At 45.3% G+C, this 461,373-nt stretch carries 400 protein-coding genes, 12 tRNA genes, 3 rRNA genes, 2 other RNA genes and 3 pseudogenes (3 of these 420 running past the window's edge); 242 read left to right on the forward strand and 178 right to left on the reverse strand.

What is annotated here, in order from left to right:
• From smc to HYN46_RS03840, 7 genes are all read left to right on the forward strand, one after another.
• On the forward strand, positions 1 to 1,375 hold the final stretch of the coding sequence (gene smc, locus HYN46_RS03810) for a chromosome segregation protein SMC (RefSeq protein ID WP_114898171.1). 2,138 nt of this gene lie to the left of the window's left edge; only the last 1,375 of its 3,513 coding nucleotides appear in the window; its start codon lies off the left edge, out of view; it ends in the stop codon at positions 1,373 to 1,375.
• A 3-nt stretch (positions 1,376 to 1,378) separates the two neighbouring features.
• The gene (locus tag HYN46_RS03815; RefSeq protein WP_114898172.1) at positions 1,379 to 2,464 is read left to right on the forward strand and encodes a cell division protein ZipA C-terminal FtsZ-binding domain-containing protein; all 1,086 of its coding nucleotides are present in this window, start codon (positions 1,379 to 1,381) and stop codon (positions 2,462 to 2,464) included.
• A gap of 107 nt (positions 2,465 to 2,571) precedes the next feature.
• Positions 2,572 to 4,647, forward strand: a complete 2,076-nt coding sequence (gene ligA / locus HYN46_RS03820) for an NAD-dependent DNA ligase LigA (protein ID WP_210009352.1) — start codon at positions 2,572 to 2,574, stop codon at positions 4,645 to 4,647.
• A gap of 73 nt (positions 4,648 to 4,720) precedes the next feature.
• Positions 4,721 to 5,455 carry a type III pantothenate kinase gene (locus HYN46_RS03825; protein ID WP_114898173.1) on the forward strand — a complete coding sequence of 245 codons (735 nt, stop codon included), beginning with the start codon at positions 4,721 to 4,723 and terminating at the stop codon, positions 5,453 to 5,455.
• Positions 5,456 to 5,823: 368 nt separating this feature from the next.
• Positions 5,824 to 7,029 carry an RtcB family protein gene (locus HYN46_RS03830; RefSeq protein ID WP_114898174.1) on the forward strand — a complete coding sequence of 402 codons (1,206 nt, stop codon included), beginning with the start codon at positions 5,824 to 5,826 and terminating at the stop codon, positions 7,027 to 7,029.
• Between the two features lie 12 nt (positions 7,030 to 7,041).
• Positions 7,042 to 7,230, forward strand: coding sequence for a hypothetical protein (locus HYN46_RS03835; protein WP_114898175.1), 189 nt, complete (start codon positions 7,042 to 7,044; stop codon positions 7,228 to 7,230).
• A 165-nt stretch (positions 7,231 to 7,395) separates the two neighbouring features.
• A complete protein-coding gene (locus HYN46_RS03840) occupies positions 7,396 to 8,343 on the forward strand; it encodes a hypothetical protein (RefSeq protein WP_114898176.1) in 948 nt (315 codons plus the stop codon).
• A gap of 58 nt (positions 8,344 to 8,401) precedes the next feature.
• Here HYN46_RS03840 and HYN46_RS03845 read toward each other — a convergent pair whose 3' ends face one another.
• The 4 genes and pseudogenes from HYN46_RS03845 to HYN46_RS03860 form a co-directional block, all read right to left on the reverse strand.
• The gene (locus HYN46_RS03845; RefSeq protein ID WP_114898177.1) at positions 8,402 to 9,292 is read right to left on the reverse strand and encodes a DUF6929 family protein; all 891 of its coding nucleotides are present in this window, start codon (positions 9,290 to 9,292) and stop codon (positions 8,402 to 8,404) included.
• A 94-nt stretch (positions 9,293 to 9,386) separates the two neighbouring features.
• Positions 9,387 to 10,235, reverse strand: a pseudogene (gene rluB, locus HYN46_RS03850) (23S rRNA pseudouridine(2605) synthase RluB); the annotation flags it as partial.
• Between the two features lie 213 nt (positions 10,236 to 10,448).
• Positions 10,449 to 11,024, reverse strand: a complete 576-nt coding sequence (gene scpB / locus HYN46_RS03855) for an SMC-Scp complex subunit ScpB (RefSeq protein WP_114900585.1) — start codon at positions 11,022 to 11,024, stop codon at positions 10,449 to 10,451.
• Between the two features lie 67 nt (positions 11,025 to 11,091).
• Entirely contained in the window at positions 11,092 to 11,910 is an 819-nt protein-coding gene (locus HYN46_RS03860; RefSeq protein ID WP_114900586.1) for a segregation and condensation protein A, read from the reverse strand.
• Between the two features lie 369 nt (positions 11,911 to 12,279).
• Here HYN46_RS03860 and kdpF point away from each other — a divergent pair, with 369 nt between their 5' ends.
• From kdpF to kdpE, 6 genes are all read left to right on the forward strand, one after another.
• On the forward strand, positions 12,280 to 12,369 hold the full coding sequence (gene kdpF, locus HYN46_RS03865; RefSeq protein ID WP_114898179.1) for a K(+)-transporting ATPase subunit F: 90 nt from the start codon (positions 12,280 to 12,282) through the stop codon (positions 12,367 to 12,369).
• Positions 12,369 to 14,093: a potassium-transporting ATPase subunit KdpA gene (kdpA, locus tag HYN46_RS03870; protein ID WP_114898180.1), complete on the forward strand. Its 1,725-nt coding sequence runs from the start codon at positions 12,369 to 12,371 to the stop codon at positions 14,091 to 14,093. Before kdpF ends, kdpA begins: the two co-directional genes overlap by 1 nt.
• A gap of 20 nt (positions 14,094 to 14,113) precedes the next feature.
• A complete protein-coding gene (gene kdpB / locus HYN46_RS03875; protein WP_114898181.1) occupies positions 14,114 to 16,243 on the forward strand; it encodes a potassium-transporting ATPase subunit KdpB in 2,130 nt (709 codons plus the stop codon).
• Between the two features lie 50 nt (positions 16,244 to 16,293).
• Complete coding sequence (kdpC, locus tag HYN46_RS03880) at positions 16,294 to 16,890, forward strand: potassium-transporting ATPase subunit KdpC (protein ID WP_114898182.1); 597 nt, start codon at positions 16,294 to 16,296, stop codon at positions 16,888 to 16,890.
• A gap of 111 nt (positions 16,891 to 17,001) precedes the next feature.
• A complete protein-coding gene (locus HYN46_RS03885) occupies positions 17,002 to 19,731 on the forward strand; it encodes a sensor histidine kinase (protein ID WP_114898183.1) in 2,730 nt (909 codons plus the stop codon).
• A gap of 50 nt (positions 19,732 to 19,781) precedes the next feature.
• Entirely contained in the window at positions 19,782 to 20,465 is a 684-nt protein-coding gene (gene kdpE, locus HYN46_RS03890) for a two-component system response regulator KdpE (RefSeq protein WP_114898184.1), read from the forward strand.
• Positions 20,466 to 20,496: 31 nt separating this feature from the next.
• Here the strand turns inward: kdpE and HYN46_RS03895 are convergent, their stop codons facing one another.
• The 4 genes from HYN46_RS03895 to pip all read right to left on the reverse strand — a co-directional run bounded on the left by HYN46_RS03895 (position 20,497) and on the right by pip (position 23,190).
• On the reverse strand, positions 20,497 to 20,925 hold the full coding sequence (locus HYN46_RS03895; protein ID WP_114898185.1) for a hypothetical protein: 429 nt from the start codon (positions 20,923 to 20,925) through the stop codon (positions 20,497 to 20,499).
• 48 nt (positions 20,926 to 20,973) lie between these two features.
• A complete protein-coding gene (locus HYN46_RS03900; protein ID WP_114898186.1) occupies positions 20,974 to 21,396 on the reverse strand; it encodes a GNAT family acetyltransferase in 423 nt (140 codons plus the stop codon).
• 24 nt (positions 21,397 to 21,420) lie between these two features.
• A complete protein-coding gene (locus HYN46_RS03905; protein WP_114898187.1) occupies positions 21,421 to 22,038 on the reverse strand; it encodes an L-threonylcarbamoyladenylate synthase in 618 nt (205 codons plus the stop codon).
• Positions 22,039 to 22,251: 213 nt separating this feature from the next.
• Positions 22,252 to 23,190: a prolyl aminopeptidase gene (gene pip / locus HYN46_RS03910; protein ID WP_114898188.1), complete on the reverse strand. Its 939-nt coding sequence runs from the start codon at positions 23,188 to 23,190 to the stop codon at positions 22,252 to 22,254.
• Positions 23,191 to 23,546: 356 nt separating this feature from the next.
• On the opposite strand from pip, the gene HYN46_RS03915 reads away from it, so the two are divergent.
• The 6 genes from HYN46_RS03915 to lysM all read left to right on the forward strand — a co-directional run bounded on the left by HYN46_RS03915 (position 23,547) and on the right by lysM (position 27,749).
• Positions 23,547 to 24,098: a YceD family protein gene (locus HYN46_RS03915; RefSeq protein WP_114900587.1), complete on the forward strand. Its 552-nt coding sequence runs from the start codon at positions 23,547 to 23,549 to the stop codon at positions 24,096 to 24,098.
• Between the two features lie 114 nt (positions 24,099 to 24,212).
• Positions 24,213 to 24,398, forward strand: coding sequence for a 50S ribosomal protein L32 (rpmF, locus tag HYN46_RS03920; protein ID WP_114898189.1), 186 nt, complete (start codon positions 24,213 to 24,215; stop codon positions 24,396 to 24,398).
• Between the two features lie 357 nt (positions 24,399 to 24,755).
• Complete coding sequence (fabD, locus tag HYN46_RS03925; RefSeq protein WP_114900588.1) at positions 24,756 to 25,745, forward strand: ACP S-malonyltransferase; 990 nt, start codon at positions 24,756 to 24,758, stop codon at positions 25,743 to 25,745.
• On the forward strand, positions 25,742 to 26,494 hold the full coding sequence (fabG, locus tag HYN46_RS03930; RefSeq protein ID WP_114898190.1) for a 3-oxoacyl-ACP reductase FabG: 753 nt from the start codon (positions 25,742 to 25,744) through the stop codon (positions 26,492 to 26,494). Before fabD ends, fabG begins: the two co-directional genes overlap by 4 nt.
• Positions 26,495 to 26,759: 265 nt before the next feature.
• Positions 26,760 to 26,996 carry an acyl carrier protein gene (gene acpP, locus HYN46_RS03935; RefSeq protein ID WP_114898191.1) on the forward strand — a complete coding sequence of 79 codons (237 nt, stop codon included), beginning with the start codon at positions 26,760 to 26,762 and terminating at the stop codon, positions 26,994 to 26,996.
• Between the two features lie 279 nt (positions 26,997 to 27,275).
• Positions 27,276 to 27,749 carry a peptidoglycan-binding protein LysM gene (gene lysM / locus HYN46_RS03940; RefSeq protein ID WP_114898192.1) on the forward strand — a complete coding sequence of 158 codons (474 nt, stop codon included), beginning with the start codon at positions 27,276 to 27,278 and terminating at the stop codon, positions 27,747 to 27,749.
• 66 nt (positions 27,750 to 27,815) lie between these two features.
• On the opposite strand, the gene queG is transcribed toward lysM, so the two are convergent.
• Both queG and ruvC read right to left on the reverse strand, forming a co-directional pair.
• Entirely contained in the window at positions 27,816 to 28,925 is a 1,110-nt protein-coding gene (gene queG / locus HYN46_RS03945) for a tRNA epoxyqueuosine(34) reductase QueG (protein ID WP_114898193.1), read from the reverse strand.
• Between the two features lie 63 nt (positions 28,926 to 28,988).
• Positions 28,989 to 29,528: a crossover junction endodeoxyribonuclease RuvC gene (gene ruvC / locus HYN46_RS03950; protein WP_114898194.1), complete on the reverse strand. Its 540-nt coding sequence runs from the start codon at positions 29,526 to 29,528 to the stop codon at positions 28,989 to 28,991.
• A gap of 167 nt (positions 29,529 to 29,695) precedes the next feature.
• Between ruvC and HYN46_RS03955 the strand changes: the two genes are divergently transcribed.
• Positions 29,696 to 30,262, forward strand: coding sequence for an FxsA family protein (locus tag HYN46_RS03955; protein WP_162818079.1), 567 nt, complete (start codon positions 29,696 to 29,698; stop codon positions 30,260 to 30,262).
• A gap of 64 nt (positions 30,263 to 30,326) precedes the next feature.
• Here the strand turns inward: HYN46_RS03955 and crp are convergent, their stop codons facing one another.
• Positions 30,327 to 30,998, reverse strand: coding sequence for a cAMP-activated global transcriptional regulator CRP (gene crp, locus HYN46_RS03960; protein ID WP_114898196.1), 672 nt, complete (start codon positions 30,996 to 30,998; stop codon positions 30,327 to 30,329).
• A 341-nt stretch (positions 30,999 to 31,339) separates the two neighbouring features.
• On the opposite strand from crp, the gene HYN46_RS03965 reads away from it, so the two are divergent.
• Positions 31,340 to 31,780 (forward strand): OsmC family protein, encoded by a 441-nt coding sequence (locus HYN46_RS03965; RefSeq protein WP_114898197.1) that lies wholly within the window; start codon positions 31,340 to 31,342, stop codon positions 31,778 to 31,780.
• 16 nt (positions 31,781 to 31,796) lie between these two features.
• Here HYN46_RS03965 and thiD read toward each other — a convergent pair whose 3' ends face one another.
• Entirely contained in the window at positions 31,797 to 32,582 is a 786-nt protein-coding gene (gene thiD / locus HYN46_RS03970; protein ID WP_114900589.1) for a bifunctional hydroxymethylpyrimidine kinase/phosphomethylpyrimidine kinase, read from the reverse strand.
• 280 nt (positions 32,583 to 32,862) lie between these two features.
• On the opposite strand from thiD, the gene HYN46_RS03975 reads away from it, so the two are divergent.
• Positions 32,863 to 34,947 (forward strand): TonB-dependent receptor, encoded by a 2,085-nt coding sequence (locus HYN46_RS03975; protein WP_114898198.1) that lies wholly within the window; start codon positions 32,863 to 32,865, stop codon positions 34,945 to 34,947.
• 91 nt (positions 34,948 to 35,038) lie between these two features.
• Here the strand turns inward: HYN46_RS03975 and HYN46_RS03980 are convergent, their stop codons facing one another.
• Positions 35,039 to 36,313, reverse strand: coding sequence for a cytochrome-c peroxidase (locus tag HYN46_RS03980; RefSeq protein ID WP_114900590.1), 1,275 nt, complete (start codon positions 36,311 to 36,313; stop codon positions 35,039 to 35,041).
• A gap of 319 nt (positions 36,314 to 36,632) precedes the next feature.
• Here HYN46_RS03980 and acpA point away from each other — a divergent pair, with 319 nt between their 5' ends.
• The 12 genes from acpA to HYN46_RS04040 all read left to right on the forward strand — a co-directional run bounded on the left by acpA (position 36,633) and on the right by HYN46_RS04040 (position 51,878).
• The gene (acpA, locus tag HYN46_RS03985; RefSeq protein ID WP_114898199.1) at positions 36,633 to 38,324 is read left to right on the forward strand and encodes an acid phosphatase; all 1,692 of its coding nucleotides are present in this window, start codon (positions 36,633 to 36,635) and stop codon (positions 38,322 to 38,324) included.
• 272 nt (positions 38,325 to 38,596) lie between these two features.
• Positions 38,597 to 41,074: a TonB-dependent receptor gene (locus HYN46_RS03990; protein ID WP_228254881.1), complete on the forward strand. Its 2,478-nt coding sequence runs from the start codon at positions 38,597 to 38,599 to the stop codon at positions 41,072 to 41,074.
• A gap of 184 nt (positions 41,075 to 41,258) precedes the next feature.
• Positions 41,259 to 41,954, forward strand: a complete 696-nt coding sequence (locus HYN46_RS03995; RefSeq protein ID WP_114898200.1) for a Fe2+-dependent dioxygenase — start codon at positions 41,259 to 41,261, stop codon at positions 41,952 to 41,954.
• A 174-nt stretch (positions 41,955 to 42,128) separates the two neighbouring features.
• A complete protein-coding gene (locus HYN46_RS04000) occupies positions 42,129 to 42,713 on the forward strand; it encodes a hypothetical protein (protein WP_114898201.1) in 585 nt (194 codons plus the stop codon).
• On the forward strand, positions 42,706 to 44,454 hold the full coding sequence (locus HYN46_RS04005) for a hypothetical protein (protein WP_114898202.1): 1,749 nt from the start codon (positions 42,706 to 42,708) through the stop codon (positions 44,452 to 44,454). The genes HYN46_RS04000 and HYN46_RS04005 overlap by 8 nt, the downstream gene beginning before the upstream one ends.
• A gap of 159 nt (positions 44,455 to 44,613) precedes the next feature.
• Positions 44,614 to 48,240 (forward strand): tetratricopeptide repeat protein, encoded by a 3,627-nt coding sequence (locus tag HYN46_RS04010; RefSeq protein WP_114898203.1) that lies wholly within the window; start codon positions 44,614 to 44,616, stop codon positions 48,238 to 48,240.
• 76 nt (positions 48,241 to 48,316) lie between these two features.
• Positions 48,317 to 48,712 carry a hypothetical protein gene (locus HYN46_RS04015; RefSeq protein WP_114898204.1) on the forward strand — a complete coding sequence of 132 codons (396 nt, stop codon included), beginning with the start codon at positions 48,317 to 48,319 and terminating at the stop codon, positions 48,710 to 48,712.
• Positions 48,713 to 48,866: 154 nt separating this feature from the next.
• Positions 48,867 to 49,502: a MotA/TolQ/ExbB proton channel family protein gene (locus HYN46_RS04020; RefSeq protein WP_114898205.1), complete on the forward strand. Its 636-nt coding sequence runs from the start codon at positions 48,867 to 48,869 to the stop codon at positions 49,500 to 49,502.
• A 76-nt stretch (positions 49,503 to 49,578) separates the two neighbouring features.
• Positions 49,579 to 50,061: an ExbD/TolR family protein gene (locus HYN46_RS04025; RefSeq protein ID WP_114898206.1), complete on the forward strand. Its 483-nt coding sequence runs from the start codon at positions 49,579 to 49,581 to the stop codon at positions 50,059 to 50,061.
• A complete protein-coding gene (locus tag HYN46_RS04030) occupies positions 50,058 to 50,564 on the forward strand; it encodes an ExbD/TolR family protein (protein WP_114898207.1) in 507 nt (168 codons plus the stop codon). The genes HYN46_RS04025 and HYN46_RS04030 overlap by 4 nt, the downstream gene beginning before the upstream one ends.
• Positions 50,557 to 51,726 carry an AgmX/PglI C-terminal domain-containing protein gene (locus tag HYN46_RS04035; protein ID WP_114898208.1) on the forward strand — a complete coding sequence of 390 codons (1,170 nt, stop codon included), beginning with the start codon at positions 50,557 to 50,559 and terminating at the stop codon, positions 51,724 to 51,726. The genes HYN46_RS04030 and HYN46_RS04035 overlap by 8 nt, the downstream gene beginning before the upstream one ends.
• A gap of 62 nt (positions 51,727 to 51,788) precedes the next feature.
• Positions 51,789 to 51,878: transfer RNA gene (locus HYN46_RS04040), tRNA-Ser, on the forward strand.
• Positions 51,879 to 51,979: 101 nt separating this feature from the next.
• Here HYN46_RS04040 and HYN46_RS04045 read toward each other — a convergent pair.
• A complete protein-coding gene (locus HYN46_RS04045) occupies positions 51,980 to 52,438 on the reverse strand; it encodes a glycine zipper family protein (RefSeq protein ID WP_114898209.1) in 459 nt (152 codons plus the stop codon).
• A gap of 36 nt (positions 52,439 to 52,474) precedes the next feature.
• A complete protein-coding gene (locus HYN46_RS04050) occupies positions 52,475 to 52,933 on the reverse strand; it encodes a hypothetical protein (RefSeq protein ID WP_114898210.1) in 459 nt (152 codons plus the stop codon).
• Between the two features lie 519 nt (positions 52,934 to 53,452).
• Between HYN46_RS04050 and HYN46_RS04060 the strand changes: the two genes are divergently transcribed.
• The 5 genes from HYN46_RS04060 (at position 53,453) to HYN46_RS04080 (ending at position 58,818) form a co-directional block, all read left to right on the forward strand.
• The gene (locus HYN46_RS04060) at positions 53,453 to 53,824 is read left to right on the forward strand and encodes an adenosine deaminase (RefSeq protein ID WP_114898212.1); all 372 of its coding nucleotides are present in this window, start codon (positions 53,453 to 53,455) and stop codon (positions 53,822 to 53,824) included.
• 99 nt (positions 53,825 to 53,923) lie between these two features.
• The gene (locus tag HYN46_RS04065) at positions 53,924 to 55,711 is read left to right on the forward strand and encodes a lipoprotein N-acyltransferase Lnb domain-containing protein (RefSeq protein WP_114898213.1); all 1,788 of its coding nucleotides are present in this window, start codon (positions 53,924 to 53,926) and stop codon (positions 55,709 to 55,711) included.
• Between the two features lie 95 nt (positions 55,712 to 55,806).
• Positions 55,807 to 56,418: a TetR/AcrR family transcriptional regulator gene (locus HYN46_RS04070; RefSeq protein WP_114898214.1), complete on the forward strand. Its 612-nt coding sequence runs from the start codon at positions 55,807 to 55,809 to the stop codon at positions 56,416 to 56,418.
• A gap of 174 nt (positions 56,419 to 56,592) precedes the next feature.
• A complete protein-coding gene (locus HYN46_RS04075; protein WP_114898215.1) occupies positions 56,593 to 57,750 on the forward strand; it encodes an iron-containing alcohol dehydrogenase in 1,158 nt (385 codons plus the stop codon).
• A gap of 33 nt (positions 57,751 to 57,783) precedes the next feature.
• On the forward strand, positions 57,784 to 58,818 hold the full coding sequence (locus HYN46_RS04080) for an NADP-dependent oxidoreductase (RefSeq protein ID WP_114898216.1): 1,035 nt from the start codon (positions 57,784 to 57,786) through the stop codon (positions 58,816 to 58,818).
• A gap of 61 nt (positions 58,819 to 58,879) precedes the next feature.
• Here HYN46_RS04080 and HYN46_RS04085 read toward each other — a convergent pair whose 3' ends face one another.
• The 3 genes from HYN46_RS04085 to HYN46_RS04095 all read right to left on the reverse strand — a co-directional run bounded on the left by HYN46_RS04085 (position 58,880) and on the right by HYN46_RS04095 (position 62,310).
• Positions 58,880 to 59,731, reverse strand: coding sequence for a patatin-like phospholipase family protein (locus HYN46_RS04085; RefSeq protein WP_114898217.1), 852 nt, complete (start codon positions 59,729 to 59,731; stop codon positions 58,880 to 58,882).
• Positions 59,732 to 59,814: 83 nt separating this feature from the next.
• Positions 59,815 to 60,237, reverse strand: a complete 423-nt coding sequence (locus tag HYN46_RS04090; protein ID WP_114898218.1) for a nuclear transport factor 2-like protein — start codon at positions 60,235 to 60,237, stop codon at positions 59,815 to 59,817.
• A gap of 51 nt (positions 60,238 to 60,288) precedes the next feature.
• Complete coding sequence (locus HYN46_RS04095; RefSeq protein WP_114898219.1) at positions 60,289 to 62,310, reverse strand: NADPH-dependent 2,4-dienoyl-CoA reductase; 2,022 nt, start codon at positions 62,308 to 62,310, stop codon at positions 60,289 to 60,291.
• Between the two features lie 171 nt (positions 62,311 to 62,481).
• Between HYN46_RS04095 and HYN46_RS04100 the strand changes: the two genes are divergently transcribed.
• The 3 genes from HYN46_RS04100 (at position 62,482) to HYN46_RS04110 (ending at position 64,973) form a co-directional block, all read left to right on the forward strand.
• Positions 62,482 to 63,030 (forward strand): PadR family transcriptional regulator, encoded by a 549-nt coding sequence (locus HYN46_RS04100; protein ID WP_114898220.1) that lies wholly within the window; start codon positions 62,482 to 62,484, stop codon positions 63,028 to 63,030.
• A gap of 72 nt (positions 63,031 to 63,102) precedes the next feature.
• On the forward strand, positions 63,103 to 64,224 hold the full coding sequence (locus HYN46_RS04105; RefSeq protein ID WP_114898221.1) for a 4-phosphoerythronate dehydrogenase: 1,122 nt from the start codon (positions 63,103 to 63,105) through the stop codon (positions 64,222 to 64,224).
• A complete protein-coding gene (locus HYN46_RS04110; RefSeq protein WP_114898222.1) occupies positions 64,221 to 64,973 on the forward strand; it encodes an amino acid--tRNA ligase-related protein in 753 nt (250 codons plus the stop codon). The genes HYN46_RS04105 and HYN46_RS04110 overlap by 4 nt, the downstream gene beginning before the upstream one ends.
• Positions 64,974 to 64,995: 22 nt before the next feature.
• On the opposite strand, the gene HYN46_RS04115 is transcribed toward HYN46_RS04110, so the two are convergent.
• The gene (locus tag HYN46_RS04115; protein ID WP_114898223.1) at positions 64,996 to 66,732 is read right to left on the reverse strand and encodes a hypothetical protein; all 1,737 of its coding nucleotides are present in this window, start codon (positions 66,730 to 66,732) and stop codon (positions 64,996 to 64,998) included.
• Positions 66,733 to 67,035: 303 nt separating this feature from the next.
• Here HYN46_RS04115 and argC point away from each other — a divergent pair, with 303 nt between their 5' ends.
• From argC to HYN46_RS04165, 10 genes are all read left to right on the forward strand, one after another.
• Complete coding sequence (gene argC, locus HYN46_RS04120) at positions 67,036 to 68,142, forward strand: N-acetyl-gamma-glutamyl-phosphate reductase (RefSeq protein WP_114898224.1); 1,107 nt, start codon at positions 67,036 to 67,038, stop codon at positions 68,140 to 68,142.
• Positions 68,143 to 68,244: 102 nt separating this feature from the next.
• A complete protein-coding gene (locus tag HYN46_RS04125; RefSeq protein WP_114898225.1) occupies positions 68,245 to 69,012 on the forward strand; it encodes a DUF6776 family protein in 768 nt (255 codons plus the stop codon).
• A gap of 206 nt (positions 69,013 to 69,218) precedes the next feature.
• Positions 69,219 to 69,659, forward strand: a complete 441-nt coding sequence (clpS, locus tag HYN46_RS04130) for an ATP-dependent Clp protease adapter ClpS (RefSeq protein ID WP_407640786.1) — start codon at positions 69,219 to 69,221, stop codon at positions 69,657 to 69,659.
• A 166-nt stretch (positions 69,660 to 69,825) separates the two neighbouring features.
• Positions 69,826 to 72,111 carry an ATP-dependent Clp protease ATP-binding subunit ClpA gene (clpA, locus tag HYN46_RS04135; protein ID WP_114898226.1) on the forward strand — a complete coding sequence of 762 codons (2,286 nt, stop codon included), beginning with the start codon at positions 69,826 to 69,828 and terminating at the stop codon, positions 72,109 to 72,111.
• 100 nt (positions 72,112 to 72,211) lie between these two features.
• A complete protein-coding gene (locus HYN46_RS04140) occupies positions 72,212 to 72,577 on the forward strand; it encodes a Spx/MgsR family RNA polymerase-binding regulatory protein (protein WP_114898227.1) in 366 nt (121 codons plus the stop codon).
• A gap of 120 nt (positions 72,578 to 72,697) precedes the next feature.
• Entirely contained in the window at positions 72,698 to 74,005 is a 1,308-nt protein-coding gene (locus HYN46_RS04145) for a serine hydrolase domain-containing protein (RefSeq protein ID WP_114898228.1), read from the forward strand.
• Positions 74,006 to 74,125: 120 nt separating this feature from the next.
• Entirely contained in the window at positions 74,126 to 74,758 is a 633-nt protein-coding gene (locus HYN46_RS04150) for a fused DSP-PTPase phosphatase/NAD kinase-like protein (protein ID WP_114898229.1), read from the forward strand.
• 48 nt (positions 74,759 to 74,806) lie between these two features.
• On the forward strand, positions 74,807 to 75,478 hold the full coding sequence (locus HYN46_RS04155) for a glutathione S-transferase (protein ID WP_114898230.1): 672 nt from the start codon (positions 74,807 to 74,809) through the stop codon (positions 75,476 to 75,478).
• Between the two features lie 192 nt (positions 75,479 to 75,670).
• On the forward strand, positions 75,671 to 76,927 hold the full coding sequence (gene glyA, locus HYN46_RS04160; protein WP_114898231.1) for a serine hydroxymethyltransferase: 1,257 nt from the start codon (positions 75,671 to 75,673) through the stop codon (positions 76,925 to 76,927).
• Positions 76,928 to 77,053: 126 nt separating this feature from the next.
• The gene (locus HYN46_RS04165) at positions 77,054 to 77,899 is read left to right on the forward strand and encodes a putative RNA methyltransferase (RefSeq protein ID WP_114898232.1); all 846 of its coding nucleotides are present in this window, start codon (positions 77,054 to 77,056) and stop codon (positions 77,897 to 77,899) included.
• Here HYN46_RS04165 and HYN46_RS04170 read toward each other — a convergent pair.
• Together HYN46_RS04170 and HYN46_RS04175 are read right to left on the reverse strand one after the other, a co-directional pair.
• Positions 77,885 to 78,490, reverse strand: coding sequence for an HAD family hydrolase (locus tag HYN46_RS04170; RefSeq protein WP_114898233.1), 606 nt, complete (start codon positions 78,488 to 78,490; stop codon positions 77,885 to 77,887). The genes HYN46_RS04165 and HYN46_RS04170 overlap by 15 nt on opposite strands.
• The gene (locus HYN46_RS04175) at positions 78,491 to 79,285 is read right to left on the reverse strand and encodes a peptidoglycan DD-metalloendopeptidase family protein (protein WP_114900593.1); all 795 of its coding nucleotides are present in this window, start codon (positions 79,283 to 79,285) and stop codon (positions 78,491 to 78,493) included.
• A 284-nt stretch (positions 79,286 to 79,569) separates the two neighbouring features.
• Here HYN46_RS04175 and HYN46_RS04180 point away from each other — a divergent pair, with 284 nt between their 5' ends.
• The gene (locus HYN46_RS04180) at positions 79,570 to 80,697 is read left to right on the forward strand and encodes an acyltransferase family protein (protein ID WP_228254882.1); all 1,128 of its coding nucleotides are present in this window, start codon (positions 79,570 to 79,572) and stop codon (positions 80,695 to 80,697) included.
• Positions 80,698 to 80,743: 46 nt separating this feature from the next.
• Here HYN46_RS04180 and HYN46_RS04185 read toward each other — a convergent pair whose 3' ends face one another.
• On the reverse strand, positions 80,744 to 82,384 hold the full coding sequence (locus HYN46_RS04185; protein ID WP_114898234.1) for an acetolactate synthase large subunit: 1,641 nt from the start codon (positions 82,382 to 82,384) through the stop codon (positions 80,744 to 80,746).
• 285 nt (positions 82,385 to 82,669) lie between these two features.
• Here HYN46_RS04185 and HYN46_RS04190 point away from each other — a divergent pair, with 285 nt between their 5' ends.
• The 3 genes from HYN46_RS04190 to HYN46_RS04200 all read left to right on the forward strand — a co-directional run bounded on the left by HYN46_RS04190 (position 82,670) and on the right by HYN46_RS04200 (position 86,432).
• The gene (locus tag HYN46_RS04190) at positions 82,670 to 82,993 is read left to right on the forward strand and encodes a TraR/DksA family transcriptional regulator (protein ID WP_162818080.1); all 324 of its coding nucleotides are present in this window, start codon (positions 82,670 to 82,672) and stop codon (positions 82,991 to 82,993) included.
• A gap of 540 nt (positions 82,994 to 83,533) precedes the next feature.
• On the forward strand, positions 83,534 to 85,363 hold the full coding sequence (locus tag HYN46_RS04195; protein ID WP_114898236.1) for a M4 family metallopeptidase: 1,830 nt from the start codon (positions 83,534 to 83,536) through the stop codon (positions 85,361 to 85,363).
• A 196-nt stretch (positions 85,364 to 85,559) separates the two neighbouring features.
• Positions 85,560 to 86,432 (forward strand): 2OG-Fe(II) oxygenase, encoded by an 873-nt coding sequence (locus tag HYN46_RS04200; RefSeq protein WP_114898237.1) that lies wholly within the window; start codon positions 85,560 to 85,562, stop codon positions 86,430 to 86,432.
• A gap of 34 nt (positions 86,433 to 86,466) precedes the next feature.
• Here HYN46_RS04200 and metH read toward each other — a convergent pair whose 3' ends face one another.
• Positions 86,467 to 90,177, reverse strand: a complete 3,711-nt coding sequence (gene metH, locus HYN46_RS04205) for a methionine synthase (protein WP_114900595.1) — start codon at positions 90,175 to 90,177, stop codon at positions 86,467 to 86,469.
• 381 nt (positions 90,178 to 90,558) lie between these two features.
• Between metH and HYN46_RS04210 the strand changes: the two genes are divergently transcribed.
• A complete protein-coding gene (locus HYN46_RS04210) occupies positions 90,559 to 92,106 on the forward strand; it encodes an inorganic phosphate transporter (RefSeq protein ID WP_407640787.1) in 1,548 nt (515 codons plus the stop codon).
• A gap of 51 nt (positions 92,107 to 92,157) precedes the next feature.
• Here the strand turns inward: HYN46_RS04210 and smpB are convergent, their stop codons facing one another.
• Positions 92,158 to 92,628 (reverse strand): SsrA-binding protein SmpB, encoded by a 471-nt coding sequence (gene smpB / locus HYN46_RS04215; RefSeq protein ID WP_407640769.1) that lies wholly within the window; start codon positions 92,626 to 92,628, stop codon positions 92,158 to 92,160.
• A gap of 221 nt (positions 92,629 to 92,849) precedes the next feature.
• On the opposite strand from smpB, the gene coaD reads away from it, so the two are divergent.
• From coaD to HYN46_RS04240, 5 genes are all read left to right on the forward strand, one after another.
• A complete protein-coding gene (gene coaD / locus HYN46_RS04220) occupies positions 92,850 to 93,341 on the forward strand; it encodes a pantetheine-phosphate adenylyltransferase (protein WP_114898240.1) in 492 nt (163 codons plus the stop codon).
• A 48-nt stretch (positions 93,342 to 93,389) separates the two neighbouring features.
• On the forward strand, positions 93,390 to 93,644 hold the full coding sequence (locus tag HYN46_RS04225) for a YfhL family 4Fe-4S dicluster ferredoxin (RefSeq protein ID WP_114898241.1): 255 nt from the start codon (positions 93,390 to 93,392) through the stop codon (positions 93,642 to 93,644).
• A 107-nt stretch (positions 93,645 to 93,751) separates the two neighbouring features.
• Positions 93,752 to 94,114: RNase P RNA component class A (rnpB, locus tag HYN46_RS04230), an RNA gene on the forward strand.
• Between the two features lie 156 nt (positions 94,115 to 94,270).
• Positions 94,271 to 94,347: transfer RNA gene (locus HYN46_RS04235), tRNA-Met, on the forward strand.
• A gap of 294 nt (positions 94,348 to 94,641) precedes the next feature.
• A complete protein-coding gene (locus HYN46_RS04240) occupies positions 94,642 to 94,896 on the forward strand; it encodes a TonB family protein (RefSeq protein ID WP_114898242.1) in 255 nt (84 codons plus the stop codon).
• Between the two features lie 290 nt (positions 94,897 to 95,186).
• On the opposite strand, the gene HYN46_RS04250 is transcribed toward HYN46_RS04240, so the two are convergent.
• From HYN46_RS04250 to HYN46_RS04275, 6 genes are all read right to left on the reverse strand, one after another.
• Positions 95,187 to 96,242 carry a GSCFA domain-containing protein gene (locus HYN46_RS04250; RefSeq protein WP_114898244.1) on the reverse strand — a complete coding sequence of 352 codons (1,056 nt, stop codon included), beginning with the start codon at positions 96,240 to 96,242 and terminating at the stop codon, positions 95,187 to 95,189.
• Positions 96,226 to 97,380 (reverse strand): WcbI family polysaccharide biosynthesis putative acetyltransferase, encoded by a 1,155-nt coding sequence (locus HYN46_RS04255; protein ID WP_114898245.1) that lies wholly within the window; start codon positions 97,378 to 97,380, stop codon positions 96,226 to 96,228. The genes HYN46_RS04250 and HYN46_RS04255 overlap by 17 nt, the downstream gene beginning before the upstream one ends.
• Positions 97,381 to 97,391: 11 nt before the next feature.
• A complete protein-coding gene (locus HYN46_RS04260) occupies positions 97,392 to 101,597 on the reverse strand; it encodes a glycosyltransferase (RefSeq protein ID WP_114898246.1) in 4,206 nt (1,401 codons plus the stop codon).
• Positions 101,597 to 101,953 carry a DUF4214 domain-containing protein gene (locus HYN46_RS04265; RefSeq protein ID WP_162818081.1) on the reverse strand — a complete coding sequence of 119 codons (357 nt, stop codon included), beginning with the start codon at positions 101,951 to 101,953 and terminating at the stop codon, positions 101,597 to 101,599. Before HYN46_RS04265 ends, HYN46_RS04260 begins: the two co-directional genes overlap by 1 nt.
• A gap of 577 nt (positions 101,954 to 102,530) precedes the next feature.
• Positions 102,531 to 104,102 (reverse strand): flavin-containing monooxygenase, encoded by a 1,572-nt coding sequence (locus HYN46_RS04270; protein ID WP_114898248.1) that lies wholly within the window; start codon positions 104,100 to 104,102, stop codon positions 102,531 to 102,533.
• Positions 104,103 to 104,240: 138 nt separating this feature from the next.
• Complete coding sequence (locus HYN46_RS04275; protein WP_114898249.1) at positions 104,241 to 105,179, reverse strand: BAR domain-containing protein; 939 nt, start codon at positions 105,177 to 105,179, stop codon at positions 104,241 to 104,243.
• 266 nt (positions 105,180 to 105,445) lie between these two features.
• Between HYN46_RS04275 and HYN46_RS04280 the strand changes: the two genes are divergently transcribed.
• The gene (locus HYN46_RS04280; protein WP_114900596.1) at positions 105,446 to 106,063 is read left to right on the forward strand and encodes a TetR/AcrR family transcriptional regulator; all 618 of its coding nucleotides are present in this window, start codon (positions 105,446 to 105,448) and stop codon (positions 106,061 to 106,063) included.
• 10 nt (positions 106,064 to 106,073) lie between these two features.
• On the opposite strand, the gene HYN46_RS04285 is transcribed toward HYN46_RS04280, so the two are convergent.
• Both HYN46_RS04285 and HYN46_RS04290 read right to left on the reverse strand, forming a co-directional pair.
• Complete coding sequence (locus HYN46_RS04285; RefSeq protein WP_114898250.1) at positions 106,074 to 107,150, reverse strand: hypothetical protein; 1,077 nt, start codon at positions 107,148 to 107,150, stop codon at positions 106,074 to 106,076.
• 36 nt (positions 107,151 to 107,186) lie between these two features.
• The gene (locus tag HYN46_RS04290; protein ID WP_114898251.1) at positions 107,187 to 108,815 is read right to left on the reverse strand and encodes an NAD+ synthase; all 1,629 of its coding nucleotides are present in this window, start codon (positions 108,813 to 108,815) and stop codon (positions 107,187 to 107,189) included.
• Positions 108,816 to 109,031: 216 nt separating this feature from the next.
• On the opposite strand from HYN46_RS04290, the gene HYN46_RS04295 reads away from it, so the two are divergent.
• Positions 109,032 to 109,241 carry a hypothetical protein gene (locus HYN46_RS04295; protein ID WP_114898252.1) on the forward strand — a complete coding sequence of 70 codons (210 nt, stop codon included), beginning with the start codon at positions 109,032 to 109,034 and terminating at the stop codon, positions 109,239 to 109,241.
• Between the two features lie 78 nt (positions 109,242 to 109,319).
• Positions 109,320 to 109,784 (forward strand): type IV secretion protein Rhs, encoded by a 465-nt coding sequence (locus HYN46_RS04300; protein WP_407640788.1) that lies wholly within the window; start codon positions 109,320 to 109,322, stop codon positions 109,782 to 109,784.
• Between the two features lie 4 nt (positions 109,785 to 109,788).
• On the opposite strand, the gene HYN46_RS04305 is transcribed toward HYN46_RS04300, so the two are convergent.
• Both HYN46_RS04305 and gltA read right to left on the reverse strand, forming a co-directional pair.
• Positions 109,789 to 110,349: a cysteine hydrolase family protein gene (locus HYN46_RS04305; protein ID WP_228254883.1), complete on the reverse strand. Its 561-nt coding sequence runs from the start codon at positions 110,347 to 110,349 to the stop codon at positions 109,789 to 109,791.
• A gap of 124 nt (positions 110,350 to 110,473) precedes the next feature.
• Positions 110,474 to 111,763: a citrate synthase gene (gene gltA, locus HYN46_RS04310; RefSeq protein ID WP_114898254.1), complete on the reverse strand. Its 1,290-nt coding sequence runs from the start codon at positions 111,761 to 111,763 to the stop codon at positions 110,474 to 110,476.
• Positions 111,764 to 112,383: 620 nt separating this feature from the next.
• On the opposite strand from gltA, the gene sdhC reads away from it, so the two are divergent.
• From sdhC to sucD, 9 genes are all read left to right on the forward strand, one after another.
• Positions 112,384 to 112,785: a succinate dehydrogenase, cytochrome b556 subunit gene (gene sdhC / locus HYN46_RS04315; protein ID WP_210009354.1), complete on the forward strand. Its 402-nt coding sequence runs from the start codon at positions 112,384 to 112,386 to the stop codon at positions 112,783 to 112,785.
• Entirely contained in the window at positions 112,785 to 113,135 is a 351-nt protein-coding gene (gene sdhD / locus HYN46_RS04320) for a succinate dehydrogenase, hydrophobic membrane anchor protein (RefSeq protein ID WP_114898255.1), read from the forward strand. Before sdhC ends, sdhD begins: the two co-directional genes overlap by 1 nt.
• A gap of 66 nt (positions 113,136 to 113,201) precedes the next feature.
• Positions 113,202 to 115,001 carry a succinate dehydrogenase flavoprotein subunit gene (gene sdhA, locus HYN46_RS04325; RefSeq protein WP_210009517.1) on the forward strand — a complete coding sequence of 600 codons (1,800 nt, stop codon included), beginning with the start codon at positions 113,202 to 113,204 and terminating at the stop codon, positions 114,999 to 115,001.
• A 16-nt stretch (positions 115,002 to 115,017) separates the two neighbouring features.
• The gene (locus HYN46_RS04330; RefSeq protein WP_114898257.1) at positions 115,018 to 115,728 is read left to right on the forward strand and encodes a succinate dehydrogenase iron-sulfur subunit; all 711 of its coding nucleotides are present in this window, start codon (positions 115,018 to 115,020) and stop codon (positions 115,726 to 115,728) included.
• 662 nt (positions 115,729 to 116,390) lie between these two features.
• On the forward strand, positions 116,391 to 119,237 hold the full coding sequence (locus tag HYN46_RS04335) for a 2-oxoglutarate dehydrogenase E1 component (RefSeq protein WP_114898258.1): 2,847 nt from the start codon (positions 116,391 to 116,393) through the stop codon (positions 119,235 to 119,237).
• Complete coding sequence (gene odhB / locus HYN46_RS04340) at positions 119,227 to 120,474, forward strand: 2-oxoglutarate dehydrogenase complex dihydrolipoyllysine-residue succinyltransferase (protein ID WP_114898259.1); 1,248 nt, start codon at positions 119,227 to 119,229, stop codon at positions 120,472 to 120,474. The genes HYN46_RS04335 and odhB overlap by 11 nt, the downstream gene beginning before the upstream one ends.
• A gap of 168 nt (positions 120,475 to 120,642) precedes the next feature.
• Positions 120,643 to 122,082 (forward strand): dihydrolipoyl dehydrogenase, encoded by a 1,440-nt coding sequence (gene lpdA, locus HYN46_RS04345; RefSeq protein ID WP_114898260.1) that lies wholly within the window; start codon positions 120,643 to 120,645, stop codon positions 122,080 to 122,082.
• 253 nt (positions 122,083 to 122,335) lie between these two features.
• The gene (sucC, locus tag HYN46_RS04350; protein ID WP_114898261.1) at positions 122,336 to 123,511 is read left to right on the forward strand and encodes an ADP-forming succinate--CoA ligase subunit beta; all 1,176 of its coding nucleotides are present in this window, start codon (positions 122,336 to 122,338) and stop codon (positions 123,509 to 123,511) included.
• Between the two features lie 2 nt (positions 123,512 to 123,513).
• Positions 123,514 to 124,395: a succinate--CoA ligase subunit alpha gene (gene sucD, locus HYN46_RS04355; RefSeq protein ID WP_114898262.1), complete on the forward strand. Its 882-nt coding sequence runs from the start codon at positions 123,514 to 123,516 to the stop codon at positions 124,393 to 124,395.
• Between the two features lie 173 nt (positions 124,396 to 124,568).
• Here the strand turns inward: sucD and HYN46_RS04360 are convergent, their stop codons facing one another.
• Positions 124,569 to 125,051 (reverse strand): hypothetical protein, encoded by a 483-nt coding sequence (locus HYN46_RS04360; protein WP_114898263.1) that lies wholly within the window; start codon positions 125,049 to 125,051, stop codon positions 124,569 to 124,571.
• 470 nt (positions 125,052 to 125,521) lie between these two features.
• On the opposite strand from HYN46_RS04360, the gene HYN46_RS04370 reads away from it, so the two are divergent.
• Positions 125,522 to 125,944, forward strand: coding sequence for an acyl-CoA thioesterase (locus tag HYN46_RS04370; protein WP_114898265.1), 423 nt, complete (start codon positions 125,522 to 125,524; stop codon positions 125,942 to 125,944).
• Between the two features lie 51 nt (positions 125,945 to 125,995).
• Here HYN46_RS04370 and HYN46_RS04375 read toward each other — a convergent pair whose 3' ends face one another.
• A complete protein-coding gene (locus tag HYN46_RS04375) occupies positions 125,996 to 126,190 on the reverse strand; it encodes a bacterioferritin-associated ferredoxin (RefSeq protein WP_114898266.1) in 195 nt (64 codons plus the stop codon).
• Between the two features lie 204 nt (positions 126,191 to 126,394).
• Positions 126,395 to 127,162 carry an aspartyl/asparaginyl beta-hydroxylase domain-containing protein gene (locus HYN46_RS04380; protein ID WP_228254884.1) on the reverse strand — a complete coding sequence of 256 codons (768 nt, stop codon included), beginning with the start codon at positions 127,160 to 127,162 and terminating at the stop codon, positions 126,395 to 126,397.
• A gap of 385 nt (positions 127,163 to 127,547) precedes the next feature.
• Between HYN46_RS04380 and thrS the strand changes: the two genes are divergently transcribed.
• The 4 genes from thrS to HYN46_RS04400 all read left to right on the forward strand — a co-directional run bounded on the left by thrS (position 127,548) and on the right by HYN46_RS04400 (position 131,372).
• Positions 127,548 to 129,491, forward strand: a complete 1,944-nt coding sequence (thrS, locus tag HYN46_RS04385) for a threonine--tRNA ligase (protein WP_114898267.1) — start codon at positions 127,548 to 127,550, stop codon at positions 129,489 to 129,491.
• Positions 129,492 to 129,541: 50 nt separating this feature from the next.
• Complete coding sequence (gene infC, locus HYN46_RS04390) at positions 129,542 to 130,039, forward strand: translation initiation factor IF-3 (protein WP_210009526.1); 498 nt, start codon at positions 129,542 to 129,544, stop codon at positions 130,037 to 130,039.
• Between the two features lie 176 nt (positions 130,040 to 130,215).
• Positions 130,216 to 131,001: a PhzF family phenazine biosynthesis protein gene (locus HYN46_RS04395; protein ID WP_114898269.1), complete on the forward strand. Its 786-nt coding sequence runs from the start codon at positions 130,216 to 130,218 to the stop codon at positions 130,999 to 131,001.
• Positions 130,998 to 131,372 carry a GFA family protein gene (locus HYN46_RS04400; protein ID WP_114898270.1) on the forward strand — a complete coding sequence of 125 codons (375 nt, stop codon included), beginning with the start codon at positions 130,998 to 131,000 and terminating at the stop codon, positions 131,370 to 131,372. Before HYN46_RS04395 ends, HYN46_RS04400 begins: the two co-directional genes overlap by 4 nt.
• Positions 131,373 to 131,391: 19 nt before the next feature.
• Here the strand turns inward: HYN46_RS04400 and HYN46_RS04405 are convergent, their stop codons facing one another.
• From HYN46_RS04405 to HYN46_RS04415, 3 genes are all read right to left on the reverse strand, one after another.
• Complete coding sequence (locus HYN46_RS04405; RefSeq protein WP_114898271.1) at positions 131,392 to 131,847, reverse strand: GFA family protein; 456 nt, start codon at positions 131,845 to 131,847, stop codon at positions 131,392 to 131,394.
• A 75-nt stretch (positions 131,848 to 131,922) separates the two neighbouring features.
• Positions 131,923 to 132,270 carry a DUF4870 family protein gene (locus tag HYN46_RS04410; protein WP_114898272.1) on the reverse strand — a complete coding sequence of 116 codons (348 nt, stop codon included), beginning with the start codon at positions 132,268 to 132,270 and terminating at the stop codon, positions 131,923 to 131,925.
• 205 nt (positions 132,271 to 132,475) lie between these two features.
• Positions 132,476 to 133,249 carry an SDR family oxidoreductase gene (locus tag HYN46_RS04415; protein ID WP_114898273.1) on the reverse strand — a complete coding sequence of 258 codons (774 nt, stop codon included), beginning with the start codon at positions 133,247 to 133,249 and terminating at the stop codon, positions 132,476 to 132,478.
• 121 nt (positions 133,250 to 133,370) lie between these two features.
• Here HYN46_RS04415 and HYN46_RS04420 point away from each other — a divergent pair, with 121 nt between their 5' ends.
• The 4 genes from HYN46_RS04420 to HYN46_RS04435 all read left to right on the forward strand — a co-directional run bounded on the left by HYN46_RS04420 (position 133,371) and on the right by HYN46_RS04435 (position 140,666).
• The gene (locus HYN46_RS04420) at positions 133,371 to 134,270 is read left to right on the forward strand and encodes a LysR family transcriptional regulator (RefSeq protein WP_114900600.1); all 900 of its coding nucleotides are present in this window, start codon (positions 133,371 to 133,373) and stop codon (positions 134,268 to 134,270) included.
• Between the two features lie 127 nt (positions 134,271 to 134,397).
• Positions 134,398 to 135,321, forward strand: a complete 924-nt coding sequence (locus HYN46_RS04425; protein ID WP_114898274.1) for an NAD(P)H-dependent flavin oxidoreductase — start codon at positions 134,398 to 134,400, stop codon at positions 135,319 to 135,321.
• 117 nt (positions 135,322 to 135,438) lie between these two features.
• Complete coding sequence (locus HYN46_RS04430) at positions 135,439 to 138,300, forward strand: DNA translocase FtsK (protein ID WP_114898275.1); 2,862 nt, start codon at positions 135,439 to 135,441, stop codon at positions 138,298 to 138,300.
• A gap of 293 nt (positions 138,301 to 138,593) precedes the next feature.
• The gene (locus HYN46_RS04435) at positions 138,594 to 140,666 is read left to right on the forward strand and encodes a S46 family peptidase (RefSeq protein ID WP_114898276.1); all 2,073 of its coding nucleotides are present in this window, start codon (positions 138,594 to 138,596) and stop codon (positions 140,664 to 140,666) included.
• 60 nt (positions 140,667 to 140,726) lie between these two features.
• On the opposite strand, the gene HYN46_RS04440 is transcribed toward HYN46_RS04435, so the two are convergent.
• From HYN46_RS04440 to HYN46_RS04485, 10 genes are all read right to left on the reverse strand, one after another.
• On the reverse strand, positions 140,727 to 141,116 hold the full coding sequence (locus HYN46_RS04440; RefSeq protein ID WP_114898277.1) for a VOC family protein: 390 nt from the start codon (positions 141,114 to 141,116) through the stop codon (positions 140,727 to 140,729).
• A gap of 89 nt (positions 141,117 to 141,205) precedes the next feature.
• Positions 141,206 to 142,159, reverse strand: coding sequence for an MrcB family domain-containing protein (locus HYN46_RS04445; protein ID WP_114898278.1), 954 nt, complete (start codon positions 142,157 to 142,159; stop codon positions 141,206 to 141,208).
• A gap of 122 nt (positions 142,160 to 142,281) precedes the next feature.
• Positions 142,282 to 144,435 (reverse strand): peptidyl-dipeptidase Dcp, encoded by a 2,154-nt coding sequence (dcp, locus tag HYN46_RS04450; protein WP_114898279.1) that lies wholly within the window; start codon positions 144,433 to 144,435, stop codon positions 142,282 to 142,284.
• 178 nt (positions 144,436 to 144,613) lie between these two features.
• Entirely contained in the window at positions 144,614 to 145,075 is a 462-nt protein-coding gene (locus HYN46_RS04455; RefSeq protein WP_114898280.1) for a YehS family protein, read from the reverse strand.
• Positions 145,076 to 145,163: 88 nt separating this feature from the next.
• A complete protein-coding gene (locus tag HYN46_RS04460) occupies positions 145,164 to 145,451 on the reverse strand; it encodes a PA4642 family protein (protein WP_114898281.1) in 288 nt (95 codons plus the stop codon).
• Positions 145,452 to 145,617: 166 nt separating this feature from the next.
• Positions 145,618 to 145,893 (reverse strand): cell division topological specificity factor MinE, encoded by a 276-nt coding sequence (gene minE / locus HYN46_RS04465; RefSeq protein ID WP_114898282.1) that lies wholly within the window; start codon positions 145,891 to 145,893, stop codon positions 145,618 to 145,620.
• Positions 145,890 to 146,708, reverse strand: a complete 819-nt coding sequence (gene minD / locus HYN46_RS04470; protein ID WP_114898283.1) for a septum site-determining protein MinD — start codon at positions 146,706 to 146,708, stop codon at positions 145,890 to 145,892. The genes minE and minD overlap by 4 nt, the downstream gene beginning before the upstream one ends.
• 277 nt (positions 146,709 to 146,985) lie before the next feature.
• Positions 146,986 to 147,684: a septum site-determining protein MinC gene (gene minC, locus HYN46_RS04475; RefSeq protein ID WP_114898284.1), complete on the reverse strand. Its 699-nt coding sequence runs from the start codon at positions 147,682 to 147,684 to the stop codon at positions 146,986 to 146,988.
• Positions 147,685 to 148,103: 419 nt separating this feature from the next.
• Entirely contained in the window at positions 148,104 to 149,120 is a 1,017-nt protein-coding gene (locus HYN46_RS04480) for a preprotein translocase subunit SecA (RefSeq protein ID WP_114898285.1), read from the reverse strand.
• A 51-nt stretch (positions 149,121 to 149,171) separates the two neighbouring features.
• Positions 149,172 to 150,146: an acyltransferase gene (locus tag HYN46_RS04485; protein ID WP_114900601.1), complete on the reverse strand. Its 975-nt coding sequence runs from the start codon at positions 150,144 to 150,146 to the stop codon at positions 149,172 to 149,174.
• A gap of 384 nt (positions 150,147 to 150,530) precedes the next feature.
• Here HYN46_RS04485 and HYN46_RS04490 point away from each other — a divergent pair, with 384 nt between their 5' ends.
• Together HYN46_RS04490 and HYN46_RS04495 are read left to right on the forward strand one after the other, a co-directional pair.
• Positions 150,531 to 151,205, forward strand: coding sequence for an OmpA family protein (locus HYN46_RS04490; protein WP_114898286.1), 675 nt, complete (start codon positions 150,531 to 150,533; stop codon positions 151,203 to 151,205).
• 353 nt (positions 151,206 to 151,558) lie between these two features.
• Positions 151,559 to 152,338 (forward strand): DUF2846 domain-containing protein, encoded by a 780-nt coding sequence (locus HYN46_RS04495; RefSeq protein WP_162818082.1) that lies wholly within the window; start codon positions 151,559 to 151,561, stop codon positions 152,336 to 152,338.
• A 71-nt stretch (positions 152,339 to 152,409) separates the two neighbouring features.
• On the opposite strand, the gene HYN46_RS04500 is transcribed toward HYN46_RS04495, so the two are convergent.
• The 3 genes from HYN46_RS04500 to HYN46_RS04510 all read right to left on the reverse strand — a co-directional run bounded on the left by HYN46_RS04500 (position 152,410) and on the right by HYN46_RS04510 (position 155,513).
• Positions 152,410 to 153,150, reverse strand: coding sequence for an SIMPL domain-containing protein (locus HYN46_RS04500; protein WP_228254885.1), 741 nt, complete (start codon positions 153,148 to 153,150; stop codon positions 152,410 to 152,412).
• 115 nt (positions 153,151 to 153,265) lie between these two features.
• Positions 153,266 to 154,276 (reverse strand): YbgF trimerization domain-containing protein, encoded by a 1,011-nt coding sequence (locus HYN46_RS04505; protein ID WP_228254886.1) that lies wholly within the window; start codon positions 154,274 to 154,276, stop codon positions 153,266 to 153,268.
• Positions 154,277 to 154,475: 199 nt separating this feature from the next.
• Complete coding sequence (locus HYN46_RS04510; RefSeq protein WP_407640789.1) at positions 154,476 to 155,513, reverse strand: MBL fold metallo-hydrolase; 1,038 nt, start codon at positions 155,511 to 155,513, stop codon at positions 154,476 to 154,478.
• Between the two features lie 332 nt (positions 155,514 to 155,845).
• Between HYN46_RS04510 and ffs the strand changes: the two genes are divergently transcribed.
• The 11 genes from ffs (at position 155,846) to HYN46_RS04565 (ending at position 167,304) form a co-directional block, all read left to right on the forward strand.
• Positions 155,846 to 155,942, forward strand: an RNA gene (gene ffs / locus HYN46_RS04515) — signal recognition particle sRNA small type.
• A gap of 384 nt (positions 155,943 to 156,326) precedes the next feature.
• Positions 156,327 to 157,484: a signal recognition particle-docking protein FtsY gene (gene ftsY, locus HYN46_RS04520; protein ID WP_228254887.1), complete on the forward strand. Its 1,158-nt coding sequence runs from the start codon at positions 156,327 to 156,329 to the stop codon at positions 157,482 to 157,484.
• A gap of 642 nt (positions 157,485 to 158,126) precedes the next feature.
• Positions 158,127 to 159,371 carry a porin gene (locus HYN46_RS04525; RefSeq protein WP_114898288.1) on the forward strand — a complete coding sequence of 415 codons (1,245 nt, stop codon included), beginning with the start codon at positions 158,127 to 158,129 and terminating at the stop codon, positions 159,369 to 159,371.
• Between the two features lie 278 nt (positions 159,372 to 159,649).
• The gene (locus HYN46_RS04530; protein ID WP_114898289.1) at positions 159,650 to 161,299 is read left to right on the forward strand and encodes a CTP synthase; all 1,650 of its coding nucleotides are present in this window, start codon (positions 159,650 to 159,652) and stop codon (positions 161,297 to 161,299) included.
• A gap of 111 nt (positions 161,300 to 161,410) precedes the next feature.
• Positions 161,411 to 162,271, forward strand: a complete 861-nt coding sequence (kdsA, locus tag HYN46_RS04535) for a 3-deoxy-8-phosphooctulonate synthase (RefSeq protein ID WP_114898290.1) — start codon at positions 161,411 to 161,413, stop codon at positions 162,269 to 162,271.
• A gap of 182 nt (positions 162,272 to 162,453) precedes the next feature.
• Positions 162,454 to 163,758 carry a phosphopyruvate hydratase gene (gene eno, locus HYN46_RS04540; protein WP_114898291.1) on the forward strand — a complete coding sequence of 435 codons (1,305 nt, stop codon included), beginning with the start codon at positions 162,454 to 162,456 and terminating at the stop codon, positions 163,756 to 163,758.
• Between the two features lie 3 nt (positions 163,759 to 163,761).
• Complete coding sequence (ftsB, locus tag HYN46_RS04545; protein ID WP_114898292.1) at positions 163,762 to 164,091, forward strand: cell division protein FtsB; 330 nt, start codon at positions 163,762 to 163,764, stop codon at positions 164,089 to 164,091.
• Positions 164,088 to 164,822 (forward strand): 2-C-methyl-D-erythritol 4-phosphate cytidylyltransferase, encoded by a 735-nt coding sequence (ispD, locus tag HYN46_RS04550; protein WP_114898293.1) that lies wholly within the window; start codon positions 164,088 to 164,090, stop codon positions 164,820 to 164,822. Before ftsB ends, ispD begins: the two co-directional genes overlap by 4 nt.
• A gap of 127 nt (positions 164,823 to 164,949) precedes the next feature.
• Positions 164,950 to 166,269, forward strand: a complete 1,320-nt coding sequence (locus HYN46_RS04555) for a YdgA family protein (RefSeq protein WP_114898294.1) — start codon at positions 164,950 to 164,952, stop codon at positions 166,267 to 166,269.
• Between the two features lie 33 nt (positions 166,270 to 166,302).
• Positions 166,303 to 166,803: a 2-C-methyl-D-erythritol 2,4-cyclodiphosphate synthase gene (ispF, locus tag HYN46_RS04560; RefSeq protein WP_114898295.1), complete on the forward strand. Its 501-nt coding sequence runs from the start codon at positions 166,303 to 166,305 to the stop codon at positions 166,801 to 166,803.
• 39 nt (positions 166,804 to 166,842) lie between these two features.
• Positions 166,843 to 167,304 carry a YcxB family protein gene (locus tag HYN46_RS04565; protein ID WP_114898296.1) on the forward strand — a complete coding sequence of 154 codons (462 nt, stop codon included), beginning with the start codon at positions 166,843 to 166,845 and terminating at the stop codon, positions 167,302 to 167,304.
• 38 nt (positions 167,305 to 167,342) lie between these two features.
• On the opposite strand, the gene HYN46_RS04570 is transcribed toward HYN46_RS04565, so the two are convergent.
• Positions 167,343 to 167,879, reverse strand: coding sequence for a DUF2058 domain-containing protein (locus HYN46_RS04570; RefSeq protein WP_114898297.1), 537 nt, complete (start codon positions 167,877 to 167,879; stop codon positions 167,343 to 167,345).
• Between the two features lie 237 nt (positions 167,880 to 168,116).
• Between HYN46_RS04570 and HYN46_RS04575 the strand changes: the two genes are divergently transcribed.
• From HYN46_RS04575 to HYN46_RS04600, 6 genes are all read left to right on the forward strand, one after another.
• Positions 168,117 to 168,371 (forward strand): hypothetical protein, encoded by a 255-nt coding sequence (locus tag HYN46_RS04575; protein ID WP_114898298.1) that lies wholly within the window; start codon positions 168,117 to 168,119, stop codon positions 168,369 to 168,371.
• A gap of 174 nt (positions 168,372 to 168,545) precedes the next feature.
• A tRNA-Gly gene (locus HYN46_RS04580) sits at positions 168,546 to 168,621 on the forward strand.
• Positions 168,622 to 169,065: 444 nt separating this feature from the next.
• Positions 169,066 to 169,359, forward strand: a complete 294-nt coding sequence (locus HYN46_RS04585) for a DUF3649 domain-containing protein (RefSeq protein WP_114898299.1) — start codon at positions 169,066 to 169,068, stop codon at positions 169,357 to 169,359.
• A gap of 15 nt (positions 169,360 to 169,374) precedes the next feature.
• Positions 169,375 to 170,988, forward strand: coding sequence for a PepSY-associated TM helix domain-containing protein (locus HYN46_RS04590; protein ID WP_114898300.1), 1,614 nt, complete (start codon positions 169,375 to 169,377; stop codon positions 170,986 to 170,988).
• Positions 170,985 to 171,314 (forward strand): DUF3325 domain-containing protein, encoded by a 330-nt coding sequence (locus HYN46_RS04595; RefSeq protein WP_114898301.1) that lies wholly within the window; start codon positions 170,985 to 170,987, stop codon positions 171,312 to 171,314. The genes HYN46_RS04590 and HYN46_RS04595 overlap by 4 nt, the downstream gene beginning before the upstream one ends.
• A gap of 150 nt (positions 171,315 to 171,464) precedes the next feature.
• Positions 171,465 to 173,180, forward strand: coding sequence for a glycosyltransferase family protein (locus HYN46_RS04600; protein WP_114898302.1), 1,716 nt, complete (start codon positions 171,465 to 171,467; stop codon positions 173,178 to 173,180).
• On the opposite strand, the gene HYN46_RS04605 is transcribed toward HYN46_RS04600, so the two are convergent.
• Positions 173,177 to 174,157, reverse strand: coding sequence for a lysylphosphatidylglycerol synthase transmembrane domain-containing protein (locus HYN46_RS04605; RefSeq protein WP_114898303.1), 981 nt, complete (start codon positions 174,155 to 174,157; stop codon positions 173,177 to 173,179). The two genes, HYN46_RS04600 and HYN46_RS04605, sit on opposite strands and share 4 nt — an antisense overlap.
• A 766-nt stretch (positions 174,158 to 174,923) precedes the next feature.
• On the opposite strand from HYN46_RS04605, the pseudogene HYN46_RS04610 reads away from it, so the two are divergent.
• Positions 174,924 to 175,349, forward strand: a pseudogene (locus HYN46_RS04610) (helix-turn-helix domain-containing protein); the annotation flags it as partial.
• 17 nt (positions 175,350 to 175,366) lie between these two features.
• Here HYN46_RS04610 and HYN46_RS04615 read toward each other — a convergent pair.
• From HYN46_RS04615 to HYN46_RS04625, 3 genes are all read right to left on the reverse strand, one after another.
• Positions 175,367 to 175,948 carry a regulatory protein RecX gene (locus HYN46_RS04615; RefSeq protein ID WP_114898305.1) on the reverse strand — a complete coding sequence of 194 codons (582 nt, stop codon included), beginning with the start codon at positions 175,946 to 175,948 and terminating at the stop codon, positions 175,367 to 175,369.
• A 116-nt stretch (positions 175,949 to 176,064) separates the two neighbouring features.
• Positions 176,065 to 177,117: a recombinase RecA gene (gene recA / locus HYN46_RS04620; protein ID WP_114898306.1), complete on the reverse strand. Its 1,053-nt coding sequence runs from the start codon at positions 177,115 to 177,117 to the stop codon at positions 176,065 to 176,067.
• 148 nt (positions 177,118 to 177,265) lie between these two features.
• A complete protein-coding gene (locus HYN46_RS04625) occupies positions 177,266 to 178,213 on the reverse strand; it encodes an AraC family transcriptional regulator (RefSeq protein ID WP_114898307.1) in 948 nt (315 codons plus the stop codon).
• A 249-nt stretch (positions 178,214 to 178,462) separates the two neighbouring features.
• Here HYN46_RS04625 and HYN46_RS04630 point away from each other — a divergent pair, with 249 nt between their 5' ends.
• Together HYN46_RS04630 and HYN46_RS04635 are read left to right on the forward strand one after the other, a co-directional pair.
• Positions 178,463 to 179,725: an alkane 1-monooxygenase gene (locus HYN46_RS04630; protein WP_407640770.1), complete on the forward strand. Its 1,263-nt coding sequence runs from the start codon at positions 178,463 to 178,465 to the stop codon at positions 179,723 to 179,725.
• 163 nt (positions 179,726 to 179,888) lie between these two features.
• A complete protein-coding gene (locus HYN46_RS04635; protein WP_114900607.1) occupies positions 179,889 to 180,494 on the forward strand; it encodes a peroxiredoxin in 606 nt (201 codons plus the stop codon).
• 68 nt (positions 180,495 to 180,562) lie between these two features.
• Here HYN46_RS04635 and HYN46_RS04640 read toward each other — a convergent pair whose 3' ends face one another.
• Positions 180,563 to 181,768: an acyl-CoA dehydrogenase family protein gene (locus HYN46_RS04640; RefSeq protein WP_114898308.1), complete on the reverse strand. Its 1,206-nt coding sequence runs from the start codon at positions 181,766 to 181,768 to the stop codon at positions 180,563 to 180,565.
• Positions 181,769 to 181,780: 12 nt separating this feature from the next.
• Positions 181,781 to 183,100 (reverse strand): acyl-CoA dehydrogenase family protein, encoded by a 1,320-nt coding sequence (locus HYN46_RS04645; protein ID WP_210009367.1) that lies wholly within the window; start codon positions 183,098 to 183,100, stop codon positions 181,781 to 181,783.
• 372 nt (positions 183,101 to 183,472) lie between these two features.
• Between HYN46_RS04645 and HYN46_RS04650 the strand changes: the two genes are divergently transcribed.
• Entirely contained in the window at positions 183,473 to 185,002 is a 1,530-nt protein-coding gene (locus HYN46_RS04650; RefSeq protein WP_210009373.1) for a flavin-containing monooxygenase, read from the forward strand.
• A gap of 62 nt (positions 185,003 to 185,064) precedes the next feature.
• On the opposite strand, the gene HYN46_RS04655 is transcribed toward HYN46_RS04650, so the two are convergent.
• From HYN46_RS04655 to HYN46_RS04665, 3 genes are all read right to left on the reverse strand, one after another.
• A complete protein-coding gene (locus tag HYN46_RS04655) occupies positions 185,065 to 185,928 on the reverse strand; it encodes a dioxygenase family protein (protein ID WP_114898309.1) in 864 nt (287 codons plus the stop codon).
• Positions 185,929 to 186,136: 208 nt separating this feature from the next.
• Positions 186,137 to 187,294, reverse strand: coding sequence for a cupin domain-containing protein (locus tag HYN46_RS04660; protein ID WP_114898310.1), 1,158 nt, complete (start codon positions 187,292 to 187,294; stop codon positions 186,137 to 186,139).
• A 200-nt stretch (positions 187,295 to 187,494) separates the two neighbouring features.
• A complete protein-coding gene (locus HYN46_RS04665; RefSeq protein ID WP_114898311.1) occupies positions 187,495 to 187,992 on the reverse strand; it encodes an MCR_0457 family protein in 498 nt (165 codons plus the stop codon).
• Positions 187,993 to 188,195: 203 nt separating this feature from the next.
• Here HYN46_RS04665 and surE point away from each other — a divergent pair, with 203 nt between their 5' ends.
• From surE to HYN46_RS04680, 3 genes are all read left to right on the forward strand, one after another.
• Entirely contained in the window at positions 188,196 to 189,032 is an 837-nt protein-coding gene (gene surE / locus HYN46_RS04670) for a 5'/3'-nucleotidase SurE (protein ID WP_114898312.1), read from the forward strand.
• A 133-nt stretch (positions 189,033 to 189,165) separates the two neighbouring features.
• Positions 189,166 to 189,924: a peptidoglycan DD-metalloendopeptidase family protein gene (locus HYN46_RS04675; protein WP_114900610.1), complete on the forward strand. Its 759-nt coding sequence runs from the start codon at positions 189,166 to 189,168 to the stop codon at positions 189,922 to 189,924.
• 58 nt (positions 189,925 to 189,982) lie between these two features.
• A complete protein-coding gene (locus HYN46_RS04680) occupies positions 189,983 to 190,891 on the forward strand; it encodes a LysR family transcriptional regulator (protein WP_114898313.1) in 909 nt (302 codons plus the stop codon).
• A gap of 57 nt (positions 190,892 to 190,948) precedes the next feature.
• Here HYN46_RS04680 and HYN46_RS04685 read toward each other — a convergent pair whose 3' ends face one another.
• A complete protein-coding gene (locus HYN46_RS04685; RefSeq protein ID WP_114898314.1) occupies positions 190,949 to 192,172 on the reverse strand; it encodes an aspartate aminotransferase family protein in 1,224 nt (407 codons plus the stop codon).
• 204 nt (positions 192,173 to 192,376) lie between these two features.
• Between HYN46_RS04685 and grxD the strand changes: the two genes are divergently transcribed.
• A complete protein-coding gene (gene grxD / locus HYN46_RS04690; protein ID WP_114898315.1) occupies positions 192,377 to 192,736 on the forward strand; it encodes a Grx4 family monothiol glutaredoxin in 360 nt (119 codons plus the stop codon).
• 238 nt (positions 192,737 to 192,974) lie between these two features.
• Positions 192,975 to 194,294 (forward strand): GGDEF domain-containing protein, encoded by a 1,320-nt coding sequence (locus HYN46_RS04695; RefSeq protein ID WP_162818083.1) that lies wholly within the window; start codon positions 192,975 to 192,977, stop codon positions 194,292 to 194,294.
• Positions 194,295 to 194,396: 102 nt separating this feature from the next.
• Here the strand turns inward: HYN46_RS04695 and HYN46_RS04700 are convergent, their stop codons facing one another.
• Both HYN46_RS04700 and HYN46_RS04705 read right to left on the reverse strand, forming a co-directional pair.
• Entirely contained in the window at positions 194,397 to 197,054 is a 2,658-nt protein-coding gene (locus tag HYN46_RS04700) for a Lon protease family protein (protein ID WP_114900611.1), read from the reverse strand.
• A 639-nt stretch (positions 197,055 to 197,693) separates the two neighbouring features.
• Positions 197,694 to 198,362: a hypothetical protein gene (locus HYN46_RS04705; RefSeq protein ID WP_114898317.1), complete on the reverse strand. Its 669-nt coding sequence runs from the start codon at positions 198,360 to 198,362 to the stop codon at positions 197,694 to 197,696.
• Between the two features lie 176 nt (positions 198,363 to 198,538).
• Here HYN46_RS04705 and HYN46_RS04710 point away from each other — a divergent pair, with 176 nt between their 5' ends.
• Positions 198,539 to 199,813 (forward strand): AmpG family muropeptide MFS transporter, encoded by a 1,275-nt coding sequence (locus tag HYN46_RS04710; protein ID WP_210009375.1) that lies wholly within the window; start codon positions 198,539 to 198,541, stop codon positions 199,811 to 199,813.
• Positions 199,814 to 199,831: 18 nt separating this feature from the next.
• Positions 199,832 to 200,215 carry a lactoylglutathione lyase gene (gloA, locus tag HYN46_RS04715; RefSeq protein ID WP_114898318.1) on the forward strand — a complete coding sequence of 128 codons (384 nt, stop codon included), beginning with the start codon at positions 199,832 to 199,834 and terminating at the stop codon, positions 200,213 to 200,215.
• 10 nt (positions 200,216 to 200,225) lie between these two features.
• Here the strand turns inward: gloA and HYN46_RS04720 are convergent, their stop codons facing one another.
• The gene (locus HYN46_RS04720; RefSeq protein WP_114898319.1) at positions 200,226 to 200,567 is read right to left on the reverse strand and encodes a winged helix-turn-helix transcriptional regulator; all 342 of its coding nucleotides are present in this window, start codon (positions 200,565 to 200,567) and stop codon (positions 200,226 to 200,228) included.
• Positions 200,568 to 200,677: 110 nt separating this feature from the next.
• Between HYN46_RS04720 and gstA the strand changes: the two genes are divergently transcribed.
• A complete protein-coding gene (gstA, locus tag HYN46_RS04725) occupies positions 200,678 to 201,283 on the forward strand; it encodes a glutathione transferase GstA (RefSeq protein WP_114898320.1) in 606 nt (201 codons plus the stop codon).
• Between the two features lie 9 nt (positions 201,284 to 201,292).
• On the opposite strand, the gene HYN46_RS04730 is transcribed toward gstA, so the two are convergent.
• Positions 201,293 to 203,248, reverse strand: a complete 1,956-nt coding sequence (locus HYN46_RS04730; protein ID WP_114898321.1) for a DNA primase — start codon at positions 203,246 to 203,248, stop codon at positions 201,293 to 201,295.
• A gap of 69 nt (positions 203,249 to 203,317) precedes the next feature.
• Positions 203,318 to 204,448 carry an outer membrane protein assembly factor BamD gene (locus HYN46_RS04735; protein ID WP_114898322.1) on the reverse strand — a complete coding sequence of 377 codons (1,131 nt, stop codon included), beginning with the start codon at positions 204,446 to 204,448 and terminating at the stop codon, positions 203,318 to 203,320.
• 123 nt (positions 204,449 to 204,571) lie between these two features.
• On the opposite strand from HYN46_RS04735, the gene rluD reads away from it, so the two are divergent.
• From rluD to HYN46_RS04755, 4 genes are all read left to right on the forward strand, one after another.
• Entirely contained in the window at positions 204,572 to 205,708 is a 1,137-nt protein-coding gene (rluD, locus tag HYN46_RS04740) for a 23S rRNA pseudouridine(1911/1915/1917) synthase RluD (protein WP_114900613.1), read from the forward strand.
• An 86-nt stretch (positions 205,709 to 205,794) separates the two neighbouring features.
• Complete coding sequence (gene pgeF / locus HYN46_RS04745) at positions 205,795 to 206,559, forward strand: peptidoglycan editing factor PgeF (RefSeq protein WP_228254890.1); 765 nt, start codon at positions 205,795 to 205,797, stop codon at positions 206,557 to 206,559.
• 138 nt (positions 206,560 to 206,697) lie between these two features.
• Positions 206,698 to 207,261, forward strand: coding sequence for a flavodoxin family protein (locus tag HYN46_RS04750; protein WP_114900614.1), 564 nt, complete (start codon positions 206,698 to 206,700; stop codon positions 207,259 to 207,261).
• 18 nt (positions 207,262 to 207,279) lie between these two features.
• Positions 207,280 to 208,227: a Nudix family hydrolase gene (locus HYN46_RS04755; protein WP_114898324.1), complete on the forward strand. Its 948-nt coding sequence runs from the start codon at positions 207,280 to 207,282 to the stop codon at positions 208,225 to 208,227.
• 5 nt (positions 208,228 to 208,232) lie between these two features.
• On the opposite strand, the gene HYN46_RS04760 is transcribed toward HYN46_RS04755, so the two are convergent.
• Positions 208,233 to 208,847 (reverse strand): hypothetical protein, encoded by a 615-nt coding sequence (locus HYN46_RS04760; protein WP_162818084.1) that lies wholly within the window; start codon positions 208,845 to 208,847, stop codon positions 208,233 to 208,235.
• Entirely contained in the window at positions 208,847 to 211,357 is a 2,511-nt protein-coding gene (gene mrcB / locus HYN46_RS04765; RefSeq protein WP_228254891.1) for a penicillin-binding protein 1B, read from the reverse strand. Before mrcB ends, HYN46_RS04760 begins: the two co-directional genes overlap by 1 nt.
• 828 nt (positions 211,358 to 212,185) lie before the next feature.
• Between mrcB and HYN46_RS04770 the strand changes: the two genes are divergently transcribed.
• From HYN46_RS04770 to rrf, 5 genes are all read left to right on the forward strand, one after another.
• Positions 212,186 to 213,708: ribosomal RNA gene (locus tag HYN46_RS04770) — 16S ribosomal RNA — on the forward strand.
• A gap of 137 nt (positions 213,709 to 213,845) precedes the next feature.
• A tRNA-Ala gene (locus HYN46_RS04775) sits at positions 213,846 to 213,921 on the forward strand.
• 41 nt (positions 213,922 to 213,962) lie between these two features.
• Positions 213,963 to 214,039: transfer RNA gene (locus tag HYN46_RS04780), tRNA-Ile, on the forward strand.
• Positions 214,040 to 214,397: 358 nt separating this feature from the next.
• A 23S ribosomal RNA gene (locus HYN46_RS04785) occupies positions 214,398 to 217,286 on the forward strand.
• 184 nt (positions 217,287 to 217,470) lie between these two features.
• Positions 217,471 to 217,585: ribosomal RNA gene (rrf, locus tag HYN46_RS04790) — 5S ribosomal RNA — on the forward strand.
• The 16S, 23S and 5S rRNA genes sit together here with 2 tRNA genes alongside, the layout of an rRNA operon.
• Positions 217,586 to 217,765: 180 nt before the next feature.
• Here the strand turns inward: rrf and HYN46_RS04795 are convergent.
• The 10 genes and pseudogenes from HYN46_RS04795 to HYN46_RS04840 form a co-directional block, all read right to left on the reverse strand.
• Positions 217,766 to 218,857 (reverse strand): sigma-54 interaction domain-containing protein, encoded by a 1,092-nt coding sequence (locus HYN46_RS04795; RefSeq protein ID WP_114898327.1) that lies wholly within the window; start codon positions 218,855 to 218,857, stop codon positions 217,766 to 217,768.
• A 162-nt stretch (positions 218,858 to 219,019) separates the two neighbouring features.
• Positions 219,020 to 219,784 carry an ABC transporter ATP-binding protein gene (locus tag HYN46_RS04800; protein ID WP_210009377.1) on the reverse strand — a complete coding sequence of 255 codons (765 nt, stop codon included), beginning with the start codon at positions 219,782 to 219,784 and terminating at the stop codon, positions 219,020 to 219,022.
• Between the two features lie 12 nt (positions 219,785 to 219,796).
• The gene (locus HYN46_RS04805; protein ID WP_114898329.1) at positions 219,797 to 221,122 is read right to left on the reverse strand and encodes an ABC transporter substrate-binding protein; all 1,326 of its coding nucleotides are present in this window, start codon (positions 221,120 to 221,122) and stop codon (positions 219,797 to 219,799) included.
• 60 nt (positions 221,123 to 221,182) lie between these two features.
• Positions 221,183 to 222,253, reverse strand: a complete 1,071-nt coding sequence (locus HYN46_RS04810; protein ID WP_210009379.1) for a branched-chain amino acid ABC transporter permease — start codon at positions 222,251 to 222,253, stop codon at positions 221,183 to 221,185.
• Positions 222,254 to 222,256: 3 nt separating this feature from the next.
• A complete protein-coding gene (locus HYN46_RS04815) occupies positions 222,257 to 223,138 on the reverse strand; it encodes a branched-chain amino acid ABC transporter permease (protein WP_114898330.1) in 882 nt (293 codons plus the stop codon).
• Between the two features lie 20 nt (positions 223,139 to 223,158).
• Complete coding sequence (locus tag HYN46_RS04820) at positions 223,159 to 223,965, reverse strand: ABC transporter ATP-binding protein (RefSeq protein WP_114898331.1); 807 nt, start codon at positions 223,963 to 223,965, stop codon at positions 223,159 to 223,161.
• A 4-nt stretch (positions 223,966 to 223,969) separates the two neighbouring features.
• A complete protein-coding gene (locus tag HYN46_RS04825; RefSeq protein WP_162818085.1) occupies positions 223,970 to 225,154 on the reverse strand; it encodes an AMP-binding protein in 1,185 nt (394 codons plus the stop codon).
• Positions 225,155 to 225,204: 50 nt separating this feature from the next.
• Positions 225,205 to 226,317 carry a dimethylsulfone monooxygenase SfnG gene (gene sfnG / locus HYN46_RS04830; RefSeq protein WP_114898333.1) on the reverse strand — a complete coding sequence of 371 codons (1,113 nt, stop codon included), beginning with the start codon at positions 226,315 to 226,317 and terminating at the stop codon, positions 225,205 to 225,207.
• An 86-nt stretch (positions 226,318 to 226,403) separates the two neighbouring features.
• Positions 226,404 to 226,931, reverse strand: a pseudogene (msuE, locus tag HYN46_RS04835) (FMN reductase); the annotation flags it as partial.
• A gap of 85 nt (positions 226,932 to 227,016) precedes the next feature.
• Positions 227,017 to 228,213 (reverse strand): acyl-CoA dehydrogenase family protein, encoded by a 1,197-nt coding sequence (locus HYN46_RS04840; RefSeq protein ID WP_114898335.1) that lies wholly within the window; start codon positions 228,211 to 228,213, stop codon positions 227,017 to 227,019.
• A gap of 282 nt (positions 228,214 to 228,495) precedes the next feature.
• Between HYN46_RS04840 and HYN46_RS04845 the strand changes: the two genes are divergently transcribed.
• On the forward strand, positions 228,496 to 229,596 hold the full coding sequence (locus tag HYN46_RS04845; RefSeq protein ID WP_210009381.1) for a DUF6670 family protein: 1,101 nt from the start codon (positions 228,496 to 228,498) through the stop codon (positions 229,594 to 229,596).
• Between the two features lie 64 nt (positions 229,597 to 229,660).
• Here the strand turns inward: HYN46_RS04845 and HYN46_RS17230 are convergent, their stop codons facing one another.
• Positions 229,661 to 229,816: a hypothetical protein gene (locus HYN46_RS17230; protein WP_162818086.1), complete on the reverse strand. Its 156-nt coding sequence runs from the start codon at positions 229,814 to 229,816 to the stop codon at positions 229,661 to 229,663.
• Between the two features lie 35 nt (positions 229,817 to 229,851).
• On the opposite strand from HYN46_RS17230, the gene HYN46_RS17575 reads away from it, so the two are divergent.
• A complete protein-coding gene (locus tag HYN46_RS17575; protein WP_407640790.1) occupies positions 229,852 to 229,995 on the forward strand; it encodes a DUF6670 family protein in 144 nt (47 codons plus the stop codon).
• Between the two features lie 64 nt (positions 229,996 to 230,059).
• Here the strand turns inward: HYN46_RS17575 and HYN46_RS04850 are convergent, their stop codons facing one another.
• Both HYN46_RS04850 and HYN46_RS04855 read right to left on the reverse strand, forming a co-directional pair.
• The gene (locus tag HYN46_RS04850; protein WP_114898336.1) at positions 230,060 to 230,929 is read right to left on the reverse strand and encodes a transporter; all 870 of its coding nucleotides are present in this window, start codon (positions 230,927 to 230,929) and stop codon (positions 230,060 to 230,062) included.
• Positions 230,930 to 230,982: 53 nt separating this feature from the next.
• Positions 230,983 to 232,161, reverse strand: a complete 1,179-nt coding sequence (locus HYN46_RS04855) for an acyl-CoA dehydrogenase family protein (RefSeq protein WP_114898337.1) — start codon at positions 232,159 to 232,161, stop codon at positions 230,983 to 230,985.
• Positions 232,162 to 232,671: 510 nt separating this feature from the next.
• Between HYN46_RS04855 and HYN46_RS04860 the strand changes: the two genes are divergently transcribed.
• Positions 232,672 to 233,118: a cupin domain-containing protein gene (locus HYN46_RS04860; RefSeq protein WP_114898338.1), complete on the forward strand. Its 447-nt coding sequence runs from the start codon at positions 232,672 to 232,674 to the stop codon at positions 233,116 to 233,118.
• Between the two features lie 178 nt (positions 233,119 to 233,296).
• Positions 233,297 to 233,917, forward strand: coding sequence for a LysE family translocator (locus HYN46_RS04865; RefSeq protein ID WP_114898339.1), 621 nt, complete (start codon positions 233,297 to 233,299; stop codon positions 233,915 to 233,917).
• Between the two features lie 34 nt (positions 233,918 to 233,951).
• Here the strand turns inward: HYN46_RS04865 and HYN46_RS04870 are convergent, their stop codons facing one another.
• Positions 233,952 to 235,289, reverse strand: a complete 1,338-nt coding sequence (locus HYN46_RS04870; RefSeq protein ID WP_114898340.1) for a solute carrier family 23 protein — start codon at positions 235,287 to 235,289, stop codon at positions 233,952 to 233,954.
• A gap of 544 nt (positions 235,290 to 235,833) precedes the next feature.
• Here HYN46_RS04870 and rutR point away from each other — a divergent pair.
• Positions 235,834 to 236,589: an HTH-type transcriptional regulator RutR gene (gene rutR, locus HYN46_RS04875; RefSeq protein WP_228254892.1), complete on the forward strand. Its 756-nt coding sequence runs from the start codon at positions 235,834 to 235,836 to the stop codon at positions 236,587 to 236,589.
• 54 nt (positions 236,590 to 236,643) lie between these two features.
• Here the strand turns inward: rutR and HYN46_RS04880 are convergent, their stop codons facing one another.
• The 7 genes from HYN46_RS04880 to HYN46_RS17405 form a co-directional block, all read right to left on the reverse strand.
• Positions 236,644 to 238,038 (reverse strand): DUF3108 domain-containing protein, encoded by a 1,395-nt coding sequence (locus HYN46_RS04880; RefSeq protein WP_114898341.1) that lies wholly within the window; start codon positions 238,036 to 238,038, stop codon positions 236,644 to 236,646.
• Between the two features lie 114 nt (positions 238,039 to 238,152).
• A complete protein-coding gene (locus tag HYN46_RS04885; protein ID WP_114898342.1) occupies positions 238,153 to 238,707 on the reverse strand; it encodes a DUF2799 domain-containing protein in 555 nt (184 codons plus the stop codon).
• 63 nt (positions 238,708 to 238,770) lie between these two features.
• Positions 238,771 to 239,787, reverse strand: coding sequence for a DNA polymerase III subunit delta (holA, locus tag HYN46_RS04890; protein WP_114898343.1), 1,017 nt, complete (start codon positions 239,785 to 239,787; stop codon positions 238,771 to 238,773).
• Positions 239,788 to 239,847: 60 nt separating this feature from the next.
• A complete protein-coding gene (locus HYN46_RS04895) occupies positions 239,848 to 240,366 on the reverse strand; it encodes an LPS-assembly lipoprotein LptE (RefSeq protein WP_162818087.1) in 519 nt (172 codons plus the stop codon).
• Between the two features lie 118 nt (positions 240,367 to 240,484).
• Positions 240,485 to 243,127, reverse strand: coding sequence for a leucine--tRNA ligase (leuS, locus tag HYN46_RS04900; RefSeq protein WP_114898345.1), 2,643 nt, complete (start codon positions 243,125 to 243,127; stop codon positions 240,485 to 240,487).
• Between the two features lie 169 nt (positions 243,128 to 243,296).
• On the reverse strand, positions 243,297 to 243,770 hold the full coding sequence (locus tag HYN46_RS04905; protein WP_114898346.1) for a DUF4124 domain-containing protein: 474 nt from the start codon (positions 243,768 to 243,770) through the stop codon (positions 243,297 to 243,299).
• A gap of 86 nt (positions 243,771 to 243,856) precedes the next feature.
• Positions 243,857 to 244,348, reverse strand: coding sequence for a hypothetical protein (locus HYN46_RS17405; protein ID WP_210009383.1), 492 nt, complete (start codon positions 244,346 to 244,348; stop codon positions 243,857 to 243,859).
• A gap of 479 nt (positions 244,349 to 244,827) precedes the next feature.
• Between HYN46_RS17405 and HYN46_RS04915 the strand changes: the two genes are divergently transcribed.
• From HYN46_RS04915 to HYN46_RS04960, 10 genes are all read left to right on the forward strand, one after another.
• On the forward strand, positions 244,828 to 246,609 hold the full coding sequence (locus tag HYN46_RS04915; RefSeq protein WP_228254893.1) for an acetolactate synthase 3 large subunit: 1,782 nt from the start codon (positions 244,828 to 244,830) through the stop codon (positions 246,607 to 246,609).
• A complete protein-coding gene (ilvN, locus tag HYN46_RS04920) occupies positions 246,609 to 247,100 on the forward strand; it encodes an acetolactate synthase small subunit (protein ID WP_114898347.1) in 492 nt (163 codons plus the stop codon). Before HYN46_RS04915 ends, ilvN begins: the two co-directional genes overlap by 1 nt.
• A 270-nt stretch (positions 247,101 to 247,370) precedes the next feature.
• A complete protein-coding gene (ilvC, locus tag HYN46_RS04925) occupies positions 247,371 to 248,387 on the forward strand; it encodes a ketol-acid reductoisomerase (RefSeq protein WP_114898348.1) in 1,017 nt (338 codons plus the stop codon).
• Between the two features lie 195 nt (positions 248,388 to 248,582).
• Complete coding sequence (locus HYN46_RS04930; protein WP_114898349.1) at positions 248,583 to 249,602, forward strand: hypothetical protein; 1,020 nt, start codon at positions 248,583 to 248,585, stop codon at positions 249,600 to 249,602.
• Between the two features lie 138 nt (positions 249,603 to 249,740).
• Positions 249,741 to 250,412, forward strand: coding sequence for a head GIN domain-containing protein (locus HYN46_RS04935; protein ID WP_114898350.1), 672 nt, complete (start codon positions 249,741 to 249,743; stop codon positions 250,410 to 250,412).
• 41 nt (positions 250,413 to 250,453) lie between these two features.
• On the forward strand, positions 250,454 to 251,131 hold the full coding sequence (locus tag HYN46_RS04940; protein ID WP_114898351.1) for a head GIN domain-containing protein: 678 nt from the start codon (positions 250,454 to 250,456) through the stop codon (positions 251,129 to 251,131).
• 183 nt (positions 251,132 to 251,314) lie between these two features.
• Positions 251,315 to 252,088: a DUF4282 domain-containing protein gene (locus HYN46_RS04945; protein ID WP_114898352.1), complete on the forward strand. Its 774-nt coding sequence runs from the start codon at positions 251,315 to 251,317 to the stop codon at positions 252,086 to 252,088.
• Positions 252,089 to 252,284: 196 nt separating this feature from the next.
• Entirely contained in the window at positions 252,285 to 253,709 is a 1,425-nt protein-coding gene (locus HYN46_RS04950; protein WP_114898353.1) for a glycosyltransferase family 4 protein, read from the forward strand.
• Entirely contained in the window at positions 253,706 to 254,242 is a 537-nt protein-coding gene (locus HYN46_RS04955) for a phosphatase PAP2 family protein (RefSeq protein ID WP_114898354.1), read from the forward strand. The genes HYN46_RS04950 and HYN46_RS04955 overlap by 4 nt, the downstream gene beginning before the upstream one ends.
• A gap of 142 nt (positions 254,243 to 254,384) precedes the next feature.
• Entirely contained in the window at positions 254,385 to 254,888 is a 504-nt protein-coding gene (locus HYN46_RS04960; RefSeq protein WP_114898355.1) for a hypothetical protein, read from the forward strand.
• Between the two features lie 30 nt (positions 254,889 to 254,918).
• On the opposite strand, the gene HYN46_RS04965 is transcribed toward HYN46_RS04960, so the two are convergent.
• From HYN46_RS04965 to crcB, 3 genes are all read right to left on the reverse strand, one after another.
• A complete protein-coding gene (locus HYN46_RS04965; RefSeq protein ID WP_114898356.1) occupies positions 254,919 to 256,163 on the reverse strand; it encodes a Bcr/CflA family multidrug efflux MFS transporter in 1,245 nt (414 codons plus the stop codon).
• Positions 256,164 to 256,311: 148 nt separating this feature from the next.
• Positions 256,312 to 256,587: a hypothetical protein gene (locus HYN46_RS04970; RefSeq protein ID WP_114898357.1), complete on the reverse strand. Its 276-nt coding sequence runs from the start codon at positions 256,585 to 256,587 to the stop codon at positions 256,312 to 256,314.
• Between the two features lie 191 nt (positions 256,588 to 256,778).
• Positions 256,779 to 257,147, reverse strand: coding sequence for a fluoride efflux transporter CrcB (crcB, locus tag HYN46_RS04975; RefSeq protein WP_114898358.1), 369 nt, complete (start codon positions 257,145 to 257,147; stop codon positions 256,779 to 256,781).
• Between the two features lie 158 nt (positions 257,148 to 257,305).
• On the opposite strand from crcB, the gene gcvH reads away from it, so the two are divergent.
• The 4 genes from gcvH (at position 257,306) to HYN46_RS04995 (ending at position 263,059) form a co-directional block, all read left to right on the forward strand.
• A complete protein-coding gene (gene gcvH / locus HYN46_RS04980; RefSeq protein WP_114898359.1) occupies positions 257,306 to 257,683 on the forward strand; it encodes a glycine cleavage system protein GcvH in 378 nt (125 codons plus the stop codon).
• A 186-nt stretch (positions 257,684 to 257,869) separates the two neighbouring features.
• Positions 257,870 to 259,096, forward strand: coding sequence for a PLP-dependent transferase (locus HYN46_RS04985; RefSeq protein ID WP_114898360.1), 1,227 nt, complete (start codon positions 257,870 to 257,872; stop codon positions 259,094 to 259,096).
• A gap of 27 nt (positions 259,097 to 259,123) precedes the next feature.
• The gene (locus HYN46_RS04990; RefSeq protein ID WP_114898361.1) at positions 259,124 to 260,161 is read left to right on the forward strand and encodes a DUF2804 domain-containing protein; all 1,038 of its coding nucleotides are present in this window, start codon (positions 259,124 to 259,126) and stop codon (positions 260,159 to 260,161) included.
• A 177-nt stretch (positions 260,162 to 260,338) separates the two neighbouring features.
• Positions 260,339 to 263,059, forward strand: coding sequence for a TonB-dependent receptor (locus HYN46_RS04995; protein ID WP_210009385.1), 2,721 nt, complete (start codon positions 260,339 to 260,341; stop codon positions 263,057 to 263,059).
• Positions 263,060 to 263,120: 61 nt separating this feature from the next.
• Here the strand turns inward: HYN46_RS04995 and HYN46_RS05000 are convergent, their stop codons facing one another.
• Complete coding sequence (locus tag HYN46_RS05000) at positions 263,121 to 264,779, reverse strand: electron transfer flavoprotein-ubiquinone oxidoreductase (RefSeq protein WP_114898363.1); 1,659 nt, start codon at positions 264,777 to 264,779, stop codon at positions 263,121 to 263,123.
• A gap of 302 nt (positions 264,780 to 265,081) precedes the next feature.
• Between HYN46_RS05000 and HYN46_RS05005 the strand changes: the two genes are divergently transcribed.
• On the forward strand, positions 265,082 to 265,744 hold the full coding sequence (locus HYN46_RS05005) for a DUF1285 domain-containing protein (RefSeq protein WP_162818088.1): 663 nt from the start codon (positions 265,082 to 265,084) through the stop codon (positions 265,742 to 265,744).
• Positions 265,745 to 265,806: 62 nt separating this feature from the next.
• Complete coding sequence (gene murI / locus HYN46_RS05010) at positions 265,807 to 266,682, forward strand: glutamate racemase (RefSeq protein WP_114898365.1); 876 nt, start codon at positions 265,807 to 265,809, stop codon at positions 266,680 to 266,682.
• 56 nt (positions 266,683 to 266,738) lie between these two features.
• Here murI and HYN46_RS05015 read toward each other — a convergent pair whose 3' ends face one another.
• From HYN46_RS05015 to HYN46_RS05040, 6 genes are all read right to left on the reverse strand, one after another.
• Entirely contained in the window at positions 266,739 to 267,674 is a 936-nt protein-coding gene (locus HYN46_RS05015; RefSeq protein ID WP_114898366.1) for a cation diffusion facilitator family transporter, read from the reverse strand.
• Entirely contained in the window at positions 267,664 to 270,903 is a 3,240-nt protein-coding gene (locus tag HYN46_RS05020) for an efflux RND transporter permease subunit (protein WP_114898367.1), read from the reverse strand. Before HYN46_RS05020 ends, HYN46_RS05015 begins: the two co-directional genes overlap by 11 nt.
• A complete protein-coding gene (locus HYN46_RS05025) occupies positions 270,896 to 272,143 on the reverse strand; it encodes an efflux RND transporter periplasmic adaptor subunit (RefSeq protein ID WP_114898368.1) in 1,248 nt (415 codons plus the stop codon). Before HYN46_RS05025 ends, HYN46_RS05020 begins: the two co-directional genes overlap by 8 nt.
• The gene (locus HYN46_RS05030; protein WP_114898369.1) at positions 272,140 to 273,555 is read right to left on the reverse strand and encodes a TolC family protein; all 1,416 of its coding nucleotides are present in this window, start codon (positions 273,553 to 273,555) and stop codon (positions 272,140 to 272,142) included. Before HYN46_RS05030 ends, HYN46_RS05025 begins: the two co-directional genes overlap by 4 nt.
• A gap of 53 nt (positions 273,556 to 273,608) precedes the next feature.
• A complete protein-coding gene (locus tag HYN46_RS05035; protein WP_114898370.1) occupies positions 273,609 to 274,004 on the reverse strand; it encodes a hypothetical protein in 396 nt (131 codons plus the stop codon).
• 130 nt (positions 274,005 to 274,134) lie between these two features.
• Positions 274,135 to 274,389, reverse strand: a complete 255-nt coding sequence (locus HYN46_RS05040; protein ID WP_162818089.1) for a hypothetical protein — start codon at positions 274,387 to 274,389, stop codon at positions 274,135 to 274,137.
• Between the two features lie 250 nt (positions 274,390 to 274,639).
• Here HYN46_RS05040 and HYN46_RS05045 point away from each other — a divergent pair, with 250 nt between their 5' ends.
• Positions 274,640 to 275,404, forward strand: coding sequence for a COG4705 family protein (locus tag HYN46_RS05045; RefSeq protein ID WP_456061858.1), 765 nt, complete (start codon positions 274,640 to 274,642; stop codon positions 275,402 to 275,404).
• A gap of 25 nt (positions 275,405 to 275,429) precedes the next feature.
• Here HYN46_RS05045 and HYN46_RS17470 read toward each other — a convergent pair whose 3' ends face one another.
• From HYN46_RS17470 to HYN46_RS05070, 5 genes are all read right to left on the reverse strand, one after another.
• Positions 275,430 to 275,846 carry a hypothetical protein gene (locus HYN46_RS17470; RefSeq protein WP_228254895.1) on the reverse strand — a complete coding sequence of 139 codons (417 nt, stop codon included), beginning with the start codon at positions 275,844 to 275,846 and terminating at the stop codon, positions 275,430 to 275,432.
• Positions 275,846 to 277,144 (reverse strand): Y-family DNA polymerase, encoded by a 1,299-nt coding sequence (locus HYN46_RS05055; RefSeq protein WP_114898372.1) that lies wholly within the window; start codon positions 277,142 to 277,144, stop codon positions 275,846 to 275,848. Before HYN46_RS05055 ends, HYN46_RS17470 begins: the two co-directional genes overlap by 1 nt.
• Entirely contained in the window at positions 277,141 to 277,626 is a 486-nt protein-coding gene (locus tag HYN46_RS05060; protein ID WP_114898373.1) for a LexA family protein, read from the reverse strand. Before HYN46_RS05060 ends, HYN46_RS05055 begins: the two co-directional genes overlap by 4 nt.
• A 163-nt stretch (positions 277,627 to 277,789) precedes the next feature.
• Complete coding sequence (locus tag HYN46_RS05065; protein WP_114898374.1) at positions 277,790 to 278,215, reverse strand: organic hydroperoxide resistance protein; 426 nt, start codon at positions 278,213 to 278,215, stop codon at positions 277,790 to 277,792.
• A 155-nt stretch (positions 278,216 to 278,370) separates the two neighbouring features.
• Complete coding sequence (locus HYN46_RS05070; RefSeq protein WP_114898375.1) at positions 278,371 to 278,838, reverse strand: MarR family winged helix-turn-helix transcriptional regulator; 468 nt, start codon at positions 278,836 to 278,838, stop codon at positions 278,371 to 278,373.
• Positions 278,839 to 279,078: 240 nt separating this feature from the next.
• On the opposite strand from HYN46_RS05070, the gene HYN46_RS05075 reads away from it, so the two are divergent.
• The 9 genes from HYN46_RS05075 to HYN46_RS05115 all read left to right on the forward strand — a co-directional run bounded on the left by HYN46_RS05075 (position 279,079) and on the right by HYN46_RS05115 (position 291,164).
• Entirely contained in the window at positions 279,079 to 281,190 is a 2,112-nt protein-coding gene (locus HYN46_RS05075) for an SPFH domain-containing protein (RefSeq protein WP_114898376.1), read from the forward strand.
• A gap of 272 nt (positions 281,191 to 281,462) precedes the next feature.
• Positions 281,463 to 282,467: a taurine ABC transporter substrate-binding protein gene (tauA, locus tag HYN46_RS05080; protein ID WP_228254896.1), complete on the forward strand. Its 1,005-nt coding sequence runs from the start codon at positions 281,463 to 281,465 to the stop codon at positions 282,465 to 282,467.
• Between the two features lie 11 nt (positions 282,468 to 282,478).
• The gene (gene tauB, locus HYN46_RS05085; RefSeq protein ID WP_114898377.1) at positions 282,479 to 283,279 is read left to right on the forward strand and encodes a taurine ABC transporter ATP-binding subunit; all 801 of its coding nucleotides are present in this window, start codon (positions 282,479 to 282,481) and stop codon (positions 283,277 to 283,279) included.
• A 12-nt stretch (positions 283,280 to 283,291) separates the two neighbouring features.
• Positions 283,292 to 284,149: a taurine ABC transporter permease TauC gene (gene tauC, locus HYN46_RS05090; protein WP_114898378.1), complete on the forward strand. Its 858-nt coding sequence runs from the start codon at positions 283,292 to 283,294 to the stop codon at positions 284,147 to 284,149.
• Between the two features lie 69 nt (positions 284,150 to 284,218).
• The gene (gene tauD, locus HYN46_RS05095; protein WP_210009393.1) at positions 284,219 to 285,112 is read left to right on the forward strand and encodes a taurine dioxygenase; all 894 of its coding nucleotides are present in this window, start codon (positions 284,219 to 284,221) and stop codon (positions 285,110 to 285,112) included.
• 262 nt (positions 285,113 to 285,374) lie between these two features.
• Positions 285,375 to 287,615, forward strand: a complete 2,241-nt coding sequence (locus HYN46_RS05100) for a TonB-dependent receptor (RefSeq protein WP_162818090.1) — start codon at positions 285,375 to 285,377, stop codon at positions 287,613 to 287,615.
• 76 nt (positions 287,616 to 287,691) lie between these two features.
• Positions 287,692 to 288,012, forward strand: a complete 321-nt coding sequence (locus HYN46_RS05105; protein WP_114900623.1) for a DMT family transporter — start codon at positions 287,692 to 287,694, stop codon at positions 288,010 to 288,012.
• A 114-nt stretch (positions 288,013 to 288,126) separates the two neighbouring features.
• Entirely contained in the window at positions 288,127 to 289,176 is a 1,050-nt protein-coding gene (locus HYN46_RS05110; RefSeq protein ID WP_114898380.1) for an Lnb N-terminal periplasmic domain-containing protein, read from the forward strand.
• Entirely contained in the window at positions 289,176 to 291,164 is a 1,989-nt protein-coding gene (locus HYN46_RS05115; protein WP_114898381.1) for an esterase/lipase family protein, read from the forward strand. The genes HYN46_RS05110 and HYN46_RS05115 overlap by 1 nt, the downstream gene beginning before the upstream one ends.
• A gap of 4 nt (positions 291,165 to 291,168) precedes the next feature.
• Here HYN46_RS05115 and cfa read toward each other — a convergent pair whose 3' ends face one another.
• Positions 291,169 to 292,329: a cyclopropane fatty acyl phospholipid synthase gene (gene cfa / locus HYN46_RS05120; RefSeq protein WP_114898382.1), complete on the reverse strand. Its 1,161-nt coding sequence runs from the start codon at positions 292,327 to 292,329 to the stop codon at positions 291,169 to 291,171.
• A gap of 315 nt (positions 292,330 to 292,644) precedes the next feature.
• Between cfa and HYN46_RS05125 the strand changes: the two genes are divergently transcribed.
• Both HYN46_RS05125 and HYN46_RS05130 read left to right on the forward strand, forming a co-directional pair.
• A complete protein-coding gene (locus tag HYN46_RS05125) occupies positions 292,645 to 294,159 on the forward strand; it encodes a metallophosphoesterase family protein (RefSeq protein ID WP_114898383.1) in 1,515 nt (504 codons plus the stop codon).
• Positions 294,160 to 294,185: 26 nt separating this feature from the next.
• Entirely contained in the window at positions 294,186 to 295,487 is a 1,302-nt protein-coding gene (locus HYN46_RS05130) for a cytochrome-c peroxidase (RefSeq protein ID WP_114900624.1), read from the forward strand.
• A gap of 4 nt (positions 295,488 to 295,491) precedes the next feature.
• On the opposite strand, the gene HYN46_RS05135 is transcribed toward HYN46_RS05130, so the two are convergent.
• Entirely contained in the window at positions 295,492 to 295,893 is a 402-nt protein-coding gene (locus tag HYN46_RS05135) for a MerR family transcriptional regulator (RefSeq protein WP_114898384.1), read from the reverse strand.
• Positions 295,894 to 295,972: 79 nt separating this feature from the next.
• Here HYN46_RS05135 and HYN46_RS05140 point away from each other — a divergent pair, with 79 nt between their 5' ends.
• Entirely contained in the window at positions 295,973 to 297,208 is a 1,236-nt protein-coding gene (locus HYN46_RS05140; protein ID WP_114898385.1) for an NADH:flavin oxidoreductase/NADH oxidase family protein, read from the forward strand.
• A gap of 213 nt (positions 297,209 to 297,421) precedes the next feature.
• Positions 297,422 to 299,833 carry a TonB-dependent receptor gene (locus tag HYN46_RS05145; RefSeq protein ID WP_114898386.1) on the forward strand — a complete coding sequence of 804 codons (2,412 nt, stop codon included), beginning with the start codon at positions 297,422 to 297,424 and terminating at the stop codon, positions 299,831 to 299,833.
• Between the two features lie 129 nt (positions 299,834 to 299,962).
• On the opposite strand, the gene HYN46_RS05150 is transcribed toward HYN46_RS05145, so the two are convergent.
• Positions 299,963 to 300,865 carry an NAD-dependent epimerase/dehydratase family protein gene (locus tag HYN46_RS05150; RefSeq protein WP_114898387.1) on the reverse strand — a complete coding sequence of 301 codons (903 nt, stop codon included), beginning with the start codon at positions 300,863 to 300,865 and terminating at the stop codon, positions 299,963 to 299,965.
• A gap of 46 nt (positions 300,866 to 300,911) precedes the next feature.
• Entirely contained in the window at positions 300,912 to 301,286 is a 375-nt protein-coding gene (locus HYN46_RS05155) for a PaaI family thioesterase (protein ID WP_114898388.1), read from the reverse strand.
• 319 nt (positions 301,287 to 301,605) lie between these two features.
• Here HYN46_RS05155 and HYN46_RS05160 point away from each other — a divergent pair, with 319 nt between their 5' ends.
• Positions 301,606 to 302,574 (forward strand): bifunctional helix-turn-helix transcriptional regulator/GNAT family N-acetyltransferase, encoded by a 969-nt coding sequence (locus HYN46_RS05160; protein ID WP_114898389.1) that lies wholly within the window; start codon positions 301,606 to 301,608, stop codon positions 302,572 to 302,574.
• A 99-nt stretch (positions 302,575 to 302,673) separates the two neighbouring features.
• On the opposite strand, the gene HYN46_RS05165 is transcribed toward HYN46_RS05160, so the two are convergent.
• The 3 genes from HYN46_RS05165 to HYN46_RS05175 form a co-directional block, all read right to left on the reverse strand.
• Positions 302,674 to 302,750 (reverse strand) — tRNA-Pro (locus tag HYN46_RS05165).
• 105 nt (positions 302,751 to 302,855) lie between these two features.
• A complete protein-coding gene (gene dusA / locus HYN46_RS05170) occupies positions 302,856 to 303,887 on the reverse strand; it encodes a tRNA dihydrouridine(20/20a) synthase DusA (RefSeq protein ID WP_114898390.1) in 1,032 nt (343 codons plus the stop codon).
• Complete coding sequence (locus HYN46_RS05175) at positions 303,887 to 304,849, reverse strand: DMT family transporter (RefSeq protein WP_114898391.1); 963 nt, start codon at positions 304,847 to 304,849, stop codon at positions 303,887 to 303,889. The genes dusA and HYN46_RS05175 overlap by 1 nt, the downstream gene beginning before the upstream one ends.
• A gap of 341 nt (positions 304,850 to 305,190) precedes the next feature.
• Between HYN46_RS05175 and HYN46_RS05180 the strand changes: the two genes are divergently transcribed.
• The 5 genes from HYN46_RS05180 (at position 305,191) to purF (ending at position 312,956) form a co-directional block, all read left to right on the forward strand.
• On the forward strand, positions 305,191 to 308,118 hold the full coding sequence (locus HYN46_RS05180; protein WP_114898392.1) for a DUF2339 domain-containing protein: 2,928 nt from the start codon (positions 305,191 to 305,193) through the stop codon (positions 308,116 to 308,118).
• The gene (locus tag HYN46_RS05185) at positions 308,111 to 309,604 is read left to right on the forward strand and encodes a DUF3999 family protein (protein WP_114898393.1); all 1,494 of its coding nucleotides are present in this window, start codon (positions 308,111 to 308,113) and stop codon (positions 309,602 to 309,604) included. Before HYN46_RS05180 ends, HYN46_RS05185 begins: the two co-directional genes overlap by 8 nt.
• 109 nt (positions 309,605 to 309,713) lie before the next feature.
• The gene (locus tag HYN46_RS05190) at positions 309,714 to 310,724 is read left to right on the forward strand and encodes a quinone-dependent dihydroorotate dehydrogenase (protein ID WP_114898394.1); all 1,011 of its coding nucleotides are present in this window, start codon (positions 309,714 to 309,716) and stop codon (positions 310,722 to 310,724) included.
• Positions 310,724 to 311,305: a CvpA family protein gene (locus tag HYN46_RS05195; RefSeq protein ID WP_114898395.1), complete on the forward strand. Its 582-nt coding sequence runs from the start codon at positions 310,724 to 310,726 to the stop codon at positions 311,303 to 311,305. The genes HYN46_RS05190 and HYN46_RS05195 overlap by 1 nt, the downstream gene beginning before the upstream one ends.
• 112 nt (positions 311,306 to 311,417) lie before the next feature.
• Positions 311,418 to 312,956, forward strand: coding sequence for an amidophosphoribosyltransferase (gene purF / locus HYN46_RS05200; protein ID WP_114898396.1), 1,539 nt, complete (start codon positions 311,418 to 311,420; stop codon positions 312,954 to 312,956).
• 97 nt (positions 312,957 to 313,053) lie between these two features.
• Here the strand turns inward: purF and HYN46_RS05205 are convergent, their stop codons facing one another.
• The 8 genes from HYN46_RS05205 to HYN46_RS05240 all read right to left on the reverse strand — a co-directional run bounded on the left by HYN46_RS05205 (position 313,054) and on the right by HYN46_RS05240 (position 319,792).
• The gene (locus tag HYN46_RS05205; protein ID WP_114898397.1) at positions 313,054 to 313,875 is read right to left on the reverse strand and encodes a ferritin-like domain-containing protein; all 822 of its coding nucleotides are present in this window, start codon (positions 313,873 to 313,875) and stop codon (positions 313,054 to 313,056) included.
• Between the two features lie 132 nt (positions 313,876 to 314,007).
• Complete coding sequence (locus HYN46_RS05210; RefSeq protein WP_114898398.1) at positions 314,008 to 314,394, reverse strand: NUDIX hydrolase; 387 nt, start codon at positions 314,392 to 314,394, stop codon at positions 314,008 to 314,010.
• Positions 314,395 to 314,431: 37 nt separating this feature from the next.
• A complete protein-coding gene (locus HYN46_RS05215) occupies positions 314,432 to 315,094 on the reverse strand; it encodes a DUF2238 domain-containing protein (RefSeq protein ID WP_114898399.1) in 663 nt (220 codons plus the stop codon).
• A 69-nt stretch (positions 315,095 to 315,163) separates the two neighbouring features.
• Positions 315,164 to 315,613: a YiiD C-terminal domain-containing protein gene (locus HYN46_RS05220; protein ID WP_114898400.1), complete on the reverse strand. Its 450-nt coding sequence runs from the start codon at positions 315,611 to 315,613 to the stop codon at positions 315,164 to 315,166.
• Between the two features lie 230 nt (positions 315,614 to 315,843).
• On the reverse strand, positions 315,844 to 317,238 hold the full coding sequence (gene purB, locus HYN46_RS05225; RefSeq protein ID WP_114898401.1) for an adenylosuccinate lyase: 1,395 nt from the start codon (positions 317,236 to 317,238) through the stop codon (positions 315,844 to 315,846).
• Positions 317,239 to 317,331: 93 nt separating this feature from the next.
• A complete protein-coding gene (locus HYN46_RS05230; RefSeq protein WP_114898402.1) occupies positions 317,332 to 318,042 on the reverse strand; it encodes a DUF489 family protein in 711 nt (236 codons plus the stop codon).
• Positions 318,039 to 319,259 carry a tRNA 2-thiouridine(34) synthase MnmA gene (gene mnmA, locus HYN46_RS05235; protein WP_114898403.1) on the reverse strand — a complete coding sequence of 407 codons (1,221 nt, stop codon included), beginning with the start codon at positions 319,257 to 319,259 and terminating at the stop codon, positions 318,039 to 318,041. Before mnmA ends, HYN46_RS05230 begins: the two co-directional genes overlap by 4 nt.
• On the reverse strand, positions 319,256 to 319,792 hold the full coding sequence (locus HYN46_RS05240; protein WP_114898404.1) for an NUDIX hydrolase: 537 nt from the start codon (positions 319,790 to 319,792) through the stop codon (positions 319,256 to 319,258). The genes mnmA and HYN46_RS05240 overlap by 4 nt, the downstream gene beginning before the upstream one ends.
• Positions 319,793 to 320,022: 230 nt before the next feature.
• Here HYN46_RS05240 and moaC point away from each other — a divergent pair, with 230 nt between their 5' ends.
• Genes moaC through HYN46_RS05255 form a run of 3 tightly spaced genes read left to right on the forward strand, consistent with a single transcriptional unit; the run spans position 320,023 to position 321,294 of the window.
• Entirely contained in the window at positions 320,023 to 320,544 is a 522-nt protein-coding gene (moaC, locus tag HYN46_RS05245) for a cyclic pyranopterin monophosphate synthase MoaC (RefSeq protein WP_114898405.1), read from the forward strand.
• Entirely contained in the window at positions 320,522 to 320,815 is a 294-nt protein-coding gene (gene moaD, locus HYN46_RS05250; protein WP_114898406.1) for a molybdopterin converting factor subunit 1, read from the forward strand. Before moaC ends, moaD begins: the two co-directional genes overlap by 23 nt.
• Positions 320,815 to 321,294, forward strand: coding sequence for a molybdenum cofactor biosynthesis protein MoaE (locus HYN46_RS05255; protein ID WP_228254897.1), 480 nt, complete (start codon positions 320,815 to 320,817; stop codon positions 321,292 to 321,294). Before moaD ends, HYN46_RS05255 begins: the two co-directional genes overlap by 1 nt.
• A 14-nt stretch (positions 321,295 to 321,308) precedes the next feature.
• On the opposite strand, the gene HYN46_RS05260 is transcribed toward HYN46_RS05255, so the two are convergent.
• The 12 genes from HYN46_RS05260 to HYN46_RS05315 form a co-directional block, all read right to left on the reverse strand.
• Positions 321,309 to 321,701: an SMI1/KNR4 family protein gene (locus HYN46_RS05260; RefSeq protein WP_228254898.1), complete on the reverse strand. Its 393-nt coding sequence runs from the start codon at positions 321,699 to 321,701 to the stop codon at positions 321,309 to 321,311.
• A 53-nt stretch (positions 321,702 to 321,754) separates the two neighbouring features.
• A complete protein-coding gene (locus tag HYN46_RS05265; RefSeq protein ID WP_114898408.1) occupies positions 321,755 to 322,582 on the reverse strand; it encodes a sulfurtransferase in 828 nt (275 codons plus the stop codon).
• Positions 322,583 to 322,728: 146 nt separating this feature from the next.
• Complete coding sequence (locus HYN46_RS05270) at positions 322,729 to 323,889, reverse strand: D-alanyl-D-alanine carboxypeptidase family protein (RefSeq protein WP_114898409.1); 1,161 nt, start codon at positions 323,887 to 323,889, stop codon at positions 322,729 to 322,731.
• Positions 323,890 to 324,137: 248 nt separating this feature from the next.
• A complete protein-coding gene (panD, locus tag HYN46_RS05275; protein ID WP_114898410.1) occupies positions 324,138 to 324,518 on the reverse strand; it encodes an aspartate 1-decarboxylase in 381 nt (126 codons plus the stop codon).
• 170 nt (positions 324,519 to 324,688) lie between these two features.
• Positions 324,689 to 325,282 carry an aminoacyl-tRNA hydrolase gene (gene pth, locus HYN46_RS05280; protein WP_114898411.1) on the reverse strand — a complete coding sequence of 198 codons (594 nt, stop codon included), beginning with the start codon at positions 325,280 to 325,282 and terminating at the stop codon, positions 324,689 to 324,691.
• Between the two features lie 11 nt (positions 325,283 to 325,293).
• Positions 325,294 to 325,920: a 50S ribosomal protein L25/general stress protein Ctc gene (locus tag HYN46_RS05285; RefSeq protein ID WP_114898412.1), complete on the reverse strand. Its 627-nt coding sequence runs from the start codon at positions 325,918 to 325,920 to the stop codon at positions 325,294 to 325,296.
• 161 nt (positions 325,921 to 326,081) lie between these two features.
• The gene (locus HYN46_RS05290) at positions 326,082 to 327,035 is read right to left on the reverse strand and encodes a ribose-phosphate pyrophosphokinase (protein WP_114898413.1); all 954 of its coding nucleotides are present in this window, start codon (positions 327,033 to 327,035) and stop codon (positions 326,082 to 326,084) included.
• Between the two features lie 63 nt (positions 327,036 to 327,098).
• Positions 327,099 to 327,174, reverse strand: a tRNA-Gln gene (locus HYN46_RS05295).
• A gap of 236 nt (positions 327,175 to 327,410) precedes the next feature.
• Positions 327,411 to 327,486: transfer RNA gene (locus tag HYN46_RS05300), tRNA-Gln, on the reverse strand.
• Between the two features lie 67 nt (positions 327,487 to 327,553).
• On the reverse strand, positions 327,554 to 328,435 hold the full coding sequence (gene ispE / locus HYN46_RS05305; RefSeq protein ID WP_114898414.1) for a 4-(cytidine 5'-diphospho)-2-C-methyl-D-erythritol kinase: 882 nt from the start codon (positions 328,433 to 328,435) through the stop codon (positions 327,554 to 327,556).
• Positions 328,432 to 329,118, reverse strand: coding sequence for a lipoprotein insertase outer membrane protein LolB (gene lolB / locus HYN46_RS05310; RefSeq protein ID WP_114898415.1), 687 nt, complete (start codon positions 329,116 to 329,118; stop codon positions 328,432 to 328,434). The genes ispE and lolB overlap by 4 nt, the downstream gene beginning before the upstream one ends.
• Positions 329,119 to 329,145: 27 nt before the next feature.
• Entirely contained in the window at positions 329,146 to 330,855 is a 1,710-nt protein-coding gene (locus tag HYN46_RS05315; RefSeq protein ID WP_162818091.1) for a tetratricopeptide repeat protein, read from the reverse strand.
• Positions 330,856 to 331,064: 209 nt separating this feature from the next.
• On the opposite strand from HYN46_RS05315, the gene hemA reads away from it, so the two are divergent.
• Positions 331,065 to 332,339, forward strand: a complete 1,275-nt coding sequence (gene hemA, locus HYN46_RS05320; protein ID WP_407640791.1) for a glutamyl-tRNA reductase — start codon at positions 331,065 to 331,067, stop codon at positions 332,337 to 332,339.
• A complete protein-coding gene (locus HYN46_RS05325; protein ID WP_114898418.1) occupies positions 332,320 to 332,964 on the forward strand; it encodes a YceI family protein in 645 nt (214 codons plus the stop codon). Before hemA ends, HYN46_RS05325 begins: the two co-directional genes overlap by 20 nt.
• Positions 332,965 to 333,043: 79 nt before the next feature.
• On the opposite strand, the gene HYN46_RS05330 is transcribed toward HYN46_RS05325, so the two are convergent.
• Positions 333,044 to 333,820: a ferredoxin--NADP reductase gene (locus tag HYN46_RS05330; protein WP_114898419.1), complete on the reverse strand. Its 777-nt coding sequence runs from the start codon at positions 333,818 to 333,820 to the stop codon at positions 333,044 to 333,046.
• Positions 333,821 to 334,128: 308 nt separating this feature from the next.
• Between HYN46_RS05330 and HYN46_RS05335 the strand changes: the two genes are divergently transcribed.
• The 3 genes from HYN46_RS05335 to HYN46_RS05345 all read left to right on the forward strand — a co-directional run bounded on the left by HYN46_RS05335 (position 334,129) and on the right by HYN46_RS05345 (position 337,862).
• Positions 334,129 to 334,902, forward strand: a complete 774-nt coding sequence (locus HYN46_RS05335; protein WP_114898420.1) for an SAM-dependent methyltransferase — start codon at positions 334,129 to 334,131, stop codon at positions 334,900 to 334,902.
• An 81-nt stretch (positions 334,903 to 334,983) separates the two neighbouring features.
• Positions 334,984 to 336,798, forward strand: a complete 1,815-nt coding sequence (locus HYN46_RS05340) for a GspE/PulE family protein (protein ID WP_114898421.1) — start codon at positions 334,984 to 334,986, stop codon at positions 336,796 to 336,798.
• A 50-nt stretch (positions 336,799 to 336,848) separates the two neighbouring features.
• On the forward strand, positions 336,849 to 337,862 hold the full coding sequence (locus tag HYN46_RS05345; protein WP_114898422.1) for a bifunctional nicotinamide-nucleotide adenylyltransferase/Nudix hydroxylase: 1,014 nt from the start codon (positions 336,849 to 336,851) through the stop codon (positions 337,860 to 337,862).
• A gap of 26 nt (positions 337,863 to 337,888) precedes the next feature.
• On the opposite strand, the gene HYN46_RS05350 is transcribed toward HYN46_RS05345, so the two are convergent.
• From HYN46_RS05350 to HYN46_RS05375, 6 genes are all read right to left on the reverse strand, one after another.
• The gene (locus HYN46_RS05350; protein WP_114898423.1) at positions 337,889 to 338,305 is read right to left on the reverse strand and encodes a nuclear transport factor 2 family protein; all 417 of its coding nucleotides are present in this window, start codon (positions 338,303 to 338,305) and stop codon (positions 337,889 to 337,891) included.
• A 5-nt stretch (positions 338,306 to 338,310) separates the two neighbouring features.
• Positions 338,311 to 339,090, reverse strand: a complete 780-nt coding sequence (locus HYN46_RS05355; protein WP_114898424.1) for an SDR family NAD(P)-dependent oxidoreductase — start codon at positions 339,088 to 339,090, stop codon at positions 338,311 to 338,313.
• Between the two features lie 2 nt (positions 339,091 to 339,092).
• Complete coding sequence (locus tag HYN46_RS05360; RefSeq protein ID WP_114898425.1) at positions 339,093 to 339,620, reverse strand: DUF3833 domain-containing protein; 528 nt, start codon at positions 339,618 to 339,620, stop codon at positions 339,093 to 339,095.
• Between the two features lie 62 nt (positions 339,621 to 339,682).
• Entirely contained in the window at positions 339,683 to 340,894 is a 1,212-nt protein-coding gene (locus HYN46_RS05365) for an SAM-dependent methyltransferase (RefSeq protein ID WP_114898426.1), read from the reverse strand.
• Positions 340,881 to 341,672 (reverse strand): DUF1365 domain-containing protein, encoded by a 792-nt coding sequence (locus HYN46_RS05370; protein ID WP_114898427.1) that lies wholly within the window; start codon positions 341,670 to 341,672, stop codon positions 340,881 to 340,883. The genes HYN46_RS05365 and HYN46_RS05370 overlap by 14 nt, the downstream gene beginning before the upstream one ends.
• 3 nt (positions 341,673 to 341,675) lie before the next feature.
• Positions 341,676 to 342,953: an NAD(P)/FAD-dependent oxidoreductase gene (locus tag HYN46_RS05375; protein WP_114900626.1), complete on the reverse strand. Its 1,278-nt coding sequence runs from the start codon at positions 342,951 to 342,953 to the stop codon at positions 341,676 to 341,678.
• 127 nt (positions 342,954 to 343,080) lie between these two features.
• Between HYN46_RS05375 and HYN46_RS05380 the strand changes: the two genes are divergently transcribed.
• Complete coding sequence (locus HYN46_RS05380; RefSeq protein ID WP_114898428.1) at positions 343,081 to 343,689, forward strand: TetR/AcrR family transcriptional regulator; 609 nt, start codon at positions 343,081 to 343,083, stop codon at positions 343,687 to 343,689.
• A 116-nt stretch (positions 343,690 to 343,805) separates the two neighbouring features.
• Here HYN46_RS05380 and HYN46_RS05385 read toward each other — a convergent pair whose 3' ends face one another.
• Together HYN46_RS05385 and HYN46_RS05390 are read right to left on the reverse strand one after the other, a co-directional pair.
• A complete protein-coding gene (locus HYN46_RS05385; protein ID WP_114898429.1) occupies positions 343,806 to 347,012 on the reverse strand; it encodes an efflux RND transporter permease subunit in 3,207 nt (1,068 codons plus the stop codon).
• A 168-nt stretch (positions 347,013 to 347,180) separates the two neighbouring features.
• Positions 347,181 to 348,353, reverse strand: coding sequence for an efflux RND transporter periplasmic adaptor subunit (locus HYN46_RS05390; RefSeq protein WP_114898430.1), 1,173 nt, complete (start codon positions 348,351 to 348,353; stop codon positions 347,181 to 347,183).
• Between the two features lie 716 nt (positions 348,354 to 349,069).
• On the opposite strand from HYN46_RS05390, the gene HYN46_RS05395 reads away from it, so the two are divergent.
• Positions 349,070 to 350,683 (forward strand): flavin monoamine oxidase family protein, encoded by a 1,614-nt coding sequence (locus HYN46_RS05395; RefSeq protein WP_114898431.1) that lies wholly within the window; start codon positions 349,070 to 349,072, stop codon positions 350,681 to 350,683.
• 11 nt (positions 350,684 to 350,694) lie between these two features.
• Entirely contained in the window at positions 350,695 to 351,099 is a 405-nt protein-coding gene (locus HYN46_RS05400; RefSeq protein ID WP_114898432.1) for a c-type cytochrome, read from the forward strand.
• A 105-nt stretch (positions 351,100 to 351,204) separates the two neighbouring features.
• Here HYN46_RS05400 and HYN46_RS05405 read toward each other — a convergent pair whose 3' ends face one another.
• The 3 genes from HYN46_RS05405 to HYN46_RS05415 all read right to left on the reverse strand — a co-directional run bounded on the left by HYN46_RS05405 (position 351,205) and on the right by HYN46_RS05415 (position 355,904).
• Positions 351,205 to 353,817 carry a TonB-dependent receptor plug domain-containing protein gene (locus tag HYN46_RS05405; RefSeq protein ID WP_210009395.1) on the reverse strand — a complete coding sequence of 871 codons (2,613 nt, stop codon included), beginning with the start codon at positions 353,815 to 353,817 and terminating at the stop codon, positions 351,205 to 351,207.
• A 140-nt stretch (positions 353,818 to 353,957) separates the two neighbouring features.
• Positions 353,958 to 354,503 (reverse strand): RidA family protein, encoded by a 546-nt coding sequence (locus tag HYN46_RS05410; RefSeq protein WP_228254900.1) that lies wholly within the window; start codon positions 354,501 to 354,503, stop codon positions 353,958 to 353,960.
• Between the two features lie 387 nt (positions 354,504 to 354,890).
• A complete protein-coding gene (locus HYN46_RS05415) occupies positions 354,891 to 355,904 on the reverse strand; it encodes a sulfate ABC transporter substrate-binding protein (protein WP_114898433.1) in 1,014 nt (337 codons plus the stop codon).
• A 362-nt stretch (positions 355,905 to 356,266) separates the two neighbouring features.
• Between HYN46_RS05415 and HYN46_RS05420 the strand changes: the two genes are divergently transcribed.
• The 10 genes from HYN46_RS05420 to HYN46_RS05470 all read left to right on the forward strand — a co-directional run bounded on the left by HYN46_RS05420 (position 356,267) and on the right by HYN46_RS05470 (position 363,958).
• Complete coding sequence (locus HYN46_RS05420) at positions 356,267 to 357,175, forward strand: dienelactone hydrolase family protein (RefSeq protein WP_114898434.1); 909 nt, start codon at positions 356,267 to 356,269, stop codon at positions 357,173 to 357,175.
• A 469-nt stretch (positions 357,176 to 357,644) separates the two neighbouring features.
• On the forward strand, positions 357,645 to 358,130 hold the full coding sequence (locus HYN46_RS05430; RefSeq protein WP_114898436.1) for a rhodanese-like domain-containing protein: 486 nt from the start codon (positions 357,645 to 357,647) through the stop codon (positions 358,128 to 358,130).
• Between the two features lie 111 nt (positions 358,131 to 358,241).
• Positions 358,242 to 358,739 carry a DUF6644 family protein gene (locus HYN46_RS05435; RefSeq protein ID WP_114900629.1) on the forward strand — a complete coding sequence of 166 codons (498 nt, stop codon included), beginning with the start codon at positions 358,242 to 358,244 and terminating at the stop codon, positions 358,737 to 358,739.
• Between the two features lie 20 nt (positions 358,740 to 358,759).
• A complete protein-coding gene (locus HYN46_RS05440; RefSeq protein ID WP_114898437.1) occupies positions 358,760 to 359,233 on the forward strand; it encodes a hypothetical protein in 474 nt (157 codons plus the stop codon).
• A gap of 7 nt (positions 359,234 to 359,240) precedes the next feature.
• Positions 359,241 to 359,813 (forward strand): hypothetical protein, encoded by a 573-nt coding sequence (locus HYN46_RS05445; protein ID WP_114898438.1) that lies wholly within the window; start codon positions 359,241 to 359,243, stop codon positions 359,811 to 359,813.
• A 92-nt stretch (positions 359,814 to 359,905) separates the two neighbouring features.
• The gene (locus HYN46_RS05450) at positions 359,906 to 360,442 is read left to right on the forward strand and encodes a GlcG/HbpS family heme-binding protein (RefSeq protein WP_114898439.1); all 537 of its coding nucleotides are present in this window, start codon (positions 359,906 to 359,908) and stop codon (positions 360,440 to 360,442) included.
• Positions 360,443 to 360,966: 524 nt separating this feature from the next.
• Complete coding sequence (locus HYN46_RS05455; protein WP_210009397.1) at positions 360,967 to 361,419, forward strand: DUF6152 family protein; 453 nt, start codon at positions 360,967 to 360,969, stop codon at positions 361,417 to 361,419.
• On the forward strand, positions 361,416 to 362,267 hold the full coding sequence (locus HYN46_RS05460; RefSeq protein ID WP_210009399.1) for a hypothetical protein: 852 nt from the start codon (positions 361,416 to 361,418) through the stop codon (positions 362,265 to 362,267). Before HYN46_RS05455 ends, HYN46_RS05460 begins: the two co-directional genes overlap by 4 nt.
• Before the next feature lie 51 nt (positions 362,268 to 362,318).
• Positions 362,319 to 363,329 (forward strand): hypothetical protein, encoded by a 1,011-nt coding sequence (locus HYN46_RS05465; RefSeq protein WP_210009401.1) that lies wholly within the window; start codon positions 362,319 to 362,321, stop codon positions 363,327 to 363,329.
• A gap of 155 nt (positions 363,330 to 363,484) precedes the next feature.
• Positions 363,485 to 363,958 (forward strand): c-type cytochrome, encoded by a 474-nt coding sequence (locus HYN46_RS05470; RefSeq protein ID WP_114898440.1) that lies wholly within the window; start codon positions 363,485 to 363,487, stop codon positions 363,956 to 363,958.
• A gap of 50 nt (positions 363,959 to 364,008) precedes the next feature.
• Here the strand turns inward: HYN46_RS05470 and HYN46_RS05475 are convergent, their stop codons facing one another.
• A complete protein-coding gene (locus HYN46_RS05475) occupies positions 364,009 to 364,689 on the reverse strand; it encodes a cytochrome b/b6 domain-containing protein (RefSeq protein ID WP_162818093.1) in 681 nt (226 codons plus the stop codon).
• Between the two features lie 355 nt (positions 364,690 to 365,044).
• Between HYN46_RS05475 and HYN46_RS05480 the strand changes: the two genes are divergently transcribed.
• The 4 genes from HYN46_RS05480 (at position 365,045) to HYN46_RS05495 (ending at position 374,239) form a co-directional block, all read left to right on the forward strand.
• Positions 365,045 to 367,837, forward strand: a complete 2,793-nt coding sequence (locus tag HYN46_RS05480; RefSeq protein WP_114898442.1) for a TonB-dependent receptor domain-containing protein — start codon at positions 365,045 to 365,047, stop codon at positions 367,835 to 367,837.
• A 370-nt stretch (positions 367,838 to 368,207) separates the two neighbouring features.
• Positions 368,208 to 370,694, forward strand: a complete 2,487-nt coding sequence (locus HYN46_RS05485; protein WP_114898443.1) for a TonB-dependent receptor — start codon at positions 368,208 to 368,210, stop codon at positions 370,692 to 370,694.
• Between the two features lie 85 nt (positions 370,695 to 370,779).
• Complete coding sequence (locus tag HYN46_RS05490) at positions 370,780 to 372,855, forward strand: TonB-dependent receptor (protein WP_114898444.1); 2,076 nt, start codon at positions 370,780 to 370,782, stop codon at positions 372,853 to 372,855.
• 232 nt (positions 372,856 to 373,087) lie between these two features.
• On the forward strand, positions 373,088 to 374,239 hold the full coding sequence (locus HYN46_RS05495; protein WP_114898445.1) for a sigma-54 interaction domain-containing protein: 1,152 nt from the start codon (positions 373,088 to 373,090) through the stop codon (positions 374,237 to 374,239).
• 65 nt (positions 374,240 to 374,304) lie between these two features.
• Here HYN46_RS05495 and ychF read toward each other — a convergent pair whose 3' ends face one another.
• Positions 374,305 to 375,396, reverse strand: a complete 1,092-nt coding sequence (gene ychF, locus HYN46_RS05500) for a redox-regulated ATPase YchF (RefSeq protein ID WP_114898446.1) — start codon at positions 375,394 to 375,396, stop codon at positions 374,305 to 374,307.
• 283 nt (positions 375,397 to 375,679) lie between these two features.
• On the opposite strand from ychF, the gene HYN46_RS05505 reads away from it, so the two are divergent.
• On the forward strand, positions 375,680 to 376,453 hold the full coding sequence (locus HYN46_RS05505; protein WP_114898447.1) for a glutathione S-transferase family protein: 774 nt from the start codon (positions 375,680 to 375,682) through the stop codon (positions 376,451 to 376,453).
• 63 nt (positions 376,454 to 376,516) lie between these two features.
• Here the strand turns inward: HYN46_RS05505 and HYN46_RS05510 are convergent, their stop codons facing one another.
• Both HYN46_RS05510 and HYN46_RS05515 read right to left on the reverse strand, forming a co-directional pair.
• Positions 376,517 to 377,266 carry a YebC/PmpR family DNA-binding transcriptional regulator gene (locus HYN46_RS05510; RefSeq protein ID WP_114898448.1) on the reverse strand — a complete coding sequence of 250 codons (750 nt, stop codon included), beginning with the start codon at positions 377,264 to 377,266 and terminating at the stop codon, positions 376,517 to 376,519.
• Positions 377,267 to 377,473: 207 nt separating this feature from the next.
• Entirely contained in the window at positions 377,474 to 378,004 is a 531-nt protein-coding gene (locus tag HYN46_RS05515) for a DUF6231 family protein (protein WP_114898449.1), read from the reverse strand.
• A 317-nt stretch (positions 378,005 to 378,321) separates the two neighbouring features.
• Here HYN46_RS05515 and HYN46_RS05520 point away from each other — a divergent pair, with 317 nt between their 5' ends.
• Positions 378,322 to 379,173, forward strand: coding sequence for a DUF2797 domain-containing protein (locus HYN46_RS05520; RefSeq protein ID WP_114898450.1), 852 nt, complete (start codon positions 378,322 to 378,324; stop codon positions 379,171 to 379,173).
• 61 nt (positions 379,174 to 379,234) lie between these two features.
• Positions 379,235 to 381,835 carry an aminopeptidase N gene (pepN, locus tag HYN46_RS05525; RefSeq protein WP_114898451.1) on the forward strand — a complete coding sequence of 867 codons (2,601 nt, stop codon included), beginning with the start codon at positions 379,235 to 379,237 and terminating at the stop codon, positions 381,833 to 381,835.
• Between the two features lie 54 nt (positions 381,836 to 381,889).
• Here the strand turns inward: pepN and HYN46_RS05530 are convergent, their stop codons facing one another.
• Positions 381,890 to 383,197, reverse strand: coding sequence for a DUF445 domain-containing protein (locus HYN46_RS05530; protein ID WP_114898452.1), 1,308 nt, complete (start codon positions 383,195 to 383,197; stop codon positions 381,890 to 381,892).
• A 109-nt stretch (positions 383,198 to 383,306) separates the two neighbouring features.
• Positions 383,307 to 384,302: a transaldolase gene (tal, locus tag HYN46_RS05535; RefSeq protein ID WP_114898453.1), complete on the reverse strand. Its 996-nt coding sequence runs from the start codon at positions 384,300 to 384,302 to the stop codon at positions 383,307 to 383,309.
• Positions 384,303 to 384,539: 237 nt separating this feature from the next.
• On the opposite strand from tal, the gene pheA reads away from it, so the two are divergent.
• The 3 genes from pheA (at position 384,540) to HYN46_RS05550 (ending at position 389,212) form a co-directional block, all read left to right on the forward strand.
• Positions 384,540 to 385,682: a prephenate dehydratase gene (gene pheA, locus HYN46_RS05540; protein WP_114898454.1), complete on the forward strand. Its 1,143-nt coding sequence runs from the start codon at positions 384,540 to 384,542 to the stop codon at positions 385,680 to 385,682.
• 60 nt (positions 385,683 to 385,742) lie between these two features.
• Positions 385,743 to 386,870, forward strand: coding sequence for a histidinol-phosphate transaminase (hisC, locus tag HYN46_RS05545; RefSeq protein ID WP_114898455.1), 1,128 nt, complete (start codon positions 385,743 to 385,745; stop codon positions 386,868 to 386,870).
• A 68-nt stretch (positions 386,871 to 386,938) separates the two neighbouring features.
• Positions 386,939 to 389,212: a bifunctional prephenate dehydrogenase/3-phosphoshikimate 1-carboxyvinyltransferase gene (locus HYN46_RS05550; RefSeq protein ID WP_114898456.1), complete on the forward strand. Its 2,274-nt coding sequence runs from the start codon at positions 386,939 to 386,941 to the stop codon at positions 389,210 to 389,212.
• Between the two features lie 106 nt (positions 389,213 to 389,318).
• Here the strand turns inward: HYN46_RS05550 and cyoE are convergent, their stop codons facing one another.
• The 5 genes from cyoE to cyoA are packed head-to-tail and all read right to left on the reverse strand — an operon-like array spanning position 389,319 to position 394,117.
• Complete coding sequence (gene cyoE, locus HYN46_RS05555; RefSeq protein WP_114898457.1) at positions 389,319 to 390,173, reverse strand: heme o synthase; 855 nt, start codon at positions 390,171 to 390,173, stop codon at positions 389,319 to 389,321.
• An 11-nt stretch (positions 390,174 to 390,184) separates the two neighbouring features.
• Positions 390,185 to 390,520, reverse strand: coding sequence for a cytochrome o ubiquinol oxidase subunit IV (cyoD, locus tag HYN46_RS05560; protein ID WP_114898458.1), 336 nt, complete (start codon positions 390,518 to 390,520; stop codon positions 390,185 to 390,187).
• Complete coding sequence (locus HYN46_RS05565) at positions 390,520 to 391,155, reverse strand: cytochrome o ubiquinol oxidase subunit III (protein ID WP_114898459.1); 636 nt, start codon at positions 391,153 to 391,155, stop codon at positions 390,520 to 390,522. Before HYN46_RS05565 ends, cyoD begins: the two co-directional genes overlap by 1 nt.
• Positions 391,148 to 393,151, reverse strand: a complete 2,004-nt coding sequence (gene cyoB, locus HYN46_RS05570; protein WP_114898460.1) for a cytochrome o ubiquinol oxidase subunit I — start codon at positions 393,149 to 393,151, stop codon at positions 391,148 to 391,150. Before cyoB ends, HYN46_RS05565 begins: the two co-directional genes overlap by 8 nt.
• A gap of 18 nt (positions 393,152 to 393,169) precedes the next feature.
• Positions 393,170 to 394,117: a ubiquinol oxidase subunit II gene (gene cyoA, locus HYN46_RS05575; RefSeq protein ID WP_114898461.1), complete on the reverse strand. Its 948-nt coding sequence runs from the start codon at positions 394,115 to 394,117 to the stop codon at positions 393,170 to 393,172.
• 547 nt (positions 394,118 to 394,664) lie between these two features.
• On the opposite strand from cyoA, the gene HYN46_RS05580 reads away from it, so the two are divergent.
• The 12 genes from HYN46_RS05580 to pyrF all read left to right on the forward strand — a co-directional run bounded on the left by HYN46_RS05580 (position 394,665) and on the right by pyrF (position 405,694).
• On the forward strand, positions 394,665 to 396,047 hold the full coding sequence (locus tag HYN46_RS05580) for an MFS transporter (RefSeq protein WP_114898462.1): 1,383 nt from the start codon (positions 394,665 to 394,667) through the stop codon (positions 396,045 to 396,047).
• A gap of 81 nt (positions 396,048 to 396,128) precedes the next feature.
• Positions 396,129 to 396,845: a uracil-DNA glycosylase gene (gene ung / locus HYN46_RS05585; RefSeq protein WP_114898463.1), complete on the forward strand. Its 717-nt coding sequence runs from the start codon at positions 396,129 to 396,131 to the stop codon at positions 396,843 to 396,845.
• A gap of 49 nt (positions 396,846 to 396,894) precedes the next feature.
• Positions 396,895 to 398,019 carry an enoyl-CoA hydratase/isomerase family protein gene (locus tag HYN46_RS05590; RefSeq protein ID WP_114898464.1) on the forward strand — a complete coding sequence of 375 codons (1,125 nt, stop codon included), beginning with the start codon at positions 396,895 to 396,897 and terminating at the stop codon, positions 398,017 to 398,019.
• Positions 398,020 to 398,078: 59 nt separating this feature from the next.
• Positions 398,079 to 398,558, forward strand: coding sequence for a tRNA adenosine(34) deaminase TadA (tadA, locus tag HYN46_RS05595; protein WP_228254928.1), 480 nt, complete (start codon positions 398,079 to 398,081; stop codon positions 398,556 to 398,558).
• A 42-nt stretch (positions 398,559 to 398,600) separates the two neighbouring features.
• Positions 398,601 to 399,098 (forward strand): molybdenum cofactor biosynthesis protein B, encoded by a 498-nt coding sequence (moaB, locus tag HYN46_RS05600; protein ID WP_114898466.1) that lies wholly within the window; start codon positions 398,601 to 398,603, stop codon positions 399,096 to 399,098.
• 133 nt (positions 399,099 to 399,231) lie between these two features.
• Positions 399,232 to 400,569 carry a cation:dicarboxylate symporter family transporter gene (locus HYN46_RS05605; protein ID WP_114898467.1) on the forward strand — a complete coding sequence of 446 codons (1,338 nt, stop codon included), beginning with the start codon at positions 399,232 to 399,234 and terminating at the stop codon, positions 400,567 to 400,569.
• A gap of 24 nt (positions 400,570 to 400,593) precedes the next feature.
• A complete protein-coding gene (locus tag HYN46_RS05610; RefSeq protein WP_114898468.1) occupies positions 400,594 to 401,022 on the forward strand; it encodes an SRPBCC family protein in 429 nt (142 codons plus the stop codon).
• Positions 401,022 to 401,735: a (d)CMP kinase gene (gene cmk, locus HYN46_RS05615; protein WP_114898469.1), complete on the forward strand. Its 714-nt coding sequence runs from the start codon at positions 401,022 to 401,024 to the stop codon at positions 401,733 to 401,735. The genes HYN46_RS05610 and cmk overlap by 1 nt, the downstream gene beginning before the upstream one ends.
• A gap of 263 nt (positions 401,736 to 401,998) precedes the next feature.
• On the forward strand, positions 401,999 to 403,684 hold the full coding sequence (gene rpsA, locus HYN46_RS05620) for a 30S ribosomal protein S1 (RefSeq protein ID WP_114900632.1): 1,686 nt from the start codon (positions 401,999 to 402,001) through the stop codon (positions 403,682 to 403,684).
• 326 nt (positions 403,685 to 404,010) lie between these two features.
• Entirely contained in the window at positions 404,011 to 404,307 is a 297-nt protein-coding gene (locus HYN46_RS05625; protein ID WP_265935989.1) for an integration host factor subunit beta, read from the forward strand.
• 153 nt (positions 404,308 to 404,460) lie between these two features.
• Complete coding sequence (locus tag HYN46_RS05630) at positions 404,461 to 404,838, forward strand: LapA family protein (RefSeq protein ID WP_114898471.1); 378 nt, start codon at positions 404,461 to 404,463, stop codon at positions 404,836 to 404,838.
• 175 nt (positions 404,839 to 405,013) lie between these two features.
• Positions 405,014 to 405,694, forward strand: a complete 681-nt coding sequence (gene pyrF / locus HYN46_RS05635; RefSeq protein ID WP_114898472.1) for an orotidine-5'-phosphate decarboxylase — start codon at positions 405,014 to 405,016, stop codon at positions 405,692 to 405,694.
• A gap of 57 nt (positions 405,695 to 405,751) precedes the next feature.
• Here the strand turns inward: pyrF and HYN46_RS05640 are convergent, their stop codons facing one another.
• Positions 405,752 to 409,405, reverse strand: coding sequence for a DUF748 domain-containing protein (locus tag HYN46_RS05640; protein WP_114898473.1), 3,654 nt, complete (start codon positions 409,403 to 409,405; stop codon positions 405,752 to 405,754).
• 246 nt (positions 409,406 to 409,651) lie between these two features.
• The gene (rpsT, locus tag HYN46_RS05645) at positions 409,652 to 409,918 is read right to left on the reverse strand and encodes a 30S ribosomal protein S20 (protein WP_114898474.1); all 267 of its coding nucleotides are present in this window, start codon (positions 409,916 to 409,918) and stop codon (positions 409,652 to 409,654) included.
• A 203-nt stretch (positions 409,919 to 410,121) separates the two neighbouring features.
• On the opposite strand from rpsT, the gene HYN46_RS05650 reads away from it, so the two are divergent.
• The 4 genes from HYN46_RS05650 to secA all read left to right on the forward strand — a co-directional run bounded on the left by HYN46_RS05650 (position 410,122) and on the right by secA (position 415,470).
• Entirely contained in the window at positions 410,122 to 410,976 is an 855-nt protein-coding gene (locus HYN46_RS05650) for an NAD(P)H-binding protein (RefSeq protein WP_114898475.1), read from the forward strand.
• Between the two features lie 51 nt (positions 410,977 to 411,027).
• Positions 411,028 to 411,540, forward strand: a complete 513-nt coding sequence (gene rraA / locus HYN46_RS05655) for a ribonuclease E activity regulator RraA (protein ID WP_114898476.1) — start codon at positions 411,028 to 411,030, stop codon at positions 411,538 to 411,540.
• Positions 411,541 to 411,586: 46 nt separating this feature from the next.
• Positions 411,587 to 412,375 carry a glutathione S-transferase N-terminal domain-containing protein gene (locus HYN46_RS05660; protein WP_114898477.1) on the forward strand — a complete coding sequence of 263 codons (789 nt, stop codon included), beginning with the start codon at positions 411,587 to 411,589 and terminating at the stop codon, positions 412,373 to 412,375.
• Between the two features lie 341 nt (positions 412,376 to 412,716).
• Positions 412,717 to 415,470, forward strand: coding sequence for a preprotein translocase subunit SecA (gene secA, locus HYN46_RS05665; RefSeq protein WP_114898478.1), 2,754 nt, complete (start codon positions 412,717 to 412,719; stop codon positions 415,468 to 415,470).
• A gap of 77 nt (positions 415,471 to 415,547) precedes the next feature.
• On the opposite strand, the gene folE is transcribed toward secA, so the two are convergent.
• The 8 genes from folE to HYN46_RS05705 form a co-directional block, all read right to left on the reverse strand.
• Complete coding sequence (gene folE, locus HYN46_RS05670; RefSeq protein WP_114898479.1) at positions 415,548 to 416,231, reverse strand: GTP cyclohydrolase I FolE; 684 nt, start codon at positions 416,229 to 416,231, stop codon at positions 415,548 to 415,550.
• A gap of 164 nt (positions 416,232 to 416,395) precedes the next feature.
• Entirely contained in the window at positions 416,396 to 417,091 is a 696-nt protein-coding gene (locus HYN46_RS05675; protein ID WP_114898480.1) for a Smr/MutS family protein, read from the reverse strand.
• A gap of 41 nt (positions 417,092 to 417,132) precedes the next feature.
• Positions 417,133 to 417,933 (reverse strand): indole-3-glycerol phosphate synthase TrpC, encoded by an 801-nt coding sequence (gene trpC, locus HYN46_RS05680; protein ID WP_114898481.1) that lies wholly within the window; start codon positions 417,931 to 417,933, stop codon positions 417,133 to 417,135.
• 56 nt (positions 417,934 to 417,989) lie between these two features.
• Positions 417,990 to 419,054, reverse strand: coding sequence for an anthranilate phosphoribosyltransferase (trpD, locus tag HYN46_RS05685; protein WP_114898482.1), 1,065 nt, complete (start codon positions 419,052 to 419,054; stop codon positions 417,990 to 417,992).
• Positions 419,044 to 419,637 (reverse strand): aminodeoxychorismate/anthranilate synthase component II, encoded by a 594-nt coding sequence (locus tag HYN46_RS05690; RefSeq protein WP_114898483.1) that lies wholly within the window; start codon positions 419,635 to 419,637, stop codon positions 419,044 to 419,046. Before HYN46_RS05690 ends, trpD begins: the two co-directional genes overlap by 11 nt.
• Positions 419,638 to 419,990: 353 nt before the next feature.
• A complete protein-coding gene (locus tag HYN46_RS05695) occupies positions 419,991 to 421,307 on the reverse strand; it encodes an adenylosuccinate synthase (protein WP_114900633.1) in 1,317 nt (438 codons plus the stop codon).
• A gap of 81 nt (positions 421,308 to 421,388) precedes the next feature.
• Positions 421,389 to 422,588 (reverse strand): ATP phosphoribosyltransferase regulatory subunit, encoded by a 1,200-nt coding sequence (locus HYN46_RS05700; RefSeq protein ID WP_114900634.1) that lies wholly within the window; start codon positions 422,586 to 422,588, stop codon positions 421,389 to 421,391.
• Positions 422,589 to 422,838: 250 nt separating this feature from the next.
• The gene (locus tag HYN46_RS05705; protein ID WP_114898484.1) at positions 422,839 to 423,576 is read right to left on the reverse strand and encodes a Bax inhibitor-1/YccA family protein; all 738 of its coding nucleotides are present in this window, start codon (positions 423,574 to 423,576) and stop codon (positions 422,839 to 422,841) included.
• 300 nt (positions 423,577 to 423,876) lie between these two features.
• Here HYN46_RS05705 and HYN46_RS05710 point away from each other — a divergent pair, with 300 nt between their 5' ends.
• The 7 genes from HYN46_RS05710 to HYN46_RS05740 all read left to right on the forward strand — a co-directional run bounded on the left by HYN46_RS05710 (position 423,877) and on the right by HYN46_RS05740 (position 428,001).
• Positions 423,877 to 424,821 carry an NAD(+) kinase gene (locus HYN46_RS05710; protein WP_114898485.1) on the forward strand — a complete coding sequence of 315 codons (945 nt, stop codon included), beginning with the start codon at positions 423,877 to 423,879 and terminating at the stop codon, positions 424,819 to 424,821.
• Positions 424,811 to 425,098, forward strand: a complete 288-nt coding sequence (locus HYN46_RS05715) for a YeaC family protein (protein ID WP_114898486.1) — start codon at positions 424,811 to 424,813, stop codon at positions 425,096 to 425,098. Before HYN46_RS05710 ends, HYN46_RS05715 begins: the two co-directional genes overlap by 11 nt.
• Before the next feature lie 203 nt (positions 425,099 to 425,301).
• A complete protein-coding gene (gene sohB, locus HYN46_RS05720) occupies positions 425,302 to 426,276 on the forward strand; it encodes a protease SohB (protein ID WP_114898487.1) in 975 nt (324 codons plus the stop codon).
• 60 nt (positions 426,277 to 426,336) lie between these two features.
• On the forward strand, positions 426,337 to 427,404 hold the full coding sequence (gene nadA, locus HYN46_RS05725; RefSeq protein ID WP_114898488.1) for a quinolinate synthase NadA: 1,068 nt from the start codon (positions 426,337 to 426,339) through the stop codon (positions 427,402 to 427,404).
• Positions 427,405 to 427,580: 176 nt separating this feature from the next.
• Positions 427,581 to 427,657 (forward strand) — tRNA-Pro (locus HYN46_RS05730).
• A gap of 92 nt (positions 427,658 to 427,749) precedes the next feature.
• Positions 427,750 to 427,826, forward strand: a tRNA-Arg gene (locus HYN46_RS05735).
• Positions 427,827 to 427,925: 99 nt separating this feature from the next.
• A tRNA-His gene (locus tag HYN46_RS05740) sits at positions 427,926 to 428,001 on the forward strand.
• Between the two features lie 117 nt (positions 428,002 to 428,118).
• On the opposite strand, the gene HYN46_RS05745 is transcribed toward HYN46_RS05740, so the two are convergent.
• The gene (locus tag HYN46_RS05745; protein WP_114898489.1) at positions 428,119 to 428,613 is read right to left on the reverse strand and encodes an energy transducer TonB family protein; all 495 of its coding nucleotides are present in this window, start codon (positions 428,611 to 428,613) and stop codon (positions 428,119 to 428,121) included.
• 363 nt (positions 428,614 to 428,976) lie between these two features.
• Here HYN46_RS05745 and HYN46_RS05750 point away from each other — a divergent pair, with 363 nt between their 5' ends.
• The gene (locus HYN46_RS05750) at positions 428,977 to 429,177 is read left to right on the forward strand and encodes a PA3496 family putative envelope integrity protein (protein WP_114898490.1); all 201 of its coding nucleotides are present in this window, start codon (positions 428,977 to 428,979) and stop codon (positions 429,175 to 429,177) included.
• 222 nt (positions 429,178 to 429,399) lie between these two features.
• Positions 429,400 to 429,927, forward strand: coding sequence for a YecA/YgfB family protein (locus tag HYN46_RS05755; RefSeq protein WP_114900635.1), 528 nt, complete (start codon positions 429,400 to 429,402; stop codon positions 429,925 to 429,927).
• Positions 429,928 to 429,973: 46 nt separating this feature from the next.
• Here HYN46_RS05755 and HYN46_RS05760 read toward each other — a convergent pair whose 3' ends face one another.
• Positions 429,974 to 430,510, reverse strand: a complete 537-nt coding sequence (locus tag HYN46_RS05760) for a DUF421 domain-containing protein (RefSeq protein WP_114898491.1) — start codon at positions 430,508 to 430,510, stop codon at positions 429,974 to 429,976.
• Positions 430,511 to 430,670: 160 nt separating this feature from the next.
• On the opposite strand from HYN46_RS05760, the gene HYN46_RS05765 reads away from it, so the two are divergent.
• From HYN46_RS05765 to hfq, 11 genes are all read left to right on the forward strand, one after another.
• The gene (locus tag HYN46_RS05765; protein ID WP_114898492.1) at positions 430,671 to 431,855 is read left to right on the forward strand and encodes a phosphoglycerate kinase; all 1,185 of its coding nucleotides are present in this window, start codon (positions 430,671 to 430,673) and stop codon (positions 431,853 to 431,855) included.
• A gap of 149 nt (positions 431,856 to 432,004) precedes the next feature.
• Positions 432,005 to 432,361 (forward strand): hypothetical protein, encoded by a 357-nt coding sequence (locus tag HYN46_RS05770; protein WP_114898493.1) that lies wholly within the window; start codon positions 432,005 to 432,007, stop codon positions 432,359 to 432,361.
• Positions 432,362 to 432,584: 223 nt separating this feature from the next.
• Positions 432,585 to 433,628, forward strand: coding sequence for a class II fructose-bisphosphate aldolase (gene fba / locus HYN46_RS05775; protein WP_114898494.1), 1,044 nt, complete (start codon positions 432,585 to 432,587; stop codon positions 433,626 to 433,628).
• 463 nt (positions 433,629 to 434,091) lie between these two features.
• On the forward strand, positions 434,092 to 435,501 hold the full coding sequence (glnA, locus tag HYN46_RS05780; protein WP_114898495.1) for a type I glutamate--ammonia ligase: 1,410 nt from the start codon (positions 434,092 to 434,094) through the stop codon (positions 435,499 to 435,501).
• 227 nt (positions 435,502 to 435,728) lie between these two features.
• Positions 435,729 to 436,304: a DUF4124 domain-containing protein gene (locus HYN46_RS05785; protein WP_162818094.1), complete on the forward strand. Its 576-nt coding sequence runs from the start codon at positions 435,729 to 435,731 to the stop codon at positions 436,302 to 436,304.
• A 4-nt stretch (positions 436,305 to 436,308) separates the two neighbouring features.
• Positions 436,309 to 436,884 carry a chorismate--pyruvate lyase family protein gene (locus HYN46_RS05790; protein ID WP_114898497.1) on the forward strand — a complete coding sequence of 192 codons (576 nt, stop codon included), beginning with the start codon at positions 436,309 to 436,311 and terminating at the stop codon, positions 436,882 to 436,884.
• A gap of 52 nt (positions 436,885 to 436,936) precedes the next feature.
• On the forward strand, positions 436,937 to 437,848 hold the full coding sequence (gene ubiA / locus HYN46_RS05795) for a 4-hydroxybenzoate octaprenyltransferase (protein WP_114898498.1): 912 nt from the start codon (positions 436,937 to 436,939) through the stop codon (positions 437,846 to 437,848).
• A gap of 111 nt (positions 437,849 to 437,959) precedes the next feature.
• The gene (gene tsaE / locus HYN46_RS05800; RefSeq protein ID WP_407640771.1) at positions 437,960 to 438,541 is read left to right on the forward strand and encodes a tRNA (adenosine(37)-N6)-threonylcarbamoyltransferase complex ATPase subunit type 1 TsaE; all 582 of its coding nucleotides are present in this window, start codon (positions 437,960 to 437,962) and stop codon (positions 438,539 to 438,541) included.
• Positions 438,534 to 440,546, forward strand: a complete 2,013-nt coding sequence (mutL, locus tag HYN46_RS05805) for a DNA mismatch repair endonuclease MutL (RefSeq protein WP_114898499.1) — start codon at positions 438,534 to 438,536, stop codon at positions 440,544 to 440,546. The genes tsaE and mutL overlap by 8 nt, the downstream gene beginning before the upstream one ends.
• Before the next feature lie 6 nt (positions 440,547 to 440,552).
• On the forward strand, positions 440,553 to 441,551 hold the full coding sequence (gene miaA, locus HYN46_RS05810; RefSeq protein WP_114898500.1) for a tRNA (adenosine(37)-N6)-dimethylallyltransferase MiaA: 999 nt from the start codon (positions 440,553 to 440,555) through the stop codon (positions 441,549 to 441,551).
• Positions 441,552 to 441,643: 92 nt separating this feature from the next.
• A complete protein-coding gene (gene hfq, locus HYN46_RS05815; RefSeq protein ID WP_114898501.1) occupies positions 441,644 to 442,135 on the forward strand; it encodes an RNA chaperone Hfq in 492 nt (163 codons plus the stop codon).
• 339 nt (positions 442,136 to 442,474) lie between these two features.
• Here the strand turns inward: hfq and HYN46_RS05820 are convergent, their stop codons facing one another.
• Together HYN46_RS05820 and HYN46_RS05825 are read right to left on the reverse strand one after the other, a co-directional pair.
• Positions 442,475 to 443,731 carry a peptidylprolyl isomerase gene (locus HYN46_RS05820; protein WP_162818095.1) on the reverse strand — a complete coding sequence of 419 codons (1,257 nt, stop codon included), beginning with the start codon at positions 443,729 to 443,731 and terminating at the stop codon, positions 442,475 to 442,477.
• Positions 443,732 to 443,868: 137 nt separating this feature from the next.
• Positions 443,869 to 446,415, reverse strand: a complete 2,547-nt coding sequence (locus HYN46_RS05825; RefSeq protein WP_162818096.1) for an LPS-assembly protein LptD — start codon at positions 446,413 to 446,415, stop codon at positions 443,869 to 443,871.
• 143 nt (positions 446,416 to 446,558) lie between these two features.
• Between HYN46_RS05825 and HYN46_RS05830 the strand changes: the two genes are divergently transcribed.
• The 3 genes from HYN46_RS05830 (at position 446,559) to HYN46_RS05840 (ending at position 449,414) form a co-directional block, all read left to right on the forward strand.
• Positions 446,559 to 447,623, forward strand: coding sequence for an aminoglycoside phosphotransferase family protein (locus HYN46_RS05830; RefSeq protein WP_114898504.1), 1,065 nt, complete (start codon positions 446,559 to 446,561; stop codon positions 447,621 to 447,623).
• Positions 447,624 to 447,697: 74 nt separating this feature from the next.
• Complete coding sequence (murU, locus tag HYN46_RS05835) at positions 447,698 to 448,372, forward strand: N-acetylmuramate alpha-1-phosphate uridylyltransferase MurU (protein ID WP_114898505.1); 675 nt, start codon at positions 447,698 to 447,700, stop codon at positions 448,370 to 448,372.
• Between the two features lie 31 nt (positions 448,373 to 448,403).
• Positions 448,404 to 449,414, forward strand: a complete 1,011-nt coding sequence (locus HYN46_RS05840) for a tyrosine-type recombinase/integrase (RefSeq protein WP_407640772.1) — start codon at positions 448,404 to 448,406, stop codon at positions 449,412 to 449,414.
• A gap of 30 nt (positions 449,415 to 449,444) precedes the next feature.
• On the opposite strand, the gene HYN46_RS05845 is transcribed toward HYN46_RS05840, so the two are convergent.
• The gene (locus tag HYN46_RS05845) at positions 449,445 to 450,290 is read right to left on the reverse strand and encodes a metal-dependent hydrolase (protein WP_114898506.1); all 846 of its coding nucleotides are present in this window, start codon (positions 450,288 to 450,290) and stop codon (positions 449,445 to 449,447) included.
• A gap of 416 nt (positions 450,291 to 450,706) precedes the next feature.
• Between HYN46_RS05845 and HYN46_RS05850 the strand changes: the two genes are divergently transcribed.
• Both HYN46_RS05850 and HYN46_RS05855 read left to right on the forward strand, forming a co-directional pair.
• A complete protein-coding gene (locus HYN46_RS05850) occupies positions 450,707 to 451,456 on the forward strand; it encodes an electron transfer flavoprotein subunit beta/FixA family protein (protein ID WP_114898507.1) in 750 nt (249 codons plus the stop codon).
• Positions 451,457 to 451,586: 130 nt separating this feature from the next.
• Positions 451,587 to 452,519 carry an electron transfer flavoprotein subunit alpha/FixB family protein gene (locus HYN46_RS05855; protein ID WP_114898508.1) on the forward strand — a complete coding sequence of 311 codons (933 nt, stop codon included), beginning with the start codon at positions 451,587 to 451,589 and terminating at the stop codon, positions 452,517 to 452,519.
• 62 nt (positions 452,520 to 452,581) lie between these two features.
• On the opposite strand, the gene HYN46_RS05860 is transcribed toward HYN46_RS05855, so the two are convergent.
• Positions 452,582 to 453,544 (reverse strand): hypothetical protein, encoded by a 963-nt coding sequence (locus HYN46_RS05860; protein ID WP_114898509.1) that lies wholly within the window; start codon positions 453,542 to 453,544, stop codon positions 452,582 to 452,584.
• A 362-nt stretch (positions 453,545 to 453,906) separates the two neighbouring features.
• On the opposite strand from HYN46_RS05860, the gene HYN46_RS05865 reads away from it, so the two are divergent.
• From HYN46_RS05865 to HYN46_RS05890, 6 genes are all read left to right on the forward strand, one after another.
• Positions 453,907 to 453,983, forward strand: a tRNA-Ile gene (locus HYN46_RS05865).
• A gap of 320 nt (positions 453,984 to 454,303) precedes the next feature.
• Positions 454,304 to 454,765 carry a hypothetical protein gene (locus HYN46_RS05870; RefSeq protein WP_162818097.1) on the forward strand — a complete coding sequence of 154 codons (462 nt, stop codon included), beginning with the start codon at positions 454,304 to 454,306 and terminating at the stop codon, positions 454,763 to 454,765.
• A 46-nt stretch (positions 454,766 to 454,811) separates the two neighbouring features.
• Positions 454,812 to 455,141 (forward strand): calcium-binding protein, encoded by a 330-nt coding sequence (locus tag HYN46_RS05875; RefSeq protein WP_162818098.1) that lies wholly within the window; start codon positions 454,812 to 454,814, stop codon positions 455,139 to 455,141.
• Between the two features lie 236 nt (positions 455,142 to 455,377).
• Positions 455,378 to 456,754 (forward strand): aspartate aminotransferase family protein, encoded by a 1,377-nt coding sequence (locus HYN46_RS05880; protein WP_114898512.1) that lies wholly within the window; start codon positions 455,378 to 455,380, stop codon positions 456,752 to 456,754.
• Between the two features lie 113 nt (positions 456,755 to 456,867).
• Positions 456,868 to 457,947 (forward strand): GNAT family N-acetyltransferase, encoded by a 1,080-nt coding sequence (locus HYN46_RS05885; protein WP_114898513.1) that lies wholly within the window; start codon positions 456,868 to 456,870, stop codon positions 457,945 to 457,947.
• A 31-nt stretch (positions 457,948 to 457,978) separates the two neighbouring features.
• Entirely contained in the window at positions 457,979 to 458,896 is a 918-nt protein-coding gene (locus HYN46_RS05890) for an arginase family protein (protein ID WP_210009403.1), read from the forward strand.
• Between the two features lie 12 nt (positions 458,897 to 458,908).
• Here the strand turns inward: HYN46_RS05890 and HYN46_RS05895 are convergent, their stop codons facing one another.
• Positions 458,909 to 459,313 (reverse strand): DMT family transporter, encoded by a 405-nt coding sequence (locus HYN46_RS05895; protein WP_114898515.1) that lies wholly within the window; start codon positions 459,311 to 459,313, stop codon positions 458,909 to 458,911.
• Positions 459,310 to 459,672: an EamA family transporter gene (locus HYN46_RS05900; RefSeq protein ID WP_114898516.1), complete on the reverse strand. Its 363-nt coding sequence runs from the start codon at positions 459,670 to 459,672 to the stop codon at positions 459,310 to 459,312. The genes HYN46_RS05895 and HYN46_RS05900 overlap by 4 nt, the downstream gene beginning before the upstream one ends.
• The gene (locus HYN46_RS05905; RefSeq protein WP_114898517.1) at positions 459,669 to 460,535 is read right to left on the reverse strand and encodes an alpha/beta hydrolase; all 867 of its coding nucleotides are present in this window, start codon (positions 460,533 to 460,535) and stop codon (positions 459,669 to 459,671) included. The genes HYN46_RS05900 and HYN46_RS05905 overlap by 4 nt, the downstream gene beginning before the upstream one ends.
• A 54-nt stretch (positions 460,536 to 460,589) precedes the next feature.
• Positions 460,590 to 461,373, reverse strand: partial view of an MtnX-like HAD-IB family phosphatase gene (locus tag HYN46_RS05910; protein WP_210009409.1) — the 3' portion only. Its footprint extends 2 nt past the window's final position; 784 of the gene's 786 nt are visible here — the last part of the coding sequence; the start codon is cut by the window's right edge — 1 of its three bases falls inside, at position 461,373; the stop codon is at positions 460,590 to 460,592.
• On the reverse strand, positions 461,368 to 461,373 hold the final stretch of the coding sequence (locus HYN46_RS05915) for an HlyD family secretion protein (RefSeq protein ID WP_162818099.1). 867 nt of this gene lie beyond the right edge of the window; only the last 6 of its 873 coding nucleotides appear in the window; its start codon lies off the right edge, out of view; its stop codon occupies positions 461,368 to 461,370. Before HYN46_RS05915 ends, HYN46_RS05910 begins: the two co-directional genes overlap by 8 nt.

The raw sequence follows: 461,373 nt of genomic DNA on the forward strand, positions 1-461,373 counted from the left end.
GATAGAGCTTGCCCGTGCACGTCTTGACAGTAAGTTGCAGTCACAGCAGGGACAGATCGAACAACAACGTCAGCAGCTATCGCTATTGAGCGCCAGTCAAGAAGAGGACATGGAGCGCTTGAACGATGTGCATATGGAGCAGGCGGCGCTTGAGCTTCGTCTAAATCCGTTAATCGCTCAAGTGGGATCGCGTGAACAAGAAGCCAGTACTGCTCAGCAGAATTTAAGTCAAACGACTTTACAGATTCAACAACTGCGTATGCAGCAGCAGAATGCCGAGCTGGAAACGCAGACCCGGCAAATTCGGATTGAAGCGTTGCAAACAACCAGTGATCGCGCTGTTTTTCAACAAAGCCAATTAGAGGGTGAGCAGCATCAGATTCAAACAGAATTAGCGCAGGTTAGAGCGGAGATCCCAGCGCTGACCCTTGCGCTTGAAGTGGGTGAGCAAGAGGCTTTGGCTGCGGATCAACGCTGGCAGGCCCGCCAAGTCGAACTCAAAGAGGCGCAAGCTGCGGTACAGCAGCTTGAGCATGATCGTCACAGTCAGACTCAGGCAGAAAACACACTGCGTGACGAGCTTGAGAACACACGCCTTGCATGGCAGGTTGAAAAAAGTAATTTGGCGCAACTTGCTGAGCAATTTGCAAGTTTAGAGGCGCCTGTGCCAGATGCGACACAGTTGAATACTCAAACGCACAAGTCCGAACAAACATTACATGCAGATCTGGCACAATTGGATAGTGCAATCCAGCGGCTGGGTGAGTTAAATTTAGCGGCGCCGGCTGAACTTGCGGAGGTCACGGAGCGCTTTGATGAATTGAATCATCAGATGGATGATTTGAATCAGACGCTCGCTCAGCTCGATGATGCGATGCAAACCATCGATCGGGAAACCCGTAGTCTGTTTATGGATACCTTTGATCGGGTTAATCATGAATTACAGCAATTATTCCCTAAAGTGTTCGGCGGTGGTGAAGCACGCTTGATTTTGGAAGATGGCTGGCAGTCTGGGGTACGCTTTATGGCGCAGCCGCCCGGAAAGCGTAATAGCAGCATTGCTTTATTATCCGGTGGCGAAAAAGCACTAACTGCTTTATCCTTGGTTTTTGCGATTTTTAAACTGAATCCCGCACCATTTTGTCTTTTAGATGAAGTGGATGCACCATTAGATGATGCAAACGTTGCAAGATTTTGTCGATTGGTAACAGACCTGTCTAAAAGTGTGCAATTCATTTACATTACCCATAATAAGTTAGCAATGATGATGGCAGGTGAATTAATGGGCGTGACGATGCCAGAAGCAGGTATTTCTAAGTTAGTAGCCGTGAATTTGGACGAAGCCGAGACCCTCGTCGCGTCAACAGGAGCTTGATCCATGGATATTCTGGTTGTAGCAGGCGTCATAGTCGCGGTTATCCTTATTTTAGTGGGTCTTTTCCTGATCTTTCGTCGTGCACCACAGCCGACTGCTGAAAAGGTGGTCGCAAGTGAAGAAACGCCGTCGCCACAAATTGAACTACCTTTAGATGCGGTTGAAACCGATTCCGCACCGACAGAACCTGTCATCTCTGCCAATGATTTCATCACGCAGACGATTCATCAGCATGCTGCGCAGCATGCGAGTCAATTACATGCTGAACATGTAGATAAACCTCAGCAAGTTCAAGGTTTTGATGAAGACCAACCTGCGGTTTTAGCGACTGCACATCATGCATTTAAGGCACCGATTCAGCCTGAGGTTTCCGCTGAGCCTGTTTCTCCAACGATCACGCTAGAGCCCGAGTCCCTTGCCCCGCAGAAAGGCGGTTTGGATGCAATGCTGGATGATCTGGAACAAGCCACCTCTTTATCCCCTCATTCACATCATCTGGATGTGGGGGCACCACTACACCATACTGAATTGGAATTAGAGTCTGCCATACCCTCGATTTCCGCAATTGACACGGCAGAATTAACCGAGTGGCAAGGGGATAGTATCCTGCTTGATGAGCATCTTGCAGATCATAGCCGCAGTGAAGAAGACAGCATTTTGGTTCAAGCTGAACAGATCATCGCCATTCATTTATTGCCAAAGAGCGGGCGCCCGCTGGAAGGCAAGATGGTATTGCGCCTCTTGCGTAAACATGGTTTACGTTTTGGCGAAATGTCGCTCTTTCATCGTTTTGAAGAAGCAACGGGTCAGGGACCAATGATGTTCAGTGTCCTGAAGTACACGCAAGAAGGCCCAGCAGGTTTTGATCTGGATACCATGGAAAATGAAAATTTTGATGGGCTCTCGTTCTTTCTGGCCTTACCCGGTATCCGCCCGCTGCAAGGTTTTGATATGATGATGAGCACTGCACAACGCTTATGTCTAGACTGCTATTCACAATTGTTCGATGAAGAAATGAATCAATTGAGCGAGCAGTTGAAAGGGCATTATCGTCATCAAGTCTTGGATTTTAGACCAACGCGTCTGTGAGATATCGTCATGAGATCGCGATAAGATAAGAAGCACTCGATTGAGTGCTTTTTTTGATCCAATGTATTTAGTCAGTTTTTAGAAAATAGAGTGGTTGAGGAAGTCCCATGGCTGATTTATTCAGTGCATTAGAAGATGCAGAACATCACGATCGTCAGGCTGTAGAAGCTGAAATGCGTAAGCTTATTGATCTGATTCGAATCAATAGCCATGCCTATTATGTGATGGATGCACCCATACTCGATGATGGCGAATACGACGAGCTACTCCGCCGTTTAAAAAGCTTGGAAGAGCAACATCCTGATTGGATACAATCCGATTCACCCACTTCCAAGGTTGGTGGTCAGGCGCTGGGGCAGTTTCAAAGTGTGGTACATCAAGTGCCGATGTTGTCACTCGGCAATGTCTTTAATCATGAAGACTTACTGGCATTTGATCAGCGTGTCAGGGAACGTCTACCCAACCAAGAAATTCGATACGAACTGGAATTAAAACTCGATGGCTTGGCGGTATCCTTGCATTATCTCAACGGACAGTTGGTTCAAGGCGTAACACGGGGTGATGGAGAGACCGGTGAGGACATTAGTCATACCGCCAAAACAATTCGTAATTTGCCCCATGTATTGATTGATCCTACAGGCAAACCCGTTCCCCGTATCCTCGAAGTACGTGGGGAAGTGCTGATACCTAAGAGTGGTTTTCATAAACTCAATCGAGATGCTGAAGCACGTGGATTGAAAACCTATGTCAATCCACGCAATGCGGCAGCGGGCAGTTTACGCCAGCTCGATCCCGCAATTGCTGCGACACGGCCCTTGGCATTCTATGCGTATTCCATTGCACAGAGTGAGCCAGCACATGAATGTCCAACCCAGTCCGAATCGCTGTACTGGCTAAAGTCTCTGGGTTTTACCGTTTCCGAACGCCTCGAGGTGGTCGATTCTATAGCTGAAGTTCAGACCGTTTATGACCAGATCAATGCCGGACGCGAGGAACTTGCGGTTGAAATTGATGGAATGGTGGTTAAGGTCGATTCACTGCGTCAGCAGCAGCAACTGGGTTTTTTAAGCCGTGAACCGCGTTGGGCTACGGCCTATAAATTCCCTGCAAAAGCAGCGCTAACCACTGTTGAACAGATCGATTGGCAAGTAGGGCGTACGGGGACATTGACGCCGGTCGCACGCTTAAAACCGGTATTTGTAGGCGGGGTGACGGTCAGTAATGTGACATTGCATAATATTGGTGAGATTCAGCGCTTGGATGTGCGTGTTGGTGATAGCGTCACGGTCTATCGCACTGGGGATGTAATCCCTAAAGTAGAGCGTGTATGGCCTGAATTTCGTCCTGCATCTGCACAAGTAGTTGAGTTGCCAAGCAACTGCCCTGTATGTGATTCTCCGGTCATCATGCCGGAGGGCGAAGCGTTAGCACGCTGTACGGGTGGACTATTTTGTCCGGCACAACGGATTGAGGCGATACGTCATTTTGTGTCACGTAAAGCCATGGATATTGATGGCTTGGGCGAGCGCTGGGCAGAGGGTTTGCTCAGCAATGGCCTGATTTCAGATGTGTCTGATCTTTATCAATTGCATACGCGTCGTGACGAACTGTTGACCCTTGAGAAGCTCGGTGAGAAGTCTGTTCAGAATTTATTAGATGCGATTGAAGCCAGTAAAAAAACCACCTTTGCACGTTTCATCTATGCGCTGGGGATTCGCGGGGTCGGGGAAAATACTTCCCGTCATTTGGCAGAGCAGTTTCAGACATTGGCAGCTCTTTTTGCGGCTGATCTCGATAGCTTAAAGATGACTGCCGATGTGGGCGAAATTTCCGCTAACTGGATTTTAAGCTTCTTGGGCGAGACTCATAATCGCCAGATTATCGAGCGACTGGTTGCAGCAGGTGTCTATTGGGATGCACCTGTAAAACGTACCCGTCAGCCTTTAACTGGCGAAAGCTGGGTCTTGACTGGGACGCTATCGCGTTTTACCCGTGAGCAGGCGACCATGATTTTGCAGGAGTTGGGTGCCCGTGTCAGTGGCAGTATCTCAGCAAAAACCAAGGCACTGGTCGCAGGAGAGAAGGCAGGTAGTAAACTGGCCAAAGCGCAAGAACTCGGAATTCAAACCCTGACCGAAGATGAATTTGTGACTTTCGTTGCTGGACACGGTGTTGAACTCTGAGCATGATTTTTAATGCTTTGAATTTAGTTTTATTATCAGGCGATTAAATCAGGCTTCTTGGATGTAAATGCATATGACGACTCCGCGTAAACTGTGGCTAGACCTTGGCAATACGCGTTTGAAGTATTGGCTGACTGAGGGTGAAGAGATCATCACCAGTGGTGCTGAGTTGCACTTACAATCGCCTGCTGATTTATTGCTGGGCTTAGTCGATCGATTTAGCAATTTTCAGCCATCATTTGTGGGTGTATCTTCAGTGCTGGATAGTCAGGCCAATCAACGAATCAAAAAATCGCTAAAGCCTCTGAATACCCCAATTGAGTTCGCTCAAGTCCTTGCAACATCACATGGTTTGATTACGGGTTATGATCACATCGAAAAGCTAGGGATTGATCGCTGGCTACAGGTGCTTGCGTTATCGGGACAGCAGAAGAAATTTTGTATCGTGGGTTGTGGCACGGCATTAACACTCGATTTGCTGGATGATGAAACTCACCTCGGTGGATATATTTTGCCCAGTTTTTATTTACAGCGTGAAGCTCTAGCTCAGGGGACACGGCGTGTGCAAGTCCCTGATGGTGCATTTAGTAATCTTGGCGCAGGGCGTAATACGCAAGATGCCGTGCATCATGGCATTCTCTTGGGACTCGTCGGTGCGATTGAAAAATTAGTGCGTTCTGATCCTACCCGTGAACTGGTGTTGACTGGCGGAGATGCGGTACTGATTCGTTATTTTCTGGATATTCCTAATCCGATTACGGTCGAAGATGATTTGTTGTTGAGAGGATTAAGGCGCTATTTCTCTTAAATTATTTTTTAAATGGGCTTGTATTTATTTTTTTTGTGTTTAAAATCTGCCCACATTAGTTCAGACATTGTGTCTGGATCCCTCAAATTCTACAGGAGCACTTGCAATGGTTAAAGACGGTATTTTTGCTTAACGGCAGTCGCTCCTGATTCGGACCGCTGCCCAAAGCATACGGTTCGAATGCACAGATCTTTAAAGAGACCCTAGCATTCGCTAGGGTTTTTCGTTTTTGGATCGCTGATTTTATGCGATTCCAATTTCTAAAAGCCCCACAACCGTATCTACTGACGTGATTTGTAGTCTCTATCCATAAGACCACAGATCAAAACGCGCTTATCCAGCGTATATTTTTTAGTGTTAGAAACATCATGGCTATACAACTGACTTTAAACGCCAATTCTGGTTACGGCGTCCCTGTAAATATTTTTACCCGAGATATTGATGACGCTGCAATCGAGCAACTCAAAAAAGTGGCTCAGTTGCAGTTTATTTATCCCCATGTCGCCGTGATGCCTGATGTGCATCAAGGCATTGGTGCCACGGTGGGCTGTGTGATCCCCACCAAAAACGCCATTATTCCTGCGGCTGTCGGTGTGGATATTGGCTGCGGCATGAATGCGATTAGGCTAGGTCTGAAAGCAGCGCAGTTACCAGATGACTTGCGCAAGATTCGCAGTGACATCGAGCGGACTGTGCCTGTGGGCTTTAATCATCACAGTCAAATTAAAGCCCGTGCGTCAAGCATTGATCCCTTAGCTCGACGCTTAGGCGTGATCACAGATAAACACCCGGGCTTATTGCGCATGCTCCGCAATTTTGACCGCACGTGGCAAAAGCAATTGGGTACGTTAGGCGGCGGTAATCACTTTATTGAGCTCTGTATTGATGAGCAAGATGACGTATGGGTAATGCTGCACTCTGGCAGTCGAGGATTGGGCAACTGTATTGGCACGTACTTTATTGAACGTGCCAAGAAAGAAGCCCAGAGCCGATTTGGTCATGTACCCGATAAGGATTTGTCCTATTTCGCCGAAGGGTCTGCAAACTTTGATGATTACGTTGAGGCGGTGCATTGGGCACAGGATTATGCGATGGAAAACCGTCGGGAAATGATGCGTCTGATACTGGCTAAGCTGCGAGTACATTTACCGCCATTCCAATTGACCAAAGAGGCGATTAACTGCCATCACAACTATGTGCAGCAAGAACGTCACTTTGGGGAAAATGTCTATGTCACGCGCAAAGGGGCGATCAGTGCGCAAGCGGGTGAGTTGGGAATCATCCCCGGTTCAATGGGTGCGAAGTCCTATATTGTGCGCGGCAAAGGCAACGAGATGTCGTTTTGCTCCTGTTCTCATGGAGCAGGTCGGCGTATGAGCCGGAATAAGGCCAAAGATTCATTTACTTTGGACGATCTGGCTCAGCAAACAGCAGGCATTGAATGCCGCAAAGACAAAGGCGTTATGGATGAGATTCCAGCCGCTTATAAAGACATTGATCAAGTCATGGCAAACCAGACCGATTTGGTTGAGGTGATCCATACCTTGCGTCAAGTCATGTGTATCAAAGGTTAAGGAGGCCTAGATATGAAACAGAAGAAAGCAAATGTGTTTAAGGAGCGCAATCATTTGGCACTGCATCCGCTGCTGCATAAGGGCGGTGTCAATCACAACGAAAAAGTTGATGTTGCGCGGCAACGTGAGCGCAGAGCATTGCGCCAATCGTTGAATCATACGGATTGGTTAGGCCAGCACCCTCATGGTGCTGAGTCTTAGTCTATCTATTATTCTGATTTTTAGGAGTTTACCTGATGTTTAACCAGATATTGAGCATGGTTTCTAGATTGTCCAGTGGGCATAACGCAAGTCGTCTTAGTCAAGAAGGCTTGCTGATATTTGATTTTTATCGACAGCGATTTAAAAATAGAGTTTCAACACATTATGAAAACAGACGAACTGAATGAAATTTTGGCATGCCTGCCACATGGGCGTACACTCTTCCATTATCAAAAAGACCAGCATATCCCGTTGGTGCTAAAGACACTGATTCGCCATGGTCAACTGCAGACCATTGCTGACTTAAAGCAGAGTCACTATGCCAAATGGGCTGGGCATCCTTGGGTCAATCAATTTCTGGCTCAGCAACCGAATTCAAAAGCGACGCTTTTACCTCTCATGGATAGCCTCCTTCATACTGAAACACTCGACTTTCCCTTTATTCTGACGGCGGGACGTTGGGGTTCTGAGCGACAATATCACTGGTGTCAGACGACTCGGCGGGGTGAGAATCTTGTTTTGCATTTGAATTTGCCACACTCGGTAAAAATGGCATTTGAGCAAGTCGGCGTTGAGGATGTGGGCCAGTACGGTTTCCATCCCCATGACACGGTTAGACCCACTTTAGCATGGGCACGTTTGGATATCGATTTAGAGCATGGGCAGGTGCTGATTGAAGAAATTCAAAGTGATTTGATTCGTGATATTGCATCAAGTATTCAACGTGCCGCACGATTCCAAGACTATGCTGATCGAAGGGTATGGTTGATGGGCAACCGGATTCATCCCGGCCAATTTTTGGTAGCGATCAAACCTTTTTATGATGCACTCTATCGGCTATGGTCTGAAGCTATGCTCACAGCGACTCTGCATTTTATCTTTGATGAGCTGGGTATTTATGATGTGTATTATCATACTTGGGAAGGCGGCAAGCGCTTAAAGAAATTGCATAAATATGGTGCACCGCCAAGATCACTTTATAGCCAACTTCCAGAACGTTTCGGTTTTGCTACAACGAATATCGGTCCTGTGATGCTTGAGCACGATCCTCAGGTTACGCGCCGTATCAAAGCGGGCGAGGGCGATCTGCGTTGGTATCGGCTGAATGTCTAATTCAAGAGGTTCTCAAGTTTGACATCAATCAAATGTTTGCTTTCGAACTTGAGAACTCTTAATCAATTACCACAAGTACTCTGAGCAATTCCGAGTCACCACCATCACTATCGGTAACCAGTAAAAACTCCTCACCAGAAGGATGCGTGTTAAGCCATGTGATGCCTTCGACTTTGATCGGAGTCGGATGACCTTGATCATCCGTAATCACTTGTGCATCTAGGGTTTTACCATCTGTAGAGAGCAGCACGATCAAACTGCCCAGTACGGCTCCATCATCATAGGTATTGATGGTTTGTTCAACGGAAGCCACTGCCGCAATAATAGATCGATGCTTCAAAAAGCAGGCATCGGAGATTCCACTGGCGGAGCCGTCGATATCAGGAAGGTGTAGGCTCAGCACACTCACCAAAGTACTTCGTAAATCATGAGTATCCGCGAGCAGCTTTAAATCAAAGACCAATACCCCGTGATGACGGTTTATATTCCCGCGCTGAAAAATATAGAGATGTTGGTCATCACTGCAAACCGCTTCAATATTGAGCTCTGCACCTCCCGTTAAGTTCTGGTTAGATTCCAGAAAATCATAATTCGGAGTGTCCAAGAACGGACCGACTTGCTGTGTGAGCGGGTTAAACAATAATGCCGTTTTACGATTGGCTTTAGAACCAGAACCCATGATGAGCAATTGCGCTTGTCCATCCACATTGACGATCGTCATAGATTCAAAGTCAGGTTTTTCGGCTTTGGATAGAGGTGTCAGTGGTGTATGAGTGAGTAGAGGCACTTTCTCAAAATCGATGATCTGATTCAGTGTCTGATGGAGAGACGTTTTCAATAGGTAGCCTGCATCATCACCCACCACATACAGGGTATTTGCATGGGTGGCTACTCCCGAAAGTGCACCAATCCCTTTTAATGCTCGTCGTTCAAGAATGTTGATTTTCATCTTGGAATACTCTCATGGCGGGTAGTGAATGAATGCAGAAGACAAAAAAAGGCTAGGGGAAAGCCTAGCCTATTTTGCCATTCAAGACGGATCATTCTTCGCGTTTTTGTTGACGCAAGTATCCACCACGACGTGCTGGAAGCGGATTCTCTTGTTGACGCTCTGCACGGCGTTTTGCCATGCCGTATAAGCCTGTGCCAACGCGTGGTTTTAGCTTGACGCTTTGCACGAGGTTCTCGATGTCATGCTTATCCAGTTCCATCCAGCGACCTGTGCGTAATTCACGAGGTAGGATCACCGTGCCGTAACGGGTACGCAGCAAGCGGCTGACTTTCAGCTCTTGTGATTCGAATAGACGACGCACTTCGCGATTACGTCCTTCTTTCACCACAACTTGATACCAGCGGTTGATACCTTCACCACCGATCTCACTAAATGACTCAAACTTCGCAGGGCCATCTTCCAGTTCTACACCATCGGTCAGTGTCTTGATGATTTTTGGCGTGACTTCACCCATGACCCGTACGGCATATTCACGTTCGATTTCACTGGATGGGTGCATGAGTTTGTTGGCAAGCTCACCATCATTGGTAAACATGAGTAGGCCGGTACTATTGATATCGAGACGACCGACCATGACCCAGCGATCATTCGGGATCTGTGGCAACTGCTCAAATACAGTGACACGTCCTTCAGGGTCAGTGCGTGAACAAATTTCGCCTTCGGGTTTGTAATAGACTAAAACACGGCGACGCGTTTCCTCTTCGGATTGATGCGCGATTTTACGGCCATCAATCCGAATTTCATCGGTCGGTTCTACACGTTCGCCCACAGTCGCAATCTTTCCATTGATACTGACACGACCCGCAGCGATCACTTCTTCCATAAACCGACGTGATCCCAAGCCAACACGGGCGAGGACTTTTTGCAGCTTTTCACTCATTTTTACAACCCCAATTACTTCATTCTCAATCAAGTCTTTAAACTAAATCAATCTATTATCATCAGTGCTGGTGCGCTGATACGAAAAAACATGTTGTCCTCCGGCGTCTATTTATTACAGGCCGGAGGACCATAGAGCAATTCTATTGCAATATTTTGACCACATTTGAAAAAAGCAGGTGTGCTAGACCAGATATTTTCGTAAAAACGGTCTTCATTCTGCTGTCGAAGATGTTAAACCTTGTGCAATCTTTTCAAGTTCTTGCAGCTCTGGTAAATGCTCCAATGACTCCAAACCAAACGCATCTAAAAAGTGTTTGGTCGTGACGATCAGTGCGGGCTTACCAGCTACTGGGCGGAACCCATCTTCTGCGATCCATTGCCGCTCAAATAGTGTACGCAAAATCTGACTATTCACCGTCACCCCACGCAGTTGTTCGATGTCCGCACGCGTAACAGGTTGACGATAGGCGATCACACTCAGCGTTTCCAGCAAGGCTTGTGAGAGTCGCGTAGGGCGTTCGGGCCAAAGTCGCGCAACCACCACAGCATATTCTGGTCGAACCTGAATCCGGTAACCACTCGCAGTCTTGGCCAATTCAAGTGCGCTATCAACCAGTTTGATTGAAAGCTGATTCAGCCATGATTCGATTTGAGCATTCGTCAGCTTTTGACCATTTTGCTGATCATATTCCCCTTCAAGGGCTTGTCTTAGCATCAACAATGATACTGGTGTCTCACTGGCGAATAGCACCGCTTCCAGTATGCGCAAAACATGTCCAGTGTCCATGTAGGATACCGTTGAACCGTGTGGTTCATGATCAATATTGTCAGACGGGATTGAGGTATTCAGTTCATCATGCGGCACGTGGAAGCCCTCTGACGGTTAAAAGTTTTTCAGAACCATCGTCTACAATTTCAATTTCTTGCTGGCGCAGCAACTCTAAAATCGCCATAAACGTGACGACAACACCCATCCGCCCTTGGCTGCTGACCAGTAAACGGTCAAAGCGCACGCTGTGACCATCAGCAAGCGCATGTCGGACTGCCATAATGCGATCTTCAAGAGGCACTTCTTCAGCAATAATTCGGTGCTCAATCACGGGTGGGCGAGTGAGCAATGCACGCATGGCGAGCCATAAAATTTCAGCATCAAAGCGTGCGATATCCGGCTCTGCATCCGCAGGCAGTACGCTGGATACACCCACCGTTACTGCAAACACATCCCGCCCTTCAATTAATTGATCATTTAATGCCGCGGCGCCACTCTTGATCCGAGCATATTCTTCCAGTCGCGCCAGCAAGTTTTTACGTGGATCATCTTCAACGGTCAGCGTTTTTGGCGCGGGTAGTAAGAGCCGCGACTTCAAATCTGCTAACAGTGCAGCCATGACCAGATAATCACCAGCCAGCTCTATATCCAACTGTTGCATCAGGCGAATATACGCAAGATATTGGGTTGCTATCGGGGCAATATCCAGTTTGACCAAATCCAAGCCATTTTTTCGAACGAGGTACAACAAGAAATCCAGAGGCCCTTCAAAACGCTCAAGCATGATGGCAAATGCTTCAGGCGGGATATAGAGGTCTTCGGGGAGTTCAGAAAACCACTCATCGTTGACACGCGCAAGATTAACCTGATGTTGTTCTGCTTCTGATTCAGCAAGTTGATTCATATTCGGGCTGTCTGTCGTATCGAAGTGGTCATGTCGCATGTATTCATAATTTTATATCAAGCCAATGCTCATAACGATTTTCGTCATGCCGCACGTACTTTGATGAAATGAGTATAGCAAGAATTGAGCCTGTCTAGGCTTGATGTCCAGAAATAGTCGAGCTTTTTTTCATTTGGTCAATTGCAAGAGTGTTTTTTCATCCAAAACATCGATTCGTTAGCAAAAAAAATCATCTTTACACCGTTTTTACACCCCAGGTGATTCTTTCTATACCGTCTTAATAGCCATTTTTCTAAGCTGTCACATTAGATTTAACCGATCAACTTCTATTTTAGTGGCACTGTTTCATTACTCAATCTGGGGACGGTTATGAGCATCAACTATGGTTTGGCAGGCTTAATTGCACTGGGTTTATTGATTTATCTGATCTATGTCTTGATTAAACCGGAGGCATTTTAATGAATATTCAAGCCTTAGGGCAGGTGACCCTGTATCTGGTCGTACTATTTGCCTTAGCACAGCCATTAGGCCGCTATTTAGTCGCGGTATTGGAAAAAGGACTTCCTGCAAAAGCTGCAGGCGTCGAATCCAAAGTCTTTGCTTTATTTGGGATCAAATCAGGCGCTGCGCATGAGATGAACTGGATTGCTTATGCAGTCGCAATCATTCTATTCAATCTCTTTGGTGTGCTTGCTGTGTTTGGTATCCAAATGCTGCAAGGACATTTACCGTTTAATCCACAGCATTTCGGTGCGCCAACATGGGATTCCGCACTCAATACCGCTGTGAGCTTTGTGACTAACACCAACTGGCAAGGTTATGCTGGTGAGAGCACGATGAGTCACTTTACTCAAATGACCGCGCTCACCGTGCAGAACTTTGTCTCGGCGGCGACAGGTCTTGCCGTTGCTTTTGCCTTGATTCGAGGCTTTGTGCGTCGCTCTTCGAAAACCTTGGGCAACGCCTGGGTTGATCTATGGCGCGGCACCATTTACGTCCTTATTCCTCTGTCTATCATCATTGCACTACTATTTGCAGGACAAGGCGTGATTCAGAACTTTTCGCCTGATGTCACGGTTACCACTTTACAAGGTGCAAAACAAACCTTGGCGATGGGTCCTGTTGCATCTCAAGAAGCGATCATGATGGTGGGCACGAATGGTGGTGGCTTCTTTAATGCGAACGCAGCACATCCATTTTCGAATCCGACGCCATTCAGTAATTTCATTCACATGCTTTCGATCTTCTTGATTCCTGCCGCACTGTGCTTTGCACTGGGTCGGATGAGTGGAGATCAACGTCAGGGTGGTGTGATTGTGGGTGCGATGACATTGATGTTTGTTGTCGCTTTTGGTGTTGCTGTTCATGCGGAACTGGCAGGTAATCCATTGCTGACCCATACCGATCAGGTGGCTAGTGTCTTGCAAGCGGGCGGCAATATGGAGGGTAAAGAAACACGCTTTGGTGTTGTGACTTCTTCATTATTTACCGTTATTACCACTGCTGCATCATGTGGTGCGGTGAACAATATGCATGACTCGTTGACTCCAGTTGGTGGACTCGTTGCCATGCTACTCATTCAGTTAGGTGAGGTGGTGTTTGGTGGTGTTGGTTCAGGTCTTTACGGCATGTTGCTCTATGCAATCTTGGCGGTGTTTATCGCAGGTCTTATGATCGGTCGTACTCCTGAATACTTGGGTAAGAAGATCGAAGCCTTTGATATGAAAATGGTTGTCATTGGCATGTTGGTCACCCCGCTGATTGTGCTCGTGGGTACTGCGATTGCGGTCATGACTGAAGCAGGCCGCGCTGGGATTGCCAATCCACAAGCGCATGGTTTTAGCGAAATTCTGTATGCATTCAGTTCTGCGGCCAATAACAACGGCAGTGCTTTTGGTGGTCTCTCAGCAAATACGCCTTTTTATAATCTGATGCTGGCCTTTGCGATGTTCTTTGGTCGCTTTGGGGTGATTTTACCCGTATTGGCTTTGGCTGGCTCTCTTGCAAATAAACAACGTCTAACTGCCACGTCAGGCACATTGCCTACCCATACCTTGTTATTTGTATTTCTGTTGGTTGGCACGGTGATTTTGGTCGGTGCTCTGACATATGTACCAGCGCTTGCGCTTGGACCTATTGTTGAGCAAGTCCAATTGGCACTTCATGCAGTGTCAGGTCAATAAGGTCAATCAGGAGAATAATGATGAATGCTTCAACTCATGATGTGCAACATAGCCATCAGACCCATGCAAAAAAACGTACTTTGTTTGATAAAGAATTACTGACCCCCGCACTGATCAGCACCTTTAAAAAGCTGGATCCACGGATTCAGTGGGCTAATCCTGTCATGTTTGTGGTCTATGTCGGTAGCTTGTTGACCACCGTATTGGCTGTTCAAGCGGCATTTGCTCCGAGCAGTAGTTTTATGCATGGGGAGGATACCTTTGGCTTTATCGCAGCGGTCACTGTTTGGTTATGGTTTACGGTGTTGTTTGCCAATTTTGCCGAAGCCATTGCCGAAGGTCGCAGCAAAGCTCAAGCAGCCAGTTTGCGCAGTGCTCGTCAAGACGTTATGGCGAATAAAATCAGCAGCCCTATACAGACGTCTGTTGCAACTAGAGTCTCAGCAACCACACTGCGTAAAGATGACTTTGTTTATGTGATCGCGGGTGAGGTGATTCCAGCCGATGGTGAGGTTGTTGATGGCATGGCATCGGTTGATGAGTCGGCCATTACGGGGGAGTCCGCGCCAGTCATTCGTGAAGCGGGTGGTGACTTTTCTGCAGTGACTGGCGGAACGCGTGTGCTTTCGGATTGGCTGGTGATTCGCGTGAGCAATAATCCCGGTGAAGGTTTTTTGGATCGCATGATTGCGATGGTGGAAAGCGCCAAACGCCAAAAAACACCAAATGAGATTGCATTGACGATTCTGCTGGTTGCGTTGACCCTGATCTTCTTGATGGCGGTTGTCACCTTGCTTCCGTTCTCAATCTTCGCTGTGCATGTCAGTCAAATGGGTACACCCGTCAGTCTGACTGTATTGGTTGCTTTATTGGTGTGTTTGATTCCAACAACCATCGGTGGTTTGCTCTCGGCGATTGGCGTGGCTGGGATGAGCCGCATGATGCAAGCCAATGTGATCGCTACCTCTGGCCGTGCGGTTGAGGCAGCAGGTGACGTGGATGTTCTTCTGCTGGATAAAACTGGAACGATCACCTTTGGTAATCGTCAAGCTTCAGCCTTTTTTCCGGCACCAGGCATTACTCAAGAACATCTGGCGGATTATGCGCAGCTTGCATCCCTCGCTGATGAAACCCCAGAAGGTCGCAGTATCGTGGTCTTGGCAAAGCAACTGTTTAACATCCGTGAGCGTGATTTGCAGTCCTTGCAGGCGGTTTTTGTGCCATTCACTGCACAAACTCGCATGAGTGGCGTCGATCTGCCAAACCATCAAGCGATCCGTAAAGGGTCAGTCGATGCGATTGCCAAACATATTGAAAGCTTGGGTGGTCAAGCACTGCCTAAAGCCGTACGCCAAATGGCGGATGATATAGCCCGTCGTGGCAGCACACCGTTGGTCGTGGCTGATGGCAACGTGGCATTGGGTGTCGTTGAGCTTAAAGACGTGGTGAAGGGCGGTATTAAAGAGCGCTTTGCTGAATTGCGTCAAATGGGGATCAAAACCGTGATGATCACTGGGGATAATCCATTGACGGCGGCGGCGATTGCGGCAGAAGCCGGCGTGGATGATTTCATGGCCGAAGCGACTCCAGAGCAAAAACTGGCACGTATTCGTCAGTATCAAAGCGAAGGCAAACTGGTTGCGATGACGGGTGATGGCACCAACGACGCACCTGCGTTGGCCCAAGCCGACGTAGCGGTTGCGATGAATACCGGAACGCAAGCGGCAAAGGAAGCCGGCAATATGGTGGATTTGGACTCCAATCCAACTAAATTGATTGAAATCGTGGAAACCGGTAAGCAAATGCTGATGACACGTGGCTCACTCACGACATTCAGTATCGCCAATGATATTGCGAAGTATTTTGCAATTATCCCAGCAGCATTTGCGACGACTTATCCTGCGTTGAATGCACTCAATGTCATGCATTTAGGCAGCCCAGCCAGCGCGATTTTATCAGCGGTGATCTTCAATGCATTGGTGATCATTGCCTTGATTCCTCTGGCATTACGCGGTGTGAAGTATCGCCCTGTAGGCGCTGCAGCATTATTACGCCGTAATCTGGGCGTCTATGGTTTGGGCGGTATTATTATCCCCTTTATCGGGATCAAAGTGATTGATGTTGTGTTGAATTCAGCGGGCTTGATGTAAGTCGTAGATGTTGATCAACACCATTTAATAGATGCTTTAAGGAGTAAGTCATGAGTACGTTGACACAATCGATCCGTCCGGCAGCCAGTTTATTTGTCGTCCTGACCATCCTAACGGGTCTTGCTTACCCACTGGTCGTGACGGGCATTAGCCAAGCGATTTTACCTGCATTGGCCAATGGCAGCTTGATTCAAAAAGATGGTCAGAATATCGGTTCAAACCTGATCGGGCAAAGCTTTACCAATCCTGCTTACTTGTGGGGTAGACCTTCAGCGACTACACCGACGACCTATAATGGTCAGGCATCTGGTGGATCTAACTTAGGTCCATTGAATCCAGATTTGGTTAAAGCTGTCAATGAGCGGATCGCCACTTTGCAAAAAGCCGATCCAACCAATACCGCGCCAGTGCCGATTGATTTGGTCACTGCTTCAGGCAGTGGATTAGATCCACAGATTTCGCCAAATGCCGCAAAATATCAAGCAGCGCGTATTGCACGGTTACGAGGCTTGACCGTGGCTCAAGTACAAGCTGTGATTGACAAAAATACTGAAGGTCGCCAAGCTGGATTATTTGGTGAGCCTCGGGTGAATGTGTTACAAGTGAACCTTGCATTGGATCAATTGGCTGCACTGCCTAAGTCGTAAATGTTGTGTGGTGAGGATACCTACCTCACTGCTGCCACCCCCCCCTTTCAGATTGAAGGGGGATTGGCGTTTTATGAAGTCAGTTGAATCAAAACAAACCAGAGTGCCCCTATGATTGAACGCCCCAATCCCGATGACTTGTTAGTCCGACTGCAACAAGCGGATGAACGTGCCAAACGAGGAAAGTTAAAGATTTTCTTTGGTAGCTCGGCTGGGGTCGGGAAAACCTACGCAATGCTCGCGGCAGCCAGACGGCAGCTTGCAGATGGCGTGGATGTGCTGGTAGGGGTGGTTGAAACCCATGGTCGGCAGGAAACTGCAGCGCAGCTTGAAGGTCTCACCGTACTTCCATTACAGCAGGTTGCTTATCGTGGGCAAACCCTCTTAGAGTTTGATCTAGATGGAGCGCTTGAGCGTCATCCCACTTTAATTCTGATGGACGAGTTGGCGCATAGTAATGTTGCTGGCTCGCGTCACCCCAAGCGCTGGCAGGATGTCGATGAGCTTTTAGATGCCGGGATAGATGTTTATACCACCTTGAATGTACAGCATTTAGATAGTCTGAATGATGTCGTGGGGCAGGTCACAGGCATCAGGGTACGTGAGACACTACCTGATGCGTTTTTTGAAGGCGCTGACGATGTCGTCATGGTGGATTTGCCCCCAGATGAGCTCTTGCAGCGCTTAAGCGAAGGTAAAGTCTATCTGCCGCAACAAGCGGCACGCGCGGCAAAGAACTTCTTTCGTAAAGGCAATCTGATCGCGCTTCGTGAGTTGGCACTGCGTCGCACTGCCGATCGTGTTGACGCACAAATGCGTGATTATCGCAGTACCGAATCCATCAGTCCGATCTGGCAGACCAATGAGCGAGTCTTGGTATGTATTGGTGCCAATGCCAATGCTGAGCGTCTAATTCGCCGCGCCGCACGGCTTGCCAGTGCTTTGCGCAGTGAGTGGCAAGTGTTATATGTCGAAACGCCAGAGCTTCTCAGACTGTCAGAAGCTCAGCGGCATGAGGTGTTAGAGCGGATACGCTTGGCACAAAGTTTAGGCGCGACTGTAGAGACCGTAGCTGGTACGGATCTGGCCAAGCAGATAGTGGATTATGCCAAGCTGCATAACATCTCTCGGGTGATCATTGGACGCTCTTCCGAGCGCCATTGGTTCCGCGGTAGAAACAGCTTGGTCAATGAGTTGGCGACACGTGCGGTAGGGATTGATCTGGTTCTAGTGGGCGATGATCAGGTCGTGCCTGCCAAAGCGGAATTACCCGATTTTCCACTGTTTAATAATATTAACTTTTACTCGAAAGGGTATCTGTGGGCCATCGCAGGTTGTGCGCTGGTCACGCTGGCTTTGACTGGTCTGACTTATTTATTCGACCTTGCCAATGTGGTCATGCTCTATCTGTTGGTTGTGGTCGTGGTTTCAGCGCGTTTTGGTCGCGGTGAGGGGATCTTTGCTTCGATCCTGAGTGTCTTTTGTTTTGATTTCTTCTTTGTGCCGCCGCATTTTTCTTTCACGATTGCCGATACGCAGTATTTGCTCACCTTTGTGATCATGCTGTTTGTTGCTTTAGTCATTGCAAATCTTGCCGCAAATCTCCGTTTTCAGGCGCGTATATCCACCCATCGTGAGCAGCGCGCCAATCGACAGTCTAACTTTAGTCAGTCTTTGTCAGGTGCATTAACCGCAGGGCAGATTGCTCAAATCACAGTAGAGCAAGTGGCGCAAGTTTTTCACTGTCAGGTGGTACTGCTCTTGCCCGATCGTGAGGATAGCTTGCATATCGCGCGTGACCAGCAAGAAAAAGTGATGGTTCTGCCCCCTGAGCTTTCCGCTGGATTGGATATGGGTACTGCACAGTGGGTCTATGATCGTGAGACCGCCGCAGGGTTACAAACCAATACCTTACCTGCCAGCCCACTGCTGTATCGTCCACTGCGCGCACCAATGCGTACACGCGGCGTGTTGGGGTTATTGCCCAGCGATGTCAATGCACTGTTTCAACCCGAACAGCAGCGTATGCTTGATACCTTCGCTGCACAGATTGCTTTGGCACTGGAGCGAGTCCATTTCGTAGAAATTGCCCAAGAGGCATTGATTCGGATCGAAGGGGAACGCATGCGTGGCACGTTGTTATCGGCGTTATCCCATGACCTACGCACCCCCGTCACAGCACTGGCCGGTCTGGCAAATACCCTAAACCGAGCCGACGTGACACCAGAGCAGCATAAGGAACTGGCGCTGGCGATTGAAGATCAAGCCGATGCGATCCATGCCTTAGTGATTAACCTGCTGGATATGGCAAAGCTGCAATCTGGCGGTCTAAATCTCAACCGACAGTGGGTGCCTCTGGAGGAGGTGATTGGCAGTGTGCTGCGTAGTATGAGCAGTCGTTTAGCGAAGCATCAGGTCACGACATCCTTGCCTTTTGATTTGCCCTTGGCACAAGTGGATGAACTGTTGATTGCGCGCATACTCAGTAATTTACTGGAAAACGCAGTGCGCTATACGCCAGCAAATAGTCATATTAATATCTCTGCACGCCTACATATTGCCGCCTCACATCAACAAGAGATGGAGCTGGTTGTCAGTGATGATGGTCCGGGATTGCCCGTTGGCATGGAAGAAAAAATCTTTGAGCGTTTCACCCGAGGGCAAGCCGAATCGGCGACGACGGGGATTGGCTTGGGATTAACCCTCTGCCGTGAAATGATTCAGGCGCATGGTGGAAGCATCCATGCCGAATCCAATGTGCCTCATGGTGCAAAATTTATCGTGCGCTGGACCCAAGACTCGCCGCCAGAGCCGCCTGAAAGCGAACTTGATACACTGTAACGCGAGATATTTAGTTCATAATATCAACTCAATATGGAATGCCAATATTTATGGATGCCCCCAATATTCTTGTGATTGAAGATGAACCTCAAATTCGCCGTTTTGTTCGTACGGCTCTGCAAGCTGAAGGTTGGCAAGTGTTTGAAGCGGAACATGGTCAGCGCGGATTGATTGAAGCGGCGACCCGTGCCCCCGATCTGGCGATTGTCGATTTGGGTTTACCGGATATGAGTGGCATTCACGTGATTCAGGATTTACGGACATGGTCCGCTATGCCGATCATCGTCTTGTCTGCACGTAGTGATGAGAAAGATAAGATTGAGGCGCTGGATGCAGGGGCGGATGATTATCTGACTAAGCCGTTTAGTGTCGGTGAGCTGCTTGCACGAGTCCGCGCGCATTTACGTCGCCGAGAGACGGGTAATGGTGCGACTTCCCAGTTTATCTTTGGCGATGTCGTCGTTGATCTGGCGCGGCGTACGGTTGAGCGTGAGGGGCAACAGGTACATTTGACCTCAACCGAGTATCGTTTACTCTCAGTACTCATTCGTCATGCAGGACGAATACTGACCCATACTCAACTCTTGAAAGAGGTCTGGGGTCCTAATCATAGTGAGCATAGCCACTATGTACGGATCTATATGGCGAATCTACGTCAGAAGCTGGAGAAAGACCCGACACAGCCCGAGTATTTATTGACTGAGATTGGGATGGGGTATCGGTTGATGGTTTGAGATGGGGTGTCTAGTCAGGAGCTTTATACGATTACTCTTTCTCCTCCCAGTGCCCTCCGATTAACAGGTTTAATGTTACGTCAATAGTGGATTCGAATGCTCCTGCTTCTCCCGCAAGATAAGCTTTCTTCCACATTCTATAACCCTCGTCGAAGTCAGGTATTTTTGTTTTTTTGCGGTTTAGCTCAGTGACACTCTTCTCAATCGCACCGTATTTAAAGGGTAGGTGAGGTATGTCCGTAACGATGTTTCCCTTTAATGGATTTTTCAGTCTTATCCCTTCTACTCGGATATGAACAACTTTGCCTAGATCTGGATAGTTCTCGATCTTAAGAATAGTAATTGTGGAGTCTTCTTCATGAACTCTTGTTTTATATGTCCATACTTGGCCTTCTTGTAATTCAACGGCGAAAGAAGATGCGCAAACGAGAAGTAATAGGGAGAAAATAAAAATACGCATGTAAGACGTCCGTTCTACAGAATTAAAGATCACTTGATTTTTTAATATTCATTTATTATCGCTAATCAATCGCTTCCCCAAACAAACCACATCATCTTCCACATAACCCAAACGGTGATAAAACACGATCACATCGCTATTTGACGTGCGGATTTGTAGATTGATCTTCGGGCAGCCCATTTCTTTTAATAACCGCTCTGCTTCAAGCATAAGCTGTCGCCCATAGGCGAGTTTACGATGCTCAAGGCTTACGGCCAGATAGTTTACCCAGCCGCGATGACCATCAAAGCCAATCATGGCTGTCGCCATGAGTTGCCCATCAATCTCACCGACAACAAATAGTTCGGGTTGCACGTTAAGTTTACGTTCAATATCCAGATGAGGATCATTCCACGGACGTGTCAGACCGCAAGCTTGCCATAGTGCAATAACAGCAGACTCATCCTCAGGGTGGAAGGGGCGAATCTTCATGGTATTAATGTTGATTGAATGACCTTAGACAAACTCACTGACATCTCCCAATCCTTCACGCACGACAACGGCTTCATCGCCCGATAGGTCAATCACGGAAGTTTCACCCAGTGTCCCCATGCCGACATCAATAAAGACATCAATCAGCTTTTCAAGCCTATCTGCAATCTCAAAAGGATCATCTAATGGAGTTGTCTCATCAGGTAAGGTCAGGGTTGTCGTGAGCATGGGCTCGCCGAGTGCCTCAAGCAGTGCCTGACAGACCGGATTGGTCGGCACGCGAATCCCGATGGTCTTACGCTTTGGATGCATCAGCCGTTTAGGAACTTCACTGGTTCCGGTCAGGATGAAGGTATATAAACCGGGTGTGTGATTCTTGAGTAAGCGATAAGTGGCATTATCCACTTTGGCATAGGTCGAGATTTCAGAGAGATCACGACAGATCAAGGTGTATTGATGCTGATCGGGGAGCCTACGAATGCGGGTGATACGTTCAACGGCATCTTTATTACCGAGTTGACAGCCTATGGCATAGGTGGAATCAGCGGGATAGACAATGACATCACCCGCACGAATCCGTGCCGCTGCTTGTTGAATCAAGCGGTCTTGCGGATTTTCAGGGTGGACATAAAGATGGAGCATGATCAATTATCCCGCTGCGTACCTCAAAGCGAGGTACATCTGCATAAAAATCAGGTCAGGTGATTCAATTAGAGAAACACGTGTCGACTTGATTCTATCGGATATTAAGCCTTTTATCGGGAATTGTCATATAAATGCTGATGATACGAGGGATTAGAAAAACCATATGTTCTAGTCCCTCAAAAGCAGTACGAGTTTTGATGAAATGAATTGTTAAAAACGATCCGTCGCCTCAACTAAAGCATCTGTGATGCCGACTTCAGAGAGCGAGTGCCCAGCATCCGCAATAATTTTAAGCTCTGCTTCAGGCCAAGCGCGATGGAGATCCCAAGCACTCTCAGCAGGGCAGACGACGTCATAACGTCCCTGTACAATGATCGCCGGGATATGGCGTATTTTGTTGACCTGATTGAGCAGGTAGTTATCCTCAGTGAAGAAGCCTTTATTGATAAAGTAATGACACTCAATGCGGGCGAAGGCTTCAGCAAAGACATCATCACCGTAATGAGCGATCACATCGTCATCAGGAATCAGTTTGGAGGTAGATCCCTCCCATGTGGCCCATGCCTTTGCTGCACTGCTGCGGATATGCGCATTGGTGGAGGTTAGGCGCTGATAGTAAGCTTCTACCATATTGTGACGTTCAGTTGCAGGTATTGGTTTTAGATAGCCTTCCCATGCATCAGGATAGAGTCTGGATGCGCCATCTTGATAAAACCAGTCAATTTCACGCTTACGCAAGAGGAATATTCCGCGCAAGAAGAATGCGGTGCAGGCATGCGGATGGGTAACGCCATAGGCTAATGCGAGAGTTGACCCCCATGAACCGCCAAAAACCGCCCACTTTTCAATATGCAGGTGTTTACGTAGTTTTTCGATATCTTCAACCAAATCCCATGTTGTATTCTCGCGAAGTTCAGCAAAAGGAGTACTTTGCCCGCAGCCGCGTTGATCAAACAGGATCACACGCCATTTTTGCGGGTCAAAGTAACGAAGGTATTGGGGTTGTCCACCACCGCCTGGTCCACCATGGAGAAAGACTACAGGGCGACCTTGTGGGTTGCCCGATTCTTCGTAGTGCAGGGTATGGAGGTCAGATACTTTGAGTTTATCAGTGCGATAAGGGGTGATTTCTGGATACAGGGTACGCATAATTTTTCCACGAGAATGATTTTGACGTCACAGCTCTACATGAATGGCTAAAAGATTAGTCGTGACATGGTGTGAGCCTTGTCTTTCATTGGATTATTTGTGTTTTTTTTACTTTTTAGTATGTGCATTGCGTAATCTGAAATCCCCATTTTCTGTCATATACGTCATGAACCAAAATGTAAGGCAAATATATCTCATTTTTATGCCAATCTGCTTTGACACAGGGCGCGTAACTTTGTACAATTCGCGCCCTATTTGTGTTCGTTATGGGGTTTGACGTGGCAGAGACTCAATTGCCAAGCAGTAGTATTCTTACTGATCTTGCGTCCAATACCGTAAGTACATCGTCAAGTGCGATGTCGCCTCATGTGTTCCCAACACAAATAGAACCGTTCAAATGGGCGGAACTCGGATTTGTGTGGCAAGGGAAGGTTGAGTTATCGCGGTTTGCGCGTGTCGCAGCTGAGGTGGTTCCACCGCATGATCATCAAGCGATCGCCCTTGATTGTAAGTTGTATGTAGATGAGCGCCATATTGCTTGGCTTGATGCCACAATGTCAGCGACACTGCCGCTCACTTGTCAACGTTGTTTGAATCAGTTGGATTTTGTTTTAGATACACACGTTCATCTAGCAATGTTTACTGAAGAAAAATATGCTGAAAAGCTAGGCCGTGATAAAGACGAAATCGATTATGTGATTTTGAGCGAAGCTCAAGTTGCCCATGGTGCAGCCACAATCGATGTCCTTGATCTGCTGGAAGATGAAATATTACTTGCGATGCCTTTGTCTCCAAAACATGAGCATTGTGAATTGAAAGTTGCTGGTGCTGTACAAGCGGACGAGGTGGTTACTGAACCAAAACGTAATCCGTTTGATGTTTTGGCTGGTTTGAAGCTTAAAGACTAGATGTTTTAAAGATCATATTTGTTCTTGTATAGCTGATTGACCTTGCGTTGTAAGAGTATGAACGCAAAGCCATTTTAGATTTTTTATGTACGATTTATTGCAAAGGAGGCTCTCATGGCCGTTCAACAAAACCGAAAAAGCCGCGCACGTCGTGACATGCGCCGTTCACATGATGCGTTGACCACTGCTGCGCTCAGCGTGGATCAAACCACTGGTGAAACACATCTGCGTCACCATGTGACCAAAGATGGTTTCTATCGTGGTCGTCAACTGTTCGCAGTTGCTGCAATCGACGAGTGATTTGATTCTTTTGCGGGAAAGAAACCGTTTTATGCGGTTGATTTCTAATGCAGAATGAATTATTTCGTTTGCGTGAAAGCAAAAGATAGACTTGAAGCTGCTTGTTTATCTCATCGGAATGATCGATATCATGATCTCCTATGAGTAAATAAGCGGCTTTTGTCGTTTTTTGCAAATACGGATCATTTTCTGTTGTGATAAATTGTCGGATCATTTTTTTATTAAATTGTTTCATTAAATTGAAGTAATACCGCGCGATCATACGCTGTACTGTTTTTATGTGGTGTTGAGGCATAGAAGACGTAGAGTGAAATATAAAAAATGATCAGTGTGCCTTTGATGGATATTCAAACTGTTATGACTGCATTCAATAAAACGACTACTGCTCAGCGTCGCACCAGAACCGCATTAGTCTTTCCGGGGCAAGGATCTCAAAAAGCGGGCATGCTGGCGGAATTAGCACAACAATTCCCGCAAATTACCGAAACATTCGCAGAAGCATCGACAGGTCTTGATTTTGATCTTTGGCAAATCGCACAAAGCGGTGAGCGCTTAGATCAGACTGAATATACACAGCCAGTTCTTTTGACAGCCAGTATTGCGCTCTGGCGTTTATGGCTGGATCTCGGTGGTGTTGCTCCTGTTGCCCTCGCTGGGCACTCTTTAGGAGAATACTCCGCACTCGTTGCTGGCGGTGCGCTCAGCCTCATCGACGGCGTACGCTTGGTTCATTTACGTGGTCAGTTGATGCAGCAAGCCGTGCCGCAGGGTACGGGTAGCATGGCTGCAGTACTGGGGTTGACAGATGAGCAAGTCGAAGCATTGTGTGCCAAGGTGAGTACAGATACTGGCGAGATTGTTGACCCAGCAAACTATAATGCACCGGGTCAAGTGGTTATCGCAGGGCAAAGCAGTGCAGTGCAGGGTGTTGTCGCTTTGGCAAAAGAAGCGGGCGGTAAAGTGATTAATTTACCTGTCAGTGTCCCTTCGCACTGCCGTCTCATGCAGCCAGCGGCAGAGTCCTTGGCTGAGGTGTTGACCGCAACAGCAATAAAAATGCCGAATATCCCCGTGATACAAAATGCCAATGCACTGATTGAAGCTGATTTAGATCAGGTGAAAGCGGCCTTGATTAGCCAACTTTACCGTCCTGTGCGCTGGACACAAACCTCTAAGACATTAGAGACGTTAGGGGTGAGTCAACTTGTTGAGTGTGGTCCGGGTAATGTCCTGACCAACCTCGCAAAACGGATGACAACACCTATGGTATCCTACCCGATAGACACGCGTAGTCGTATGGACGATGCGTTGACCCATATCGCCGTTGCAGAAGGGAAGCTTGCATGAATGAAGTCGTAAACTCACAACAACCGCGTCAAGTTGCACTGGTGACCGGTGCTAGTCGCGGTATTGGCGCAGCAATTGCTGCACAATTAGTTGCTCAAGGTTGTTTCGTGGTCGGTACAGCAACCAGCGAAGCGGGTGCTCAGCAGATTGCTGAAGCGCTAGGGGATTCTGGTGCGGGTCGAGTGCTTGATGTCCGTGATGTTGCCGCAATGGATGCTTTATTGAAGTCGATTGAGGCTGATTTTGGTGCGATCAGTGTTTTGGTGAATAACGCAGGCATTACCAAAGATAATTTACTGATGCGTATGTCAGAAGCTGATTGGCAAGACATTTTGCAAGTGCATTTAAATGCGGTGTTCCATCTGTCCAAAGCGGTGCTTCGCAATATGAGCCGCGCTCGTTTTGGTCGTATCATTAACATTACCTCTGTTGTCGCACAGATGGGGAATGCGGGTCAGGTCAATTACGCCGCTGCAAAAGCAGGGGTGGAAGGCTTTAGCCGCGCGCTGGCGCGCGAAATGGGTGGTCGTAACATTACCGTGAACTGTGTAGCCCCGGGTTTTATTGCCACTGATATGACTGATGTATTAGATGAAAAAGTTCGTGCATTGATGTTGTCTCAGATTCCATTGGGTCGCTTGGGTGAGGCTCGTGATGTCGCAGCAGCGGTTGGCTTTCTTGCTAGCGCACAAGCGGGTTATATCACTGGAACCGTACTACCTGTGAATGGCGGTATGTATTTAGGTTAATTATTGATTACACAGGCAATGACTTAATGTTGGCTGTGTCTTTTAAAAATGAATCCTGTGCTGTTTTGGTAACCTGTTTATTGATTATATCTAGATACTTCAAGCAGTAACCCAATGATTGGTCATGTAAATTGCTTTGAGATCCCACTCAAATGTATTAAATTGACTGATTAGGGCAGATTCAGCAATTGTATTTTTTATTCTTTACTTTACACTAGCGTTTATCTAATTTTATTAAGATGCCACAACCTGAAGGAGATTTTCGGTGAGCGATGTCGAACAACGTGTCAAGGCTGCCGTAGCAGAACAACTCGGAATCCGTGTTGAAGAAATCAAGAACGAAGCATCGTTTATGGATGATCTGGGTGCAGATTCTCTTGATTTGGTTGAGTTGGTCATGTCTTTTGAGAATGATTTCAATATCACCATCCCTGATGAAGATTCAAGCGTAATCACCACTGTTCAATCAGCGATTGATTATGTGACTGCAAAATTAGCATAAGCATCGTTTTATAAGCTTTTCTTAGCTTTTAGAATTACATAGTCGGAATTGATTTGGCGACTATGCTAAAAACCGCATCTTTATCCATGCGGTTTTTTTACGCCTGTCCTTTTTCAATCTTACAAAATCCTCTGAGTTAGTCACTTAATCATCTAATAGAAGTGTGATTTATATCTCATAAATTACATATTTACTGCATTATTTTAGCCACTGAGTGCGTAGTCTTGTTTGGTCAGTGTTAGCGCTGACCCAAACTACAAAACAAATGGAGCGAAGAAAATGGGCGTATTTAGTTTTATTAAAGGCGTAGGCGAAAAGATTTTTGGTCACGATGAAGCCCCTGCAAATGCAGCACCTCCTGCGGCATCGGCTCAAGATATTGCTAATGCGTTGTTGAAACGCGTGCTGGACCTTGGTTTAGGCATTGATGGCTTATCTGTGACTTATAATACGGATACCGATACGGCAACTGTAGCGGGCACGGCAAAGACCCAAGCAGATCGTGAAAAAGTTATTCTTGCAATTGGCAATAACTCTAATGTTGCGAAGACGGTTGTTGATAACATCACTGTTGATAGTGGCGAGCCAGAAAGCCAAATTTATGTGGTGAAATCTGGTGACACACTGTCGCATATTTCTAAAGAATTTTATGGTGATGCAAATCAATATAATAAAATTTTTGAAGCCAACAAACCGCTGCTGTCTAGTCCAGATAAGATTTATCCAGGCCAATCCTTACGCATTCCTGCGTAATGTATAAGCAAGTTGTAGATGTAAAAAAGAGTGACTAGTGCACTCTTTTTTATGCTCGTGATTTAGTTAATGCGTCACATCAATGCGTTTGGCTTTTTGTTTTTGTTCTTCAATAGCCCAAAGAATATGTTCATCGACAATGTCACCCAATTGACCTAAACGGGCATGGAGTGCGTTGAGGATGGTTGGGTCAGCAGGTGCATTACCCAGCCCGACAGCCACATTACGCATCAGATTGGCATAGCCTGTGCGCCGGAGTGGGCTTCCTTCGGTGAAGGATAAAAAGTCTTGCTCTGACCACTGCCACAAGTCGAGTAGGCTTAAACGGTCAAGCTGATGACGCGCCTGAAAATCAATTTCTGCAGAGAGTTTAGCAAAACTATTCCATGGACAAATCAACTGACAGTCATCGCAACCAAAGACACGATTGCCGATTCCATGGCGTAAATCAATCGGAATAATGCCTTTAAATTCAATCGTAAGGTAGGCAATGCAACGACGAGCATCTAAGCGATAAGGCGCAACGATGGCTTGAGTGGGGCAAATGTCGATACAGGCAGTGCATGAGCCACAATGGGCTGTTGCGGGGCTATCGAAAGGTAAATTGAGATCTGTTAACAGCTCACCCAGAAAAAAAAATGACCCCGCTTTTTTATTAATCAGGAGCGTATGCTTACCTGTCCAGCCGAGTCCACTGCGTTCAGCCAATGGTTTTTCTAAAATGGGCGCAGAGTCAGCAAATGGACGCCACTGGAAGGGTCCAATTTGTTCTTCTATGCGTAGGGCGAGTTGTTTGAGTCGTCCACGCACGACTTTATGATAGTCGCGTCCTTGTGCGTATCGGGAAACGATGGCTTGATTGGGAGCTTCAGGGACATAACGATGCGGTGGCGGTTCCGCGAGATAATTCATCTGTACGCATAGCACACTGGTCGTGCCTTCAAGTAATAAGCTAGCATCCCCGCGCTTTTCGATATTTTCAGCCAGATAGTGCATATCACCCGCAAAACCATCAGCCAGAAACTGCTTTAGAAAAGGTAACTGATCACTGACATTTGGAGAGGTAACCCCTAGATTAGCAAAACCCAGTGTCTTTGCTTCGTGCTGTATCCATGCTTTTAACGCAATAGGATTATCGCGGAGGTCGGGATTGCGAGGGAGTTTTGCGCGGGTCATGGGAGTGATCTTAAGCGTACTGTGTTGTCCAGCGTTCGAAAAAGGCAAGTCATTGCTGTTTAATCAACCGGGCAAGCGCCAGCGACCGCGACCACGAGACATGCCTGTACTTTGCAGCATCAGCATTTTGTTGTTACTACTCGCGGCATGGGCATGGCAGATGGCTGTCGCGAGTGCATCCGCCGCATCGGCTTGTGGGGTAATGCTTAAGTTGAGTAAGCGCATCACCATCATCTGGACTTGCTCTTTTTCAGCTGCGCCATAGCCGACGACAGAGAGTTTGATTTGACGGGCCGTGTATTCGGCCACGGAAAGATTCTTAACCACCACCGCTGTCATTGCGGCGCCTCGAGCCTGTCCAAGCTTAAGGGCAGAGTCTGGGTTGTTCGACATAAAGACTTGTTCGATTGCCGCTTCGGTTGGCTGGTAAAAATCCACTATACTGCTGATGCCTTCAAAAATGCGTTTTAAGCGTTCCGGCATGGTCGGTGTTTCTGTGCGTATCGTGCCGGCATCAATGAAAGTCAGCTTGCTGCCTTCCTTCTGAATGATGCCGTAACCCGTTAGGCGGGAGCCTGGGTCTATGCCGATAATCAATGACATACAGATTACCTAGTGAAATTTTAGAATTAGCCCATATATTGACATAACCATCAAGGTAAATCATCAAAGTCAGCAGATGATTCTTGGTCCTGCGTGATTATGGTACTGCGTTTAAGACGATATTGACGTAATTAGTTTTAGGTATGACCTTTTTTAGGAAGATGAGAATGAATAAAGTCCTCTTGTGGTTGCTGCTTTTGCCGCCCATTGAGATTTTTTTATGGATTTGGCTCGCGCATTTTGTCAGTGGCTGGTGGATTTTTTTGTGGACGGTTGCCGCATTCTTTATCGGCGTCACGTTGATGCGGACAAGTCTTGCCAGTGTGATGCCGCAGCTACGTGGTCAACAGGGTGGGGCGAATTTTCAGTTAGACCCAAGTACGGATCTTGCAGTCGCGTTATCACGTGCTTTAGCAGGTCTGTTGTTAGCGATCCCTGGTCTATTGTCTGACGTGTTTGCAGTTATTTTACTGCTGCCACCGATTCAGCGCTGGGTACAAAAAACCGTCGTGCAAGTATTGGCACGTCGTCAGCAGGCGATGATGGCACAAATGCAAAGTCAGGGTTTTGGTGGAGGTGTTTTTGGGGAAAGTCCGTTTGGAGACAGTCCTTTTTCATCAGGCGGTTTTGGCCAGCCTTCTCGCGGCACTGTTGTTGAAGGTGAGGCGCGAACCGTAGAACCCGCTACGGAGAAACCCAAACAGATTGGACCTGCATCAGCCAATGATGAGTGATGAGAAGATCTACTTGGACATATTGAACAGAGCCGCTCGTTGATCGAGCGGCATCCATGTTTAATTAAGCTTCAGTTCTGTAGATTAAAATCGTTTTACCATTGGTTTTAATCGTATGCTGGTCTTCCAGCGTTTTGAGTACGCGACCCACCATCTCACGTGAACATCCTACTAATTTACCAATCTCTTGACGGGTAATGTGGATTTGGGTGCCTTCAGTTTTTGGAATGGCGTCAGGTTGGGTTGACAGGTCCAGTAAGCAACGTGCAATACGTCCAGTCACATCCAAGACAGTCAGATCGGTGACTTTACGCGTCGTTTGTTTGAGACGAATCGATAATTGCGAGCAAATGTCGAATAGCAACTCAGGGTAGAGTTTGGTAAATGAGAGGAATTGATCATAACTGACTTCGACGATGTCACAGCGTGAACGCGTGCGAACGAGTGCGGTACGAGTCGGTTGTTTCTCGAAAAGACCCATTTCACCAAAGAAAGAACCTTCATTGAGATAGGCGAGAACAATGTCACGCTTACCGGACTCTTGACTAATGATCGCGACAGACCCTTTTACGATAAAGAACATAGATGATGAGGTATCACCCTTGTTCACAACCGTAGTTCTGGCGGCATACGTTTTGATTGGAATGTGATTGAGCAACGCATGCAATGACGGAGATAAATCCGCTGGTAGAGCCGGAGTATTACGCTTTTTCGTGGTGCTTGGAAAGTTGGTCATTTTGAAAAGTCACTAGATATGGAGAGGACAGGTTAGTGCCTCTGTGATTAATATCAGTTGATTAAAAAAGCGCGAATGGGAATACATACAGGAACCTGCACCAATAAAATGGTGTGGGGAGCTCTTATAAACATCATCCTTGTTCGGCCTTCAAGTATCATCCCTCTGTCTTTTAACGTAAACTGATTTCCTGATTTGACGCAATTTCTGAGCTGTTTTTTGCATCAATGCTGCACAAACAAATCGCTCTTGGCAAAATCATATTTGAGCCATGATTTTGAATCACAGTTTGCTCATGTATGATCAGTGCTTTTGTATTATAGACCATAGAAGGATGCAACATGCAAGCAAGTATTCAGTGGGTTGGAGGCGTTGCATTTGATGCAAAGTCGGAAAGTGGGCACCAGGTCACAATGGACGGTTCACCAGCCTACGGCGGTGAGAATCGAGGTGCCAGACCGATGGAATTAATTCTACTGGGCTTGGGTGGTTGTGCTGCTTTTGACATCGTGACGATCCTCAAAAAAGCACGTCAGGAGGTTACTGATGTCCGCTGTGAGCTTAAAGCGGAACGTGCAGATGAGATTCCAGCAGTATTCACCAAGATCCATTTACACTTTACTGTGGTCGGTCATGGTGTCAAAGACAAGCAAGTTGAAAAAGCTATTCATCTGTCTGCAGATAAATATTGTTCTGCCAGCCGTATGCTCAGCCAAGGCGGTGTTGAAATCACCCACAGTTTTGAGGTGGTTGAAGACGCTACGGCAGCGCAATCAGTTTAAATAAAATGGGCGTTTCTTAAAGAAATCGCATAGGAATGCGCTGACCTTCTGGGTGAGGGATATCTGCTTTAACCAAGGTGCGATGTAGCCATAGCTCAGCACGAGCAATGGCTTCTTGCAATGATTGACCTTTTGCGAGGCGCCCAGCAATGTTGCTGGCCAATGTGCAACCTGAGCCATGAAACTCTCCGTTGATTCTCGGCCAAACGGATTGTGTGATACAGACCGCTTTTCCCTCAGCTTCGCGTAAATATAGCCAGTGACGAATGCGATGTGCTTCGTGCTCATGTGCGCCTTTAACCAAAATTGCATGTGCGCCAAGCTTAAAAAGGACCTGAACGGCATCATCAATGTGTTGTTTCTGACTAAGCGTTCTTAATTCAACTGTATTCGGGGTGATCAGTGTGGCAAGCGGGATGAGCCTCTTGAAGGCAGCAACGAGTGTCGCAGGATCGCCTAAACTCCCCCCGCTATTCGCGACCAAAACTGGATCTAGTACATAAGGAATCTGTGGATTTTCTTCTAAAATTTTTGCCAGAACGGCAATATTCTCTGTGCTCCCGAGCATTCCGGATTTAATGGCGAGAACGGGTAAATCTGCCAACACTTTCCGTGCTTGCGCATCGAGAAGCTCGGAGCTGACCGTTTCAAATCCATAAACTTTTTGACTGTCTTGAATCGTCAAGGCTGTACAGACGATAGCCGCATGACTGCCAGCAGCGCCAATCGCTTCAATATCTGCTTGTAAGCCTGCACCGCCAGAAGGATCTAGACCCGAAAAGCACAGAGTCGTTGGGCGCATAGATTCTTTTACCTGCTGATTCATGAGGATATTCGATATCTTAAAAATGTTGTTAGAGATCAATATACCACTGTGATGGTTTGGTAGGGAATAGAGGGGCAATCTAGGAGATATTGTGCAGACTGTATTGAAGTTCTGTATTTTATGTAATAGTATAACATTTCTTTGGTAATTTGCTGAAAACCATTTTCTGCTTGTTTGATGTTGCTCATTGAAGTTATAGCTTGATCAAGCTGGCCCAGTTCTCCAATCCCCGTTGCAAAGATATAGAGATATTCCCATGCACTATAAAGTCCATCCGTTATCACTAGCCATTATGCTGGCTCTTGTTCCGCTCACTGCGAGCGCTGTAGATACGACAAATACCGATTCCGCTGTCTATGAAGATAGTCATGAAGGCACATTGCAGACCATTGTTGTAACTGCAAATCCATTGAAATCCAAACTCACCACATCACCTTCTACAGTTTTAGCTGGCCGAGAATTAGTGATTAATCGCGCAGGGACCTTAGGTGAGATGCTTAATGGATTGCCCGGTGTTTCAACAACAGGTTATGGCCCATGGGTCGCGCGTCCGATTATTCGCGGCATGGATGGTGACCGTATTCGCTTATTGCAGAATGGGGTGGGCATAGTTGATGCATCATCACTATCGTACGACCACGCGATCCCACAGAACACATTGACGATTAATAAGGTTGAAGTGGTACGTGGCCCCGCCGCGCTGATGTATGGGGGAAATGCGATTGGTGGAGTCGTGAATACTTTTGATAATCGAATTCCTGATCAACCTGTAGATGGCGTGCATGGCTCGGCTGAAACGAGTCTTGCCAGTTCAAACGATGATCGTAAGGGTGCCTTTACTGTAGAAGGTGGGCTGGGTAATTTTGCGCTGCATGCGGATGCATTTGCTGAAAAAAGTGGTGAACTGCGGATTCCAGATTTTGCACGCTCTGCACGTCAGCGTGCGTTAGATGCACCTGATGCAGAGCAACCTGAAAAGCGTTTGCCAAACAGTGATGGCCGAGCTCAAGGCGGATCACTCGGTGGGTCATATTTCTGGAATGATGGCTATGCAGGTCTATCTGTCTCTACTTTTGATTCAAACTATGGATCAGTCGCCGAAGAAGGCGTGCGTTTGAAAATGGACCAAACCAAGGTTGCTTTTGCATCAGAGATCAAAAATATCGACGGCCCAATCAATAATGTGAAAGTGAATCTGGCCTATACCGATTATGAGCATAAAGAAATTGAAGATGGTGCGGTGGGTACAACCTTTAAGAATGAAGGTTATGAAGGTCGTATCGAAGCACATCATGCCAAAATAGGACCTTTAGATGGTGTGTTTGGTCTGCAGTTTTCGGATACCAAGTTCTCAGCACTAGGCGATGAGGCATTGGTGCCAGAGACTGAGACTAAGTCAGCGGGTTTATTTTTTCTTGAAAACTGGGCAGTTAGTGCACCCTTGACGTTAAGTGCTGGCGGGCGAGTTGATTACACATCACTGTCTCCAGCAGGGGGGAGTAATCCACGTTTTATCGGTGCTGAAGATCGTGATTTTACTGCGGGTAGTGGATCGATTGGTGCGGTGTATAAGCTTAATCCATTCTGGTCAGTGACCGCAAATGGTAGCTACACAGAACGTACGCCGACTTTCTATGAGCTATATGCCAACGGTCCCCATGGTGCAACGGGTCAATATCTGGTTGGCAATCAAAATTTGCAGAAAGAAAAAGCGTTTTCTACCGATTTAGGTCTGTTGTTTGAAAACGGTCCGTATCGTGCGCATACCAGTGTGTATTACACCCGATTCCGCAATTATCTGGCAGAGCTCAATACCGGTAAATTCCGCAATGATGACGGCGATTTTGTAGAGCGGAATGATGACGGTGCTTTACCAGAAGCGATTTATAGCGGTGTTTCTGCTCAGTTCTATGGGGCTGAGTTTGAAGGGAAGGCACGCTTATGGCAGACGGATGTGAATGCCCAGCAAGTCAATGTCGATTTGCGGGGGGATTACACCCATGCTGAAAATCGTACCACAGGTCAAGCACTCCCGCGGATTTCGCCGCTACGCTTAAGCGCAGGGATTGATTATCACGTGAGTGACCTCGTGACCCGTGCTGAAGTGACGCATGCATGGGCGCAGAAGAGAGTTCCCGAAAATGATTTACCGACTGATGGCTATACCAGCTTTAATATGATTGCATCCTATCCATTCAAATTTAGTCAGCATGCATGGCTGGCTTATGTGCGTGCAGACAACATTACCAATGCCAACATCCGTTACGCCAGTTCGGTGCTACGTGATATTGCGCCTGAGGCAGGGCGGAGTGTGAAAGCTGGGTTACGCATATCGTTCTAAGCTGAATCGCACGATATCCATATCTCGCCGAATGTAGTCAACCGATTAATCAAAAAAAGAGACTTTGAAGTGAATTCAAAGTCTCTTTTTATTATTTGGTCGCTTTAACGACATAGCCGTCATTGAGCGTCTTTAAAAACACCACCATATCTCGAATCTCTTGATCATTCAGCGCAGGTTTATCTCCTGGTTTACGATTAAAAGGGCGGTCAAAATTGATATTAGCCTGATATTGCTTTGGTAAGTCATCAAACTTATGCACACTGCCGTCTTTGTTCTTCGGATACCATTTTGCAGGATTAGTATCCCGAGTGACATAAAATTCAATGACTTGTTCAAGAGTATTGAATTTTCCGTTGTGAAAGAAAGCTTTGCGTAAGGCTACGTTGCGCAAGCTGGGTGTGCGGAAGGTGCCACAATATTGTGGCTTATCTTTGAGGTCTTGACGCTCAGGGCCACAGGCTCCGAGATCAAAGTACTCAGGATTTTGATTCACCGTCAGTTGGTTGTTACGCGGGACGCCAATCGCAATTAAGCCAAAATCAGAGAATGCGGGGAAGCCACCAGTGTTGCTAATTCGGCTGACATGGCAGGATGCACAGTTACCTTTTTGCGGATCGTTAAACGCTGCAAGTCCGCGCTGCTCTTGTGCACTGAGTTTGATTTGTCCACGCAGAAAAGCATCATATTTGCTGTTATAGGGGTAGAACTCTTGTGGATCTTGCAGGAACATTTCCAGTGCCAGTGTAGTCCATTTAAAGGCTTTGCTATCATCATCTAAAGCATCAGATCCGAAAGTGTCGCGGAATTGTGCGGCATAGGGTGCTTGGCGTAATTTTGTTGCAACTGCTGCTTGGCTAGGGTTAGCCATCTCATTTTTTGCTAAGAGCGGCAAGGCTGATTGGGCGTGCAGAGTAGCGGCGCGTCCATCCCAGTCATGCCCACCAACGGCACCCTGATCAATGCTCTCATCAATATCCTCGTCAAAATGATGCTCGGTAAATGGCGGAACATTTTGTTGGTAGCGTAGCGAAGGTACAGCACGTGCGCCCATCAGTTTTAAATCTGCACCACCCATTTGCGTTGCGAGGCTATTAGGTGAGCCATAGGCAAACTTAGGGTCATGACAACTGGCACAGGACATCGTTCCGGAAGCGGAAAGACTCTTATCAAAGAAGATCTGACGACCTAGAGTCTGCATTTTTTTAAAATCAGGTTTAGCTTTCATCTGCATGGTGTAGACGTCATCTTGATCGACGTTACTTGCCTTGCTTGGCGCCAGATTCTCGGTTTTATTGGCGATCTGTTGTGTCGATGACGGTGTCTCTTTGGAACTTTGTTTATCGCTACAGGATATCAGACTCATGCTGACCAGACACAATATAGCAGTTGATGAGGCATTAAGTGAGATGGGCATAGCGGCATCATATCTAGAGCGGTTTAATCTCACAGATTATTTCAGAATTATTGCAGCAGAATGACAACGCTAAGAGATGCAGGGGAATAGGAACAGTGGTTTTACTTAAGAATAAAAGAGTTAGACCTCTAGGTAAAATTTTGTCGTCAAATTTAATATTTTTGTCACCAAACTGACATGCAAAGGGGAAAGAATAACCCAGTTAATTGATTCGCTCGATAGCCAAGCTGATCCCTCATCTTGCTCGCTAAGTATACGGAATAATTCTATGAATCCAGTTTATCGCTTACTCCCCATTGTTGTTTTAATGTCATCTATTTTCCTTGCCGGATGTGGTAGTGAAGATGATGCCAACGATGCTGTTCCAGCCGAAACACAAGTTACGACAGGTTTGCAATCCAATATTAAAAACGTGGTTGTGATTTATGCGGAAAACCGTGGTTTTGACAATATCTATGGTCTGTTCCCAGGAGCAGATGGTATCCCGGGCGTTAACCCAACGGCTGTGGGTAGCTATATCCCTCAGACTGATCGCGACGATGCAAATACGGTCTTCGGAAAGTTACCCAGAGTATGGGGTGGGGTCACTGCACCAGCACAATCTGTAACTATTGCGGAGGGTAATACGGCTTATCAGGATAACGTACCCTTCCAAATTGATTCACCAAAAGGTTTCCAAAATACTGGTACCGTAGTAGACCAAAGCGTTATCACGCGTGATCTGTATCATCGTTTCTATAACAATCAGATGCAGATCAATGGTGGTAAGAATGATAAGTTTGCAGCCTATGCCGATTCCGGTGGTTTGGTCATGGGTTACTACGATGGCAGTAAAATGGCATTGTGGAATCTGGCAAAACAGTATGTGCTTGCCGATAATTTTTTCCAAGGTGCCTTTGGTGGTTCGTTCTTAAATCATCAATATTTAATCTGTGCGTGTGCCCCTGTTTATCCAGCAACAGGTGCAGCGGTGACATCGGCATCTAACTCAATTTCTGTACTGAATAAAGATAGCAACGGTAATTACTTACCTGTATTGACTCAAAGTGCACAATCTTCTAAATCGGCACTAAATGATAATGGTGCACCAAAATTTGTGAATGATAGTGCGCTGACACCGCTGAATTATGCGGGCGATAATCTCTATCATGGTATCAATACCATGCAACCACCTTACCAACCAAGTGCTGTTGCCACTGCTGCCGGTGCAAATCCTGCAACTGCGGATTTGGGTAATAAAAGTACTTTATACCCACAAACAACCACAACCATTGGCGATTTACTGGATAAAAAGAATGTTTCTTGGGCTTGGTATGCTGGTGCATGGAATGCTGCAATCGCTGATGCACCAAATACAAAGCGTACTGTGATCGGTACTGGCAAAATTCAATTCCAAACACATCACCAACCATTTAACTACTTCTCAGAGTTTGACCCAACGCAGCCAACAACATTGGCATACCGTAATCAACATTTGAAAGACTTTGATGCCAGTTTCTTACAGGATGCTGCAGCAGGAACATTGCCGGCGGTTTCTTTCTACAAGCCACAAGGCAACTTAAATCAACATGCGGGTTATGCTAGTATTGCTGATGGTGATAAGCATATTGCTGATGTGGTTGCACAATTGCAAAAGAGCCCACAATGGAAAAACATGGCAATCGTGATCACTTACGATGAGAATGGCGGCTTCTGGGATCATAAAGCCGTGCCTAAAGGCGATGTCTGGGGTCCAGGTACACGTATTCCAGCAATCGTGATATCCCCATGGTCGAAGAAAGGCTTTGTTGATCATACACAGTATGACACTGCATCGATCCTACGCTTCATTACTCGTCGCTTTGGTCTCGATACTCTGCCAGGTTTGGCACAACGTGATGATGCACTTGTGAAAAATGGTGGCGTGAAGATGGGTGATTTGACAAAGGCATTTGACTTCAATCAAACACCAACGCCTTAATCAGGTGTAGGTCGATTTAAGAAAGCTTCATTCGTTTTTAAGCTGATAAAAAAAACGCGCATTTAATGCGCGTTTTTTTATTTTTGGTGTTATTTAACTTTAGTAAAGAGTATCGGTAGAATATTAATAATAATTGTTCACATATTGCAAATGAGAACTATTCCTGTTATTGTTAGTAACGTCTTGTAGCACTTTGTATCAATTCGTTCTTTTTGACTCAGGTTGATCGTGCTGGTTTTTCTATTTAAGAGTTTTGGTTTGGGGATAAGTTGATGATTTTACGCGCCACTCATAAGCATGATGTGATCTTTACCTATAAAAAAGTATCGACCGTGGCCTCGATGCTCGCGATGACTCTACCGAGCATGGCGATGGCAGCGGAGTCGCAAGAGTCTGTTTTACCAACGATTAAAGTGGAAGCAACTAAAGAAAAACCCGTATATCAAACCAAAAAAGTCCAATCTCCAAAGTATACCGAACCACTTCGCGATACCCCGCAGACCATTACCGTTGTCAATAAAAAAGCCATTGAAGATCAGAGCCTGTTGTCGCTACGTGAAATCCTCAGCACTGTTCCCGGTATTACCTTTGGTGCAGGTGAGGGTGGTGGTGGTTATGGTGACAAAATCAATATTCGCGGGTTCAATGCCAGCAATGACATTACCTTGGATGGCTTAAGAGAGAGTGCATTATTTTCACGCACAGATCCTTTTAATATCGAACAAATTGAAGTAGTGAAGGGGTCAAACTCCGCAGTTTCAGGTTCAGGTGCGGTCGGTGGTTCAGTCAATTTAGTCAGTAAAATGCCTGAAAATAAGAACTTCGTAGATCTGGGTGCAAGCTTAGGTACAGACCATTATTACCGGACGACTGTTGATGCTAATCAGAAGATTGACGACACCACTGCGGTTCGTTTAAATCTGATGGCGCACAAAAATGATGTGCCAGGACGTGATGTCGAAGAGTTAAAGCGTTGGGGTTTTGCACCTTCTATTACCTTTGGTCTAGGAACGCCTACGCGCTTCACGCTGAGCTATCTTTATCAAACTGATAATAATACACCGCAATATGGTGTGCCGTATTATAACGGTCGCCAAGTAGATGGTATTGATCCTGCTAACTATTATGGTTATGCCAATGTCGATAAACAAAAAAGTACAGTAAACGAAATCACAGCGCTATTTGAGCATGAATTCAATGATAGCCTGTCTGTGCGAAATATCACCCGTGCCGCAAAAGTTGAGCAATATACACTTGTCGATCCTCCGCAAGCAGCAGCTGGCGGACTATGTCTAGCGAATGGATTGGCACCATCGGGCTGGAGTCAGACTGCAAGTGCTACAGGCGTGATTACCACAAATATGTCAGGCTACCAGAGCTGTGCCAAAGGGGTGACACCTGGGACGTATGTTCCTTCTGGCCCACGTGGAAACGTCCGTGATACCGTCAATAAACTGCTCACCAATCAGACTGATGTGACTTGGAAGTTTAATACGGCTGAGATTGAACATACCTTGGTGACCGGACTATCGTTGTCTCATGAGTCTTTTGACTTAAGTACGGGGAACTCATTCCGTAATGCGGGCGGTGCGTTACCAAATCCGGTATTACCGAATATCAATGTCTATGCGCCGGACACGGATTACACCGGGCCATTGAACTATATTCAAACATCGACGACTTCCGGTACCTTAGACAATCAGGCGGTTTATGCATTTGATACCCTCAAATTTAATGAACATTGGTTAGCGAACGTCGGTGTGCGTTATGACCATAGCGAAGGAGAGTCGACAGCTCTTACGTATGCGACCCCTGCGACAGGTGGTGCAATTACTGCAATATCGCCTTTGAAAGACAAAGCCAACACATGGTCTTATAAAGCCGGTCTGGTTTATAAGCCAATCGAAACTGCAAGCTTCTATGTATCGTATGGCAACTCTAAAACGCCTTCAGATGCTACGGTCACTGGCACAGCGTGTACCATCACGGCAGCTTCAGCCACGACTGCTGCATCATCAACATGTAATGTCAAACCAGAAACCGCAGTCACCTATGAAATTGGTACCAAATGGGATGTGCTAGACAGCAAGCTGTCACTGACAGCGGCACTGTTTGATACGGAGCGCAGTAATTACAAGGTGGCTGACCCTGCTAACCCAGATAACCCAACAGGAACACAAACACTGGACGGTAGCGCACGCGTTCGTGGTTTGGAGCTGGGCGCAGCGGGATTAATTACCCATAACTGGTCGGTCTTTGCAAACTTGACCGCGCAGCGCAGCAAAGTTTTGCAAGGGGCTTCTGATTTTGTTGCGGCAGGCGGTGTTAACGGCACTCAAGGCGATTTCACCAAAGGTGATCCTCTGCTTAATGTTCCAGAGCTTGCAGCGAGTGTATGGACGACCTATGACGTAACCCGTAAATTGCAGTTAGGCTATGGCGTGACCTATACAGGCCCAATGTACCTGACTCAACATGCGGGGATCTTGGTCGATGGCACAGGTGTTGTGGTAAACGGTAAACTGGTGCCAGCAGCCTATGCGGGTCAGACCACCATTCCGCTTGTACAGTCACAAAGTATTGTCATGCATAACCTTGCTGTAACGTATAAGTTTAATCGTCAGTTGAGCGCGCAGATCAATGTGAAGAATATTTTTGATAAAGAATATTACACAGCGATTCGTAACAATGGCTGGGCGGTTCCGGGTGATGGTCGCTCAGCGGTATTGAACCTGACGTATCATTTCTAATCAGCAGCGCGGCAAAGATACCATTTGCTTAGCGGTCACGATTTAACATGACGATGACATTCAATTAACATCAGTTTTGCTCAAGCAAAGCTGATGTTTTTTTTCGAAATAGATCAATGAAATGTGTTAAAAGTAAATTTATAACGGATCAATGCTTTGCAGATACAGCAAGAGAGAGTTCTTTATGTTGCTACAAATCCCCAATGTATTAAGCCCTGAGCAGGTCCAAGCTTGCCGAACTGCACTGATACAAACCGAATGGGCTGATGGCAAGATTACGGCGGGCTATCAGTCTGGAAAAGCAAAACATAATCTTCAACTCTCAGAGGATAATCCCATCGCACGTGAGTGGTCTGCCCTGATTCTTAAAGCGCTTGAGCAACACCAGTTGTTTATTGCTGCGGCCTTACCGCTCAAGATATTTCCGCCACTTTTTAATTGTTATCAAGGAGGTGGTCATTTTGGTCTTCATGTCGATAATGCTATTCGCGATATCCGCGCGGAGGGTTTTGGTCCTGTAGTAGATCGGGTGCGTACCGATATTTCTGCGACTTTGTTTTTAAGTGAGCCTGAGGAATATGAGGGTGGGGAACTCTTGATCGAAGATACTTATGGGGCAAAGAGTGTCAAATTACCAGCAGGGCATATGATTCTTTATCCTTCAACCAGTTTGCATAAAGTGAATCCTGTCACTCAAGGTGCACGCATTGCATCCTTTTTTTGGATTCAAAGTTTAGTGCGGGATGATGCACAGCGCACTGTTTTATTCGATCTTGATCAGTCGATACAGCATCTTACTTTGGCTACACCTGATCATCCATCCCTCGTCCAATTGACAGGTGTTTATCATAATTTGCTAAGAATGTGGTCGAATGCGTAAAAAATGTGATTTAAGTCACTAAAATGTAAAAAGATATGTGTCACAGGGAGTCTGGTTATACTTTTTTGATTAAAATCAATAGCGCAAAAATAAAATATTCTCTATTTAAGGCTTTGACTTCCCCCCGCTTTTTGTGTCCTAATCCGTTGTAGGAATAATAAAATTGTAGATGACATGATTCAGCCTCTCAAGTCTCGCCTATCTCATTGGTTTTTAAGTATAGTGCGTTCAAGTCTGGCTTTTTCTAGTTTACAACGGCATGGAGCCCTCGTTGTTGCACTTGCTTTACACGCCACGTGTAATCCAGTGTTTGCAGATGACGCTTTACCATCCCCGAGTAATCTTGAAGACGCCAAGTCAGATGTACTGCAGCTTGATCGCGATTTAGCGCATCTCAAGCAGCGTATGCTGCTGCCTGAACGTACCGTACTCTTATTTGGTTTAACGCCACGTAGCCAGCTCAGTGTGCAAAGTGTGCAAATCAGTATTGATGGTAAGGCACTGCCAATTCGTCAGTATGATCAGAGTTCTTTGGCTGCTTTACTCAAAGGCGGTATGGATACCGTGATGGATGCAAACTTGAAAACAGGCATTCATATGATCGATATTGAGGTTGTGCAAACGAATCGCCCTAAGCTAACTCAGCGTATTGAGTTTACAAAGACCATCTCTAAAGATATTTTGGCAGTGCAATTGCTTGAGCACCCTGGAGTGGGTGAGCGTCCGCTTCGCTTGGTTGAATGGAGTCAGCATGATTAAACGCAATACGGCTCTTGCTTCTAGATCTACATTCTTGTCTGTCGATATTCAGCCAAAATCGCTTTTAAAGACTACCCAGCTTCTGACCGCTTTGGTCTTGGCGAGTTTCAGTATTGCGCATGCAACTCCTTTAGAGATTCGTCGTGATGCACGCGAGCCTGGGTTTGCTCAGGTCATGTATGCCTATTATCAAGATAAACCCTATGAAGCTTTGACCACGCTGCTTGCCAATCGTCAATTGGCCTTTAATGCGGCAGGGACAGGCAATGTCCTACTCAGTAATTTATATACCCGTTACGGACTCCCTCGTGAGGCGGAGGCCGCTCTAACTCGGGCAGGTTTTAGCGATGTGACCGCAGGAAATCGCAACGATCCGTGGCTGAGCTATGGCAAATTGGTCTATCAGACGGGTCAGGATTCGTTAGCACTGAATTTTTTACGTGACCCACCAGCATTGTTATCTCCGAAGCAGGAAAGCGAGCGTATGGTCATGGTGACCAATATTCTGGCAAGAACCGAACGGGCTGACGAAGCCGTTGCGGTTTTACAGAGTTTTGAAACACCTATTTATTACTATCGTAAACTGGCACGCTATAACCTTGCGCTATCGCTGCTCACCAGAAAAAAGACAGAATCAGCGCGCCCAGTCAGTGACGAAGATAAGCAACACGAGTTACTGGCGACACGGATCTTAGAAGATCTGATGTTGGATAAGATTCCACCCTTGAAGCCGATCATCAAGGTTGATGAGCGTGGTCGCACGAAAGACATTAGTCTGGGTGACAAAGACGGGGATGGCAAAGGTCTGTTTAGCTGGTTCCGTGGTAAAAGTGACAGTGCTACGCGTCAGAATAGCTTGATTGAGAATCGTGAGATCGGCAATGCATCAACTTTTACCAAAAGTGCCTTAATCGGCGGTGATGTCAAAGATGATTCAATCACGCCACGTGATCTCTCAAATCTGAATGATAAAATTGCATTATCGCTGGCTTATCTACGCTTGATCCGTAATGAGCCTGAGCTTGCAAAATCTGCCTTGCGTGGCGTACAGCTCGATAGCCCTTATAGTAATCAAGCCTTGCTAACCAGTGCCCATATTTATTATCGGTTGAATGATTTTAAGCGCAGTTATAACTTTTCCAATGAATTGACCAAGCGAAATGCAGCCGATCCATTGGTTCAGGAAGGTTGGTTGTTATCTGCAAGTGCGCTGGAAGAACAGCATGATCCAAATGCCTTGGATCGCTATCGTGCGGCGATTCAGATTTATAAAGAGCAAACGGCAGCTATTAGCCAGTTTGATCGTGATCTTGAAAAGCTGGATGTCCTACGCTTATTCCCTGTTGAGGCATTAGATCCCATTTTATTAGGATTACCACAAATCCCTCAGACGCCTCAGGCGGGCCTTTGGGCGCAGTTGCTGGAACGCAGCGAAATATTGGCGATATTGCAACAAGTTCAGCAAACGCAATTACTGGAAAGCAAGTTAGCAGGCTATGACAAGCAGCTATCAGTACTTGAAGCCGTAAATACCAGTAATAAAGATGATCGAACCGATCTTAAAGCAACACGTGTACTGCTTGAAAAAGTGAAAAGTGATTTTCAGAAATCGGAAGCCCAAGATCGTAAGGCGTTGCTTGCTCAGATTCGTGTGTCGTTGAAGCAAAAGCAATTCCAATTGGATCACTACTTGACCGAATCGTTGCTTGGATTGCAGCGGGTTGGTGGCAGCAAACGCTAGGATTGGTAGAGGTTTCTCTCTGCTGATTTTAGCCAGCTGTGAGTGTTACAGGTCAACGTAAAATAACGCTTTATTTGCTTAACTCGATGCTCAAGCTGTGATGCTTGAGATCATCATCTGGTTCGCATAAGCGAAGGTTATAAATCAAGGATAGTTCTTATGCGTCGTGCGGTATCCAAGCTGTTGTTAGCGCTATTAAGTATAGAAGCAGTGTCAATGTCATCCTTTGCGAAGACAGGGACGCTTGCTGACTTGGAAAATATCACGCCCGATACAACGACGCCTAAGATTATCAATACGCCGCAACTTTCTTCTGCTGAAGAGACCCGTATCGATAATCAGCTTTATGACCGCATGATGAAACAAGCGCACGAATCGCGGGACCCTAAAGCGATTAATGCCTATTTAGATCTCGCTCGTAAAATCAAAAGTAAACAGCTTGGCGGGACCGATGAAACCAGCGAACTTAAAAGCCGCGTAGAATTTTATCAAGAACAAATTAAAAACTTACCGGCGAATGAACTGCGTGATGATCTATTTTATGAACTGGCGAGCAGTCAGGATCGTTTAGGTCGCCCAGAAGCTGCAGCTGTAGCATTGTCTGATTTGCTCAAGCGATTCCCAAAATCGAGTTTTGCCCCTGAAGCCCATTTCCGTATTGCTGAAGACGCTTTTAATCGTAAGCAATATCGCGTTGCGACCCAAGAGTATCAAGCGGTATTGGCACTCGGTGATAGTAAATATAAGCAACAAGCCCAGTATTTCTATGCATGGTCCATGTACAAAGATGGTCGTTTTGAAGAGGCGATTGTCCCTTTTCAGGATTTGATCAATGGCTTGCAAGCGAGTAACCGTCAGTCAACGTTGAACAAACGTGATGCATTGCTCTTGCAAGACAGCTATCGTACTTTGTCGTCTATCTTTGTCCAGTTGGGCGGACCGCCTGCGCTGGCAAAATACTATAATGGCAAGCCGCTTAGTGATGAAGAGCTCCTGATGTATCGTCAAGTGGGTGATCGTTATCGTGAGCAGAAGCAACTGCTTGATACCGCAAAAGTATATGAAAGCTTTGTGCAGCGTCATCCGAAAGATGAGCAGGCAGCGATCTTTAGTCGTGATGCGATTGCCGTATATAACGAAGCGGGATTCGCGCAAGATATTATTCGTGCTAAAAATGATTATGTGGCGCGTTATGACGTAGAGCAAAGTTTCTATAAATCTGCTTCACCTGTGCAGCAAGAAACCTTACGTCCGATCCTGAAGTCACAATTGGATGACTTGGCTAAGCACTATGATGCGATGGGTCAGACCCAAAAGTCGACTGCAGATTATTTACATGCGGCTGATCTGTATCAGAAGCAGTTGGTCCTTGCGACAGAACCTGCGGATCAAATTCGGATTCAGGAGCGTCTTGCAGAGGCGCTGTATAACGGCGGACAGTTTGAGCGCGCGATTCCTTATTTTGAAACGCTTGCCTATAAAACCCCAGCAGCTAAACCTAGCGAAATGGGCTATTTTGCACTGTTATCTTATCAAGCCCGCGCGAAAGAGCTCAGCAGTCAATCGGCTCAGGTTCAAAGTGACTGGCTTGATCAGCAGCGGGTGAGTAGTCAGCGTTATGCAAAGACTTTCCCAACCGACAAGAGTTCCGCATCGGTATTGCTGGCCATGGCAGGGCAGTACTTAGATCGTAAACGTTTTGATATTGTTGAAAGTCTGGCAGCGCAAGTATTGAGCTTGCCCAATGTTCCTGCGAGTGATGTCAAAACAGCGAGTATTCTGAAAGCCAATGCAGAATTTGACTTAAGTCATTGGGCTGACGCCGAGGCGAGTTATCGTCAGGTACTGGCTTTATCGAATCTGAATGACGCCGAGCGAACTCGTTACCTCAATCAGCAAGCTGCAAGTTTATATAAACAAGCCGATACACTGCGCGCTGGTCAGTCTAATGATGAGGCGTTAAAGCTCTATCAACAAGCTGCAACAGTCACGCAAGATACGGCGGTGAAAGTGGATAGTAGCTATCAAGCGGCGATGATTTATGGTGAAACGCCGAAAGCACTCCCTTTACTGCAAAGCTTCTACAAACAATATCCGAATAGTCCGCAAGCCGAAGGTGTGCCTGAGCGCATCGTGAAGTTACAAGAGAGTGTGCAAAATTGGTCTGGTGCTGCTGAGACCTATTTAACGATTTATCATCGTGATATTGCAAAGCCAGATGGCGCTAAACAAGATAATGCATTGATTGCATTGTGGTTATCTGCTGAAAGCGAACGTAAAGCCAGTCAGAATAGTGCAAAAGAACTTGCACTGTATCAGCAGTACTTGAAAGAGCCGCGTGCTGTGCTGGCACAAAGTGTTGAGGCCAGTGAGCGTTTATATCAAGCTGCAGTACTTAAGCAAGATGTACCAACTCAGAAACAAGAACTGGCAAGACAACTGCAGTTTTATCAGCAGAAGTTTCAGACCGCACCAGCAGCAGTTCAGCCTAGACTGCGTTATTTAGCTGCGCGCAGTTTGACCGAGCAAGCCACTCCGCTTGTTGAGCAATATCGTGCAGCCGCCTTGACCCAACCTCTAAAAGACAGTGTCGCGCGTAAACAGGCCCTTCTACAGAAGTTAATCGCAAGTCAGCAAGCGATCATTGATCTAAAGGTGGCGGATTTCGTCACGGAGTCACAATTCGTGCTCGGCGATAGTTTTGCGCAGTTCTATGAAGGCGTATTGAAGACTCCAGCACCGACGGGGATGAGTGACCTTGAGACGGAGCAATACCAAATTGCTTTGGAAGAACAAACTCAGCCACTAAAGGATAAGGCGATTGAGTGGCATAAAGCCAACGCGAGTTTAGCGCTTGATTCATGGGACCAGTGGGTTGCAAAAAGCTATAGCGCTCTTGCAAGCTTATCTTCAGGTCGTTACCTACGTCCGATCAAAGCGCCTGCAATCCCAGCAAGCAATCCTGAGCTTGCACGTATTGCAGCAAAAATTGATCAAAGCCCAGACAAAGCGCTTACAAGTTTAGATCAGCTTTTAGCAGCTACACCTGCAAGCAAGGCTATCGCACAGCCTAAAACAGAGAGTCAATCGATCCTAGGTAAGCTCACCAGTAAAGTTACTGGTAAAACGCCTAACAATGATTCAAAAGCCGTTCCTGTTTCTAGTAGTGTAGACACCATGCAGTTGATCCAGAGTTATCGCGGCATTGCCTTGATGCGTTTAGGGCAGTTTAAAGATGCTGCTACGGCATTTACTAAAGCGGATGCCGTTAACGATCAAGTTCAAGGTGTGACCAAACAAGCAGAGCCGTCTTATATGCTGGGTGTGGTGAATGATTTGTACTTAAACGATCAACCGACCGCATTGGCTGCTTACCAGAAGTATTTGGCACTCAATCCTGAAGATAAGTCAGTGCAAAAATGGGTGAATTTGCTGCAAAAGCAACTTAAACTGCCGTTAACGGTCTTTAGTAAGCCTGTCGTTGCTCCTGCGGCAAGTGCGCCAAGCGACGCAGTCGTCGCCGTAGCGCCGGGCACTTCAGTGGAGCCCGCAGCGGCTTCGACGGCAAATGTTCCTGCTACAGCAACAACTCCAGTGGTAAAGAGCGATTCTACAGCCACAAGTTCAACGGCAGTGGTTACGCCACCGTCGTCAGCAGTGGCTGAGCAGAAAACTGCTGAAGCACCAACTCCGGCTCCTGCAAAAGCAGATCCGGCGACAACCTCTCCTGCGGATAATCCAGTGACGAAGAGTCTGCTCGAGCAAGTTTTAAGGCAGCAGCACTAATGTGCATAACGATGATTTTAACGTTGCAATGTCGTTGTGTTTGGTTATGTTGCGACATCGTGTGTTTGGAGGAATGATGAAAAATCATTTAATGACGCTACGTGTATTGATGACTGTCAGCATCATGTTTGCTACAGGCTATGCCTCAGCAGCACCATCGGCCGATGAAAGTTCTGCGGATGCGACAGCTGTGCAAACTCAAGCAGTCAGTACTGTGAAAAGCAAAGCAAAAGTGAAAACTGCGCGTAAAGCCAATGATAGTAATATTGCGGGTCAAACAGATATTGTGGCGAATGTCGATATGCCGATGGTCACTAATATTCTACCTTGGCAAGAAAAAGAGGGGAAAATTCCAAAGGATATCCTTGAGTTTTCTGCCTTGAAAGATTCATTGACCCCCACTGATCGCGATCGCTTGGCGAGTGAAATCCGCTACACGGCAATCCTGAATGAGCCAGTCAATCGTAAATAAGTCAGAAGCTTGTATGCGTGGGCGAGCTTACGTTTGTCACGAGGACAAGCGGCAGGACTTACGCATGAGTAATTCTTAAAATATTGATATGAATATCATTATTTTTTTAGCTATGAAGAAGTATACTTAAATCACGTAAATAGGAGTTTTTAAAATGGAATTTATCAAGTTTATTCAAGTGGGTGGCTTTTTCATGTACCCGATCATGCTGGTGTTCTTTGCTGGCATGGCGATCTTCTTTGAACGTCTCTATGCATTGGGTAAAGCTCGCGCACGTAGCCGTGAGATCTGGTCAAAAGTCCAACCTGATGTACAAGCGGGTCGTTTGGAAACTGCATTCAGTGCCGTGAAAGATGACACCAGTGAAGCGGGTCGTATTCTGGATTATGGTCTAGGTGCAGCGGCAAGTGGTGCAGACATGCCCCATGTAGAAGGCGCGCTTGAAGAAGGTTTACTTGAAGTGATTCCACGTCTAGAAGCCCGTACCAGCTATATTGCGACACTGGCAAACGTTGCGACCTTGCTGGGATTGCTCGGAACCGTTCATGGTTTGATTCTCGCATTCGCGTCAGTTGCCAATGCTGATCCAGCACAAAAAGGTGATTTGTTATCTGCTGCACTTGCAGTGTCGATGAATACCACCGCATTTGGTCTGGGTGCTGCGATTCCACTCGTTCTCGCATTTACTTTCTTGCAAAACTATACCCAGCAAGTCATTGAAAGTTTAGAGATGATTGCGATGAAAGTACAAAACTCTATCCGCCGTACATTTCCAACCCTCACGAACTAATGCTCTTTCTTTCCCATCATTCATTGAGGGAAAAATAGAAGGGTAGGAGCGATGAGGGCGATAAGGAGGAAGTGTTATGTCGATTCGTAGACGTCGTCACCGAGAGACCAACACCGAGTTGGATCTCACTGCATTTATGAATTTGATGGTGATTATGATCCCATCATTGCTCATCAATGCTGTTTTTACACAAGTGAATGTTTTAAATGTTGATCAGCCGGGTGATGGTGCACCGCAAACGGCAGCCGCAGCGATCAAGCCACCGCTGACTCTGGATGTCGGTGTTTATCCTGATAAGTTCGTGATTAATAATCGTGGTCATGGGCAGTTGGCCGAAATTGCTGGGCATGATTATGCGAAGCTCAATGCCGCACTGGTGGATATCAAACGACAATATCCTGCGGTGAGCAGTGCAACATTGCGGATCGATGAGACCGTTAAATATCAAGATATTATTTATGTGATCGATGCGGTTCGCATCGTGCAAAGTGGGCAAACGGGCAATAGCTATGCGCTGTTTCCGAATGTACAGCTTGCAGGTGTGGAGGGAACACCATGAAGATTTCTCAGATTCGACGTCATAAGCGCAAGCAGGCGCTGAAAAGTAATACGGCACGTTTGACGCTGACGTCATTGATCGACATTTTTACGTTGCTCGTGTGTTTCTTGCTGGTGGGCTTTCAGGGTGAAGCACAGATTCCTTCGATCAAAGGGCTGGCACTGCCAATTTCAAGTTCTTATGCACCGCCAGAGTCTTCATTAACCCTAGTGGTTACGCCAACAGAAATTCGCGTCAATGAAAAAGTCATTCAGCGTTTAGATGTGCCCGTTGCTGAAGGTGCAACTATGGATTTCACGCCACTCATTACGACATTGGCACAGCAGGCACTTCGCTTTAAGCCTTCTCAAGTGGTCAATGGCACGCCTGAGCGCACTGTGATTATTTTGGCAGATCAAAATATTCCGTACGCGACATTGCATCAAATCATGATGGTGTGTAGCCAACAGCATTTTGGTCGTATTGCGTTTGCTGTGAATAAGGAGGCAAAGAAAAATGCCTAATACTATTCCGAATGCAGGGTTGAATACCTCGTTACCAAAATTGCAAAACGCGCATGCCTTGGGTTGGTTACCGTGGGATTATGGTCAGTTCCGTAAGTCAGACTTGGCGTTCTCCGTGTTTGCCGTGCTGTTCTGCGTGGCGATACCTTTTGTCAAAGTACCGTTGCCTGAGCGGGTGATCCCTGCACGGACGGTTCTTGCACCGATTGATATCGCACCGCCGGAAGTAAAGCTGGTGGAGAAGAAAGAAACGCCTCCACCTAAGACCAAGGAAGGCGCTCAGCCTGAAGCCGCGAAAGCATTGCCACGTGCTGCAGCACCGAATCATCCGCTGCCTAAGCCACAGCCCCCAAGTCAGGCAGGTTCACCGGACAAGCCGCCTGTACAAACGGTACGCCCAGCGCGCGCGACAGCGGATGCTGCTACAACGCAACGTGCTGCGGCTTCCCCTAATCCAGGTCCGTTACCGACAGATACACCAGCGCCTGTATCCCACGCTACAGGCCCGAGTGCTGCTGAGCTTAAAGAGCAGGCTCAACGCCGTGCACAAAGTCTCGTCGCAGCGGCAGGAATAGGTACCGCTGTAGGGAGTTTAACCAACGGTACCAGCTCTAACCCAAAGGCCGTTGAAGGACGAGGGCTGCAAAAAGGTGGAGTTGATGGTGGTCGTCCTGATCCAAAGTTAGGGATCGGCGGCGGTGGTACAGGCGGCAACGGCGCAGCAAAATCAGGCGTACGCTTTGGTTCCGCAACCGATGGTGATAAAACCGGTCATGGTACAGGCAGCTTGTCTGGACGCGGCACGGATGATGTCAGCGGCGGAAAAATCAAAGGCAATGGTACGGGTAATGCGGGTAGTGGAAGTTCTGATGCTGGTAAAGGTGCACGGGATGACGTGAAACGCATCATGACGCAGAATGCCGGACGTCTGCAAAGTGCTTATATGCGTGCACTTGGTGATGATCCGACTATGGAAGGAAACTTCACCGTTCGCTTAAAAATTGCCCCAGATGGTCATGTAATCAGTGCCAGTGTGGTCTCAAGTGATCTGAATAACAGTAAGCTTGAAGGTCAATTACTCGCCATGATTAAGGGTTTTAGCTTCAGTTCGGGTAGTTTTGACGTATGGGAGCAAAATTATAAGTATAATTTTATTCAATAGGTCGTTAATTCAGCGTTTTGCGGTTGTCTTTTTAAACTGAACTCGTTAATATTTGCGCCTCTGGAAGCGTGGCTGAGCGGTTTAAAGCACCGGTCTTGAAAACCGACGAGGGTGTGAGCCCTCCGTGAGTTCGAATCTCACCGCTTCCGCCAAATTTGTAAGATGTAAATAAAAAAGCCCTTATTTGATAAGGGCTTTTTTATTGGCTATTGTTCGGATCTCTGAACGTAAATACATCTTTTATAGATGGATATTAATATCGATAAATAACGCGCTGTTGCTGGGGTTGAGGAAGCTGATTGCCATTGGAATACATACATTGCTCATAAGCAATGTCATAGCGCCTTTGTAAGCTATACGATGCATCTTGGGCATAAGACCCTCCGAACAGTGAGCCTCCTGCCAAGCCTACAGCAGCACCAGTCCCGACTGCACGGCCATGGCCTCGGCCACCAATTGCACCCACGGCTGCACCAAGTGCAGTACCAATCACAGCCGCACCAACTGCCGAATCATTCGCAGCCTGCGCAGCAGGCCCCACTGAGTTCGCCGCAAAGTTACGGCATTGCTGATCTTCCTGCTGGAACAAATCAAAAGGTTTACCGGGTGCAGGCATCACCGCCACATTTGGGCCACTTGGCATCGTCTGACAGCCGCTGAGTATCGTTGCACAGCTTACTACAGCAGTCGTGATATACAGTTTTATACTCATCATCATTCTCCTCAGATATGCTTTTTTATCTGTTTCTTAGCGTGCATCAGAAGGTTTTACAGGCGTCTTCTGCCATCCCGAAGGGCAACTTGGTACATTGGGGTAATAGCCTTGTGGCGAGCCGCAGTAATACCAAACTTTCTGCATTACAGGCGCTGGGGCTGTCTGCGGTAAAGGTTGAGCGGGTTGGCTTTCTACAATCGTTGTCACAGGCTCACTCACGACATAGGCGGGCTCAAGTTCAGGGTCTGGATACGGATATATCGGCGCAGGATAGAGTAACCATGCACCGCCCACTCCCCACCACCATCCATAATGACCGCCATGCCAGCCTTGTCGCCAATATCCGCCGCGCCAGCCGACAGGGTTGTAATGGAAATGATAAGCGCCAGCCCAATTGCGTCCATAATGAGGGTAGGCCTGTGCTGGCGATATAAGTCCTATACCACCCATGATAGATATCGCCGAGGCTACGATCAGCACTTTAGATTTCATGATTGATATCTCCCTGTGTATGGTTCAATCGTAGAAACACTACGACCTCATCTTGAGGTAATCCAAAACACGATCATTGCTTCATAGAATTCGTTGACTTAAGGGCAGTCTGCGATTCAAATTTGGTCTAATCTTGGGTTTTGTGTATTTTTATATGATCGAACTGGATGGTTTGGTAAGTGGGTGGCAAAGGGTTTTAGAGGTGCTTATCTATTATGTTCATCAAATGTCGGTGAGTTTGAATCTCATTGTTTCTGTCAAATCTGGTGGTATTGAGAAAAAGCTAATCGTTAAATTATTTTTAGTCTCTTTCAACTCTCTATTCCATAGAGAGTTTTTTGGTTGATCTAAAATTTTTATAAAGAATAAATAAAACTAACCATTTGATATTTATTGATAATTAATTATTTTTAATATAACCCAATGATTTTAATTTATTTTTATTTAAATTGTAATTTTACGGTGATAGAATCGTCGCTGTTTTGTATCTGGAACTATGTCTTCAAAAGGGGAAGAATAATGAATGTGTTAAAAAATGGATTGGTATTAGGTGCTATTGTTTCAATCGCTCTGGTTAGCGGTTGTGCCTCAATCATTAATAGCAAAACACAAAAAGTGAATATTACTACGTCTAATGGCTCTAAAATCGTAGCAAATGTCGATGGTAAAACTGTGCAAGCCCCTGGTATTGTTGGGTTAGATCGTTCACGCGTAGAGAAAATTATTACCACTTCAGATGCCAATTGTGCTCCGCAAACAATCGCTCCAAGTTCTGTTGATCCGATCTTCTTCGGCAATATCTTGATTGGTGGTTTACTCGGTTCGACAACGGATTACTCCACTGAAAAGATGTGGAAATATGACAATACGTTGATTATCAGCTGTAAATAAGCCATCTTGACGTTTACTTCAAAAAAGTTAGCGCAAATATGGATAGGGAAGCGAGGCTTTTTAGCTTCCCTTTTCTTCGTACTTAGCTGTGCTTTTTCAATGGCGCATGCACAACGCATTGATACTGCTGATTCCGATCAGATCGTTGATCAGGCTTTAAGCCAAAAACTAGAGCAGCGCCTAGAGTGGCAAGCACTTCTCCATGTCCATGATCAAGAACCTTATATCAAAGATAACCAGTTTCTTTTAAGTTGGCCTAGATTTTCATTGGCTAATGAGCTGACAAAAAATATAAGCGCCCTACTCAGTGCGAATAACACCACTTATATCTGTAAATTTCCTGCACGTGCCATTTGGCTCCAGCAACAGTTGCAACTGCCTCCGATCTCTTTTGCACAGTGCCCTGATTTTCTAGAATATCTGGACAATGCGCCTGCTGACGAGATTAAGTTGGTCTATGTATCGGATAATATCACTCAGCCATCCAGCATGATGGGTCATGTGTTAATCCAATTTTCAGGGATTAATCAGAAGAATCAGCATGTGGATCATGCCATTTCTTTTTTTACTGATGTACAAGGAGTCAATGCACCTAAGCTAATGTTTGAGGCGATGGTGACGGGTAAAAAGGGTTATTTCTCCCTGACGCCATTACAAGAAAAGTTGGAACGCTATCGGCACCGTGAACAGAGAAATATCTGGACCTATGATCTGCGTTTAACGGATGAGCAAAGACAGCGTATTCAATATCATGTCTGGGAGCTCAAAACTGCGCCGTTGACCTATTACTTCAGTCGTTATAACTGTGCAACCTTAACCCATTTTATGCTGGCGACAACGGGCGATGCAGAGGTCAGCAAGCGTTTTAGCCATATGCTGACACCACTTGATATCGTCAAAAGTAGTGATGCCGCGCATTTGATTGTCGGTACAACGTTGCTGCCTGCCGATAAGTTTGCGATTCGTATGTTATCTGACTCTTATAGCCCTTCATGGCAAAGAAAACTTAAGAGCGCGGTAGATCATCAAGCGCTTAAACAACTGATTGAAAGTACGCCATCACCAGAAGAGAAGTTTGTGATCTATCAGGTCGCTAGCCATTATCGTGATTACCGCATTGATCAAGGGAAAGTTGCAGCCGATCAGGCAGAGTTTAATACGCAGTTTGAGCAATCTAAACCACTGGTTCAGGATTTCTCGATTGATCTTTCTCAATATAAAAGTCCGCTGAAAGCGCCTGATGACAGCCAGTTCTCGGTAGGGAGCGGTTATGACAATCATCAATATGATATTCGTTTGGATTACTTACCTGCGGCGCAGAAGCTTGAAGATGATAATAGTCAATCCGCGAGTGAGCATGAGTTGCTGCTTGGCAATATTGGACTGAAGTACTTAACCCAAGAGAAAAAGCTCAAGCTGGATTACTTAAAACTTTACTCAATGACATCCTATATTCCTTACGATGTGTTAACGGGTGGTATTTCCGGAAAATTTTCAATGAGCTATGAGCCTCATGTGGATTATCGTCTTACAGAGCAGCATGCGACAACGATTGAAGGGGGAGCTGGATTGACCCATCAAGTGATGCCTAATTTAAGTATATCGGTACTGGGTTTGGTGGGTATTGATTATTTTCAGCATGGCGTAAGTGCGCATGTCTCGCCCAGTTTGGGGCTTATTGCCAATGAAAAATATGATATGAAGTCGGTTATCCAATACCAACGCATTTATACGACCCAGCAATTCAGCCAACCTTATAATTCCATCAAATGGATTCAGTCTAAGCGTTTTACCCCTGAGTTGAGTCTACAGTTTACGTTTGAGCAGTTTTGGAATAATGACAAGCAAAAAACGGCATACGCCCTCATGCTTAAAAAGATGTTCTAAAGTATTTTTGGTTGTGTCTGTGAATTTCTATATTTTTCGAATGGTTTACATTTTATTACTAGACGACTGGTCTATTTCTAATTAATCTTCATGCCATGAGAGCAACCCATGATTCAACTCGCCATCGCATCCTAGATGCAGGAGAGAGCCTTATTGCAAAGAAAGGCTTTAATGGAATCGGCTTGGCTGAAATCTTAGCGGCTGCAGAGATTCCCAAAGGATCTTTTTATCATTATTTTGGTTCAAAAGAAGCTTATGGGAATGCGCTGCTTGAGCACTATATCGAAGGCTATAAGCTAAAGCTTGATGCACTGCTGAATGCGGATGGACTGAATTCAGCAACAGCACGTGAACGCCTGATGAGCTATTGGTCAGATTGGTTGAATAGCCAAAGCACATGTAGTGGTGCGCGTAAATGCCTTGTGGTTAAGCTAAGTGCGGAAGTGGCCGATCTCTCTGACGACATGAGAAACACCCTTAAGCAGGGTACTGATCGGGTAATTAAACGTCTGACGACCTGTATCGAAGAGGGAATAGTCGATCAGTCGATCCAGATTAACCAACCCGCAGCAGTGGTCGCACAGATGCTCTATCAGCTTTGGCTTGGTGCCAGTCTTCTGAGTAAGCTAAGCGGGGATCGTAGCTCATTTGAGCTGGCCATGCAGGTTACCGAAGCCACCTTGTCTGCATCGCATCCATCATCCTAATTCATCATTAGTCCAGCTTTAGAGTGACTCTGAAGCTGATGAGGTTATATCCCTTCACGTTTTGAACTGTATTTAAGTAAGAAGTTATATGTACGAACTAGACGACCAGTCTAATATTTTTGAAGTTGAGATGTTTCTATTATTTTTCGCATACCGCGAAACTCTGGAGTTGTTATGCAAAACTTTGAATTTTATAACCCTACTCGGATTGTATTCGGTCCGAACAAAATTGCTGAACTCAACCGTCTGGTTCCGCAAAATGCAAAAGTCCTCATTCTGTTTGGCGGTGCTAGCGCAGAGAAGAATGGCACGCTGGCAGAGGTAAGAACGGCACTGTCTCAGCATGAAGTCCAAGAGTTTGGTGGCATTGAACCGAATCCTACTTATGAGACATTGATGAAAGCCGTTGAGCTTATCCGCAGTGAGAAGCTGGATTTTCTCCTTGCTGTAGGCGGTGGATCAGTCATTGATGGGACGAAGTTTATTGCCGCTGCTGTCAATTTTGTAGGCGAGCCGTGGGATATCTTGACTACGCATGGTGCAGTTGTGAAGCACGCCATTCCTTTTGGCACGGTACTGACTTTGCCGGCGACAGGTTCCGAGATGAACGAAGGTGCCGTCATCACGCGTCAAGCCACCCTGACCAAGCTTGCTTTCATGAGTGAGCATGTCTTCCCGCAATTCTCAATTCTTGATCCAACCAAAACCTATACTTTGCCTAAACGTCAGGTTGCCAACGGTGTTGTCGACGCCTATGTGCATATCATGGAGCAATATTTGACCTATCCCGTGGATGGTCGTGTACAAGATCGCTTTGCAGAAAGCTTGCTGCTTACCCTGATTGAGATTGGTCCTAAAGTATTGGCGCAACCCGAAGATTATGACCTGCGTGCAAATCTGATGTGGGTTGCGACATTGGCACTTAATGGTTTAATTGGGGCCGGTGTGCCGCAAGACTGGGCAACACATATGATTGGTCATGAGCTGACGGCAGCTTACGATATCGACCACGCTCGAACACTCGCCATTGTTTTACCTTCCATGCTGTCAATCCGTCGTACTGAAAAACGCGACAAGTTACTCCAGTATGCTGAGCGTGTCTGGCAGATCACCAGCGGCTCTGATGATGAGCGCATCGATCAAGCCATTGCCAAGACTCGGGCATTCTTCGAGTCTTTAGAAGTGCCAACGCGTCTCAGTGCTTATACCTTAGGTCAAGATGCCGTACATCATGTGGTGAAGCAGCTTGAGAGCAATGGTATGGTCAAGCTTGGTGAAAAGAAAAATGTCACTTTAGACGTGAGTCAGCGTGTGCTTGAGGCAAGTTTGTAAGACGCTCTTTTCATTTCATTGAAGGATTTCATCATGACTACTCATGCAGCAGTGACTAATCGTCGCTTCGTGTTAGCTTCTCGCCCTAAAGGAGCCCCAACAGCACAAGATTTTCGTCTGGAAAGCGTGAAAGTATCAGAGCCTGCCGAAGGCGAAGTCTTACTACGCACACTCTATCTGTCTCTTGATCCGTATATGCGTGGTCGGATGAGTGATGCACCTTCCTATGCTCCACCTGTAGAACTGGGTGGGGTGATGGTGGGTGAGACGGTTGCACAGGTGGTTGCATCCCATCATGAGGGCTATGTAGCGGGTGATTTAGTTCTAAGCGATTCTGGTTGGCAAGACTATGCCGTATCGAATGGCACTGGACTAACAAAGTTGGGATCGATGGCGAAGCCCTCCTGGGCGCTGGGTGTTTTAGGCATGCCCGGGTTTACTGCGTATATGGGATTGCTGGATATCGGTCAGCCTAAAGCGGGTGAGACGGTCGTTGTTGCAGCGGCAACAGGTGCTGTGGGCTCTTTAGTGGGTCAAATTGCCAAGATTAAAGGCTGCCATGTCGTTGGTGTCGCCGGTGGTGCAGATAAATGCCGTGCTGCAATTGATGAATTGGGCTTCGATGCCTGTATTGATCGTAACGCAGCAGACTTTGCCGATCAGTTGGCAACTGCTTGCCCTCGAGGTATTGATGTTTATTTCGAGAGTGTCGGTGGCGCAGTCTTTAATGCAGTGTTGCCATTACTCAATTTATCAGCACGTGTTCCTGTTTGTGGCTTGATTGCACAATACAATGCCGAGCATTTACCAGAAGGCGGGGATCGTACTCCGCTGTTAATGGGCGCGATCTTAGTGAAGCGGATCAAAGTGCAAGGGTTCATCATATTTGATTATGCTCCACGTTATCCGGAGTTTTTTAAAGAGATGAGTGAGTGGCTTGCGCAAGGTAAAATCAGCTTTAGAGAGGATTTTGTCGACGGTTTAGAGAATGCACCACAAGCCTTTATCGGCTTACTTGAAGGCAAAAACTTCGGTAAGTTAGTGATCAAGGTGGCTGATGCGCATTAAATATTGATCTTTTCGACATTAAAAAAAGACACGCTAGCGTGTCTTTTTTATCGAAAAATCGTTAAATGGATCGTTCAAAGTCTTTAAGAAACTGCAGACCATCGCGTCTCCCCAATTGGAATGTTTCTTCGATCAAATCGGGGCGGGTGTAGTCCCAGCTTTTGACTGGAATTGGGCTGGATGGCTGGACATAGAGGCGCTTTTGGCCCTGATCGTTTAGGGTAAATTGGGTGGGACGATGCGGGTACATACGGCTCAATAAAACCAAAACAGGCTCTGGGGTCGGATCAAGTCCTGCAATCGGGACGTTATCAACAACACCGCCATCCAGAATCGCTTTGCCCTGCACCTGCATCATTGGGATGATTGGTGGAGTACAGGAGGATTGTAGGATGAGCTCGGCGAGTTCCTCAACCGTCGTACAATCTTGAGCGCGGCTAAATTGCTGCTGAAAACCGATCGAACGTGCGGTCGTCGGGTGCAATGCTTTACGTACATGTTTATCAAAGCTATACGCAGCGATTGCCAGTGCTAAAGAAGGATAAACGCCAAGCCATTGGGGGATATGGGTTACTCCAATACGAATTTCAGGGGCATCTTGCAGCCGATCTAGTCGATCGGCAAATAGATCACGCATGGCTTGTAAATACATTTCATGCTGAGGAAAAACCCGCTGCTCACGAAACAGATTTGCCCAGTAGATGTTCTTTGCATTCGCACCAAAAAGCGTATGGATATAATCCAGGGTCGCACGCGTCTCTTGGGTAAACATCAAGCAAGACATCAGTCCACCTGCTGAAACCGTCGAAATGACACGTGGTTTGAGTTCAAGAGCTGGGGTGATGACATCTAAAAAGCCGACCTGCCACGTACAACGGCCACCACCACCCGCCATCACCATTTGATCAAACATTATGAGCTCTCAATTCTTAAAAGCGAGATTTGATTAAACCTCATCACAATCAAATCTCATAACCCAATTTTGTTTTTGGCGCTTTACTTTGTGGGCATATAAGGTGCCAAACGGGCACCCATCTCAGCAGCCAAGGTCTGTAGTGCGGACATCGGACGGATCATTACCGTGAATTCAGTGATCAGACCCGCATCGTTGAAACGGATCATATCAATGCCATGGATGAACTTGTCGGCGACTTTAGCTTTAAATTCGAGGACGACATTCAGACCATCGGGACTTGCGAATTCTCGATGATATTCAAAATCACTAAAGACCTGAATGACCGTGTTTAAAATCAGCGCCACCACAGGTGCTCCCTGATAAGGTTTAAACACCGCTGGGGATTGAAATATTGCATCATCACTCAAGATGTTCGGTAACTTGGAGAAATCCTGTGCCGTAATCATCTGATGCCAAAGGGCAATAGAGGCCGCAGCCTTTGGATTTAAACTTAAGTCAGTCATCGCCGTATCCTCGCATTTAAATAAATTAGAAATCCCTTTCCGATGTATGGATTACAAGCGTGCTGCTAATTCTGCACCTTGTTTGATGGCGAACTTCGCATCCAACTCCATGGCTTTATCTGCACCACCGATGAGATGGGTTGAACAGCCTACAGTTTCTAGCGCGGATTGCAGTTCACGCAGTGGTTCCTGACCTGCGCAGATGATGATGGAATCGACATCGAGAATCGAGTCTTCGGCACCATCATTAACATGTAAACCTGCATCATCAATCTTGAGATAGCTCATGCCGGAACGCATATCAACGCGGCGGTTTTTAAGTCCGGTACGGTGAATCCAGCCCGTTGTTTTACCTAGTCCATCACCCACCTTACTGGTTTTGCGTTGCAGCAAAAAGACTTCACGTGGGGAGGTTTCCACGTCAGGCTGACGCAGGCCACCACGGTCTTTGTATTCGGTATCAATACCCCACTCGGCATAGAATTTTTTGGGATTCTGGCTGCCACTTTCGCCTTCATGGGTGAGATATTCAGCCACATCAAAGCCAATCCCGCCAGCACCAATGATGGCGACACGTTGCCCCACAGGCTTACGCTCACGCAATACTTCAATATAGCTCAGCACTTTTGGATGATTGATGCCTTCGATATCGAGCGTGCGCGGTTGAATCCCCGTCGCCAGCACGATTTCATCAAAACCTTCGGTTGCTAATTGCTCGGCAGTCACGCGTTGATTGAGCTTGAGTTTGACGCCTGTCAGCTCAATTCTATTTTTAAAGTAACGGATCGTTTCATAGAACTCTTCTTTACCCGGCACTGTCTTGGCGATATTGAATTGACCACCAATTTCATGGCTGGCATCAAACAAGGTCACATCATGACCTCGCTCGGCTGCGACGGTTGAGAAGCTGAGTCCTGCGGGACCTGCGCCGACAACAGCGATGCGCTTTGCCTTTTGAGTCGGGGTATAGACCAACTCAGTTTCATGGCAGGCTTGAGGGTTGACGAGGCAAGAGGTAATTTTTCCACTGAAAATATGGTCCAAGCAAGCCTGATTACAACCGATACAGGTATTGATTTGCTCCGGTTGATTGGCTTCGGCTTTACGGATAAAGAAGGGGTCGGCTAGCAGGGGGCGTGCCATAGATACCATGTCACACATGCCATCCGCCAAGATTTGTTCCGCGACTTCTGGCGAGTTGATGCGATTGGTGGTGATCAAAGGAATAGAAACTTGACCTTTCAACTTCTCGGTGACCCATGCAAATGCTGCACGCGGTACTTTGGTTGCGATCGTTGGAATACGCGCTTCATGCCAGCCAATACCGGTATTGATAATGGTCGCGCCTGCGGCTTCGATGGCTTTGGCCAATTGAATCACTTCATCAAATGATGAGCCGTTGTCGATGAGATCCAACATCGACAGACGATAGATGATGATAAAGTTTTTACCTACACGTGCGCGGGTGCGACGGACGATTTCAAGGGGGAAGCGAATACGGTTTTCATAGCTGCCGCCCCATTCATCGGTACGATGGTTGGTATGAGAGACGATGAATTGATTAATCAGGTAGCCTTCAGAACCCATGATCTCTACACCATCATAGCCAGCCTGCTGAGAAAGAGCTGCGCAATGAACGAAGTCTTCAATGGTTTGCTCGACTTCATCTGCGCTGAGTTCTTTAGGTTTAAAGGGATTGATTGGAGCGCGGATCGGGCTTGGTGCGACCAGAGACGGTTGATAAGAGTAACGACCGGTATGCAGAATCTGCATGGCAATTTTGCCACCCGCTTGATGCACCGCATCGGTGATCACTTTGTGATGTAGGGCTTCTTCTTCAGTCGTCAGCTTGGCACCGCCTTGGAATACACAGCCTGCATCATTAGGCGCAATACCCCCTGTAACGATCAGTCCTACACCACCACGTGCTCGTTCAGCATAAAATGCTGCCATGCGTTCGAAACCATGTTCTGCTTCTTCAAGCCCCAAATGCATTGATCCCATCAATAGACGGTTGGATAAAGTGGTGAAACCTAGATCTAAAGGTTTAAGCAGATGAGGATAAGCGTTCATAATGGCTTCCATAGAAAGTGTGGTGGCTTTGATTGCTTTGTTAGATGATATGATTAAAATCATTTATGCAACTGGTTGCATATAAAGATAATGGATTCACTGCTAATATGCAACTGAGTGCATAATGTCGTTACAAATTAAAAATCCGTAACCAAGAGTGGAGAAGGGTTGATGTCGTTACCCCATGCGTTAATGGTGTCTTTGCTTGAAAAATCCTGCTCTGGCTATGACTTGGCGCAGCGTTTTGGGAAGTCGATTGGTTACTTCTGGCAAGCATCCCATCAGCAGATCTATCGTGAATTGGCCAAAATGGAAGAAAATGGCTGGGTCAAATCAGAAGCTGAAGATGGTAGTAAAACCCGCAAGCGCACCTATCACGTGCTTGAAGAGGGGGTAATAGAGCTTAAACGCTGGGTTGCTGAGTCGATTGATCCTCCGCAGCAGCGAGAAGCGTTCTTTGTGCGTTTGAGAGCGGATGCTGCAATGGGGCCCTTGGGGCTAGAGGGTGAGTTATTGCGCCGTATTCATATTCATGAGCAAAAACTCAAAACCTATCGCCTGATTGAGCAGCGGGATTTCTTGAGTGTCAAAGATCATTTGAAAGGCGGAGCTTCACGCGCACTGAGAATCCAGCATATGCTGCTAAAGGCCGGTATTCTTCATGAGGAGACTGCTTTAGCGTGGTCTAAAGAAACCTATAAAATTCTCACCGAAGAGTAAGCAACAAAACGTATTTACCTGTAAACGTGATTTAAATGCAGAAAAAACAGAGAAAACAGTGAGATCTTTTTAATGCAAATCGTGGTTGATGAAAATTTAAGTTTAACTGATTATTTTTTTTCATCCTTTGGGGAAGTCACTGCTTATGCAGGGCGGGGGATCTACGCTGAAAATTTGAAAGTGGCAGATGCCTTATTGGTTCGTTCCGTGACTAAGGTGACGCCTAAACTCCTGCAAGATGCGACTGCACTGAGTCCGACGCACCAACGCGTGAAGTTCGTGGGTAGCGCAACAATCGGTATGGATCACTTGGATGTCGAAGGGCTTCGGGCGATGGGCGTTATTGTTGCCAATGCCCCGGGGTGCAATGCACAAGCGGTAGCCGAGTATGTGGTGACCGCTATTCTGATGGTGCAGCCTAAGCGGGCTTTATCAGATAGCTTTACCTTAGGCATTGTGGGTTTGGGGAATGTGGGTACACGATTAAACAGATTGGCAAAACGTTTGGGATGGCGAGTCATTGGGGTGGATCCTTTCGTCACGCATGCTGATATAGAACAAGTCACGCTGGCAGAGATGCTGCCGCAAGTGGATGCGGTGAGCATTCATGTGCCATTGACTCAGCATCGTGCAAATGCAACTTATCATTTGATGGATGAACAGGCTTTGGCTTTGATGAAGCCCGATACAATCCTGATCAACACGGCGCGGGGACCCGTCGTCAAAGAGGCCGCGTTACTGGCGGACTTTAATCTTTCACAGTCAAGTGGTGAGCCCATTCGTAGCGTGGTTTTAGATGTTTTTGAACATGAGCCGCGTATCTCAAATACGTTACTGGCGAATCTTGCCATCGCCACACCGCATATTGCGGGTTATACCTTAGAAGGCAAAGCACGTGGCACAGAGATGGTTTATCAGGCTTTTTGCCAGTGGCAAGGCATCAAGCCTCAACTGACACTGGAAGGCATGTTGCCATCCATGCCTAAGCTCTTTGACCAGAAGTACAGCTTACTTGAGCAGTTGCCACAGCTATTGCCGCAGATTTCCAGCATGCATGCGGATGATCTTGCCTTACGGGCTTGTTTAAAGCAAGATAGCAGCGGAGAACAATCCATTGATCCCGTTGATTTTGATCGATTACGACGTGATTATCCGCTACGACGTGAGTGGTCAAGCTATGGGGATCAGGGATGAGCATCGTTTCTTTACCTACAGTTTCTTTAGGCGCCATGCATGCCCGTGCAGTTCTATACGCCAATTTGCGTGATTTTTTTAGGGTAAGGCAAATTGTGGAAGTCGAGACAGCGATGGATGACACTGGTGATGAGCAGACAGCGGTATTCAGCGCAATGCAACACTTACTGGAAGCGGGTAGTGGTGCGATTTATCAGATTGGCAAGGTATTTCGGAATGAGGTCTTGGATCGACGTCATTTAGCAGAGTTTTCAGTGCTGCATTGGTGCCAACCTGAGTGGGATATTACACAGGCATTGACTGATATCACGGCAATGTTTGGTGCTATTTTTTCAGGGGATATTGAGCCTGAACAACGCACTTATCGCCAAGCCTTTATTCCAAGGTTGGGTTTTGATCCTGCTGATTTGTCAGCAGTCGAGCTGCGGCAGCAGGCGAGGCGGTTGGGACTTAATGTTTCGCTTGGAGAGGATCGTCAAGCATGGCTTGATGTCATATTCACGCACTTTATTGAACCGACGCTTGGGCTTGAAATGCCACTGTTTTTACTCTACGAGGCAGCAGTTGATGCTCAGAAACGTGCAGATGTTTATATCGATGGGATTAAAGTGGGTAGTGTAAGCACTGCGAATCGAGCTGTGCAGTCCGGTTCGCAGTATGTCAGTGTTTCATTGGGCTTAGACCGTTTACTCATGATCATGCTTGAAACCCGTCAAATTGCGAAAACCTTGAGTGTGTCTCAGGTTTGACGCAATTTGACGTCAGTATGAATCAAAAATTACAGGTCAAATCAGTTGTATCTAGATTAATAGGTACGGCTTGAGTCGAGCGTCCCTCTATCGCACTGATGACTTTACCGGCTACTGTACGAACTTGGATAAAACGCGGAGCGGTTTGATCTGCTGAGGTAACGTTAAGCAAGTAATTATCACCAGAGAGGCGCGTTAGGCTATCCGACGACTTACGATTAACCACGCTGGTAAAAGAAAGACTGCCTTGACTGAGTTGTACCGTTCCTTCATAGCCGATATTCAGCTGACAGCCGCTACTGTTTTTATAGACACCGTTCAATTGCATGATATCGTTTGAGCGACCTGACCCATCATTGGCGTCAAGTAGATTTTTAAAGTCTGTTCCTGTGGGTAGTCCAAAGGCATAGGTAAAGTTGCCTGCACCAGTGCGAGTGCTACTTACCGTGCTGGTTGCCTTATAGGTAAAGTTGGCATAGTTGAAGTCTTGGATATAGCCCAGTGTGTCCGTATCCAGATGAGTCGTCGATGTAGGGGCGGCATTGACGCTATTAAAAAACTGGATCGCAGCTTGCTTCACTGCAGTGCCGTGGGCCTCGCGCAAAGCGGTATTGTCAGTCAGCAAGTTCGTCACATTATTGCGATTTGGATCGTTATTCACCGGAGCGCTAACGCCGCTATAGAGGATCGGATTTGCGATCAGAGCGGTGCCAATTTTTTCGCCACCATTAATGGTCATGCCATCTAAGTCTCCATCACGCATATCCAGTGCTGCGCGTAATGCAAAGTTTAAATAAGGCGTCGTTTCTGAAGCATTATTCTGTGCGTATAGTGCAATCTGACCGAGTGCAACCAGCTCATTGCTGACTTGGGGATTGACAACATTAAAGGGGTTGGCTGTATTGTTTGCAGTCGAGTAAATGCGTAGCGCAGCAATATCATTGGAGCTATTGATAAACCCTGAAAATTGGGTTCCGTTTGATACACCAAAAGAGGATGATAAATCATTGTTGGCTAATGTCAGATGCTCTGGCGCCAACGTTTTAAAGCTGGGCTGAGGCATACCAAAGGTTTGTTCTGAGAAAAGTACGCCTGAGCGAGTGAGTGCCCTTTGATATACGATCTCGCTAAACGGATCGATACGCGAGGTTATGTCTGATTGGAATAACGAGACAATGCTATGCAGGGATTGATTGAAGGGCGCTAGATTTCCCTGACCATTATTGAGCATCGGATCGAAATAACTGGATGTGCCATCTACTGGACTCAGTGTAATGACGATCAGATTGCCATTTTTGGTATACGCTACAGGAACCGCAATGACCAAATCATTGCCACTGGCTATGGTTGTTGTACCCAGTACCGTTCCCGTTGCTGCATCAGTTGCGCTGGCTTTAACATTAATCAGCTTAACGGGAGAGCGCACAGTAATGTTGTATGACGTGCGTACCGTAGGGTCAACAGGCGTTGTGGGCGGGGTTGTGTCGATACGCGTTGTGGCATCACCACTTCCACCACACCCTGTGAGCGCAAGTCCAGTACCGCATGCCAAACTCACTGCTAAAGCAATGCGTAGGTAAGCGTGGCGATGTGTTGTTTCTGCAGTATTTCTGCTGATTGTGTTCTTTAAGAGAGGCATGGATGGCGGGGTGCCATCTGTAGAGCTTGGAGGTTGCAGATTAGGATGTTGTCCGATCGTGTTCGTCGTACGATTGACAATATTTTTACGAGAATTACGCTGTCTGGGTGTTGAAAGCATCCAAGCTCTCCCTCATTATTCTGCGAACTATATCTTTGAAGAGATCACTTTCTTCAAAAAAATGAATGTCGCGATGTTCTGGTTATAGACTGATTGTCTTTTTAGTTGGAGCATTCTCATTGTCAAATCTTTTTGACAAATGCGACTTATAGGTCAAAATTAACATGAGCTACATTAAAGAACAATCTTCGCGCTACGTCTACTTCATTTGACAGTTTTGTCTGAGGTTTTATCCTGTCATACTCGCATTATTGTAACGACAGCCATCTATAGTCAGATTTTAGCCATTTTAAAGGTAGTGAAATGAGTATTTCTCCAGATCAACATCACCATTCAAAGGATTCACAAAAAATAAATGTGGGGATCGTCGGAGGAACCGGCTATACCGGCGTTGAGCTTGTACGCCTATTGGTACGTCATCCGGCTGTTCATATCGCCGCGCTGACCTCTCGTACCGAAGCGGGTACGCGGGTGGATGCCATGTTTCCTAGCCTGCGTGGTCTGACTGATCTGAAATTTACCAATAATGACGCCAATGAACTGGCGAATTGCCAAGTCGTTTTCTTTGCAACACCGCATGGCGTAGCGATGAAACAAGCCCGTGAGCTTGTTGAAAATGGTACAAAAGTCATTGATCTCGCTGCTGATTTTCGTTTGCAGGATACCGCAGAATTTGAAAAATGGTATGGCATGCCGCATAGCTGCCCTGATTTGTTAGCTGAGTCGGTCTATGGTTTGCCAGAGATTAATCGTGCCAAAATTCAAGCCGCTCGTATTATTGGTAACCCTGGTTGTTATCCGACAACAGTGCAATTAGGCCTCTTGCCTTTACTTGAGCAGCAAGCCCCGTTGATCGATCCAGCCAGTTTGATTATTGATGCAAAATCGGGTGTATCGGGTGCAGGTCGTAAAGCCGAGGTGAGCTTATTATTTTCGGAAGCCTCCGATAGCTTTAAAGCATATGCAGTCAAAGGTCATCGTCATCATCCTGAAATTGCTCAAGGTTTAAAGGCAATGCAGTCAGATACGACACACCATCAAGTGTTCGATAAACTGACATTTGTACCGCATCTCGTGCCGATGATTCGTGGTATGTTTAGCACGATCTATGTTCGTCTGACGGAAGCGGGTCTTGCGACAGATTTACAATCACTGTTTGAAAAACGCTATGCCGATGAGCCATTTGTCGATGTAATGCCTGCAGGAAGTTTGCCTGATACGCGTTCGGTTCGTGGGTCTAATCATCTTAGAATTGCGCTGCATCGTCCGAATAACGGTGATTTACTTGTGATTTTAGTGGTACAAGACAATTTGGTTAAAGGAGCGGCTGGCCAAGCGGTGCAGAATATGAATCTGATGTTTGGTTTACCCGAGACATTAGGTTTAGATGTTGTTCCTCTGATGCCATAGTTTGTGATGTCCACATGGCGATTGGAGCGAGTATTTCAATCGCCATGTGCAGTTGTAACCATCTCGCGATATGATGGAGAACGTATTTAGGTGTTAAAAATAATGAATGAGCAACAATCAACACAACAGCCCATACAAGAATCATTGAAAGCGAAATGGTTGAAGCACGGTGAGCGTGAGCGCTTATTGATTGCAACAGGGATATTGATACTCGTCAGTGGTGTTTCCCTCGGATATTTCGTGGGACATCGCCAAGGCATGAGTGTAGTTGGTGCCAGTGGCAGTGATTTAGACTCGCTGAAAGAACAGGTACAACAGCAGCAATTATCAATTACGACACTCACCGATACCTTGTCTAAAACAGTTCAAGAGCGTGATATCGCACTGACGACATCCAAAGGGTTAACAGATACTCTGGCGAAGAATACTGCAGATCAAGCACTCGCAGATTCGCGCTTAAAGGCGTACCGTGATCGCCTGCTGGGCTTTGGTGGCATTGCGCTTGCTTTACAAAATGTTGAGATTGTCCCGGTTTCACAAAATGTTTTTGAGTACCACATCGATTTGATGCAATTACGGCAGAAAACAAGTGCTGCGCGAGGAACACTTGCTGTTCGACTGTTGCAAGGCGATACAGTTGTGACCGTCCCAGTCAGTACCAATATCAATCTGACCGATTTTCAGCGCATCACTGGACGTTGGACCATGCCATCGGGCTTCACGCCAGAGTTTGTTGAAATCAGTGCGAATGCTGGTGGACAGTCATTGGTACAGCGTTTTGCATGGGAGCGTGGAGCTCCGCTAAAAAATATGCCGTTGACTGCAACCCCAGATGCTCGTACAGCAAAAGTGGTTTCCACCGCGTCTTGATGGGTTAAGACCTTGTGTATTAATGATTAATTGATGTATTTAATCATGTTTTTATTGAGATGGTGTTTGACTGCGGAGCAATGATGAACAGTAATGTGAAAGCCCGACTACTGCCGGTGAATTCTTTTGGATCTCGGTCTAAGAGAGTAGGAGGTCGTGCCGCACACCCTTTAAATCGTGCCGAATCCTTTTTTGTGATTCAGCCGATCCCGTTTTCACCCGTGGAGTGGTTTCAACAGTCTCAAGTCGAATCGTTTGATTGGCATCTTCCTTGCATTTCCCATTCTGTACAGGATGTCGTGGTAATGCAGGCGCCTGAGGATGATCAGGGGAATCCTCAAGAAGAACATCATGAAAGTGATGTTGCGACCGCGACGCCAGATCTGGCAAGACCGCCATTTTATGTTGTGGTCTTGTTTAATGATGACTACACCCCCATGGAGTTTGTAATAGAGGTATTACAACAATACTTTGGTCTTGATCTTGACCGTGCGACCGATGTGATGTTATCTGTACATTATCAAGGTAAAGGTGTTGCAGGGGTTTATCCTCGCGACATCGCGGAGACTAAGGCACAACAAGTCAATCGTCATGCACGAGCACAGGGTCATCCCTTGTTGTGTCAGATTGAACCTCAGGCGATTTGAGATTCAATCAAGGTGCAAATGGTGTTAACGCTGCTGTGTAGCCAAGTGTTGTAGCCCTCGCAGTTGAAAGAAAGGATTTTGCTGTGATGAATAAGGATATATTGGGTCATCACACAACTAATGTTGTATTAACTAAGCTGCAATTTGTGTTGCAAATGAGGTCATTATGCTGAGTCGACATCTCGAAGTTTCTCTGCGTTTAGCTGTGACCATGGCGAGACAGAAACGTCATGAGTTTTTGACGATTGAGCATTTGTTGCTCTCGTTACTGGAAAATGATTCGGCCGTGAATGCCCTGAAGGCATGTGGCGCGGATATTCCAGCACTGCGTCAAGAGCTTAATGAATATATTGATCAAAATACACCAAAACTGTCTGAGGCCAATGAACAGGCACCTCATGCAACGGATAGCTTTGACCGAATTTTGCAACGTGCAATTTTCCACGTACAGTCGTCAGGCGGTGGCAATCGTCCTGTAGAGGGTGCTGATGTTCTGGTTGCGATGTATTCAGAGCGGGATAGTCTCGCGGTTTATTTATTGAAGAAGCAACAAGTCAATCGCTTGGATCTGACTCAATATTTATCTCATGGCACACGTAAAGATGAAGATTCGCCGATGGATGGTTCCTCCGATAACGAGCCTGAAGAAGAGCAAAGCTCCAATTCTTCAAAGAGCCCATTGCAACTCTATACCGTTAATTTGAACGAACAAGCTGCGGACGGACGTACAGATCCATTGATTGGTCGTGAAAAAGAAGTGGAGCGTGCGGCTCAAATTCTCAGCCGTCGTCGTAAAAACAATCCACTCTTGGTGGGCGATCCGGGTGTGGGTAAAACTTCGATTGCTGAAGGTTTGGCATGGTTGATTGTGAATGGTAAAGCCCATCAACCGCTTGAAAAAGCGGTGGTCTACAGTCTAGATATCGGGACTTTGATTGCAGGCACCAAATATCGCGGTGATTTTGAGAAACGCGTGAAGCAGTTGCTTGATGAACTCAAGAAACAACCGAATGCGATTTTGTTTATTGATGAAATCCACATGATCATCGGCGCTGGTTCATCGATGGGCAGTACCATGGATGTGTCCAATCTCATCAAGCCGGCATTGGCCAATGGCTCATTGCGTTGTATCGGATCGACGACCTATCAAGAATATCGTCAGGTCTTTGAAAAAGATCATGCACTGTCGCGTCGCTTCCAGAAAGTTGATGTGAATGAGCCGACTGTTGCCGATACGATTGCAATTTTGAAAGGCTTGCGCTCACGTTTTGAAGAGTTTCATGGCGTGGTCTATACCGATGCCGCATTGAATGCTGCCGCGGAATTAGCAGCGAAGCATATTCAGGAACGTTTCTTGCCGGATAAAGCGATTGATGTGGTGGATGAGGCAGGTGCATACCAACGTCTGCAACCGATCACTCCTGAACCTAAAGTGATTGATGTGCCTGAGATTGAAGCCATCGTTGCCAAGATTGCGCGGATTCCATCGAAAGTGGTTTCGACCGATGATAAGAGCGTCCTGATGAATCTGGAACGTGATCTGAAGCGTGTAGTATTTGGTCAAGACCAAGCGATTACTGCGCTTGCAGCAGCGATCAAACTGTCGCGTGCGGGACTTAAAGCACCTGAAAAACCAGTCGGCTCGTTTATGTTTGCGGGTCCGACTGGGGTTGGTAAAACAGAAGTGACTCGCCAATTGGCGAATGTACTCGGTATCGAGCTGATTCGTTTCGATATGTCGGAATACATGGAGCGTCATACCGTTTCTCGTTTGATCGGTGCGCCTCCTGGATATGTGGGTTTTGATCAAGGCGGTTTATTGACCGATGCGATCAATAAGCATCCACACTGTGTGCTTTTGCTAGATGAAGTTGAAAAAGCGCATCCAGAAGTATTCAACCTACTGTTGCAAGTCATGGATCATGGTACGCTGACGGACAATAACGGCCGCAAAACCGATTTCCGTCATGTGGTCTTGGTCATGACTACCAATATCGGCGCGGAAAGTATCAGCCGTTCAAGTATGGGCTTTACGCAGCAAGATCATAGCCATGATAATCAGGAAATGATGAAGAAAGCGTTCTCTCCTGAATTCCGTAACCGTCTTGATGCTGTGATTCAATTTGCAGCATTGCCCACGAGTGTCGTTGATTCGGTGGTGGATAAATTCTTGGTTGAACTGCAAGCGCAGTTGGACGACAAGAAAGTCCTGCTTGAAGTGGATGAAGATGCCCGTTTATGGCTGGCTGAGCGCGGCTATGATCGTCTCATGGGTGCACGTCCGATGCAGCGTCTGATCCAAGAAGAGCTTAAAAAACCGTTAGCAGAGAAGATCTTGTTTGGTGAATTGGCTGATCATGGTGGCACCGTACGTGTGAGTGTCGGTGAGCGTGATGGTAAGTCTGCACTGGTTCTTGAGGTGGTTAAGCAGAATGAGCCAGAGCCAGCATGATGCTGCTAAACTCAAGCGCTGTGTTGAATCAAAAACCCATCATTTGATGGGTTTTTGTTTAAGGATGACATGTGGGTTTCATAATATTGGGGAAAAATAGATGTACACGATTTACGGTATTAAAAGCTGCAACACGATGAAAAAAGCCTTCACCCTGCTGGATGAGCTCGGTGTACCCTACAATTTCCATGACTATAAAAAATCAGGTATTGATGCCGCAACGCTTGAAACATGGATTGATCAAATCGGTCTGGACACTCTGATTAATCGCAAAGGAACCACGTGGCGCGCATTGTCCGAGACCGATCAAGCGGCTGCAAATACGCGTGCTGGAGCAATTCAATTGATGCAAAATAAGACCAGTGTGATCAAACGTCCTATTCTGGTTGGTGATCGTGCTGGCAAAGCAGTGATGATTTGTGGTCTACAAGAAGATCAATATCGCCAATTGGCTGAAGCGGTTTAAGCCGTTGTCAATTTTGGACATGGTTTATTGATTGCGTTACCCGTTAAATGTGCTGCCATAAGATTTCTATGAGTTTGATTATAAAATGCAGAAATCCCCAAATTTAAGTGCAGGAAAGACATGAAAATATTTTCGACCAATACCATTCGCGTTCCAAAAGATATCAGCAGTGTTACTCGTATTGCATCTGATGAAGTTGCACCAGAACTGGCTGGGATGACCAAAGCACAAGTGGATCATATTTGGCATGCCGTTGAGGGACTTTATCGCACAGGTAATCATCCGATGCTGTCGATCTGTCTACGTCGCCAAGGTCAGATTGTTTTGAATCGTACTTTAGGGCATGCCCGTGGCAATGGACCTGATGATCACAAAGACACCCCGAAAATCATCGCTACACCTGACACGCCCGTATGCCTATTTTCTGCATCAAAAGCCGTTACGGCGATGCTGGTGCATTTACTGAGTGAGCGGGGAGAGATCGACCTGCTTGATCCCGTAAGTCAGTACATTCCTGAATTTGGAGTCAACGGTAAGCGCCGCGCAACGATTTTGCATCTGCTGTCACATCGTGGCGGCGTTCCTTATATTGATGCTGATGTGAGCCCAGAACTGCTCTTTGATAAAGACGCGATCTTAAAATTATTGTATGCGGCAAAACCCGTATCCCCTTCAGGCTATCGTCTTGCTTATCACGCGGTCACTGCAGGGTATATCTTAGGTGAGTTGGTCGAACGGGTTTCCGGGCAAAGTCTGAAAGATTTTTTACAAGATAATGTTGCCAAGCCCATGGGCATGCCATGCTTTAATTATGGTTTAGCCCCAGAGTTTCGTGATCTCGCGGCGATGAATAGTGCGACCGGATTCTATCCAGCACTGGGTACCAATGCCTATCTAAATCATGTGCTGGGCGGAGATCTGAATCTTGCGGTGAATGTCACCAATGATGAGCGTTTTATGGACACGATCTGTCCAGCCGGGAATATCTATACCACGACCGAACAGGCAGGGCGTTTCTTTGAAATGCTGCTGAATGGTGGGACCTATAATGGCGTTAAGATATTTGATCCCAAAACTGTATTCCGCGCGACGCTTGAAAGCTCACGCATGACTTTGGACACCACTTTATTAGCGCCGATGCGTTATAGCACGGGCTTTATGTTGGGCGCGAATCCTGTTGGCTTATTTGGGCCCATGACTGCGAACGCTTTTGGTCACTTGGGCTTTTCCAATATTTTCTGTTGGGCCGATCCTGAGCGGGATACCAGTGTGTCTATCTTAAGTACTGGTAAATCCGTCGTAGGGACTCACTTACCTACACTGGGCTATTTACTCTATCAAATTTCTAAGAATTGCGATCGTCTGCACACCAAGGATCGTCGTTCAATCTTTGGCTATGATTTGGCGAGTGTGCCTGTCGCCTATTGATCTTTGATGTCGATATAAAATGACCTGAGAAATGATGTCTATGATGATTTCTCAGGTTTTTACTATTAATCGATTTATTGACAATGCACAGGTTTTTCTAGTGGTAGACAGGATTTCCTTATGCGGATTCAACTCAAGCAGTATTTCTATCCAATCATTGTGGTCAGCGGTTTATTCAGTTTTGGATGTGGTTTAGCCGGAGCTGCGCTAGATGGCACTAGGCCTCAAGCCTGGGCTATTCCGCTCAAATTAAATGCGGGTCTACCTAATCTGTATCGCATCAATTCAAGCTTGTATCGTTCTGCTCAGCCTACACCTGAGGGTTTTAGTTTTTTAAATCAACACCCTTCATTAAGCCCAACGGATCAACCCATTAAGACGGTCCTTTCTTTGCGCGCGTTCAATGATAATGCGTCAAAATTACCAATAAACTCGACATTAAGATTAGAGCAAATTCGCTTCAAAACGTGGCACCCAGAGCATGAAGATGTGATCAAGTTTCTACGCATTGCGACGACACCCTCTTTACAACCGATCCTAGTACATTGCCAACACGGTTCTGACCGGACAGGGACGATGATTGCAATTTATCGTATAGTGGTTGAGGGTTGGACTAAAGATCAGGCCAAGGCGGAAATGGTCCATGGAGATTATGGTTTCCACCCCGTTTGGCAGAATTTATTACAATTTATTGATGAGTTAGATGTCGCCGCAATCAAAACAGAAGTTGCTCGTGCAGGGGAATGGCATTAATTTCATTTGAAATAATGACTCTTTTATTTAACGCATAGGGATGATCACATGATCACAGTCCACCACCTCAATAACTCGCGCTCATTGCGCATTCTCTGGTTACTCGAAGAACTCGGTTTGCCGTATGAGATCAAGTTTTATCAGCGTGATCCGAAAACAATGCTCGCGCCGAAATCGCTCAAAGCGATTCACCCATTGGGTAAGTCGCCCGTGATCACCGATGACGATGTCACTGTCGCCGAAACCGGCGCAATCATTGAATATCTCATGGATCGTTATGCCGATGGTCGTCTATTGCCGGAGAAAAATACGCCAGATTGGCTGAAATATAAATACTTTCTGCACTATGCCGAAGGTACGCTGATGCCACCCTTGCTTATGAAACTGGTGTTTAATCGAATTGAGACGGCACCGATGCCTTTTTTTATCAAGCCGATTGCCAAGAAGATTTCACAACGAACCAAGAGTTTCTTTATCCAACCCAATATTGATACCAATTTAGATTTTCTAGAGTCTGAATTGAGTAAAACCCTCTGGTTTGCAGGGAGTGAACTCACCGCCGCGGATATTCAAATGAGTTTTCCCCTTGAAGCAGCGAGTGCGCGAGGTGGCGCAAATTCAGGTCGTTACCCTAAGATTCAGGCTTTACTTGATCGTATTCATGCCCGACCCGCTTATCAGCGTGCGCTTGAGCGCGGTGGCGAATTTAAGTTGGGATAAGTGTTCACAAAACCCACCGGCAGTCAGCTTGGTGGGTTTTTCATGTCGAATTGAAAAAACTCGCGCCAAGCAGTCATCATTTTTTGATGTTAATGCATGGCATTGTGTTAAAATCCCCCGCTTGATTTGACCGCCTAGATAATTGCCTAGTTTCTATTTCGCATCTTTCGCTGACTGCTTGAGGGTATTTCCATGTTTGCCAATATTTCTATCCATGCTTTTGATCCAGAACTTGCCGCTGCCATTGATGCAGAAGATCAACGCCAAGAAGACCATATTGAGCTGATTGCATCTGAGAACTATTGTTCCCCAGCGGTCATGGAAGCCCAAGGTTCAAGCCTGACCAATAAATACGCAGAAGGCTACCCAGGCAAGCGCTACTACGGCGGTTGTGAGCATGTCGATGTGATTGAACAATTAGCGATTGATCGTGCAAAAGCGCTGTTTGGTGCTGACTATGCCAACGTGCAGCCACATGCCGGTAGCCAAGCAAACAGTGCGGTATTTTTAGCATTGCTGGAAGGTGGTGATACTGTTTTGGGTATGAGCTTGGCACACGGTGGTCATTTGACGCATGGTGCAAAAGTATCTTTCTCCGGCAAAAACTATAATGCAGTACAGTATGGTCTGAATGTTGAAACAGGCGAAGTCGATTACGACGAAGTTGAGCGTTTGGCACTGGAACATAAGCCAAAAATGATTATTGCGGGTTTCTCGGCCTATAGCCGTGTGATGGACTGGCAGCGTTTCCGTGACATCGCGGACAAAGTTGGTGCATATCTGATGGTCGATATGGCACACGTTGCTGGTTTGGTTGCTGCTGGTGTTTATCCAAGCCCAGTACAAATTGCTGATGTGACAACTACAACAACCCATAAAACATTACGCGGTCCACGTTCTGGTTTGATCTTGGCAAAAGCCAATGAAGCGATTGAAAAGAAATTGCAATCCGCTGTATTCCCAGGTAACCAAGGTGGTCCGCTGATGCATGCAATTGCAGCAAAAGCAATTTGCTTTAAAGAAGCGATGGACCCAAGCTTCAAAACGTATCAACAACAAGTCGTGACCAATGCCCGTGCTATGGCTGCGGTGTTGATCGAGCGTGGCTATGACATCGTGTCTAACGGCACTGATAACCATCTCTTCCTATTGTCATTGATTAAACAAGACGTCACCGGTAAAGATGCTGATGCATGGTTAGGTTTGGCGGGTATCACCGTCAACAAAAATGCTGTACCAAACGACCCGCGCTCACCTTTCGTGACTTCAGGCATTCGTATCGGTACCCCAGCAATCACTACTCGTGGTTTCGGTGAGTCAGAAGCACGTGAGTTGGCAGGTTGGATCGCTGATGTATTGGATAGCAAAGGTGATGCAGATGTCATTGCTCAAGTGAAGGCGAAAGTCTCTGCTGTTTGTGCAAAATTCCCTGTTTACGCGAAAGACTAATCGACTCGATTTTCTAATCGCATCGTAAATGGTCAAGAGCAGCCGCATTTTTAAGTTAAAATGCGGCTGTTTTCATTCTAATCGTGATGGTTAGCACTTCATTTTATTGCCCAAGATGAACCTTATATGCCGCAATTGATTTGTCCGTTATGTCATGAACCACTGCACGCGCCTGCGCACGATTCTGAAGCGGCTTCTTCAGGTCGATCATGGCAATGTGCCAATCACCATAACTTTGATGTGGCAAAGGAAGGTTATCTCAATCTGCACTTAGTTCAACATAAGAAAAGTCGTGATCCGGGGGATAATCCGGATATGGTCAAAGCACGTCGCGCGTTCTTGCAGGCAAACTATTATCAACCACTTCGTGATGCTGTTGCTGACTTACTCAGTCCGCTTCATGCGGAGTCACTGTTAGATATAGGCTGCGGGGAGGGTTATTACACCAGTCATTTTCGCCTGTTTATAGATGATGTGATTGGTTTGGATATTGCGAAAACAGCGATTCAACTGGCGGCCAAGAAGTTTAAAAATATTACTTGGCTGGTCGGCAGTGGTGCCATGTTACCGCTGGCGGATCGCTCCGTGGATATTGCCAGTAGCATGTTTAGCCCCTTGCCGGTTGCAGAGATGGCTCGTGTGCTAAAGCCTGAAGGGTTTGTTCTGGTAGTGACGCCAGCGCCAACGCATTTATGGACGATGCGTCAGGGGTTGTTCGATGAGGTGCTTGCTCATGAACCCGATAAATTTTTGCTCGGATTCGAAGAGCAATTTACCTTATATAGTCGCAGCGAAGTATCTTTTCCACTGCGACTTCCCAATCAAGCCCTCAAAGATTTACTCTTGATGACGCCTTACGTCTGGAAAGCCAAGCCTGAGAAACGTGCAGCATTGGAGTTACGGGGTGAGTTTGAGACAGAAGCGGCTTTTAATCTCATGCTATTCCAGAAAAAAAGCTTAAATAAATGCTGAGAGTGCTTGGCGCACATCATTTGGATTTTGAACCAACACGGTTTGCAACCCCGCACGCTTAGCGCCATTGACGTTTTCTGCGAGATCGTCAAAAAAAAGAATCTCATGTACGGGCACATCAATGGATTGTGCAATGAATTCGAACGCAGCTTGTTCAGGTTTACGCATACCGATTCGTGATGACAGGAAGACGTGATCAAACGTGTTTAGTACGTCTGAGTAGTCCCTATCCAGAAGAGTGATGTGCGTTTCGTTGGTATTCGAAAATGCAAAGCATGGGAGCTTTTGACGAGCTTGCTGCACCACTGCTAACGTTTCACTGATCTGCCCTCTGATAATCGCATTCCAACCTTGTTTAATTTGATCATCACTGCCTGTCAATTGAAGCTGCTTGCGTAAACGCTCAAAATACGTGGGTTCACCAATCTCACCACGTTCGAAATGCTGAAAGACCTCGTCAAATTGAAAGCGGTCTTGCATGTTTTCTAAGCTAAGCGGGGAGAGTGCGCTCCAATGCTGAAACGCACTGACAAAGCTGATGTCGATGACGACACCGCCGAGATCGAAAAGTAGGGCTTTAACCGTGCTCATTTAATTTGGCTTTTCAGATGCTGGAATGACCAAGAGCGGGTCTACGCGTGCATTATTCATGCTAATACTCCAGTGCAAATGTGGGCCCGTCGCACGTCCTGTTTTACCGACCAAGCCGATAGCATCCCCTTGGGCTACGGTTTGTCCAATCTTCACATCGATTCGACTGAGATGACACAGCATGGAGATAATCCCTTGACCGTGGTCGATCATCACGGTTTGACCATTAAAGAAATAGTCCCCGGTTTGCACAACAACACCGCTTGCAGGCGCATGCGCGACAGTGCCGAATGCTGCAGCAATATCTAAGCCCGCATGTGGTGCTCGAGGTTCATTATTGAAGAACCGTTTAAAACCAAATGGACTTGAAAAACGGGCATGTGCAGGGAGTACAAAGCTTGGAAAGCTATTGCCTTGTGGGGTTGTAAAAGATTGATAAATCGTATTTTGCTCGACGGCTTCGCGGTGATAACGTGCCAGTTCATCAGGGTCTGGTGTCACTTTGCTTTGGTCTTTAATTGTTAGACGCTGTTCGGGGTAAGCATAGTCGGCAACGTTAAAATCAAAATTGCCTTGATCGGTCTTTAGCGTATGCGTGCCTGTTGTCGCCGTGATGGGAATACCAACGACGGCATAGTTCTTATTATTATCAGCGACTAAAGCAACAGGTTGATCATCCAGTGTTGCCGATTTGGTCGTTGGGCTCACTTCGATCACTGCGATCCCGCCCGCTCGTCGTGAATCTTGTGGCAAGGCTGCATGAGTCGCCATCGAGAATAGACTGAAGGTCGCCATCAGAAAGGCCGCACGGGGGAAGGCAGAGAATGTATAGCGCACGGCAAGAACTCCGAAAAGGGATAAACGAATATGCTGCAATGATAAGGGAAAATATTTATAAAATTCTTCAAAACATTAAAACAATACAAATTCTCCATCATTCAGCCGATTTCCATTTACGATGGATGATTGCAAGCGCGAGGCGTTTGTAACTGCTGCTTTATATTAAGATTAGATCATATATTCTGAATGTCATATAATGCCTACAGATTAATGACGATTTTTTAAGAAAGCATATTTTAATGACCATGATTAAAGAAAAAATTGAATCAGCTGAAGCAATTAGAGGAGTGGCGTGTCTGTTCGTAATTTTCTCGCACTTATCCCTCAGCTTTTTTCCATCCCTGCATTATTTCTTTAATGAGCCAACCCCCACACAATCCATTGAGCTTTGGATCCATAATTCGCCATTTGCCTTTTGGTATTCGGGGACGGCAGCGGTTTATATTTTCTTTGTGCTGAGTGGCTTTGTGCTGACCTATTCCATCGTGAATAGCAAAGATCCTATCCAAAAAATCAAAGCGATGAGTCTAAAACGCTATCCACGTTTAATGATCCCCGCTTTTGTGTCCTGTATTTTACTCTGGGCTGCCTATACATTTTTTGATCCTGATTCGACTGGTATGACCAGTTGGGCTTCTGAGATAGGTAATGTTACTTATCCTTCTTTACAGCATGCGCTCTATGAAGGGAGTATCGGTTCTTTCCTGTTTGGTAATAGTGAATACAATTGGGTGCTCTGGACCATGAAGATTGAGTTCTTCGGGTCATTCGGATTGTTCTTTTTGCTGTATATGATGGAAAAGAAGAAGGTGTTGTACTGGCTCATTCCCATTGCGACGATCGCCCTGTGTTTTAAAGTGGATTATCTGGGATATGCTGCTTTTTTAATTGGATCACTTTTTTATCTCAATAAGAAAAAAATTCCTAATCTAGTCGCTGCCGCATGCCTTATTTTGGGCTTATATTTTGCGGGTGTGCATAACGACAGCACATCGTATCAGTGGTTTTACAATTTACTCGACGATCATACCTATGAAATTCTGAATTTTTTATCAGGACCTTTTATTGTGATCTCAATTTTGGGTAACCAGAAACTGTCAGAAATGATCACGAATCAGTTAACGATTTATCTGGGCAAACTGTCTTTTTCTGCTTACTTGAGTCATTTACTGATTCTGTATGTCGTGGGGATTCCTTTATTCGGTTATCTGACTTCTTTAGAGATTAGTTATACACTTGCGGCACTCATGAGCTGTATTTCCGTACTATTGGTCACGATTGGTTTTTCAGAAATTTACTTTCGACTCGTCGATAAAACCGCAATTAAAGTCTCTTCAAAAATTGCCAATTTATTTACGAAAGCCTAGATCGAAAAAGTCTGCAAATTTGCAGGCTTTTTTATTCTTTACGGTATCAAATCTGCGCACTCAAGGTCTGAATCTCATTGTTTAAGACACGGTCATTGTCAGAGTAGTCAATCGGCAGATCAATGACATGTACGCCAGGTGTCGCTAGACAGTGTTGAATACAGGGTGTTAGTTGATCTGCAGCTTCAATACGATGTCCAATTGCACCGTAGCTATTAGCATATGCCACGAAGTCTGGATTGCTTAAATCCATGCCAAAGTTAGGAAAGTGCATGTGAGCCTGTTTCCACTGAATCATGCCAAAAGCATTATCGCGAACGATCAGCACAACCAAGTGCAGTCCCAGCCTGACAGCAGTCTCAAGCTCTTGCGAGTTCATCATAAAGCCACCATCACCACAAATCGCCAGAACCTGACGCTCAGGATGCACAATCTTGGCCGCAATGGCAGAAGGCAATCCCGCGCCCATGGTCGCTAAGGCGTTATCCAGTAGCATGGTGTTGGGTAAGTGGGTGCGATAGTAACGCGCGAACCAGATCTTATACATGCCATTATCCAGACATAAAATACTGTCTTTCGCCATACTGCGATAAACATCAGCGACAACGCGTACCGGATACATTGGAAAACGTGGATCATCTGCGCCTAGACTTAAGTGTGCTTCAAGATGTTCTTTCACCATCAGGAAATAGCTAAAGTCCCAATGCGGTTGTGGGGTAATGAGTTCATTGATGCGCCAGATCGTATGAGGTACATCGCCAATGACCTCAATTTGAGGAAAATAAACTGCATCAACTTCAGCACTCGAAAAGTTGATATGAATCACGGTGCGTCCATGGGGGCGCATAAAGAAAGGGGGTTTCTCAATCACATCGTGGCCAACATTGATGATCAGATCGGCATGCTCAATCGCGCGGTGAACAAAGTCACCATCAGACAGCGTTGCATTACCGAGCCATAAAGGGTGAGATTCATCAATCACCCCTTTGCCCATTTGTGTGGTGAAGAAGGGGATACATATCTTATCCACGAACTCACGCAAGACGCGGCACGTGCGCTTGCGATTAGCACCTGCACCGATCATGAGCAGAGGACTCTTAGCCGCTTTGATGGCATCGACCGCCCATTGGATCGACTTGTCATCAGCAATCGGGCGGCGATGGCGACTGGCAGGAATTGGCAGCATATCCGTCTCTTCAATCGCAATATCTTCAGGTAACTCCAAATGCACCGCACCCGGTCGCTCTTCTTCAGCCAGACGGAAGGCTTCGCGTACGTGTGCTGAGATATTGTCGGCAGAGACGATTTGTTTGGTATATTTGGTGAGTGGTCGCATCATGTCGACCACATCGACAATTTGAAAGTGTCCTTGCTTACTGGTCTTAATCGGCTTTTGACCGGTAATCATCAGCATCGGCATACCACCCAGTTGTGCATAAGCCGCACCTGTCACCAGATTCGTTGCTCCGGGGCCCAGTGTGGAGAGACAGACCCCTGTTTTTCCCGTTAAGCGTCCAATCGTTGCTGCCATAAATGCTGCAGATTGTTCATGACGGGTTAAAACCAGTTTGATGGTTGATGAACGCAATGATTCCAGAAAGTCGAGGTTTTCTTCACCGGGAATCCCAAAGACATAATGAATGCCTTCAGCTTCAAGGGCTTTAACAAATAAATCAGATGCTTTCATGAAAATAGATCCTGCGTGGAGCGGTAATCAAGTCGATGAAAAGACTCAAGGCGATGGGGCGGTTGTAAATATTGAAGTGTAATCAAGTCTATGAAAGTGGACTCTATCCTGTCTATGATTATCGATGGCGAATTCTGTATCAGAACGAGATTACAGCAGCTCCTGAATCTGCTTAATTCTTAAAGGAAAAAATCTCTGACAGATCAAAAATGATTTGCTCCATCATCCGAATCATGCTATTCATCCATGACAACAGTCAGAACAAAATCAGAACAAGGAATGATGATGAGTACTACAACGATTCGCGCACATTTGGTTGAATTAAAAAAAGAGTTGGAAGGTCGTCTAGCAAGAATTGCCGCTGAGCGAGAGGAGCGAAATGCGCCTGATAATGATCAATGGAGTGACCAAGCCAGTTTGCATGGGCGTGATGATGAGCAATTTGCTGTGCAGTTGGCTGCATCAAATGAGCTCATTCAAGTCAATGATGCCTTGTCACGTTTAGATACGGGGCATTATGGATTCTGTACAGTTTGTGGGGAACCGATCGAGGCTGAGCGCTTAGAAGTATTGCCGTATGCGGTACGGTGTAAAGTGCATGCGGTTTGATTCACACCCATCTAAATTTTTTTCTAAGGTTTAATTTTCAGCATATTTTTATGCGCAGGATATGCTGTTTTTATCTAATATTTAAATTGTGATATCTCATCAGAATTCAATATTCTGGCCTTCTTGGTTTTAAGCATATATTAACTTCATTAGCTACTCATAATAAGATACATTATAACATTCAACATTTATCTAAAAATAAAATTTTACCAATTGGTATGCTATTTGCATTTCACTTTTGTCTTTATTTCACTAAGAATTCAAGAGATTCAATCGAATTTGTTATTTCTCTATGAAATTTTTAAGGAAATATTTGACAAATATCAAAGCAAATAAATTAAATTAAATTTTTAATTTTATTAATGATTTATTTTGTTTAGGTGCTGAGATAAGGGTCGGTAGAGTTACTGGTATGTACCCCATATTTAGCAATACATCGATCATGTAAGTTTTATCAAAACTTTCCAACCGGTCATTTTTGGTGAACGTCTACCAACAGTTTGCTGATTATGTGCTGGAAAATTATTAAATGGAGTCATTATGAAATTTCGCATTAAAGTGCTTTCGGCTGCAGTTATGATATTGGCAGCTCACCATGCAACAGCAGGCGACACAAAGAACCATGCCGCAATTGACCGGGCCTTGGGATTAATTCAACAAAATAGCGGTGCTTTTAAATTGGCTGCTGGTTCATCAACTGTAAGCACTTCTGCAAGAGCATCGGGTGCAACCGCACCGAGTAGTGCAGCGACTGGTGATCAATTTCAAGCCAAAGATGTAATCGTAGATCGTGACGGGACCGAACATGTGCGTTTTACACGGACTTATAATGGATTACCGGTGATTGGTGGAGATACGGTAGTTCATTCCTATCATGGGCAATTAAAGCAAGCGAGTTTGTCTCAAAACAGTGCAATTAATTTGACACAAAGTGCTGCCGGTAGTGCAGCTGGTGGGGTACCTAACGCTCATATAACGGCTGCCAGCGCAGCATCAATTGCAAATAGTAATTTTGGCGGAACCGTCAAGGAAACTGTTGCACCAAAATTGGTAGTTTTTGCACGAAATACTAAACCGATTCTTGCTTATGAAGTATTGGTAACTGGTCAAGTAGAAGGGTTGACTAAAAATTTGACACCCTCAGCACGTAAGCAACTTAAATCATCATTATTCTATATTTCTGCAGACACTGGTGCAGTCTTAGATCGTGAGGAAAAGATTCAGCCAGTCGCCGCGACAGGAACTGGTAAAACGCTGTATCTGGGTACAGTGACGTTAACAACTGATTTGACGAGTGGCAAATATAGTTTAAAAGATCCATCCCGTGGTAATGGTGAAGTTCGTGATGCGAACAATGCGCCAGAGCCCTATTACACTTCAGATTTCGCGACGATCGCCAGCGGTTCAACAGCATTCACTAATACGACTAATATATTTGGGGATGGTACTGCTACAAATCGTAGTACTGCTGCTGCTGATATTGCTTATGGATTAGCAAAAACGTGGGATTTTTATAAAAATACTCAAGGTCGGAATGGCATTTTTAATGATGGCAAGGGAGTTGTGAGTTATGCACACCTTGATCAAGGATATGACAATGCATTTTGGAGCGATTATTCAAAGAGTATGTATTACGGCGATGGGAGTGGTGGTACGACAGGTTTCAAACCAGTAGTTGCCTTAGATGTTGCTGGGCATGAGATGACACATGGCGTGACTTCAGCAACTTCGGCTTTGGCTTATAATCATAAGGATTCAGGAGGGTTAAATGAAGGTGCATCAGACATCATGGGAACCTCTGTTGAGTTTTATGGTGCGACATCCTCCCATCCCGGTAATTATTTAATAGGTGAAGATGTTGAGGTCGACCCAAAGAATGGGACCAATGCATTGCGATGGATGTTTAAGCCGAGCCTTGATAAGGAGACAACCGTACGAACATTTACTGATGGTACAAAAGGTTCCTTTGGGTCTTTTGACTGTTTGCCAGCTGGTGGATTTGCTACGGGTGAGAAGTTCTGGCGTGCATCCTCAGGAACACTCTATGGTAATTATGATCCACACTATACTTCAGGTGTAGCCAATCACTTTTTCTATCTCCTTTCAGAAGGTGCTGTTGTTCCAACAGGGTTCACAAGCACACTTACACCAAGCAGTTTAGTCTGTAATGGCAATACGGCTTTGACGGCAATAGGCCATGATAAAGCAGCTAAAATCTGGTATAAAGCGTTGACTCAATATTTCACATCAGGCACCACATATGCGCAAGCGCGTGCTGCAACATTGACCGCTGCAACGGATTTATACGGTGCTGCATCGACTGAATATAAAGCGGTAGCGGCAGCGTGGAGTGCTGTGTCCGTGAATTGATAAAATTTGTGGTGAGAATAAAAAGCCAGCTTGATCTAAGCTGGCTTTTTTTATTTCATCATTGATCAGCGAAAGATTGAGCAGTGAGTATTCCTTTTATTCACTTTTACGAAGAGAATAGTGATGCAACAAACGTATCACATGATAAATTGATATGGTTTAGCCGTTATTACCGAACACATAGAAGGTGATCAATATGGGAAGTGCGGATCAAGCTTGGGTCGATCAACTGCCCATTGAGTGGCAGCATTGGTTGATTGAAAATCTAGAGCGGGGCTGTGATCCTGGGGAGATCGGTCGTATCCTGCATGAAAACGGTTTCAAATTTACCGATAACGGATTATCAACTCGAGGCGCCACAGATAAAAAAACTCCAGATTCAAATCAAAAAAAACAAGATTTCAACTTGGATCATCTGGCATCGGGAAACAATTTCATAGACGCTCAAGGTCAGGTGATTCGCTTGCTCGGACACTTTGAAAATCCAGCGATATTTTATTTTGAAGACATGCTCAGTCCTCAGGAGTGCGATGAGTTGATCCATTTATCAGAGCAAGAGGGTAAGCTTGCGCGTTCTACCGTTGTTGATAACAAGGATGGCTCCTTGCAGCTTGATCAGCGCAGAAGCAGCGATTCGACTTTCTTTAACCGCGGTGAAAATCCTTTGGTGAGCAAAATCGAGCAGCGTATTGGGGCACTTGTGAACTGGCCTGTAACCCACGGCGAAGGCTTGCAAGTCTTACGCTATCAGCATGGCGGTGAATATCGCCCACACTTCGACTTCTTTGATCCGAAGTACGAGGGCAGTGCAAAGCATTTGGCTATCGGAGGGCAGCGGGTGGCGAGCTTTATTCTTTACTTGTCCGATATCGCTGCTGGCGGAGGGACCCGTTTTCCGAATATTGGTCTGGAGTTCCGACCTAAAAAAGGCGCAGGCCTTTTATTTGCAAATACCGATCAGCATGGCAAACCACATAGCAATAGTCTGCATGCAGGCATGCCTGTGATTGAAGGGATTAAATATATTGCGACTAAATGGCTGCGTGAGCGTCAGTACGGAAAGTCCTGACACTCAACCCATTGGGTGCGCGCATAATGCGCGTTTAGTTGGCCTCATAATCCAGATTGGGTCCTAACCAGCGTTCGGTCTTGGCAACGGTCCATTCCTTACGGGCGGCATAGGACTCAATCTGATCTTTGCCCAGCTTACCGACATTGAAGTAGTCACTTTCAGGATGTGAATAGTAGAAACCACTCACGGATGATGGCGGCCACATTGCATAGTTTTCAGTGAGTTCCGTACCGATTTGCGCAGTACTATCTAGCCAATTAAAGAGAGTGGCTTTCTCAGAGTGTTCCGGACAAGCCGGGTAGCCCGGTGCGGGGCGGATGCCTTGGTATTTTTCTTTGATCAGGGCATCATTATCCAACTGCTCATCCGGTGCATAGCCCCAATAGTCTTTACGAACCCGCTCATGCAGATGTTCAGCAAACGCTTCAGCTAAACGGTCTGCAAGGGATTGAACAAGGATCGCCGAGAAGTCATCGCCTTTGGCACGATATTCAATTGCCATTTCCTCGGCACCAAAAATCGATACAGTGAAGCCACCGAGATAGTCTTCGACCGCTGTTGCTTTAGGGGCAATATAGTCCGCGAGTGAAAAATTCGGTTGCTTCGATGCTTTATCACTTTGCTGGCGCAAATGGTGGAAGGTATGGGTAACCGTCTGACGTGATTCATCACTATAGACTTCAAGGTCATCTGCGCCACTGCGACTGGCGGGCTGCAGGCGGAATACCGCTTTTGCAGTGACGAGTTTTTTGTCGACCAAGTCCTTGAGCATGGTCTGCGCGTTATCAAACAGATCACGCGCAGCTTCACCGACAACGTCATCTTCTAGGATAGCAGGGAATTTGCCTGCTAAACTCCATGAAATAAAGAACGGCGTCCAGTCAATATAAGGTATCAACTGATCCAGTGGATATTCGTCGATCACCGTCATTCCCAGTTTATTGGGTTTAGGGGGGTGATAGCTTTCCCAGTCTAGCTTTAAGCCGTGTTCAATGGCTTGCGCGTAGGTCAACTTCGGTGCTTTAGGCTGTTTATTGGCAATGCGAATACGGACTTCTTCATATTCCGCACGGCGTTCTGCGACAAAAGCGGGCTTCATTTCTGGAGAGAGCAGGGTAGTCGCTACACCCACTGCACGCGATGCGTCGGCAACATAAACCACAGCATCATTTTGATATTGTTGATCGATTTTAACGGCGGTATGTGCTTTAGAGGTCGTTGCTCCACCAATCAACAGAGGGATTTTAAAGCCCTGACGTTGCATTTCCTTGGCGACAAAGACCATTTCATCGAGGCTCGGTGTAATGAGACCTGATAAGCCGATAATATCGACTTTTTCATCAATCGCTGCTTTTAGAATCTTTTCCGCAGAGACCATGACGCCAAGATCAACGATGTCGTAACCGTTACAGCCAAGTACCACCCCAACGATATTTTTGCCAATGTCATGGACATCACCTTTAACGGTAGCCATCAGGATTTTACCCTTGCTGGAACCGACTACTTTTTCAGCTTCGATATAAGGATTTAACCATGCCACGGCTTGTTTCATGACGCGTGCTGATTTGACCACTTGGGGTAGAAACATTTTGCCCTCGCCAAACAGGTCTCCAACCACGTTCATTCCGGCCATCAGTGCGCCTTCGATGACATCCAATGGACGTTTGGCTTCTAGACGCGCTTCTTCAGTATCTTGATCAATAAATGCGGTAATGCCTTTGACCAAAGCATACTCCAGACGTTTACTGACAGGTTGGTCTCGCCATTCAAGATTTTCGGCAGCACGCACAGCGCCCCCTTCGCCGCGAAATTTTTCCGCGATTTCCAGCAGGCGATCAGTACCATCTTCTCGTCTATTTAAGATGACATCTTCAACACAGTCTTTCAGCTCTTTCGGAATGTCGTCATAAATCGCGAGCTGACCCGCATTGACGATCCCCATCGTCATGCCTTGTTTAATGGCGTAATACAAAAACACAGCATGAATGGCTTCACGTACGGGCTCATTGCCACGGAACGAGAAGGAGACGTTCGAAACTCCGCCAGAGATCATGGCATGGGGGAGATTCTGTTTGATCCAGCCTGTTGCTTCAATAAAATCGACAGCATAGTTGTTATGTTCTTCGATACCCGTTGCAACTGCGAAGACGTTAGGGTCAAAAATGATGTCTTCGGCAGGGAAGCCAACTTCATCTACGAGAACACGGTATGAGCGCTCACAAATTTCACGCTTACGTACAGCGGTGTCGGCTTGACCCACTTCATCAAAAGCCATGACGATAATCGCTGCACCATATTTACGGCAAAGCTTAGCCTTGGTGACAAACTCTTCATGACCTTCTTTAAGGCTGATTGAGTTTACTACAGGCTTCCCTTGTACACATTTGAGACCTGCCTCAATGATTTCCCATTTCGATGAGTCAATCATGATTGGTACGCGGGAAATGTCAGGCTCGGAGGCAATCATATTCAAGAAGGTAACCATCGCACCTTCTGAATCAAGCATCCCTTCATCCATGTTGATATCAATGATCTGCGCGCCGCCCTGAACTTGATCCAGCGCGACTGCCAGTGCTTCGGTGTAATTTTGTTCACGGATTAAACGTGCAAACTTTTTCGAACCGGTAACATTGGTCCGCTCACCGACGTTTACAAACAATGAATCTTTGGTGATGTTGAAAGGTTCCAGTCCAGATAAGCGACACGCAGGTTCGATTTCGGGGATCTGGCGTGGCGCATAATCTTTAACGGCCTGATAGATTGCGGCAATATGATCCGGTGTCGTGCCACAGCAACCTCCCGTAATATTGATCAAGCCACTTTCTGCAAATTCACGGATAAACTCTGCGGTTTGTTCTGGTGTTTCATCGTACTCACCAAAAGCATTAGGTAGACCCGCATTTGGATGCGCAGAGACAAAAATATCAGCCTTATCGCCAATCGTTTTAACATGCGGGCGCATAGCATCGGCACCGAGCGCACAGTTAAAACCGATCGACAGCAAGTCTGCATGTCGCACCGAGTTCCAAAACGCTTCCGCCGTTTGACCAGACAGCGTTCGACCTGATGCATCGGTAATCGTGCCTGAAATCATCAGGGGCAGTTCGTAGCCGATTTGCTCAAAGACGGTTTTGACCGCAAAAATTGCGGCTTTACAGTTCAACGTATCAAAGACGGTCTCGATCAGAATGATGTGTGCACCACCTTCGATCAGTGCAAGAGTGGCTTGTACATAGTTTTCAACGAGTTCATCGAAAGTCACATTACGAAATGCAGGATTATTGACATCTGGGCTGATCGAGCAGGTGCGCGATGTTGGCCCAAGGACACCCGCGACAAAGCGGGGTTTATCAGGATTTTTTGCGGTGAACTCGTCACAGACTTGACGGGCAAGTCGAGCCGCAGTGGTGTTAATCTCACTGACAAGGTGTTCCATATGGTAATCAGCCATAGACACCTGAGTACCATTGAAGGTATTGGTCTCGATAATGTCTGCACCAGCTTCCAAATACTGAGCATGGATGCCTTGAATAATATGAGGCTGCGTTAACACCAGTAGATCGTTGTTGCCCTTCACATCATGTTCAAAGTCAGCGAAACGCTCTCCTCGATAGTCTTCTTCTTCGAGTTTGTGGCGTTGAATCATGGTCCCCATCGCGCCATCGATAATGAGAATTCTTTGTTTCAGTAGCTCTTGAAGCTGTTTTTTTAGATTTTGAGCTGCGATTGCGGGTGTAGACATTTTTACAAAGAACTCCGAAAACCAAGAATAAAGCAACGTCACTGCGACTTTAATAAACCCATCATTCAATCTGCACGATCATCCATTAGATATGGAGTGCGTATACATGGAACACAACAAAAAGCTGCGTATTCTAACAGGTAATTACATCACGTGAATGCTAGGTGTGGCAGGATAGAGCAAGATTAGGTTAGGGCAGTGAGCCCCTTCGTCTACAAATCGCTATGCCATAAAACAAGAATGTCATAATACTGTCATATTCAGGATCGAAAATGCCAACCAATAAATTATATTGCTCAAGGTCTAGCCATGAACACGATTTCATCAGCGGCACCTGTCACAGAAGCAACTCCTCCAGTGGTTGATAAAGCCAATGCCAAAATGCCTTCATGGTTTAAGCCACTGTTTTTTGGTTTAATCGTTTTTGCATTGATCTATATTGGGACTCAATTAGCGACTGATTTATCCCATGTTCCGCAGCTTACGATTTTCTCTTTTGCAATGTTGGGTGCAGCATTAACGATTGCTCTCGGCTTTGAGTTCGTGAATGGTTTTCATGATACGGCTAATGCGGTCGCTACGGTTATTTACACCAATGCATTGCCTGCATCCGTCGCTGTCGTCTGGTCTGGTCTGTTCAACTTTCTTGGCGTGTTAATGGCAAGCGGAGCCGTTGCATACGGGATCCTTGCTTTATTGCCCGTCGAACTGATTTTGAATGTCAGTAGTGGTGCGGGTTTTGCGATGGTTTTTGCGTTGTTACTCGCAGCGATCATTTGGAACTTAGGGACTTGGTACCTCGGTATCCCAGCTTCAAGTTCACATACCATGGTGGGTTCAATCATCGGTGTAGGATTGATGAATCAGTTTTTGCATTCGGCAACGGATGGTGCTAGTGGTGTTGATGTCGAGCAAGTGATCAAAGTGGGTAAGGCATTACTTTTTTCACCACTGATTGGTTTTGGTTTTGCTGCGATTGTTTTCTTGCTTGTAAAATTTGTTTTTAAGCGTCGTTTAGAGTTGTTTCAACCTCCTGTTGGCAATGAGCCACCACCGTTTGTGATTCGTGCGTTGTTAATTTTCACCTGCACAGGTGTAAGCTTTGCCCATGGTTCAAACGATGGGCAAAAGGGAATGGGCTTGATCATGCTCATCCTAATCGGAATTGTGCCGCTGGCTTATTCATTGAATAAAACGATGGATAGTACTCAAGTACAGTCATTTGCGGCTTTGTCTGAGAAGACTGCACGTATTTTGGCACCGTCTCAACCTACTATTACCGATACCCAAGCGCGAGCAACACTGACGCGTTATATCCAAGATCGCCAAGTTAATCCACAAGTCGTTCCCTCGGTTGCAGTTCTATCGAACCATCTTGGCGATGCCGTTGCAAGCTACGGCAGTATGGACAAAGTTCCTGAATCAGCGACAGCTAACTTGCGTAATGACATGTATTTGAGTAGTGCGACGTTGAAGCGTTTGGATAAAGATAAAGCCATGCCAACGCTAAATGCCGCACAAACAGCAACCGTGGTCGATTATCGTAAAAATCTCGATAAAGCCACACAGTACATCCCAACATGGGTCAAGGTTGCTGTTGCACTCGCTCTTGGACTTGGTACGATGGTCGGCTGGAGACGGATTGTAGTGACCGTTGGAGAAAAAATTGGTAAGTCACACATGACTTATGGTCAAGGGATGTCGGCTGAGCTTGTCGCTATGACGACTATTCTGGCTGCCGACGGTGTGGGTGTTCCTGTGAGTACGACACATGTCTTGAATAGTGCGGTTGCAGGAACCATGACGGCCAATAAATCAGGCTTACAATGGAGCACTGTGCGTAGCATCTTGTCCGCATGGGTATTGACGTTGCCTGCTGCGATGGCGCTATCAGGTGGCTTGTACTGGTTGTTCTTACGGTTCGTATAATTTCTTATTGGTTTAATAAAAAAGCCTAGCAATTGCTAGGCTTTTTTATTATCAATGACTCTTTCTAAACACCCGCTGTTTCTCACGATTCCAATCGCGGTCTTTTTCAGTCGCACGTTTGTCATGTAGCGCTTTACCTTTCACCAGCGCAATCTCACACTTTACATACTGGCCTTTCCAGAAGCTGGCGAGCGGTACACAGGTATAACCCTTTTGATTGACCGCAGCCATGAGCTTATCAATCTGACGACGTGACATGAGCAGTTTTCGGGTACGGGTCGCTTCAGGGTCGATATGTGTTGAAGCAGACCACAGCGGGGTAATCTGAGCATTGAATAAAAAGGCTTCATTATCGCGAAAAATCACATAGCTTTCCGAGATCGTCATTTTACCGGCGCGAATCGCTTTGACTTCCCAGCCTTGCAAGACCAAGCCCGCTTCAACTTTATCTTCAATGAAGAAATCATGACGCGCCTTGCGGTTTTGGGCGATTGTACCGCCCGATGTTTTATCTTTACTCATGGTTTTTCTGTAAATCTTCTCTGAATGCTACTCAATATGTCTATATTGGATGTTAAATCATAAATAGTGCGACATTGTGCCGGAAGTTCTGCGATAGCGTTGCATTTTTTGGTAAAAATTTAGCTACAAGATGTGATTAATCGGCTATTTAATCACGTTAGTCATTTACTGTACTCAGTTTCTTGCTAACATGTTCGCATTCTAACGTATTGCAGAGTCTCATGATGACCCGTGTTATTTATCCTGGAACTTTTGACCCAATTACCAATGGACATGCCGATTTAATCGAACGCGCTTCACGCATGTTTGATGAAGTCGTTGTGGCGATTGCTGCGGGTCATCATAAAAGCCCTGTATTCGATCTGAGTGAGCGTGTCGCACTGGTCCATAGTGCGATTGATCACTTGCCTAATGTCAAAGTCATTGGTTTTAGTGGGTTGTTAGTCAACTTATTTCAAGACCAAAGTGCGACAGCCGTGTTGCGCGGATTGCGCGCTGTATCTGACTTTGAGTACGAGTTCCAATTGGCGAATATGAACCGCCAGCTTGATGCACATTTTGAAACCGTTTTTCTGACGCCCTCTGAGCATTTATCTTTTATTTCATCCACATTAGTTCGTGAGATTGCCCGTTTAGGGGGGGATGTAGCGAAGTTTGTGCCTGTTGCGGTGAATGCGGCTTTCGCTGAAAAACGGGCGAATGGTTGGGCGTAAAAGGGCTTATAATGAGCCATGCTATCTTAAGCAGGTCTATTGTTCCTTATGTCGTTAAAAATCACTGTCGAATGCATTAACTGTGACGTATGTGAGCCCGTGTGCCCTAATCAAGCGATTTATATGGGCTCTGAGATCTATGAAATAGATCCTGATCTCTGCACCGAGTGTGTCGGGCATTTTGATGTGCCGCAGTGTCAGCTGTTTTGCCCGGTCGATTGTATTCCCCTAGATCCTGATCATGCTGAGACTCAAGATGAGCTCATGGCGAAATCACTGCGACTCAAAGCGCTGGCATCTTAAGCCTAAGCACGAATTTTCGGTGCTTTAACGTCTATATTCATATTCCGAAAAAAATAAATGCAGTTTAATTCACATCAAGCGACTTGGTTTTGCTACTATGCGCGCGCAAAGTGAGCTGGACGGTCGCCGCTGATGAGATCTTTGGATTAAAGCAGGGGAGGAAAGTCCGGGCTTCGTAGGGCAAAGTGCCAGGTAACGCCTGGGCGGTGTGAGCCGACGGATAGTGCAGCAGAGAGTAGACCGCCGAACGGCCCGTAAGGGTGCGTGGTAAGGGTGAAACGGTGCGGTAAGAGCGCACCACGAGTCTGGTAACAGACCGGTACGGTAAACCCCACTTGAAGCAAGACCAAATAGGAATCCATGGCGTGGCCCGCGTCGGATTCGGGTAGGTTGCTTGAGCGTATTGGTGACGATACGCCTAGAGGAATGATCGTTCACGACAGAACCCGGCTTATAGGCTCACTTTGCACTAAATTTATTAAGTGATGTTTGTTTAAGTTTTAAACGCTTAAAAATAAGCATGCAAAATAACGCATGGCTTGTTGATCTTTTAGGCGTTTTAGCTTGACGAAGCGTCACATGGTCGGCATAATGCCGTCCTTCAAAAGTTCTGATTCATCAGTTCTGGCTATGTAGCTCAGTTGGTTAGAGCACCGCACTCATAATGCGGGGGTCGCAAGTTCAAGTCTCGCCATAGCCACCATTATATGTTTCACGCTAGTTTATACTAGACCGCAAAGCCCTTTACCTACTTGGTTTAGGGCTTTTTTGTTTTTTATCAAAGTAGCCTGCTGGTGCTGATGGGGTATTAATCGAGTTGTGTACCCAGGATCAGAAGTCATCTTAGAATAAACTTACAAAAGATGTATTAGAGATCTATAAACGATAGCAAGATAGGTTTAATCTCAAAAGGAAGGGGAGAGACTGATCATCTGTCTGGGCTGTTCTATACAATGTAAAGCACTTGTTCCAGTTTGAACAAAACAGGTTAGATTTTATGGATCTATTAAATAAATTGTTTGCCGAAACGAATATCGCAGATGGCACGCCTAAACGTGTATCCGCGCGTGTATTACTAAACGAGGCGGGAAAAGTGCAAGATGTACGGATCAAGCAAGGTTCAGGTGATCCTGCAATTGATCGGCAGGCGATTAGTGAATTAAAAAATGCTGGTTACGCGCCATGTCGATTAGGCTCAAAGGCCGTCCGAATTTGGTATGACGTCGTTTGGACTAGCCATAATCAACCATAACCAAAGTTACCCCCAATGCTTGCGGGTAAGCTTGTGGATAACAAAGGATGGAACACGTGGAACGTTTGCTGTGTCAAGCTGTAAGCGTTTTGGTTGAAATCTGATCTGTAATGCGGATAATTTTGGTTACCCTGATCTGAAGACTGTAAGGCATGCAAAGACGCGTAGTCATATGACTGTTTAGGAACGATGTTTTTAATCCGAGGCCAAATCATGGCGGGGTCAATCACCCGCCATGATTTGAATAGGGTTAGTAATCAAAATTGCTTGAAAGTGTAATCGCTTTAAACTTAAAAAGCGGTTTTGGCGATAGATTCTTCATCACAAATAATATCAGAGACGGGGTGCTTGTTGATCGGTTGTACGACATCATAACGTACCGATTTTTGGGTATGACCTTCAGCGTAGTGTCTGAGGAAGCAGCGCATTACATGACTCACACCATTGCTATTCACTTCACGTAAGTCATCTTCATAATATTTACCCAGATTAAAATTACCGGTGATAATTTCATAGGATGGGAAGTACTCAACCCAATCGTATTCACGAGAAGCGGTTTCAGCGGCAACGCGCAAAACAGACTTGCTATACGTTGTGGACACCAAAACATGTTGTTTTTCAAAAGTTGCGATCAGTGGAACCGGGGAGACCGTCAGCAAGACTTTGATTTTAGTGTTGACGGATTTGAGTCTTTGTAAAAAAGCATTCAAGTCTGCCATGACTTCGATGACAGAGAAGTTCTTATACGCATAATCGGTATCATTAAAACTCCCTCCTGAAACACCAGGCGCCAGAGGAAATACATCTCCACTGGTTTTGCTCATCCAGCCTTCAGTAAGACCCAAGGTATACACAAAGACATCTGCATTAAGAAACATGTCTTTCACATGTTTAAGATGTTTGCTGCGCTCCTCAAGTACACCTTTTGCGTCTTTGAAGCCTTGAGGCTCGATATTAGGTCTAAATGGATCGATATAGCGACCATCTTCTCTCAGCCAAGGCAATTCACTTGAGGTTCGTGTTTCAAATGCTTCATCAAAAAGCTGTACCAACTGGCGTACGGTGTAAATGTTGCCATATCGAGCAGAGAACATACCGAAACCACGTTCTTTGCGCTCTTGATCGCTGAGTCCCTCACCTGATTCGGGAACATAATAATTAAAGCCGATCGCTGACAAGCGACGGGCGATATGTTGTGCAAAGCAACTGCCTGCCGTGGCAATTTTTTCATCTTTACGCAGTCTAAATTTGGGCTGAACGATAGGGTCAAAGGTATGATAATCCGTCGTTGAAATAGAGCGGCGCCAAAATTGAAAGTTCTCTAAACCTTTATATGGATTGCTCATATTTACGCTCCGCAATATATTTCATTGCATTTTCATAAGGATGTACATATTGATCATGAATCATTAAGGCATCGGCATTATATTTTTCATATGCGCCGAAACTCCCCTCAAGGAATTCATCTAAATCAAATAGCTTATATGCGCTGATGGGTTTAAAAAGATATGAGCCATCTTTTAGCCCAAGATTTTCTGCAATTTCAGGATAAATCGGATAAATTGGCCCTACTGCCAAATTATCATGAGGTCTGATGGTGGTTTCAAAGTGCTTACCGCGAATTTTTCGAGCAATCAGCGTTGCTATATCATAGATCGCATTCACTTTAGGGTGATTGCCGCTATACATAAAGCTGCCTTGTCTTGCCCACTGGACAAAACTACTTCTGATATCGAGATCAAAGTCATCAAATCTTCTGAAGAGTTGCTCTTTCTCCGCTTGCCAAAAGTTATAAAAACCTACAGCTTGGTAAACTTCGTTATTGTACAAGTTTTTCGTTTGATGGATGGTTAGATTCGATTTATAGGCCGCGAAAGCCAAACATGAATTATATTCATCCATGGGTGTCTTGATATGTCCATCAGGACTTGTGACGTAGCATAAATCCGGATGGAAAGCGCGAAATAAGAAGCTTGGGAACCATGTGATATTCTGATAAGGACTTAGATCAATCACATTGATATGACGGATATCCGCAAGAATAATCAGTTGGTCATACTCTGGAAGCTTGGCTTCCCAATACTCCCGATTTTTAGTGAGTTGCCAAATATCACACGGTTCTACGGTGACGTTCGCACAAAGCAAGCTTAAGGAGTTTGCAATCCCAACAGTTTGGCAATTAGAAATTACAATCCATTTTTCTTCCCGATCACTTTGATTAATCTCTTTTATCGAGTTTACTGGTACTGTCTTCTGAGTTACTACATTTGAAACTTCGGGCATTGTTTTAAATTCAACAGTCTCTAATTGTTGAATTGAAGGTTTAATTGAAATTTTCTCTTTATATTCGCTACTTTGTAGAAAGAAAGCTCTGAGTGTTTCGAGATCTTCATATTGTTGTTGATGAACAATTGCCTCTTCAGATTCAGGTTCTCGTCCCAGTATCAATCGATAGCACCATATCACTTCATCCCTTGTAACCATAAACTTAACCTCTATAGCGAATTAGCAATGGGCTCAACGACGACCATTTTGGGAGCATTGATGAGAGTAAGTTGTGATGGATTTGAAGCTACAGGTGTGATCTCAATCATGGACACATTAATTTCAGTATCATTATTGACCCAGACTCTGACTTCAAGGTCATCGCAGATCTGATCGATAAGAATAGGGAAGGTGATAAAATTTCCTTTTGTATCTGGCGCATTCAAATTGACTTTTTTCAGTACAGTTTTTGCTTTATCAAAAGATACATCTGCCCACGCACCTGATAAGCCACCTTTACCTAAAGTACCACGAATTGAGATATTGTATTGCCCCTCAGGGATTTGAACGTAAGGACCATAAATGAGCCAGCCTGCTGTCCCAGTACTATTGATACTATCACTGCTTCTCTTACCGACCTTAGTTCTGAGTAGACTGCTGTTACCCCGAAAACGATGAACATTGCTCGGTATCCAGTTTTGACTCCATTGATTATTTAAAACAACGTTCAAGAGACCTTGAGTACTTTGTTTCCAAGTCAGCCAAGGCATTACGTCTGATTGTGGGGCCTTACCAATGAGATCAAGCTGCAACCATTCTTGTATTGCTGTTGCAAGGGCACGCGGGGTTTCGCCAGAGAAATAAAATGCATGATCTCCGGCGACTTCAGCGAAAACAGGAATATCTCGGACGATGAGCGGTAATTCATGTTGCGCCGCTTCAATCAGTGGCAAGCCAAATCCTTCCGCAAAAGATGGTGCAATCAAACAAGTAGATGCTGCATAGATTTTTTCAAGATATTCATCACTGATGCCTTCAAGCCAGAAAAAACGATGACCACGTTCTTTGTGTGTCTCTAACGTATAAATAAATTCAGGAGTCACCCAGCCTCGTTTCCCAACAATCACTAGATTAATATCTTCATTTTGATCCCATAGCTGAGCAAATGCGGACAAAGTTTGAGCATGACCTTTACGCGGCTCAATAGTACCTACGATTAGGAAGGTTGGGCGTAAAGAAATCGCATTAAGGGTACGCTGGGCGTTGGCAGGTAGCCCCTTAGAAGGTGTTGAGCCAGCCACATCTGCACCTAAATGGAACCAGCCGATTTTAAACGGTCTCATTCGTTTTTGGCCAAAATTATCCAGCCATTCAACCAACTCATCTGCGACGGCGCGAGAAATACAAATTGCACCGTCGCCGTGGGTAATGGCCTCCAGCCAAGACTTAAATTGATCCGATGTACCTTGAGGGAAGAAGTTCGGTTGTAGAATGGGCAGTAGATCATAGACCAAAGTATATCGGGGAACACCGATCTGCTTGAGGTAATCAAAGAATTTGATTTGTTGGATTGCAACTTGGAAGTGAAGATCAATGATTAAAAAAATATCACCAGCAAAGACTTCCACAGGTGCATCTGTCAGGCTGTCACGGGGGCAGTCGAGGAATTGCAGTGAAAACTGCCGTGCATAGTGATAACCCTGTTGATTTGGACGAGCATATACAGGCTCAATTTTATAACCTATGGGTGGGTTAGTGAGCAACTCTATCAATATGCTGCGAACAACACGCTGTATACCTGTTTTAAGATCCGTTTCGACTAGTGCTGATACATCCAGAAATAATTGCTTTGGTTCGGTTGGTGAGTGGTTTTTACAAATTTCTTGCGCTAATTGAAGCCATACACGGGGATCATTGGATATTCCGCCATGGGTCACAAGTGTTTTGATTAGATTGTTATTGTTGGTGAGGGATTGCTCATAATGATCTTCGATTGCACGCGCGTATTGCTCTGCACATGCACGGGGCGTGTGATTAAGGCGTATATTTTTTCGTGCTAAAGTACTGAGTAAGTTTCGTTGATCGTGATCTTGCCACAGTGTTTCTAGTGCTTTAGTGAGCTGTGTGTTTTCGAAGTCATCATCCAGCATCCAGACGGCATCTTGAGGAAGTTCGGACATAGAGCCATTGGCATTGGCAATACAGGCTAATCCGTAATTCATGCAGTCCAAGACTGCAGCGGAGGTTTCTCCGCGGGATTGAGTTCTTAACTGGACACCTAAGTCTGCCGCAGCTAAATATTGTCGAAATTGTAAAGTGCTGGCCCAACCTGTGATTTTAATACGATCTGCAGCATCGCTATTTGCAATTGTCTCAAGCAGATCTTTGGTGTAGCTTGCATTCGATGGTGCTTCACCGACAAAAATCAAATGACAATTTTTTTGCTTGGATAATTTAGAGTCAAGCCAAGCATCTAATAATCGTTTGTTTTGTTTGGTGGGTCCCAAGAGTCCGAAACTACAGATCACGAAGGCATCTTCAGGAATATCTAATGATTGTCGTGCTTCCGCCCGATCAATGGGTTGTGCAGGTGCTCTGAGCAAAGGGATAACTGACCAATTTTTAACAAAATCTTCGCCTAGCCACTGAGTTCCTAGTTTTTTTGGGCTATTGGAATGGACGATAACCCCTTGGGCGTTTTCTAGAACGCTTTTATTACAAGGGTATTTCCATACGGCATCTTCTTGCGATTTAGAATAGACTTTAACGGCATTATAACCATGGGAATGGTAAAGCTCTTTGGCCCAACCTCGTGGTCTAAATCCTTGTAACTCCATATGGCCAACAATTCCACTGATAAAAAAGTCGTGCAATACGACAATTCCAGGGACTTGTTCGATTAAATCAAACATATATTGATGAAATTCTGAGTTACCAAAATGATAAATAACGCGATCATAAGATTCCGCATTACGCGCAAGCCATTCAGCATTTTTGATTGAACTACTATCCGCTACCCACGAGCTCAAGATCACATCTTGTTCTACGATGACATCGATGTCATAGAAGCGTGATAATTCTGGTAAAAGTTCAGCACTATAATCAGAAATTCCACTACGCAAAGGCGGGAGTGGGGAAACGTAGGCAAGTTTAGGCCGAATGCGTGGGGGAAGTGCAGAACCTTTTTTCTTTAACTCGAGGTTTGTTTCGTGAAGTTTTTCAAGCGCCAAGAGTGTTCTTTTTGCACATTGATCCCAAGAAAAAGATTTAGATTGTTCGAGGGTATGTTTGGCTAGATTGGTTTGATAGACTTGATCAGATAGTACTTTCGAGATTTTATCTGCAATATCTTGATCATCTAAGGGATCAAATAATGCATCGGTACGGCCAATTGTTTCTGCAAGACTTGTAGTATTCGCACCGATTACAGCCGCTCCGCAAGACATGGCTTCTAACACAGACATGTTGAAGCTTTCTACAGCAGATGGCGCGATGAGTGCCTGACATAAATTATAGAGTGTGATGAGATCTTCAGTTGGAATAAATCCTGTTACAACGATATTCTCACTGCACAAACCAAATTGTTTAACGAGTGTTTCTAGACCATGACGTGCTTTTGATTTGGCTTCGCAGACAATGATAAGCTGATTATTCTTACGTACTTCTTCTGGAAGCAGGGCAAATGCGCGAATGGTTGCCTGTACGTTTTTATTGGGTTCAAGTCCACCTACATACAAAATAAAAGGTTTGGTGATGCTGTAGTGCTCAAGAACCGAGGTTTGAAGTGTACGGGGAATTTGAGTTTTTTGAAAACGAGGATCAGTTGCATTGCCAATATTCACAGCTTGTGAAGCGGGTAAGCCTAGATAATCTATGCTTTCATTACGAGCAAGTTCCGATGTGGATAACAGGAGGTGTGCGCGTCTAAGCTGATCGAGCTTGTTTTCATACCATGACTCGATCATCTCGTTATCAAGAATCGACCGTTCAATATTCGATGTTTTACTGGTAAATAGCGTTCGATCGTAGAGACTTACAGCAGTTGGTGTCGTGTGGTTAAACAAACCTATCGTTGTGACAGCTGAGTCATACAGTCCTTCAAAAAGGCTGGTAATGAGAATTACATCAGGTTTTAAATTGGCGATAAACGCTTCACGAATCAGTTCAGCCGCTTTTTTAAACTTTGATTTTTTGGAATCGATAGCATCGCTGATATCGGGTGTATGCCATATTCTGATTTGCTCTTGGGGAAGAAGTGAGTCAAATGCTGCTCGGATAGGTTCAATGGTTTCAGGAAATAGGCCATTGAGTGCCAATATGACTTCATGCTCTCCTTTATTGCGCAAGATTGCTTGCGTCAGCGATAGACAATAGCGCCCAATCGCTTGTTTGGTATCGTTGCTTTGAACACCTTGCAAATCAATAACGATACGCATTATGTAACCTTCCTTGAGCTCATTTCGGCTGCGGCTTTAAACTTATAATAAATATTTTTAACATTGGTCGAAACAAATAGCAGTCGTTCAGTATCTGAGATCATTCCTTGTATGGCAATATCTAGTTCGAGTGCAATAGCACTGTCATGACCACCTTCAGGTGAAAATCTCAGTTGTTTAAGAATACCTAGCTTACTCTCACCATTGCTCAATTGCTGTAAGTTTGACTGCAATCCACTCGGATCAGGTGGTCTACGAAGCAACGCTTCATAAGCATTGTGAACAAACTCATCATCGTTGAATTCTAATAATGAGTTAAGGGTAAGTGTTGTATTCGGGCTTGCTTGAATTGGCATTTTCATTTCCCCTAGCGATAGATCGTGAAGCTTTAAGTTGCGGCACTACGTCAATTCCTTGAAACTAATTTCAAAAAATGTAGCTAAAACTTTAAAATCACCATCTAATTTGATACATTAATTTTTAATCGGTCAGTTAAAATAATCGTTCTTTATTACTATAATTTTCACAACACGCTTTCATCTATAATATTTATCGATCTTGCTTTATTCTAGTAATAGGAACTTTACTTGTTTTATTGATTCTAAAACTAGATATCTATCTATGTATAGTCCTAAAGCTCATCTAGAGTCAAATCTTTTGGGTAGAATAGTAAATAAATATATTAAATTTGTAAAAAATATGGTCCACAGCAAGGGTTTTGAGGCGAATTAGTTTTTTTGCGTGTATTTATGTAATTTTGGTGCTGTTTTTTTGTCAGTGATTAGACATTTCTTGCTTTTTAAACTCAGGAAGAGTTTGAGGTATGTTGATTTTTTGTTTTCTGGTTATCAATCGTTGAAATTTGAAGAGTGTTAAGGAGATATATAGCTTTCAAGCTATGAAAGCTATATATCTCATTGATTTATATTTTCTTTATTTCATGATTAAACTGTAGTCACTGAGATCAATGTTTTTCATTTGATTTTGGTATTGAGTGGCAAAACCAGGGTACATGGTTGAATTAAAACCATCCTCTGTCAAATACCAACTTTTACAACCTGAGTTCCAGTTGGTTTTGGTCAGACGTTTTTGGATTTTTTGATTATATTCAGCTTGGATCTCGGGCTTGACATCCAGTACTTTAATTTCTTGGTCGATGATGGTTTTGATCAAACGAATTGCATGATCAATCTGTGACTCCATATAAACCAAAGCTGAGTTGTGTCCTGGGCCAGAATTGGGTCCAAAGGTGAAGAACAAGTTTGGAAAGCCGGAAACATTAATGCTTTTATAGGCTTGAGCACCACGGGACCATTCTTCAGCTAGATTACGATTATTGATTCCTGTAATCGGAAATGGTGTCCCCGATTTACTGACATCAAAGCCTGTTGCAAATACGATGCAATCGACGACGTGCTCAACCCCCTCCATGGTCTGTACGCCATGTTCAGTGATTTTTACAATTGGCCAAGTGATGAGTTTGCAGTTGGGTTGCTGTAGAGCAGGGTAGTAGTCATTGGAGACCAATACACGCTTACAACCAATTTTGAAGTCTGGGGTGAGCTGACGGCGTAACCAGACATCTTTTACTTGGCGTTTCAGATGGCTTTTGGCCAATTGCTCTGCAACTTTAGTCAAAGGAGAGTTCCAAATGACTGCTAAAGCCATAGATTCATGGGTCCAGTACAGAGCCTTTCGCATAGCTGTTTGTGTGGCAGGCAATTTACGGAAAATGATTTTGTTCCACTCTGGCGTTTTGTAATCTGGTCGTGGCGTCACCCACCCTGGAGTGCGTTGGAATACTTTGACAAATTCTGCAGTTTTTACCAGCTCAGGAATAATTTGAATTGCACTAGCGCCAGTGCCGATGACTGCAACCCGCTTACCCTCAATTTTATAGTCATGATCCCAGTTTGCACTGTGGATTTTTTTACCTTTAAAGTTTTCTAAACCTGCAATTTTTGGAAAGCTAAAATTAGACAAGGGGCCTGCCGCAGAAATAATTGTACGGGCTTGGTAAAACTCTCCATCGGCCAAAGCAACAGTCCATAGGCCAGTCTGTTCATCAAAGCTTAAGCTGGAAACATTGTGGTTAAACTTAATAAGATTGCTGAGTTTGAAATGGTCAACCAGATAATGAATATATCCTAGAATTTCTGAACTATTGGAAAAACCACGTGACCAGTTCGGATTTTGTGCGAATGAGTAAGAGTATAGGTTAGACGGGATATCACAAGCTGCACCAGGGTAGGTGTTATCACGCCAAGTGCCGCCAACTTTATCTGATCGTTCGATGATCAACAGATTTTCTAGACCGGCTTGCTTTAGGCGGATTGCGCTGCCTAATCCAGCAAACCCAGCGCCTATGATTAATGTGTCAACAATAGCCAGTGCTTTATTGACAGAGGGCGGAGTTTTTCTGCTACGTGTTTGACGTGGTTTTGTTGAGGTTTGTTGAGAGATGTTTTCAACGGTGGTAGCACTTAAATGAGCTTGTGAATTCATAATCATACTCAGAAGTAAAAATCTGAAAAGTTCTAGAAATAACTCGCGCTAACTTGCAATTGGGCATGTTGTGCTCAATCGCAAGGGAGGCATTTAATGTGATTTCTATCTAATCGAAACGGATGATGCCATTCAGCATTAATGAACAGCGCTGGGTTCATAGGTGAGTTCTTTAACCCAACTTGGCATGTCAGGCATCTTATTGGCAGGAAGTCGATCCGTTGCTCTGACCATTGCATCTACAGGAATGTGGTAGGTTCGGTTTTTACGATTGACCACCATACGCGCATTCCAGTTGATGATCTGATACCAAGGATTGCGGCGACCTTCAGCCGTACGACCAGCAATTTTTTCAAACTTGCGCATGGCCGCGTAGAGTTTTTCTTCGGGAAGCCCCATCTTGATGACGTTATCACGCATTTTATTGAGGAGCGGCAGGTAAGCGGCGATGCCCAGTAATAAACGTGGATCGATAATTCGTGCTGCCATTTTTGAAAGTTCAATCAATGTTTTGTTATAGCCTTGAGCTTCCATGACCGAAAAACCCACACCCAAGTGGCGTGATTCATCATCATTAATCAAATCGAAAGCTCGGTGACAAATAGGATCTTCAACGGTTTCAAGCAAGAATGTACAGAGTGCTCCATCCAATGCGACTTCAAGCATTGGAATCACAGCACCGAGCACGTAAAATGGCATTTTATCGGCGTAGGTATCTAGCCATTTGATGGTGAGGCGTAAGTTTTTGTTTGGTTCAGGAATTACATCGCCATCCAGCATGCCCCAGCGCTTCATGAGTGCCATTTCAGCATTGGCATGGCGTTGTTCTTCAGCATGAAAGTGACTATACATTTGTTTCAATGTTTCAGTCGGTGCTTTCTTTGACATGGCGGAGAAAGCTCGTGCACCAATATGTTCAATCCACATGAGATCGGCCATAAAGGGTTTGAGTTTTGCGTAAAGCTCTGGATTGCCCGTCACAAGTTCTGCACCCGGCGCGTCCCAATCAATATCGGACAGTGCCCATTGGGTTGCTCTGACTTTAGCCAGCATTTTATCGAGATCAATAGAAGCCATGATTATCTCCGCATTGCAAATATGATGAAGGGGGCAAGAATGGTTAAGCTATTTAGTCAACCTTTGCCACGGCTTAAGGGCAGCTATATGCTATTTCTAGCATTGTCTGAACTGCTGTAATTGTCTTAAAAATTTGTTTTTTCAAGATTTTGACTATGTGCCGATTTACTCATTTAAGATCGGATATATGATCAATGTGGCAATTGATCCAATCCTATACAAACCTCAGAATAATCCGACTCTCTGTTCGGATACAAGTCGGTTCCATTATGGTCAGAAAACCTAAACAGCAACGCGCAAAAGTTACCGTAGATACGATTATCCAAGCGGGATTTATTGCGGTTTCCCAGAGCGGAATACATGGGGCAACAACACGCCAAATTGCTGAAATATCAGGAATTGGTGTCGGGTCGTTGTATGAGTATTTTGAAAATAAGGAAGCAATCTATCAGGCCATGAATCAGCACTTTGTGAATGATATTGTCGACATGCTGCGTAAGCTTACGCCTAACCTTGTTCGGTTAAATTTACACGATGTCGTCGAATTACTGTTGAATAGCTTCAGCGATCTGCTGCGTAGGGATGGTGGAATTTACTTGAAGTATGTGCGCTATTCGCGTTATTCGCCGCTGATTGAAACAGCACTGATGGAGTTTGCAATGCGCTATGCCATGCATAATCCCAAATTTCTACGTCTCGAAAATATGGCAACGATTAATTATATTTGTATTACAGGGGGGATTTTTAGTGTGATCCGGCATCTAAGCACACCAACACCCAATGTAACATTTGATCAGCTACTTGAAGGCTTAAGTCGCATGACAACGAGTTACTTTGATGCTGAATTTGCGCGTTTAGATCACGTTGAAAAACCAAACCTTTAATAGAGTAATTCTAAGTGTGTTTTATAGCGCGTTGTAAAATAGCGAGCGTTGTAGGATTCTCATAAAAGGGTTTGAATTGCCGTGTGAGGATCTCGCGAATATACCCATGTTCATCGAGCACTTGAATGACTGGTGGGGCGAAGCGTGAAATTTCTGCAAGCATATGGTTACGTGTGACACCGACATCTTCTAGAACTTCGGTAAGCGGAACGTCTTCATAAGCATTATAGAAAACATCAATCCCTGTATTGATCAGGCGCTGTATGTATTCGGTCTGGCGAATTTTACGCCATTCGTTGTAGCCAAGCACGAGAAACTCTTCAATGTCCAGCGGATCTAAACCCTTGGTAAATTCTGAAACGGATTCATCTCGCACCACTTGCCAGAGTTGCCAGATTGCATCGTGCCAGACACTTTCATCTAACTGAGCCAAATCAGAACAGCTTTTTTTAATTGTTTTTGCGACCGCTTGACGCAGTGTACGTTCTAGCAGTTCTTCTTGCTGACGGACTCTACTGTTTAGTTTCTGACGGACATTAGATTTGAGTCGTCCTCGGAGTCCTTGCTGATTCTCGATATCGACATTTGATGTGAGTTCTTGCAGCCAATTCGGTGATCGTTGGGTAATTTGTTGTTCGATGAGAATCAGGACATGGTCAGCAACAAACTGATGCAATGTAACGCTATGACCAATTTTATCGAGAATCAAGCGGCGAAATTCACCAAGCTCGACAATTTTATTGAGCCATTGCGAAGCACTATTATTGCTGAGTAACTCTTTGAGTTTTGGTGCGTCTTTTTGAGCCGTACGATGAAGCTGTTGCGCCATGTCTCCGGCAAGAGCAATGACGCCTGCACCAAGATTTAGCTCGAAAGCAAAGACACGGACGACATCTTTAAGCGCTTGACGACTGACTACTTCTCCAAGAGGAATTTCATCCGCTTGTGCCATCAGCATATCGAGCTCAGCAGCAGCGAGATCAACAAGGCGGTCGTCGAGCAGGCGTGAACGCGCCTCCTCGACTTGCGCAGCTAATAATTCATCTGCGAGCGCTTTTACGGTAGCGTTTATTGTATTGTTGTCCATAAAAGTTCTCTCGGCCTCGCTATTCATTAGCGCTCATTATTCGCCAGCGGTCCAACCATTGACCAGTGGATAGCGCCGCTCACGGCTAAATGCACGCCCACTAATCCGTGGGCCGAGTGCAGACTGCTTGCGCTTGTGTTCGTTGCGATCCACGAGATGAATCACATGTTGAACCGTTGCTTGATCAAAACCTTGTCCAACCAATGCATCCAAACTCATATCACGTTCAATATAGCCGTAGAGGATTGCATCTAATACGTCGTAAGGCGGTAACGAGTCTTGATCCGTTTGTTCAGGGCGAAGCTCTGCTGAAGGTGGACGGGTAATCACACGTTCAGGGATGACTGGTGTTTCTTCTAAAGAGTTTCGGAACTTAGCAAGTTCGTAAACTTGAGTTTTATATACATCTTTTAGAACATCAAAGCCACCAGCCATATCGCCATAAAGAGTTGCATAGCCGACCGACATTTCTGACTTATTGCCTGTGGTCAGGACCAATTGACCAAATTTATTGGATAGCGCCATAAGCACCGTTCCACGTGCACGTGCTTGAAGGTTTTCTTCAGTCGCATCAATAGGCGCATCAGCAAACAAAGGTGCCAGAGTCTGTGCAAAGCTGTCGACAATGCCATGAATTTCGGCAACGTGATAGGCGACATTGAGGCGCTGTGCTTGAGCTTCCGCATCTTCCATGCTGATCGCGGCAGTATAACGGTAAGGCATCATGACCGCATTGACCCTATCTGCACCGAGTGCATCGACGGCAATAGCAAGGCATAGTGCCGAGTCAATACCACCGGATAGACCAATAATGACGCCGGGGAAGCGCGAGTGATTCACGTAGTCGCTGACGGCAAGAACGAGGGCTTGATAGATTTCTGCGACTTTTGGCAGTGGCTTTAATGCTTCTTGGGCCACAAATGTGTTTTGCTCAAGATCGAAATTCACCAGCAGTAATTCAGCTTCAAAGCGACCTGCTTCGGCTGCAACCTGACCATCGGCGTTAATGGCCAATGATCCACCATCGAAAACGAGATCGTCTTGTGCACCCACAAGATTGACATAAGCAAGTGGGATTTCATTTTCTGAAGCACGACGAGAAAGTAGTGTCCGACGTAGTTCTTGTTTACCGATTTGGAAAGGGGATGCATTGAGGACTAATACCAGATCAGCGCCATTATCTTTCAATGTTTTAATCGGTTGGCGATGCCAAATGTCTTCACAAATCAGCAGACCAACTTTTCGACCACTGATTTCAAAGATCACACTGTCTGTGCCTGCATCGAAATAACGGGCTTCATCAAAAACACTGTAATTCGGCAGTTTCTGCTTATGATAGACGCCACGCTGAGCACCATGGGCGAAAACCCCTGCGCTGTTGAAACGTTTTTTGTGGGCGGTATCATTAAGTGGGTAACCGACCACAACGACGATGCCTTCGATTGCTGCAATTTGTGCCAATGCTGCATGAATACGTGGGGTCAAACTGGGTCTAAGCAAAAGATCTTCCGGAGGATATCCCGTTAATGCAAGCTCAGGAAATACAATAATTTGTGCGCCTTTTTCCCGTGCTGCATTGGATTGTTCGATAATTTTTTGGGTATTGCCAGCGATGTCGCCGACTAAAAAAGCAGATTGCGCTAAAGCAAGGGTTAAAACACTCATGTTTTATAAAAATTCCAATAAAAGCGTACCCTTTAAATGGGTCGCTGTGACTATAATTTGATGTACCCCCACTATATCGCAGGCGGCAACATTTATACAGAAATTGCAGGTATGATTTTTGGGTAAATATGTGACCTTTGGGTTTAAGTCAGATCATTTTAGTGATGATAGATTAACACTGTATTCAATGTGGATTAAAGGTGAAAGTAGATTAGTATGCTGAAATTGTTGATTATTGCTGGCGTTATCCTCTACCTTGTGCGCGTGATTTGGCGCATGATGTCTCCTGCCTTACCCCCAGAACGTGAGGCCTTGGAGTTGAAGGCGTGTGCGTTTTGCAATACCTTGGTCCGTGTTGACAAGGGGGTGAGTTTACGCGAGCATTTTTTTTGTAGTCGTGATCATGCGAACCGTTTTTTTCAATAATGGAGTGATTTAAAGTTGTTTAATCCATGGAGAGAAAAAGCACGCTCGTTGACGCGTTTCTTTTTGAAGCCCTTTAGCATAAATGTCTCTCAACAATCGACCCTTTTTCTGAATGCATTCAGACCAACATGCCGGACTTTAACCGTAGGTGAGTGCGCTTTAGCACGTTCGGTTTTTGGCGAAAGCTTGGACCTGACGACGATTCGTTTATGTAGTAGTCGATTGATTCTTAAAAACTATGCGATGAGTCCCAATGGTTCGGTCTATTTTCATCCTGATGACTTGGTGGATGATTTTAGTGTGCTGTCGTTAGAGTTGCAGTCATGGTTGATTCATGAGCTTACCCATGTCTGGCAAGTACAGCGAGGTATGAAAGTGGTTAGGCGCGCGCTATTGAATCGGCGATATCGCTATGTTCTAAAAGACGGGAAAACCTTCTTACAGTATGGGATTGAGCAACAAGCGCAAATGGTGCAAGACTGGTTTCTACGAAATGCTAGAAATGAGCCTTGTGCGGATTTAAAAGCGTGTTTGCCTTTTTAAGATATTATTTTTCCATATCTTTTATTAATTTTTCTGTTGTCATAATTTTCGCATATTCGTCATCTAAATTCGCAAGAGACATATCGTGAACTTCTTCTGCAGTACGCGGTCTACCACTGTAGTCGTGCTTTGCAAAAGCAAAGGTCGCATCATTGATCACGATCGTATTAAATCCTAAATTTCCAGCACTGCGTACTGTTGCCTCAACTGAGTTGTTGGTACTCACGCCGACAATGACGAGACTTTTGATATTACGTTGATGCAACCAACGTTCTAAGCCACTCTGAATAAAAGCATCGGGTACGTTCTTTTCGACAACATGCTCATGGGGCAGGGGGGCAAGTTCGGGTTGAAAGTCTGCGGATGGTTGATTGGGATAGAACGATGAGTTTAAGGATCGTGATATATGACGAATATGGATAATCGGCTGCTTTTCTTGTCGCCACAACGTCAACAACGTAGCAATATTCTTTTCAGCAGTCGGATTGTTGCGCTCGCCAGCAGTGGGAAGACTCATGCCGATTTGCATATCAATGATGATGAGTGCAGTTGGAGTGTTTGGCAAGTTCATTATCCTTTCATCAAGTAAGTGAATTGAGTTCAAAATAAAAAAAGACTGCCGAAGCAGTCTTTTTATCACAGCTAGTGTTGTTTACACCAGCCTTGTGATCAAGCCAATATTTATAAAATTAGCGCTTATCGAGTGGCGTGAAGTCGCGTTGCAATGAGCCAGTATACAGTTGACGTGGACGGCCAATTTTGTATGCAGATGAATGCATTTCTAGCCAATGGCTGATCCAGCCGACAGTACGTGCCAGTGCGAAAATCACTGTGAACATGCTGGTTGGGATGCCAATTGCTTTCAGGATAATACCCGAATAGAAGTCGACGTTTGGATAGAGTTTGCGATCAACGAAGTACGGGTCGTTCAGTGCGATTTCTTCTAGTTTCATCGCCAGTTCTAACTGTGGATCGTTGATGCCAAGCGCAGCCAGCACTTCATCACAGGTTTCTTTCATCACTTTTGCGCGTGGGTCAAAGTTTTTGTATACACGATGACCAAAGCCCATCAGTTTCACTTCTTTGGTTTTTACTTTTTCCATGAATTCTGGAACTTTATCGACAGAGCCGATTTCGTCCAACATTTTCAATACTGCTTCGTTTGCGCCGCCATGTGCAGGACCCCACAATGCTGCGATACCTGCTGCGATACATGCATATGGATTTGCGCCAGTAGAACCTGCAAGACGTACAGTTGATGTTGATGCATTTTGTTCATGGTCTGCATGCAGCGTGAAGATACGGTCCATTGCTTTTGCAAGGATAGGGTTCACTTTGTAATCTACATCGGCAGGTACAGCGAACATCATGTAGAGGAAGTTTTCAGCGTAGTTCAAGTCGTTACGTGGGTACATAAACGGTTGACCGACTGAATACTTGTAGCACATTGCTGCGATCGTGGGAATTTTTGCAACGAGGCGGATAGCAGTAATGTTGCGATGATCAACATTGTTGACATCTAAAGCGTCATGGTAGAACGCTGACAGAGCACCTACCACGCCACACATCACCGCCATTGGATGTGCGTCGCGACGGAAGCCATCGAAAAATTTACGGATTTGATCGTGAACCATCGTGTGGTTGGTCACGAGTTTAACGAACTCTTCTTTTTGTTCGCTTGTTGGCAACTCGCCATTCAATAACAGGTAACAAACTTCTAAATAATCTGACTGATCAGCCAGTTGTGCGATTGGGTAGCCACGATGCAGCAGGATTCCTTGATCGCCATCAATGTACGTGATTTTGGATTCACAGGCTGCAGTTGCCATGAAGCCAGGGTCAAATGTGAAATGATCTTTTGCTAAAATGTCTTTGACATCAATCACATCAGGACCAAGCGTGCCGCTATAAATCGGTAGCTCAATTTGTTGTTCGTTGAGCGTGAGTACGGCTTTTTTGCCAGTCGAAGTGCCAGACATTTGGAAACTCTCCAGAAACGATAAACCAGAAAAATGATTGAGAACAAAGTTGCAGATCGCAAACGTATATCAAAATCGAATTAAATCAACACCGAATTAAAGCAAAAGTACATTCAATCAGCGACCTTCACGACGCGCAGATGCGGTAAACACAGAGGTTTTTGAGGAGGACGCATAAAACAGTGCGCTAATATTACTACAAAAACAATAAAAAGCGGCAACTGATCATTCAAACGATGTGTAAGAAATTCTGTTTACAAGATAACGCGCATCTGCGCATGGATAAAATACTTTGGTCATTTAGTCTGGTGATATCGTTTTTTTGAAAAAAAATATAGATCGTTAATTGGTCGAATCATAGGGGTGAGTAGGCTAGATCAATAAAATTGGGCTAGATGCGTCTCTAAAAGAGTGATCAGAGCCTACATTAAGTCATTTGTAATTATTTGTGCTACTCATTATACTTTCGGGGCGTTTTAGACCAGTGTGGGCTTCATTGCTGATAGTGGTACTTTTGAAGCGTGTTTGGTCTTTTTTAAATCTAAATTCCCTTAACCCCAGTGGTTAGCTGCTCGCATGGATTCAGATCCAAGTAGCTTATAGCTAGGTACTACTACAGGATGATCGCCTTGAAAAGCAAAAGACCTGTTAATTTGCCACTAAGCCAAGTCATTAGTGTCAATTTAAAATCGCCAGTGGCGATTGCGTCCATTTTACACCGTATCTCTGGTGTTGTTCTTTTCCTATTAATTCCCGCTTTACTCTATGTGCTGCAACGTTCATTGGCGTCGGCGCAAGAATTCGATGTTGTCCATAACGAAATTTTCGGAAATATTTTTGTCCGTCTCATCGTTTGGGTATTTCTTGCGGGTCTGATTTACCATTTATTTGCAGGCATTAAGCATTTACTTGCTGACGTCGGTGTGGCTGAAGAGCTACAAAGTGGTCGCAATGCATCATGGATCATGCTTGCTTTGTCAGGTATTGGTATCGTCGCAGCTTTCATATGGGTGGTGCTCTAATGAATAGTGCAACAGGATTAACAGGTCTAGGTTCACGCGATTGGGTTGTACAGCGCGTTTCGGCGATTGTGCTTGCGGTATATACCCTCGTTGTGTTCGGTTGGGTTCTTTGTCATTCATTAAACCATACCCTTGATTATGCGAGCTGGTACGGTTTTATGATGACTTTGCCGATGAAAATCTTCAGTTTACTAGCGATTCTTTCTTTAGCTGGTCATGCTTGGATTGGGATGTGGACGATTTTTACCGACTATATCAACAGTTCAGTTGGATTGCGTTTGGTATTACAAACAGCGACCGTCATTTCAATTGTGGTCTTTGTGCTTTGGGGTGTCCAGATTTTCTGGTAATCAAAAAGATATCAACGCTATACAGGTTTAAGGAGAGTATTTGTGGCTGCATTGTCCAAAGATGACATGAGCAATATCAAGACCCTGAACTTCGACGCCGTGATTGTTGGTGGCGGCGGTTCAGGTATGCGTGCTTCATTACAGCTTGCACGCGCAGGTCTTAAAGTTGCGGTTTTAACGAAAGTATTTCCAACCCGTTCGCATACTGTTGCCGCTCAAGGCGGTATTGGTGCGAGTCTGGGGAATATGGATGAAGATAATTGGCACTACCACTTTTACGATACCGTAAAAGGTGGAGACTGGCTCGGTGATGAAGACGCGATTGAGTTCATGACCCGTGAAGCACCAAAAATGGTGTACGAGCTTGAGCACATGGGTATGCCGTTTGACCGTAACGCAGATGGAACAATCTATCAACGTCCATTCGGTGGTCATAGTTCTAACTATGGTGAGAAAGCGGTGCCGCGTGCATGTGCGGCAGCTGACCGTACAGGGCATGCACTCTTGCATACGCTCTATCAAAAGAATCTTGAAATGGGGACGCAATTCTTCGTTGAATGGATTGCACTTGATTTGATTCGTGATGATGATGGCGAAGTGTTGGGTGTAACAGCGATCGATCAAGAAACTGGTACCGTAGGTGTATTCCAAGCCAAAGCAACCTTGTTTGCAACGGGTGGTGCAGGTCGTATCTATGCCGCGTCAACCAATGCATACATCAACACGGGTGATGGCTTGGGTATGGCTGCACGAGCTGGCATTCCATTACAAGATATGGAGTTCTGGCAATTCCACCCAACGGGTGTGGCGGGTGCTGGTGTGCTCTTGACTGAGGGTTGTCGTGGTGAAGGTGCGGTTCTTCGTAACAAAAACGGCGAGCCGTTCATGGAGCGTTATGCACCGACACTAAAAGACTTAGCCCCACGTGATTTCGTATCGCGTTCGATGGACCAAGAGATTAAAGAAGGACGCGGGTGTGGTCCTCGCGGTGATTATGTGTTGCTCGATATGACCCATTTGGGTAAAGAGCGCATCATGAAGCGTCTGCCATCAGTTTTCGAAATCGGTAAGAAGTTTGCCAACGTTGACTGTACCAAAGAGCCAATTCCAGTCGTGCCAACAATCCATTATCAAATGGGTGGTATTCCAACGAACATTCATGGTCAAGTGGTTGTACCTAAAGACGGCGAGCCAAACGTGGTCGTCAAAGGCCTGTATGCGATCGGTGAATGTTCATGTGTGAGTGTGCACGGTGCAAACCGTCTGGGCACCAACTCACTCCTTGACTTGATCGTATTTGGTAAAGCGGCTGGTGATCATATCACTGAGACTGTGCGTAACTCGTCAAGCGATTACAAGCCACTACCTTCACATGTACTGCAACGCAGCATGGGCCGTATTAACAAGTTGCAAGAGTCTACACAAGGTGAAAATGCACAAGACGTCGCGGATGCAATCCGTGCAGTTATGCAGACTCATGCTGGCGTGTTCCGTACTCAAGCACTGATGGATGAGGGTGTGCAGCAGATTATGGCGCTGGAACCACGTGTTAAAAATATCCATTTGGCAGATAAGTCACAAGTCTTCAATACGGCACGTATCGAAGCACTAGAGGTTGAGAACTTGTTTGAGGTGGCTAAAGCAACCATCGTTTCTGCTGCTGCACGTAAAGAGTGTCGCGGTGCGCACACTGTTGTAGATTACGAATATCCTGCGGATCATCCTACTATGGCCAATGGTCGTAACGATGAAGAGTGGCGTAAACACACGCTGTGGTACTCTGTCGACAACCGTTTGGAATACAAGCCTGTACGCACGAAGCCGTTGACTGTTGATCCAGTCCCACCTAAGCCACGTACGTTCTAATCAGGAGAATATCGAGATGAGTCACGGAATCCGTACTTTTGAAATCTATCGCTATGATCCTGATAAGGATAAAGCGCCTTACATGCAGACTTTTCAGATTCAGTTGGAAGAAAGCGACCGTATGTTGCTGGATGCGCTGATCAAACTGAAGAAGCAAGATGAAACTTTGTCGTTCCGCCGTTCATGCCGTGAAGGCATTTGTGGTTCTGATGGCATGAATATCAATGGCAAAAATGGTTTGGCGTGCTTGCAGAACTTAAATGATTTGCCTGCTAAAATCGTATTACGCCCTTTGCCAGGCTTGCCAGTGATTCGTGATCTGGTTGTGGATATGACCCAATTTTATACTCAGTATGAAAAAGTTCGTCCATATCTTATCAATGAACAACCAGCACCGCCAACTGAGCGCCTGCAATCTCCTGAAGACCGTGAAAAGTTGGATGGTTTGTATGAGTGCATTCTGTGTGCATGTTGCTCCACATCATGTCCATCATTCTGGTGGAATCCTGATAAGTTCTTGGGTCCATCTGCATTACTTCAAGCGTATCGTTTTATCGCGGATACACGTGATAAAGATACTGCTAAACGTTTAGCTGATCTGGATGATCCATTCAGCTTATTCCGTTGCCGTGGAATTATGAACTGTGTGTCAGTTTGTCCAAAAGGGTTGAATCCAACCAAAGCAATTGGTCATATCCGTAATATGATCTTAGATCAAGCGGGTTAATCGGCTAGAACACAAAAAGCGCACCCTATTCGGTGCGTTTTTTTGTTTTAATGATTAAAATATAATCAAAATACAGTAATATTTCTTATCTTAATATCAGCTATAGTTCAAAAAAATCCAGTGAAGGTTGTTATGCGTGATAGCATTTTCAACCATGAAATTTAGGCAATGAATCGCTAATTTGATGGGCAAACATGGGGTTAGTTTGTTCAAAGTGTGAACGGTATTTTAGTGTAAGAGTTTATGAGAAGTCATATTCGCCAAACGGGTTGTATGGAAATACCGCCTCTTTTGCCAATCTGACTTGTACAAAAATGTCCATCCTAAACTGGACTGTTGAAAAAGTGGTGGTTTATCCAAATGGTAATTTTTTTGGATGCTGCACGAATGGGGTTTCTCGTCTACAAAAACTAACGTAAAACGTGAGTTTGGATGTGGTGAGAAGTGCGCGTTTGGCTTAGTCTAAGCATAGCATTTGAAATTCTTTTTTCGAATGTTTTGCTGGTAAAAGCACTTTTGCGACTACTGCTTTTTCATGTGTTGGATCGCAGTAGTCGCAGTTCCAGTGGTAAGACATGTTTAGGCGCAGTGTTAGGGAAGAAATTGGTTTTCCTTAGGATTGTAATAGTTAGATTAGTAGTGATTTAAAGACGAGTAAACTCATGCAAGAGGCACAGATGCAGCGAGCGGATACCGAGCTATCCGGAGAGAACGCAGCCTATATCGAAGAACTCTATGAGCGCTATCTGACCGATCCCAGTTCGGTCAGTTCAGATTGGCAAACACTGTTTGACCAGTATCCCAAAGGCGATCAGCCGCATAGTAATGTCATTGAACAATTTGTCCTGTTGGCACGCAACTCAACGCGTTTGCAACCCATGGCTCAAAGTTCTGTCAGTACCGATCACGAAAGACGTCAAGTTGGTGTATTGCAACTCATCGCAGCATACCGTAGCCGTGGTCATCAAAAAGCAAAATTAGATCCGCTGAATTTAATGGTACGTCAGCATGTACCTGATTTGGATCTTGCTGCACACGGGTTATCTCGCTCAGATTTCGATACGACTTTCCAAACGGGCAATCTGCAAATTGGTAAAACCGAAGCCACATTGGGTGAAATGGTCAATGCGATGGAAGCTATTTACTGTAGCTCCGTTGGCGCAGAATACATGCACATTGTAGATACCAAAGAGAAACGCTGGATTCAGCAACGTCTAGAGAGTGCGCGTGGTATTCCGCAATTTTCAGATAAAGTTAAAATTGGCTTGCTGGAGCGTTTAACCGCTGCTGAAGGATTAGAGAAGTTACTCGGCAGTAAGTATGTCGGTGCAAAGCGCTTTGGTCTGGAAGGTGGTGAAAGCTTCATTCCGATGGTCAATGAGATTATTCAACGCGCTGGGTCTGTCGGTACACGTGAAGTCGTGATTGGTATGCCACACCGCGGTCGCTTGAATATGCTGGTTAATATTCTGGGTAAGAATCCAGCAGATTTGTTTGGAGAGTTTGAGGGCAAAACCTTCAATAAAAAAGGTTCTGGTGACGTTAAATATCACCAAGGTTATTCCAGTAATGTCATGACCCCAGGCGGCGAAGTGCATTTGGCATTGGCATTTAACCCTTCTCACCTAGAAATCGTCAGCCCAGTGGTTGAGGGTTCCGTCCGTGCACGACAAGTTCGTCGCAAAGACATCGGTGGCGACGCGGTCATTCCAATCATTGCCCACGGTGATGCTGCATTTGCGGGTCAAGGTGTGGTGATGGAAACCTTCCAGATGTCACAGACTCGTGCATATACCACAGGCGGTTCGATTCATATTGTAGTGAACAACCAAGTAGGCTTTACCACCAGTCGTCAAGATGATGCGCGTTCTACCGAATACTGTACTGATGTTGCGAAAATGGTGCAGTGCCCAATTTTCCATGTCAATGGCGATGATCCAGAAGCAGTACTGTTTATTACCCAACTGGCTGTCGACTACCGCATGCAGTTCCACCGCGATGTGGTGATTGATTTGTTCTGTTATCGCCGTCGTGGTCATAACGAAGCTGATGAACCCTCAGCGACACAGCCTCTGATGTATCAAGTGATCGCAAAACTCCCGACAACTCGCACACTGTATGCTGACAAGCTCGTCTCTGCAGGCGTGATCAGTCGTGCCGATGCAGATCAAATGATTGAAGACTACCGTGATGCACTTGAGAAAGGTGAGCACGTGGCGAATGCCTTGGTTGGTGAACCCAACAAAGCATTATTCATCGACTGGAAACCTTATTTAGGTCATACCTTAGTAGATGACTATAATACCGGTGTTGATATCGATACGCTCAAAGCATTAGGCACGCAAATGAATCTGCTGCCCGATGGTTTTGTATTGCAAAAGCAAGTTCAAAAAGTGATAGATGACCGTTTGAAAATGCAGACTGGTGAGTTGGCATTGAATTGGGGCGCAGCTGAAACGCTTGCATATTCGACATTGCTTAATGAAAACTTCCTTGTCCGTTTAACAGGTCAAGACGTCGGTCGTGGAACATTCTCGCATCGTCATGCTGAATTATACAATCAAGTCAACGGCGAGATGTATGTGCCGCTTGAACACGTTAAACCTGATCAAGCTCGTTTTGCACTCTATGACTCTTTCTTGTCTGAAGAAGCTGTTTTAGCCTTTGAATATGGGTATGCAACCACGATTCCTGATGGTTTGATTATTTGGGAAGCGCAATTTGGCGATTTCTTGAATGGTGCTCAGGTTGTTGTGGATCAATTCATCTCCAGCGGTGAAACCAAGTGGGAGCGCGTTTGCGGTCTGACCTTGCTATTGCCGCATGGCTATGAAGGGCAGGGACCTGAACATTCTTCGGCACGTTTAGAGCGCTTCTTGCAATTGTGTGCTGAAGACAACATGCAAGTCTGTACACCAACCTCTCCTGCGCAAATCTTCCATTTACTACGTCGTCAAGCGGTGCGTCCAATCCGTAAGCCATTGGTTGTGATGTCTCCGAAGAGCTTGCTCCGCCATAAGCTTGCAACATCCAATCTGTCTGAACTGGCTACGGGTAAGTTTGAGACCGTGATTGATGAGATTGATGCAATTGATAAGACTGCGGTTACACGTGTTGTGCTGTGTGGTGGTAAGGTGTATTACGATTTGCTTGAAAAACGTCGTGAGCTGAACTTAACCGATGTTGCAATTATTCGTGTTGAACAGCTTTATCCATTCCCAGCCGCACGTTTAGGACAAACTCTTGCTGCTTACCCCAATAATAAGCAAGTGGTCTGGTGCCAAGAGGAACCACAAAATCAAGGTGCATGGTCTTTCCTCGCACCGTTACTTTACCCAGTTGTATATGAAGTTAAAGCAGGCACACCAGTGCGCTGCGCATCACGTCCTGCATCTGCTGCACCAGCATGTGGTTCAGCATATTTACATGCAAAACAACAAACATCACTGGTTGCAGCCGCACTCGGTATAGACGAAGAATCTGAAGGAGCAACATCTAATGGCCACTGAAATTAAAGCCCCGGTTTTCCCTGAATCAGTTGCAGACGGAACGGTTGCCGCATGGCATAAAAAAGTGGGTGAAGCGGTTAAACGCGATGAAGTTTTGGCGGATATCGAGACTGACAAAGTTGTTTTAGAAGTTGTCGCCCCTGCTGATGGCGTTCTAACCAGCATCGTTAAGAATGAAGGCGATACCGTACTGTCTGGTGAAGTCTTGGCTCAATTTGATGCTGGTGGTGCTGCAGCACCATCCATTCCTGCACATCAGGAGCCTGCACAAGCTGGTGCAATGCCGATCAGTGAACGTGATCCAGCGGTGAATCCTGTTGTACCTGACAGCGCGCCTCAAACACAATCTGCTCAGGATCAAAGTCCTGCAGTGCGTAAAGCGGTGACTGAAAACAATATCAATCCTGCCGATATCGAAGGTTCGGGTCGTGGTGGTCGTGTGACCAAAGAAGATGTCGTTGCGCATGTTGCTGCGCCTAAGGCCGCACCTGCCGCTGCTGCACCGACTGCGACAGCTGTTTCTCTTGCGGTTGGTGAGCGTGTTGAAAAACGTGTACCTATGACTCGTTTACGTCAACGCGTTGCTCAGCGTTTATTGTCTGCAAGTCAAGACACAGCGATGCTAACGACTTTCAACGAAGTCAATATGAAGCCGATTATGGACATGCGTAAAGCATACGGTGATCGTTTTGAAAAACGTCATGGCACCCGTTTAGGTTTCATGTCTTTCTTTGTTAAAGCCGCCACTGAAGCACTAAAACGCTTCCCAGCTGTAAATGCTTCACTTGATGGTAACGACATTGTTTATCATGGTTATTACGATATCGGCGTTGCGGTGTCATCTGACCGTGGTCTGGTTGTGCCAGTCCTACGTGATACAGATCGCATGAACCTTGCGGAAGTAGAAAAGAACATTATCGATTATGGTACCAAGGCACGTGATGGCAAATTGGGTATCGATGATATGACAGGCGGTACATTCACCATTTCTAATGGCGGTGTGTTTGGTTCATTACTATCGACGCCGATTTTGAACCCGCCCCAAACGGCTATTCTCGGTATGCACAAAATCCAACAGCGCCCAATGGCGGTTGATGGCCAAGTGGTGATTCTGCCGATGATGTATTTAGCACTGTCATATGATCATCGTATGATTGATGGTAAAGAAGCGGTGAGCTTCCTCGTGACATTGAAAGATTTAGTCGAAGATCCAGCATTACTATTGCTTGATCTATAAGGTTGCTTTTGGCCTGATGCATTGGCATCAGGCATGGATTTGAAAAGTGTTTTGTGGAACCCCTTGCTGGAAAGGCATACAAAACACTTGAATCCTTTTTTTTGAAAACAAGTCGATCCTTGATTCCAAAAAAGAAAAATGCAACAAAACCTATAGAGGATAGAACAGATGTCAAAGCAATACGATCTCGTAGTCATTGGTGGTGGTCCTGCAGGCTATGAAGCAGCCATTCGTGGTGCTCAGCTTGGTATGAAAGTCGCTTGTATTGAAAAACGTGTCCACAAAGGTAAGCCATCATTGGGTGGTACATGTTTGAATGTGGGCTGCATTCCATCAAAAGCACTTTTAGATTCATCGCATCGTTATGAAAGTACGATTCATGATTTAGGCGCTCATGGGATTACAACCGGCGATGTTGCGATTGATGTCACGACGATGGTTGCGCGCAAAGATAAAGTGGTTGATCAGTTGACCAGTGGTATTGCCGCACTTTTTGTCGGTAATAAAATTGAATGGCTGCAAGGTACAGGTAAATTGCTCGCTGGTAAGAAGGTTCAATTTACACCGCTTGATGGTGGCGAAGTTCAGACACTGGATGCAACCAATGTCATTTTGGCATCGGGTTCAGTACCGGTAAATATTCCTGTTGCGCCCGTCAACGAACAAGAAATTGTTGATTCAACCGGTGCATTGGATTTCACGACTGTACCTGCCACACTGGGCGTGATTGGTGCTGGTGTGATTGGTCTTGAGCTCGGTTCAGTATGGCGTCGTTTGGGTTCTGAAGTCGTCGTATTTGAAGCATTGGATACGTTCTTACCCGCAGCAGATAAAGCAGTTGCCAAAGAAGCACAGAAAATTCTGACCAAGCAAGGGTTGGATATTCGCCTCAATGCGAAAGTCACTGCAACACAAATTGCCGATGGCAAAGTGACTGTGAATTACAACCAAGCGGGTGAAGACAAGGTTCAAGTTTTTGATAAGTTGATTGTGTGCGTAGGTCGTAAGGCGTATGCAGCCGATCTGCTTGCTGAAGACAGTGGCATCAAATTGACCGAACGTGGTCTGATTGATGTCAATGATCAATGCTTAACGTCTGTTGAAGGCGTTTATGCAATTGGTGATTTGGTCCGTGGCCCAATGCTTGCGCATAAAGCCATGGAAGAAGGTGTCATGGCGGTTGAGCGTATCCATGGTCAAGCGGCTCAAGTGAATTATGACACGATCATCAGTGTGATCTATACCAGCCCTGAGATTGCGTGGGTGGGCTTAAGTGAAGAAGCCGCCATTGCCAAAGGTCATGAAGTCAAAACTGGTCAGTTCTCATTTGCCGTGAATGGACGTGCATTGGCATCAGGTGACACTGCTGGATTTGTGAAGTTTGTTGCAGATGCTAAAACTGATCGTTTGCTGGGTATGCACGTGATTGGCGCAAGTGCTGGCGATATCGTTCATCAGGGCATGATTGCACTTGAGTTTGTTTCTAGCATTGAAGATTTGCAGTTGATGACTTTTGCGCATCCTACCTTATCTGAAGTTGTGCATGAAGCCGCATTGTCAGTTGATGGTCGTGCTATTCATGCGATCCAACGCAAACGCAAAGCTTAAGACTGTAGATCATAGGCGACCCTAATCGGTCGCCTCATTATTTTTGATATTTCGTGATGTGTTGTTTTACCGTTTTTAAAGCTATGAAGCCTTAGCGTCGTGTAGACGTAGAGCCAAAAGTAAATTCCTCTGATTCTGAGTGTTTTTCAGATATTCGGGGTAAGTGGATTTTGCTTTTATTGTAATTTTAACCAGCGCTGCTTAAATCGCTTCTTATATAAGCATGCAGCGCACATTAAATGAAGGGTGTCGCATGAATTTGCATGAGTACCAAGGCAAACAAATATTTGCCAAGTATGGATTACCAGTAAGCACTGGTTTAACTGCAAGAACTCCAGAAGAAGCACGTGCAGCAGCCGAGAAGTTGGGTGGACCAGTTTGGGTAGTGAAAGCCCAAGTTCACGCAGGTGGCCGTGGTAAAGCCGGTGGTGTAAAACTGGTTAAGTCTGTCGATGAAGTTGTTGCGTTCGCTAAAGCACAATTAGGCACACGTCTTGTAACCTTCCAAACTGATGCGAAAGGTCAACCTGTTGATATTATCTATATCGAAGAGCCTACTGATATCGCACGTGAATTATACCTCGGTGCTGTTGTGGATCGTGCTACTCGTAAAATCGTATTCATGGCATCAACTGAAGGTGGTGTGAACATCGAAGATGTCGCACATGACACCCCAGAAAAGATTCTGAAAATGGTCATCGATCCGCTGATCGGTGCACAAGCCTACCAAGGTCGCGAACTGGCAAAAGCACTGGGTCTTGATGCCAAACAAACACGTCAATTTGCAGATGTTTTCCAAAAGCTTGCAAAACTGTTTGTAGAAGAAGATTTGGCACTGCTTGAGATCAATCCATTTGTGGTTAAGACTGATGGCAACCTGCATTGCTTAGACGCCAAAATGGTCATTGATGGTAATGCATTGTTCCGTCACCCAGACCTGAAAGCGATGGATGATCCATCACAGGTTGATGAGCGTGAGCGTCGTGCGGCAGAATTTGAACTTAACTATGTTGCACTTGAAGGCAATATCGGTTGTATGGTCAATGGTGCGGGTCTTGCGATGGCAACCATGGATTTGATCAAACTTAAAGGCGGTCAACCTGCTAACTTCCTCGACGTAGGTGGTGGCGCGACGAAAGAGCGTGTCACTGAAGCATTCAAAATCATCCTTTCTGATGACGCTGTTGAAGCTGTTTTGGTTAACATCTTCGGTGGTATCGTGAGCTGCGCCATGATCGCTGAAGGGATCATTGCCGCGGTAAAAGACGTTGGCGTAAAAGTACCTGTTGTCGTTCGCTTAGAAGGGAACAACGCAGAACTCGGCGCAAAAACATTGCGTGACTCAGGCTTAAATATCATCTCTGCAACATCATTGAATGACGCTGGCGACCAAGTCGTTAAAGTTGTAGCAAACGGCGCAGGAGCATAATCATGAGCGTATTGATCAATAAAGACACTAAAGTGATTTGCCAAGGTATCACTGGTTCACAAGGCACATTGCATACCAAGCAAGCACTGGAATACGGCACAAAAATGGTTGGTGGCGTAACACCGGGTAAAGGTGGCACTGAGCATTTAGGTCTACCAGTTTTTGATACGGTTAGAGATGCCGTTGAAGCGACTGGTGCAACTGCTTCAGTGATTTATGTGCCAGCAGCGTTCTGTAAAGACTCTATCCTCGAAGCTGTTGATGCTGGGATTGAGCTGGTTGTTTGTATCACTGAAGGTGTACCAACCATCGACATGCTTTATGTCAAAGAATACATTTTGCGTAAAGGTGGTGTGCGTCTGATCGGACCAAACTGCCCAGGTATCATCACACCAGGCGAATGCAAAATTGGTATCATGCCAGGATTCATTCACTTGCCAGGTAAAGTCGGTATCGTATCTCGTTCAGGTACGCTGACTTATGAAGCCGTTAAACAAACGACTGATCTCGGTTTTGGTCAATCAACCTGTATCGGTATCGGTGGTGATCCGATCCCAGGTATGACTTTTATCGATGCGTTGACTTTGTTCCAAGCTGATCCACAAACTGAAGCAATCATCATGGTTGGTGAAATCGGTGGCTCTGCAGAAGAAGAAGCTGCTGAATTTATCAAAGCGCATGTGACTAAACCAGTTGTGTCTTACATTGCTGGTGTGACCGCTCCTGCAGGTAAGCGCATGGGCCATGCGGGTGCGATCATTTCTGGCGGTAAAGGTACTGCTGATGAGAAGTTCGCTGCACTACAAGCTGCTGGTGTGAAAACTGTTTCTAACCCAGCGTTGCTCGGTCAAGCATTGGGTGAGCTAACAGGTTGGATTAAATAATCTGATTTGTTTTGTTTCAATAAAAAAATGGATGCTTCGGCATCCATTTTTTATGTTCAATTTTCAAAAAGTCATTAACATTAAAAAATGGACGCTTATAGCGTCCATTTTTTAATTCACATCATCGGTGTTTTCAGAAGTCTTATGACTTGTGAAAGTATCGATGTCATGACTTATTGCTGAGGAGCAGAGGTCGTTGCGCCTGCATCAGCACCTGCACCCACACCCACAGAGCCTGCTGGAGTTTGAACACCTACATTTGCAGATCCACTGGTCGATGCGGCGGGTGCTGGGTCAGCACTTGGCGCTGGAGCAGTTGTGGTGATGCTACCTTTAAGGGTATCTGAGGTTGATGTCGGTGGTGTAATGGCTGCCGCAGCAGGGGCAGTAGCACCAGACACAACACCGCTTGACGTCGCTGTTACGCCACCGGTTGCTTCTTCGGCACTCGCTTTTGCTTTTTCAGCAGCGGCTTTACTTGATTTGGTTACTTTATGCTTTGCATGTTTAACCGCTTTGGTTACTTCACCTGTAGCATCAGTCGAAGCATTTGCAGAGGCATCAACACTTGCACCAGCAGCATGTGCAAAAAGTGGCAAACTCAAACTAATAGCAAGAACAGACAGACCCGTCATCGTTTTAAACGTGTTTTTCATGGTAATACTCCAAATGAACCTTTAAATGATGTACTCGAACGGATGAGCACATTTCGTAGGTGGAATTCAGAATAGCGGCTGAGACTCAGAGTTTTGTCTTAAAAGGTCGTGACTTTCGTCAATTTATGAGTGTTTCTATGAAAGGTGTGTCAATAAAGAAGCCGAAACAGGCGTTTGATATTTCTTATGGGAGTTTTCTGTAAAATTACTGATAACTAAGTCACTTTATTTTAGGGAAATTATTTATTGGGTAATAAAATCATAATGTTACAATGTAATCTATTTTTGTGGGTGAGTGATTTTCAGCCTGGGGTACATCGTTTTTTTATTTTTCTACCTCAATTTAAGACTAAAGAACATAATTGGAGTGCTGGCTATTCTACGGTACTGCCTATCAATTTTATATTGAACTATAGACCTGAAGTCATCAAAATGATCAATGAACTTCAGTAGATAAGGATAAAGCGATCATGACGGATATTGCTCAAAATTTGAGTGTTCACACCCAAGATAACCAGCCTTCAGGCCTTTTATCATTACAAACGGTGGCGATGCCTGCTGACACCAACTGGTCCGGGGATGTTTTTGGTGGGTGGTTGGTGTCGCAAATGGACTTAGCGGGTGCGGTTTATGCACGTTTGCACTCAAAGGGACGTGTCGTCACAGTATCTATTGATAAAGTCGTTTTTCATGCGCCTGTAAAGGTAGGCAGTATTTTGGCGTGTTATACCAAGATGCTAAGAATCGGCAATACATCCATGCAAATGCTGATCGAAGTCTGGGAGATTCATGATGACAAGCTAGATGCTCGAAAAATGACTGATGGTATTTTTACGTATGTCGCGATTGATGCTGATGGGGTGAAACGCAAGGTTCCACCACTTTCTGAATAGTCTGCTGATCGTAAATTATGAGTGAATAGCAAGGTAACTGCGGTTTTAAACTTAAGCCGCAGTAGAGATATTGCTAGCGAGTTTTGCCAGTGTTTCATCAATCAATTGACGGGTCTCGGGCACACACATGCCGCAGCATGTACCGACGTCGAGTTCATCACGCACTTCACGAAAACTTTCACAGCCGTTTTCTACGGCTTGTTTAATGGCTTTGTCAGTCACTGCACGGCAGAGGCAAACGTACATAAAGGTTCTCTAAGCTGGTTAAGATCGGAGTATCAGTCCCATGCTTTGGGGAGCAAAAGAGACTTGGGTAAAGTCTCAAATGGGAATACCTCTATTATTGATAATTATTCTCAAATGTCAAGCATTATTGATCGTAGAATAGTTCTTGTTCCGATAAACGGCGGAACGTGCTTATTTCTCTAAGGGGGGGGTCACGGTTGAGCCTTATGCGGCCCATTCTTTTAGACCACGACGTCCCTCTTGAACAAATCGTGAATGTTTCACTCCCCAAAGAAAGAGCCCACCAATGAGCTTTCCAAGTATGCCGACAGGGCGCCGGAACTGGATGAGTAGCACGACGCGTATTTCATCCGTATCGTTGCGGACTTCATGCTGAAAGACATCATCAAACACTAGCGCTTTACCTTCTTGCCATCCTACATGCTGATCAACAACACGCATCTGACATTTTTCCGTCTCATTGGGCACAGTTAGACCGAGGTGACAAGTAATAATAGCTTTGGTAACACCGGTATGCGTAGGTAGGTGGGTATGAGGAGCAAGTATTGAAAAAAAAGCGGAATTGAGGCCCGGAATATCCTTAACGAGTTCGGCGGTGCGTGGGCAAATTTGGCAGTTCCCATCGACACGGTATCCATAACCATATAGAAAGAAAGCGCGCCATTTTCCTGCAGGAGCTATCCGGCGGTGATCTGGCGATATAGTTGCAAGTGGGGGAACCGTATTCAGATCTTGCAGTGCAGTATCTGCTTCTTTCTTGATTTCTTCCCAGTGCGCTTCCAATTGAGTAATCCATGGAAAGTCTCGTGGCTCGTAGAAAGGATAATTGCCAATTTTGGAGGACTTGGCCACGATGCCATTGACCCAAGGTTGTATGCGTTTCCCGAGTCGCATGATTAGAGGTCTTTTGGGGACCAGTGCCGAGCTTGGGGGAGTTGGAGTAATCATTTTTGATGGCTTTTCTAATTGCACGATAAGGCCCCTTAGTCAGTATAAAAAAGATGTAATCATTATTCAGACCTCTAGGCGATATTGCAGCACTGAGGTTCTCTTTATCCAGATATTAAGCGATTTAAAGCTTGAGGGATTGAGAAATTGAAAAATATTCATTAAATGAATTAGAGTAATAAGTTAATGCATATTCATAGCTTAAAGTCTCCGTAACGGATGACTTTTGATATAAAACTTGCTAAAGTCGATGCCTTCCATTTTTCATCCCATGCGTAGGGGAGTCGATGGGAGTTTCTTGATTTCTGCGTGTTTTTAAATGCGGATTTTAAGTACCAAATCTTTCTTAAATTTAATCTCGCGGTGATATGACCTTTAGTACAGGCCATCACTCCCCAAGGATCTCGTTATGTCTAGTTCTTCAAATATCATTATCACTCTACCTAATGGCGATCAAAAACAATTTGATCAGCCTGTATCGGTTATGGATGTCGCTCAAAGCATTGGTGCGGGTTTAGCAAAAGTCACCCTCGCTGGTCGTGTGAATGGCAAGCTGGTCGATGCATCGGACCTCATTCGTGAGAATGCAACACTGCAAATTATCACCCCTAAAGATGAAGAGGGGCTTGAGATTATTCGCCATTCGACCGCACATTTGGTTGGTCATGCCGCGAAGCAGTTATTTCCCGATGTCAAAATGGTGATTGGTCCTGTTATTGAAGAAGGATTCTATTACGACATCTATAGTGAGAAGCCCTTTACATTAGATGATGTCGCATTAATCGAAGCGCGCATGAAAAAGCTTATCGATGAAGACTATGACGTCATCAAAAAAATGACTCCACGTGCCGAAGCTATCGCGGTGTTTGAGTCACGCGGTGAAGAATATAAACTGCGCTTGATTAATGACATGCCCGACGAAACTGAAATGGGCCTGTATTATCATCAAGAATACGTCGATATGTGCCGTGGTCCCCATGTCCCAAACACCCGTTTTCTCAAAGCTTTTAAACTGACAAAATTGTCTGGCGCATACTGGCGCGGCGATGCGAAGAATGAACAGCTGCAACGTGTTTATGGCACTGCATGGGCGGATAAAAAGCAGCTTGCTGCGTATATTACTCGTATCGAAGAAGCTGAAAAGCGCGATCATCGTAAGATTGGTAAGGCACTTGATTTATTCCACATGCAGGAAGAAGCTCCGGGTATGGTGTTCTGGCACCCCAATGGCTGGACCATCTATCAGGTGCTTGAGCAATACATGCGAAAAGTTCAGCAAGATAATGGCTATCTTGAGATTAAAACCCCTCAAGTCGTTGACTTAGTACTCTGGGAAAAATCTGGACATGCTGCAAACTATGCTGAAAACATGTTCACCACGCATTCGGAAAACCGTAATTACGCCGTCAAACCGATGAACTGTCCTTGTCATGTGCAGGTATTCAATCAAGGTTTGAAGTCTTATCGTGACTTACCGCTACGTTTGGCTGAGTTTGGTTCTTGTCATCGTAATGAGCCCTCGGGTTCACTGCATGGCATTATGCGCGTGCGCGGCTTTACTCAAGATGATGCGCATATTTTCTGTACTAAAGAACAGATCGGTGCAGAAGTTGCTGATTTCATTGCATTGACTTTAGCTGTTTACAAAGACTTTGGCTTTGATGACGTGCAAATGAAGTTATCGACTCGTCCTGCTAAACGTGTCGGTGATGATGCGCTCTGGGATTTGGCTGAAAAATCATTGGCTGATGCCTTGGATGCTGCAGGATTGAAGTGGGATCTACAGCCGGGTGAAGGCGCGTTCTATGGCCCGAAAATTGAATTTTCACTGAAAGACTGCTTAGGTCGAGTCTGGCAGTGTGGTACAATTCAATGTGATTTCAATATGCCTATGCGTTTGGATGCGTCGTTTGTCACTGAAGACAACCAGCGTGACCATCCGGTAATGCTTCATCGTGCGATTTTAGGCAGCTTTGAGCGTTTTATTGGTATACTGATCGAACATTACGCAGGTTTGATGCCGCCGTGGTTAAGTCCAGTGCAGGCATGTGTGATGAATATCACTGATAGTCAAGCCGATGCGTGCCGAGAAATCGTTAAAAAACTGAGTCAACAAGGCATTCGTGCTATAAGTGACTTGAGAAATGAAAAAATCGGCTTTAAAATTCGCGAGCGCACTTTAGAGCGTGTTCCTTACCTTCTGGTATTGGGCGATCGTGAAGTGGAAGAGGGTACGGTGAATGTTCGTACTCGTGGTGGTAAGAATTTAGGAACAATGACCATAGAAGCTTTTGTGGCATTAGTTCAATCCGCCGTTGCCGAACGAGGCAGGCATATTTTGGAGCAAGAGTGAACAAACCCGAACCACGTAGCCCGCAGGGTGCAAAAGGCAGTCGCCCTGCAATCAACAGTGAAATCGAAGCCGCACAAGTTCGGTTAGTCGATGAAAATGGCGAACAAAAAGGTATCGTTTCTTTAGCTGAGGCAATTAGTGCAGCAGAGGCGGTCCAGCTTGATTTGGTTGAAATTGTTGCCAATGCTGAGCCTCCTGTTTGTAAAATCATGGACTACAACAAGCATTTGTTTGATATCAAACAAAAGCAAAAGGATGCGCGTAAGAAGCAGCACCAAGTCCAAGTGAAGGAAATCAAGATCCGTCCAGGCACTGAGGAAGGCGACTATCAAGTTAAATTCCGTGCAATCGAGCGTTTCTTGGAAGACGGTGACAAGGTGAAGATTACGTTGCGTTTCCGTGGTCGTGAAATGGCTCACCAAGAAATTGGTCTGAAGCAATTGCAACGGATCGAGGCTGATGTCGCTGAGATCGGAATCGTTGAACAAGCGCCGAAGATGGAAGGCAAACAAATGGGTATGCTGATCGGTCCTAAGAAGAAAAAATAATCTTCTTAGAAACGATGAATTAAAAAAAAGCCTTGCAAGTGATTGCGGGGCTTTTTTATTGTGCTTTCATATCTGCTTTAAATCTGTTAATCGTGGTATTACAGATTGATAACTAGACGGAATGATTTGTGTCCTGTCGTTCATTTACAGTAAGTCATTTATAGGAGGATGGTTTGATGCGCATGCCTATCTACCAAGTTGATGCTTTTACCACACAGCAGTTTAAAGGAAATCCTGCGGCCGTAATGTTGATGAGTCATTTTTGGGATGATGAGATTTTGCAGGCGATTGCAGCCGAAAATAATCTCGCTGAAACGGCATTTTTAGTCGCGGATGGAGCCGATTATCGCTTGCGTTGGTTCACACCGAATGTTGAGGTGCCGCTGTGTGGCCATGCGACACTTGCGAGTGCGGCAGTTGTGATGGAGCGGTTAGAACCAGGTCGTCAAGAGGTGATCTTTCATTCGGCAAGCGGCCCATTGAGAGTGAATAAAACAGCTATGGGCTATGTTTTGAATTTTCCAGCACGTCCATCTGAATGTATTCCGACACCTACAGGACTCGCTGAGGCGCTGGGTGTGGCACCTGTTGAGGTTTATTCAAATGCGTTTAATTACATGGCCGTTTTAGAGAGTGTCGAGATTCTAAAGTCGCTTACTCCAGATATGGCGGCGCTTGCACGTTTGGATCGTAATGGTGTGATCGTGACGACCTTGGGCGATGAGACATTTGATTTTATCAGCCGCTATTTTGCACCTGCCAAAGGAATTCCAGAAGATCCAGTGACGGGAGCCGCGCATTGTATGCTGGTTCCATACTGGGCGAAGCGATTGGCAAAAAATGAATTCCGAGCGTATCAAGCTTCTAAACGGGGTGGGGAGGTGTTATGCCGGTTAGTGGGAGATCGGGTCGAGCTAGAAGGCGCATGCGTGTTTTATCTGGAAGGTGAGGTGAGTCTATGACGACTTATTTGGGCGCTTGTCATTGCGGTTCGGTAAAATTCAGTATTAATTCAATGATCACTGAGCTGACGACATGTGATTGTACGTTGTGCCTGATGCGAAATGCAGTCATGGCACGGGTGCCAGAGCAGAGTTTGAAAGTCATTGAGGGTGAAAAATTCCTGACGCTTTATCAATGGAATACATTTCGAGCAAAGCATTATTTTTGTAGTCAGTGCGGTATTTATGTCTTTCATCGCAAACGTGCAATGCCTGATCATTTTGGCATTAATGTTTTTTGTTTGACGGGTTTTGACATGACATCAGTCGCCGTTCGAGCAACGGATGGAGCCAATATGAGTTTGGTTAATTCATCATTCAAGACCCATTGAACTGGGCAAAAAAATTTGGTTATTCAAATTTTACATCTGAAAACCACGCTTTTTTCCAGCGTTCTATTTTGTCCTCTGTAGATAGCAGTTTAGGGGACACCGAAGTTTCGGGGAGGCAATCTGCACGATCAGAGAGTGCTTTTACATTGATCGTGGCGTAGAGTCCTGCTTCGATCGTGGCGTAGAGTCCTGCTTCTGATTGGAAGCTTACACCTGCGACCACACCGCAAATCTTACAAATTAAAAAATCGGCAATGGCATCACCCTGACGGTAGCGACTTAAAGCGTCTTTATCCTTGGTGGTAATGACGAGTTTGCCTTGAGGGTCGGAGAGATAAGATGCGCCATGAGTCTTACAAAAGTCACAATCGCATGCACGTGGTTTATAGGCGTTGAGCGCTTTGGTGAGTTCCACTGCTAGTTTGATATTGGAGCAATGGCAGCCACCGGCATACACATAAGCGGTCGTGTCCATGACGCGGTTTCTCTGATGAATGTGGCGGCTCAGAATAATATCTGAGCGGGAGGGAGAGCTGATTGTTTTTAAGTATTAATCGGCATACATCGGCTTATTGTCATTCAACCACAATACGCCTTTTACCAGTCTATAGATAAACCAAATACAATTAGCGGCCAAAATCACCCAGCCCACCAAAATGATGAGTGTGATGAATCCGATCACAGTCCAAAGCACACTGAACCAAAATGTTCGAATTTGCCAACGATAGTGACTTGCTAGCCAAGTATTCGCAACATCATCTTTCTTAATATAGTTCACGATAATCGCGACGATGCAGGTAATGCCGACTAGAAAAGATGCGGCGTAAAGTCCATAGATAATCATGGTCAATGATTTGGCATCTTTCATTTTTTCATCGATATCTGGGGTGATGTCCATCAAACCTTACTCCATACAGCTGAAGATATTTGAATCTGTTTTAAACACGCTTCATCGTTTATTTATAGAGCATTTTTTTAGATTAAACAATTTTTTTCAGATCTTTAAAATAATTATTGAAAATCCTCATGGGACGGGTGACATATTCAATTGCGCATAAAAAAAGCCCCATATGGGTATGAGGACTTTTTCGTCATTTAGCTCTTTAGCGTGTGGTATATCCACCATTGGCAAAGATAGTCTGGCCGGTAATCCACCATCCTTCAGACACAAGAAAGCGAACCAGTGGCGCTATATCTTGAATTTCGGTTAAACCACTTTTAGTTCGGCTGCTGAGTGCTGCGGCAGTAGCATGATAAGCCGCTGATTCTTTGGATTCGGCTGGGTAGAAGAAAGGAGTATCCATCGGGCCGGGTCCCACAGCATTGACTGAGATGCCCCGTTCGCCAAACTCTTTAGAGGCAGCTCGGGTGTAGTGTTCAACGGGTGCTTTACTGCCGGGATAGATCGCATAAAACGGTGTGTATGCCGCAAGTAATGAGCTGACGATGGAGACAATACTGCCATTATCAGCCAGTTTTTTGCCCGCTTCTTGAATGAAGAAGAATGCTGCTTTGGAGTTCACCCCAAACATGATGTCGTATTCTGCTTCCGTCACATCAACGATTGGTTTTTTGATCACCATGCCCGTGGTATTGATCGCAATATCGACATGACCAAAGGTTTTAATGGTTTCGTCAAAGAGTTTGGTGACATTCGCTACTTGTGTTAAATCGCCTTGTACTGCAATGGCATCGCTACCTAAAGCTTTCACAGCGGCAACAGTTTCTTCTGCGGCTGCACGCGTAGCATCACTATTGTAATGAACGGCTATGGCTTTGGCACCATGGGCCGCAAGGTCACGAGAAATGAGACCCCCGAGATTTTTGGCACCGCCTGCGACGATGACCACTTTTTCAGTTAATGAATGTTCAGACATGTGAGGGTTTCCTTGATGATTTAAACCGGATGGTTTAAGCAAAGATAATGATTTTATTTGTTCAAATAAATGTCATAATAAAAATAGACTATTTATAAAATTGATCTAATAGGTGGTTGCTGTGGATCAGCTACAAGCAATGCAGGTATTTGTCCGCGTGTGTGAGAGTGGGAGCTTTACCCATGCTTCCGATGTACTCGGTATCTCGCGTGCTGCCGCGTCAAATGCGATTCAGCAGTTAGAAGGTCAATTGCAGACACGTCTCCTGAATCGCACGACACGGCATGTGCAATTAACTGCCGATGGTCAAACTTATTTCGAGCGGTGTATACGGTTGCTTGCAGACTTTGCCGAGACACAGGTTTTATTTCAGCAATCGGATCAGAAACCCCGTGGCAAGCTTCGCGTCGACGTTCCGAGTCGGATCGCGCGCTGTGTGATCGTGCCAGCGCTCCCGGACTTTTTTGAGCGCTATCCTGATATAGAACTGCAATTGGATGTGACGGATCGTCAGATTGATTTATTTCGCGAAGGAGTCGATTGTGTTGTGCGTGGCGGTCAATCACAGGACCACAATTTGATTTCTGTGAATCTTGGGATGCTTGCGCAATCCAATTGCGCAAGCCCAAGCTATATTGATCATTATGGACTGCCTTTGGCAATTGAAGACTTAGAGAAACATTGGATGGTCAGTTATGCTTCACCGTTAACTGGGCAAGTGTATGATTGGGAGTATCAGCGGAATGGCATATTAAAAACCATCAATATGAAGAGTCGTCTAACTGTAAATAACGTTGAGGCTTATATTGCCAGTGCCATCGCAGGTTTAGGTCTCATTCAAATTCCCAGTTACGATGTGGCCGCTGAGATTAAACAAGGCATGCTGATGCCTGTATTGCTGGATTATCCGCCTGACCAGCTACAACTGAATATACTTTATCCCCGCTGGCGACAATTATCTCAGCCTGTACAGGTATTTACAGCATGGATGCGTGAGCAGTTTGCATCGCGTATGGTCTAGGCTATCGTATCGCTTTCTGACCAGTGTTAGCTTTGGACATGTTTTGTTTTCAATAAAACATTGAAACTGACGGCTAATTCACGCAGGATTAGGTTTTATTTTAATTTGCTTTTTTGAGGCTGCTTTAATGTCCGTTCATTCACTTTTTGGCCCATCGTTACGTTTACCGATTATTGCGGCACCGATGTTTTTGGTTTCCGGTTTAGAACTGGTACAGGCCTGTTGTCATGCAGGGATTGTGGGTTCATTTCCAGCGGCAAATGCACGTACTTTGGATGATCTACGTGACTGGTTGACCCAGATGCAGGCTTTTCAAAAGACGCATCCGAATGCAGCGCCGTATGCAGTGAATATCATTCTGCTGGACAAAATGAATGATCGTAAAGAAGAAGAGTTAGCGCTGGCTGAAGAGTTTCAAGTTCCCGTGCTGATTACTTCAGTGGGTGATCCAACGACCACCGTGCAACGTGCTCATGCATGGGGCGGCAAAGTGATTCATGACGTGGTATCGATCCGCCATGCACAAAAAGCAGCGGCGGCTAAAGTCGATGGTTTGATTTTGGTGACGAGTGGAGCAGGGGGGCATACAGGTCCACTTAATCCTTTTGCCTTTATTTCACAAATTCGTGAGTTTTGGGATGGTTTACTGATTGTTGGTGGCTCGGTGTCTAATGGTCAAACTGTACGCGCGCTTGAAGTGGTTGGTGCGGATATGGCGTATATCGGTTCACGATTCATTGCAACCAATGAATCAATGGCGCAGCAAGAGTACAAAGATATTTTGGTATCTAGCGAAGCTGCTGATGTGATTCTCAGCCCGATATTCTCAGGCGTTCCTGCACATTATTTAAAGCCTTCGATTGCACGTGTCGGGCTTGATCCTAATCACTATACCGCAGAAGAAGTAAAAGAGAAGAATATCAAAGCATGGCGTGATGTGTGGAGCGCTGGACATGGGGTTGGTTCCATCCACGACATTATTCCTGCTGCGGAGCTGGTGGATCGTCTAGAAGCAGAATATCGTCAAGCGGCTGCAAAACCGGTGTTTTAAGCGTTTTATTCGCTGTGGAGAGGATGTTTATGCCATGATTTTTGCATAAACATCTTTTATATTTTAGTTTTAATACGATTGATCAATGCGGATGTTGATAGTGAAGGTAAGTGTTTTATGGTGACTACGGCGTTAACGGATGCACGCGCACATCGCGTTTTTTTGACTTTATTCTTGGTCATCATCGGCGTGTATTTATTGGTTGCAACAGTGACTTATACGCCTTTTGATCCAGGCTGGACGCATTTGTCCAGTGATACCCAAAAAGTGACAAATGCGACGGGTGTTGCGGGCGCATGGCTCGCCGATTTACTGTATGGATTCTGGGGACGTGCAGCTTTATTTCTGCCTTTCTTGGTTTTGATTGAAGCACTACAGCTGTGGTATCCGCATAGTTTTGTTCAGCGTCCGTTTCGTTTAGCGGGTGAACTGTTTCTGATGGTCATTGCTTCAGCGTTGTTTACGCTGCATGGTGTCGAGCCCTCTGACTCCTTGCAAAATGCCGCAGGCGGTATTTTGGGTTTTGAAGTCTCCCAACACTTGCTTGCCATGATGCCTTTGGCTTTAGTGACCATCATTTTAGTCGCGTTATTTGTGCTGATCTTTACTTTCTCTTTTGGTGTAGCTTGGGGTAAAACCTTTGATGCTGTTGGAGAAATTCCGCTATTGCTCAATGAGTTATTCTACCGTAATGAACCAGAAGAGACCCCAGCAAAAGCTGCGAAATCCACTAAAGTTCCCGTAGTTGCAGCAGAGACCCCAGTGGAAGCGAAGGGAACTGCGGAGGTCTCTCAATCTTTGGTTGAAGTACCTGTGAGTTCAACTCCTGTCGTGGTGAATCCGCCAGTTTCTACGGCTCAATCAAGCGAACCTCAGACTTTTGCAGAGGTTATGGCTGCTGCTCAAAGTGCGGCAATTGCGGAATCTGCTGCTGCAAGCGTTATAGCACCGCTACAGGCTCCTGACGTTGTCCAAGCCCAACAATCTCACCCCATGGTAGGAACTGTTGAGACATCCGTTGCTGCCGTGGTACCTCCAGTTGTTGCCGAGCGCATTGCGCCAACATTTAATTGGGAAGATGACTTCTTTCACCGTGCATTGGATGTGATTCCTGTAGAAGAAGAGAAGGAAGTCGAGCACGAGAAGGCGATATCTACGCCCACTTACGTTCAACCTGTGGCTTCGCCATCTGTACAGCCTATTCCACAGCCTCAGGATCGACCTGAAATTCCACAGTTGGATCAAGAGATCGCAGAACAGATTACATTTAGTCCAGCCGCGACTGAGCCGATTGTTGCGCCGCGTGAAGACTTTGTAGAACCTTCCGTTGCAGAACCGTCCGTAAGCAATGCTTATGCACCACCCGTGCAAGTACCTGTCACGCCGATGCAAGCGGCGACTGCAAAGCCCGAAAATTGGGATGCACCGTTAACCGATGCTTATGGTCGTCCGATATCCCGTGCGATGCAAACCGTACAGCATCGTGCTGAGCTAAGCCCACTGCCAAGTCTAGATCTGCTAGAACGTCCTGATCTCAGCCGTAAAACGAGTTATACCCCTGAGCAGCTCGAACGATTGTCTCGTCTGCTTGAAATCAAGCTCAAAGAGTTTGCTGTGGTGGCACAAGTGATCGAGGCGCAGCCGGGTCCTGTTGTGACTCGCTTTGAGCTTGAGCTAGCGCCTGGGGTGAAGGCATCGAAAGTGACTAATATTGCCCGAGATTTGGCGCGTTCGCTGTCCATGGCTTCTGTTCGTGTGGTAGAGGTCATTCCCGGCAAGCCTTATATCGGGATTGAAGTCCCGAATGCGACACGTGAGATGGTGCGTTTAATTGAACTGCTTGAGACGCCGACTTATCGTGATCCGAAATCGTTGATCAGTATGGCAATGGGTAAAGACATCGCTGGTCGTCCGGTATTGACCGATCTTGCCAAAGCGCCGCATATGCTGGTTGCGGGTACGACAGGTTCGGGTAAATCGGTCGCGATTAATGCGATGTTGTTATCCATGCTGATGAAATATACCCCTGCCCAGTTACGTCTGATTTTGATTGATCCAAAGCAGCTGGAACTGTCCAACTATAACGATATCCCTCATCTCCTGACTCCGGTGGTCACGGACATGAAGGATGCCGCGAGTTCACTGAATTGGTCGGTGGGTGAAATGGAACGTCGTTATAAGCTGCTTGCGTATATGAAGGTGCGTAATCTTGAGGCGTTCAATCAGAAAGTCACTGAAGCGATAGAGCGCGGTGAAGATCTGCTGGACCCACTGTGGAAGCCAGAAGATAGCGCACTCCAGCAGCGTGCGCCACGTTTGAAAACCATGCCGATGATTGTGGTGGTTGCGGATGAGTTCGCGGATATGATCATGCAGGTCGGTAAAAAGGCCGAAGAGTTGATCCAACGTCTGGCGCAAAAATCACGTGCGGCAGGGATCCATTTGATTCTGGCGACTCAGCGTCCTTCGGTCGATGTGATCACCGGTTTGATCAAGGCGAATATTCCAACCCGTGCTGCACTACGTGTAAACAGTAAGGTGGATTCACGGACGATTTTGGATGAAGGTGGTGCAGAGTATTTGCTGGGTCATGGTGATATGTTGTTCCTTGCACCGGGTAAAAATGAACCTGAGCGTGTTCATGGCGCATTCATTAGTGATGATGAGGTAAATCGAATCTGTGATGCTTGGCGTGAGCGGGGTAGTCCTGATTATGTCGATGATATCTTGAATGCCTTTGATGAAGATGCACCAAGCAAAGGTGGCGGTTATGACTCATCTGAAGGTGATCCTGAGCGTGATCCTGTCTATGACGACGTACTAGCGTTTATTATGGAAACCAAGAAAGTCTCTGCTTCAGCAATCCAGCGTAAGTTCTCACTCGGTTACAATCGCGCTGCGCGGATTGTGGATGCGATGGAAGCCGCAGGTGTGGTGAGTCCGATGCAGTCCAATGGGAAGCGAGAGATTTTGTTATAAGGGTGGATGGAAGTGTCTTTGCACTTTCACATAAAAAAAGACTCATTCAAATTTGAATGAGTCTTTTTTTATGTGTGTTTTACAGCGCGACTGGTGTTTTACTGACGTGCAAATGACGGGATTTATGGGTAATATTTAAAAATACCATTTGGTCTAAATATTGCTTAGTCTAGTGATATTGCAATTTATTTGAAATGTTATATTGTTGCATATAATATTGCGCTGAATTCAATGATGTCATGATCGTAATTGATGTGATTTAGAGACGATACTATTTTTAAAGGAAATTTTAGATGAAGAAAATAGCGATGGCCGTACTCTGCGTCCTCTATGGGCCTGCAAGTGTCAATGCCGCAGAGGGGATGTGGACGCCGAATAATTTGCCGACTGCGGAATTAAAGGAAAAATATCAATTTAATCCTGATCCAAAATGGGTCACCCATGCGCAAAAAGCTGCAGTTCGCTTGGCGGGTGGTTGCTCAGGTTCTTTTGTATCTCCTGCTGGTTTGGTGTTGACCAATCACCACTGCGTCAACAGTTGTGTACAACAGCTCTCTACGGCAGATCATGACTTTATTAAGTCGGGGTTCTACGCCAAGAAGCCTGAAGACGAAATCAAATGTCCTGAAATCGAACTCAATCGCTTGGATACGATTACAGACGTGACTGCTCGTGTTAAGAAAGCAACTGAAGGTAAGAACGGTGAAGACTACAGTAAAGCCGAAAAAGCGGTGAAGTCCGACATCGAAAAAGAATGTGTCGGCAATGAAAAAGAAACCACGCGCTGTGACGTAGTTGATCTTTATCATGGTGGTGTTTACGACGTGTATAAATATCATCGCTATCAAGATGTGCGTCTCGTATTTGCACCAGAGCTTGCGATTGCATTCTTTGGTGGTGACCCGGACAACTTTAACTTCCCGCGTTATGACCTTGATATGGGCATGCTGCGTGCCTACGAGAACAACAAGCCTGCCAAAGTCGTGGATTATTTCCCTTTCTCAAAAAATGGTGCTGAAGCGGGTGAGTTGACCATGACTGTGGGGAATCCCGGCGGTACTGATCGTCAGTTGACTGTTTCTGAACTTGAAACAACGCGCGATGTTGATCTGATCCCACGCCTGTTTCTACTCTCTGAATTGCGTGGTGTGCTGACTCAATTCCGTAGCCAAGGGACTGAACAATCACGTATTGCCCAGCATGATATCTTTGGTATTGAGAATTCATTCAAAGCACTCAAAGGCCGTCTACAAGCCTTGCAAGACCCAGAAGTCTTTAATCTGAAACAGAAGCAAGAGACAGAGCTTCGTGATTATGTCAAAGCATCGCCAGAGCGTCAGGCGAAGTATGGCGCAGCGTGGGATGAAATAGCCAAGGCACAAACCACCTACCGCAATATCGAGACGCCGCTGAAATACATCGAATACGGTCGCGGTTTTAGTTCGGATTATTTCAGTGATGCACGTTTGCTGGTCCGTGGTGCAGAAGAGCGTACCAAGCCCAATCCAGAGCGTCTACGCGAGTTCACCGAATCTAAATTGCCCAGTGTTACCCAGCAATTATTTTCAACAGCGCCGATCTATCCTGAGCTTGAGAAAGTAAAACTGACGTTTGCACTGACTAAGCTCCGTGAAAACTTGGGCGTTGATAATCCAATCGTGAAATCAGTTTTAGGTAAAGAATCACCAGCAGTATTGGCTGAGAAATTGATCAGTGGTACTAAACTGGGTGATCCGGCGGTGCGTAAAGCACTCTGGGAAGGCGGTGCAGATGCCATTGCTAAGTCTGATGATCCATTCATTCAACTGGTTAAGCAGATAGACCCTCAGGCACGTGCGATTCGTAAACAGTATGAAAATCAAGTGGAGTCAGTCATTGATAAGAACTCTGAACTGATTGCAGCGGCTCGTTTTGAGAAGCTGGGTACCAGTGTTTATCCTGATGCCACATTCACCCAGCGCTTCTCGTTTGGTGAGGTGAAAGGCTGGAATGAGAAGGGCACTGAGATCAAGCCGTTTACCGAGATCAAAGGTGCGTTTGCGCGTGCCACTGGGTTTGAACCTTTTGCTTTGCCCGCATCATGGCTTACTGCGAAAGATAAGCTGAATTTAGATCAGCGTTTTGACTTGGTGAGTACCAATGACATTATTGGTGGTAACTCAGGCAGTCCATTGATCAATCGCAAAGCTGAATTAGTCGGTCTTGTGTTTGACGGCAACATCCAATCTTTAGGCGGTAACTATTGGTTTGATGAACGAGTTAATCGTACCGTGTCGGTACATAGTGGTGCGATTTTAGAAGCGCTACAGAAAGTGTATAACGCTGATCGTGTAGTGAAAGAGCTGAAAGACGCGAAAGCGAATTAAGGTGAAGTTAGAACTTTCCCCATGTGCAATGCATGGGGAAAGTGGATATTAGATAAGATGTCATGATTCCCAAACATTAATATCTGATGCGTCATAAAAATCCGGCCGTTGCGGGTTCACGACACAAAAACGATGTCCAGTTGGTGCTTCCATCACTGTCCATCTTTCCATAATTTTCACAATCGTTGCGCCGAGACCTTCCAGACGTTTGACTTCAGCTTTGATATTATCCGTTTCAATATCGAGATGAACACGACTAGGGTGCTCAACCTTTTGAACCAGTACCCTGATATCGTTATCCTTAACCTCTAAATGGACATATTTTTCAGCCCATTCTTCATCGGATTTTATCACTTCGTATCCGAGAGCTTTGCCCCAGAAGCTAGCGGCAGGGTCGATGTCATCAACTTGACTATCGATGACTAGGGCGGCGAGTCGGCTTTTGTGCATGTTTAAACTTCCTTAAGGAAAATAATATTTCGAATATTAATTCTTTCCTCTGCATTATCTTGTTGGAATTAAAAAAGCTTAATAGATTTCTAAGTATTGTTGTCAAGAACATGCTTAGTTTTAAATCCAGATATATTGTTGACTAGAGATGTTCGATGAATCATACGATGGCAATTCGAACATAAGACTGCAAAGTCTTTTCTTGGGTCAAGTTTTAGTAACTGTCCTTTCAAATCTGAAATAGGGGTTAAATGATGTGCTTCAATAAACTCTTTACCTATACCTCCATATTTTTTCTCAAAATCGAAACCACATGCCATGCAAACATAGCCATGTATCTTTTTTGCTCTTGATGCTAGTTTTCGGTTTCTTTCTAAATGTTTATGCTCTCGTAGCTTTCGAAAATCTTCTTCATCAAGTTGTAATCCTTCTTCTTCAGCATCTATACGCTCATAAAGTTGTGTTTCTCGCGACATAAGTAAGTAATAAATATTAATGAAAGCTTGGAGATCGGAAGCTAGCTCTTCATCAGTTGGAATCAACGTGAGTGGGTAGTACTTAGAGCAGATAGAGCCGGCTTCATAGAGTGAACTTAAATTTGATGAATCACTCGAATTAAGATCGATTTCGCCTGTTGTAACACCTGTTGGTAATTTTCCAATCCTTGCTACAAAATCAGCGGCTCTAACACGAAGTGCTAATTTGGCCTTACTTCCATATTGCTTTCGTACAGAAGTAACCCCTTGGTTGAGGGAGAGATATACACCAGTAAAATCTTCTTTTACAAGGTAGACTATATAGTAACCATCTTGCGCTGATTCAGTTATAAAGCGATCATAGACGGCAGCCCATGGGGCTTTAGCCCAATTACCTTGACCTGCACTTCCATTTACAAGATAGCGAGGGTTTTTATCAATTATTTTTTCAATAATGATTGGTATTTCATTGCGAATAAAATCCGCTACAGCATTGCCCGAAAAAGGTTTTTTGATTGCTTCTGGATATTCTTCTAGAAAAAGGGAAATAGCAGTTCTAAGGCTCATTATTTTTAAACTATATGATAATAATCAAATATATATTTTAAATAGTGATATTTCAATGATAAAAACTTTTTGGATTAAAACTTGGTCCGTCATTTTCGAATGACGGACCAAAGTTGTGTTAATTACTCACCCTTTAAGCCACGATCTTTCAACATCGGCTCTACACTGGGCTCTTGTCCACGCCAGTCGTGATACAGCTTGCTGAGATCCTTGGTATTGCCTTGGGACAGGACCATTTCGCGGAAGCGATCACCGTTTTCACGAGTCAGCCCGCCATGCTCTTTAAACCACTCAAAGCCGTCATCTGACAGCATCTGTGTCCAAAGGTAAGCATAGTATCCAGCGGCATAGCCATTGCCCCAGATGTGCATAAAATAGCTTGAGCGGTAGCGTGGTGGTACATAGCTCAAATCAATCTTATCTTTTTTGAGTGCCGCTGCTTCGAAGACATCCGGGTCTTGCTTCTCGGTGGTAGTCAGGCTGTGCCAATCCATGTCGAGGAGTGCTGCCGCAACCAACTCGGTCATGTCATAACCTTTGTTAAAGGTTCCAGCTTTCTTAATTTTATCAACCAAAGCCTGTGGCATGGGTTCGCCAGTTTTGTAGTTCTTGGCATAGTTAGCGAAAATCTTCGGATCACTGGCCCAGTGCTCATTGAACTGGGACGGAAATTCAACAAAGTCACGCGCTGTCGCAGAACCTGATAGGCTGGCATATTTGGTATTGGCAAAGATGCCGTGTAAGCCATGGCCAAACTCATGGAACATGGTGATCACGTCATCATAGGACAGCAGGGCAGGTTGACCATCGGCTGGCTTTGCGAAGTTAGCGACATTATAGATGACCGGTTTGGTGCCCAGTAAGGTGGATTGATTAACGAAGTTACTCATCCACGCGCCGCCGTTTTTATTATCACGTTGATAATAATCGGTATAGAACAGTGCCAGTGAACTGCCGTCTTTATCAAAGACTTCAAAAACACGAACATCGGGGTTGTAGACGGGGATATCTTTACGTTCTTTAAAGGTCAAACCGTATAGTTGATTCGCCGCGTAGAAGACACCGTTTTGCAAGACATTGTTGAGTTCAAGATAGGGCTTGATTTGTGATTCATCAAGATCAAATTTGGCTTTACGAACTTGTTCTGCGTAGAAGTTCCAGTCCCAAGGCTGAACTTTAAAATCACCTTTTTGCTGATCAATAACGGCTTGAATATCCTTGGCTTCCGTTTCTGCACGAGCTGTCGCTGCTGGAACGAGGTTCTGCATGAACTTAATGGCGGTTTCAGGTTTCTTCGCCATTTGGTTTTCGAGAGTCCAAGCGGCAAAGCTTGGGAAGCCTAATAGTTTGGCTTGTTCCGTACGAATTTGTGCAAGGCGACTGATGACCGCACGGGTGTCGTTAGCATCGCCTTTTTCTGCACGGTTCCAAGAGGCTTTAAATAGTGCTTCACGTGTTGCACGATCGGTTAGCTCTTGCAGTAGCGGTTGTTGAGTGGTGTTCTGCAGGGAGAGTACCCAAGCATTATCGAGTTTTTTCGATTTAGCGGCTTCTGCCGCTGCAGTAATTTCTGCGTCGGTTAGGCCTGCCAGTTTGCTCTTATCGGTAATGACTAGTGAACCATCTTTGGTCGCTGCAAGAAGTTTGTTGGTGAACTGAGTACCAAGGGTAGAGTTTTCTTTATTCAGTGCTTTCAGCTTGATTTTGTCGGCATCTGACAAATTTGCGCCGCCAAGGACAAAGTTTTGATAGGTGACTTCAACAAGGCGCAAGGACTCAGGATCTAGATTCAGCGTATCACGTTTGTCGTAGATGGTCTTGATGCGCTTGAACAGCTTTTCATTGAGGGTGATGGCGTCTTGATGCATGGCACGTTTTGGTGCGACATCTTCTTGTACTTTTTGCAGATAATCACTGGTATTGGCACTGGTAATCGCATCAAACACAGCGAGTACGCGGTTGAGCAAGGCGCCTGATTTCTCTAATGGGATAAAGGTATTATCAAATGTCGGTGCTGCTGGATTATTGGCAATCTTGTTCACTTCACCCAATTGCTGCTTCATGCCCTTTTCAATGGCAGGCAGGTAATCAGCTTCTTTGATTTTATTAAAATCAGGGGCTTGAAAGGGCAGTGTGCTGGGTGCGAAAAAAGGATTGGTACTGAGTTTGGCTTTGGTTGCCGCTTGAGTAACTGGAGCTGTTTCTGCTGCAAATACTGTGGAAGTGGTACCAGTCGCGAGTGCAATGGCAATCACGAGTGTACGAAAACGAAACATTCGATAGTCCTCTGTAAGGGTGTATTAGCAGGACGCACCTTGATAAGGTTTGTCCCTAAAATTGCTCGATTTTTGGCGAGAGTTATCTAGCAAGCAATTTTTACACCATGCCGTGAATACGTGTATTTAGGCGTAGAACTATCGTATGTGTTCAGTTGTTGGATTGTATCTTCTGTGCTTAGGTGCGCACTCGCAGGGTGAGTCCTTTGAGGAAGTTGCGTAAGAATTGGTCACCGCAAGCTCGGTAGTTACTGTGTCCTTTGGCACGGAACAAAGCAGACAGTTCGGGCTTAGACACCTGAAAGTCGACAGACTGCAAGATGTCCTGCAAGTCTTCATCCTTCAAATTAAACGCCACGCGGAGTTTTTTCAGCATGAGGTTATTGGAGTTGGGAAGCTTCACCGGGACAGGGGCTTGTTTATCGTTCTTGCCGCGCAGATGGATGACGAGACCATTTAAAAAGTACAGCATCGCTTCGTCAGGAATTTCTAAGAAGCCCTCTTCATCTTCAGCACGCAGGAAATCAACCACATCTGCTTCGAGGACGCTATAGTCAACCAATGCGAAAATTTCGACCATTTTCTGATCAGATAGGTCGAGCATATAACGCACACTGCGTAGAACATCATTATTCAACATAGGGTCACTTCACAGACAGACATCATTCGATTTAAAGCCTTTGGTTATCTTAATTTCAAAATTTAAAAAATATGGGTGAATCTTTGGATTAAGCAAAACGTGCTAATAAATCCAAAAACTCTGCATTCTGACTTGGGTGTGCAGCAATCACTTGAGCCAAGGTACGACCTTGATTGTCGGTTGCATTCACATCACGACCATTTGCTTTAAATTGCACCAGTAGTCGCTCAAAATCAAAAGGGCGCATGTGCTTGTACGCAGTGTAGAGGACGTGAAAATCGGCACTGACCCCTTCAGGTGGCAGGTGATTCAGGTATGCAAAAACACGTTCGTCTGACCAAGCTTCGTTAAATGTAGCGGGCTGTGCAAAAGCCATGATGACTCCAATCTTGTAATCTAATCTTTATAAAAAAGAACACGGTTTAATGTTGGCTTCATTTTACGCGTATTCCAGCATAAAAAAAGCAAAATGACTGCGTATTTAACGAGTCATTTTGCTTTATTGGTGCTGACTTAATGAATAATCAGGCAAGAAGATCAACTTAGGTCGGTTGATCTTCCGGTAAATTGATATTCATTTCCAGCATTTCGATGTTGTCTTCGGTACGCACGCTCATATGAATGTCATGCGCTGTTACGCCGCGCACATAGCGATTTACCACTTCCATAATCTCAGACTTCATTCGGTTAATCGTATCTTGCGATAAGCGGCGTCCCAAACGGTTTTCGGTTGCAATAATGACTTTTAGTCGATCTGCAGCGGTCTTTGCGCTTGTCGGTGCGGGTTCTGATTTAAATAAGTTTGCCCAAAAGCTCATGGCTGCACTCCAAATAGACGAGCCAACCAGCCTTGTTTCTGTGGCTGAATATGGCGATATGGACGGTCTTCACCTAAAAAGCGTGCAACGAGATCATCATAAGCTTGACCCGCTTTAGAGTCGAGGTCACGAATGGTTGGCACACCTTGGTTTGATGCATTGAGTACGGAGTTACATTCTGGAATGACACCGAGAGTCGGTACTTTAAGAATGTCTTTGGAAATATCATCAATGGTCATCATTTCATCACGGCTTGCACGATCTGGATCGAAGCGTGTAATGACCAGATGTTCGCGTACGCGACCAATATTTTGTTCGACTTTCTTGGTTTTGCTATGCAACATTCCAATAATACGGTCAGAGTCACGGACTGAAGAAATTTCAGGGTTGGTAACAATCAGTGCTTCATCGGCATGATACATGGCCAGAATCGCACCACGTTCGATACCAGCAGGAGAGTCACAAACGATGTAGTCAAACTCAGCCGAGAGTTCTTCGATAACACGAGCAACACCTTCATCGGTCAATGCATCTTTATCGCGCGTCTGGCTTGCTGGCAGGATATACAGTGTTTCGATTTCACGATCACGGATCAGCGCTTGTGAGAGGCGGGCTTCGTTATGAATAACATTCACAAGATCGTATACCACACGGCGTTCGCAGCCCATAATCAAATCAAGGTTACGTAGACCCACATCAAAATCGACAACAACAGTTTTGTAGCCGCGTAAGGCTAAACCTGTGGCAAATGATGCGCTTGTCGTCGTTTTTCCGACTCCGCCTTTACCTGAGGTTACGACAACGATTTTTGCCACATTAAACTCCTTAGCCTGGAAATGGTCCAAATAGAGTGACCACCAGTATTTTTGTTAAAAAACAATGATTAAATTTCAAGCAATAGATCAATATTAGGATAGCAGCTAATTAAAATCTGTGTTATGGCGATAATGTTACAGAACATGTAACGATTTTTACCACCATTTTCATCACTTCTCAACCAAAACATGCGTGATCTGGGGCATGTTTGAGTTGAGTGCTTTTTCTAATCAATATAAATTTTCTATAAAATCAAAAGACTAAACTATATTCTAGTTAATGATTGATCTTATTGAACTCTAGTGTACCTTCATTTGATAGGCTGATGTGCACGGCTTGTCCGATCATATCGGCAGGAATATCTTCCGCCACACAAAATGTTCCCGATACTGAAACCAGTTCAGCCTCTAAACGCTGGCAGAAGATGTGTGCATTGAGTGCTCCACCAGCACCAGCCATAAGACGACCACGAGCCGTGCCATAGACATGAATTGATCCGCCGGAAATGAGCTCAGCGCCGCTATTCATATCCGCCATTAAAATCAGATTACCTTCTTCTACAACGATCCGTTGGCCAGTGCGCAAGGTTTCTTTGTGCAATGTATCACCAACGATGGTGACAGGTTCTGTTTTCTTCTTTTTTGCCCCAAATGCAGTGTTCTCGGCAACCGTAGGCGGCTCGGTAGGGGCAACACGCTGCATGTTCGGGTCAGCAGGAAGAACTGGAAATTGTATTGCGCGGGCTTGATCGGCGAGAAAACCTTCGACCACTGCGAGAGGTTGTAAGTTGTGTTCACGCAGTAAGTTGAGCACCGGCTCAAGCGGCAAAGCCAGCGTTGAATCAATAATCACAGGCATACCAGTGAGTTTTTTTGCCAGTGTTGAAATCTCGCGTTCCAGACGAGGGAGGCTGTCCGTCTGTAAGGTAATGCGTGTAAAGCTGACCATTTTGCCATTGAGGCGAATATCGCTCATAAGAGTGTCCTTAAAGGTCAGATAGAGAAAAATGGTTTGGATTGAAATCGAGCGTTCTTTGTCTATGAGGGATATCAAAATAATACCCAAATGTCATATCACGCTTATCTGCGTTTGCTTCCCGCTCAGATCCGATTTAATGACTGCATCGTAGAGGAAAATCATCCAGAGTGCCAGAGACAAGCGCATGAAAATGAGCGCATAAGGATTGGCTCATAAATCAGTTATTCAGCTTTTATCGCGTAAAAACGATGCGCAAGATTCAGATGTGAGTCAACCGAGAAAGAGGCGGGTGAAAAATAACCAATCTTCTCTGTGGTAAGAAAATACAGGCATCTGGACATGCTCACTTCGATTTACCCACAGCACTATCCCCATCAATTGTGGGTAGCTTTTTTTAAAGTGGCCCTAAATGTTGGTCAGAGTTTGGCCTTCCACTGTTGGATAGAAACCTGTTCACGCACCACTTTTAATGTTTCAATCACAATGGAGTCGATCAGGGCTTCGATTTCGGGAGCTGGGAAATCCAGCGTACCAATCTGATGGGCGACCTCGGCATAGAGCGGGTTGGGTTGCTCAGTGAGTGGATAAATCAGCTCAAGCGCAATATTTTCTCCAAGCCGTGCACCGATAGCCTCAATACGCTGGGAGAGTAGTGTACCCACCACAGGCATCAATTTTAGAATCTGTTGTAGCTCGGGTGTATTTTGTATAGAGCGCTCTACGGCCGCCGCGACATATTGGCTAATGTTTGTTTGATGCAGTTTAATGGCATTGGGCAAGCTTGCTTCAAGGGCCTCAATCAATGCTCTACTGATCATTGGGCGATGCTTGGCAATAATTTTTTCGATAAGGACGTAGTGTGTTTGGTTTTCTGTAAACTCGGTGGATACCCCATCAATCACTTGCAAAACAATTCGATCAGAGAGTTCCTCTAGTACCAATTCGTAATAAAACTGTCCTTTTCGAATCCAGCTCCGAGGGAGTACGGGGTAACCCAGCAGATATAGACGATATGCAATGACAAAGGCACGTAGCAAGCGCAGTGGGCGCAGGATGGCAAAACAACCTAAAACTTCGTACCAATGAATAAAAGGGAAGAAGAACCAACGATAGTATCGTCGTTGAATGATGGCGATGCCCCAACGAATCAGCAACTCAATAATCAAGAATATCGTAAAAAAAGCATTAATGTCATGAATTGAGTTTTTCAGACCCTCTTCTGATGCGGGCGACACATGCAAGAAATGCATGACATCATTGACCCATGTGAAGTTTGCACCAAGTACATATTCCACCCCAAGCAAGCATAAATTAATGATGATACCGGCCACCATGGCCATGTCATAGATTAAATTTAGGCGAGTGTGCTTGTATGGGGGAGAAGGTGGACGATGACTTTCCATGTCGCCTATGTTTGGGGCTTTGCTCGTCATCGTCGTTTTTATCCTTTAAGAAATTCCGTTTTCATGTCTACAACGGATTATTTATTTTTGTTTTGCAGGAATACTTAATGATGCCGGAGAGAGTGCATTATCTTCGTTATTGAAGCGTGCCAGCATTTGATTAATAGTCTGCTGCTTATTTTCCCAAAGTCCTGCAACCCAGTCCTGGAACTGCTGACGGAACTGCGGATCTTCTTCATAGTCACCTGCCAATACCCATGCTGGAATTTGAATCTCGCGTAAATCCACACCAATTCGACGTACACGGCCCATCCAGAAGTCGGTATATCCCGGAATGCCATCAGGATACACGATGGTCATATCCAGTAAGCCATCCACTTGCTGACCTAAAATTTGCAGTGCCAGACCGATGCCCCCTGCTTTGGGTTTGAGTAGGTTTGCATACGGAGATTTTTGTGCGGCATGTTTTTTTTCTGTGAAGCGCGTGCCTTCCAGATAGTTGAGCAGGGTAAAGGGGCGATTTAAAAGATTTTCGCAGGCACGCTTGGCTTCGAGTAAATCTTGTTGTTTGAGTGCAGGATTTTTGGCAATGGCTTCTTTACTATGACGTTTCATCATCGGAAACCCCAGAATTTTAAAGGCCAACCCTAAAAATGGAATAAAGATGAGTTCCCATTTTGTAAAGAAGCGGGTGAGTGGCATCCGTGGCAATCCGATATATTGCATGACCGTAGTATCCACCCAGCTTTGGTGATTACAGATCAGTAAGTATTGTTTTTCCAAACTGAGATCTGTGGTGGGCATGGTGAGTTGCCACTCAATATCCGGTAAAGCGCGATCTATGAGCCAACTGTTAAAATGTAGCCATTGATTGGTGAGTGTTACGGCAAGTTCATCTAAACGTTGACCCGCTAATTTTTGCGGAATGAGTGATCTTGCCAGACCTACGGCAAGGACTGGTGGTCCAAAGGTAAAGGTATTGGCAGTAATGGCGGCACCCATGAGTGTGCCTCGTGCACGCTCAATGATCGTTTTAGGTCTAGTGAGTGCGGAAATACGTGCCATGATCAGCTCCAGAGAATACGGTATAAATATAAAAACATGGCAACATCATATTGATTCAGCATACAGAGGGCAATGTGCATAAAAGACGATTTAAGCGCTTAAAGCATTAAGTTCAGCCTTTTTGTCAATCTGTACTGATTTATTAATTGATTTTATAGCGCTTTTCTCATTTCTTTCGTCGGAAAAATTAACCGCTAAGGAAAGTGACTCAAAAATTACTTTACATGGATCTTTTTAAAAACAATTAGTTATAAAATATGAAAAATAGAATTTGTAACAATGTGTCTCTTTGTTAACAAAAAACTCATGGCAGTGATATGGGTGCTATCCTCAGAATGTACCCATCCAATTACTTGAGTGACGAGGAGAAAGTTCATGCGTGCATTGGTTGTAACAACTTTAGTAGCAGGCTTGGCTTTATCAGGCTGTACAACAAATCCATACACTGGCCAAAGCCAAGTGAGTAAAGGGGCGATCGGCGGTGGAGCTGGTGCATTATTAGGCGCTGCAATTGGTGCCGCTACTGGTGGTGGTCATAAAGGCAAAGCAGCTCTGATTGGTGCTGCTGCTGGTGGTCTGCTCGGTGGTGGTGTGGGTGTTTATATGGATGCCCAAGAGAAAAAACTGCGTGAACAAATGCAAGGTACTGGCGTTGCGGTTGAACGTAACCAGCAAACTGGCGCTGTAGATCTGATTATGCCTGGCGCGATTACCTTCGCAACTGCACGTTCAGATATCAACCCATCGTTCTCTGGCACGCTGTCTCAGTTGGCTCAGACCTTGAGTTCTTATAACCAACAAACGATTACTGTTCGTGGTTACACCGACAATGTTGGTAATGCTTCATACAACCAACAATTGTCACAAGAGCGTGCAAACAGTGTTGCGAACTACTTGATTCGTCAAGGTGTTGCAGCAAGCCGTGTGCAAGCAGTTGGTTATGGCATGAACAACCCAGTTGCAGACAACTCAACTGAGGCAGGTCGTAGCCAAAACCGTCGTGTTGAAATCAGTGTGAACCCACCTGCAACCGTTCCAGGCCAAGGCTAAGATCTGTTGATGAGCATCGTGCCTAATGCGTGCGATGCTTTATCTTAGGTAATAAAAAAACCGATCCAATCGGTTTTTTTTATGTCACTATTTTGACAGCAGTGCGGCAAAATGATGTTTGTTTGTATTTATGTCAGTATTTCCGATGATAAAGTTTTGTCAAAACCTTGATGAGTGATACGATTGCTTATTATTATCTAAAGTTGCAACGAGATCGTTGGTTTTAGATAGATTGATTCGAGCACCGATAATCAAAAAACAAGATTAAAACGCTGAGGGAAGCTATGCGTCATTTGTCTATTACGATGTCTGTTACGACGATATCTGGGTTACTCGTGCTATCAGGATGTAGCATGATTCAGTCCGCACGTGATCATTTGCCCTCTTTTGGTAGTGGGACAGTCAGTGATCCGAGTATTGTTGAAAGCCAAAAGCTTCCGCAATTGGACACCACCAAACCAGATTCTCCTTATGATCGATTCAAACCACATGGTTTCTCGCTTGGAAGCTGGGCTGTAGATCGTTTTAAAAAGAATCAGGGGGAGCTTTTTCAACCTGTACCTGTTCTCGATCAAAAGTTTGCCTTGGTTTACCTCTATCGACCTCACAGCAAATGGAATGAACAAGAAATTCTGGCCAGTAGTATTTTCATTAATGGTATGCGGTTGCCGAGCTTAACAGACAACCATTATTACTGGTTAGAAATGAATCCCGGTGTTTATCGGTTGAAAATAAGCCGCCCCTTAGGACCACTTTATTTTCAAAAAGGGACTGTCGTTGATTTCCAAGTGGAAGCAGGTCGTACCTATTATCTACGTTATGATGAAGAAAATTTCCGCGGTCATCCCGATGAGGCACTGGGTTTACTACGTGCAGGTCCTTTGAACCAGATGCCTGAGAAAGACGGTCTGGCCGAGATTCGCGCTACCACGCTCAAAACCCCAGGTTATAGTTTTGTGGATGATCCGGACAAAGCCGTTAAGATTGCATCGCAAGATGTCGCAAAAGGCGATTTTGCTTCATTCAATGGACAAGAAGGGAAGCCTGTGCCCAAAGCACGTGTGGAAGAGAAACAAGATGTGGTGTTGGGTCGCCCATTCTCATTCCGCTGGTGGAATCCGTTTTCTTGGTAATCTGACTATAGATGAGATCAATAAAAAGCCCACCTTCATGGTGGGCTTTTTTTATGGATATCTGTCAGATGTTATTGTAGTTGGATGCTACCATTGGCCTGTACACGGACTTTGCTATTACCGCTTTGAACAGCTTGGGCAGGCACTGCATCGCTGGCTTCGGCTTTAGCCATACGCATCATCATAGGATAGGGGCGAGGCTCATCATTACTGCTGGTGATATTCATTTCAACCAGCTCATATTTACTGGCACCCCATGCATTTTGTAGTAATGAGGCACGCTCACGGAAAATCTTGGTGATGTCTGTGAGGAGTTCATTTTCAACTTTCAAACGTTGTTGCGCGGAGACTGAAAAATTCACGGCTTCAAGTTGCATATTGCTTTGCAGTTGGGCGATTAACTCACTGCCAGCTTTGAAGTCTGAAGTTTTGAGTTGAATCTCCGCACGACCTCGCCAGCCTGTGAGTTTGTTCTTATCACTGTAGATGGGATAAGTGCTTTGGGTGCCGCTACTGACTTTCACGCTTGGGTAAGCTTTGGCAAGATCCATGGCTTTATTCACGATCTGGGCGGTATCTCGTGCCAAAGTCGTTGGATTGGTGTTATTGAGCTCTGTGTAAAGCGTCGCTTGCATTTCGTCATTTTGCACATCGCGGCTGGTTTCAGCTTGCAAGTTGACGATCCGGTGTTCACGAACAGGTTCTGCAAATGTAGGCGTACTGGCAACCATTGCACTAAGTCCTAAGATACTGGCAAGTAGAAAATTTCTTTGCATAGGTGTTGATCGAATAACGCGGGGCGTGGTTGACATAATATGCGGATCCTGTAAGTGTGGACTCAAGTTGTACGAACTTTCGTTGCATAACATTTTTTGGGTTACTCTCCAGCCATCTGATCTGCACTGAAGAGTATGGATTGATTATGCTTTAAGCTGAAGTATCATCATCGTCTTTGGTTTTCACTTTCTTTTTGGTGGCGGGTTTTGCTTTTTGATTGGTTGCTTCTTCCGCTTTCACTTTCTCAGCTTTCTTGGGTGTCGCTTTTTTCTCTTCAGTTGAAGTAGACGCATGTGACTTCAAGTAATCCGTGGCATAGCCAGCTTCTTGTGTGCCCGGATAGTTTTTCAAAATGGTTTTCATCAATGCAATCGCGCTGGCTTGATGTTGATCTACATCGGCTAAGGTCGCTAAACGATAGGTTGCTGCTGCGGCTTTAGCACTTTTGGGATATTGATTACTGACGATTTTAAAGTTGCTTGACGCAGCAGCAAAGTTGGGTGGTGTAATCGCGAGATTAAATTCACCCAGCCAGTAATAAGCATTTGGAACAAAAGGACTATTCGGGTAATCGGTGATAAATTTCTTCATCGGCGCAATGGCTTTCGCTGCACCACCAGCTTTGTATGCATCGTAAGCAGCGATATAAGCGACTTTATCAGCTTCATCGCCTGTCGCTGCGGCTGCAGGAGCCGTGCCGGGTACTGTAGTCGTTGTTGGTGCACCATCAGTCGAAGGCGTAGTGGCAGGGACTGATGCTGGCGCTTGTGCAGCTTGCAGTTTTTTGATGTCATCTTGGCTTTGAGCAATGCGTTGATCAAAATCGGTATAGTGATTTTTGGCTTCTTTTTGCAATTGATCAATGTCATTGTCATGTGTTTCAACTTTACCGCGTAGATCACGGACTTCGTTTTCTAGTTTCTGGATTTGTTGCGTGAGTTGCCACAGTTGTGAGGTCTGAGTGCTGTCAACGCCGCCAACAGCAGATGACGATGTGAGTGGGCGTGATTCAACGGGGATTGCGGCATGAGTCGACAGTGTTGTGGTGGTGATTAGCCCCATCATCAGGCCTAAACTGAGCGACAGACGCGTAAAGCCCGTACCTAACGTGCCTACGGGAATTGTTGTTTTTAAATTCGTTTTCAAGGCGATGTTTCTCATAATAAAAATCCATATAAACAGGCTGATGAGCTTAAGACTAACATTAATGGATGTGTGTTTGCCTGACAAATTAATCGCTTTCAAACCAGCCCCGTATGTCGAGGATCATAGCGTGTGTGAATGCCTTCGGACGTTGATGATTCGTATCGTTTTATACATACATTCACATCAAAGTTGGAGTATGACTTTGATGTGAAAATCAGGCGAGGATGCTATGGCCTTCGCTGGGTGTAGCAAACACGTCTGCAGACAGGCCCGCGTGACTCAGCGCACTTGCAAGATCCAGTAAGGGTTGATTCATGGCTTCATCGGTCAACTGATAGGTTCGATGATGAATTGCAAGAGACTGTGTGGCTTCTAAGTCTAAGTGGGCTTGTACAGCATCGCTAGGATTCATATGCATAACATGCATCACCGGGCGGGGCTCGTAAGCCCCGATGGGGAGTAATGCTAAACGCGGGGCACCTAATCGCGCACGGACTTCTTTAAAGTGATGGGCATATCCCGTATCACCGGCAAAGAATAAATGATCATCTGGGGTCAGTACCGACAAACCTCCCCAAAGTGCCATGTTACTGTCCTTAAGGCCACGCCCTGAAAAATGCTGGGCTGGGGTATACACGATTTTGATGCGATCATCTTTATGAAAAGGTGTGGATTCCCACCAATCCAGTTCAATCACTCGCATATGGGGCGGTAGGTATTGACTATTAACCAGACCGGTATAGATAGGCATGCGATCACGCTTATAAAGCCAGGCCAAGGATGCAAGATCCATATGGTCGTAGTGGTTGTGACTGAGTAATACGGCGTCGATGGGTGGAAGATCTTCAAGTGCGATTCCGGCTGGACGGACGCGACGCGGTCCTGCAAACGGCACTGGACTGGTTCGCATCGCCCAGACAGGATCAGTCAAGAAGTTATAAGGACCAATTTGCACTAAAACCGTTGAATGACCTACGAACCAAGCCTGCCAGTCATCGAGTGCAGCATCTGGTCGGGCTGTGGGTAAGGCATCAAAAGGAATGTTTTCTTCCCAGATTGGCCACTGGGCTTTCTTACGGTTGATTAACCATTCAGCAACCGTCATTCCGCGCTTAGGCAGTGTCCAAGGATGCTTAAAGTGGGTCGGTGTCGTATGACTAGCTTTTGGACGCTCATAGGCAGGCACAAACCATCCCTCACTCAAATCCATTTCCGTGGGTAGGGAGGTGGTCTTGCTGGCGGTTTTCTTTATAAATAAATTCTTGATGTAGAATTGCGGAATAAGAGACTTTGCCATAAATAATAGGAGCTCGTTCGAGGACTCAGGATAAAAAATAAAGGAGGCTATGATTGATTAACTATAGTAGACCATAGCGTATTTCAATATGATGTTAGCGTCTAAATTGCCTAACAATAACGCAGTAATCTACCTAGGCTGGTAGGATTATTGTGATCTATTACACAATAACCCTCTTTAAAGAAAGAGTGCTTTAGGCTCATTTTTGGGCATGGCTTTAAGTGCGCCAGTAATTGGGCTTGCAATAATAACGTTTTTCACTATACTAGCCGGCTCAATGGTAGCCCTGCTGGTTACTTCGCAATGTCACTTTGTAAACCCCGCCAGGACCGGAAGGTAGCAACGGTAGCAATTATGACATGTGCCGAAGCTTTGCTAGTGGGGTTGCCACCAGATTTCTGATTCCCTCGAAAAAAATAACTATATAAAGCTATTAACGCGTCAACGTATCCTCGGCGTAAATGGTCTAAAACAAATCGTTCTTCAGCGTATCAAACCAAATCTTTTTTCGTTCTCTTAGTTCCTTGCAAACAGTGATTCTATCCCCCATTAGAATAGTGCTGATCTTGGGGATACATCAAAGCAAATTTAGACATATTGATATGTTGTGCCGTGATAGTCGTTTGAAGACTATTCATGTCGAGTTTTTAGGGCTGTAAGCATTTTTATATAAGTTCACATGTTAGAATTCATGGCTGTTTCACCCTTGTATTACAAATTAGCGCATCCTCTTCTTCATTATTTTGCTTGAAAGCGAGCCAAAGTAGCATGTCAAACCAATCTTCTAACTCTCCTTCACAGTATTCTGGTCTGAATGCACCACTCATCTTTCCTGAAAAGACGGCTCAACATCTGGTTACTGATGTTGCCGTTGAGTTGCCCAAGCCACCTTTACCTGCTGCACCTATTATTCCTGCTGTTAAGGATGAGGTTCCAGTGGTTGTTAATAGTTCTGTAGTTAGCTCTGTCTCGGAAAGCCATGTAGACGACTCGGAGTCTGGTAGCGGTTTTTTTGGGCGGATGAAGCAAGGTCTGGCAAAGACGCGTCGTGGATTTACCGATGGTGTGGTCAATTTGCTCATTGGTGGTAAAGAGATCGATGATGAGTTGCTTGAGGAAATCGAAACTCAGCTTTTGGTTGCAGACATTGGGATTGAGGCGACTCGTACAATCGTACAAAATTTGACAGAGCGGACCGCGCGTCGTGAACTGATTTACTCCAATGCACTGTATAAGGCACTACAAGAGGAATTGGTTGCATTGCTCGCACCACGCGTCAAAGCCCTTCATATCGATCCGAATAAGCGTCCTTATGTCATCCTAATGGTTGGGGTGAACGGCGTGGGTAAGACGACTACGATTGGTAAGTTAGCAAAGCGCTTGCAGGGAGAGGGCAAAAAGGTCATGTTAGCAGCAGGGGATACCTTTCGTGCCGCTGCAACTGAGCAGTTGCAAGTTTGGGGTGAGCGAAATGATATTGCGGTTGTTGCACAAGGCAATGGCGCGGATAGCGCCTCAGTTATTTTCGATGCTTTTGAGAGTGCCAGAGCCAAAGGTATTGATGTATTGATTGCAGATACAGCAGGCCGCTTACATACCAAAAGCAATTTGATGGAAGAACTGAAAAAAGTTAAACGTGTCATGCAAAAAATTGATGCCACGGCGCCTCATGAAATCATGTTGGTTGTTGATGCTGGTACGGGTCAAAATGCCATCAATCAAGTACAAGAATTCGATTCTGCTGTAGGGCTGACTGGCTTAACCATCACCAAATTAGATGGGACAGCAAAAGGCGGGATGCTGTTTAATATTGCGAGCCGCAGTCATGTCCCGATTCGATTCATTGGTGTAGGTGAGAAGATTGATGACTTGCGTCCTTTTGCTGCGAAAGATTTTGTTTCCGCAATGTTCCAAAACGATGAGTAAGTTTTACGTAAAAAAATATCAATAGATCGTTGGGTCGTGTAGTAAAGCTGAGGATTTCCTCAGCTTTTTTTTTGTCTTGAATTTTCTTGTGGGTGAGTTCTTATGCTGATTTTGTATCTAATGTAACCGTCGTGTAAGTAAAAGTGATATGCAAATCAGCAATTATTATTTTACGGCATGAAATATTACCGTCACAATCCTACAAGTTAAGACGTAAATTCTCACAAAATAAATCACGGAATGGTTGCAAAATTTAAATTAATAATTTCTATTTTTTGAATTTATTGATTTTTTAAGTGATGTATTGGGGGTAGAAGATACTCATTTGAAGTAAAAAAATATGATTTTTTGAGAATTTTGTTTTAAATAATGTTTATTTTACAATTGCTTATGTTAATTTTTCTGTTGCTTGTCATGATTCTGTCATACAGTTGCGTTATATATTTGCAAAGCAAATTGTTTTCTGTATGATGCAGGTGCTGGGCAAATAAATTGTAAGAAAATTTTAAAGATGTAACAGGATTTTTAGGAATGTAACTAGATTGTCACAATTCGGTGCGTATACTTCGCACCAGTTGAAGGTGATTTAACTACTTTTCTCACACAATAACCCTATTTTGATGTCCTTTTTGGAGTTTGGAAATGAAAAAGCTACTTCTTGCTACTTTGGTTGCTGCCGCATCAATCGGCGCTGCACAAGCGGATGGTCCTTCAGTTTACGGTAAAATCAACGTTTCTGTTGATAACACCAAAAGTGATCTGAATCAAAACCGTGTAACCACAGTTGATTCTAACGCTTCACGTTTCGGCATCAAGGGTAACGAAAAACTCACTGATAACCTAAGCGCAGTTTATGGTATCGAGTGGGGTGTCGCGATTGATAACAACAGCAACAACTCAAAACCATCAATCAACAACAACACCGATACTTCTGCAACTGGTACTACCTATGACCTCGCTGCTCGTAACCGCTTCATCGGTTTGCAATATGAAGGTTTGGGTACTTTGAAGTTTGGTCGTTTGGATACCAACGTAAAAACACTTCAGTACGTTAACCCAGCTCAAGGTGTTGACGTTGCGGATGACTTCGTAAATGGTAGCTTTGATAGCACGCAAACACTTGCTGGCGAAAACCGTATCAACAACGTCATCGCTTTGGAATCAGCGAAGTTTGATACAGGCTACGGCGTATTCTCTGCAAACTTCTTGGTTTCCCCAAGTGAAAAAACAGTCGCTAAAAACGCAGTAGGCAATACTGGTTCAACAGCAACTTCTACCTCTATCATTTATGCGAATAAAGATGCTGGTTTATACACTGGTGTTGCATATGACGTTAACGTAGCCAGCGTCTGGAATGCTGCAAATACTTTTGCATTCGCAACCAAAGCGCCGATCACTTCTGTGAACAATCCTTTTGCTTCAGCTTCAAACAACACTGATCTATTCCGTTGGGTAGGTAGCGTTGATTTGGGTAAATTGGCAGGTGCTGATGGCTTAACTCTGAACGGTTTGTATCAACAAGCTAAACTTTCAGACAAAAATGCTGCAGGCTTTGCAGGTTCTTCTCCAAAAGAAAACGGTTACTTGGTTAGTGCAATCTACAAGTTCCCAGCATCAATTTTGGACGGTCTGTCAGCAAAAGCACAATGGGAAAGCGCAACAACCAAATCTTTGGGCAACAATATTTCTGATGTAAAAATCGATCAAGTGACTGTTGATTTGGATTATGCATTCAGTGCAAAAACCAAAGTATACGGTTTCTGGGCTCAACGTACTCTGAAAAACCCAAACAACGTAGGTACTATCGCAGTTCCACTACCTAACGCTGGTCAAGACTCTAACTACAAATACTCAGGCTTTGGCTTGGGTCTGGAACAAAAGTTCTAAGATTGAATCTGTAGTTTAAGTTCAAATAAGAAAACCCGCATGTTGCGGGTTTTTTTTATGCCTGATCAGGTCTACTCATGATGATTTACGCATTCCGTGAAGTTAATTGTCACTAAAACAACATATCTTGGTCGCAAGCCTTTGCTTTATCCCCCCCCGATCGTTAAAATTACCCATTAATTTATGATCAGCATATTTTGTTGATGTCGTGTTGAATGAAGCGTGTGGTCAAGTCGCATGTTGAGTCACAAAGAATAGGTAGGATTAGAGTGAGCTTGATGACGAAGTATATTTTTGTGACTGGTGGCGTTGTATCATCGCTCGGTAAGGGCATCTCTGCCGCATCAGTTGCCGCGCTGTTAGAAGCACGCGGTTTGAAAGTGACCATGACCAAGATGGATCCGTATATTAACGTTGATCCAGGAACGATGAGTCCTTTTCAGCATGGTGAAGTCTTTGTGACTGAAGATGGTGCTGAGACTGACCTTGATTTAGGGTATTACGAGCGCTTCCTTCGCCGCTCGCGGATGACTAAAAAGAATAATTTCACATCGGGTCGAATTTATTCAGAAGTTATTCAGAAAGAGCGCCGTGGTGATTATCTTGGCGCCACTGTGCAGGTTATTCCGCATATCACGGATGAAATTAAGCATCGTATCCATGCCGGTGCTGAGGGCTATGATGTTGCTATCGTTGAAATCGGTGGTACGGCAGGTGATATCGAGTCTCTTCCTTTTATGGAAGCGGTTCGTCAAATGCGTGTCGAGCTAGGCAGTCGTAATTCACTACTGATGCATTTAACACTGGTGCCTTATATCGCCTCTGCAGGTGAGACTAAAACCAAACCCACACAGCATTCTGTTAAAGAGTTACGCTCCATCGGTTTACAACCTGATATCCTCATTTGTCGCTCAGATCATCCCATCGGTGAAGAAAACCGCCGTAAAATTGCGCTGTTTACCAACGTTGAAGAGCGGGCAGTGATCTTGGCTGAAGACTCACCAAGTATTTATCTGATTCCAAAAAATTTCCATGATCAAAAACTCGATGATTTAATTTGTGAGCGTTTTGGTTGGGATAAGCCTCCTGCAGACTTGTCGGATTGGAATACCGTGACGGATGCCTTGTTGAATGTCCAAGGTGAAGTGCGCATTGCCATGGTGGGTAAATATGTTGAACTGCCCGATGCCTACAAATCACTGAATGAAGCGTTGTTGCATGCAGGGATCACCCATCGTATCAAGGTTAATATTGACTATATTGATGCTGAAAGTTTAGAAGCGGGTCAACCGAATGCTGATTTAGCGCGCTTAAAAGAAGTCGATGCGATTTTGGTGCCGGGTGGTTTTGGAGAGCGCGGTACACAAGGTAAGATGAATGCCATTCAGTTTGCTCGTGAAAACAAGATTCCTTATCTGGGAATTTGTTTAGGGATGCAGCTTGCTGTGATTGAATATGCGCGGAATGTTGCAGGTCTGACTGAAGCGACCTCTACTGAGTTTAATCGCAGTACCACTCAGCCCTTGATCGGTTTGATTACTGAGTGGATGGATGAGCGCGGTGATTTGCAAACGCGCCATGATGCCTCAGATTTAGGTGGAACCATGCGCTTGGGTGCTCAAAAAGCACTATTAGAGGCAGGTAGTAAATCATTGGCGATCTATGGCAAAACTGAAATTGTTGAACGTCATCGCCATCGCTATGAAGTGAACAATCGCTATATTCCGCAATTAGAAGCTGCGGGTATGACGGTATCTGGCTATTCTGCAGATCAACATCTGGTTGAGATGGTTGAAGTTGCTGATCATCCTTGGTTTGTGGCGTGTCAGTTCCATCCAGAATTTACCAGCTCACCTCGCGGCGGTCATCCGTTGTTTGCAAGTTTTGTTGAGGCGGCAATTCAGTATTCGGCTATTCGTTTGGCTTAATACGTTACCCGATGCACGGCATTCTATGTGTAAATAGGGTGCCGCGTCTTGTTAAGATTTAAAAAATGATGTCTTGATCAACAGTGTTTCTTTCACCTGCATAGGCGACCGATGAGTATGGAATTAAAAGCACAATCTCTCATTACACTTGATCAAATTCGGATTGGCAATGATCAGCCTTTCGTCTTATTTGGCGGAATGAATGTTTTAGAATCAAAAGATCTGGCTTTTGAAATAGCAGAAACCTATATCGATATTACGACTCGTTTGGGTATTCCTTATGTGTTTAAGGCGAGCTTTGATAAGGCGAATCGTTCCAGCCTACATTCATACCGCGGTCCGGGTTTAGAAAAGGGTTTGGAGTGGCTGGCAGAACTTAAAACCAAATATAATGTGCCGATCCTGACTGATGTGCATGAACCCTATCAAGCGGCACCTGTCGCTGAGATCGCGGACATCATTCAGTTACCAGCGTTTCTGAGCCGTCAAACCGATTTGGTTGATGCGATGGCTAAAACCGATGCAATTATTAATATTAAAAAAGCACAGTTTCTTGCACCGCATGAAATGCGCCATATCATGAATAAGTGTTTAGAAGCCGGAAATGACAAACTCATTTTATGTGAGCGTGGCTCCAGCTTTGGTTATAACAATCTTGTCGTCGATATGCTGGGCTTTGATACGATGAAAGCCATGAATGTGCCAGTATTTTTTGATGTCACTCATGCACTACAAACCCCAGGTGGTCGTGCTGACTCTGCGGGAGGTCGACGTGCACAGATTACAACGCTTGCCCGTGCTGGGATGGCAACGGGTTTAGCAGGATTGTTTTTAGAGGCTCATCCTAACCCTGATGTGGCGAAGTGTGATGGGCCTTGTGCACTGCGGATGTCGCAATTAGAGGCATTTCTGACTCAAATTAAACAGCTTGATGATTTGGTCAAAGGTTTTGCAGTACTGGATACACATTGAGTCCGGGGGAGCTTAGGGTCTCATATTGAGTGCTCAAGGTTCATTGATAAGCGTGGCTAATCTTCTTAGCCCCAGTTTTTAAAATAGTGATCGTGTATATGCACGATTCAAATGATCAGCAAGACATTGATTTCTATTAACCATCAAGGTCTTGCTCAGTTTTGTCCGATTAGGAGCTTTAAATGAGTCAAATTACTGACATTCGCGCCCGTGAAATTCTGGATTCGCGTGGAAACCCGACAATTGAGGCTGATATTACATTGGCATCTGGTGCGACAGGTCGTGGTACCGCGCCAAGCGGTGCATCAACAGGCTCACGTGAAGCGTTAGAATTACGTGATGGTGATAAGTCTCGTTATTTGGGTAAAGGTGTACGTACAGCCGTTCAGAATGTGAATAGTGACATCCGCGATCTATTGCTCGGTTTTGATGTGCGTGATCAAAAAGGCTTGGATGAGAAACTCATTGCTTTAGACAATACTGAAAACAAATCGAAGCTCGGTGCAAATGCGATGCTCGCAGTATCTCTTGCCGCAGCGCGCGCCGCAGCGACACAACTGCATCTGCCGCTTTACCAACACATTGCAAATCTGCGTGGTCAGTCTGTGCTATCGATGCCAGTACCTATGATGAACATCATCAATGGTGGTGCGCATGCAGATAATACCGTCGATATTCAAGAGTTCATGATTGAGCCTATCGGCTTTAGCAGCTTTGCAGAGTCACTGCGTGCTGGTGCTGAAATTTTCCATAGCTTAAAAAGCGTGCTGAAAAAACAGGGTTTAAACACTGCGGTTGGCGATGAGGGTGGCTTTGCACCAAACCTGCGTTCGAATGAAGAAGCAATTACCGTGATTCTGCAGGCGATCGAACAAGCCGGTTATAAAGCGGGTTCAGATATCATGCTGGCATTGGATTGTGCGGCGACTGAATTTTATAAAAATGGCCAATACGTATTGGCTGGTGAAGGCAATAAAGCATTCAGCAATCATCAGTTTGCTGACTACTTGGCAGGTCTTGCACGTCAATACCCAATCATTTCGATTGAAGATGGTTTGGATGAGTCTGATTGGGAAGGCTGGAAGTATCTGACTGATATTTGTGGCGATAAAGTGCAGTTGGTTGGCGATGATTTGTTCGTAACCAACCCTGCAATCCTGCAAAAAGGTATTGATACCGGCGTTGCCAATGCGATTCTGATTAAGTTCAACCAAATTGGTACTCTTACCGAGACTTTGGATGCAATCTATTTGGCAAAAGCCAATGGCTATGCAACTGTGATTTCTCATCGTTCAGGCGAAACCGAAGATTCAACGATTGCTGACTTGGCTGTCGGTACTGCAGCTGGTCAGATCAAGACTGGTTCACTGTGTCGTTCAGACCGTGTTGCAAAATATAACCAATTGTTGCGTATCGAAGAGATGGTAGATGCGCCTTATCGCGGTGCGCTTGAGTTCCGTGGTTTGAATGCAGCATTGAAGGCTTAACCTATGCTCTCGACGCTCACCGGTCGCCTCATCCTTATCGTTGCCATTGTGGTGATTGCTTTTCTACAGTTTAAGCTGTGGATGGGAGAGGGTGGTTATCGTGAGCGTCAGCGTTTGGCGTCACTCATTCAGCAACAAAATCAGCAAAATGATCAATTAGCAGAGCGCAATCGCGTGCTGTCTGCTGAGGTTCATGATCTGAAAGATGGGATGGAAGCTGTCGAAGAACATGCACGATTAGATCTGGGTTTGATTCGTCCGCATGAGACTTTTGTTCAGTTGACTGCACTTCCGCCGCCTGTTATCGCTGCACCTGCTCCGCCAGCATCATGAGCGAGATACTCGCTCGCGACGTTGATGTTCCTGATCGTGCTCCAACGCTTTGGGCGGTCGTTCCTGCTGCTGGAAGTGGGCGTCGTTTCGGTTCTGAAATCCCCAAACAATATCTCATACTCCAAGACCAACCGATTATGCTGCATAGCATCAATCGTTTATTTGCGCTGCCTCTTGCGGGTTGTGTTATTGCGATTGCCGCGGGGGATACTCAAGCTCAAACATTGAATTATCAGTCGCTTGACCGTATCCAATTTGTCGTGGGTGGGGCTGAGCGTATGGACTCGGTCCTAGCGGGTCTGGAATATCTTAAAGACAAGGCCGCTGTGGACGACTGGATTTTAGTTCATGATGTCGCAAGACCTTGTATTGCCCCTACGAGCTTACATCGCTTAGTCAATGAGCTCCATGATCATGATATCGGGGGCATTCTCGCAACGCCAGTTCGTGATACCTTAAAGCGGGTTCATGATCACACTATCCTTGCAACAGCCCCTCGCGATAATCTATGGCAAGCGCAAACACCACAAATGTTTCGTTTTGGCGTGCTTTATAATGCGCTTATTGCTGCAAAAACACAGGGTTTACAAGTCACCGATGAAGCCAGTGCGGTCGAACTTGCTGGATTCTCGGTGAAAATTATCGAAGGGCGCATGGATAATCTAAAAATTACGTATGCCGATGATTTGGCTTTGGCGGACGTTATCTTACAGGCTCAACAACATATATAACTGAGGGCTACTTCGCCTTCATTAGTATTGAATTTTCTTTTCAAAAAAAAGATGAGAGTGTTCAGTTAGTCAAACTGATTGAGCGCCCTTGGTATGGACACATCACAATTATATTTTGGATTTTTGTATGGATTCACAACTGATTAAAGTGGGCGCCGCTGTAGTTGTTGCATTAGGCATCACATGGGGTGGAACGACGTGGTATGGCGGTCAGCAAATTGCTGCTCAGTATCCAAAAGCATTGGCAAAATTAAATGATGGGGCTTTAGGGCCGCTTAAAATTGTGATCAATAAACAACAATTTGGCTTTTTCACGGGTAGAGTAGACTGGGATGTCATTTTTACCCCAAATCCTTGTGAGCCTGATCATACGATCAAATTCAGTGGGTATGATGATATCAAGAATGGCGTATTTCCATCTTTGGGTTGGGGGGAAATTCAATCCCATATCATTTGGCCAGAAGAAGCGCGTCCAATACTAACCAAAATTTTCGGAACCAAAGAGCCCCTTCAGATTAAGACCAATGTGGGATTCTTGGGTGGTTTACAGGTGCAAGTAATGAGCCCAGCCTCGACGTTTGGCAATGAAAAGGGCTCATTTGAATGGAAGGGCTTCACCGGTAAAATCACCCAAGATCGTACCGCAAGCCGCTTGCATGGCAATCTCATCTCTCCTGGAATTAGCTTTACCTCTGCTGACAAAGAAACCGTGATTACACTGGACAAAGTCAGCTATGATTTTGATAGTCAAAAAGGCCAATCTGGTTTGGGTCTAGGCCAAGGTGAGTTAGTGTTCAGTGCGTTGAATGCCGTCAATGCAGGCAAGTCTTTTGGTTTTAAAGATTTTAAGCTCATTTCTGAGACAACGGAGAAAGATGGTTTTTTTGCGATGAGCATGACTTATAAAGTTGCAGAGCTGCTTCAAGAGGGCAAGAGCATTGGTAAAATTGAACTTGCTGTGACTGCGGATCATATTGATGCGCTTGCTTTAAAAGATGTCGTTGCCGTCATGCAAAAGATGCAAACTCAATGTAAGCCTGCACCAGATCGACTTCTCAAAGCTGCGCAGCCGATTTTTGCCAAAGGGATCAGTGCCAAGGTCAATCATTTGGACATAGGCTTCTTTGATGGCAAGGCACATGCGGAAGCAACAGCAAATTTACCTGCACTAACAGTGGAAGAGCAGAAAGATCCTAAATCGGCCGTGCAAAAGTTTAGTGTCGATGGTAAGGCCAATGTGACCCAAGCACTGTTAATAAAACTTGCTGATATTGCTGGAAAAACACAAGGTCAACCGACGAGTCCTGAACAGAGTGCGCAAATGGTTGAGATGATGCTTGCTAAACCCGTCAGTGAGGGTTTGTTGAGCAAGTCTGCGGATGGCTATACGACGACGTTGCAAGTTTGTGAAGGGAAAGTTTCAGTGAATGGCACACCGCTCAATTGATCTAGAGTGATTTAAATTTATAAAAGGTAGGATATGACTCCATTTGATTTACGCATAGGCCAAGGGCTGGATGTTCATGCCTTCGATGATGGCAGTACCCATTATGTCACGTTGGCAGGTGTACAGATTCCGCATACTCATGGGCTGATTGCGCATTCTGATGGAGACGTGATCTTGCATGCGCTCTCTGATGCCTTGCTCGGAGCTCTGGCTCTGGGAGATATTGGACAGCATTTTCCTGATACGGATGTGCAGTTTAAAGGCGCAGATAGTCGCGTGCTATTGCGCCATGTCTATCAGATCATTCAAGACCGTGGTTTTAGTTTGGTGAATGCAGATATCACTGTGGCTTGCGAGCGTCCAAAGCTTGCCCCCCATAATCTGGCCATGCGGCAGAACATTGCGGACGATTTACAGGTATCCGTTGATCGTGTCAGTGTGAAAGCGACAACAACAGAGAAGCTGGGCTTCACAGGACGTCAAGAAGGAATTCTTGCTCAAGCGACAATACTTTTGGCGAAAAAAGCGACTTAGAAGCTGTTTTATAAAAATTATTTGGGAGTGGATATTTGCATGCAATCAATTGATTGGACTGTTGAACCTTATCGCAGCGCTATACGTCGTTTGCATATTCGTTATGTACTATGGCAAACCAAATTTACGCTAATTGCATTGGTCTGTTTGTTTGTCATAGGTGCATACGACACGATCAAGCATGGCGTTTGGCTGGAATTGTGGATGGCTTTGACACTCACTGGACTCATTTTAGTCCGTATCTTTTTGCACTTGAGTCGACTGAGTAAGGCGAATCAGAAGATCGGTGCTGTTCAGTATACAACCGATGACAATGGTTTAACTGTCAGACTGAGCGAGGGGACATTCAGTGTGCCGTGGACTAAGCTCGATACATCCTTTGCGAGTAAAGACGGGATTATTGTGCGTTATTCAGGTCGTTCCGTGCTTACGATCCCTAATGGTGAGATTCGTGCTGAGCTAGAGCGTGTACTCGGAAAAGCGCCTACACCATTAGGATAAGCCTTAATTGGATGCTAATGATTATCTATCTATTGGTATTACCACATAAGATCATCGGGAATCACATACGCCGCATAAGGATCGTCTTCATCGATGCCTTGCTGTGGCACTGTTTTTTCATTACGAATGACAATCACCTCAGGAGCACGCTCGGCTATTTTATCCGCTAAAGCGCGCGGTAAGAGCGGGTAGTGCTCATCGAGTCGAGCGATCGCAATACGACCCTTCACGATCTGATCGTAGACTTCTTGGGTCACGTAAATTTTCTTGATTTTCCCTGCATCGATAAATTGATAAGTGACATCACCTGATGTGTCTTTAATCTGATGCTGACTCAGCATTTGACGAATATTTGCAGCCTGAGTCTTGAGTTCTAATGCGTGTTGACGTTCTCGATTCAGGGCTTGATCTCGTGCGAGTTTTTCGGCTTGGGCTGCAGCCAGTGCTTGCTTAACATCATCCTCATTGTGCCCAGTTTTGATCGCGTGCTGCTGCTGTTGATTGATTTTTTTGGCTTTCTTGGCATCAACGAGTCCTGCTTTGAGGAGTTGTGCTTGGAGTGCATTTTTTGCCATGGTGCGTATGTCGTAATTCATCAAAGAGAAGCTTATAGTTTAAGAAGGCACCGCACTAAAGTAAATCAAAGTCTTGATGAAGTTCTTTTGGGGATGGCGATGAGTGCTATGGTTCTATGTTGTGGTAAGGCATTAAGGCGTCCTGTTTTTGTATTGTATTTGAACGATCGGCTTATAATGATTAATGATCACATTGGATGATGTCCTTATGTTGATCCTTGATTGAAGGAGTGGGTTATGTTTAATTCGTCGCCAGTTAAGCCATCTAAACGACCTGAATATTGGTTTCCAGCTAAACGTTTTGGTTGGGGCTGGGGCGCTCCAATTGTTTGGCAGGGATGGCTAGTTCTTATTGGTTATATTTTTTTGCTTGGGCTTGCGTGTGTTGTCTTTCCTGTGCAAATTATGTTTGTGAAGTGGACTGCAAGTATACTGTCTTTGAGTCTGATCTTAATTGCGATCTGTTTTTTGAAAGGCGAGCCTCTTCACTGAACATGAAGTTAATGATGCATACTAACATTTTGGATGAAAACTACACGCTTAGTATTGCGGGATTGATAAAACGATTGACAGGTTTTGGAATTCATATAGAATGCGCATCGTTAGTTACGATGTTGTTAAGCGTCGTGATCACCAGATTCGATATTGTTTCAATATCACCAGTTTGCGGGAATAGCTCAGTTGGTAGAGCACAACCTTGCCAAGGTTGGGGTCGAGAGTTCGAGTCTCTTTTCCCGCTCCAGTTTGGAATCGACCCCAAAATCGATTCCGTTTTTGTAGATGATTGTAATCAATCATAAAATCCTAGCTTTTTAGCTGGGATTTTTTTATGCCTGAACAAAAGTTACATGACTAGATCAGTACTTGAACTTTGCTTGAAGTGTTTAGTCGACTCCATATTTTTTCAATTTATTCGTTGTTTCTTATCTTTGGATATTTCGATTCTTTTTTTATTTAATTAAAGACTATTGTCACCTTTATAAAGCCTATTTATAAATATAAATAATATTGTATTTGATAATCATTATCGTTAACATGTGTGTCAGTGAGCCAGCCCCTGCTATTTAGTTCATCACTGGTTACTTTCAGAATGAAGCCTCTTTTTTTGCAGACATTCAAGCTTAGGCGTGAGGCAAGGTGATGCTCACAGCAAATTTTATATTACTTCGATTTTAAAGAATTGATCATGGTCATAAGTTCAAGAGCATCGTACCGATGGATGGTGGCGTCACGTTGTGGTGCCGCAATTTTGGGTGGATACGTATTCGCATCTGCAATCACGGTTTTTTTATCTTTAGCTTTGCCGGGTCCACGGGCAGAGGTCGTTTTGTTTGCAAGCTTATTGAGTTTTATTTTTTATCTGCTTGCCGTGATCTGGGCGTTTGCAGCAAAAACGGCTTGGCGAGCGTGGTTATGGTTAATTCTGCCGACATTGGTTTTGGCGACTATTTCTTATCTCATCAAAAGAGCGGTGTTCTAAGCGCTGGAGCCTTGCATGATGCATAACAGTTTTCGTCAGTCCATGGCATGGTTGCATACTTGGGTTGGTTTAGTGCTGGGCTGGCTGATTTTTACGATTTTCATTATGGGAACCGCCTCGTATTTTAAATCTGAAATCAATCAGTGGATGCACCCTGAAGCACAATTTCAAGTTCCTGCACCTGAGACCGCCGCGCTCATTGGACTAAAGACTTTAGATCGCATTGCACCTCATGCCGAAAGTTGGTATTTAACGCTGCCCACCCAGCGTGCGCCCCTGACCTCTGCATTCTGGAAAGAGCCGGGTGAAAATGGTCAATATAAAAGCCAAGAGATGAACCCACTGACAGGTGAGAAAGTCATTGCACGTGATAGCTTAGGCGGTGATTTTTTTTATCAAATGCATTATCAACTGTTTGGCTTACCTTCAACCATTGGCCGTATCATTGTGGGGATAGGTGCGATGTTTATGCTAGTCGCACTGATCAGTGGTGTGATTACCCATAAGAAAATCTTCAAAGAGTTCTTTACCTTTCGTCCAAAGAAAGGGCAACGGTCGTGGCTTGATTTCCATAATTTCACAGCCGTTGTTGCCTTACCTTTTTTTCTCATGATTACCTATACGGGTCTTGCGATCTTTTTCTATCTCTATATCCCATGGGGATTGATGGCACGTTTTGGCAGTGAAACGGGAAAGTTGTACGACGAGCTACAAGATAGTGCAGCAGTTGTGAAGTTTGATAGTAAGCCAATAAACCACCGGATGCAGCCTTTTGAGCTGATGATTCAGCAAACCGCTAAAGAATGGCAGCTTGGAAGTCCCATAGGCAGTGTTGAAGTCAAGTCCCCCAATACGGATCAAGCCGTGATTGCTTTTACACGTATGCCTCAAGAAATATTGAATAACCGTTTGGGGGAAACGTTATCTTTTAATGCCGTAACAGGTACGCCATTGCCAAATCAGAAGAATCAAAGTGTTATGGCTCAAACAGGCGGCGTTATCTATGGCTTACATGAAGCACACTTGGCCAGTTGGCCACTGCGCTGGCTGCTCTTTTTTTCAGGCTTACTCGGCACAGTCATGATCGCGACGGGTTTGATTCTATGGACAGTGAAGCGCCGTGTTCAAAATCTAAAGGGGGGGAGGCCTTCATTCGGACACTATCTTGTAGAGCGGCTGAATATTGCTGCAATTGCGGGTCTACCTATCGCCATGGCTGGATATTTCTGGGCGAATCGTCTTATCTCAGCGCAATTGGCATCGCGTTCAGATCTTGAAATACGCAGCTTCTTTATTTTTTGGTTGCTTAGCTTCGTGCATGCATTAGTTCGACCTTGGCAGAAAGCATGGCGTGAGCAGTTGGCGGTTGCAGCCATATTATTTATGGGCATTCCTTTTATTAATATGATGATGACACCCGGCAGTTCTTTGCTGACAACATTGGGTGAAGGTCATACTGTCTTGGCAGCGTTTGATTTGACTGTGTTTGGAGTGGGGTTATTCTTTGCCTGTGCGACTTATAAAGTGATGCAGCCCAAGCATTCGAAAAAACATAATGCCAAACGGACGATAGCGAAAACGCATCATGATCTTCATGCGCCTCACCATGAAGAGGTGTCTAAACCATGATGTTATGGTCGTTTATATTGGCCTTTGTGGCATGGACGATGCTTTGCGCTGCGATGAGTCGTCCTTATAACGAGCTATTTTCTCAAACTCGAATCAAACCTCATCCACTGGTATTACGAATCATTGGCTGGCTGCTACTTGTTGCCTCATTATCGTGTAGCGTGACAAAGTGGGGCGGTTCAGTCGGGTTTGCTGCATGGTGGATTTTGCTCGCCGTGAGTGCTTTTAGCTTCATTACTATGCGGAGTTACTGGCCTAGCCGTATATTAACTGTGGCTGGGACGATATTGGTTTTGGGTAGTTTCTATTCTTATTTTAGTCTTTGACCCTCATTGGATCATAGCTTTCTTTCTCGTTGATAATCTCCTACAATCAAAAAAATGATTGATCTTTGCTCAGCATGGCTAGTGGCTTTTGCTTATTGTTTTCAATGCGTAACATTTCAACGCAACTTAATTTCTCATGGATAGTGTTCAATGAAAACGGCCTTGTTTGAGCATCGTTATATTCTATTTTTTGCGGTCATCCTATCCTTCTTATTATCTTTACCGATGCTCAGTAATGGTCTGATGATGGATGATTATCAGCAGCGACTAACGCTTCTGACTGGTAGTCATGATAATTTATTCGAGTTTTTTAGTCGCGGGAACCCTGTTACTGAAGCACAAATCCAATCTGGTGTGCTTCCGTGGTGGACCTTTGCAGATTATAAGGTTAGTTTTTTTAGACCTCTAGCTGCTTGGTTGATTCAGTTAGACTATAAACTTTGGCCCAATAATTTTCTGCTGATGCATCTGCATTCAATGCTGTGGTATGCGCTGCTGGTCTGGATTGTCGGTTTAACTTATCGTTCTCTCATGCCTGCATGGGCGGCTGGACTTGCCGTCATTCTGTTTGCCATTGACCCGCCTCATGCCAATGCTGTTGCATGGCTATGTAACCGTAATGCCTTGATTTGTCTGGTTTGTGGTTTGCTGTGCTTATGGTGTCATCGTCGTGACAACCTGTTTTGGCGTGTGCCCGCTGCGTTGTTGTTTTTGGTCGGTTTATCGAGCGGTGAATCGGCGCTAGCAATCAGTGGTTATTTACTGGCATACGAGTTATTTTTGTCTGGGCGCAAGTGGTTTGTCTCGATAGTTCACTTATTGCCTTATGCAGCGATTGGTTTAGCGTGGCTGGGGTATTGGCATGTCGCGGGCTATGGTACCGCGGGTCCCGGCTTCTATCTTGATCCCGGACGCCATCCGACGTTTTTTTTACAAGAAATTTTGTATCGCTTGCCTGCTTATTTAAGTAGTCAATTCTTCCCACCACCCGCTGAAGCTTTTTGGGTTTTTGAGACACTGCCGCAGCGTATGACGATGATGTTGCCGGCATTGGCGTATGCGGTGGTGATTCTGTCGATCCTAACCTGGTTTTTCTGGCCATTGCTGCGTAGTTCGCCTGTCGCTCGTTTTTATGCCTTGGGGATGTTGATTGCAGCGATTCCGATTTGTGGCTCAACTCCTGTCAGCCGCGCTTTACTGTATGTGAGTTTCGGCGCACTGGGTTTACTCGCGCTGTATATTCATCACTATCGTGAGGTGGGTTTAGATGTCCCAGTGAAGCGAACGGTTCGAATATTTATAGGCGTGATGTTGATTCTGCATTTGTATTTAAGTCCACTGTTTTACTTAGCGATGGCGAAATCAACCGACCTGCTGGATCAAAAGATGGACACGCAGGTCGTGGGGTTGCCCAACAGCAGTGGGGCTGATCGACGTATATTGTTGATTTCAAGCCGTAGCTATCCTTTTAATGTGACTTTTCCACTGCTCAAGGATCAGACTCTATCGCTCGGTACGGCACCAACACGTCCTACGCCTACAATTAGTAGAGTTCGTTCATTGATTGCGGGGCCTGAGCATTTTGAGTTGGCACGACCTGAAGCCGATCGTTTAGTTCTACGTGGCAAGAAGCCTTTTTATGGGCTAATCACGCCGCCATATCGTTTTACTGTGGGGCAGACCATAAATCTGGATGATGTCGAGATTACTGTGCAGTCCGTATCTGGTGAGGGTGCACCGATTGAACTGGCTTATCAGTTTAAAAAAGATGCCTTAAAAACGTATGAAATTATGAATTGGAGCGATGAGAAGGAGCGCTTCATCTCGGCAGAGTTGCCTCGTGTGAATGGCGTCCTTCAGTTTTAGTAGGATTCTGCTTCGGCTTGGGAGTTGAGTTGCTCCGATGGAGTATCTTTTTTGACATTGAGTAAGAAGATGCTCCCGATGCCAACTGCGAACCATAAGGTACACAAGCGGATTAATACTGTTGCGGCGATGGCATCAGCGTGAGGCATTCCTTTCCAGACCAATAGTAGGGTCATGGTGGCTTCAGCGCCGCCCAGCCCACCGGGGATAAAAATCAGTGCGCCGACCAGTATAGATAGGGCGTAGACAAAGCAGGCAAAGGACAACGAAACATCCATTCCCATCCATGTCAGTATCCAATAAAAACCAACAGCTTCAGCGCCCCATGCGGTAAGACTTATTAGGGTAGCCGCAACTAATGTCCCAAAGCGATGACAACGTCGAGCTTCGAGCATTACAGCCAGAACATGCCAAATGAATCCTAATATTTTCCCTCGATGCTCGGGGATGCGCTGCATGAACCACTCAATTAACCCCTTACGAGTGAGGGTCACTGTACATAAGATGATGAGTAAGCCACCCACGACGATGACTGGGCTCGCATGGAGGGTCAAGCCAGACAATGCCAGTAAAACGATGGCAGATAGATCTGATAGGCGCTCACTAAATAAAGCAGCAAAACTGGTCGGGTAGGGTACGCCGCGGGCTTTGAGCAAAATACTGCGGAGGGCTTCGCCAACTTTACCCGGGGTTGTAGTAAGAGCAAAGCCTGCTAAATAAATGCTTAAATTGGCGCGCCAAGGCACGGGATGACCGAGTATACGAAGGTAGTGCTGCCAGCGAAGAAACCGTAGCCCATAGTTGAGTAAAGACAGGAGCAACACAATGCTGAGGCCCAGCAGTCCAACCTTGCCTACAGCAGCACTAACGGCTTGCCAACCGCCCCATAAAGAAAAGACCAGATAGCCTACGGCCGCCAACATGACGGACATGATGACCGCCCCATAACGCCAGCCTGAGAGATAAGACTCATTCATAGGTTTAGCCTTTTGAATATCACATCGTGGGATAGTTGATCCAGGCAGGGAGCAACAATCAAAATGAAAAGAGCAATTACAGCGTCGTTTTAAGCTTAACCTGCTTTGCGGCTTTAAGATATTCCTATTCAGCGGATTAAATAATTTTTTAAAATTATAATATTTTGTTTTATAGCAATTACTTATTTTTTAGTTTTTCTTATTTTGTATAGCTCGTCACTGTTTTTCTGCATGTTTTTTAACGGATCTTCGTTATTGTCAGTCGTGCCGTTCGCGATTTTTATTTGGCTCAGGTTTGGAGACATTGAAAATTTCTGAGAGCGGCCCACGCCTATGTTAATAAACAATATCCGCCTATAGATCTGCGTTAAGCCCACTTGTTTTGGAATCCGACACGTGTTATATTTTTTTAAATGCTACATGTGTCGGATTTTAGGTTGGTAGAATTAATATCCCGAAGATCTTTTTGATCTATGACATGGAAGTACATCACTTAAGTATGGAAAGGCATATCGCTTTGTAAAATGGATAAATGCATGGTCAGTCGCCATGCCTCTTTTCAGTTAAGTTTCATTGCGATGACTTGTATGCATTTATGAACTGAAGTGGTGCTAGGTCTGGCTCATGGGGCGAGATTAACGCCTTGAAGCCTTTAATATTAATTGAAGTTGGCAACGGATGCAGAAGGCTGCCTGCTTAACAGAAAGAGTATGTTATGGAGCACGATACGGTTTCAATTCATTTTGCGAATGCGGCATTGCATGGCGCTAAACACCTTAATATGGATATCGACAGTTTAGTAAGCCGTGTCGTCATTAAGACTGATCCAGCACAATTACTGACTCAGTTCAAAAATATCTCTTCCCTAACGTCACGTATTAGCGAGTTGTTAAAAGCCTATGTCGCTACGGAAATGCCGACCTTAAAAGAAGTTGCTGAACAACTACATCTCTCACCAAAAACCTTACATAGACGATTGACTGATGAGGGCAGTAGTTATCAAAAGGTTAAAGATGATTTACGACGTGATATGGCGATTGATTTACTCGGTGTGCAACAACTAACCATTGTTGATATTGCTGAGCAGGTTGGATTCAGTGATACCTGTACTTTTCATCGTGCATTTAAAAAGTGGACGGGCGTTACACCTGGGGTATATCGACAAATATATCATGGGCAATTAGACAGTTGATGTCTCAGGAATCTATTTCAGTCCTCCTCAGATGCACTATTCATCACGGCTTTACTACAGGTCTGCCCATCAAAGCCCCGATATTGCAAAAAACGCAGTTGACGGGCTTTTTCTTTCGGTTCGGTTGGGAGCTCTACGCCAAATTTTTTGATGCGCAGTGCTCGAGCAAGAGCCAGCCAATCTGTTTCGATCATATCCTCAGTCGCAAGCTCTAGATTGACATGACGTTCACGCAGCGTTTGTTTGACGCGTGCAGGGCCGCGCCCTTTGCGGATATTGGCTCGTACGATCATCTGGGCCATGCGTTGGTCGCTTTGATAATTGTAGGTTTTGAATTCTTGGACAAGCTCGGCCACTTCCTCAGGATTGGCTTCTAGCTCTAAGAGTTTGTTTCGAAACTCCTGTTCGGAATATTCGCGTCTTCCGAGCATGGCAAATGCAAGCCCGCGAAGGCGTGCGCCAGTCGGTGGTAATTTTTGCGGAGGTGCCTTTGGGAGCGTTGTCGTCTCGACTGCTTCAAAGTCATCATCTATAGCAGGCACCGTACTCGGTTGCTCTTTATCTATGTGAGTTCGCTTTTTAGGGTAGGGGTAAGGCATGATTTGAAGCCTCCTTGAGCCTATTCTACATGATTGATGGGATGATACTTATTACCCTACCATGCGTAGGTTCGAACAAAAAAGCGACCCGAAGGTCGCTTTAATTCTGCTACGAGTTAAGCATCCAACAGCTCTTCAGGCAGAGGCTCCGCTTCAATTTCAAGGTGCTCTGGCTTCACTTTGGTCAGTAACCGTTTGCGTAGTTCTTTGTCGATTTCCTCAGCCACAGCTGGGTTTTCTTCAAAATAGCGTACTACGTTATTTTTACCTTGACCAATCTTGCCGCCATTATAAGCGTACCATGCACCTGATTTTTGCACGATTTCTTCTTTGGCGGCTAAGTCTACCAGTTCGCCCAAGCGGTTCGTGCCTTGGCCATACATGATTTGGAACAACGCTTCACGGAAGGGGGGCGCGACTTTGTTTTTCACCACTTTGACTTTAGTCTCAGAACCAACGATTTCATCGCCTTCTTTGATCTGACCAATACGGCGGATATCCAAACGGACAGAGGCGTAGAATTTCAGTGCATTACCACCAGTGGTGGTTTCTGGGCTACCAAACATGACACCAATTTTCATCCGGATCTGGTTGATGAAAATCACCATACAGTTTGAACGTTTCGCATTACCAGTAATCTTACGCAGTGCTTGGCTCATTAAACGGGCTTGCAGACCCATGTGTGAGTCCCCCATTTCACCTTCAATTTCAGCTTTAGGTGTTAGTGCAGCGACAGAGTCGATGACGATAATATCGACAGCACCAGAGCGTACGAGCATATCCGCGATTTCGAGTGCTTGTTCGCCATGATCAGGTTGAGAGATTAAGAGGTTATCAACGTCAACACCGAGCTTACGCGCATATTCTGGATCAAGGGCATGTTCTGCGTCGATGAAGGCTGCAGTACCACCTGTTTTTTGGCATTCAGCAATCACTTGCAGAGTTAATGTGGTTTTACCCGAACTTTCTGGACCATAGATCTCAACGATACGACCTTTAGGGAGTCCGCCGATACCGAGCGCGATATCTAAGCCTAATGAACCAGTTGATACGGCCTCAACCGCAGCAATCGCATTACCATCGCCCAAACGCATGATGGTGTTTTTACCAAATTGTTTTTCAATCTGACCTAAGGCGGCATTTAGCGCCTTACTTTTGTTGTCGTCCATTCAAAGCCTCAATCAAGCGTTAGGTATAAATTTGTGTCGCTAATCATACTATAGTGAACGCAAAAAACATGTGTGAATCGCGTTTTGTGACACTTTTTTGCAGAAGATTTTAGTGGGCTTTTTGACGGTTGGAAAAAGTGTAGCGCTTCTAATCTGCAGCTTGTGTTTTGCTCTCTTTACGATACTGGCTTGGTGACATGTCGTATTGACGTTTAAACGCTTGGCTAAATGCCGCCTCAGACGCATAGCCAACCCGTTCGCTAATCCGTGCAATGCTTTCATAGTTCTGGGTGAGGTGCCGTGCAGCAATACGTAGACGATGTGCGGACAGATAGGAGAGAGGGGGCTGCCCGATGACATCGGCAAACCGCTCAGCAAAACTAGAACGCGACATACAGGCAATGCTCGCCAGATCCGCGACTGTCCAAGGGTGGGAGGGCTGATTATGAATCGCCCCAAGCGCGGCCATGAGGGTGGGGTCACGGAGTGCGGTGAGCCAGCTTTCTGTTTCTTCGGGGAGCTGCTCGACATAGTCGCGCACACATTCGATAAAAAACATGTTCGCCAGTCGATTGAGCAAAGTGTCACGACCCGGTCGGGTACGCTCTGTCTCTAGACCCAGAAATTGCAGGCCCAGTTGCAACCATGGCGGTGCTGAGTTGTCCGCTTCGCCATGTAATAGAAAATAATTCGGCAGCGCTGAGAGTAAGGGTTTACTCATCTCGATATCAATCTGACACCGTACGGCTAGGACCACAGCTTGAGTGTGCCCCACACCCACATGAATAAGTAAGTTGTCATTGCCTGAAAAGAGTAGCGATTGAAGTGCTGTGCGTTTCGGTTGATCTGCATTGTGCTTAGGATCAGGGCTACCCAATTGATGCTCAATGCCTGATGGAATGAGCAAGATAGCCCCTGTATCCAGAGTTAGCGTCTTATCATTGAAATAGACACAGGCTTGACCTGCGGTAACAACATAGATGATGACTGCGGATTGCTGCGGGAGATCAACTAACCAATCCCCATGACCACTGACGTATAAATATTCGGCTTGGCTCAGGTGAATATCTTCAAGAATATGACTAAGTGCGTCCATTGATCTTCTATATTACGTTATTCACAATTGATAAAGCATAGCGCTAGGTGGCTAAGGATATCCACAAAATAATGTAGTCGCTCAGTGTTTTAAAAGTTTTCGGGGTTTTGGTGATGTTTTTTGGACGATAACTATGCTTTATCTCAAATATGGGGGATAGCATAAAATTTACGGACGTTGACAACTAGCCTAGTCAGTTCATGTGCAGGATAATTACTGACACTTGATAAAGACAGGTTGAGGCTATCCATGAACGCTCAAACGATGATTGAACTGCTTGACGCAGATAATACAGAAACTCAAAACGCAAACTCCAATCAATGGGTTGATGCAAAGCGTTATCTGTGGGTGTTAAGTCCTGCTGTTCCTGTGATTGGTATCGGCGCATTTTTGATTTATCGTGTAGCACCGAAAAAAATGCGTGGATTAGCTTGGTTTGGTCCAGTCATGATTCATGCAATTATTCCGATGTTTGATCGCATTATTGGCGATGACAAAAACAATCCGCCTGAAGAGGTTGTTGCCAAGTTAGAAAATGACCCTTATTACGCAAATGTAGTTAAGGCATTCATTCCCCTGCAATATATTGCATTGTTCTTGGGTGCTTATTTATATACCCGTAAAGATACACCTGCAATTGATAAACTGGGCATTGCGCTATCTATTGGCGCATTAAATGGGGTTGCTATTAATACAGGCCATGAGCTCAGCCATAAGAGCGACAAATTCCATCAGATGTTGTCTCATTTAGCACTTGCACCAACGGCTTACGGTCACTTCCGTGTCGAGCATCCTTATGGCCATCACAAGCGTGTTGCAACCCCAGAAGATCCAGCAAGCTCAAAAATGGGTGAGACATTCTGGCAGTTCTTCCCACGGTCAGTGATCGGTAGCTTTAAATCTGCGATCGAAATTGAAAAGACGCGTTTGGCACGTCGTGGTAAAAAGTTCTGGTCTTTGGAAAATGAATTGATCCAAGGCTGGGCAATGACCACGGGTCTGTATGGCGCGATGATTGCGGTCTTTGGGCGTAAAGTTATTCCATTCTTAGGTATTCAGGCGGTCTATGGTTTCAGTCTGCTTGAAGTGATCAACTATGTTGAGCACTATGGTTTAATGCGTCAGAAGAAAGCCGATGGTAAGTATGAACGTACCATGCCTGAGCATAGCTGGAACAGCAATAACATTGTGACCAACTTGTTCTTGTATCAATTGCAACGTCACTCTGATCACCATGCGCATCCTACACGTAGTTTCCAAGCGCTGCGTCATTTTGAAAAAGCGCCGCAATTACCATCAGGCTATGCATCCATGCTCTTGCCGGCGTATATCCCATCAATCTGGTTCAAGATGATGGATAAACGTGTGGCTGAGCATTATAAAGGTGATTTAACCAAGGCCAACATTCTGCCTGCTAAGCGTAAAGCATTGATGAAGAAATATGGCATCGTTGAGTCTGCATCCGTTCAGTCTCTTGCAGATAGTTCAAGTAAAGAGCCTGTAGAAGCTTAAACGAGAACGAAGCCAGTTTGAAAGCCTCACTGTTGTGGGGCTTTTTTTTATGTGAGTGATGGTATCGATGCGACATCCAAGTGCTTTAGTGTGAGATAGTAGATCCTATTATTTGAATATCGACTTTCATATATTGATGAAAGTTTAGGAGCGTTTGGACATGATGCTAAACCTTATTTTTAGTCGTAAATTGATTCCGTTAGTGTGTGGGTTTGGTCTGGGTGTATTGGGGCTCGCAGCTCAAGCCGAAACAACGTCATCAGATTTACAACCTAAGACCTTACTCAATAGTAATACAGACACGGCAAAAGGTGAGTGGGTCGGTACTAAAGCCCCCGATTTCCGCCTGCAAGATCAGAATCAACAGTGGCATAGCCTAAAAGATTATCAAGGCAAGTGGTTGGTGCTCTATTTCTATCCTTTGGATGACTCTCCGGGTTGTACTGAGGAAGCGCGCCAGTTCCGTGATCTTTATCCGACTTACGTGAAGCAGAATATTACGGTACTCGGTGTGAGCTTAAATGATGTGAGCTCGCATAAAGCCTTTGCTGATAAGTTGGGTCTGCCATTTCCACTGCTTGCCGATACTCAGCATGATCTGGCGAAGTCATTTAAGGTGTTACGCGGCTTTGGTCCATTGTCTTATTCCAAGCGTGAGACCTTTTTGATTGATCCGCAAGGTGTGATTGTTTATCACTATGCGAGTGTGAATACCGAGTCGCATGCTGGGCAGGTGTTGAAGGATATTGCGAAGTTGTCTAGTAAATAAATTTTGTATACGCGACATCACAAAAAAGCCCCGTCATTCGACGGGGCTTTTTCAATTAATCTACAACATTATTTCAATTCAGAAGATGACTTGCCGAGTACGCGACGTGCAACGATCAATTGCTGGATCTGTTGTGTGCCTTCAAAGATATCCAGAATCTTCGAGTCACGGCTCCATTTTTCCAGTAGCTCGACTTCGCTATAACCGACCGAACCACACAGCTCGACACATTTCAACGTGATCTCATTACAGACGCGACCAGCTTTAGCTTTGGCAATCGACGCTTCTTTTGAGTTCGGCTGTCTGTTGTCCGCCATCCATGCTGCTTTCAGGGTCAGTAAGCGAGAAGCTTCCCAGTCTGCTTCCAAACGATCAAGGGTTGCTTCAATGTAGGATGCATTGATTGGCAGGGTCGCATAGTCTTTAGACAAGTGATCTTTAAGCAGTTCACGAGTTAGATCTAAAGCCGCTTTACTAACACCAACCGCCATCGCAGCGACCAGAGGGCGTGTATTGTCAAAAGTCTGCATGACGCCAGCAAAGCCTTTTTGCACATCGACTTCTGGTGAGCCCAGTAGATTCGCAGCAGGCACACGGCAATCGATAAAATTGATCGCTGCGGTGTCTGAAGACTTAATACCCAGTTTGTGCTCAAGGCGTGCGATTTCCATACCCGGTGTGCCGTGCTCAACAACAAAGGATTTGATCGCAGCACGACCGACATTCTTGTCCAGTGTTGCCCAGACCACAACCGCATCGGCACGTTGACCGCTGGTGACGAAAATCTTCTCGCCGTTCAGGATGTAGTCATCGCCATCTTTGACCGCAGTAGTACGGATCGCAGCAGAGTCTGAGCCGGTACCCGGTTCGGTGATTGCCATCGCTGCCCAGATACCTTGGAAGCGCTTGAGTTGTTCTTCGTTCGCTACAGCACCTATCGCAGCATTGCCAAGGCCTTGACGTGGTAGGGCAAGCATAAAGCCCGCATCGCCCCAGCACAGCTCCATTGCGCCTAGTGCGGTAGACATGTTTGAACCGTTTTTGACGATGCCATCGCTACCGCCTGAAGGATTACCCGTTGCACTGACTGCACCGGCAGCATTTTCGCCGCCTTCATTCATGCCATCGAGTAGGGAGGCCAGCATATCCAGTTCTTTTGGATAGTCATGCTCGCCTTTATCGTATTTACGTGAAATTGGACGAAACACGTTTGCAGCGACTTGATGGGCTTGTTCGACCAGCATCGAAAACTTTTTAGGGACTTCAAGATTCATTTGATTTGCTCCTTACAGGCTGATGGCGTTTTGGGTGATTGCGACGCTGCGCAAATCACGATACCAACGCTCGACGGGATGTTCTTTGGTGAAACCATGACCACCCAACAATTGCACGCCATCGGTCCCAATTTTCATGGCTTTTTCACTGCAGAGAATACGCGCAAGGTGCGCTTCACGGTGGAAGGGTTTGCCCGCTTCTGCAAGAGAGCATGCACTCCATGTCAGCAGACGCATGGCATCTACTTCAATTGCCATATCCGCGATCATGAATGCGACACTTTGACGATGGCTGATTGGCTCACCGAAGGCTTCACGCTCATTGGCATAGACCGCTACATAATCCAGAACTGCTTGCGCTGTACCGACAGCGACTGCACAGGATGCCAATGCACCTAAGTCCAGAAACTCGCGATAGTTGGCTTCAGTCAGCAAGTTGGCTTTTGGCGTACGTACATTTTTCAAATGTAAACGTGCAGTTTTTGCTGCTTTAAGACCCATGGCAGGCTCTTCAGAAAGCGTTAGGCCTGTTAGGCCACTTTCTACGATGAAGAGAGCAGGTTGACCATCGAGCTGTGCAGAGATGATGAATAACTCACTGTCGGCAGCAAGCAATACCAGAGATTTCTCACCGTTTAATACATAGCTGTCACCCTCTGCTCTGGCAGTGGTTTGTAGTTTGTAAGGGTCAAACACGACACTTGGTTCATTACAGGCCAGTGCTGCGATTGCAGGTTTAGTTTCATCAATAAATGCTGGAAGATATTGTCGTTGCTGAGCATCCGTACCATAGCGGGTCAGTACGTTGGCCACACTAACTGGCGCGTAAATGGCAGCAGCGAGAGAGAAATCACCATGACCTAAGTCTTCAAGTGCAAGCATTTGAGTAACCAGACTGTCTTCTGTGGCTGCACCACCTAAGCTTTCTGGTACGGCGTAATACATTAAACCCAATTCACTGGCTTGAGTTTGTACATCAGCAGAAATGCCATGGGCTTCATCCGCAGCATGAGCCGCTGGACGGAGCACTTCTTTAGCAAAACGGGACAAGGAGTCACGTGTCATTTGCTGTTCATCGGTCAGCGTCAGATCAAACAGGTTATTGCGTTTTTGGCTTGGTAAGCGCGTTGCTTTGCCAGAAGATTTTGCCGGCGTAAAGATACGTGCCGCTTGAGTTGCAATTTGAAAACCAGTTTTTGAGCCTTGATAAAGCAGTCCCTCAATGGGCTTGCGTATTTTTAAACGGTCAGCGATATCGCTAGACGCGAATTGGGTCAGCATGTACAGGCCGAGACCTTGTGCCTTGCCCATAAAAGTATCTTGTGTATGCATCAGTGTAATTCCATATGACGGCGGGAGAACGGGTAGATGCTGTCATGAAAGACCAATCTTCCCTATGGTCACGCTAAAATCAATTTCTGTCAGAAAAGTCAATCGCGTTATAAAAAGTCTGTAATCCTTGCTGCGCTTGATTTTGACTGGGTCAGACTTCCAAGTCTGTGGCACTTTAGCTTAAAAAGAATACAAAATATTGAGTGAAATAGTCAGGCGGTTTTCGTGGAATAGACGTCAAATGAGTGCAAATAGTATTCGGTATCATCCTTGCATATCGGGTAGAATACCGCGCGCGAATTTATGCGGCTAAATAACTTTAGTTGTAGTGGGTTCGAGTAGACTTTTGGCGTAATGGTTGGGGAGTAGGTAATGGGTAGTTTAAGTGGGCAAGCCTTGGGCAACGTAAGTGTCGGCATGGATGCCTCTGTGATCATTGTGGGTGCTGGATTTAGCGGCATGGCAATGGCTATTGAATTACAAAAAGCAGGTATCGACTTCCTGATCTTGGAAAAAGGGAATGAGTTCGGCGGGACGTGGCGTGATAACGTCTATCCCGGTGCGGCTTGTGATGTGCCTTCACACATGTATTGTTTTTCTTTTGAGCCGTATCGTTGGTCGCGCTCTTATGCCATGCAGCCTGAGATCCTTGATTATCAGAAGCATGTCGCGAAGAAGTATAACCTCTATCGCGATACACGCTTTAATGCGGGTGTTCAAAGCAGTGAATACCATGAAGCTGGGAGTTATTGGTCTGTCACGACAACGACTGGGCAGGTTTATCGCGCTCGCGTTGTGGTATCCGCACGGGGTGCCATTCATATCCCAACCTACCCAAATCTTCCCGGATTGCATGATTTCAAAGGCATCAAAATGCACTCGGCAGAGTGGGATCATAGCGTTGATTTGAAAGGTAAGCGTATTGCACTTATTGGGACTGGTGCCAGTGCCATTCAGGTCGTGCCTGAGCTTGCAAAAGTTGCAGGTCAGCTTACCGTATTTCAGCGAACCCCTGCGTGGGTATTGCCGAAACTAGACTATGCCTACAAAGAAAAAACGCTAGATAAGTTAGAGCAAAAGCCGCTGTCACGTTGGCTCTATCGCAAGCAAATCTACTGGACATTGGAAGCTTCTGCAGCCGGTTTTGTTATCGATCCTCGGGTGATGAAAGTCGGTCAGTTGATGGCGTATAAGCATTTACGTGTTGTCAAAAACAAGCAGACACGTGCGGCACTGACGCCGAACTATACGATGGGTTGTAAACGTATTCTGATGTCAAATAGCTACTTGCAGGCGTTTAACTTGCCGCAAGTCAAGTTGGTCTGCGCGGTTGATGCGATCACTGAAAACAGTGTGGTGTCTGCAGGCCAAGCGCATGAAGTCGATGTCATTATTTTCTGTACTGGCTTTGATATCACGGGTGATGCTGCACAGTTTGCGATGAAAGGAAAAAATGGTCTCAGCATTAGCGAGCACTGGGCACAAGGCATGCATGCATACTTGGGCATTACCACCCATAACTTCCCGAACGCATACTTCATGGCTGGACCCAACACAGGTCTTGGGCATAACTCCATTATTTTGATGATTGAAGCGCAAGCCCGTTATATCGGTCAAGCACTCACCTACATGAAAAAACAGGGTTATCAAAGTCTTGAAGTCAAAGCAGATGATGAAAATCGCTTCACCGATGATGTTCATGCACAAATGAGCAGATCAGTCTGGAGTTCAGGTTGTGCAAGCTGGTATCTCGATGCGAGTGGTAAGAATACGACGCTCTGGCCAAGTTTTACGTTTAACTACATCTTAAAAACGCGTAAATTCAATCCAGATGTCTATGATGGCCAAGGCGGCACTCCAGAAAGCAAAAATATCGTCAAACGCTTGCTGGCACATATCTAAGATCCGACCCTGATTAGGATCAGATCTCTTATTAGTACTCGGCCTTGAGAATGGGCCGAGTGCTATATCGCAAGACCCACGGTCAGTGTTGAGGCATAGCCTGCAGAGATGCTGCCCGTGACTGTCGCAATTTGATTGCTCACCCCATCACTGAAGACCATATCTGTCGCATAGCTGATCTGAGCGAGATTGGTGACACTTTTGCTATATTCTGCATTGGTATAGGCCTCATTCAATGTGGCAACTGGAAAACCAAACTGAGAGGTTTTGATGGCGTTGACTGCTGAGGTTGCCTGTACCAGATTGGGATAAATCTCGAAATGTATATGCGGCATGCGCCCACTGTAGCAGCCAGGAAAAATTGTCTCAAAAGTCACATAGCCATCTGCATCGGCTACTTGCACACCGCGAAGAAAACTATCGGAAGTCACCCCAGCAGAATACAGCGAATATAAGCCGTCAGATGTGCAATGCCATAAATAAACCACATAGCCAGCCAGCGATGCACAACTTGAATTGTTATTCACAAGTTTGAGCGTGATGGTCAACGGAATGCCTGTGGCGGTATTGGTGGTAGTGAGACTTGGTTTAATATCACTGCGCACGATGCCCGAAAGTACTAACGCATTGACGATACGACCATTGACTGAGTTGGTGCCATCACCGGGGTAGGGCCCCCCTGTTTCCGTTGGAATGACGGAACATGCGGATGATGACGAACTGGTTGTGCTGGTTGTTGTGGTATCGGCTGTGCTAGTCGTAGACGAAGTCAACGTCGTTGATCCATCATCATTGCCACATCCCATCAGAACCATAGGCGCAACGCTGACACCAGCAATAATTCTCAGCGCCTGACGTCGGCTCGCATTCCGTTTGAACAAATTTTCTAAATCGTATTGCAATCCATGCTCATGTTTCATATCCATTTAATTCCACCTCATCTATTGGTGATGGCATTTTTGGAGGAAAACATGGATGAAAGTTGAATCAAATGTAAAGACGATGAATATTTTTAAAGCATTATGGCGTTGATGAATAAATCGATGGGGGGGGCTTGAGCGGGGATCAGCAGTATCGGTTGATGATCAGCATGCCTATCACCATCAACCGATATGAAGCAGATTTTTTTAAGGTTTATTCCATTTCGTTGAGAATAATTCGTCCTTCACCGATCCAGTCAGTGAGGAACTCATAGTCATCAATGGTGACATTGGATTGATCAAGGACTAAGCCATCAGCAAATTTTTGGGCAATACCTTGCTGAGCGTTTGGAACCTCAATCTCTTCACCATTCCACCAGAATTCAAGAGAGGCGCTTTGCTGTAGATAAATCAAACGTCCTGCAGGTTCGCGTTGCAGGGTTGCACCGCTTTGCAATGCTTGTTTTAACTCACTCTTTGCGATGCCAAAACCTTCAGGAAGGTTGTCAGGATCACGTGATTCGCTTAGCAAAGGTAATATTGCTTGTGTGAATGACTCTGAGTCTTGCAGTGTTTCTTTCAAAGACTCAATAAGTTTTAAACGTAATGCTTCGAGTTCGTCACTACTGATTAAACCTGCGCTGTAAGCTTTTGTACGGTAATCTTGAAGAGGGGCTTGGAGCTCAGAGTCACCAATGACATGATCTACAACCCGCTCAAGAAGCTGTGCAGCATTGGGCATGCGGAAACCGAAGGAGTAGGTTAAGCATTCGCCGACTGCGACGCCATAGTGAGCCAATTTTGGTGGAACATAGAGCACATCACCCACTTCAAGCACTTCATCAAAGAATACATCTTGCATTTCAGGCAGCAGACGCAGTGGTTGGTCGGGGACTAGGGCGGTTTGATTATCGCACCATTGACCCAGTTGCCAGCGACGGCTGCCATACCCTTGCACTAAAAACACATCGTATTGATCAAAATGACGTCCCACAGAGCCACCTGCTGGTGCATAGGACACCATGACATCATCACGGCGCCACTGAGGAATAAAATCAAAAGCTTGCCATAGATTTGCAACATCAAGAGACCAATGATCTACAGCTTGTACCAGTAGTGTGTGTAGGGGCGGGAGTTTCTTAAGATCGTTTGCAACAAAAGGAGATTTTTTGACGCGCCATTGTTCAGCATTTTTGGGGTTTTGCATCAACAAGCGCGCTTGAACTTCTTCTTCAAGGGCGAGCTCCTTAATATCTTCGGGCTCCAACAAGCCTGCGATTTGTGGCATCCCATTTTTAATCAGCAATGGTTTTTTTTGCCAATATTCAGTCAGAAAGGTGTCGATGGAGATGTTGCCAAGTATATGTGTCATGTCGTGATGGAGTCTTTATAAAAGTCATGGAAAATCGAATGGACGCATTATATACCAAGGCATCGTGTCGATAGGCATGCTTTTTGGGATTCAATCAAGAGGTTTGAGCAGGGTGGTGAGTTACTTATACGGGTGTTGTCGACCGGAACATTAGTTCAGATCGACATACAAATCAAAGTTTTCACATTCGTTCAATGATTTTATTGAGCAGCAGCTTCGCCGGAAGCAGCTTTGTGCTTAGGTGCAGGGTAGTGCAGAACATCTAAGCAGACATCGCGATTATCTTCAGTTTTTTCAGCAAGCGTACGTGTGCGTGCACTCGCGAGAATTTTCATGTAATCGGGATCGGTATGCATTGAAGCCACGGCTAAAACAGGATCTTGAATGGATGGCAGTAATTCAGTCAGTAAGTTGGTATAGCCTTTATGAAAGTTCTTATTGTTATTGGTGCCGAGGATTTGGGGGCAAATTTCATTGAGTACATCAATGGTCGCAATTTCTTCTTGAGATGCACCCGATCCTCCTTCGACCTCAACTTGTGATTTTGCTGCTGCTTTAGCAGCCGTTGATTTAGTGGTCGCTGTTTTAGCCACATTTGCTTTACTGCTGGTATCCGCAGCAAAGCTACTTGTTGCGATAAAGCATGTAGAGAGTAATGTAGCGACTAGGGTATTGGTTGCGAGATGAATACGATTCATATAAAGACTCTATAATAGACTATGCTTGAATAACGCGTATTATGCCGTGTTGTAGGCTATTGCTTTTAGGTGATTTTACGGCGAGTTTGCATTAATTTTGTAGACGCTGGAATGATGATGGTTACAAAATAAGATAAAACCATAAATTCTGTTGAAAAAGATTGACGTGTTTAATGATATTTATGGTTGATTGAGAGTGTGAATTGAGAATTTTACTAAGTAATGATGATGGGGTACTTGCACCGGGGCTTTTGGCACTTACAGAGGCATTATCCGCAATTGCTGAGGTGGTTGTCGTCGCACCCGAGTCCGAGCGAAGCGGTTCCTCTAGTGCATTGACTTTGGATAGACCCTTGCATCCCGTCCAACTTCCTAATGGTTTCTGGGCGGTGAATGGTTTTCCTGCTGATTGTGTTTATGTGGGGCTAAATGGCTTATTTGATGAACCTTTTGATTTGGTCATTAGTGGCATCAATTCTGGCGCGAATATGGGCGATGATGTTTTATATTCGGGAACGGTCGGTGCTGCATTTGAAGGACGTGGGTTGGCTCTGCCCGCGCTTGCGGTTTCGTTAGTCGGTGTACATGCCAAGCAATATCGAGATGCGGTACATTTTAAAGTAGCAGCAGAGTGGGTTCGAGATTTTGTGCAGCAAGGTGTTCCCGCATTGCCAACGGGGCATATTTTTAATATTAATATTCCTGATGTGGCAGCATTAACTACGGTTGAAGTCACGCGAATGGGTGTCAGAGATGTATCGCAGCCTGTGCATAGTGAGATTGATCCCAGAGGCCGCAAAATGTATTGGGTGGGCAAGTCAGGTGATCCGTTAGGGCAGGATCATGTACTGCACCAGCCTGTAGCTCAAACCTTTACTAATCAATATGGCATTGAATCAGTAGAACACTTTCGTACAGATTTTGCTGCATTGAATGATGGTTTTGTGAGTATTACACCGATTCGGCTGGATTCGACTGGTTATTCAACGCTAGTCAGTTTAAAACAAACATTGGGTCAGAACCGTATTGTTCCAATGTAATTTGCATTGCCATATGTATTAGCAGGTTTATCCTGATGACAATGATTATAGATAGAGGGTTAATAGATTGCCGCATTTCAATATTCAAGTTTCCGCCGCAGAAGCAACGCCACGCCATCCATTGGCATCTTTGATGAGCAAGGTGATCTTGGTTGCCGTGGTCACGTCATTGGTCGGCTGTGCTTCAGCGCCGAGCACGACGAGATCAACGCGTGCGGTACTCCCTGCACCTACTTTCTATACCGTGCAATCCGGAGATACGATTAGTAAGATTGCGATGCGTTATGGACTTGATTATCAAAATGTTGCACGCATGAATCAGATCGGCAGTGATTATGTGATTTATGTTGGGCAGCGTTTGCGTTTAGTGGATTCCGGCAACAGACCACAAGTCGCGCCGATAGCGCCAGATCGCCCATTAACGGCGCAGCCGTTATCAACTGGACCGATCACGAGCCCAGCACCTACAACGTATACTCCTCCACAAGTCGTTTCACAACCGGGCTCTACAGCCGCTTATGGTGCGATTGCATGGCGCTGGCCAACGGATAATCCTGTGACGCAGAGTTTCAATGTGTCACAACAAGTTAAAGGACTGCGCTTTTCAGGTAATGCTGGTGATCCAGTACGAGCTGCTGCTGAAGGAACAGTGATTTATGCCAGTAATGGCTTGCCAGAATATGGCAATTTAGTACTCATCCAACATGCAAATGGTTATATTACAGCGTATGCTCATAATCAACGCTTGTTGGTACAAGAAAAAACCAAAGTGAGTGCAGGGCAACAAGTTGCAGAAATGGGGTCTTCAGGGACAAATCGCGTCATGCTTGAGTTTCAAGTCCGGTTAAATGGAAAACCGATGGATCCAGCACTTGTGCTGCCAAAGCGATAGTTTATTCCCGAATTCTGAGCTTTGCCCTGCGTAATTTATACGTTGGATATTTATAAATATGTTAGATAATTTACGCAGCATGGCGATCTTTGTCAGCGTGGTTGACCGCGGTTCTTTTAGCGGCGCCGCGCGTGAACTGGGAATTACAACCAGTGCAGTAAGCCAGCAAATTAGGCTTTTAGAGCAAGAAATGGGCACTGTACTCTTACATCGCTCAACTCGAAAGTTAAGCCTGACCGAAGCGGGTGGTGTTTTTTACCAAAGTTGTAATGAGATGGTACTTGCAGCCAAGCAAGGTCGAGTCCGTATTAATGAGCTGCGCAATGAGCTTGTAGGAGATTTACGGATCGCCACCTCGCCGGAACTGGGGGTCAATCATGTCTTACCTGCGCTATCCAGCTGGTTGCAGGGTCATCCACAGCTGAATGTGCACTTCGAGGCAGATAATCGCTATATTGATTTGATTGAAGAACGCATTGATATCGCGGTGCGACTCAGCCCAAGCCTTGCAGATTCTAGCCTCATTGCTAGACCTATGGCGCAAACGCGTTTAATCCTCTGTGCTTCCCCAGAATATCTTAGCAGCCATCCGCCGATACAAACGCCAGCTGACTTGGTTCATCATGAGCATATTGGCCTGACTTTGGTCAAAGGGCATCATGACCGACATTTCCGTCATCGTATTACAGGTGAGGAGCAGGTCGTTCGTTTCACATCAAGAGTTAGCACTAACAATGTTTTTTTGATGCGCTCTCTGGTTGAGCAAGGTCATGGACTGACCATGTTGCTTTCTGTTGATATGCCTGAGTCGTATGCAACAGGGGGATTGGTCGAGGTGCTGCCGGAGTGGGAGTTACAGCCCAACTATACGGTTTATGCGATTACGCTACGCCGTGAACAACCCCTTAAAGTGGTGCGATGTATAGAGACCTTGACTCAGTATTTTAGCCAGATGCAGGCGATTTGAGGATGGTCAATAAAAAAAGGCACATTATGTGCCCTTTTTCTATGACTCAAATTACGATTAAGCGGCTAGAAAATCTTTAACCAGAGTCACTACACGCGTAATGATTTTATCTGCGTCTGCTTGGCTTAAGTTTAGCGCTGGTAATAGACGAATCACATTGTCCGCAGTGACGTTCAGAATCAAATGCTGCTCATCTCGTGCTTTGGCTACTAGCTCACCACAAGGGCGGGGCAATTCAATCCCAAGCATCATACCGAAGCCTCTGACAATGACACCTAGCCCTGACAACTCTTCCGTAAAGCGATCTTTTAAATACTGACCAACTTTAGCGGCGTTCTCAGTCGCTTTTTCTTTCTGAATACTTTCAATGACTGCATATACTGTACGGCAGGCGAGTGGCGTGCCTCCAAAGGTTGAGCCATGGTTGCCAGCGCTAAATAAATCAGCAGCTTTATCACGGACCAGACATGCACCCACAGGGAAGCCATTGCCTAAGCCTTTAGCCGTTGTTAATACATCAGGTTTGATTGCAGTATGTTGATACGCAAAATATTGACCTGTACGACCATTACCTGTCTGGATCTCGTCCAGCATTAGTAACCAGTCGTGTTGATCACAGATTGCACGCAACTCTTCAAGATAAACAAAACCTTGAGGTGCTGTATTGACACCCCCTTCGCCTTGAATCGGTTCAACAAGAATTGCGACAATGTCATCATGGTCTTTAGCCAGTGTTTCAATCGCGGCGACATCACCAAAAGGCACACGTAAGAAGCCTTCTACTAATGGATAAAAGCCTTTTTGGACTTTTTCATTTCCGGTTGCGGATAGGGTGGCTAGAGTACGGCCATGGAAGGATTTTTCCATTACGATAATTTTGGGCGTGGTGATGCCTTTTTTATAAGCATTCATACGCGCAAGTTTAATGGCAGCCTCATTGGCTTCAGCACCACTATTGGAGAAGAAACAACGCTCCATGCCGCCAACCTGACAGAGCAAACGGCCAGCATCTTCCTGCCAAGGAATTTCAAATAAATTACTGGTGTGGACGAGAGTTTCTGCTTGTTCAACCAGCGCAGCAGTGACCGCTGGATGTACATGCCCAAGACCACAGACCGCAATCCCAGTTAATGCATCAAGGTACTCAGTGCCATCTGCTGTATAAAGATATGAACCTCGTCCTCGTACAAATGCGATCGGTTGGCGCGCATAAGTAGGCATCAAATGACTTGTTTGAGCAGAAGTCTCAATGAAGGCATGAGGATTTAGAGGTGAGTTCATGATCGTTTCTCAGGTTGCACAAAATATAGGTCAACATGTTAGCAAATTATGATAGAAATGATGTGAATTCCATGCTGATTTTTACAGATGGAATGTTATAAAAAAAGTAAATACATTTTGATGCGTAAAAGCTACGCTTTCATTACGCTTTTTGCTAGATCGGCGTTATAATTATGCAATACTTTTGAATCAGGTCTAACCGTTATGTCAGATGTTCAATCAACCCCAGATAGCGCGAATGCAACAGAAACGCTTATTCGCGAACAAATCGCGAAGCATCCCGTTCTTCTGTACATGAAAGGCACCCCGCAATTTCCACAGTGTGGTTTTTCTGCACGTGCGATTGAAGCGTTAAGCCAAATTGGTCGTCCATTTGCGTATGTCAATATTCTGGAAAACCCTGAAATTCGCGCAACATTGCCACGTATCGCGAATTGGCCTACTTTCCCACAACTATGGGTTAATGGCGAATTGATCGGTGGTTCAGATATCGTTTTGGACATGTTTCAAAAAGGCGAACTGAAACCGTTGATTGAAGAGCACTCACCTGCTCAACAAGCCTAATCAGGCACTGTATGCTGAGATAGAAAAGAGTCCATATAGAGGCTCTTTTTTGTTTGCATTAATCGTTGTTAAATTTGTTAGAAAATGTCGATAAAATGAGAAAAAAGCATTGGTATTTCTCAGTCGCATTATGGTAGTTTGAGCACGTGGCTTTATAAAAATAACTATAAAAAATTAGATGGTAAATCAGGAAGATTTGACCCCTATTACAATTATCAAGGAATCAGGTATACGCGCGATGAATAATGACATTGTTTCTGGTGATATTGATTCTACGGATATTAATTCAATGCCCTTACGTTCAATGGGCGTATTGAATCTTGGCGATCGAGTAGAGGAAAATGATCACTCAGAAGAAGAGATTAGAGCTGTACTCAATTCAAAGTTTTGGTCTCTGCGTTTCCCAAAAGCACTAGAAGCAAAATATCGGACTTATTACCGTCCAAGAGCCCTCAAAAGTTTTCATTTTCGCGCACCGATTATCCTCTTGCTTTATGTCATCTTGATCTCAGGGATTATTAAATTATTACCTGATAATAGCTTTCTCCGATGGATTAATATCTATGGTTGGGTAGCTGTTGTTGTTGCGGGTGCTTGGGTCATGTCGTATTTTTCGATATTTGATCGATGGTTTGAATGGTATGTCACGATTGGTTGTTTGATATGTGTGGGCTTGTCTGTTGCAGTTGCGAACGTCATTGCCCCAGGCGTGAGTACGATTTTGTCGCATGCAGGGATCATGTATGCGATGATTTTAATCTATAGTTTTGTGGGGTTACGTTTTCCATTAGCAGTATTCGCGGGTTGGGCAGGGGGTGTACTTGGTTTTATCTTGACGCATCAATTGCATGCGGAGATGGATTGGCAGTTGCTCCATCGGACTTATACCGGAACAAGTATTTTGGGAATGTGCATGGCTTATGCACTTGATCGCCAAGAGCGTACTAATTTCTTACAAGCCTGTTTATTACAGCAGGCCGTGATCAATGGTGAGCGTTTAGCGAATCAATTGGATGGGCTCTCGCGCCAAGATGCGTTGACTGGACTTGCGAATCGTCGTCATTTGGATGAAATGATGAATCATGAGTGGAATCGTGCACTGCGTCAGCAGCAATCCCTTGTGTTGATGATCATTGATGTGGACTACTTTAAGCATTACAACGATAAGCTGGGTCACGTGGCTGGCGATGAATGTTTGCGCAAAGTGGGTCAATTGATCCATAGCCTAGCCAAACGTAGTGGTGAGCTTGCAGCGCGCTATGGTGGGGAGGAATTTGTATTATTGTTTCCTAGTATGGAAGGGGATGTGGCCGAGCAGCAAGCCCAGCGGCTAATCGAACGGATGACTGCGCTTAGCATCCCTCATCCCGATGGTGAAAACCAACATGTGACTTTTAGTATTGGCGTCTCTGTTGCAGTGCCTACCCCAGAAACCAGTATTGATCAATTGCTAAGACAAGCAGATGCTGCACTGTATAAAGCGAAAGCCAATGGTCGCAATCGCTATGAGTTTTTTAGTGAATCTATGCGGAAAGCGGCCGCTGTCGAAGAGTGCTGATTTTTTAGTTTCATATGAATCATCATTTTAAATGAAGAATAAAAAAAGCCGATACCTTGAAATCAAGGTATCGGCTTTTTTTTGAATTAGAGGAATTTGATTTTAGCCACCAGCCCATTCAATGGTGGGTTCAATGTCATGATCAGCCTCAGGCTGTTTCTTCTTAAGCTTTTCTGGGTTGAGTTTCTCAGGCTTTTTCTTTGCCTTCGATTTATCTTTTTCCACAGTTTTACTGTCGTCAGTATCTTTGGTCTGAGAATCCGTTTTTTTGGATTTTTCCTCTTTTTTATCTTCGGTTTCTGCGTCTTTTTTGGCTTTTCCTTTATTGTCACCGTCTTCAAGGCGTTGCCACAGTTTTAATTGACGCATCACTTCACCAAAGATCGTCTCTTTACCATAACGACCTTTATCATCCATCACGCCTGCAGGACGCTTCATGAGAATGGAGAGCGCCTCTTCAACAGTACGTACGGCATTGATGTGGAACTTACCCGCCGCAACGGCATCAATGACGTCTTGACGGAGCATCAGATGCTGTACGTTCTGAACAGGCAGGATCACGCCCTGTTGGCCGTTCAAACCTTGTAATTGGCAAGCATCAAAGAAGCCTTCAATCTTGGGGTTAATTCCGCCGATGGGTTGCACCACACCGAGCTGGTTCATTGAGCCAGTGATTGCCCAAGATTGATCGATGGGAATCTGGCTGATTGATGAGATCAAGGCACAAAGTTCAGCGAGAGTTGCGCTATCACCATCAATTTCGCCATAGCTTTGTTCAAAAGCCAGAGCTGCAGAGAAGTGGAGGGGCTGTGTGCGTCCGAAGTGTGCACGCAGGAAGCTCGACATGATCAAGATCCCTTTGGCGTGAAGCGCTCCGCCCAGTTCGACACTGCGCTCGATATCGAGGATCTCACCGCCGCCTTGATAGACCGTCGCGGTTAAACGTGCAGGTAAACCAAATTCGCTGTCTGCATAATGCACCACGGTCAATGCATTGATCTGTCCGATTCTAAGTCCTTCAGTCTCGATCAACTGCGTACCACGCGATAGGTCTTCCCAGTACAGCTCACGCAGATGTCCAAGACGATATAGACGTGCTTGCAGCGTGGCATCAATATGCTTGGCAGTGACTTGACGATCACCATGTTCAATGGCTAGCGTGCTGGCCTCGCGCAGTAAATCACCCAAGGTTGCAGCATGGAGTGATAAGGACGATTGATCTTCTGCCTGACGGCTCGAATCCGTGAGCAGTGCAGCTAAAGCTGAGCGATCAAACGGTAATAATTTGTCTTTATTTACATAATCGGCAATCAGGCGAACATAGGCTTCTTCGTTTTCATCAGTACGATTGAGTGTATTAGTAAAGTCTGCACGAATTTTGAATAGGGCATTAAGCTCCGGTTCAAACTCTAGCAATTCATAATAAATATACGGCTCACCCAGCAAAATCACTTTCACCGATAGCGGTAGCGCATCGGGCTCTAATGAAATGCTACCTGTCAGGGTCAGCATGTGCTCAAGCGAAGAGAGTTTCAGTTGACCTGAACGCAGTGCACGTTTTAGTCCTTGCCATGCATAGGGCTGCTCAAGGAGTTGATCGGCCTCAAGCATCAAAAAGCCACCATTTGCACGATGTAGGGCACCGGGACGAATTAATGTGAAGTCAGTGGTAATAGTACCCATTTGGGTGAGCTGTTCGACATGACCCAATAAGTTGTAATGGGTAGGCAAGTCTTCAAAGATAACCGGAGCACCCGAATTTGGTTTATGGGTGACGACGACGTTGACTTGATAGCGGGGTGGGACACGATCAAATACACCCGGTAAGAAGTCATCTTCTTCTTGCTCTAGAATCAACTCGACATGCTCGATGATGTCCGTCGCATAGTCTTTCAGATATTCCGTGATGCCATTAACATGTTCAAAACGCTGTCCCACTTGAGTGACGCGCGGAATGACAATATCGCTGGCCAGCTGTGCATTTAGGCGCGCAACTTGATGACGTGTTTGTTCTTCGATGCGTCCCAGACGAGCACCAAGACGATGAAGTTTTTTGTCCATCTGACGGACGTTTTGATTGATCTTTGCCCGTTCCGCAGGAGCCAGTGCTGCCAGTTCATTTTCATCCAGTTCTTTGCTGAGGCCATTATTTTCAGCTTCTAAGGTTTTCACCGGCACAAAACGGTGCTGCTCATTACGAGAAACGAGTTTCAGTGCTAACGCTTCACCTTCTTGAGTCAATGCTTGCAGGGCTTGCTGTTGTGCATTGCCTGCACTTTGTCGAATCGTTTCGATTCGAGTGTGATAGCTATCCGCTGCAAATGATTTCTCTAAATGATCAAACAAGGTGCTCCACAACTGATGCATATGCTTTTTGAGCTTGGGAGCGTCACCCGGCGGTAGCTCCAGTGCAATAGGCTGACGAGGATTGATAAAGTTATTGACGTATACCCAGTCGCTTGGTGTTGGCATCTGAGCAGCTTGGACGGCAAGCATGCGTTTGAGCATGGTGCGCTTGCCAAGGCCACTGGTACCGACAGCAAAAATATTATAACCATCAAAGGGTAAGGATAAGGCAGTTTCAACTGCTGCCCTTGCGCGATGCTGACCCAAAAAATCATTGAGTGGTTTGATGCGGCGTGTGCTGGGTGGAAGACTTGATAAATTCGGCTCACGCATGAGCTGATCGGGTGTCAAGAAACCACTTTTGGGCAGTACGGCTTTATTCGTCAGAGTGTTTTTGGGTGTTAAAGTCGGCATTGGTTTCGCTGGATTGGTTTTTGTGGTGACTTCTAATTTAGAGTCCGCGACTTTGGTTTCTACAGAATCTAGAACTTGTTTGGCACGTTGTGGTTTTGGTGTTGGTAGTTTGGTGCGTGCGATTTCATCCAACAGATGCTTCAGATCATCGTGGGTTTCATGGCGTTCTGAAGTCTTTTCGCTATTGTTGTTTAAGGTGTCTAAGTTTTTGCTGCTGTTGCTTTGACTTTCCATAGCGAGTTCCGTCGTCATTGGTTCTGGTTTTTCGGATATATTTTGTATTGTGGCAGTTTGTGGGCCAGTTTCAAGTGTATTCGATGGTGCATTTATCAGTGTGTTGTCAATGATGTGATCGGTCGTGGCATGATCTGTTAAGGGGATACTACTTACAGCAGGTTTTGTATCATTTAGTTTGGAAGCGGGTGATTCAGTCACATGTAGATCAGATGTTGGGTGTTCTAAAGTTGGCAATATTTGGCTCATTCAAAAAATATTTACTGTACAGATTCGGCAATGAATCAGTGTAGCAGATTCATTGGGATCTGGAATAAATCTTCCCGCTATTCCCATATGAAGTCATGCTAAATCACCTTGAACGATGTGTCGATTTATTTGAGTAAGCTTCATTATATTGATCGTTTATTCAGTCAATGCTGGATCGTCGAATTGCCCTGCATTCATTTGCTCAATGAGTTCAGACATATACTCTACAGGTTCCTTGAGTGCTAAGAAACGAACGCGACCTTGCTCAAAAATCTGCATACCATAACGACAGGCCTGAATCACATAAGACTGTTGGCTGTATTTGGCTAATATTTCATTTAATGCTTCGCGTTGCTGCGGCATTAGTTCAAAAAGGTCTGGTTTAACGGCATCAATCCAATTCACACGCTCGATCCCAGAGATCAGGCGAAAGCGAACAGGTTCCAGTACCCAAAAATGAAAATCTAAGGTTTGATCAAAATCTTTAAGCTCAGGATGAAGCAGATAAAATGAATGTCGTGTGATTTCTAATTCTGCGCCTGACATTTGCAGTGGGCGTAAATAGCCTAAAACCGAAAGTCGAGTCGCCGCTTGCCAATTTTCCTCAATATCGTCATGCATCAGCATTGAAATGCGTGGGTCAATCATGACATTTCTGGTGTGTTGGGCGTTTTCATTTAAGAGCGCGATGATCTGACCTCTCGGCGTAATGCTGACAGGAATGACAGTGGTAAATGGAAAGCCTGGCACACTGGCCGACTGGCTGGCCATAACTGCTTGACGGCAGGAGAGTAGGGCTCGGGTTGCAAGTGCATTAACCGGCATGGGGCTACTCCAAAAACATGGGTTTCAAAAAGCATGAGTACAAACTTAAGTGCGAGTATTCTGGCAAAAATATCGTGATGCGGCTACTCTTGTGATCTTAAGTTTATGGGTATTAAGCGTTATTGCTTAATTTTCCACAATCATTCTATACAGATAAAGCAGCCAGCGATTTTATTATGTCCATGACCGAGCCAACATTGTCCAGTACCGAGTCACCACAGTCTGGTTTTTGGAAAAGAATTTTAATTTGTATCGTGATCGGTTTTTCGTCAGGTTTGCCGTTATTTGTCTTTTTGAATCTGATTCCGGCATGGGCTGATGCTTATCATCTCAATATCAAAACCATTGGTTTGTTGACCTTGTTGCAACTGCCTTATGTGTTTAAGCCATTATGGGCACCTTTTTTAGATTTTTTCCAATTTAGGCAGTTTGGGCGGCGCAGAACGTGGCTGGTTATTCTGCCGTTATTATTAGTGATCGCATTAGGCACATTGGGGACTCTACATCCTGATATCCAACTGACGCTGATCAGTGGACTTGGTATTCTGATCAGTTTTTTAAGTGCATCACTGGATATTGTGATTGACGCGTACCGTCGGGAGATTTTGCCTGATCGAGAACTGGGCTTAGGGAATACGGTCTATGTCAATGCCTATAAACTTGCCGGCTTGGTTCCGGGCGGTCTGGCGTTGATCCTTGCTGATCAATTGCCATGGGATCTGGTCTTTTTGATCGTGGCTCTTTTTATGTTGCCCTGTACACTTTTGGCGATCTTTGTACATGAGCCAGAGTTAAGGCAAGCCCCCCCGCGAACATTGGTCGGGGCCTTTATTGAACCTTTACAGGAGTTCTTTTCGCGTAAGGGTGTGAAAGCTGGGGTTGCTCTTATTGTCTTTATTTTTCTATATAAGCTGGGTGATGCGTTAGCGACGTCACTGGCGACCAAGTTTTATCTCGATATGGGTTATACCAAAACGCAAATTGGCTCAGTAGCTAAAGTTGCTGTGCTATGGGGTGGATTGATCGGTGGTTTTGTAGGCGGTTTTGCCATGCTTAAACTTTCTATCAATCGAGCAATATGGATATTTGGTTTCGCGCAAATGGCAGTCATTCCCTTATTTGCATGGCTTTCGATGCAAACAGGGCAGAGCTTAATCGCATTGGGGTCAGTTGTCGGGACAGAAGCATTTGCGGTTGGACTGGGGACGGCGGCATTTGTAGCTTTTATTGCTAAAAGTACAAATCCCGCTTATACCGCATTTCAGCTAGCGCTATTATCTACACTGGCTTCCTTGCCGCGTACGGTTGTGAGTAGCTATGCAGGTTATATGATTGATTTTATGGGTGGTTATACCAATTTCTTTTGGCTCTGTACGCTGCTGGCGATACCGGGGATGCTCATGTTGCCTTGGGTCGCGCCATGGTATGAGAAGAAAGTTTTGCAAGATTAAATAAGTGAGAGCGTTAAAATGAGAATGTTACATGTAATGCTGCGAGTCGGTAATCTAGAGCGGTCGCTTGCGTTCTATACCGAAGTGCTCGGTATGCGTTTATTGCGTCAGCAGGACTACCCTGAGGGTCGCTTTACATTGGCGTTTATTGGCTATGGCGATGAAGATAGCAATACCGTATTGGAGCTAACACATAACTGGGATACCACAAGCTATGACTTGGGCACAGGTTATGGACATATTGCCCTTGCGGTACCTGATGCTTATGCCGCCTGTGCTGAAATTAAATCCCGTGGTGGACGAGTTGTCCGTGAAGCTGGGCCAATGAAGCATGGCACGACTGTGATTGCCTTCGTTGAAGATCCCGATGGCTATAAAATTGAGTTAATCGAGCGAGCATAAGAGAGAAGCACTATTTGTTCATACTCTTTTCAAAATAGGGTTGTTCTTTCAACCAGAGTCCAAATTCCTTCATGACAGCAACGATTTTTTGTAGTCGTTGCCCATCCAAGGTCAAGCAATATTCAACTCTAACGGGAACTTCTGGGTAGATCGTGCGTTCGATCAGTCCTGCTTCTTCTAGCGCTCGTAAATCCAGTGTCAGCATACGTTGGGAAATATTCGGAATATCTCGACGTAACGCATTGAATCGCTTAGGACCATCTAACAGATAAGAGACGATAAGCAGTCGCCAGCGCCCCCCGAGTAAGGACATTGCAGCTTCAACAGAGCAGCCTGATATATTTTCTTTCATGTGGGTTCTTAAGTATACTTTATGTACCTAGATAACAAAAAACTGCCTTCTTTACAATAGTAACTGCTCTATCTACACTCATTTTTCATGTATTGAATGAGAGAGTCGTGATGAAGTTGTATTTTGCACCTGAGACCTGTTCTTTATCACCGCACATTGTCTTGCGTGAGCTAGAGCTTCCTTTTGAGTTAATCAAGGTAAATAACAAAACGAAGATCACAGCGAGAGGTGAGGATTTCTGGCAGATCAATCCTAAAGGCTATGTGGCAGCATTGCAGTTAGATAATGGGCAAATACTCACGGAAGGTTCGGCTATTGTGCAATATCTGGCAGACTTAAAGCCTGAAGCGCTTCTAGCTCCACAAAATGGGACGTGGGAACGGGTGAGATTACAGGAGTGGTTAAGTTTTATCAGCAGTGAAATTCATTGTGGAATGAGTCCTCTTTTTAACCGTGATATTCCAGAGGGCGTGAAAGATATGTTTAAAAGTAAGCTTTATAAGCGCTTTGATTTCATTGAACTGACTTTGGCGGAGCATGATTATCTGCTGGGCGATTCTTTTAGCATCGCAGATGCATATTTATTTACTGTGCTGGGCTGGGTCAAGTTTTTTGCAATTGATTTAAGTCCGTGGATTTCCATCATGAAATATCGTGATCGTATTCAGCCCCGTCCATCCGTTGTTGCGGCTTTGCAAGCAGAGGCGCTTGCTTAAGCAAATGCGTTATCCTCCCATTTCTAGCGGTCTTTCTCGGAAGTGTAATTTATGACGAACTTCCATGAGGCGATCATTAATCTTTTTCGCATCGCTGAGCGAGGAGGTCATACGCAAACGCCGATTCAGATACTGCTCGCATAGCTGTAAAGCCAGTTCCTGACAGAGCCCTTCCAAATGGACGGGTTCAGCGTTTAGGCTTTGGATATTGACGCGATCGAGCAAGTGACACAACCATGAGCGCTCGCGATCGTCCGGCCATGCACCCAGCAGAAAGTACAGTGCTTGTTCTGCATCATCGGGTAAGTCGGTGCGGAATTGTGCAATGAGTTGCAAGGCACGACCAAGAGGCTGGTTGATATCTGCAAGTTCGTGCAACTCCTCTAGTGCTTCTGCTTGCATTGGATAATGCAGCAGAAGAAGTAAGGCTTGTTCTTCTAAAGAGTGCTGCTCAAAATTCAGAGAGTGCTGTACAAGCTGTGCGGTTTTACCTTTCCATCCTAGGCCTAGACGCTCCCGTAAGGATTGGAAGAGTAGTCTGCGATAACTGCCATTTTGTGGTAAGAGGTTAATCATCTCCTGTGCGTCACGCATCAAGCGACTTTTGCCTTCGGGATGTGCCAGATTGTGCTGTACGGCAAGAGTTTCGTACAGAAAATCTGATAGTGGCGGGGCATTTTGAATGCGCCGTTTTAACCCAGTAGCGCCTTCGATCCGCACCAAAGAATCAGGGTCATGGTCTTGCGGCAATACAAGGAAGCGTAACTCACGACCATCTTCGAGTACGGGGAGCGATAGCTCTAAGGTACGCCAGGCTGCACGTTGACCAGCATTGTCGCCGTCAAAAGCTAAGGTGACGCGTGGATTTTGCTTAAATAAAGTAAGGAGATGATCAACGTTGGTTGCTGTTCCCAGAGCAGCAACAGCACCCGGTAAGCCTGCTTGATGCAGCGCAATGACATCCATGTATCCTTCAACAATCAACCATTCCTCAGCCCGCGCTTTACGGCTCTCATAGAGACCATACAGAATTTGGTTTTTATAAAAAATCTCTGATTCAGGGGAGTTGATATATTTTGGTTTGATGTCATCACGCATAGCACGTCCACCAAAGCCCACCACACGCCCTTTAGGATCACGTATTGGAAATATGACACGGTCACGTAATAACACGTAGTCACGACCTTGTTCGGTAGTTCGGATGAGCCCGAGTTTCTTGAGACCTTCAATATCATGAGGAAAACGCTGAGCGAGATGATTGGCGTGATCAGGCGCATAGCCTAGGCGCCAAGACTGAATCGCAGCATCATCTAAACCACGACGATCAAAATAAGCCCGTGCGGGTGGATTTAGGGTTAGTTGTTGTTCGTAGAACTGTGCAACTTGTTCAACCAAATCATAGAGTGTTGCTTCTAAAGGCTCATCAGGTGCTAAGGGTTGGAGTGGAAAATCATACTCATAATAATCAAGACTATCATCACCACCAGGTGCCGAGTTCAAGTAGGAGTCTTCATCTAGCCCAGAAAAGTCCGCAGCAGGCGCTTCAGAGCTTGAATTCACTGCCGTTGGTTGAGTGGATGATTTGATATCGGTTGTTTTTTTCTGTGTGACAGGTGTTGCTTGTCGTGTATAGCTTAAACGAGCCTTTGCTTCACGTACCGCTTGAGGATTTCGTTCAGGCAGTTCTACGCCAGCACGCTGCGCAAGATCTTTGAGCACATCGATAAAGTCGCGGTTCTCATAGTTCATGAGAAAACTAATGGCGTTGCCATTGGCATTACAACCAAAGCAATGGTAATAGCCTTTATCACGGTGAACGTGAAATGATGGGGTACTTTCTTGATGGAAAGGGCAGCAAGCGGTATAGCTTTTGCCAGATTTTTTGAGTGGGACGTGGCTGTGAATGAGTTCGACTAAGTCTGTACGATCGATAATCTGATCGACAATTGCGCGTGGAATACTCATGTCAAACAACCTCCATCAGATGCGATTAAAATGCATCGCTGATGGAGGATGATAACATGCCAAGCTCAGTTATGGCTTAGTTGAGGCTGCAGGTGAAGCAGAAGAAATCTGAGAAGGTGAGGTTGCTCTAGACGCCGGTGCGTTATTACTTTCACCCATTTCGCTATTATCTCCGCCTGAGAAGAGTGTGCCGAACCAACGCGTTACGCCATGTCCAACTTTACTGAGAACCTGTCCGGTTTTTTGTAGGGTAGTTGGTTGGGCTGGTGCGTTGACATCGCTACTTGGGATCGGTGTTTTCACTGTTTGGTCAGCAGGTCCATTGGGAACGATGGTCGCTGCGGGTTTACCCAAGATGCCTAAAGTCATTTTATTAACCCAAGACGCTTCACCGCGTGCTTCAGCCAGATTCACCGTGTCGCCGTGAACCAGTTTCGGGTAGTTTGTTTTCAGCAAATCTAAATATTGATTTGCAAGGTCATTCATACCGAGTTGTTGATAGCTATAGACCAGCGTTGCGAGCGCTTCAGGCACTTGAGGTGTTTCTTGGTAATACTCTACGACCCAGCGTGCGCGTTGGACAGCTGCGACATAGGCTTTACGTTTTACGTTGTATCGAGCAACGTTCATTTCACCTTCGGCGAATTGATTGGTGATAAAACGCATACGCTGTGCAGCATCAGGTGCATAGCCACTTTGTGGGAACTTGGTGACTAAGTCACGGAAGTTGTCGTATGCCGCACGCAGGTAGCCCGTATCACGATGCGCTGAATTCAGGTTGGTATAACGGAGTAAAACGTCAGACCCGGTTTCCATATTGGCAACACCGCGCAAATAATATGCATAGTCGACTTGCGGGTTTTGTGGATACAGTTTGATGAAACGATCCGCAGCGGTGATTGCACCGGGGTAATCGCTATTCCGGAAACGGGCATACATCAAATCAAGTTGACTTTGTTCGGTATAGGCGCCAACAGGGTAATATGTCTCAAGAGCTTCAAGGTCTTTGGTCGCATCACTAAAGCGTGCATCTCCTAAATACCGTTGAGCGGATTGATAATAACCCTGTTCAGTTTGGGTGGGACCAGCGTCTTTTTTCCGATCTGCATCTTTGCTGAATAAGCTGCTACAAGCGGACAGCAATAACGATCCTGACAGTACAACTGGCACTACAAGACCCGTCAAACGCGGCAGCGACATAAAAACTCCTGAGAAACATGCCCATCTGGGCTACAATGCCGGCTATTAAAGCATTTTTGCGCTGTTTCGCAAATGATAAAATCCATGACCAACACACAAAGCCTACAGATGACGACGCAAACAATGAGCGAAAACCCAGAGAAAGATCCGATAACCGATTTAGACGCCATTGATGGATGGTCTGAAGATGAAGCTGCGCCTGAGGATGACCTCGAAAGTTTGATCGATGACGATGCTATAGATACCCCAGATGAGCAGTTGCCGGATGATTTTGGCTTACAGGCACATCCTGCTACACATATAGAGAAAACAGCGGTTATTGATGAAGCTTTAGCGGGTTTACGCTTTGATCAAGCGGCGGCTTCTTTATTTCCAGAATATTCGCGTGAAAAGTTGAAAGAGTGGATGCTGGCTGGTCAGCTCACTTTTGATGGGAAAGTTGTTAAACCGAAATCTCGTGCTTTGGGCGGAGAGACCATCACCCTTGATGTAAAACTGGAAGCACAAACACGCAGCTTGCCGGAAGATATTCCGCTGAATATTGTGTTTGAAGATGATCAGATCATCGTTTTGAACAAACCAGCAGGGCTTGTCGTTCATCCCGGCGTCGGGAATTGGTCTGGAACACTCGTCAATGGCTTATTGCACCATGACTCACGTCTAGCCGAGCTCCCACGTGCAGGCTTAGTCCATCGGATTGACAAAGAAACCAGCGGTCTATTGGTTATTGCCAAGACTTTGGTTGCACAGCATAGCTTGTCACAGCAATTGGCAGAGAAATCGGTGTTTAGGATTTATGACGCTGTAGCTGTGGGACATGTGATCGCGGGGGGGACTATTGATGAACCTATCCGTCGCCATTCTGTTGATCGTTTGAAAATGAGTGTGCAGCATGGTGGACGTCCATCTGTGACGCATTATCGCGTCACTGAACGTTTTGGTTCGCACAGTTTGCTACGGGTTCAATTAGAAACCGGTCGCACACATCAAATTCGTGTTCATATGGCTCACATTGGTTTTCCATTGGTTGGTGATGCGACTTATGGTGGACGTGCCCGTTTACCAAGAGGCATTAGCGCTGACCTGATTCAAACCTTGCAAGGATTTAAGCGCCAGGCGCTGCATGCACGCGAGTTGGGTTTGATTCATCCTGTTACTGGTGAAGAAATGCATTTTGAAGCGCCTTGGCCTGACGACTTCGCCAATTTAGTCAAAATGTTGCGCCGTGAGGCACAACCTGATCTGAGTCAGTTCCGCTAGGTTTTATTTGGGCTTGATTGCTGTCATATCAGCTTAAGGGGTCTATCCTAAAATAGATCACTGGGCGAATATCGTTGGAGATGATTTTGAGTATTGATTTACAAGAGAGCTCCCTAAATTGGCTAGCCGCGACGGGATTACCACCCTCAGTTTTGGCAGGCCAAACCTTACGTCATGGTGCAGGCCACAGTCTTGCACCCTTTGACACGTTTAATCTTGCACTGCATGTTGGTGATGATCCTGCTACGGTACAAGCCAATCGTATGGCGCTGCTTCAGCAGCTTGCTCCCTACGGTTGTGAACGTTTGGTGTGGCTCAATCAAGTTCATGGTACTGAAGTTTATCGAGCGACTGCCGATGTGCAGATTGAAGTACCGACTGCTGATGCGGTGGTCACAGATCAAATTGGTGTGGGTTGTGTCATTATGACTGCCGACTGTTTACCTGTGGTGCTGTCTAGTGCGGATGGTCGTGAAGTTGCGTGCTCGCACGCGGGCTGGCGTGGGCTGCTTTCTGGCGTCATTGAAGCGGCTGCCCATGCCATGAAAGAACCACCGGTTTATGCTTGGCTCGGTGCTGCGATCGGTGCGGAGTCCTTTGAAGTCGGTCCCGAAGTACGAGATCAATTTGTTCAGGATGACCCTGCCAGTGCTGAGGCATTTACGGCGTTACCCAATGGCAAGGACAAAGCGGATCTCTATCAATTGGCACGCTTACGTTTAATGGGATTGGGTATCGAGCGTGTCAGTGGTGGTGAACATTGCACGGTGCTGAATCAAGACCAGTTTTTTTCATATCGTCGTGATCAGCAAACTGGACGTATGGCCACGGTGGTCATGATTCGACCATAATGTGTGGCATGATGATTGATAAAACTGTAGTTTGGCCTCGTATGGGGTAACATGCGTTTATCGATATCACGCATTATATTCGTCAGAATTACTGGAAATTTTACTTTGTCTACACAGCCTTTACAGTCTAATCCTGCAATTGCCCAACGAGTAAAGCGACTTTGTGTCGTGTATCACAGTGCCTATGGTCATACCGCACGCGTGGCTCAAGCCATCGTTGATGGTGCTAACGAAGTCGCTGATGTGGATGCCTCACTCGTGTCGGTTGAGCATATGGACCACTATAAATGGGAACTTTTGGATCAAGCGGATCTACTTGTTTTTGGTTCCCCGACCTATATGGGGAGTGTGACAGGTCAATTTAAGCTATTTATGGATGCGACCTCGAGTCGTTGGATGGCGCGTGCATGGTCGGGTAAGCTTGCTGCTGGTTTTGCTAATTCTGGCGGGCTGAGTGGTGATAAATTATCCGTACTTCAGCAAATTAATTTGTTTGCGATGCAGCATGGCATGCTGTGGAGTGGTCTGCCGTTGATGTCACAAGGACATGCGCCAAGCGACCTGAATCGTTTAGCCAGTTTCTTAGGCTTGATGACTCAGTCCGATAACTTACCTGTTGCTCAAACACCACCTGATGGTGATATGGCGACGGCGCGCTGGTTTGGTCAGCATCTTGCGCAGCTTATGCATCGTTTTTATTGATGGATCAAAGATTTAAATATGAGCTCTTCTAATAAAGTTGTCGATGTTGCTGTCGGTTTGATTGTTAAAAATGGACAGGCACTACTGGCTAAGCGCGCTCTGCATCAGCATCAAGGTGGGCGTTTCGAGTTCCCTGGGGGCAAAGTCGAAGCAGGAGAGCTAGTAACCACAGCACTCACGCGTGAGCTGCATGAAGAGCTTGGCATTGATATTCATGATCCTCAATTAGTTCAGCGCCTCACGTATACATATCCCGAAAAGACGGTTTGTCTGCATGTCTACCGGATAGAGTCTTTTATTGGAGAGCCGATCGGGCGAGAAGGGCAGCCACTGACTTGGGTGGATTTAGATGCCTTGTTTGAGCTCAATTTCCCCGATGCGAATCGTCCAATTGTGCGTGCTGCGCAGTTACCAACCCGCTATTCGATTACATCTGATCTTTATGAGCCGAGAGAGGCCGCCATTGCGCCTTGGCTGGCTGAGATTGCCATTGAGAAAGAAACGGATGCTTGGGTATATGTGCGATTACCCAGTGTGTCGTCAGAACTTTATGCTATGGCTGTCCAGCGCCTTTCTATGCTGCGTCCTGACCTGAATCTGATTGCAGTATGGGATGCACCAGAAGCCTTAAATGAAATTATCGTCGGTCGTCACCTCACTCAAGCCGCTTTATTAGCGAAAAAACATCTAGAGCGTCGTTCTGAACGAGAATTCTGGTTCGCGGCGTGTCACGATGAGGCTTCGGTTGCCCATGCTCAGAAGTTAGGTGTTGATGCAATAGTGGTTGGTGCGGTTTTGTCGACGCCAACACATCCCAACGGTGACGTTCTGGGGTGGGATGGTTTTGCAAAGTTAGCAGGCTTAAGTGATATACCCGTTTATGCTTTAGGGGGGATGCAACCCAGTAACATTGATGAAGTCCAAGCACTGGGTGGTTTTGGGGTGGCGGGTGTGAGATTTGTTTAAAAAAACTACTGCCCCTGCAAATGCCCCTTCGCTTCATTCACCACATCTGGTTTATTTTGCAACGCCCCAGCCAAAGCAATGAGTTGCCAGAAACCACTTTTTTGTTGGGGTGATTTGGCGAGCACGAGTCCGCGACGAGCCATTCCTTCAGCAGTTGCACCATCTTTCTTTTTTAAAGCCACTTCACTTAATCGTGCGTAGACACTCGAGAACTGCGGAGCAATACGCTGCACACGATCAAAAGTTTCTTCTGCATTATCCAATTGGCCCAGCTGTAATTGCTGCTGGCCTTGCGTCATCAGACTTTGTACCAATGGAATATCATGACCATCCCGGAGAGCAACTTGAGGCTGCGCAGGTGCGGGTGGTAGAGGCGTACTCGGTAAGGTCTGCGACTGAAGTGGTGGGTATCCGAATTCAGGCTGAGCGGTTGTCGGACTTGCTGGCTTCGGTTTTTGAATCTGAGGCTTTGGAGGATGAACTTTAGGTGGAACCACGACTGGTGGTGCAGATTGGCAGCCGACTAGGCCTAAAACCAAACCCATAATGATCAGCTTTTCGGTTCTCAATTTCATCGGCTGTACTTTATCCATAACCTGATTCATATCTATTCTCATCATTAGAAACTTTCCATCGCGCGATCAATAGCCGAAGTTTGACGCGGTGGTGTACGTGGAGCTGGAACGGGTGGGGCTGCTGGTGTCGATACAGTCGGCGCAGGTGTAGTATTTAAGGTACCGTTGTTGCTAGACATGACTGGCGTACTATACATGTCCGTATTATTTTGTGATTGCTGCAATTGATCAATCTTCTCTTGCCCACAAGGGGAGATTTGAGAAGGGAGCGTGGTGCGGAGCATCGGAATATACGTTGCACCAGGACAACCTTCTGCTGATACTTGACCACTCGCTGCATCTACCCACTGCCAAACCACGCCATCTGGTTGAGCAAGCTCAACAGGTGTTAGTTTGAGACGACTCATGAGGTTAATCCAAATCGGTAGGGCACCCGATGCACCGCTCAACCCCGTTGGGCGGTTATCATCCTGACCAACCCAGACCACAGACACATAGTTGCCGCTATAACCCGCAAACCAAGAGTCACGCAGGTCGTTGGTCGTACCTGTTTTACCCGCTAAGTTGAGCGCAGGAGAAAGTGTACGGTTTGCAGCTTGTGCAGTCCCTGATTTTACAACTTGTTGCATGGCGTAATTCAGCAAATATGTCGGTGCAGGATCTACACTTTGACGCATAGATAAACCATAGCGTTGCAACGGTTCACCAGTGGCTTTTATGACGGAAATGATGGCTCGGGGGGGGTGCTGGAAGCCATCTGATGCAATCGTGCCATACATATTCAGGATATCAAGCGGTGCAAGATTTGCTGCACCGAGCAAGACTGATGGGTAGGTAGGTAATGTGGCGTTGATGCCTAAATCTTTTAAGGTTCCGACTACTTGTGGAACGCCTAATTGCATACCTAGATTAACTGTAGCTTGGTTATAAGAATGCGCTAATGCATCAGTCAGTGAGACAACGCCATGATCTTGTAGATCATAGTTTTTCGGCTGCCAATTGGACATGCCAGCGCCAGTGATATTCACCGGACCATCATCAACGAGTGAGGCGAGGTTATATCGACCTGATGCTAGTGCCGTGAGATAAACTGCAGGCTTAAACAGTGATCCGACCTGTCTGCGGGCATCTAAAGCACGGTTATATCCAGTAAACAAGCCTGAACCGCCAACGACTGCTAAAATTTCGCCGTTTTGTGGATTTCCAACAAGGACAGCACCTTGTAATCCTGTTAACCGTTTAGGGTTGGATTTCACGATTTTATTCAACGTTTCTGCAAATGCGGCATCAGCTGCATTTTGGACACGAGGATCTAGCGTCGTAAAAATCTGTAAGCCATCACTGGTTAGATCGGTTTCCTGATATTCCAGACGCAGTTGGCGACGAACCATATCTAAAAAGTCTGGATATAAGCTCTGCCCAGCTGTTGGCTTCTCCACGATGCCTAGGGGCATGTCGTGTGCAGATTGATACTGTTCTTGAGTAATTTTGCCTTGGTCCAGCATATTTTGCAGAACGACATTTCGTCGCGCGAGCGAGGCTTCAGGATGACGCCATGGATTGTATTCGCTAGGTCCTTTAACTAGGCCAACAAGCAGTGCGACTTGATTTAGCTTCAACTCTTGAATGGGTTGGCCGAAGTAAAATTGTGAAGCTAAGCCAAATCCATTAATAGAACGATTGCCGTTTTGACCGAGATTAATCTCGTTTAAATATGTTTCTAAAATTTCACTCTTTGAGTAATGTGATTCAAGGAGCAGGGCCATTACGGCTTCAGTTGCTTTGCGTTTTAACGTGCGCTCATTGGTGAGATAGAAGTTTTTCACCAACTGTTGAGTGAGCGTTGATCCACCCTGACGAGCTCCACCCGTAGCATTGGATAACAATGCACGCCCCAGTCCCCGAATTGATACGCCATGATGCTGATAGAATGAGCGATCTTCAGTCGCAATCAATGCATCGACAAGAGATTGTGGCGTTTCACTAAGCTTGATTAACACACGGTCTTCATTAATACGTGGATAGATGCCCCCAATTAAAACGGGCTCTAAACGTGCAACACCCGTGGTGTTGGGCTGGGTACTTTGGATATCAGCAATACCATTGTTCGCTGATGTTGTTGCGAATTGAACCTTGAGCACTTGTTCGGGTTCTTTGGATGTCCCAAAGTTAAAGCCGCGGGTATGAATAAATAAGGTATTTGCAGAATCTGTATAAGTGCCTGATGTCTGATAGCCATCACTGCTTTTGTAACCCAAGAGTTCGAGTTCGTCTTTTATACCTTTCTTATCGACTGTTGCGCCCACATAAAGTTCTAAAGGACGGGCATAAACTTTTGCGGGAATCTCCCAGCGTTGACCTTCAAACTTGGTTCTGACCACACTATCAAGTCGTGCAACGTAAATGCCAAGGCCGATTAAGACAACAGCGATAACGACAAGGATAATAAGTCCGATAATGACAAATCCATTATTTTGGTTTGGCATTCCGGTGCCATGACGCTTATTGCGACGTACTAACTGAGAGGAATTTTTAGAAAGATTAGGAGCAGACAAGATAATACGCCGTACTTAATTAAGAAAACTTTCTAAATAATGCGACAGTAGATTGCGGGATGCAATGGTTTCTTCGTGAAGAATCAGTGATGGCTGCGTGGAACTTTGGTGAAAAATGCTGAATGTCTCGCACTTTATAAGATGCCGAAGCCAAGGGGGCAAGGATATTTTGAGTTCAATGTAGCGAAAAATGCTATTCGTCGTATAGCTGAACCGTCTAGAAATAAAGAGCGTATATTAAAGATTAGAAAATTGGGCGAATTGTGTTCAAAAATGACATAAAACGGTGAATATTGCCTACAAACTGACCATCTAGTTTGATAATTGAAGAAAGGGTTTGACAGGGTTGAGGAAATGTATAGAATGCACCCCACAGCGACGTTGACTGTCTTAGAAATAAGTAAGAAAAACAGTAGCTTAAGTGTTTTGGCGGATGTTTGAGTAGTTTTGGCGGTTGTGTTTGTAGATTTTTAGAACGTGTGTTGCACGAATTAAAAATAGATAAAGATTAACGTTGACAATGAGAAAAACTTCTGTAGAATACGCCTCCTACCGCAGCGAACCAGACGATGGACGTAGCGGGTGAGATTGGGATTGATGAGTCAATGGGCTCTAGGTTTTGATTTTACGAAAGACTCTTTAAGAACTTGTGAAGAACAACTTGTGTGGATTTTTGCTGGTTACGATGAGATAAATTATCATTTAGTAATTGGTAGAAATTACTCGCAATTCATTTTAGGTAATGATTGAAGTAATGATGTCTTAAGTGACATATAGCTAGTGAAAGATGAGCCAAAGATTGGTGACCTCAAGTCACTATGAAACATTAAACTGAAGAGTTTGATCATGGCTCAGATTGAACGCTGGCGGCAGGCTTAACACATGCAAGTCGAGCGGAGTACTTCGGTACTTAGCGGCGAACGGGTGAGTAATGCCTAGGAATCTGCCTGATAGTGGGGGATAACGTTCGGAAACGAACGCTAATACCGCATACGTCCTACGGGAGAAAGGGGGCTTTATTGCTCTCGCTAACAGATGAGCCTAGGTCAGATTAGCTAGTTGGTGAGGTAAAGGCTCACCAAGGCGACGATCTGTAGCGGGTCTGAGAGGATGATCCGCCACACTGGAACTGAGACACGGTCCAGACTCCTACGGGAGGCAGCAGTGGGGAATATTGGACAATGGGCGAAAGCCTGATCCAGCCATGCCGCGTGTGTGAAGAAGGCCTTTTGGTTGTAAAGCACTTTAAGCGGGGAGGAGGGCACCACGGTTAATACCCGTGAATGTCGGACGTTACCCGCAGAATAAGCACCGGCTAACTCTGTGCCAGCAGCCGCGGTAATACAGAGGGTGCGAGCGTTAATCGGAATTACTGGGCGTAAAGCGCGCGTAGGCGGCTTGTTAAGTCAAATGTGAAATCCCCGAGCTTAACTTGGGCATTGCATTCGATACTGGCAAGCTAGAGTATGGGAGAGGAAGGTAGAATTCCAGGTGTAGCGGTGAAATGCGTAGAGATCTGGAGGAATACCGATGGCGAAGGCAGCCTTCTGGCCTAATACTGACGCTGAGGTGCGAAAGCATGGGGAGCAAACAGGATTAGATACCCTGGTAGTCCATGCCGTAAACGATGTCAACTAGCCGTTGGGGCCCTTGAGGCCTTAGTGGCGCAGCTAACGCGATAAGTTGACCGCCTGGGGAGTACGGTCGCAAGACTAAAACTCAAATGAATTGACGGGGGCCCGCACAAGCGGTGGAGCATGTGGTTTAATTCGATGCAACGCGAAGAACCTTACCTAGCCTTGACATGTCTGGAATCTTGTAGAGATACGAGAGTGCCTTCGGGAATCAGAACACAGGTGCTGCATGGCTGTCGTCAGCTCGTGTCGTGAGATGTTGGGTTAAGTCCCGCAACGAGCGCAACCCTTTTCCTTATTTGCCAGCACTTCGGGTGGGAACTCTAAGGATACTGCCAGTGACAAACTGGAGGAAGGCGGGGACGACGTCAAGTCATCATGGCCCTTACGGCTAGGGCTACACACGTGCTACAATGGTCGGTACAAAGGGTTGCTAACCCGCGAGGGCATGCTAATCTCAAAAAGCCGATCGTAGTCCAGATTGGAGTCTGCAACTCGACTCCATGAAGTCGGAATCGCTAGTAATCGCGGATCAGAATGTCGCGGTGAATACGTTCCCGGGCCTTGTACACACCGCCCGTCACACCATGGGAGTTTGTTGCACCAGAAGTAGGTAGCCTAACCGTAAGGAGGGCGCTTACCACGGTGTGGCCGATGACTGGGGTGAAGTCGTAACAAGGTAGCCGTAGGGGAACCTGCGGCTGGATCACCTCCTTAACGAATCCATCGGGCCAGCAAGAATCCACAACAAGTTGTTCTTCACAAAGACACAGTATGCAAAGCATAAGTCAGCCTTAGGGGTTGAGTTAAGTCTTGAATATTGAGTCAGCATTCCCGAGTTCTTGTAAAAGAATGGGGTCTTAGCTCAGTTGGTAGAGCGCCTGCTTTGCAAGCAGGATGTCAACGGTTCGACTCCGTTAGACTCCACCATATGCTTTAATTAGCAGTGTTTAGCGTTGTACCCCGCGAACGGGTCTGTAGCTCAGTTGGTTAGAGCACACGCTTGATAAGCGTGGGGTCGGCAGTTCAAGTCTGCCCAGACCCACCATTAAGTTGGTGAGGTTTTGAAAGTTGAACGGAAGTAAAGTCAACATAGTTTAATAAAGATCTTCGGATTGACTATTAACCTCTGTTGATTTGGCATCACTTAGTGATGTTGGATTACCTGAATGATCTGCGACCTGACGAAGGTGTAGATAGATCGCAAGATCGTACTCTTTAATAGATTGGAAATTGAGTTGTAGTTAATTGTGACTTATTCATCGTACAGAGAATAAGTCACCTAAAACTGAATCAAGCGTTTTGGTCAAATAACCATTGAAGCTGTACGTTGTTCAATCAACAAGACTTTGAATAGAAGCCTTAGATCAGAAGTTGGGATTTAAGACGACCGTTTGGGGTTGTATAGTCAAGTAATGAAGTGCACATGGTGGATGCCTTGGCAGTCAGAGGCGATGAAAGACGTGTGAGCCTGCGAAAAGCTTCGGGGAGGCGGCAACAATCCTATGATCCGGAGATGTCTGAATGGGGGAACCCACTTATCGTAAGATAGGTATTGCAACATGAATACATAGTGTTGCAAAGCGAACGCGGGGAAGTGAAACATCTCAGTACCCGTAGGAACAGAAATCAATTGAGATTCCCTTAGTAGCGGCGAGCGAACAGGGATTAGCCCATTAAGTTTAGAGTGTTTTAGTAGAACGACCTGGAAATGTCGGCCATAGTAGGTGATAGCCCTGTATACGAAAGGGCACTCTAAATGAATCGAGTAGGGCGAGGCACGAGAAACCTTGTCTGAACATGGGGGGACCATCCTCCAAGGCTAAATACTCCTGACTGACCGATAGTGAACCAGTACCGTGAGGGAAAGGCGAAAAGAACCCCTGTGAGGGGAGTGAAATAGATCCTGAAACCGTGTGCATACAAGCAGTAGGAGCGGACTTGTTCCGTGACTGCGTACCTTTTGTATAATGGGTCAGCGACTTATATTCTGTAGCAAGGTTAACCGTATAGGGGAGCCGTAGGGAAACCGAGTCTGAATAGGGCGTATAGTTGCAGGGTATAGACCCGAAACCGAGTGATCTATCCATGAGCAGGATGAAGGTGCCGTAACAGGCACTGGAGGTCCGAACCCACCGTCGTTGAAAAGCCGGGGGATGACTTGTGGATAGGGGTGAAAGGCTAATCAAACTCGGTGATAGCTGGTTCTCCCCGAAAGCTATTTAGGTAGCGCCTCGGACGAATACCACTGGGGGTAGAGCACTGTTTCGGCTAGGGGGTCATCCCGACTTACCAAACCGATGCAAACTCCGAATACCAGTGAGTACTATCCGGGAGACAGACTGCGGGTGCTAACGTCCGTAGTCAAGAGGGAAACAACCCAGACCGCCAGCTAAGGCCCCAAATTTCTAGTTAAGTGGGAAACGATGTGGGAAGGCATAGACAGCTAGGAGGTTGGCTTAGAAGCAGCCATCCTTTAAAGAAAGCGTAATAGCTCACTAGTCGAGTCGGCCTGCGCGGAAGATGTAACGGGGCTCAAACTAGAAGCCGAAGCTGCGGATTTGAACTTGTTTCAAGTGGTAGGGGAGCGTTCTGTAAGTCTGTGAAGGTGTGTTGAGAAGCATGCTGGAGATATCAGAAGTGCGAATGCTGACGTGAGTAACGATAATGCGAGTGAAAAACTCGCACGCCGAAAGACCAAGGGTTCCAGTCCAACGTTAATCGGGGCTGGGTTAGTCGACCCCTAAGGCGAGGCAGAAATGCGTAGTCGATGGGAAATCGGTTAATATTCCGATACTTCTGCATAATGCGATGAGGGGACGGAGAAGGTTAAATCAGCCTGGCGTTGGTTGTCCAGGTGGAAGGTGGTAGGCATGAGTCTTAGGCAAATCCGGGACTCTTTATGCTGAGAGCCGATAGCAAGCTGTACTTGTACAGCGAAGTGATTGATACCAAGCTTCCAGGAAAAGCCTCTAAGCTTCAGTTATGCAGGAATCGTACCCGAAACCGACACAGGTGGTCAGGTCGAGTAGACCAAGGCGCTTGAGAGAACTCTGCTGAAGGAACTAGGCAAAATGGTACCGTAACTTCGGGAGAAGGTACGCTGCTGATGGTGATAGGACTTGCTCCTTGAGCTGTTGGCAGCCTCAGAAACCAGGCCGCTGCAACTGTTTATTAAAAACACAGCACTCTGCAAACACGAAAGTGGACGTATAGGGTGTGATGCCTGCCCGGTGCCGGAAGGTTAATTGATGGGGTTAGCGAAAGCGAAGCTCTTGATCGAAGCCCCGGTAAACGGCGGCCGTAACTATAACGGTCCTAAGGTAGCGAAATTCCTTGTCGGGTAAGTTCCGACCTGCACGAATGGCATAATGATGGCGGCGCTGTCTCCAGCAGAGACTCAGTGAAATCGAAATCGCGGTGAAGATGCCGTGTACCCGCGGCTAGACGGAAAGACCCCGTGAACCTTTACTGCAGCTTTACATTGAACTTTGACTTTACTTGTGTAGGATAGGTGGGAGGCTATGAAGATCGGACGCCAGTTCGATTGGAGCCATCCTTGAAATACCACCCTGGTAACGTCGAGGTTCTAACCCAGCCCCCTGATCGGGGGCGGGGACAATGTATGGTGGGTAGTTTGACTGGGGCGGTCTCCTCCTAAAGAGTAACGGAGGAGTACGAAGGTGCGCTCAGCGTGGTCGGAAATCACGCGTAGAGTATAAAGGCAAAAGCGCGCTTAACTGCGAGACCCACAAGTCGAGCAGGTACGAAAGTAGGTCTTAGTGATCCGGTGGTTCTGTATGGAAGGGCCATCGCTCAACGGATAAAAGGTACTCTGGGGATAACAGGCTGATACCGCCCAAGAGTTCATATCGACGGCGGTGTTTGGCACCTCGATGTCGGCTCATCTCATCCTGGGGCTGAAGCAGGTCCCAAGGGTATGGCTGTTCGCCATTTAAAGAGGTACGCGAGCTGGGTTTAGAACGTCGTGAGACAGTTCGGTCCCTATCTACCGTGGGCGTTGGAGATTTGAGAGGATCTGCTCCTAGTACGAGAGGACCAGAGTGGACGAACCTCTGGTGTTCCGGTTGTCATGCCAATGGCACAGCCGGGTAGCTATGTTCGGAAGGGATAAGCGCTGAAAGCATCTAAGCGCGAAGCCCACCTCAAGATTAGATCTCCCAGGGGTTTACCCCCTAAAGAGCCGTTGAAGACTACGACGTTGATAGGTTCGGTGTGGAAGTACAGCGATGTATGAAGCTAACGAATACTAATTGCTCGTGAGGCTTGACTATACAACACCCAAGCGGTTGTTGTTGGCTTTAAAGGTTATAGATCAAAAGCGCAATCAACATTGCACGCTTGATTCGGATTTAGTAAAATTAGCGACAACTCAATCAGCCCAATCTGTAAGATTGGCAAAGTGAAACAGCAGTGCGAAGACTACTTCAAACGTGCATCACCAAGCCTAACAGTTGTGCTGACGACTATAGCAAGAGTGAACCACCTGATCCCATCCCGAACTCAGAAGTGAAACCTCTTTGCGCCGATGGTAGTGTGGCATTCGCCATGTGAGAGTAGGGCATCGTCAGCTCATTATTCGTAGCCCAAAGCTACACACAAAACCCCCTTCTCCTACGAGATGGGGGTTTTGTCTTTCTACACCATTTAAGATCTGAAAATAATAAAACCCGAAATATAAAACATTAAAGCCCAAGGTTTTTACCTTGGGCTTTTTATTAAGTCTGTTTATTAACCGAATAACGTATACATACTAGGCAATACTCTCAGATTCAGCCTTGATCTCTCCAATCTTAAGCAAGCGTGCGCGAACGATATTACGGCTGATACCGAGTAGCTTAGCAGTCTGTACCTGGTTGCGATGACAATATCTAAATGCACTACTCATCACAGCCTCTTCTATTTTGTCGAAAAGCGCATCGGGGTTTGTTTCAAAGAGATCAATCAGCGCAGCTTCCAACTGTTCAATGGGGTCATCGTACTGAGTTTTTGGGCTTAAAAGCTTATGGGTTGACGATGTTGGGGAGTGCTGGTTGCGGAGTTCCGAACTGCCGATTTGTAGATCCTCGGGCTTGATCACCGAGTCTTGGCAAACGAGGAGGGCATAATGAATGACGTTTTCTAACTCGCGGATATTGCCCGGCCAATTGTGCGACAAAAGGGCTTTATTCGAACTTTCAGAGAAAGTCGCGGGTGCGTAGTGTAGACGGCTGGTATAGTCGCGTAGAAAGAATTCAGCCAGCGGTAAAATGTCTCCTGGACGTTCACGCAGTGGGGAGAGTTCGATGGAGGCTACGCGAAGGCGATAATATAAGTCTTCGCGAAACTTACCAGCAGTTACAGCGTTCTCCAAGTGTATATTGGTTGCTGCCACCACACGAACATTAACAGGCTTTGCCTTACGTGAGCCCAAACGAACTACTTCGCGTTCCTGAAGGACGCGCAGAAGTTTTACCTGCATGTTTAAAGGAAGGTCGCCAATTTCATCCAAGAATAAAGTACCGCCATCGGCTGCTTCAAACCAACCTGCTTTCGCATCGGTTGCGCCAGTAAACGCACCACGTTCATGACCAAAAAGTTCGCTTTCGACCAATGTTTCTGAGAAGGCACCACAATTGACTGCAAGAAAAGGTCCTTGATTACGTCGACTTAAGGTGTGGATATGACGTGCAACCAGTTCTTTCCCTGTCCCTGTTTCACTCATAATGAGGACGTTGGCTTCACTGGGAGCAAGTCGTTCAATTTTTGCTAAAATTGCACGTGACTTTGCATCTTCAAAGACCAACGCCTTTGCGCGAATCGAAGTATTGAGTGAACGTGCATTGGGATAGGTGAGCAATGCCATGAAGTGCGCCTTATCTTAAGTATTTTCTAAGATACCAAATAACCTTTTATAGCTGAACCAAGAATATATGATTACCTTATGAGGTTATTGGTAAGGAGATTAAAGGATATTTGCCAGTACGGTTCATCATCGTAATATCGTGTGTATGATTCTCCTCTCATCTTAAACGAGCGCTTTTTCAGACGATCTAGAGCCTCCAAGATAAGCGGCTTGAAGATGATCCTGTTGATTAAGAGTCGCTGCTTGACCTGAATGACGGACTTCTCCATTTTCAACAAGATATGCAAAATCCGCATACTGTAGAACCAAACGTGCATTTTGTTCTGCGATTAAAAAGCTAATACCTTGTTGCTGATTGAGTGTGTGCACGATTGCAAAGATTTCTTCGACAATCTTTGGTGCGAGTCCCATGGAGGGTTCATCTAGAAGAATTAATTCGGGCTTGGTCATAAGCGCACGACCGATTGCAATCATCTGTTGCTCACCGCCAGAGGTATAGCCTGCTTGAGTATCTCGCCTCTCTTTAAGGCGCGGGAAATATTGATAGATTTTTTCAATACCTTCGCGTATATCACTACGCGAAGGATTATTTACAAAAGTGCCTGAGCGAAGATTTTCTTCAACGGTAAGATGAGGAAAGCAGCGGCGTCCTTCAAGAACTTGTACGAGACCGCGTTTAACTAATGTTGCAGCATCTGTATTGGTGATATCTTGGTTTTGATAACGAATCTGCCCGCGTGTTAGGCTCCCGCGTTCAGATTGAACGAGGCGAGAGATGGTTTTCAATGTTGTGCTTTTACCGGCACCATTGGCACCGAGTAGAGCAACAATTGAACCCTCTGTAACATTGATGGAAATATCACGGACAGCCAAAATGGCTTGATCATAGACTACTTCGATCTGTTGCACTTCGAGCAGATTCGTCATCAGATAGCTCCTTTATTTTTCAATTTTGCAATTACGAGGAGTGATGCCTTTTTCCTTCGCGTATTGCTGTGCCGACGTTTCAATAATTGGACGTAGTAATGCACGATCCGCTTGAATCCAGTTACTGATCACATTCCACTTGCTACCATCCCATTGCTGGAAGCGTACTGCACCGCCACCTTCATGATCGGAGCATGACAGCTTGAGGGGTTGTACAAGTCCCAAGGCACCGAGTTCAGTCAAGCGCTTATTATCGATGTTCAAGTGTTCAAAACCCCAGCGGACTTCTTCGCCAGTCAGAGGGCGCTTGCCATATTTTGCTTGTGCAACGCGAACCGCTTCAACGTTCAGGATTCCGTTCACTACACCTAGGTTGTAATAGACCGTGCCGAAACGTTTAGGGTCACTCAAATTACCTTTACCAGCATCCACTACATTTTTCTTGATGTCTTGCAGGACTGGGAAATTGGTGCCTGATGGGTGAGTAGTAATAGAGATGAAACCTTTCGCGGCATCGCCGGCTGGAGCTGCATCTTCTTCGGAGTTACTCCAAATATTGCCGATAATATGGTTAGCAGGGAAGCCAACCTTTTTAGCTGTTTTTAAGGCGACGGGATTCATCACACCCCAACCGCGTAAGATGACCCAATCTGGTTGAATGCGACGGATATTCAACCATTGCGATTGTTGTTCATTGCCGGGATGAGGAACTTCGATCTGAGTCGCTTCAAAACCGTATTTTTTGGCGAGAATATCAATGACTGGGATGGTTTCTTTGCCATAGGGTGAGCCATGATATAGAACAACAATTTTTTTGCCTTTAAGCTTAGACAAGCCGCCAGATTGCTGCCCAATATAGTTCACAATCGCAGAGACTTCGCTATACGGATTGAGCTGTAGCGGGAATACATAAGGAAAAACGCTGCCATCCGTGGAATCGGTACGACCGTGATTGATGGTAATCAGAGGGATTTTATCTGCTGTGGAGCGTTCAAGCGTCGCATAAGCAATACCTACAGATAATGGATTGGTCGCAGCGGCAGGCGCACCATTAAGCCCTTTTTTTAAACGTTCATAGCATTCCACACCTTTTTCAACGACATATTCAGTTTCACATTCTGACCATGTGAGTTTGACGCCATTGACGCCACCATGTGCGTTAACATCTTGCAGATAGTCAATAAAACCGCCGAAAAATCCGCTGCCCCCAGCAGCATAAGGACCGACCCGATAACTTTGCAGCGGAAAGTATTGTTCATTAGCAGCATGTGCAGCCTGACCGGTGAATAGACCAACTGCAAGCGTAAGGGCCGCGAGTTGAAGACGTGAAGATGACATTGTAGACTCCTGATTAATAATAAAATTCTAGGTTGATGTTGATTGTTGTGACGTAAAGCTTTAGTAACGCAAAGGCCACAGCTTGAGGCGTTCTCTTAAATGACGCCAAAGCCGTGCGAGACCATCTGGTTCTTTGATCAGAAAGAAAATGATCAAACTCCCAAAAATGATTTTTTGTAGATTTTGTAATAGCGCTTGATCAGCACCCTGCCCGAATAGGGCGGTGCTGCCGAGGCTTAAAGTAATGGGTAGAAGAACAATAAATGCAGCGCCTAAAAAGCTGCCAGAAATGCTACCCAGCCCACCAATAATGATAATGAACAAAATTTGAAAAGAGCGACTGAGGTCAAAACCATCCGGTTCGACTGTGCCGAGGTAGGCAAATGCCCAAAGTGCCCCAGCAATGCCGAGATAAAATGAACTGATGGCAAATGCCAATAATTTGGTTCGTAAAATAGGAATACCGATACTTGCCGCTGCGGTATCCATATCACGGACCGCCATCCAGTTCCGACCCAATGGACTATGAATGAGACGATGGGCAGTAAAGCCGAGCAGAATAACGATGCTGAGTGTTAACAAGTATCGACCTGAAGGGGTATTGAAGTCCTGCCCAAAAACTTCAAGTTTCGGTGCACTAATCACCCCTGATGCGCTGTAATTCGAAAACCAGCCATATTGTGTCAGCATCCAAGGCACAAAAAATTGTGCAGCAAGGGTAGAAACGATGAGGTAAAAGCCTTTAATTCGAAGACTGGGTAGTCCAATCAATACACCAAAGAGCGCTGTAACGATACCGCCGAGGAAGAAGCTTAGGAGTAGTGAAATTCCAGGAATACGCAGTTGAAAGTTATAGGCTGCAAATGCACCAACTGCCATAAAAGCTGCAGAGCCTAGAGACAATTGCCCTGCATAACCGGTCAGGATATTGAGTCCTAGTCCTGCAAGTCCCAGCACTAAAAAAGGAACCAGAATGGCGCTAAACCAGTAGTCCGTACCAATGCGTGGTATTACGATTAAGGCAAATGCCAGCACGGCCCAGAACACCCAACGATCCTGTTTAAGACGAAATAAACGACGCTCGGAACGATAATCTGTAGTGATCTGTCTGGCTTGACTAAAGAAAATCATGGCTTAGACCCTCGCTACCGTTTTTTCCCCAAACAAACCTGATGGCCTGATGAGCAGAAAAATGATCGCAAGCGCATAGGGAAACCAGTTCTCAAGTCCTCCGCCAATGATGCCCCCCAGATAAATTTCTGCGAGTTTTTCTGAAGCACCAACAATAAGACCACCTACAATGGCGCCGCTGATCGAGGTAAAGCCACCGATGATGAGGACAGGGAGAGCTTTAAGAACGATCAATGATAAGGAGAATTGCACGCCTAAACGGGCACCCCAGAGTAAACCCGCAACCAGCGCAACAAATCCTGCCACCGTCCAGACGATAATCCAGATGTGATTAAGTCGAATACCAATGGACTGTGCGGCGAGGGGATCGTCAGCAACCGCACGAAGAGATAAACCAAAGCGTGTTTTACTAAATAGCAGTGACAATACAATCACCATAAGTCCTGCGACCACGGCTGAAAACAAATCCAGCTTGCTGATCAGTATGCCAAAAAACTCAATGGGTTCATCGGATATACCCAGCTCTAGACCATGAACTTGTGTTCCCCATACTGTCTGGGCCAAGCCTTCAATGATGTAGCTTAAGCCCAGTGTGGCCATGAAGAGCGTGATTACAGAGCGATTGATTAAATGCCGTAATACTAAGCGCTCAATTAAAACTGCAAGGATAAAAAGAACAATTGCGGTAATAGCAAACGCTTGCCAAAATGGAAGTCCCCGTTCAACTAAACTGACAAAGGTCAGCGCCGAGAACAGTACTAAGGCACCTTGTGCAAAATTGAAGACTCCCGATGCGCGGTAGATCAATACAAAGCCGATGGCGACCAAGGAATACATAATCCCTGCAAGCAGTCCACCGACGAGTACCTCTATAAAGAAATTCATAAACCCCTCAAACGATATAATTAATGTCTGGTTTCTAGCTGTTGCTTTTCGACAGTACTCTGGCCTAGATAGGCAGCAAGAACTTCTGGGTTCTGCCGAATTTCATCTGCGGTGCCATCTCCGATTTTTCGGCCATAATCCAGCACAATAATGTGATCTGAGAGCGCCATCACGACCCCGATATCATGTTCAATAATCACAACGGTCGTTCCTAACTCTCGATTCACATCACGGATTAAGCGCGCCATGTCTTGTTTTTCATCGCTATTCATCCCTGCCATGGGTTCATCAAGGAGTAACAAACTCGGTTCGGCTGCAAGTGCCCGTGCAAGTTCGACACGCTTTTGTAGACCGTATGAGAGCGTGCTGACGATGCTGTGCCGCCAAGGTTCAAGATGTAAGAACGCAATGATTTTTTCTGCACTTTGACGCTGAGCGTCTGCTTCGCGTTTTGCACGGGGGAGTCGTAGGAGGTATTCAGGCCATGTTGCGCTGATCTTCAGTGTGCGACCTGTCAGTACATTGTCCAGTACGCTCATTTTTTTGAATAAAGCTAGATTTTGAAAGGTTCTGGAAATCCCAAGTTTGGCTGCAAGTTGTGGTCGATGAGACTTAAGATGTTGGCCATCCAACGTAATTTTTCCACGATGTGGCTGATAGATTCCATTGATGATATTGAGCAGTGAGCTTTTGCCCGCACCATTGGGACCGATCAGTGAACAGATTTCGCCATGAGCTACTGCGATGTCTAAATCTTGAATGACCTGAAGTCCGCCAAAGGCCAGAGAAATCCCTTCAAGTTTTAATAGAGGAGTTTGCTGGGTCACGACATCATCTCAACAGTGGATTGCTTGGATTGGGTTCAGATTTCTGCTTGTTTTTTTGTAGCCCGGATTGCGGTGTCTCTACGGGGGATGCTTGAGCCGGAACCGATTGTGTGACGCCCGTGGCTGCGAGTCTTTTGATACGAATGCCCAGACTGGCATAAAAATCGACATGGGTTTTTGCTAACGGCTCTCCGATCAATAGCGCAGTCTTGAGATGTGCAAAGCCAAGGTTCTCTCGTAAGACTCGACGAATTAATCGCGTTAATATCCATGCCAGTGGATTGTGAGTTTCTTGATTCCATGCCCATGCATAAATACGATGGGTTAGCGTTCCTGTCGTTGGCAGTTTTTGTTCGGCCAACTGGGCAACGCGTGCAAAGGTCGCATTAGTACCGAGCACGAGGGATGGGGAGAGCTCTCGACGATCATTATCACGCGTAGCGAGATTCTCTGGAAAATTCAAACGAAATCCGGCGACAAGCCAAGGCGCTACTAAATAGCGTGCTTGTCCAGCCGTTGCAAATGCTCTGGCTGCAAGTGCATCTTCTTTATGGCTAAGCCCAGTTTGCTCAATTAGATGCTTTGCTTCGTTAATCAGACGTTGATGGCTAAGTTTTTGATGAATAAGGCTGCCTTCGCTATCGAGTCCATAAAATACAAAGGCAAATGCTTCTGGTTTGATGTGGATGACAGGCAGCTCAACATAACTTGTTAAGAATTGATCGATTGAAAGTAGGTTGGGAAACTTATAGTGACTCAGCCCTCGAGCGTTTGCGTAAAGAGCTAATTGCGGTGAAATCTGGCTTTGAATGAGTTGATCAACCTCTGCTTGACCTTCACTGAAGATGAACTTGGGGTTGATCCCCTTGAGCAATATTTGCAGTTCATCATGAGTGAGATCGGGATCCAAAGGTTGCACAGTACCGCCCAATGACTGCACCGCAAGTGCAAGCAACAAAGCCTCTACACGAGGTCGGCTTAGCAGTAGTAAGCTTGAGTCAGCACCAAAGCCTAAGCTTGCGAGTGAACTTGCGTAGCGCTGTGTTTGACTCAATAAATCTTGCCATGTCCATTCTTGCCAGATTCCAAGTCGTTTATGACGCAGGGCAACATGACGAGGTCGCAGAATGACCTGATTGCGCAAAAGCTCAGGGAGTGTTTGCGGCAGCTTTGGTGTGGTTTCAGGCATTCTGGATTCCTCCCCACTCAGATTCATTGAGTAGTTGTGTAGTGACAGTTTTAGGCAGATTTACGCTGTTTTTCGGCCGATTCCAGCTCGCGGATTAAGGGCAGTACTTTTTTGCCAAAGTACTCAACTTCTTCGTGAAAGTGCAGGAATGCGGATAACACCAAATCGACTCCAGCGGCCTTCAGGGCAACAATCCGTTCTGCAATTTGCAGTGGGGTTCCAATCAGATTGGTTTTGAAGCCGTCGTTGTACTGCACCAAGTCTTCAAAACTAGATTTGGCCCAGTTCCCTTCGCCTTCAGGGGATGCTTTCCCTGCCTGTTTCACTGCGTCACCAAAGGCATTAACCGCTTCAGGATCTGCTTTTTCGATGATCTCTGCGAGGACTGCACGTGCTTCTTCTTCTGTATCTCGAGCAATAATGAATGCATTGACACCTACCTTAACGCTATGGTTGTTTGCAGCTGCTTTTGCACGAATATCATCGACTTGAGCTTTGATACCTTCAACGGTATTGCCATTGGTGAAGTACCAGTCAGATACGCGAGACGCCATATCCCGTGCTGCGCGTGAGCTACCGCCTTGGAAAATTTCAGGATGTGGATTTTGTTGCAGAGGTTTAGGTTTTAAGGTGTAGTTATTAAAGCGATAGAAATCGCCACTGAAGCTGAAGTTATCCGTAGTCCAAATGCCTTTTAGTGCTCGAATAAACTCTTCAGAACGGCGATAGCGTTCGTCATGTTCCAGCCAGTGCTCTCCAATAGCTGTGAATTCACCTTTAAACCAGCCGCTGACGATATTGACTGCAATACGACCATTGGTGAGTTGATCTATCGTGGCGAGTTGTTTGGCGGCGACGGCAGGATTCCATGGACCCGGTAGTAGCGCAGCAATGACTTTGAGTTTTTTGGTTGCAGCAAGTAATGCATGGCTAAAAGCGACAGGCTCATGTTGAAACTCAGCACCGTAACCTGCGGTAAAGCGGATTTGTGAGAGTGCATATTCAAAGCCATTTTCTTCGGCCAATTGTGCCAGCTTGATGTTGTAATCAATGTCCCAACTGGTGCGTTGTTCGATTTTGCTGACAACGAGACCACCGCTGACATTAGGAACCCAGTAGGCAAATTTAATTGGATCGGCTTGAGTAGTGCTATGCGTGCTCATAATGAATTTCCTTTAAAAAATATTTGTTAAAGTTGGGCAAGAAAGGGTTGGCGTAATACTGCTTGCTTACGTGGATCGGGCTGTAGTAACCAAGGCAAGGCACGGTTGACTGCAAGTTCAATACGGTTTTGCAATGCATCGTTATTGATTCGATAGTTGGTAAAGTCTTTGTCTGTACCATAGACACCGATCGGCAGTGTCAATGATTGGAAGAAGCTGAATAGCGGTCGTAGTTGATGATCGATGACCAAGGCATGACGCTCACTGCCACCTGTTGCGGCGAGTAAAATTGGGGTATCGATCAATGATTCATGGTCAACAAAATCAAAAAAATGTTTGAAGAGACCTGTATATGACCCACGGTAAACAGGTGAACCTACAACTAAAAAGTCTGCAGCTTCGATGGCTTGGATATGAGCATAAATATGAGTCGGTAAATCTGTACGTGACACCACATTGGCCAGTTGTGGCGCGATATCGCTTAATTTGACAAACTGCACTTCGATTGGCAGCGCAACAGATAGCTCACTGACAATCGCTTCAACCAAAGCATCAGTTTTTGAAGGTTTATGCAGGGCACCTGATACTGCGACGACTTTAAGGGGCTTGCTCATTTTGTTACTCCGTACATATTAGAATTTCAGTTAAAACAATAAAAACATAAAGAAAATTTCATAACCGCTGCTGGATCAGCAACCCCTACGAGTAAAATGTTGGTCTGGGTGGTTGATCGTTGAGTGTCCAATCACCAAGTTCGCGAATCTTGTAATCAATGGGGTCATGGAGGGTATAAGTTCTCAGGTTGCGCCAGAATCGGTCGAAGCCAAGTTCTGCTGCTGTTGAGCGTGCACCCATGATGTCGAAGATCCGGGTTGTGATATCTAGGCCGCCACGTCCAGAAACGACTTTTGCGGTTGCAATTGCGATGGCGACTTCGGCGCGTTCACTTTCAGTCAGGCGGGTATCGCGCGCCCATGCACGATCAAGTAATTCCGCGGCACGATTATTCAGGGCTCTTGCAGATTCCAGCGTGACCCAGAATTCGCCACTACGCTCAAGAGCATAAGGATCATTGGGTTGACGATCCGCAGTGGATAGAAGCCAACGGCGTGCTTGGGTTTGGGTATAGTGTTTAGCCGAGTTAAATGCACCCTCAGCAATTCCTAAATAGACATTGGAGAGGATCAACTGGGCAATCAATGGGCGAAGCGTGGCAAAGGTATTACCCAGTGGACCGGGATTGACCAGAATTTCATTTTCTTCTACGCGTACTCGATTGAAATCAGCGCTGCCACTGTCGGTTTGGCGTTGACCGATGTTGCTCCAGTCTTCGTAGAGGGTGATTCCCGCACGTTGCGTTGGGATAGCGGCAATGACGAGGCGATCGAGGCCATCTTGACGTGCAGAAGCGATCAGCATGTCCGAATCAAGAGCACCTGAGCAGAAACTTTTTTTACCAGTAAAATCGCGCCACCCTTCGTGTTGGACACTGACGGTTCGGGTATCGAGAGGGTTGAGCGCATTACCCCAAAACCAGTTTTGAGACACTGTTTGCTCAAAGAGATATTCCCACTGTTCAGGACTACCAAATAGGCGAACCGTGGCTAGCATGAGGTGCTGGAATGCATAAACATGTGCAATGGAACTATCTGCACGGGCAATAATCCTGACGGTCTCTAGCGTCTCTGCCCAACTGCCACCCAGACCGCCGTATTGAGTCGGAATACTGAGTGTGAGTAAGCTACTATCACGAATGATGTCACGTTCAGCTTTAGGGGTACCGCCGATGCGATCGCGCTCAATTACGGTTTGCGCTAACCATTCAGATAGAGATGTCGCGATTAGTATAGGACTATCCGTCACGACAGTAGGTTTCTTGGGTTGGTTAACAGACATGAGATGCTCCACAGCAAAAACAACGATGCTTAGTTGTCTGTACTAGTGCAGAGAGCGTGCCAGTTTTAATATATTGATTTTATTCATATAAATTTTAAAGTGTTGCTGGGGAAGCAGTGATTATTGTTGAGGTGATGTTGCTGTAGCAACACTTGGTCTGCTGGTTATTTTGCTTTTAGGTAGACTCTACAGACTTTGATGAGGCGGCGTTCTGGTCAAGAGCCTCGGGTTTAAGTGAGATATGCTGCGTATTCCTGAATAATGATGTATGGAGTGTTGAACGTGAATCAAAATTTAGAGCCTGTTGTGGGCACGCATAAGGTCATGGCATTACTGGCGAATGCACTGACTAAAGTCGGCTTACCATTGTTAGATAGTGCGGTTAAAGCATCTCAGCTCCCTTTTTCAACTCCTGACATGATTCGTCCAAATATCCATTCCAAATATTATGGCTGGACACATTACGGTATTTTCTTTCCCGATTTACCCGAACCTCATAAGTATTGCAATATCATGACGTTGCTAGGGGCCACGGGCTCTACTATTTTTGATAATGATTACTTGGTAAAGACTAATCCTCGAGATACCGCAACGTTTTTTTCTTCAACGGCGGCAAATGGCGTTCACCATTATCAAGCCTACTCAATTGCAAATGAATGCCAGATTATTGAAGATGGTTCGCTGATTCAGTTTGGAGATCATCTCGCCATCTCTGGAACTTATCCTGAATATCACATTCGTGCGGCTTATGGTGATTTTCAGCTTGATGTCGCTATCCATTGTACGGATCAAGTGGGGTGGTTTTTACGCAATGTTGTCTATGATCATTTCAGCTTACTTGCCAAATGCTCTGGAACGATCACTTATGCAGGCGTCACGACACCCATTGAGCGTTTGTGCACCTTTGAATATGCCCGCTGTATCAGTCCGCATTCCGTAACCAAAAATATTTTGCCTGACTCTTGGAAATTGCCAATTGATTTTTTCACTTATCAGATCATTAATGCGGATGAATCAACGCAGATATTGCTGACGGATGCGCGTTCACTTGGGACATCCGCTTTCAAGGGTGTACACATTCGTAGCTTGAATGGAGATGCCCAGATTCATGTCGATGATGTCGACTTTAAAATCACTGCATATCGAGATGAACTGGCGGTCGACCCCGAAGGGCGGACTATGCGTTTACCAAAGACATTCTCATGGGGTGTCAGAGATAAAGGTCAAACCATTTTAAACATTAACTGTACGATTGATGCAGAGTGGCGATATGGGCATGGGCGAGGCTATGCCAGTTGTTATCGTTTTACAGGAGAGTTCAATGGCAAATCGTTTGATGGTCAGGGGTATATAGAATATATCGATTGCGAAAGGCTAAATTAAATTTATATCAAGAGTCTGCGAGAAAATAAAAAAAGGAGCATTAATTTGCTCCCTTTTACGATCTTTAAAATATCTGCAGTAATCTGAAGTTCAGACGATTGTCTTCTTTAAAGCCGTTTTCAACTTTTATATCACGACCATACGTCAAGATGAATTGGGTTTTAGGCGCGACCCAAAAAGCACTACCGAGCCAAAATTTACTTTGGGTCGTCGCACTCATGGGGTGTCAGAGATAAAGGTCAAACCATTTTAAACATTAACTGTACGATTGATGCAGAGTGGCGATATGGGCATGGGCGAGGCTATGCCAGTTGTTATCGTTTTACAGGAGAGTTCAATGGCAAATCGTTTGATGGTCAGGGGTATATAGAATATATCGATTGCGAAAGGCTAAATTAAATTTATATCAAGAGTCTGCGAGAAAATAAAAAAAGGAGCATTAATTTGCTCCCTTTTACGATCTTTAAAATATCTGCAGTAATCTGAAGTTCAGACGATTGTCTTCTTTAAAGCCGTTTTCAACTTTTATATCACGACCATACGTCAAGATGAATTGGGTTTTAGGCGCGACCCAAAAAGCACTACCGAGCCAAAATTTACTTTGGGTCGTCGCATCACTTTTAATGCCATTTTGCTTGGTTTCACCGGCATCTGCATAGGAAATCCCTGCTCGGAGGTCTGCTTTCGGGCTCAAGAAATAGCGTGCGTTGGTTTGAAGCTGATAGCCCAAATCCTGTTTTAACGTACCACCAACGGCATCGGAGTTATCGCCATAAACAGTGACATCGCCTGCAACATCCCAGGCAATATCTGGCGTTAGACGGGTAGAGTAGGCAACTTGCAGTGTCCCTTTATAGCGATTTTCGCCCAGATTTAAGGCTTTGTTGCGGTCATAGTTGCCTGTTGGCAAGTAGAGATAAGGGGCGATCGCAAAGTAAGTGTGATTGACTGTGTCATTCACCAGCCACGTTGGAATTGCCAGAATCGCGTCACCAAATCCGCTAGCTTTGCCAAGTCCACTGGCATCGTCTTTGCCTTTGAGTTGGCCAAAAGGCAGTAGGATTTGAGGCAGTGTTAATATGCCGCTGATATCAGTGTAATGTACTAGACGCGCAATACCGATATTAGAGTCGAGTTCATTATGTCCAGCGACCTTGTCACTACCGCTATAAAGACTGCCGCGCTCTGCATGCTGAAGATAGAGCAGTCCTGCAGTCGTACCAGCAGGTGCAGTGTCATAGTCCCCCGCATCAAGATCAATCGCTTGAGCAAAAGGTGAAATTGCCGTAGTAATGGCAAGTAAAGCAATACGGAGTTGTTTAGCCTGAATCATGATTGTTTGTCCCCAAGACAAAATTAAAAAAGGAAAATGGTTTAGTTAAGAATTTATTCGCCGCCAGCTTCAAATAGCTCAAGGGGTAAGCCAACTTGACCTTTGCCAATCCATTCACGGGCGATGTTGTTGGATGGACCCATGCCAATACCTGCACGTGCATCACGGAAGAGGCGTTCGAGCAGGCCGCGCTTGTAGCCGTAGCCACCACTGATATCGAGTGCGAGGCGTGCAACTTTATTAGCAACTTCTGCCGCATGGACCTTAAACTCGGTGAGTGGTAGTAAGATTTCACCTTGAGGGCGTCCTGCAGCTTCGAGTTCATTGAGTTGACGTGCAAGGTCGGCTTGCCATGGGCCTAAACTTGAAACGAGAATTTTGGCTTCGCCGATTTGTTGGCGGAGAACTTGATAATCCGACAGGCTGCGATTGAAGTCTTGATGGGTGGTACGAGTCGCATATTTGACCACTTCTTCCAGTGCTGCTCTGGCAACACCATGCCAAACGGCTCCTAAGCCGATTAAATAAACAGGTGAAACACCGTGATAGATGATGTCTTTCCCTTGGTTTTCTTCTCCTAGGCGATCTTTTTGTGGCACGTTGACGTTTTCATAGCGGATCGGACCACTGTGATTGCCATGGACGCCTAGAGCCTCCCATACACCTGATTTAATGCCCGGATGTTTACCATCCGCGATAAAGAATGAAATCTCCGTCGGCCCTTTTGCACCTGGTGTACGTGTTTGTACGAGGTAGTAATCTGCTTGTCCTGAACTCGTGGTAAAGGATTTTTCAGCATTTAAAAGATAGTCATCGCCATCTCGGGAGGCTTCACTAAAGTTGTACCACCAGTGGCCACCAGATGCTTTTTCACTGGTTGAGTAGGTGCCCACTAAACCATCACGTGCAGTTTTCAGCCAACGGGTCTTTTGATCTTCATTGCCATATAATTGAATGGTCTTAAATGCACCTGAGTGCATGACATACACCAAACCTGTTGATGCACAGGCATGTCCGATTTCTTCAGATGCAATTGCAAAAGAAACAAAATCAAGCCCGAGTCCACCGTCTTGTTTAGATAAAAAAATACTATTCCAACCTTCTTTTGCCAAAGCATTTAAGTTTTGGCGAGGGTAGGTATAGGTTTCATCGATATGTGCGGCATTCGGGCGAATAGATTCATCGGCCAGTTTGCGAATATCTGCACGTACGCTGTTGTAATCGATCGTCATGGTTATCTCCGTTGAGCTTAAAAAATAAGATATGGAGTGCAGGTCATTTCAGGGGGAAAATGAACCGCACTCCATGCACTAGGGGTAGAGCAATCGATATGCCAAACTTAATTTATTGTTTTTAATGATTTAAATTTTTTCACTAGGATGAATTGTTGATCAACATGCAATTGTTTGTTGAAAGGATGTTGCTGTGGAATCAAATTGAAAAAAACCGGGGTGTTGTCTGAGCAACAATATGGCCTGTTCGCTAATAATTTGGCTGAAAAACGATCTATATCGCTTTTGAGTCTTAATTTATCGTTATATTTTCGGAGGATCTGGTTGGAGGTGTTGCTAGAGCAACAGATTCGAGAGTGAGAGAGGCGCTAGCCGTTGTTCATCTGACATTTCAAGTGACTAAACGATATCTTTTTATCCATATATTCCCTATCGAATAAAGCGATTGACCTTAAAAAAATTACTGTTTAGTTTGCTCATAACAGATTGATCGACCAATGAGAGGGCTTAATGAAAGTATTTCCTATCTTTATGATCTTAATTTCTATGGGGGTAAGCGCAGAGCCCCTAGTCCTGCATCCTGATCAGTTATCAGCAATTACCGTCTCTCCAGGTGTGACTCTCAAAGAGCTAACGGGACGCAGTGCGCTTGGCACAGCAAAAAGTGATCTGAATAGTGTTGCTTTATTTCACCTAGAACCCGGCAAAGCCAGCGCATGGAGCTATAACAAAATTGGAGAGGAGTCCTTTTTTATTTTAAAGGGTCATGGCAAGATTTGGACGGGAAGCCACTCGCAGGAAGTGAAAGAGGGGTCATTTATCTTGGTTCCACCAAGTGTCGTGCGTTCCATCCGAGCTGCCAAGAATGAGTCATTGGAGTTCTATGCGATTACTTCACCGGCATGGAGTAAAGAGGATGATGTATTAACCTCTGCACCTGAAGGTGCACCGAAGTAGTCGCACTTTCTGAGCCCATCCCTGATGCCAATTGATAATATAATCATATGTGAATCTGTACCTTCTGATGTCCTTTCAGTGGTAAGAGCTTCGTATATGTGTTTATTCATCTTCAATGACTGAAATTTAAAATCTATATGGCCATGTAATGCCTCATTAATTTATAAAAGAAAAATTTATGTTCGATATTCAAAACTACGGCAGCTTTATTGCCGCAATCATGATTTTCCAATTGATCCCTGGCCCTGCAACATTCGCTATCTTAAGTGCAACATCTAAAAATGGATTAAGCGCAGGATTTGCAGCAGTCGTTGGGACGTTACTGGGTGATTTATGTTTTATGATTGCCGCAGTTGTCGGTTTGGCCGCAATCATGCAAGCCAATCCCGTCATCTTCCAAGGACTTCAGTGGTTTGGTGCGGCTTATTTATTGTGGATGGGGTTTCAGCTTCTAAGCACGAATGAGCAAACTTCATCTACTCGCCCCGAGCCTGTGAAATCGGCTTGGGTCTATTTTAGACAAGCATTTGCCGTGTGTATGACAAATCCCAAGGCAGTTTTGTTCTTCGTTGCCTTTTTTCCTCTATTTTTGCACCCAGAGTCATCACGTTTGACGTTATTGATTATGATGTTGCATGTAACAATTTTGAGTTTTCTTTATCAGGCAGGTCTAGTACTGACTGGCAATCAAATTGCGATTCGTTTGAAGCCCGTTCCTTCAGCAGGCAAAATCGCCAGCAGGATTGCTGGCGCTGCGCTGATTTGTTTTGCCGTGAAACTTGCGATTCATAATTTGTAATCCGACAAGAAATCCTAGCTAAACAGAACAATTTTTATGAGACTACGGGGTGATTAGATGCTGCTTTACTTTTACTCGTGCTATTGGCGCGCCAATTCAACAGGGCATATAAGGCAATGGCAATAAATGTCGCCGTGCCAATCCCACCCAGATTAAAATGAGCGATGTGAAAGGAAAAATTACCTGCACCGCAAACCAGAGTCACTGCGGCGACAAGGAGATTACAATTATCACTAAAATCAACCTTGTTCTGAATCCAAATTCGGGCACCTGCAACAGCGATTAAACCGAACACCACAATTGCAGTTCCCCCTAGAATGGATGCAGGGATGGTATGAATCAGGGCGCCAAATTTAGGGGAGAGTCCCAGAAAAATTGCTACTCCAGCAGCTGCGACAAAGACAAGGCTTGAGTAGACGCGTGTTGCCGCCATCACGCCAATGTTTTCTGCATAGGTGGTCATCGCTGTACCCCCAACCGAGCCAGAAAGAGTCGTTGATAAACCATCTGCAAAAAAAGCACGACCGATATAGGGATCGAGATTTTGTCCAGTCATCGCGCTAACCGCTTTGATGTGACCAAGATTTTCTGCGACCAGAATAATCGCAACCGGCGCAATCATGATCATGGCATTGAGATCAAATACAGGTTGGCTAAATTGTGGAACTCCAAACCAAGCAGCGTGTGCTACACCAGCGAAGTCTATAGGTTGACCAAAACCAAGTCCATTGGCTAATAAGATGTAAACCATATAAGAGACAATGAGCCCCAGTAAAATGAGCAATCGTTGTACCAGTCCACGAGTGAAGATCGCGAAACCGCTAATGGACAGCACGGTAATAAGTGCCATGATGGTATCAAAATCTGATCCAGACACATCTTTTACCGCAATCGGTGCTAAATTTAAACCGATGGCCATCACGACAGCGCCAGTCACAACAGGTGGCATAAGACGCTCGACCCAATGAGTACCAACTGCCATCACGACGAGCCCAATGAGTGCATATAAAAGTCCGCAAGCAATCGTTCCGCCTAATGCAATGCCGAGATTAGGGTTTATACCTTGCCCAGCGTATCCTGTGACCGCAATGACCGCACCAATCACAGCAAAGCTTGATCCTAAATAACTCGGAACACGGCCACCGACAAGTAGAAAAAATAATAAAGTGCCGAAACCAGAGATAAAGATCATGAGATTGGGGTCAAAGCCCATTAGCAGGGGAGCGAGTACTGTCGCACCAAACATTGCAAAGGTATGCTGTAGTCCCATAAGTAGGGTTTGTGGCCATGGTAAGCGTTCATCTGTAGCGATGACTTGGCCATCTTGATGCGCTGGACGGATGCTCCAATCAGGGAACCATTTTGTTGCCATTGTTTTCTCCAATGATACGAGCCGTAATAGATGATTACGTTGTGGCTCATGATGGGGTTTATACTAAAAGCGGGTGTCGCCTTTGCATAAAACTTAAATCACTCAAACATTTAGGAAAAAATAAAATGGCGATCAGCCATATTTAATTCATCCATAACCCTAAAAATTGATATTTCAACTCTTTGGGTACAGCAGCAGCGTGATATACCTCGTATTTCGATCCGACAGTGATGGTAAAACGCATAAAAGAAGTGTTTTAGAACATCATCCGTTTGGAACGTCATATCAGTATCGTCACTTGCTTTAATCAAATCATAGCGAATTAATCTTGACCAAATGGACTATTTTTCAAGTGTAAAAAATTGATGATGGGTGAGGTAGAAATGGAATGTCGATTTGAAAATTCTGATTAGACTGTTTTTTGACCAAACATTAAATAAAATGACAAAAAAATGAATTATTATTTGATCAATAATGCAGAAAAGTGATCGAAAGTGCGCAGTTTATGGCATCATGCGGTTTTAAGCTGGGGAGCCTAAATATAATGGACAATAATGAGTTAAACGAATCGCAATCTGGAGTGGCTGCTGCTAAACCGGTACGAGCCATGACCAAAAAAAAATTAGTAAAGGCTGATAGTTCAGCGCAAGCGGATGGTACTGAGTCGAGCTCTTTATCACCGTCTCGTCGTCAACGTTCAGTTGAACTCAAGACGAAAGCGATTAAAGATTCTGCGTTAGCTGTTTTTTCAATGTATGGATTCCATGGGAGTAGTCTCGAACAGATTGCTGAACTCGCAGGGGTTTCCAAAGCAAATCTGCTGTATTACTTCTCATCCAAAGATGATCTATACCTGTACGTACTTAGAGACATTTTAGCGGTTTGGATGGCGCCTTTTGAAGCGCTGTCTGCAGATCAGGATGCAGTATCATCCATTAAAGAATATATCAAACAAAAACTGGAAGTTTCGCGTGATTATCCGCAGGCTTCACGTTTGTTCTGTTTAGAAATGATTCAAGGCGCACCACTTTTGAAATCACTGCTTGAAGGTAAGTTGCGCAAGCAGGTTCGGGAGAAAGCCAAAGTGATTAAGGCCTGGAGTGATGCTGGTCAAATTGCACCGATTGACCCATTCCATTTGATCTTTACCTTATGGGCAACCACGCAGCATTATGCTGATTTCCATGTTCAAATCGAAGCGATCACTGGAAAAACACTCGATAATGATCGCTTTCTGAAAAGCACAGTAGAGAATATTCAATCTTTAATCATTAATGGTTTACGTCCGCGTAGCGAGTAAATTTAAATGGTTAAGAAAAACCCGCTATGTTGAGCGGGTTTTTTTAGCTCAAAATTACTCAGTTGTTTTAATGGCATCAGGCAATTCTGCGGGTGCTTTCGTTTCTGCTTCACTTGCTGCTGCATCAATTTCTGCTTGGCGTTTTTTACCAAAAATGACGGTGCCTTCAATCGCAAGCGAGCTCAAACTTTGTTCTATAACTTCACTACCACGAGTCACTTTGACTTTTACTGGCATGTTACGGTAGTCGGGTGCGAGCCATACGTCGACGGTCACAGGTGAACCGCTGGTGTTGATACCGTGAATATGCAAGGTCCGAACCTTCCCAACAGGGAGTTTAAGCAGTTCTTCATCCAGCAGTTCGAAGTGTAGGTTATAAATTCCCGTTCCCAATGTCAGTTGCATGTCTTGTGATTTATCACCATATGCTAAAGCCATTTGAAAACCGATGCTGGCAACATCTTGAATCTTCGTATTGAAGGGAAGCTGCTTTAAATTGCTGGGCTTGCCATAATTGATGATTTTCGCATTGTGATCAAAATCGACCATGCGGATGACATTACTATTCAATAGAACACGGAACTGATTTGGCTGTAGGCCTTGTTCCGTTATAGCACCGTCACTGGTTACACGAACCTTGAAGCCTAAAGCACTGGCCTTATCCGTAATGCTATAGCGCCGACCTTCCATGCGCCATTCACTATTCATATTCAGACTGAAACCATAGCCAGAGGTCTTATAGTTGGCTTGAATCTCTACCGGAAAGGGTGGTGGGGCGTCTGAAGATGATGGAGTTTTAGTTGCTGTAGTATTTATTGCCCCTGCAGCCGTTAGGGCTGCAATGGCTTGACCCAGATTCGCTGGTGGTTGTGGTGATACCATTGGTTCAACATGAACTGTGGTATTGTCGATAAGGGTATTTTTTTGTAAATCATAGGTTTGTTCACTATCGTCATCATCAAGTGATACAGGGCCACTGGGAGATGTCTCAGGTGCTGCGATTAATTTGTCATATAAATCATAATCAGGTTTGGTTTCCCCTTTATGGTTCCCTTTTGTCGTTACTTTTTTTGTTTTGCTTACGTTCGTAGCCTTTGGAGCTTCTGAGCGAGCCTTTTCCTTAGGGGGCTGTGCAAGTGCAATAGGCTGATCTTGAATCAGCCTGATGGTAATAATTTCGGAACGTTTTGTCGGTTCATTATTAGATTTTTGGCCGAGGCTAACACTGACTTTTGGAACGGCCTTGGCTTTTTTGCGTGCAAGAACTTCATCTGGGGTTTCAGGATGAATCTGTTGGGAGATTTTTTCTCGCAAGGTATTAATAATATCTTGCCATGACATATCAAAGACTACAGGGACTCCGACGATCAAATGCAACACAAGCGAAAGAATCAGTGCAGTGATGACTAAAAGTCTTCTTTTAGGTGTACGTCTAACGGAAGTCAGCATATGTCAGCGTTTAGATGAATATCTATCCTAGGGTCTGGTTGCAGAGTGTAGCAAACGTAAATCGTATTTGTGTTGTCTTCATTTAAGTGCTTTATGCTTCACGCGTTGGATTTTTTATAATGCGCCTAACATAATACGTGCCTGTCGGAGTTCAATCACCGCGTCCTGGAGTTCATTGGTGAGCTGATATTGTCGCCGTCTAATTTCTTTGCTCCGTGTTTCGCTTGTTTTTTTGTCTTGTAGTTCATTACTTAATGAGTTTTGTTCACTATGTAGTTGATCAATTTTTTGATTGGCTTGGTAAACACGCTGTCCCGCTTGGGCAAAAGGGTAGAGCCCATTTTGTAGCGGTAATGGACAGATATCAAGGTGATTACGCCCAGCGAGTGCATCATCAAGGATCCGATGAGGCTGACAATAGTAGCCGAGTCCTTGTGCATAACCGAGGCGATAGGCATGAATATTATTGGGAGTGACGACGACTGCATTTTTGCTGCAACTATCTACGCGGTCACCGATATTATCAACGCGGCCAGCATTTCCGTCTTGTTGGCCTATTTTGTTCCAATCTGCAGTTTGGCATTCGCCAGCGCTCATCGTCTGGCATCCTGTTAATAAGGCGCTGGAGATGATGACCATAATGGTCAACTGTTGTTGAATATTAATCATTAGATTGACCCCTTTCACAAATCCCTATTGTCGAGAAACTTTTAGAGATGACCTTCATTGTTTTTATATGGTTTGTAGTGTACTTATTTTTGTATCAAATAACTGTAGTCCAGTCAAAGCTAAGCTGGCTTGTAGGAGCAAATCTTTAGGTTTTTCTAGACCTACACCCTTAATCGACTGATCACAGCGCAGGAGCAACTCAAGCCAACCAGTCGTTTGTGTTCGTTTAATCCGGCGCATGGCCTTTTGATAAAGACTTTGACGATTAAACCAAATGCCTAAAGATTGATAATTCGGGTTTGGGTTATCCAGCAGCTGAAGGATGAGGCGCATTTCTTTAGAGATCGTCCATAGAATCAGTGATTCAGCTTCGCCAGATTCGAATAAGTAATTTAAAATTTTGACCGTACGTTCGATATCACCCAATAATGCTGCATCGGATAAATCAAATAGGCTGTAACGTGATTGATCCGAGAGCGCTGGAAGTAATTTTTCAATATCAATTTGCTCATCAGGCTCGCTTAAAAACGATAGGCGAATAAGAGCCTGATGTGCCGCGAGAAGATTATTTTCGGTTTGGGAAATGAGCATCTTCCATGCTTCAGGGGTGAGCTCAACCTTCAACGTTTTGGCTTGCGTCGCCAGAAAGTCCTGTCGCTCTCGATCATTTTGTAGTGCGAGGGAAACGACCAATCCGTTAGCATCTAGCAATTGAAAGAATTTTGTTTTTTGGGCCGTGTGATCCTGTTTAGGCATATTGATAATCAGAATGTTATCACCAGGCGATTGAATAAATCGCTCAAGTGCAGCCATTCCGGCCGCATCCGGCTTATGGTTTCCGTGTATCTCAAGTGCCATGGTACTTGAAAATAACGACAAATTATCGAGCTGGCCCAGCGCCTCACGCCAGTCTGCACTACTGGTTAAATCTACACGCTGCCGCTCTATATTTTGTTCACGCCAATGTTTTCTGCATTGATCAAGCAGACTTTGCGCAAGCAAGGGCTCATCACCATGCATCAGCCATGCGCCAGAAGCACCGCTGATGCGTTTGCTTGCATTGAGATAGTCGGCCTTCATATAGCTGCCATCAAGAGATTACTCCAGCCCATAATACAAGATCAGGTGTCTGATGAATCATCAACTTGCTGCTTGTAATTCTGGTAAACGTCCCGTGGATACCTGTCTGACGATTTGTCGGGCAGCATCTTGGTAGAGCTCAGTTTGTAGCATGGTCGATTGCTGATCTGAGATACTGACCGTGTTGCGATTATATTGATAGCTACGGCGTGAGGTGACTGTTCTCGTTGTTGTAATCGCTTCGCCGTTTGCATTTTCAAGGCGATAGTCAGCTTCAACACCAATTTGGATTTCGGTCAATGAACCTGTGAGTTCTTGGCGAGTCGGTCTGACTGCAAGCACATGTAAACGCGGTGAACCCGACACATCCAATTTAACATTGAGTGCTGTGAGCTCTGCACGGATCCATGCATTCAGTTGTGTTCCTTCAGGAACAATGACCTGCAAATTGCGATAAGCTTCGGGCATTGCAAAGTTGCCACTGCCGCGTAGATGAAAACCGCATGCACCGAGTAATATAGCCATCGAAAATACGATGATGACTCGAAGGTTGTGTTGAATACTGTTCGTGATCGTCATGGCTTTGCTCATCATTGTTGTATTCATACCCACTCAAAGAGGCGAGAATCCAGTTTTTAGACACTCGCTGTTAAATTTTAATTGCAGCGCGTCTAATCACTGCAGCAGATTAAAACGATTACAGTACCAGATTCACCAAGCGGTTTTTAACAACAATTTCTTTTTTGGGTGTACTGGTTAAGAATTTTTGAATATCGGGCAGTGCTTTTGCCAAAGCCTTTAATTCTTCATCGCCAATATCCAGTGCGACATCGAGCTTACCGCGCAATTTCCCGTTGATTTGTACCATAATCGTTTGACTGGCACGAACCAAAGCGCTTTCATCAACCGCAGGAAATAATGCCGTAGTCACATCAATGTTAAATTTTGATAACAAGTCTTGGGCAAGATGTGGAGCAAAAGGCGCAAGCATAATCAATAGACCGATAAGCGCTTCACGCTCAACAATCTGATCATTTTGATCTTTTGCTTCAAATTTTCCAATCGCATTCGATAATTCCATTAAGGCTGCAATTGCGGTGTTAAACGACTGACGACGTTCAATATCATCAGCGATCTTTTGAATAGTTTCATGTAACTTTCTGCGCAAATCACGCGTTGATTCAGAAAGTGCTATATTACTATTGAGAGCAAGCGAAGAAAGATCTGTTTGAACAGACTCTAAATGCTGTGTGGTTTGACGCCAAACACGTTTTAAGAAACGGTTTGAGCCTTCTACACCAGCATCTGACCACTCCAAAGATTGATCGGGTGGGGCCGCAAACATCATAAAAATACGCGCAGTGTCAGCACCAAATTTATCAATAATCGCTTGGGGGTCTACACCGTTATTTTTGGATTTGGACATTTTTTCCATACCGCCAATAATGACCGGTAGTCCATCAGCAGTGAGCGTCGCTGACAAAATACGACTACGTTCGTCTTTCTCAAGGGTGACATCAGCGGGATTGATCCATGTTTTTTTACCTGCATCATCTTCACGATAAAAGGTATCCGCCAAGACCATGCCTTGAGTAAGGAGGCGAGTAAATGGTTCATTGCCCTGAACTACGCCTTCATCACGCATGAGTTTATGGAAGAATCGTGCATAGAGTAGATGCAAAATCGCATGCTCTACGCCACCAACATACTGATCGACAGGCAACCAACTTTGAGCGGCCTGTGGGTCGACTAAACCGTTTTGATATTCTGGTGAGGCGTAGCGTGCGTAGTACCAACTAGATTCTACAAAAGTATCCAGTGTATCGGTTTCGCGCTTGGCTGCTTGACCACAGTTCGGACAAGTCGTCTCATAAAATGATGGCATTTTTACTAAAGGATTCCCTGAGCCGTCTGGGACAACATCAGTAGGCAGCACCACGGGTAATTGATCCTCTGGAACTGGTACCTGTCCACAAGAAGGGCAGTTAATCATGGGAATTGGACAACCCCAATAGCGTTGACGCGATACGCCCCAGTCTCGAAGGCGGAATTGAACGCGACCTTCAGCCTGATCTTGAGGTTCAAGCTTTTCTAAAAGTTTGGCAAACGCACCGTCAAAGTCTAGACCGTCAAGTTCACCAGAGTTGATCAATATCCCACGTTCAGTATAAGCGGAGTTTACTGTATCAAAATCTTCTGGTGCTTGAATGACTTGTTTAATAGGCAAGTGATATTTCTGAGCAAACTCAAAATCACGTTCGTCATGTGCAGGAACTGCCATGACGGCACCTGAACCATAGCTCATCAGTACATAGTTTGCGACCCAGACTGGAATATTTTCACCAGTGATGGGGTGCTGAACAAACAGACCCGTTGCCATACCTTTCTTTTCAGCCGTCGCAAGATCGGCTTCCGCGACTGACCCCATGCGGCATTCATCATTAAAGGCTTTGAGTGCCGGATTATTTTCAGCGGCTTTGACCGCAAGTGGGTGCTCAGCGGCGACAGCAACATAGGTGACACCCATGAAGGTGTCAGGACGTGTGGTATAAACAGTCAAATTACCGTGTTCTGAAGGGAAGGTTAAATCCATACCTGTTGAGCGACCGATCCAGTTCTTCTGCATCGCAACAACTTGTGGCGGCCAATCAGTCAGGGTATCGAGATCATCTAGTAACTCTTGCGCATAATCTGTAATGCGGAAGTAATACATCGGAATGTCGCGTTTTTCAACCAATGCACCTGAACGCCAACCACGACCATCGATCACTTGTTCGTTAGCGAGGACAGTTTGATCGACAGGATCCCAGTTGACAGTTGACAGTTTGCGATAAATTAAGCCTTTTTTATAAAGTTGTACGAACAACCATTGTTCCCAGCGGTAGTATTCAGGTGTGCAGGTGGCAATCTCACGATTCCAATCAACTGACAATCCAAGGGACTTCAACTGATTACGCATGTAGTCGATGTTTTCAAAGGTCCATTTCGCTGGTGCAACTTGGTGTGCAATCGCTGCGTTTTCAGCCGGTAGACCAAAAGCATCCCAGCCCATTGGCTGCAGAACATTTTCGCCTTTTAAACGATAAAAACGGCTGATGACGTCGCCAATAGTGTAATTTCGAACATGGCCCATGTGTAGTTTCCCTGATGGATACGGAAACATAGACAAGATATAGCGATTTTTTTTGCTTTGATCGGGCGTATTGCTGACCGCGAATGATTGGCGCGCGTGCCAGTCCGCTTGAATACGCGGCTCTATCTCGCTCGGTTGATACTCCACAGGTGTAGCTTGTGAGAGGGTTTGAGTATTTTGGTTCGGGGTCAACACTGTATCTGTCATGGTACAAAAAGCTATGTCAAAAAGAGATTTGCCATAGCATAGCCGATACCATGCTCGGATTGGGAGTTGCTAAGGTTGGATTAGCATTTTTTTTGCACATTGGGTATTTTTTCGCTGTACCTTGCTTATTGAGCAGAGTACAGCGGTAGGGTAAAACACTTTCATTTATTTATTTGGGGCAGTCATTTTGTATTTGAGAGGTTTCTTGCTGTATACGACTAGCCTTATCTTCTTCGGTTAAGTAAACGCGTTCACCATCTGCACCATATGTCCGTAAACGTTGTCCACTTTGAAGTTGAGCCAAAGAAGCTTTCAATTGGATGCATGTATCGGCATTTTTTCTGCGTCGTTCGGCATCTGCTGCTGCTTCTTCTTTTGATTTAGCTGAAGCCTTTTCATCTGCCGCAACTGCTTTTTGGTTTGCGGAAGAAAGAGTAGATAGTTTTTTGATTTCACTAGCGCTGTCTGCAGGGACATGAGTATTAATATCTAATTTCTTGACTTGTTTCTGAGGTGGCGGTGTTTGAGTGTAGTGGGTCGAACCCTGCTCATCGGTCCATTTATAAAAAGGTTGGGCGTAGCTTGTCCCCACACTCATGAGTAGCGTTATAGCGGGTGAGAGGGTCAGTATCCATTTTTTCATGAGCTAGTCCTTGCTTTAACTTGAGTATTATGAAGTATTAACCAATATCAAAAACAGGCTAATGGGGATTGCTTGCAATCAACGTATTAGGTTCTTTTTGATTGTGGTAGTTCTTTAAGCGGAACAGAATGTGTTGGTGTTGGTGTTGGTGTTGGTGTTGGTGTTGGTGTTGGTGTTGGTGTTGGTGTTGGTGTTGGTGTTGGTGTTGGTGTTGGTGTTGGTGTTGGTGTTGGTGTTGGTGTTGGTGTTGGTGTTGGTGTTGGTGTTGGTGTTGGTGTTGGTTCTACATTCGTATTAGTCACTGGTGTATTGGGTGATCCTTCAGTTTTAACCACTGCAGAATTTGCTGGAGTGATGTGATGGCTAACAGAAACTGTTTTAAATTTCTTTTTATTGCATCCAGTCTCTGGCGCAAGCGTGTAGCTTACCGAGCCATTACTCTCTATTGATTTGCAATATTGTTCCGCATGAGCAACACCAATCGATGTTGCGGATAGACTTAGCATTAAAACTGACATTGAATAAAACTGTACGGCCCGTCCGTGGCTTATTTTATTAAATAGTGTGAATTCGCGCACTTAAAACACTCCTTGGATTGTGTGCATGCATATATTAGTCAGGATTAAAGCATATTTTTGCCTAAAAAGGATGTCCTGATTTTTATAATTGTTTTGCAGGCTAGGTCTTGACTGTGGTAGTTAAATTGCCGAAAATACGGGACTGATTTTTAGATCAGTTATTAGACGTCTATGCCGTCCACCCTTTGGCGAGGATGTCTTCTAACTTTGGCGAACATCCGCTCTATCGCGAGCCGCTGTTGATGCTTGGGGCATTCTCATCCGAATGCGCTGTATGTCCTATTCTGGTCACACTTACCAGCTTACGACTTTCTGCTCTGCCGTCAAAATTCTGCTCGTCTAAGAGCTTTCTATATAATTGTCTGGATCGCATACTGCTTTCTGGGCTGATGTTGTTTTTCTATTGCTTTGTTGTCAGATACAACATCGATAGAATCACAACGAGTTGTTCGTCATGAGTACGACTAGGGTGAGTTAAATTGGAACATACTTCAGAAAAACAGACTGCTGCAGATACGCGCAGTACCGATAAGAAAACAGAGTTACTCTCTGGCGGCGATATGCTGATTCGCGCACTGGCTGATGAAGGCGTTGAATACGTCTTTGGTTACCCAGGCGGTGCTGTACTGCATATTTACGATGCGATGTTTCGTCAAGACAAAGTCCAGCATATTCTCGTGCGTCACGAGCAAGCTGCAGGTCATATGGCCGATGCTTATTCGCGTTCAACCGGTAAAACTGGTGTGGTTCTTGTTACCTCAGGCCCAGGTGCGACCAATACTGTGACCGCGATTGCTACAGCTTATATGGATTCAATTCCTATGGTTGTTATTTCAGGTCAAGTTCCTTCGCATCTGATCGGCGAAGACGCTTTTCAAGAAACCGATATGATCGGTGTTTCTCGTCCAATCGTGAAGCATAGCTTTCAGGTTCGTCACGCCAGTGAAATTCCGATGATCGTCAAAAAGGCGTTCTATATCGCGGGTAGTGGTCGTCCTGGTCCAGTCGTTATCGACATTCCAAAAGATGTGACGAATCCTGTCGAAAAATTTGCTTACGAATACCCCGAGAAAGTCAAACTACGCTCATATCTGCCGCCAGGTCGTGGGCATGCCGGTCAGATTCGTAAGGCGATTGACGAGCTTCTCGCTGCAAAGCGTCCGATTATTTATGCGGGCGGTGGTGTAGTACAGGGCAATGCGTCACATCATTTGACTGAACTTGCTCATTTATTGAATTATCCAGTCACCAATACATTGATGGGCTTGGGTGCATTCCCGGGTACTGACCCACAGTTTGTCGGTATGCTCGGTATGCACGGCACTTATGAAGCCAATATGACGATGCACCATGCGGATGTCATCTTGTGTATCGGTGCGCGCTTCGACGACCGTGTGACCAATAATCCGGCTAAATTCTGTCCAGATGCCAAGATTATTCACATTGATATCGACCCTGCTGCGATTTCAAAAACCATCATGGCGCATATTCCTATCGTTGGTGCGGTTGAACCCGTATTGGCGGAAATGTTGACCCAGTTGAAACAACTAGGTGTAAACAAACCAAACCCAACTGAAATTGGCAATTGGTGGAGCCAAATCAACGAGTGGCGTAAACGTCATGGCCTGCGTTACGATGCGCCTGCTGCGGGTGAAATGAAACCTCAGCAAGTCGTTGAGATGCTGCACAAAATTACCAATGGTAAAGCCATCATCACCTCCGACGTTGGTCAGCATCAAATGTTTGCTGCGTTGTATTACAAATATGATGAACCACGTCAGTGGATCAACTCTGGTGGTCTAGGCACCATGGGTGTGGGTCTGCCTTATGCGATGGGTTGTAAACTCGCCTTCCCAGAACGTGACGTCGTCTGTATCACAGGCGAAGGGTCGATTCAGATGAATATCCAAGAGCTATCAACCTGCTTGCAATATAACTTGCCTGTTAAGATTTTGTGCTTAAACAACCGTTCACTCGGGATGGTGAAGCAATGGCAAGATATGCAGTACGAAGGTCGTCATTCAAGCTCGTACATGGAGTCTTTGCCTGACTTTGTTAAGTTGGTTGAAGCCTATGGTCATGTCGGTATGAAAATCACCGATCCCTCACAATTAGAAAGCAAAATGGCAGAAGCCATGGCGATGAAAGACCGTCTGGTTTATATGGATGTTTACGTTGATCCAAAGGAGCACGTTTACCCGATGCAAATCGCTCAGCAATCCATGCGCGATATGTGGCTTAGAAAAGGGGAGCGCACATAATGCGTCATATTATTTCTGTATTGGTTGAAAACGAAGCGGGTGCCTTGTCACGTTTGGTTGGTTTGTTTAGTCAACGCGGCTATAACATTGAAACACTGAACGTTGCGCCGACTGAAGATGAGACGTTGTCACGTTTAACGCTGACCACCTATGGTAATGAGCACAAAATTGAGCAAATTACCAAGCAACTGAACAAGCTGATTGAAGTGGTCAAGGTTGTGGATCTTTCAGAAGGTTCACATATCGAACGTGAATTGATGCTGATTAAGCTGAAAGCGATTGGTGCTGCACGTGCAGAAATTAAACGCACAGCGGATATCTTCCGTGCCCAAATCGTCGATGTAACGCCAACGACCTATACCATTCAGATTGCTGGTGCGACGGATAAGTTGGATGGTTTTATTGAAGCCCTCGCTGAAAACACGATTCTTGAAGTCGTGCGTTCTGGTGTGCTGGGTGTTGCGCGCGGTGAAAAAGTACTGAGCGTTTAATGAATTACTGAAAATCCCAGAGTTCTGTGGTCGAATAACCCTTTGATCACAGGAAATGCTTTATAAAAGTTAGTCTTTGGGAGGCATTTTTAGGCATATTTTGAGGTTTAAACACTAAAATCTTGCCATTCGTCGCTGCAATTTAGTCGTATAACTGTTAAATTGCGCGCCATAAATGAATACTGTTTTAAACGAGATATTTCTCTACATTGTTTTTTAATGATAGTTGCCTATTTGTTTTTTCACTAAAGATTTACTGGAGTTTGCTGCATGAACATTTTTTATGATAAAGATTGTGATCTTTCCCTGATTCAAGCTAAAAAAGTAGCCATCATTGGTTATGGTTCACAAGGTCATGCCCATGCACTGAACTTGAAAGATTCTGGTGTTGATGTTGTTGTCGGTCTGCGTGCGGGTTCAACCTCATGGATCAAAGCTGAAAACTCAGGCTTAAAAGTTAGCGAAGTGAAAGACGCGGTTGCATCTGCTGATGTTGTTATGATTCTGACTCCAGATGAATTCCAATCAAAATTGTATCGTGATGAAATCGAACCAAACCTGAAAAAAGGCGGCACATTGGCGTTCGCACATGGTTTTGCGGTTCATTACAACCAAGTTGTACCACGTGCTGACTTAGACGTGATCATGGTTGCACCAAAAGCACCAGGTCACACTGTACGTTCAGAATACGTTCGTGGTGGCGGTGTTCCTGATCTGGTTGCAATCTACCAAGACGCTTCTGGTAAAGCTCGTGATTTAGCACTGGCTTATGCATCAGGTGTGGGTGGTGGTCGTACTGGTATCATCGAAACCACATTCAAAGACGAAACCGAAACAGACTTGTTCGGTGAACAAGCTGTTCTGTGTGGTGGTGCAGTTGAACTGGTTAAAATGGGTTATGAAACGCTGGTTGAAGCGGGCTACGCACCAGAAATGGCTTATTTTGAATGTCTGCATGAGTTGAAATTGATTGTTGATTTGATGTTCGAAGGCGGTATCGCTGACATGAACTATTCGATCTCTAACAACGCAGAATACGGCGAATACGTCACCGGTACTGAAGTTATCAATGAACAATCACGTGTTGCGATGCGCAACGCACTGAAACGTATTCAATCAGGCGAATACGCAAAAATGTTCATTGCTGAAGGCGCTGCAAACTATCCATCCATGACTGCGCGTCGTCGTAACAATGCAGCACATGGTATCGAGGTGACTGGTACGAAACTGCGTGCCATGATGCCTTGGATCCAAGCGAACAAGATCGTTGATAAAACCAAGAACTAAGATTTTGCTTTTATCAATTGATAAAAAAATCCCGTCGAATAGGCGGGATTTTTTATTGCGTGAATGATTGATTGTGTTAGTGTTGTACTATAAGTTTTGGGATAAATGAAAAAAATGATATGTCGGGTTTTGAGTGGGAATAATCTAAGCATTAATTTGTTTTTGATCTCGTTGTTATTCGTGTCCTGTCAGGCCATGTCTGGCACGATTACTGAGTTTTATTATACTCCTCAAATTCCAAATTTTGATAAAATCAGAGTTAACAATCCTTTTTATCTATCTAATAGTAATATAGATAATATAAATTTTGTGGAGAATACTACAAAATTAGATAATACGCTTCAATTGATTGCGAATAATATTGTAGTCAAGAGTAAGAATTATATGTTTGAGCCTTTGAGTCCTGATACTTGGTCAGGTTATCAGTGGACAGGTTTGGAGCCCTTAGATAGAACAAGTATGTCGCAGCAGGGCCTTGGGATAGCCGGCTCTTTACCTAGTTACGGACAGTCGTTGTTTCAAAAAAATAACTCTCAAGTAGGGATTCAACTGAATACATTTCCTCCGGATCAAAATACATTAGATTTACCGACAAAATATACAGCTGCCTCAATGCAATATTTTATTGGCTTTACGCCGAGTAAGAAAATCTGGCTCAAGAGTGATTTACTTTGTATGAGTGGCAAGCTCAATCTGGCATCATCTTATTCAGCAGGATCTGTAAATCAAGTCATGATGACTATGAGATTTTACGACACTATTAGCACCAAAGGATTTTTCTTAAATGTGATGCTTTATGATTCGAGAGCTTATTATGAGGTGAAAGATATAATTCATATCGACCAGCAAGATACTGGTAACCCGATTATTATTTCTCATGCACAGAATCAGTCGAGTTTAAATCATAATGTTTTATATACTTCACCAATTATAGGTTATGCAAATCCTTTGACACCTGTATCTACCGGCGCATTGCAAAGTGGAAGCCGTGATTACGGTTTCTGTATTAGTGCGGAGCAATTTTCAAGTGCTTTAGGTGCTATTAACCTTTCATTTACATCGAAGGGTCTTCCGCAGTCTAGTTTATTCTCGACAGATAAATCTCGTTATGTTTTAGAGTTTGCATTAGTTGGTCCTGAAATTGAAACTTCTGGTGGTCGAGGTCGTCTTGGAATGACGATAAATGAATTATGGATTTATCGTTTAAGTCCTTAGTACTATCTTGAATGAGGTGTCATAAATTTTGATCATCCTAATTTGTAAGATTCTCTATATTAGTTAATAAGATGGCATACCTTTCGCATAGACCTTCATAGCTTATCTATGCCAAACTAACTCAAAACCGAGCTCATCATGAAATATCAAATATTACTCACAGCGATGCTGATAACCATCCCCGTATTGATGTCCGGTTGTAAAATCACGATAGGGGATAGTTCAAGTGATGGGGTAAAAGGATCAGGAAAAATCGTGTCGGAGTCGCGAAAAGTCGCTGACTTTTCCGCGATCGATATCGAGGGTGCCGCTAATATTAAGCTGAGTCAGGGTGCTGTGCAGTCCATTACGATTTCCGGTGATGATAATATTGTGCCACTGATCACTACGACCGTGAGCAATGGAAAGCTTACCATTAATAACTCAAAAAGCTATTCGAGTGATCATAATGTGGATCTGGTGATTGTTGTGCCCAAAATCGAAGCACTGACGGTAGAAGGATTTAGTCAAGTTGACCTGAAGGATATTACGAGTAAGAAATTAGACCTTAAAATTGATGGTGCAAGTGTCATAGGCGTGCAAGGAACTGCAGATAGCTTTGATGCCGAGGTGAATGGAGCTGGCAGTATTGATGCTGGCAAGCTGGTCGCAAAGACGGTCACAGCAGAAGTATCTGGTGCAGGATCAATTAAAGTAAATGCGGTCGATTCTTTAGATGCAAGCGTAAGCGGTGTTGGTAAGGTGACCTACGCAGGTGATCCAAAGTTGAAAACCAATATTTCAGGATTGGGCAGTATCAAAAAGATTTAATTAAGTCAGTAATTTTTTAACACGAAATTAGAGATCAATTTATGTCCATCGTCAAGCTGAGCCAAGTGACGGTTATCGTTTTTTTCTTGTCTATCCCCCTTGGTTTAGCCGGGTGCAAGATTGGGCTTGATGATCTAGTGAATGTCAAAGGGTCAGGAACAACTCTGAACCAAACTCGAACGCTTGGCAGTTTTTCTGCCATCGATCTTGAGGGGGCAACTGATATTCAGATAACCCAAGGTGCGGTTCAGTCCGTGCGTGTCACTGCCGATGATAATATTGTCCCGCTGATTACCACGACGGTAAAAAATGGTCGATTAATTATCAGTAGTACTAAAAGTTATTCGACTCAGAATGACGTTAGAGTTACGGTTGTTGTCCCTAAGATTGAAGCTATCGAAATCAATGGATCGGGAGATGTTGAATTAAATGCGATTTCCGCAAACAAATTGAAGACGACCGTATCCGGTTCAGGAAATATCACTGCTGAGGGACGGGTTGATACTTTTACTGCGATCGTCAACGGTAGCGGCGATATTGATGCTGAGAAGCTTTTGGCTAAAAATGCCACGGTCAGAGTGACGGGTTCTGGTTCGGTCGTATTAAATAGTTCTGATACGCTGGATGCCGACGTCACTGGAAGTGGGGATATCTCTTATGATGGTACAGCAAAAGTGAAAGCGAGTATTACGGGTTCTGGTAGTGTAGATCATCTCTAATTGACGTTGAGGGGTTTCTGCTGGCTGGGTTTACGATGAGGTATAAATCACGATTTAAACTGTGTAATTCGTCGGACACTTATACAATATTACTTTGCCGAATCATTTATATTGTGTAGCATCATCGGTACGATTTAAAGGAAAGAATCCGCTTGTTTTTTCTTCGCACGTTGTGAATTTCGCATGGGATTTATGGGTGTAGAAAAACTGCATACCTATCACGAGCATAGCCACCCCATGAAGCATTTATATCAGTTGGTGAAGCGCACTGCGCTTGTTTTTGTTGATTTCTCATTTAACCAACGCGTTACGATTCTACAGCTTGTTCCGGTACTCTATTTTTTACTTCTTATAGCTTCAGCGGGTATTACAACGCACTTTGTCTGGTCTGCATTTGACGATTCAGCACTGCGAGGCTGGCTATATGCGATTGCGTCTCCGGTTATTTTTATTGTGATGGCGGCTATCTGTCGCGTGCTGCTTGAGTTGCTTATCATCATCGGTCAAGTGGCACAGGATATTAGCGTAGTCTCTAGTATGAGCTCCGCCATTAAGCAAATGTCCTCTGATACACAAGCTATCGCGGCGATGGGTCGTTCGTTGGATGAGATTTCTTTTGATATTAAAAACATTGCGGGTATGCGCGGATCTCTGACGCAGATTGCCAATGTTGTTGAGCATATCGAGACAATCGCAGAGATGAGTGTCTCGATTGAGAAGATTTCTGCATTGGGGGAAAATGTTGATTTAATTTCAACCGTGCAACAATCGATTGAAAAAATTGCTGATTTAGGGACACATATCCAAGCCATTGCAGAAATGCGCTATTCCCTAGAGAAAATCTCCGCGTTAACCGATAATATCGAGGCCATTGCGAAAATGAGCGAGGCTCTTGATAAAATTTCAGAAATCGGTGATGTGGTTTCTAAATTAAGGCGTGTGCCTTTTATGCGATGAAGTCACTTGTCGCATATAAATAATTTAAAAGTAGTGACTTAGTGAAGAGCAAGTTTAACTCTGAGTTTGAAATTTAAAAATAAAGACATAAAACAACAACCGTAAACCGTCATCATCCCGTCATCAAATCGTCAACTGGCTGTAAAGTGTACGGCGTAATATTCATTGATAATATGAATAAGAGTCTAACTCATCAATGAATGCTGTCACTTATGGTTTGATGCAAAGCAATCCAGGTGAAAAAGGTTTGCTAAAAGAAGTCGATGTGCCGCAAAGCGAAGCACTAAGAGACGATTCAGCCCAGCACTATCTGATCCAGCCCCTAATTCCCCATTATGATTCAAATCCTCAGTTCGTGAATCACAATGTGGGCTATCCATTTGAATCAGAAAAGTCCTTACGCATAGCGCTGGTCACCGAAACTTGGCCACCAGAGATCAATGGCGTGGCACACTCGGTATTTCATTTAGCCACGGGTTTAAGAGACAACGGTCATTCATTGTTTCTCATCCGTCCGCAGCAAGTTCTTTCCACCATCAATTCTCCAGCAGAGCAGGAGTTGTTGGTTCGCGGATTTGCAATCCCACGCTATCGTGCATTACAGTTTGGTGCGCCTGCGTATTATCATATTAAAGAGGCTTTAAAAAGCTACCAACCTGATGTGGTCCACATCGTCACAGAAGGGCCGCTTGGTCTTGCAGCTCTCTTTGCCGCAAGACATCTGGGCATTCCTGTATCGAGTGGATTCCATTCTCCATTCCACGAGTTCAGTACGCATTTTGGTTTGGGCTTGTTGCTGACACCTATCATTGCTTATCTGCGATTTTTCCACAATCGCACCGATATGACTTGTGTCCCGAGTGAAAAAACACGAGCACAACTACAAACGCTGGGTATTCGTGATCTTGCTGTCGTCTCACGTGGCGTCAATGTCGCTCAGTTTAGTCCTGTGCACCGAGATATGGCACTTCGTCAATCATGGGGCGTCAGTGAGCACTCTACAGTTCTACTGTATGTTGGGCGTCTATCTCCTGAGAAAAATATTGATTTGGTCATCGCAGCATATCGCGAGCTACAACTTGCTCAACCTCTACGTGCCGTGCAATTGGTTCTCGTTGGGGATGGCCCAGATCGTGCTCGACTCGAGAAACTTGCACCTGATGCTATTTTTGCAGGGATGCAAACGGGTGGTGCATTAGGACAACATTATGCGAGTGCAGATGTATTTGTGTTTGCAAGTCAGGTGGAAACGTTTGGAAACGTTGTTCTCGAAGCCATGGCCAGTGGATTGCCCGTGCTTGCTTTTGATGATGCAGCAGCGGGTCAGGTTGTTGAGACTGATCACACCGGGTGGTTATGTGAATTGAAGAATGAACTGAAATTTACGCAGCTTGCCGGACAATTACCAAAACAAAATCGTCTACAAGAAATGGGTAAGTACGCCTGTGAGCGCGTACAGGCCATGGGCTGGCAACAAGCTGTGGGTCAATTAGAAGAAGTGCTTAAACACGTTAAACAACAGCATGGCAAGCGGACACACACGGCGTCAAGTGAAGACACGTTATTGGATGCTGGACAAACACAGACTCCGCAAGCCATAAAACAGGAGGAATTATCATGAGTCGTTGGCAATCGACGGTACTCCAAGTTCAAGATTGGGATTTATATTGGTGCTTGCGCTTGAATAGCTATTCTACGCGTCAAGCTGTTGCGCGGACTTTTAAGCTAATTAGCCGTCTGGGTGATGGTTGGTTCTGGTATGGGTTGACGCTAGTTATTCTGTCGATTTACGGGATGCATGCATTACCTTTACTGGGGCAAGCATGGCTCACCAGTATTACAGGTTTAGTGATTTATAAGCTTCTAAAACATAAGACATTACGCCCACGACCATATCAGGTTCATCAAGCGGTAATGCTCGGTGAGCGTCCATTGGATCACTTTAGTTTTCCATCAGGGCATACTCTACATGCGGTTTTGTTTACAGTCATGCTCGGAACCGATTTTCCCGTATTGCTTCCGATTCTTGTCCCATTCATGTTGCTCGTTGCATTGTCCCGTGTCATCTTGGGCTTGCACTACCCAACGGATGTGATTATGGGTGCCGTGATTGGAGCAACTCTCTCCGGTCTTTCACTGTGTTTTATGTTGTAAAAGTAGATTCTATTATCTGACGACATGAGTTCTATCCTGAACTCATGTGGATGATCGCTACACATTCTTAATTTATAAATATTTGATTTAAAAAATACGGTATTATGCAGACAATATAAGTTGTCAATATAGTCCTATTTTCATGAATGATTTATCGCAAGCCTTCCTTGTGTCATTTCAAAATTCTGCTGTTGCTTTAGCCGCTTTGGGTTCAGGGCTACTTCTTCTAGTTGGTCTTCTAACTGGGGTGTGGAAGTATCTGGCGATTATGAATAGTGAGAAATCCCGCGCGCCTTACTATGTCGATATTGCACATCGTGCGTCACTGATGTATTCGTTCAGCGCGCTTGTGCTTGCGGTGTTGGCAGGATTATCGGTATGGCCGCCAATTCATAATTTTTGGGCAGTTGCAGCCAATTTAATTTACTTTATCGCTGCGATTAGCACGTATGTGATTCATGGTGCTTTGCGTGATACCTCGAATCAATTGGCAAGGCCTCATAGATTGGGCAAGGCGACCTTACCGAATATTTTGATTTCAGGTTTTATGTGGTCGCTCATTGTGGCTGAAGTTGGAGGAACCGTGGTACTTTTATCTGGCGCCACAGTCCGTCTGTGGCCAGTTATTGCTCAAGTTTGGTCGTGAAATATGTCCTGATTAAAAAACTTAGCAATTTTATAGCATCGCCAAGCGTTTATTTTTCATAATAATCAATGTCACTAAACCCAGACTCATGAATGTACAACTGACGATAACCATTGCCAGATTGGTGAGTACGCTAAACATCAGGCCGTGTACAACCAAGCCCATGATGAGGCTCAGGGCAAACTGCAGTGCACCTTGCAATGCACTGGCACTCCCAGCGCGATGACCCTGCTGAGATAAAGCAAGCGCATTGCCATTCGCGCCCGTTAAGCCAACTGCCGCAACAACCCCAAATAGTCCGACCATGACTAAAGGAAGTGTAGCTAGACCTGTTACGGCTAAGCCCAATAACCATAAGCCACTAACAGTCTGCAAAATGACCCCAGCATGAAGAAGCTGCAATATGTGAAAGCGTCCAACCAAACGTCCATTCACCTGTGACATGCCAATCACACCTAATGCATTGATTCCAAAGTACCAACCAAAGTTTTGAGGCAAGACACCAAAATGATCAATCAGTAGTGCGGATGCGGCTCCGATGTAAGAAAACATAGCCGCATAGGAGAAGCTCCCAACCAATGCTGGTGTTCGAAAGCTTGCATCTTTCAGGAGTCGTCCGTACGTCACAAAGACATTTTTGAGATTGAGTGTTTGGCGTTTTTCTTGATGCAAAGTTTCCTTAAAGCCAAAGTGGATCGCCAGTAAACTGATGAAACCCACAGCTGCTAGCATCGTGAAGATGCTGTGCCAACTGAAGTGAATGAGCAACCAGCCACCCAGTAACGGTGCAAGAATCGGGGCAATGCCCATAATCAACACCATACTAGAAAATGCCTTGGCTGATTGGGCTGGAGATAGACGGTCGCGAATTGCTGCGCGGACGATCACCATTCCCACGCAACCGCCCAGAGCCTGAATGATTCGGGCAATCTGCATTTGCTCAAGACCAGCCGCAAAAATACAGGCGATAGATGCAAGCGTAAATAACGTCAATCCAAAATATAAAGGCGGTTTGCGTCCAAATCGATCACTGACAGGCCCGTAAATGAGCTGGCCGATGGCAAGGCCGCAAAAGTAAGCCGGAAGCGTCGTGGAAATGGCACCTGTACTGACACCAAACTGATGCGCCATGCTGGGAAGAGCAGGCAAGTACATATCAATCGACAATGGCCCTAGAGCCGTCAACATGCCAAGCAGTGCAATCCAGGCCATGCTATAGGATTGATGAGTGGTTTGAGCAGGAGTATTCGATTGTGGGGGAAATTGAGAAGACATAAAGCAAGTAGAGGCGAGCAAAACACTAGTTTAGCAATAACGAGAGAACTTTTTTAGCTTTGGCCTCGCTATTTTTGTACCATTTGGTTCAGGTGATACAAAGAGCAAGCTCTGAGCAACGTCAAAGCTTGTCGTTTAAAACCGTTATTTAGGCGTGAGCAGGCGTTTGGACAGTGCTGAGAGGAGGCTGTGGCGCGGCATTAACATCGAAGTTAAAGAAACCCATTTGGTTGCGGATCGTGAGCGTTGAAACCATCAGTTCTTCATCGCCGTTAATTTCTGCAAATTTTTCTGCTTCGTTCAGAATGTCATTGCAATAAACAGCATCGTTGACCAGTAGCGATAGCTCGATGGTGCGATTCATTTTACGACGCAGTTTGGATTTAAACTGCGTCAATTGATGTAATTCTTCATGAGTAAGCATCGTCTGCCTCCTTGGCATTAACGTTATTTTTTTGCTTTAGCAATTTTTAGCCTAGCGGCTTTGTTTTAATTGGTATTTTATTATAGACCTAAAGAATGGCGGCGACCTTAGGTTTGTGTTTGATTTTGCAAGTGTTACTGCTTCAATGTCTGTCAGCTTATGCTTACAGTCTGAGGTAAAGGGGAGACATTTTAGAGCGCTTTGATGGCATTCACTAAGTAAAAGCCCAGAGCGGTTGCTGCAATTGAGCCAATCACATGGAGTCCAATTAAGAAAAAAGCCATTCCAACACGACCATTATTCAGCAAAGTAAAACTTTCAGCGGAAAATGTTGAAAATGTAGTGAGTCCACCTAGGAAACCTGTTGCCAGTAATAGGCGCATTTCAGTGCTGAGCTGTTGGGTGGAGGCGAGTACGAGGCCCATCAAAAAACCTCCCAAGACATTCGCCAACAAGGTTCCATAGGGAATCGCCGGATGGACTGCATTCAGCATTTGTGCAAAGAATAGTCTAAGCATTGCCCCTAAAGCTGCGCCAATACTGACGAGGATCCACTGCATACAGACTCCAAATGGGAAAGATTGATCACGATACTCATCATATTTTAATGCGTTTTTAACACGGATATCGAGTAGATAAGGGTGATTTAAGGTGATGGAATAGGTAAAATATGCGCATCGACCTTTAATTAAGTACGCGCTACGCTGGAGTTTATCGTATGAACCATCCGAGTGATCTACACTATACCAAAAACCATTCATGGGTGCGTTTGGAAGGCGATATTATCGTCACGGGCATTACCGATTATGCCCAAGACCAATTAGGTGACTTGGTCTATGTTGAAGGACCTGATGTCGGTAAAAACATGACGGCAGGCGATGAAGCTGGATTCGTTGAATCGGTCAAAACTGCATCGGATATTTTTGCGCCGATTGATGGCGAAGTGATCGCCGTTAATGAGCTGCTTGAAGAAGACCCAGATTTGATCAATACCGACCCCTATGGCGACGGCTGGATCTATAAAATTAAACCCGTGTCCGTTGCGGATCTTGATGAACTGCTCGACGCTGATGATTATGAGCAAGTGATTGGTTAATCGATTTTTAAATGCCGTTGAATAGTTTTTTAAAACAGTTCAATCGGTATCGATTTTAGAACGCGATGATTGAGAGTCTATAAAAGACCTCTTGATCATCGCGTTTTTGTTGATATTCTGTTTGTTATGACCGAAATAATGCTTTAATTCAATGATCCTTCTCATTTTTATCACTGATATTCGACCATGAACCAGCGCAACAAAAATAAGCATCAAATTACGGGTCTCATTCATCACCCTTACCAAGCGCCTGATGGTTTTGCGGCAGTTCAACCCGCTATCTATAAAGCGTCCACGGTTATTTTTCCAGATATCCATGCGATGCATACGCGGAATTGGCGCGTGGGCAATAATTACAGTTATGGACTGCATGGCACGCCAACAACTTTTACCTTGCAGGAACGCATTGCTACCTTAGAAGGCGGCCTGTATGGGCTTCTTGCGCCTAGTGGCCTTGCAGCCATTAGCCTGATCAATATTGCACTTTTAAACCAAGGAGATGAGGTCCTTATCCCCCAGAATTCTTATGGTCCAACGTTAGATATGGTGCGTCAGGTTCTGGGCCGATTTGGGGTCAGTGTCTGCGTTTATGATCCGATGGAGCCTGAATTACTTGCAGATTTGATCCATGCCCATACCAAACTGATCTGGCTTGAGGCTGCTGGCTCGGTGACCATGGAGTTCCCTGATTTATCAACCCTTATTCAGATTGCCCGTCAGCATCGCGTGATGACGGTTTTGGATAATACGTGGGGAGCAGGACTTGCATTTAATGCTTTCGATTTACCCCGTGAGCAGTCTGTTGATTTAACCATGCATGCCCTGACGAAATATCCGAGCGGTGGCGGAGATGTGCTCATGGGGAGTCTCGTGACGCGAGATGAGGTGCTCTATAAGCAACTGAAGACCACACAGCAATTGATGGGGATCAATGTTGCAGCCAATGATGCCGAGATTGTACTGCGGTCATTGCCGACGATCGCAGTACGTTATGCTGCGCAAGATCAAGCGGCAAGGGCATTGGCAAGCTGGTTACAGACTCGACCAGAAATTGCCCAAGTGCTGCATCCCGCGCTACCACATGCAAAAGGACATTCACATTGGCATGAAACGTGTTCTGCGGACGGCAGCAGTGGCAAAGCGGCTGGCCTGTTCAGTATTATTTTTAAACCTGAATATACGACCGAGCAAGTCCATAAATTTTGTGAGCACTTAAATCTATTTAAACTGGGCTATAGCTGGGGAGGGCCCATGAGCTTGGTTGTGCCCTATCGCTTAGAGAGTCTACGTGCCGCTCAGTTTGGTGGAATACCTGAGTACCTCATCCACGGTGGTTTGGTTCGCTTCAGTATTGGGCTTGAGGATGTGAATGACTTGCAAGCAGACATCACCCATGCACTTTTAACGTTGTAATGATTTGATCAGAAGGCTGCATTTTGTATGACCACACCATTAATTCAACACGGTCAGCCCCGATATGGGCGATTTAAATCAACCCCCTCAGTTATTAATGTTGAAGATTTCAAACTGCAAACACCCTTTGAACATTCAATATCTGGACTGAGTGCCTCATTAAAGCGCCAGTTGGGCTTTAAGTCATTTCAGTTTGTCAGTATTAATAACCAAGATGTCATGATCGGACTAGCCATTGTAGATTTAGGTTGGGTAGGTAATGGCTTCTTTTATATTCATGATAGAAATGATTTGAAATCAGCTCCAGTTCAAGAGTTATCCTTATTACAGCCATTTGCCTATCAAACACATGTTGGCCTTCCTGAATCTCAGACACAAAGCTTTTTTCAAAAAAGTCAATTCAGAATTGATATTCAAAGTAGCAACAATCAGCGTATGGTCAAAGTTAGTCATGCAAAACAAAATCTACTTGAAGCCGTAATTGAGACATCAGAAGCCGAGCCGCTCGCATTATGTAGCCCTACAGGTGCGACAGGCTGGACGTATACGCAAAAGCAAACGGCTCAGACTGTTCGTGGTCAGTATCTGCATCATGGTCAGCCCTTTGAAATCTCACCTGAACGTGGTTTTCTAGCAGCTACAGACGACAGTTGTGGTTTTATGAATCACAAAACATCGTGGCATTGGCTAAGCGTGTCTGCGACACTGAAAAGTGGGCAGCGTGTTGGCGTTAATTTTGCGATGGGTGTAAACCAAACTTTTGGCAGTGAAAATGCACTGTGGATCGATCATCAAATTTTTGAAATTCCTCCTGTGATGTTTGAGCGAGTCGAGTCTATAGGTTCGAATAATGGACCAACTTGGCGTATTTATTCAGCAGATGGTGCGGTCGATCTTACCGTTCAGACGGGTTGGTGTCGGCAAGAGTCTTTAAACTTGGGATTAGTCGCAAGTCATTTCAATCAGTGGATTGCTCATGTTTTTGGTCAGATTAATACAAATAAGCATTTAGTTATTTTTGATGGTGAAATGGGGTTATTAGAAAAACATTTTGCAAAATGGTAATTCATATTGAAGTGTTATAATGAATATCGGCATCATTTGAATTGATGGGGTAGTGATTTTTATTTTATCCTTGCTTTTAATGTATAAATATTATCTGCTTTTTCATATGACCTAATATAGAAGGGTGGCATCATTATTGCTCAAGTTCTCATATAATTTACCATATGGTTAAAGACTATGAGAGTTCATGTACTGCCCCGAACAATACGAGCCATCATTTCTGGTGGAGCTGCCAGCCTAAGTGTGGTGAGTTATGGGCTGATGTTATCCAATGCCCATGCTGATGATGCAAAGGTTGAGCGTGTTGAGGTTACGGGATCATCTATTAAAGGTGTTGCAGCACAGAGTGCTTCTCCAATCACCATCATCAAAACAGAAGAACTGGCAAAAATGGGGATTACGACTGCTTCAGAAGCATTAAGTCGAGTCTCTGGCAATCAGTCACAATTTACCGCATCAAGTGCCGTCGGCCAAAGTGGAACTATTGGCGCGTCGGCAGATATGCGTGGCTTAGGTTCCAACAAAACATTAGTACTTTTAAATGGACGCCGCCTTCCCAATAGTCCGTTTGAGGGCTCAAGTGTCGATCTGAATATCATACCCATTGCTGCTTTGGATCGTATTGAAATACTCCGTGATGGTGCCTCTGCAATTTATGGGACCGATGCGATTGGTGGAGTCATCAATTTTATTACCAAGAAATCGTACCAAGGTTTAACGACAACGTTTGAAGGAAGTCTGCCGACGCAGAGTGGTGGCGGTAGCCAAACACGCTTCAATATTGCAGGTGGGTATGGTGATTTAAACCAAGACGGTTATAACCTATTTGGTATTGCTGATTTTCATCAGCAGCAACCTCTGAATGCCGCTGATCGTAGTTTTACCAGTGCCGGTGGTATCCGACCCGATCTGGGTATGTTCCAGACCAGTGGTAGTGGCTACCCCGCAAATTTCTATGATCCTGGTGCTGGTCCCAAAGATGACAGTGGCAAAGCGCTAGGCCTGTCAGGAAATCCTTATGCCGCGGCAGGGTGTGTGTCGCCGCACTCCATCCCTCAAGGGGGTGCCTGTCGTTATAATTATGCCTCTGTGCTAGGCATTGTGCCGCAAACTAAACAGATGGCTTTACTGGGTAAAGGCACGCTAAAAATCGATGACAACAATCAAGTCGGTATTGAGTATCTGCATGCTGAAACACAAAGTATGGTCTACCAAGCTGCGAATCCTTTTGCATCAGGAGAAGGTTTTTTTCTACCGAGCACCAGTAAGTATTATCCGGGAAATGGCATTACACCGGCGTTTTCAGGCTTAAGCGGACAAGATCTCACGCTGGGCTACCGCTCTGAGTTGGCAGGGCGACGCCAAGACGAAACCCTGAATAAAGCCGATCGTTTATTGTTTTCAGCAGAAGGAAACGATTTTGGTTGGGATTATAAAACCGGTGTTTCGCTAACGCGGAGTACTCAGCTTCAGCGTTTGGTTGAAGGATTTCTCAATGATGATTTAGTCCGCGGTGCTTTAGAAAACGGTACCTTGAATCCTTTTGGCCCTCAAGCTGCTGGTGATGAAGGAATCTACTCACAGCTTGCGCTTCGCGGTCCTTATTTGGATGCAAAAGCCACAACGGCTGCGGTTGATTTTACCGCTAGTCGTGAGATCGCTCAGCTTCCAGCAGGTGGCGTCGGGTTAGCGGTGGGGACATCTTGGCGACATGAAAACTCTGCGTTCAATGTCTATCATGATGTCGCAAACCTATCGTCGGGTACGGGGTATGCGGGTTCACAATCGATCGCAGGGCATCGCGAAGTGAGTGCTGTTTTCACAGAATTACAAGTTCCTATTCTAAAGAGCTTAGAGGCTCAATTTGCTCTACGCTATGATAACTATAGTGACGTGGGCAGTACCACAAACCCTAAAGTTGCCTTCCGATGGCAGCCTTTAAAGGAATTGATGTTTCGAACCTCTTATTCGACAGGCTTTCGTGCTCCTAGCTTATATGAGTTAAATCAGCCGCCTACGCGAGTTGAAACGGGCAGCTCGCAAAGTGACCCGATACTGTGTCCGGGCGGTGTCGTGGCGCCGGGAGGCATTCCCTCTCGAGATTGCAATCAACAACTGTTTAAGCTGAAGGGCGGATCAAAAGACCTGCAACCCGAGAAGTCCAGATCTTTTACTGTGGGAACTGTGGTTGAGCCGATGAAAGATCTCACGCTATCTGTCGATTACTGGAATATCCTGCTTAAAAATCAGATTACACAGATGTCCGAATCGCTAATTTTTGGTGATGGCAATAAATATGCGGCTGATTTTGTTCGTAACCCTGATGGCTCGTTGAACTATATCCTGAATCCCAATCTTAACTTGGGGAATGTCCGTACATCTGGCATAGACCTCGGTTTTGGCTGGAAGCTACCGGAAACGGCTTGGGGGCGTTTCGGCCTTACTTTAGATGGGACTTATGTCAATCAATATGATTATCAGATTGAGCAGGGCGGTGAGTACATCAGTAATCTTGGCAAGTATGGTGCGGGGGTCAAGGGCTTCAATGGTGGTGGTGGGGCGATCTTCCGTTGGCGTCATACTGCGGGTATAAACTGGTCATTGGCCTCATGGAGTGCAGCATTTCAGCAAACTTTCCAATCGGGTTATTTAGATCAAAACACCAGTGCCGATCCGGGATATGACAACCACCATGTGGGTTCATATACGATCTATAATTTGTCTGGGACTTACTCCGGGATCAAAAATCTGACGCTCACCCTCGGCATTAAAAACCTGTTTAATAAGAATCCACCCGCTTCAAATACGACGGATAATTATCAGTTTGGCTATGACCCTCGCTACGCTGATCCACTGGGACGGGTGTTGTTCCTGCGTGGTACTTATAAGTTCCTGTAAGATTTAAAACCCAAGCAATAAAAAAGCAGCCTAAGCTGCTTTTTTATTGGGATCAAATCTATTACATGTTTGGATAGTTGGGACCACCGCCACCTTCTGGGGTTTCCCAGTTGATGTTCTGTGCAGGGTCTTTGATATCACAGGTTTTGCAATGAACACAGTTCTGCGCGTTGATCTGGAAGCGTGGCGCACCCTCTGGTGTGGTCACGATTTCATAAACACCGGCAGGGCAGTAGCGTTGTGCTGGTTCTGCGTACAATGGCAAGTTTTGTTCGATTGGAATCGATGGATCACGCAGTTTCAAATGCACTGGCTGATCTTCTTCGTGATTGGTGTTGGACACAAATACGGAAGACAGCTTATCAAATGACAATTTGCCATCTGGTTTTGGATAAACAGGTTTAACTGAGTTTTCAGCCAATTCCAGCGCTTTAAAGTCAGGTAATGGGTCCAGAATGGTGAATGGCAATCTGAAAACATTCTGATCGATGAAGTTATATCCACCACCAATGACTGTACCAAAGCGATGCATCACCGAACCGAAGTTACGTGCGGCAAAGAGTTCTGGGTAGAGCCATGATTCTTTGAATTTCTCAGTGTAGGCAGTGACTTCATCAGACGCACGACCTGCTTCTAAAGCTTCAAATACCGCTTCAGCACAGAGCATGCCTGACTTCATTGCCGTATGAGAGCCTTTGATTTTTGCAAAGTTCAAGAAACCAGCATCATCACCAATCAAGCAGCCACCTGGGAAGGTCAGTTTAGGCAAAGCCAGTAAGCCGCCTTTGATCACTGCACGTGCGCCGTAAGAAAGACGTTTACCGCCTTCCAAGTATTGGCTAATCACAGGATGGTGTTTGAAGCGTTGCATTTCATCAAACGGTGACATGTATGGGTTTTTGTATGATAGATCGATGATCATACCCATAGTCACTTGGTTGTTTTCTGCGTGGTATAACCACCAGCCGCCAGTCGAACCAGTTTCGGTCAAAGGCCAGCCTGAACCGTGCAGTACCAAACCTTCTTGGTGCTTAGCAGGATCGATTTCCCACAGTTCTTTAATACCGATACCGTAGTGCTGTGGCTGTGAGTCTTTGTTCAGATCAAAGCGGCTCATCAGTTTTTTACCGAGGCTACCGCGACAGCCTTCAGCGAAGAGGGTGTATTTGGCGTGCAGTTCATAGCCCGGTGTAAAGCTAGGCTTTGGTTCACCTTCTTTATTAACGCCCATATCGCCAGTTTGGATGCCTTTCACGCTACCATCTTCATGGTAAAGTACTTCAGAAGCCGCAAATCCTGGGAATACAGTAACTTCGAGTTCTTCTGCTTTAGTGTTCAACCAGCGAACAACGTTCCCCAAGGAAACAATGTAGTTGCCTTCGTTGTGCATGGTTTTAGGAACGAAGAAATGCGGAACTTTGATACTGGCAGTTGCCGAAGTCAGCATGTACACATCATCTTGTTTGGCAGGAACGTTGAGCGGTGCGCCCAGCTCTTTCCAGTCAGGAAAGAGTTCGTTCAAGGCACGTGGTTCGAGCACCGCACCAGAGAGGATATGTGCACCGACTTCAGAGCCTTTTTCAACGACACAGACTGAAAGGTCGGGCATATTTTTTTCTATAGCCAATTGACGTAAGCGGATTGCAGCAGAAAGTCCTGCCGGGCCTGCGCCCACAATCACAACATCAAACTCCATCGATTCACGTTCGATGTGTTCCATAAGGTTTCCTCTTTTAAGCGGGTGGCTAGCAACATGCGAATTGCGCTGTTGCGACGCTGCCCGAAGCATGAAATCATTGCTATTCGGCATAGCTGCGGTGGTATTATAAAATCAATGTGGCTTGATACGCCACATTTACACTCAAATTACATGCGGTAACTTGCTTTTTTTAGCAGAGTATTCCTTGATTAACAGAGCGGAGCCCACTTTGCATCAAGAATTGACGGTCTGCCGACCGTTTAGATCAGTGTATACAGATTTAGATGAATAATGATTTTAATTGCTTTTCTAGGACAAAAACCATGACTAAAATATCCCCCCCACAGGGTAATTTGGGTCAATCAACTGCTCCAGCCATCGATGAGTCTTTAAGTCAAAACGTGCCATTGAAGAAAACGGGTGGTTTGGATTCTATCTCTCGTTTGTTGGTGGGTGCTGACGGAAAGCCGACCAAAAGTCTACCTCCGCTTGAGAAGTGGAATCCCGAGTATTGCGGTGAGATGGATTTGGTGATTCGCGCCAATGGCGAGTGGTGGCATGAAGGGACGCGGATGACACGTGAACCTTTAATCAAGCTGTTTTCAACGGTGCTTTGGCGGGAAGAGGAAGAGTATTTCCTAAAAACGCCAGTAGAAAAGATCAAGATTCAGGTGGTTGACGCACCGCTGATGGTGGTCGATGTCGAACAGGTTGAGGATAATGGCCAAACTTTTGTTCGCTGCACCACCAAGACTGGCGACGTGGTGATTGCTGATGCAGAGCATCGGATTGAAATGCGTGAGTTCGTAGTGGATGGTGTTAGTGAGATACGTCCTTATATCCGGATTCGTCGCAATTTAGATGCATTGATACATCGCAATGCGTTCTACCATCTCGTGAATTGGAGTGTGCTTGAGCACACCGATGCAGGCGAGGCGATGGTTTTACGCAGTGGGGATGAGCAGTTTGTGTTGGGATTGGTATAAGTTTGATCTGCTTCACGCGTGATCAACTGAAATAATAAAGCCAGAGTTTTTGGAGTAGCGAGTTGTTAGATAAACTTCAGCATTTGGGGCATTCAGATGCGCCAATTGGCGTTTTTGATTCGGGGATCGGTGGCTTATCGGTTGTGGCAGAACTGCGCGCACTGTTGCCGCATGAGTCTATGGTTTATCTTGCCGACACCGCGCATGTGCCCTATGGAACACGCCCTGATGAAGAAATTCGTATACTCACTGCTTGTGCCGTCGAGTGGCTGTACCAACGAGGTTGTAAAGCTGTTGTTGTTGCATGTAATACTGCGTCTGCTTTTAGCCTGACGCATTTACGCGCGCGATATGGTGAGTCTTTTCCTGTGATTGGTCTCGTGCCTGCAGTCAAACCCGCGGTGCAAATGTCCAAGAATAAAAAAATTGGTGTGCTTGCCACACAGGGCACCATGCGTGGGACATTGCTTAAAGATGTGATTGCCGAAGTGGCTGTGCCCGCAGGTGTTGAAGTGTTTACCGTTGTGAGTCCTGCACTGGTTCCCTTTGTTGAAGCTGGCGAACAAGATTCGGAAGCCTGCTATGCAGAGCTTGAGCGTGTGTTGGCACCACTTGTTGAAGCAAAAGCTGAAGAGTTGGTATTGGGTTGTACGCACTATCCATTTCTGGCATCCAGCATTCAGCATGTCTTTCCTGATAAATTTCATCTTCTTGATTCAGGCGCTGCTGTTGCCAAGCAGACGGAGCGGGTATTAGCGCAACGCAGATTACTGACTTCTGCAACTGGAGTCGGGACATTGGATTGTTTTGTGACGGGTGAGGTCGAGCCGGCAGAGCGCGTGATGCGCAACTTAGTCGATTGGGACTTTAAGGTTGAAACGGCGATCTATGATTTGCTGAGTGTGGCTGCGGCTCAACTGAAGATTGCGAGTGGGTGATTCTAAAATATTGATTCGCCATTTGACTGGAAACAGCGAATCAACAGATCGATTACTTAGTGCTGGTGTCCTTCATGAGAAGGTGTTTTAAACAAATGAGCATCGGGATGATCCATTTCACAGCTTTCAGTCTCACATTGTAAAGTCACATGTTCGAGATTATGTTCCTCAGCCAAGCGCGCTTTCGCTTGATTTAAGATCGCTTGAACATCACCTGTTGGGCACACCAGATGCGCAGTCAGACTGATCTTGCCGCTGGTCAATGCCCAGACATGCAGATCATGGATGCTTTCAACACCATCAACCGTTTGCAAGGTTTTCTCAACTGCGACGATATCAATTTCTGCGGGTACGCCTTCCAGCAGAATATTCAAACTATCGCGCATCAGAATCCATGTCCGTGGAAGTACCCAGAAGCCGATACCGACCGCAACGAGTGAGTCGACCCAAGTCCAGCCAGTAAACATGATGACGACAGCACCGACAATGACGCCAATTGAGCCCAGTAAGTCACTCCAGACTTCAAGATAAGCGCCTTTGACATTTAAGCTGTCATCTTTGCCACCGAGGAGCAGCTTCATGGAAATCAGATTAATGATTAAACCCAATGAGGCGATGACCAGCATACCGTTGGTTTGTAGCTCTGGTGGATTGCCGAGACGTTGCCAAGCTTCATACAGGATATAAAAAGCGACAACAAACAGTAGCAGTGCGTTAAACGCTGCGGCGAGGATTTCAAAGCGATGATAGCCAAAGGTCCGCTTGCGGTCCGCAGGTCGTTTGGCGACATAGATTGCCGCCAAGGCGATAGCCAGTGCAGCCGTATCAGTAAACATATGGGCAGCGTCGGAGAGGAGGGCAAGACTATTGGTTAATAGTCCGCCGATCACTTCTACGATCAGGAAGGTGGTGGTTAAGCCCAGCGCCCACCACAAACGATGTTCATTACCAATCTGAGGGATAGCGTGACTATGCTGATGATTACCGCTCATGATGAGCTCCAGTTGAAGGTTGTTGAGACTCAGGGTGAGTAACGTGTTCTTCTGACGATTCTAACTGTGCTTCTTTACGATAGATTAACCGATAGAGCACAGGTAAAACCAACAGGGTGAGCAATGTTGAGGAAATAATTCCACCAATGACTACGGTTGCGAGTGGTCTTTGAACCTCAGCCCCTGTGCCCGTGGCAATTGCCATGGGAACAAAGCCGAGTGAGGCAACCAGCGCAGTCATCAGGACTGGGCGTAGACGTAACATCGCGCCTTGCCAGACGGCATCATTGACCCCTAGGCCCTGCTTGCGTAGATCACGAATGAAGGACAGCATGACCAAACCATTGAGCACGGCGACCCCCGACAAGGCAATGAATCCCACACCCGCAGATACGGACAATGGAATACCCCGCAGACCCAAGGCAACGATCCCACCGGTCAAGGCAAATGGAATCCCCGTAAAGACCAGCAGTGAATCACGAACATTGCTAAACATGGCGTAGAGCAAAGCCAATACCATAGCCAGAGCAACAGGGATCACGATGGTAAGGCGTTGGCTGGCCGACTTCATGTTTTCAAACTGACCGCCGTATTCGATCCAGTAGCCTGATGGCAGTTTGATATCTTTGTTCATAGCCGCTTGGACGTCACTGACAAAAGAACCAAGATCACGGTTTTCGACATTGGCGGTCACTACCACACGACGTTTACCCATTTCACGGCTGATCTGGCTAGGACCTGTGGTCTCTTGAACTTGAGCCACATTGGATAGCGGGATCGTTCCGCCGTCTGCAAGAACCAACGGTAGATTGGCTAAAACTTCAGGTCGTCTGGCCTCTGCCGACTGGCGAATCACCAAGGCAAAGCGGCGATCACCTTGTAGGATTTGACCAGCTTCAGTGCCACCGATTGCCGAGGCAACGGTATCTTGAATGTCAGCTACCGACAGCCCATAGCGCGCTGCAGCAGCACGATCAATATTGACGGCAATCAATGGTAAGCCTTCGGTTTGCTCGACTTTGACACTGGTTGCACCCGTGACCTGACGTAACCGTGCTGCAACTTGATCCGCAGTACGGGTTAATGTTGCGAGATCCTCACCAAAAATCTTGATGCCCAGATCGCTACGTACGCCTGAAATCAATTCGTTAAAGCGCATTTCAATCGGCTGCGAAAACTCCGAAATCGTTCCAACTTGCTGATCCACAACAGCGCTGATTTTTGCCTTAAGCTCATCCATTGAAAGATTTGGGTTAGGCCAATCTTTCTTTGGTTTCATGATGATGATGCCGTCGGAAATATTCGGTGGCATCACATCTGAGGCGATCGCTGCCGTCCCTGTCCGTGCAAATACAAAGGCAATCTCTGGGAATTTCGCTTTAAGCTCGCTTTCAAGATGCGTTTGCATTTTTACCGATTGATCAACGCTGGTACTGGTGGCTCGGATTGATTGCAAGGAAAAATCTCCCTCACTCAAGGTCGGTGCAAACTCACTTCCCAGACGAGGAACCAGCAATAAAGATAAGACCACCAAACATACTGCTGTCACCAGAACGATGGGGGTTTGTCTGATGGAAACTGTAAGCGCCGGGCGATAAATCTTCTGCACGAAGCGCATGATGAAGTTTTCTTTTTCCTGTACTTTGCCCGTGATAAACAAAGCGACTGCAGCAGGAATGAAGGTGACCGATAAGATCATGGCACCAATCAAGGCAATGACCACCGTCGCGGCCATGGGATGAAAGAGTTTAGCTTCCACGCCAGTTAAGGCAAAGATCGGCAAATACACCACAAGAATAATCAACTGTCCAAAGATCAGTGGTCGACGTGCTTCTTGCGCAGCGATGAACACTTCTTTGAAGCGTTCTTCACGGGTGAGTAGGCGTTTTAGTTCCTCTTGTTTATGAGCAAAGCGGCGAATACAGTTTTCAACGATGACCACCGCACCATCAATGATAATTCCGAAGTCGAGCGCACCCAGACTCATGAGATTGGCACTGATTTTTTGCTCAACCATTCCAGTCAGAGTGAAGAGCATCGATAAGGGAATCACCATTGCCGTGATCAATGCTGCACGCAGGTTACCCAAGAACATAAACAGAATGGCAATCACAAGGAGTGCGCCTTCCATCAAGTTCTTCTGTACGGTTTTAATGGCTTTATCGACCAAGACTGTACGGTTGTAGACGGTCTTGACCACGATGCCTTCGGGAAGGGTACGCTGAACCATATCCATCCGATCGGCAACCGCTTGTGCAACGACGCGACTATTGGCACCCATGGTCATGAGTGCAATACCAAGGACGGTTTCTTTGCCATCCAGTGTTGCAGCGCCAGTGCGTAATTCTTGACCAAATTGAACAGTAGCAATGTCACTGATTTTGATCGGGACACCATTCGCACTACTGATGGCTGTATTGCGAATGTCATCAAGAGTGAGCAGTTGCCCCGGCACACGAACTGTAAGTTGTTCCCCACGCTGATCAATGAATCCCGCACCACGATTGTTGTTACTGGCTTCCAGAGCGGTTTTGAGTTGTGCCAGCGTCAAGCCACGCGCGCTCAGTGCATTCATATCAGGTGTTACTTGATACTCACGCACTTGACCACCGATGGTATTGACTTCTGCCACACCGGGGACATTGCGCAGTTGTGGGCGAATGACCCAGTCCTGAATCTCGCGTAAGTCGGATTCATTGTAGGGCGTGCCATCGGACTTCTTCGCTCCGGGTTTGGCTTCTAAGGCCCATTGGTAAATCTCACCCAGACCGGTTGATACTGGCGCCATGATTGGATCAATGTTGGCAGGAAGCTGACTCCGAACTTCTTGAAGTCGCTGACTGATGAGCTGTCGCGCAAAGTAGATGTCGGTACCATCTTTAAAAATCACGGTGACCTGAGATAGACCATAACGCGAGATTGAGCGGGTATGCTCAAGATCGGGAAGGCCAGCCATCGCCGTTTCGACCAGATAGGTAATGCGTTGCTCGGATTCCAGTGCGGTATAGCCGGGTGCAGCGGTATTAATCTGCACCTGAACATTGGTAATGTCTGGAACAGCATCGATGGGCAATTTCTGATAGCTATAGGCTCCGATAGCAATCAGAGCGACCACCAGAATCATGATCCAGCCGCGCAAACGGATGGAACCCGCGATCAGACGGTCAAACATGCCTTTGGGTTGATCTGCGGTTTCTGCTATGGGTGTTTGGCTTGAATGATTATTCATGTTCAGCCTCACTTTTAACCACTTCGGACTTCAGAGTAAAGCTTCCTGCGGTGACATAGCGCTCGCCTTTGTTTAAGCCTTGAGTCACTGCAATCAAATTGCCATCGGATAGACTGCCTACCGTGACGGGCTGTGCTTTAAAGCTGATTTTGCCATTGGTTTTGGATTCGACAAAAACGACGGTTTTATCTTTGATGGTTTGAATGGCACGAGAATCAATCACTATTGGTGTGACTTGAGCTTCACCTTTCATACGGACTGTGACGAGTTGACTTGGACGCAGATTGCGCTCACTGACCACCAGACGTGCACGTGCGATCAGGTTACGTGTTTTGCTGTCTGCACTTGGTGTATAAGTCAGTAGTCGTGCCGACATCGGTGGTTGATCGGTGTTGGTCATCACTTCAAGTGCCATATTTGGCGAGAGCTGACCCGCAAGCGTCGGAGGAACTGCGAACTCGACCCACAGCGCATCCAGCTTGGCGATGGTAAAGAGTTGATTGCTGGATTGTACTGTTTCGCCAACAGTGAGGTCTTTCGCGACCAATGTGCCACTGGTCGAGGCAGTTAGCGTCAGTCTACCTGTTTGGCCTGTCGCACTTGCTCCATAAGCTTGCAGTCCTTCTCGCGCCGCTGCGACTTCGATATTGGCTTGCTGCCAGCTATTTTCAGCTTGCAAGTAATCTTGCTTAGCCGAGATGCCTTGTTTCCAGAGCGTTAGCTCACGGTCATAATTACTTTTTGCCAGTGCCAAGCGAGAATTAGCGGCCTTAAAGCTCCCCTGAAGTTCGACCAATTGCGGTACAAGTAATGTCGCAAGAGGTTGCCCCTTTTTGACATATTGTCCCGTAGCAACGTGGACGCTTTCAACACGACCGGCCAGAGGAGAGGAGATATGAGACTCTTGATCCGTATCCAGTTTTAACTCACCCGGCAGATCCAGTTGAGTCGAGAGTTTTGCTGAGTCAACGGTCGCGATCTGTAATCCGATACTGGCAATTTGTTCGTCGCTTAGAGGGATGGCTTCGATCTCATCATGTACTGCTTTAGCGGTAGCTTCTGGTTTTGTGGTGGTTGCGACTTCAGCTGTTTCAGGTGCTGGCAAAGTGGGTTTACGCAGTAGCCATAGTGCCAATAGCACGGTCACTCCAATAACAATTGCCAGAACCAACAGTTGCTTGGGTGAAAATTTTGAATTCAAAGTAGTCATTAAGGATTTTAGTTGTTGAGAGATCGTCATGGCGTAGCTCCTGACAGGCTGGCTGCATCGGCCATTCCTTCGTTAAGTAAAGAGGTATTGAGTGTATCGGGTAGGACGGGGCTTGCAGGATCTGCATCAAGGGCTAAGCCAGACAGGACCGCTTCGATTTGCAGTGCGGTTTGCCAGCCTTCAGCCAGTGCTGTTTGGGCCGATTGCTCTAACTGCAACAGGTCGCGCTGGGATTGTTGAACCTCAAGAACGCTAAATTTACCTTCTTCAAAGCCGAGCAGCATCTTCTTCTGGACTGTGCGAGCCTGAGGCAATTGCTGATTTAGGATGGACTGGTAACGTTCAGACTGATTATCTGCCTGAGCGATGAGGCGACTGAGTGTCTGTTCACGCTGCAAACGCGTCGTCTGCAGTTGCTGTTTCGCTAGAAGCTGTCCTGATCGAGCAGCAGCGACTGCACCTTGATTACGCGAAAAGATGGGAATAGGCATGCTTAAACCTACAGTGACTTGAGAGTAAGTCTGAGCCGTTGGATCTGCAACCCGGCGCATACCGACACTGACAGTCGGCATACCATACGCTTGTGATTCTGCCAGTTTAAGCTGTGCATCCGACTCTATGACAGCACGCTTTGCCAACTGCTGGCTGGGGTTATCGGCAAGCCGTTGCATCAGTTCTACACGATTGATTGCCGGCCAAGCGGATGGGGAGGCGGTTTTGGTAAAAGTAGGGCTTGGATTTCCCCAGTAGCGGCTGAGATTTTGGCGAGCGATATTCAATGCATTTTGTGCATTCTTTGCTTCGCTATCGGCCTGAAGCTGACTGATCTGCATCCGAGTCAGCTCAACTTCGGCAATTCTCCCAGCCTCAAAGCGTCGTTTGGTGACCAATACACTTTGCTGGCTGAGCAACTGTTGCTGGTGTGCAAGATCAAGTCGCTGTTCGGCAATAGCCACTTGCCGATAAGCCGCCATGACCATCAGTTTGAGCCGTGCGCGATACTGGGATTGCTGGACACCTTCGGTATCGAGTCGCGCTTGCGCCAGCTGTTGTTTGGCTGAGCGTACGCCAAAGACATCCAGCCGCTGGTTTACAGCAAAAGACTGCTCCTGTTGATTGGACTTTAGACCTAAAGAGGAAACAGAGAGCTCTGGATTAATTCGTAATCCACTTTGTTGTAATTCTGCTTCTCGAATTTGCTGACGTGTAGTCAACATATTTTTGATTGGGGTGTAGTTTTCTGCTTGCATGAGTGCATCTGCAAGCGAAAGGGGGGCTTTAGGCTCAACCGCAACCATTTGATCAACTGCTTGCGTAGAAGGTTGAATCTCAAAAGTTGAGTTGGGATTGTCCGTAGGGACAACCTGTGCGTGTAGTGCCAGTGGTGCAAGACCGAGGAAGGTCGTTGTCACCAACGGTAAATAAACAAAAATGCCGCGCAAAATAATGCTCCTTAAAATAGGAAGTCAGGATTTGGCGGGCAAATTAAAGGGATCTAGATGAGTGCTACCCCGCCAATAGCTGCGGGAGACCAGCGTGGCGTTTCGGGGAGATCAAGGATTGCAGACTCATAGTCTGGTGGCGGGAGTGACTGGGGGATACAGGCAAAACATTGCATGATCGTGATCGGAGCAATGTCGGTGACCAGTTCTAAGCCGTGATCAAGGTGACCGATATGGTCGCCATGATTGATATTGACCTTCTTGTCGATACTGGCCTTGTCTTGACCAATAAAGTTCTCTGAAAGCCCCGCACCATGTTTGAGGTGCTGATGATGCCCCCAATGCCATGTGGTGGGCTGGCTTTCATGCTGACAAAACTGAGCCGCCACACTCCAAGAGCCTTGGATTGGCAGCCATGTCAGCAGTAAGAAGATGAAAATGGTTCTCATGTAGAGAATTGTGGATTAACTTTTCCTTGATGTCAACGCATAGAGTATGAGCAATTTGTAGACGAGGAAAATGGACTCATAACGCATGCTATGAGCTGTAGCTGTGTTTTTTAAGGGGCTGGGAAGATATCTACTGGCTTTCCCGCTTGCGGGGAGAGGCATTGGCGTTTCTAGTTTCATTCATGAGTTTACATAACGTATTGTGTTCATTTAGCGCCATTACGGCAATCACAACGGCATTATGCTGTCTTGAACAGCGTGATTTATCCACGAGTCTGACCATTTCCCGTGTATCGTGTTCGCGACTAGATTTAGCCAAAATGGCATTCACTAGGGCATCGTTATGACCATAACTATTACTATAAATGAGTCGTTGAGTATTCATAGCAGCCGTCCTAGCTGATGGGAAAATGATCATATCACGCAAAAAATCTCCCTAATTTGTAATGTGTATCCAAACTTTTCAGCGGAATTGAGGTCAAGATTAGGCATTTGTTTATGTGAGTATTTTGGGATTGTTAAGAATTGTTCGCTTAATTCTATTGATTGGGACTCCTATGATTGCCATAAGTTTGGGTCTCTATAGTTTAAAGAAGCAACTCAATTCCTTTTTTAAGCCGAGGCACTCAATGCATATGGTAGAGCACAATAAAATTAGTCTTACAGTGAGCAAGCTGCCTGAAATTACATTGCTTTTCTGGGTGATGAAAATATCAACAACGACGCTCGGGGAAACTGCAGGTGATCTTTTTTCAATGACGCTAAACTTAGGCTATGCGATAAGTTCTATTTTATTGTTTGGCTTCTTCCTCGTAACCGTAATTCCTCAGTTGTTTGCAAAGCGATATCTCCCGCTTTTGTACTGGAGTGTGATTTTATCAACCACGATGGTGGGAACAACGATTTCTGATTATTTAGATCGTAGTTTACATCTGGGTTATGTCGCAGGCTCAGGCTTATTACTCAGCATTTTACTACTCATCTTTGCCTTCTGGCGGCTCAGCGGCCAGACATTGGATGTTGAAAAAATCCGATCCCCAAAAACAGAATTAATCTATTGGATGGCTATTCTTGTTTCTAATACTTTAGGTACTGCACTCGGGGATTTCTTGGCTGATAGCTCTGGCTTGGGCTATGCGGGCGGGGCGTTGCTCATCGGAGGAATATTATTGGCCTCAGCAATCGCTGCACGGTTTACCCAAATTTCGAAAGTGTTTCTGTTTTGGTTAGCTTTTATCCTCACTCGACCTTTCGGCGCAACTTTCGGGGATCTGTTTACAAAGTCAGTGGATAAAGGCGGACTAGGGGTCGGAACCATCGAGTCGTCACTGATTCTCTTAAGCATACTCGGCCTTTGTATTACTTATGCGATGTGGCAATACCAAAGACGTGTTCGATAACTCTTTTAATCAAAAGTTTGAGCCATCAAGGCATCGTAAGCCTCGTGACCGCGCGCATTCTCCTGATTAATCCAAGGCATTGGCGACGATCCTGAATTTCATCGGTTGATCGTTGCAAGGCCTGTGCTAACTGATCTATCGATAACTCACAATTTTCAATGAGAAACTGGTCCTCTGATGTAGACCAATTCTGAGCGATCTTGGCGAGATATTTCTTGGTTTTGATCGCGTGTTTAAATTCAAAGAAGTTTATGGCAAGTAACTTCTTTTGTTCTTCATCGGAAAAGTCATTGCGTAAGCACTGCTCAATCAGCCATGCGTAAAGTAATGAACCTTCGGCAACGTGAAGCGCCCAGTGCCGTTTGAAATGTTCGAGCGCCTGTTGGTAAAAATCATCCCAACTCAATCCTAGTAAAATCTCTTCGAGGTCTTTAGTCATCATCAATTCACCACTGGAATATCATTCCAGTCACATAAATAATTGGGGGAGCGATGGGCTTGAGTCATCTCCCAGCTTTGACCTTGGACGGCTGATACACCTACCCCTAAAGATTTTTTGCCGAATTTATTAGACACTTTCTCAAGAGCATCCATTAGGCTTTCATGCTTGATCGCCTCATTGGGGTCCGAGTCAAATAAAGACAGAGACTGTACACATGTCCTCTTAGGGGAGATGGCTGATAAAATTACCCCTGCTTTTTGATAGTCGTAGCCAGCTTGATAGATTTTAGAGACGGCGACGCGCGCGGCGTGGGTGATCTGGAGAATATCGTCGCTTGCATCTTTGAGTGTCACTGTAAAACTATTGCGAATTTGGCGATCTTGCTCTCGATGGCGATTGGTTGTGATATAGACCGTAATCATGGCGCACACGGATTTATCTGCGCGTAGTTTGCTATGTGCGCGGGTTGCAAATACGGTAATGACTTCATGCAGTTTATCGAGTTGTGAGATACGTGTGCCGAAAGTGCGAGACGAAATGATCTGTTGTTTGACCGCAGCCTGCGTCTCCAAAGTTAGGCAACTGATGCCTTGAAGTTCCATCACCGTACGCGCAAGGACGATCGAAAAGTGCTTTTTGATCTGCATTGGATTAGCCTTGACCAGATCTGCAATGGATTTAATCCCCATCTTCCCTAGCGCCTCTGTATGTTTACGACCCACCCCCCAAACCTCTCGGGCCTCAGTCTGCTCCATCCATGCGGTTTTGATTTCAGGGTCTATCTCTAGCCAATTACAAACGCCATTAAAGTCAGGCTGTGACTTTGCCCAATAGTTCGCCAGTTTAGCCTGTGTCTTAGTGGCACCAATCCCGACACAGACTGGTAGACCAATCCACTGCTTGACGCGCTGACGCATTTGCTGCGCATACTCAGTTAGATTAAATAAGTTTTGATACTGAGTCAGCTCAAGGAAGCACTCGTCAATCGAGTATATTTCTTGCTCGGCAGGGGTGACAAAGTCGCCAAGAATACCCATAAAACGATTCGACATTTCACCATACAGCGCATAGTTACTCGATAAGGCGATAATCCCATGTTGCCGAGCCAAGTCCTTAAACTGATACCATGGCCCTGCCATGCGTACACCTAGCGCTTTGGTTTCGCTACTGCGTGAAACGACACAACCGTCATTGTTTGAAAGAACGACAACAGGCTTATCCTTCAATTTGGGATTAAAAACCCGCTCGCAGCTCACATAGCAGTTATTCACATCTACCAGTGCATAGACCTGATTCATGATCTCTTCCGTCTGCGTTTATAGACATTTTTAATCACAGCGGTCACCACACCCCAGACTTCGATGTCTTCATTATCTCTAGGATAGATTGATTTGAATTCTGGATTTTCTGCACGTAACCAGACTTTTTGCTGATCCGATTCTAGCGTTTCGATGATCAGGGTTTTGACCGTGAATTCATTGTTGATCAGCGCAATCACGATATCCCCGCATTCTGCAGTTACAGAGCGATCAACAACCAGCTCATCATCAATTGAAATCCCCGCATCACGCATGGACATCGAGTTCACACGAACAATAAATGTAGATTTTTTGTTTTTAATGAGATGCTTATTGAGATCAATACTACCATCCATATATTCAGCCGCAGGCGAAGGAAATCCTGCTGAGACACGCTCTAGTGCGATCGGAATGTGATAAGTTTCTGTCGTGATCACGACAGGCTTGATCTCAAACGCTGTTAGAGGATATGTAGAAGTCATTTTAAATAGGAGTACAATTACGTTAGATATATCTTACATAATTTTAAGTCGCTTTGCATATTTTTATTGTTTCAACCGACGATCAGCGTCTTATTTTTTGAATCTCCTCATGCAAAAAAAACCGCAAAGCTGCGGTTTTTAAAGGTGTGGCGTGGTAAAGAGTTTATACCAGCACTAGAGTGACATCGATGTTATTGCGTGTCGCATTAGAGTAGGGACATACGATATGCGCGGCATCAATTAATTGCTGTGCTTGAGTGCGGTCCATATTCGGTAGGTCAATCCGCAGCTCCACTTCAATGCCAAAACCAGTTGGGATGGGACCAATACCAACCGTACCTTCTACACTGGCATCAGCTGGCATGGGTAATTTATCCCGACCCGCAACAAACTTCATCGCACCGATAAAGCATGCGCTATAACCTGCTGCAAATAATTGTTCTGGGTTTGTGCCTGCATCCCCACGACCACCCAGTTCACGCGGTGTGGTGAGCTTCAGATCAAGTGCACCGTCAGTAGAGGTTGCACGCCCATCACGACCACCAGTGGCTTTGGCATGGGCTTGGTATAACGCTTTTTCAATAGACATGAGAGTCTCCTTGTTTGGTTTTCAAAGGGGTACAGATATTTCACATCATTATGAAATATTATCGAGTATATTAATATCGCGTGCGATATTAATGGGTTTAAAAAAAGCAAACATCTGATGTTTGCGTTTTCTTAGTTAAATGCAGAGCATCTAATTCATTCGGTTCCGTTAAATAGTCGTTTACGAAGATTAACGAGGTTTTCACGTAGCTGATCAACCTCTTCCCGCGAATAGCCTACGCGTTCACTGATGCATTGAGGAATGCCCTTGGCTTCTTCTCGGAGCGTTCTACCTGCATCGGTAAGCGTGATAATCACTTGACGTTCATCAAGACTTGAGCGCTGCCGTCGTATCAATCCACTCACTTCTAGGCGTTTGAGCAGTGGAGTGAGTGTCGTTGTTTCCAGAAAAAGCTGATCACAAATCTCCGAAACATTCACCCCATCTTTCTCCCAAAGCACCAGCATCACCAAATACTGTGGATAAGTGAGATTGAGATCTTTTAGCAGCTTCCGATAAGCTTTGTTTATTCCAAGCATAGAAGAGTACAGCGCAAAACATAGCTGTGCATCAAGGCTTAAGTAATCAGTATCGGTAGAGCAAGTCGGGTTTGATGTCTTCATGACAAAAATATATATCGTGTACGATATAGTGTCAAGCGATATTTAAAAATTGATTTTCTGTCGTATATATCTATGGTGTTAGGGATTCTTCATCAGACAACTTTGTCTATTTTGAAAGCCGATACATATATTACTGATAAGCAACCTATTCGTTTTGTAAACAACGGAGAGTATATTAAACCACTGAAACAATGGACTCTTTAGAGCAATATTTTAAACTTATAGGTCAAATTTTTTTTCATGGATTCTGATATATACCACTCTATTGTTAACTACTTCCCTTATTTCTGGATTGTGCCTATTCTGCTGGCATTAATCTTCTGGCGTAAGATTCTCTGGGTCTGCGGTGTCATCATCGTTCCCGATAACATGATTGGACTGGTCACCAAAAAATTCGTGCTGTGGGGAACGCATAAAGACCTTCCTCCAGGCAAAATTATCGCGTTGAATGGTGAGGCGGGCGATCAGGTTGATGCTCTCGCATCAGGTATTCATTATGGCTACTGGCCGTGGCAATACAGTGTGCAAAATGAACCACTCACCAAAATCTCTACGGGTTATGTCGGTATCGTTGAATCTCGCGATGGCGCACCTCTAGCCGACGGCAATATTATCGGGCTCCATGTGGAATGCGACATGTTCCAAGACGCACGTTCATTCTTGGCTAAAGGAGGGCAGCGTGGTCCACAAGCCATGGTGATTCCAGAAGGTTCGTACCGTATTAATTCTTTGTTGTTTTCCGTGACTACTGTGCCATTGACCGTGATTAATAAGAATCAAATCGGCATTGTTGAGGCCCATGGCGGTACGCCGATTCCGGTTGGACGGGTTCTGGCAAAGCATGTGAATTGTAATATGTTCCAAGACGCGCATAAGTTTTTGACCTCTGGCGGTGAGCGCGGTCCACAAATTTCGATTATTCCTAATGGACAGTATCGTATCAACCCGCGCCTGTTTTCGGTTAAGGCCGTTGATTCTGTTGATATTCCTGACAATATGGTCGGGATTGTAACAACGAAAGAAGGTGCCTCTCTACCGACGGGTGAAATCGCAGGCAAGGAAGTTCCTCGGCACAATCTGTTTCAGGATGGTCAAGCATTTATCTCGGCGGGTGGCTATAAAGGCCTGCAAGAGCAAGTCATTCTGGCGGGGCGTTATTTTATCAATCCGATGTTTGCGACCGTTGAAGTGGTACAAATGACTGAGGTTCCGATTGCCAATGCCGGTGTTGTGATTGCTTATGTTGGTGATGAGGGCAAAGACGTCACGGGTGCGGACTTTAAACATGGCAATCTGGTATCACGTGGACAAAAAGGGGTATGGGTCGAGCCGCTTGATCCGGGTAAATATCCGATTAATCCGTATACCCATAAAGTGGAATGCGTACCGACTGCGAACGTGGTACTGAACTGGGCAACGGGTAAGTCTGAAGCTCATAATCTTGATAAAAATTTGTCAACGATTACCGTGCGTAGCTCAGATGGCTTTACCTTTAATCTTGATGTCTCACAGATTATTCATATTCCACGCGGTGATTCCCCTAAAGTAATTGCACGTTTTGGTAGTGTAGGAAACTTGGTGACACAAGTCCTAGAGCCAACGATTGGCAACTATTTCCGTAATACCGCACAAAGTTCAGATGTGATTGATTTTCTAAAAGGTCGTACACAACGTCAGGCCGATGCCAAAGCATGTATTGGTGAGGCGTTGAATGAATACAACGTCGTTGCCGTAGATACTTTAATTGGAGATATCGTCCCGCCTGAGTCGCTAATGAAGACCCTCACTGATCGTAAGATCGCAGAGCAAGAGCAAGTGACGTTTGTGACCCAGCAATTGGCTCAAGTTGCGCGTAAAGAGTATGAACAAGCACAGGCAATTGCCGATACGCAATCACGCGTGGTAGCAGCGGAGCGCGAAGTCGAAATCTCTCAGTTCAATGCAAGCTCCATGGTGAAGAAAGCGGAAGGGGACAAAAACTCTAAGGTGCTGAATGCTGAAGGGGATGCGCGCTCTAAAACCGTGAATGCGGAAGCGGATGCCAATGTGTTATCTGTAGTTGGTAAAGCCAAAGCAGAGAACACCCTTGCTGTGGGTACAGCAGAAGCAAAGGTGATTCAAATGAAGACCGATGCTGTAGGCCAAGCCAACTATGCGTTAATTGAGGTCGGTCGGGCTTTGGCGGAGGCCAAGATTCCTCTGGTTCCTCAGATTATGGTAGCTGGTGGGGGCGGTGCAGACAATCAGGGCTCAGCAGGATCTCTGGTCAATGTCTTGCTGGCAAATCTGGTTTCTAAAGATTTGAACAAGGACACTGCTACGCTTCCGGGTGATATGAATAAAGATGCCTAAACGAGTCTGATGACTCTCATGATCTAGTTTATATGCGTCTGATTAAGAGCGCTCTGTTTGATGGCAGAGCGCTTTTTTCATTTGTCTTGGGTACGATGTGTCAATGATGTGGCATGATCATTTTAAGAGCCTTTTTTAAAGCTTTTGAAAAGTTTTTCATCTGGATAAATTGTTAATGAAGAAAATATGATTTATTTAGCTTTTTTTATTACTTTTTTGGATGGAAGATATCTCTTAGGCTTAAATGTCTATGTTGATATGGCGTTATTCTTTTGAAATGCAGTAAGTTTTATTTTCTCCCTCTGCTTAGTTTAGTTCTTGCGTCATCAGGTTGTTCTCAATCAGAAAAATTACATACTGTTGTCGCTTATCAAACGGGCGTTGATCCTTCAAAAGTAGCTCAAGCTGAAGGCTTGTATGATAAAGAAATAGGCTCGTCTGTGGAGTGGAAACGCTTCAATAGTGGTGCAGAAGTCATTAATGCACTGGCATCAGGCGATGTCGATATTGGTAACTTGGGGTCAAGTCCTTTAGCCGCGGGGGCATCGCGGCAGTTGGCGATTGAGGCCTTTATCGTCTCTGCAGAAATTAAAGGTGCTGAAGCTTTCGTCGTTCGAACCGGAAGCGGGATTAATAGCCCCGCAGATCTCATCGGTAAAAAGATAGCAACGCCGTTTGTTTCTACATCGCATTACAGCTTATTGGGTGCTCTGCAACATTGGCAGATTCCGACTTCTAAAATTACCTTGATCAACCTCAATCCATCAGAAATTAATGCAGCATGGCAACGTGGAGATATTGATGGTGCGTTTGTGTGGTCGCCTGCACTAGCAGAGATTAAGAAAACGGGGCATGTACTGACGAGTGCTGATGAGGTGGGGTCTTGGGGACATCCGACTTTTGAGGTTTGGGTGGTGCGCAAAGACTTTGCAAAAGCACATCCAGAAATCGTCTCAAAATTTGCCAAGGTGACTTTAGAGAGTTTTGCCAATTATAAGCAGCACAAAAGCGAGTGGACAGCCCAGTCTGCACCAGTCGCTGCAATCGCGAAGCTAACGGGCGTTAAGCCCGAGGATATCCCGACCTTACTTGAAGGAGCGAGTTATCCGGATTTGCAGTCTCAATTGAGCCCCCGCTTACTTGCCAAAGGAACCGCCCAAGACATCGCAAAAACAGCAAATTTCCTAAAATCACAAGGCATGGTGAATGAAGTGCTAAGTGACTATTCACCCTATGTCAGTACGCAATTTATTCAGTCCATCATTGCCCAAAAATAGAAGGATTGCAGATGTCCACTTTGGTTATCGATCAAATTAGCGCGACCTATCCGAATAGTACACAGCCCGTATTATCGGATATTTCACTTTCCCTCTCTGCGGGTGAGTTACTCGTGGTCTTGGGTGCCTCGGGGAGCGGAAAAACGACCCTACTTAATTTGATCGCAGGATTTATCGAGTCCTCTAAGGGGAAAATTCTGCTCAATGATCGACCTGTGAAAGGACCAGGAGCCGACCGCGGCGTGGTGTTCCAAGATGATGTCTTACTTCCTTGGCAGGATGTGCAAAGTAATGTTGCCTTTGGTTTACAGCTAGCAGGAGTGCCACTACAGGCTCGGCTGGCGAAAGTACAAGAGATTTTAAAGCGGGTGAGTTTAGAGGGTTTTGCAAAGCGCAAAGTATGGGAGCTGTCTGGAGGACAGCGGCAACGCGTGGGGTTGGCGCGTGCCTTGGCATCTGATCCTCAAGTATTGCTATTGGATGAGCCCTTTGGTGCTTTGGACGCTTTCATTCGTGAGCAGATGCAGTGTTTGCTGCTGGATGTATGGGCTGACACGCATAAGCCTGTCTTTCTGATCACGCATGATATTGAAGAGGCGGTTTTCTTGGCAACTGACTTAGTCATTCTTGCCCCCTCGCCACGGGGTATCGTTGAGCGAATTTCACTGGATTTTTCTAAGCGTTTTATTGCGGGCGAGTCAGCACGATCGATTAAGTCCGATCCGCAGTTCATTGCTGTGCGTGAGCATGTGTTGCAGCGTGTGTTCGAGCAGCATGTGCATACGTTAAACAATCAATCTGTTTCAGTTTAATCGAGAAGCCACATGAACAGACCGATAACAGATACGCAAGTTGCTCCTCATGTTGAAGTTGCGCTTCAGACCACGACCAAGAAAAAGCCAAAAGTATTGAGTTTACGATTGAATACTTTATTGATAAGTGCAGCGACTCTGTTGGGGGTACTTCTGATTTGGTGGCTTATTACGACACTGGGTTGGATTAAGCCATTATTTTTACCGGCACCCTCAACGGTATTGGCTAGATTCCTGAGCTTATCCAGCGATGGTTATCTGGGCACAAGCCTCTGGCAACATACAGGAGCGAGTCTAAGACGGATCAGTTTGGCTTTATTGGCGGCGATCCTGATCGCGGTGCCAACGGGTATTGCGATCGGTCAGAGTCGTGTAATTCGCGGCATCATCGATCCGTTGGTTGAGTTTTATCGGCCTATTCCGCCATTGGCATATCTGCCTTTGATTGTCATCTGGTTTGGAATTGGTGAGTTTTCCAAGATTTTACTGATCTATCTGGCTATTTTTGCTCCTATCTTCATTGCAACTTCGACGGGTGTGCTTGCTGTTGATCAGAAGAAATTATTAGCGGCAAAGTCCTTAGGTGCGACTCCATCTCAGCTCATTCGATATGTGGTTATCCCGAGTGCGTTGCCACAAATTTTGACCGGGATCCGTATTGGTCTAGGTGTGGGGTGGTCCACGTTGGTAGCGGCTGAGCTGATTGCTGCGACGCAAGGACTCGGGTTTATGGTCCAATCTGCCGCGCAGCTATTGCAGACTGATGTCGTCATCGTCGGTATTTTGATTATTGCCATCATCGCAGTGGCGCTGGAGTTGGGGTTACGGGCCTTGCAAAAACGCCTAGTGCCTTGGGATCACAATCCATAAGTCCAGTCATTTGGATGTCTCATTTTCAATAAGGGGTTGTCCTTCTCCCCAATGTTCTCGAGTTTTGTTATGTCTTCTTTTACAGCACCTATTGCTTCTGCTAGCGCCTCTACGCCCATTGGTATTCAGGTCATACCCTTGAGCCCCGCTATCGGTGCGATCATTGAGGGTATTCACCTGAGTCAATCTATTAGCCATGAGATCAAACAGTTTTTAGAGCAAGCACTGGTTGAACATCAGGTTCTTTTTTTTAGAAATCAGCCTTTGACACCTGCGGAGCATTATCGTTTTGCGAGAAATTTTGGGGATCTGCATATTCATCCGATATATCCCAATGTGCCTGAGCAGCCCGAAATTTTGATCTTGGATACGGAGCGAAATGATTTACGAGATAATGCACTCTGGCATACCGATGTTAGCTTTTCGGCAACACCCCCTTTAGGATCAATATTAAGTGCAAAAAAAATTCCGCCAATCGGTGGAGATACGCTGTGGGCGAGTGGTACTGCAGCTTATGCTGCTTTATCTCCTGCCATTCAACAATTGCTGACTGGTCTAACAGCGCAACATGATATTGCCAAGTCTTTTCCAGCAGATCGCTTTGCAACCAATCCTGAGGAGCGTAGTCGCTTTGAAGCTGCACTGAAAAAGAATCCACCAGTGACACATCCTGTAGTTCGGACTCATCCGATTTCAGGTCTACCAGCACTCTTTGTTAATGAGGGTTTTACCACCCGAATTAACGAGCTTTCCGACCCTGAAAGCCAAGCATTATTGGCATTCTTGTTTCAGCATAGTCAACGACCTGATTTTACCGTCCGCTGGCGCTGGCAGAAAGATGATGTGGCTTTCTGGGATAATCGAGTGACTTTTCATTATGCTATTGATGATTATCGTCCTCAGCATCGCGTCATGCAGCGTGCGACTGTCAACGGCGATAAACCGTATTTTTTAGAAAGATAATAACGTGATTACGCCTTATCCTTTAGAAGTATCCCTTTATGTTTTAGATGCAATATATTATTTCTCATAAGGTTATGGATTTTATGTAAAACGGATTGGTTAGTAAAAATTATATAATTATCGTATTGATTTTTACTTTTTATTAATCATCCCTTTTATTAATTCTTAATTTGAATGTTTATATCAGCTATAAATATATTGTTAAGGGGGATGGTCGTCTAAAAAATAAAAATCCTGACTTATTTATTTTTCAGGAAATATGATGCTTCGACTTAAAAAAAGACCTATTGCGGCTGCGGTATTGAGCTTGATCTATTGTGCGGGGGCTTATGCGGAAGATGTTGCCACCGATGCGGCACAAGCCGTAACGGTTTTTGGAACTCGTCAAACCCGCCAGGTCTCAGAAGTGGGAAAATCTGATATCGCCGATACTGCACCTGGATCAAGTCCACTGAAAGCGATTAGTCGTTTGCCTGGCGTGAACTTTAATTCAGCGGATACGTATGGTGGCTATGAGTGGGGAAGCCGAATCAGTATCCGAGGTTTTAGTCAAAATCAATTGGGCTTTACCCTCGATGATGTGCCGCTTGGGGACATGAGTTATCGCAATTACAATGGTCTACACATATCACGGGCGATCTCATCAGAAAATATTGCCCGAGCTGTTGTATCACAAGGGACTGGTGCCTTGGGCACGGCATCAACCAGTAATCTGGGTGGAACCTTGCAGTTTTATTCTTTAGATCCATCTGACAAAGCGGGTGTTAACCTACAACAAAGCTTCGGACAAGACTCTGCCAAGCGTTCTTTTGTACGCTTAGATACGGGGCTGATTGCGGGTAGTAATACCAAGCTGTCTTTAAGCTTCACGGATCAAGACTCTGATAAATGGCGCGGTGATGGCGCTCAAAAACAACAACAGTTCAATTCCAAACTGGTTTCCAACTTTGAAAATGCCAAGTTCAGTGCATTCTTAAACTGGTCAGATCGCAAAGAAGTGGATTACATGGATCAGTCCAAAGATAGCATTCGTCGTTTGGGCTATAACTGGGATTATTATGCGCCGAACTGGAATACAGCAATCAATTCGGCCAAGCATCAATGGGCATCGGGTGAAACCTCAGAAGATGATGCGTACTACAATGGGTCGGGTCTACGTGAGGACTGGCTTGCAGGTGCAACATTGGATTATTTCTTGACTGACCATGCATCAATCAAAACCACGGTCTACCATCATAATCAAGAGGGGACGGGTACATGGTGGCTGCCGAATCCGCCCGTCGTGAATGGTACGCCTGTACTTCCGATTGCTTTACGCACACTTGAGTTTAATATCAATCGTTCTGGGATTCTTTCGGCGTTGACGATCGAAAGCGGCATTCATACCTTTAATACGGGTATTTGGTATGAGCGCAATGATTTTGATAATGCAATGCGGTTTTACGCGCAGGATTCAGGGCCAAGTTCTCCTTATGAGCGTCCTTCAGATCCATACTTGACGCGTTGGGATTATAACTTTCAGACCGATACCATACAGTTCCATGCCCAAGATACGTTGAAGCTATCAGATCAATTAACGGTTAACTTCGGTTTTAAGACACCACGAAGCACCACGTCGATCAAGAGTTATAACGATACTGCAGCAAGCTTCAGGCTGAATGGCTCATTGACTGCAACAAAGAACTTTTTACCACAAGCGGGGATTAACTTTAAGCTGAATGAGCACAATGAGTTATTTGCCGATGCCGCACAAAATATTACGGCTTATCGCGGTGTGATCAAAGGGGGGGCTTCGCCTTTTGATACGACCCAAGCCGGATTTGATGCCGTGAAGCAGACGATTCGTCCTGAGGAGTCGATTACAACTGAAGCAGGCTGGCGCTATCATGATCGTGAGTTAGAGAGCTCAGTGACGGTATACCATGTTGATTTTAAAAACCGTTTATTGGCACTCCAGCAAGGAGCTGCGATCATTGGTAATCCTTCCATACTCTCCAACGTGGGGAAGGTTGAGACTAATGGGATACAGGGTTATTTTGCATGGTCACCTCTCTCTCGTTTGAAATGGAGTAACTCCCTCAGTTATAACGACTCAAAATATAAAGATGATTTCACAGATAATGGTGTGATTTACCACAGCTCAGGTAAACAAGTGGTCGATGCGCCGCGCTGGATTGGTAGCTCTGAATTAACCTATGATAACGGTCAGGCTTTTGGTCATGTGGGCGTGAATTACATTGGTAAGCGTTATTATACCTATGTGAATGATAACTCGGTTCAAGGGTATAGCTTGTGGGATTTGGGCGGTGGCTATCGCTGGAAAAATGTCGGATACGCGAATGAATTAAACTTAAGCTTTACGGTCAATAACGTACTGAATAAGAAGTTCTTTGTATTTGGCGATAATCCATTCCCTTCCAGCGATGCAGCCGGTACGTCGTATAATCTCCTTGCCGGTGCGCCACGTACCGCATTCTTGACCTTAGGGGCTAAGTTTAAATAATTGAACTGACCCATCTTCTTACCCATGGGCTTATTGAAATGAGCCCATGGTTCTTTTTTTATTTGGTGTTTACGTTATGAATTGGACTTATCTTGCCATCGCAATTATTTCAGAAGTGATTGCGACTTCGGTGCTAAAGTCCTCAGATGGATTTAGCCATCTCCTGCCTTCTGTTGTGGTCGTGGTTGGCTACGGCATCGCCTTCTATTTTCTGTCTTTAACTTTACGTACCATTCCCATAGGAATCGCTTATGCTATCTGGTCGGGCGTAGGCATTGTACTCATCTCGGTTGTCGGCTGGATTATCTATGGTCAGAAATTAGATTTAACGGCGATTTTAGGGATATCATTGATCACTGCAGGCGCCATCATTTTAAATCTATCCTCTAAAGCCTAAATTAAAAATATCATTTTTGCGCTACCTAATCTTTGATGTTATAGATAACGTCGTCATGTCCTGCTTTTTATTATATGCTCTCGATAACGTTTAAATCATTCACAGGACAACTCTATGAGTTTCCCGATCCAGAGGGCGATGTTTATTCTAGGTCGATTTTGCGTATCGCTAGTTTTACTCGGTGCCGTAATCTGGGGTGGTTTTGCGCTCTGGTATCAGTTTCCGAGTGCACCGCTTGGTAAAGTTGTTGCAATCGTTATATGGGTTGTCTTGGGTGGATTTGCATTGTGGCAAGTATGGGGAGGGCAGGCCAGATGGCCTGCTTTACTTATTTATGTGGTTGCTTTTGTCGGCTTACTGGGCTGGTGGAGTACTATAAAACCTTCCAATCAGCGTGATTGGGCCGATGATGTCGCGCATGTTTTACATGCCGAAGTTCATGGTGATCAAGTTAAGCTGGATAAGGTGCGGAATTTCGACTGGCATACCGAGACACAATATGATGCGCGCTGGGAAACACGCCATTATGATTTAAAGCAACTGGTTTCTGCCGATCTCATCTTATCCTATTGGATGGGTCCTGCCATTGCGCATACCCTAGTATCCTTTGGTTTTAAAGATGGTAGTCACGTAGTCTTCTCCCTAGAGATTCGCAAAGAGCGTCATGAGAGTTTTTCAGCCATTGGGGGATTCTTTCGTGAATTTGAAGTCGTGATGATTGCTGCCGATGAGCGAGATATTGTTCGGGTGCGCAGCAATGTACGCGGCGAGCAGGTCTATCTCTATCGACTCAACGTGCCACAGCAAGATTTACGCTTGATGTTCCTCAATTACATGGATGAAGCTAAGTCCTTAGAGAATAAGCCTAGTTTCTATAATACGCTGACCACGAATTGCACCACCATCGTCTATGACTTGGCTCGACGTATTTCTCCAACCTTACCTCTAGATTATCGTTTGATTCTTTCTGGTTATTTGGGTGAGTACGCACAGGATGCCAAGTTATTAACCCCAAACTATGATTTCAAAACGCTACAGCAGCGGGGATATATCAATCCGCGAGCAATTGCTGCTGGGCAAGATGCTCATTTTTCAGAAATCATCCGGCAGGGCGTTCCGGGTATAGCCGCAATCAAAGCCCCGATCCAAAAAGGAACTCCGTGATGCTGACTTTGTACACGATGCGGACATGGATGTTGTTGGCGGGCATCTGTCTCAGCTTGTTAAATGGTTGCGCGATGGTCGAAGTCAGTTCTATGCGTCCGACTGACTATATTGCACTGCAACGCGGTGATATCTTGACAACGAACAAGCTGAGTTCGGCAACGATAGATGTCTTGAATGTCGTTGATTTAGATGAGGCGCGCTGCAGAAAGAAAGTCACAGAATGCATCGCCGCGATCAAAAGTACTTCAGGGCTTACCGATGAACGACGTTTATCGAGTCTATCTGAACTCTGGATGCTGGCAGCCATGAGCCATCCCGTTCAACAAAGTTCAACGGATGTCGAAGCTGATATTGATGCTTGGCTGGAAGTGGCACGTTATGCTTATGCTTATCTATTTTTTACAGGACGTACTCCGGGTGAGCGTGCGTTTGAAGACCGTCAGACGCAGGTAAAAGATTATTATAATTATGCGGTCCAGCAGGCGACGATCTTATTGTTTCATCGTCAAAAAACTTTGTATGGAACAAATCCAACTTGGGTGACCAATGAGATCCAGATCGGTCATTGGACTGTAGATGTTGATCGATCTAATCTTAAGAATGTCAGTCAAGTTCCACAGGAAGTAATTCCTGCGGCAACATTACGCTTTAATGGCTTACGCAGTGTTTATCGGCGCGATGGCTTTGGGGCTGAGCTTGTCGCTGTTATGCCCCAAGCACCTTTGGGCGATAGTATGACAACGCGTTTGAATAAGCTGCTTAAACCCGCGAAGAAAACTGCCGTTTACAGTGAGATGCCTTCACCAGAGGTGACAGTGATGTTCCGATTCGTTGGTTTTACTTTGCCGGAAGTTTTAGCCACACATCATTTGCAATTGGCAACGTATGATCCTTATATGCAGTCCCGGGTCATCATTAAAGATCAGACAGTCCCACTTGCTGCGAATTTTACTGCAGGTTATGGGCTGTGGCTTGCACGGTCAGGCTTTGCGACTCAGTCACTTCGGACCCTGTTTGGTCGTTCAGAAGGCATCACTACGCCGCATGTGTATCTGATGCAGCCTTATGATCCTAAGCGCCGTATTATTGTCATGCTGCATGGTCTGGCCAGTAGTCCAGAAGCATGGGTGAATGTCGCCAATGAGGTGCTTGGCGATGAAGCCCTACGCCAGCATTACCAAGTTTGGCAGGTGTATTACCCCACCAATGCGCCCATTGCGTATAACCTTGCATTGATTCGTGATGCGCTGGATCAGACTTTACAACATTTTGACCCCACAGGTACGGCACCTGCTTCCAAAGATATGGTGCTGATCGGGCACAGTATGGGCGGCGTCATTTCTAGGCTACTGGTTTCAACTGCCCAAGATCAATTGTGGAGTGCACTCTTTGAAAAAAGGCATATCGATGCCGATCGGCTGGCAAAACTCCATGATCGACTGGATCCCTTGCTCACCTTTAAGCCAATGCCAAACGTTGAGCGAGTGATTTTTATTGCGGCTCCGCATCGCGGTACACCCTTTGCGAGTAACACCATTGGACGTTGGGTGGGGAACTTGATTAAGTTACCCATAAGTTTGTTGGATCGTTTTGACGATGTTGCGCAGATTTTGACAGAAGGGAATATCAATCTCTTATCGGGCAAAGATCGTATGGTACCGAATAGCATCGATAATTTGAAGGATACCGATCCGTTTGTGCGAGCGGCTGCGACTTTGCCGATTTCACCGGAAGTCAAATATCACTCCATTATTGCTAAACGCAAAGCCTCGACGCCGTTACTCGACTCTGACGATGGTGTCGTGCCTTATCGCAGCTCTCACTTAGATGGAGCATTGTCTGAAAAGGTGATTATTTCATCCCATAGTGTACAAGATACGCCGCAGTCTATTTTGGAGATTAGGCGGATTCTCCATGAGGATTTGGGGGATTCGGATAAAGTCTCTTTTGATCGTTCTGAGGTCGGGGAGCATAGAGACTTATGATTTCTTAAAGTTTAGGGATGTCAGGTCTTTGATATCCTCCAGTAATACCTTCTTTCGAGAGTACCCATTGCCAAAGCTGCATATCTCGGGCGCGAAATACTCCTGCGCACAGCAGTAAGTAATAACGCCACATCCGATAGAACCGCTCGCCGTATTGGTCTTTGAATTTAGGCCACGCGGCTTCAAAGTTGGCATGCCAAGCCATAAGGGTTTTGTCGTAGTCAGCACTGAAATTATGTAGGTCTTCTACAACGAACAAACCATCAACGGCATCGCCAATTTGTCCAATGGAAGGTAGATAACCATTCGGAAAGATGTATTTGTCAATCCATGCATCGGTATGCGATCTGCGCTGATTTTTGCCGATGGTATGCAGTAAGAAAAGACCATCCTCTTTAAGACAACGATGAGCAACGGTCATGTAGGTTTTATAGTTTTTATAGCCGACATGCTCGAACATCCCGATACTGGCAATACGATCAAAGGGTTCATTGATCGAGCGATAATCTTGTAGACGAAACTCTAAGGGGAGACCTGCATAGCGTTTTTGAGCCCAATCCGCTTGCTCTTTGGAGATAGTGATCCCTACGCATTTCACACCATAGTGCTGAGCGGCATATCCCATCAAACTGCCCCAACCGCAGCCAATATCTAGCAAGCGCATACCGGGTTTAAGCTGAAGCTTGCGGCAGATCATATCGAGTTTAGCTTCTTGCGCTTGCTCTAAATTCTTTGCACCGCTTTGCCAGTACCCACAGGTATAAGTCATTCTGGAGTCGAGCATGCTGGCATAAAAATCATTGCCGATGTCGTAGTGGGCTTCACCTACTTTCCAAGCCCGTTTTAAACTTTGTAAATTAAACAGTCTAGCCCGTAAGCTCAGCAAGAGCATACGAATGGGCTGAATTTTTTGATCAAGATGGGCATGGAGAATGCGATAGAAAAATTCATCCAGCTGCTCCACATCCCAGTCTCCATCCATATAGGACTCACCCAGTCCAAGGTTGCCCATAGACAGCACGCGTGCTGCAACTTTTGAGTTATAGATTTGCATATCCCAAGGTCGATGACCACCCATAGTGATATCTGCTTGGCTGAGTAGCTCACTCAGCGCTTGTTCTTCGGAGGTTTTCTTAAGACTTGGGATATTTGAAATGCTATTCATTGTGGTTACCTTGCTGAGTTATATTCGTGATATGAGATATAACGGTATCCTGAACAACCTTAGATAGTATGGAATAGGGCTATCCATCGTATCAAGCTGTCCACATGGCGTCTGTACGCTAGCCAACAGACCGAGGTATAAAAAAAGAGTGAACCATATAAAAAATAGATCGTAAATAGGTTATTTATTAACCTGTTTGGTATTTTTGAAATGAGCATAATTCGATTGTTCATATCCCTGTCAGAATTCCTTAATACGTAGCGCGTATCCTGCTTTGCATTCGTCATGATGTGATCATTAACAGGATGCTTCTCCATGTCAAACCCATTTAACACGACACAACGCGTTTTCCGTTTGAGTTTGCGTACGACATTATTCGGACTAGCATGTGGCGGTCTGCTGTATGGCTGTAATGGATCAGATAATGATGTATCGGTTACACCATTAATCATCAATGATGCCGCCACTGCAGATGCTAACCTTCAGGCAGCATGGGTCACGATAGGGGATAACAATCAAGCTATTGCCCGTGTCATCACCAATTACACGCCTGCTTCTAGTACAACCGATGCCAATGCTGTATGTCCACTATTAACCGTCGATGGACATCAAAATCGTATGACGTTGCGTGTCGGAGCGGGGAATATGCCATTGCGTACGACGGCGAGTGATCCAGTGGACTCAAAGCCATCCAGCTTTCCAGTATCTGTTTGTGAAGCCAATCTATCGGCGACTGCGAAACAGGCTAGCGTAGGTTCCCGCACCTTGCCATTACCAAAAGCAGAGCCTCAACACATTCTAGTATTGGGTGATACGGGCTGCCGACTGAAAAAAAGTGGCAATGCTTATCAAGCTTGTAATGATCCGACGGCTTGGCCGCTGTCTACAGTTGTTGCATCCGCCGCGAGTTTGAATCCAGATTTGGTGATTCATGTCGGGGATTATCATTACCGTGAGAATTTGTGTCCGTCAGATATCACGGGTTGTAAGGACAGTCCTTGGGGATATGGTTGGGATACTTGGCAGGCTGATCTGTTTAAGCCAGCGGCGGCATTGTTTGCCAAGGCGCCTTGGGTGGTGGTACGTGGCAATCACGAAGAGTGTGCACGAGCAGGTCAAGGCTGGTTCCGTTTTCTAGATCCACGGGCCTATAGCGATGCGCGTTCATGTAATGATCCAAGCAATGATAATGTTGCCAACTATAGTGATCCCTATGCGGTGCCACTGGGTGCGGATTCACAGATTATTATCTTTGATTCGTCCAAAGCCGGTGCGAATGCACTGAAAACGACAGACCTCCAGTTCCAGACCTATCAAAAACAGTTTCAGACTGTTGCGGCGCTTGCAGCTAAGACCAGTGTCAAAACAACATTATTTACCAATCATCACCCGATTTTGGCTTTTGCCCCAATTGCCGGAGCTAATCCAGCACCGGGCAATCTAGCCTTACAGTCGGTGATGAGCAGCCTCAATGCCCAAGCCTATTATCCAGCAGGCATTCAATTGGCGCTGCATGGTCATGTCCATGATTTTCAGGCCATCAATTTCGCCAGCAATCACCCTGCGACGATCGTGGCGGGCAATGCTGGTGATACTTTAGATGTGGCCCTCCCTGATCCACTACCAACAGGCGCAACGCCAGCACCGGGAGCGGTCATCGATAAGATTACCCATCACAGTACTTTTGGTTTCATGATGATGGATCGTAATCCTGCACCTGCCACAGGGTGGACTTATAAGGCTTACACAACGACAGGTAAACTGTTGACCACTTGTACTCAAACGGGTCGCCAGATAGCTTGTGATAAGACAGGCTATATTACCCCGTGATTGTTGGCGTTAAACCACGCTGGGTGATGACGAAAGCGATACTAACAATTTTTTCGTTCAGTATCGCGAGCGCAGGGTATGCCGCAAATGTTGATTCCGCGAAGGGTGATAGTCGGGTTATAGCGCATATCGGCGCCACGCCACAGTTCAAGGATCAAATTGATCCAACCACGGTTACCTTTCGTCCCAATCCTGCATTAGTCGCTTTGGGGCGGCAGGTTTTTTTTGATCCGAATCTTTCCGAGCCTCGCGGTACGTCATGTGCTGGTTGCCATGATCCGGCGCGTGCATTTTCACCCACCTTGAATGCACAATCGCGTTTGGTCGGCACCACTCAAGGGAGCAGGCCTGGACATTTGAGTGACCGTAATGCACCGTCACTGCTGTATGTGCGTTATGTGCCCCAGCGCTATTTCTTTCAGGATGATGATGATCCCTATCCATCTCCATTTGGCGGGCTATTTACGGATGGACGGGCAAATGATTTGGCTGAGCAAATCCGTGGTCCTCTCTTTGATGCAAACGAAATGAATAATGCATCGCCACGTAGCTTATTACTCAAGGTTAAGCACACCCCAATTGGGCAGGCTCTATCTGCTCGCTTCGGTCAAAGCGTGCTAAATAGTCCAAATTTACTCGTCCAGCGTTTAGGTGAGGTCCTTGCGGCCTATCAGCAAAGTGATGAGATGGCACCTTTTAGCTCGCGATTTGATGATTACCTACGTAAGCGTAAGCCTCTAACCGTACAAGAAATGCAAGGCTTAGCGGTCTTTAAAAATCCAGACAAAGGCAATTGCCAGTCGTGTCATTTACTCAATGATACTTCTAATCGACCCGAGCGTTCGCTATTCACCGATTTTGGTTATGACGCGATTGCCGTACCCCGTAATCGTGCTTTAGTGGCGAATAAGAACCCACAGCATTTTGATAATGGTTTGTGTAAGACTGCTGCCCAATTGCATTGGCCTGATCCCAAGCAGTGGTGTGGCTACTTCCGCACACCGACCCTGCGCAATGTCGCGGTGCGCCAAAGTTTTATGCACAATGGGGTGTTTAAGACTTTACGTGAAGCGGTGGCTTTCTATGCCACACGTTCAACCGATCCCAAGCATTGGTATCATGGTCAGCAATATTTTGATGATGTCCCCAAAGCGTATCGTGCCAATATTAATATTAATTCGACTCCGCTTAACCGCAAAGTAGGGCTTAAGCCTGCGCTATCCGATACGGATATAGATGACCTTGTTGTATTTTTAAGGACGTTGACCGATGCGCGTTATGTCTCAAAGATGCCGTCACTTAAAGATCAACTCGTTATCACGCCATAAGTCCTTATATCTCTAACTGTGCGAGCACTCTTTGGGCATTGGCTGAGCATTCCAAATGCTCAGGTTTATTTTCAATGCTATCAATAATAGATAAGAGCTGAGCTTTGTTTTGGGTTAAACGCTGCTGCAATGCATCGATTTCGAGGATCTTTTGTCTAAGGCGGGTGAGCAGTTCATCGTGTTGCCAGCCTTTTGTATTCTCAGGCAGCATATTGTGGATTTCTTCCAACGTGAATCCAACTTGTTGGGCACAAGTGATGATGCGCAATAGCTGCAAGGTTTGCGCGGGATATTCACGATAACCATTTGCTTTGCGGTGTACTTTGCCGATCAGACCACGTGCCTCATAAAATCGTATACGAGACGAAGCGAGTCCACTTTGTTTTGCAAGTTCGCCGATTTTCATGGATGGCCTCGTCAGATAAGCTTGACTTTAAAGTTAACTTTAAACTTATGATCAGCATCCCGTCAAGGAGATCTCCAACATGATCGCATTTCAGGCTTTAACATTACCCAATGGTTCTATCATTCCAAATCGTATCGCGAAGGCTGCCATGGAGGAAAATATGGCAGATGCTGATCAAGCACCTTCAAAACCTTTGATGCGTCTCTATCAGGCGTGGGCAGAAGGCGGTGCAGGTTTACTATTGACGGGCAATGTCATGGTTGATGGCCGAGCGATGACCGGACCGGGCGGTGTAGTACTAGAAAATGAAAAAAATCTGGATAAGTTTCGCCAGTGGGCCCAGATCGGTCGTTCCAGAGGCGCCCAGTTCTGGATGCAGATTAATCATCCCGGCCGACAAGTCCAAGCTGCGATGGGTCAGGAGACTTGGGCGCCATCGGCGATTGCGCTGGATCTGGGAAAAATGTCCAAATTCTTTGGTCAGCCAAAATCCATGACCGAGGCAGAGATTGCTGAAGTTATACAACGCTTTGTACATACCGCGCAGTTGGCTGAGAAAGCTGGTTTTACGGGTGTAGAAGTGCATGCTGCACATGGCTATTTATTGAGTCAGTTTTTATCACCACTTAGCAATCAGCGCACGGATCAATGGGGTGGCCGATTAGAGAATCGAGCCCGATTACTTTTAGAAATCGTCAAAGCGATACGCAATACGGTCTCTCCGCAATTTGCTGTATCCGTCAAACTCAACTCCGCAGATTTCCAGCGTGGCGGTTTTAGCGCTGAAGATGCAAAGCAAGTCGTGGAAATGCTGAACGGTCTTGCGGTAGATCTTGTTGAGCTGTCTGGAGGGAGCTATGAGGCTCCAGCCATGCAGGGAGACGCTCGGGATGGGCGCACTCTGGCACGTGAAGCGTATTTTCTGGAATTTGCAGAAGAAATTGCAGCAGTTGCGAAGATGCCCCTGATGGTGACAGGTGGTATTCGGCGTCATGAGGTGGTTAAGCAAGTGATTAGCAATGGTGTGGCCATGGCTGGAATCGCGACAGCATTAGCGATTGATCCGAATCTGCCGCAGAGATGGCGAGAGGGGCAGAGTGCTGCGCCGCAGCTGGCGCCGATTAAATGGAAGAATAAGACTCTGGCATCACTTGCGAATATGGCCGTAGTCAAGTTTCAATTAAGCCGACTTAGTCTCGGACGCCGTCCTAACCCCAGTGTCTCTGCATTTTGGGCACTGTTACTTCAGCAGTTTGCGACTTCACGGCGTACTCGGCAGTATCGCCGTTGGATTGAAGCTCAAATTAAAAAATGATTTTTGAGAAGAGACTCAAGTTGTGAATGATAAATGGCTCAAAATAGTTATTTATTCTATATTAAGTATCTAATTAATATAGTAAATAACTGTTTTGAGTATTTAAGGGTAGTAAATAAGAAAAAGATTCCAAATGGATGGTTTTGTAACGGGAATGACATTGATTTAAGCAAGAATGCTGCTACTCAATTTTCATTGTCCTAGCGATTACTCATGCAAATCAACTCTCATCACTTCAATCTTAATGTTATTTCACAGAGCATCCTGATTGTTTTGGCAGCAACCTGCCAATATGGATATGCCGCAGATCGTACACCGGGTAGCGATCCCGAGATTGCTTCGGCAAAAACGATAGATTCGGCTCCACTGAATAATGTGGTGGTCATGGCTAAAAAGACTACGCGTTCTGCCGTGTCTCTATCGGGGACCGAAATTCAAAAGGTTCTGCCTGGTGCAAATCCGTTAAAGGCGATCCAGACTTTACCTGGGGTTTATTATGTGACCGCAGACCCTTGGGGAAATAACGAACAAAATGCTCAGCTCTTTGTCCATGGCTTCTCTCAGCAGCAATTGGGATATACCTTTGATGGGGTACCGCTGGGTGATCAGCAGTACGCAAACTATAATGGTTTATCTCCTCAGCGCGCAGTGATCAGTGAAAACGTCAAAACGACGACTTTGAACTCTGGTGCTGGTGATCTCTCTACGGCATCCACGTCCAACTTGGGCGGAACGATCAATATCCTGTCTTCGGATCCTGCGAAAGAAAAAGGGCTGCAATTCAATGAAACTTTAGGAAGCTATGACACGCGCCGTACCTTTTTGCGGGTAGATACAGGAGAGTCCGAAAGTGGTAACTCGCTGTATGCTGCCTATGCTAATCAGCGTGCGCGTGCTTGGGACTTTAATGGTCGACAAGGTGGTAACCAGTTCAATCTCAAGTTTCAGCATGTGGATGATGTCGGCAAGCTGACCTTCTTCTATAATTTTTCCGATAAAATCGAGCCAAACGAAGACTCTGATCTATTTGGTGTTGCAGCGGGTGCACAAACTGGGGCGACGCCTTACACCCGTCCTTTCCTCTATCCTGATTTGAACCAAGCTCTAAACTATCTGGGTAAGAATGGCGCCTTACCGGCCGGTGTTGGTAATAATTTCCAGAATTACTACAGCGCGGCGCAGCGTAAAGATCATTTGGCTTATCTGAAGTATGAGTGGAATTTAGCTGACAATATCCAGTGGTCAAACCAGATCTATTATCATCATGATAATGGTGCGGGCTTAGTGGCAGGACCGATTTCTCAGGCTGGTTTGCCTGCGTTATTTACCGTGTATTATCCAGGCCAGAATTTGAGTCAGCTCTTTGGTGGATCGGGTTATGCTACTCGTGAAACACAATACAACATCAATCGCTTTGGCTACTTATCCAAACTGAATGTTGAACTCGCTGAGCACAGTATCGAAGCCGGCTTCTGGTATGAGCATAATCAATCCACGATGATGCGAATGTGGTTTCCATTCTCCGCCAGCAGTCCAACAACCCCTTATGAGTCTGAGCATAACCCTTTGATCGTGCAGTATGAGGGCGTGGCCAAAGTTCAGGAGTTCCAACCGTATATTCAGGATCAATGGCATATTCGTCCTGACCTGACGTTACTCGCCGGTGTGAAAGGATCGTATCAGTTCGCTGGTGGAACCGTGCCAGTACAGCAGGTCAATGCAGCAAGCAATAAAAATCCAACGCTTTATCCTTCGGGCACTATTGATACACGCTTTAACTTTCTGCCTAATTTTGGCTTAATCTGGAAGGTAACACCTGAATCTCAAGTATTTGCCAATATTCAGAAAAATGCGCGTCAGTTCCCAACGAACATTACCAATGCGCCCTCTCCGTGGAGTGTAGGTAGTCAGGCGATTTTTGATAATATCGCAGCCAATGTGAAGCCAGAGACATCGTGGACCTATGAGCTCGGATTACGCTCACAGAACCGTTTTGCGGATACGTATGGTGTCACCGGTTTAGATAGTCAGATTAGCTTGTATCATGTGAAGTTCTCTAATCGTTTGCTTTCGATCAATCCAACGCCGCAGTTGGCGACCTTTGTTAGCTCCAGTGCGCCAATTGTACAAAACGTCGGTGGTGTAACGACCGATGGTATTGATTTGTCTGGCACGATCTATCTTGGATCGCACTTTAGTCTCTACGACGGTGTGTCGTATAACCGATCCGTATATGACAATGATTACACCAGTGGCACAACAACCTATTCAACTTCAGGCAAGCTGATCCCAGCGACCCCAGAGTGGATGAATAAGACAGTGGCCAGTGTGAAATACGGCAGCTTTGAAGCGCAGGTCATCGGCGATTATGTCGGAAAGCGATATGTGACTTATACCAATGATGCGGCGGTAGCGGGTTATTTCTTACTGGGTGCAGAGGCCTCTTATCAGTTGCCAAAAGCCTACGGGATAGATAGCAAGCTGAGTCTGAACGTCACTAATATCGCAAATAAGAAGGGATATTCCAGTTTGGTTGTGAATGGTCCGGTCTATGCGACTTCTGGTTATGCCGCTTATCCTCTGGCGCCAAGAATGTTCTTTATTACCTTGTCGACCAAACTGTAAGCGTACTGAGTTAAGGCCTCGGCTGATATCTGGCCTATAGGCCTTTGCTGAAAGTGAAACTGAGCTTTTGTAAAAAACGCCCTGATGATTTTCTCATGAGGGCATTTTTTATGATTTCGATTGAGGTGATTAAGCGGCTTCTTCAGCGACAATTTCTTTCAATGCGACTTCGATTGGTCTGTTTTTGAAACCTAAATCGCGCTCTGCTTTACTGTTATCCGTACGGATTGCAACTGGGAGCGGCGCTGCTAACACTTTAGGTCCGTATCCTTTGGCTTTAACCAATGCCTTGAAGAAGGTCGAGAATTGATGCCCTTCGCCGCAGACATTATAAGACTCACCGATACTTGCGTCATTCTGGATGGCGCCAACCACGGCATCTGCAATATCGCCTGCATAAACAAACGGTAGCGTGATACTCGGAAGGGGTAAGAAGGGGAGCTTTAGCAAGCGATACATCGGTTTTAAGGTATTGTAATCGCGTGCGCCGTAAACCAAGCTTGGACGCAGCGCGGTCATATCGAGTTGTAGGCTATGCGCGAGTTCCCAGCCCAGCACTTCACTGACCTGTTTGGTTGCACGATAAGGTCCGCCCTGACGCTTGGCGCCATTCAATTGTTTTTGATGCTCATCCATCGGATGTAGAATCGACCAGCGGTAGATACCAAAAGTGCTGATCTGGATGATGCGTTGTACACCCGCATCATGGGCAGCCTGATAGACATTGCGAGTGCCATCGAGGTTTGCTTTCTCGTGCTCTTCCCAAGCCATCATGCTTTTGGTAGCAACATACATCGCTGCATTGGCGACTACGGCATCACACCCTTGAAACGCTGCGGTCAAGGCAGTGGTATCCGCAAGATCGGCCTTGCGAAACTCAACGCCTTCCTCTGCTAGAAATGCGGCTTTAGCAGGATTACGGACCACGCCGATCACATGAGCGCCTGCTTTTAGCAGACTGCGGCAAATATATACGCCGATCATTCCACTGGCGCCCGTTACTGCGACTGTTTTTCCTTTGAGGCTACTCATTACGTATTCCTTCTTTTTTATCTGTATCGTAGATTTTGTTGAGGTGTTATTTGGCTGGGACATGTGTGGTGGTGACTTCTGCGATGAGGCGACCATTGCTTCCCGTTACGGTGGTTCTGACTACGGTCACGCTGCGTCCTTTTTTGACAAATACCGAGTTCGCTTGAAACACGCCATCTTGCTGATTGCCCAGTAAGTTGGCATTGAGGTTAATCGCTAGAGGAAAGCCGGGTTGGCCCGGTGAGAACTCGGCAGTACCCGCCGCAAGTACGGTCGCAACCACATCTGCAAACCAGAGTATGGCACCCGCATGAGCAACCCCAAAAGGATTTAAGATGCCTTTTTGTACAGGCATTTCCGCAATCACTTTGTCGCTACTTTGCTCAATGATGCTGAATTCGATTTGTCCTGATATTTTCATGACTGGGTCCTTAGAAAGTCTAAAAGAATAATGCCTATACCCAACTGACAATGCAATCAGTGCATCTGAACCCACTATTCGAAGTTGAGGTAAGCGAAAACAAAATCGCATCTTTGTTCAATGGCTAAATTATCGCTAAGTGAAAGAGGTTTTAATGACCGGAGAAGACTTAAGTCGTGATCACCGAGCCAATTGCTTCACAAGAATTAAATTTATAGCGGACATTGAGTACTTCTGATCGATATTTTTGAGAGGGTCTTGAGAAAGTTGCGTGTCACAAGTATATTGATTGTTAAATGTACTAATCGGGGTGAATTCAATGGACAGCCTTGAACTCTCTGTACACAAAAATGATGCTCTTGTCGTTGATTTACGCAAATTTTCTCGTCAGTTAGTGCGAGAACTTGGCTTTATGCGCAATACATTGGCAGACAGTGATCTTGCACCCTCTGCTGTCCATGCGGTAATTGAAATTGGATTAAATCCTGGAATTCAGGCTTTCGATTTAGCTGATCTTTTACGACTCGATAAGTCCAATACCAGCCGTCAGTTGGCGAAACTGGAGTCACAGGGCTTTCTAAAACGGGAAGCAGATCTGCGTGATGGGCGCTCAAGCCGATTATTTCTGACCGAATCAGGTCATCAATTACGCAATAAGATTGACCAATTCGCAACGGATCAAGTTTCTGGTGCCCTTAGGCAGCTTTTGCCCGCCGACCAGATATCCTTAATTCGAACGCTTTCCCTTTATGCTGACGCATTGGCAAACAATAATAGGCAGGTTAAGCCAAAAGTGACTCGGATAGACGACCTTATTTATCAAGGCTATCGCTCAGGATGTATAGGCGACATCGTTAGCTTGCATGCACGTTACTATGCACAAACTTCGGGTTTTGGTCTTTTCTTTGAAGCCAAAGTGGCTACGGAGTTGAGTGCTTTTGTCCAGACGTTGCCATCTCCAAACAAAGGGTTATGGCTATATCTTAAAAATGGTAAAGCATTGGCTTCGATCGGTATCGATGGAGAAGCTGCTTCTGGTGTAGCGCACTTAAGGTGGTTTATCGTTGATGAGTCACTTAGGGGAACTGGAGTCGGTCGGCGTTTACTTTCAATCGCGTTGGATTTTGTCGACCGGCGATTCAAAGAAACGTATCTTTGGACATTTAAGGGATTGGATGTTGCTCGGCATTTATATGAATCATTTGGGTTTCAGTTGGCTGAGGAGGCTGATGGCGAGCAGTGGGGAGGGCGTGTAAGGGAGCAGAAGTTTTGTCGTCGTATTGGGTAGACTGGAAACGCGCTGAAATAGAGTGTTTTTTTAATTCTGCCAAAATCATGTCAGAAATGATTGGTAGATAATTATTGTATTGATTTTTCAATGATAAATTGGTCGGGACGGAAGGATTCGAACCTTCGACCTCTTACACCCCATGCAAGCGCGCTACCAGGCTGCGCTACGCCCCGAGACATTTATCTCGCTAAACAAACCATTTACTTAGAAGTAAACATGCCATTCAGCGAGCCGCTAGTTTAGCGATTTTTATCCGTTTGTCCAGAAGCGGAATGCAATTATGCGCTGGTTTTCTCGCCAAAAGACTTTAATCGTTCAATCTGACGTTCATTTGCCTTGTCTGTAAGTTCTTGCATGACATCGATAGCTTGATGGACATCTGCCAAAGTCTTTGCATTACCACCGCTTAACATCTGACGCCAAGACCGTGCGCCCACTTGGTATTGAAATAAACCCAGCAAATGTCGTGTCATGGAGGATAGGGCAATGCCCTGTTCCATCTGCTCTGCGAGATAAGGCATGTACTGCTGCATGATGGCAAAGCGATCTGGTAAAGCATGCCCATCCATGATGCCCGCTTGCGCCAAGATATACGGATTGTGATAAGCAGCCCGCCCAATCATCACGCCATCAGTCACGGGGAGTTGCTGTTCAATCTCTTCGGGTGTACTGATGCCCCCATTGATCTCGATGGTGAGATGAGGACGTTCTTGTTTCAGACGATAGACATCTTCGTAGCGTAGTGGGGGAATGTCACGGTTCTCTTTAGGACTGAGCCCTTGCAGAAAAGCGATCCGAGCATGAACGATAAAGTGACGACAACCAGTAGCGGCGACGGTATCGACAAAGTTCAGCATATTTTCATAGCTGTCCAAATCATCAATCCCGATGCGATGTTTGACTGTTACGGGGATGTCTACTGCATTTTGCATGGCTGCGATGCACTCAGCGACGAGTTGAGGTTCTGCCATCAGACATGCGCCAATCTTGTTGTTTTGTACCCGATCGGAAGGACAGCCGACATTCAGATTCACTTCGTCATAGCCGTAGTCTTGTGCCATCTTGCTACAGGTTGCCAGTGCTTGTGGGTCAGAGCCACCCAGTTGTAGTACGACTGGATGCTCGGAATCATTAAAGCGTAAATGACGATCCCGATCACCGAAGATCAATGCACCAGTGGTGACCATCTCGCTATAGAGCCAAGCAGTGGGATTAAATAGGCGTGCAAAGTGACGATAATGACGGTCCGACCAATCCATCATGGGAGCGACGGAAATTCGCTTGGATGTTTGTAGTTCTGTAGATGTCATTATGCCGTAGCTCCCGCTTTTTCAATTTGCTTGGCTGGGCGCAGTGTGATCATCAATACGCCGATGATATTTAAGCCGCAGCCTAACCATTGTACCACCGACAACGACTCACCTAAAAATGCCACTGCAAGCACAACCGTAATAATGGGACCACCCGCACTGAGCATTGCTGCTTGAGCAGCGCCCACGCGCGCAATACCTTGCATTAAAAACGTTGCAGGAAGCACCGTGGAAAAGATGCCCAATGCAACACCGAGTCCTAGAATCGACCACGAGAAATGAGTCAGACTGGCAATCGGCTCAGGCTGTACGATGAGGTAGTGAATGAGTGATGCAATACAGGCAACGCTCATAGCTAGACCTGTAAAGCGCCAGCTTCCGAATCGACGAATCAGTGTAGGCGTCATGATCAAGTAGAGTGCATAGGCGACTGCACTGGCAAAAACAAAGAAGCTCCCCGTCCATACATTGCTATGTGCTTCAGCCGCTTGAGCGCCTTCACCCAGCATCACAATAATGGTTCCACCATAGCTTAAGGCTATAGCGAGGATCGTGCGTAGGTGGATGGCGCGTTGATGCAGCGCGGCCATCATCAGCACTGTCAGTGTCGGATAGAGAAACAAGATGATACGTTCAAGTGAGGCGGTGATAAACGTTAGTCCAATAAAATCTAAAATACTGGCGAGGTAGTAGCCGATCAAGCCAGCAAGTAACAATAGTCCCCAGTCCTTTATGCTCGGCGGTGTCGGATTCTTTGGTGCGATATAAGCGATCAACAAAAAGAATGGCAATGCACTGACCATGCGCAAAGCCAATAGTGCAGGTGCACTGAGTGTCGGATCAAGGCCGTAAGCGGTTTTAATCAGAATGGCTTTGATGGCAAATAAAAAGGCCGACAATAAGACACAAATTGAGCCAAAAAGGGCATGTTTGCGTGGATAGGAGGGGGACGAACTGGGCATGAGCGAAATAGCAAACCGTGATACAGCGAGGGCGTGGATTTTGAGCTATTTATGATCAAAATTCAATGTGGAATTGATCCGATTGGCAAATGTATATGCCTTGAGCCAATAAGATATTAGAAATGCCAATTTTATATTTTACAAATACATCCAATTCAAAACAGTTATCTTCGTCTAATATTAGACGCAGATAGGTACTAATTATATGATGGGTCTGGGCAGGACCGCTGCATTGATGCAGTCGATCAGTTGTTTGACATGGATCGTCTCTAATGGCCAAGAACATTTGTAAGCAAATAATGTGATCAAAATTAATACAATAGATCTTTAAGGGTGGGGGTATGGAAGTACTGGTGTTATTTGCAGCCGCGCTGGTTTTATTTCCTTATATTGCGGTTATCGTACTCCTGATTCGCACCTCTGATCTGCGTAAAACGTTGAATGCACGCATTGACCGACTTGAAAAACAACTCAATCAGCCGACCCATCAACAGCAAGCCGCATCAACAGCGTCTTCAACAGCAACAATCGCAGCAATTGTCGAGTCTTTAACCCCAACTGCTGCATCCTCGATTGAATCGTTGCCTCAAGTCGCAGTCGTTGAGTCTGCTATCGCCCCATCAGGTTTGCCACCTCCAGATGTTCTAAATTCACAGATTAAAGATTCTATCTCAGAACCAGTATCGATTACTCATCAAGCATCTTTTCAAAAAGCCAGATTTAATCTTGAACCCGATGAACGTTCAACGGATCTGGTGTCATCGGTTTGGCGTTCCTTATTGGCTTGGTTTCAAGGCGGTAATGCGATTGTCCGTGTGGGCGTGATTGTTTTATTGATTGGTGTCGTGTTGCTGTTGCGTTTCGCCAGTGAGCATGTTGTGGTGCCGCTTGAAGTACGCCTTGCGCTGGTTGCATTTGGCGGTTTTGTTTTGACCTTGCTTGGAATTCGTTTAGCCGCAAAATCAAACCTGCCACAAAGTATGCAAACGACTTCTGAGTCAGAGTTACACGATCTGGGCGATGTGAAAGAGGCAGTCGTTGCGGCGTTATCGCGCCGAGGTTATGCCTTAAGTTTGGAGGGTGGTGGGCTGGCAATATTATATTTGACTTTATTTGCTGCCTTCCGTTTATATCATCTACTCCCAGATATGCTGACTTTTGGTTTACTGGCGAGTTTATCTGTCATCACTGCGGCACTGGCCTTAAAACAAGATGCATTCCCTTTGGCGTTTATGGCTTTTGCTGGTGCGTTCTTAGCGCCTATTCTGACGTCAGATGGCAGTGGTAATGTCGTGGGGTTGTTCAGTTATTATCTCCTGCTGAATACAGCAATTGCTTGGCTTGCCCATTATCGAACATGGAAAGTCTTGAATCTGCTCGGGGCATTTTTTACTTTTGGACTTGCGGGATTCTGGGGGTGGCAGCAATATCATATCGAAGCATGGGCAACGCTGGCTCCCGTGCTGCGTTGGCCACTTGAAGGATTATTACTGGTTCATTTAGGGCTGTATTTGTTTATCGTCATACGCTATAGCCAGCAATTGGCGAAGTTGCAAACGCGCAATCAACATGTTCCGATAGTAGATGGATCACTCTTGTTTGGTGTGCCGATACTCGGCTTTGGTTTACAGGCGGGGTTACTCCATGATTTGCCCTATGCACTGGCGATTAGTAGTGCGGTGTTGTCTGGAGTTTATCTATTACTTGGGCGTTATCTCCTACGTCAGGGCGGCTCGCTACGGTTATTAACCGAAGGTACTTTGGCCTTGGGCGTTGGCTTTTTGGCCCTAGTCTTGCCTTTGGCATTGGATGCACAGTGGACTTCGGTAGGCTGGGCGGTGCAGGGTGCGGGGCTTGTGTGGATCGGGCAGCGTCAGCAGAGACCTTGGTCAGTCGCCTTTGGTTTACTACTTCAACTGATTAGTTGCGGTGTACTGGCTTGGATGGCACTGGACAGCAGTGGTTCCATCAATATTGGATTAGGCGTTTTGGCTGCCACGCTTTTGGTTTCAGCGGCGTTGCTTCGGATACAGAACACATCCCATCATGAAACCTCTACGGATCAACCCGAAAAATCTTCTCGATTTTGGGGGCTTGCAGGTATTGTGCTGAGTGTGGGGCTGGTCGCCAGTGGTTTATTTATCGATTTGAATTTATCCAAAGTTGATTATTTTGCAGAGAGTCATTTAGATTCTTTATTTGCAACCCGTATTGCAATCGATCTCTTGATTATCATTGCTGCAGGTTTGTTTTTAGATCGATTACTGGGCTGGTTTGAAGTTAATTGGTCTGTACGCGTGTTGTTACCTGTAACGCTGTTGGTTGTTTTAGCCAGCTACACAAGCCATCTATTCTTGCCGTTAAGTATTGTTTGGATCATCTTGGGTATGCTATCGCTGATTCGCTTAGCAACGGTCGTGTCAGAAAATAGCTTAGGCCACACAATCATAAAACCGAGTTCCAGCCGAGGGGATCAAGTGATTTGGGCCAGCGGTATTTTATTGCTTGCCACATGTGAGTTCGTCCTTTTATGGACGATTCCTGCATTGATTCCCGCATTGTTGATTCTTGGCTTTATTGCTCTACAGCGTGTCCCTGCTTGGCTGAATCGAGACCGTCTACTAGAAGATTTAGCATTACCCATTTTGGTTTTATTGGGGGTATGGGTGTTTATTGCCAATATCGAGATCGATGGCCGATTCTTTGGCTTGGTCTATGTGCCGTTGATTAATGCTTTGGACATCACCTTTGCTTTGGTTGGGTTTGCAGCTTTCCGTTTATCTTTTTATGTTGTACTTCCATTTAAAAAAATCATTTACACGGCAATGGGTGCTGCAGTTTTCTGGACACTGACTGGGATCGTTGTACGCACCTTACATGAGTGGGCTGGTGCACCGCTTTGGCCAGATGCATGGCATGACGATACTGTGCAGACCTCGCTCACTATTGTCTGGACTTTATTAGCACTACTCTTAACGGGTATTGCAAGTCGTCGTGCTTGGCGTGAGGTTTGGATTGCAGGCATTGTCCTGCTCGTTGTGGTCGTGGCGAAATTACTGTTGGTTGATTTATCCCATGTGGGTGCGATGGCGCGTATTATCTCGTTTATTGGTGCTGGGTTGATTATGCTCTTAATTGGTTATATTGCCCCTTTGCCCCCTGCACGTGCAAAACAAAATGAAGTGAATAAAAATGGTACACCGCAAATTGACGGTAGTCAGGAAAAAACAGTAGATCAGAATAAAGTAGGGACAACCCATAATGAATAAGATGAAGATGGCGGATAGTCGATTTCAGGATCAAAGCGCCACCCGCAAACGAATTTTTATCGCTTGCTTCACGGGCTTCTTGGTAAGTTCGTTTGTCGATGCTGAAACCGCACCGATCCATGTCCGTATCCCGATTCAAATCGTTAATGCCGCCTCTGCTTCAAATTCGGGCATTCAGAAAGTTGATTTACCCCTTAATGTTATTGCGCTCCTCAATCGACACTCCAATCATGATGATCGCAACTATCAGGTTTTGGATGCGAATCGACATGTGATGCCTATTCGGATCAAGACCCCAATGGAACCCGCCCAAGAAGAGGAGGTAACGTTGCGTGCTTATCATTGGCCAGCACAAGCGCCTATGACATCAAACGATGCGGCACGTCTTGAGTTTCAACTGAGTGATGGGCAAACCCAAGCGACCGTTACATTGCCTTCAAACTCATCCAGCAATGCTCAGCCTAAACAGTTAGAGCAGGCAGGTCATGGTAAGGATCAGAAGTGGTTACTTGCGATGCCCGTGCAGGCCAATCAACCGATCGATAAAACCAGTGATGTGCGTAAGATTACGTTACTGTGGCCAAAGTCTGCGCTGTCGATGGATGCGACTTTAGAGGGGAGCGATGACTTGGTCAGTTGGTCTCAAGTCGCGACGGCATCCCTGCTTGAGACTGCGGAGCCTGCTGCGGATGATCGTCAGCTCAAGCAAAGCAGCATACAAGTGAGTGAGCAGTATCGATATTGGCGATTATCACTATCTGCACCGCTGGCATTAACGGGTGCTAATTTGACGGTTGTGGTACCCGAGAAGAATGTACTCCAAACCCAGAATGTTGTTTTTCAGCCGAATAACCAACAGAGTAGTTCGCAACAAACGAGCGCTCAGATTAGTGAGTGGCTATTAGATCTTCCGATTCCAGTTGCGGCATCTGCTGTAAAGTTTTCAATCCCTGAGAACCAAGTCTGGTCTTTGTCGTTATCGGCTTTGTTGCCTACTCAAAAAGGTAATCGACATGCGGTAGATAAATGGCAACTGCTGACACAGCAAAGCCTGCATCATTGGAAAAATCCGCCCGTAGGCCAAGAGGCCGTCAAAGACACGCTTTGGCTTGCTGATCAGAGTGCTACAGATCTTGATCAGTCCTTACTTAAAGCAGTGAGTTGGAAGTTACAGGGCACAGGCCCACGTACCGCACCATTGCCTGCGACCATTTATGGCCCAACGCAGGCTTTATATTTTTTAGCCCAAGGTCAAGCGCCCTATCATTTGGAAATTAATAGTCCAACGGATAATAATTTATTAGATTCAGATTTGCCGGTAGATTTACCTGAAGCTCAAGCTGCACAATTGGGAGCGATCCAGATCATTCCCCAGACTATTCCTTGGCGTAGATATGGCCTCTGGAGTATTTTAGTCATCATTGTGACCGGACTTGGATTTGCAGCATGGCGTTTAATCCGAGGATTAGATCGACAAACGGATTGATGGATAGGGTAGAACTGCTCAAAAATCAATAAACCGACTTTGTAAAGTCGTGCAACCTGATGGCAGGCAGCGTATAATCGCGTTTTGATGCTGCCATATGTTCTAGCCTATGTTATATGCGTTGACTCGCCCTGCACTGTTTGCACTCGATCCTGAACGCGCGCATTATGCGACGTTAGCTTCCATCGCATGTGCGACCCGATTGGGTGTTCTGCCACATCTTTTTCCAAAAATTACTCAACCTGTGCAATGCATGGGGCTTACCTTCGATAACCCCGTTGGTCTTGCTGCTGGACTTGATAAAAACGGCGATTACATCGATGCACTGGCCGCTTTAGGTTTTGGTTCGATTGAAATTGGAACAATCACGCCTCGTGCGCAGTCTGGTAATCCTAAACCACGTTTATTCCGCTTGCCGCAAGCCGATGCGATTATTAACCGCATGGGGTTTAATAACGCCGGTGTTGATGCTTTGGTTGCAAATGTACAGAAAGCAAAATTCAAAGGTGTTTTGGGTATTAATATCGGAAAAAATTTCGATACACCTGTAGAGCGCGCATCAGAAGATTATTTAAAGTGTATGGATAAAGTCTATGCACATGCATCCTATATCACCGTCAATATTTCCTCTCCCAACACGCAAGGTTTACGTTCGCTGCAAAGTGGCGACGCCTTAAGTGAATTGCTTGAAACCCTAAAAAATCGTCAATCGCAACTACACACAACTCATGGTCGCTATGTGCCCTTGGCGCTTAAAGTGGCGCCCGACTTAGAACCAAGCGATGTTGAATTCATCAGCCAACAGCTTTTACGTTTTGAGATTGATGGGCTGATTACAACCAATACGACGTTGTCTCGTGTTGGGGTGGAGTCTTTAACCCATGGCGCTGAAGCAGGGGGCTTATCGGGTAAACCTGTTTTCGCAAAAAGTACGCAAATTCTTGCAGATTTCGCCGCACGTTTGGATGGCAAAATTCCTTTGATTGGGGTGGGCGGAATTACAGCAGGCGCCGATGCCAAAGCAAAGATTGATGCTGGTGCGACATTGGTCCAAATTTATAGCGGTTTGATTTACCGTGGGCCTGATCTGATTAATGACGCGGTTCGAGCATTGTCCTAATGGATGGTCTGAGTGGCTTTTCCGCGCTAGATATCGCGATCGCAGTGATTGTACTGTGGAGTTTGTATCGCGGATTTAAAGTAGGGCTGGTTCAATCACTCGTTGGTTTGTTGGGTTGGTTTGCCACTCTTTATATGGGCACACATTATGCGCGGAGTATGGCGCATGTTTTTGCCAGTGTGGTGACCGATCCTGTTTTGCAAACAGCTTTGGCGTTCTTAGTCATCGTTCTGTTGATGTTGACCATTGTGTGGGGCTTTAGCATGTTGCTGAAGTCTTTGATTGATGCTTTAGCTTTGACGCCTTTAGAGAAGCTAGCAGGCGGTGTGTTTGGCGCTGCGCGTGGTGTATTGATTGTATTAGTGATAATGAGTCTGATCGGCTCTTGGGCGAGTAAAGAGAAGTGGTGGCAGCAATCTATTTTGGCCCCGTCTCTGTTGCCCTATGCTCCGCTTGCAATCAATGTCGGACGTGATCTTGCAACGACAGCATGGGATGAATTGAATTCAAAACCCCATGTGTCTGAGCAGAGTCCGCTTGAAATTAAGCAACATCACCCCGATGTAGAGCGCACGCATTAAGGTATTGTGATTCCTTTTGAGTCGTTCATGCTCAAAAAGAATCTGTAGTAAAACGTGTTGTACAGATTGTATTGTTCATTTTATTTTTGTTCCAGCCATCCGCGAGGTTGTTATGTGTGGAATCGTAGGCATTGCCGCTCAAACGCCAGTTAATCAAATGTTATATGATGCTCTGACGATGCTCCAACATCGCGGGCAAGATGCGGCAGGGATCGTGACGTTTCAAGACGGTCGTTTGTTCCTGCGCAAAGAAAATGGCATGGTGCGTGACGTGTTCCACACTCGCCATATGCGTCGATTAGTCGGCAATTTTGGCATGGGCCATGTCCGTTATCCAACTGCAGGCTCAAGCAGTTCCGCAGAGGCACAGCCGTTTTATGTGAACTCACCCTATGGGATCACGCTTGCACATAATGGCAATTTAACTAACGCCGATAAAATCGCAGCGACTTTGTTTCGCTCTGATTTGCGCCATATCAATACTGACTCGGATTCTGAAGTATTGCTCAATGTGTTTGCACATGAACTGCAAGCTCTGGGTAAAGAAAATCCAAATGAAAATGATATCTTTGATGCCGTGACTAAGGTCTACAGCCGCTGTGAAGGGGGCTATGCCGCGATTGCAATGGTCACTGGTTATGGCTTGTTGGGTTTCCGTGATCCGCATGGGATTCGTCCACTGATTTACGGTGAGCGCGATGCTGAAAACGGTAAAAAAGAATATATTTTAGCGTCTGAGTCCGTCGCGATTACCTCGCTTGGCTTTAACGTGGTGCGTGATATTGAGCCAGGTGAGGCGATTTATATCAACTCGGACAGCCAGATTTTCACAAAGATCTGTGCAAAGAACCCAGTCTATAATCCCTGTATATTTGAGTACGTGTATTTCTCTCGTCCAGATTCAACCATTGATGGTATTTCAGTCTATAAATCACGTATGCGTATGGGTGAGAAACTCGCACATAAGATTCTGCGTGAGTGGGGTGAGGATCATCAAATTGATGTAGTCATTCCAATCCCTGAGACCAGCCGTACTGCTGCACTTGAACTCGCCTCGTTATTGGGTGTGAAATATCGCGAAGGCTTCATGAAGAACCGTTATATCGGTCGTACTTTCATTATGCCGGGTCAAAGCCAGCGTAAGAAATCAGTTCGTCAAAAACTTAATCCTGTCGAACTTGAGTTTAAAGGGAAGAATGTTCTGCTGGTTGATGACTCGATTGTACGCGGTACAACCTGTCATGAAATCATTCAGATGGCACGTGACGCCGGTGCACTACAAGTCTTCTTCGCATCTGCAGCGCCACCTGTGAAATTCCCGAATGTCTATGGCATCGATATGCCTGCAAAAAGTGAATTAATAGCGTCAGGTCACACGGTAGAAGAGGTACGTCAAATCATCGGTGCAGATCGCTTAATCTATCAAGATCTGCAAGATCTGATTGACGCTGCGCGTGAAGGTAATCCGCATATTGAGCGCTTTGATTGCTCAGTATTTGATGGCGAATATGTCACGGGTGGAATTGATGAAGCCTATTTAAATAAACTTGAAAAGAGCCGTAATGATCAGGCGAAATCAGGTGGTGTGACGCTGGTTGAAGTGATGGGTGATACACCTGTGGATATGACTGGGGTGAAAGAAGAGGCTTGATTTGATCAATTAAGCTGCAGTTTTTCATGCTTGAAATATAAAAAGAGTCGGCTCATTTCTGAGCGGACTCTTTTTTATTGCGTACAAAAAACAGGTCTTAATGCAAAAACAGTCTTTCGGTGACCATGACTAAAGGCTTCTCTAAAGATCGTTGCAGGCGTGGGTGTAAGTCCAGCGGTTTAAGCAACATTTTCATGGTCATGCTGGCTGGAATATGTCTGCGCAGGAGTCTTTGTGCACGGCTACTAACCAGCTGGAATTCTGGGTCGTTATTAATGAGGTCTGGATACTTGGTATTAAAGACATGGCGTAAAGCAATGTCACCGTCCTCATTTTTGATTTCACGTACACGCCGAATCAGTGCACTTAATATCGAGAGGCGGCTGAGTTTTTCTACTTTTTGATAGCGTTTAAAATGGTGAAGAAAGTTTTTGTAGTGACGCACTTCATCATTTTGAATGTATTTGGTGAGTTGCTTCAGCACAGGTTCATCAGCGATTTCGTTCAGGGCACGATATAGACTTGCCGTTCCTGTTTCAACCACGCAGCGTGCAGCTAATTCAAGGCCTCGGCTACTTTCCAGTTGTTCGGTTGTACATATCTGACCATATTCATTCCAGAAGGCCTTAAAGCCTTTATCCCAATCAAAATCGGGCCAGACATGTTTTACATAAGTGGCAAGGGCTAGACCATGCTGAAGCTCTTCATGCTCCCAATGATTACCCAGCCAGGTTTGTAGTACGTCATTTCCGCTAAAGTGGTCGACCAAATTGTGGGTGTAAAAATCAGATCCACTTTCGACAAATGAGGCGCTACATAACAAGAAAAATAAGTCTTCATTGTGCCGAATTTGCTGTACATCAATACGGTTGAAGTCGAGGCTTTCAAGCGTCCAAGGTTGGGTCGAAGAATAGCTCATGTGATGTCCTGCATAGTGCCTACCAGAGTGTTATGTATAAATCATGACAGGCGCAGCGAATAGTGTGTATTGTATGAGTGTTACGATGTAAAGTTTTTTGTTGTTCAAGGGGTTGGCGCATACATACGTCTTTTAATGCGATTGATTTAAAAATTGATTACAGAGGATCTGAACCGCAGGTGCCAATATGCTAGAGTCCTGCCAGCCGAACCATGCAACTTCGCTGATTTCTTGTAGTGCTCTGGGTTGATTTTCCCAGCAAGCCGTAAAACAAACCAGCTCAACTTCTCCTGCTTGACCATAAGCTGGTCCCTGAACGGTATATAAATAGTCTATGGATTCAGGGTGTAACGTAATTCCTAGTTCTTCCAAGAGCTCCCGTTGCAGAGCCTGCTCAGGGAGCTCAGCTTGCTCAATTTTTCCTCCCGGTAGATACCAGTGCTCATTTTCTCGGACGCGTACCAGTAAGAGTTTGTCGTTTTGAACGGAAACAAGGCAAGCGCAGCGTAAAATTGTCATGGCATTAAAATTAAGAAGGCAAGTAAGAGGGAAGGAGTTAATGTTTGCGCTGTCTTACGTAAGAAATTAGCCAGGCAATAATGGCGCCGAGTGTGGCAATGGCCATATCTTTATGCGCATCCCAAACATCACCTTGCTGACCATTATAATTCTCAGCATCTTTAGGGGACATATCAATTGCAATCACCCATTCAATGAGTTCGTAAAACATGCTGGATGCCATGACAAATTGAATGACGAGCAAGGCAATCTGTCCACGGCGCGCTTGCGGTAACCACACGGAGAAAAAATCAAAGATGATTTTATAAAGGAGTAGCCCATAAGAGAGGTGTACCAACCGATCATACATATTGCGTGACCAGCCAAAATACGCATTGATATCGACATGCAATAAATGCTTAAACCAATCGTTATACGGGACGTATGAGTAGAGATAGTGTGCGCCAACGATATGAATTAATAGAAAAATAATACACAGTGCAAAGCCAGTACGACTCACATAGTGCTTATAGGTGAGCCAAAGAATCAATAAGACACCGAGTTGGGTGCCTGATTGGTGCAAAAGATAAGCCGGCACTTCCAATGGGTGGATTGAAGCGATCGCCGATGCAATCACAAGTAAACTGAGCCACCGCCAATGAAATGAATCAGGCTTTGGGAAAGGTACTGATGTTTTCTTTTGAAAGGATAGAGTGCTCATAGCTAATCCTTATTTTTCAACTTATAGTTACATGAAACTTTATTGAATTCTATAACTCATGATAGACCACTAGTCGTCTATTTTCATCGCCACAAACTGACCTTCAAAATGTCCGACCTCTTGGCCTTGGTACTTCAACACACAGAGGATAGTAATGCGGGCTCGTCCACGACGCTGTAACGTCTGAGTGAATTTATCCCAATCCAAAGGATTGACGAGACTCGAGTGCGCGGTGAAGGTGCCATCAATGGGTAGGTCATATTCCATCTTATTGCGCTGGATGACGAGGCGGCTTTTAATGCCTTCGCTAAGCAGGCGAGTATGCACAAATGCCCACGCTGCAAGGATTGCGACGGCCGATGCACTGCCACCAAATACGGTATCCCGATGATTGATGTTTGGTGCTAAAGGGGCGCTAACCACCACGCCTTCATTAGCAATCTCAAGAATGGAGATCTGCATAGCGTTGGTTAGAGGGATGTGCTGGTGAAGGTAGAGTTCGAGCTGTTTTGGTGTCATGATGTATATCTCAGGTTGTTGATATACAAGTATATTTATAGTTTTTGGGGTCTTGATGTTTTGCTATTGGCATCCTGCATCGTACTTGAGTCATCAATTCTCTTTTCCGTTTCATTTTATGTCGGTCTGATCAGTTATATCGGTTCTCGTTGTAAAAGTCTATGGCATAAAAGGAGTATAAGCAGGATGGTGACTAAGCCACCATCCTGTTTTAAAGTTTAATGGTTGGCTTATTTCAACTTAGCCAATAACTCAGGCAATGCTTTTGCCTGTAGTGCAGCATTGCCAGTGTAGTTCGCTGGCGTGAGCAATGCCAAACGTGCACGATCCGCTTCCGGAACAGCAAGCAGTTCATTACCTGCTATGAAGTCGAGCATCATTTGACGGGTCATTGCTTGACCACGGGTCAATGCTTTTAGTTTTTCGTAAGGCTGTTCAACGTTATAACGGCGCATAACGGTTTGAATTGGTTCAGCCAAGACTTCTTGGGCATTATCCAAGTCGGCATTGATCTTGTCGGCATTCAATTCAAGTTTACCGATGCCTTTCAAGCAGGCTTCAAAAGCAATCAAGCTTTGCGCTAAGCCAACACCCATATTGCGCAGGACGGTTGAGTCAGTCAGGTCACGTTGCCAGCGTGAAATGGGTAGTTTTTCACCTAAGTGAGCAAGCACTGCATTGGCCAGACCAAGGTTTCCTTCGCTGTTTTCAAAGTCGATGGGATTAACTTTGTGCGGCATGGTTGATGAGCCTACTTCGCCTTCTTTGAGTTTCTGTTTGAAGAATCCCAAAGAGATATAACCCCATACATCACGGTTGAAGTCGATCAGAATGGTGTTAAAACGCTTCAAGGCATCAAACAATTCCGCCATGTAGTCATGCGGTTCGATCTGGGTGGTGTAGGGGTTGAAGTCAAGACCCAATGATTCGATAAAGCTTTGTGCATGAGCTGCCCAGTCGATATCTGGATAAGCAGACAGATGTGCATTGTAGTTACCAACCGCACCATTGATTTTGCCGAGTAATTCGACTTGTTCAAATTGTTTGATTTGGCGGGCGAGGCGATACGCGACATTGGCAAATTCTTTACCCAGAGTCGTCGGGCTTGCTGTTTGACCATGGGTTCGTGACAGCATGGATTGGTCAGCATGTTTAACTGCTAATGCACCAATTGCATCACGGAGCTGGCGCATCGAGGTGAGGAGGATTTCGCGGCCACTTTGCAGCATCAATGCATGAGACAAGTTGTTTATGTCTTCACTGGTACAGGCAAAGTGGATAAATTCACCGGCATCTTTGAGCTCAGCAATATGGGCAATTTTTTCTTTGAGGAAGTATTCAACCGCTTTGACATCGTGGTTTGTCGTTGCTTCAATGGTTTTGATGCGTTCGGCATCTGCTTCACTGAAATTTTGAATAATCAAATCAAGTGCAGCATTGGTTTCACTGGAGAATGCTGCTAACTCACTAATAGCAGGGTGATCCGCAAGCGATTGTAACCAGCGCACTTCCACTTTAACCCGCGCTGCAATCAGACCAAATTCAGAAAGGTAAGGACGCAAAGCATCGCATTTGTTGGCATAGCGGCCATCGAGAGGAGAAAGCGCAGTAAGAGTGTTTAACATGAGCATGGTTCCAAGTACAAAGTATCAATAACAAAATTAAAATGAGTGCATCAACAAAAAATAAATCTACAGCCTGATTAATATTTTTAAATATTAAAGTTTTTTCAATCGATATCGTGCGATGGCAAGGGCGCGCAAGTCTTCAATCATGGTTCGGCGTCCTAAAATGAGTTGATAACGCCGCCCCCCCATCTCTCGCCACATATGTGCCGCTTGAATACCCGCAAAAAGACAAGCGCGAATGCAATCGACATTGGCAGGGTCAGTCAGTGTTGTTTGCTGTCCTTTAATTTTTAAACGCGTGCTTAAAGTGCCTGCCGTAGCAAGATAAGTCGCAGCCATTCCTGCAAGTATTGAAGGATGGCGATAGCGTTGGTCAAAAAAAGCGACGCGCTGACTAAGCAGCTTTTGCTGTTGTGTCAAATGTGTCACGAGCGTTACTTTGCCATAAACCTTACGCTCGATTTGTAAGAGTGCAAAGGCATAGCGCATGGGTTCGGTAAAGCGCAGTACTTTTGTCTTTGGCGCAGGGCTTGAGGAGAAGGGAACGGTCAGGCAGTTTTCTAAGGTTTTCAGACCAAATGCCAACTCATCTATACCGCCCAGACGTTTTAAGGCATCAGTTTCTTCTGATAGAGAAATTTTTAATAATGAATCAAACGCCGCTTGATGACCGAGCAATGCAGCATTACCCTGTGATGCAAATGCATAGGCTAAGCCTGCTGCTTGGAAAATAGCGGCAAGTGCGAGCAGTTTAACCTGACGCGGTGTCGGCGCATTGGGATCGGGATTAAACACATTCATGAAATGTGTTCCACGCTTGCTTGCTGACGATGACCCGTTGTATTTGTGCTTGAGAGATCGGTTTTCCCAGCATCTGTTGAACGGATAACCCCGCCACCTAAGCAGACATCCCCCTGATAAAACACGACGCTTTGTCCCGGAGTGACTGCGCGTTGGGGTTCATCAAAAATTACTTTTACAGCGCCTTCAGCTGTTGGGTCAACATAGACCATGCAGTCCTGATCACTTTGGCGATAGCGGGCTTTAGCCGTACAGCGCAGCGGTTGATCGATACTGAGAGGAGCATCACCGCGTACCCAGTCAATCGGCTCCGACCACAGGGTTTGGCTCAACATCAGCGGGTGATTATGTCCTTGTCCAACGATCAATTGATTGGTGGTGAGATCCTTAGCCAGAACAAACCACGCACCTTCAGCTTGATCTTTCAATCCGCCCACACCGATCCCACCGCGTTGCCCCAATGTGTAGTACATCAGACCATCATGTGTGCCAATGACTCGCCCTGTATCAGTGACAATTTCACCTTTTTGCGCAGGTAAATATTGCTGTAAGAAGTCTTTAAAGCGACGCTCACCAATAAAGCAAATGCCAGTAGAGTCTTTTTTTGCTGCTGTCGAAAGTCCAATAGACTCGGCTTTTGCTCTTACTTGCGGCTTAACCAACTCTCCAACAGGGAATAGCGTCTTCGCAATTTCACGACCATGTACTGCGTGCAGGAAGTAGCTTTGATCTTTGTTATGGTCATCGCCGCGGAGTAGGTCGGCGACCAGTTCTCCCGATTGATTCTGTGTGACTGGACCGCGTCTTGTATAGTGTCCTGTCGCGATATAGTCAGCGCCCAGCGTTAAGGCATAATCTAAAAATGCACGGAATTTGATTTCTTTGTTGCACAGGATATCGGGGTTTGGCGTGCGGCCTGCTTGGTATTCTTTGAGGAAGTGCTCAAAGACACGGTCCCAATATTCCATTGCGAAATTGGCGGTATGCAGCTTAATGCCCAAGGTATCACAGACGCTTTGCGCATCTGCCAAGTCTCGCATTGCAGTACAATACTCAGTGCCATCATCATCTTCCCAGTTCTTCATGAAGAGACCTTCAACATGATAACCCTGTTCCATGAGAAGCGCTGCGGACACGGATGAGTCAACACCACCAGACATCCCGACCATGACAAACTTATGTCCGTGTTTTAAGTGATTTTCGGAAACGAGATTCATCGTGATGTGCCTTTGACGCTATGATCTGTGGAGGGTACTTCTGGTGTTTGAGTGCCCTGTGGCTGCTCAAAAATCATTGCCAGAGGAAATTGTTGTCCTGATAGTGCGTCCTCAATACAACGAATAACAAGGGGAGAGCGTGCCCGCCCAGTTGCTTTTAATTCGTCGAGAGTCAGCCATACAGCACGGACGATACCTGTATCCAGTTGGTAAGTTGGATCATATGAAACGACATCTGCGATAAAACACATCCGGTAATAGGTGCAGTCGGCATCATTCGGCGGTGTATAGGTATAAATACCCAGCACACTATTGATCGAAACGCTATAACCGGTTTCTTCCAAGGTTTCGCGTATCGCAGCTTCCACTAACGTTTCATTAGCCTCAACATGACCAGCGGGCTGGTTAATGACCAGATGCGGCAGGCTCATGCTTTCTTCTTCGACCAATAAAAAACGGATATCACCCCCTTGTTCAGCATTTTTTTGCCGAATAATGGTGGCGACAGTCACGTGTGGAGTCCAAGACATCATTGATTCCAAAAGTAATATAAAGGCATTTCATCAAAAGTGAAGTTTTTTAAATGCCATAAAAATGAGCGCATCCATTAGATTTTGACGAGATAAAAACCTGATAGTCAGAAATCTAAAAATGTTCGCTTTTAACAGGTGATATGATAAGGGATTACAACTCAATTCACCATGATGTTATGAACAGTGGGGGTTGTAGAAGCGTATTTAAAGATTAAAAACAGGAGCTGTGCATGACTTCCTCGCATGATAATGCGCTAGCCACGAATGTCTCGACGACATTGACACACCTGGATGCTCAAGGTGCTGCACATATGGTGGATGTTTCCGATAAAGCAACGACTCAGCGGACAGCGGTTGCAACAGGGTTCATTCAACTACAGCCAGCGACCATGGCTTTACTGCGTGATCATGCCATGCCCAAAGGCGATGTGTTGGCGACAGCACGTATAGCCGCCATTATGGCCGCCAAACAAACGTCTAACCTTATCCCCTTATGTCATCCTTTACCTCTGACCAAGGTTGCGGTGGATTTACAATTGGTGGATACCCCAGTCTCTGGTGTGCAGATTCAAGCGACGTGTCGTACTACGGGGCAAACGGGAGTCGAAATGGAGGCTTTAACCGCGGTTAGCGTTGCGGGGCTGACGTTATACGATATGTGTAAAGCCGTGGACCATGACATGGTGATTGGTGCTATTCAATTGATTAAAAAATCGGGAGGCAAACGGGATGTCAACAAAAGCAGTGACTGACACAGTCGTGCCAGCCTCTAATTCAAACAGCATCAAGGTACTTTTCTTTGCGCGTCTTCGTGAAAAGATGGGTTTTAGTGAGGTGAATTTTGCATTGTCACAGGCCGTGACTGTAGCAGACTTGCAGGTTCTACTCGGGGAGCAATATCCCCATTTTTTTGATCTCCCACAGCCGATTTTGGTAGCGGTCAATCAAGAGTTTGCAGGGCCTGAGCAACTGATTGCAATCGGTGATGAAGTGGCATTTTTCCCGCCAGTGACTGGGGGGTAATGATGTCTGTTTTCAATGTACCCGTTGATATTGAGGTCTTTGAAGAACCATTCTCTCAGAGTGATTTAAATGCAAGATATGCCAAACTAAACCTTGTTCATGGTTCTGTGGGCGCTGTCGTGACATTTCTCGGCCAAGTGCGTGCATCGGGTGATAAAACCGATGTGACAGGTCTGGTCTTGGAGCACTATCCTGGCATGACCGAACGGGTTTTGCGTCAACATGTCGAAACAGCCTCTAGCCGTTGGCCGCTGTTGGGCGTGGTCTTGGTACATCGGGTGGGGGCGATGGCGCTGGGTGAGAATATTGTTGGTGTTATCGTTGCAAGTGCCCATCGCCAAGCGGCATTTGATGCAGTGCAATACCTGATGGATTTTTTAAAGCATGATGCGCCATTCTGGAAACAAGAGGTGACCGAGAAGGGCACAGATTGGGTTGAGCAGAAGCAGACAGATGTGGATAAAATTGGTAAATGGTAAGCTTTAATCTATAACTAAGAATTAGAAAACTCTAAACCATCCAATAGCCAAGAATTTAATGATTGGCTGATTTTCTTCATATCTCTTGGATCAAGACTCCCTTGATCTACAAGATATACGCCCATACCGTGAAATGGAATTAAAATAGATCTACCTCCACTATCATCACCTATTGCTAAATAGTTAGGGGCATATGTTCTTACTTCCAAAGTCTCGTTTCGTTCGAAAATGTTTTGTGATGAGTAAATAATTAGTCCACTCTTCAAGGTCAAGCCATCTGTAAACCTAAGAAGCTCAATGTAATCTTCAGGAAGAGCTTCATTAAATTGTGCTTTGAGATCATTGAGTTGCTGATCTTCAATACTTTTATTTAATATCGAAATGTTATTTAGATACAGAGGTTGCACTTCAATACACCTAATGAATTATAGTTAATAGGTTATTTCGGCTGATTTTCATATCAAACTTCTATAGGTAGCTTCGAATCAGCCCCCCATTCTGCCCAAGACCCATCATAAATATTAATATGCTGATATCCAGCTAAGTGCGCAGCTAATGCCGGAATACAGGCGGTTACACCTGATCCGCAGGAAAAAATCAATTGATCTTCGAGGCCGACTAAATTGGAGAAGATTTCTTTGAGTTCATCTTTTTGTTTCATGTAACCGTTACTAAGTACTTTGCCAAAAGGCAGATTCAATGACTTAGGAATATGCCCAACCCGCAGACCTGCACGTGGTTCAGCAACTTTGCCGAGATAGCGTTCTTCGGATCGTGCATCAATAATCGTATGCTCAGGGTTATTTAAGATTGCCAAGATGTCCTCTACATTCAGAAAACCATCAATCGCTTTTGCAGAGAAGCTGCCAAGTTTTTCTGGATTTGCATAAGACTTAGACGTCTCAAAACCAGCTTTTAACCAAGCGGGTAATCCACCATCAAGCACCGCAACATCGTTATGTCCGGCACTCTTAAGCATCATCCATAATCGTGGGCTGGAAAAAATCCCATATTGATCATAAACAATAATCTGATCATTGGAGTTGATTCCAAGTTTTTGCATTTGATCAATGAACGCATCAAGAGAAGGCATCATATGTGGAAAAGGGGAGTTCTGATCAATCAGATCATGATCTAAGTCCACAAAAAGTGTATTCGGGATTCGCAGGTTATCAGGGTTTTCAGTTGGGATTGGAAAGGGTGGTTTAAGTCCGGCCTCTAGAATTTTAATTTGTGGCTGATGCCGATGATTGTTTAACCACTCTACTGAAACGAGATCCGAGATCATTATGCAGGTCCAAGAAAATAAGTGAAATAGATTTTTAATGGTTGTATCACAAAGCGATCCGTAAAGTCATTATGTGACTTCAGGCATTTTAAGAACCAAAAACAAAAAGCCCGAAATCAATTCGGGCTTTTGAAATTTACAGCAAATTATTTGAACAATTTGCTAAAGAACATTTTGATATGGTCGATCATACGGGAGAAGAAACCTGCTTGTTCAACAGGTTCCAGTGCCACGAGAGGGCGTTCAACCAGTGTTTTGCCATCCAGAGTTGCAATGACTTTACCGACGACTTGACCCTTTTGAATAGGTGCAGTGAGGTTAGGAGAAACAGATAGTGTAGTTTGCACTTGTGCAGATTGCCCACGTGGCAAAGTCACTTGCAAAGGATCGGTTAAGCCGACATTCACCGTATCTACTTTGCCTAACCAAATCGGTGTCGTTGCCAATGATTGATTGCCAGGGCGAAGAGCGGTTGTTTCGAAGTTGCTATAGCCCCAGTTCAAGAGAGCGCGTGTTTGACCCGCACGCTCATTCATGCTCTTGGTACCAAAGATTGCTGAGATCAAGCGCATTGAGCCGCGTTTGCTGGATGTGACTTGACAGTAGCCAGCAGCATCGGTATGCCCCGTTTTTAAACCATCAACACTTGGGTCGGTAAAAAGCAATGCATTACGGTTACCTTGCTTGATGTTGTTGTAGGTAAACCATTTCTCTGAATAAATCGGATAGTATTTTGCGCTGTCTTTGATAATGGCTCGTGCCAGAATTGCAGAGTCGAGTGCTGAGGAATAGTGGCCATCCATAGGTAAGCCAGTTGCATTCATGTAATGTGTATTTTTCATACCTAGACGTTTTGCTTCGCTATTCATAACTTCAGCAAAGGCACCTTCATTGCCAGAGATATGCTCAGCAACGGCTTTTGATGCGTCATTGCCTGACTGAATCACGATGCCACGGAGCATGTCGAGTACTGAAGCTGAACCATTTAAGGGTACATACATGCATGATTCAGCACTGCTGCCTCGGCACCATGCTGATTCGTTCATACGAACCATATCGGTCTCTTTAAGGCGACCAGACAACAGGCTTTGTTCAACGATATAGCTAGTCATCATCTTGGTCAGTGATGCCGGTGGGAGTTGCAAGTCTGGATTGGATGATGCCAAAACTTGTCCCGAGTCATAATCGACCAATACGTATGCTTTATTATCCAGTACGGGGGGGGAAGGGACGACAGTAACGGCAGAAGCGGTTAGCGACCAGCCAGTGAGAACGGTAGCAGCGAGCAGTACGGGAAAACGTGACATTAGAGAGGTCGACTCCAAGCATGGTGGGACTGAAAAAACTAGCCGGATTCTAACAGACTCTAAGCAGGACGCACCATAAAACTGACCTACAACTCCGCTTATTCGAAATCGTTTTTTAGGTGATTTGATAAAATTTGTTGGAAATAGAAACGATAAAACCCATCTGTCAAAGATGGGTTTTAATGGATTCAACAAGTTACAGGTAACAGTGCTTTATTGTTTAATTTAGTAAATTTGGGCGACTAAAATTAAGCAACTTGCACAGGGATGATGTTAGCCGTGTGGCTGACACTGTTATCTTCATTGCAATACACGAGTTGTGGCTTAAAGTTTACCAACTCTTTTGCTTCAAAATTACCGAAAGTAGCAATGATGATGATGTCGCCAACTGCGGCGTGGTGTGCAGCACCGCCATTTACAGAAATCATGCCTGTGCCTTCTTCGCCGCGGATTGCGTACGTTGAAAAACGAGCACCTGTCGTGACATTCCAGACATGAATTTGTTCATATTCAAGAATACCTGCGAGGTCTAGCAGATCACCGTCAATCGCACATGAACCTTCGTAGTGAAGCTCTGCTTGTGTAACGCGTGCGCGGTGAATTTTACATTTTAACATCGATGTTTGCATGGCGATGGTCTCCGTGGAGTAGGGCCAAACAGCACAAAAAGCGATCAATCATTGGTGTAATGACTGGCGGTTCGCATTGTGCCGCGTGTGACTGACTTGCACAATACTTATCAGTTAAATATTGCGACAAAACATTATTTTTAAAGCGACAGCTTTGGCTCTAAAGCGTATTATGTCGGCTTAAAACCATTCAACTGACTCATTGCACGTGCGATATCACCTTTGACGATCATCGGCGTAAGGCGTAGTGCTTCGTCTAAAGCCTGTTCAAGAATATCCTGTTCAGCTTTAGGTGCACGTCCAAGTACATGCCCATGCACTTTATCTTTGTGCCCTGGATGTCCAATACCGATTCTCAAACGATGAAAATCATTGCCGATATGTGGGGTAATATCTCGTAACCCGTTGTGCCCACCGTGCCCACCACCTGTTTTCAGGCGAATGCTGCCAGCGGGTAAATCTAAATCATCATGAGCAATCAAAATATTTGCCGGCGCAATTTGAAAAAACTTCGCCATAGGAACGACAGACTTGCCAGATAGATTCATAAACGTGCTCGGTAACAGTAAGCGCACATCCTGACCATCAATCAATCCACGACCCGTAAGTCCTGAAAAACGACTTTCGCTCTTCAATACAATGTTAAAACGCCGGGCAATGGCTTCTACATACCAAAACCCAGCGTTATGGCGAGTCTGGGCATATTCCGTTCCCGGATTGCCCAGCCCTACAATGAGGGAAATACCCGCTGCTTGCTCAGACATAAGCTGACTAATTACTCAGCAGCTGCGTCTTCTGCATCATCAGCTTTCTGGCCTTTTGGCAAGTGAATGCTGGCGATAGGCAAGTCATGGCTGTCTGCACCGTGGCTCAGTTGAGTCAGGGTTACACCTTTAGGCAATTTGATATCAGATAAGTGCAGAACTTGATCCAATACAGTAGCGCTCAGGTCAACTTCGATGAACTCAGGCAAGTTTGATGGCAAGGTACGTACTTCAACATCACTCACGAGAACTGACAATTGACCACCTTGTTGTTTTACACCCACTGCAGTTTCTTGATTTACGAAATGCAATGGAACGCGCATCACGATATCGTGAGTTGCATCAACACGGAAAAAGTCAGCATGCAAAGGTGAGTTTTTTGCTGGATGACGTTGCAGCGCTTTCAACACAACTTGTTGTGCTTTGCCATCAACATTCAGAGTCAGAATGTGTGAATAAAACGCTTCACTTTCGAGCGCTTTAACCAATTCATTCAAACGAATGCTGATTGATTGTGCAGCAGCAGCGCCGCCGTAAATCACGCCTGGAACGAGGTTTTGGTGACGCAGGCGGCGGCTCGCACCCTTCCCTTGCAAGTCACGTGCTTGAACGTTCAAGCTAAAATCTGTAGTACTCATGGTATTTCCTATTAAACAACAGTTTAAAGTCTCAAAAAATGAGGCTTCAGTGTGAAAAATGCCGAACTTGCGACCAGTTCGGCGGTGTTAAACGAGAAAACTCGCTTAATTTCAATGAATAACTTCTTCAAGTAAAGTTATTCGAAACTTTTTAAACAATTTTAGAGTAGCTCAAACATTGCGCTGATCGATTCTTCGTTGTTGATACGACGAATCGTTTCAGCCAGTAGGCCTGAAATGCTGATTTGGCGAACTTTGCCACATTCACGTGCTGCTTGGCTCAGTGGAATTGTATCGGTAACTACTAATTCATCAATGGGGGAGCCGTTCAAATTATCAATAGCTGCGCCTGAGAGTACCGGATGAGTACAGTAGGCGACAACACTACGCGCGCCGTGTTCTTTCAATGCGGCCGCAGCTTTACACAAGGTACCCGCTGTATCAACCATGTCGTCAACAATGACACAATCACGACCAGACACATCACCGATGATATGCATGACTTGGGCTTCATTGGCACGGAGACGACGTTTGTCGATAATCGCCAGTTCAATATCGCCGAGTTGTTTGGCAACAGCGCGCGCACGGACCACACCGCCGATATCTGGGGAAACAACAATCAGATTACTGTTGTGTGCTTTCTTTTTCAGATCGGTGAGCAGAATCGGTGAGCCATAGATGTTGTCTACAGGAATATCAAAGAAGCCCTGAATCTGGTCTGCGTGCAGGTCTACAGTCAGTACACGGTCAATACCCACGATACTGAGCATATCCGCTACAACTTTTGCACTGATAGGTACACGTGCCGAACGCGGGCGGCGATCTTGGCGTGCATAACCAAAGTAAGGTAAAACAGCGGTAATACGACCAGCACTTGAACGACGCAGCGCGTCGGCCATGACCAGAATTTCCATCAGGTTATCATTGGTCGGCGCGCAGGTTGGTTGCAGAATAAAAACATCTTTACCGCGAACGTTTTCATTAATCTCAACAGCAATTTCGCCGTCAGAAAAACGATTTACTGACGCTGCACCGAGCGGGACATGCAAATGACTAGCGACTTTCTGGGCGAGGTCAGGGTGAGCATTGCCGGCGAAGATGACGAGATTAGGCATAGCTCAAACCCTTATTTGAAATCAGAAAGTGGACTAAATGATGGAATTTAAAGATATAAAATATGGTAGGGGCGGCTGGACTCGAACCAACGGATGTCAGGATCAAAACCTGATGCCTTACCAACTTGGCGACGCCCCTATAGCGGCGGCAACTATAGTGATTACATGCTGGAATGTCAAGAAATTTTCTATATCTAGAAGCGATTTCTTGGCGCATAAAGCGCGATACAAACAAGCAGTTTAGTTGCCTTTATTTTTCTTCGCTTTTTTGCAAAGCGTTCAGTTAGTGATTGATGACTTCACTAAGCTTGATCAATGTGGTCTAGACTTCTTTAACACTCAAAAGCACAGCATGAGTTAAAAGTTGTCATGTTATGGTAGGGGCGGCTGGACTCGAACCAACGGATGTCAGGATCAAAACCTGATGCCTTACCAACTTGGCGACGCCCCTATATAACATTCCCACACTTTACCGTTTTCAATGTTTGCTGTTCGGCAACCATATCGACGGGGCGCAACTATAGCAAATTTAACGCAGAATGCACAGGTGATTGCCCAATTCCTGAGCAAACGAAACCATTAAAAGGTGCCTGTTCGAGTATTTTATCAGCAATTGAGCGAGTTGGGGTCATCATAAACACACAGGCGCCCGTTCCAGTCAGTTGCGGGGTAGATGTTAAATCTGGATTTTTCTGCTGGATACTTTCTAAAAAACAGAGCGCTTGATCAACTTCTGAATAAAGTGTGCGGACGATCCCTGCGCAATCGTTATGCAAAATGCCTGATGTGGTTAGGCCATGTCGTGAGTGCGGTACAAGATAGTCACGCATATTGATTTTTGGCGTTGCGCGCGGCAGGTTAGGATGGGTAAAAATCTCGGCCGTGCTTACCGAACAATCGGGTATCAAAACCACGAAATGCGATGGATCCAGTGGAATGGCTTGTAGTATCTCTCCAACGCCCTCAGCCCAAGCATTTTGACCACGAATAAACACCGGAACATCGGCACCCAGTGTCAAGCCGATGGCTGCGAGTTCATCGAGACTCAGTTTGGTTTGCCATAGATGGTTGAGTGCCAGCAAAGTCGTTGCAGCATCGGAAGACCCTCCGCCTAAACCGCCGCCCATGGGCAGAATTTTTTCAAGAGTAATGATGGCACCCTCTTTACAACCCGTGACCTCTTGTAAACGTTTTGCTGCCCGAATAATCAGGTTCTGTGAAGTGGGGAAGGGTAAATCACTAATCAACTTTAAATCATCATCCACTTCGAAACTGAGCCAGTCCATATGGTCGATGAGTTGAAATACAGTTTGCAGCAAGTGATAGCCATCTGCACGTTGTCCGGTGATATGCAGAAAAAGATTGAGTTTTGCGGGAGCGGGTAAGCGTAATGGACTCATTTCTTAGCATCCGAAGCCGCACTATCCCCTGTTGTTTCTTGATGCTGGATCGTGAGAATGACGCGATTTGATTGTGCGGTATCCGTGGGACTGACTTGATTCATCACGAGTCGAATCGGGGTTTTAGATGTGGATTGATCGTTATAACTAAACGTCACATCCCAGCCGCCTTCATTCAAGGTTGCGAGGCGGTTTTGCGCATCTTTCGTTGATGTGCTATTGGGTTCAGCCGCTCGACCTTCAATCCAAGAAGGTAAATAAGAAATGGGCGCAAGCCATCCAGTTGCTCGCGTGAGAAGTTCTTCGGGAGTTTCCGCTTCAAGTAAACCGGTTTTGGCACTGTTCAGTGAGACTTTACCGGGAATACCTTCAATATGAGTTTGGCCTATACCGAGTGCCCCAGTGAGGTCGATGGCGAATCGGTCTCCATCCTGTGCCCATGCATAGAATGCACTGCCACTTTGTTTTGGTGTCTTTACACCAATTTTCCCAGTAATACTAAAGTGCGTTGTTGCTGAAGAGGAGGCATTATTTTCTCCACCAGTTGTCATGGCTACAGGAGATAGGGGTGTGGTTGGAATACTGGGGAGTGTAGGCACTCGCAGTGTTTGGCAGCCAGAAAGGCCGATCAACAGCGTGCAAGCAAACCAACTCGCAGGATAAAACGATTTTTTATACGACATAGTAGATATTTGATTCATGGATAGGTTTCATGACAGCGTTGAGAGATTTGTGCGTCCTCCCGAGAGTGGAGAGGCGCTGTAGATTGGTGCGTTGATATGCGGCTGAATACTGGATAAATTACTTGAAGTTGATTGACGAGCATCGGTTTGATCGTGCTTTTCGAGCTGAGTCATGATTTTAGGATTATTGGGGAAGTGTTGCTTTAGCTCGCTAATCAACTGATTAAACTCAGCAATTTGATTGTTTTTTTCAAGCGCAGCGGCTAAATGTAGGCCGATATTGGCGCTGGGTTCAGCCGTGTATGCGGCCTTTAGAGTCGTGATTGCAAAAGCATAGTCTTTTTGAATAAACGCAATATAGCCGAGGGTATCTAGAATTGCAGCTTGATTGGGTGCGAGTTTGTTGGCGCGTTCTGCAAAGGCACGGGCATCTTTCAAACGACGATTTTGTTGCGCAAGCGCGAATGCAAAGGCGTTGAGATAAACAGGGTTATCAGGACTTAATGCCAGTAGTCGTTCAGACTCCCGGTCCAGCAATGCGCTTTCTTCTGGTTTGAGCATCAAAATGCGTGCATAAATTAATTCAGGCTGGTTGGGTAGCCCATTAATGGCTTCATCTAATAATTTACGTGCTGTATCGCTCTGTCCATGCTCTTTTAGCAATTGGGCTTGTAATAGGTATAAGAAACTGGCTTGCTCGGGGTGTTCAACGCGCTCTTGGGTGAGTGCGGTGAGTTCATCGTCTAATTGATTATTTGCCACCATAATCACTGCTAACTTCTTTTGGGCCTTGCGATATAGGTCTTCGCCCTGAACTTTTTGATAGTAACTAATGGCAACCTTGATATGGTTTTGCCGTTCAGCGGCAATGCCGAGGTAAAAGTATGCTTGATCGACGTATTGATCAATGGCAAGCAGTTGCACAAGATAACGTTCCGCATCCAGCATGCGCTGATTATCAATGCTGACGAGTCCGGCTAAGAGCAAAATTTCCCCATCATTATTCCAGCGTCGGCTCATTTGCTTGAGGCGAGCCATCGCAAGGGTTGCTTGGTTGTTTTTGAGCAACAAGCGGACTTCAAACAGTTGCAGGCTTTTATTTTTAGGCTGACGTTTAATTTCACTGGCTAAGAATGTACGGGCTTCTTTTAAATTATTTTGGTTCATTAAAATATTAATTTTAAGGGTGATAAAAGCTGTCACTCCTGGTTTTTTACGCAGTGCATTGTTGACTTCAACGAGGGCTTGATCGAGTTGTCCTGCTTGGACTAATAGACCTGCTTTAAGAACCGATAATGATGGGTTGTTATATTCTTTGAGGCTTTGCAATGCGGTCAGTAGTGCGTTGCGATCTTTAGGATCATCTGGGGAAATTCCTACAACAATACGATCTAAGGCAGCGTTAGGATCGTACCTGAGAATTTTATCTAGGGTTTGGGCGGCGAGTTGGTAGTCATGGGCTTTAAGGGATAAATGCGCCATATAAAACAGTGCGGGAATATATTCTGGATCAACTTCAACCCAGTGTTTTGCAATAGCAAGTCCACCGTCGATATCATTGTCTTCCAAAGCAACAGAAAGTGCGCGCTCTAAAATCACAGGGTCAGCAGTTTGTAAGGCCTGAGCACGATATAAGACCACCCCTTTATCAGTCATCCCGCGTGCGAGAGCCAGTTCAGCTGCAAACACATCTAACAACGCTGCATGGGCAGTGTTGATGAAAAGGGCAGTAACCAATATCGATGCAATTGATGCATGAATCAAGGTTTGATGGCGGATGCAAGAAGACCTTGATGAATCAAATTGGAGCAAACGAACCTCGCCATCCCAGTGATAAAAAAGATCTTAATATAGTTTTAAAAACAATCTTCATATGCAAAGCAACGTTTGTGTTATCGCTCCGCATATCGCACAATACCATATTTGCGAGTGGCAATCGACGCACGATGGGTTTCTTTGCTTTGGGCATTAATCATACCACCGCACCTGTGGCTTTGCGTGAGAAAGTCGCGTTCGTCCCTGAACGTCTGGACGAAGCGTTACGTCATGCCCAATCGTTAGGTTTGACGGATGATATCGTTATCGTATCCACTTGTAATCGTACGGAATTATATAGTATTACCGACTCTCCTGATGATTTAACGGAGTGGCTGGCTCATTCTCATGGTATTTCGCCGGACGAGCTTGTTGATCATTTGTATCGGCATGGTGAGGAGGATGCATTTATTCATTTGATGCGTGTAGCCAGTGGCATCGATTCGATGGTGCTCGGTGAGCCGCAAATTCTCGGTCAAGTTAAGACTGCACTCCAATACGCGCGCGCTGCAGGGACGGTTACCCCCAAGCTTGCACGTATTTTTGAGCAAGTCTTTAATGCCGCAAAAAAAGTACGGACTGAAACAGCAATCGGTGCGCAGGCCGTCTCACTGGGCTTTGCCGTATTACAGCTTGCACGACAGGTTTTTAGTGACTTGAGTGCGACGACGGTGTTACTTGTCGCGGCAGGCGAAATGAATGCACTAGTGGGACGTCATCTGGCAGAGCATGGCGTTGGTAAGATACTCATCTGTAATCGAAGCCTTGATCGGGCAAATATTTTGGCTAACGAACTGAAAGTTCATTTGCCCGTTGAAGTTGTTCCTTTTGAGCAGTTGGAGAATGCGTTACCCCGCGCTGATATCGTGTCCAGTTCAACGGGTAGTATCCATGCTGTGATTACGATGGATATGGTGAAACGTGCGCTTAAAGCACGACGCCATCGTCCTATGTTGATGGTGGATCTGGCGGTTCCACGAGATATTGAGCCCAATATTGCCGAACTGGATGATGTGTACTTATACACTGTGGACAATTTACAAGGTGTGATCGAAGGTAATCTTGCTCAGCGTCGGCAAGCCGCGGTTGAAGCAGAGGTGATGGTCAGCCAGTTAGCGGCGCAGTACATGCAGGTGAATCGTGCACAGCAAGCGGGTCCTGTCATTGCACACTATCGTAGACAGATGGATGAGCTCCGCCAGCAAGAGCTGCAACGCGCGAAGCAACTGGTTGCACAAGGTGTCGCGCTTGATGAAGTATTAGATCGTCTATCTCAAGCGGTCATGGCTAAGTTGCTGCACAGACCATCACAATTAATTAGAGAAGCCGCCACAGATGCGGACAGCGAACGTTTAACTTGGATTATAAAAGGCTTGGGGGCTGATCATGATGGGCAAAATGAGTAATTGGGGGCAAGGTTATCGCAATGTGAGACGCTATTGTGCAGGCTCATGTTTATTGCTGATGTGTTTGGGGTATACCGATGCAGTGTTTGCAGATTGGCAGTTCGATAAAGACAAAAGCCGAATCAGTTTTTTGACGACTAAAGAAAGCTTTGCTCAGATTAAAGGCGGTTTTCATAGTTTTGATGGGCGGATTAAAGGCAGTCCTGAAGATCCTTTACATACCGCCGCAAATTTTATTATTCAAACGAGTAGTATTTCTACAGGGATAGGCATTCGGGATAGTGTATTGCGCGGTTCTGGGTTTTTTAATGTGAAAGCTTTTCCGACCATGGAATTTAAAAGTACTAAGATCACTAAGGTCGATGCGACTCATGCTACTGTGCGTGGGGATCTGACCATGCTCGGTATCACTAAACCGCTTGTTTTTGATGTGACCTTGGACAAGCCGATCACTGACACGGTGACTAAAGCAATTAAAATTAATGCTACCGCATTAGCGACGATGAATCGTTACGATTGGGGCATGACAACTTTTGTACCTGCTGTAGGCCCTGAAATTACAGTACGGGTTGACGCGGTATTGATGAACGACGGTACTGATTCGGAAGAGAGTCCGTTGCGATAGTCGTGTCTGTTTTGTGATTTTTAGAATTTAAAAAGGGCGCTGATTACTGCGCCCTTTTTATCATGATCGTTGTAATGACTTATTTTTCAACGAATGCACGTTCAATCACATAGTCACCAGGATCACCCATACGTGGAGATACCGTTAAGCCATGTTGATCAAGCATAACGGAGAGGTCGTGGAGCATCGTTGGGCTACCACACATCATCACACGATCAGTTTCTTTGTTAAAACGTGGTAATCCGATATCTTCGAACAACTTACCATTTTCAATCAATGTGGTAATACGGCCTTGATTACGGAAGGGTTCACGTGTCACAGTTGGGTAGTAGATCAATTTGTCCTTGACCAGTTCCGCAAAGAACTCATCATTGGGCAGCACATTTTCGATTAAATCGGTGTAAGCCAGTTCGTTGACTTGACGCACGCCATGCACCAGAACGACTTTTTCAAAGCGCTCGTAAGTCTCAGGGTCACGAATCAATGACAGGAACGGTGCAAGCCCAGTCCCTGTAGAAAGCATATACAGGTTTTTACCTGGCAATAAATCATCTAATACCAGTGTACCTGTTGGTTTCTTGCTCATCAGAAGCTCATCACCCACTTTAAGATTTTGCAGGATAGAGGTCAGTGGGCCGTCTTGTACTTTAATCGAGAAAAATTCGATCTCGTCTTCGTAGTTTGCACTGGCAATTGAGTAGGCACGCAGCAAAGGTTTGCCGTTAACTTCAAGTCCAATCATCACGAATTGACCATTTTTGAAGCGTAAGCCCGCATCACGGGTGGATTTAAAGCTGAATAACGTATCATTCCAATGATGTACATGAGTAATACGTTCTGAGTTAAATGCTGCCATAATGTCTCTATCGTGTGGTCGGATGTTGGAACAAGATTGCCAGCGTTTATGCCGGACAAATTTTATAGTCTAGTGCGGAAAGGTTTCGCTTATGCGCTATTCTACCGAAAAGTTTAAGTTGATAAACCGATTTCATTTTATTTTAGATATAAGGAAAAGTGATGAACTTAGAGTGTTTTGTATAGAGCGACATTCTTTTGAGCACTTTTTGAGATTTTATATGGGATTTTTTTTCCCAAATCGATGATATTAAAAGATACTAAGACGTATTTTTAAATCTTTTTTCACCTCAAGTTTTAGAGTCATTCATGGTTCATACCGCAAGTATTACAGTACCTATTATTGGCTATGTACACACACCTTACGTTGAGAAGTTTGGGGTTCCACGTCAACCCAACCTGGTGGATGTTGAGGGGGTGATAGAGTTTGTTGCTCCTTATGATCAGCCCGCGGCTTTCGAAGGGTTAGAAGGATTTAGCCATCTCTGGTTAATTTGGCAATTTCATCAAAATCGCGAATTAAAAAAGACTTCTGAGGATATGGGCTCTAATAGTGAGTTACATGAAACATCCGCTGCTGAGTCATTTCGGCCACAGATTCGTCCACCACGCTTAGGGGGCAATGAAAAAATTGGTGTTTTTGCTTCACGTAGCATGTATCGACCTGCACCGCTGGGATTATCTGTGGTCCGCTTAGATCGAATAGAGGTGATTGATGGGCGTGTGCGATTGCATATCATTGGTGCGGATTTGGTCGATGGAACCCCGTTGATTGATATTAAGCCTTATGTGGCTTACAGTGATTCGATTTCCGCGGCAGTGAGTGGTTTTGCCGTAGAGGCGCCTAAACTCCATCCTGTGTATTGGACACGACTTGCACTTTGGCAAAAACATCAATTGATTTCACTTCATGTTTTAAGCAGTAATCAGTTACCCTTAATCGAACGCATTCTTGCACTTGATCCGCGTCCTGCTTATCAGTCTGATGGGCAGCGAGACTATGGAATGTCTTTTGATCAGGTGAATGTCCGCTTTGGTGTGCAATCTGATGTGATCTGGATTAAAGAGATCACGGCAAGGTAATTTATAGTCAGGAAGATGGATCCCAAAAGTGAGTCGTGTTGTAATTGAATCGTGTGATATGGACTTGTAGAGAGCAATGGAATGAGTGTCATGACAACCAAAAAGAGATTTTCAATTCAAGTCGATGTGCGATGGTGCTTGGATGAGCTGCAGAAAGACGGACGAATCACGCAGCGTGATGTGAATTTGGTGACTACGACTGCACGCCGCAAGGAGCAGAAGAATTGGCATCCACTCTTGATTATTGCAGATTTTGGATTGGTTGATTTATTACCACCGCAAACGATAAGCACTTCAAATACACCAATACCCGCTGTTGCGAAGTTAACCATTGATGTTCTCACCCAATGGCTTGCGCAAAAAGCAGAAATGCCTGTTTATCGTATCGATCCCCTTAAGGTCAATGTACCTGTCGTGACATCGGTCATGTCGATTGAATTTGCTGAACGGCATCAGATTTTAGCCGTTGCGGTTGATGCAGATACGGTGACGATTGGCAGTGACCAGCCCTTCTATGAGGATTGGTTGGATAATCTGGCGCATACACTGAAGCCGCGTAAAATTAAACGGGTGATGCTCAGTCCTGTGCAATTGGTGCGTTATTTAGCGGAGTTTTATCAGGTTACTCGTGCAATCGCGGGTGCTAAGGGCAATGGCGGAAGTGAGACCGTTGCCAAAGGGGTAGAGGCACTTTTACAACTCGGGGATATGCAAAATCCTGATGCCAATGATCAGCATATTGTACGGATTGTGGATTGGCTGCTGCAGTATGCATTTGATCAGCGTGCCAGTGATATTCATCTTGAGCCGCGCCGTGATCAGGGTCGAGTCCGTTTTCGGATTGATGGGGTCTTGCATACCGTATATGACATGCCAGGACCGATTTTGTTGGCAATCGTTTCGCGTATAAAAATTTTAGGGCGGATGAATGTCGCTGAAAAGCGTAAACCACAAGATGGCCGTCTAAAAACGCGTACACCTAAAGGCCTAGAAACTGAACTTCGTTTGTCCACGTTACCGACCGCATTTGGCGAGAAGATGGTGATGCGGATTTTTGATCCTGAGGTCTTGGTTCGCTCATTTGAACAGTTGGGTTTGAGTGGGGATGATCTGGCCAAGTGGAAACAAATGGCTTCTCATCCTAATGGCATTATTCTTGTCACGGGTCCCACAGGCTCGGGTAAGACGACAACGCTTTACTCCACACTGAAGCAACTGGCGACCGATCAAGTCAATGTTTGTACCATCGAAGATCCGATCGAAATGATTGAGCCGAGTTTCAATCAGATGCAAGTCCAAGGCATGATTGAACTGGGCTTTGCGGAAGGCGTGCGTGCTTTGATGCGACAAGATCCTGATATCATCATGGTCGGAGAGGTCCGTGACCAAGATACTGCGGATATGGCGATTCAGGCGGCATTGACCGGACACTTGGTGCTTTCGACCTTGCATACAAACGATGCTCCCAGTTCACTCACGCGTTTGCATGATTTGGGTGTACAGCCCTTTTTAACAGCAGCAACCATTCTGGGTGTTATGGCCCAGCGACTGGTACGTACTTTATGCCCGCACTGTAAGGTAGCAATTGCGACTGATGCTGAGGTTTGGAATCAGTTGGTTAGTCCATGGAAAAGTGAGCCGCCAGCACAAGTGTATCAAGCGGTTGGTTGTGAACAGTGCCGTGGAACGGGATACCGTGGACGAATGGGCGTGTATGAAATTCTGATTTTATCAACAGAAATGAAGCGTATTATCGGTGACGGTGGTTCACTCACCCAGATCAAGCAGCAAGCTTATCGCGAAGGATTACAACCGCTTCGTCTTGCAGGTGCACGCCGTGTTGCTGAGGGGGTGACGACGCTTGAAGAAGTGATGCGAGTGGTACCTTTAAGCTAAGAAGAAACTTGATAACTTTGATTGAAATATTAGTTTAAGAGGATAGGCGTTTGTTCGATTATTTGGTGTTTATTGGTCGTTTCCAGCCTTTTCATCTCGGGCATTTAGCAGTCATTAAGACTGCATTGGCCCAAAGCCAACAAGTCATCCTCTTGATTGGTTCTGCAGAACAACCGCGCAGTACGCGCAATACTTTCAAGTTTCATGAGCGGGAGACGATGGTGCTTTCTGCATTTGAACCGGCAGATGCGACACGCATTCGTTGTGTACCACTAGTTGATATTCTCTATAACGATGTACGCTGGGTAAAGTCCGTGGAGGACGCGGTGCATTCTGTAACCGGGGATAATCAAGCCTTAAAGATTGGGCTAGTGGGGCATTATAAAGATCGAACTTCGTATTATTTATCGCTGTTTCCGCGTTGGGAAACGGTATTTGTTGATAGTTATCAAGGGATTTCTGCGACTCCGATTCGTGACGCTTATTTACTCGGTGAAATGCCTACAGAGGCTCGTGTGCCTACCAGTACCATTGATTTACTCGCAGCATTTAAACAAACCTCTGATTATCAAGCCTTGCAAGATGAGGCCCGCTATATTGTCGATTATAAAGAATCGTGGTCACATACCCCTTATCCTCCTACGTTTATGACGGTTGATGCGGTATTGATTCATTCTGGACATATTTTATTGATTGAGCGCGGGCATATTCCCGGTAAAGGACTGTTTGCATTACCCGGTGGCTTCTTGGACCCAGATGAGACACTGTTCAATGCATGCCTGCGCGAGCTCCGTGAAGAAACCAATTTAGGGCTTGACGATGCAACGTTGCGTGCAGCCTATCGATCACAGCGGACCTTTGATGAGCCGCATCGCTGTGAGCGTGGGCGAGCGATTACGCAGGGTTTTTATTTTGAATTGGATGCATCGACACCATTACCAAAAGTACTGGGCGGTGATGATGCTAAATATGCATTTTGGTTACCGCTTGCAGAAGTTCGATCTGATCAGTTGTTTGAGGATCACTATGCGATTATTGATGAATTCTTGAATGTAGCTCAATAGATAGAGCTTGCATAAAAAAACTTGGGCTATTTGACCTCAAACTGCCGCCTTAACCATTGAATAGGCTTTCCAATAATGGGCAGGTGTTGTAGTAGCTCCTCTGCGGCATCCCAATAATCACGATGTTCGGTTACCAGACCTTGCTCACCAAACTTAAGGTGTGATCCTCCCTGAATGGTGTAGTCTTTTCCTTTAAGTGAAAATTTGAATAGCCATGTCACAAACGCTTGCTGATCTTGTTCGATCGTTTCTAAGATGAGAAAGCGAGGATTGTTAGTCGTTTCAAACATATGCAAGAATATTTTTTCGATAAGATCAATGCCATGCACATCATTAAATGGGTCCTTAAAATGGGCATCCGCCTCATAAAAAAGATGACAATCACTAACACTCTGGCAAGTCATCGTGCTGTACCAGTTCAATAAGTTATCTAATTTATTCATGCGTTTTATACCTTGAAAAATTGGTTAAACAAACCAAATCGCCATCGGTAGGGCAGAAGTCGGATTATTTTTAACACATACGTAAAACGATGCGGAAAATGAATCTCAAAGTGTCCACGACTCAGTCCCCTCCAAATCGCCTTTGCCGCTTGCTCTGGCGTTTGTATAGCCGGCATTTTGAAGCTGTTTTTTTCCGTGAGTTTTGTATGCACAAATCCTGGATTGATTAGGTAGATATTCAGACCTTTCGGGTGGAGGTCGCCGTATAGGATCTCGGCTAAATTAATCAGTGCAGCTTTTGTCGGTCCGTAAGTGCTGGCATTGGGTAGGCCCATATAGCCTGCCACACTTGCAATCAAAGCGATTCCTCCATTTCCTTGTGCAAGCATGTCGGGAAGTACGGTTTCTAGTCCACTATATACACTGCTTAAATTGAGGTGGATGGTACGCTGTGTTGCTAGCGCTTTGACCTCCCAAGTTCTTTGGGGGAGATAGTCAGCTGCGCAAAAAATGACGAGGTCGACCTTACCTTTAAGTCTTCGTGCTTCATCGTATGCAGGTTGCCATGCATCGTTATCAAGCACGTCAAATGCTACGACTTGAGCACGGGAGGATGTGTTTGCAATTTCATGCAGTTGAGTAGTTCGTCTTGCAGACAATGTAACGTGTGCGCCGACAGACAATGCTTGCTTAGCAATTGCCGCGCCGATACCACTTGAAGCGCCAATAATCCAGAGGTGTTGATTAGACCAGTCGGTTATTGGAGTATTCAGAGAGATACACATGATTAAGCTCTTTTCTTGAAGAATATAGTCACTTGTCCCACTTCAAAGCCAAACTTTGTCATTCGTGTTTGATTGATCATCGTCAGGTTGTCAATTTGATACATCCAATCATCCATCTGCATGTCATAAACTTTCTGATCGACTGGCAGTCTTAAGGTATAGTTCCAGTGCAATGCATTTCCAGCAACTAATCCTTGCGCATTTCCTTTCACATCATCGGCATGACCATTCCAATGCCCTTTTTTATCTTGCGTGAGCGTCCAAATTCTTTGCTGTGCGGTACCATCGTCATATTGGAAGTGTTCATCAAGAATCAATTGATTATTTTTCTCGGTTCCAATGATTTGAACATGGAAACGTTTTACAACATCGCCATTCCGCTTCTGAAACATACCCCAGCCATCTGTTGTTCCGACAAAGTACTGTGTTAGATCAAGTTTTGGCGTATTGTTTTGATACTGTTCAACGTGAGGCGAGGCACAGGCTGTCAATGCCAAGAACACGGCAACTAGAAGAACAGGGAATTTCATGATCATTCTCCACACTGGATGTGTTGGCATTAATTAATAGATAAGCGATTTGAGCTCATCCACTAGTGTTTATGCAGCAGAAACTGATAGACATCGGTTTTTCCTTCATTGAAACCCGCTATGCAATACGCATAATAAAGTCGCCAGATTCGCTGGAAACGCTCATCAAATCCAAGTTGGCGGATAGTTTCTTCATGGTGATCAAATGCTTGGCTCCAGCGACGTAAAGTCTCTGCATAATCAAGTCCAAAGGCGTATTCTTCTTCGACCTCTAATCCAGCCATGACCGCATGACTTGCGAATCGCTCTGGACTAGGAAGCATCCCACCAGGGAAAATATATTGTTGAATAAAGTCAGTACTGCTGCGGTATTGTTCAAAGATTCTTTCATCAATGGTGATGGATTGAACTAAAGCTTTTCCGCCGAGTTTTAGATGCTTTGCGACAACCTCAAAATATTCAAGCCAGAAGCGCTCTCCGACCGCTTCAAACATTTCGATTGAGATCACGGCGTCATATTCACCCTGAATATCTCGATAATCACACAGTTCTAGAGATACCCAGTGATCAAGCTGTTGATCAATGATACGTTGCTTGGCGATAGCCAATTGTGAGGATGATATTGTAACGCCGTGGACGTAGATACCTTGTTTGGCGGCATGTTCGGCAAAGCCGCCCCAGCCGCAGCCAATCTCAAGTACGCGGTCGCCCGATTGCAGTTGTAGTGAATTAATGATTCGCTGGTACTTTGCGGTTTGTGCCTCTTGGAGTGTTTGGCTGTAGTCCCCTGCAAACACTGCGCTGGAATAAGTCCAGCTTGGGTCAAGCCAAAGTCCATAAAATTCATTGCCAATGTCATAATGCGCATGGATATTTTTTTTGCTGCCTTTACGGGTATTCGGGCGAAGTAAATGACGAATGCGATACCAGATTTTAGTGAGTCGCCCACCAGAGACGACTTGGCTTAGTGCGTTTTCATTACGGATGGCTAGTGTCAGTAGTGCAGTTAAATCAGGCGTATCAACCCAGCCAGCTTCGTAGCTTTCTGCAAATCCAATATCTCCAGCGCGAATAATACGGCTACATGCTCTCCAATCATTAATTTGTAAAGTTGCGCTGAGGGGCTGATGCAGCTCTCCAAATGTCAGCTTCTGACCTTCAGGTGTGATCACCAGTAAGTGGCCGCACTTCATGCGCGACAGGAGACTCAAAAAAACTTTTCCTGCGGTTGGGGTGCTTCGCGCAGCACTGGTCAATGTATTAGTTTGAGTCATTTTTATTCTCCTCTGACGTGCTGATACTGTATGCAGGTGATTCAGGTTTGCTAAAAAAAGGAACGCGTTTCAACCACAGTTTGAGTGCTTGCCAATGTATGCGGGCAACGATGCCGAAAGTTAATAAAGGATGTAATATCAAGGCTTTGAGTTGCTGCTTTGAGTTCATTATTTCAATGCTGCCGCTAATGGCTGTTTTGATCAGTAAGCCTTGTTCATCATGGTAATCAATGCTGGTAAACACGCTCTTGGAATTATCTCGAAAGCGGAATTGATAAAAGCCTTTGACTTCGCAGAATGGTGATACATGTAACTTTTTTGTGCAGATAATTTTATTATTTTGGTCGATGGCTCGATGGTTTTCGGCAGTCAGCAGATAGCGATGAGTTTCACCAAAGGTATTATTGACCTCAGCCAATACAGCACGTAGTGCGCCGCTACGGTCATAACAATGCCAAAAACTGACAGGATTAAATACAAAGCCAAAAACACGCGGGAAGGTTTGCAACCAAATTTCGCCATCGGCAATGATCTGCGCATCATGGAGTACTCCGCGCATCCAAGTCTCAAGGTTACTATCATCACGGGCGCCATAATCATGGGTCTGAAGGGATAGAAGTCTAAGACGATTGATGCCAAACCAGATTGAGTTGGTTTCTTGCAATCGTGCAAGGTTCAGCCGTACAAAAAAGACAGGATAGATAAATCGATGCTGGACAGGTCTGAGCCGTTCATGAATAACGCGACCCCAAATGAGTAATGCAGGTGCCTTTGTCATCACTTACACCTTTGCCCAAGGGGGAGAGATATTAAAATCAGCAACAACGCGGAGAGCAGATTTCAGTCCGTCTTCATGGAAGCCATAACCTGTCCAAGCACCGGCAAACCAAACCCGTTTTTTGCCTTGGATTGTTGGAAGTTGTTGTTGTGCCAGAATTGCAGCATGATCGAAAATGGGATGTTGATATTCAAACTGGGCCAATATTGAACTAGCTTGAGGGAGTTCAAATGGGTTAAGCGTTAGAATGACTGATGTTTGAAAGGGTAGATTTTGTAATTGATTGAGCCAATAGCTGACACAGACCGGTCTTTGCCCATCAACACGACGACCACCCAAATAATTCCATGCGGACCAGACCTTTTTACGCTTTGGCATTTGTTTGATATCTGTATGAAGAATTGCTGAGTTGGTCTGATAGCGCACGCTAGATAGGATTTTTCGCTCCGTTTCACTGGCATCGACAAGCATTTCTAGGGTCTGCGGTGCATGGGTTGCACACACGACCGAATCAAATTTTTCAATGCCTATATCACTTGTCACCAATACACCATCGTCTGTTCTTTCTATGCGGTGGACCTTCGTGTTTAGACGGTATTCTGAAATAGTATTTTTAATTTGATTGACATAGGCCCTGCCACCACCTTTGACGGTATGCCATTTAGGTCGGTCATTTACTTGTAGTAATGCATGGTTCAAACAGAACTGTAAAAAAGTACTCGCGGGGAACTGCAAAATATCTTGGGGGGAGCTCGACCAAATTGCTGCGGACATGGGTAACAAATAGCCATCTCGAAACATGGTGCTATAGTTGCCGTCATCTAAGAGTTGTCCCAATGTGGCACCAGAAATATTTACGACCGCTAGATGACTCTCTGCTGATCGATTAAATCGCAGGATATCCTTCAACATGATTAAGAATTGAGGTGATAAAAGGTTTTTCCTTTGAGCAAATACACTTCCGATATTCGTACCAGCCCACTCAAGTTCTCCATCATTAAGTGATACACCAAATGACATATCACTTTCATAACTTCGGGTGTTCAGTTCTGCAAGAAATGCAATAAAATTGGGGTAGGTCTGCTCATTAAAAACCAAGAATCCGGTATCAACAGGATGGGTTTGACCCTCTAATGTTACGTCGACTGTGTTGGTGTGCCCACCCAAATATCCTTCGGCCTCAAAAAGGATGACATCGTGAACACTGCTTAGAAAAAAAGCAGATGCTAGGCCAGAAATTCCTGAACCAATCACTGCAATACGCTGCCGACTTTGAATCATTACATCACCTGTTTGAATTATGAGGCTGACAACGATTTGGATGAATACATATCCATGAGACCGCTTCAGTGTTAACATTACTACTAATGCAACATAAAAGCTACTACATAGTATCGAGAATTTACTAATGAGTATTTTTGGTAAACTGAGTTTTAAAGATCAAGCATTTAAGCTTCGTGAGGATGCAATCCTTGATGCTGCTACGGCCATATTGGGCAACAAAGGATATGATCTGATGACGATGGATGATGTCGCTGGTGCGATAGGCATCTCCAAGCCTAGCTTATATAAGCACTTCAAATCCAAAGAGGAATTGGTTGGGGAGGCTTTGATTCGCTTGATTGATGGGGCGATTGATTATTTGGGGCAAATGGATGATCAACTCATGGCTTTACAAAAGTTATCATTGTTACTTGAGTGGGCTTTACGGGTAAGGCTCAATGGGGGAATTCCTTTTCTCCCTTCGACCAGTGCACATGTAAGAGATATGCTGATGCGCAATCTTAAATATGTCATGCGTGTTGTAAAGCTCAATGGTCAGTTAGAGGCATTGGTCGTTGATGCACAGAAACAGGGTGACCTGAGTCCCGATTTACCTAAGGATGTCATTCTATTTAGTTATTATGCGCGGACATGTGATCCTACTGTGGAATACTTACAGCAGTTCAGCAAGATGGAGCATGAAGATATTGTTAAGTATATGCTGTCAGTTGCTTTTCATGGATTTAAAGCTTAAGGCGATTAACGGTGAGATTAATCATTAAACTGAGTCGTTGTACATGTGATTAACTGGCCATGAGCACATGAAAAAAAAGCGCCTAATCTAGGCGCTTTTTTTCATCTCTTTAAAACCTAATGTGTTTGATCAACTTGATGCTCCGCACTGACAAACGCTTCAACATGTGGTGTCTGACCATGCAGTTTCAGTGGTTTGTTTCCTGTTAACGCGCGGAGAAGGACGTAGAACACAGGTGTTAGGAATAGACCAAAGAACGTCACACCAATCATCCCTGAGAACACAGCAACCCCCATCGCATGACGCATCTCTGAGCCTGCACCTGTTGAGAGCACTAAAGGCAGTACACCCATGACAAATGCTAATGATGTCATGAGAATCGGGCGTAACCGTAAGCGACTAGCCTCAACAGCAGCCTGTAACGGTGTTCGACCTGCAAACTCAAGTTCTCGCGCAAACTCGACAATCAGAATCGCATTTTTAGCGGATAGACCGACGAGGACAAAGAGACCAATCTGAGTAAACACATTGTTCTCACCATTTGATAGCCATACACCAGTCATCGCCGCCAAGATTCCCATCGGAATAATCAAGATAATCGACAACGGTAACGTCAAGCTCTCGTATTGTGCAGCAAGAACTAAGAACACCAGCAGTATGGACAGTGGGAAGACCCAAACTGCTGTATTACCCGCGATGATTTGCTGATAAGTCAATTCGGTCCACTCAAAACCAATCCCTTTCGGTAAGGTTTCCGCAGCGATACGTTTGACGGCATCTTGTGCTTGTCCAGATGAATATCCTGGTGCAGCACCGCCACTAATATCCGCAGATAAGAAACCGTTATAGCGCATAGCACGTTCAGGCCCAAAACTGGGTTTGATATTCATCACGGCAGACAACGGGATCATATCGCCATTCGCTGAACGGACTTTCAGTAAGCCGATATCTTCAGCTTTAGCACGGTAAGCTGCATCAGCCTGTACCCGTACAGAGTAGGTCCGTCCAAACTTATTAAAGTCATTGACGTATAAGCTACCGAGATAAATTTGCATCGTGTTAAAAATATCGGGTAGAGCAACACCCAATTGATTCGCCCGAGTTCGATCGACATCGGCAAAGAGTTGAGGCACATTGACTTGATAGCTTGAGAACAAGCCTGCTAACTCAGGTGCCTGACGCGCTTTGGTCAAGAACGCCTTGGTAGCGTCATCCATCGCGGCATAGCCGAGTGATGCACGGTCTTCCAACTGAAGTTTAAACCCACCAGTGGTACCTAGGCCTGGGACAGGCGGAGGTGGGAACATCAAGATAAATGCTTCAGGAATCGCACCAAACTTTTGATTGAGTTGACCTGCTATCCCAGCCGCACTCAATGCAGCTGTTTTACGTTCTGCGAAAGGCTTTAAAGTCACAAAGACGATGCCAGAGTTTGAGCTGTTGGTGAAGCCATTGATCGATAGTCCAGGAAACGAAACGGCACTTTCAACGCCAGGCATTTTTAAGGCGATATCGCCCATCTCGCGGATCACCTTTTCAGTTCGATCTAAGGTGGCACCATCAGGTAACTGTGCAAAGCCAATCAGATACTGTTTATCTTGGCCCGGCACGAAGCCATTAGGCACGATTTTGAATAAACCGACCACGGCAATCACTAGGATGAGATAAACACCCATCATGATGGCTTTGCGAGAAATAACGCGTTTAACCCCGCCGCTATAGGCGGTTGCCCCGCGAGCAAATAAGCGATTAAAGCCACGGAATAACCAGCCTAGATATTTGTCCATCCAGCGGGTGAGTGCATCTTTCGGCTCATCGCGACCTTTTAACAACATCGCAGCAAGTGCAGGGGAAAGCGTCAGCGAGTTAAAGGCAGAGATGATCGTCGACATGGCAATCGTGAGGGAAAACTGTTTATAAAATTGCCCGGTCAGACCACTGATAAAGGCGAGTGGTACAAACACTGCGATCAGTACAAGGGCAATTGCAATAATCGGTCCTGATACTTCACGCATCGCACGATAAGTCGCATCACGTGGGGATAAGCCCGCCTCGATGTTTCGTTCGACGTTTTCAACAACCACGATCGCATCATCGACCACAATCCCGATTGCAAGCACCAGTCCGAACAGACTCAGCGCATTGATGGAAAAGCCAAAGATATGCATCACGGCAAAGGTACCAATCACTGAAATCGGTACAGCCAGCAATGGGATAATCGATGCACGCCATGTCTGCAGGAAGAGAATAACAACGAGCACCACGAGGGCAATCGCCTCAAGCAGTGTATGAATCACAGCCTCAATTGATGCGCGGACAAACTGGGTTGGGTCATAAACGATCTTGTAGTCCATACCCTCTGGCATATTCTTCTTCAACTCCGCCATGGTTTTACGGACATTATCAGAAATCTGAATAGCGTTGGACCCAGGGGCTTGGAAGATTGGAATCGCGACAGCTGATTTATTATCTAGCAATGAGCGAAGAGCGTATTCTGAGGCGCCAAGCTCAATGCGAGCAATGTCTTTAAGACGTGTCACCGCACCTGTATTGCTGGTTTTCACAATGATATCGCCAAACTCTTCTTCATTTTGCAAGCGACCTTGCGCATTGATCGAGAGCTGAGTGTCGACGCCAGCAAGGCTAGGGGATGCACCAATCACACCGGCAGCCGCTTGAATGTTTTGAGCACGAATAGCTGTGACAACATCATTGGCAGACAGACCCACGGCAGCAATTTTTTGAGGATCAAGCCAGACACGCATTGCGTAATCGCCTGAACCAAATAGTCCCACTTCGCCCACACCTTCGACGCGTGCGAGTTGATCTTTCACATTAAGCACGGCGTAGTTACGCAGATAGGTCATGTCATAGCGGTTATTCGGCGACAATAAATGCACGACCATGGTCAGGTCTGGGGAACTCTTGATGGTGGTTAGACCGAGTTGGCGTACTTCTTCAGGTAAGCGTGCTTCAGCTTGCGAGACTCGATTTTGGACGAGCTGTTGGGCTTTGTCTGGATCGGTTCCCAGTTTGAAGACCACATTGAGTGTCATCAATCCATCGGTCGTCGCTTGGCTGCTCATATAGAGCATCCCTTCAACCCCATTTATCGACTCTTCAAGTGGTGTCGCAACCGTCTCGGCAATAACTTTAGGGTTAGCACCCGGATAGTTTGCTCGTACGACAACGGTGGGCGGGGACACTTCAGGATATTCAGAAATAGGCATCACTCGCAGCGCGAGTAATCCCGAGATAAAAATCAATAGTGACAAAACACCCGCAAAGATTGGGCGGTCAATAAAGAATTTAGATAAATTCATAGCGATAAGCCTAAGCGTAATATTTCATTAAATAGAGTCAACGCAACATGTGAAGCAATGTTTTATAAACCGTAAAATGCAAAAGTCTCTCATGACCGGCATGTCGTGCTGGTCATGGAGTAATTTCTACGAGCGTGAAAAATCAGAGCATCTTAAAGACAGATACCATTAAGTCTCTGTTTTCATCGGAACCATTTGCGGGGCAATTAACGCACCTGGTTGCACGCGTTGCACGCCGTTGACCACAATGCGATCACCGACTTGGAGTCCCGAGCTGACAATGCGGAGGCCATCTACTGCGGTGCCCAATGTCACTTCACGATATTCCGCTTTGTTGCTGGAGTTAACGACAAAAACGAATTTCTTATTTTGATCAGTCCCGACCGCGCGCTCATTGATGAGGAGTGCTGGTTGAGTATGCGGCTGGCCCATACGTAATCTTGCGAACTGACCCGCAAGCAAACGACCATCAGCATTATCAAAGACAGCACGGACACGAACAGTGCCACTTTTAACATCCACTTGATTATCAACCAGTTGTAGATGTCCTTTAAAAGGCGTGTCACTCGTTGCAGCAGTGCCCATCTGAATAGGAACGCTTGACAGCGCAGCGGTTGAGTTTGCCGGTAAGTCATTCAACACTTGGGTGACCACACGCTCGTCGGCATCAAAACTGCCATAAATCGGATTCACGGAGACCAATGTGGTCAGAACAGGAGATACGTTGTCGATTAATACCGAGTTGCCTGCGGTAATCTCTAACCGACCAACACGACCACTCACAGGTGCACGAACTTGTGTATAGCCTAAGTTCAATTGAGCGGTTTGAAGCGCTGCTTGAGCACTGCGTAAGCTGGCATCCGCTGCATTTTTCGCATTGATGCTCGAGTCGAGATCTCGCTGAGCAATGGCTTGGACAGGAATCAGTTGACGGGAGCGTTCTAATTCGCTTTTGGTAAATGTTGCTTGAGCCTGAGCCGAGGCTACCTGAGCTTCTGCACTTTTTACCGCAGCGATAAAGGGTGCAGGATCGATTGTGATCAGAAGGTCGCCCTTTTTAACCAGAGCACCTTCGCGGAAGTGTACTGATTGAATTGTTCCAGCGACGCGTGAGCGAATGTCCACACGATCAACCGCCTCAAGGCGACCTGAGAATTCATTCCAAATAGTGACATTGCTTTCTGCAACTGTTGCAACGGAGACAGGGGTAGCTTGTGGTGCAGCCGCTGCAGTGCCAGTCGCTGCCTTTGTATCGCATCCTGAAAGACCAATGCTAGTCATTGCAATCAGGGTAATGGTGGCAAGCCATAGCGGATGCACACGAAATAACGTCGGTTTCATGATTTTTTCCTAGTTTAAACGGTAGTGCGGATAGATGTATTGGATAGATGTTGTTGAAAATATTGTGAGTAATAAAAGGGTATCGTTAGAAGTTTGATTGATTCTGTATCGATTGATATGTAATATATACAGCTCAAGAATCATCGTCAAGCATATTTGTATCGATTGATATAAAATAATTAAACGAACATCAATTTTAAAAAGAAATTACTTAGATTGGATGCTAAGAAGAAAGATGAATGCCACATAAGTGCGGAAAGAGGTTTTTTAATCGCTATTTTTAATATTTTTTCTGTGTGCTTCACTATAGCCTGACCAGATTGCATTTTGATGACCAAGTTGAACCTTTTGGTGCGATCTGGATTGAGCGGTAAAATAAAATAAAATATTTTTATTATCAAATACTTGGCCTGTACTTGATGGCGCATAATGAAAAATTATAACTTAAAATTTTATAAAACGATTCTATCCTAATAAATATTAGTTTTATTAAACAACCACTTATATTAATTATAGATAACGTTATTAACTATGGCACATCAATTGCTTAGATAGACCATGTACGAGGTTTAAGTCGTATCTGCATCAAAATTTTCTCCTTAAATTTGACCTGTTGCTATGTCACGGACATGGGTTAAGTTCGCAGTGAACCATGAATTTTGTGAGGTGCTTTTAAGCATCTGGTCTCGATAGTCTGTCTAATCATTGGGGTAGTCATGACAAATAAAGTGAGTGATTCAATCTATGCCTCTTTCGGCCCGAGCCGTCGGGAATTTTTAGCGAAAGCATTGGCTGTTGGCGGTAGTGGGTTTCTGTTGGCGAATATGAAGGCGTGGGGCATGGATATCGCCTCCACTCAAGATACGCCACCGATGTTACAGGGCAGTGGACAAGGTAAGACGATTGTTATTCTCGGTGCTGGCGTGGCGGGTATGACCGCAGCTTATGAGCTTAGCAAAATTGGCTATACCTGCAAGGTGATCGAAGCTCGATCTTTTGCAGGTGGGCGCTGTCAAACTGCTCGTAAGGGTAAGGTGCTTGAGGAACTTGGCGGAGAGAAGCAAACGTGCACCTTTGAAGAGGGGCAATACATTAATTTTGGGCCATGGCGTATTCCGTTCAATCATCATTCTACGCTGCACTACACGCGTGAGTTTGGGGTACCTCTAGAGCTGTTCAATAATGACAATGATGCTGCTTATGTGTATAGCGAAAACACCAAGAGCGCGCTGACTGGACGTCGCTTGCGGATGTTTGAGGTGAAGGCAGACATGCGTGGTTATGTGGATGAGCTGCTGGCCAAGTCTCTGAAAAAAGGCATTATGGATCAACAAGTCACAGCAGACGATAAAGCCCTGTTGATCGACTATCTGGTGAATGAAGGCTATCTTTCTAATAAAGATCTTACCTATCGTGGAACTGAAGGTCGGGGCTTTAAAGTACAGCCTGGTCCTGGGATGTCACCTGGCCCCGGAGTCCCATCCGATCCACTTGGTTTTTCTGATCTATTGAAGTCTAAGCTCGGACATATGTATCACTCTGTGAGTGAGTTCACCCAGCAAGCCACGATGCTACAGCCTGTGGGGGGGATGGATCAAATTGCCAAAGCATTTGAAAAGCGCGTCGGAAAAATGATTCAGTATCAGACTGAAGTCACTAACATCGTTAATCTGGCAGATAAGGTTGAGGTTCATATCAAAGACACGGCAACGGGCGTTGCCAGTAAGGTTACGGGTGATTTCTGTTTATGCACAATTCCTTTATCTGTGTTGGGTCAGGTCGAAAATAATTTCTCTGAAAAATTTAAAACCGCACTGCAAGGCGCCGCCTATGAGCCAGTCGGTAAGATCGGTTTGCAAATGAGCAATCGCTTTTGGGAAACGGGTCATGGCATCTATGGCGGACATATCCTGAATGACATTAAAGGCATTAATCTGATTTCAGTGCCGTCCAGTAATTGGCAAGGCAAGAAAGGTACGCTACTTGGCTACTATAACTTTGCCACCGATGCAGCAGAAATCAGCGCACTCAGCCTAAAAGAGCGTGCTGATTATGCGCTAGCCGCAGGCGAGAAAATATTTCCGGGTGAATATACCAAGTCATTCGAATCTGCATTTTCCGTAGCGTGGCACCGCGTGAAATATAATCTTGGCGGCTGGGCAACGTGGAGTGAAGAAACGCGCGCGAATGCGTATCCAGTCTTGGTTGAAGGAGAGGGACGTACTTTATTGGCTGGAGAACATATGAGCTATCTGGGTGGCTGGCAGGCTGGTGCAATTGAGTCGGCTTGGCAGCAAATTGAACGTATCCATAAACGTTTATCAGCATAAGGAGCTCTAAGATGAAGTCAATGGTCAGCAAGTCACTGTGGGTTGCGCTCATCGCATTCAGTGCTGGTGCACATGCGGAGTCCATGTCAGGTAAAGATGTGTTTAGCAAGAATTGCGCAGCATGCCATATGGCGACAGGTACGGGAATTCCCGGTGCATTTCCAGCGCTCAAAGGTAGTAAGTTTGTTTTAGGTGATGCCAATGCTGTGGTTTCAACCGTACTGAAGGGTAGAGGGGGGATGCCAACTTTTGCAGCATCATTGGATGACGACAAGCTTTCTGCCGTGGTCAGTTATGTTCGCCAATCTTGGGGTAATCAGGCCAGTGCGGTCACTGTGCAGGATGTTAAAACGATCCGCGCCAATACCAATGCCATGAAAGTGGTCAAGAAAGAGCAACCGACAAACATTCATTGATCAAATTGAAGTCATAAAAAAAACTGCTTTATGCAGTTTTTTTTATGACTTCAATTTGTGTTTAAAGGTGCAGCGCATCAGAAATGGACACGCTGCGCATTGTGATTAGAACGTGTAATTCAGGCGTGCATAGTAGTAACCGCCGTTAATTCCAAACGGAGAGAAGCTTGGGTAAACCGTCACTGCAGCATTGTCCAAAGCTGCACGTTGCGCTGCTAATAGCTCTGAACTGACCTTGTTCGGGTATTGATTGAAGAGGTTGTTTGCACCTAGCGTCACAGTGACTGACTTGGTGACTTTGTTAGAGACTTCTAAGTCGGTAATGATCTTCGGTTTGATTTTAGTCTCATAATAAGCACTACCATCTTCGCTACCGAATTCTGATGACGCGCCGTAGAATGATTCACGTAGATTGATTGACCAAGGACCGACTTTCCACAAGGCGCCGAAATTGACGCGGGATTTAGGTGAGGCGGTTTCGAGGTCAGAGATAGCCACTTTATCGAGTAGTGTTTGCGGCAGAAGCTGGCTAGGGGCTTGGTTGATTTTAGTGACATCAACTTGGTTGTAGTTACCAGCCAGTGACCAGTCTACGCGACCATAGTCGCCATAGTCGCTTGAGTAGGTAAAGACGAGTTCTGCTCCCCGATTACGCGTGTTGACTGCGTTTGAGAAAATATTAATCCCGGTTTGGGTGACTGTTGGATCAAGGGCATTGCCATTGGCAAGGATGGCTGCGGTAACCGCAGGAGAATTAATTGAACCGCCTGAACCATAGAGTGCTCCACTGCCTACGATGCGATCACGAATGTTAATCTGGTAAGCATCTAAGGTGATGGTGGCTTTAGGGATTGGCTTAAAGACAAAACCAAAACTATAGTTCTGTGATTTTTCCGCTTTTAGACCATTCACACCAACCAATGCGGCACCAGGTGAATTTGGCGCGAGTTGCACAAAAGCAGAAGTTGGGGAGACGTTGGTTGCTGAGTAGTATTCTTCAGCCAATGTTGGGGCGCGGAAACCATTACTGATGGTACTGCGGAAGGCAATTTCTGGGGTGAAGTCATAACGCCCTGTGATTTTACCAATTCGAGCACTGCCAAAGTCACTATAATTTTCGTAGCGACCTGCAATGTCCAGCTTTAACTTATCGATCGGTGAACCTGAGACATCGACATACAGCGATTTATTATTGCGATTATGATCGCCAGCGTCAGTTAATAAGAATCCAGGGTAAGATTGGGAGCCTTCTTTATAGCGTGAACCAGGATCACCGGCACCAATTTCATAGCCATCTCTACGGTATTCTGCTCCAAACGCTACGTTGATGGGTGTTTTAAAGCCCACATCAAATTCACGACTTAAATCCAAGTTGGTCGTCCATTGGGTCGCAGTAAACTCGCCAGCATGGAAATCAAGGGGAGTGGAGCCTGTATCGTTATACAGAGAAACGTTACCACTATCGGCAACGCCAATGGACGAGTTGTCACGGCCATAAGTCGTACTTAAGTCCCAGTTCCATGCATCCAGAATTTTTCCTTTAATACCCGTTGTGACGCCAAAGTCTTTTTCACTGATCGTTTCTTTAGGACTGAAGCCAAGTGGGTAAATGGCAGGTAAACGGTTCGGCATGCGATAGTTTTCGAATGCGTTGGCGGTTTTTTCACCATAGGTTGCAAAGCTGTAGAGCTCAGTGTCATTGCCGAAATCATAGCCAGCATTGACTGAGAAAATGTTCAAATGATAGGCAGCATCCCCAGAGATGTGATTCACATAAGGATAATCCCCAGCACTGGTTAGCATGGGCATTTTATTTAGGTTAGCATTATCGATGACGCGTGGGTCAATGCCACCGCGATCACTACGGCCGTGAAATTTAGTTTCAGCCGTGACGTTGACATAACTGGCGTCATTAGGTGCAAAGCCAGCATTGACTGAGGCATCTCCTGTTCTACCGCCACCATCAAAGTATTGCCCGCCAGTGGTTGAGAAGCTGCCCCCTGATGTATCTTTTTTAAGGATGATGTTCACAACGCCGGCAATCGCATCAGTGCCGTATTGAGCTGCCGCACCATCTTGCAATACTTCGATATGATCAATTGCAGAGACGGGGATAAAGTTTAAGTCCGCTGCGGCACCACCCTGATAAGGTCCACCAAGTACGGCTAAGTTTGAGGTGGTATGACGACGCTTGCCATTGATTAGAACCAAGGTGTCGTTGGGGCTTAGACCTCTTAATCGTGCCGAAAGCGTTAGGTTAGCGGTGTCACCCCCAAAGGCTTGTGCCGTAAAAGAAGGCATATTTTGCGCCATGGCCTGAATCAGATCCGGCTGTCCAGTGCGCTTTAAGGTATTGGAATCCAACACCTGAATTGGTGACGCACTGTCAACGGCTTTTAAGCCACCACTACGGCGAGTACCGGTGACGATCATTGCATCTACTTTATCAGGTGTCGTAGCAACTTTGACTACAGGTGTTGTCGTGGTGGACGTCTCGGGTGCGACTGCTGCTGTATCTGTGGGTGTGTCAGCCATTGCTGAGCCGGACTGTAGTGCCAAGAGGAGTACGCCGCCTGATACAAAAAATTGCAGAGGCGCAGATTTACCTTTTTTTAACAGATTAGGATTGCTCATTTGAGCCTGAGTAATCGCTTGAGATAACTTGGATCGGATCGGTAAGCGTGAGTGTTTAGAGAAACTACGAATGATCGTTAACATGGGTATAACTCCTATGAGTCCTATAAGCTTTATGAAATCGAAGATGCAAGGCGCCATAACCCGCAGCATTCAATGCTTTGCATGCGGATTAGTTTTAGAACAGGTACTTTTAGAGGTGAAGCAGACGCAGCTCCGGCGTCTTATTTCTTAGATTTTTTGGGTGGGGGAGTGACCACCTTCGCTGCAGTCATTTCGATTTCGAGTAATCCACCGGGCATGGGCAATGCAGCGACCTGTAGAGCCGTACGCACGGGTTTGTTTGGTTGATCTGGACTACCGAAATATTGACTATAGGCAGCGTTAAGGCCATTGAAGTCCATCTTACCGTCCAGTTTGGGATCGCCGACGAGAAAAACGTTGACCTTTACAACATCACTTAAGGTCAGTCCTTCATTGGCTAGAAGTTTCTCAATCTTTTTGATAATGGAGGTGGCTTGAGTCTGCGTGTCACCATACGCTTCTATGGAACCTTTAGGAGCGTCTGGATTGCTCACATCTGCCAGCGTTCCGCTGATAAAGGTGATTTTAGTGTTTGCTGGAATGCTGACTGCAAGTGAAATCGGGAAGGTTGAGTTAGGAATACCGGTCCGCTTAATTTCATCAGCATGAGTAACTGTTGTGGCAAATTGCAATGCCAACAACATGAAGCCTGTCATGAAACCCGAAGAGAGTGGAAATAAACGCATACAAAAATGGCTCCAATGTTCAGTTAGTCAATTAACGTGGAAACAACAGAAAACCGCTTGAAACTTACCTTCTTACTTCTATTTGTAATTAAAGCAATATGTGTGCCAAAATTAATATTAAATAATTTTTAATTATTGAGTTGATGCAATTATTTGTATTTACTAGATAAGATGTATTTTATTTTGTCTGAGTGGTTGGGAAAGTTTGAGAAAGCAATTGGATAAATTTACATGAACAATGACTTCTGAATGAAGTGTACTGATTATTGTGCGTTCAGTTGAATGACATGTTTTTTTATAGTGCAATAGGATTGTCATAAAGCATGATGCAATAATCCTTTGCCATTAAATCCAGCGAAAGCGTACGCTTTCGCTGGAGCGTTGCATTTATTTCTTTGATTGTACTTCTGCGATGATTTGATCAAACACACCATTATCCGCAAAGTGAGTTGCTTGAGTTTTGGTCCAGCCGCCAAATTCGTCATTGATAGTAAATAGCTTCAACTTTGGAAACTTGCTGGCATATTTTGCTGCAACTTTTGGATCAATGGGACGATAGAAGTTTTTAGCTGCGATTTCCTGCCCTTCAGGTGAGTACAAGTGATTTAAGTATTCTGTCGCCACTTTACGTGTGCCATGTTTATCGACATTTTTATCCACGAGTGCAACAGGTGGCTCGGCCAAAATAGAAATGGGCGGTGTAATGATGTCTACTTTATCTGGCCCAAGTTCTTTGACAGCAAGATATGCTTCATTTTCCCAAGTAATCAAAACATCACCAATACCACGTTCTAAGAATGTCGTAGTTGAACCACGTGCGCCTGAGTCGAGCACTTTCACATTGCCATATACTTTTTTGACAAACTCGCGCGCACTAGCATCGGTGCCGCCTGGAAGCTTCTTGGCATAGCCCCAAGCCGCCAGGTAGTTCCAACGAGCGCCGCCAGATGTTTTGGGATTAGGGGTAATCACTTCGACGCCTGGCTTGGTTAAGTCATTCCAATCTTTAATGCCCTTAGGATTTCCTTTGCGGACGAGAAACACAATAGTTGAGGTATAAGGTGTAGAACCGTGTTGAAATTTCTTTTGCCAATCTTTGGTCAGTAACCCTTGATCCGCAATTGCATCGATGTCATAGGCCAGTGCAAGGGTTACAACATCTGCTTCTAAACCATCAATCACAGAACGGGCTTGCTTGCCTGAGCCGCCATGAGAAGCTTTAACGGTGACATCTTCACCGGTTTTGTTTTTCCAGTATTTAGAGAATACGCCATTGTATTCTTGGTATAACTCGCGGGTAGGGTCATAAGAGACATTGAGAATACTAGTTTCAGCCCAAGTGACGCTGCTCATGGCCAAGCCCAGTGTCGCGACTAGGATGGCCAAACGATTTTTTTTCATGTTGAAACACTCAAATATAGACATTGGAGCGCAGAGACTAGCGACTATATTATGAACAATGAAATAAAATAAAATGCATAAGTTATTGATGAAATAGAAAAAGTAAAAATCAACAGTTCAGTGTTTAGAAGTCATCATGAAGCGTGTCAGGATTGTTTAAAAATCAACAAAAATGGGATCATTTTCGAGAGTTTATCTGATTCGAAAACCCATAAAAGCGGCTAGATAACATAAAAAAAGATAAGATTTACAGGAGTATGTTCTGAATCTGAAGTGTGAATCTCTGTGATTATTGAATGAATGGCATGCGGTATGCATTTTTAAGAAAAATTGTTTTATTCAACCATGCTTAAGGATCATCTATGCCAAACGATCATTCAATTCGAAAAACAGCGTCAGATTTTCCTCCTGAGGTACTTGAGCTGTTTGACCGCTATGTTCATGGCGGCATTAGTCGACGTGGTTTTCTAGAAAAAGCGGGCAAGTATGCGCTTGCAGGTGCTACAGCGACAGGGTATTTGGCTGCTTTAAGTCCGAACTTTGCACTGGCTCAGCAAGTTGCTGAAGATGATGTACGCATCAAAACGTCTTTCGAAGAGTTTCCATCGCCCAATGGTTATGGCAAGTTACGTGGTTATCTTGCAAAACCAGCAAAGGCTTCCACTCAAAAACGGCCTACAGTGCTTGTCGTTCATGAGAATCGGGGTCTAAATCCTCATATTGAAGATATTACCCGCAGACTTGCATTGGCCAATTTTATTGCTTTTGCACCTGATGCTTTATTCCCTTTAGGAGGCTATCCGGGCGATGAAGATAAAGCGCGTGAGTTATTTCCAAAATTAGATCAGTCAAAAACAAAAGAGGACTTCCTCGCTGCTGCCGATGTACTGAAGAAACTCCCTGACGGCAATGGTCATGTGGGTGTGGTGGGTTTTTGCTATGGTGGGGGGATTGCAAACTTCTTGGCGACACGAATAAATGATTTGGGTGCTGCAGTTCCATTTTATGGGGCGCAACCTCCAGCAGAAGATGCCGCTAAGATTAAAAGTCCTTTGCTTTTACATTATGCAGGCCAAGATGAGCGGATCAATGCCGGATGGCCGGCCTATGAAGCGGCACTGAAAGCTGCACATGTCAAATATGAGGCTTACATTTACCCTAATGTACAACACGGCTTTAATAATGACACTACGCCACGATTTGATGAGACTGCTGCAAAGTTGGCGTGGGATCGAACTATTGCGTTCTTTGAAAAAAACTTACGAACCTGACTTGGGCAGTCAATCCCTTTAATGACGTGATTGGCTGTTTTCAAGCAGCGCTGTATAGCACATCCCTCCGTATTTCTACCGAGGGATTTTTTATATCCCAAATAGCATCAAACTGAATGCTGAAATTAATCCATCGTCGTTGCTGATAAAGCATCACACCCATTGAGTGGTAATGTTGAGTATTAAACATTCTTTGTTGCATCCCAAACATCAGTATGCATTGGATTCTTATCATGCTAAGTGATATAGAATAATATTTAAATTGGTTTAACATTAAATAAATTTAAATCAATTATTTAGTTTGTCCGTTTGAATTAAATATTGCTGCTGTTATCTCAAAAAATAAGCTGGCACAAGGCATGCAACGCTGGAGTACGTATCGCAAAAATAACCGGTCTGCTTTTGACGTTCTTTTTATTTTGCGAACCAGCTTTTGATTGTTTCATGACTTAATTTTGAGAGTATTGCTATGAATAAATTTTCCCCTATCGTTTTATCTGTATTAATCAGTGTTGTTACAGGTCATGCATTAGCTGCAGATGCAGACGCTGCAAAACCGCAACAACCTGCTGAACATGCATACACTGCAAAATCACCGAAACTTAATCGTGCCCAGATCGATGCACTGCTTGCCCAACCAGAGAAGTTGGTCATCGTTGATGTTCGTCGTCCAGATGAATTATCCAGTGTTGGCGCTTTCCCTGCCTATTTGAACATTCAAGCTAAAGATCTGGAAAATCGTCTTGCTTATATCCCTAAAGACCGTTCGGTTGTGACGGTATCTAATCATGCGGGTCGTGCAGGCCCAGCGGCAGACTTTTTAGCAAGTAAAGGCTTCAAAGTCGCTGGCGCAATTGGCGTACAGGATTATGAAGCTGAAGGCGGTACTTTGATCAAAGTGACGAAGCCACAACCTAAGCCATCTGCTGATGCAAGTGCGAAGGCTGCGCAATAATTTTATTAAAGCCGATCGCTTAAAAAAGGATGGGTGAGGCGGACCTTAGACTTAGAAAAGAGGTCCGCTTGATCACATCAACGTATAACGATTAACTATGTGAATAAAGCCATGTCTCAGCTTATTGAATATGCTCAACGTATCGAAGATTCTCAGCTTGCTACAGCATTGCATGAATCTCTGTATGCCTTTCCCCTACTTGAGGGTACCCATCTTCTCGGTCTTGCTTTGTCCGTTGGACTTTTGGCAATCATCGATTTGCGATTGTTAGGGCTCATTTTGACAGATATCCCTAAGGAGCAATTATTAAAGCAATTAAGACCATGGGTGCTATGGGGATTCGTGGGGGCCTTTCTGACCGGTATTGTTCTACTGGCTTCAGAAGCCGCAAGCATTCTATCGAGTCCACCTTTTGCATTTAAGTTGCTCTTCATTCTTTTAGCCGGCATCAACGCGGTTATTTTTGAGTTTAAAGCGGTTAGGGCTTGGATTTTCAAAGGGGCGGATAGCGTATCGCGTGATAAATGGGCTGGTGGAATTTCTTTAGGGCTGTGGTCTCTCGTGATTATCTCGGGACGCTTAATTCCTTATTTTATTCCACATGGTTGATTGAGCAGGAGTAAATCATTATGAGTACATTGGATATCGTTCATGCTTACGAGAAAAGCCCTTTAGGCCAGTTTTTTATCAGTATTGATAATGTATGGGTCATTATTTTCCAGATTGTTCATGTTTTCAGTATTTTGACGGTCTTGACCGCAATCATTGTATTGGCTTTCCATGCTTTGGGATTGTTGCCCATTGGGGAGAGTAACGAGCGCCTAGGGAAGCTTTTTTTTAAGGTGACATGGATTGGCGTTATTGGTGCAATCGTCAGTGGCAGCTTATTGTTTTTGACGAGTGCAACGCACTATTTTACCAATCGTGCTTTTCCGATTAAATTGATTTTATTGGTAGGTGCAATTGTCGTGCAGTTTGTCATTTTTAAACGTTTTTTTCTGCGCAAGCCGTCTTATTTTCTTTCAACCAAAGTGGTTGCCGTACTTTCGGTTTTTCTTTGGTTCGCGACGGGTTTTGCGGGCCGCGCGATTGGATTTGTATGAGGCCAACATGAAAAAGACAGCAATTGCGTTACTTGCACTTTTTACCTTATGGCCGCTCAGTGCCTGTCAGAAGCAGCCACAGTCTAACGCTCAAACATCTTCAGAGCTCCCCCAACCCGTAGCCAGCGTTCATGATTTGATGCTGACTATTGTGGATCCTACAGCGGATAGTCTATGGGATTCGGTAGGCACAATTGTGACCAAGGCCGGTATCGAAGAGCGTCGACCCAAAAATGATGCTGAGTGGGAGGTTTTGCGTCAAAAGGCAATCTTATTAACCGAATCTGCCAATCTGCTTGCGCTCAAGGGGCGGCGAGTGGTTAACCCGGGTCAGATTACGAGTGATACTGGTATCGAAGGTGTACTTGGTCCAGAAGGGATTCAAAAAGAGGTGGATGCTCATTTTGATCAATTCAGAGATAAAGCTTTGGCATTCCAGTTGGCATCTATCAAAACATTACGCGCAATTGAAAAGAAGGATCCCGAGGAGTTTGTTAATGTCGGTGGTCAACTGGAGCGTGCTTGTGAAGGGTGCCATGTCGCATTCTGGTATCCCCCTTCAGCAAAAACGAAGCAATAAATGACCCAGAAACTAAATAGGGATTCTCTGTTTCTATCCCTTTGTTTAGCAAAATTTTAGCCCCCCAATCCATTTAGGAGTTTTGGTAAAGTATGAAATATTATTCATTGTGTTTGGCAAGTTTGTTATCGACAGCGGCGCCTTGTTTTGCAGCCGATGCCGTAAGCGCTCCAGCATCTCCGGCTCTAACTGCAGCTCAGGCTCAACCAGCAGCACGCGGTCCCTCTCTGACGCTAGCACTTGAAGCTGCGCAGAAAGCGATTGATACCTGTCAGGCACTCGATCAAAAAATATCCGTGAGCGTGCTTGATTCAGGTTCAGTGCTTAAAGTGTTGCTTGCTTCGGATGGTGCATCATCACGTGGTGTACAGTCCAGCCAAAATAAAGCAATTACTGCTTTGGCCTTTGGTACATCATCATCAAAAGTAGCCGATGTGGTCAAAGCAGATAGCAAGCTGAGTGAGAAGTTGGCGGCAAACCCTAACTTCAATACCCGTGCTGGAGCGGTCTTGATTAAGGTTGGTGATGAGGTTATCGGCGCGATTGGTGTTGGGGGTGCGCGAGGCAGTGAAAAGGATGAAGCCTGTGCGGTAGCGGGTTTGAATGCAATCCAAAGTCGAGTGAAGTAAGTTCTGAAGTCGAGTTACAGGATGCGCGCAAGATGAAGGGCGGTAAAGATACTTACTTGCCCTTTCTCTAAGTTTTCAATCCTTCAAGTCTTAGGTATTTTTGAATCCTCTTGCTCTTTCGGCCGGAGGATTTTTTGTTATGCGGCATCATTATTGTGATAACGAAAATATGTTTATGTTTGAGCGCATTAAACTGATTTTGTTTATATTTTATCGTTATTAAGCGCTGTCTATAACTCAACATCAAATTTGTCTTTTTTGCTGAATTATCAACATAAAAAATACGTTTTATTTCATTATTGGCGATTAATAATCATTTTATTTTGAATGCATTTAAATATATTTATTTGATTTTATTAATATTATTCATTTTAGTGACACACTAATTTATTTAAAGTGATTCGATTAAAGCACTGGCATAGGCTTTGCTCCGTAGGCATATCCCGCGTAATTTTTAAACACTTGCTGAGGGGGTGTTTATTGTTAATTACGCCATAGATTCGCCACTCTCAAGGAGATAAGCCATGTTTACCCGATCATCTGATCATATCTTTAACCGATCTTTTGTTAAATCTGTTGCCGTCGCTGTAATTCTATTTACGACTGCAGGTTCGCAGTCTGCATCTGCTCACCATGCCTTCGCGGCAGAATATGATGGTAAGCAACCCATTCATCTCACCGGTGTGGTGACTAAAGCACAGTGGGTCAATCCACACAGTTGGCTATATGCGGATGTCAAAGATGCTGATGGCAAGGTCACGAACTGGGGGTTTGAGTTTGGTGCGCCATTCTCTTTGAAAGAAAAAGGGCTAAATAAGACGACTCTTCCTGTTGGTACTGTAGTGGTCGTGGATGGGTTTCGTGCCAAGAGCGGACAAAACTATGCTTATGCATCAACCGTCACCTTAGCAGATGGCCGCGTGTTCCAAACCGGTGGTGCGGGTGATGCACCGACAAGCGCAGGTGCAAAACAATGATGAATAGAAAACCTCATTTCGTAATAAAGACATCATTTGGTAGCACATTAACAAGTAGTTTGATCGTTAGTGTTCTCCTTTCATTGGGTAGCTTTGCTTTGCCTATTCATGGTTATGCGGCGGAAAAAACTGCGAGTCGAGAGTTAAGTCCAATAAGAATTCCTAGACTTGCAAACGGTAAACCTGATTTTTCTGGCATCTGGCAAACAACCAGTGCTGCGGAATATGATTTGGAGCCGCACTCAACACGTAAAGATGCCCCACCCAGTGCTGGCGTCATTGAAGGTCATGGGACGATTCCATACCTGCCAGCTGCACTTGAAGAACGAAAAAAGAACTTTGAGGCACGTGGTACCGATGATCCTCGGTTGAAATGTTTTACTTTGGGTGTGCCACGAGGGACTTATTATCCCGAACCTTTTCAAATATTTCAGCGCAAGCAAGATCTGACCATTCTTTATCAATTCGGTGATTCCGTACGGACCATTTATACCAATGATACGAATCATCCTGACGATGCCGATGCAAATGATTGGTGGTTGGGTGACTCACGTGGGCACTATGAAGGGGATACGTTGGTTGTTGATGTCAAAGATTTCAACGATCAGACATGGCTAGATCGTTCTGGAAACTTCCACAGTGATGCACTGCATGTTGTTGAGCGTTGGAAGTTCCTTGATGCAAATACGATTGAATATAAAGCGACTTTGGATGATGCCAAAGTCTATAGCCGTCCTTGGTCTCTCAGCGTCATTCTCCATCGTCATCGCGAGAAAGACTTCCAGTTGATCGAAAACTACTGCTATACGCTCGATTACGACCAGTACTACCCATTTCCCAAGCCGTGATCAATCCACGCAATGGTTCAATAATTGAAAGATAAATGAAGTGAGGAATTCATGAAAAAAATGAAGAGCCTAAAGCAGAAATGCTTGGTAGCAAGTACACTGGTCCTTTTTCCGTTAGCCGTCAATGCTGCTGAAGATGGTCAAGCCGCATCTGCTGCTGTAGTCAAACCAATTGTTTCGTCAGAGTCAAAGCCTAAAGCTGAAGGCGATAACATCCGCTGGGAGAAAAAATATGTCAATGTCCCAGAGGGGCAGTGGACAGGTCCGCGTCTAGCCGATGGGCAGCCTGATGTGCAAGGACATTGGTCCAATACGGTTTCAAACCATGCAAATTTTACTGATCCACAAGGCGGGATTCCGGGTGATCCACAAGGCCGCCCGCCTAAGGGAACTCGCGCTGATCGTGCACCCAGTCGTGTAAGTGATCCTGCTGATGGTGAGATACCTTATCAGCCGTGGGCACGTGCAAAGCAGCAAGAGTTTTTGCAATATTTCTTTAATGCTATTAAGCCTGAGTATATTGAGCCATTGGCACGATGTGCACCTGCTGGTGTACCCAAGTCTTTTTACTGGCACGGTTATGAGATTCGTCAGTATCCAGGTTATGTGGTCTTTCTATTTAGCTCTGGAACACGTGTAATACACTTAGATGGTAAGCCACACTTACCCGAAAATATAAAGTTGTGGAACGCGGATTCGCGTGGACATTGGGAGGGTAATACACTGGTTGTTGATGTGACGAACAACAATGGTAAAGCGCGCTTTAGTCGTACTGGAGATTTCTCCAGTGAAAATGTCCATATTCAAGAGAAGTATATTTTTGCTAATGATGGTAGCCGTTATACCTATCAAGCCTTGGTGACTGATCCTACGGTTTATACCCGGCCTTGGACGGTGACTATTCCAGCACGTCGCTATACCGCGAAGGATAAGCCAAATGGCTGGCACTTTGAGGTTTTGCTGAATACACGAGATGCCAAAGGAGGAGAACCGATCATTGAGCGCGATGAGCGGATCTGCGTTGAAAACAATGGTGGCTTTGGTCAAGGCGTAAAACACTAAATGAATAATTTGTCACTTGATGAGACCTGATCTTAACGGTATTGGTTTTATTGAGTGACATTGTTCGAATATTTCAAGGTTTTAAAGATATACCGATTATTAATCGAAGTATCAGTCTATGACTTGATGACGTTTTATAAAAAAAAGGGGGCATCGTGAATACAAAACATCTTATTGTTGTTTTTTGTGCAATTGTAATTGCTGGGGCTGTTTATGCGGAGAGTCGACCTGAAGAGATTATTAAATCAAGACAGGCAGCTTATGCTTTTCTCGGATGGAATAGCGCCAAAATCAGAGCAGCACTTGATCCAGCAGGAACATTTAATAAAGAAGAGGTGATCAAATCAGCTAATGCAATTCAAGCGATTGCAAACTCTGGTTTAGGGGCTTTATATGTTAAAGGAACCGATCAAGGGACTGGTTTTCATGAGACCAAGCTTAAATCTGAGGCCTTTGATCCTGCTTATGCCAGTAAATTAGCTGAAGTAGCTGGGAACTTTAACAAGGAAGCCAATACGCTGGCCGTAGTTGCCGCAACTGGAAACAAAGAGGCAATTAAAGATCAGTATTCCAAGCTATCGGCAACTTGCAAAGGGTGTCACGATAATTTTAGAGCAAAGAATAACTAAGCGTTGATAGAGAGGAGGGGGGCTATACACTCTCTTCTCTCTGAATTGAATTAGAAATTTGGCGTTGATGTGACAGCTAACGGTTGAGGCTTAGAAATCCAAGAACCGGTCATGATGTAGGTCACGAATATTGCAATTGAGATTGATAAAATTAATGCAAAAGCTCCGCCGAGATATTTTTTATCCATTGATTCAGAGTGGCTTTTTCCTCCAGTAATCATTGGCCTGATAATGGGATGTTTTTTGATCCATACATGAATGCTAATCGCGATTAAATGTACGATGATCCAGCCGAGGATCAGATACTCTAAGAATCGATGGACATGCGTTAAACGATCGCTGATTTCTTTATTGATGAGTTCCGCTAGCGGACCAAAAAATGTGCTGTCATCATTTGAAAATAGCCCTGTAGCGACTTGTATCATCAGTATGCCAAGCAATAACAACACAGCAAGTGCTCCGAAGGGATTATGTCCCTCAGCTGTCCATTTCCCTTCTATGTACAGTTTTAAGCGTTTGGGCGTCGGAAAAAACGCCGTGAATCGAGAATGCCTAGCTCCAATGATCCCCCACATCAATCTAAATACCAGTAATCCTCCAATGGTGATGCCGAATTGACGATGTAAATCCATCGCATTGAATTTTTCACTGATAAATCCCCCGATGATCGCAATGACGAGAAGCCAGTGAAATAAACGTGTGGGTAAATCCCATATTTGATTGGATTTCACCTTAAAGCCTCCTTTTTTTAATGATTTTTTTTTAATTAAAAAATTGAATCATATTTTATATAGTTATCAAATTAGTTTTTTATAAATTTTATAAATTATTTTTATATAATAAACATAAATAAATATATTAGTGTTTTATGATTTCTTGAAGTGTTTAAAAAACATCACGAATAAATTTTTTTGTTTATTTGAATTCATCTATATAATTTATATGTAAATTATTAAAATTAATGTATGAATTATTTGTTAATTTACAATGATTTATTTTTGTTTTTAATTTAATTATTTTATGTAACTTTTGGTACGTTGGTTGCAATAACTCTTAAGTAAATTATTACTGGGGAGTTAGTTAGTCGTGAACAATTATGTTAATGAATTTTTGCTGGAAAAAAGTAAGAAGGTATCGCTTTTTAGTTATAAGCCAATTACCTTGGCTGTGTTGGCAATATTATTTCAGCTTTCAGCAAGTCAAATGTCCTTTGCCGCAGATGATTCGGTTATTGCTGATTTAAAGTCCCAAATTGAACAACTCAAGAAGGAGCTCGCTGCAAGTCAACAAAAGAACAATCCACAAACGGATTTGGCTGCATCGAATACAAATGTTCTAGCTTCATCTCCTGATCAGCAGGTTAAAAAAGATGAAGAGGAGGCAAAAAAAATTGATGGCGTTGTGGTCACAGGTAAGCGTCAGCGTAAACAAAAAGTCTTGCTCGATAACCTTAAAGATGTTCCTAAATCGGTCTCAATTGTCTCAGGGGAGGAGTTGGATCGTTTGGGTGCTAATAACATTACTGAGGTCCTTAGACGAGTGGGTAATGTCAACTTTAACTACGGTAACCCTAGAACAGGTAGCTTGACTTTACGGGGGATTACAACGGGTTCAAGTGATCAAATTGACCCAACCATTGGTACCGTACTTGATGGCGTAAGTCTGGGTTATACACCATTGGTGAATGGCTATGTTTTTACTGATATCGATACGGTTGACGTCACTCGGGGTCCTCAAGGAACACAAGGGGGTAAGCCCTCAAATATTGGCAGAATTACGTTTAATACCAAAGCACCGACTTTCACCCCAGAAGCTAATTTTGCTTTAACGTATGGTGAGTGGAATCGATTGATTACTTCTGCTGTAGTGGGCGGCCCAGTGATTGACGATCTATTGGCTTGGCGGGGAACTTTTCAGCGTGAACAGGGTGACGGTGCATATGGGAATACCTTCCCCGATTTAAAAGGGCGAGCCAGTTATCAAAACGTTGATCGCACTTTTGGTCGCGTCCAATTTTTACTGACACCAACCGATGATTTTACTGCCAAGCTGAGCCTAGAAAACCAGCCTAAAGGCAGTGAGTTTGTTAATGGTTTAACCGTAAAACATGCTGAACCTACCGTATTTAGTGATGGAGTAGCGCGTCCCGTGGCTTCAGTCGATACGACTTATAAGAAGTATCTGCGGCCTTGGTTTAATAATGATCCGACACTTTGGAATACCGCGCGTGATTACTATAACAACCCTGTGGATGTGGATAATAACGGTGCCATCATTACCGGGTCGAAAGGTGCAACGCTTAATTTAAATTGGCATGTAGCGGGCCATGATCTGCAATCTATTACAGGCTATCGTAGCCATTGGTTTAGTGCCGCCAATGACGAAGGAACACCTTTTGATATTACCAAGAGCGGGGGGTACATTACGGATTACTCCCAGATTAGCCAAGAGTTTCGTATATCTTCGGAAAAAGGCAAGTTTGTTGACTACCTCGCTGGATTATATTTCTTAAGCACGGATAATGATTCGATTAGCCGTACGCGTTATGGCAATGATGCTGGCGCATTCCAAGCGAGTGATGCGCTGTATAACAGCCTGGCAACAACAGGTTCAGGTCAGACAATCCTGAAAGACTCTTTGAATTTTGCTTATAAAGGCACGCAGACTTACGTCAAAAATAAGAGTGCGGCTCTGTTTGCGCAAGCCGATTGGCATTTAAGCGATCCTTTAACTTTAAATACGGGTGTCCGTTTTTCTCATGAGGATCGTGAAACTTCCCAAGGTGTGCTTTTACTAGACCCGGGTGTAGGCAGTGATTTCACGACCGCTTTTGGGAATAGCTCAAGTACCAAAGCCATTGCTAAAGGAGGCGCGGCAGCTGCTGATCGGCTTGCTGCACGATATTTCGGTTCGACTTGGGCCAACTTAAGTACAGCGCAGCAGAACCAGTTGCTCTCTGGGGCTCAGGTTCGTAACGGTACTCTAACACCTGCATCACTTTATCCAGTGACAGATGCGCCAGCTTGGGAGGGTAATATTAAAAGCTGGAATGCAAGTTTAACGAATAAGTTTAATGATACGGTCTCTGCCTATGGAACATTGCAGTACGGCGAGAAAGGGGGGATGTCTCAGTTTGCGGTTAATGGGACGACATCTACTGTTGATAAGGAGCAGACCAATGGTTATGAATTGGGCTTACGTCTAAATTTATTGAATAATACCTTAACCATCAATTCGGACATTTTTCTTAATGACATTAAGAATTTCCAAACGACAGTCAATATTCCTGATCCGATCGGAACAGCAGCATTCTTAGCGAGCAATCCCAGTGTTTCACTTGCCGATGCACAGCAGTTTCAGAGTGTAGTTGGAAACTTGCCTGGGGTGCGGGTTAAGGGGCTTGAAATTGATGCAGCGTACACAGGCTTACAGAATCTAACGCTCAGTTTATCGGCTGCATATAACGATGCGTACTATTCTAAGGATACGTACTTGGCTAAACCCAACGAAGTGGACAGTACTGGGAAGGTCTTTCAGAAGTACTATAACGCGAAAGGCAGCGTGCTCAACTCTGCGCCCAAGTTTACTGCAAATTTAGCGGCTGATTATAAGGTTCAAGTCTTTGGTGATAAGGTTTTTCATACCAGCGCTGATTACAAATTTACCAGTAGTTATGCGACCAGTCCTTCGTCCTACGATGTTTATGATGCGTATGGATTACTAGATCTGGGTGTCGGTATCGGACGAAAAGATGGTCTATTTGACGTCTCGGTGGTCGTGAAGAACCTGCTCAACACAAGCTACCATACCGATGGTTGGAATTCTTACACGCCTAATATCCCCCGTTGGTTTGGGGTGACTTTTAAATCCAAGCTCTAAATGGCTTGAATAACGATTAGAACGGTATCATTCCTATCAATTCCTGGTCGAAGATAAGTCCCTTTTTATAGAGATACTAAAAGGGACTTTTTGTGCTTATCGCTATCCGAAAATGGTTCTATAGCTAATATTCTCTCCATACCAACTGTTGTAGATCAAACATTTTGATATGTAACACTGTGTAAATCACAACATTTAGATTTGATCAAAAGGCTGAAAAATTCCTTTATTTGACTGCTTGGTAGATCTTTTGATTAATTAAGTATTTATAAAATAATAATATAAATTTCATGTAGATAAATTTTTAAGAGTGGCATACCCGTTGCAATCCATAGGCTTATCCCGTTTTCATAAGCCATTAGGATTTACGATGTTTTCTAACGATCAAACTTTACATAAACGTTTTCAGCGCAATTTATTATCTTCTGCGGTTATGCTTGCCAGTTTATCCATGGGTTTCTCTGCACTGAGTTTTGCAGCTGAGGGAGATGTGCCTCCTGTAAGCAATGGCACATCGTCTCAAAATAGTAATACCCCTGTAGATTCTGATACTTCACAACATATTGAATCAATTGTTGTGACTTCGCGTAATCGTGAGGAGCTGGCACAAAATATCCCAGTACCTGTTTCAGTCATTGGCAGTAAGCAGCTAGATCGCGATGGCATCGTGAGTGTCGATGATTTGACCCGTAAAGCTCCGGGACTTACGGCAACCACACCGAATGCACGCCGTACGGGGATTTCCATTCGGGGGATAGGAAAGGCCAGTGGGAATGACAATATGGAGGCCGCAGTTGGCGTGATTGTCGACAATGTTTTCTTATCTCATGTGGGAATGTCTTATCAGGATTTTACCGATCTAGATCGTGTTGAAGTTTTACGTGGTCCACAAGGAACGTTGCTGGGCAAGAACACGACGATGGGTGCGATTAACTATGTCAGTAAGTTACCCAGCTTTAAACCACAAGGCTCATTTGAGGTTGAAGGTGGCCTGAACAAAGAAGCGCTTAAACTGAAAGCCTCAAGATCTGATGCTTTGATTGATGATGTTTTGGCATATCGTGCCTCCGTATTTGTTGATCAGCAGCAGGGCGATTTAAAAAATATTAGCCCTTTGGGAGGTAATGTTCATGAGAAAAATCGCTTCGGTGGTCGCCTACAGTTTTTATGGAAGCCAACTGAAAATTTGAACATCCGATTGAATTTGGATGAAGCGCAAAGCAAAGAATATAGCAACACTAAGCCATTTATGATTGACCCACTGACTTTTGCGGATGGATCGTCTCGCACAGCATCTAATAAACTGACCTATACCTCTCGATTATCGCGTGATTATTTTGGGGGTTATGTGCCAGTAGTCGGTGATCGGTCTTGGAATGAAATCGATGTCGCGCAGCTTCGACCATTGATCACCAATAACAGTGGCGAATCTTTGACGATTGATTGGGATCTGGGTGATTTAACCTTCACGTCCATTACGGCTGGGCGTAAGCTGCATTTTGATGCGAACAATGACAGTGATCAAACCAAATTTGATATCAATCAGGGCGGAACCCTGGTTGACCATGAGCAATTCTCTCAAGAGTTCCGCTTAACCTCGGCGCCAAGTAAGGTGCTGGATTATCAGGTGGGCTTGTATTACTTACATGATTCAACTGAGTCAACTTCCCGTACGCTTTATGGTCAAGACGCAGGTGCATTTTATGCGTCGAATAGCCAATACAGTTCGTTGAAATCAAATAAATATTTACTCAGTTCATCTCTTAATCAAGTGTATTCCACCACACTGACGACTCCACAAACGGATAGCGTTGCTGCTTTTGGACAGGCCAATTGGCATTTGAATGATAAGGCAACATTGACTTTTGGTTTACGTGATACCAATGAAAAGAAGAGTAGTGATAGCCAAAAAAATGCCAGTTTCTATGATGGGTCAGCATTGGTTTCAACAGGAAATGCTGCTGCTGATGCAATCCGTGCATCACAGCTTGGCACTGTTTATGGCTTAGTTCATGGGCAAGATATCAACAATAACTCGGTCTCTTGGCTGTTGAGTCCGAGCTATCAGCTTGATAAAGATGTTTTGCTCTACGCTTCGGCCTCATCCGGTCAGAAATCAGGCTCAGTTCAATTTAAGTCGAATGGCACACCGTTGAATGTTGATCCTGAAAAATCCTTGGATTTTGAGCTGGGTGTAAAAAGCTTACTTTTGGACAAGCGGTTGTTGCTAAACGTCAATTTGTATCAAACCACGGTGAAAGATTACCAAGCAACAACCAGCATATTGGATTCTACGTCATCGACAGGTTATAGCTCTGTGCTCGGGAATATTCCTGAAATTCGTGCACGTGGTGTAGAAATTGAAGGAAGTTACGCTGCATCGCATGACCTAAATTTAAACTTCTCTTTAGCTTATAACGATGCGATCTATTCAGATTGGTCTACCGCAACGTGCCCTGCTGAAATTGTCAGTGTGGCTGTCTGTAATAACACCGGTAAACAAGTTGTCGGGGCACCTAAAGTTACGGGTGTAGTGGGAGCAGATTACCAGACCCATTTGGGCTTTGGTGGTTTGAGTTTCCATAGTTATATCAATGCTGTGGCGCGTACGTCCCAAAATCTGGAGTCCCAACTATCCATATATGGTCGTCAAGCAGGTTATACCCTGGTTGATGGCGGACTCGGTGTGGTTGGCAATTACAACAAAAATAAATTCGAAGTCGATCTGATCGCAAAGAATTTATTTGATACCAAATATACGACGAGTATCAATGGCTTCAGTAACTCCTCTCCTGTGGGTTATGACGGCATCGGCGCACGTCGTTATATCGGTCTAGTATTTAAAACTAAATATTAATTAAACAAAACTATGTCAGCGGTGGTCGTCGGGGAATGACCACTGCTAATACTTTTATTTTTTTTCTGCATTAGGTATTCAATTGATGGCTATAAGATTAAAGCTCTCGACACTAACGCTTGCACTTTGGGCATTGAGTCGTATTGCTGTTGCAGAGGGTGATGGGATCTCTCAGATCACTGTAACTGGCTCACATTATAAAAATGGGGTAGGCACCTCTGATGCGGCATCGCAAGGCGTGATTAATGGTTATCTACTCACCGATATTCCGATCCTGAGGCCAGGCGAGGTCCTAGAAAGTGTTCCCGGTATGGTGGTATCTCAGCACTCGGGTGATGGCAAAGCCAATCAGTACTTTTTAAGGGGCTATAATCTGGATCATGGGACTGACTTTGCAACGAGTATCGATAGCGTTCCTGTCAACATTCCAACCAATGCCCATGGGCAGGGCTATACCGATATTAATTATTTGATTCCTGAACTGGTACAGCGCATTGATTATCGCAAAGGTCCTTATTTTGCTGAAAATGGTGATTTCTCATCTGCTGGATCTGCCAATATTAAGTATCGCAACAGCCTAGATCACAATATTCTTGATTTGACCGTAGGTGCCGATAATTATCGCCGTGCATTATTAGCGGGATCGACGCATCTATCCGCTAATCAAAGTGGTCCAACGGTGCTGGGAGGACTTGAGTTATTACAAAATAACGGTCCTTGGGATTCCCCAGAAAAACTTCATAAAATTAATGGATTGCTTAAGCTGAGTGATGGAGATACCAGTCAGGGATGGTCAATTGATGGGGTCGGTTATAAGGCACATTGGCACTCTACAGATCAGGTGCCTCTAGAGTTGATTGAGTCTGGACAGATCGGACGCTATGCGGCATTGGATGATAGTGATGGTGGTGACTCAACACGCGCCATTTTATCGGGAGAGTGGCATCGTGATGATGAGCAGGGCTATAGCAAAGTATCTGCATTTGCCCAGCGTTATCACTTACAGCTATGGTCGAATTTTACCTACTTTGAATTAAACCCGATTCAAGGAGATCAATTTGAGCAGTTTGAAACTCGCAATTATTATGGCGGCCAGCTTGTACAAGGTTGGAAGCAGAGCCTCTTTGGCTTGCCTTCAACAACTGAGGCTGGTTTACAACTTCGTTATGATACAACGCATGTCGGTTTAGCCAATACCGACAAACGCATCCGTACTAACTTAGTGACCGATGATCAGATCAATGAGACCTTGCTAGGTGCTTATCTGCAAAATACTACGCAGTGGACTCCATGGTTTAAGTCTGTCATAGGTGGACGTCAAGATCGTCTACAATTAAATCGCGATTCGCATACCAACGCACTCAATAGTGGCGATGCCACAGGGACCAAGTTCTCGCCAAAGCTGTCTTTAATTTTTGGGCCATGGCAGAAAACTGAACTGTTTTTAAATTATGGTAAAGGGATACATAGTAACGATGCGCGTGGCGTGATTAATCAAGTTGATGCGAGAACAGGTGAGTCAGTCGAGCCGGTTCCGGCATTGGTCGGCAGTACGGGTAAGGAAATCGGACTGCGTACCGAGATCATCGATGGTTTGCAGAGTTCTGTGGCGGTTTGGGGCTTAGATAGTGATTCAGAGTTGGTGTATGTTTCAGAAGCAGGCACAACAGAACCTAATGGTGCAAGTAAACGCTATGGTGTCGAGTGGAACAATCACATAATTGTGAATAAGTGGTTGTTGATAGATGCTGATTTTGCGTGGACACATGCACGCTATGCGGATAAAGATGCAAATGGTGACATCGGTAATTTAATTCCGAATGCGGTCAGTAAAGTGGGTCTGTTGCGGGCGACATTACGCAATCAAGGCGGTTGGTCAACGAGTCTAGAAACACGTTATATCGGTGGCTATCCCTTGTCACAGGATGGTGAACTGAAGACCCCTTCGAGCACGATTACCAATTTGCGGGTACAGCGTGAGCTGACGCCACGATTGTCATTATCTGTAGATGTCTTGAACCTGTTTAACCGTAAATATTATGACATTGCCTATCAGCAAGACTATCAAGTTACCCCAACAAGTCCAGTTGTTCCGAGTGGCATTACGGTTCATCCTGGAGAGCCACGAGAGCTAAGAGCCACGCTACATATGAAATTTTAATCTAAGTTATTATTATAAATTAACCTCATGATGTTTCTTGAATAAGTTGAGGCTTAGTCTGCTGAATAATATGGATATTAATTTTTCCATTTGGTTCTATTTTGTTGAAAAGATAGTAATTACTGCGATATACAATAAAGCAATATGTATAAGTTCAAGTGTTTTTGTGAATTACTATATTAATTAGAAATTCTGCTTGAATATTACATCACTTGCTTATTTGGATACCCTGATGAGAGATGAAGTTTGGCACCGACCCATCGTCCTATCGCTTGAAGGCACCAATGCCCAGCCGCTGAGCATCCGTGCCAAAGCACTGGTGTTTACCGACCCCGTGTCTTGTCGTCTGCTGACGTTGATTGAGCGCCTCGCGCCCAGCGAAGCTCCCGTCATGATCATTGGCGAAACGGGTACAGGTAAAGAACTGGTCGCTCGTCACATCCATCAACTCAGTGGACGCAAAGGACCCTTCCTCGCCGTTAATTGTGGTGCTATTAACGACCAACTGGCCGAAAGTGAATTGTTTGGCCATGAAGCCGGTTCTTTTACTGGCGCAACAGGTCGCCGCGAAGGCTGGTTTGAAGCCGCACAAGGGGGCACCTTATTTTTGGATGAAATTGGCGATTTACCGCTGCATCTGCAAGTCAAACTGCTCCGCGTCCTGCAAGAGCGCGAAGTCGTGCGCATTGGCTCACGTAAACCAATTCCGGTAGATGTACGTTTTGTGGCTGCCACCAACGTTGATTTGGATGCCGCTGTGAATGCCGGACATTTCAGACGTGACCTGCTGTATCGCATCAACATCGCCCAAGTCCATCTACCGCCGCTGCGTGAACGACCGGGTGACATCCTGCCACTGGCGAATCACTTCATCAAACAATACAGCAAACGGATGAACATCGGCACCGCCCATCTCACCAGTGATGCGCGCGAAGCGTTATTGTCATATGCATGGCCGGGCAATATCCGCGAGCTAGAGAATGTCATTCATTTTGCATTATTGGTTGCAGAGACCTCTGAGGTTCGACCTGAGCATTTGAAGGTGAAGGGGGGATGGGGTGCTGAAAAGCAACCCAGCCGGCATTGGCAAGAGCCATTACCCAATGTCGTTACATCTACAGAGGTTCGCGCAGACCCTTTAGCCGATATCGCACGCCTATTAAGTATAGCGTTTGAGCAGGGGCAGCCTGATTTATTTGAGAGTTTTGAAAGTCTTGTGGTGCAGGAGGCTTTTCGCTACACCCGCCAGAACCAAGTGCATAGTGCTGCATTACTCGGAGTGACCCGCAATGTGATGCGTACCATGCTCAAACGTCATGGGTTATTGGCAGATGGCGCAGAGAAAGGTGAGAGTAAAGATGATTGGCGTATGGTTGAAGGATAAAGAAAAACCCCCTTGTCTTTTTGACAAGGGGGCTTAGGGCGAATCAATAAAAGATGATGCTGACTTTAGACATTAAAGCGGAAGTGCATCACATCACCGTCTTGCACAACATATGTTTTACCTTCTAAACGCCATTTTCCAGCTTCTTTAGCGCCAGCTTCACCTTTAAAGCCGACAAAGTCGTCATAGGCGATGACTTCGGCACGAATAAAACCTTTTTCAAAATCGGTGTGAATAACGCCTGCAGCTTGTGGTGCAGTAGCGCCCACTTGTACAGTCCAAGCGCGTACTTCTTTAACGCCTGCTGTGAAATAAGTTTGCAGGCCAAGTAGAGAATAACCGGCACGAATAACGCGATTAAGACCCGGTTCTTCCATTCCAATCGCTTCTAAAAATTCAGCTTTTTCATCTTCATCAAGCTGTGCAATTTCCGCTTCAATTTGATTGCAAAGCGGGACCACGATTGCATTTTCTTCAGCAGCCAATTTACGTACGGCATCGAGATGGGGGTTGTTTTCAAAACCATCTTCTGCAACGTTTGCGATATACATGGTCGGCTTCAAGGTCATGAGACCCATACCACGTACAACTTTACGTTCATCATCGGATAGATCTGCTGCACGAGCAGGACGACCCTCATTTAAAACAGGTTCAATTTTCTCTAAAACTGCTTTCATGGCGATTGCGTCTTTATCACCACCTTTAGCTGATTTAGTCGCGCGCAAAATTGCTTTTGCCACAGCATCCAAGTCTGCAAGTGCCAGTTCAGTATTGATGGTGGCAATATCATCTAAGGGATCGACTTTTCCGGCGACGTGAATGACATTGTCATCGTCAAAGCAGCGCACGACGTGTGCAATCGCATCTGTTTCACGGATGTTGGCGAGGAATTGGTTTCCCAAACCTTCACCTTTACTTGCGCCAGCGACTAAACCTGCGATATCAACAAACTCCATCGTGGTTGGCATCACACGTTCAGGTTTGACGATAGCAGCTAATGCATCTTGGCGTGGATCAGGCACAGGAACGATACCGGTATTCGGCTCAATAGTGCAAAATGGGAAGTTTTCAGCGGCGATGGCTGCTTTAGTTAATGCATTGAATAGTGTAGATTTACCGACGTTTGGCAAGCCAACGATGCCGCAATTAAAACCCATGTTAATGATCCTGATGATGGTGTCAGACGCGCCTATAGCGATGCATCTAGTATAAAGTTGCCAATCCGTATAGGCTTGCGCAAGCAGTACTTTGCACTGACTATTTTGTGCACGTGATTGAAAAAATGCCCAGAGTAGTGGGTATATGTTTGTTTAAATGAATATGAAATTGGCGCGTATTATACACCAAACTCTGTGTGCTATTGTTCAACATCTTGAGCAGTATCATTTTAAGCTGTGATTTTTAAGCATTATCTTTTTGTTTCTTTGAGGGCTTTTAGCCATGCGGACTTTGTATCAGTTTCCTTTGTCTCATTATTGTGAAAAAGCACGCTGGTTGTTGGATTATAAAGAACTCGACTATGTCGCCAGAAACATGATTCCGGGACCCCATCGCCTATCGACGCGTTGGCATGCCAGCAGTGACACCTTACCGATGCTGCATGATGATAACGTATGGATTGCGGACTCTAGCGAGATTGCGCTATATCTTGATGGTGTGTATGCGGAGAAACCTTTAATTAGTAGTGATCCCAAAGAGCGTACGTCTACAATTAAGCTTGATAAAAAAGCGACTGAGCTTGGTTATCATGTCAGACGCTGGATGTTTTTATATCTGCTTGAAGAGCCACACACCATAGATATCGTCATCGGTGAAAAAGGTCTGATGCGCACCTTTAGACCAATTTCTGCATTCATGCTCAAACAAGGCATGCGTCAACTTTATAAAATTAACCCAGAGAAAGCTGAGCAATCTAAACAAAAACTAAGTCAACTGATCAATGAAATTGAAGCCGCTTTGCTTGCGAATGGTGCTGATGGCAAGCAAGGATATTTAGTTGGTAAGACTTTTAGTTTGGCAGATATTGCTGTGTGCGCGATGGCCGCGCCGATATTTGGTCCTGTTGGCACACCTTGGGTTCCGCCCAGTCATATTATTCCACCGGAGCCTCTTGCTGTATATCAAGCCGAGCTTTTAGCACGACCATTTGGGCAGTACGTAACCCGAATCTATGCACATGAGCGTAAGGCAAGAGTAGATTGGCGCGGGCAGTGATTTAGAGTTTTAAGATATCTCTAACGCTTAAAGGTAAAGCGTTAGAGATAAGATATAGACTTCTTACTTATTCAATTCCGCCATTACCGCATCAGAGAAGTTGGCATTGGTATACACATCTTGTACATCATCCAAGTCTTCAAGCATATCAATCATTTTTAAGATTTTTTGTGCTTGTTCAACATCGGTGATATCGGCCTGAGTTGATGGGTGCATTGTCACTTCAGCGTTATCTGATTTTAAACCTGCTGCCGCGAGCGCGTCCTGAATTTCACCAAAGGCTTCGGGCGTTGTGATTACAGTGATGCTGTCGGCATCGGTCTCGACATCATCAGCACCCGCATCCAATGCAATTTCAACGATCTTGTCTTCAAGTGAGACATCGTCAAAGCGAATTTCACCGCGTTGGGTAAACAGGTAAGCAACCGATCCAGTCGTGCCTAAGTTGCCACCTGTTTTACTAAATGCATGGCGTACTTCGGGAACGGTACGATTGATGTTGTCTGTCATGGTGTTCACGAGAACTGCAACACCGCCAACACCATAGCCTTCATAGCTAATTTCTTTCAGGTCATCACTCTCGGTGTTTCCTGCACCCCGTTGAATCGCGCGGTTGATGGTGTCACGGGTCATGTTTACAGACAGTGCTTTTTCAACGACGGCACGCAGTTTTGGATTTTTTGCAGGATCTGCATCACCTTGCTTTGCAGCACTGACCAGTTCGCGGATATATTTGGTAAATACTTTGCCTCTTGATGCGTCTTGGCGCGCTTTACGATGCTTAATATTGGCCCATTTGGAATGTCCAGCCATGGTGGAGAGCTCCTAAGAAGTGTAACGAACGTCAGAAGACTGATGTTCTGAATTGTTTCGCAATTGATTGGGTCAAATGTGATTGCCAAGGCTTATGTAGACAATCACAGACTCGAAAATGGCGCAAATATTAGCAGATTCGGGTGGTTTTGATAAGGCATCAACAGTGAAGTGTTAACCATCGATCCAGATCAATCATGCTCCCGACTACCAGCGATATTTTCCCCAGTTTTCAGGATTCGCCCAATAGCGTGAGTTAAGCCAGTCTGGCGTTTGTTTATATTCTAATATGTTGAATTGCCAGAGTTCCCAGCCTTCGATTTGTTCGATTTGGCTAAAACCCAATGCGCGCAGTCCTGCAGACTGATCCCCAAAAGCTACGACTAGCACACGTCTGGCTAGTAAGTCGCGTAAATGAGTAAGTCCATGGGTGATGACATGCGTTGCAGTGGTGTGCGGGGAGTTGGCAAGGGTTGAGTTAGGCACAAGTTTTGTGAAGGTATTTTCATCTAAGTAAGCTTGGTCCAGCACAATGACGGCTAGGTCAAAGCGTTGCTGAAAGGGCAGGCTGGTCAGCAGCCAGAGCTCTTGTTGTTGCCATTCTCCAGGCCATCCTGCGCTCCATTCTTTCAGTGATGCCAGTTCACGAGAGATCAGTAGTCCATGTTCAATGGGTTTTTCCTCAGCCAAGCGATGAATCAGTGGCAAAATCTGAGGAGGCAATTGAGATGAGGGCATTGGGCTAAATCCTTTTGCGGGTGGCATGTTTTATTATGATGGCTTGCGAAGTAATCATTGATGCATTTAATGACGATACATCAAGTACCGCAGCAATCTTTGTCTATAATAACGCACTCAATCTCATTGCAATGCACTGATCATCAAGATTAAGCCATTTTATTCAGTGGCGATTTGGTTAATGGCAGGTAAATCACTATTAAAATAGAGAAATCCGCCCTCATTATTTGATCACCGAATCAAAAAACGCAATTAAACAATGCGACTGATTTGCAAAATATTCTCGATGCAATAAAGCAGCACAATAGGAACAAGTTATGGAATACGAAGGCATTTGCCATAAAATGCGCACAGCATTAGGTGAGACCGTTGAAACAGATCGTGGCACGCTGGCTGCAAGCGTTGAGTATCATTTGGTCTTGGGTTCATTTGATTGTCCTTTGACCTCAAGCATTGGTCAGGAGATCGAGCTTGAGTGGACCGGTCGGATTTTCTGTTTGTCCTGTGGAACCAAAACACCAAAGTCTTATTCGCAAGGACATTGCTATAAGTGCTTAATCAGCAAAGCATCATGCGATATGTGCATGATGAAGCCTGAGACTTGTCATTTCCATTTGGGAACATGCCGAGAACCCGATTGGGCTTTAGATGTCTGCTTTCAGCCCCATATTGTTTATCTCGCAAATTCATCTGCACCCAAGGTTGGCATTACGCGGATTACCCAGATGCCTACGCGCTGGCTTGATCAAGGGGCTACACAAGCTTTACCGATTATGCAGGTGAATAGTCGTAAACTTTCAGGCCTCGTTGAGGTTTTACTTGCGCAAGATATCGCGGATAAGACAGATTGGAGAGCTTTGCTCAAAGGTGCAGCAGACCCTATTGATTTAATCGCTATCCGGGATCAATTGATCGAAAAACATCGCGTAGAACTCGATCAATTGCAGCAAGAATCACCACACGAGCTTGTCATGCTTTCTGATGAGCGCATTCGTGAGTTCTCTTATCCGGTAAGCCATTACCCGGCTAAAGTGACGGCGCATAATTTTGATAAGAAACCTGTGATTCATGGCAAGCTTAACGGCATTAAAGGTCAGTATTTGTTACTGGATACTGGCGTATTGAATTTGCGCAAGTTCGGTGGTTACGAGTTAAAAGTGCGCGTTTAATCGGGCATTATTGCTTTATTACATTGTGAAAAATCATTTAACGAATTAGGAACTAATGAACATGAATATTGCCGTCAATCCCGATGATCATGCGGTACATCCGACTATTTATCTTAAGGATTATCAGCCGCCTGTATTTGGTGTGAGCACGATTGATTTGGATATTCGTATTCATGAAACCGAGACACTTGTGGTTAGTACATTGGAAATGCAGCGTTTGCATGCTGGTGAGCTTGTGCTACTGGGCCGTGATTTAGAGCTGCTCAATGTACAGTTAAACGGCTCAGATTTAGCACCTAGCAGCTATAGTTTGGATAAAGAAACGCTCACGATTTTGAATGCTCCAGATCAATGCACAGTCAAAACCGAAGTTCGCATTCATCCTGAAAATAATACGCAACTCGAGGGGCTATACAAATCTGGTGGTATGTATTGCACACAAAATGAGCCTGAAGGTTTTCGTAAAATCACGTTTTTCCCTGATCGTCCGGATGTATTAGCTGTTTATACCACACGTCTTGAAGCCGATAATCAATATCCAACGTTGTTGGCCAATGGCAATCTGATCGAAGCAGGTCAAGTCGGTGGGGATCGTCACTATACGATCTGGCAGGACCCGACTAAAAAGCCGAGTTATTTATTTGCGTGTGTCGCGGGCGATCTTGCTGTACTCAAAGATAGCTTCACTACGATGGAAGGCAAGCCTGTTGCACTTGAGATTTATACCGAAGAAAAAGACATTGAAAAATGTCATGTCGCGATGCAGGCGCTGAAAGATTCCATGCTGTGGGATGAGGAGCATTATGGCCGTGCCTATGATCTCGATAATTATATGATCGTGGCAGTAAGTCAGTTCAACATGGGTGCAATGGAGAATAAGGGTTTAAATATCTTCAATACGTCTTGCGTATTATCCAGTCCAGAGACGTCAACGGATGCCTCGAATTTCTATGTGAAGTCGACGATTGCCCATGAATACTTTCACAATTGGACCGGTAATCGTATTACTTGTCGGGATTGGTTCCAATTGTGTCTGAAAGAGGGTTTCACGGTATTTCGTGATCAGAGTTTCTCTGATACGTTGCAGTCACCTGCTGTTCAGCGTATTGATGATGTCTCAAGCTTAAAATCAGCCCAATTTGCAGAAGATGCAGGCCCGCTATCTCATCCACCGCGTCCTGATCATTTTGTGGAAATCAATAATTTCTATACCGCCACGGTATACGATAAAGGTGCCGAAATTGTCCGTATGATGGCGACATTGCTTGGCGAAGAAAATTTCCGTTTAGGGACTGATGAGTACTTCCGTCGTCATGATGGTGAAGCGGTCACGGTTGAGGATTTGATTGGTAGTCTGAGTGATGGGTCGGGTACTGACTTATGGAACTTCTTGCCTTGGTATAGCCAACCTGGCACGCCAGTTGTGACTGGACAGGGTATTTATGATGCCGAGACACGTCGCTACACGTTGACTTTGTCACAGAGTATTCCAAAGAAACCCAACTATCCAGCACCACAGCCATTACCCATTCCGGTCAAGATCGCATTGTTTAATCAACAAACAGGTCAACCGTTGTTGCTTGATGCACAAGGGGAAACAGAAACAGTTTTAATGCTGAATCAGAGTAAACAGGTTTTTGTATTTGAGCATATCTCAAGCCAACCGATTGTTTCGTTATTGCGGGATTTCTCAGCGCCTGTCTTGCTTAATTTTGATTATCAAGATCAAGAGTTGGCTTTCCTGATGCAGTATGAGACCAATGGTTTTAATCAGTGGCAGGCCGCACAGCAGCTTCTTGAACGTATTTTATTGCAAGGGCATGATGCGAGTGCGTATCTAGAAGCGTTACTTGTAACGCTGCCAAAAGTCGCCAGTGTCGATCCTCTATTGGCTTCACGTTTACTGGATATTCCGACTGAAACCTTCATTGCCAGTCGCATTGACAGCAATTATGACCCAGTCGCGGTTCGTTCTACCCGTGAAACGTTGATGAATGCGATTGCAGCCGAACTCAAAGATTTTTGGTCTGCATCATATGCAGCATTGCCTATCGTGCCTTATGCGGATACCAGTGAAGCTATGGGGCAGCGCGCACTGCGCAATGCGGTTCTTGCCTTTGCTAGCCGTGCAGGTGTTGCAGATGCATTGACTCATGCCAGTCAGCAGTATGATGCCGCGGTATGTATGACTGAACGTTTGGGCGCATTGCGTCAACTGGTTAATTATGATGCTGTCGATCATGACGCTAAACTTGCAGATTTTTATCAGCGCTTTGAGAATGAAGCCTTAGCCATCGACTTGTGGTTTGGTTTGCAGGCCAGTAAGCCTAATGCAACGATCGGTGAAATTACGCGCTTGAGTCAGCATCCTCAGTTTGATCTTAATACGCCAAATCGTGTGCGTTCGATTACAGGTAATTTTGCCACCAACCCAGTCGCAGTCTGGACAACCGAAGGAGCACAATTTTATGTGAATCTAGCGAAGACCTTAGATGCGAAGAATCCGATTTTAGGTTCCCGTATTCTACAAGTCTTATCACGTTGGTATACACTCAAAGAGCCACTGCGTACCCAAGTGAAAGCTGTGATTGATGGCTTACAAGGTCAAGTGACGTCGAGCAGCGTCGTCGAGACTTTGGCAAATTTGCAGAAGGCGGGGTGATTTATTGAGGGATGGCGGAAACGTCATCCCTGCTGATTTCTTTTGAAAGATGCTTTAGCCAATCCCCTCAATCGCAAACCGCACCAACCCCAAAATAATCCCAATCATAAAACCGACTACGACACCGTTGACACGGATCATGTGCAAGTCGCCACCCACTTCGGATTCAATTTTACCAATCATATCGCGCGTATCCCAGTTGTGGATTTGCTCGCTGATATATTGAATCACCGTATCTGCATAGCGATTGGCTGCATATTCGGCGAACTGGGCAATTTCATGGTTTAAGGCTTGGCGTACGGCAATATCGGAAGCGAGTTGATTGCCAATCCGCATCATCAAGCCTTGCAGACTACGGCTGATTGCGGATTGCTCAGATTGTAGATCTTCGATGATGCCTTGCATGATGCTTTCATAGATGTGAAAACCAAAAGCAACCACGGTTGGCGATTGCACGAGGCTTTGTTTGAACGCCTCTAGTTTTTGAGATTCTTCAGAGTTATCATCTTCAAGTGCAGTCATCCACTGGGCGATGGAGTGATTAAGCATCAAATGGATATGGTGATCCGGCTGCGTATTGAGATCACGAACTGTGCGGAGTACGCCCCAAACCACATTGCGCTTTACATCAAAACCGAGAATAGTTGCACCACGGGACAGGTGTCCGAACACCCCAGTTTCATCCAATATTTTTTGAATAATCTCTTCAGCATACTCTGGATTATTATGAATCCAGTTATCGACGCTATTTAAAATTAAACTGATTACATCTTGATGGATTTTATTATCAAACACAGCTTTCATCGTGCGCGCAACGGCTTGATTGATAGGGGTCTCACTCAGCCATTGAACGGAGCTTTGTTTGATAAATTGATTAATCGTTTCGTTCTGAGCAATCTTGAGGAAACGCGGAACCAGACGTTTAAGTTCTTCAGAGAGCATCTTGGCATTTGCTGGTTCTGCGAGCCAATTTGCGACGTAGAGCGACATATCAATTGCTTCGAGCTTATTGCGAACGATCTGGGGGGCCAGAAAGTTTTCTTGAACAAAGCGTCCCATTGATTCCGCAATCCGTGCTTTATTCCGCGGAATAATCTCGGTGTGTTCACGAATGAATTTGGGTACCCAGATATGCTTAAAGGGGTCACGAAAGAGAACAGTGATGGCATACCAGTCTGCCAAGCCTCCAACCACGCCAGCCTCTGCCCCTAAGGTGAGAATATGAATAACACCATTATATTGTGGGAAAAAGCGACTGGAGAAGAGTAGAACCAACCAGATTACAACCATCGTTACAAGTAACACTGTTGCAATTCTTTTATTACGGGATAAGTTGAGTTCTGGACTTAGCAGTGAGTTCAAAAAGTGCTCTCCATGAATCAGTATTGCTTAAAATATTGAAGTTATTATCAGTATTGATTGTATCAGTCGGCTTATTTCATCATGACAATAAGCCGAAGTCATTGGCAGATTAGCGGTGAATATCAGGAATTCCAGCCATTTGACGAAGTTGACTCGTCAGTTGTTCTCGGGCTTTAACAAAGCCTCCGATACCACCTTGGAGTAACTCAAAAGCCATGAGGTTGTCGTTGTGCATTTTTTCAAAGACTTCTTGGGTCATATCAATCGACGCAATCGGCGGTTGCTTTGCATTTTCAATAGAAAGCTGTTGAGTGAGGACGCCGGTTTCTTCCGAGAGCTCAGCAAGTAAAGCCGGGGCAATGGTCAATAGATCACAACCTGCCAGAGCAGTCACCTGAGCGATGCTCCGGAAACTCGCACCCATGACTTCGGTTTTGTGACCATGCTGTTTGAAGTATGCATAAATTTCTCGTACTGAGAGCACACCTGGATCAAGTTCGATTGGATAGCTGTCTTTGCCATCATGCTTCTTGTACCAATCTAAAATTCGACCAACAAAAGGCGAAATGAGCGTGATTCCCGCATCAGCACACGCAATGGCTTGATGTAGGCCAAAGATCAGGGTCAAATTACAATGAATGCCTTCTAGCTCAAGAGCCCGTGCAGCCTGAATACCTTCCCAAGTTGCAGCAATCTTGATAAGCACTCGTGATTTATCAATACCTGCTTGTGCATACAGGTCAATGAGTTCGTGTGCTTTGGCAATGGTTTCTGCGGTGTCGTAGGATAGGCGAGCATCGACTTCTGTAGATACGCGGCCTTTGATGAGTTTGAGGATTTCGATGCCTAAGCGTACCGTAAGTAAATCGATGGCACGATCCACCAAGGCATCCGCGGCTAAGCCTTCCGCGCGCGCATCATGAAGCGCTTCTTCGATGAGTGGTAAGCTTGAGGGTAATGATGCTGCAGCCGTAATTAATGAAGGATTCGTTGTAGCATCGATAGGACGAAACCGCTCAATTGCACCGATATCACCCGTGTCAGCGACGACGGTAGTCATGCTTTGCAGTTGAGATAAAAGTGTCTGTGTCGTGTTGTTTGTCATATGAGTTCACTCTGAGTTCTATTAGGCAATACTATTTGTTCGATTTTAGACAGGTTTGATGATGTTTTGACAGGGCTGTGCCTGCCGTTTAGTGGTTTTTTTGCTACACTAAGAGTTCTGTGCATCTTTGAGATCAACAGGATCATTATTTATTTTGATCAATCGTCATCGTATTCCAAAGCCGTGCAATGTATCACTTCCATGAATTATTCTTGATTAGACAAGGAAACAACGCTGATGAGTAACAGCGATAGTACAACAAATGGCACCGCAAAAAATGGTTGGCTGTTTAATTCAACCAAACCTTCATTAGACCAAATCCGCACTCGGATTGACTCGGTAGACCAAGAGATCCACCGTTTATTGAATGAGCGTGCGACGCTTGCCGAGCATGTTGCAATCTCGAAAAAGGCCAATGAAGATAGCCCTTTGTTTTATCGCCCAGAACGTGAAGCACAGGTTTTACGTGCAGTTATGCAGCGGAATCAAGGTCCTCTGTCTAATGAAACGGTAGCGCGTCTATTTCGGGAAATCATGTCAGCCTGTTTGGCCTTAGAAGCGCCTCAGACAGTCGCTTATCTTGGACCTCAAGGGACCTTTACACAAGGCGCTGCACTGAAGCACTTTGGCGCCGATGCGGTGACGGTACCAATTGCGAATATTGATGAGGTATTTCGTGAGGTGGAGTCGGGTAATGCCCATTACGGTGTAGTGCCGATTGAAAATTCCTCCGAAGGTGTGGTGAATCATACTTTAGACAGTTTTATTTCCTCACCACTTAATGTGATTGGCGAAGTAGAGTTACGTATCCATCAAAATTTATTGATCAGCGATACCACTCGTGTTGATTCGATTACCCGTATTTATTCGCATCAGCAATCTTTAGCGCAGTGTCGTAAATGGTTAGATGGACATTTCCCTAAAGCTGAACGTGTTGCGGTGAGCTCGAATGCGGAAGCGGCACGAAAGATTAAAAGCGAGTGGCATTCTGCAGCTATTGCAGGTGAAGTCGCTGCCAAGGAATATGATTTAACGATTCTTAATGCCAAGATCGAAGACAATCCAAATAATACGACCCGATTTTTGATCATTGGTCGCGAGGCTGTACCCGTCAGCGGTGATGACAAAACCTCGTTGCTGATCGCTGCGCATGATAAGGCGGGTGCATTACTGGATATCCTCCAGCCATTTGCAAAGCATGGAATCTCGTTGACAAGTATTGAAACACGTCCTGCATTACCTGATAAATGGGCCTATGTTTTCTTTATAGATTTGGTCGGTCATCAGGATCAGCCTCATGTACGTGCGGCACTTGATGAGATCAGCGCCACGGTGAAAGAGCTGCGTGTGTTGGGTTCATATCCGCGTGCCGTCCTGTAAGACTGATGTGGACGTTCATTTGAACGTTTATTTGATTTTAAGAATTTGTTGGAAATGAACATGCTGACTCTAGATGCGAATAACAATACTCAAGCCTCTTTAAGCCTTCAAGCGGCCAATCAAGGGATAACTAACATAGCTCCCTATCAAACGGGAAAACCGATAGATGAGCTCAAGCGAGAGTTAGGCTTAGATGACATCATTAAACTTGCGAGTAATGAAAATCCATTAGGCTGCTCGCCGCTGGCTAAACAAGCGATGCAAGATGAACTGGCTGAAGTAGGTCGCTATCCAGATGGCAGTGGCTACACCTTAAAAGCGACTATTGCGAGAACGTTTAATGTAGCGATGCCTCAAATTACTTTGGGCAATGGTTCAAATGACATTTTAGAGCTAGTCGCGCGTACATTTGTTTCTACTGATCATAGTGTGGTGTATAGCCAGCATGCATTTGCTATCTATGCTTTAGTCACTCAAGCAGTAGGGGCGACAGGTATCGAAGTTCCCGCTAAAGATTTTGGCCATGATCTTGTTGCAATCGCAAAAGCCGTGCGTGCGGATACTCGAGTGGTTTTTTTAGCTAATCCAAATAACCCTACGGGTACTTGGTTTGAAGAAGCTGAGTTCACGACTTTTATGCAATCGGTATCAAAGTCAGTCTTGGTTGTTTTGGATGAGGCTTATGTTGAGTACTTTCCAGATAACTTCGATAGTTTAAAGTTTCTGAAGCAATACCCTAATTTATTGATCAGTCGTACTTTTTCAAAGGCCTACGGCTTAGCATCGCTTCGTGTTGGGTTTGCATTAGCAACCGCAGAGGTCACAGATTTACTTAACCGTGTGCGTCAACCTTTCAACGTGAATTCTTTTGCTTTAGCTGCAGCTAATGCAGCACTGGGCGATACAGACTTTCTTGCGCAAACCCGTGCTTTAAACCATGCAGGTATGGCGCAGCTAGAAGCGGGCTGTACAACGTTGGGCTTAACTTGGATTCCTTCTCGAGCTAACTTTTTAAGTATTCACGTTGAGCGTAATGGTGCACAAGTTTTTCAGGACTTATTGAAACTGGGTGTGATTGTGCGTCCGATCGGTGGCTATGGATTGCCTGACTATATTCGCGTGTCCATTGGAACCGCTGAAGAAAACCAGCGTTTCTTACAAGCACTGGCTCAGGTGCTTGGTCGCTAAGCGATTTAAAGATTCTATATGAAGATGATCAATCAGCTTAATTGCAACGTAAAAAAGGATTTTTGGTCATGTCAGAACCTGTAACGATTGCTCAAGATCTGACTCAAAAAGTCATTTTTGACAAGGTTGCTTTTATTGGGCTAGGTTTAATTGGTTCGAGCCTTGCCCGCGTATTGCGTGCCAATCATTTGGCGCGTCAGATTGTGGCGAGTACTCGTTCACAAACGACACTGGACCAAGCCCAAACACTTGGGGTGATTGATGCTGGTTTTTCCGATCCAATTGAAGCGGTTAAAGATGCCGATCTCATCGTACTTGCAATGCCGGTCGGTGCAACTGAAGCCGTATTACGTTTGATCGCAAGTTCAATTCGGACCGATGCCATTATTACAGATGTTGGTAGCACGAAAGGGAACGTTGTTCAGGCTGCAATCAATGTTTTTGGCGATCAACTGCCCAGCGGCTTTGTCCCAGCACATCCGATTGCAGGTGCTGAAAAAAGTGGTGTGATGGCCGGTAAGGTTGATTTATTTCGCCATCATAAAGTCATTGTGACCCCACTGGACTCGACCAGTGTTGAGGCTTTAGAAAAAGTCACCATGATGTGGAAGTCTGCAGGTGCAGACGTTTTGAAGATGACAGTTGCTGATCATGATGAAATTTTAGCGCATACCAGTCATTTACCTCACTTACTTGCTTTTAACCTCGTTGATCAGCTTGCAAGTCGTGCTGATAATCTTGATATTTTCCGTTTTGCGGCTGGTGGTTTTCGAGATTTTACCCGTATTGCTGCCAGTGATCCGCAGATGTGGCATGATATTTTTCTCGCCAATAAAAAAGCAATTCTCGCTGCTATCGATGGCTTCACAGGACAACTGCAACAACTGAAGTCCTTGATTGAACATGATGATTCGACATCGTTAATCGGTACGTTGACTAGAGCCCAAGCTGCACGGACTCACTTTACCCACATGATTGAAAAAACGCCTTATTTGGAATCCGCTATGAGTAACAGTACCACATCTCAACAATTTATCGTTCAACCGGGCGGCACCATGTCAGGAACTCTTACGATTCCTGGCGATAAGTCGGTGTCACATCGTTCGATTATGTTGGGTGCACTTGCAGAGGGTACAACGTATGTCACTGGTTTCTTAGAGGGTGAAGACGCACTCGCGACCCTGCAGGCATTTCGAGATATGGGTGTCGTGATCACCGATCCAAAGAATGGTGAAGTCACCATTCATGGTGTTGGTTTACAGGGTTTGAAGCCACCTAAAGGTGCTCTGTATATGGGTAACTCTGGGACAACGACACGTCTCATTTCTGGCATTTTGTCAGCACAACCGTTTGATACCGTGCTGACAGGTGACCCTTCACTGACCAAACGTCCGATGGAGCGTATCGCTAAGCCCTTACGCTTAATGGGCGCAAAAATTCAAACCACGGGTGAAAAGGGCACACCGCCGATCAGCATCAGTGGTGGTCAAGCATTACAGGGTATTGATTATTTGTTGCCTATGGCCAGTGCTCAAGTGAAGTCCGGTATTTTGCTTGCGGCCTTATGGGCCAAGGGTAAAACCACTGTGACGGAGCCAGAGCCGACACGTGATCATACCGAGCGCATGCTTACGGCTTTTGGTTATCCTGTCAGTGTTGATGGCAATAAGGTGACCATTGAAGGAGGGGGGAAGCTCACAGCGACTAATATTCAAGTTCCTGCGGATATCTCCTCCGCGACCTTCTTTATGGTTGCGGCAGCAATTACTGCCAACTCCAACGTGGTACTGCGTCAAGTCGGTATAAATCCAACGCGTACAGGCGTTTTAGAGATATTGAAGCAAATGGGTGCCAACATTAGCCTTGAAAATCAAGCCATGGCTGGTGGCGAGCCAGTTGCCGATATTCGTATCCAAGCGGGAACATTAAAAGGCATTCATATTCCTGAAGATCAGGTACCACTGGCGATTGATGAGTTCCCTGCATTGTTTATCGCCGCTGCATGTGCAGAAGGACGTACGGTACTCACGGGTGCTGCCGAGCTTCGTGTGAAAGAGTCTGATCGTATCCAAGTGATGGCGGATGGCTTGCGCATTTTAGGCGTGGATTGCACGCCAACTGAAGATGGGATGATTATTGAAGGTAAGGGCAGTCAGGGTGCTGTATTTGGTTCGGGTACCATCGAGAGTCATCATGATCATCGTATCGCGATGAGTTTTGCAATAGCGGGATTACGAGCGAGCGGAGTGATCACGATTAACGGGACTGAAACTGTAGCGACTAGTTTTCCAAATTTCACGGTGTTGGCACAACAGGCGGGGCTGACCATTGGAGTGAAGTGAGAAGTTTTAGAGATAAGTAAGTTAGATATTGTAGTGTATAAAAACAAACCAATAAAAAAAGCGAATAACTGAAGTTATTCGCTTTTTTATTAAAACCGCTGAATGCTTAGCGCTGATAATCAACGGCCATCAAAACACTCAAAATCGTGATAATGATCACCGAAACTAGAAACAGTTTCTTTGCCCATACTTGGTCATCAGAGACGGAAAAGCCTTTGATCGCCAAGTAAAGCCAATAGAGGCCCATAATAGCCGCGGCAACGAAATAAACGTAACCTGTATATCCCGCTATCGTCAGCGATAGTGTCGCTAGCGTATAGGCAATAATCCAACCGACTATATGTTTCTTTGCCGTTAGGATTCCTTCTTTTACAGGGAGTACTGGGATCGATGCTGCTGCGTAATCTTGGAAGCGATAAATCGCAATGGCAAAAGAATGGGGCATCTGCCAAATGCTAAAAATCACGAGCAAGATCAATGCGCCTAAATCGAATTGATTGCTAACCGCACAATATCCAATTACAGGGGGCATTGCACCCGAAATACTACCGACTAAAGTGCCATAAACTGAATGACGCTTAAGGTACAAACTGTAAAAACCAACATAGACCACAAAACCTAATACGACAAGCAAGGTCGCAAGCAGGTTAGTCATCGTATAGAGGAGGGTAATCCCCAAGAGTCCTAGAACACTGGCAAAAATCAGCGCATGGTGAGGTGAGATAAGCCCTGTGACCAACGCTCTATTCTTTGTGCGTTCCATTTTTACATCAATATCACGATCAATGTAGTTATTGAATACACATCCAGAAGCCACAATCAGTGAAACACTGACTGCGGTTGCTAAGAATAGAACGGGATCAAAGTTTCCTTTGGAAGCCAGTAAAAATCCACCGATTAACGTAATTAAGTTACCGAAGATAATGCCTGGCTTGGTTAACTGCAAATAGTGCCTAAACATAAAAATAGGCTCTAGTCACCCATAATCATTGTATTGTGATTCAGGTTTTGCATGATCCAAATCGATCCACCGATCACAAGAACGATGATAATCGCAGTGAAGACAAAAGAAACTACAGTATCACGTGATGCTGGTGATAGATCCATATGCAAGAAGTAATGCAAATGAACCACAACCTGCACGGCCGCAAGGATAAATATCCAAGCAATCGTTGCACTGGTTGATGTCACAGGATGCATGACTAGCGCAAAAGGAATAGCCGTTAAGATCACAGACAGAATGAAACCGATAGCGTATGACTTAAAGCTGCCATGTGATCCTGAATGATCGTTATGTCCGTGTCCCATTACAACACTCCCAATAAGTAAACAACAGTGAATACACAAATCCAAACCACGTCAAGGAAATGCCAGAACAAGCTAAGGCAGAGCAAACGTGTTTTGTTGGTTGATGTGAGACCTTTCTGACTGACGAGGGCAATCATTGTTGCCATCCAGATCAGACCAGAGGTCACGTGCAATCCGTGTGTACCAACTAGAGTAAAGAATGCAGATAGGAAAGCACTGCGATCTGGACCATGACCTTCAACGATCAAATGGTGGAACTCATTGACTTCCATACCGATAAAGCCAGCACCAAAGATAAAGGTGATGATGAGCCAACCGATAACTTGAGCTTTGTTGTTTTTGTACATGCCTAGGATTGCAAAACCATAGGTGATACTACTAAACAACAGTAATGCAGTTTCGCCAAGTACGTAGGGTAGTTCAAAAATATCTTTACCCGTTGGGCCGCCTGCATAGCTGTCATGCAGTACGGCAAACGTTGCGAAAAGTGATGCGAAGAGCATCAAGTCACTGAGAATGTAGATCCAGAAACCGTAGATCTTCATCGGACCCGCATCATGGTGAGCATGGTCGTCATGACTGTCATGATGAGCATCATCATGAGAATGTGGCGTGCTTAATACTTCATTAGACATGATTTACATCCTGATACGCTTTTTTCTCTTGGATATGTAGGTTTTCAATGCGCTCTACTTCTGCAGCTGGCACATAGTAGTCAGTTGAGTCATCATAACTACGGACAATAACAGTCACGATAGTTGCAACCACACCAACAGCAACAAGCCACCAGATATGCCAAATCAAAGCAAAACCGAACAAGAGGCTAAAGACACCAACGATAACGCCTACAGCGGTGTTCTTTGGCATATGAATGTCATTGTATTTGACAGGGTGGTTGTTGACTGAACCATCCTTTTTCATTTCCCAAAATGCATCGAGGCTATGAACAGTTGGAATAACCGCAAAGTTATAGAACGGCGGTGGAGATGAAGTTGACCACTCTAAAGTACGGCCATCCCATGGGTCGCCAGTCACATCGCGATTTTTCGCTTGGTTTTTGAAACCAAAGAACAATTGAACGAACTGCAAGAAAATACCCAGTGCAATTACGAGCATCCCGAAGAATGCAACGATCAACAAAGGCTGCCACGCTGGGTTGTCGTAATGGTTCAGACGACGAGTCATACCCATGAAGCCAAGGATATATAGCGGAACGAATGCTAAGAAGAAACCTGCGATCCAGCAATAAGCGGAATATGCACCAATTTTATCACTCAGTTTGAAACCAAATGCTTTCGGGAACCAATATGCAAAACCAGCAAGATAACCAAATACAACACCACCAATAATCACGTTATGGAAGTGAGCAATCAAGAACAAACTGTTATGCAATACAAAGTCAGCACCAGGAACCGCCAAGAGTACACCGGTCATACCGCCCACAGTAAATGTAATGAGGAAGCCGATGGTCCAGATGATTGGTGGGGTGAATTGAATACGACCTTGGTACATGGTAAACAACCAGTTGAAGATCTTGAGCCCTGTTGGAATCGAAATAATCATGGTCGCAATACCGAAGAATGCATTGACGTTTGCGCCAGCACCCATGGTAAAGAAGTGATGTAACCAAACGATAAATGACAAGATGGTGATAACGCCAGTTGCCCATACCAATGAGGTGTAACCAAACAGTTTCTTACGAGAGAAGGTTGCAACAACTTCTGAAAAGATACCAAATGCAGGCAAAATCAGAATATAAACTTCAGGATGTCCCCAAACCCAGATCAGGTTGACGTACATCATCTGATTCCCACCCAGTTCATTGGTGAAGAAGTGCATGTCAAAATAACGATCAAGAGTCAGTAATGCGATAGTCACAGTCAAAACTGGGAACGCAGCAATAATCAGGATGTTGGTACACAGAATTGCCCAGATGAATACTGGCATTTTCATGAGTGTCATACCTGGAGCGCGCATCTTCATGATGGTCACGAAGAAGTTAACACCAGTTAGCAATGTACCGATACCCGCAATCTGAATACTCCAGATCCAGTAATCCACCCCAACACCTGGACTATAGGCCAGACCTGAAAGAGGAGGGTAGGCCAGCCAACCAGTACGCGCAAACTCACCTACGAAGAGGGAAAGATTGATCAATATTGCGCCGACAGCAAATAACCAGAAGCTGATCGAATTCAGGAAAGGGAAGGCAACATCACGTGCACCAATTTGTAGGGGCACAACGATGTTCATTAGACCAACCATCAACGGCATGGCCATGAAAAGAATCATGATCACACCGTGTGCGGTGAAAACTTGGTCGTAATGGTGAGGGGGTAAGAAACCAGGATTATCTCCTTGCGCAATCATCAACTGCGTACGCATCATGAATGCATCGGAGAAACCGCGGACCAGCATAACAAGTGCAACGACGATATACATCACACCGATTTTTTTATGGTCAACAGTGGTGAGCCACTCCGTCCATAAGTATTTCCATTTACCGTAGTACGTTATTGCACCGAGCAGGGCGAGGCCCAGCAGGGACGCTGCAATAAACGTGACGACCAGAATTGGTTCGTGATAGGGAATCGCTTCAAGCGTTAAATTCCCCAATAAGTTTACAGACATTGATTATTCCTCTGATACTTAATGTTGTGTGGTAGTCATAGGCATGTTATGCATGTCTTCACTGCTCATAGCTGCGTGTTCTTCATGGCTTACTGCTGCAGGTGGGTTTGCGCCCTTTTGAGCATTCACGATGATGGTGTCAAACAGATCTGGCGTGACGGTTGAGTAGTACTCAACTGGATGCTTAATGGTTGGTTTTTCTAATGTCTTGTAGGTGTCAGTATTTAAAGCTTGAGGTGCCTGTTTGACTTGTTTAACCCATGCATCAAATTCAGCAGGTGAGTTTGCAATTGCCTTGAATGTCATATCAGAGAAACCAGCACCGCTATAGTTTGCAGATAATCCAGGGAAAGTACCTGCTTCATTAGCAATAAGGTGTAATTTACTTTGCATGCCGCCCATTGCGTAGATTTGGCTACCTAATTGCGGAATGAAGAAGGAGTTCATGACCGTACCAGAAGTGATACGGAACTCCACAGGGACATTTACAGGGAAGGCGATTTGATTAACTGTCGCAATCCCTTGTTCTGGGTAGATGAATAGCCACTTCCAATCTAGGGCAACCACTTCAATCACTAAAGGCTTTGCTGATGACTCAATAGGTTTTTGTGGATTAAGCGCATGTGAGCTTTTCCACGTCACGATCGCAAGTGCAATGATGATGATACATGGAATCGTCCAAACGACGACTTCGATTTTATTTGAATGCGACCAGTCTGGTGTGTATTTTGCTTTCGTGTTAGAGGCTCGGTATTTCCATGCAAAGTAAATTGTCATGAAAATAACTGGAATAACAACGATCAGCATAAGACCCGTTGCTGTAAGGATGAGGTTTTTCTCATCAATACCGACTTGACCTTTTGGGTTAAGCAGAGCCATGTCGCAACCGCTCAAAAGGCTTGCGGCGAGCACGATACCCAGTAGAGGGAGCATGCGTAAAAGTTTAGTGTATGGTTGGTTACTCATCTTGCGACCTTAACTAGAAATTAGAGGGAGCAGCATATTCGATACATCGGGTGCTTCGTGATTGGAGACCAATGCAATTTCTCGAACACTATACAACTTGTTCCTTTCGACTGAAAAACAGTCAATAAACGCAAAAAAATGACGTTTTTGCAGACAAAATAGGTCTGTAATGAACGGAAAGCTTTGCAAATAATGCAATAAAGCACCCTTTTAGATTAAAAAGAGACTTCTTTGTGAATTATATCAGGATGTTTGTATCGAAAACATTGCTTTGGTGCGTTTATTACAATTCGTTTTATAAAAATTATTTATATTCATGGAATTAGTGAAAAGATTTTGTTTTCTTGAAACATTCAAGATACAGGCATATTAAAGCAACTCCTAAATTAACCTGGGACATTACTAAAGCACATGGCGATGTATGCTAAATTACGGCATAATCTGAATTCGTTATATTTCACTTTGCTGTGTCATCTGGCAAATTTGTAGATCATCTTTTTTTTGCAAAATTGATTCACAAGATTGATGCCTAGAGCTCCAAACCACTATGAATGTTTCTGAACTACGTGCCACGTTTGCATTAGGTAGTATTTTTGCCTTGCGAATGCTTGGGTTATTTATGATTGTCCCAGTATTTGCAATCTACGGACAAGGCTATACAGGTGCAACACCTGCATTGATTGGTCTTGCGATCGGAGTGTATGGATTATCTCAAGCGATTTTACAAATTCCTGTCAGCCTATTGGCAGATCGAACAGCGCGTAAGCCTTTAATTGTCATTGGTCTATTAATTTTTGCTCTCGGCGGAGCCATTGCTGCGATGTCGACTTCAATTTGGGGGGTCATCTTAGGCCGCGCGATTGCCGGTGCAGGTGCGATTTCCGCAGTTGTGATGGCACTTTTGGCTGATGTAACACGAGAGCAACACCGCAGTAAGGCAATGGCCGCGATGGGTATGAGCATTGGCCTATCCTTTATTATTGCTTTTAGCTTGGGTCCCTTTTTAACTAAACATGTAGGACTTTCTGGCTTATTCTGGCTGACCTCGATTGCGGGTGTTTTGGCAATAGGATTGTTAGCAATTGTGCCTTCGCCATTGCGCCTTTTGAAGCAGAATCCTCTTGGTTTTGGTGTACAGCTTAAGTCGGTCCTCGTTTTGCCTGATTTAAATCGTCTTCATATCTCTATTTTTGCGCTTCATTTAGTCATGACAGCAGCTTTTGTGATGCTTCCACAGCAATTAGTTCGTTACGCGCACATTCCAGTCGAGGAGCATGGTTGGTTGTATTTGCCGCTCTTGCTACTGGGCGCAGTCATGACGATTCCAGCGATTATTGTGGCTGAGGTTAAACGTCGGATGCGGCGTATTTTTATCGGTAGTGTTGCGCTGGTTGTGATGTCATTAGTTGTTTTAACGGCAGATCACTCTCGCGTTGGTTTGTTGCTTGGAGTGGGTTTATTCTTCCTCGCATTTAACCTGCTTGAAGCTATGATTCCTTCATGGCTTGCTAAGCGTGCACCTGCTGCTGCGAAAGCGACCGCGATGGGCATCAATGCGTCGAGTCAATTTCTTGGTGCTTTTGCGGGTGGAGTATTAGGCGGTCAGTTACTCACCTTTGCAACCCCTCAATTAAGTTGGGCGATTTTGACCGTAATAACATTGGTGTGGTTTTTGATCGTTGTTGGTTTAAACTCACCCCCTTACTTGTCGAGTTTATCGATCCGTTTGCCGGACTTCCCGCAAGGTTCTCAGCATGTGAATGCCAAGATGAATGATTGGGCTGCATGCTTGCTGGAAGTGGGGGGGGTCGAGGATGTGGTCGTTTTGCCTGATCAACATGTGGCTTACTTAAAAGTGGATAAAAAGAAGATGAGTGATACTTCTCGTGAGCAATTATCTCAGTTAGTGGGTCAGCCAGTCGTATTTTAAGTTTTGAATAGAGAGCCAAAATACTTAAATTTAGTGCTTTGGCGTTTGATTCCATTGATTTAGACAAAATAGTAGTCGTTTATGAGCGAGATAGTAGACACAGAAAAAGCAGCCATTCTTGCCCGTGTACAACTCGAGTCGGGTTGGAAAAATGCGTTGGCAGATGCGCTAACCAGCGAATCGATGGGTTCGTTACGTCAGTTTTTGACAGAACAGAAAAAGAAAGAGCTCGTGGTATTTCCGCCCAATAATTTGATTTTCAATGCTTTTAATACAACGCCGTTTGATCAGGTCAAAGTCGTTATTTTGGGACAAGATCCTTACCATGGTGCACGTCAGGCCAATGGTTTGGCGTTTTCTGTACAGCGTAGCATTCCAATTCCGCCCTCATTGCGTAATATCATGCATGAACTGTCCACAGATTTGGGAATTAAACCTGCAGGGCATGGTGATTTGACTTCTTGGGCTGAGCAAGGCGTCCTACTTCTAAACAGTGTAATGACTGTCGTTGAAGGGCAACCCACCAGTCATCAGGGGAGGGGGTGGGAGGAGTTTACTGACCATGTGATCGATGTTGTAAATGAGCAGACAAATAATACGGTCTTTATTCTGTGGGGTGCCTATGCACAGAAGAAAGGTCAGTTTATTGACCGAGAGCGTCATTTGGTTTTGACCGCGGTCCATCCATCTCCGCTTGCGGCTAATCGTGGTGGTTTTTTTGGTCTCAAGCCATTTAGCAAGACGAATCAATATTTGGTGCAACATGGTAAATCTCCAATTAATTGGCAGTTAAATTAGTTTCATGTAACTAAAATTATTTATAGAATGAACGTAATAGGGATATTAAATGACATCATTGAATTTGGTTGATCATCCAGAGTTAATCACTGAGCGTGCAGGAAATGGTTGGACGATTCTGCGTTTAAATCGCCCAAAATCCTTACATGCGCTTGATGAGTCTTTATCCCGAGCGATATTCGAAGTTCTTATTCAGCTTGCCGTAGATGATGAGACGCAAGCGATTTGGTTTGATAGCTCAACGCAAAAATCGTTCTGTGCTGGTGGAGATGTACGTCAGCTACGTCAGATGTCATTAGACGGCAATCCTGCTGGCGCTGATATGTTCTTTAAAGAGGAATATGCAGCAGACTTGATGCTGCATCAATTTAGTAAGCCGATTGTTGTCTGGGGTGAAGGGTATGTGATGGGTGGCGGGATGGGCTTACTCATGAGCGCACCATTTCGTTTAGTCACTCCAAACTCTAAACTCGCGATGCCTGAGATTAATATCGGTCTCTTTCCTGATGTCGGTGGATCCAGATTTTTAGCTGAGCGTGGTTTAGTGGGGCTGTTTTTAGGTTTAACAGGCGCCATGCTGGATGCCGGTGATGCGCATGCCTTAAATTGGGCCACCCATATCAGTCATCTGAGTAAAGAAGATGTGCTAGCTAAACTCATCCAGTTGGATTGGTCAGTCCAAGAATCAGCAACAGGGCATTATCATCTCGTCGCAGACGCCTTGGCGAACATTCATCGTCCCGTCATTGGGGAGGCACTCAGTCATAGCCTTGATCAGATTTTACAGGTATGCCGTGGTGTTAATTTCTTAGAAGATTATCAAGCCATCACTGTGTTATCGGAACTTTCAAGCAATCATTGGCTTAAGCAAGCCGCAGATAATCTTAAAAATGGTTCGCCATCAACGGCGGCTTTAACTTGGCTACTTTGGCAGTGGGCCAGTCGCGTTGACCGTCCTTGGCCGCAAGTCTTTAATCTTGAACGTCAACTTGCGGAATGGAAAATTCGCCATCCTGATTTTAATGAAGGTGTACGAGCACGTTTGGTGGATAAAGATAATGCCCCAGTATGGCAAGTACAGCATGTTGAGTCGTTGGCTCAAGCGCTTGGTGCAATGCCCGAAGCAGATGATGAAAGTTGGCGAGAGGTGTTAAAGCAGTTTGGTGTAGTGTAGCCATGCCTTTAATTGTAATTTGTGACTTCTTCAATAATTAATACGGTTGTTATTTGACGTTGAATACAGACAATACGGAATTCAGTTCCCAAGACCACATATGGATGACGGCTGCTCTAAACCTTGCTAAACGTGCGGCAGAACTTGGCGAGGTTCCCGTAGGTGCAGTTTTGGTGCATGATGAGCAAATCATCGGCGAGGGGTTTAATCAGCCTATTACTCTTAACGACCCGACTGCTCATGCAGAGATTTGTGCGCTACGTGATGCATGTCAGCGACTCCAAAACTACCGGTTACCTCAAGATGCTACGTTATATGTAACGCTTGAACCATGTACCCAGTGTGTAGGTGCATTGATTCATGGGCGCGTTAGTCGGGTGATCTATGCAGCGGATGAACCTCGAGCGGGTTCATTAGTCAGTGCACGGCAATTATTAAGTGATGGTTTTTATAATCATAAATTTACATTTGTTGGCGGGCTGTTAGCTGAAGAAAGTGGTGCATTACTCAAATCTTTTTTTAAGTCACGACGTGGTTAATATCGTTGAATTCTCCATTTAAATTCATTGGAATATAGTTACATGAAACCATTAAATATTGCTGTTTTAACCGTCTCAGATACTCGTGAACTGGCTACCGATACATCGGGGCAATATCTGTGTGATACCTTGGTTGCTGCAGGGCACCATTTGGCTGACCGCGTCATTGTCAAAGATGATATTTATCAGCTTCGTGCAATCGTCTCAAAATGGATAGCCTCTGATGACGTGCAAGTGGTTATTACAACGGGCGGGACAGGCTTCTCAGGTCGTGATAGTACGCCAGAGGCATTGCAACCTCTATTTGATAAGAGTGTTGAGGGGTTTGGTGAGTTATTTCGCCATTACTCTTTGCTTGAGATTGGAACCAGTACACTACAATCCCGTGCACTTGCGGGCATGGCAAATCGTACCTTGATCTTTTGTGTTCCCGGATCTACAGGTGCATGTAAAACCGCATGGAGCACTATTCTTGAGTCACAATTAAACAGCGAAACGAAACCTTGTAATTTTGTAAATCATGTAAAGTCACCTAAGTAACTATTTTAGATGTAAAAGTTACATTCTAAAACGCAGCGGTTCGCAAATAATAAGCGACATGGATTCGTTTGGTCTGAATATCGCATGTAATATCTTTGAGACTTGAACTCTAAATTTATCAGGATTGATACCTATGGCCGACATAGATAAGCCAACAGCCGAGGTGAGACACCTTGATTATGCGGCTCCGACGCCTCCGAAAAGGTCGGGTCTAAAGTTTCCATCACTTGCATGGCAAATTGTCATTGGCTTAATCGCGGGTATCCTTGTCGGTTGGCTTTTTGCTGGGCAGGAATGGATTACGACTTGGGTTGCACCGCTTGGCGATATTTTTATTCGCCTCATTAAAATGATTGTTGTACCGATAGTGATTAGTACGTTGATTGTGGGTGTGGCGGGTACTGGTGATATTAAGGCGCTTGGGCGTCTCGGTGGAAAGACCTTACTGTATTTTGAGGTAGTGACTACAGTCGCCATTATTGTGGGGATGTTTTTTGCGGATATCTTGCAGCCAGGCACAGGCATTCAGTTATCAGGTCTGACCAAGACAGATATTTCAAGTTATGTTGCAACTGAGCATACCGTTGCCCATCATTCATTTGCGGATACTTTTGTCCACGTTATCCCAACAAATATTATTGATGCGCTTGCAAAAGGCGACATGCTTGCGATTATTTTCTTTAGTGTGATGTTTGGTTTGGGGTTGGCTTCGCTGGGTGAGAAAGGCAAACCCATGGTTAATATGTTTGCATTGACTGCAGATAGCATGTTTTGGATCACACGAAAAATCATGCAACTGGCGCCTTTGGGCGTATTTGGTTTGATGGCTGTTGCCGTCAGTAAATTCGGCCTATCCGCACTTATTCCATTGGCAAAACTGGTCGGCGTTGTTTATTTGGCCATGTTTACTTTCGTTTTTGTGGTCTTTGGTCTGATTGCACGTTGGGTAGGCATACGCTTGCTTGAGCTCATTAAGCTTTTGCGCGAAGAGTTGGTTTTGGCATATAGTACGGCAAGTTCAGAAACAGTTCTGCCGCGTCTGATTGAAAAAATGCAGACTTTTGGGGTGCCAAAGCATATTGTTGCTTTTGTTATTCCAACGGGTTATTCATTCAACTTGGACGGCAGTACACTATATCAATCCATTGCTGCGTTGTTTTTAGCGCAGTTGTACGGCATTGATCTTTCATTAGGACAGCAGGTTACGCTTATTTTGGTCTTGATGTTAACCAGTAAGGGGATTGCTGGTGTTCCGGGGGTGAGTTTTGTTGTTCTGCTGGCAACATTAGGTTCAGTGGGGATTCCTGCTGAAGGGTTAGCCTTTATTGCAGGGATTGATCGAATCATGGATATGGCACGAACTGCGGTGAATGTCATTGGCAATGCTTTGGCATCGGTTGTGATTAGTCGATGGGAAGGTCAATTTCGCACAGGCGATACGACAACGATCGCAGAGATAAAAGAAAGTTAAGTTTTAAATTTTAAGGAAACAGTCATGGCTACAATTACAATTCAACAGCGTTTTGCGCAGTCCCCAGAGCAGGTATTTGCGGTTCTTGGAACGCATGCTGGTTTGGGTGCATGTTTTGCACCGTTACAAGTAACGCGAGTTCAAGATTCTGCTGATACTCATTATCCTGATGGCGTAGGTTCTGTACGAAAAATGGGTATTGGTTCAGTGACGCCGCTTTATGAACAAGTTACTGAGTATGAACCGAATAAGTTTATTGAGTATGTGCTGATCAATAACCCTTTGATTAAGCATCATGTGGGCCGTTTGATTTTTACGCCTGCTGGTACCGGCACTTTATTGAATTACACCATTGAACTAGAAGGAAAGGTTCCAGGTTCAGCACCAATTATTTTAGCTGGGCTGAAAGTGGGTATTGTTCAAGGGCTTAAGAAATTGGCTAAAACACTATAATGACGTACGAATCTGCAAAAGTGCCCAATGTGATTACGATTGATGGTCCAAGTGGCTCAGGTAAGGGGACACTTGCTGCGCGTCTGGCGGTGCACTACGGTTATAACCTTTTGGATTCTGGCGCCTTGTACCGTTTGCTTGGGTTAAAAGCGGAGCAAGAGGGTTTATTTCACGAAGGCGCTTTTCGTGGAAATGTCATTCCGACTGAACAATTGGCTAATCTGGCTTTGACCCTTGATATCCAATTTATTCCAGATGCTGACCAGCAATTATTGGTTTTGCTCGACGGTCATGATGTCACACAGGTCATTCGTACTGAGCAGACAGGTCATCTAGCATCGCAGGTTGCTGTGATTCCAGAGGTGCGTGAAGCGTTGCTACAACGTCAACGGGATTTTGCGGTGCAGCCTGGATTAATTGCAGATGGTCGTGATATGGGTACAGTTGTTTTTCCGGATGCACCAGCTAAAATTTATCTGACAGCGTCAGCCAATGCACGTGCAGAGCGTCGGGTAAAGCAATTGCAGAATATGGCAATTGATGCTAATATAGACAATATTTTATCAGACATCGTTGCGCGCGACCGACGTGATATGGAGCGTGCGATTGCACCCTTGAAACCTGCTGATGATGCCCTCATTGTGGATAGCTCATCGAAAGGAATTGACGAAGTGCTGGCTGAGTTAATTCGTTATATCGATTTACATGTGTAATTGATTTTGATATCCACGAGTCAATTACATCGTAGTATGTTTTAAATTTTTAGCTTTCAGTTGGCTTTGCTTTTTTTAGAGTAAAGTGCATTGAAGGCTTTTTGGTCTTTCTAAAAGCCAAGTGCATTGAAGGCTTTTTGGTCTTTCTAAAAGCCAAGTGAAAATATGGTCAATGGTCTGTTTTTAGATCAAGTGTTTTCATTTGACTCAATCCGATCCGCAGCAGATTGACCCTGCGCGGCTATACACAAACAGGTTATACCATGATGGAATCTTTTGCCGCCCTATTTGAAGAAAGCCTAAAAGGCAAAGGGCTTGACGTCGAAAAGGGCGCGGTGATTCAAGGTACAGTAGTAAACATTGATAGCGATTGGGTCACTGTTGACACTGGACTAAAATCCGAAGGCGTAGTGCCTCGTGAAGAGTTTTTGAGTGAATCTCGTGAACTTGAAGTTGCGATTGGCGACACTGTTGATGTGGTCGTTGAAGCACTTGATAACGGTATGGGTCAAACTGTACTGTCACGTGAAAAAGCAAAACGTGTTGAAACCTGGACTAAACTTGAGCGTCTGTTTGATGCACAAGAAATCGTTACCGGTATCATCTCTGGTAAAGTTAAAGGCGGTTTCACCGTTGATATTGGTCCAGTTCGTGCGTTCTTGCCTGGTTCATTGGTGGACACTCGTCCAATCCGTGACACCACTCATCTTGAAGGTATCGATCAACAGTTCAAAATTATCAAGCTTGATGCTAAACGCAACAACGTTGTTGTTAGCCGTCGTGCAGTTATGGAAGCTGAAAGTTCAGCTGACCGTGAACAATTGCTTGGTAAACTGGAAGAAGGCCAAACCGTTACCGGTTTGATCAAGAACCTCACAGACTACGGTGCATTCGTTGATCTGGGCGGTATTGATGGTCTCCTGCATATCACCGATATGGCATGGAAACGTATCAAGCATCCTTCTGAAGTGGTTGAAGTTGGTCAGGAAGTTACTGTTAAGGTTCTCAAATTTGACCGCGATCGTAACCGCGTCAGCCTTGGTCTGAAACAATTGGGTGAAGATCCATGGGTAGCAATCATGAACAATTATCCAAAAGGATCAATTGTTGCTGCACGTATCACCAACCTGACTGATTACGGCTGTTTCGCTGAAATCGCTGAAGGTGTTGAAGGTCTGGTTCACGTTAGTGAAATGGATCACACCAACAAGAACATCCATCCATCTAAAGTCGTTCAAATTGGCGATGAAGTGAATGTGATGGTGCTTGAAGTTGATCAAGAGCGTCGTCGTATTTCTCTGGGCATCAAACAAACCCGTGCTAACCCATGGGATGAGTTTGCTAAAGCGCATGAAAAAGGCGAAAAAGTATCAGGTACCATCAAGTCAATCACTGACTTCGGTATTTTCATTGGACTGCCTGGCGGTATCGATGGTCTGGTTCATTTGTCTGATATTTCTTGGAGCGAGCAAGGCGAAGAAGCCATCCGCCGCTACAAGAAAGGCGACACCGTTGAAGCGGTTATCCTCTCTGTTGATGCAGAAGGCAATCGTATCAGCTTAGGCGTTAAGCAAATGAGCAACGACCCATTCAACGACTACACAGCGACTAATGATCGCGGTGCACTTGTTAAAGGTACTGTGACTGCTGTTGATGCAAAAGGCGCAACAGTGAACCTCGGTAACGATATCGAAGGTACATTGAAAGCTTCTGAAATCAACCGTGATCGCGTAGAAGATGCCACTAAGCATCTGACTGTTGGTCAAGAAATCGAAGCGAAAATCATCAACGTTGATCGTAAAACACGTTCAATCAACTTGTCGATTAAAGCGAAAGATGAAGCTGAAGACCGTGATGCAGTGAACAACTTGAAAGCAACAACTGCTGCTGCTCAAGAGGGTGCTGGTCCACGTACTATCGGTGATTTGATCAAAGCTCAAATGAAATAAGACTAATCAGGACACTTTTTTTGAGTGTTCAGGTTGTTGAAAAAAGCCATCCTAAATAGGGTGGCTTTTTTATGTGCGACGTTTGCTTTGTGTCAATCGACTACATTATTGTATATAAGGAGTATTTTGGGGTAGACGCGCGAGATGCTTGGTGTTATGTTCCAGACCAAGATAGCCGTATTGTTCTTTATGAACAACAGGTTCGGTTGTATCACTTGTTAATCTAACGTATTACTCTGGCTGCAAGTCATTAAGGATTGTTCGACGCAGTAGACGTGCCGATGAGTAAGATACACTGCCAAAAGAATATAAGGAGTGACATTGTAATGACCACTGGATTAAATAAATCTGACATCATTGATCGTATGGCTGGCCAATATCATCAACTTTCTGAACCTGCAATTGAAGATGCAGTGAAAGTAATGCTCGAGCAAATGATTGATACCTTGACTGATGGTAATCGCATCGAAATCCGTGGCTTTGGTAGTTTTGCATTACACCATCGCGCAGCACGTGCAGGGCGTAATCCTAAAACTGGCCAATCTGTTGCTGTTGAAGCTAAATCGGTTCCACATTTTAAACCTGGTAAAGCGTTGCGTGACGCTGTGAATCCAGAAAAATAAAGCGCCAATAGAATGATCTTGGTGATATGGATTGAGTCACATATTACTTCAAGAAAATTTGATACAAGAAGATCACCTTGGATGTGTATTTTATTAGGTATGCACAATATTCAAGGATAGGGTCTCGAGTCCTTTTAATTTCGGAGTAATATCGTGCGCTTTATTTTAGTGATTTTATTGGTTGCGGTATTTGGTTATTCATTAACCTTGGTACTATTTAATCAATCAGTTACACAGGTTGATTTGCTGTTTGCACAAGTGCCAACCATGAATTTGGGTTTGTTGCTCGTGATTACACTGGGCCTTGGTATCATTGTTGGTTTATTGCTCGGTGTCTTGGTATTTCGTGTGGTACAAACACGTTGGGAAATTAAGCGTCTTAATAAAGAGCTCGATGTCGTACGTGCGCGCCATATTCAGGCAGCTGCAGCAGCTGCTGCCGCTACCGCTACCGCAGCTGCTGCATCGGCAGTACCTGCAGCTACACCAGTAAAACACGAAGAAACAAACATTGTACCGCCAATGATGTAAAGAAGTTGAGCGGTGGTGTAGATGATAAAAAGTCGAGATTAATTCTCGGCTTTTTTATGAATAGTATTTGGTGATATTTGCTGCATATCTGCTTTTCTCACTGCTGCATTTTATTTTATGGCACTGCCGCCGAGCTGAGTTATAATGCGACAAAAGTAAAGAAGAGAATAAAGACGTGAGTTTAATAGTTGCATTGGACACCCATTCACTAGATGCTGCACTGGCGATCGCTGATCAGCTTGACCCTACGCTATGTCGAGTCAAAGTGGGTAAGGAGCTCTTTACTTATACTGGCCCTGCTGTGGTTCAGGCACTACATGCGCGTGGTTTTGAAGTTTTTCTCGATTTGAAATTCCATGATATACCCAACACGACTGCTCACGCTGTTCAAGCTGCCGCAGATTTGGGTGTGTGGATGGTGAATGTGCATGCCAGTGGCGGTCGTCAGATGATGCAGACTAGTGCGGCACGTTTAAAGCAAGGCGGGTATGCGACGCATCTGATTGGGGTCACTGTACTGACTTCCATGTCAGCTGAAGATTTGTTGGATGTAGGGATTACGATTAGTCCTGCAGAGCAGGTCGTGCGTTTGGCCCAGCTTGCCTATGACAGCGGATTGGGTGGTGTGGTGTGTTCCGCACAGGAAGCGGCACTCTTACGAGCAAAGTTTGGTCCAGAGTTCTTATTGGTGACGCCGGGAATTCGCCCAGCGGGTAGTAATGCTGATGACCAAAAAAGAATTGTGACGCCTGCTGATGCAATGCGCCAGGGGGTGAGTCATATGGTTGTTGGTCGTCCGATTACTCAAGCGGCTTCACCGAAGCAAGCTGTACTTGACATCTTAGCCAGCATCTAAGTGCTGCGCTTTATCTGGGTTGGATTGAAATCTCAGCTCAGATGAGGCTTAAGAGGCTTATTTCAACACAAAATCAACACGATTCGGTCCACCTTTATCTTTGATGCCGTCACTGGTCAATTTTGGCGCGATTAAGAATATTCGATCAGATCCGATTTCACCTTTAGTTTGTAAATAGGTGCGAATCGCTTCTGACCGTTGATTGGCTAATGAAACTAAATCATCTTGGCTCACGGCTGTATTGGTCACAATAAGCTTTTCCATTTCCGCAGGCGGAAGAGATTTATTCAGACCAATAAAGTTATGAGGCTTTTCAAATTTTGAAGCGCTGTAGACTTTACCCATATACTTTTGTTTATCCGCATCGGTAACTGGGTTTTCTAATGAGTCTTCGGCATTCAGTTCTGAATTATCCTTGCGCTTAAGGGATTTAATCTTGCGATTCAACAAGTTTTGGCTGATGCCAATACTATCTGTTTTAGGGTCTGCGCGACCGACCAAATCCATTTTAAGTGCGGGGCGATCAATGAGCGCTTTTGCAATCGTATCAAGCTTACCCTGAGCTTCTTTGGTCAGCACAGCAGAGCCTGGTGCAAACTCTGCATAGCCTAACTCATCTCCTCCGCCAAATGCTGAACTGATCAAGGCGAAAGGAGATGTGACGGCTTTGGTGATCAAGTTAATAAAGATACGCACAATGATGCCACCAATAGAAAACTGTGGATCAGAGAGTGTTCCTGAGATTGGCAAATTAATATTAATTTGGCCATGACGATCTTTAAGCAGTGCAACGGCTAGGAGCACTGGCAGTTTAGTCGCGGTAGGACTTTCTATACGGTCACCAAAGGTTAATTGGTCGATACGGACATTATTTTGTGCAACGAGCTTATCGTTTTCAATGTGATAGTTCACATCCATCGACAGCTTTCCTTTTTCAATGGCATAACCTGCATATTTAGCGGCATAGGGCGTTAAGCGGGGGAGCTCGACACCATTTGCACTGGCCTTAATATCTAGAAACATGGGTTTAAAGAGCGGGTTTAATGAACCTGATATGGTGACAGGTGCATCGTTGTCGATTTTGCCATTGAGATCGATCGGGGCTGCTTGTGGTTTGTCTGACGAAACGGCGCCAATGCTACCATTCATATTGGTGAGGTTTGCGGTGTAATGCGGTTTAACGAAATTGTCCGTGTAATTGATGTTGCCGCGCTTAAGGATGACTTGACCGATTTTAATCACTGGGCTATTGGATTTTGGTTCTGTAACAGTTGCAACAGCCACAGCTGGTTTTACTTCGATTTTAGATACATCTGGCTTTGTAGTATCCGCAGGTGTATCTGATGTGACTGATTTTGGCGCTGAGCCTGGCGGTGTATTTTTGGCAACGATCACATCCTGCAGATTGAGTTTTGCTGCCTCAGAAAGAATAAGGCGAGCGTAGAAATTATCTAGGGTAATCTTAGATAGCGTGACGCTCTGTGCAGTACCGCCGATGTTGGCATTAATACCACTGATATCTAACGTATTCCATTTAAGAAAGCCATCTGAGGTGACTTTATCAATGGCACGTAGATTATTGACGCGAAAATTACCATTATAAGTCGTATGCAGTTGCTGATGAGCAACGGGTGGTGTCAGTTGAAGCTTGCCTTTAGCGCTAGCTTGTCCTGCCGCAAGGACGATATTAAGATAATCTGTGAAATAAGGCTGTACCGCAGTGATAGGAAGGTTTTGAGCATCAATTGCGAGATTCAGTGATTTAAATTGCGCTGCGATCATCCCATCTACTATCAGTTTTCCCGTTTTATTTAATTGTGTTTTTAGGCCGACTTTGAGTGGGGTATCCAGTTTACTGGAGATATTCTCAACCGTGAGATTGAGTCCATCAGCACGAAGTTGAACAGCAGGTGTGACGGTGTTGTCTGTCAGGCTTACATGGCTATCATTGATTGCCAACTGATTAAGGTGGGCAGTCCAGTTGTTTTGAGTTTTCTTAGCGGATGAGTTTGCTTGAGTTGAGGTCGGTCGTTTTGTCTTTGGGGTTGCTAATATAAATTGCTCAAGATTGATTTTACCCTGTGCATCACGACGAATATCACTTTGGAGACCTTGCAAGCGTACTGCGCTGATATTTGCGGTCTTGGTTAATGTGTTGACGTTGGTGTTTTCAAGGTTAATTTTTTGTGCACTGATAGTGTTAGTTGGTGTGGAGCGTGAAGTTGCTTTGAGTGCATTGAGCTCTGCTCTTAATTCTTTGAGTTCCAATTGCCCATTATGAATATCCAGTAATGTATTGAGCGAGAGCTCGCCAGAAACTGATGCAGCAAGTACCCGGTTCATATAGGGTTGATATAGCGCGAGCGGGAGCGCGGCAATATGTACCTTACCCGATAGATCACCGCTCAATGGGCTTACAGTGCCGGCAAATTGGATATCTTGATTTTGTGCAGTACCACTGGACAGTATGAAGTTGCTCGGCGGAGCTTCTTTTGCGGAGGATAGCTTGGTTGCCAAGAGTGTAATGTTCTTGAGCTGGGTATTAAATACTGGGGATGCATTTGTGGCATCTTGCCAATTTAAAGTTCCGCCTTGGATGTCCAGTTTTGTCAGGATAATCTTGGGTAAGGACTCTTGAGTATTGGGTGAGGCTTTAGATTGTATGGGGGATGGCTTAGTTGCTCCTTTGAGCATAGCCCAGTTCAATTGTCCTTGATGATTTAAGCTACTCCACACTTCTGGATTTTTAATTTCGATTTTATCAATATCAGCATCGCCATTGAGCAGATTCAGCTTATGAAGCTGGGTATTAATGCTCTGAACATAGAGCAGGGGGTTATTTGCTTTGTCTTTTAGTGCTAGATCATCAAGTTTAATTTTGCCAGACAGTGCCACTTCTGGCTGATTCTTATTTCGAGAGAAGGTGAGATCCAGTTGCGTGGATAATTTACTGCTTTGAATATTGATAGGTAATGCCACAGGAGAGAAGGCGGCATAACTTGCCAGATCCAGTTGATCAATATCAAAGGCTAATGAAGTTTCTTGATTGCCTGAAAAGGGTTTGCTTCGCCCTTTGAGATTAAAAGTGGTTCCATTAATGATCGCGGATAGATGCGGTTGGACAAAAATATCAATCTTGCTGGGAAAGTTAGAGACATAGGGAAGTCCTACATTGAGTGACTCGATCTTAACTTTTTTGCCCGTGACCTGATCATCAAATTGGATAGCACCGTTTTCGAGTTGGATATTCGATACGGAAAAGAGCGTTGTTCCGTTACTCTTAGGTTTTGCGAGAATACGGTCTAAAATATCTGAGAAGTTATAGCGCCCAGATTTTGCTGCACTTGTGCGCACGATATGTAGCTTGGGCTCAATGAGTTTAGCTTCGCTAAGAACGGGCGCAAGACGATAGATAGATGTCAGTGATGTGCTGAGTTCGAGTTTTTTTGCTGAAAATGCGGTGGTCACTTTATCGGGTTCGAAAAGTGAGAAGTCTGATGCGGTAAGGGTAAATGTCAGTGGATTGAAGCGAATCTCACCGATAGTCGCCCGTCTACCGATTTGCGTTTCGATTTGCTGCTCGACGATGTGCTTCGCTAATGGTGGTACAGCAAACCAGCTGATTATCGCTAGCAGGGCTAAAATGAGTAGCGTGATACTCATCCAACGTAAGATTTTAGGAAGTTTTGATGAGAGATTGAGAGTCTTCATGCCCTTTTTCCTTATAGACAAAATGTCCAAAGCCCATCATATCTACGATGGTTTGCAAAAGATGTGTAGCAGTTCGGATATTATGCTTTAGCGATTGGAAGTTTACTGTAAGTATCTTGAAACAGAAGGACAAATACGAGATAGCAAGACGAGCTTAAGTAGGATCTTATAGAGAGGGGATTACTTAATTTTGTACAATAAAAAACGCCCAATTAAGGACGTTTTTTGATCATTAAAGGCGAATGCTTATTTAGCAAGTGCTTTAATGTGAGCGTTCAAACGGCTCTTATGACGTGCAGCTTTATTCTTGTGAATAATGCCTTTGTCTGCAACGCGGTCAATAACTGGAACTGCTTGTTTGTAAGCAGCAGTTGCTGAAGCGTATTCACCAGTAGCAATCGCATTGACTACTTTCTTGATGTATGTGCGAACCATTGAACGTAGGCTTGCATTATGTTGACGTTGTTTAACGTTTTGACGTGCGCGTTTGCGAGCTTGGGCTGAATTTGCCACTCAAGCGACTCCTTTAGATGTAGGTAATTGACTTAGACAACATTCAAAACCAGCCATGCCAGAAGTCATGAACCCGCTCAAACGTGCTAATAGATCAAATTAAGGCGCGAATTATGCCGTAGTCGCATTTTAAAATCAAGCAAAACGCTACCCAAATTCCACGGAATTCTTAGTTTTTACAAAATCGCCTTGATTAGAATCTCATGCAAAACTTGAAAACGGATAGGATAGGGCATTCGTTGGGGGAAGTACTCAGTTTTTTTAATATCAATGAACTTAAAAATAGATTAAATACAGGTGATTATATGGCTATTGTAACACAAGCTTCGAGAAGTGGGCCTTTAGCAATAGTAATCGGGGCTACGGGGTTGGTCGGGCGTCTTCTAATTCAGCAGTTGTTACAGTCAGGGCATTATCAAACGGTGTATGCAGTTGTACGCAAGTCTTTTGATTTATCGAGTTATGATTTAGTCAATGCGCAAACTCAACTTGCATGGATTCAGATTCCAGATTTCAACAAGCTCCATCAAGTGCTTTCGAGTTATGACTTATCTGGTGCTGATGCATTTAGCACGTTGGGATCGACTCAAAAACAAGCAGGAAGTAAAGAGGCTTTTTATCAGATAGATCATGATTTTAGTCTTGCTTTTGCCCAAGTGTGTCATCAACAAGGCGCGCGTCATTTATTGCTGGTTTCAGCAATGGGAGCAAATGCCCATTCACTGGTCTTTTATAACCGGGTTAAAGGCATTCTTGAGGCCGATATTCAAAAAATAGGTTTTGAACATTTTTCTGTGTTTAGGCCTTCTTTATTATTAGGCGCGCGCGCGCATGAGAAGCGCTGGGCTGAGGATATCGGTCAGAATTTATTTACTTGGGGGCAAAAGCTACTACCCGAGACATTTAGCGTTCGTCCGATTGAAGCAAATCGCGTTGCAATTGCGATGAGTCAGGTTGCACGTTTGAAGGCCAACGACAACGCTTTAAAACCGTTGGATCACGATATTTGCATTTATTCTAATCATGAGATGTTAAAAGCGACATTAAATGCTACTTAATATGTTTATAATTTAGAAATTGAATTTAAAAATGACCATGGAGTATCGACAATGACTGTTTCTCAAGCTGTTGATTTTGTGACCTGTGATTTGTTGGATGATCATCCAGATACACAAGTGTGTAGCCCGTCGATAGATGGTAAGTCGTTTCGTAATTTTGGTGGTCGTAAAGCGTTTGGTGGATTGGTCGTGACCGTCAAGTGCTTTGAAGATAATTCGCGCGTCAAAGAGCTACTTGCAACGGAAGGTGCTGGCAAAGTATTGGTTGTGGATGGTGGTGCTTCTATGCGCTGCGCGCTGCTTGGTGATTTGATTGGGGAAAGTGCGGTTAAGAATCATTGGGCGGGTGTGATCGTTTATGGTTGCGTACGTGATGTCGATGCCCTTGCGACTCTTGATTTAGGTGTACAGGCACTCGCCAGCATCCCACAAAAAAGCAATCGTAAAGGACTTGGTGAGACGGATGTGACCTTGAGTTTTGGCGGTCTTATGATCGAGTCAGGGATGTATGTCTATGCAGATAACAATGGAATTTTGGTGTCTGATGTGGCGTTAATCAGCTAGTTATTATTTGCAATGCTGATTTAAATATTAAAAAATGGAATTCGTTATGATTATGCATCAAATTAAGGTTTTGCAGTCGGTTGTTTCTACATTGCTTGAAGGGGGACGTGGAGTCAGTGGCACAGCCAATCCGAAACAACCTGCATTGGCGATTCAACTGTACGATAGAGAAGGTTGTCCATTTTGCCGTCGTGTACGCGAAGTATTGACCATGTTGAACTTGGATTTTGAAGTGTATCCATGTCCTAAAAACGGTACTCGTTTTCGCCCTATAGCGGAACAAATTGGTCAAGAGATAGGCGGCAGTGTTCAGTTTCCATTGCTGGTTGATGAAAATACGGGTGTGAAGCTACAGGGGTCTCAGGCCATTATTGATTACTTGTTTCAAACCTATGGTAAAACTGGGAAAACACCCGCGAAATGGAAAAATCTATCTAAACAGCCTGTCATCGGTACGCTGGTGAGCGGAGCTCGTTTGATGCGGGGGCTGAAAGCTGACTCTACTAATGCAACAAAAGCGCCACCCGCACAGATGTTGCAGTTGTGGAGTTTCGAAGCCAGTCCTTACACGCGTCTGGTCCGTGAGCGTTTATGTGAGCTTGAGTTGCCGTATGCGCTGCATAATGTGGCAAAGGAACGTTGGCAAGATATGGGGCCAGCTGTACTGCGTTTGAAGCCGGGTCCTTATGTTCCGCTTGCAGGTGGTAAACGTGAACGTGAGATCGTCAATATGCAAGGACGATTACAAGTTCCTTATTTGATTGATCCTAACACAGGTGTTCATCTGTTTGAATCAAAAGATATTATTGACTATTTGAACCATACATATTGTTAATTAGTTCTATAGCCGGCTCTGGTGATGGCAAGCTGGCTCTAGGAGCTAGTGAAAGTTTGTTGAATTTAATCCACCGGATGTACGGGTTTACCCTTGCACTTCGGCAGCCAGTCACCATAATACACAAAGGTTAAGAATACTGTATGTGTGAATATTAGCGCTTAGATTGCTATAACGGATTTAATCATCGTTTTTGTGGTTGTGTCGTTAGCCTGCTTTAATTGAAATAGTTTTGCGTTAAAGTTTTATTGAGTACGCGACAATGTTTGAGTCGCATCGTTTAGAGTCACTTTTAGTATAAGGTGACTTGTTTAAAATCATTTATTTAGAGTCGATAGTCAATGTTAGCTAGTCTGGTCGGTGGCATTTTTGGCACCAAAAATGAACGTGAACTTAAACGGATGCGTAAAAGCGTCGATGCCATTAATGCCTTTGAGCCGACAATTTCGGCACTTAGTGATGCTGAAATAGCTGCAAAGACATCCGAATTTAAAAAGCGTTATCAGGATGGGGCAACATTAGACAGCTTATTGCCTGAAGCTTTTGCGGTCTGTCGTGAAGCCAGTAAGCGTGCGCTGGGCATGCGTCATTATGATGTGCAGCTCATCGGTGGGATCACCTTACATGAAGGTCGTATTGCTGAAATGCGTACTGGTGAGGGGAAGACCCTCATGGCAACACTGGCGTGTTATTTGAATGCGCTGAGTGGTGCTGGTGTCCATGTGATTACCGTGAACGACTATTTGGCTGCACGTGATGCGGAGCTAAACCGTCCATTGTTTGAGTTTCTAGGACTCACTGTTGGCGTGATTCGCTCCATGCAGAGTCAAGAAGAGAAGCATGAGGCTTATCGTGCGGATATCACTTACGGAACCAATAACGAATTTGGTTTTGATTATCTGCGTGACAACATGGTGTTCACACCAGAAGAGAAGAAACAACGCGGTTTGAACTACGCGATCATCGATGAAGTTGACTCGATCCTGATTGATGAGGCACGTACCCCGCTGATTATCTCTGGTCAAAGTGATGATTCTTCAAAACTTTATGCCATGATCAACCAACTGGCGCCAGAGCTAACACGTCAAAAAGAAGAAAAAGTTCCTGATGGTGGACATTTCTGGATCGATGAAAAACAGCGCAGCATTGATATGACCGAAGCGGGTTATGAATATGTTGAACAGCGTCTGACGGAGATGGGATTGCTGGAAGAAGGGGATAGCTTATATTCACCCAGCAAGCTGAATTTGGTTCATCATGTCCATGCTGCACTCCGTGCCCACAATCTGTTTCAGCGTGATGTGCACTATATCGTCAGTGAAGGGGAGATTGTGATCGTCGATGAGCATACTGGTCGTACTATGCCGGGTCGCCGTTGGTCTGAAGGTCTGCATCAAGCTGCTGAAGCGAAGGAAGGTTTGAATATTCAAAATGAAAACCAAACTCTCGCGACAACAACTTTCCAGAACTACTTCCGTCTCTATCATAAACTCGGTGGTATGACGGGTACCGCAGATACAGAAGCAGCCGAATTTGCCCAGATTTATGCTTTAGACGTGGTGGTGATACCTACGCATCGTCCAATGGTTCGTATTGACCAGAATGACCTGATTTTCCTTTCGAAAGTCGGGAAATACAAAGCCATTATTGAAGAGATCAAGCGTATCCAATTGACTGGTGCACCTGTATTGGTGGGTACGGCCACGATTGAAGCCAGTGAATTTTTATCCAATATGCTGACGCAAAGTGGTATTCGTCATGAAGTGTTGAACGCGAAACAGCATGAGCGTGAAGCATATATCATCGCGCAGGCGGGTAGTCCCTCAGCCATTACGATTGCAACCAATATGGCGGGTCGTGGTACTGACATTTTGCTCGGTGGTAACTGGAAAGTAGAACTTGAAGCGATTCCTGACGCGACTGAAGCAGATGCCCAGCGCCTTCGTGCTGAATGGGAAGTGAAGCATAAGCAAGTGATTGATGCGGGCGGTTTACATATCATTGGTTCTGAGCGTCATGAGTCACGCCGTATCGACAATCAGCTCCGTGGTCGTTCTGGTCGTCAAGGTGATCCTGGTGTATCGCGCTTCTATTTGTCACTTGAAGATGACCTGATGCGTATTTTTGCGGGTGATCGTGTGACCAACATGATGCGCGCGATGGGTCTCAAAGATGACGAAGCCATTGAGCATAAAATGGTGAGTCGCTCGATTGAGAATGCGCAGCGTAAAGTTGAAGCACGTAACTTTGATATTCGTAAAAATCTGCTCAAATATGATGACGTAGCGAATGAGCAACGTAAGATTATTTATGGCCAACGTGATGATGTGCTCTATGAGCCAACGATTCATGAAGGCATCTTGAATATGCATCATGACGTGATCAATGGTCTAATCGATAACTTTATTCCACCACAAAGTATTGATGATCAATGGAATATTCCGGGTCTTGAGAACTCATTGTCGGTTGAATTCGGCCTGAGCTTGCCCGTGCAACAATGGTTAAAAGAAGATCGCCGTTTAGATGAAGATGCATTGCGTCAGAAAATCGTTGATGCATCGGTTGCACACTACGAAGCGCGTCGTGTTCAGATGGGCGATGAAACGGCGAATATGTTGGAACGTCATTTCATGTTGCAATCACTGGATCGTCATTGGAAAGAGCATCTGGCTGCAATGGACTATTTGCGCCAAGGGATCCATCTGCGTGGTTATGCTCAGAAAAATCCAGAGCAGGAATATAAGCGCGAAGCATTTACTTTGTTCCAAAACATGCTGGCAGCAATCAAGTCTGAAGTGATTCAAGATTTATCGCGTATGCATGTCCCAAGTGCTGAAGAAATTGCCGAGATGGAAGCACAGCAGCAACGTGACGCTGAGGCAATGCATCTCCAGTTCCAACATTCTGGGGTAGATGGTTTAACAGGCGAAGTGTCCCAAGACCCTGAGCTTGCAGCATTGAATCAAGCGGATATGCGTTTGAATGGCACCTTTACCGAAGTCAATCCTTATGCAGGGCAGAACATTGGTCGTAACTCGCCATGCCCTTGTGGATCCGGGAAGAAATATAAGCAATGTCATGGTGCACTGGTTTAATCGCTGTGCATTGAGCGTGTGAATAAAAAAACGAACCTAGAGGGTTCGTTTTTTTTATATCCATTTAAAACTTCAAATTAGAATCTCGACGCTGGCAACGCCCTCAAAAACTCATTCCGCGCCTGATTATCCGTCGTAAACTGGCCGATCATGGCGACACTGCGTGTACTAGAATCCTGCTTTTGGACACCGCGCATCATCATACACATATGCTGTGCATCCATGACCACTGCCACACCGCGTGCGCCTGTTGCATCCATCACAGCTTGAGCGATCTCTTGGGTGAGGTTCTCTTGAATCTGTAACCGGCGTGCATACATATCGACGATACGTGCCATTTTGGATAGACCCAGTACTTTACCTTCAGGCAAATAAGCAACGTGCGTATGACCCATAAACGGTAATAAATGATGTTCACACATTGAGAAGAACTCAATGCCTTTAACCATCACCATTTCATGATTGTTGGAAGGGAAGATCGCGCCGTTGGTGACGTCTTCTAAGGTTTGCGCATAGCCTTTAGTCAGGAAAGACAGTGCTTTTGCAGCACGGATTGGGGTATCCACAAGACCTGGACGTGTTAGATCTTCACCTACACCACTAATCAAAGTCGCGTAAGATTGCTGTAGCGCAAGGAGGGTAGACTCTTGCGTGCTTTCAGCACCTTGTTGCTCTGCAAGCTCTTGTTCAGCCAAAAGCTCTTCAGCAGTTTGATTGCCAGCATACAGGTGAACTGATGGCTGTCTTAAAGGTAATGTCATAACACCAAACTTCCAACATTGCGCTGTGATGCGCTTAAAAAAGAATATCTTTGTTGCATCTAATCAACTTTCAATGACGATCACTTCAAAAAAGTGATATGGATACCAACAATGTGCATATCATAAAGCCAACGGCTCAGAATGATAAGTTATTTATCGTCATGTCATCGTTCCCCACGTTTCAGCAGAACCAGTACGGCTCCCGTACCACCTTGTGCAACAGGGGCGCTGACAAAGCCCATCACTTCTGGATGCTGGCGCAACCAGCTGTTTACATAGGTTTTTAAGGTGGCTTCAATGCCTTTGCCATGAATGATTTTGATCACATTGGGTGACAATGCTTCTGGATCAGCTTGAGCCATCCGAATAATTTCTAAAACGGCTGCCCTAGCTTGCTCTGTAGTACACCCATGTAAATCAACGGCATGAACCCAACGCAAATTCCCCGACTTTAATTGGTCGAATACACGATGTTGTAAAGTCTTTTCACGAAAAGACAGAATGGCTTCACTGGCAATGGGGTTGAGCAACGCTTTGGTATCCGAAATACCGTCAATACTTGCGCCATCGGTACCAATCGCAGCTGCTCTACGTGCTAAAAGCGTTGGATTCAGTGCTTTTTTGATCGGCTTAGATATGTGAGGTACAGTTTGTTCTTGAGGGATGGGTTGAATCCCTTGTGTGGCTTTTTGAAAAAGAGCCGCGGCATCGGCATCTTGTGCGGCAAGTTTAGCCGCTTGTTCATCAGCTAGCCGCTTCTCCGCTTTTGCTTTCTCAAGCTCTGCTTGCTTCTTTAAGTCCGATTTCAAGACGTTCAGGCTGGCAAAAGCGGAAGGATTTGGGATTGAGGGTTTAGACATAAGGGAGATTAAAACAGATTCCAATGAGCCTATTGTGCTGTTTAAATCAGCGCAGGCTTGCCAAAAAGATTCGTCAATGCATGACCTGCATGTGCTTCACGCATCATACTTTCGCCAACGAGGAAAGCATGAATCCCTTGAGATTGCATGAGCATGACATCGTTCGGTGTGCTGATACCACTTTCGGTGACGAGAGTGCGATCGGAAGGAATATATTTGCTCAAGCTTAAGGTGGTATTTAAGCTCACTTCAAAGGTTTTGAGATTGCGGTTATTGACACCAATCAGATTGGTTGGAATTTCCATCGCACGATCCAGCTCAGCATGATCATGGACTTCAACCAGTACATCTAGATTTAAGCCTACTGCGGTATCATAGAGCTCACGCATTTGGCTATCAGATAAACACGCAGCGATCAGGAGTACACAATCAGCACCTAATGCACGACTTTCGATGATTTGATAAGGATCAATCATGAAGTCTTTGCGAATTACAGGCAGCTTAGATACGGCTTTCACTTCTTTAACATACAAGTCATTGCCTTGGAAAAAGTCAACATCGGTGAGCACGGATAGACAGGCTGCACCCGCTTGTTCATATTGCACAGCGATTTGGGCGGGACGAAAATCAGCGCGAATAATGCCTTTTGATGGTGATGCTTTCTTGATTTCAGCGATCACGGCTGGGCGGTGATGTTGCATGCTCTTGGCAAAACCGCGTACTGGGTCAATCGTTAAAATCTTTTGTTCCAAGTCATGCTGCGATATTTTCTTGCGGCGTTCAACCAGTTCAACGCGTTTACGCGCAACGATTTTATCAAGAATAGTAGGGGCGTTGCTCATGGTGATGCTCGTATATCTATATAGGTTTTTGCAGACTTAATAATGCTGATGCATTATTAAGCGGATTGCTTTAAGGAGTGTGTGAACTCAGCCAACATGGTGAGCTTTTCTAAGGCTTGACCGCTGTAAATCACATCTTGAGCGAGCTCTACACCTTGTTTAATGCTATGAGTGACGCCCGCGATAAAGAGTGCTGCACCAGCGTTAAATGAAATCATCTGTATGGCGACTTGGCTGGCTTCAGTCGTCTGTTTACCAAAGGCATCCTTAATCAGGCGCAATGAATCTTTGGCATCGACGATCTCAAGAAGTTCAATCGACTGCGTTTTTAAGCCGACATCCTCAGCACGAAGCTGATATTCGGTAATGACGCCATCTTTGAGTGCCACAACTTGATTCGGCGCGGCGATGGATAGTTCATCAAGCCCATCATGACTGTGAACAACCAATGCATGCTCACTGCCAAGCTGCGACAAAACTTCGGCCATTGGGCGACACCACTCAAGGGCATAGGCACCAATGAGGTGATGAGTCAGTCCAGTTGGGTTCGTCATTGGGCCAAGTAGATTAAAAATGGTCCGTATGCCTAAAGCACGGCGTACGCCAATGGCATGTTTCATCGCTGGATGATGCTGGGGGGCGAACATAAAGCCCAGCCCCAGCGTATCGATACAACGTGCAATTTGTGGGCTATCCAGCTCTAGGCTGACGCCTGCCGCTTCTAATAAGTCGGCACTGCCTGATTTACTGGATGCCGAGCGATTACCGTGTTTCGCGACGCGTGCACCTGCAGCAGAGGCCACAACAGCAGCGGCAGTTGAGACATTGACTAAATTTGCGCCGTGACTAGTGCCACCAGTTCCGACAATGTCGATTGTTCGTTCAAGCTTGGAGAGTGGGACGCGTTTCATGAGGGCGCGCATCGCACGTACCGAGCCTTCAAGCTCGGAGGCGGACTCGCCTTTGATTCGTAGCGCAACTAGAAATGCGGCAATCTGAGCATCATTTGCTGCACCCTGCATAATGTCGAGCATGACTTCTTGCATGCTTTCCATAGACAGGGATTGGCCTTGTAGCAGTGGATCTAAGGCGGCACGAATCAGCTTAGAATCAGGCTGCATAATCTTTCCATTCTTCCAGAAAACTTTTTAGTAAATCATGACCATGCTCACTTAAGATTGACTCAGGGTGAAACTGTACCCCTTCAATCGGCAGTGTTTTATGACGCAAGCCCATAATTTCATCGAGCTTACCATCAAGTGATGTCCATGCCGTCACTTCTAAACAGTCGGGCAGGGTATTTTTATCGACGACCAGTGAGTGATAGCGTGTAGCATCGAAGGGTGTTTTTAACCCTTTAAAGACACCTTTATCAGCATGGTGGATCGCTGAAATCCGTCCATGCATCACCTCACGCGCACGAATCACATCGCCGCCAAAGGCTTGGCCTATAGCCTGATGGCCTAGGCAAACACCCAGCAGTGGAATTTTGCCTGCAAAATGGTGAATCGCTTCAAGGGATATACCCGCTTCGTTTGGAGAGCATGGACCGGGTGATATCACCAGATATTGCGGTTTCATCGCTTCGATATCTGCAATCGTCAGCTCATCATTACGCACGACTTTGACGTCTTGACCCAACTCGCCAAAGTACTGCACGATGTTGTAAGTGAAGCTGTCATAATTATCGATCATTAAAAGCATTTGTTAAATAACCTTCTGTATTTAATGATATTTAATCACGTGGGTCTTGAGGTGTACCCGCAATGGTACCCACAGGGAAAAAATAGCCATTTGTTTCAAAGTCTGCGCAAATTATGCAAGCTTTTGACTCATTAAGACATTGTATCATCATCGCGATGTATTGCGTGTCCAAGCTTGATGACTAAAAATGAATTGCGATATTCATTTACGTCTTCATGCTCAGCAAAACGTCGATCAAAAAGCCCATCAAATAAAAAACGACCATCAAGATGATGGTCGTTCTTTGAACGCGTCATAGGCTTGCTTTAGAGTATCTATAGCACAAGTGCGATGACAGTTAAAAGACGTTGACCTTATTCAAAGGGATGACGCAATACAATCGTTTGTTCACGGTCTGGACCTGTAGAAATAATATCAACAGGGCAGCCAACCAGCTCTTCAATGCGCTTAATATAAGCTCGTGCATTAGCTGGGAGTTGTTCTAAAGTTGTTGCACCGATGGTCGATTCCGACCAACCTGGCATGGTTTCATAGATTGGGGTGACGTTTTCAAATGCAATCGCGTCTGAAGAGCCGATACAACCGCCATTATTACCTTGCTCGTAACGTACACAAACTTCGATGGTATCCAAACCATCCAAAACATCCAGCTTGGTTAAGCAGATCCCGCTGATTGAGTTTAGCTCAACTGCACGACGCAGTGCGACTGTGTCAAACCAACCGCAGCGACGCTGACGACCAGTAGTAGCACCAAATTCATGACCTACGGTACCCAGATGCTTACCGATCGCACTGCCAATATCGGTGCTTGCATCGTAATGGAGTTCGGTTGGGAAGGGGCCGGCGCCAACGCGTGTGGTGTAGGCTTTGGTAATCCCGAGGACATAGTCGAGGTACAATGGACCGAAGCCAGTACCCGTGCTAACGCCACCTGCAGTCGTGTTGCTGCTGGTGACATAAGGGTAGGTACCATGATCGATATCGAGCAATGTGCCTTGAGCACCTTCAAACATCAGTGACTTACCTTCGCGGCGATAGTCATGCAAGGTTTCGGTGACATCACAAACGAGAGGGCGAATGACTTTTGCCCATTCGCGTGCTTGTTCTAGGGTTTTCTCATAGCTCACGGCTTCAACACCGTAGTATTGGGTCAGGCGGAAATTATGGTATTCCATGATTTCACGTAAACGATCAGCAAAATCAGTATCGCGAATCAGGTCAGCCAAGCGTAAACCACGACGTGCAATTTTGTCTTCATAAGCAGGTCCAATTCCACGACCCGTAGTGCCGATTTTTGAGGCACCACGGCGAATCTCACGCGCTTGATCCAGTGCGATATGGTAAGGCAGGATCAATGGGCAGTTAGGAGAGACACGCAGGCGTTCACGAACAGGAACCCCTTTATCTTCCAGTGTTTTCATTTCTTTGATCAATGCATCAGGTGCAAGGACCACGCCATTACCGATCAAACACAGCACATTCTCACGCAAAATGCCTGATGGGATCAGATGCAGGACAGTTTTTTCACCGCCTACAACGAGGGTATGACCCGCATTATGACCGCCCTGAAAACGAACTACTGCGGCAGCTTGATCAGTGAGCAAATCCACGATCTTGCCTTTGCCTTCATCGCCCCATTGCGAGCCTAGTACGACAACATTCTTACTCATACCACTGATTCCCATTGATGATTCTTACTGATAGTACATAAAACGACTAATAACAACTGCATTCAATATGCTTGATAGGGTTTAGCTTTCTAGCTTAACGATTTGCCAGACTTTATCGACTTGAACCAAAGTATGTGTTGCTCGATGATCGATTTCGAGTGCATTTGTGGTCTTACCGAAACTCAGTGCCTGAACAACGACATGTCCTGCACTCCGTGCTTGTGCGATTGCAGTCTGTAAACTGGCTTCACGTCCTGCAGGGGCTGCAACCACAATTTGTTCTTCTTGGGTCAGATAACCCGTCAGCATGTAGAGGTCACAACTAAAACCGGTTGCAGGACGTGCACGTCCAAATGCCTGACCTACGCCATCATAACGCCCACCTTTGGCTAGCGGCACCGCAAGGTTCGGCGCATAAACCGCAAACACGAGACCCGTATGATAGTGATAGCTGCGAAGTTCAGTCGCATCGACGCTGACATCAACTTGAGGCCAATGGGTCTGTACATGCGCTAATGTTGTCGCCAGTTGATCTAAAGCATTTTGAACATCTACGTTCTGACGTGCTTCAGGGGAAAGTTGAGCCGCAAGCGCAGATAAATCATGCCCTAAACGTCCGAGTACAAGGAAGTCGTTGCCATGAGCAATGTTCTGGCAGAACTCTTTCAACTCTGGAATCGATTTGCGCTGATAGATGTTTGATAAAACTTGTTCTTGTTCTGCGCTGAAGCCAGCAATGGCAGCCAAGGCGCGGAATACGGCAACATGACCCAAATCCAAGTGAAGATTTTGAGTGAGTCCAGCATCAGCCAGGATGGTGAGCATGAGATCAATCATCTCAAGATCGGCTGCGAGTCCTGCATAGCCAAAAAGCTCGGCACCAAGTTGTAAGGGGGTGCGTGAGGCTGAGAGTTCTTGAGGGCGAGTATGTAGTACTGTGGCGGCATAGCAATAGCGCGCAACGCCTTCAATGGGATGCACATGGGCGTCAATGCGGGCGACTTGGGGAGTGATATCGGCGCGGACCCCCATCAAACGGCCCGTCAGTTGATCAATCAGCTTAAATGTCACCAAGTCTAGATCATGGTTATTACCACCACCGACATTGTTTGTCGTCAGTAGAGATTCGACATATTCGATAAATGGCGTGTACACCAGCGCATAGCCGCGTACCGCAAAGGTATCTAATAAGCGACGACGCAATGACTCTATCGTGTGTGCTTGGGTAGGTAAAATATCTGCTACACCATCAGGCAACAACCAAGTTTCCGCAACTGGCATGAATTTGTCCCATGCAAAATAAAGCAAACAACGTAGTATCAATAATGAATAGCAATTCAATTGATAATACATTAGAAATCAAGAGATTGAATTTACAATCAATCAGGCGTAAAAAAATCGGGAGACGTCCCGATGTCGGCATATTCTAACACGATAGATGTGGGGGATGCAGCAATTTCCCCCATAAAAAAGCCCCTGATTTGATCAGAGGCTTTATTTGCAGCAAGCTACTCATACGCAAACATGCGATTTAGTTGCGTAAAATACTGAGTAAACGTAAGAAAGAAATGTACATCCACACCAGTGTTGCAAGCAGTGCGGTCGCACAGAACCATTCCATATATTTCGGTGCGCCCAGTTCGGCACTACGCTCAATGAGATCAAAATCCAAGATCAGATTTAACGACGCAATAATCGCGACAAATGCAGCAAAGCCGATTGCGACGACGCCAGTTTGTTCAAATAAACCAGGAATTGATGATTTGAATGCAAGGCTCATGACCATCTGCACGACAAAAACTAAAGCCAGAGCAATCGTGGCGGAGATCACAACAGATTTGAACTTTTCAGTTGCACGGATTATGCCCGCACGATAAAGCCCGAATAGGCTCAGTGTGGTCACAAAAGTGGCCAGTAATGCTGATGCAGGAACACCTGGGTAGCGTAGTTCGTACATGGCTGAAACGCCACCTAAAAACAAACCTTCCATAACTGCATAGGGCAGTGCAAGTGTTGAGCTTAGATGTGCTTTAAAGGTCATAATGAGCACAAGCACAAAGCCACCGATGCCACCCACGATAGCGGCCAGACCTGCTGGGCTAGCTACACCTTGCTGCATCAAGGAAATTGAATAGGCATATAGAGCAATAGCGACAAAAGCCGCAACAAGGGTCAAAATAATAGATTTATTAACCGCGCCAGCCACAGACATCGGTTGGCTGGTCGGAATAAACTCTGCTCTGCGTAGCATTGGATTGTCACTTTGCATAAAGCCCCCTGCATGGTGATAAACTTCTTTATATAAGAAGTCTTATGTTGAATGAAATTATGATTTACCCTGCTATTAGACGTGTTAATTGTGTGATGTACAATCTAAGTTTTGGAGCAAAATAGTAACGGCTTATTGCGGAAGAAGATGGCACATTTATTAAAATGACTTAATTCCATGACAATAATAACGCCCTTTAGTGTGCATTAAATATGCGGCATATCGCTGGATTCTGCGTTAGTCCGCTGTCCTTATGAATGTTTAATGCTATGATTTACACAGAAGTACGCAATGGAGCGAATGAGGGTGTCAAAACCAGCCAAAAATGCTGCGGTGAAAACAGTCGCATCGAAAACTACCCATTTTCGAAATATTGGATTGATTGGACGACCCGGTAAGTCTTCGGTTGTCGATACGTTGCGTTTAATTCACGACCATATCAATAAGCAGGGATTGAATCCTATTTTTGATGAGGCGACTGCAGAGTTAGCGGATCTGACTTCTGTGCAGGTCATTTCTCGGCCACTGTTGGGCGAAGTGTGTGACTTGGTGATTGTTGTCGGTGGTGATGGCTCTTTGCTTCACGCAGCACGTGTATTAGCACGTCATCAAACCCCTGTGCTTGGTGTAAATCGTGGGCGACTGGGTTTCTTAACTGATGTTTCGCCTGATGAAGTCCTGTTTAAACTGGATCAAGTGCTAAAAGGCGAGTACTCCCTTGATAAGCGCTTTTTACTGCATATGGAGATTCGTTCCGGTGGGCGAGTGACTCATGAAGGCGTGGCATTAAATGACGTCGTATTACACGCGGGTAAGTCAGTCCATATGATCGACTTTGAGCTAAATATTGATGGCCATTTTGTTTATCGCCAGCATAGTGATGGTTTGATTATTGCGTCTCCTACCGGTTCAACTGCGTATTCACTTTCTGCAGGTGGACCGATTATGCATCCATCCATGCATGGGATTGTGATTGCACCCATGCACCCGCATACACTGTCTAGCCGTCCGATCGTGATCGGTAGCGAAAGCGAAATTAAGATCAAAATTAAAGACACCCGTGTACACCCGATGGTGAGTGCTGATGGACAAACCAGCGTGACTTTAGAGGAAGGAGATTTGCTGCATATTCGCAAGCACCCCTTTAAGTTGTGTTTGATTCATCCGCCTGGGTATGATTTTTATGCAGCCTGCCGTACCAAGCTGGGCTGGAGCCACTATAAGGAAAATGATGATGAGCACTGATGTGTTAGATCCTGAAGCAACTTTAGCCGCCCTAACTCCGGAGATCGTAGATCGCTTGCGCACTGCGGTTGAGATTGGTAAGTGGCCAAACGGTGATCGCCTAACGCCTGAGCAACGTGCAACATCGATGCAAGCCGTATTGATTTGGGAAATGAAACATTTACCTGAGAATCAGCGCACAGGCTATATTGATAAAGGCAAAAAAGAAGGCGAGGCGTGTGATACCGACCATAACCATGCCCCTCATGATGAAGAAAGACCGCTGCGTTTGATCTAAGTGATTTACACGTGCTGATCTACTTATGTAGCTTCGTGTAATTCTCATGGATTGCTCACTTGAACTTATTGCTCACAATCTCAATCATTAATCCGTGGCACTGTGCAATGTGCATCGCCCATGGAGTCAATAGTGGAAAAATGCTCAGATGCATTCGACTCGTCAGTTTGATCATTAGAGATTGATTACAGGATATCAAGATTATGTTATTCCACACGCCAAAATTTCAGTCAGAAATGCGGATTACCCATTTAAATGAAAGACTAGAGTCGCATCAGCGTTTTCTTGCTGGCGCTGCATTTCCGAAAGCTGAACAAAAACTTTTGGCTAAGAACCAAGAAAAGAGTAAAAAGCTTAGAACTAAAGACGGTCAGCGTGTTTATGTGCTCGACTTTAAAGGTGATATTCAAGCCAGTGCTGTAGAACACCTCCGTGAAGAAATCACTGTGATTTTGTCCATGGCGCGTGCTGGCCGTGATCAAATCGTTTTGCGCTTAGAAAGCCCTGGTGGTCTTGTACATGGTTATGGTTTAGCTGCTGCGCAGCTTGCTCGTCTGCGTGAGGCAGGTTTTCATTTGACTATTTGTGTAGATAAAGTCGCCGCAAGTGGCGGTTATATGATGGCTTGTATTGCTCAAGAAATTATTGCAGCACCGTTTGCCGTGGTTGGTTCTATCGGTGTTGTTGCACAGATGCCAAATTTTCATAAATTGCTGCAATCTTTGAAAATTGACTTTGATGTTTACACCGCAGGTAAATACAAACGTACAGTTACCATGTTTGGCGAAAACTCTGAGGAAGGTAAAGAGAAGTTTGAAGAAGAGCTTGAGCAAACGCACCAACTCTTTAAGCATTTTGTTGAAAAGTATCGTCCTAAGTTGGATGTCTCAATCATTGCGACAGGCGAGCATTGGTATGGTGAAGATGCGCTGAATCTAAAATTGGTTGATCAGTTGCAGACCAGTGATGCTTATTTGCTGTCCTTGCTGCCAACTCGTGATGTCTATGTGATTCAGTCACGTCGCAAAATGACTTTGGCAGAAAAATTTGGCTTGCAGGCTGCACAAATGGCGGGGCAAGTTGCATTACAAATTATTCCAACCCTTGAGCAAAAAATGCAAGCAGGCCTTGCACAACTGAGTCGTCGTTTACCTGAGTTTCGTGATCCGACACTTTAAGCATTGTTTTCATGCTTAATTTTCCAGCCACGATTAATCAAATAGCTAGAGTCTTTTTATATGTCCACACTGATTGACAATCATGCCAAGACCGTTGTCAAAGAGCATCTCGATCGTTTAAACCACTTCGATCACAATGCTGAACTGAAGTTGACGGATATTGAACGCGCACGTCGTTTTGAAGAAATTGCTGAAGAACTGAAAAAACGTGATGCAGTGATTGTCGCTCATTATTATACCGATCCTGATATTCAGGCTTTGGCTGAGGCAACGGGTGGCTGTGTATCTGACTCACTGGAGATGGCACGCTTTGGTCGAGATCATGCCGCATCGACATTGTTGGTTGCAGGGGTGAAGTTTATGGGGGAGACCTCAAAGATTCTCAGCCCTGAAAAAACAGTTTTGATGCCGACACTGGAGGCCACGTGCTCGCTAGACCTTGGCTGCCCCGTCGATGAGTTTACTGCATTTTGTGATCAGCACCCCGATCATACGGTTGTGGTATATGCCAATACGTCTGCTGCTGTGAAGGCGAGGGCGGATTGGGTGGTGACATCCAGTGTTGCTGTGGACATCGTTGAGCACCTAGATAGTTTGGGTGAAAAAATTATCTGGGCACCTGATCAACATCTTGGACGCTATATTCAGAAGAAGACTGGAGCAGATATGCTACTTTGGGATGGCTCCTGTATCGTTCATGAGGAGTTCCGTGCACGTGGGCTTGAGCAGATGAAGGCGCTTTATCCTGATGCAGCTATTCTAGTTCATCCAGAGTCACCTGAATCGGTGATTGCTTTGGCTGATGCTGTGGGTAGTACCAGTCAGTTGATTAAGGCTGCGCAAACGCTTCCTCAGAAACGTATGATCGTGGCTACAGATCGGGGCATCTTCTACAAGATGCAACAAGCAGCGCCAGATAAGATTCTTATTGAGGCACCCACGGCTGGCGAAGGTGCAACATGCCGCTCTTGTGCGCACTGCCCTTGGATGGCCATGAATAGCTTGGACAATATTTTGGCAGTACTGCGAAATGGTGATCAAGAAATTCATGTCGATCCGGCGTTGGCGCTGCGTGCAAAAGTGCCTCTCGATCGAATGTTAGACTTTGCTAAGACGTTAACACGCTGATTTTTTGATATTTAGTATAAAAAATGAACTTATTAAGACAAATATTGAAAAATACAGTGCAACTGCTGTAAAATCATCCGCCTCGTGGTTGACGTGATGGGCTGAACTCTCTAGAATGCACCCCATCACGACGCAAGTCGAAGATGATGTAAGAAGTAGTTGTTAAGCTGTTTATTCGGAGTGTGGCGCAGTCTGGTAGCGCACCTGGTTTGGGACCAGGGGGTCCAAGGTTCGAATCCTTGCATTCCGACCAAATAGTAAAGCAATAGAGTGAGATGTAAGTAGGCAGTTGTCGTTTAACAGTGTGTTTAAGAAATTCGTTTTAACTGACCTGTTTGCGATTATGCGCCTGTAGCTCAGTTGGATAGAGCATCCGCCTTCTAAGCGGATGGCCGCAGGTTCGAATCCTGCCAGGCGCACCATGCCTTATCCAAACTTTGATGTAGTTTAGTTTTCTCCGCTGTGCTCCACCTAAGCCTAGATTTGTATGTGATACAAATGGTGATTGGTTGGCTTCTATGGTGGCTATAGCTCAGTTGGTAGAGCCCCGGGTTGTGATCTCGGTTGTCGTGGGTTCGAGTCCCATTAGCCACCCCATATATTCGTAGTAATTGATTTAAATTAAAAACCTAGTGATCGTAGATCCTAGGTTTTTTTGTTGTGCCTGATTTTTGTGTTGAGTAAAAATAATCTAAAAATCATGGGGCATTTCTTTTAAGATTTATTACGCCCACCACCACGTTTTTGTTTAGGTTGGTCATCTGACTTTGTATCAGTGACTTGATGTTGCTTAAAGCTATACACAAAATTCGTGTAAACATGGATGGGTTGTCCCGTGTTTTTATTGATATAAGGCAGAAAAGTTGTTTTTACGATGGCTTTTTTGGCCGCATTGTCCAGTTCCTCAACACCGGAGGATTTTGCGATTTCAGCCTCGGTGACTTCTCCGCGATTGTTCACCAAAATTTTTAGCGTTGTATTCTTTGTTTCCCCAGCCGTTAACAGTGAATTTGAATAAATGGGCTCTTCAAATCTTAAAAGTTCAAGGCTTTCCGTAAAACCGAGAGGGGAGTTGTCTTCAGTGATTGCTGGTGCGACATAGATAGGACGAGTTTTGATAGTGGGTGCTACAGCTTCATCTGTAGCGTGGGCATGTTGTAATAGGGTGAGTGTTAAACAAAGGCTTAAGATTTTATAGGGCGACATCATATTTCCAATAATAAAAGAGCAGTTTTGGATAGTGTTAACTCATTTCATGTGGGGAGAATGAGTTGAATATGATGGAATAAGGAGTCTCTGTGTTTTTATGTGACGAGTTTGTTGGGTGTCTATCGCCATATAATGGAGATTAATAAGTCTAATAATTCTATTGCCCATGTTAAAACTTATTCAATATCCTGTTTTATGGAAACTTTTAAAAGAGAGTCTTGCGTGTGAAATGCATGAATCTTATGTTAACTTTTGTTTCACTCCTGAGTACTTTGTTGACAATGTCATCTTTTTGAAATATTAAGTATATATATAGTCTCAAGAGATTCTTTGTTCACAAAGTTTTTGCCCAAGGAGAGCGTAATGAGTAGCGCAGGTAGTCAAGAGTTCGAGCTCGATGAAGCATTTTTAGATACTGAGGCATTACCTGTTAGTGAGACCAGTCGATCTGGTTCAAACAGCAAAGCTTCCTTACTCAAACGCCGTTTAATTGACGATATTTTGCAAGAAAAACGTTTGCAAAGTCATTTGAAAGAGTATGATTTTGATCTTGAAGATGATTAATCCTTGAGTATTAATCATTGAAGAAAAGCGACTAGGCATTAATCTCGTCGCTTTTTTTTATGCAAAAAATAGAAGTGGTCGTCTGGCTGTGCAGTGATCTGTGTTATTTACATGCTTTTGGTATGTTTGTTGTTCAAAACGATGTGCTTTATTACGCCAGAGTGTCATCAAATTTGTTAGAGTAGCGCAATCTTATAATGCAATGGAGTGTGTCTCATGGCGATCCCTGAACTTGATTTAGATCTGCTGGTTGACTACTTAGACGGTGAAGGCAACGAGTTTGGCTTGGACTTCGCCGCAACGCATGGTTTCTTGTGTGCGACTGTTGTTGGTCCTGAGCTTAAAGGCTGGCGTAAGCATTTATTTGATGAGCATGAAAAAGATGTGCCTAGTGAAATTCTAGAGCAGGTTGAATTGTGGCGTGCAGATATCCTACAAACGCTGCTTAATGAAGAAGAAGTTGGATTTCCTGTCGAAATTGAAGAAATTTCTGTTGACTCGAGTCTAGGTGACTGGGCTGTTGGGTTTGTTGATGCTTTATTTCTGAATGACGAAGCTTGGTTTGAACAAGCGGACGAGGAAGAAGATGTCATTATGCTCACGCTGCCTATGATGGTCTTTAGTGGCATTGAGGGTGAGCCAGATCTGGAAACCGTGCGTAAGAATCCAGATTTAATGGAAGAAATGGCTGATGAGATTCCTGACAATCTAACCAAGCTCTTTTTGCTTTATCATGCGCCAGCAGGCTAAGTATCTTCAAATCGGTTGTATTGCAAACACTTATACTGGGTATGCCTCATGAGTTGAGGCTACCTAGTGTTTTGTGAATTTTTTTACGCTTATGCTGTGTTTGTTGTAGCTTTTGAGCATCACCACTAATAATACTAATATTGCCATCGATTTCCAGCATTGCTAATTTGACATCCGTTAATTTGTCTACCCCATGTTCACGCATCGCTTCTTTGATTTCATCGTGGCTTATTCCTAATTTATCAAGAATTTCAGTATTAACGATGCCATCATGAATCAGAATTTCAGGATGCTCGGAAATGATATTCCTGAGTTTTTTATTTTTAAACATGACTTTCTTGAGCAAGTAATTTGCAAGAAACAGTACTCCTGCAGCGAGTAAGCCTCCTGACAGACTGGTATTGGCACCGACCATGGCATTTTGTACAGCATTACTGATCAATAGAATGAGAACAACATCTGTCGTATTGAGTTGGGACAGCTCTTTTTTTCCCGTGAGTCTGATGGCTATCAACATAAATAAATATACGGCAAGGCTACGCAGTGCAACATCAATATAGGGGTTGGTCAGAAAAAAGTTCATGATATTTCTCGAATGATATGTTCTATGTTGCGCACGATACACGAATTCTACCGAAGCTTTGCTTTAGGGCATCTAAAATGCACATATAGCCCAACACGCTATATTTCTTTACAATACCACTCCCATCGCGATTGACTGAGATTTTTTGACTATGAGCAGTATGAACTTCAAACGAATGACGGATTTAGATTTAAACGGCAAACGTGTGTTAATCCGCGAGGATCTGAATGTTCCCGTAAAAAATAGTCAAATCACCAGTGACGCACGTTTAAGAGCAGCACTACCAACGATTAAAGCAGCGTTGGCGCAAGGTGCGGCAGTTATTGTCTGTTCTCATTTGGGCCGTCCGACTGAGGGTGAACATTCTGCTGAAAACTCTTTAGCGCCTGTCGCTGAGTATTTGTCGAAAGCACTGGGTCAAAATGTACCATTAGTGACTGATTATCTAGATGGTGTAGATGTCCAAGTAGGGCAAGTGGTTTTGTTAGAAAACGTTCGTTTTAATAAAGGTGAGAAGAAGAACGCCGTTGAATTGTCTGAAAAATACGCTGCATTGTGTGATGTTTATGTGATGGATGCCTTTGGTACCGCGCATCGTGCGGAATGCTCCACTGAAGGCGTTGCTAAGTTTGCAAAAATTGCGTGTGCGGGCCCGCTACTCGCTGCAGAGTTAGATGCATTGGGTCGTGCAATGCAGTCTCCAGAAAAGCCAATGGTTGCTATTGTCGCGGGCTCGAAAGTGTCTACTAAGCTTGACGTGCTGACTTCACTTGCTGGCATTTGTGATCAGATCATTGTGGGTGGTGGAATTGCCAATACGTTCTTGGCTGCAGCAGGATTCAATGTCGGTAAATCCTTGTATGAAGCGGATCTCATTGAGACTGCACGTGCAATTGCCTCTAAAGTACATGTGCCATTACCAACTGACGTGGTGGTCATTGATGCGAGTCTTTTAAGTGGTGACTTCATGGATTTCGTCGCAAAAAGTCAACCAGTGACTAAAAAAGTATCAGAGATCAGTGACTCCGATATGATTTTAGATATTGGTCCTGATACCGCTGCACAGTTTGCGACCTTAATTCAACAAGCAAAAACCATATTATGGAATGGCCCTGTCGGTGTATTTGAAGTCGATGCATTTGGATATGGAACCAAAGCACTGGCTGAAGCTATTGCAGCAAGCTCAGGTTTTTCGATTGCGGGCGGGGGCGATACATTAGCGGCTATTGATAAATATGATGTTGCTGATCAGATCAGCTATATTTCAACGGGTGGTGGCGCGTTTCTTGAATTTGTGGAAGGGAAGACGTTGCCCGCTGTAGCGGCGTTATTGAGCTGCTCTTAGTAAAAAATGAATAACTGTCGATAAATAGAACCGTATATCGTGAAGATTATACTTTTTGTTACAGAGTAATTTTCTTGTCATATATGCTGTGCTACTCTGTCGTCAGGTCTGTTTTTGACTTAATTTTTATATCTATACAGGACATCGCTATGAAAACTTCAATTCTAATCGCAGCATTATTGGCTCTTCCTTTGGCTCTGACTGCATGTAATAAGGCAAAAGAAGCTGCAGACTCTGCTGCTTCAGGTGTTGCTGCAACTGCTGATGCTGCTGCATCTGGCGTAGCTTCTGCTGCTGATGCGACTGCTGCTGCAGGTTCTGCTGTTGCTGCTAGCGCAGACAAAGCTGCTGATGCAACTGCAACTGCTGCAAGCCAAGCCGCCGATGCAACTGCAAAAACTGCAGATGCGACTGTTGCAGATGTTAAAGACGCAGCAGCTAAAGCTGCACAAGCAACTGCTGATACTGCACAAGCAACTGCTGACAAAATCAAAGCACATTCTTAATTTTTGAATGGTTTAATTGGACAAGGCTATATATGCCGAGTCTATGATTTGAAAAACCTCGCATTCTGCGAGGTTTTTTTATGCTCAGCAACACATATTCCCTGTATAAATTCAGTCAAACCACATCCCAAACTAAGGGTAAGTAGGTTAGAATCTCACTTGGTTTTATTCACTTTGCATTTAGCATTAGCTAGCTTTTCATTATTAGATAGAGTTTTTAGTTATGGCACTTATTTCGTTACGCCAATTGCTTGATCATGCAGCCGAGCATAGCTATGGCGTTCCAGCTTTCAACGTTAATAATCTGGAGCAGATGCGCGCTATCATGGAGGCCGCTGATCAAACGAACTCCCCGGTGATTGTGCAAGCGAGTGCTGGCGCTCGAAAATATGCAGGTGCACCATTTCTGCGTCATTTGATCTTGGCTGCTATTGAAGAGTGGCCACATATTCCTGTAGTGATGCATCAGGATCATGGTACCAGCCCTGATGTCTGTCAACGTTCAATTCAATTGGGCTTTAGCTCAGTGATGATGGATGGTTCACTGGGTGTAGATGGCAAAACACCAAAAGACTATGATTACAATGTTGGTGTGACGCGTGATGTTGTTAAGCTTGCTCATGCATGCGGTGTTTCTGTAGAGGGTGAGATTGGTTGCTTAGGTAGCCTTGAGACTGGTCTTGCGGGTGAGGAAGATGGCGTCGGTGCGGAGGGGGTGCTCGATCATTCGCAACTGCTTACCACAGTTGATGAAGCTGCCCGATTTGTTGCCGATACCAATGTCGATGCTTTGGCCATCGCGATTGGTACCAGCCATGGTGCGTATAAGTTTACTCGCCCACCGACAGGCGACATTCTCGCAATTGATCGGATTAAAGAAATCCATGCAAAAATTCCCAATACCCATTTAGTAATGCATGGTTCAAGTTCGGTCCCTCAAGAGTGGTTAAAAATCATTAATGAGCATGGCGGCGACATTAAAGAAACCTATGGGGTTCCTGTAGAGCAAATCGTTGAAGCGATTAAGTATGGCGTTCGTAAAGTAAACATTGATACCGATTTACGTCTGGCATCAACCGGTGCAATGCGTCGTTTTATGGCGGAGCATCCTTCTGAATTTGACCCACGTAAATTTTTCGGTGAAACGGTTAAAGCGATGCGGGATGTTTGTATTGCACGCTATCAAGAGTTTGGTACCGCAGGACATGCAAGTCGAATCAATCCGATTTCACTTGAAAAAATGGCTAGTCGCTACGCAGTAAAATAAACAAAAAAAGCTTCTGACTTCTTTAAGTTCGAAGCTTTTTTATTGGACAGCCACCCTAGATGTACCAATTATGCTTCGATCAGGTGCTAATCAATGTGGTCTTTTTTTTGTGGTCTATAATGGTGCAATTATCTTAAGCGCACCATTATGAGTGCGTTATATTAGGGCGTCTTGGGTTATTCTTTTTTGTCTGTACTTTTCGATTTACGAACTAAACGGATGCGTTATACTGTAAGTTGTGGCGGTGCTGGGGTAAATGGACTTAATCGACTACAAATCTGAGAAGGCATAGATTTCTGGTACGTCATTTGCTTAAGGGTAGACACCGCTGTATCGAATGGTCTGAATTGTTATATTGCAGCATCTTGAATCGGGGTTTCACCTTCATTTTGTCTGCATATCAATGGTAATACCTGAATTGAACATAGGTCTAAAATTTTTCTAACGCTGGAGCATTGCAAGCATGAGCAACAAAGTTCTCAAACTGATTAAAGAAAACGAAGCGGAATGGGTGGATTTCCGCTTTACCGATACACGCGGTAAAGAACAGCATGTCAGTTTCCCAGCACACACTGTTGATGAAGGCACATTCGAAGACGGTAAAATGTTTGATGGTTCATCAGTTGCTGGTTGGAAAGGTATTGAAGCATCGGACATGATCCTGCTGCCTGATCCAGAAACAGCATTCATGGACCCATTCTTCTCTGCACCAACAGTCGTTGTGACTTGTGACGTCATTGAACCTTCAACTATGCAAGGTTACGAGCGTGACCCACGTTCTATCGCACGTCGTGCAGAAGAATATCTGAAATCGACTGGTATCGGTGATACTGCATATTTTGGTCCAGAACCAGAGTTCTTCGTATTTGACGAAGTGAAGTGGGACGTCGACATGTCCGGCGCACGCCACACTATTTTTGCTGAAGAAGCAGCATGGTCAACTGGTAATTCATACGAAGGCGGTAACTCAGGCCATCGCCCACGTGTAAAAGGCGGTTACTTCCCAGTACCACCAGTAGACAGCGGACAAGATCTGCGTGTTGCAATGTGTGAGGCTATTGAAGCAATGCTCGGCGAAGGTCGCGTTGAAGTTCAGCATCATGAAGTGGCATCTTGCCAATCTGAAATTGGTGTGACTTTCAATACACTCGTTCGCAAAGCCGACGAAGTTCAAGTATTAAAATATGCCGTATTGAACGTTGCGCACGAACATGGCAAAACTGCAACCTTTATGCCTAAGCCACTGGTGGGTGACAATGGTTCAGGTATGCATGTTCATATGTCAATCAGCAAAAATGGTAAAAACACTTTTGCGGGTGACGAATATGCAGGCTTGTCAGAAACAGCATTGTTCTTCATCGGCGGTATCATCAAGCACGCGCGTGCATTGAATGCTATCACTAACCCAGCTACAAACAGCTACAAACGTTTGGTTCCTCACTATGAAGCACCAATCATGTTGGCTTACTCTGCACGTAACCGTTCAGCGTCAATCCGTATTCCATACGTGTCAAATCCAAAAGGCGCACGTATTGAAGCACGTTTCCCAGATCCAGTAGCAAACCCATACTTAGCTTTCTCAGCTTTGTTGATGGCTGGTCTTGATGGTATCCAAAACAAGATCCATCCAGGTGCTGCCGCTGATAAGAACCTGTATGACTTGCCACCAGAAGAAGAGGCGTTGATTCCAACCGTTGCTCATTCACTGGAAATGGCTCTGGATGCATTGAAAGCGGATCACGAGTTCTTGTTGAAAGGTGGTGTATTCACCAAGCCGATGCTTGATGCATACATTGAACTGAAAATGGAAGAAGTGCGTCGTTTGAACACCACGACTCACCCTGTTGAGTTTGAAATGTACTACAGCTGCTAATTTGATTGAGGTCAGTAAAATGACCTGATCAATAAAGCGTTAAAAAAGGTCTGCATTGCAGACCTTTTTTTATGGGTTAATTATTATAAGTTTATTTTTTTGGCTGGTTAGCGATAAAGGTATCACGTTATGTAGAATGGCTTTATCTGCTTGATACTTAAAATCTATACTCCCAAAAAGAGTTTGTGGTTTACAATAGATATGATCAAATGCATAGGATGCTTGGAATGAAAACGTCAGGTTGGTTCGCTCAAGGGAAGACTCAATGGGCCAGTGTCATGGTGATCGCTACTGCGATTTTGATGATGTCTAGTCATACTCAAGCGGCTGTCTATAAGAAGGTCGATGCTGATGGCAACGTCAGTTTTAGCGATGTGCCGGACAAATCTGCACAATTGATTAATGTTGCACCTCTCTCTACGGTTGCAGCCCTAAGCCCTGAGCAAATTGCCAAAACACTGAAGCGTGACGATACTATTCAACCCGCAGGGAGTCGATCTGAAAATTATACCTTGACGATCATTTCTCCGACACCAGATCAAACTTTCCAGCGCGCTGCCGATGCATTCTCTGCAAATGTACAGGTTCAGCCTGATCTAAAGAATGGCGATCGACTGGTCCTACTCGTGGATGGCAAAGCATCCAGCGATCAAATCCCAGCTGGGGAATTGGATCGCGGCACTCATCAATTTGAAGCTAAGGTATTATCGGCTAATGGCCGAGTGCTAACATCTAAAGTTGTTTCATTTAACGTTCAACAGTCCAGTGTAAAACAGCAATCCAGAATGGGGATTAATCATTAGTCAGATGCTGCATTCCAAGAGTCACTCTCGCGATCTTTTTTTTACTAAACGCTGGTTTCGTGTAAAGAATAAGCACCATCGCCAATTTGATGCCAGTGTCGTTTCATTAAGACCTTGGCTGCTTGCTCAGGGTTCGTTAACCCAGCAATTAAAATTCTTTGCTGGTGGCGAATTCCATGTTTTGCCGCTACACCAATCATTGCAACAACCGATGATGAATGAAACACGCTTGTTACGGATGAAGCCTGCGCAATACGCATGGGTTCGTGAAGTTTATTTATATGGAAATGATGATGAGCCTTGGGTACACGCGCGTAGCGTGATCCCTTTGTCGACGTTACGTGGTTCAGGTCGTCGACTGCGTAAACTAAAGAGTCGTTCATTGGGTTCCATTCTTTTTGAACGAGGAGGTGTGCAATTGATGCCACTCGTAAAGCAAATGAAGTCTCGTCAAGTTGCGAAAGTTTCAGAAGGCTGGACAAGGCGGACTGCTTACCACTGGCATGGCAAACATTTATTGGTTCAAGAGACCTTCTTGCCTGCATTTATGGATGCTTTACAGCAGTCAACGACACGTTAATAATCTTCACGTATCATTCCTCTATTAAAGTTTAGTTCTTAGGTCACTCGTCATGAGCCAACTTGCCCAGCAGCATCTCACCCTTCGCCAAAAACTTCATACTTATGTGCAGTTGACCCGACTTGATCGACCAATTGGAATTGAGCTTTTACTTTGGCCTACGTTATGGGCGGTTTGGTTAGCAGGCGAGCAATCACCTCAACATGTGACGTCTTGGCAAATCGTTTTGATTTTTATCTTGGGCGTCATCTTTATGCGTTCCGCTGGTTGTGCGATCAATGATTTCGCTGATCGGCATGTGGATGGGCAGATTGAGCGCACCAAAAATCGTCCACTTGCCAGCGGTAAGATATCGTCTAAAGAGGCATTGGCTGTATTTGGAGTGCTGTTACTCGCCAGCGCTAGCTTACTTTTGTTCTTGCCTTTACAGACCTTATATTGGTCCTTTGGCGCTGTATTTTTGGCAGCTTTATATCCCTTTATGAAGCGGTGGACTTATTTACCGCAGTTTGTTCTAGGGGCAGCATTTTCGTGGGGTATTCCTATGGCATTTGTCGCTCAAGGGCAAACCCCTGGTCTGGTGTGCTGGTTGCTTTATATTGCAAATCTGTGTTGGACAGTGGCGTACGATACGCAATATGCCATGACTGATCGAGCTGATGATCTCAAGGCTGGAGTGAAATCAACGGCGATTCTTTTTGGTCGATATGATTTATTGATTATCGGTATTTTACAAATAGTCTTTATTGCATTGATGGCTGTAGTATTTTCACTATTACAGTTAGGTTTTGTCGCGTATATAGGGTTGGGCGTTGCCATTATTTTATTCGTTCTTCAGTTTCTCAGTACCCGCGACCGTTTACCTGCACATACATTCAAGGCATTTTTAAATAATGCGTGGGTCGGACGTGCTGTTTGGCTTTTTGTCACTGTGGCCTTAGCTTTAGCCGATCACACAAGCTGATGTAAAGCACTTCGACATAATCCATTTAAATAATGGATGCATTCTGCGCGGGTGAGAAATTTCTGCGTGGTATAATTAAGAACATATTTCTGTGGTGATTTGATTCTGCACATGACTGACCTTAAAGACAACTCACGTCCCTCGCTGGATTCGACTGCACTGTATATCGAGCTTATGGATGAAGCAGCGACAGCTATGTGCGCAGCACAGCTTGCGCGCACATTTTCTGCAGGTGTTGTGTATTTAGTGGGTGGGTTGGGTGCTGGGAAAACAACTTTAACCCGTGCATGGCTACAGGCCAAAGGTCATCAAGGTTCTGTGAAAAGTCCGACGTATACTTTAGTGGAGCCTTATCATATTCATAATCAGTCCATTTATCATTTCGATCTTTATCGCCTGAATGATCCTTTCGAATTGGAGCTGATGGGGATACGCGATTACGTTGAAGATGAGGATGCGCTGCTCTTGATTGAGTGGCCACAGAAAGGTGAGCCAGTCATTCCTGCTGCAGATTTGTCTTTGACTTTAACGGTGGGCGATGATGAGGTTACGCGCAATTTAAGACTCGAAGGCTATAGTCAGCGAGGGTTAGATGCGATTCAAGCCTTAAAACATGATCAAAATCTTCGAATTATCGAGCCATCAAGCACAATGGGGCTTAAAGATAGCCCAGTAGACAATCATCATGTCTGATTCAGCACGATCTGCTTCACCTGTTTCTGCGCGTATCCAGCAGCTCCCTGCGGCTCTTGCAAACCAAATTGCTGCTGGTGAGGTTGTTGAGCGACCTGCATCAGTAGTCAAGGAGCTCGTAGAGAATGCATTGGATGCGGGAGCAACACGTATCGAGGTCCGTGTGCAGCAAGGGGGCTCTACATCCATTGAGGTTCAAGATAATGGCTCAGGTATTCATCCAGATGACTTAGCGCTGGCTGTCTTGCGTCATGCAACCAGTAAAATTTCGACTGCAGAGCAACTTGCTGCAATTGCAACATTGGGGTTTCGCGGTGAAGCCTTGGCGTCTATTGCAGCGATCTCACGCTTTAGTCTATCCAGTAGTCAAACCAACGATGGTTTAGGATATGAAGTCAGTATCGAGAACAATATTGATTCTGATATAACGACTGTAACACTTGATGACGCATTGAAATATAGTGATCGGATCGTTCCTAAGCCTATTGCCCATGCCAGAGGTAGTCGTGTAGTCGTGCGGGATTTATTTTTCAATGTCCCCGCACGCCGAAAGTTTCTAAAAAGTGTTGGTACGGAATATAGCCATATAGAAGAAGTGCTGAAGAGAATGGCACTTGTCCATTTCGATGTTGCTTTTGTACTGATCCATAATGATCAAAAGAAATTAGACCTTCCCATTGCCGACAGTGGCGAATTACGTTTGCAACGCGTGCGTAAAATTCTCGGTGCACGTTTTGCGGATACGGCCCATTGGGTCGATGCTGAAAGTTTGGATTTGCGCTTAGCTGGTTGGTTGGGTCATCCTGCCGAGGCGCGTGGTCAGCCCGATTTACAGTATCTCTATGTGAATGGCCGGATTGTTAAAGATCGAAGTGTGAGTCATGCACTGCGGATGGCGTATGAATCGGTCTTGCATGGTCATCGTCATCCAGCTTTTTTATTATTTTTAGAGCTGGATCCTGAGCGTGTGGATGTCAATGTTCATCCCACGAAACATGAGGTTCGCTTTGTCGCGCAGCGTGAGGTACATGAGTTTGTCCGGCACCATGCCAAGAAAATATTGGCACAATTCCAGACTGCCCCAGCAGAGTTAGGCGATGCACTGCATCCCAGTCAACGAATACCAGAATTAACGCAATCCGCACTAGGTCTCCACCATTTAGAAGCTTATCCGAATGCGCGCATACAAGATCAAATCGGGCAGGCATTTGCGCCAACCTATCGTGATTCTTTTCCTGATCGTCAGGTCAGTGACAACTATCCATTCAACCGTACGAACCCATTACCCAATGTACAGTCCGCTTTAGGGCAATACTTGGAGGTTTTAAGAGTTGATGAGAGTGCTCGGACTGTACCACCAGCATTAGACGAATATCCTTTAGGCTTGGCTCTGGCTCAGTTACATGGGATTTATATCTTGGCGCAAAATCGTGATGGTCTGATCATGGTCGATATGCATGCGGCTCATGAGCGAATATTGCTTGAGCAATTAAAGATTGCATGGGATGCCAATCAGTCTGAGCAATGGCAGACACAGCCATTATTGGTTCCACTTGCGGTCGATGTGACCTCTCAGCAAGCGCATCGTGCTGAGCAAATGCAGGCTAGCCTTCACCGTCTCGGTCTTGAGGTAGATCGCCAAGGCGAGCAAACTGTTGTTGTACGTGCTGTACCCGCTTTGTTAGCTCGTGGGAATATTACCTCCTTGGTACAGCAGTTGCTGTCTGATATCGATTTGCCTGAACAAGAACGAGTTGAACTATCTTGGGAGGAATCAAGGCAATTGAATAATAGTGGTTTGATTCGCGCCCGTGATCGTATTCTCGGCACGATGGCATGCCATGGTGCAGTACGTGCCCACCGCCAGCTGAGTCTGGCTGAAATGAACGCGTTGCTACGTCAAATGGAGCAAACGCCATTTGCAAGCCAATGCAATCATGGGCGTCCAACATGGCGTGCATTTCCACTATCTCAGCTTGATAAGCTTTTTGCGCGAGGCGATTAATTGAAGATGTCGACCAGTGATTCAAGGTATCCCCCAACGGTATGTTTGATGGGGCCTACAGCAAGTGGTAAAACAGCGTTGGCCTGTGAGTTATATGATACAGGCCGTTATGAAATCATTTCAGTCGATTCAGCATTGGTTTATCGGGGACTGGATATCGGGACTGCAAAGCCAACCAAGCAGGAGCTGCAGCTTTACCCACATCACTTGATCGATATGATCGAACCGGAGGATGTCTATTCTGCAGCAAGTTTTGTGGAAGATGCAAAACGGTTGATTGGGGAGATTCAGCAGCGGGGGAAAACGCCCTTATTAGTAGGCGGCACGATGTTGTACTTCCGAAGTCTTTTATCGGGCATGGCTGAAATGCCTGCAGCAGATCAAGACGTTCGTGCTGAGATTGTTAGGCAAGCCGAACTGCATGGTTGGGATTGGATTCATCAGCAATTAGCACTTGTTGATCCGCGCGCGGCACAGCGTTTTTTACCGAGTGATCGTCAACGGGTAATGCGTGCACTTGAGGTCTTTCGCATCAGTGGTCGGGCGATTAGTGATTTTCATGATACCCAAGAAACACAGCCGATGACTGACCAGTATACAATTTATGCCTTAGTGCCTGATCGCGCATTGTTACATGAGCGGATTGCCTTGCGTCTAGAACAAATGTGGGCCGCTGGCTTTATGGATGAAGTACGAGAGTTACGCAAGCGGCCAAATCTGCATGCAGAATTACCCTCGATGAGAGCGGTGGGGTATCGCCAAGTATGGGAATATCTTGATCAAATTGAAGCGGAAGGCATAAATGATCGAAAAGATGCTAAATCGACAGAATATCAATTGACTCCCCATTCCAATAAAAAGATACTAGATATGCAAGATCGCGCTTTGTTTGCAACGCGACAATTGGCAAAACGACAATACACGTGGATAAGATCGTTACGAGAGTCACACACTATTCAAATATTTAACACAGTCAATGAAGGCTTTCTTCACTTGCGTAGTTGAAAAGAATGGCTCAAAATTATACCCCCTGTTTTGTGTTAATAAAAAATTAATTAGTAGCTAATATTGGCCGCTTTTTTGTTTTGGAGAAATAAATGTCAAAAGGTCAAACACTACAAGATCCATTTTTAAACGCCTTGCGTAAAGAGCGGATTCCTGTTTCAATTTTTTTAGTCAACGGAATTAAACTACAAGGTCAAATTGAATCATTTGATCAATATGTTGTTCTCCTAAAAAATACGGTAAGCCAAATGGTTTACAAACATGCAATTTCTACGGTTGTTCCTGCACGTAACCCACGTCCAGCGGCAGGTGAGCAGCAAGCAGCTTTCCCAGCAGCAACGGGTGGTTTTGGTGCTCAAGGTGTAGGTTTTGCAGGTCAAGCACCGAGTGGTTTTGGTGGCGCACCACGTGGCTTTGGAGCGGCTCAACCCGGTGGCTTTGGTAATCAAGGTGGTTTTGGTCAACAGCCTGGTTTTGGTACTGGCTATGGTCATAACCAAGCGGGTCAAGGTAATCAGACTACAGGTTTTGAAGGCAACAAGTTTGATGGTGAAGAAGACGGAGGGGATCACAATAATTTCTAATTATTGTTCCTTAACTTTTCAAAAAGCTGCACCGCGATTATGTGGTGCTTTTTTTTGTCCATTTTTTAGTATATTGAATATGAGATAATAGTTATCTTCAAAAACAGATAATGAAAAGATCACCATAGTGTACTTAGTTCATATACGGAGTACATTAACTGGATGCAGGAGGTTAAGTCTAGCTTGACCGTTCAGTCTGAAGAGTGATTGGTAAAATTTTAGGATTGGAGGAGGAGCGGAAGCTTTAAGGTCATTTGAGCTGATATTGACCACACGTCTTAAGTTCATGGGATATACCCTATGAACTTAAGACACATATGAGTCGATATCACCTCTGGCTTAACGCGATGTTGATCCATCACGAATATCGACATAGGCCGCAGCGCGAATTTCGCGGAGCCAGTTATCCAGCTCAACAGGATATTGACGATCATAAAGAGTTTTCTTTGCAACTTCTCGGCGATACTGCTGTGTCATATCCTGATCACGGGAGGCTTCTACCTGAAGAATATGCCAGCCGAAATTAGATTGGAAGGGCGCGCTTAATTGCCCCTCAGGCGTATTCAGCATAACCTTCTCGAAAGCTGGGACCATTTCACCTGTAGAAACCCAGTTTAGATCACCACCATTTTGAGCAGAGCCTGGGTCATCGGAATAGGCCTTTGCCATGTCTTCAAAAGAAGCCCCAGCTTTCAGTTTGGCGTAAATATCATCAATCTTGAGCTTAGCTTCGTCAACACTAACGACTTCGCTGGTTTTGGCAAGAATATGACGCACATGATACTGATGCACTATGGCACCAGCAGCACCGCGCTCATCATTGAGTTGTAGAAAGTCTACGCCGTCAGAAGTCATAAAAGGCTTACTGAACTCTCCACGTTTCAGGCTAGTTAGCGCCTCAACGAAAGGTGTAGGTAATTCATCAGATTTTCGCCAACCTTGATTTCCGCCACGGAGTTGGAGGCTATTGACGACCGTTTCGACTGACTTACCCGCTTGCAACTGTTTAAGTGCCTCGGCGGCAGTTGCATTGGCTTTAGCGACTTCTACGGCATTCTTTTCATCAGAAAAAGGAGCTTGGAGTACGGTAAAATTAAATTCAGTTTTCAGCGCTTCTACGCTTTGTGGCGAGCTCAGGAAGTTATCAATATCTTGGTCAGTAATTTTGATCCGACTGGATACTCTATTTTGTTGCAAACGATTAATGTTTAAATCGTCTTGGATTTGCTGGCGGAATTCGGCATAACCATTGGGTTTGATGCTGTCCAGTTTCGCTTGAAAGGCGCTTAGTGAGGAGGCTCCCTGTTGCTGAGCAATGCTAGCAATGGCACTGTTTAAGGTATTCTCATCAACGTTTGCACCACTGCGGGCAATAATTCCGAGTTGAATCTTACGTAGAATCAATTGACGAACAACATCGTTTTGGATTACTTCATCGCTTGGCGGTGTTTGCTTACGCGCTAAAAACTGCTGTTTGGTATCGTACATCGACCTGCCGACTTCGCTTGCAAGTAAGACCGAGTCATCAACAACTGCAACAACATGGTCTAACGGTGCGGCAACCGTGCTTGTTGTCGCAGCATGGGCTACGCTCAAGGGAGTCGTGCCAACGATGCTCAGCGTGGCTAAAGATATCGCTGAGAACAAAACACGCAAATGGTGGGTTTTTGATGTCTCATTTTGATATTTGATTTCATCAAAATGCTGATTAAGAACACTTATTTTAAATGATTTTAGCGATTTTGCCACGTTGAGTCTACCTGGGTGAATCCATAAATTTTCTGCTTAAGCAGGGTTGCAAGATTGCTGTCGGAATTGCTAGCTAATCCCTTGAATGTAATTTGTAAGACCACGCTGCGATGAGCGTCTGTAACCTTCGGATCATCAAAATCGTTATAGTAAGAACGACCAAATAACGCAATACTCCAACAACATGCATCGTAGTCAATCCCTACCAAAGCATCGCGTGTTACACGTTGCAGTAGATCGTATTGAACAGAACCGAGCACACGAAAATTATTATAAACAGGCTGGATAAAAGAAGCCGTTGCTTGCCGTGAAGCAATTTGATTGTCTTCTGTAACATTACGCCTAAAAATATAGCCTAGACTCGTGACGCGACCTGAATCCGTTGCATAATGAATTGCCGTTGATGATGTTGAAAGATTTCCTGAGGGAGTCCATAGTGCACTACTATCCACAGTCAGATTTTTATTCCATGCCGCACCGATTTCTACCCCTGGACCTGATGAGCTGGATGTTCCAATGGCATCAGTTTGTGCTAACCGTGTTTTACGATCACTGAAGTACAAGCGGTCTGCAACGCCAATTCTGAAGCGTTCCAATCCATTACTATCGTAGAAACGATTGGTTATTCCGAGTGTTGCAAAGTTATTATCATCTAAACGGTCCATACCAATGAAACGCGACGGGCTGAAAAGTTGCTCATAACCATTTGATGCATAAGTGGTATCAAATACTGGAAATGCACTCTGTTTTTGTACATAGGGTGAGTACGCATAAAAGAAACGAGGTTCAAGGGTTTGCAAGTAGGATCCTGCATCACGTTCAAAGATAAGCCCACTATCGAAGGTGAACTGAGGCACGATGGCTGTTGGTGACTCAGAAACACCCGTTGCAGGTTTATTGGTTTGATAGTCGGTTTGATCTTGATAGAACAACGTACGTACTGATAAAGACGGAATAGCATACCCGCCCGCATCACGGAAATTATATTTTATGCCCGCGACATTATATTGACGTAAACCATTGGTTTCGGGCCCCGAACCATCGGTAATATCGCGTTGAAAATAACCAGTATCATTGGTTGCAAACCGTTGCCAACCATTAAGAGAGCCTTGGTCATAGTCTAAGTGGAGCTGTATACGTCCATAGGGGCGATTAATGTCTGTAACCGTTTTATCATCTAAGCGCTGATAGTCCAGTCCTCGTAAATATCCGCTTAATCCCCAGTCGCTATTGTTATAGTTTAAGGTTGCGGAGCGTTCCATAGTCAGCGTTGATGTAGGTCCAATGATGGACTGTCCGACATCAGAGAAATAGTCTTTATCAGAGACATAATTCAAATTAACGAAACTGCTCCAGTGCGGATTAAACACCATGCTGTGCTGAAAAGTGAGTTCTTTACGATCTTGATCTTTACGTCCAGCATCATCGATATATTTGGAATCATTGGGTAAAAAAGCACCATTAATGATACCGCTACCAAAGTTCTCAGTTAAAAAACGGAATTCACCGCCCAGCATTGGACCGCGGTTAGTGATGATGCGTGGCGTGACCGTAGCATCATAGTTGGGTGCAAGGTTCAGATAATAAGGAACAGCAAGGTCAAAGCCATTGTTTGAGGTATAGCGTACAGTGGGAATAAGAACACCACTTGAACGACGACCATCGATAGGGAAGTTAAAATATGGGGTGTAAAAAATGGGAACTTGGCCAATGTAGAGTTTTGCGTCTCGCGCGACTCCACGACCAGTTTCCTGATTGAGATCAAGTTTACGGGACTTGAGCTTCCACCCTATGGTATCCGGCTCACAGGTTGAGTAAACCGAATCCATAATGCGCGTCAGATGATCATTTTCACGAATAACATCACTGGCTTCACCATGTCCTTGACGATCTGACATGATAAATTTAGGGTTTTTAATACTGCCTGTCTGGGTATCTAAGTTATAGACACCGGATTCACCATAAGTGACAAAGCCCGGATTTGCAATTTTTACATTGCCCGTTGCAGTCGCAACGGTTTGTTCTGGATTCAGGGCAACTTTATCGGCGCTTAGTAAGCGATTGGGTTGACTGATTCGCACATTCCCCGTCAGCACAGAACCTTCTTTGGGATCGTAGTATGCGTAATCAGAGCGTGTTTTTGTATCTGACTGATCCACGGGTACATTTGGCTGTGAACTATTCGTCGGAATCGGAGTGATCCAAACCCCGCGGCACGCTGCGGGCACTTTGATGCGTTGCTCTGCGGGGAGCTGAGCAAGCTGCTGTCTGTCATAGAACCCATAATTCAGAGGGGCGTCTGGATTAGTATCAGGCGTACTTTGAGTATTGTTTTGGTTATTCGTGCTTGTGTCTGCAAAGGCAGATTGCTCTGCTAATACGGCAGAAGCTAAACCAATCGCGAAAGCGAGATTATGAAGTTTAAATCGACGCAATTTCAGATAATCCGTTTTAGAGTGAGATTTGGCTTTTCGCTGGTCATCACGATCAGAATAAGGGCTACTTGAGTCATTACCAGAATGTGTAGGCATAGAGACAAACTTTACAACAAATATAAGACAACCTGCATCATAGAGAAAAATCTGACGAGCGGCTACACTCACGCTATCATTGTGCCTAAGTAACTTAGATTTTTTTGGTAACGGACAACTTTTTTATCAAGGATTAGCCTTTTATGTCATCTGAACGTCTGTCTGCATTGACGGGGTGGGTTGTAGAGCAACTCGGGACTAAGAATATCAATCTCAAACCGCTGACTGGAGATGCGAGCTTTCGAGGATATTATCGTTTACATCTATTGGATTCAGAATCAACTGTTACTGGGGCGCATCGAACCTTAATCGTGATGGATGCGCCGCCACCTCGCGAAGATACCCGCCCTTTTTTGGCGGTATGTACGATGTTTGATCAACATAAAGTGCGCGTTCCGCATGTGCTTGCCAGTGATGTGCAACAGGGTTTCATGATTCTTGAGGATTTTGGTGACACAGTGTTATCTCAAGTTCTTGATGAAGACAACGTGGATCAGTTGTATTCCCAGGCCATGAATCAGCTCATTGATCTACAGCACGCTCCCGCTCTTGATCGGTATCCGCTGCCTGCCTATGGTGAAGCAAAGCTGATTGATGAGATGAATTTGTTTGACGAGTGGTTCTTACGTAAGTTTCTCATGCTAATTCCCTCGCAAGAGGAGCAAAACATGCTCATGACCTCTTTTGATTTCTTGGCCAATCAAGCCCTACGTCAACCGCAAGTGGTGGTCCATCGTGATTATCATTGCCGTAATCTGATGGTCCTTGACCAAAGTAAGGAGCTTGGCATCATTGATTTTCAAGATGCAGTGATTGGGCCGATTACCTACGATGTGGTGTCATTACTGCGAGACGCTTATGTGCAATGGCCTGCATCTAGTGTTCAAGACTGGCTTAAGATTTATTGGGAACGTCAAAGTATACGTGGCTATTTGGGCAAAACCTCTTTGGCGCAATTACAGCAGTGGTTCGACTGGATGGGGGCTCAACGTCATCTGAAAGTCTTGGGTATTTTTGCCCGCCTTTATTTTCGTGATGGTAAAGACGGTTATCTACAAAATCTACCGCTGGTTTTTTTCTATTTATTATCCGAAACCAAAGGATATAACGAACTATCTGCATTGCACGAATGGCTTTGTGAACGCGTTCTCCCTGCATTTTTGGTGGAAGTGCCAGAGAGTATGGATTTACTCGCGGAATTTCTCTAAGTACACTCTTTAAAGATCGATGCGGGTATGTATCGTTTTATACCCTTAGTAATTGTTTATTGATGAGTAGTGTAATGCGTGCAATGATTTTAGCGGCTGGTTTAGGAACACGATTGCGACCTTTGACTTTGCATACCCCAAAGCCATTGCTTGAGGTGGGCGGTAAGCCATTGATCGTTTGGCATATTGAGGCATTACAACGTGTAGGAATCACTGACATCGTGATCAATACAGCATGGCTCGGACAGAAGTTGGTGGATGCTTTAGGCGATGGTTCAGCGTACGGTGTCAATATTCATTGGTCGCATGAAGACGAACCGCTGGAAACGGCAGGCGGTATTCAAAAGGCACTTCCTTTGTTGGGTCATGAGCCTTTTATATTGGTCAACGGCGATATCTGGACCCGTTTCGACTTTTCTAAACTGGTGAACCAACCTCTTGAAACTGATTTAGCTCATTTAGTTCTGGTTCAAAATCCTCCACAACATCCGCTGGGTGATTTTGCATTGCAATCGAATCGTGTTTTGAGTGAAGGGGAGAGTAAGTTTACCTTTGCTGGGATTAGTATGCTTTCCCCTAAATTGTTTGAGGGGCTCCCAGCAGGCAAGGCACCCCTTGCACCGATTCTTCGGCAAGCCATGCATTTAGGGCAAGTCAGTGGCGAACTGCTGGATGGACATTGGGTCGATGTGGGCACGGCAGAGCGTTTAGCTGAATTGGATGCACAAATCCACGATGGTTTGGTTTAAGCTCCCTCGTATGCAGGAATGGTAATCAGCGATGAGCGTTCAGTCTTTGATTAATCCGTCCATGTCAGATACGCAGTTTCTGACTCAGTGGCTATCTGGCTTAATGACTCAGCAACGTTCGCCCAATACGCTCAAGGCATATCAACGCGATGTCAGCAAATTATTGGCTTTTTTGCAATTTGAGCAAAGCAATACGATACACGCAAAAAAAAATAAGTTACATGAAACTAATGTTGAAAAAATAGATCTTTTGGAAGATAGCCATTATTTTAAAGTACTGGATCGCCTTGCAATTACGCGATTTGCAGGATTTCGTATGGAGGAAGGGGGGATTTCCTCTTCGAGTTTACAGCGAGAGTTGTCGGCAATACGTCATTTTGCAGGGTGGTTGGTTGAACATGGCGTTCTGACTCAGAACCCCGCCCAAGACTTTAGTATTCAACGGCCACCTAGACCTCTACCCAGTGTTATGGATGCAGAAGTACTTCAACAGCTTCTTGAACAGCAAGCACCAGTTGATCGCGATGAAGCAAGGCTTTGGGTTAGGGATCGGGCTATTCTGGAGCTTTTATACAGTAGTGGGCTACGTCTTTCTGAACTTGCCGATTTAACCTTACCCATGTTGGATCTAGGGCAAAAACTTGTTACGGTAACGGGGAAGGGGCGTAAGACACGTATATTACCTATTGGTTCTAAAGCACTTACTGCACTACAGGAGTGGTTACCACATCGTCATCTTTGGGCTGCTGAAGGGGTGTTACATGTTTTTGTAAGCGAGCAGCGGGGTGAAAAATTACATCCGCGAACCATTGAGCGACGTGTCAGCCATCAAGCGCTACGTGCTGGTATCGCTCAACATCTTCATCCTCATTTGCTTCGCCACTGTTTCGCCTCCCATTTATTAGCAGGAAGTGGGGATTTGCGTGCAGTACAAGAGTTGTTAGGTCATGCCAATATCAGCACAACCCAAATTTATACCCACCTTGATTTTGAGCATCTCACCAAAGTATACGATCAGGCTCATCCGAGGGCGAGGAAGTAATCTTCGACGTCATCAGGCATCATTCACGTCTTAACTTGCAAACAATACTCCACGCCATTCATTAGCGATTGCATTGCTGTCATGCTGATTGGGGTGAAAATCATTTTTATAATAATCCAGATAAGCAGGCAGGAGTGTTTTTGCCATTACTTTTAATTGCTGGAAAGCAAGCCAATGCTGCTTAAATTGAAGTCGACCTTCTTTGTCATTGAGCAATAACTTCCCAGTGATATAACTAATTCGGGAAATGAACGTTGTGGTGATGATACGCATAGTCCTTTTACGAACGACCTCATCATTGAAAACCTCGCGATAGACATCAAACGCAACAGCCTTATGCTCTGTTTCTTCCAGAGCGTGCCACATCCATAAGTGTGCAGCATCTGGATGAAGTTGCTTGTGGAAGTCATCATGTTCGAGTAAGTATTGGGCAATGATCGCGGTAAAATGCTCTAGCGCACAGGTGACGGCCAGCTGTTGTTTCGGAGTCAGTACCCCTTTGATTTGCTCTACTTTTTCGTATTCAGAATCAATAATCGGCTGTACATCCAGACCGATGCGCTTCGCGAAGTCATTAAAATCTTCATGCGCGTGACTGTGCATAGCCTCTTGCCCAATGAATGCAGAAACATCAGACTTTAGCGTTGCAGTTTTTACCTGATCTCTGACATTACGTACGCTATGAACGAAAAAGCGCTCACCATTCGGGAAGGTGAGAGAAAGGGCTGTAAGTAAGTGAGATAGCAGTGGATTATTGTTGAAATAATATTTGGGGAGTTGAGCAAAGTTGAATTCTGGGCGACGCACAGTAATGGGGTGATGTGAGGCGTTATCGAAGCCTTGAGTAGTATTAGTCGTATGCGCTGTACTTTGCATGTTCAGTTGCTCCTCATTCTGTAATCAGCGTTCAGTTGTTTTATTGATATGGAACTTAGACACTATTTGTTGACATGGGAAGTTGTCACTATATTGCTTATCCTGCTATGGACAATGCTTATTGTCAATTTAAAAGTTGATTTTTTTAGTCATAACCGAGTGTTCATCAGGGCAGAATTACGGTTTGCCACAGAATTTTACTGATTAGACATCAATTCGGCTTGACCTTGAGGCGCTCAAATAGCAATATACTGCGCACTCTAATATTTAGGCTGATCTTTTTTAACTAGGCTTTCAACTCCGCTTAAAAAAGTGAAGTCCGTCGAAAGAAAAAGTAATAAAGCTCAAAAGTTCGATTTTTTACATCGTACTTCCAAAATTTTTGAATATATCCACTAGCCAAGCCGAGGAATTTTATGAAGGCTCTTGTTGCTGTCAAACGTGTTGTCGATTACAACGTTAAAGTTCGTGTTAAAGCGGATAAAACGGGCGTCGATTTAACCAACGTCAAAATGTCGATCAATCCATTCTGCGAAATCGCAGTTGAAGAAGCCGTACGCCTCAAAGAAAAAGGCGTAGTGACTGAAATCGTTGTGGTTTCTGTTGGCCCAACTGCTGCACAAGAGCAAATTCGCTCTGCGATGGCACTCGGTGCAGACCGCGGTATTTTGGTTCAAACTGATGATGCAGTAGGTCCTTTGGCGGTTGCTAAAATCCTGAAAGCGATTGCTGATCAAGAACAACCTCAAATCATCCTGCTCGGTAAACAAGCAATCGATGATGACAACAACCAAGCTGGCCAAATGCTGGCTGCGTTGATGGGTGTAGGTCAAGGTACTTTTGCATCAAAAGTGACTGTTGAAGGCACTTCATTGAAAGTTGAGCGTGAAGTTGACGGCGGCGCACAAGTGGTTGATTTGACACTTCCTGCGATTGTGACTACTGACTTGCGCTTGAACGAGCCACGTTATGCAGCATTGCCTAACATTATGAAAGCACGTAAAAAACCACTGGAAACCAAAACTCCAGCAGATTATGGCGTGAACACTGCTCCAACGGTTAAAACTCTGAAAGTTGAGCCACCAGCAGAGCGTAAAGCGGGCATTAAAGTGAAGTCGGTCGATGAGTTGATCGAAAAACTTAAAAACGAAGCTAAAGTCATCTAATTCGATCTGAATTAAGGCTTTATTAAGTTTTAAGTGCTTTATTTTACTTAGATTCTAAATATATAGATTCTAATCACACAGATTTTAAACAAATGCTACAAAACGCATTCCGTTTTATAGGAGTTTTAACATGGCTATTTTGGTTTACGCCGAACATGATAATGTCAGCCTAAAACCTGCAACGCTGAACGTCGTTGCAGCTGCTCAAGCCATTGGTGGCGATGTGCATATCTTGGTTGCAGGTCAAGGCGCTCAAGCAGCAGCTGATGCCGCAGCACAAGTTGCAGGTGTTTCTAAAGTTCTTTTGGCTGATAACGCCACTTATGCGCATCAATTGGCTGAAAACGTAAGCTTGCTCGTTGCAAACGTTGGTAAGGCTTATACCCATATCCTTGCTGCAGCAACCTCTAATGGCAAGAACTTTATGCCACGCGTAGCGGCATTGCTTGATGTCAGTCAAATTTCTGACATTATCAAAGTGATCTCTCCTGATACCTTTGAACGTCCAATCTATGCAGGTAATGCGATTGCGACAGTACAAAGCTCTGATTCAATCAAGGTCATCACCGTACGTGGTACAGGTTTTGATCCAGTTGCTGCAACTGGTGGCTCTGCTGCGATTGAAGCGGTTGCTGAAGCAGATGACTTGGGCAAATCAAAATTTGTAAGTGAAGAGCTTGCAAAATCTGAACGTCCAGAACTGACTGCTGCACGTATCGTTGTTTCAGGTGGTCGTGGTATGGCGAATGGCGAAAACTTCGAGAAAGTTTTGGTTCCACTCGTAGACAAACTTGGCGCAGCAATGGGTGCGTCACGTGCTGCTGTTGACGCAGGCTTTGTACCAAACGATCTTCAAGTTGGTCAAACTGGTAAAATCGTTGCACCTGATCTGTATGTTGCCGTCGGTATCTCTGGTGCGATCCAGCATTTGGCTGGTATGAAAGATTCTAAAGTGATCGTTGCGATCAACAAAGATGAAGAAGCGCCGATCGGTACAGTTGCAGATTACTTCTTGGTTGGTGACTTGTTCCAAGTCGTTCCAGAACTGACCAGCAAGCTGTAATTTTTGCTGAGTGAGCGTCAAAAAAGCCCTGAAATTTTCAGGGCTTTTTTTTTGTAGGATATTTAATCCTTGTCCTTATTAATCCCTACTTGTACTTCCAATCGCCCCGGCTGTACACGTAAACCACGGACTTCAAATTGATTCACCAACTGCTGCATGAGCTCTTTGCTTTCACGCAAAATATTTAAGCCAGGTAATACACTAAAATCACTGAGGCTGAGAAGTTTATCCAGCATCCAAGAGCGATTATTTAAAAAGTCGATAAAACCTGCTTTGTCTAGATCGATATACCAAACGCGATAGCCTTCTTGCTGAATACCCGGAATATCACGAATGATGTGGTTGATCAAAGAGGGGATTGGTAAGCTATTAATCACATCAAACGCTTTACTGCTGATCTTACGGGCAGCCCAGTTGGTCAATACATTGGCATCACGTAATTGCACATCAAGGCTTTCATCGACTTGACGCAAACGCAGAAACTTCTCTTTACTGATTTCGCATTCCAGTACGTTAAAGTCAAGTCTAAGCGTATACAGCGCTCGTTTGTAATGACCAATAATTTTTATGCTTAAACGATCATCGCCGCAGTCGACTGTAATATCGTCAATGTCTGAGTTTTTTTCGATGCGTTTGCGAATTTGTTTATTCAGGAGGAGTTCGGGTAGTGGGAGTGTCAGTGTGGTATTGCCCAAAAATGTACGTGCCATGAGTAAGGCAACGTCACGTGCTGTTTCACTGGTTCCGGATACAACGCCACGCATCGTATCCGTAGTAAAGTTTGCAGCGCCAACAACGCCACGTGCTGCGCCTGAGGCGACGACATCAACAACACTCATTGCAGCATCCTTGGCATCACCCACAACGCCGACAAAGTCACGGGTGGCATCGGAAGCCATATCCGCAACATCACGTGCATGTTTGAGGGTATGGTCAAGTAGGCTTTTACGGCGTGATTTTTTCTCTGTTATGCTTGGATCTGAGTGATCGCTATTTAATTGACGCGTTGAATCATATTCACTCATATCGGCTCTCCCTAGGTATTGCGATAGCAATCATTCTGCTCAGTGTATTTTTTTATGCTTACTCATTTTTGAGTATAGGCGAAGTTGACTTGTGATCTATACTATATCCAGAATAGCACGGGCTTGAATGACCATATGTATGAAAATGCATTGCTATTTTTATGTTTTTTGGTCAGATGAACTTGAAAACCTGAAGCATGATCGGCTAATGCTACAAATCGTTTGAAGATGTACAAAGATTCAGCAAATGGATAGGCTGCCTTTGTTCTTTTAGCTCACATCGTGTAGACTTCGGATCGGTTTTAGATGGCTTAAATGCGCCGCTAGATCCTATAGTTTTAAGTAAATTGCTTTACAAATATGGGCCTGTAGCTCAGTTGGTTAGAGCAGCGGACTCATAATCCGTTGGTCCACAGTTCAAGTCTGTGCAGGCCCACCATATTATAGATGTTTAAAATAAAGCCTTTGCGTAATTGCGAAGGCTTTTTTATTGTCTGAAAAAGTTCGGATTATTACTCTTTTAATTTTTATCAATAGCGACATCAGTTGATTTGCTCAGATTTCGTCAGGGGCGGGTTCTAAGTGTCACAATACAATCATCAAAAAATCGATATAAATAGGAAACCAATACTATGTTGGTTGTTTAAATCAGAGAGGGTAAGGCGATGCCGAGAGCAGTTGGATAAAATAGCAGCAAAGAATTAAACGATAATTTATAGAGGATGACAACGATGAGTTTTGTGGAAAAATGGGGTTCTGATGAAATCTCAGCACACTATGCCGAACGTTATGAACGTGAGATTCCAAAAGAAATACAAAAAAAAACATAACTATGTTTATCCAGATAAATTGTATTTGTGCCCCTCTTTTGTTGATGAAGAAAGAGATATGGCATTGCTATTAATCAATAATTTGATTGCTAGTCCCGGTGAAGACCATGCCGCAGCGTACGCTTTCTTTGTTGGTCAAGAGATTGTTTTATTACAAGGGGATAATAAGGGACTTTTTTGTGATTTTGAGACTAAAAAAGGAGGGTTCTTGTATTTGATTTTACCCTATGAAACACCTGCAAGTTTAAAAGGTCAAGAAACTTATCTCAGACAGTTGATTACCGAAGCATTTATTTGCTTAGGTCAAAGTAAAAGTAATCAATTTATTACCTATGATCATATCGAGGTTTTGTTTGATCAACAATATACGCCACGAAATTCCCCACGTTAAATTTGAATTTAAAGTAAATTTCATTTCAGTGTTTTGCAATATTGTGGTGAATGATACAACCGCAGGGAATCAGGATATTTTGCAACTCGGCAGTGACATTCGTGCTGATCAGCTCTGGTTCCGCCACGTTGGATCGGATCTAGAGGTGACAGTGATTGGTACCAGTAACTCCGCGACCATCAAAAACTGGTATGCAGGAAATCAATACCATGTTGAATTGTTCAAGTCTGGGGACGGTAAGACCTTAATTGATTCGCAAGTGCAGAACTTAGTGAGTGCTATGGCAAGCATGTCACCACCAGCGGTAGGACAAATTAACTTATCTCCTAGTGATCAAGCCACGCTGAATCCTGTGTTTGCGTCGAACTGGGCTTAAGTTCTTTAATTAAATTATAAAAAACCACCTATTAGGGTGGTTTTTTATATCTAAACATAGAATTTACTAAAGATTACTTATGCTTAACCATTCAGTCCATTTCTTCAAATTAAAACCATGTCTCCACAATGTCTCCATGATTCATGCACTGTAGGGCAAGTTAATTATCAGAAAATTTCAATCAGAAAATTACAGATGCATGCGTAATTCAATATCGTGTTCTGATTGAGGTTTTTATGTCTAAAAATGCCCAGCTACTCGCTGATGAGGCCAAGTATTGTTCTTTTGGAGATACTGTTCATTACGTTGATCCACCAAAGATTTTTGAAAATAGTGGCGGTAGTTATTTATACGATGAAAATGGTACGCCTTATCTCGATTTGCAAATGTGGTATTCCGCAGTCAATTTCGGCTATAAAAATGAACGTCTCAATAATGTGTTGAAGCGCCAAATTGATCTTCTTCCTCAAGTCGCTAGCCAATATCTGCACCCGACCAAAATCGAATTAGCCAAAGTCATTGCCGAAGATATGAAAAGCAAATTTGGCATGGATGGTCGGATTCATTTCAACGTGGGTGGTTCGCAGTCTATCGAAGATTCTCTTAAGATTGTCCGTAATGCTTCCAATGGCAAGAGCTTAATGTTTGCATTTGAGGGTGGTTATCACGGCCGGACTCTGGGTGCTTCTGCAATTACATCGAGCTATCGCTATCGCCGCCGCTTTGGACATTTTGGTGATCGTGCACATTTTGTGCCTTTTCCATATCCTTTCCGTCGTCCTAAAGGCATGACTGCGGAAGAATATGGTGATTTCTGTGTCAAAGATTTTGCTCGTTTATTTGAAACTGAATACAACGGTGTTTGGGATCCAAAAACCAAACAAGCTGAATACGCTGCATTCTATGTTGAGCCGATTCAAGGAACCGGTGGATACGTGATTCCGCCACGTAATTTCTTCAAAGGCTTGAAGCAAGTGCTTGATCAACATGGCGTACTGCTTGTTGTTGATGAAATTCAAATGGGCTTTTATCGCACTGGTAAATTGTGGTCGATTGAACATTTTGATGTGAAGCCTGATGTGCTCGTTTTTGCCAAAGCATTGACCAATGGTATGAATCCATTGGGCGGGCTATGGGCGCGTGAAGAGTTGATCAACCCAACAATCTTCCCGCCGGGTTCAACCCATTCCACCTTTGCCTCAAATCCACTGGGAACGGCACTTGGCCTCGAAGTCATGAAAATGACACGTGAAATCGACTTTGAAAGCATGGTTATGGCCAGTGGAGCTTATTTCCTTGAAGGTTTGCAAGAGCTGCAAAAGCGTCATAAAGAAATTGGTGATGTAGATGGCTTAGGCCTCGCCCTGCGCGCAGAAATCTGTATGGAAGATGGCTTTGCGCCAAACCGTGAGCTCCTCGATAAGATGGTTCATATCGGCTTATCCGGTGACCTTGATTGGGAAGGCAAGAAAATGGGTCTGGTGTTGGATGTTGGTGGCTATTACAAAAACGTCATTACGTTTGCACCATCACTCTATATAACCCGTGCTGAAATTGATCAAGGCATAGCACTGCTTGATCAATTACTGACCCGCGCGAAACGTGAAATGTAATGGTAATGGATTAAAGAATAGTGCTAATCGATTGATTGGCACTGTTTAAATGAGGGAGAGTGCTGATCAGGCTTCTCCCTTTTACCCATGTTCTAGCGGATAGGTCACTTCTTATGCATTTCTTAAATCAGCTAGAACCCAATGGGTTGATTCAACATTTCTTAGATCATCCGCCGCAAGACTTTAAAGTCCTACAACAAGAGAAGAGTGGAGCGCCATTATTCTTTGCTCATTTTGATTTGCTGACGACGCTAGATTTATCTCTACGTCAGAAAATTGCCAAAATTCCATTTTATCGCTATTGGTCGCAGTTACTTAAACCATACACCTGCTTTATGGGAACTACCGTTTCTGAGTATGTGCCGCTGTCTAAATCAGTCTCTGCAAGTGACTTGGTTTTACAGATGAAAGATCAGCATGCCGCGCATTTCCCTTTTCTAATTATTAAAGATATTCCTCAGCAGTCACCGTTGTTGACAGCACAAGATAACGATTATGCTGCGAACCTCATGTCGGCTTGTATTGGTGCAAAATTTGTCAGGGTTGAAGGACAGGCTCTAGCATGGGTCAAAATAGATTTTGATTCGACAGCGGATTATTTGAATCGTCTTTCAAGTAGTCGCCGCAGAAATATTCGTCGTAAACTCAGGTCTCGTCAAGATTTGACCGTAGATTGTATTCAATCCGGAGACCGTCAATTTTTGGATTCTGATCTGATTGATGAGTATTACCGACTGTATCTCAATGTGTATGAACAGAGTGAGATTCATTTTGACTTATTGAGCCGTGATTTTTTTGAAGCAGTATTACAAGATAGTCAGCTAAATGGCGTCATTTTCACTTATCGAAAATCTGGACAATTGATTGCCTTCAATATTTGTTTCGTAGAGAACAACACTTTGGTGGATAAATATATTGGCCTGCTTTATCCCGAGGCAAGGCAATGTAATATCTATACGGTTAGTTGGTTTGAGAACTTGCAATATGCATTGGATCACGGGTTAACACGTTATATTGCGGGATGGACTGATCCTGAGATAAAAGCTGAGCTGGGTGCTCAGTTTACGTGGACACAGCATGCGGTATTTATTCGTAATCCTCTTTTACGCGGCTTACTCAATGCGTTGTCTTCTTATTTTGAAGGTGACCGCCAATGGTTTGAGCATCACGAATTATTGATTGCACAGAAATAATCCATAAAACAGTAATAAGTTAAATGAGTGCATGATGAGTAAAAACGAGTTGGATTTGACGCGGCCTTTGGTTTTGGATTTTGATCATGCCGTGGGTCCATTTACTGATGAAAATCGTATCGATTTATTCGACTGGCAAGAGCGTGTTCGCTTTGGATGTGGTCTTTCGACGTTTAGCCAATTGAGTGAGTACCTTGATCATCAACTACCAGAAGCCTATGGTACGGTATTTATGGGGAGTGGGGATTATCATCACGTCACCTTAGCGCTACTTGAGCGATTGAGAGGTGTCTATTCCAAAGCTGATCCCATTGATGTGGTTGTCTTTGATAATCATCCAGATAATATGCGTTTTCCTTTTGGCGTGCATTGCGGTTCTTGGGTCAAGCATGTCGCAAAGCTGCCCTTTGTTCAGCATATCCATGTGATTGGAATTACGTCATCAGATATTGGTGCTGCACATGCATGGGAGAACTATTTAGCGCCGCTTTATCAGCATAAGGTCAGTTATTGGTGTCTGGATGTGGAGGTGAGTTGGGCAAAATATGTCGGTCTGGCGCATGCCTTTCATCGGTTTGAAAGTGCGGATGCATTGGTTAAAGCGTTTATCTCACATCATAATGCACGCGCTGATTCTTCGCGTCCGATTTATCTCAGCATTGATAAAGATGTGTTTGCACCAGAAGTCGCTCAAACAAACTGGGATCAGGGTGTTTTACTGGAAGCGCATGTCATGCGGATTATTGCGGCGCTGGAGGGAAACATCATTGGTAGTGATGTGACAGGTGAGATTTCATCATGGCAGTATACAACCTGGTGGAAGCGCTGGATGAGTTCGATGGATGGTCAAGAGCTTCCAGAGTTAGCAGATGTCCAGCGCCGGCAATTGCAGCATCATGCCTTAAATGACCGCTTGCAGGTAGCCTTGAGCAAGGCTACTCGGGTCTAATCATGGGGTTAATCAGTTGACCTTGATGGGGTCTACTTGATGATCTTCATTTTTAGACTCGCTAACAGCAAGGCAAACAATTCCACATAGAATAAGTCCTGCTCCCGCTAGCTGTACAAGACTTAAATGCTCGTTGAATAGCCAATGCGAACAAAACATAACGCTGATGACATCCAAATGGGACGCTGCAAAGGCCGGACCAATGGGTGCCTTCTTGAGTAATGTCAGCCACATGAAAAACGCCCCTAAATAACCGATCAAGGCAATGTATATCCACGGTTGACTGAGGATTCTTAGTAGCCACTCAGTGCTTGCGACAAGAGGAAGGGCATGAATAGCAGTATATTTTAAGCCGAGCTGGGCCAAGGTATCGAATCCCATCAGCAACAAGAATCCAATCACATAAAAACGTTTCATGACGCAAGCCCCACTAGAGCCACGCCGCAAGTGACCAGCAATACGCCGATCACACGCATTGGTGTCAAATGCTCGGTAAAGAAATAACGCCCTGCCAAGAGGATCACGACAATATTGATAGATCCGAGCAATACGCCTTGTGAAAGCGGGACTAGAGATAAAAATGCAATCCAGACAACGAATTCAATCACATAGCAGAGGATACCAAACCAAAGCCAAGGTTGTTGAAAGACGGTCATCCAATAGTGTCGACCAACAGCCTCTGAGTGGGGTTGGCGTGCAGCGGCTTTAAAGGATAACTGTCCTGTGGTGTCGAGAATGATGTTACTAAGCCAGAGTACAAGGGTGAGATAGCTCATGCGGCAACCTGATCAGGATTGACTTGAACAGACTTTTCTGCAATCGCTTTAAAGTACGTCACGCTATGATCAATGACTTTTTTATATTCACGATCAATGGTGATGAGATGGTAGCTATCTTCGAGTAGCACGAGTTGGCTTTCCGCACTAATTTTTTTCTGGACCAGAAGAGAGTTACTGACGTTCGCAACATCGTCTTCGCTGGCATGGATTAATAAGCAGGGCGCTGTAACATTAGGGAGCTGATGACGGACTAACGCAGACAATTTGAGCATTTCTGCCAATGCAGGGTAAGGATTACCAGCGAGTCCTGCTGCTGCACTATCGCCACTAAACATACTGGCAGCAACACGTGCACGGAGACGTTCATCCTTCAGACCATAAGGAGGTTGTTCGATGAAAATACCGTTCTGAAATACATTAAATTTTTTAAACCAAATCAATAAAAAATTGAGATAGCGTGCATAACGGGGGATACTCCAGCCATCATAACGGAATGTTGGGCCATAAACGCCTACGCCCGCAATCAGCTTAGGCTGATCTGCAGCCAGTTTTAACGCAAGAAGCGCACCCATGGATAAGCCTGCTACAAAGACATGGTCAACCTTCTCTTTCAGTTGCTTGGCTGCTACTTCTACACTGGCATACCAATCCTGCCATGAGGTTTGATTTAAATCTGCCACATCACCGCAGTGACCAGCCAGTTGCATGCCGTACACGGTAAAGCCTGCTCGATTCAATCCTTTGCCCACCATTTTCATTTCATTTGGAGTGCCGGTTAAGCCATGAATAAGGAGTACGCCAATGCGTCCACAATCTTTGAGCGCATGCCCTTCAAAAAAATATTCATTGCTTTGGATCATATGGCTTACCTAATGTGTTTTGAAAAATATTTGGGTTCATCAGTTTTTTAGCATTCACCCTGATGATGATGCAGTTGATGGGGGCGTTGATTTAGAAGCTTCTGCAGACTCAGCTGATAAAATTTCAGGGAGTAATGCAATGGCATCATTAAAATTTTGGATGTGATAGTGGGTGATGCGTTCTTCGCGGCAATAATCGATCAGCTTGTCTTTCGCAAGGACCAAATCAACGCGATTTGAAACACAAAAGTCGGAGCTTCCATCTCCGATATAAAGAATCCGTTGTGAGGTGAGTTGCGGTGTGATTTTGACATTGGCAGCACGTGCACATTTGCAATTGCCGCTCGCTTTTAAACACTGGTCATCCGCATAGGGGAATGCCAGAGACCAGCGGTTATCCTGCTCTTCAATGAGTCGATTGGCAAAAACGGGTAAATGCTCCAAACCATTGCGTTTCAAAATAAATTCAATCGCGGAATCTAAACCATCACTCACAATCTGTGTAGCGATGCCATAGCGATTTGCTAGTGCGACGAAGTCTTTAAAATTCGGATCAATTTCTATCTCTGCGAGCTGTCGATAGAGCGTTTCATGGCTCACATCGAGTAAGGCAATTTGAGCACCCATGCATTCGCGTGAACCAATTTGACCATCTAGCCAATCTTGCTCTAGGGCTTGCCAGCCCATCATGCCGAAGTTTTCAAGGAGAACGTCAGTGGTGTCTTCAAGGCTAATCGTGCCATCAAAATCACAAAGAATAATCCATGGGGACACTGTCTTGTCCTGCATGATGGCTTTGCTCAAGTGGGGATAATTTTTAGGGTTAAATAATTTAGTC

This window comes from Aquirhabdus parva, assembly GCF_003351745.1.
GTDB lineage: Bacteria > Pseudomonadota > Gammaproteobacteria > Pseudomonadales > Moraxellaceae > Aquirhabdus > Aquirhabdus parva.

Bases quoted from the DNA above. Each gene is read 5' to 3' on its own strand.
- kdpB (WP_114898181.1), top strand. From the start codon at position 14,114: ATGAATGCTTCAACTCATGATGTGCAACATAGCCATCAGACCCATGCA.
- hisC (WP_114898455.1), top strand. From the start codon at position 385,743: ATGCTGACTCTAGATGCGAATAACAATACTCAAGCCTCTTTAAGCCTT.
- kdpA (WP_114898180.1), top strand. From the start codon at position 12,369: ATGAATATTCAAGCCTTAGGGCAGGTGACCCTGTATCTGGTCGTACTA.
- HYN46_RS04500 (WP_228254885.1), bottom strand. From the start codon at position 153,150: ATGTCAACCACGCCCCGCGTTATTCGATCAACACCTATGCAAAGAAAT.
- moaB (WP_114898466.1), top strand. From the start codon at position 398,601: ATGAAACCATTAAATATTGCTGTTTTAACCGTCTCAGATACTCGTGAA.
- HYN46_RS05565 (WP_114898459.1), bottom strand. From the start codon at position 391,155: ATGTCTAATGAAGTATTAAGCACGCCACATTCTCATGATGATGCTCAT.
- dcp (WP_114898279.1), bottom strand. From the start codon at position 144,435: ATGTTTCGTTTTCGTACACTCGTGATTGCCATTGCACTCGCGACTGGT.
- gltA (WP_114898254.1), bottom strand. From the start codon at position 111,763: ATGTCTGGCACTTCGACTGGCAAAAAAGCCGTACTCACGCTCAACGAA.
- HYN46_RS04605 (WP_114898303.1), bottom strand. From the start codon at position 174,157: ATGAATGAGTCTTATCTCTCAGGCTGGCGTTATGGGGCGGTCATCATG.
- HYN46_RS05900 (WP_114898516.1), bottom strand. From the start codon at position 459,672: ATGAGCTATCTCACCCTTGTACTCTGGCTTAGTAACATCATTCTCGAC.
- HYN46_RS04405 (WP_114898271.1), bottom strand. From the start codon at position 131,847: ATGGACACGACCGCTTATGTGTATGCCGGTGGCTGCCATTGCTCCAAT.
- HYN46_RS03895 (WP_114898185.1), bottom strand. From the start codon at position 20,925: ATGCGTATTTTTATTTTCTCCCTATTACTTCTCGTTTGCGCATCTTCT.
- minE (WP_114898282.1), bottom strand. From the start codon at position 145,893: ATGAGCTTTTGGGCAAACTTATTTAAATCAGAACCCGCACCGACAAGC.
- HYN46_RS04720 (WP_114898319.1), bottom strand. From the start codon at position 200,567: ATGAAAGAAAATATATCAGGCTGCTCTGTTGAAGCTGCAATGTCCTTA.
- HYN46_RS04680 (WP_114898313.1), top strand. From the start codon at position 189,983: ATGTTAGATAATTTACGCAGCATGGCGATCTTTGTCAGCGTGGTTGAC.
- HYN46_RS05435 (WP_114900629.1), top strand. From the start codon at position 358,242: ATGTCTCAGCTTATTGAATATGCTCAACGTATCGAAGATTCTCAGCTT.
- HYN46_RS04630 (WP_407640770.1), top strand. From the start codon at position 178,463: ATGAACGCTCAAACGATGATTGAACTGCTTGACGCAGATAATACAGAA.
- HYN46_RS05660 (WP_114898477.1), top strand. From the start codon at position 411,587: ATGATTATGCATCAAATTAAGGTTTTGCAGTCGGTTGTTTCTACATTG.
- HYN46_RS04100 (WP_114898220.1), top strand. From the start codon at position 62,482: ATGTCGTTACCCCATGCGTTAATGGTGTCTTTGCTTGAAAAATCCTGC.
- HYN46_RS04655 (WP_114898309.1), bottom strand. From the start codon at position 185,928: ATGGATATGAAACATGAGCATGGATTGCAATACGATTTAGAAAATTTG.
- HYN46_RS04060 (WP_114898212.1), top strand. From the start codon at position 53,453: ATGAATGTGTTAAAAAATGGATTGGTATTAGGTGCTATTGTTTCAATC.
- HYN46_RS05255 (WP_228254897.1), top strand. From the start codon at position 320,815: ATGATGTCTGTTTTCAATGTACCCGTTGATATTGAGGTCTTTGAAGAA.
- HYN46_RS05770 (WP_114898493.1), top strand. From the start codon at position 432,005: ATGAAAACTTCAATTCTAATCGCAGCATTATTGGCTCTTCCTTTGGCT.
- HYN46_RS04260 (WP_114898246.1), bottom strand. From the start codon at position 101,597: ATGCGTATCGTTATTGATTTGCAAGGTGTTCAAAGCAACGATACCAAA.
- folE (WP_114898479.1), bottom strand. From the start codon at position 416,231: ATGACATTACCTTTAAGACAGCCATCAGTTCACCTGTATGCTGGCAAT.
- HYN46_RS03955 (WP_162818079.1), top strand. From the start codon at position 29,696: ATGAATAAAGTCCTCTTGTGGTTGCTGCTTTTGCCGCCCATTGAGATT.
- HYN46_RS04010 (WP_114898203.1), top strand. From the start codon at position 44,614: ATGCGTCGTGCGGTATCCAAGCTGTTGTTAGCGCTATTAAGTATAGAA.
- HYN46_RS05130 (WP_114900624.1), top strand. From the start codon at position 294,186: ATGACGAAAGCGATACTAACAATTTTTTCGTTCAGTATCGCGAGCGCA.
- HYN46_RS05290 (WP_114898413.1), bottom strand. From the start codon at position 327,035: ATGCCTAATCTCGTCATCTTCGCCGGCAATGCTCACCCTGACCTCGCC.
- pip (WP_114898188.1), bottom strand. From the start codon at position 23,190: ATGCGTACCCTGTATCCAGAAATCACCCCTTATCGCACTGATAAACTC.
- kdpC (WP_114898182.1), top strand. From the start codon at position 16,294: ATGAGTACGTTGACACAATCGATCCGTCCGGCAGCCAGTTTATTTGTC.
- sdhA (WP_210009517.1), top strand. From the start codon at position 113,202: ATGAGCAATATCAAGACCCTGAACTTCGACGCCGTGATTGTTGGTGGC.
- HYN46_RS04675 (WP_114900610.1), top strand. From the start codon at position 189,166: ATGAGCAAGGTGATCTTGGTTGCCGTGGTCACGTCATTGGTCGGCTGT.
- HYN46_RS04425 (WP_114898274.1), top strand. From the start codon at position 134,398: ATGTCCGTTCATTCACTTTTTGGCCCATCGTTACGTTTACCGATTATT.
- HYN46_RS05695 (WP_114900633.1), bottom strand. From the start codon at position 421,307: ATGAGTAAGAATGTTGTCGTACTAGGCTCGCAATGGGGCGATGAAGGC.
- HYN46_RS05870 (WP_162818097.1), top strand. From the start codon at position 454,304: ATGAAATCTCAGCACACTATGCCGAACGTTATGAACGTGAGATTCCAA.
- HYN46_RS04595 (WP_114898301.1), top strand. From the start codon at position 170,985: ATGATGTTATGGTCGTTTATATTGGCCTTTGTGGCATGGACGATGCTT.
- HYN46_RS05520 (WP_114898450.1), top strand. From the start codon at position 378,322: ATGGAATACGAAGGCATTTGCCATAAAATGCGCACAGCATTAGGTGAG.
- HYN46_RS04705 (WP_114898317.1), bottom strand. From the start codon at position 198,362: ATGCCGGTTAATGCACTTGCAACCCGAGCCCTACTCTCCTGCCGTCAA.
- HYN46_RS04650 (WP_210009373.1), top strand. From the start codon at position 183,473: ATGGGTAGTTTAAGTGGGCAAGCCTTGGGCAACGTAAGTGTCGGCATG.
- ligA (WP_210009352.1), top strand. From the start codon at position 2,572: ATGGCTGATTTATTCAGTGCATTAGAAGATGCAGAACATCACGATCGT.
- HYN46_RS05150 (WP_114898387.1), bottom strand. From the start codon at position 300,865: ATGAGTAGCCTCAAAGGAAAAACAGTCGCAGTAACGGGCGCCAGTGGA.
- HYN46_RS04065 (WP_114898213.1), top strand. From the start codon at position 53,924: ATGGCGCATGCACAACGCATTGATACTGCTGATTCCGATCAGATCGTT.
- panD (WP_114898410.1), bottom strand. From the start codon at position 324,518: ATGCAAACATCGATGTTAAAATGTAAAATTCACCGCGCACGCGTTACA.
- ruvC (WP_114898194.1), bottom strand. From the start codon at position 29,528: ATGTCATTGATTATCGGCATAGACCCAGGCTCCCGCCTAACGGGTTAC.
- HYN46_RS04860 (WP_114898338.1), top strand. From the start codon at position 232,672: ATGAAAGTATTTCCTATCTTTATGATCTTAATTTCTATGGGGGTAAGC.
- HYN46_RS04020 (WP_114898205.1), top strand. From the start codon at position 48,867: ATGGAATTTATCAAGTTTATTCAAGTGGGTGGCTTTTTCATGTACCCG.
- HYN46_RS04555 (WP_114898294.1), top strand. From the start codon at position 164,950: ATGGATTCACAACTGATTAAAGTGGGCGCCGCTGTAGTTGTTGCATTA.
- HYN46_RS04530 (WP_114898289.1), top strand. From the start codon at position 159,650: ATGACGAAGTATATTTTTGTGACTGGTGGCGTTGTATCATCGCTCGGT.
- HYN46_RS04030 (WP_114898207.1), top strand. From the start codon at position 50,058: ATGAAGATTTCTCAGATTCGACGTCATAAGCGCAAGCAGGCGCTGAAA.
- rpsA (WP_114900632.1), top strand. From the start codon at position 401,999: ATGATGGAATCTTTTGCCGCCCTATTTGAAGAAAGCCTAAAAGGCAAA.
- HYN46_RS04635 (WP_114900607.1), top strand. From the start codon at position 179,889: ATGCTAAACCTTATTTTTAGTCGTAAATTGATTCCGTTAGTGTGTGGG.
- ilvC (WP_114898348.1), top strand. From the start codon at position 247,371: ATGAACATTTTTTATGATAAAGATTGTGATCTTTCCCTGATTCAAGCT.
- gcvH (WP_114898359.1), top strand. From the start codon at position 257,306: ATGAACCATCCGAGTGATCTACACTATACCAAAAACCATTCATGGGTG.
- HYN46_RS04185 (WP_114898234.1), bottom strand. From the start codon at position 82,384: ATGAAAGCATCTGATTTATTTGTTAAAGCCCTTGAAGCTGAAGGCATT.
- cyoA (WP_114898461.1), bottom strand. From the start codon at position 394,117: ATGAGTAACCAACCATACACTAAACTTTTACGCATGCTCCCTCTACTG.
- HYN46_RS05785 (WP_162818094.1), top strand. From the start codon at position 435,729: ATGAAAACGTCAGGTTGGTTCGCTCAAGGGAAGACTCAATGGGCCAGT.
- mnmA (WP_114898403.1), bottom strand. From the start codon at position 319,259: ATGAATCTCGTTTCCGAAAATCACTTAAAACACGGACATAAGTTTGTC.
- HYN46_RS04840 (WP_114898335.1), bottom strand. From the start codon at position 228,213: ATGTCTGTTAACCAACCCAAGAAACCTACTGTCGTGACGGATAGTCCT.
- HYN46_RS05060 (WP_114898373.1), bottom strand. From the start codon at position 277,626: ATGACTTCTACATATCCTCTAACAGCGTTTGAGATCAAGCCTGTCGTG.
- HYN46_RS04190 (WP_162818080.1), top strand. From the start codon at position 82,670: ATGAGTACTACAACGATTCGCGCACATTTGGTTGAATTAAAAAAAGAG.
- HYN46_RS03980 (WP_114900590.1), bottom strand. From the start codon at position 36,313: ATGAGTCTGATATCCTGTAGCGATAAACAAAGTTCCAAAGAGACACCG.
- HYN46_RS05450 (WP_114898439.1), top strand. From the start codon at position 359,906: ATGAAATATTATTCATTGTGTTTGGCAAGTTTGTTATCGACAGCGGCG.
- HYN46_RS04685 (WP_114898314.1), bottom strand. From the start codon at position 192,172: ATGAACTCACCTCTAAATCCTCATGCCTTCATTGAGACTTCTGCTCAA.
- fba (WP_114898494.1), top strand. From the start codon at position 432,585: ATGGCACTTATTTCGTTACGCCAATTGCTTGATCATGCAGCCGAGCAT.
- HYN46_RS05625 (WP_265935989.1), top strand. From the start codon at position 404,011: ATGACCACTGGATTAAATAAATCTGACATCATTGATCGTATGGCTGGC.
- HYN46_RS04110 (WP_114898222.1), top strand. From the start codon at position 64,221: ATGAGCATCGTTTCTTTACCTACAGTTTCTTTAGGCGCCATGCATGCC.
- HYN46_RS04995 (WP_210009385.1), top strand. From the start codon at position 260,339: ATGAGAGTTCATGTACTGCCCCGAACAATACGAGCCATCATTTCTGGT.
- HYN46_RS05710 (WP_114898485.1), top strand. From the start codon at position 423,877: ATGAGGGTGTCAAAACCAGCCAAAAATGCTGCGGTGAAAACAGTCGCA.
- eno (WP_114898291.1), top strand. From the start codon at position 162,454: ATGAGTCAAATTACTGACATTCGCGCCCGTGAAATTCTGGATTCGCGT.
- crp (WP_114898196.1), bottom strand. From the start codon at position 30,998: ATGACCAACTTTCCAAGCACCACGAAAAAGCGTAATACTCCGGCTCTA.
- HYN46_RS04730 (WP_114898321.1), bottom strand. From the start codon at position 203,248: ATGAGTATTCCACGCGCAATTGTCGATCAGATTATCGATCGTACAGAC.
- hfq (WP_114898501.1), top strand. From the start codon at position 441,644: ATGTCAAAAGGTCAAACACTACAAGATCCATTTTTAAACGCCTTGCGT.
- HYN46_RS04570 (WP_114898297.1), bottom strand. From the start codon at position 167,879: ATGGCAAAAAATGCACTCCAAGCACAACTCCTCAAAGCAGGACTCGTT.
- HYN46_RS05115 (WP_114898381.1), top strand. From the start codon at position 289,176: ATGCTGACTTTGTACACGATGCGGACATGGATGTTGTTGGCGGGCATC.
- ftsB (WP_114898292.1), top strand. From the start codon at position 163,762: ATGCTCTCGACGCTCACCGGTCGCCTCATCCTTATCGTTGCCATTGTG.
- cfa (WP_114898382.1), bottom strand. From the start codon at position 292,329: ATGAATAGCATTTCAAATATCCCAAGTCTTAAGAAAACCTCCGAAGAA.
- ispD (WP_114898293.1), top strand. From the start codon at position 164,088: ATGAGCGAGATACTCGCTCGCGACGTTGATGTTCCTGATCGTGCTCCA.
- mutL (WP_114898499.1), top strand. From the start codon at position 438,534: ATGTCTGATTCAGCACGATCTGCTTCACCTGTTTCTGCGCGTATCCAG.
- HYN46_RS05270 (WP_114898409.1), bottom strand. From the start codon at position 323,889: ATGTCACGTTTTCCCGTACTGCTCGCTGCTACCGTTCTCACTGGCTGG.
- HYN46_RS04615 (WP_114898305.1), bottom strand. From the start codon at position 175,948: ATGCCTTACCCCTACCCTAAAAAGCGAACTCACATAGATAAAGAGCAA.
- HYN46_RS05495 (WP_114898445.1), top strand. From the start codon at position 373,088: ATGAGAGATGAAGTTTGGCACCGACCCATCGTCCTATCGCTTGAAGGC.
- HYN46_RS04395 (WP_114898269.1), top strand. From the start codon at position 130,216: ATGCGCATGCCTATCTACCAAGTTGATGCTTTTACCACACAGCAGTTT.
- holA (WP_114898343.1), bottom strand. From the start codon at position 239,787: ATGAAGGCCGACTATCTCAATGCAAGCAAACGCATCAGCGGTGCTTCT.
- HYN46_RS05485 (WP_114898443.1), top strand. From the start codon at position 368,208: ATGTTTTCTAACGATCAAACTTTACATAAACGTTTTCAGCGCAATTTA.
- HYN46_RS04180 (WP_228254882.1), top strand. From the start codon at position 79,570: ATGACCATGATTAAAGAAAAAATTGAATCAGCTGAAGCAATTAGAGGA.
- HYN46_RS05690 (WP_114898483.1), bottom strand. From the start codon at position 419,637: ATGCTTTTAATGATCGATAATTATGACAGCTTCACTTACAACATCGTG.
- HYN46_RS05135 (WP_114898384.1), bottom strand. From the start codon at position 295,893: ATGAAAATCGGCGAACTTGCAAAACAAAGTGGACTCGCTTCGTCTCGT.
- coaD (WP_114898240.1), top strand. From the start codon at position 92,850: ATGATGACCCGTGTTATTTATCCTGGAACTTTTGACCCAATTACCAAT.
- HYN46_RS04295 (WP_114898252.1), top strand. From the start codon at position 109,032: ATGCTGAAATTGTTGATTATTGCTGGCGTTATCCTCTACCTTGTGCGC.
- HYN46_RS04150 (WP_114898229.1), top strand. From the start codon at position 74,126: ATGCGGATTCAACTCAAGCAGTATTTCTATCCAATCATTGTGGTCAGC.
- nadA (WP_114898488.1), top strand. From the start codon at position 426,337: ATGTCCACACTGATTGACAATCATGCCAAGACCGTTGTCAAAGAGCAT.
- pheA (WP_114898454.1), top strand. From the start codon at position 384,540: ATGAGTAACAGCGATAGTACAACAAATGGCACCGCAAAAAATGGTTGG.
- sdhC (WP_210009354.1), top strand. From the start codon at position 112,384: ATGATCGCCTTGAAAAGCAAAAGACCTGTTAATTTGCCACTAAGCCAA.
- HYN46_RS04430 (WP_114898275.1), top strand. From the start codon at position 135,439: ATGGTGACTACGGCGTTAACGGATGCACGCGCACATCGCGTTTTTTTG.
- HYN46_RS04005 (WP_114898202.1), top strand. From the start codon at position 42,706: ATGATTAAACGCAATACGGCTCTTGCTTCTAGATCTACATTCTTGTCT.
- tauD (WP_210009393.1), top strand. From the start codon at position 284,219: ATGTCTTCTTTTACAGCACCTATTGCTTCTGCTAGCGCCTCTACGCCC.
- tauB (WP_114898377.1), top strand. From the start codon at position 282,479: ATGTCCACTTTGGTTATCGATCAAATTAGCGCGACCTATCCGAATAGT.
- sucC (WP_114898261.1), top strand. From the start codon at position 122,336: ATGAATTTGCATGAGTACCAAGGCAAACAAATATTTGCCAAGTATGGA.
- sfnG (WP_114898333.1), bottom strand. From the start codon at position 226,317: ATGAGCACGCATAGCACTACTCAAGCCGATCCAATTAAATTTGCCTAC.
- HYN46_RS04275 (WP_114898249.1), bottom strand. From the start codon at position 105,179: ATGGCTTCTATTGATCTCGATAAAATGCTGGCTAAAGTCAGAGCAACC.
- HYN46_RS04195 (WP_114898236.1), top strand. From the start codon at position 83,534: ATGAAATTTCGCATTAAAGTGCTTTCGGCTGCAGTTATGATATTGGCA.
- odhB (WP_114898259.1), top strand. From the start codon at position 119,227: ATGGCCACTGAAATTAAAGCCCCGGTTTTCCCTGAATCAGTTGCAGAC.
- HYN46_RS04990 (WP_114898361.1), top strand. From the start codon at position 259,124: ATGACCACACCATTAATTCAACACGGTCAGCCCCGATATGGGCGATTT.
- HYN46_RS04115 (WP_114898223.1), bottom strand. From the start codon at position 66,732: ATGCTTTCAACACCCAGACAGCGTAATTCTCGTAAAAATATTGTCAAT.
- HYN46_RS03885 (WP_114898183.1), top strand. From the start codon at position 17,002: ATGATTGAACGCCCCAATCCCGATGACTTGTTAGTCCGACTGCAACAA.
- tsaE (WP_407640771.1), top strand. From the start codon at position 437,960: ATGACTGACCTTAAAGACAACTCACGTCCCTCGCTGGATTCGACTGCA.
- HYN46_RS04375 (WP_114898266.1), bottom strand. From the start codon at position 126,190: ATGTACGTTTGCCTCTGCCGTGCAGTGACTGACAAAGCCATTAAACAA.
- HYN46_RS04850 (WP_114898336.1), bottom strand. From the start codon at position 230,929: ATGATTCAGGCTAAACAACTCCGTATTGCTTTACTTGCCATTACTACG.
- HYN46_RS04960 (WP_114898355.1), top strand. From the start codon at position 254,385: ATGAATGATTTATCGCAAGCCTTCCTTGTGTCATTTCAAAATTCTGCT.
- HYN46_RS04075 (WP_114898215.1), top strand. From the start codon at position 56,593: ATGCAAAACTTTGAATTTTATAACCCTACTCGGATTGTATTCGGTCCG.
- HYN46_RS05410 (WP_228254900.1), bottom strand. From the start codon at position 354,503: ATGCGTTTATTTCCACTCTCTTCGGGTTTCATGACAGGCTTCATGTTG.
- HYN46_RS04455 (WP_114898280.1), bottom strand. From the start codon at position 145,075: ATGTTGAATAATGATGTTCTACGCAGTGTGCGTTATATGCTCGACCTA.
- HYN46_RS05905 (WP_114898517.1), bottom strand. From the start codon at position 460,535: ATGATCCAAAGCAATGAATATTTTTTTGAAGGGCATGCGCTCAAAGAT.
- fabD (WP_114900588.1), top strand. From the start codon at position 24,756: ATGACTGCATTCAATAAAACGACTACTGCTCAGCGTCGCACCAGAACC.
- HYN46_RS05605 (WP_114898467.1), top strand. From the start codon at position 399,232: ATGGCCGACATAGATAAGCCAACAGCCGAGGTGAGACACCTTGATTAT.
- miaA (WP_114898500.1), top strand. From the start codon at position 440,553: ATGTCGACCAGTGATTCAAGGTATCCCCCAACGGTATGTTTGATGGGG.
- tauC (WP_114898378.1), top strand. From the start codon at position 283,292: ATGAACAGACCGATAACAGATACGCAAGTTGCTCCTCATGTTGAAGTT.
- HYN46_RS05035 (WP_114898370.1), bottom strand. From the start codon at position 274,004: ATGAGAACCATTTTCATCTTCTTACTGCTGACATGGCTGCCAATCCAA.
- HYN46_RS04810 (WP_210009379.1), bottom strand. From the start codon at position 222,253: ATGATTTTCTTTAGTCAAGCCAGACAGATCACTACAGATTATCGTTCC.
- HYN46_RS04505 (WP_228254886.1), bottom strand. From the start codon at position 154,276: ATGAGAAACATCGCCTTGAAAACGAATTTAAAAACAACAATTCCCGTA.
- ilvN (WP_114898347.1), top strand. From the start codon at position 246,609: ATGCGTCATATTATTTCTGTATTGGTTGAAAACGAAGCGGGTGCCTTG.
- HYN46_RS04095 (WP_114898219.1), bottom strand. From the start codon at position 62,310: ATGAACGCTTATCCTCATCTGCTTAAACCTTTAGATCTAGGTTTCACC.
- HYN46_RS03965 (WP_114898197.1), top strand. From the start codon at position 31,340: ATGCAAGCAAGTATTCAGTGGGTTGGAGGCGTTGCATTTGATGCAAAG.
- thrS (WP_114898267.1), top strand. From the start codon at position 127,548: ATGTCTAGTTCTTCAAATATCATTATCACTCTACCTAATGGCGATCAA.
- ispE (WP_114898414.1), bottom strand. From the start codon at position 328,435: ATGAGTCCATTACGCTTACCCGCTCCCGCAAAACTCAATCTTTTTCTG.
- HYN46_RS05285 (WP_114898412.1), bottom strand. From the start codon at position 325,920: ATGAGTACTACAGATTTTAGCTTGAACGTTCAAGCACGTGACTTGCAA.
- HYN46_RS04895 (WP_162818087.1), bottom strand. From the start codon at position 240,366: ATGACGATCACGAACAGTATTCAACACAACCTTCGAGTCATCATCGTA.
- HYN46_RS05370 (WP_114898427.1), bottom strand. From the start codon at position 341,672: ATGACAAAGGCACCTGCATTACTCATTTGGGGTCGCGTTATTCATGAA.
- HYN46_RS04665 (WP_114898311.1), bottom strand. From the start codon at position 187,992: ATGAATCGTATTCATCTCGCAACCAATACCCTAGTCGCTACATTACTC.
- cyoE (WP_114898457.1), bottom strand. From the start codon at position 390,173: ATGTTTAGGCACTATTTGCAGTTAACCAAGCCAGGCATTATCTTCGGT.
- HYN46_RS05860 (WP_114898509.1), bottom strand. From the start codon at position 453,544: ATGAGTGAATATGATTCAACGCGTCAATTAAATAGCGATCACTCAGAT.
- rutR (WP_228254892.1), top strand. From the start codon at position 235,834: ATGGACAATAATGAGTTAAACGAATCGCAATCTGGAGTGGCTGCTGCT.
- HYN46_RS04805 (WP_114898329.1), bottom strand. From the start codon at position 221,122: ATGTCATCTTCACGTCTTCAACTCGCGGCCCTTACGCTTGCAGTTGGT.
- HYN46_RS05350 (WP_114898423.1), bottom strand. From the start codon at position 338,305: ATGAATAAATTAGATAACTTATTGAACTGGTACAGCACGATGACTTGC.
- HYN46_RS03905 (WP_114898187.1), bottom strand. From the start codon at position 22,038: ATGCTCCATCTTTATGTCCACCCTGAAAATCCGCAAGACCGCTTGATT.
- moaD (WP_114898406.1), top strand. From the start codon at position 320,522: ATGTCAACAAAAGCAGTGACTGACACAGTCGTGCCAGCCTCTAATTCA.
- HYN46_RS05700 (WP_114900634.1), bottom strand. From the start codon at position 422,588: ATGCCAGTTGCGGAAACTTGGTTGTTGCCTGATGGTGTAGCAGATATT.
- HYN46_RS04125 (WP_114898225.1), top strand. From the start codon at position 68,245: ATGAATGAGCAACAATCAACACAACAGCCCATACAAGAATCATTGAAA.
- moaC (WP_114898405.1), top strand. From the start codon at position 320,023: ATGACTTCCTCGCATGATAATGCGCTAGCCACGAATGTCTCGACGACA.
- metH (WP_114900595.1), bottom strand. From the start codon at position 90,177: ATGTCTACACCCGCAATCGCAGCTCAAAATCTAAAAAAACAGCTTCAA.
- HYN46_RS05355 (WP_114898424.1), bottom strand. From the start codon at position 339,090: ATGTGTATCTCTCTGAATACTCCAATAACCGACTGGTCTAATCAACAC.
- HYN46_RS05880 (WP_114898512.1), top strand. From the start codon at position 455,378: ATGTCTAAAAATGCCCAGCTACTCGCTGATGAGGCCAAGTATTGTTCT.
- HYN46_RS05015 (WP_114898366.1), bottom strand. From the start codon at position 267,674: ATGAGCGGTAATCATCAGCATAGTCACGCTATCCCTCAGATTGGTAAT.
- HYN46_RS04645 (WP_210009367.1), bottom strand. From the start codon at position 183,100: ATGCATACACAAGATACTTTTATGGGCAAGGCACAAGGTCTCGGCCTG.
- HYN46_RS04140 (WP_114898227.1), top strand. From the start codon at position 72,212: ATGTACACGATTTACGGTATTAAAAGCTGCAACACGATGAAAAAAGCC.
- HYN46_RS04950 (WP_114898353.1), top strand. From the start codon at position 252,285: ATGAATGCTGTCACTTATGGTTTGATGCAAAGCAATCCAGGTGAAAAA.
- HYN46_RS04045 (WP_114898209.1), bottom strand. From the start codon at position 52,438: ATGAGTATAAAACTGTATATCACGACTGCTGTAGTAAGCTGTGCAACG.
- HYN46_RS05430 (WP_114898436.1), top strand. From the start codon at position 357,645: ATGAATAAATTTTCCCCTATCGTTTTATCTGTATTAATCAGTGTTGTT.
- HYN46_RS04695 (WP_162818083.1), top strand. From the start codon at position 192,975: ATGAATAATGACATTGTTTCTGGTGATATTGATTCTACGGATATTAAT.
- HYN46_RS05185 (WP_114898393.1), top strand. From the start codon at position 308,111: ATGAATAAGATGAAGATGGCGGATAGTCGATTTCAGGATCAAAGCGCC.
- HYN46_RS05335 (WP_114898420.1), top strand. From the start codon at position 334,129: ATGGTTCATACCGCAAGTATTACAGTACCTATTATTGGCTATGTACAC.
- HYN46_RS04025 (WP_114898206.1), top strand. From the start codon at position 49,579: ATGTCGATTCGTAGACGTCGTCACCGAGAGACCAACACCGAGTTGGAT.
- HYN46_RS05325 (WP_114898418.1), top strand. From the start codon at position 332,320: ATGATGGGCAAAATGAGTAATTGGGGGCAAGGTTATCGCAATGTGAGA.
- HYN46_RS05745 (WP_114898489.1), bottom strand. From the start codon at position 428,613: ATGATGTCGCCCTATAAAATCTTAAGCCTTTGTTTAACACTCACCCTA.
- HYN46_RS04080 (WP_114898216.1), top strand. From the start codon at position 57,784: ATGACTACTCATGCAGCAGTGACTAATCGTCGCTTCGTGTTAGCTTCT.
- HYN46_RS04880 (WP_114898341.1), bottom strand. From the start codon at position 238,038: ATGCTGACTTCCGTTAGACGTACACCTAAAAGAAGACTTTTAGTCATC.
- HYN46_RS03915 (WP_114900587.1), top strand. From the start codon at position 23,547: ATGTCGCCTCATGTGTTCCCAACACAAATAGAACCGTTCAAATGGGCG.
- ubiA (WP_114898498.1), top strand. From the start codon at position 436,937: ATGAGCCAACTTGCCCAGCAGCATCTCACCCTTCGCCAAAAACTTCAT.
- hemA (WP_407640791.1), top strand. From the start codon at position 331,065: ATGGGTTTCTTTGCTTTGGGCATTAATCATACCACCGCACCTGTGGCT.
- HYN46_RS05640 (WP_114898473.1), bottom strand. From the start codon at position 409,405: ATGAAGACTCTCAATCTCTCATCAAAACTTCCTAAAATCTTACGTTGG.
- ychF (WP_114898446.1), bottom strand. From the start codon at position 375,396: ATGGGTTTTAATTGCGGCATCGTTGGCTTGCCAAACGTCGGTAAATCT.
- HYN46_RS05025 (WP_114898368.1), bottom strand. From the start codon at position 272,143: ATGACGATCTCTCAACAACTAAAATCCTTAATGACTACTTTGAATTCA.
- HYN46_RS05205 (WP_114898397.1), bottom strand. From the start codon at position 313,875: ATGAGCTATTCTTCGACCCAACCTTGGACGCTTGAAAGCCTCGACTTC.
- HYN46_RS05100 (WP_162818090.1), top strand. From the start codon at position 285,375: ATGCTTCGACTTAAAAAAAGACCTATTGCGGCTGCGGTATTGAGCTTG.
- HYN46_RS03990 (WP_228254881.1), top strand. From the start codon at position 38,597: ATGATTTTACGCGCCACTCATAAGCATGATGTGATCTTTACCTATAAA.
- HYN46_RS05760 (WP_114898491.1), bottom strand. From the start codon at position 430,510: ATGAACTTTTTTCTGACCAACCCCTATATTGATGTTGCACTGCGTAGC.
- HYN46_RS05330 (WP_114898419.1), bottom strand. From the start codon at position 333,820: ATGGCAGCATTTAACTCAGAACGTATTACTCATGTACATCATTGGAAT.
- HYN46_RS04940 (WP_114898351.1), top strand. From the start codon at position 250,454: ATGTCCATCGTCAAGCTGAGCCAAGTGACGGTTATCGTTTTTTTCTTG.
- HYN46_RS04870 (WP_114898340.1), bottom strand. From the start codon at position 235,289: ATGGCAACAAAATGGTTCCCTGATTGGAGCATCCGTCCAGCGCATCAA.
- HYN46_RS04600 (WP_114898302.1), top strand. From the start codon at position 171,465: ATGAAAACGGCCTTGTTTGAGCATCGTTATATTCTATTTTTTGCGGTC.
- HYN46_RS17470 (WP_228254895.1), bottom strand. From the start codon at position 275,846: ATGATGACTAAAGACCTCGAAGAGATTTTACTAGGATTGAGTTGGGAT.
- HYN46_RS03900 (WP_114898186.1), bottom strand. From the start codon at position 21,396: ATGAAGATTCGCCCCTTCCACCCTGAGGATGAGTCTGCTGTTATTGCA.
- HYN46_RS04800 (WP_210009377.1), bottom strand. From the start codon at position 219,784: ATGACGAATCTGCTCGAAGTGCAACAGATCGAAGTAGTCTATGATCAA.
- HYN46_RS04410 (WP_114898272.1), bottom strand. From the start codon at position 132,270: ATGGACATCACCCCAGATATCGATGAAAAAATGAAAGATGCCAAATCA.
- HYN46_RS04335 (WP_114898258.1), top strand. From the start codon at position 116,391: ATGCAAGAGGCACAGATGCAGCGAGCGGATACCGAGCTATCCGGAGAG.
- crcB (WP_114898358.1), bottom strand. From the start codon at position 257,147: ATGCAGTGGATCCTCGTCAGTATTGGCGCAGCTTTAGGGGCAATGCTT.
- HYN46_RS04495 (WP_162818082.1), top strand. From the start codon at position 151,559: ATGATTCAGTCCGCACGTGATCATTTGCCCTCTTTTGGTAGTGGGACA.
- HYN46_RS04445 (WP_114898278.1), bottom strand. From the start codon at position 142,159: ATGAGCCTTAGAACTGCTATTTCCCTTTTTCTAGAAGAATATCCAGAA.
- murU (WP_114898505.1), top strand. From the start codon at position 447,698: ATGCGTGCAATGATTTTAGCGGCTGGTTTAGGAACACGATTGCGACCT.
- HYN46_RS04085 (WP_114898217.1), bottom strand. From the start codon at position 59,731: ATGTTTGATCAAATGGTGATGGCGGGTGGTGGTGGCCGTTGTACGTGG.
- HYN46_RS03995 (WP_114898200.1), top strand. From the start codon at position 41,259: ATGTTGCTACAAATCCCCAATGTATTAAGCCCTGAGCAGGTCCAAGCT.
- trpC (WP_114898481.1), bottom strand. From the start codon at position 417,933: ATGAGCAACGCCCCTACTATTCTTGATAAAATCGTTGCGCGTAAACGC.
- HYN46_RS04415 (WP_114898273.1), bottom strand. From the start codon at position 133,249: ATGTCTGAACATTCATTAACTGAAAAAGTGGTCATCGTCGCAGGCGGT.
- HYN46_RS03840 (WP_114898176.1), top strand. From the start codon at position 7,396: ATGAAAACAGACGAACTGAATGAAATTTTGGCATGCCTGCCACATGGG.
- ftsY (WP_228254887.1), top strand. From the start codon at position 156,327: ATGTCAAACCAATCTTCTAACTCTCCTTCACAGTATTCTGGTCTGAAT.
- smpB (WP_407640769.1), bottom strand. From the start codon at position 92,628: ATGAGTAAAGATAAAACATCGGGCGGTACAATCGCCCAAAACCGCAAG.
- HYN46_RS03830 (WP_114898174.1), top strand. From the start codon at position 5,824: ATGGCTATACAACTGACTTTAAACGCCAATTCTGGTTACGGCGTCCCT.
- HYN46_RS04815 (WP_114898330.1), bottom strand. From the start codon at position 223,138: ATGAATTTCTTTATAGAGGTACTCGTCGGTGGACTGCTTGCAGGGATT.
- HYN46_RS05220 (WP_114898400.1), bottom strand. From the start codon at position 315,613: ATGACACCAAAACAGCTCGAACTCTACCTTCACCAGCACATCCCTCTA.
- HYN46_RS05830 (WP_114898504.1), top strand. From the start codon at position 446,559: ATGTCATCTGAACGTCTGTCTGCATTGACGGGGTGGGTTGTAGAGCAA.
- HYN46_RS05140 (WP_114898385.1), top strand. From the start codon at position 295,973: ATGATCGCATTTCAGGCTTTAACATTACCCAATGGTTCTATCATTCCA.
- HYN46_RS04240 (WP_114898242.1), top strand. From the start codon at position 94,642: ATGGATCTATTAAATAAATTGTTTGCCGAAACGAATATCGCAGATGGC.
- HYN46_RS05145 (WP_114898386.1), top strand. From the start codon at position 297,422: ATGCAAATCAACTCTCATCACTTCAATCTTAATGTTATTTCACAGAGC.
- HYN46_RS05750 (WP_114898490.1), top strand. From the start codon at position 428,977: ATGAGTAGCGCAGGTAGTCAAGAGTTCGAGCTCGATGAAGCATTTTTA.
- HYN46_RS05360 (WP_114898425.1), bottom strand. From the start codon at position 339,620: ATGAAATTCCCTGTTCTTCTAGTTGCCGTGTTCTTGGCATTGACAGCC.
- HYN46_RS05515 (WP_114898449.1), bottom strand. From the start codon at position 378,004: ATGCCCTCATCTCAATTGCCTCCTCAGATTTTGCCACTGATTCATCGC.
- HYN46_RS04735 (WP_114898322.1), bottom strand. From the start codon at position 204,448: ATGTCGCTGCCGCGTTTGACGGGTCTTGTAGTGCCAGTTGTACTGTCA.
- HYN46_RS05160 (WP_114898389.1), top strand. From the start codon at position 301,606: ATGGACAGCCTTGAACTCTCTGTACACAAAAATGATGCTCTTGTCGTT.
- HYN46_RS05020 (WP_114898367.1), bottom strand. From the start codon at position 270,903: ATGAATAATCATTCAAGCCAAACACCCATAGCAGAAACCGCAGATCAA.
- HYN46_RS05845 (WP_114898506.1), bottom strand. From the start codon at position 450,290: ATGCAAAGTACAGCGCATACGACTAATACTACTCAAGGCTTCGATAAC.
- HYN46_RS05385 (WP_114898429.1), bottom strand. From the start codon at position 347,012: ATGAATTTATCTAAATTCTTTATTGACCGCCCAATCTTTGCGGGTGTT.
- HYN46_RS05890 (WP_210009403.1), top strand. From the start codon at position 457,979: ATGATGAGTAAAAACGAGTTGGATTTGACGCGGCCTTTGGTTTTGGAT.
- recA (WP_114898306.1), bottom strand. From the start codon at position 177,117: ATGGACGACAACAAAAGTAAGGCGCTAAATGCCGCCTTAGGTCAGATT.
- HYN46_RS05265 (WP_114898408.1), bottom strand. From the start codon at position 322,582: ATGATCTCGGATCTCGTTTCAGTAGAGTGGTTAAACAATCATCGGCAT.
- cyoB (WP_114898460.1), bottom strand. From the start codon at position 393,151: ATGTCTGTAAACTTATTGGGGAATTTAACGCTTGAAGCGATTCCCTAT.
- HYN46_RS04360 (WP_114898263.1), bottom strand. From the start codon at position 125,051: ATGAAAAACACGTTTAAAACGATGACGGGTCTGTCTGTTCTTGCTATT.
- HYN46_RS04640 (WP_114898308.1), bottom strand. From the start codon at position 181,768: ATGAATCTTGAAGTCCCTAAAAAGTTTTCGATGCTGGTCGAACAAGCC.
- HYN46_RS03815 (WP_114898172.1), top strand. From the start codon at position 1,379: ATGGATATTCTGGTTGTAGCAGGCGTCATAGTCGCGGTTATCCTTATT.
- HYN46_RS04200 (WP_114898237.1), top strand. From the start codon at position 85,560: ATGGGAAGTGCGGATCAAGCTTGGGTCGATCAACTGCCCATTGAGTGG.
- HYN46_RS05105 (WP_114900623.1), top strand. From the start codon at position 287,692: ATGAATTGGACTTATCTTGCCATCGCAATTATTTCAGAAGTGATTGCG.
- HYN46_RS05715 (WP_114898486.1), top strand. From the start codon at position 424,811: ATGAGCACTGATGTGTTAGATCCTGAAGCAACTTTAGCCGCCCTAACT.
- pth (WP_114898411.1), bottom strand. From the start codon at position 325,282: ATGTCTGAGCAAGCAGCGGGTATTTCCCTCATTGTAGGGCTGGGCAAT.
- HYN46_RS05040 (WP_162818089.1), bottom strand. From the start codon at position 274,389: ATGAATACTCAACGACTCATTTATAGTAATAGTTATGGTCATAACGAT.
- lysM (WP_114898192.1), top strand. From the start codon at position 27,276: ATGGGCGTATTTAGTTTTATTAAAGGCGTAGGCGAAAAGATTTTTGGT.
- secA (WP_114898478.1), top strand. From the start codon at position 412,717: ATGTTAGCTAGTCTGGTCGGTGGCATTTTTGGCACCAAAAATGAACGT.
- HYN46_RS05765 (WP_114898492.1), top strand. From the start codon at position 430,671: ATGAACTTCAAACGAATGACGGATTTAGATTTAAACGGCAAACGTGTG.
- HYN46_RS05825 (WP_162818096.1), bottom strand. From the start codon at position 446,415: ATGCCTACACATTCTGGTAATGACTCAAGTAGCCCTTATTCTGATCGT.
- HYN46_RS03975 (WP_114898198.1), top strand. From the start codon at position 32,863: ATGCACTATAAAGTCCATCCGTTATCACTAGCCATTATGCTGGCTCTT.
- HYN46_RS04170 (WP_114898233.1), bottom strand. From the start codon at position 78,490: ATGAGCACGGTTAAAGCCCTACTTTTCGATCTCGGCGGTGTCGTCATC.
- HYN46_RS04865 (WP_114898339.1), top strand. From the start codon at position 233,297: ATGTTCGATATTCAAAACTACGGCAGCTTTATTGCCGCAATCATGATT.
- HYN46_RS04935 (WP_114898350.1), top strand. From the start codon at position 249,741: ATGAAATATCAAATATTACTCACAGCGATGCTGATAACCATCCCCGTA.
- HYN46_RS05440 (WP_114898437.1), top strand. From the start codon at position 358,760: ATGAGTACATTGGATATCGTTCATGCTTACGAGAAAAGCCCTTTAGGC.
- rpmF (WP_114898189.1), top strand. From the start codon at position 24,213: ATGGCCGTTCAACAAAACCGAAAAAGCCGCGCACGTCGTGACATGCGC.
- HYN46_RS05065 (WP_114898374.1), bottom strand. From the start codon at position 278,215: ATGTCTATTGAAAAAGCGTTATACCAAGCCCATGCCAAAGCCACTGGT.
- HYN46_RS05415 (WP_114898433.1), bottom strand. From the start codon at position 355,904: ATGAAAAAAAATCGTTTGGCCATCCTAGTCGCGACACTGGGCTTGGCC.
- cmk (WP_114898469.1), top strand. From the start codon at position 401,022: ATGACGTACGAATCTGCAAAAGTGCCCAATGTGATTACGATTGATGGT.
- HYN46_RS04480 (WP_114898285.1), bottom strand. From the start codon at position 149,120: ATGACGAGCAAAGCCCCAAACATAGGCGACATGGAAAGTCATCGTCCA.
- HYN46_RS05155 (WP_114898388.1), bottom strand. From the start codon at position 301,286: ATGAAAATATCAGGACAAATCGAATTCAGCATCATTGAGCAAAGTAGC.
- HYN46_RS03825 (WP_114898173.1), top strand. From the start codon at position 4,721: ATGACGACTCCGCGTAAACTGTGGCTAGACCTTGGCAATACGCGTTTG.
- HYN46_RS04015 (WP_114898204.1), top strand. From the start codon at position 48,317: ATGAAAAATCATTTAATGACGCTACGTGTATTGATGACTGTCAGCATC.
- grxD (WP_114898315.1), top strand. From the start codon at position 192,377: ATGTCAGATGTTCAATCAACCCCAGATAGCGCGAATGCAACAGAAACG.
- minC (WP_114898284.1), bottom strand. From the start codon at position 147,684: ATGAGCGATATTCGCCTCAATGGCAAAATGGTCAGCTTTACACGCATT.
- HYN46_RS05895 (WP_114898515.1), bottom strand. From the start codon at position 459,313: ATGAAACGTTTTTATGTGATTGGATTCTTGTTGCTGATGGGATTCGAT.
- HYN46_RS05420 (WP_114898434.1), top strand. From the start codon at position 356,267: ATGCCAAACGATCATTCAATTCGAAAAACAGCGTCAGATTTTCCTCCT.
- HYN46_RS04585 (WP_114898299.1), top strand. From the start codon at position 169,066: ATGGTCATAAGTTCAAGAGCATCGTACCGATGGATGGTGGCGTCACGT.
- HYN46_RS05885 (WP_114898513.1), top strand. From the start codon at position 456,868: ATGCATTTCTTAAATCAGCTAGAACCCAATGGGTTGATTCAACATTTC.
- HYN46_RS04700 (WP_114900611.1), bottom strand. From the start codon at position 197,054: ATGCCGACTTTAACACCCAAAAACACTCTGACGAATAAAGCCGTACTG.
- HYN46_RS04090 (WP_114898218.1), bottom strand. From the start codon at position 60,237: ATGACTGACTTAAGTTTAAATCCAAAGGCTGCGGCCTCTATTGCCCTT.
- HYN46_RS04210 (WP_407640787.1), top strand. From the start codon at position 90,559: ATGCCTTCATGGTTTAAGCCACTGTTTTTTGGTTTAATCGTTTTTGCA.
- fabG (WP_114898190.1), top strand. From the start codon at position 25,742: ATGAATGAAGTCGTAAACTCACAACAACCGCGTCAAGTTGCACTGGTG.
- scpB (WP_114900585.1), bottom strand. From the start codon at position 11,024: ATGGACACTGGACATGTTTTGCGCATACTGGAAGCGGTGCTATTCGCC.
- HYN46_RS05395 (WP_114898431.1), top strand. From the start codon at position 349,070: ATGACAAATAAAGTGAGTGATTCAATCTATGCCTCTTTCGGCCCGAGC.
- HYN46_RS04035 (WP_114898208.1), top strand. From the start codon at position 50,557: ATGCCTAATACTATTCCGAATGCAGGGTTGAATACCTCGTTACCAAAA.
- rluD (WP_114900613.1), top strand. From the start codon at position 204,572: ATGAGCGAAAACCCAGAGAAAGATCCGATAACCGATTTAGACGCCATT.
- HYN46_RS03845 (WP_114898177.1), bottom strand. From the start codon at position 9,292: ATGAAAATCAACATTCTTGAACGACGAGCATTAAAAGGGATTGGTGCA.
- lolB (WP_114898415.1), bottom strand. From the start codon at position 329,118: ATGTCGTATAAAAAATCGTTTTATCCTGCGAGTTGGTTTGCTTGCACG.
- HYN46_RS04965 (WP_114898356.1), bottom strand. From the start codon at position 256,163: ATGTCTTCTCAATTTCCCCCACAATCGAATACTCCTGCTCAAACCACT.
- HYN46_RS03860 (WP_114900586.1), bottom strand. From the start codon at position 11,910: ATGAATCAACTTGCTGAATCAGAAGCAGAACAACATCAGGTTAATCTT.
- HYN46_RS05375 (WP_114900626.1), bottom strand. From the start codon at position 342,953: ATGATTCAAAGTCGGCAGCGTATTGCAGTGATTGGTTCAGGAATTTCT.
- HYN46_RS05790 (WP_114898497.1), top strand. From the start codon at position 436,309: ATGCTGCATTCCAAGAGTCACTCTCGCGATCTTTTTTTTACTAAACGC.
- HYN46_RS04590 (WP_114898300.1), top strand. From the start codon at position 169,375: ATGATGCATAACAGTTTTCGTCAGTCCATGGCATGGTTGCATACTTGG.
- HYN46_RS04255 (WP_114898245.1), bottom strand. From the start codon at position 97,380: ATGGTTACAAGGGATGAAGTGATATGGTGCTATCGATTGATACTGGGA.
- cyoD (WP_114898458.1), bottom strand. From the start codon at position 390,520: ATGGGACACGGACATAACGATCATTCAGGATCACATGGCAGCTTTAAG.
- HYN46_RS04460 (WP_114898281.1), bottom strand. From the start codon at position 145,451: ATGGCTTTTGCACAGCCCGCTACATTTAACGAAGCTTGGTCAGACGAA.
- HYN46_RS05610 (WP_114898468.1), top strand. From the start codon at position 400,594: ATGGCTACAATTACAATTCAACAGCGTTTTGCGCAGTCCCCAGAGCAG.
- HYN46_RS05240 (WP_114898404.1), bottom strand. From the start codon at position 319,792: ATGATGTCTTGGACTCCACACGTGACTGTCGCCACCATTATTCGGCAA.
- HYN46_RS05390 (WP_114898430.1), bottom strand. From the start codon at position 348,353: ATGAAACCGACGTTATTTCGTGTGCATCCGCTATGGCTTGCCACCATT.
- HYN46_RS04155 (WP_114898230.1), top strand. From the start codon at position 74,807: ATGATCACAGTCCACCACCTCAATAACTCGCGCTCATTGCGCATTCTC.
- HYN46_RS05075 (WP_114898376.1), top strand. From the start codon at position 279,079: ATGGATTCTGATATATACCACTCTATTGTTAACTACTTCCCTTATTTC.
- purF (WP_114898396.1), top strand. From the start codon at position 311,418: ATGTGTGGAATCGTAGGCATTGCCGCTCAAACGCCAGTTAATCAAATG.
- HYN46_RS05510 (WP_114898448.1), bottom strand. From the start codon at position 377,266: ATGGCTGGACATTCCAAATGGGCCAATATTAAGCATCGTAAAGCGCGC.
- HYN46_RS04285 (WP_114898250.1), bottom strand. From the start codon at position 107,150: ATGGACAACAATACAATAAACGCTACCGTAAAAGCGCTCGCAGATGAA.
- HYN46_RS04625 (WP_114898307.1), bottom strand. From the start codon at position 178,213: ATGGACGCACTTAGTCATATTCTTGAAGATATTCACCTGAGCCAAGCC.
- HYN46_RS05580 (WP_114898462.1), top strand. From the start codon at position 394,665: ATGAATGTTTCTGAACTACGTGCCACGTTTGCATTAGGTAGTATTTTT.
- HYN46_RS05365 (WP_114898426.1), bottom strand. From the start codon at position 340,894: ATGACTCAAACTAATACATTGACCAGTGCTGCGCGAAGCACCCCAACC.
- HYN46_RS04175 (WP_114900593.1), bottom strand. From the start codon at position 79,285: ATGGCGACCTTCAGTCTATTCTCGATGGCGACTCATGCAGCCTTGCCA.
- HYN46_RS04440 (WP_114898277.1), bottom strand. From the start codon at position 141,116: ATGCACAAAAGCCGACTCGCCGCCCTAGTCATCGATAGTCAAGTTGAT.
- purB (WP_114898401.1), bottom strand. From the start codon at position 317,238: ATGTTAAACACTCTTACTGCGCTTTCTCCTCTCGATGGCCGCTATGCC.
- sohB (WP_114898487.1), top strand. From the start codon at position 425,302: ATGTTATTCCACACGCCAAAATTTCAGTCAGAAATGCGGATTACCCAT.
- acpA (WP_114898199.1), top strand. From the start codon at position 36,633: ATGAATCCAGTTTATCGCTTACTCCCCATTGTTGTTTTAATGTCATCT.
- HYN46_RS05215 (WP_114898399.1), bottom strand. From the start codon at position 315,094: ATGAGCACTCTATCCTTTCAAAAGAAAACATCAGTACCTTTCCCAAAG.
- HYN46_RS04490 (WP_114898286.1), top strand. From the start codon at position 150,531: ATGCGTGCATTGGTTGTAACAACTTTAGTAGCAGGCTTGGCTTTATCA.
- HYN46_RS04710 (WP_210009375.1), top strand. From the start codon at position 198,539: ATGTCCATGACCGAGCCAACATTGTCCAGTACCGAGTCACCACAGTCT.
- HYN46_RS04905 (WP_114898346.1), bottom strand. From the start codon at position 243,770: ATGAAAAAATGGATACTGACCCTCTCACCCGCTATAACGCTACTCATG.
- HYN46_RS04945 (WP_114898352.1), top strand. From the start codon at position 251,315: ATGGGATTTATGGGTGTAGAAAAACTGCATACCTATCACGAGCATAGC.
- argC (WP_114898224.1), top strand. From the start codon at position 67,036: ATGAGTATTTCTCCAGATCAACATCACCATTCAAAGGATTCACAAAAA.
- HYN46_RS04145 (WP_114898228.1), top strand. From the start codon at position 72,698: ATGAAAATATTTTCGACCAATACCATTCGCGTTCCAAAAGATATCAGC.
- HYN46_RS03835 (WP_114898175.1), top strand. From the start codon at position 7,042: ATGAAACAGAAGAAAGCAAATGTGTTTAAGGAGCGCAATCATTTGGCA.
- HYN46_RS05465 (WP_210009401.1), top strand. From the start codon at position 362,319: ATGAAAAAAATGAAGAGCCTAAAGCAGAAATGCTTGGTAGCAAGTACA.
- HYN46_RS04525 (WP_114898288.1), top strand. From the start codon at position 158,127: ATGAAAAAGCTACTTCTTGCTACTTTGGTTGCTGCCGCATCAATCGGC.
- HYN46_RS05180 (WP_114898392.1), top strand. From the start codon at position 305,191: ATGGAAGTACTGGTGTTATTTGCAGCCGCGCTGGTTTTATTTCCTTAT.
- glnA (WP_114898495.1), top strand. From the start codon at position 434,092: ATGAGCAACAAAGTTCTCAAACTGATTAAAGAAAACGAAGCGGAATGG.
- HYN46_RS05550 (WP_114898456.1), top strand. From the start codon at position 386,939: ATGTCAGAACCTGTAACGATTGCTCAAGATCTGACTCAAAAAGTCATT.
- HYN46_RS05405 (WP_210009395.1), bottom strand. From the start codon at position 353,817: ATGTTAACGATCATTCGTAGTTTCTCTAAACACTCACGCTTACCGATC.
- leuS (WP_114898345.1), bottom strand. From the start codon at position 243,127: ATGACAGATACAGTGTTGACCCCGAACCAAAATACTCAAACCCTCTCA.
- HYN46_RS04795 (WP_114898327.1), bottom strand. From the start codon at position 218,857: ATGGCATTGCTCACCTATCCCAATGCACGTTCACTCAATACTTCGATT.
- HYN46_RS05340 (WP_114898421.1), top strand. From the start codon at position 334,984: ATGAGTGTCATGACAACCAAAAAGAGATTTTCAATTCAAGTCGATGTG.
- pepN (WP_114898451.1), top strand. From the start codon at position 379,235: ATGAATATTGCCGTCAATCCCGATGATCATGCGGTACATCCGACTATT.
- HYN46_RS04270 (WP_114898248.1), bottom strand. From the start codon at position 104,102: ATGAATTCACAAGCTCATTTAAGTGCTACCACCGTTGAAAACATCTCT.
- HYN46_RS05175 (WP_114898391.1), bottom strand. From the start codon at position 304,849: ATGCCCAGTTCGTCCCCCTCCTATCCACGCAAACATGCCCTTTTTGGC.
- HYN46_RS05125 (WP_114898383.1), top strand. From the start codon at position 292,645: ATGTCAAACCCATTTAACACGACACAACGCGTTTTCCGTTTGAGTTTG.
- HYN46_RS04855 (WP_114898337.1), bottom strand. From the start codon at position 232,161: ATGACGATCGATTACAACAGCGTACGTGCAGATATTCGCAAACTGGCC.
- HYN46_RS05840 (WP_407640772.1), top strand. From the start codon at position 448,404: ATGAGCGTTCAGTCTTTGATTAATCCGTCCATGTCAGATACGCAGTTT.
- HYN46_RS04435 (WP_114898276.1), top strand. From the start codon at position 138,594: ATGAAGAAAATAGCGATGGCCGTACTCTGCGTCCTCTATGGGCCTGCA.
- thiD (WP_114900589.1), bottom strand. From the start codon at position 32,582: ATGCGCCCAACGACTCTGTGCTTTTCGGGTCTAGATCCTTCTGGCGGT.
- HYN46_RS04825 (WP_162818085.1), bottom strand. From the start codon at position 225,154: ATGCCTGAAACCACACCAAAGCTGCCGCAAACACTCCCTGAGCTTTTG.
- HYN46_RS05400 (WP_114898432.1), top strand. From the start codon at position 350,695: ATGAAGTCAATGGTCAGCAAGTCACTGTGGGTTGCGCTCATCGCATTC.
- HYN46_RS05045 (WP_456061858.1), top strand. From the start codon at position 274,640: ATGGTAGAGCACAATAAAATTAGTCTTACAGTGAGCAAGCTGCCTGAA.
- HYN46_RS05490 (WP_114898444.1), top strand. From the start codon at position 370,780: ATGGCTATAAGATTAAAGCTCTCGACACTAACGCTTGCACTTTGGGCA.
- trpD (WP_114898482.1), bottom strand. From the start codon at position 419,054: ATGCAGCCTGATTCTAAGCTGATTCGTGCCGCCTTAGATCCACTGCTA.
- HYN46_RS04050 (WP_114898210.1), bottom strand. From the start codon at position 52,933: ATGAAATCTAAAGTGCTGATCGTAGCCTCGGCGATATCTATCATGGGT.
- kdpE (WP_114898184.1), top strand. From the start codon at position 19,782: ATGGATGCCCCCAATATTCTTGTGATTGAAGATGAACCTCAAATTCGC.
- HYN46_RS04930 (WP_114898349.1), top strand. From the start codon at position 248,583: ATGTCTGGCACGATTACTGAGTTTTATTATACTCCTCAAATTCCAAAT.
- HYN46_RS04400 (WP_114898270.1), top strand. From the start codon at position 130,998: ATGACGACTTATTTGGGCGCTTGTCATTGCGGTTCGGTAAAATTCAGT.
- HYN46_RS04225 (WP_114898241.1), top strand. From the start codon at position 93,390: ATGTCGTTAAAAATCACTGTCGAATGCATTAACTGTGACGTATGTGAG.
- gloA (WP_114898318.1), top strand. From the start codon at position 199,832: ATGAGAATGTTACATGTAATGCTGCGAGTCGGTAATCTAGAGCGGTCG.
- HYN46_RS04565 (WP_114898296.1), top strand. From the start codon at position 166,843: ATGCAATCAATTGATTGGACTGTTGAACCTTATCGCAGCGCTATACGT.
- HYN46_RS04265 (WP_162818081.1), bottom strand. From the start codon at position 101,953: ATGCCAATTCAAGCAAGCCCGAATACAACACTTACCCTTAACTCATTA.
- HYN46_RS05000 (WP_114898363.1), bottom strand. From the start codon at position 264,779: ATGGAACACATCGAACGTGAATCGATGGAGTTTGATGTTGTGATTGTG.
- HYN46_RS17230 (WP_162818086.1), bottom strand. From the start codon at position 229,816: ATGAGTGCGACGACCCAAAGTAAATTTTGGCTCGGTAGTGCTTTTTGG.
- HYN46_RS05230 (WP_114898402.1), bottom strand. From the start codon at position 318,042: ATGAATGTGTTTAATCCCGATCCCAATGCGCCGACACCGCGTCAGGTT.
- sdhD (WP_114898255.1), top strand. From the start codon at position 112,785: ATGAATAGTGCAACAGGATTAACAGGTCTAGGTTCACGCGATTGGGTT.
- lpdA (WP_114898260.1), top strand. From the start codon at position 120,643: ATGTCAAAGCAATACGATCTCGTAGTCATTGGTGGTGGTCCTGCAGGC.
- HYN46_RS05675 (WP_114898480.1), bottom strand. From the start codon at position 417,091: ATGTCTAAACCCTCAATCCCAAATCCTTCCGCTTTTGCCAGCCTGAAC.
- HYN46_RS05005 (WP_162818088.1), top strand. From the start codon at position 265,082: ATGACTAAAATATCCCCCCCACAGGGTAATTTGGGTCAATCAACTGCT.
- sucD (WP_114898262.1), top strand. From the start codon at position 123,514: ATGAGCGTATTGATCAATAAAGACACTAAAGTGATTTGCCAAGGTATC.
- queG (WP_114898193.1), bottom strand. From the start codon at position 28,925: ATGACCCGCGCAAAACTCCCTCGCAATCCCGACCTCCGCGATAATCCT.
- HYN46_RS05070 (WP_114898375.1), bottom strand. From the start codon at position 278,838: ATGAAGACATCAAACCCGACTTGCTCTACCGATACTGATTACTTAAGC.
- HYN46_RS04070 (WP_114898214.1), top strand. From the start codon at position 55,807: ATGAGAGCAACCCATGATTCAACTCGCCATCGCATCCTAGATGCAGGA.
- HYN46_RS05505 (WP_114898447.1), top strand. From the start codon at position 375,680: ATGCGGACTTTGTATCAGTTTCCTTTGTCTCATTATTGTGAAAAAGCA.
- HYN46_RS05455 (WP_210009397.1), top strand. From the start codon at position 360,967: ATGTTTACCCGATCATCTGATCATATCTTTAACCGATCTTTTGTTAAA.
- HYN46_RS04970 (WP_114898357.1), bottom strand. From the start codon at position 256,587: ATGCTTACTCATGAAGAATTACATCAATTGACGCAGTTTAAATCCAAA.
- HYN46_RS05590 (WP_114898464.1), top strand. From the start codon at position 396,895: ATGACATCATTGAATTTGGTTGATCATCCAGAGTTAATCACTGAGCGT.
- HYN46_RS04290 (WP_114898251.1), bottom strand. From the start codon at position 108,815: ATGAGTGTTTTAACCCTTGCTTTAGCGCAATCTGCTTTTTTAGTCGGC.
- HYN46_RS04985 (WP_114898360.1), top strand. From the start codon at position 257,870: ATGAACCAGCGCAACAAAAATAAGCATCAAATTACGGGTCTCATTCAT.
- HYN46_RS04165 (WP_114898232.1), top strand. From the start codon at position 77,054: ATGCCGCAATTGATTTGTCCGTTATGTCATGAACCACTGCACGCGCCT.
- HYN46_RS05195 (WP_114898395.1), top strand. From the start codon at position 310,724: ATGGATGGTCTGAGTGGCTTTTCCGCGCTAGATATCGCGATCGCAGTG.
- gstA (WP_114898320.1), top strand. From the start codon at position 200,678: ATGAAGTTGTATTTTGCACCTGAGACCTGTTCTTTATCACCGCACATT.
- kdsA (WP_114898290.1), top strand. From the start codon at position 161,411: ATGAGTATGGAATTAAAAGCACAATCTCTCATTACACTTGATCAAATT.
- HYN46_RS04660 (WP_114898310.1), bottom strand. From the start codon at position 187,294: ATGACACATATACTTGGCAACATCTCCATCGACACCTTTCTGACTGAA.
- HYN46_RS05850 (WP_114898507.1), top strand. From the start codon at position 450,707: ATGAAGGCTCTTGTTGCTGTCAAACGTGTTGTCGATTACAACGTTAAA.
- dusA (WP_114898390.1), bottom strand. From the start codon at position 303,887: ATGACATCTACAGAACTACAAACATCCAAGCGAATTTCCGTCGCTCCC.
- kdpF (WP_114898179.1), top strand. From the start codon at position 12,280: ATGAGCATCAACTATGGTTTGGCAGGCTTAATTGCACTGGGTTTATTG.
- HYN46_RS04105 (WP_114898221.1), top strand. From the start codon at position 63,103: ATGCAAATCGTGGTTGATGAAAATTTAAGTTTAACTGATTATTTTTTT.
- HYN46_RS05460 (WP_210009399.1), top strand. From the start codon at position 361,416: ATGATGAATAGAAAACCTCATTTCGTAATAAAGACATCATTTGGTAGC.
- HYN46_RS05380 (WP_114898428.1), top strand. From the start codon at position 343,081: ATGAGTATTTTTGGTAAACTGAGTTTTAAAGATCAAGCATTTAAGCTT.
- HYN46_RS04370 (WP_114898265.1), top strand. From the start codon at position 125,522: ATGACGGATATTGCTCAAAATTTGAGTGTTCACACCCAAGATAACCAG.
- ispF (WP_114898295.1), top strand. From the start codon at position 166,303: ATGACTCCATTTGATTTACGCATAGGCCAAGGGCTGGATGTTCATGCC.
- tal (WP_114898453.1), bottom strand. From the start codon at position 384,302: ATGACAAACAACACGACACAGACACTTTTATCTCAACTGCAAAGCATG.
- HYN46_RS05445 (WP_114898438.1), top strand. From the start codon at position 359,241: ATGAAAAAGACAGCAATTGCGTTACTTGCACTTTTTACCTTATGGCCG.
- HYN46_RS04955 (WP_114898354.1), top strand. From the start codon at position 253,706: ATGAGTCGTTGGCAATCGACGGTACTCCAAGTTCAAGATTGGGATTTA.
- HYN46_RS04755 (WP_114898324.1), top strand. From the start codon at position 207,280: ATGAGCTCTTCTAATAAAGTTGTCGATGTTGCTGTCGGTTTGATTGTT.
- HYN46_RS04330 (WP_114898257.1), top strand. From the start codon at position 115,018: ATGAGTCACGGAATCCGTACTTTTGAAATCTATCGCTATGATCCTGAT.
- HYN46_RS05055 (WP_114898372.1), bottom strand. From the start codon at position 277,144: ATGAATCAGGTCTATGCACTGGTAGATGTGAATAACTGCTATGTGAGC.
- glyA (WP_114898231.1), top strand. From the start codon at position 75,671: ATGTTTGCCAATATTTCTATCCATGCTTTTGATCCAGAACTTGCCGCT.
- HYN46_RS05210 (WP_114898398.1), bottom strand. From the start codon at position 314,394: ATGACAATTTTACGCTGCGCTTGCCTTGTTTCCGTTCAAAACGACAAA.
- HYN46_RS04250 (WP_114898244.1), bottom strand. From the start codon at position 96,242: ATGAGCAATCCATATAAAGGTTTAGAGAACTTTCAATTTTGGCGCCGC.
- HYN46_RS04760 (WP_162818084.1), bottom strand. From the start codon at position 208,847: ATGATGAGAATAGATATGAATCAGGTTATGGATAAAGTACAGCCGATG.
- HYN46_RS04575 (WP_114898298.1), top strand. From the start codon at position 168,117: ATGTTTAATTCGTCGCCAGTTAAGCCATCTAAACGACCTGAATATTGG.
- HYN46_RS04885 (WP_114898342.1), bottom strand. From the start codon at position 238,707: ATGATTAATATTCAACAACAGTTGACCATTATGGTCATCATCTCCAGC.
- HYN46_RS05705 (WP_114898484.1), bottom strand. From the start codon at position 423,576: ATGCAAAGTGACAATCCAATGCTACGCAGAGCAGAGTTTATTCCGACC.
- clpA (WP_114898226.1), top strand. From the start codon at position 69,826: ATGCTGAGTCGACATCTCGAAGTTTCTCTGCGTTTAGCTGTGACCATG.
- HYN46_RS05855 (WP_114898508.1), top strand. From the start codon at position 451,587: ATGGCTATTTTGGTTTACGCCGAACATGATAATGTCAGCCTAAAACCT.
- HYN46_RS05650 (WP_114898475.1), top strand. From the start codon at position 410,122: ATGCAAAACTTGAAAACGGATAGGATAGGGCATTCGTTGGGGGAAGTA.
- rraA (WP_114898476.1), top strand. From the start codon at position 411,028: ATGACTGTTTCTCAAGCTGTTGATTTTGTGACCTGTGATTTGTTGGAT.
- HYN46_RS05110 (WP_114898380.1), top strand. From the start codon at position 288,127: ATGAGTTTCCCGATCCAGAGGGCGATGTTTATTCTAGGTCGATTTTGC.
- HYN46_RS05190 (WP_114898394.1), top strand. From the start codon at position 309,714: ATGTTATATGCGTTGACTCGCCCTGCACTGTTTGCACTCGATCCTGAA.
- HYN46_RS04000 (WP_114898201.1), top strand. From the start codon at position 42,129: ATGATTCAGCCTCTCAAGTCTCGCCTATCTCATTGGTTTTTAAGTATA.
- ung (WP_114898463.1), top strand. From the start codon at position 396,129: ATGAGCGAGATAGTAGACACAGAAAAAGCAGCCATTCTTGCCCGTGTA.